The organism is Rhizobium sp. BK316, assembly GCF_014193695.1.
Taxonomy (GTDB): Bacteria; Pseudomonadota; Alphaproteobacteria; order Rhizobiales; family Rhizobiaceae; genus Rhizobium.
Genome location: NZ_JACHZR010000004.1, coordinates 503,274 through 861,457 on the forward strand (window position 1 = coordinate 503,274; position 358,184 = coordinate 861,457).

Sequence of the window (358,184 nt, forward strand, 5' to 3'; positions counted from 1 at the left end):
AATTGCTGAACTATGGCGGCGGGGATATTATCGAAGCCTATAACGCGGTTCTGTTCTCCGAAGGGCCTGCGGCGCGCAAGGCCATGCACCGGCTTGCGGATGCGCTTTCGGGCAAGGAAAGCGACACGATCTTCGATTTCTTCGTGAGCCATGTGGGTGATGACGTGATGAACCGCGCGCGCATTGCGGCAGGCGAGGGACGAATTGCAGCGGCCGAACGCCTGGCTCGGCTCTATTCCGACATCACCGAGAAGCTGACCGTGTCCGACGCCTATAATCTCGATCGCAAGCAGACGATCATGGAAGTTCTTTCCGACATCAAGCAGCCCCGCCCGTAGAGCGTCCTGTGTCCATTCGGACGCACCAAGCACGTTCTACCTCTTTATTTTTATGCAATTCCGGATCCCAAACCGCTGCACACTCTTGTTGGAATTGCCCTGGTCAGCCGGCCAGCAACTTCCAGGCGACGATCGCAAGCGTGACGGCCAGCACGATACGGATGGTGCGCTCGTGCAGTTTCGGCGCAAGAAGGCTGCCGGCGATGATGCCGGGAATGGAGCCTGCAAGCAGGGCAAGCAGCATCGCCCAGTCGATCTCTCCGATGATCCAGTATCCCATGCCACCGATCAGCGTCAGAGGCACCGCATGGACGATGTCGGAGCCGACGATCTCACGCACATCGAGCCGCGGATAGAGGATGAGCAGGATCGTGACGCCGAGGGCGCCGGCGCCGACGGAGGTCAGGGTGACGAGCACGCCGAGCACAAAACCCAGAACAATGGTAAAGACTGCGACTGTTGCCGGCTTGGGAGGCATGCGATCGCCGATGGCGCGGCGGGCGAATCCGAGAATCTGGCTGCGGAATACGAGCATGATCGCGGTCATGACCAGAAGCCAGCCAAGTGCCGTGGTGATGGTGCTGGTCACGCCGATGCTCTTGCGATCGACACCGGCCATCAGCCAGAGCATCAGAAGCGCGGCCGGAACGCTGCCGGCTGCAAGACTGCCGACGATCTTCCAGTTGACGCGCCCATGCATGCCGTGGACGGCAGTGCCGGCCGTCTTGGTAATGGCAGCATAGAGAAGATCGGTTCCGACGGCCGTCGCCGGATGGACGCCGAAGAGGAGCACGAGCAGGGGCGTCATCAGCGATCCGCCGCCGACGCCGGTGATGCCGACCAGCGCTCCCACTACGAGACCGGACAGAGAATAGAGAGGCTCGAACGTCAAATGCGCGCCTCTGAGGGCGCGCGGCCATGACTATTCCGATCGATGAAAAATGGCACTTTGCTTCCGTCCCGCCCTCTTGTGGGAGAAGGGGTAGATTGCGCCAGAACGCGAGTCAAGCTCGCCACCGCGCGTCTTTGAAATCGTAGGAGGCTGCGAAACTTGATGTTTCGCTTGTGCGAGACATGCGCTAATAGCGGCTGACGATTTTTATAGAGTAAGCCGGAATTGGCCGCCATGACAGACAAGACCCCCTTCTACATCACGACCGCGATCTCCTACCCCAACGGCAAGCCGCATATCGGCCATGCCTATGAACTGATCGCGACCGATGCCATGGCGCGCTACCAGCGCCTCGACGGCAAGGATGTCTTCTTTCTGACGGGGACGGACGAACACGGCCAGAAGATGCAGCAGACGGCGCGCGCCGAAGGCATCACGGCGCAGGCGCTTGCCGACCGCAATTCCGGTGAATTCCAGGCGATGGCGAAGCTGCTGAACGCTTCGAACGACGACTTCATCCGCACCACGCAGGAGCGTCACCATGAGACCTCGCGGAACATCTGGAACCTGATGGCCGAGAATGGCGACGTCTACAAGGATTCCTATGCCGGATGGTACTCCGTGCGCGACGAAGCCTATTACCAGGAAAACGAAACCGAGCTGCGCGCCGACGGCGTGCGCTACGGGCCGCAGGGCACGCCGGTCGAATGGGTGGAAGAGGCAAGCTACTTCTTCAAGCTCTCCGAATACCAAGACCGGCTGCTGAAGCACTATGAGGAGAACCCCGATTTCATCGGCCCGGCTGAGCGCCGCAACGAGGTGATCTCCTTCGTCAAATCCGGCCTCAAGGACCTGTCGATTTCGCGCACGACCTTCGACTGGGGCATCAAGGTGCCGAACGACCCCTCGCATGTCATGTATGTCTGGGTCGACGCGCTTACGAACTACATCACCGCGACCGGCTATATCGAAGACCGCAACGGACCGCGGGCGAAATACTGGCCGGCCGATGTGCATATCATCGGCAAGGACATCATTCGCTTCCATGCCGTCTACTGGCCGGCCTTCCTGATGTCGGCGAAGCTGCCGCTGCCGAAGCGCGTCTTTGCCCATGGCTTCCTGCTCAACAAGGGCGAGAAGATGTCGAAGTCGCTCGGCAATGTCGTCGATCCCGTCAATCTGGTGAACCATTTCGGCCTGGATCAGGTGCGCTACTTCTTCCTGCGCGAAGTCTCCTTTGGCCAGGACGGCAGCTACAGCGAAGAGGCGATCGGCACGCGCATCAATTCCGACCTCGCCAACGGCATAGGCAACCTTGCCAGCCGCTCACTGTCGATGATCGTCAAGAACTGCGACGGCAAGATCCCGGAATGCGGACCGCTGACGGATGAGGACAAGGCGATGCTGGCGCAGGCCGACGCGTTGCATGCCTCGACGCGCGAGGACATGGGCAAGCAGCTCATCCACCGCGCACTAGCATCGATCATTGCCGTCGTCTCCGAAACCGACCGCTATTTCGCCGGCCAGGAGCCCTGGGCGCTGAAGAAGACCGATCCGGCGCGCATGGGCACCGTGCTCTATGTAACGGCCGAAGTCGTGCGCCAGATCGCCATTCTGCTGCAGCCTTTCGTGCCGGAATCGGCTGGCAAGCTGCTCGATCTCGTCGCCGCGCCTGCTGACAGCAGAGACTTCGCAGCGCTCGGCGAAGCCGGCCGTCTGGTGCCGGGAACGCCGCTGGAAACACCGAAGCCGGTCTTCCCGCGCTACGTGGCTCCGGAGGCTTAAAGCTGTGTTGATCGATACGCATTGCCATCTGGACTTTGCCGATTTCGAAGCGGAGCGCGACGAGATCGTGGCACGCGCCCATGCGGTCGGCGTTGCGCAGATGGTGACGATCTGCACCCGCGTGCGCAAGCTCGACGGGCTGCTCGCTATCACCGAGACATATCCTTCCGTCTTCTGCTCGGTCGGCACGCATCCCAACAATGCGGGTGACGAACTGGATATCCAGACGGAAGACTTGGTTCGCCTTGCCAATGCCCATCAGAAGGTCGTGGCGATCGGTGAGGCGGGTCTCGACTATTTCTACGACACGCAGAAGCCTGAGGACCAGCGGACCGGCTTTCGGCGCCATATTGCAGCCGCTCGGGAGACGCAGCTTCCGCTCGTCATCCACAGCCGCAGCGCCGATGCCGACATGGCTGCGATCCTGACCGAGGAAACGGGGAAGGGGGCCTTTCCCTTCATTCTGCATTGCTTCTCGGCCGGTCCCGAGCTTGCAAAGACCGGTGTGGAACTCGGTGGCTATATTTCCTTTTCGGGCATCCTGACCTTCCCGAAATCGGAAGAGCTGCGCGAAATCGCCAAGACCATTCCGCATGAGCGGCTGCTCGTCGAAACCGATGCGCCCTATCTGGCGCCGAAGCGCTGGCGCGGCAAGCGCAACGAGCCGTCCTACGTGGTGAATACGGCCGAAGTATTGGCCGATACGATCGGCCTTCCTTACGAGGATATGGCTCGGATCACCACAGATAACGCTTTCCGGCTGTTTTCGAAGATGCCGAGGATCTAGCGGCGTGTCACGGCGGCAGCGGTTCACCATTCTCGGCTGTTCGTCGTCGCCCGGCGTGCCGCGCATCACCGGTGACTGGGGCGCTTGCAATCCAGCCAATCCGAAGAACCGCCGGACGCGCGCATCCTTCATGATCCAGCAGTTCGCCGCTGATGGTGCTGAGACGGCGGTCGTGGTCGATACCGGCCCGGATTTCCGCGAACAGATGATCAGGGCAGGGGTCGGCCATATAGATGCGGTCCTCTACACCCATCCGCATGCCGACCATATTCACGGCATCGACGATCTGCGCGGTTATTTCCACAACACCCGCCGGCGCGTGCCGATCTTTGCCGAACCGTTCACCATGGACAGACTGCGGGAGGCCTTCGGCTATTGCCTGGAGACGCCGCCGGGCAGCAACTATCCGCCGATTGCACTGCCGATCGTGATCGAGGATCTGGAAAAGCCCGTCGAAATCCACGGGCGGGGCGGGACGATCGCTTGCATGCCGCTTCTGCAACAGCACGGCGAGATCCATTCGCTTGGCTTCCGTATCGGGGATGTGGCCTATTGCAGCGATGTCAGCGATTTCCCGCCACAGACGGTGGAGAAGCTACAGAACCTCGACATGTTGATCATCGATGCTCTGCAATATGTCTACCATCCGAGCCATCTTTCGCTGGAACAGTCGCTGGACTGGATCGAGCGGCTGAAGCCCAGGCGGGCGATCCTGACGCACATGCACACGCCGCTCGACTACGACGTGGTCATGGCGCAAACGCCGGACCATGTGGTGCCGGCGTTCGATCAGATGAGCTTCGAAGTCGAGGTTTAGCTGCCGATATAAGGCGCAATCTCGACGTATCCACGATGGATCATGTCCAGCGAGACATAGAGGATGATCAGCAGGCCGACATAGGCGATCCAGCGATGTTTGTTGAGCAGCCGGGCGATAAAGTTCGCGGCGATGCCCATCAGCGCAATGGAAAGACCGAGGCCTAGCACCAGCACGCTCGGATGTTCGCGGGCGGCACCGGCAACGGCAAGCACGTTATCGAGCGACATGGAAACGTCCGCGATGACGATCTGTGTCGCAGCCTGGAAGAAGGTCTTCCTCGGCGCTGGTGCGCTGGCTTCGGCCGAATGGTCTTCGCGGTGGCCGGCACGCAGCTCGCGCCACATCTTCCAGCAGACCCAGAGCAACAGCAAGCCGCCGGCAAGCAGAAGGCCGACAATCGCCAGAAGATAGACTGCGACAGAAGCGAACAGGATGCGGAGCACCGTTGCCGCCACAATGCCGACAAGGATCGCCTTGCGGCGCTGCGCGGCTTCCAGGCCGGCAGCAGCAAGGCCGATGACGACGGCATTGTCGCCGGCGAGAACAAGGTCGATAGCAATGACCTGCAGCAGAGCCGTCAAACCGGCCGCTGTGAAAATATCCATGTTGAATTACCCCCGGGAATACGCTTCGAGCGTGCTAGCGTCTTGAGGGTTTTCCGTCAACCTGCGAACGGGTGCGTTGATGGCCATCCACGGTCATTACGCGTAATCCGGCTGATGGCCATCGATGCGGTGTCCCGTATCAGCGGATCGATGTAGATTATCGAACGATTCGTTTCTTCGATCTGCAGGCCCATGGAAACTTCGCTTTATCTGCCCGTCAAAGGCTTCCTCGAAAAGGCAGGTTACGTCGTCAAGGGCGAAGTCGGCGGCTGCGACCTGGTCGGCTTAAGCAATGATGATCCGCCTGTGGTCGTGGTCTGCGAACTGAAGATGAGCTTCAATCTCGAACTTATCCTGCAGGCCGTTGACCGTGCGGCCGTTTCAGATGAGGTCTGGATCGCGGCACGGATCTCGGCCAGGGGCAAAGGCCGCGAAGCCGACAAGCGCTATCGCGATCTCTGCCGCAGGCTCGGCATCGGCATGCTCGGCATTTCCGACGCCGGCGACGTCAGCATCATCGTCGGTTCCGTATCGCCAATGCCGCGGACCAATCCGAAGCGACGTTCGAGGCTTATGCGCGAGCACCAGAAACGGCGCGGCGATCCGGCGCTCGGCGGCAGCACGCGTGCGCCAGTCATGACCGCGTATCGCCAGCAGGCGCTCGGCTGTGCGGCAGCGCTGACGTCAGGACCGTTGCGCATGCGCGATATCAGGGCCGGCGTGCCGGAGGCAGGCAAGATCCTGCAGTCCAATGTCTACGGCTGGTTCGAGCGGCTCGACAGAGGCGTCTATGGCTTGACGGATGCTGGACGGGAAGCGCTGCTGCGATGGCCGCAGCCGGAGATGCAGGCGGCTGAATAGTGGTTTGGGTACGTCTTTTAGTTCCATAATCTATCTTATGCGATCTTTGTATGTAGCCGCAAAGTTAAGGTGTCCTGATCCTGCAAAGTTAGAATGTCACTCTCCCCGGGTTTTGATGACCTGGGAGATTGCGGATGGGATTGATAGCGATGAGCGAGCGTGACCTGCAGGATCGCTATTCTCGAAGATGATCAACGTGTCCGCGACGATGTTTATGGCGATGCATCGGTCCCGGAAAATAGACGTTGATGTGAGGTGCAACCTGTCTGATAGTTCGATCAACCACACACACCCTCTTCATGCCCACCACTTGAACGGAATGCTTTAAACATATGAGATTCCCTATTTTTCCGCGGTTCATGGCAGCGGTGGCGCTTGCCGCGATCTTCACGTCAGGGCTGCCGGCCCATGCTGAAAGCCCGTCCGCGCCCTGGCCACAGACGCACAGTGACCTGCCGGCGGAACCCGGCATCCACTTCGGTACGCTCGAAAACGGCATGCGGTTTGCGATCATGCGCAACGCTACGCCGCCGGGACAGGCTGCAATCCGCTTCCGCATCGGCGCAGGTTCGCTCGACGAGAACGACAATCAGCAAGGGCTGGCGCATTTCCTCGAACATATGGCCTTCAAGGGCTCGACCCATGTCGCTGAAGGAGAGATGATCCGCATCTTGCAGCGCAAGGGCCTATCTTTCGGGCCGGACACCAACGCCAACACTTCATATGACGAGACCGTTTATTCGCTCGATCTTCCCGAGGTCGATGCCGATACGCTTTCTACCGGCCTGATGCTGATGCGCGAGACGGCAAGCGAGCTGACACTCGATGCCGGCGCCTTCGATCGTGAGCGCGGCGTCATCCTGTCGGAAGAGCGGCTGCGTGACACGCCGCAATATCGCGCAGCAATCGGCGTCACGAACTCCCTGCTCGCCGGCCAGCGTGCGACCCTGCGCCCGCCGATCGGTAAGGTCGATATCATCAGCAATGCGCCAGTCGATCTGCTTCGTGACTATTACCACACCAACTACCGGCCCGATCGCGCCACGCTGATCGTAGTGGGCGATATCGACCCGGCCGCAATCGAGACCGAGATCAGGCAACGCTTCAGTGATTGGAAGGCCGCCCGTCCTGAGCCGCAAAAACCCGATCTCGGCACACTGAAGGCGAAAGGCGAAAGCGCCGAGGTCATCGCGGTTCCGGGCGGCACAACGAGCGTACAGATCGCCTGGACGCGCCCCTATGACGCTTCGCCTGACACTTCCGCCAAGCGCCGGCAGCAGCTGGTCGAGGATCTTGGTCTTCTGGTGCTCAAACGCCGGCTGAGCGCCATGGCCAACAGGGCCAATGCGCCCTTTATCAGCGCCGCCGTCGGCTCCCAGGATCTTTTCAATTCCGCCCATATCGTCGTCATCGCGGCGAATTCCGCGCCGCTTAAATGGCAGGCCGCACTGGCCGCCATTGACCAGGAGCAACGCCGCTTCCAGCAATTCGGCGCCGAGCAGGCAGAGATCGATCGCGAAATCATCGAATACCGCTCGCTTCTGCAGGCCGCTGCGGCCGGTGCTGCGACACGCGCGAGCCCCGATATCGCTTCCATGCTGGCGAGCAGCGTCGATAACAATCAGGTCTTCACCTCACCTGCGGAAGATCTGTCAATGTTCGAGACCATGACGAAAGGCCTCACAGCAGCCGAGGTCAACCAAACCCTCGCGCATGTCTTCTCCGGCAACGGTCCGCAGCTCGTGCTGCAGACAGCGCAAGCGCCGCAGGGCGGTGCCGGGGATATCAGGCAGGCTTATGACGCCTCCCTCGCCGTTCCGGTTACGGCGCCGTCAAGCGCGGCGACCGTCGTCTGGCCCTATACGCATTTTGGCGAGCCAGGCACGGTCGTCGAACGACGCGTTGTCGAAGATCTCGGCCTGACCATGGTGCGCTTTGCCAACGGCGTGCGGCTCACCGTCAAACCGACCAAGCTGCGCGCCAACGAAGTGCTGGTGCGCGAGGATCTCGGTCGCGGCCGGCTGGATCTGCCGAACGACCGTCCCCTGCCGATCTGGACATCGCCAGCCGTCGTCCTCTCCGGCACCAAGGCGATGGATTATCCGGATTTGCAGAAAGCGCTGGCGGCCAACATCGCGGGTATCGATTTCTCCGTGGACGACAGCTCCTTCCAGTTCACCGGTCAGACGCAGACGGAGGATCTTGCGACGCAATTGCAGATCATGACCGCCTACACATCCGATCCGGCTTACCGACCTGAAGTTTTCAAGCGCGTCCAGCAAGCCTATTTAAACAACCTCGATCAGTATGAGGCGACGCCGGGCGCCGTCATCAGTCGCGATTTTGCCGGCCTCGTGCATTCCGGCGATCCGCGCTGGACCTTCCCGGACCGGGCGCAATTGTCCGCCACGACGCTGGAAGATTTCGAAGCACTGTTCCGGCCCCATATCTCCACGGCGTCGATCGATATCACCATTGTCGGCGATATAACGGCGGACGAGGCAATCCGCCGGACGGCGGAAACCTTCGGTACGTTGCCGGCCCGCGCGGATACGACACCGGGCAATGCGGCAAACGAAGTGCATTTCCCCGCGCGCACTGAAAAACCGGTCATGCGGACACATAGCGGCAGAGCCGATAATGCGGCGGCCATCGTCGCTGCTCCGATCGGCGACATGCTTTCAGATATGCAGCGGGGCTTTGTCGCAAACGTCGCTGCCCAGATCTACGAAAACAGGCTGATAGATCAGTTCCGCATGGCCGAAGGCGCGACCTACAGTCCGCAGGGCGCCATGGACCTTTCATGGGACATTCCCGGCTATGGCTACGCTTATCTCTACGTCGAAACGACGCCGGCCAAGATCGAGAATTTCTATGCGCTCGTGGACAAGATCGCTGCCGATCTCAGATCAAACGATGTCTCGCCGGACGAACTTATGCGTGCCCGAGCGCCGATTATCGAGACATTGAAGCACCAGCAGCAGAGTAACGAATATTGGGTGCAATATTTGAACGGCGCTCAAACGGACCCTCGCCGCCTGGAGCGGATACGCGATAATCTCAGTGGCTACGACAAGGTCACCGCCGAGGATATCCGCCAGTTTGCCACGACCTACTTCCAGCCGGACAAGTTCTGGAAATTCGAGGTGCTGCCCGCAGCGGTACGATAGGCCCAGCGCGCTTCAGGCAGGATCCCGAAGGCGGCCGCGTGCGTCGGGATCCCCTCCTGTTTCGTCCGCTGCGATTGACGAACCGTTTTGGCGACGTAAAATTGTCGACGTCGTTTTGATGGCCGACCAACATCATACCGGCCTAGATGCCTGACCGAATTTCACTGGTCTTCGCATGGCATCCGATCATTCTCATCCTATCCGGGAATATGCGCGCATCGTGCGCGAAAAGAACCTTTTAAAGCTTCGTCTTCTTTCGGTCGATCGGCAGCTTGCCACGGCCAGCGGTGCCTGGAAATCCTTTCTGGAAGAGACACGCCTCTCGCTCATCGAAGCGATGCTCTCGCTCGATGAGGAAGGTGAAGGCTATCTCCTGCTGATGCGCAAGGACTGATCGGTGTAGGTTCCACTCAGGCCGAGACGAAGGGACGCGAGCGCCCTCTCCGCATCCTCGATCTCCTTGAGCACCAGTCGTTGCTTGCGGTGATCCATTCCACCACCGGCAAATGCGGCATCCACCAGTTCGAGCACGTCAGTCGCCTCGATAACCACGCGCGTTGCACCTCTTTGCAACGACGCGATAGGCTCTGCCTGTTCTGCGCCGGAAGAACGCTCGGCGGCAACAAACGTACTTCTCTCGAGAAGATAGGATGCGAGACGCGGATCGGGCACGACTTCCAGCAGATTCTGGATTTCGTCAGCGGAGAAACATGTCCTGTTGATCAGGCGCGAGTGAAAAGCGGCGTAGTTCATGCCCAATGCAGTGGCAACCACGCCTACCGGATAGGTCTTTTCCACGATCAAAATGGTGTAGACGATGTCTGCGAAGGCACGGCCGCGTTGCGTCATGATCGCCCCCAGGCTCTGTCACTGCAACTATAGCGGAAGTCACGTCAAAAGGGAGCCGTTGTTTTGATATCGTATCTGTCAGGGCGATGCTAACGCGGCGCCTCGGCAGGAGACACCCCACCTGGCGGGGAAAGGCCACCTGCCTCCGGGTCCGCCAAGGTGGGTGGCCGGACCGCATCGGCGCGAATGCACTTTGGTCCTGTTTTGCTGGTTTCCGCCTGCAAGGCGTCGCTTTCGGGACGGCGCTCGGATCTTTCTAGTCTACTCTATAACAGGCAAACGCCGCGGGAGGAGCTGCCGGCGCGTTGCCTTGATTTCAACGGAGGAGACGGAAATGAGCAAGAATCGTGGCGTCGTCTATTTGCGGCCCGGCAAGGTGGAAGTCCGCGACATCGACGATCCGAAACTCGAGGCGCCTGATGGCCGTCGTATCGAACATGGCGTCATCCTGAAAGTCATCTCCACCAATATCTGCGGTTCGGACCAACATATGGTCCGTGGGCGTACCACAGCAATGCCAGGCCTCGTGCTTGGGCACGAAATCACCGGCGAGATCATCGAAAAAGGCATCGATGTGGAAATGCTCGATGTCGGCGACATCGTGTCGGTGCCCTTCAATGTGGCATGCGGGCGCTGCCGCTGCTGCAAATCACAGGACACCGGCGTCTGCCTGACGGTCAATCCGTCGCGCGCCGGCGGCGCTTACGGCTATGTCGACATGGGCGGCTGGATCGGCGGTCAGGCCCGCTATGTCACGATCCCCTATGCCGATTTCAACCTCTTGAAATTACCCGACCGCGACAAGGCGATGGCCAAGATCCGCGATCTCACCATGCTCTCCGATATCCTTCCAACGGGCTTCCACGGTGCCGTCAGAGCCGGGGTCGGCGTCGGATCGACCGTTTACGTTGCAGGCGCCGGCCCGGTCGGCCTTGCGGCGGCGGCATCCGCCCGTATCCTCGGCGCGGCCGTAGTGATGATCGGTGATTTCAACAAGGACCGCCTCGCCCATGCCAGCCGTGTCGGCTTCGAAGCCATCGACCTCTCGAAAAGCGACCGGCTCGGAGATATGATCGCGCAGGTGGTCGGCACCAATGAAGTGGACAGCGCGATCGATGCCGTCGGCTTCGAAGCGCGTGGACATTCGGGCGGCGAACAGCCGGCGATCGTGCTGAACCAGATGATGGAGATCACCCGCGCCGCCGGCTCCATCGGCATTCCCGGCCTCTACGTTACCGAAGATCCGGGCGCAGTGGACAATGCGGCCAAACATGGTAGCCTCTCTCTGCGCTTCGGCCTTGGCTGGGCGAAGGCGCAGTCGTTCCACACCGGTCAGACGCCTGTTATCAAATATAACCGCCAGCTGATGCAGGCGATCCTGCATGACCGGCTGCCGATCGCCGACATTGTCAATGCGAAGGTGATTTCGCTTGAAGATGCTGCCCAGGGCTATGAGAGCTTCGACCAGGGTGCCGCGACGAAATTCGTTCTCGACCCGCATGGCGAGGTCGCCAAGGCCGCCTGATCGGCATCATATGCCGGGGCGGTAACGCCCCGGCACAGCCATTGCAAATATGATCCGCCGCCCTGCTCTTGCAGGGAAATTCACTCTTCGCGGAACGTGTGGCTGATCTGATCCATCAGCGGCTTGGTCATGTATGAAAGGACGGAGCGATCCGCGACCTTGATGAAGACCTCTGCCGGCATGCCGGGGTAAAGCTTCATGTTGCTGAGTTTTTGCAAGCTCGCCGGTTCCGGCTTGATGCGCACGGGGTAATAATCGGTGCCGCTGCGCTGCTCGGTCACGACATCGGGCGAAATCGATACGACGTCGCCCTGCACCTCCGGTGTCGTTTTTTGATCGAAGGCGCTGAAACGGATATCGACTTTCTGGCCGAGCGTGAGTTGGTCAATATCGCGTGTGGCAATCTTCGCCTCGATGGTCAAGTCGCGCTGATCCGGCGCCAGCAGCATCAACACCTCGCCGGGATTGACAACGCCGCCGACGGTATGGACTGTCAGTTGATAGATGCGACCGCCCATCGGTGCGCGCAGCTCCAGCCGATTCATCTGGTCGACGGCCGCGATGCGACGCTCCTGCATTTCGGCAGTCTTGGCCTCGACATCCGTCAGATCCTTCGAATTCTCGGTCCTGCGATCTTCGTCGAGCTGCAATATCTGCAGGTTGATCTCGGCGATCTTGCCCTCCGCCTGCGCCCGTGAAGACAGCCGCTCGCCGCGATTGCCGTCGAGTTCGACACGCTGGCGCTTGAGGCCGTTGACCTTCTGCATCGTAACGATCTTCTGGTCGTAAAGCTTGGCGGCGGCATCATATTCCTGATCGACGAGCTTGGTCGCCTCATCGATCGATGCGAGTTGCAGCGTATCGCCCTGTATCTCCTCGGCGAGCTGCGCCTTGCGCTCTTCCAACTGCTTGCGCATCCCGACCAGTGACGACCGGCGGGCATTGAAAAGCTGGATCTCGCCGTCGACCAGGTTCTTGCTGACGTCGATATCCAGCTCATTTGCGGGAATATCGTCGGCGGAGAATTCCGTTGCGCCGATGCGTTCAGCCTGAAGGCGAGCGCGACGGACATAGAGCTGGGCAAGATTGCTGTCGATGATGGCGAGATTGGCTTTCACAGAGGTGCTGTCGAGCCGCAGAAGGACGTCGCCGGCCTGGACGTGCCCCCCTTCCATTGCCATCAGTTCCGACACGATACCGCCCGTAAGGTGCTGAATCTTCTTCACGTTCTGGTCGATAATCACGGTGCCGTGCCCGACCACGGCGTTGGAAAGCGACGTCGAGGCGGCCCAGCCTCCCATGCCGCCGACAAGGGCGACAGACAGGACCCAGACGGATAGGATGTGACGGTTCAGCGAGTGTTGCGACTTCTTCATCATCGGCCCTGCTCCTGATTATCGCCGACAACCTTCAGCGATCCATGTCTCGGTTGCTCCGTCAGATTATCGGCGCGGAGCACCTTGGCGAGTACCTGATCCTTCGGCCCGAACGCGAGCGCCTGCCCCTCGCGCATTGCCAGCACGAGATCGACGCTGGAGAGTGTGCTTGGCCGGTGAGCAACGACAATGACGATGCCGCCGCGCTGGCGAACGCTCAAGATCGCGCCGGCGAGCGCCGACTCTCCGTCAATGTCCAGATTGGAATTCGGCTCGTCGAGCACGACAAGGAAGGGATCGCGATAGAGCGCCCGAGCAAGGGCGATGCGTTGACGCTGGCCGGCCGAAAGCATGGAGCCGCCCGCCCCTATTTCCGTCTCGTAACCCTTCGGCAGCCGCAGGATCAGCTCATGGACCCCGGCCTTGCGGGCTGCCGCGATGATTTCTGCTGCCTGCGCATCGCTGCGAAAGCGGGAAATATTCTGGGCGACGGTGCCGGCAAAGAGTTCCACATCCTGCGGCAGGTAGCCGATGTGGCGTCCGATCGAGATATCATCCCATTGATCGAGTGCTGCGCCATCGAGGCGCACCGACCCGCGATATGCCGGCCAAAGGCCGACGATAGCACGCACCAGCGAGGATTTGCCCGAGGCGCTCGGGCCGATGACGCCGAGTGCGTTCCCTGCCCGCAGCGTGAAACTGACGCCCTGCACGATGAGCTCTTGCTTGCCGGGGGCACCACTCGACATCGCCTCGATGGCAAGCTCGCGAGATGGCGCAGGCAGCTCAAGCGGCGAAACTGTCTCGGGCAGCAAGGCCAATGTCTGGCGCAGCCGCTTCCAAGATTGCTGGGCTGAGACAAAGCCCTTCCAGCTGGCGATCACCTGCTCGACAGGTGCGAGTGCTCGCGATGTCAGGATCGAAGCAGCAATGATGACGCCACCGGAGGCCAGGTTTTCGATAACCAGCACGGCACCGGCGGCAAGTACGCCCGACTGCAGCGCCATGCGGAAGATCTTGGATACAATCGAGTAGCCATTGACCGTATCGGCGTTGCCGGATTGAACATCGCGGTAGGTATCGTTGCGTGCAGACCAGCTGTCGGCGAGTTCGTCGGCCATACCCATGGCCTGGACCACTTCTGCATTGCGCTGCGCCGCACTTGCAAGTGCATTTCTCTCGGTCGCAAGTTCATAGGCTTTTTTGGCCGAAGCCTGCGAGCTTCTATTCGTCAGATAGGTCAGCGCCATCAGGATCAGCGCGCCGCAGATGGCAATGATGCCGATGATCGGATGGAACAGAAAACAGATGCCGACATAAAGCGGCACCCAGGGCAAATCGAAAAAGGCTGAGGGGCCGGGGCTGGAAAGGAAGCTGCGAACCTGATCGAAGTCCCGCAATAGGGAAAGGCCGTCACCGGCCACCTTGCCCTTGAGCGGCGCCTTTAGCGTCGCCTTGAACACACGACGGCTCATCACCTCGTCGAAGACACCCGATATCCGGACGAGAATGCGACCGCGCACGAGATCGAAGGCCCCCTGGAAGGCATAGAGCAATAGTGCCAGAAGGATGAGCGCAATCAGCGACGGGATGCTGCGGCTCGGTATGATGCGGTCATAGACCTGCAGCATGAAAAACGAGCTGGTGAGATAGAGCACGTTGACCAGCGCACTTGCGGCGCCGACCGCGATCAGGCCTCCGCGGCTGCGTCGCATCGCTTCCGCGCCGAGGTCTTTCTCGCCTTTTTGAGTTGGCGAGATGCTAAGTCCGTTCAATATCGAATCTCCGTGGGACGTTTGGACTGATTGTACAGGCAAATCAGTCAAGGCTTCGCAAACATGTTGCCAGCAATACGACATGGTTAATGCATCATAACTTTGACGAATTCAACTGTATAACGTCAAATTGCTTTTGGAGGGAATCGTTATACCATCAAAGCAATAAATTCTACTTCCAGGCGAGGAATGCAATAATGGCCCAAGCTATTAGAATTAATGACGTTATCGACTCCTTCGGAATTGATACACACATCGATTACACGGACGGAAAATACTCTAATATCGCGGAAGTTGTTAAAGCCTTGGGATACCTCGGCCTCGACACGGTTCGCGATCATGCGCCCACCCCCGCCTCCGACCCCTATGGTCAAGGCCATCTTGGGGACGCGGCTGATGCCGGCGTGAAGTTCGTTTTCGTCTCGGGGCGCGATGACACCCCTGCCACCGTCGTGCAGCGGTTGCATGCCTTCGTGGAGGCGCATCCCGGTTCGATCGTCGGCATCGAAGGCCCGAACGAAGTCAATAATTGGCCGGTTGCCTATAAGGGACTGTCGGGAGAGGCCGCGGCCCTTGCCTATCAAAAGGACCTGTTCAACGCGGTGAATGCCGATCCGCTATTGAAGGACATTCCTGTTCTCGGCTTTACCGGCTACACGGTCGCCTCGTCCAACGATTACACGACGATCCACACCTATGCGAAGGAGGGCGACCAGCCTTTCTCCTGGCTCCAGCGTGAATCGGGCGACCAGATGAGCGCCGATCCCGGCAAACCGCTGACCATCACCGAAATCGGGTACCACACATCGCTGACGGCTGATACCAACGGCGGATGGGAAGGCGTCGACGAAACGACGCAGGCCAAACTGCTTCTCAACACGCTGATGGACGGCGCCTTTCTCGGATCGAAGGAGACCTTTATCTACCAGCTTCTCGATGCCTATGCGGATTCGCAGGGGTCCGATCAGGAAAAGCACTTCGGGCTCTTCCGCCTGGATTATTCCCCCAAGCCGGCCGCAACGGCGATCCATAATCTGACGGAAATTCTTGGTGATGACGGCGCAGCACAGGCAACCTTCAATCCGGGGGCGCTCAATTATTCGATCAGTGGGCTGCCGTCGACGGCGCGCAGCTACCTGACGGAAAAATCTGATGGTAGCTATCAGATCATCGTCTGGAATGAGCCCGATATCTGGAACCAGACATCCGACACGGCGATCCAGGCGGCGGCGACCAGTGTCAGCGTCAATCTGGGCGGGGCTTTCGGGACGGTGCAGGTCTACGATCCGCTGACGGGCGATACACCGATCAAGAGCTTCAGCAACATATCCTCCCTGAATGTGGATGTAGTCGACCATCCGATCATTATCAACATAGCAGCGGGAGCTGATGCGTTGCGGGAACCCGGCCACATCTACGGCGGCACCGGAGACGATGTCTTCACCGTCACCTCCCCGACCGATATCGTCGACGAAAGCGGCGGCGGCGGAACCGATACCGTCATGTCGTCGATCAGCTTCAGCCTGGCGGATACGGCGCATGCGATCGGCGCCATCGAGAATCTGACGCTGACCGGCAATGCAAACATCAACGCCACGGGCAACGCGCTTGCCAACGTGCTCGTCGGCAATTCCGGGGCCAACGTGCTGGATGGCGGCGCAGGTGCGGACCTGATGACGGGAGGTGCCGGCGACGACACCTATATCGTCAACAGTATCTATGATGACGTGGTCGAAGCCGGCGGCTCCGGCAAGGATATTATCAAATCCTACATCTCCCTTAGTCTGGCGAACCAGGATCGCGTGACCGGGACCGTCGAGAACCTGACTTTGATCGGGTCGGCGAATACCGATGCTACGGGTAATGCCTCGAACAATATCCTCACCGGCAATACCGGGAATAACGATATCGACGGCGGCAAGGGAGACGACCGGATGATGGGAGGCGTTGGCAACGACACCTATAAGGTGGATTCAACAGGCGATATCGTCGACGAAACAGACGGCGGCGGCAATGACACCGTCTACGCGTCCATATCCTTCAATCTGACGAACACCCTTGGCACCGTAGAGAATCTGAAACTAACTGGTTCATCGGCAATCAACGCCACGGGCAATGCCGGAAACAATAATCTGACCGGGAATACGGCCAGCAACGTGCTTTCGGGCGGAGCCGGAAACGATCAACTTATCGGCGGCAACGGCAACGATATCCTCAAAGGCGGATCTGGAGCCGACAACTTTGTCTTCAACATCAAACCCAATGCTACCGGGAACATCGACAAAATCGAGGACTTTTCGGAAAGCTCAGGCGACAAGATCGCACTCGACCACAACATTTTCACGGCGATCGATACAGCCAATTTTTCCTCCGGAAACTTCGTGCTCGGCACCAAGGCTTTGGATACAAACGACCGGTTGATCTACGACCAGACGACTGGAAAGCTCCTATACGACGCTGATGGAAGCGGGCGCGGCGCGGCTGTGCAAATCGCGACGCTTTCCAATCTGGCTACGCTTCATCACGACGATTTCCTGTTCCTCTGAGATCGGAGATCTGACGCCTTAAAGCGGCGGATTGTATGGGGTTCCTTTACGGAGCCCCATTTTTTTATCGCGCAGCAGTCATGCACAACATTGCCTGTAGCGCCCAGCCGAGCGGAGAGACGATTGCGCTGACCGGTACATTTCTCTTCATGTAGCTGCCTGCATTCCTGCAACCAGTGCTCTGCTGGCACAGATCTTCGAGCGGAGCGACGCTCGAATTTGAGACTTGCATGATGCAAGTAACCTCTGTAGTGACTTGCATCATGCAACGAACAAGTTTCGCCAATTTCAAATGCCCGGCGGCGCGCGCGCTCGATAGCGTCGGCGACTGGTGGAGCATGATGATCCTGCGCGATGCCTTTCACGGACTGACGCGCTTCGACGAATTCCAGAAGAGCCTCGGCGTTGCGCCGAACATACTGACGCGACGGCTCGCGCATCTGATCGATGAAGGGCTGTTCGAGAAGCGCCTCTATAGTGAGCGCCCTGCCCGCTACGAATATGTGCTGACCGAGAAGGGACGCGATTTCTTTCCGGTTTTGATGGCCCTGTTTTCCTGGGGACGCCGGCACGCTCCGCAAGAGGATCTCGCCTTCCTGCTCGGCAATGCCGCCTCCGGCGAGGAACGCCGGCCCGTGCTGGTGGATGCAGCCAGCGGCGAAGAACTGAAACCCGAAAATACCTGCCTGCTGCCGGGACCGGCCGCTGACGATGGCGACCGCGAACGGATCGCACGCATGCGCGCCTATTACCTCGGCATCGACGCCTAGAAAGGAAGAATCCATGGAACGCATCGTTGTCACCGGTATGGGACTTGTTTCACCGCTCGGCGTTGGTGTCGAGACGGGATGGGAGCGGCTTGTCGCAGGTGGTTCTGGCTTGCGTGCCCTGCCTGACGATGTGGTGGGCGATCTCGCCGCCAAGGTCGGCGGCGTCGTTCCCTCCATCGAGGAGGATACCGAAGCCGGCTTCGATCCCGACCGTGCCGTTCCGCCCAAGGACCAGAAGAAGATGGACCGCTTCATCCAGTTCGCGATGATGGCGACAGATGAAGCCGTGCGCCAGGCTGGTTGGATGCCCGAGGGCACGGACGAGCGTGAACGGACTGCAACGATCATCGCCTCCGGCATCGGCGGCTTTCCGGCGATCGCCGATGCGGTGCGCACGGCTGAGACGCGGGGCGTGCGGCGGCTCTCGCCCTTCACCGTACCTTCCTTCCTTGTCAATCTCGCGGCCGGCCAAGTGAGCATCCGCTACGGCTTCAAGGGGCCGCTCGGCGCACCTGTGACGGCCTGCGCTGCCAGCGTTCAGGCCATCGGTGACGCGGCCCGACTGATCCGGTCGGGTGAAGCTGATGTTGCGATCTGCGGCGGCTCGGAAGCCTGCATCGACAAGGTCAGCCTTGGCGGTTTTGCTGCAGCCCGCGCACTCTCGAGTGGTTTCAACGACAGGCCCGAACTTGCCTCACGTCCCTTCGATACTGCCCGTGACGGCTTCGTGATGGGCGAAGGGGCCGGCATTCTCGTCATCGAAACGCTGGAGCATGCGCTGGCGCGCGGCGCGACACCGCTTGCGGAGCTCGTTGGCTACGGTACGGCCGCCGATGCTTATCACATGACCGCAGGACCGGAGGATGGCGATGGCGCCCGCCGGGCAATGGAGACGGCTCTGCGGCAGGCCAGAATTCCAGCCTCCGAGGTCAAGCACCTCAATGCGCATGCGACCTCGACACCGGTCGGCGACAAGGGTGAAATCGCGGCAATCGGCACGGTCTTCGGCCGCGCTGGCGGCATTGCCGTCAGCGCCACGAAATCGGCGACCGGCCATCTCCTGGGGGCTGCCGGCGGGCTCGAAGCCATCTTCACGATCCTTGCGCTGCGCGACCAGATCGCCCCGCCGACGCGCAATCTGGAAACGGCCGATCCGGTAGCCGAGGGCATCGACATCGTGGGCAAAGTGGCCCGCAAAGTCGCGATGGAATATGCGATCACCAATGGCTTCGGCTTCGGCGGGGTGAATGCCAGCGCCCTCTTCCGCCGCTGGTCCTGAGCAACCTCTTTTCATGCGCGCAAAATAGCCTACACTTGTCCGGATATTGCCGGAGATGATCCCATGCGCACTTTCTTTGCAGTGCTGGTTCTGTGTGCCGTATCCGTGATGTCAGGCATGGTGGTTCATGCCGAAGATCCAGTGCAGACGACACAGACGATGATCGAGGAGCAGATCAGGGCATTCCTCAAGGATGACGCCGATACGGCCTATTCCTTTGCGGCACCGGGTATCAAGGCGATGTATCCGGACAAGGACGTCTTCTTCGCCATGGTGAAGAAGAGTTACGAGCCAGTTTATCATCCCGGCAACTATGCCTTCGGGCGCAGCAGATCGATTGACGACGGCGCTGTCATCTACCAGGAAGTGCTGATCTCAGGCCGCGACGGCAAGGACTGGACAGCGGTCTATCAGGTCGCCCGCCAGCCCGACGGGAGCCTCAAGATCAATGGCGTGCAGATCGTGCCGAACGCCGACAGCAAGGGCATTTGATCAGACGGGTTCGAGATCGCCCCTCGCCCATTCCTCGATCGTCTCGGCCATGAAATCGGCGAAACGGCCTTCGGCAATCGCCTTGCGGATACCCTGCATCAGTTCCTGATAGTAGTTCAGATTGTGCCAGGAGAGCAGCATGCCGCCGAGCGCTTCGTTGGCGCGGACGAGATGGTGGAGATAGGCGCGCGAATAATCACGAGTCGCCGGGCAGTTCGACTGTTCGTCGAGCGGGCGCATGTCCTCCGCATGGCGGGCGTTGCGGATATTGACCTTGCCGCGGCGGGTAAAGGCGAGACCGTGGCGGCCCGAACGGGTCGGCATCACGCAGTCGAACATGTCGATACCACGGGCAACGGATTTCAGGATGTCATCGGGCGTGCCGACGCCCATCAGGTAGCGCGGCTTATCACCGGGCAGGACCGGAAGCGTCTCTTCGAGCATCTTCAGCATCACGTCCTGCGGCTCGCCGACGGCCAAGCCGCCGACCGCATAGCCCTTGAGGTCGAGCTTCGCCAGTTCTTCGGCCGAACGGACGCGCAAAGCCGGCACGTCACCGCCCTGCACGATACCGAACATCGCCTTGCCCGGCTGGTTGCCGAAAGCGACCTTGCAGCGCTCGGCCCAGCGCAGCGACAGTTCCATGGCGCGCTCGATCTCCTTGGGCTCGGCCGGCAGAGCCACGCATTCATCGAGCTGCATCTGGATATCCGAGCCGAGCAGCCCCTGGATTTCGATGGAGCGCTCCGGCGACATGTGATGCAGGCTGCCGTCGACATGCGACTTGAAGGTGACGCCCTGCTCGTCGAGCTTACGCAGACCAGATAGCGACATGACCTGAAAGCCGCCGGAATCCGTCAGGATCGGATGCTCCCAGCGGATAAGCTTGTGCAGGCCACCGAGGCGAGCGACACGCTCGGCCGTCGGGCGCAGCATCAGGTGGTAGGTATTGCCGAGAATGATGTCGGCGCCGGTCTCACGCACCTGGTCGAGATACATGGCCTTGACCGTGCCGACCGTGCCGACAGGCATGAAGGCCGGGGTGCGGATCGTGCCGCGCGGCATGGAAATCTCGCCGAGGCGTGCGCCACCATCGGTCTTCTTCAGGGTGAACTGGAAGTTCTCTGTCATTTGTCTTTCCGGAAAAGAAGGCTCGCGTCGCCGTAGGAGTAGAAGCGGTAGCCTGTCGAGATGGCATGTTCGTAGGCCGCGTGCATAGTCTCGAAGCCGGCGAAGGCCGAGACCAGCATGAAAAGCGTCGAACGCGGCAGGTGGAAGTTCGTCATGAGAATATCGACCGCCTTGAAGCGGTAGCCGGGCGTGATGAAGATGCCGGTGGCGCCTACCCAAGGCTGGATCTCACCGCTCTCGTCGGCAGCACTTTCGATCAGCCGAAGCGAGGTCGTGCCGACGCAGATGATGCGCCCGCCCCGGTCCCGCACGGCATTCAGCCTCGCGGCGATCTCAGCGCTGACATAGCCGCTTTCAAGATGCATCTTGTGATCGTCGGTATCGTCAGCCTTGACCGGCAGGAAGGTGCCGGCACCGACATGCAGCGTCACGAAATGGCGTTCGATACCGGCCTTGTCGAGCACTTCGAACAGGCCGGGCGTGAAATGCAGTCCGGCGGTGGGGGCGGCGACGGCGCCCTCCTCCCGCGCATAGATGGTCTGGTAATCGACGCGGTCGCGTTCGTCCTCCGGACGCTTGGCGGCGATATAGGGCGGCAGCGGAATATGGCCGACGCTGGCAATCGCTTCGTCCAACACAGGGCCGGAGAGATCGAAGGCGAGCGTCACCTCACCCGCCTCGCCCTTTTCCTCGACGGTGGCATCGAGAGAGCCGATCATGCAGCTTTCGCCGCTGTGGCCGAAGGCAATACGGTCGCCCTCCTTGATGCGCTTGCCGGGCCTGGCGAAAGCCTTCCACTTGTTGGCGCCGATACGCATGTGGAGTGTAGCCGACACCTGCTGACCACCCGCACCCTCGCGATGGCGGATGCCTTCAAGCTGAGCCGGGATGACCTTGGTATCGTTGAAGACCAGTGCGTCGCCAGCCCGCAGGAAAGAAGGAAGGTCGAAGACGTGATGATCGGACAGCACCGTCTGGGCATTCGGATCGACCACGAGCAGGCGTGCGCTGTCGCGCGGGTCGGCAGGCCGCAGCGCAATGCGTTCATCTGGCAGGTCGAAATCGAAGAGGTCTACGCGCATTGGGGCACTTCCAGGCAAAGCGAAACCCGCCCCGCGCTCTCGCGCAAGGGCGGGTTCCAGCAGAAATCACAATCAGACGTCGGCGGCAACCCGCATGGAGACGATCGAATCCGGATCGGAGACGGGCTCGCCCTTCTTGATCTTGTCGATGTTGTCCATGCCTTCGATAACCTGACCCCAGACGGAATACTGCTTGTTCAGCCACGGAGCGTCGGTGAAGCAGATGAAGAACTGGGAGTTGGCCGAGTTCGGGCTCTGCGAACGAGCCATCGAGCAGGTGCCGCGAACATGCGGCGTTGCCGAGAATTCAGCCTTGAGATCGTCTTTCGAAGAACCACCCATGCCGGCGCGGCCCGGGTTGAAATTCTCGCCACCCTTCTTGCCGAACTGCACGTCACCCGTCTGCGCCATGAAATCGGCGATGACGCGGTGGAAGACGACGCCGTCATAGGCCTTCTCGCGGGCGAGTTCCTTGATGCGCTTCACATGCTCGGGCGCGACCTGCGGCAGAAGCTGGATGACAACCTTACCCTTGGTGGTTTCCAGAATGATGGTGTTTTCCGGATCTTTGATCTCGGCCATTGTTGTTCTCCTTCTCGTCTTGAACTTACTTCTTGCCCAGCGTAACCTTGATCATGCGGTCAGGATTGCTGACTTCGCCGTTCTGGCCTTCGCCCTTCTTGATCTTGTCGACGTTTTCCATGCCCGAAACAACCTTGCCGACGACCGTGTACTGACCGTTCAGGAAGGAACCGTCAGCAAACATGATGAAGAACTGCGAGTTGGCGGAATTCGGATCCTGCGCGCGCGCCATGCCAACCGTGCCGCGCACGAAGGGCGTCTTGGAGAATTCAGCCGGGAGATCGGGCAGATCGGAACCGCCGGTGCCAGCCTGGCTCGCATCAAAGTTCTTTTCCATATTGCCGTATTTCACATCGCCAGTCTGGGCCATGAAGCCGGGAATGACGCGGTGGAAGGCAACATTGTCATACTCGCCCTTCTTCACCAGCGCCTCGATCTGCGCAACATGCTTCGGCGCGACATCGGGCATCAGTTGAATAACGACCGGGCCACTCTTCAGCTGGATGGTGATGTAGTGATCGGCAGCCTGCGCAAAAGCGTCACCTGCGAAGGAGGCGAGATAGAGCACGCCGGCAAATGCAAGATAGAAGAGTTTCATGTGAGCTCCGTTGAGGCGATGCCGCCTAGGCTTTGCGCTTGGATTTCAGGGCTTGCAAGACGGCTGCCGGCACGAAGGCGCTGACATCGCCGCCCATGGCTGCGATCTGTCTTACCAATGTGGCGGTAATAGGCCGCGAGGCCGTGCCTGCCGGCAGAAAGATGGTCTGGATATCGGGCGCCATCTGCCGGTTCATGCCGGCCATCTGCATTTCATAATCAAGATCAGTGCCGTCGCGCAGGCCGCGGATCAGCAGGCTTGCGCGATGCGCGCGTGCGGCGTCGACGACGAGATTGTCGAAGGAAACGACGTCGATATGCGCGCTCTTTTCCGGCAAGACCTCGGCCAGCGACGCACGGATTAGCGCGGCCTTTTCCTCAAAGGAGAAGAGCGGGGTCTTGCCGGGGTGAATGCCGATCGCAACGATCACTTTCTCGGCGACGTTCAGCGCCTGCACCAGCACATCAACGTGTCCGTTGGTGATCGGGTCGAAGGACCCCGGATAGAAAGCTGTCGTCATCTGGCCCGGCCGTTTGTTTCACGCCTTTTGTCATGGAAGCCCGTTTCTCGCAAGTCATTTAGCCATGCCGCCTGGCGCGGCTGAACGATGAATGAACGGGGCGTTCAAGGCCCGCTCAGATGCGATCTGTTTTACTCAGACCATCAACGCAGACGCTGCCGGTCCAGGTAGCGTTATCCCCGGAAAGACCTTGATCATGCTGATCATCCTTATTGCAATAGCCGTTATTTTCTCGCTGCTTGCGGAGCTTTTCTACGGTTATGTCGCTGATCGGCGCCAGCTTTGGGTACGACCGGAAGTCAACGAACATGCGGCCATTATGCGCCAGCTTGGCCGCATGCATTCTAATCGATTTGAATTCTGAACGGTAGATGAACAGGGCATTCAAGGTCGCTTCAGAACACGGTTGGTAAACACCCCGTCAACATCCGGCGGGAACCATTTTAAGACGGATGCGTTCACTTGATCGACACATATGAGATGCGGAAGCGCGGCAGGAAGGGAATGAACATGCCTGGTAAGATCACCATGATTAACGTGCTTTGGATGGCAATGATTACAGGCATGCTGACTGCTACAGTCGCTCTCTATGACAACCAGAAGATCGATACTTCCAAGGTATACGGCCCCTACGCTTCGGCTCGCTCCGTAAGCGTTCTTGGCCAGTACTGAGGGGCTTGAACGCAACTCTCCACAGAAAGGAACGCCACCATGTTCACGATCCTGACAGTCCTCACAGCACTCATCAGCATCATGTTCATCGTGTCCGTGACTTCGACGATTTCCGCGCTGCGCCGTGAGAGCAAGGAAGGGAAGTCGCTGAAAGAGAAGCACAGCGCCTTCTAAAGCCGCTTCCGCAGCGGAAAACAGCAATACAAGCCGGATGTTCTGCATCCGGCTTTTTCATGTCGACGATGCAGGCCGCAGCGCCAGGCAGCCGCTTTTTCGCAGCGGCAGGACAAGAAGCGCACCTCTGCCATAAAGCGCACGCACATAGTCGCTGCGTTCACTCGTGACGACGGCAAAGCCCCTGCCCCATCGCAGGATGGAGACACCGTCGGGCAATGCGTCAGGTTCAATGCTGCCGGCCGGAAAGACCATGGCTGCTGGCGCCGCGCCTGTTGCGGCAAAGACGACGGCAAACAGTGCGAAGACTGCGGCAATGACCGCAATCGCAGTGCCTGTCCTGCGTGCCAAGCGTCTTATCAAAGAGCCACCCGTTCGATGCTTCAGAAATCGAATATATGCTCAAGGCCGGGATCAGCAATCGGCCGGTCTTTAAGCAACGCGGCAAGATCAGCCACCTTGACGGACAAAAGCACACGGTCGCTGTCAAAACCTGATCGCGGAAGCCGCGTGATTACCTCACCGGGCAGATTGCCCTGCTCCGTACCTCGGGGCATGGTCAGCGACACCATGATCTCGTCATTGCCGGCAATCTCGCGGATTGTACCGCCCGCCTCGGCGATCTCGGCGAGGATATGGGTGAAGCGGTCGTAGCGCGGCGTCTCGATCAGCACGCCATCGGTACTTTCCGCAATTACCGATACATCGGGAATTGCCGAAAGCGCGGTGGCAGGCAGACCTGATATGACCGAGCGGATGGTCAGCTTCGCCTCGCCGGTTGCGGCGACAGCGCTGGCGATCACGCCGGCATAGGCGATCTTGGCGCGCCATTCGCCGCCGAGCGCCAGACGGCGTTCCCAGCCGCGCAGCGGCTCTTCCACCGGTGCAGCCCAGAGCCTGTCGATCCAGGGCTGGAAGGGGTATTTGTACCATGGAGTCTGGCGCAGGAAGGCAGCGTAATCGATCGCCATATCGCGGGCGACGAGATCCTGCGGCGTCTTTTCGCTGCCGCGCCATAGCGCAAAAACCCGGCCGATCGTTTCCTCATAGGCCGCTTTCAAGCCCATTTCGAGCGTGAAGCTGACGCCGATGGTGGCGATCATCATTCGGGTTTCGCGATCGGCGCCGCCATGGCGATCGGCGATGCGGGTCAGCGCGCAGTCGGCCGCCCAGAAATCCTTCACGCTGGAAAAATAGCCGAAGCGATATTCGTCGCCAGTTTTCAGAGCCTCGGCGAGCCCGTCATAGGCGTAGACGATATGCCACTCTGGATAGGTCAGATAAGTATTAGCCTCGTGCCGACGGAATTCCGGATCCGATATCAGCGTGTAACGATCGGTTTCCGGAACGGCATGGCAGAAGGTCTCGACATAGGCAACCGGGCTGAGCAGCAGCAGGATCGCAACAACGAGCGCCGCGAGGATCCAGCCGATAATCTTCAGGAGGCGCCGCATCACGGGGCCTCGCGACGGAAGATGTAGCTGGACGCAATCCCCATTCCGCCAAGGAAGAGATGCGGCAGATTGGCAAGGATCCTGAACGTAAAGGGAAGATCCTGAATGCCGTAATTGACGATGCCGAGATCGAGATAACCCGACCCGGTGATCAGCCCAAGCAGACCATCGCTGAAATAGAGCAGGCCGAAATAGAAAAGGAAGTTTCGTGACGCACGAGCCGACAGGAAGGCAGCGATGCCTGCCCAGGCAGCCGAGGCCAGATGCAGGCTGTCGTCGTAGATATCGAGGGCGAAAATGCCAAAGGCGCGCCCCTGCGCATCCGTCAGTCCCGGAATGTAATTCAACGCGGCCGCAAAAAGCAGAGCCACGGTATAAAGCGCAGCAATCAGCCGAAGCCTGGACATGCAAATCCTCCTAAAGGCTTCCGAGATAGCGATCCCAGAAATGATTGCGGAAGGTAAGGCGGGGATCGAGCCGACGCTTGGCCGCCGCAAATTCCTCAGCGCGAGGATAGGCGCGGGTAAACTGATCCAGCCGGGCATGCGGGCGATACGGCAGATAATAGCTGCCGCCGATTGCGAGCACGCGCTCGATCAGCGCTTCCGTCATACGCCGCATGTCGGCCTCGCCCCTCACCGTCTTTTCCTGCGAGAAGAGCATGACCGCGGCAATGCGAGGCTCCGTGGCGTAAGCCAATACGCTGTCGCGGTCGGTATGGACATAACGCAGCGTGATGTTGAGGAGCTGCTGGTAGGAGGCGGGAATAACATCCTGGCAGGCTGCAACGAAATCGGCGAAGCGCGAGGGTGAGACGAAATATTCGTGCAGGATATCCGTTCGGGACGGATCACGGTCATCGAGGGTGATGACGGGTTCGTTCATCAGACTGTTGCGCGTAGCCTGGCCGGCGAGCGACGGATTGACAACGGCCTCGGTCCACCAGCGGAAATGCCTGGCCGTGTCGGAACCGAGCTGCGCCCGGAAGATTTCGCGCGAGACGTGACTGACGAAACCGGAGCCGGAGGCGGGCGGTATCTTCGTCTGGTCCGGCGCAGCCCGGTAGGTGATCAGCAGCGCATCTTCAAAGAAACGATCGAGCGAAATATCCATGCGGCCATAGGCCATGTTGATCGCGCTGTCGCCTGCGAGCACCTCGGCAAAGCGCCGGCCGAGATCTTCGCCTGCCAGATGCTCGAAGGTCGGCTGCAATAGCACGTTCGGCACCATGTCGAGCTCAAGTTCGGTGATGACGCCGAAAAGCCCGTATCCACCCATGGCGTGATTGAAAAGCTCGGTATTTTCCGTGCGCGAGCAGGTCAAAAGGTTGCCGTCCGCCGTCATCAGCCTGATGGAACGGACGGTGCTGCCGCAGGCGCTGAAAGGAACCGGCCAGCCATGCGCATTGACCGAAAAGGTGCTGGCGACGCCGAAATCGTTGTTGGACTGCATGACGGCGGGCGAAAAGCCGATCGCATCGAGCTTGGAAATGATCGTCGACCAGCGAGTGCCGGCGGCGACACGGTAGGTCCTGGCTGCCGTATCCGCCTCCAGCCAGTCCTGATCGAGCGTCAGCGTCGTGCCATTTTCGGCAAGGCTCTGACCGCCCATCGAATGGCGCGCGGCGCTGGCGATGAAGGGCCTGTTTGCCTTGACGGCTTCAACGAGCGCCGTACGCAACTGGCCGATCATGGCATCCTGCGGCGGCTCCTTGACGGTCAGATGGGCCGCAACCCGGGTCGGCGTCAGCTCTCCGGCATCATTGAGAATGGTCGAGCCGTCTTCAACGGGAAGCTCTGCTGGAAAGGCTGGTCCGGGATCGCTTTGCGGCTGAAGCAGGAAACGTCCCGCCGCGACACCTGCTGCTGCCGAAATGCCGGCCAGCACCCCTCGCCTTGTCCACCTGCCCACAGCATTCCCCCCTCGGATGAATCGGCAAGTCCTTCATAGCGCAATAAAAAACCGGGCGGCAGGGGCCGCCCGGTCTGCAACGAGAAAGTGGTGAATTATTCGCCCGATGGGGTTTCGTCAGCTTCGCCCGCTGCAGGCGCCTCGCCTTCGGAAACCGCGGCTTCTTCACCGTTTTCCGCCGTCTCTTCCTCTTCCGGCTCGCTGATGCGCTCGACCGAGACGACCTTCTCATCCTTGGCGGTGGAGAAGATCGTGACGCCCTTGGTCGCACGGCTGGCGATGCGGATACCGCCCACCGGTACGCGGATCAGCTGGCCGCCATCCGAGACGAGCATGATCTGGTCGCCGTCGTCGATCGGGAAGGCGGCGACGAGTTCGCCGATTTCGCCTGTTTTCGACGTGTCGGTGGCGCGGATGCCCTTGCCGCCGCGGCCGGAGATGCGGAAATCGTAGGAGGACGAGCGCTTGCCGAAGCCCTTTTCCGAAACCGTCAGCACGAATTGCTCGCGTGCCTTCAGCTCTTCATAACGCTCATCGGAGAGCTGTCCCTCTTCGGTGACTTCTTCGCCGACCAGAGCGATATCCTCTTCGTCCACGCCCGTCGCACGACGTTCGGCGGCAGAGCGCTTGAGGTAAGCAGCACGCTCCCACGGCTCGGCATCGACATGGCCGACAATCGTCATCGAGATGATGCGGTCGCCATCGCCGAGATTGATGCCGCGCACACCGATCGAGTTGCGGCCGGCAAAAACGCGCACGTCATCGACCGGGAAGCGGATGCACTGGCCGAGCGCCGTCGTCAGCAGAACGTCGTCCCGATCCGTGCAGGTCTCGACGGAGAGGATTTCATCGCCCTCCTCGTCCAACTTCATGGCGATCTTGCCGTTGCGGTTCACCTGGACGAAGTCCGACAGCTTGTTGCGGCGGACCGTGCCGCGAGTCGTCGAGAACATGACGTCGAGGTTATCCCAGCTGTCCTCATCCTCAGGCAACGGCAGGATGGTGGTGATGCGTTCTCCTGACTCCAGCGGCAGCATGTTGATCAGCGCCTTGCCGCGCGAGGTCGGTGTGCCGATCGGCAGACGCCAGACCTTTTCCTTGTAGACGATGCCGCGCGATGAGAAGAACAGAACCGGCGTGTGCGTATTGACAACGAATAGCCGGCTAACGAAATCCTCGTCGCGGGTGGTCATACCCGAACGGCCCTTGCCGCCGCGGCGCTGCGCACGATAGGTCGTCAGCGGCACGCGCTTGATATAGCCGAGATGCGATACGGTGACGACCATGTCTTCGCGGGCGATGAGGTCCTCATCGTCCATTTCGAGACCGCCATCGATGATCTCGGTGCGGCGCGGTGTGCCGAACTCGTCGCGAACGGCAATCAGCTCGTCCTTGACGATCGTCTGGATGCGGACACGCGACGACAGGATATCGAGGTAATCCTTGATTTCCTCGCCTATCTTATTGAGTTCATCGCCAATTTCGTCGCGGCCGAGGGCCGTCAGGCGGGCAAGGCGCAGCTCGAGGATCGCCCGAGCCTGCTCTTCCGAGAGGTTATACGTAAGGTCTTCGTTGATGCGATGGCGCGGATCATCGATAAGGCGGATGAGGCTTTCGACATCTTCCGCCGGCCAGCGGCGGGTCATCAGTTCTTCGCGGGCGGACTGCGGGTCCGGCGCCTGACGGATGACGCGGATGACTTCATCGATATTGGCAACCGCAATTGCCAGGCCGACCAAGACGTGCGCACGTTCACGCGCCTTGCGAAGCAGGAATTTCGTTCTCCGGCTAACGACTTCCTCGCGGAAGGAAACGAAGGCGCGGAGCATATCGAGCAGCGTCAGCTGTTCCGGCTTGCCGCCGTTCAGCGCCACCATGTTGCAGCCGAAGGAGGTCTGCAGCGGCGTGTAGCGATAGAGCTGGTTGAGGATGACGTCGGCGTTTGCGTCACGCTTCAGCTCGACGACAACGCGATAGCCCTGGCGGTCGGATTCATCGCGCAGGTCGGAGATGCCTTCGATACGCTTCTCGCGCACCAGCTCGGCCATCTTCTCGATCATCGTCGCCTTGTTCACCTGATAGGGGATTTCGGTGATGATGATCTGTTCGCGATCGCCGCGCATCGGCTCGATCGCGGCGACGCCGCGCATGATGACGGAACCGCGGCCGGTTTCATAGGCCGAACGGATGCCGGCGCGGCCGAGAATCTTGGCGCCAGTCGGGAAATCCGGACCCGGAATGATCTGCATCAGGTCCGGCAGCTCGATCGCGGGATCGTTAATAAGCGCAATACAGCCGTCGATCACCTCGGAGAGGTTATGCGGCGGAATGTTGGTCGCCATACCGACGGCGATACCTCCCGCACCGTTGACCAGAAGGTTCGGGAACTTGGCTGGCACCACCACGGGCTCGGAGAGCGTGCCGTCATAGTTGTCGCGGAAGTCGACCGTTTCCTTGTCGAGGTCGTCGAGCAGCGAATGCGCGGCCTTCTGCAGGCGGCATTCGGTGTAACGTTCAGCCGCCGGTGGGTCACCGTCGACGGAGCCGAAATTGCCCTGACCGTCGATGAGCGGCAGGCGGAGCGACCAGTCCTGCGCCATGCGGGCGAGCGCGTCGTAAATCGCGGCATTGCCGTGCGGATGGTATTTACCCATCACGTCCCCGGTAACACGGGCGCATTTGACGTATTTCTTGTTCCAGTCGATGCCGAGCTCGGACATGCCGTAGAGGATGCGTCGATGCACGGGCTTCAGGCCATCACGCACGTCGGGAAGTGCGCGAGACACGATCACGCTCATCGCGTAATCGAGATACGACCGCTGCATTTCCTCCATAATGGAGATGGGCTCGATGCCTGGCGGGAGCTTCCCGCCGCCGGGGGGTGTTTGCTCAGTCAAAACGGTTCACGTTCTCTTCTAGAATCACTCGAAGATTTATAGCGGAAAGCCTGTTCCCGCGCCAATTTGGCCAGGGGTTTTGAACAGGCTTTTGCGGTCGAAAGAGGGCAAATCACGGCATTTGCCCATGGGTAGGAAACAATCAGCGATCATGCATTTGCCAAATCGGAAGCCGCACAGCACAATCATCAAAAACAAGCATCTATATGGGGTTTTGAAGAAGCGATGGCAAGCGCCGACCAACTGATCAACGCATTCACGACGCTGCTCGTTACCATCGATCCGCCGGGGCTTGCACCGCTCTTTCTCGGCCTCACTGTCGGTATGAGCCGGCCGGAGCGAAAGCAGGTGGCGCTGCGCGGCACGACGATCGCCTTCATCATCCTTGCCGTTTTCGCGCTGTTCGGTTCCAGCGTGCTCGGTGTGCTCGGCATCTCGATCGGCGCCTTCCGGCTCGCCGGCGGGCTGCTGCTTTTCTGGATCGCCTTCGAGATGGTCTTCGAACGGCGGCAGGACCGCAAGGAAAAGACTACGGAAGTGGCAATTACCAAGGATCATATCGAGAATATCGCCGTCTTCCCGCTGGCGCTGCCGCTGATTGCCGGGCCGGGTGCGATCTCTGCGACGATCCTGCTCGGAGGCACCCTGCCCTCCACGGTCGAGCGCGCGCAGCTGATCAGCGTCATCGCCGGCTGCCTGCTGATCACCCTGCTGGTGCTCTTCCTTGCCGACCGGCTCGACCGCTTCCTCGGCGTCACGGGCCGAGCGATCCTGACCCGCCTTCTCGGCGTCATCCTGGCAGCCCTTGCCGCTCAATTCGTCGTGGACGGTGCCAAATCCGCGCTCAATCTGATCAGCGCCACACCGACATGAAAACGGCGCCCGAAGGCGCCGTCATCACAATATCGGGACAGCGTCGATCAGAACGGGATATCGTCGTCGAGATCGCGCGAGAAGTTTCCGCCGCCACCGCTGCTGTTGCCGCTGCCACCACGATTACCGCCGCCGCTGCTGCGGCCACCGCCGGAGGACGAGCCGGAGCCGTAGTCGTCGCCGCCGAAATCATCCCCACCTCGACCGCCGCCGAAGCCGGCACCGCCACCTTCACCACGCCCGTCGAGCATCGTCAGCGTCGAATTGAAGCCCTGCAGCACGATTTCCGTCGAATAACGGTCGTTGCCGTTCTGGTCCTGCCACTTGCGGGTCTGCAGTGCGCCTTCGATATAGAGCTTGGCGCCCTTTTTCACATATTGCTCGACGACCTTGCAGAGGCCTTCGCTGAAGACCACGACGGTGTGCCATTCGGTCTTCTCGCGGCGCTCGCCGGAATTGCGGTCGCGCCAGGTTTCCGAGGTCGCGATGCGAAGATTGGCGATCGGCCGGCCATCCTGCGTCCGGCGGATTTCGGGGTCGGCGCCCACGTTCCCGACCAGAATTACCTTGTTCACACTGCCAGCCATATTGTTCACCTTACTGCCGCCCTGACCGGCGGCGTTCAAAAAATCATCGGCGCACCTTAAACCATAGAGGACAAGCGATGCGCATCCAGGCCCTCTTAATCCACAAGGAATTTTGTTCTTTATTTGTTCTAATTATTCGCTATGATCCTGTCAACAGAATCGAAAACCTTTATTGTTCCGGACATTCAGCCTCGACTCGCCCGCGGGCATCACTAAATAAGGGCTGTCATTCCCCAAACGACTTGAAGCAGAGACGATGAGCGAACTGAAGACGATCTCCATCCGTGGCGCGCGCGAGCATAATCTGAAGGGCATCGACCTTGATCTGCCACGCAACAAGCTGATCGTCATGACCGGCCTTTCCGGCTCCGGCAAGTCCTCGCTCGCCTTCGATACTATATATGCCGAAGGCCAGCGCCGCTACGTCGAAAGCCTTTCGGCCTATGCGCGCCAGTTCCTGGAAATGATGCAGAAGCCCGATGTCGACCAGATCGACGGGCTTTCGCCGGCGATCTCGATCGAGCAGAAGACGACCTCGCGCAACCCGCGCTCGACGGTCGGTACCGTCACCGAAATCTACGACTATATGCGCCTGCTCTTTGCGCGTGTCGGCGTCCCCTATTCGCCTGCGACCGGCCTGCCGATCGAGAGCCAGACCGTGAGCCAGATGGTCGACCGGGTGCTCGCCTTCGAGGAAGGCACGCGTCTTTATATATTGGCGCCGATGATCCGCGGTCGTAAGGGCGAATATAAGAAAGAGCTGGCGGAGCTCATGAAAAAAGGCTTCCAGCGCGTCAAGGTGGATGGGCAGTTCTACGAAATCGCCGACGCGCCAACGCTCGACAAGAAATACAAGCATGATATCGACGTGGTCATCGACCGTATCGTCGTGCGGCCCGATATGGCCTCGCGCCTTGCCGACAGTTTCGAGACGGCGCTGAAGCTCGCCGATGGCCTTGCCGTTGCCGAATTTGCCGACAAGCCGCTGCCGCCGGAGGAAACCTCGGCCGGCGGCTCAGCCAACAAGTCGCTCAACGAAACGCATGAGCGCGTGCTGTTTTCGGAAAAATTTGCCTGCCCCGTCTCCGGCTTCACCATTCCGGAGATCGAACCGCGGCTCTTTTCGTTCAACAATCCCTTCGGCGCCTGCCCGACCTGTGACGGTCTCGGCTCGCAGCAGAAGATCGACCCCGATCTGATCGTACCCGAGCCGGAGCGCACGCTGCGCGACGGCGCGATTGCGCCCTGGGCCAAGTCGACCTCGCCTTATTACAACCAGACGCTCGAAGCGCTCGGCAAACATTTCGGCTTCAAGCTCGGCAGCCGGTGGAATGATCTCCCTGAAAAGGCCAAGGATGTCATCCTGAACGGCACCGAAGAGAAGATCGAATTCCACTATGCCGACGGCGCGCGCTCCTACACGACCTCGAAGAATTTCGAAGGCATCGTGCCCAATCTCGAGCGACGCTGGAAAGAGACGGATTCGGCCTGGGCGCGTGAGGATATCGAGCGCTTCATGTCGGCGGCCCCCTGCCCGGCCTGTAACGGCTTTCGCCTGAAGCCGGAAGCCCTGGCCGTGAAGATCGACAGGCTGCATATCGGCGAAGTCACCCAGATGTCGATCCGCATCGCACGCGACTGGTTCGAAGCGCTGCCGGCGACTTTCAATGCCAAACAGAACGAGATTGCCGTGCGCATTCTCAAGGAAATCCGTGACCGCCTGCGCTTCCTGAACGACGTCGGCCTGGAATATCTGAGCCTGTCGCGCAATTCCGGCACGCTGTCCGGCGGCGAAAGCCAACGTATTCGCCTTGCCTCACAGATCGGCTCCGGCCTGACCGGCGTTCTCTACGTGCTCGACGAACCGTCGATCGGCCTGCATCAGCGCGACAATGCCCGTCTTCTCGATACGCTGAAGCATCTGCGTGACATCGGCAATACGGTCATCGTGGTCGAACATGACGAGGATGCGATCCTGACGGCCGACGACGTGGTCGATATCGGCCCTGCGGCCGGCGTCCATGGCGGCCAGGTGGTGGCGCATGGCACGCCGCAGGAAATCATGGCCAATCCGAAGTCGCTGACCGGCAAATATCTCTCCGGCGAACTCGGCGTGGCTCTGCCGGACGAACGCCGCAAGCCGAAGAAGGGCAAGGAGATCAAGGTCGTCGGTGCCCGCGGTAACAATCTGAAGAATGTCACGGCGGCCATCCCGCTCGGCGTCTTCACTGCGGTGACGGGTGTCTCCGGCGGCGGCAAGTCCACTTTCCTGATCGAAACGCTTTACAAGTCGGCGGCACGCCGCGTCATGGGCGCGCGCGAGATCCCCGCCGATCACGATCGTATCGACGGGTTCGAGCATATCGACAAGGTCATCGACATCGACCAGTCGCCGATCGGCCGCACGCCGCGGTCCAACCCGGCCACCTATACTGGCGCCTTCACGCCGATCCGTGACTGGTTTGCCGGCCTGCCGGAAGCCAAAGCGCGCGGCTACCAGCCGGGCCGCTTCTCCTTCAACGTCAAGGGCGGCCGCTGCGAGGCGTGCCAGGGTGATGGCGTCATCAAGATCGAGATGCACTTCCTGCCCGACGTCTATGTCACCTGCGACGTCTGCCACGGCAAGCGCTACAACCGCGAAACGCTCGATGTTACCTTCAAGGGCAAGTCGATTTCCGACGTGCTGGATATGACGGTGGAAGAAGGCGTCGAATTCTTCACTGCGGTCCCGGCCGTGCGTGACAAGCTGCAGTCGCTCTTCGATGTCGGCCTCGGTTACATCAAGGTCGGCCAGCAGGCCAATACGCTTTCGGGCGGGGAGGCCCAACGCGTCAAGCTCGCCAAGGAATTGTCGAAGCGGTCGACGGGCCGCACACTCTATATTCTCGACGAGCCGACTACCGGCCTGCATTTCCATGACGTCGCCAAACTTCTGGAAATGCTGCATGAGCTGGTGAACCAGGGCAATTCGGTCGTTGTCATCGAGCATAATCTCGAAGTCATCAAGACTGCCGACTGGATCCTCGACTTCGGACCCGAGGGCGGCGATGGCGGCGGCGAGATCGTGGCCGTTGGCACGCCGGAGGCGATCGTGAAGGAGCAGCGCTCCTATACAGGCCAGTTCCTCAGGGAGTTGCTGGAGCGGCGGCCGGTCAAGAAGACGGTTGCGGCGGCGGAATGACGATGCGGCTTGCCGCGATTGCGGAGTTGCCTGCCGTCGTGGCGCTGACGACCGCCGCCTATCAGCCTTATACCGATCTTTTCGGCTATCCGCCGATCCCGGTGACGGAAGACTATGAGCCACGGATCGAACGAGGCGAAGTCTGGCTGCGGGAGGCGGATGGCGCGGTGGCGGGGCTTTCAGTGGTCGAGCGCCATACCGATCACCTGATGCTTTTCAGCATCGCGGTATCGCCAGACTTTCAGGGTGCGGGACATGGCATGGCCATGCTTCGCTGGCTGGAGGAGAGGGCGCGGGAGTGGGCCGTGCCGGAGATCCGGCTTTACACCAATGCGCGGATGGAGCGGAACATCACCCTCTATTCCGCCTTCGGTTTTCAGGAAACGGGTCGCCGGCCCAATCCCTATCGGCCAGGATGGACTATCGTCGATATGGCGAAAAAGATCGGCGCGATCTGAGGGATCGCAAGTGAGGAGGAGCAGATGAGCAAATCGGGCACGATCCGCGTGGGTATCGGCGGCTGGACGTTCGAACCTTGGCGTGGTCATTTCTTTCCCGCCGATCTCAAACAGAAGGATGAGCTGCATTATGCCAGCCGCCAGCTGAAAGTCATCGAGGTCAACGGCACCTATTACAGCACGCAGAAGCCGGCGGTTTTCGCAAAGTGGGCTGCGGATGTGCCTGAAGGTTTCATCTTTTCGCTGAAGGCGACACGCTTCACCACCAATCGACGAGTGCTTGCCGAGGCTGGTGAATCGATGGAGAAATTTCTCTCGTCCGGCATCAGCGAACTTGGCGATCATCTCGGCCCCCTGCTCTGGCAGTTCGCGCCGACGAAGAAATTCGATCCCGATGATTTCGAGGCCTTCCTGAAACTGCTGCCGGAAAAGCAGGACGGGCTGAAGTTGCGCCATGTCGTGGAAGTCCGGCACGATTCCTTCAAGGTGCCGGAATTCGTCGCGTTGCTCGAGAAATACCGCGTGGCGCCTGTCTGCGCCGAGCATTTCGACTATCCGATGATTGCCGATGTGACGGCGGACTTCGTCTATACGCGGCTGCAGAAAGGATCGGACGATATTCCGACCTGCTATCCGGAACCGGAGCTGAAGGACTGGACCAAGCGGCTCCAGACCTGGGCCGAGGGCAATGTGCCTGACGACCTGCCGCTGATCGACCAGAACAGGAAAGTCAAGAAAGAGCCGCGCGACGTCTTCGCCTTCATGATCCACGAAGGCAAGGTCAATGCACCGCATGGGGCGATCGCCCTGCAGAAGCGGATCGATCAATAATCGCTCAGAAGGGCAGTACGTGCGCGGCGAGGTCTTCGGCCGTCAGGCCCTTGCCGGCACGATGTCCCGCCTCTCCGTGCAACCAGACACCTGCAGCCGCCGCCTCGAAGGCCGGCAGGCCCTGGGCGAGCAAGCCGCCGATGATGCCAGCCAGCACATCGCCGGAACCGGCGGTGGCAAGCCATACCGGGGCATTGGCGTTGATCAGCGCCCGGCCGTCCGGTGAGGCGATGACCGTATCGGCACCCTTATAGATGACAGCGGCGTTGGCGCGACTAGCAGCGGCGAGAGCCTTGTCCATCTTGCCTGCCTTCTTGTCGGCAGCAATATCGGGAAAGAGGCGGGCGAATTCACCGTCATGCGGCGTCAGGACGAGCCGAGGCTCTCCCTTGAACAACTCGAAAAGCGCCTGCGGATCGTCCTTGAAGGAGCTGATGCCGTCCGCGTCGAGAACGAGATGGCGCTCGCGCAGCAGTGACACGAAATCGCGGGCCTTCTTTCCAATGCCGAAACCGGGGCCGAGAACGAAGCTCTGAAGGCGTGCGTCCTTCAGCCAGTCCTCCAATGCGGCTGCATCATCGATGGCGTGCAGCATGACGGCTGTCAGATGGGCGCTGTTGGCGGCGAGAGCGTCCACCGGCGCGGCGATGGTGACCAACCCTGCCCCAGACTTGAGGCCTGCCGTCGCCGACATGCGGGCTGCCCCCGTCTTGCTTGCCTCTCCCGAAAACACGACCAGATGGCCGCGCTTATATTTGTGGGTTTCCACCTGTTCGGCCGGCAAGGCAGCGCGCCAGGCGGCGGGCGTGTTCTCGGCCACGAAGCCACTCGTCTGCGCCCTGACGATGCGGCCGGGAATGCCGATATCGAAGACTTCCAGGTCGCCGCAAAGCTCCCTGCCCGGCATCAGCAGATGGCCAGGTTTACGGGTCATGAAGGTCACCGTATGTGCTGCACGGAAGGCAGCTCCGAGCACGGCGCCAGTGCGGCCGTCGAGGCCAGAGGGCAGATCGATGGCGATGACGGGAATATTGACCTTTTCGACCTTTCGGATCAGATCGGCCACGTCGGGCGGGACATCACGCGCAAGGCCAGCGCCAAAGAGACCGTCGATGACGATATCATCCTGCTGCGGGAGATAATGGCTGATATCCCGTCCTTTCAGCGTGCAAGCTGCCCTCGCGCAAGCCGCGTCTCCCTTCAGTTTGTCCGGATCGCCGAGATGGAAGATCTCCACCGGCGCACTGCTCTCCTGCAGAAGCCTGGCGACGACATAGCCGTCGCCGCCATTGTTGCCAGGACCACAGAACACGGCGAAGCGTGAGGCGCCTGGATAAAGGCGCAACGCCGCGGCAGCGACCGCAGCACCTGCTTTCTCCATCAGGCCGTAGGAATCGATACCAGATGCAGCTGCGGCCTTATCGGCTGCAGCCATTTCAGCAGGTGTCAGGAGAAGATCGGAAAGGCGTTCGCTCATGAACTCATTCAATTCAAAAAGCGCCTAAAAAACAACCGTATGATCGCAAAAACAAAAGCACATACTTTTTGCATTTGCATATTTTTTAATCGAATCGTAGCGCGCCTCATGAAGCCGACTACGAGACGATTTTTTCGCATTTCACGTCATTTTTGTTAAAAACGCGGCCTTGTTCGCCTCGTTCTTCATCAAAACGACACGGAAACGCGGGCAAACAGGGCCGCGCGTATAAAATTCCGCGATTTTTTGCGTGAGACGGATTTCAAACTGGCACGATATCTGCATCATATCCCGCGAGCGGGAAAGTTCCTGCTTTAACGGAGAAGCGGAGAGACATTTTCTCATGAAAAAGATCGAAGCGATCATTAAGCCTTTCAAGCTGGACGAAGTGAAGGAAGCCCTTCAGGAAGTCGGCCTGCAGGGTATCACCGTCACGGAAGCGAAGGGCTTCGGTCGCCAGAAGGGTCATACCGAACTCTACCGCGGCGCCGAATATGTCGTCGATTTCCTGCCGAAGGTGAAGGTTGAGGTCGTGCTCGCAGATGAAAACGCGGAAGCCGTCATCGACGCGATCCGCAAGGCCGCGCAGACGGGGCGCATCGGCGACGGAAAGATTTTCGTTTCCAACGTCGAAGAGGTCATCCGCATCCGCACCGGTGAAACCGGTATCGATGCCATCTGACCAGCTTTGCCTTTCGGCAAAGCCCACCCATCCTCATCGCACATAATGTAACGTCATCACAAAACAGAGGAAACATTTCATGGCGAGTGCAAGCGAAATCCTGAAGCAGATCAAGGACAACGACGTCAAGTTCGTCGACTTGCGCTTCACCGACCCCAAGGGCAAGCTGCAGCACGTAACGATGGACGTCGTCTGCGTCGATGAAGACATGTTCGCCGACGGCGTCATGTTCGACGGTTCCTCGATCGGCGGCTGGAAGGCCATCAACGAGTCCGACATGGTGCTGATGCCCGACCCGGAAACGGTGCATATGGACCCGTTCTTCGCCCAGTCGACCATGGTCATCGTCTGCGACATCCTCGACCCGGTTTCCGGCGAGGCCTATAACCGCGACCCGCGCGGCACCGCCAAGAAGGCCGAAGCCTATCTGAAGGCATCGGGCATCGGCGACACGGTTTTCGTTGGCCCTGAAGCCGAATTCTTCGTCTTCGACGACGTCAAGTACAAGGCTGACCCCTACAATACCGGCTTCAAGCTCGACTCGACCGAACTGCCGTCGAACGACGACACCGACTATGAGACCGGCAACCTCGGCCACCGTCCGCGCGTCAAGGGCGGCTACTTCCCGGTTCCGCCTGTCGACAGTGCCCAGGACATGCGTTCGGAAATGCTGACGGTTCTCTCCGAAATGGGCGTCGTCGTCGAAAAGCACCACCACGAAGTGGCTGCAGCCCAGCACGAGCTCGGCATCAAGTTCGACACGCTCGTTCGCAACGCCGACAAGATGCAGATCTACAAATATGTCGTCCATCAGGTGGCCAATGCCTACGGCAAGACGGCGACCTTCATGCCGAAGCCGATCTTCGGCGACAACGGCTCGGGCATGCACGTACACCAGTCGATCTGGAAGGGCGGCAAGCCCACCTTCGCAGGCGACGAATATGCGGGCCTCTCCGAAACCTGCCTCTACTACATCGGCGGCATCATCAAGCATGCCAAGGCGATCAACGCCTTCACCAACCCGTCGACGAACTCCTACAAGCGTCTCGTCCCGGGTTATGAAGCCCCGGTTCTGCTGGCCTATTCCGCCCGCAACCGCTCGGCCTCCTGCCGCATTCCGTTCGGCTCCAACCCGAAAGCCAAGCGCGTCGAAGTCCGCTTCCCGGATCCGACCGCCAACCCCTACCTCGCCTTTGCCGCCATGCTGATGGCCGGCCTCGACGGCATCAAGAACAAGATCCATCCCGGCAAGGCCATGGACAAGGACCTCTACGACCTGCCGCCGAAGGAACTGAAGAAGATCCCGACCGTCTGCGGTAGCTTGCGCGAAGCACTCGAAAGCCTCGACAAGGACCGCAAGTTCCTGACGGCCGGTGGTGTCTTCGACGACGATCAGATCGATGCCTTCATCGAACTGAAGATGGCCGAGGTGATGCGCTTCGAAATGACGCCGCATCCTGTCGAATACGACATGTACTACTCGGCATAAGACAGGAAAATGGAAGCCCCGGTTCGCCGGGGCTTTTCGATCCGGAGCTCGTAAGAGCCGATGGGCAGATATGACAGTCATGTGACGAAACCCCGCAAAAATCTTGATTTACGCGGGACCGATCACCAAATCAGGTGAGAAAGGAAGTCGTACCATGAAAGAAAGAGTTGCAAAGTTCAGTATAGGCGAAGTGGTCCGGCACAAGGTTTTTCCGTTTCGCGGCGTGATCTTCGACGTAGATCCGGAGTTCGCGAATACGGAAGAATGGTGGAATTCCATCCCCGCGGAAGTCCGCCCCAGCAAGGACCAGCCGTTCTACCACCTGCTTGCCGAAAACGATGACAGCGAATATGTCGCCTATGTTTCCGAGCAGAACCTGGTGAGCGACGAAAGCGACACACCGCTTCGCAATCCGCAGGTCGAACAGATTTTCGACCGCGGCCCGACGGGCCAGTTCAAACCCAAGATGAGCTTCGCCCATTAAGTCGGAACATATAACCCCCATGACAAGGCCCCGCATGTCGGGGCCTTTCTTTTTGGCAATGAAAAACCCGGCTCGAAGCCGGGTTTTTCATGAATTCCTGAAGGCTCTTATTACTGGGCCTTTGCTGCCTTCTGGGCGTCTTCCAGCTTCTTGCGGGCTTCTTCGGCCTTCTTCTGCATGCTGTCCTGCAGGCTGCGCTGGCTTTCGGCGAGCTTCGATTCGGAAACCGGTTCGCCGTCATATGCGCCGGTGAAGCCTTCAAGCGAAACCTTGATCGGGTTCGGCGCGCGGCGGAAGTTGATCGAGGTGAAGACCACGTCGCTGCCCTTCTTGAGGCTGGCGATCATGGCATCCGTCAGCGGGATTTCAGCCGTGCACTTGTCCGGCAGGCAGACGGCGTAGTCGAGCTTCTGGCCCTTGCCGCCATCGATCTGCATGGCGATGCCCGGAGGGATCAGGCGTGCAGCCGGAACCGAAACCTGAAGGATCTTGCGGTTGATCTTGCCGGAAACCGAGATCAGGCCGACGGCCGTAACGAGCTGGCCGCCGTTGGCGAGAACGAGGTTCTGAACAACGCAGATGTCGTTGTCTTCCTGCTTGCTGCAGGTCTTGTACCAGCCGAGACGCGGCGCGCCGGCGGCCTGTGCGGGAGCGTCGGCTGACGCCGCCGGAGCCTGAGCCGCCGCATCCTGTGCAAAGGACGAGACCGGAGCCGAAGCGCCGAAGACCACTGCCATAACGGACAGTGCTGCCCGCATTTTCTTTTCAGACTTGAACATCATAACGAATTCCGTCTCCTGATATCCGTTGCGGGGCTACGTTCGGCCGCCCCAACCACCGGGTCGTTCGGCACTCCACCTCTTAAAACATTAAGGCAAATGCATGACCCCGAAAACTTCGGGTCACGTGTTACATCGCACCGTAGAAGATATCCAGCATTTCTTTGGCAATTTCGCGGGCATTTTGGCACATAGGTAAAGAAAGCGGCGGCCGCGGTTGGAATTGAGCGCTCTCATGCTACCCTTCCGGCGAATCGTGCCCATTGCCGCGCATTAAGGAATTTCAGCAATGCTCCGGATCGCCCTTCTCATCGCTTTCACGCTTGTTGCCGGCGCTGCCGCCGCAGAACCCGTGCATGGTATCGCCATGCATGGCGCACCGGCGCTGCCCGCCGATTACAAGAACTTCCCTTACGTCAATCCCGATGTGAAAAAGGGCGGGAAAATCACCTATGGCGTGGTCGGCACCTTCGATAACCTCAATCCTTTCATCCTGAAAAGCATGCGCACGACGGCACGCGGCATGTGGGATCCGCAATTCGGCAATCTGATCTATGAATCAATGCTGCAGCGGTCGAGCGACGAACCCTTCACGCTCTATGGGCTGCTGGCGGAAACGGTGGAATGGGATGAAGACCGCAGCTTCATCCAGTTCAATCTCAATCCGAAGGCCAAGTGGTCCGACGGACAATCCGTTAAGCCCGAAGACGTGATCTTTTCCTTCGAGCTGCTGCGCGACAAGGGCCGTGTACCATTCTCCAGCCGCCTCAATCTCGTATCCAAAATGGAGAAGGTCGGCGACCACAGCGTGCGCTTCACCTTCAATGAGAAGGCCGATCGTGAGACGCCGATGATTTTTGGCCTGTTTCCGATCCTGCCGAAACATGCGATCGATCCTGATAGCTTCGATCGCAGCTCGCTCACGCCGCCCATCGGCTCCGGTCCTTATAAGATCAAGAGCCTGAAGCCAGGCGAAAGCATCACCTACGAGCGAGACCCGAACTACTGGGGTAAGGGCATTCCGGCCAAGGTCGGCATGGACAATTACGACCAGCTCACCGTGCAGTATTTCCTGCAGGACACGACGCTGTTCGAGGCCTTCAAGAAGGGCGACATCGATATCTATCTGGAGGGCAATCCGGGGCACTGGGCCAATGCCTATGATTTCCCGGCGGCAACGTCGGGCGCGGTCGTGAAGGACGTGTTCAAACCGAAACTGCCGAGCGGCATGCTGGGCTTCGTCTTCAATACGCGGCGGCCGATCTTTAGCGATATCAAGGTACGCGAGGGCCTGTCACTGGTCTTCGATTTCGAATGGGCCAACAAGAACCTCTATTCCGGCGCTTACAAGCGAACGCAAAGCTTCTGGCAGAATTCCGATCTCTCGAGTTTCGGGGTACCGGTGGACGCGCGCGAGCTAGCGCTGCTCGGGCCGATCAAAGACCAGATCGATCCTGCGATTCTCGACGGCAGCTACAAGCTGCCGGTGACCGATGGCTCGGGACGCGACCGCAAGGTCCTGAAGCAGGCCGTCGACCTCCTGAAACAAGGGGGCTACACGATCCAGGGCGGCAAGATGGCCGATCAGAGCGGCAAGCAGCTCGCCTTCGAGATCATGACCCAGAATGCTGACCAGGAGAAGCTGGCCGTCGCCTACCAGCGATCGCTGCAGACGATCGGCGTCGCCGCGTCGATCCGCACCGTCGACGATTCGCAGTATCAGAGCCGCACGAACAGTTTCGACTATGACATGATCATGAAGGCCTACACCTCATCGCTGTCACCGGGCAACGAGCAACTCGGCCGCTGGTCGTCCGCCGCCCGCACGCGCGAAGGGACGGACAGTTTCGCCGGGGCCAACGATCCCAATCTCGATACGCTGATCGATCATCTGCTGCGCTCGCGCTCGACAGAGGATTTTACAGCTTCCGTCCGCTCCTACGACCGGCTGCTGCTGTCCAACCATTATGTGCTGCCGCTCTACCATATCGACCAGCAATGGGTGGCGCGCAACAAGCGCATCGGGCACCCCGATGCGGTGCCGCTCTATGGCTATCAGCTGCAAACCTGGTGGGATACGAGCGCGCAATAATCACATCATCAGGCGTCGTTCTATTTCCTTTCTCTTGCCTCGACCTTCCTCTAAAGATCGTCGAAGACAATTTTTATGCAATTGAGCCAACCGTCACTGAGGGATGGCAGAATAAGGAATCACAATGGAACGCATCACCATCGACGTTGTCTCTGATGTCGTCTGCCCCTGGTGCTATCTCGGCAAGGCGCGGCTGGAGCTGGCGATCGCCGAAGTGCAGGATGAAGTCGGCGTCGATATCAACTGGCGCCCCTATCGCCTCAATCCGGACTATCCGCCCGAGGGCGTCGACCAGAAGAAGATGCTGGAACAGAAGCTCGGCGGCGCCGAACGCGTGGCTGAGGCGCACAAGATGCTGACCAATTACGGCCGCGAGGTCGGCATCAACTTCAATTTTGAAGCCATCAAGATCGGCCCGAACACGCTCGATGCGCATCGGCTGATCCATTGGGCTGTTGTCGAGGACCGGCAGATGCAGGAGGCCGTCGTCTCGGCGCTGTTCAAGGCCAATTTCGAGGAAGGCCGCAATGTCGGCGATCACGAAGTGCTGCTCGATATCGCCGAGAAGGCAGGCCTGCAGCGCTCCGTCATTGCCGCCCTGCTCGCTTCGGACGCCGACCGCAGCGTCATTCTCTCGGAAATCGACGCAGCGCAGCGCATGGGCGTCAACGGCGTGCCCTTCTTCATCTTCGACCAGCAGTATGCCGTCAGCGGCGCGCAGACGCCGGATGTGCTGGCAGGAGCGCTGCGCGAGATCGCCAAGGCGAAGGCCGAAGCACGCGCCGGCATGAACTGACGCCTGTCAGCATCGACAAACTGAAAATGCCGTTGGGGCAATCCGATTTGGCCGGGCTGCCCTTAGTTTTTGGCCAACTCCGCAAGCTGCGTCATGACGACGGCCGCACCCTGCAGGCGTTTTTCCGGCGTCGGCAGGTCGCGCGTCAGGAACAGGCTGTGGTCGGGGCGAATCTTCGCCATCGCGCCCTGCTTGCCGATATAGCCGACCAGATTGGCCGGGTTCGGGAATTCCTTGTTGCGGAACTGTACGACGACGCCCTTCGGGCCGGCATCGAGTTTCTCGACATTGGCGGTGCGGCAGAGCGACTTGATGTAGACGATCTTCAGCAGGTGCTGGACCTCGACCGGCATCGGGCCAAAGCGGTCGATCATCTCGGCACCGAAGCCATCGATCTCCTTGAGATCGGTGAGTTCGCCGAGGCGGCGGTAGAGCGCCATGCGCAGATGCAGGTCGGGCACGTAACCTTCCGGGATCATCACAGTCGTGCCGACGGATATCTGCGGCGACCAGCCGGTATCCTGGATCTCGTCGACACCCTTCACTTCTGCGACCGCCTCTTCCAGCATCTGCTGGTACAGCTCGAAGCCGACTTCCTTGATATGACCGGATTGCTCCTCGCCGAGCAGGTTGCCGGCACCGCGGATATCGAGGTCGTGGCTTGCCAGCTGGAAGCCGGCGCCGAGCGTGTCCAGCGACTGCAGCACCTTGAGGCGGCGCTCGGCGGTTGCCGTCAGCACCTTGTTGACTGGCAGCGTGAAGAGCGCGAAGGCGCGCACCTTGGAGCGGCCGACGCGGCCGCGCAACTGATAGAGCTGTGCCAGGCCGAACATATCGGCGCGGTGGACGATCAGCGTATTGGCCGTCGGCACGTCGAGGCCGGATTCGACGATGGTGGTCGAGAGCAGCACGTCATATCGACCTTCGTAGAAGGCGTTCATGATGTCTTCCAGTTCGCCGGCCGGCATCTGGCCGTGGGCGACGGCGACCTTCAGCTCCGGCACATCCGATTGCAGGAAGGCATGCACGTCTTCCAAATCAGCGAGACGCGGGCAAACGTAGAAGCTCTGGCCACCACGATAATGCTCGCGCATCAGCGTCTCGCGGATGACGAGGCTGTCGAAGGGCGAAATGAAGGTGCGCACCGCCATGCGGTCCACCGGTGGCGTGGTGATGAGCGAGAGTTCGCGCACCCCGGTCATGGCAAGCTGCAGCGTGCGCGGGATCGGCGTTGCCGACAGCGTCAGCACATGCACGTCGCTCTTCAGCTCCTTCAGGCGCTCCTTGTGTTTGACGCCGAAATGCTGCTCTTCGTCGATGATCAGCAGGCCGAGATTGGCGAAGTTGATGCCGGCGCCGAGCAGCGCATGGGTGCCGACGACGATATCCGTCTTGCCGTCGGCCACTTCCTTTTTCGTGAGCGCCAACTCCTTGGAGCCGACGAGGCGCGAGGCCTGCTGGATGCGGATCGGCAGACCACGGAAGCGCTCTGAGAAGGTCTTGAAATGCTGGCGGGAGAGCAGTGTCGTCGGCACGACGACGGCGACCTGCACGCCGTTCATGGCAGCGACGAAGGCAGCGCGCAGTGCGACCTCGGTCTTGCCGAAACCGACGTCACCGCAGACGAGGCGATCCATCGGACGACCGGCGCCGAGATCGCCGCGGACGGCCTCGATGGCGTTTTCCTGATCTTCCGTTTCGTCATAGGGGAAACGGGCGGCGAACTCGTCATAGAGCCCTTCCGGCGTCGTCAACACGGGCGCGTGGCGAGTCAGGCGTTCGGCCGCGATGCGGATCAGCGCGTCGGCCATATCCAGCAGCCGCCTCTTGAGCTTGGCCTTGCGCATCTGCCATGCGCCGCCGCCGAGCTTGTCGAGCTGCACCTCCGTACCCTCGCCGCCGAACCGCGACAGGAGATCGATGTTTTCGACCGGCAGGAAGAGCTTGGCATCGTCGGCATATTGCAGTTCGAGGCAGGCATGCGGCGCACCGGCCGCCTCGATCGTGCGCAGGCCGACAAACCGGCCGATGCCGTGTTCGGCGTGGACGACGATCGATCCTTCGTCTAGGCCGGCGACTTCGGAGATGAAATCGGCCGCGCGCTTGCGCCTTCGGGAGCGGCGCACCATGCGATCGCCGAGAATATCCTGTTCGCCGACGACAATCAGATCACCGGTCTCGAAACCGGATTCCAAGCTGAGCACGGCCGCCGCCGCCTCGCCCTTTGCAAGGCTCGCGACATCCTTCAGCGCAGCGATCGGCTTGATGCGTTCCAGGCCGTGTTCATTCAGCACCTGCAGCAGGCGCTCGAGCGAACCCTCGGTCCAGGCTGTGATAACGACCTTCGCGCCGCCTGCGCGCTTATCGGCGATATGTTTGACAACGACGTCGAAGACGTTGACGCGCTCCGCATCGCCGCCGCCTTCGGCATTGGAGTGCGCCCAGCGCGGTCCCTGGCGTGCATCGAGATTGACGACGCGGCGAGCTTCCCCTTCATGCTCGTTGAAGGGCGACACGCGGATGGCATTGATCGCATCGAGCGTGCGGGCGAATGTCTTGCTGTCGAGATAGAGCTGGCCGGGCGCGACGGGCTTGTAGGGCGTGCCCTGCGCCATCTGGCCCTTGTTCGACTGCCCGGAATTCAGGCGCGCATCGTAATAATCGTAGACCAGCTTCGAGCGCTCTTCGGCGGCTTCGCGCACCGTATGGTCGGTGACGATGCGAAAGCCGGAGAGGTAATCGAACACCGTATCCAGCCTCTCATAGAAGAGCGGCAGCCAATGCTCCATGCCGGGATAACGGCGGCCTTCGGAAACGGCAAGGTAAAGCGCATCGTCGCGGGTCGCGGCGCCGAAAGCGGAGAGGTAGTTCTTGCGGAAGCGGCTGATCGTATCCGGCGTCAGCGTCACCTCGCTCATCGGGTTGAGATCGAGGGAGCGGACCTGTCCGATCGTGCGCTGGCTGGCCGGATCGAAGCTGCGGATACTCTCCAGCGTGTCGCCGAAGAAATCGAAACGCACGGGCTCTTCCGAACCAGGGACAAAGACATCGAGAATGCCGCCGCGCACGGCATATTCGCCGACCTCGCGCACGGTTGCCACACGCTCGAAGCCGTTGCGCTCCAGCCGGCCGGCAATATCATCCATCCGCACCTGATTGCCGGGGCGAGCCGAGAAGGCCAGGCTTTCGATGATGTCCTGCGGCGCCACTTTCTGCAGCAGGGCATTGACAGTCACGAGCACGATTGCCGCGTGCGGCTTCTTGTGATGCGCAATTAGGCCCGAAAGGGCGGCGAGACGCCTTGCCGATGTATCGGCGCTCGGCGAGACGCGGTCATAGGGAAGGCAGTCCCAGGCGGGCAGCGTCAGGACCGGGATATCGGGGGCGACGAAGCCCAGCATCTGCTCCAGATCGGCCATGCGCTGACCGTCCGACAGGACATAGGCCACCGGCTCACCATTGCGGGCGAGTTCGGCAAGCAGCAGCGGCTCCATGCCCGCAGGCACGTTGCCGATCGTCAGCGGCTCGGCGGCAGCTGCGAGCTTTTTGGCATCAAAACCAGGGATCATTCCGGCTTCCTGGGCAGGTCGAAATCGGGTTTGTAGGCGGCGATGCGGGCAAACATGGGTGTCCGTAAATGCTCGGGCGTCGGCCAGGTTCCCATGATCCAGCGCACGAGGTCGTTATCCTCTTCGCCCATGATCGTCTCGAACTCATCGAGTTCGGCTTCGCTCATGGTGGGAAGTTCGTTTTCAGCAAACTGACCGAAGACAAGATCCATCTCTCTGATACCGCGATGCCAGCAGCGGAACAGAATCCGGCGGCGGCGGGGGTCGAGACCGGCGCTCGTGAGCGTTACACCTGTCATGGCATCACCTTCCTTGTTGATGCGCCTCTATAGACCCTCGAAAGCGGCTTGTCAGCCTTGCCAAGGCCCTATTGTTCATCGCATTTTGGCGCCTATGCGCCCCGCCATTCTCGATCCGCTGTTTTCTCCCGTCTCGGGCCTTCCAGGCATCGGCCCGAAGATCTCGGAGCTCTTCGTCAAGCTGCTCGGACGCGAGACGCCCGAGGATTGCCGAGTCATCGACCTTCTGTTCCATGCGCCCCATTCGCTGATAGACCGGCGCAACCAGCCGGGGATCGCCCGCGCGCCGCAAGGCGCGATCGTGACGATCACGGCGCGTGTGGACAGGCATCAGGCGCCACCGCGCGGCAATCGCAACGTTCCCTACCGCGTCTTCCTGCATGACGAGACCGGTGAGCTGTCGCTCGTCTTCTTCCGCGGACAAGCCGCGTGGTTGGAGAAACAGCTCCCGATCGACGAGGAAGTGACCGTCAGCGGCAAGGTCGACTGGTTCAACGGCCGCGCTTCGATGGTTCACCCCGACTATATCGTCAAGGCAAGCGAGGGTGAGAACCTACCGCTGATCGAGCCGATCTATCCGCTGACGGCGGGGCTTTCGCCGAAGACGCTGCGCAAGATCATCGAGGCGGCGCTGCCGCGCATGCCGGAATTGCCGGAATGGATCGATCTTTCGCTGGCGCAGAAGCAGGGCCTGCCCTCTATCCGCGACAGTTTCCATATGCTGCACGAGCCGCGGGACACCTCTGACATAGATCCGCAGACCCCTGCCCGTCGCAGGCTTGCCTATGACGAATTTCTGGCCGGCCAGCTATCGCTTGCGCTGGTGCGCCAACGGCTGCGCAAAGTGGCTGGACAACCCGTACATGCTACTGGAGAAATCAGCGGCAAGATATTGCAAAGCCTTCCTTTTTCTCCGACGCGCAGCCAGACCGAGGCTGTTGCCGATGTCCTGAAGGACATGGCCGGCGATGAACGTATGCTGCGGCTTCTCCAGGGCGATGTCGGCTCCGGCAAGACGCTGGTTGCGCTGCTGTCAATGGCTGCGGTCATCGAGAGCGGCGGACAGGCCGTGCTGATGGCGCCGACCGAAATCCTCGCGCGCCAGCATCATGCAACGATCTCGAAATTCGCTGATGCGGCGGGCCTTGGCGTCGAAGTGCTGACGGGCCGAACCAAGGGCCGTGAGCGAGAGGATATTCTCGAGCGCATTGCGTCGGGCGAAGCGCAGATCATCATCGGCACGCATGCGCTCTTCCAGGATAGCGTCAACTACAAGAACCTGATGCTGGCTGTCGTCGACGAGCAGCACCGTTTCGGTGTGCACCAACGCCTGCGGCTGACGGCAAAGGGCATTTCGCCGCATATGCTGGTCATGACGGCAACACCGATCCCGCGCACGCTGGTGCTGGCAGCCTTCGGCGACATGGATGTCTCCAAGCTGACGGAGAAGCCGGCAGGTCGAAAGCCGATCCAAACGATCACAGTTCCGATCGAGCGGACCGGTGAGATCGTCGGCCGCCTCAAGAGCGCGCTGGCGGAAGGCAAGAAGGCCTACTGGATCTGCCCGTTGGTCGAGGAATCCGAAGAAGTTGATCTGATGTCGGTGGAGGAGCGGCATGCGACGCTCGTCTCCGCACTCGGTCCTGGCATCGGCCTCATTCACGGGCGGATGAGCGGACCGGAGAAAGATGCGGTCATGCTCGCCTTCAAGAGCGGCGAATTACGGTTGCTGGTGGCGACGACCGTCGTCGAAGTCGGCGTCGACGTGCCGGATGCGACGATCATGGTGATCGAACATGCCGAGCGTTTTGGCCTGGCGCAGCTGCATCAGCTTCGCGGTCGTGTCGGCCGTGGCGACGAGGCTTCCACCTGCATCCTGCTTTATAAGGGGCCGCTCGGTGAAACAGGCCATGCGCGGCTTTCGATCATGCGCGAGACCGAGGACGGCTTCCGGATTGCCGAGGAAGATCTGAAGCTCAGAGGCGAAGGCGAGCTTCTCGGCACACGTCAGTCAGGCACGCCGGGGTTTCGTATCGCCAGTATCGAGGCGCATGCCGATCTGCTCGAAATCGCCCGCAAGGACGCCGCCTATCTGATCGAGCGCGATCCGGACCTGACGAGCGAACGCGGCGAGGCAGTGCGCACCCTACTCTACCTCTTCCGCCGCGACGAAGCGATCCGCTTCCTGAGGGCAGGCTAGTCGACCTTGGATATCGCCTTAGGCTTGGGACGCACGACGGGCAAGTGTTCGGGGGCAACGAGGCCGCCTGATATCAGGAACTTGGCCGCATCTTCCGGGCTCATGTCGAGCATGACGATCTTCTCGCGCGGCACGAAGATGAGGAAGCCCGCCGTCGGCACCGGCGTCGGCGGCAGGAAGACGGCAACCATATCCTGCCCCATTGCATTGAACTTCGAACCGATCTCGCCCTTGGCATCGGTGGCGATGAAGACCAGTGCCCAGAGGCCCGGCCCCGGATATTCGATGAGGCCGACCTTCTTGAAGGAATTCGACTGCTCTTTCAGAACTGTTTCGAAGATCTGCTTGACGCTCCTATAGACGGTACGCACCAGCGGCATGCGATGCACGATGGATTCGCCGAAGCGGACAATGCTCTGGCCGATAAGGTTCTTGCCGAGGAAACCAACGATGGTGATCAGCACCACGGCAATCAGCAGGCCGAAACCGGGTATGGCGAAGTTGATGTAGCTCTCGGGATTCCAGCGCGCCGGGATATAAGGCCGCACCCAACTGTCCGACCAATGGATGAAGGTCCAGGTCAGCCAGATGGTGATCGCGATCGGTGCGCAGATGATAAGTCCGGCGAGAAAATTATTCCTCAGCCGCATTGCGACCGGCACTCGGGGAGCCTTCTCGGTCATCTTTTCTGATGAACTCCGTTTCAGTCTTCAGACAGGCCGTCGAACCGGCCTCCCCCTGTGTCCGTAGGCTCAAAACTGCCAGAATTCGCCTTGTCGCACAACATGTTTCAACCCCTGAAGGCTTACTCCACAGTCACCGATTTCGCGAGATTGCGCGGCTGGTCCACGTCCGTGCCCATGAAGACTGCCGTGTGATAGGCAAGCAGCTGGATCGGCAGCGAGAAGATCATCGGCGAGATGATCTCATCGACGACAGGAAGCGTGATCGTCGCCATTGTCGGCAGCTTGGAGGCAGCCGCACCGTTCTCGTCGGTGATGAAGATGATGCGGCCGCCGCGGGCTGCGACTTCCTGCATGTTGGACACGGTCTTTTCGAAGAAACGGTCATAGGGCGCGATGACGATGACGGGCATATTTTCGTCGATCAGTGCGATCGGTCCGTGCTTCAGCTCACCGGCGGCATAACCTTCGGCGTGAATATAGGAGATTTCCTTGAGCTTCAGCGCGCCTTCCATTGCAAGCGGGAAGCTGGTGCCGCGGCCGAGATAGAGCACGTCCTTGCACTTGGAGAGTTCGCGCGACAGGCCTTCCATCTGCGGCTGGACGAGGTTCAGGACTCGGCTCATGATGCGCGGCATTTCGGCCAGGTGGCGCACCATTGCCTTCTCGTCGTCAGCGCTGATCGTGCCGCGGGCGCGGCCGGCGCCAATCGCCAGCGAAGCAAGCACGGCAAGCTGGCAGGTGAAAGCCTTGGTGGAGGCGACGCCGATTTCCGGGCCGGCCATGATCGGGAAGACCGCATCGGATTCGCGGGCAATGGTCGATTCCCGCACGTTGACGACGGCGCCGATCTTCAGGCCGTTTTCCTTGCAGTAGCGCAGCGACGCCAGCGTATCGGCGGTCTCGCCCGACTGCGAAATAAAGAGCGCTGCCTGCGAGGGCTGCAGCGGCATTTCGCGGTAGCGGAATTCCGAAGCGACGTCGATTTCGACCGGCAGGCGCGCATAGCGCTCGAACCAGTATTTGCCGATCAAGCCGGCAAGATAGGCCGTGCCGCAGGCCGAAATGGCAAGACCGGTCGCCGCCTTGAAATCGATGGCGGATGCATTCGGACTGATCGTATTGGCTGCGAAATCCACATAGTGACTGAGCGCGTGGGAAATGACCTCCGGCTGCTCGTAGATTTCCTTTTCCATGAAGTGGCGGTGATTGCCCTTGTCTACGACATAGGCGGTCGCCTGGGAGATCTGCCGCGGGCGCTTGACCACCTTGCCGGAGAAATCGAGCACGGTCGCGCTATCGCGGGTGATTATGGCCCAATCGCCGTCGACGAGATAGGTGATCTCGTTGGTGAAGGGCGACAGCGCGATGGCATCCGATCCCAGGAACATCTCGCCCCTGCCATAACCGATGGCAAGCGGCGGGCCGGAGCGGGCGGCCATGATCGTGTCGGGGTCGCTCTTCAGCATGACGGCGAGCGCATAGGCGCCGGTGACGCGGTTCAGCATCTTCAGCATGGCTTCGCGCGGCGACAGGCCTTCGCGCAGATATTTCGCCATGAGGTGGGCGACAACTTCGGTATCGGTCTGGCTTCGAAAGGCAGCGCCTTCGTGGCTCAGTTCATCGCGCAGTTCGGAGAAATTTTCGATGATGCCGTTATGGACGACGGCGACGCCTTCGACGAAATGCGGATGGGCGTTGGTCTCGTTCGGCACGCCATGGGTTGCCCAGCGCGTGTGGGCAATGCCGGTCGTTCCCGGAAGCGGCTCGCTGTCGAGGCGCTTCTCCAGATTGAAGAGCTTGCCCTCGGCGCGGCGGCGATCCATCACGCCCTCATGGATCGTGGCGACACCGGCGGAATCGTAACCGCGATATTCCAGCCGCTTCAGCGCATCAACGAGACGGCCCGCAACCGGCGCATTTCCAACGATCCCCACAATTCCGCACATGCAAACGTCCCCTCGGCCTTTAATCCTGAGGCCACTCCTAGCGATTCTCGCTTATTTCTCAATTGGTACGGCGGTCACTTTCGGTTTCCGCCGGTTACGGAAGAAAGCTCAGGCCTTGGCCTTCTTCGCCGCCTTGATGGCAAGCGCCCGTTCGCGCAGAAGTCTGGCCCGCTCGGGCTTGATTTCCTGACGGGCACGGCCGAAGGCGAGCGCCTCGGCCGGCACATCGGCGGTGATGACGCTGCCCGACGCGATATAAGCGCTGTTGCCGATCGTGACGGGGGCAACCAGCGAGGAATTCGAGCCGATGAAGGCATCCTTGCCGATGATCGTCTCGAACTTGTTCACCCCGTCATAATTGCAGGTGATCGTGCCGGCGCCGATATTGGTGCCTGATCCGATAACGGCGTCGCCGATATAGGTCAGATGGTTGACCTTGGCGCCCTCGCCGATCTTGCCGTTCTTGACCTCGCAGAAATTGCCGACCTTGGAACCGGCCGACAGATCCGCACCTGGGCGCAGACGCGCGAAAGGACCGACCGTTGCGCCTTCGCTCACATGCGCGCCCTCGATGTGCGAGAAGGCATGGATAACTGCGCCGCTGTCGATGACGACGCCGGGGCCGAAAACGACATTCGGCTCGATCAGCGCATCCTGGCCGATGACGGTATCATAAGAGAGGAAGACCGTTTCCGGGGCGATCATCGTCACACCCGAGAGCATCAATTCGTGGCGGCGACGCTCCTGCCAGTGCCGTTCGATGGCAGCGAGTTCGGCGCGATTGTTGCAGCCGGTCATTTCAACCTCCGGCGCATCGACAGCAGTGACGCGGCCACCAAGCGAACGGGCGATCTCCACGAGATCGGTCAGATAATATTCGCCCTTGGCATTGCTGTTGCCGATGCGCGACAAAAGGTCGAGCGCCTTGCGGCCATTGATCGCCATCAGGCCGCTATTGCACCACTTGACGGTGCGCTCGGCATCCGTCGCATCCTTTTCCTCGCGGATGGCGATCAGCTCACCATCCTTGACGAGCAGGCGCCCATAGCCGGTCGGGCGGTCCGTGTGGAAACCGATGACGACGATGTCGCTGCCTTCGGCCAGCGCCTTGCGCGCTTCGAGCAGCGGGCCGGCGGTCTGCAGCGGCACATCGCCATAGGTGACGAGGATATCGTCGTAACCCTCGGCAATCGCCTCACGGGCGGCGAGAACGGCATGGCCGGTGCCGAGGCGCCGCTCCTGCAAATAGGATTGGATTTTTACGCCACCGATATCGGCAGCCTTCGCCACCTTCTCGGCATCGCGGCCGACGACGAGGGCTACGGAGGAAATTCCGGTTGCTGCTACCGCATCGACGACATGGGCGATCATCGGCCGGCCGGCCACCTCATGCAGCACCTTCGACTTTGCAGATTTCATTCGCGTGCTGTCACCGGCGGCGAGAATGACGGCAAGGCAGGTGCGTTCCATAGGCAGACTCCGAGAATCCATTGCTAATCGGCTGTTCTGCCGCTCATAGCAGCAAGGCGAGGCTTCAAAAAGACGAAATCGGCAGGGAAACGATAGGCTCGGCGAGCGCGGAGAAGGCTTCGTGGACGTGCTCTCTGCCCTCTACGATGACATCTTCCATCGCCTTGCGTGCGGCAGCGGTATTGCCTGCGGCGATAGCATCGACGATGCGCATATGGGTCTCGGCGATGTTGGCGAAACCGCTCTGGGATGGCGGCGTGCTCATGCGGAACATGCCGACGAGTGCTGCCTCGATAAGCCCGCCGAGTGTACGCATGAACGGGTTGTGGGAAGCTTCGGAAACAGCGAGATGGAAACGCAGGTCGGCAAGCGCGAGGCTCTCGGACGTGTGGCCGCTTGCAGCCATATCGAGCGCTAGGCCGCGCAGCAATTCGATCTCGGCCGGATTTGCGCGCTCTGCCACGAGGCCGGCAGCGAAGGGTTCGAAAGCGAGGCGGATATCGTAAAGCTGCAGGAGGAATTCTTCACTCACACCATTGGCGAAATGCCAGGATATGATTTCGGTGTCGAACATGTTCCAGAAGTTCTTTTCCGTCACACGCGTACCGACGCGCGCCTTTGCAACGACCATGCCCTTGGCGGCGAGCGTCTTCATCGTTTCACGCAGCACCGTACGCGAGACCTTGAAGCGCTGCGCCAGCTCTCCGTCTCCGGGCAGGATCGTGCCGACGGGATAGGTGCCGGCGACGATTCCCCTTCCGAGTTCATCGACGACATGCGCGTGGCTTGTTCGGGTTCTTCGCCCTGCCTTACGGGTTTCAAGCGGTCTGTTGCGCAATACGACACTCCTCCTAGCCATATCTCCTGTTCAGACTGGAAAGGAAAAGGATGGCCTTCTGCATTACCATGAATGCAAAAAGCAGCAGGCCAATCAGGATTTTCGTCCACCAGCTCGACAGCGTACCGTCGAAAGTGATGTAAGTCTGAATGAGCCCCTGGATCAGCAGACCGATGAAGGTCCCTGCCACGAATCCCGCTCCTCCTGTCAGCAGCGTCCCTCCGATGACGACTGCCGCGATGGCATCCAGTTCGACGCCCACCGCCGCAAGAGAATATCCTGCAGAGGTGTATAGGGAAAAAACGATTCCGGATAGGCCCGCCAGGAAACCCGACAAGGCGTAGATCTGGATCGTCGTGCGCGCCACCGGAACGCCCATCAACTGCGCGGTCTGCACGCCACCGCCCAGCGCATAGACGTTAGTCCCGAAGCGGGTGCGATGGGCGATGAATATGCCGGCTGCGAAGACGATCAGCATGATGCCGCCGATCAGCGTCAGCCGTCCGCCGCCAGGCAAACGGTAATAAAGGCTCGTCAGCGTCGAATAATATTCGTGATTGATCGGAATGCTGTCGATCGACAGGACATAGGCCATGCCGCGCGCAAGGAACATGCCGGCGAGCGTCACGATGAACGGCGGCATCTGCAGGAAATGGATGATCATGCCCATGACCGCGCCGAAGGCCGTGGTGATGATGAGAACGATCGCGAAGGCGGCCAGCGGATGAATGCTGGTGTTCTGCAGGATCACGGCTAAGAAGACGCCGGTGAAGGCGATGACGGACCCGATCGACAGATCGATGCCGCCGGAGATGATGACGAACGTCATGCCGACGGCGGCGATGCCGAGAAAGGCGTTATCCGTCAGCAGGTTGCCGATGACGCGCGTCGACAGGATGTTCGGATATTGCAGCGTGCAAACCGCATAGGCGAGCACGAAGATGACGATCGTCGCAAGGAGCGGCAAGTATTTGGAATTCATTTGCGCCCCCCTGCGTCCGTCCGGCGGGTCAGGAAGCTGGTCAGCGATTGCATGGCCGGCGACTGGATGACCAGAATGACGATGATGATGATCGCCTTGATGATGAGATTGAACTCCGGCGGAAAGCCGGAAAGCAGAATACCGGTGTTGACCGCCTGGATGATCATTGCGCCGATCAGCGAGCCGATGATGCTGAAGCGGCCACCGAGCAGCGAGTTACCACCGACGACTACGGCGAGGATGGCATCGAGTTCCAGCCAGAGGCCGGCATTGTTGGCATCCGCTCCCTTGATGTCAGCGGCGACGATGAGACCGGCGATGGAAGCGCAGAGGCCGCTCAGCATATAGACCGCCATCAGCAGCACCGGCGTCTGAACGCCGGACAGCGTGCTCGCGCGTCTGTTGATGCCGACAGCCTCGATCAGCATGCCGAGCGCCGTGCGGCGGACCAGCAGGATGACCAGCAGGGCGACGACCAGCCAGATGACGACGGGCATAGGCAGGAAGGCGAAGGAACCGCTGCCGAGAAAGATCAGTCCGTCATCGTTGAAGGTCATGATGGCACCTTCGGTGATGAGCTGGGCAATCCCGCGGCCGGCGACCATGAGAACGAGGGTCGCGATGATCGGCTGGATATTGAGGATGGCAACAAGCAAGCCGTTCCAGAAGCCACAGAGCAGACCGATGACAACAGTGAGTGCCAGGGTATAGGCAAGCGAATTGCCTTCGACGATCGACGAGGCTGCAACGGCGCCGCAAATCGCGATGACCGCGCCGACCGAGAGGTCGATGCCTTTGGTGGCGATCACAAGCGTCATGCCGACGGCGAGCAACGCCACCGGCGCGCCGCGATTGAGCACATCGATGATACTTCCGTAGAGCCGGCCATTTTGAACAATTACATCAAGAAATTGCGGGAAGAAGCTGAAATTCAAAAGAAGAACAACCAAAAGCGCAATCAATTGCGGCGCAAGACGAAAGCCCAGCGCCTTCAGCGAGGCAGTCATGCATCCTCCGTTCGTTTGTCGCCCGCAGCAATGGCGTCGACGATGCCGGCGGCGGTAATACGCTCACCGGTCAATTCAGCGATATGTTCGCGGTCGCGCAGCACGATGACGCGCGAGCTGTAGGCAACCAGTTCCTCCAGCTCCGAGGAAATGACGATCAGCGACATGCCCCTGGCGCAAAGCTGCTCGATCAGCTTGATGATCTCGGCATGGGCGCCGACATCAATGCCGCGGGTCGGTTCGTCCAGGATCAGGAAATCCGGATTCGTGGCGAGCCAGCGGGCAAGGATCGCCTTCTGCTGATTGCCGCCGGACAGTAGCCGAATAGGCTTTTCGCGGTCGGTCGTGCGGATATCGAGCGCCTTGATATATTCGTCGGCAATCGCATTCTGTTCGGCGCGTGAAAGCGGTCGCGCCCAGCCGCGGCGGGCCTGCAGCGCAAGCGCGATATTCTCCCGGATCGATAGATCGCCGATGATGCCATCCGTCTTGCGATCCTCCGGGCAGAAGCCGAAGCCCTTGGCGATCGCGGTCCGTGGGCTCGACAGCGTCACGGGCGCCCCATCGATCTTGGCGACACCGCTGTCGGCGCTTTCGATGCCGAACATGAGCTCGGCGGTTTCTGTGCGTCCGGAGCCCAGAAGTCCGGCAATGCCGACAACTTCGCCGACACGGACTTCGAGATCGAAGGGCTTCACCTTTCCGCGTTTTCCAAAGCCCTCGAAAGCATATTTAACCTCGCCGGCGGCGATGGTGTGTTCCCTGGCGGCATGCTCTGTCTGGGCGAGTTCCCGCCCGAGCATCATGGCGATCAGGTTCTGGCGCGGCAGTTCGGCTGCCTCATGCGTACCGACAAGCCTGCCATTGCGCAGCACGGTGATACGGTCACTGACGGCATAGACCTGCTCAAGGAAATGGGTAATGAAGACAATACCCAATCCGCGCTTCTTCAAGTCATTTATGATACCGAACAGCATCTCGACTTCGTGGGTATCGAGACTTGCCGTTGGTTCGTCGAGGATGAGAACCTTGCCGGAGAGATCGACGGCACGCGCGATCGCGACGATCTGCTGGACGGCGACCGAAAAGCGATCGAGCTGCGCTGTCACATCGATGTCGAGGCCGTAGCCTGCCAGAAGCTCACGAGCATTCCTGTTCATGGCCCGGGCATCGATCATCCCGAAGCGCTTCGGTTGGCGGCCGAGGAAGAGGTTTTCCGCAACGCTGAGATTGGAGAGGAGGTTGACCTCCTGGTAGACGGTGCCGATGCCGAGCTTCTGGGCGGCCAGCGTATCGGCCGGATCGATCTCGTGACCCTCCAGCGTTAGGCTTCCGGCATCGCGGCGATAGGCGCCGGTCATGCATTTGATGAGCGTTGATTTGCCGGCGCCGTTTTCGCCGAGAAGCGCATGAACCTCGCCACGGCGCAGCGTGAAATCCACCTTGTCCAGGGCGGTAGCGCCGGGGAAGAATTTCGATATGGCCGAGGCTGCGAGAATATTCTCGAAATTGTGAACCATGAGGGCTGCTGTTTCCTGATATTGCGCCTTACGCCTGTGCCAAAACCAGGCATGACGCCCGACCCGGCCCCGGCAGTTCCGCACCGGTCCATGATGGACCAGTGCGGTTCCAGGTTTAAATCAGTAGCCCTGCCCCTTCTTCTCTTCATAGACCTTCATCGGGTCGTCAGCCGGCGTATAGAGCTTGGACTCGGTCTGGATCCACTTCGGCGGAGCCTTCTTGTCCTTCAGGTAGGCTTCGAGCGCATCAAAGGCTGGACCCGACATGTTCGGCGTCAGCTCGACCGTGGCATTGGCCTCGCCTTCGGACATGGCCTTGAAGATATCCGGCACGGCGTCGATGGAGACGACGAGGATATCCTTGCCCGGCTTCAGGCCGGCCTCCTTGATCGCCTGGATGGCGCCAACCGCCATGTCGTCATTATGGGCATAGAGAGCGCAAATATCCTTGCCACCGTTCTCGGCCTTCAGGAAACTTTCCATGACTTCCTTGCCCTTGGTGCGGGTGAAGTCACCGGTCTGGCTGCGAACGATCTTCAGGTTATCGTGGCCGGCGAGGGCCTCTTCGAAGCCCTTCTTACGAGCGATGGCCGGCGACGAACCGGTCGTGCCCTGCAGCTCGACGACATTGCACTTCTTGTCGCCGACGGTTTTGACCAAGAAGTCGCCGGCGACTTTGCCTTCATGGACCAGGTCGGAGGTAACCGCCGTCAGATAGAGATCGTCAGGAGCCTTGATGGTACGGTCGAGAAGGATGACCGGAATATTGGCTTCCTTGGCTTCCTTGAGAACGTCATCCCAGCCGGTTTCGACAACCGGAGCAATGAGAATGGCGTCAACGCCCTGAGCAATGAAGGAGCGCAGAGCCTTGATCTGATTTTCCTGCTTCTGCTGCGCATCGGCAAACTTCAGATCAATGCCACGCTTCTTGGCCTGCTCCTTGGTCACGGTCGTTTCAGCCGCGCGCCAGCCCGATTCCGAGCCGATCTGCGAGAAACCAACGGTCAGGCCGGCAGCCGAAGCCGAACCAAACATGCAGGCAGCCAGAATCGTGGCACTCAAAAGTGCAGTCTTCAATTTCATGATTTCCTCTCCCAATGCCGCGTCTCGCGGCGCAGGGTCAAAAAATCATATAGTAATACTTTTGTAAATGAGCATTTTGGTATGCACTGCAGCAAAAAAGGCGCTCTTTTCAGAGCGCCTTTTCGCAACTGCGAGTTACAAACTCTGCTTACTGCGCCGGCAGTTTATCATCCACGCCTTCAACGTAGAAGTTCATGCCGAGCAGCGTGCCATCGTCAGCCTTTTCGCCGGCCTTCAGCCAGGGCGTGCCGTCCTGCTTGTTGATCGGACCGGTGAAGGGATGCAGTTCGCCGGACTTGATCTTGGCTTCGGTTTCCTCAGCCATCTTCTTCACGTCGTCAGGCATGTTCGTGTATGGCGCCATCTTGAGAATGCCGTCCTTCAGGCCGTCCCAGCTCTGCTCGGACTTCCAGGTGCCATCCAGAAGCGCATGGACGCGCTTGGAGTAGTAGGTGCCCCAGGTGTCGACGATTGCCGTCAGCTGCGCCTTGGGTCCGGCTGCGATCATGTCGGATGCCTGGCCGAAGGCGTGGATGCCGCGCTCTTCGGCAACCTGCATCGGCGCGGTCGTGTCGGTGTGCTGGGTCAGCACGTCGACGCCCTGGTCGATCATGGCCTTGGCGGCGTCGGCTTCCTTGCCCGGGTCGAACCAGGTGTTGACCCAGATGACCTTCAGCTTGAAGCTCGGATCGATCGACTTGGCGCCCTGCTCGAAGGAGTTGATGCCCATCACGACTTCCGGGATGGGGAAGGAGGCGATGTAGGCAGCGCCGTGGTTCTTCGAGGTCTTGGCGGCGATCTGGCCGAGGATGTAGCGGCCTTCATAGAAGCGCGAGTTGTAGGTCGCGAGATTCGGGCCGGCCTTGTAACCGGTGCCGTGCTCGAACTTGACGTCCGGGAACTTGGCAGCAACCTTTACCGTCGCGTCCATGAAGCCAAAAGACGTCGTGAAGATCAGCTTGCAGCCGGAGCGGGCAAGGCGCTCGATGGCACGCTCGGCATCCGGACCTTCCGGAACGTTTTCGAGGTAAGGCGTTTCGATCTTGTCGCCGAATTCGGCCTGGACCTGCTGGCGACCCAGATCGTGTGCCTGCGAATAACCGCCGTCGGTGTGCGAACCGACATAGACGAAGCAGACCTTCGTCTTGTCCGCTGCCTCGGCGGCGGAGGAGATGCCGATCACGGCTGCAGCCGATGCGGCAAGTGTGAGTGCGAACTTCTTCATGATGACCCCTGTTGGTTTGAAGATTTTCCGGAAACCCATCTCTCTGTTCTTGTTCTATCGCTCCGGTACGAAGGCTTTTCCAAGCGACGCGGGCGTATTGATCAACGTCGTGCGCCGATTATGAGAAATGATGATGAGAACCACAATAGTCGCGGCATAGGGCAGCATCGAGAGAAACTGCGAGGGAATGCCGAGGCCGAAAGCCTGCGCGTGGAGCTGCAGGATCGTGACCGCCCCAAAGAGATAACCGCCGGCAAAGACCCGCCACGGGCGCCAGGAGGCGAAGACGACAAGCGCCAGCGTGATCCAGCCGCGGCCGGCAGACATGTTTTCCGCCCACTGCGGCGTATAGACGAGCGAGAGCTGTGCGCCAGCAAGACCGGCACAGGCGCCGCCGAACATGACAGCCAGATAACGCGTGCGGATAACATGGATGCCAAGCGCATGAGCGGAGCCGTGACTGTCGCCAATCGCTCTTAGCTTCAAGCCGGCGCGGCTGCGGAAAAGGAACCAGTTCACGCCGAAGACGAGCGCGATCGACAGGTAGAAGATGAAATCCTGCTTGAAGAGAACCGGGCCGACAACAGGAATATCGGAGAGGAGCGGAATGACAATCTCCTCCAGCCGGATGCCGGGCACGCTGACATAGGCCTCGCCCAACTGGCCGGACAGACCGAGACCGAGAAGGGTCAGCGCCAGGCCGGTCGCCACCTGGTTTGCAACCAGCGTCAACGTCAGGAAGGCAAAGAGCAATGAGAAAAGCGCGCCGACGACGATGCCGCCGATGATGCCGACATAGGGCGAACCCGAAATCTGCGCGCCGGCAAAAGCGGCGACCGCACCCATGATCATCATGCCCTCGACGCCGAGATTGAGGACGCCGGAACGCTCCGCCACGAGTTCGCCGAGTGCCGCGATGACAAGCGGCGTGGAGGCGGTGATAACCGTCAGAAGAATGGCTTCGAAGATGCTCATGCCGCGCCACCCCTTACCCGCGACCAGACGATGCGGATTTTGTAATAGATCAGCGTGTCGCAAGAGAGCACGAAGAAGAGGATCAACCCTTGGAAGACGCGGGTGACCTTGTCGGAAACACCGATCGAAAGCTGTGCTGCCTCACCGCCGAGATAAGTCAGCGCCAGCACCAGACCCGAAGCGATGATGCCAAGCGGATTGAGACGGCCGAGGAAGGCAACAATGATGGCGGTAAAGCCGTACCCCGGCGAGATCGCCGGCTGCAGATGACCGATCGAGCCTGAGACTTCGCAAATGCCGGCAAGGCCGGCCAGCGCGCCGGAGAAGAGAAAGCTGAACCAGATCATCCGCTTGGACGAGAAGCCTGCAAAGCGCCCTGCCCGTTCCGATTGGCCGAGCACGACGACCTCGAAGCCCTTCAGCGTGAAGCGCATCATGAACCAGACGAGAACAGCCGCGACGATGGCGAAGATGAAACCCCAGTGGGCACGGCCCGATTCCTCCCAGATTGCCGGCACGATCGCCTCCGGCGCAAAGTCGCGCGAAACCGGGAAATTGAAGCCCTTCGGATCGCGCCATGCACCGCGTATCAGCCAGTCGAGGTAGAGCTGGGCGATATAGACCAGCATCAGCGACGTCAGGATCTCGTTGGTGTTGAAATGCGCCTTCAAGAGCGCCGGAATGGCGGCAAACAGCGCGCCGCCAAGCGCGCCCAGGATAAGCATCAGCGGCAGCACCAGCGGCGAATGCCAGTCGTAGAAGATGATCGGGATATAAGAACCGGTGATCGCGCCGATGGTGAACTGGCCTTCAGCGCCGATATTCCAGTTGTTCGAGCGATAACAGACGGCGAGACCAACGCCGATCAGGATCAGCGGGGCTGCCTTGATCGCCAGCTCATGCAGCGACCAGACTTCCAGAAGCGGCTCGACGAAGAAGGCGTCGAGCGCCTCGACCGGATCCTTGCCGAGCATGGCGAACATGATCGCGCCTGCGATCAGCGTCAGGACGAGAGCGAGAAGTGGTGAAATGAAGGCGTAGAGTTTCGAGACCTGTGGGCGCTTTTCAAGCTCAATGCGCATGAACAGCCTCCGCGGCATGCTTGCCTTCATGCAGGCCGCCCATCAGCAGGCCGATCTTTTCGCGCGTCAATTCGTCAGCCGGATAGGGACTGGAAAGCCGTCCTTCGGAAATGACGGCGATATCGGTCGCCACTTCGAAGATCTCGTCGAGATCCTGGCTGATGACGACGACGGCCGAACCGGCTTTTGCAAGATCGACAAGGGCCTGGCGGATGCGGCTTGCGGCACCGGCGTCGACGCCCCAGGTCGGCTGATTGACGACGAGAACAGCCGGCTGGCGGTCGAGTTCGCGACCGACGATGAATTTCTGCAGGTTGCCGCCGGAGAGCGAGCCTGCCGCGGGGTCATCGCCGCTCTTGCGCACGTCCATGACCTCCGAAATGCGCCGGGCTGCGGATTTCACCGCGCCTTGGCGGATGATGCCGAGGATACCAAGGAAAGCCTTGCGATCCGACTGGCTGCGAGCCAGCACCAGATTGTCGGAGAGTTTCATGGCGGAGACGGCCGCATGGCCATGCCGCTCCTCCGGCACGAAGCCGGCGCCGAGCAGGCGTCGGGCGGTGATGCCCTGCGTACCGACCGGTTTCTTTCTGATAATGATCGCTTCGGCAGACGAGACCGGATATTCGCCTGACAGCGCATCGAAAAGCTCGCTCTGTCCGTTGCCGGCCACACCGGCGATTGCGAGGATTTCTCCCGAGCACACCGTCAGGGAGACATCGCGCAGCGGCATGGCAAAGGGTGTGCGCGCAGAGACGGAGAGGTTCGAGACGGCAAGCTGCACCTCGCCCTTGTCGTTGCGCTCGGGATGGGTAACGGCTGCCACCTCGCTGCCCACCATCATGCGGGCGAGAGAAGCGGGCGTCTCCTGCTTGGGATCGCAGGCGCCGGTCACGCGGCCGTGGCGAAGGACCGTAGCGCGATCGCAGATACGCTGCACCTCTTCCAGGCGGTGGCTGATATAGAGAACGGAGCGGCCCTCGCCACGCAGCTTGAAGAGGGTTTCGAAGAGCCTGTCAGCCTCCTGCGGCGTCAGCACCGAGGTCGGCTCGTCAAGGATGATGAGCTTCGGGTTCTGCAACAGCGCGCGGACGATTTCGATGCGCTGGCGTTCTCCGACCGAGAGATCGGCAACATGGGCATGCGGGTCGAGCGGCAGGCCATAGGCCTCAGACAATGCCCTCGCCTCTTCGGCGATCTTGCCGATCGGGATGCTGTCATCGAGGGAAAGCGCAATATTCTCGGCAACAGTCAGTGCCTCGAAGAGCGAGAAATGCTGGAAGACCATGCCGATGCCGAGCTTGCGGGCCTCGCCCGGCGAGGTAATCGTAGCCGGCCTGCCCTCCCACAGGATCTGTCCGTCCGTCGGCTCCAGAACGCCGAACAGCATCTTGACCAGTGTGGATTTGCCTGCACCATTTTCGCCGAGAAGCGCATGAATTTCGCCCGGCGCTATATCGAGATCGATTTCATTGCAGGCGGCAAAGCTACCGAAGAATTTGGTCAGCTTCTGCACCGATAACAACGCGCCGGAAGCCGGCACATTCAATGGCGACACGTTCCCCTCATTTCTTCTGCCGACCGGTCCGTTTGGATCTCATGGAATCAGCAGCGTCGTTCCGGTTGTTTTTCTTGTTTCCAGATCCGCGTGAGCCTGCCCAACCTCACGCAGCGGATAGGTTTGGTTGATATTGATACGCACTTTGTTGCTCTGCACAACATCAAATAGATGGTTTGCACAATCGGTCAGTTCCTGACGCGAGGCAATATACGTGAAGAGCGTCGGGCGCGTGGCATAGAGCGAGCCCCTTTGGGCGAGGTGCGCCATCGTGAAATTCTCAATGGCGCCAGAGGATTGGCCGAAGGAGGCGAAGAGACCGCGCGGCTTCAGGCAATCCAGCGATTGCGGAAAAGTGTCGCGGCCGATCGAGTCATAGACCACGTCGACGCCCTTGCCGCCGGTGATTTCCCGCACGCGTTCGGCGAAATTTTCAGTCTTGTAATTGATGACGTGGTCATAGCCGTGGTCAAGCGCCAGTTGCACCTTGTCGGCGGAGCCTGCCGTGCCGATGACGGTTGCGCCGAGCGCCTTTGCCCACTGGCCGGCGATGAGGCCGACGCCGCCGGCTGCAGCATGGAACAGTAACACCGTCTCAGGACCGACCTTGAAGGTGCGGTTCAGAAGGTATTCGGCCGTCATGCCCTTCAGCATCATGGCGGCCGCGGTCTCCAGGCTGATACCCTCTGGTACCTTCACCAGATGTTTTGTCTCGATGTTGCGTTCGGCGCTGTACGCGCCGTCGGCGCTGGCATAGGCAACGCGGTCGCCCACGGCAAAATCGGTCACACCGAGACCGACTGACGTGACGACGCCGGCGGCTTCCTTGCCGGCCACGAAGGGCAGTTGCGGCGCCTTATAGGTGCCATCCCTGAAATAGATGTCGATGAAATTCAGGCCGATCGCTTCCTGACGGATCTGCACCTGACCCTCCGAGGGTGGCGGCAGATCGATATCGACATATTCGAAAACCTCGGGTCCACCGTTTCTGGAGAAAGAAACCGCCTTCGTCTTTGCCATTTATATCTGCCTCACTTGCGTCCGAGCGCCGGGAAGAATTGGAGCACCGCACCGATGACGTAAAGATAGATGCCGCTCACGATGAAGAGAACGACGGCCCATTGCGGCATGTCGAAATGCATCAGCAGCGAATAGGCACCAAGCGCCGACCACAGCAGAAAGATGCCGAGGTTCAGCGGGCGCAGGCGCTGGACCCGCACGGGATGCAGGAAATTGATCGGCAAAAAGGTCAGGATCACGGAGACGGTGACGACGATAAAGGCCGTCATCTCGCTCGCATGCATGACGAAGAGCGTGAAGACCACCATATTCCAGACGACGGGGAAACCGGAGAAGAAATACTCCTCCGTCTTCATGCCCGTGTCAGCATAATAGATGGCACTCGACACGACGATCATGCCGGCAGCGGCGAAAGACCAGGGCTCGCCGATCATGCCGCTCTGATAGAGCGCGAAGGCCGGCAGCAGCACATAGGTCACGTAATCGATGATGTTGTCGAGCGTATCGCCCGACCAGTTGGGCAAAACTTCCTTGACACGCACCTTGCGGGCGATCGGCCCGTCGATGCCATCGACCAGGAGCGCAAGACCCAGCCACCAGAACATGTCGACGAAACGGTGCTCGGCGGCAGCGACCACGCCGAGAAATGCCAGAAAGGAGCCGGAGGCCGTCAGGATATGGACGGAAAATGCGCGCATTTCCGCGTAAGGAACGCGCTTGTAATTGAAAATCTTCATGTTCCCCCGTACCATCTGTCGCGCCCGCGCCGCGGCGGGCGTCGTTTTTTTCTTGAAACGTGCCACGATCTTTCAGATCGCTCGCCACGCTTCAGGTCTTTGTTTGACGCATGTCGTTGTCGCAAAACCGCATGAACACTTTTGCGCGACATGCTTTAATATGCATCCTTTGAATAGCTTAGCCAGCGCAAAAGCGACAGTTCGCCACAGGCCAGTGAATCCTGACCGTGACATGCATATTTCGCTCCTCAGCCATGCGATGGAATGGATTGCCTTTAATTTAGCGGGGTTTTGTAATATCTGCCTCGCATGCCGATGATTACCCTGCGAACGACGAGCCCGATATCGAAATGAACGCTCCTGCAAAGACCGAAGAATTCGCCTCCGCCATTCCCGCCGGTGTTTATGCCGAGACGGTGCTGAGCGTGACGCATTACACTGACCGGCTCTTCCGCTTCACGATGACCCGGCCGGATGGCTTCCGTTTCCGTTCGGGCGAATTCGCGATGATCGGCCTGATGGTCGAAGGCAAGCCGGTCTTCCGCGCCTATTCGATCGCGAGTCCGGCCTGGGCCGAAGAGCTGGAATTCTTCTCCATCAAGGTGCCGGACGGCCCACTGACCTCGCATCTGCAGCTCATTAAGCCGGGCGACCAAGTGCTGATGCGCAAGAAGCCTACGGGCACGCTGGTTCTCGATGCGCTCACCCCGGGCAAGCGCCTCTACATGTTCTCGACCGGCACCGGCGTCGCACCGTTCGCGAGCCTCATCCGCGATCCGGAAACCTATGAGAAGTTCGACGAAGTCATCCTGACCCATACGACGCGCGAGATTTCCGAGCTGAAATATGGCTTCGATCTCGTCCACGAGATACAGAATGACGAGCTCCTCAAGGAAGTCGTCGGCGATAAGCTGCGCCACTATGCGACTGTCACTCGCGAAAATTTCGAATATCGCGGCCGTATCACCGACCTGATTTCCTCCGGCAAGCTCTTCACCGATCTCGGCGTCCTGCCAATCGATCCGGCGGTTGACCGCGGCATGATCTGCGGTTCTTCCGCGATGCTGAAGGACACCAAGGAGCTTCTGGAAAAGGCCGGACTCGAAGAGGGTGCCAACAGCAAACCCGCCGAGTTCGTGATCGAACGCGCCTTCGTCGGCTGAGGCTGCGATACGGATTTCCAGGCAACGGCTCCGGAAACGGGGCCGTTTTTATTTCTGGCTCAGATAATCGATCAACGCTGCCATCGTCAGGCGTGCTTCATCGACCTCGCCCTGATGAATGGCTGTGATCACTGTGACATGGAGAGAAATGGAGCGATCCATCCTTTCCGGATTCGCAGTCGAATACCACAGACGTCGGGAATGGGTCTGCACCGGCCCGAGGGCCGCGGTGATGAAGCGGTTCGGACACACATCCTCAAGAATCTCGTCGAAAGCCTTGTCCGCAGCGAAAAAGCCTTTCAGATCGCCCCCGACAGCACATTTCTCCATAGCGGCGGCACATTGAATGAGCCGCGCCCTCTCTTCGTCATTCGCCGCGTCGGCGACCAATGCCGCCGCTGCCGGCTCAAGCTTGCGACGCACCTGCATGACATTCGCATGGTCTTCGGCGTGGATCTCGGCGATCTGCAGACCGACACGCGGCTTCACCACGATCAGCCCCTGCCAGGCGAGTTTCTGGATCGCTTCGCGCACCGGTGTGCGGCCATGGCCCGCAAGATCGATGAGCTGCTTCTCCGTCACCAGCGCACCGGGCGCCAAAGCCAGCGTCACAATGGCATGCTCTAGCGCCAGATAGGCGAGATGGCTTAGCGATTCCTGCATACGGGCGAATCCGAAACTGATATATCAATACTGGCACGGTTAAATGCCAAAGACAAGTTATGCTGATATATCAAAGCCATGCAGCATGCGAGAACAATCCCGTTATTCGTGGCGCAATGCCTCGATGGGATTGAGCTGGGCTGCGCGTCTCGCCGGAAAGAAGCCGAAGATCATACCGATCGCCGCCGAAAAGACGAAGGCGATGAAGATGATGAGCGGGCTGACGACGAAGGGCACGTTCAGGAAACTGACCGTACCGTAGGCAAGCGTCAGACCGAGCATGATACCGGCTATGCCGCCGAACAGCGACAGGGCGACCGCCTCGACGAGGAATTGCGTCAGCACCTGATTTTCGAGCGCGCCGATGGCAAGGCGAATACCGATCTCACGGGTGCGCTCGGTCACCGATACCAGCATGATATTCATGATGCCGATGCCGCCGACGAGCAGGCTGACGGCGGCGACCGCACCAAGCAGACCGGTCAGCAGTGTCGTCGTGCCGGTCATCGCCTCGGCGATCTGCGTCATGTCATTGACGTTGAAATCATCCTGGCGGCCGGGAATGATCTTGCGGCGTTCACGCAGAAGGTTTTCGACATCGGCCTGCACCTTTGAGGTCGACACGCCGTCACGCGCCGAAATGAGGATGGTCGGCACGTTGGAACTGCCACTGATGCGCCGCTGGAAGACCTTGACCGGCATGATGACGACATCGTCCTGGTCGTTGCCCATGCCGGACTGACCGCGCTTTGCCAATACGCCGATAACAGGGCAGGAAACCTTGCCGACACGGATCTGCTGGCCGGTCGGATCGGCGGCGCCGAAAAGCTGTTCGCGCACGGTCTCGCCGATGATGCAGCGCGACTGGCCGCGCTCTTCGGCGGGTGTGAAATTGCGGCCGAGCGCCAAATCCCAGTCCTGCGCGATGAAATAGTCGTTGGTCGTGCCGTAGACGGTGGTGGAATGGTTCTGCCCGCCGAAGATGACGGTTGCCGTAGACTGGTTGGACGGCGCCACGGCGCGCAGACCGGGAACCTGATCGCGGATCGCTTCGACATCTTTCAGCGTGAAACGCCGCGCCTCGGCGCTGGCGCGACCGGGACCGAATTGGCCGGGACGTACAAAGAGCATGTTGGTGCCGAGGCGCGACAGCTCGGTTGAAACCTGCGCCGTCGTGCCGTTGCCGATCGTGACGAGCGCGATGACGGCGGCAACACCAATGACGACGCCGAGCACAGTCAGGAAGGAGCGCAGCAGATTGCGGCTGATGGCGCGCAGCGCGAGCTTCAGCGTCTCAAAGAACATGTTCCGCCCTCCGCTGGTGCTCCGCTTCTGTTTCGAGCTTGCCGTCGACGAAGCGCAGCAGGCGCCCTGCGTAAGCTGCGATATCAGGCTCGTGCGTAACCATGACGATGGTGATACCCTGTTCGCGGTTCAGCCGCGTCATCAGATCCATGATCTCCATGCTGGTCTTGGTGTCGAGGTTGCCGGTCGGCTCGTCGGCAAGCAGCAGGGCGGGTTCGGTGACGATGGCGCGGGCGATCGCTACGCGCTGTTGCTGGCCGCCGGAGAGTTCCTGCGTCTTGTGATGCTCCCGGCCCGACAGGCCGACGAGGCCAAGCGCTTCCCTCGCCCGCTTACGCCGCTCGCCGACCGCCATGCCGCGATAGATCAGCGGCAGTTCGACATTCTCGACCGCCGATGTGCGCGACAACAGGTTGAAGCCCTGGAAGACGAAGCCGAGCATATGGCGGCGCAGAAGCGTCAGCTGGCTGCGATCGAAACCGCTGGTCGAAATGCCCTGGAAAACATAATCGCCGGAGGTCGGTACATCGAGGCAGCCGAGAATATTCATCGCCGTCGACTTGCCGGAGCCCGACGGTCCCATGATCGCGACGAATTCATGCGTGCGGATCGAAAGGTCCACATGATCGAGCGCGCGGATGGCCGCAGCGCCCTCACCGTAGATTTTCGAGACCTGCCTGAATTCGAGCAGCGGCGGGCGTTCCATCATCGACTCCCGTCAGTTCGTCCGCGCTGCGGCATCGGTGATGATTGCGTCTTTTTCGGCAAGCTCGCCGGACGTAACCTGCGTGAACTGGCCATCGGAAGATCCCACCTGAATCACCACCGGCGCAGGCTGGCCGCTACGAAGCACCCAGACGCGGCGTTGGGTGCCGGTCAGCTTGGAATCGCCGCCACCACCGCTGCGCGACAGGCGAGGCGGACGAAAGAAGCTGAAGATGCCGCGGCTGCCACGCGTTTCCATCTGCGGCGGGGCGTAGCGGAGGGCCGCATTCGGGACCATCAGTGTATCCTTGACGGCCTCGACAGTGATGTCTGAGGTCGCAGTCATGCCGGGGCGCAGCAGCAGGTCGGCATTGTCGACTGAAAGGACCGCCTTGTAGGTGACGACATTGTTGACGACCTCGGAGGCAAAGCGGATCTGCTCGATGACAGCAGGGAAAATGCGATCCGGATAGGCATCGACCGTAAAGGTCGCCTTCTGGCCGACGGCGATCTGGCCGACATCGGCTTCATCGACATCCACCTGCAGCTCCATCTTCTTGAGATCACCGGCAATGGTGAACAGCACAGGTGCCGAGAGCGAGGCAGCAACGGTTGCACCGGGGTCGACGGAGCGGGTCAGGATCACGCCGTCGATCGGCGAGACGATCTTCGCCTTGCCGAGATTGACCTCGGCAAGCTGCAGGTTGGCCTCGGAAGCCAGCACGTCGGCCTCGTTGATATCCTTGGCGGCGACAGCCGAGTCATATTTGTAGGTCGCGTCGTCAAGGCTCTGCTGCGTGGAGACGTTGCTTTTGACAAGGCTCTTCAGACGGTCGAGCGAGGTCGCGGCCGACTGCAGATCGGCATTCGCCTTGACCACATTGGCTTTTGCCGAATTGAGCTTGGCGCGAGAGCTCTTCACGTCGGCTTCCAGCTTGTTAGTATCGAGTACGGCCAGAACGTCACCTGCCTTGACGGTGCTGTTATAGTCGACATTGACGTCGCGCATCGTGCCCGACAGTTCGCTCGATATATCCACTTGCTGGGTCGGCTGGACGGAACCCGTGGCAGTGACGAGCACCGTCAGGTCGCCGCGCTTGACCGGCTGGGTCGTGTAGCTGAACTCGGCGCGGCTTCGGCCCATGTAGAAGTAGGCAGCAGCCGCGGCGGCAAGGATCAAAAGCACCAGGACGATCAGCCGGCCACGCCAGCGACGCCCCCTGCTTTGCCGGCCGGCAGCAAGCACGGCAGCCAGGTCGGCGTTTGCGCCTGTTACGGAACCGGTCTCTTTGCCAGCCTCCAAATTGTCCATCTAATCCTCGATATATGCTTCGCCGTATCAGCCCTGCTTCAGGCCGAGATAATCATGCCGAAGATGAACCCAACATTACCGATGCCCTGACGATGGCACGGAAATGCGGCTGAAAAACATGAAATATTCGTAAGGAAACAGCTGGATGGCGCAGTCAGCGAAAGCCGTTCGGCAACAAGCTCCGCGGGCTCTATGCGAATATTCAGGTTGCATCTGGCACAGCGATTTCTGCGCCGCTTTCGGTCAACCTAGAGCGATCCGCGGCTCTGGAAAGGCCGCGGTATCGTCCAAGCTCTAACGTGCAGGCAGGATCGCAGCGCCGCCCGCAGCCTGAACCGCGAGACTGCCCATGGCAATACCTTCGCGCAGGCAGATATCGGGGCTCGCGCCGCCAAGCCAGGCGTGGATGAGCCCGGCATTGAAGGCATCGCCCGCGCCAGTCGTATCCACGACCTTGACGGTCGGAGCATTCTGATGGAGGCGCATATTACGGGCCGCATAATAAGCACCGCCAGCGCCTGCCTTTAGCGCCACCATCGGGAAGCGCGTCGCAAGCCTGTCCAGTGCTTCAGCTGGATCGGAGCATCCGGTGATGGCAACGGCTTCCTCGACATTCGGCAGGAAGAGATCGACGCCGGCGCAGCAATCGAGGAAATCACGCTGGTAGATCAGGGTCTCATCCCAGCTCGGATCGAGCGATACGGTAAGCCCGTTCTCCCTGGCTTTTCCGACCAGGCCGGGAACTTCTGCGAGTGTTGCAAATTCCGCTATGTGCAGATGACGCGCCTCGCTCCAGGCAAGCGCTTCGCCAAGCGTTGCCGGTTTCGCGCCGCCAGCGCGGCGGGAGAGGAAGGCCCGCTCCTCACCATTGTTGATTGCGACGGTGACCTGCGGACCGGCATCGGCGGCCCGATCGAGAAAGCGTAGATCGACGCCGCTCGCCTGCAGTTCCGTGGTCAGGCCGCTCGAAAGCCCATCAGTCCCGAGACGGGAGAGCAGAGCGGTCTTGCGACCGATATGGGCCGAATAAGCGGCCATAATGAAAGCTCCGCCGCCTGCCGCGATGCGTAAGTCATCGGCGAATATCTCACGCCCGAGAACGGGCATGGTCTCCAGTCCTGTGAAGATCAGGTCGCAATAGATCCGGCCGATGCTGAGCACCGCCGATCGCATGTCACTATCAGATGTCATTGGCGCCCGAGGGCCTTTTCCGTTTTTGCATCGAAAACATAGAGAGCACCGGAGGCCGCATGGGCATTCACGACGCCGCCGACGGCCGGTATCACCTTACCGGGGGCGGTTGCAATCACCGATGTGCCAGCGACATCGAAATGCACCAGCGTCTCGGCTCCGAGCGGCTCGACTGCGGTGACTGTGCCTGAGAGCGACAGCACGCTGCCCCCCTCGCCGATAACAAGATCATGCGGCCGCACGCCGATCAGGTGCGGACCGCCCTGCCCGATGCGGATGCCATCAGCCGCAGCAGTGCCTGGCAAAAGGTTCATCGACGGGCTGCCGATGAAGCGCGCCGTAAAGACATCGGCGGGGTTTTCATAGATATCCATCGGCGTTCCCGCCTGCAGAATATGGCCGTCCTTCATGACGACGATCCGGTCGGCCATGGTCATGGCCTCAACCTGATCGTGGGTGACATAGACGATCGTCGTGCCCAAACGCTGGTGCAGGCGCTTGATCTCGATGCGCATCTGGGTGCGAAGCTGTGCATCGAGGTTCGAGAGCGGCTCGTCAAAGAGGAAGGCGGAAGGGTTGCGCACCATGGCGCGGCCGATCGCGACGCGCTGGCGCTGACCACCAGAGAGAGCCGCCGGACGGCGAGCGAGATAGTCCGTGAGGCCGAGGATCTGTGCCGTCTCATCGATGCGCTTATCCTTTTCCGCCTGCGAGAGCTTGGAGGTGTAGAGGCCGAAACCGATATTCTGGCGCACGCTCATATGCGGATAGATGGCGTAGTTCTGAAACACCATGGCGATGTTGCGCTGTTTCGGTTCGCGCTCGTTCACCACCTCGCCGCCGATCTTCAGCGTGCCGCCCGAGATGTCTTCGAGGCCGGCGATCATGCGCAGCGTCGTCGACTTGCCGCAGCCGGACGGGCCGACGAAGACGACGAATTCACCATCGGCGATCGCGAGATCGATGCCGTGCACGACATCGAGCTTGCCGTAGCGTTTGACGAGCCCCTGCAGTTCGATATTTGCCATCAGGCGGCCCCCATCAATGTCGTGAATCTGGTTTGAAGTTCTTCAGCAGCGGCGGCTTCGCGCGCTGCATTCTCCTGTGCCTGTCTGGCGAATGCGGCAGCCTTTTCCTGGTAGGCTGCAAGCGCATCCGCCATCGGTGCCGGCGCAGGACCGCCGAAACGGGCGCGGACGGCAACGAAATGTTCCGGCGAGACGATCTCGGCAAATTGCGCCTTGTCGATACCGGGTTTGCGGCCAGCCAATTCTTGGAAAGCTGCGAGGAAAGGCTCGTAGCCGTCATCCGAGAGACCACCACCCTTGGCGACCACCTCGCGAGCGACGGTCGCGGCAATCTCATGCGCCTGCCGGAAGGAGAGCCCTTCCCGACGTACCAGCGAATCCGCAAGCTCGGTGATCGTGATGCAGGAGCGGCGGATGTTTTCCGCTACCCGCTCTGGATCGATGCTGATCTGCGCGACGAAGGCGGCGAGCAGGTCAAGCACACGGCCTGCCGAATGGAAGGCCTCGTAGCCCACGCCCTGCGTCTCGCCCTCGCTGTCGTTCATGTCGGTGAAAGGCGTATTGTGCATCACGTCGAGCACGGTGCGGGCGCGTCCGAAGGTCTGGCTCGCCAGATGACGCATATGCTCGATCGGCACCGGATTGCGCTTCTGCGGCATAATTGAGGAGATCTGCACCAGCGCGTTCGGCACATAGATCTGGCCGACCTCGAAGCTCGTCCAGAACTGCAAGTCCTGAATAAGCCGGCCGAGATGCAGGAACATCAGTTCGATGGCGCTATAGGTCGAGGTCGTGTAGTCGACGGCTGCGATGCAGCTGTAGGAATTGCGCAGTGGCGCGGCAAAGCCGAGCAGTTCGGCGACGCGGGCGCGGTCGATCGGGAAGCCAGAGGTTGTGATCGCCGCAGCACCCATGGGGCTGAGGTTGACGATCTCACGGGCTTCCGCGAAGCGTTCGATATCGCGGATCAGCACTTCGATCGCCGCCGAGAGATAATGGCCGAAGGTGGTCGGTTGGGCCGGCTGGCCGTGCGTATAGGCGACGATCAGCGTCTCCTTTTCCCAATCGGCGGTGGCAATCATCGCATCGAGCAGTTTTCGCGCCTTGACCATCAGCGCGTCGATGCGCTCCTTCAGGCCGAGCTTGAACAGCGTGTGGTCGATGTCGTTGCGCGAACGCGCCGTATGCAGGCGGCCAGCAATATCGACGCCGATACGGGCCTTCAGTTCCTTTTCGATCAGGAAGAAGAAGTCCTCTACCTCGCCGGTATAGACGAGCTTTTCCGGGTCGATGTCGCGGTCGATCGCTTCAAGCGCGGTGGCGATCTTACCGGCCTGCTCTCGGTCCAGAATGCCGGTTTCGACCAGCATCACCAAATGGGCACGGTCAATGCGGCGGAAGCCGTCGACATGATTCGTCTTGGCGCCATCGAAAAGCGGCTTCAGCACCGTTTCCTTATAGACCGGATCAGGAAAGACGCTCCTGTCGGCCAAGCGTGGATTGGTTTCGGTCATGTTCTATCCCTTCAGACCGGCCAGCATGACGCCGCGCACGATGTAGCGCTGCAGCACCAGGAAGACGATGAGCGTCGGCAATGTCGCGAGTGCTGCACCGGTCATGATCATTTCCCATTGGATGGATTGCTCGACGGCAAAGCTCGATAGGCCGACCGGCAGCGTGTAGAGTTCGCGGCTGGTGGTGACGATCAGTGGCCAGAAGAAGGCCGTCCAGTTGCCGAGGAAAGTGAAGATCGCCAGTGCCGAGAGCGCCGGGGTGACAAGCGGCATCGCCACTTTCCACCAGATCTGGAACTCGTTCAGGCCGTCGATACGGGCCGCTTCAAGAAAATCGTTCGGGACCGTCTCGAAAAACTGCTTCATCAGGAAGGTGCCGAAGGCCGTCATCATGCCTGGGAACATGATGCCCCAGTAGCTGTCGAGCCAGCCGAGCTGGGCCGACATCAGATACCAGGGGATGACGAGCATTTCCGTCGGGATCATCAAGGTCGAGAGGATCGCGAGGAAGATCAGGTAGCGGCCCCGGAACTCGAACTTGGCGAGCGTGTAGCCGACGAGGCTGTCGAAGAAGACGTTCGAGAGCGTCACCGTGCAGGCAACGATCGTCGAATTGAGGAACCAGCGCATGAAACGGCCGTCGGAGAGGACGGTGATGTAGTTGTGTAGTGTCGGCTCAGCCGGGATGAGGCGCAGGTCATAGACCTGGCCCGCCGTCTTCAGCGAGGTCGAGAACATGAAGAGCAGCGGCGAGACCATGATGAGGCCGCCGATGAAGAGCAGTGTCCAGGTGATGATCGCGCCAGGGCGGATATTGGCTTTCGGCAGCGGTGCCGTCGTATTGGTTGTTACGGCACTCATTTGCGCTCCCTCAGGATCCAGAGCTGCAGCAGGGAGACACAGAGCAGGATGGCGAAGAGCACGACGGTCTGCGCTGCTGCATAACCCATGTTGTAGGATGAAAAGGCCGTCTGATAGATCATGAGAACCAGAGGCTTGGTCGATCCGAGCGGGCCGCCGGGATCGTTGGTCGTCATGTTGTAGACCTGGTCGAAGATGCGCAGAAACCCGATCGAGGAGAAGACCACGAGGAAGACGGTCGTCGGCTTCAGGAGCGGCAGCGTGATCTTCCACAGGATCGGCCATTCGCCGAGACCATCGATCTTCGCAGCCTCGTAGAAGGTGTTCGGAATGGCGCGCAAACCGGCCATGAAGATGATGATCTGGAAGCCGAGCCCGGCCCAGATGGCCGTGACCATGATCGATGGCAACGCCTGATCGACGGAGCGGATGAACTGCTGCTGCGGCAGGCCGACCATGCCGAGCGCATCATTGATGACGCCGATCGGGGCCGGCTGGTAAAACCAGCGCCAGACCCAGGCCATGGCGGCGGCCGTCGTCAGGAATGGCAGGAAATAGAGCGCGCGGATCAGCCCGTGCAGAAAGCGCACACGATCCAGGAAAAAGGCCACGACGAAAGCGACCACGAGACTGATCGGCGTGCCGATGATCAGATAGGTGAAGGTGTTGCGAAAAACCTTCCAGAACTGCGGGTCGTTATAGAGCTTCACATAATTGGCGACGCCGATGAATTTCGGCGGCTTCATCAGGTTCCAATTGGTGAAGGATAGGTAGAAGGCCTGCAACGTCGGATAAAAGCGGATCACGCAGTAAAACAGGATCGGCAGGGCGAGGAATGTCCAGACCCAGACGAGGCGCTTCTGGCGCATCGTCAGCCGATCCCACGACGATCCGGCGGTACGGCTTATAGCCGCCCCTTCCGTATTCGCGGGTGCGGAGTTCATGGCCGTCCCTTATTTGCTCTTGGCGTTGTCGATGATTTCCTGCTCGGCGGTTGCGGCCTGAGCAATGGAATCTTCGGGCGACTGACCTTCGAGGAGAACGCGGTTGACCATATCGATGGCATTCTGGCGCTGACCGGCTTCGTCCACGAAGAGCGAGGTGTGCGAATAGGCGAGCGCCTTCAGGAACGGCGCATAGATCGGGTTCTTGAGGTTTTCGTCTGTCAGAGCGGCTTCGCGGCGAGCCGGCAACTCGCCGACCGTACCGAGCCAGATCTTCATGGCCTCCGGCGAGGTCACATAAGCCAGGAACTTCTTGGAAGCCTCCAGCTTTTCGCCGGAGACCTTGGCGCCGATACCGTTGGCGAAATAGCTCGCATAGTTGGAGCGCAGGCCATCTGCGTTAGCCGGAAGTTCGGTGACGCCCCATTCGAAATCCTTGATGCTGCCGAAGGAGCCGAGACGGAAGGTGCCGTCGATGGTCATTGCCGCCTTGCCGCCGCGGAAGGCGGCCTGGCCTTCGTCCATGAAGCCGGTCTGGCCGACCTTCTTTTCGGTCTGCAGGCTGGTGTAGAATTTCAGCGCCTTCAGGCCAGCATCGCTGTTGTAGGTGACCTTGGAATAATCTGATGTATAGGGCTCGCCGCCGAACTGGCGGATCAGCACTTCGCGCCACCACTGGTGATCCTGGCCGCCCATGTCCAGCGTCGTGCCTTCGACGGCAATGTTGCCGGCGGCATCGCGCTTGACGGTCTTTTCGGCGGCCGCGACGAATTCATCGATGGTCTGCGGCGGCTTGCTCGGGTCGAGGCCAGCTTCCTGGAAGAGCTTCTTGTTGTAGAAGAGCGCCAGCGAGCGGACGGCGGTCGGCAGGCCGTAATAGTCGTCGCCGCGCTTCATGGCGCTCACGATCGGAAAGAAGTCCTTCTCGATCTGGTCATGCGGGAAAGCGTCTGATGGCAGGGGCTGCAACAGGCCGCCGGCGATGAACTGGTCGAGCCAGCCGTAGAAGAGCTGCATGACATCGGGACCGTTGCCGGCGAGATTGGCGGCTACGACACGCGTCTGGTAATCGGCATAAGGGAAGGTCGTCTGCTTGACGGTAATATCGGGATTGGCCTTCTCGAAATTAGCAATCAGCTGGTCCATCGCCTTGACGCGCGTATCGTAGACATACTGCCAATATTCGATTTCCACCGCCTGGGCGCTGTTGACCGCAACCATGCTGATGCCTGCAAACAGGCCGGCAAATAAGATTCCGCGACGCATATTATCCCTCCATTGCCGAGCCGGCCTTCATGCCGCTCGCGCTCATCTGGTTCCCCAGGACATCCCGCGATTTCGCCGGCGCCCCGATTTGATTGGCTCGGGAAGATGGAACTGAGGCTCCTCCTTCCTCGGCATCGCAGTGCGACCTTTTCAGGCTGGTTCGGACGGAAGGTTTTGTCAATAAGATAATTTAGTTTAATTATTCTATTGCTCCTTTCATGATATCGGCGCTATCCATATCGGCAGAGACGAGGGCGGAGAGATGACACGGCAATCCGGCAAGCAGCAGATCGCGATGGGCAAGAACCCCGAGCGCAGCCGCGACCATAACCGTCGTGTCGTTCTCGATGTCGTGCGCATGCATGGCTCGCTCGGCCGCATGCATATTGCCAAGCTCACGCATCTGACCGCGCAGGCCGTTGCCAATATCGTCGACGAGCTCGTCAGCGAGCAGTTGCTGATGGAAATTGGCCGGCTACGCTCCGGCCGTGGGCAGCCGCCGATCCAGTTTGCCGTCAATCCTGATGGTGCCGTTACCATCGGCGTCGAAATCGCCGCCGACCATATGGTGACGACGGTGCTGGATCTCTCCGGCAAGGTGCGCTCCGAGACCATTATGCCTGTGGAGAATACGAGCCCGGAGCATATCGTTCCGCTCTTTGCCGGCGAGGTGAAGAAGGTCCACAAGCGCTTCCCATCAAAACTTCTCGGCATTGGTGTCGTCATGCCTGGCCCCTTCGAAATCGAGGGCATGAGCTCGGTCGGCCCGACTACCCTGCCCGGCTGGAGCAGCATCAATCCGGCTGCGGTGCTGAGCGAAGCCAGTGGCGAGACCGTCATCGTCGAAAACGATGCGAATGCTGCAGCTGTCGGCGAGCGGCTGTTCGGTGCGGGCCGCGCCATCTCCAGTTTCTGCATGATCTATTTCGGCGTCGGCGTCGGTCTTGGCCTCATCCATGACGGTGCGCCTTTCCGTGGCGCTTTCGGCAACGCCGGTGAAATCGGCCACGTTGTCGTTGCCCCGCGCGGAAAACCCTGCCCCTGCGGCCAACGCGGCTGCCTGGAGCGTTACGCCTCTCTACATGCACTGAAGGAAAAGCTCGCCGAGGCCGGTTATGAGAATGCCGATTTTGCGGCGATCGAAGTGCTGCACCGGGAAGGCAATCCCGTCGTGAAGGAATGGATCGCTGAGACTGCGGACTATCTTTCGCCGATGGTGGCGATGCTGGAAAACGTTCTCGACCCGGAGACCGTGATACTTGGCGGTGCACTGCCCGATGCGGTCATCGACGAGATCGTCGCGGCGATGCAGACGCTTCCGGTTTCCGTTGCCAGCCGGCGCACGCGCGCGCTTCCGCGCGTCATCCGCGGCCAGACGGGACAGCTGACGGCGGCACTCGGCGCTGCCGCCTTGCCGCTCTTTGAAGCCGTCACCCCCAAACTCGATATTTCACCGACCGCCGCCGCCGATAACGCAGCCTAAGAAAGCGCGCAGCCGGTCTGCCCCAAGGGAGGAACCATGCTGACCGATCGAGACCGTATTGAAAGACAGAAGCGGAGCCTCTCGCTCACGCGTCTGCATCGGGCGCTCTCGCGCCTGACCTCGACCGTCACCATGATGAATACCGGTGCGCATCCCGACGACGAGCACAACGGCCTGCTCGCCTATCTGCGTCTCGGTCTCGGCATGCGCGTCGTCGTCGCCTGCTCGACACGCGGTGAAGGCGGCCAGAATGCGCTGGGGCCTGAACGGCTCGGCGCGCTCGGCATTGTGCGCAGCCGCGAGATGGAGGAAGCGGCGCGCGAACTCGACGCCGATATCCACTGGCTCGGCCATGGTCCCGAAGATCCGATCCATGATTTCGGCTTCTCCAAGAATGGCGACCGGACGTTTGACCGCTGGGGCGAGAAGCGCATCGTCGAGCGGCTGGTGCGTGCCTATCGCACAGAGCGTCCCGATATCGTATTGCCGACCTTCCTCGACGTACCGGGCCAGCATGGACATCATCGCGCCATGACGCGTGCGGCGGAGACCGCAATAAGCCTTGCGGCCGACGCCTCCGCCTTTCCAGAACATTTCGACGAAGGGCTGGCGCCCTGGCAGGTGGCAAAATTCTACCTACCCGCATGGTCAGGCGGCGGCGATACCTATGATGACGAAGTGCCTCCTCCGGCCACGACGCTGCCACTCGATGCCGCGGGCCTCGAACCTGTCAGCGGCGTCAGCTACGCGCACATTGGCGAATGGTCGCGTTATTACCATGCCTCACAGGGCATGGGCCGCTGGCATGATATCGGCGACAATGAATGGCCGCTGCACCTGAAACTCAGCGCCGAAGGCTCCGTTGCGGAGACCTCCATTCTCGATTCGCTTCCCTCGACGCTGGCTGATCTTGCACGGGAGACGGAGCTGCCGCAAACGGTCGTCGATGCGCTGATGCGGGCAGATGGCGCGATCGGCAAGGCGATCGAGCGCTTCCCGGAACGATCCGCCATTGTGGATGCGCTGCTGAAAGCGGCAGCCGAAGTTGAAAGAGCGCTTGCCGATGCGCCCGAAGCATTCCTCGATGCGCACGGCCATCGTCTGCGACGCAAGCTTGTGGAAATCGAGGCGGCATTGTGCGAGGCCGAGCAGGTCCTCGTCCGGGCCGTTGCCGAACCTGCCGAACTTTCGCCTGGCGCGACCAGCAAACTGACGCTCCATCTCAGCGGCAATGCCGGCACTGCGGTATCCGATGCGGATCTAAGATTGCCCGAGGGCGTCTCGGCCAGTCTGAAGGAAACCTCGCCGCTATCGATCGTCTACGAACTGAGATCGACGGCCGATGCCCCTCTCACCCGGCAATACCTGCCGACATGGTCGAGCCTTGGCGGCAACGGCAATGCTTCCGTCGAAGTCAGGGCTCGGATCGGCGGCCGTTCAGTAAAGGTGACGGTCGATCTCGAAGAGCCGCTTACCGTCGCGCCGCAACATTCGCTGAGCCTCCAGCCCAACGCGTTCATCCTTCCCGTAGATGGCAACAGGCAGGAACGGACGATCAAAGCTGCTTCCGCGGGGCGTATCGGCTTTTCCGCTCCGGCCGGCTGGACCGTCAAGGAAGACAACGGCGCTCTCAAGCTTTCGCCTCCTACCGCTATAACACCCGGCTTCCTCGCCATCGCGCCGCTTGTGGATGGTCAGCCGGCCATGCGCATCTCGCCGATCGCCTATCCGCATATCGGCCGCACGAGTTTCCGTGAGCCGGAGCGGCTGCGGGTTCTGGCGCTCGATCTTAAACTGCCTGATGGCGCGAAAATCGGCTATGTCGGCGGCGGCGCGGATCGCGTCGGCCTCTGGCTTGATCGCATGGGGCTCGATGTCACGGAGCTTGACGCACAGGCTCTGTCAGGCGATCTCTCCCGCTTCACGACCATCGTCATCGGCATCTTCGCCTTCGGCATGCGTAAGGATCTGGCGGCCGCGACGGCCCGCCTGCATTGCTTTGTCGAAGAGGGCGGCCATCTGCTGACGCTCTATCACCGCCCAAGCGACGGCTGGCAGCCTGATGCCACGCCGCCAAAGCGGATCGAAGTCGGCTCTCCCTCCCTCCGCTGGCGCGTGACCGATCCGACGGCTGACGTCACCGTGCTGGAGCCCGCACACCCGTTGCTGCAGGGGCCGAACAAGATCACCTCCGCCGACTGGGATGGCTGGGACAAGGAGCGCGGCCTCTATTTCGCCTCCCGCTGGGACGATGCCTATGTGCCGCTCGTTGCGATCCACGACCTCGAAGAGCAGCCGCTCAAGGGCGCGCTGATATCAGCCGAAATCGGCAAGGGCCGGCATACGCATACGAGCCTCGTGCTGCATCACCAGCTCGACAAACTCGTGCCCGGCGCCTTCCGGCTGATCGCCAACCTCGTCCAGCCCGCCTGAGGCGAGCGAAATGGATGGCTTTACAGCAGCCAGGGACAGCCGTTTCGGCATCGTCTGGCTGCTTTCCGATGCGACGCTGGTGACGGGCATGACGGTGCTCGTGAAGATGCAGGGCGCATCCTATCCGGCTATCCAGCTCGTCTTCATTCGTGCGCTGATCGGGCTCGTGCTTATCCTGCCGTTGATCTGGCGCCATCGCCGGCAGCTTGCCAATTCCAGAGATCCGTTGCGCAACGTCATGCGTATCAGCTGCAACGCTGTGGCGCTGACCAGCAATTTCGTCGCGCTTACTATGCTGCCGCTGGTACTGGTCAATGCGCTGGGTTTCACCCGGCCGCTCGTCTCGATGCTGATGGCTGTCGCCATGCTCGGCGAAAAGGTCAGCCGCTGGCGGTGGATCGGCGCGGTGCTTGCCTTTGTCGGCGTGCTGATCATGCTGGCGCCGGATACATTCGCCTGGAATATAGGGTTGGTGGCGGTGCTGCTCTCCATCATCTTTGGGGCGCTGGCGACAATCCAGACGCGGATGCTGCATTACGAAAATACGACAGTCATGATGGTCTTCTACACGGCGGGTCTGACCGTCATCACCGTCCTTCCCGCGCTCTTCGTCTGGCAACCGGTGCGTAGCGAGGACTGGCCCGCCCTGCTCGGCATCGGCCTTCTGGCACAACTTGGGCAATTCTGCTTCCTGCGCGCCTATCAGATTGCCAGTGCCAGCCTGCTTGCCCCGTTTGGTTATCTGTCGATCGTCTTTGCGACTGCGAGCGGGTACTTCTTCTTCAATGAGGTGCCCGATCTTCGCACGCTTATCGGCATCGTCGTCATCATCGCCACACTGCAGGCAATCACCTTTCTGGAGCGGCGGAAGAATTAACATAGCGTCGACCACATTTACTGATGAACGGGTCCCATATCCCCCGCGTTCGATCGTGATGGCCGGGCAATGCCGGTTTTGAAAAATGGTGGCGGGCAAGAAATGTGCCCAATACAATGAATAGGAAGATTTTTCGGTTGACCGCGATAGGTCAGCTGCCTATGTTCCGCGCACTTCCAGCCGGGGTGCTTCGCACCCGCGGAGAGGGAGAGCGTAGCTCAGCTGGTAGAGCAACTGACTTTTAATCAGTAGGTCATGGGTTCGAGCCCCATCGCTCTCACCATAACTGCCTTTCTTTTCACCGAAGTAGAGATAACGATTTGCGAATCGACGTAAGGTTGGCACGCGGAGAACCCAGGCGTCAGCCTGATCCGCCAGTCCGGCGATCGACGTCCGAGAATGCGAGACGTTCAGTGTCGTTGCCTTTATGAGAATGATGCGCCTTTCGGTGCTGGAGATTGAAATGGCGAAAAAGACTAGAGAACCGAAGCTTGAGCACTCTGATTTTTCCGGCGAGTTCGAAGACGGTGGAGTAACCGTACTCGTCGATATATTTCGGCCGGCAGGCACCAACGGAGACTGGACCCTCGAAGTCATCTCGCAAACCGAAGTCGTGACCAGCTGGGAAGACAAATTCGCCACGGACCTGGACGCTTGGGAAGAATTCCTGGCCACCGCAGAACGAGATGGCGTGCAAAGCTTTCTCGATGAGGATGAGGACGAGCCGCAACTGCATTGACGGGATGCTGCCAGGCGCAGATGAGCAAGACGAATTTCAAGTTGCTCGCCGCAATACTGGCAGCTCGATGTCCCCTCCTATCACCATCAATAGCTGCAGGAACGCCCGTCTCTCGGCCTGAAACCATCCTGGCATGCTCTGTTCAACGAATCTCCTGGCACGTAGCCTGATGCGGACCCGTAGGAATTCGGGGGAGTTGCGCATGCCGTCAACACCGAAATGCCAATCAGCGCTCCGACTGCCACAAATGCCCGAAATCTGCTCATCAATGCTTCTCCTCGTGGATTCTCTGGCGGCAATCTATCACGCAGTCACCGCAACTGAATGGGCTTTATACCGGAAAGGCTTACAGCCCATTTCCACGGCGCTGGCTCCTGTGACTATCATTTACCTGGAATCGAACGTCCAGGCATCGGAGCAGTCTATTAGCCATCGTGGCGATGCAGAAGCGTATAAACATCCAGCAGAACTTCGTCAGCGATCTCCGCGATTCGATCCAGTCCGCCATCCAGGCGCTTTCGGTCGCAAACGCATCGGCGCGCCAGCAACAGGCCCGGACGAGCAGCGAGAGACCCGGCATCGGCCTCTCGCTTACCTAGCCGGACCTCCCGGCATTTGCAGTGGGGTGTCCGCAAATGCCCGGCCATACCAGCGAGAGCGCGTGAGTCGATCCATTCACAGTGCCTGTGGTGGTTTATGCGCGGTTAATATCCACATGCTCTGTCCCGCTTCGGAACGCACGGGTCCGCGGGCCAGCTCCGATCAGCGCAAAAAGGTGATTGGCAATCGCCCTGCTGCGGCGGTAGGAACATCGCTCAATTGCTGCCGGAGAGAATCCGTGTCGATCGCCGATATTTCCCTTTGGAGCGCACTGCTTGCCGGAGCGCTTTCCTTCCTGTCGCCCTGCGTGCTTCCACTCGTACCGCCCTATCTCTGTTATATGGCGGGCATTTCCGTCGAGCAGTTCCGCGGCGGCGGTACGGTTGCCGCAGCCCCAGATGTGCGGCGCGGCGTGCTCTTTTCGGCGCTTTTCTTCACGCTTGGCTTTGCGACTGTCTTCGTGGCGCTCGGCGCCGGCGCCTCGACGATCGGCATGGTGCTGCGCCAGCACCTCGATCTGCTCGCCAAGATCGGTGGCCTCATCATCATCGTCATGGGGCTGAATTTTCTCGGGCTTTTCCGAATCGGCCTCCTGTCGCGGGAAGCTCGCTTCCAGAGCAGCGGCAAGCCGGCGACGCTGACGGGCGCTTACATTATGGGACTGGCCTTCGCATTCGGCTGGACGCCCTGCATCGGGCCGGTGCTCGGGGCGATCCTCGGTGTCGCCGCGTCGCGTGATACGGTCGGTTCCGGCGCCGGGCTGCTTGCCGTCTATTCGCTCGGCCTTGCCGTACCCTTCTGGATCGCGGCTGGCTTTTCCGGGGCGTTCATGCGCTTCCTGTCGCGTTTCCGCCGGTACCTCGGCACGGTGGAGAAGATCATGGGCGTCTTCCTCGTGCTGACTGGCCTCGCCTTCCTCCTCGGCTGGGTCAGCAATGTGGCGATCTGGTTTCAGCAGACCTTTCCGATCCTGATGCAAATCGGCTAAGCGGAAATCTCGCCTGCCCCGCAAAATGCCCAACTGGAAAAGCCGTCGGCAGCTATCATCCGTCATCGGCCGGCGATAGGTGGCTGGCAGGAACGAGCCTCGGCGACAATCCTGATCGCCACGATGCCATCAGTGGTGATGGTCTCGTTCGGCCTGATTGCAATATGATCAGGCTTTCTTCCGCTTTAGGCGTTCCTTGATCGCCTCGGGAATATCGCGAAAGCCGCGTCCCGGCTCGATGCCTTCGCGCATGACGATATTGCGCAGCGGCGGGATGGCCGACAGGATGTGCAAGCCTGCGGCGCGCAGCATCTGTACCGGCAGGAAACCGGATAACAGCGAACGATTCAGGAGATCGACGCTTGCCGTTCGCGTCATGATATCGACACGGCGCTTACGATCAAAGCGGCTGCCGGCATCCGAGGGAATAGGCAATTCGGCGCGCGCGCACAGAAGATCGGTCAATGCCATGATATCGCGCAGGCTGAGGTTGAGGCCCTGCGCGCCAATGGGCGGAAAAACATGGGCAGCTTCGCCGATCGGCGCGATGCGGCCCTTGCCGAAGCGATGCGCCATCATTCCCGACAGTGGCCAGATCTGCACGCCCTCCTCCACAGTGACCTTGCCGAGGATGGATTGCATACGCTCTTCCACGACATTGCCGAGTTCGGCCAGCGACAGCTCAATGCGGGCTGTGGCATCGGAAGGGTTCTGAACCCAGACAAGGCTGGAGCGGTTGCCCGGCAGCGGAACCTGCGTGAAGGGACCGTGCTCCGTGTGGAACTCCGTGGAGATATTCTGGTGCGGCAGCGTATGGGCGAAATTCAGCACCATGGCCGATTGCGGATAGGACCAGGTACGCACATCGATGCCGGCGGTTTCCCGCAGCTTCGATTTGCGGCCATCGGCACCGATGACGAAATCGGCGCTGATCTCTTCGCCGTCCGAAAGCTTGATCGTCACCGCTTCCGAAGCGATGCCGATCGTTTCGGCCATGACGGTGAAACGCGTGATATTGCCCTCGGCGGCGACCGCAGCCTCAAGCACATCCATCAATGCCTTGTTCGGAAAGTTGTAACCGAAAGCTTCGAGCCCTACCTCGGCGGAACGGAAGCTCGTGGTCGGGGCACGCAGCAGGCGATTCGTGCCGTCGATGATGCGCATACTGGCGAGCGGAGCCGCTGCCGGGCGAAGCTTTTCCCAGAGGGTGAGCCGATCCAGGAAGCGAATCGACTGATCCATCAATGCGGTGGTGCGGCGATCTTCCTTGGGAGATGGAGGGGCGACCAGTGCCACATTGCGACCGCCGCGCGCCAAGGCGACTGCGGCGATCATGCCGGCGAGACCGCCACCGATCACCGCCACTTCGAATTTGCTCATGCTATCGTTCCGTCATCAAAAAGACGGCAAACCGGCAGCCTCAGGCGGCCGGCTTTGCCTGACGGCGCCAACTATAGCCCTTGCCGGCTTCGGCGTCACGCACCGCCGGCTGATAATGATGCGGAATGGACGGCAGGCGCTTTTCCGACAGACGGCGGATCGCCGTCTCGTTGGTGACGGCGAAACTGTCGATGCCGACACGCAGCATCAGCGGCACCTGGTCGATCAGCACATCGCCGACAGCACGCAGCTCGTTGGTGTAACCGAGGCGCTGGCGCAGAAGCGAAGCGTGGCTGAAAGCACGACCATCGTTGAAGGCCGGAAATGCGACAGCCACGATCTCCAGGCGATAGAGATAAGGCTCAAGCTTCAGCACATCGTCGGCCGGCTTGATCAGCACGCCGAAGCCGACATCGTTGCTCTCATCGGCCTTGGCAATCAGCTCATCGAGCGTCAGAAGCGGCTTCTGATCACCCGTTGCCTTCACCTCGTCGGTCTCGATCACCCAGGGATCGTTTTCGACAAAACCGGTTTCTCTCCAGATCTTCGTCATCATCCCCTCCTTATGCCGCTTCCGCAGCCGAGCCGTAGAGCGCATCCTTGAAGGGCTGCGGGCCAACACGGCGATAAGTGGCAAGGAATATCTCTGACGGATCGAGGCGCAGGCCGAGATAGGTATCGACGATCGTCTCGATCGCATCCGTCACCTTGTCCGGCTCGAAGCCGCGGCCGATGATTTCGCCGATCGACGTATGTTCGTCACCGGAACCGCCGAGCGTGATCTGGTAGAGTTCAGCACCCTTCTTCTCGACGCCCAGCAGGCCGATATGGCCGACATGGTGGTGGCCGCAGGCATTGATGCAGCCGGAGATCTTGATCTTCAACTCGCCGATCTCGGCCTGACGGGCCGCGTCACCGAAGCGGCGGGAGATTTCCTGGGCGAGCGGAATGGAGCGCGCATTGGCGAGCGCACAATAGTCCAGCCCCGGACAGGCAATGATATCGGTAATCAGGCCGGAATTGGCTTCAGCCAGATTGATCGCGACGAGAGCGCGATAGACGGCTTCGAGGTCGGCGAGCGCGACATGCGGCAGGATGAGGTTCTGTTCATGACTGACGCGAATTTCGTCGAAGGCATATTCCTCGGCGATATCGGCGATGGCATCCATCTGGGAATCGGAGGCGTCGCCCGGAATGCCACCGATCGGCTTCAGCGAGATCGTCACCATGCCGTAATCGGGGTTCTTGTGCGGCTGGACGTTCTGCTGGACCCAGCGCGCAAAAGCCGGATCGGCCTTCTTCCAGCGGGCAAGGTTTTCCCAGCCCTCGGCACGTTCCGGCAGGGCCGGCGGCGCGAAGTAGGCGGTAATTGCCTGCACGTCCTTTTCCGGCAGTTTCAGTTCGCTGTCCTTCAACTGCGCGAATTCGACCTCGACCTGACGGGCGAGTTCTTCGGCACCGGTCTCGTGGACGAGGATCTTGATGCGGGCTTTGTACTTGTTGTCGCGGCGGCCATGCAGGTTATACACGCGCATGACGGCGGTCGTGTAGGACAGAAGATCTTCTTCCGGCAGGAAGTCGCGGATCAGCTTGGCGACCATCGGCGTGCGGCCCTGACCGCCGCCGACATAGACGGCAAAGCCGATCTCGCCCTTGTCATTCTTCTTCAGGTGCAGGCCGATATCATGGACCTGAATGGCGGCGCGGTCGCGCTCGGCACCGGTCACAGCAATCTTGAACTTGCGCGGCAGGAAGGAGAATTCCGGGTGGACCGACGACCATTGGCGCAGGATTTCGGCGTAAGGGCGCGGATCGGCGATCTCATCGGCGGCGGCGCCGGCGAAGTGATCGGCTGTCACGTTTCTGATGCAGTTGCCCGAGGTCTGGAGGGCGTGCATCTCGACGCTCGCGAGGTCGGCAAGCGCATCAGGTATTTCGGATAGCTTCGGCCAGTTGAACTGCAGGTTCTGGCGTGTGGTGAAGTGGCCATAGCCGCGGTCATAGGTGCGGGCGATATGGGCGAGCATGCGCATCTGACGCGAGCTCAGCGTACCGTAGGGAATGGCGATGCGCAGCATATAGGCGTGAAGCTGCAGGTAGACACCGTTCATCAGGCGCAGCGGCTTGAATGCGTCCTCGGCCAGCTCGCCGGAAAGGCGGCGCTGGACCTGATCGCGAAACTGCTCGACGCGCTCGGCGACAAAGGCATGGTCAAATTCGTCGTAACGGTACATCGTCTTCCTCAGACTGCAATGAATTCTGGATCAGCCGGCTTGTAGCCCGGCGCATATTCCATGGTCGGCCCCTGCGCGCGAATGCGCTCGCGCAGACGCAGCGGCCAGAGCTGGCCATTGGTTTCCTGAACCTCGACAACGGCAACGTCGACGACCAGGTTGTCAGCATAGGATTTCTTACCGATCTCCTCGAGCGCCGCGACGGCTTCGGCATGGCGAGCGACAAGCGCTTCCTGCAACGAGGTCACCCACTCGCCATTGGCGTTCAGCCAGACGGCGATGCCGTCCGTCAGGCGGTTGGCGGTCAGAACCTTGTCTACCATGTCAGCTCCTTGCAAGTTCATCGAACCGGATGCGCTCACGCACCAGCGGTTCGGACAGTTCGAAATTGGCGCCTGCGACCGCATCGCCGATAATGACCATGACCGGTCCCGTCAACTCGTCACGATGCTGCAGGTCCGGAAGATCACGTAAGGTTCCATGCAACAGGCGGCGATCTGCGCGGCTGGCATTCTCGATCACCGCAACGGTGGTCTCTGCGGGAATGCCGGCCTGCATCAGCCGCTCGGCAACGGAGGCTGCGACCGTGCGGCCCATATAGACGGCGATCGTGGCACCCGACACTGCAAGGCTTGCCCAGTCCGGCAGAACGTCGCCGGTCAGATCATGCCCGGTCGTGAAGACCAGCGAGGAGGCAACGCCGCGCAGGGTCAGTGGCAGTTCGAAATCGGCAGCGGCGGCAAAGGCGGAAGTGATGCCGGGCACAATCTCATAGGAGATGCCGGCGGCGCGCAAGGCGGCCATCTCTTCCCCGGCCCGGCCATAGACCAGCGGATCGCCGCTCTTCAGGCGCACGACGCGCTTGCCCTGCCGGCCAAGCTCGACCAGGAGATCATTGATCTCTTCCTGGGACTTCGAATGGCAGCCCTTGCGCTTGCCGACCGAAAGACGCTCGGCATCGCGGCGTCCCATATCGACGATCGCCTGCGGCACGAGTGCGTCATAGACAATCACATCGGCCTCCATCATCACACGCTGGGCGCGCAAGGTCAGCAGGTCTTCGGCACCGGGACCGGCACCAACGAGCCAAACATGCCCTTCGGCGCGATCCAGCGAACGGAGCAGGCCATTGGCAGCATGGCGAGCCTGCGGAAGATTGCCATTGGCGACAGCATTCGCGACCGGGCCGGAGAAGAAACGACGCCAGAAGATGCGGCGGGAAACGCCGCGCGGGATGAGATGCTCGACCGTCTTGCGATAGCTGGTTGCAAGCGCTGCGAGACGCCCGAGAGAGGGCGACAGAAGCTGGTCGATCTGAGCCCGGATCATCTGCGCGAGTACGGGACCTGCGCCTTCCGTGCCGATCGCAACGGCGACAGGCGCGCGGTTGACAAGAGCCGGTGTGTAAAAATCGCAGTATTCGGGCTGGTCGACGGCGTTGGCCGGGATTTTTGCCGCGCGGGCTGCTTCGACGATCCGGCGATCCTGCTCGGCTTCGCCAGTCGCGGCGAATACCAGAATGGCACCTTCAACCTGCTCGGGCACGAAGGCTTCGCGGACGGTCTCGATACGATTGGCAATCAGGAAGGCGTGGTAATCGGCCTCTGGGCGATCGGCATGCGCGATAATACGCACTTGCGTGTTCAAGAGCAGGCGAACCTTGGCGAAAGCTTCGTCGCCATTGCCGAATACGGCCGCAGTCCGACCTTCCACGCGAAAGAAGGCGGGAAATACCGAAAGCTGTTCAGTCCTGGGAGGCATTCTCAATCCACTTCGAAGTTGCTCGAATATGCATTTTCCAGGCAAGCGAATGAAGAAACAGAATTCCAAAGGCCGGCCAGCGGCGTATTCTTTTACCCGGTTGATCAATGATTTGAGAAAACTGACCCGTGCGGCGCAAAAACCACATATCTTGAGCCGTCGTCGCAGCTTTTTCCGGAAGCCAAAGGGTGAAGCGATAAAGCCTGTGACAAAGTCCCCGGCGCCGGACTTATGCGTTCCGCTTCATTCCGATGGGCGATAGGATGCGCCGAACAGGAGAATTTCATGCCGGAAAAGACAATCGCCTCCCGCCTTCTGCAGGTCATGGAAGAGAATATCCTACCGATGACGGAGCTCGGCGTCGCCTCCGGCAACAAGGTGTTCGGGGCGGCGATCCTGCGCAAGTCCGATCTGTCGCTCATCCTCGCCGAAACCAACAACGAGCTCGAAAATCCGCTCTGGCACGGCGAAGTGCACACGCTGAAACGCTTCTACGAACTCAACGACAAGCCGACGACGAAGGACCTGATATTTCTCTCCACACACGAACCCTGCACCATGTGCATGTCGGCGATCACCTGGGCCGGCTTCGATAATTTCTATTATTTCTTCAGCCACGAGGATTCGCGCGACAGCTTTGCGATTCCGCACGATCTGAAGATCCTGAAGGAAGTCTTCGGGCTCGAGCCTGGCGGCTACAGGCGGCAAAACGCCTTCTGGAAGAGCTTTGCGATCGCCGATCTCGTCGAGACAGAGGATGATCAGCTGAAGGCTGACCTCAAGGCGCAGACAGTGCGGATCAAATCACGCTACGCCGCCCTCTCCGACACCTATCAGGCCACCAAGAGCGCCAACGACATTCCGCTGAGCTGAGGACCATGGAACCTTCGAAAGACATTTCGCGCCTGATCGAGATCATGGCAGCACTGCGCAATCCTCGTACCGGCTGCCCCTGGGACATCGAGCAGAACTTCGAGAGCATTAAGCCCTATACGCTCGAAGAAGCCTATGAGGTTGCAGATGCGATCGAGCGCAAGGATATGGACGATCTCTGCGACGAGCTTGGCGACCTGCTGCTGCAGGTGGTCTTTCATGCGCGCATGGCCGAAGAAGCCGGCGAGTTTTCCTTCGGCGATGTGGTGGAAGCGATCACCCGCAAGATGATCCGCCGGCATCCGCATGTCTTTGCTCGCTCGGATGCGGATACGCCCGATGCCGTGAAGAAGCAGTGGGACGAGATCAAGCAGGCGGAAAAACGCGAGCGCGCGGAACGTCGGGCACGCCGCGGCATCACTGAAGATTTCAAGGCAGGCTTCCTTGGCTCCGTGCAGCGCAGCTTTCCGGCGCTGACCGAAGCGCTCAAACTTCAGGAGCGCGCCGCCAAGGTCGGCTTCGACTGGTCGGCGCCCGAACCAATCCTCGACAAGATCGAGGAAGAGGTCGATGAGCTGCGGGTTGCGTTGCGTGAGGGCGATAAATCAAAGGTCAGCGACGAACTCGGTGATCTGATCTTCGCGATGGTCAATATCGGGCGACACGTGAAAGCCGATCCGGAACAGGCGCTGCGTGGCACGAATACGAAATTCAGGCGCCGATTCAATCATATCGAGACGGTTCTTTATGCAGAAGGCGAGAGCCTGGAGGCAGCCAGCCTGGAGCGGATGGAAGAGATCTGGCAAGCGGCGAAGGCGATCGAGCGGGCTGTCGTTGCTGGCACGGAGTGAGCTCCGCTCAACGGGCTTATCGCTCCCAGTCTTCCTTTGCAGGCCTCTGGCCATGGCCGATCCGGCGCTCAAGCTCGGCCGCCTCGGTCTCCGATAGCCGGAGTTCCAGCGTCACCGAACCATCCTCATTGTCCTCGCGGCTATCGACGACGGCATGGTCGTAGAGCCAGGGCAGCAGCGCCAGCTTGTCGACGGACAGCGTGATCGTCGTTTCCGTCATGACGCCGGACAGACGGCGGCTGATCTCGTCCATCAGCCTGTCCACGCCCTCGCCGCTGATGGCGGAAACGGCGATGACATTTTGCATGGTGGAAGCCTTCTGCACCATGGCGTCATGGGCTTCGGGCTCCAGCCGGTCGATCTTGTTCCAGACCTCGAGGATGCGGCGCTGGCCTTCGGCCTCGTCGATGCCAAGGTCGTTGAGGATACGCAGCACGTCAGCGCTCTGGGCCTGATTGTCCACATCGGACATATCGCGGACATGCAGAATGAGATCGGCCTCCAGCACTTCTTCCAGCGTCGCGCGGAAAGCGGCGACCAGATGGGTCGGCAGGTCGGAGATGAAACCGACGGTATCAGAGAGGATAACGGTGCGGCCGTGCGGCAGCTTCATGCGGCGCAGCGTCGGGTCGAGCGTCGCGAAGAGCATGTCTTCGGCGAGAACCCCTGCCCCGGTGATGCGATTGAAGAGCGTCGATTTGCCGGCGTTGGTATAACCGACGAGCGCCACGATCGGATGCGGCACCTTCCTACGCTTGGCTCGGTGAAGCTGGCGGGTGCGCACGACCTGCTCCAGTTCACGTTCGAGCTTGATGATGCGATCCTGCAGCAGACGGCGGTCGGCTTCGATCTGGGTTTCACCCGGACCACCCATGAAACCGCCACCGCCGCGCTGGCGCTCAAGGTGGGTCCAGCTTCGAACCAACCGGCCCTTCTGGTAGTTCAGATGCGCAAGATCGACCTGCAGCGTGCCTTCCTTCGTGGAGGCGCGGCGGCCGAAGATTTCGAGGATCAAGCCCGTCCGGTCGATGACCTTGGCGTTCCATTCCTTTTCCAGATTACGCTGCTGCACAGGCGTCAGCGGATGATCGACAATGACCAAGCCGGAATCACGCTCGTCCAGCAGGTGCTTGATTTCCTCGATCTTGCCCGTGCCGAGAAGCGTTGCCGGACGCGGATCGTTGACGGAGACGATCGATGCGTTGACGACATTGAGGTCGATCGCCTGGGCGAGACCCGTCGCTTCGTCGAGACGGCTTTCGGGAGTGCGAGTCGAAGCCGACTCAGTCTGACCGCCGCGCGAGCGCGACTTCAACACCGGCACGACGACAGTCGCGCGCATATCATCCCTGTGCTTGGCGGCCTCAGGGATGATGGAATCATTCTTTGTATCGCGTGTCGAAATGACGGCTGGCCTTGGTTTAGGACGCTGCTTCTTCGCTCTCGAACATCTGCATTGGCTGACCAGGCATGATAGTCGAGATCGCGTGTTTATACACGAGCTGCGAATGGCCGTCACGGCGAAGCAGAACACAGAAATTGTCAAAAGAAGTGACAACACCCGTGAGTTTCACGCCGTTAATCAGAAAGATTGTCAGGGAAATCTTTTGCTTGCGTACAGTATTGAGAAATAAGTCCTGCAGATTCTGAGAACGTTCCGCCATCGCGCCGCTTCTTTCTTTATTGCCGGCCTGATCAAGCCGGTAGAATATCAATCAACCTCTCCAGCAAGGCAGGTGGCACCCTCATTCCTCCAGCCCAGCAAATCTTGGTATCAAATCGTAATCTTTTCCGCAACGTCGAAAAAGGCTTCCCGAATATTCTGTGACAGGCTTCCCGGATGACCGTTCGCAATCGCCTGTCCGTCAATGGAAACCACCGGAAAACAAATGCTTGTAGCCGCCGTGATGAAGACCTCGCGGGCGGCCATCATCTCCGAAACGGAGAATTTCCGCTCGACGATATCAACCCCCAGTTTGGCCGCGACATCGATCAGAGTCGTGCGGGTGATGCCGCGCAGGATGCCATGTTCGGCAGGCCGCGTTACCAGCGTACCGTCGGCATCGACGATCCAGACATTGGTCGCCGCCCCCTCCTTCACCATGCCGTCGGCATCTATATAGATCGCCTCCTGTGCGCCGGCTTCCTTCGCCTGCTGGCGCGCAAGCGCATTCGACAGCAGCCCGATCGACTTGATGTCGACGCGGTCCCAGCGATTGTCGGGAACGGTGATCGCCTTGATGCCAGTGGCATTCTTCTTGGCGATGATTGACGGATCGGTGCTCTTGGCAGTTACGACGATCGATGGCGGCGTGCCTTCAGCCGGGAAGACATGGTCGCGGCGGGCAACGCCGCGCGTCACCTGCAGATAGAAGAGACCGTTGCGGACATGGTTGCGGCGCAGCGTCTCGCGAATCACCTGCGTCAGAGCCGCACGGCTCATCGGCCAGGCGATGCGCAGTTCACTGAGCGAACGGTCGAGCCGGTTCAGGTGCCGGGTCAGGTCGACGATCAGGCCGTGGCGGACCTCGCAAACTTCATAGACGCCATCGGCGAACTGATAGCCACGATCCTCCACATGCACCATGGCGTTAGAATGCGGCACATAGCGTCCATTCACATAGGCAATTCTTGGCATTGAAACCTGCTTCAGGCAAAGGAGGGAACCGGCGCGACACGAGCCCGCGCCGGAAAAACATCAGACGCCGAGCGACTTCAGCTTGCGGTGCAACGCCGAGCGCTCCATGCCGACGAATTCGGCGGTGCGAGAAATGTTGCCGCCGAAGCGGTTGATCTGGGCGATCAGGTAATCCTTCTCGAACATTTCGCGGGCTTCGCGCAGCGGCAGCGTCATGATGTGGTAGTCGTTCTTGGCCGAAACCTTCGGCAGCATGTCGCCAAGATCGGTCGGCAGCATGTCGGCGGTGATCGGCGTATCCGGACCGTCGGTGCGCGCGAGGATCATCAAGCGCTCGATATTGTTGCGGAGCTGGCGGATATTGCCCGGCCAGTCATGAGCCTGCAACACGGCCATGGCGTCATCACCGATACGGCGCGGCCGGATGCCCGCCTGTTCGGAAATCTGGCGCATAAGCTGGTCGACGAGGAACGGAATATCCTCGCGACGCTCGGCGAGCTGCGGTACGCGCACTGGCACGACGGCAAGGCGATGATAGAGATCCTCGCGGAACCAGCCTTCGGCGATGCGGCTTTCCAGATTATAAGCGGTCGAGGAAATGATGCGCACATCGACCTTCACGCGCTTGGAGCCGCCGACACGCTCGAATTGCTGGTCGACCAGCACGCGCAGGATCTTGTTCTGCGTCTCGCGCGGCATTTCGCCGACTTCGTCGAGATAGAGGATGCCGCGATGAGCCTCCTCCAACGCGCCGATCTTGCGCGCCTGCCCCGGCGCACCCTCCGTGCCGAACAGCGCCACTTCCATGCGGTCGGGCGTGATGTTGGCCGCGTTCAGCGCGACGAAGGGGCCGTTGGCGCGCGTCGACTTCTTATGGATCATGCGCGCCACCAGTTCCTTGCCGGAGCCGGATGCGCCGAAGATCATGATGCGGCTGTTGGTGGGCGCGACCTTTTCGATCGTCTGGCGCAGCTGCGAAACGGCGACCGAGGTGCCGATCAGCTCCAGCGCATCGCCGGCGCGGCGCTTCAATTCGATGTTTTCACGCTTCAGCTTGGAATTTTCCAATGCCCTCTCAGCGATCAGGATCAGGCGGTCGGCCTTGAACGGCTTTTCGATGAAGTCGAAGGCCCCGCGCTTGATGGCGGAGACAGCCGTCTCGATATTGCCGTGGCCTGATATCATCACGACCGGGAGCTCGGGATGGCGCGTTCTGATCTCGTCCAGCAGCGAGAGACCGTCGAGCTTGCTGCCCTGCATCCAGATATCGAGGAAGACAAGGCGCGGCACGCGATCGGAAATTGCCGCCAGCGCGCTGTCGCTGTCATGCGCCATGCGAGTTTCGTGGCCCTCATCCGACAGGATGCCGGCAACGATCTCGCGGATGTCATGCTCATCGTCGACGACGAGAATATCAGAGGCCATAAACGCTTTCCTTGTCACTGGCTGCCGGGGTTGTGGACACGTCCCGGCGTGGCAGATGCACGCGGATCATGGCCCCTCTTCCCTGGTCAAAATCGGCGGGCGCATCATGCAGTTCAAGCTGCCCGCCATGTTCCTCGATGATCTTCTTGACGATGGCGAGGCCGAGGCCGGTGCCCTTCTCGCGCATTGTCATATAGGGTTCCAGAATGCTGTGACGGTTCTCGACCGGCAGGCCGCGGCCATTGTCGATTATATCGACGGTGAAGCGGTCGCGCGCTTCGTCCAGAGAGGCACGGACGAGGATCTTGCGCGCCTCGCGTTCCTCGCTCGGTACGGCCTCGATCGCTTCCACAGCGTTCTTGATGAGATTGCCGAAGGCCTGACCCAGCATGCGGCTGTCGAAGGCGCCCTCCAGCCGTTCTTCGCCGAATTCCTGCAGAAAGGAGATATGGTTGTTACCCATCTCGCGCAGGAAGATCGCATCGTGAAGGATGGCGCGCAGATCGCTCGGCTCCTTCGTCGGCTTCGGCATGCGTGCAAAGGCGGAAAATTCGTCGACCATGCGGCCGATATCGCCAACCTGACGGATGATCGTGTCCGTGCACTGGTCGAAGACGGCGCGATCGTTCTCGTCGATCTGCTTGCCGTAACGGCGGCGGATGCGCTCGGCCGAAAGCTGGATCGGCGTCAGCGGATTCTTGATCTCATGGGCGATACGACGCGCAACGTCGCCCCAGGCGGTGGAACGCTGGGCGATGACGAGATCGGTGATGTCATCGAGCGTAATCACATAGGATTCGCTGAGATCGCGCACTTCCTCGCGGGTCACCTGAACGCTGAGCGTGCGCACAGTACCGCCGCGCACCAGCGCGATCTGCTTGCGGAAATCGCCGCGATAGCGTGAGGCAGCTTCCGTCAGAACCTGGTCCACTTCGGGCGCGACTTCCGACAACTGCTTGCCGAGCAATTCATCGGCGTGCAGCGCCATCAGCGTTTCGGCCGAACTGTTGACGATGGTGATGCGCCGGTCCTGTTCGACACCGATGACAGCCGCGGTGACACCTGAAAGCACGGCCTCGATGAAGCGGCGACGGTCGTCCACCTCGTCCTTGGCCTCAAGGATCTCGTCGCGTTGGGTGCGGATTTCCGAAATCATCTTGTTAAAGGTGCGCGAAAGGCTGGCGACGTCGCCATCGACAGCATGGACAGGTACGACGATGTCCATATTGCCGGATGCGACGCTGTCGGCAGCGGTAATCAGCAGGCGGATCGGCCGAACGATACGGTCGGCCACTGCGATCGCGGTCCAGATCGCCGCCAGCAGCACGATCAGCGCAAAGCCGATATAGAGCACCGCAAAAGCGATCTGCAGCGAAACGCGGCCGGCTTCCATCGAGCGGTATTCGGTGGCGTTCTCCTCCATCATGCGCATGGCGTTCATGACTTTGGGGTCGACGGCGCGCACCGTATAGAGAAAGGTTCCGGGTATCGACTCGAGCCGGATGATGGCGCCGACAAGATTGGTCACGCCGGGCGGGATCAGCGTCGGCTGACCGGCGGCCGCCTTTTCCAGCGCATCCTGCGGGATGGCGGGCAGCGGCTTTTCCGTACTGATGTCGGCCTGGACGATAACGGAGCCATCGCGCTCGACGAGGAAGGCGCCGAGCAGGCCACGGCCCCTTGCCTGACGGGTCATCAACTCGCCGAAGCCGGTCTTGTCCAGACTGTAGAGCGCGCGGTTGCGCTCCAGATCGTTTGCCATCGACACTGTCTGGCCCTGCAAATAGCTGGCGTTTTCCAGCATGTAGGCCTGACCGATGTTGCGGGATGAGCTGACGATCGCCTGGGTTCTCAGCGCAAACCAGCGATCGAGGCCGGCATTCAGCGTGATACTGGCGAATATCGCCACCAGGATCGCCGGCGTGATCGCAACGATCGAGAAGAGCACGACGATACGAATATGCAGGCGGGCCGCGGCGCGGCCGCGCGTGCGGGCCTTGAAAAGCCGCGCGACTTCGCGACCGATCAGCGCGATCAGACCGAGGACGAAAAAGGAATTGATGACGACGGAGCCGATGACCACGTGCGAGGTCGGGGCAATCGGCGTCACGCCGAGCAGTACGAAGAGCGTGACGGTCGCGCAGACCAACGCGCCGCCGGCAAGCACCAGACCGGGTACGGCAAACAGGGCACGACGGTCGGTCACCGTTGTCACCGCCTCGTTCGCCGTTTCCGGCGATACCCCTTCTTCGTCCATTCAGCCTCTCTTCGGACGGCATTGCCGCCACGCCCAACGAGAAGCCAAATGGCGCCGGTTTACGAAAAAAACCGGCGTTCAAACGACTCGATCGTGGGCGAATGTCCAAACCCTATGCGTGACCTTTAAGCAACGCATTGTGGCGAAAATGCAACGCACTTCGCCACAATGTCAAGGTCGAAGGTCAGGCCGTACGCGAGCTTCTGTAGACGGAAACGCCGAGTTCGCGGATCTTTTTGCGCAGCGTATTGCGGTTCAGCCCCAGCAAATCGGCCGCCTTGATCTGATTGCCGCGGGTGGCCGTCAATGCCGCAAGAATTAACGGATATTCCATTTCCGTCAGCACACGATCATAGAGGCCGGGCGGCGGCAGGTTTTCGCCGAAACTTGCGAAATAGGTGCGCATATTCTCTTCGACCGCCTGGGCGATCGTCATCGTGCCGCTACGGATCGGCCCCTTCTCGATCGGGCTGTCGGGAACATCGGAGCGAAGCTCCGCATCAATAATTTCGCGGGTGATGACATCCTGTGGATAAAGCGCCATCAGGCGGCGGATGAGGTTTTCCAGCTCGCGCACGTTGCCCGGCCAGGCATAGGCCTTCATCAGTTCCAGCGCCTCCTGATCGAAGCGCTTGGAGCCGAGGCCTTCCTTTTCGGCCTGCTGGACGAAATGGCGGACAAGATCGGGGATGTCCTCCGCGCGGTCGCGCAGCGGCGGCAGGCGCAGCGGCACGACGTTAAGGCGATAATAGAGATCCTCGCGGAAGAGACCCTGATTGATCGCCTGCTTCAGATCCTTGTTGGTCGCCGCCACGATGCGCACGTCCGTGCGAATCGGCGTGCGGCCGCCGACAGTCGTATATTCGCCCTGCTGCAGCACACGGAGAAGACGCGTCTGGGCATCCATCGGCATGTCGCCGATTTCATCGAGAAAAAGCGTGCCGCCTTCGGCCTGTTCGAAGCGACCGGTCGAACGGGTCTGTGCGCCGGTGAAGGCGCCCTTCTCGTGGCCGAAGAGCTCGGATTCGATGAGATCGCGCGGGATGGCGGCCATATTGATGGCGACGAAGGGGCCGTTGCGGCGCTTGCCGTAGTCATGCAGCGCGCGGGCGACGAGCTCCTTGCCGGTGCCCGACTCGCCGGTGATCATCAGCGTCAGGTCCGTTTGCATGAGGCGGGCGAGAACGCGGTAGATTTCCTGCATCGCCGCCGAGCGACCGACGAGCGGCATGCCGTCCTGGGTGTCCTCGTCGAGCTTGGCCGGCTTCCTCTTCGGCTCGGCAAGCGCCCGGCCGATGATGCCGATCAGCTCCGTCAGGTCGAAAGGCTTCGGCAGGTAATCATAGGCGCCCTTTTCGGAAGCCTTGATCGCCGTCATAAAGGTGTTCTGCGCGCTCATGACGAGGACCGGCAGTTCCGGCCGCGCCTTCTTGATGCGAGGCAGAAGGTCGAAAGCATTTTCATCGGGCATTACGACGTCAGTCACGACGAGATCGCCTTCGCCGGCTGAAACCCAGCGCCACAGCGTTGCGGCATTGGAAGTAATGCGCACATCATAACCGGCGCGGCTCAAGGCCTGATTGAGCACCGTGCGGATGGCCGCATCGTCATCTGCAACGAGGATCGTGGCTGTCATCTATTGGGTCCTGTCGAGCTTGCAATACCGGCGTCATCAAGCGAGGCATCCTTGGACGCCGGCATGAGGACGCGAAAAATCGTGCGGTTGTTCTGGCTGTCGCATTCGATGATGCCGCCATGATCGCCGATGATCTTGGCAACGAGGGCGAGGCCAAGACCGCTGCCGTTCGTCTTGGTGGTGATGAAGGGGTCGAAAAGATGCGGCAGCAGGTCCGTCGGCACGCCTGGGCCGTTATCGATAACGCAGAATTCCAGCGGCAGCGAGATTTTCTCGCGCGTGCCGGCGACAGACAGGCGGATACCGGGGCGATAGGCCGTCGTCAGGATGATTTCACCGTCCGACCGGTCGCCGACGGCTTCGGCAGCGTTCTTCACCAGATTGAGGAAGACCTGCACGAGCTGATCGCGATTGGCGTAAACGGCGGGCAGCGACGGGTCGTAATTTTCCGTCATACGGATATTGCGGGCAAAGCCTGCCTTGGCGACCGCCTTCACATGGTCGAGCACGGAATGGATGTTGACGGGCACGCGGTCGACCGGGCGCTCGTCGGAAAAGACCTCCATGCGATCGACCAGCGAGACGATACGGTCCGTCTCGTCGCAGATCAGCCGCGTCAGGGCGCGGTCATCGTCGATCACAGATTGCTCGAGGAGCTGGGCAGCGCCGCGGATGCCGGAGAGCGGGTTCTTGATCTCATGCGCCAGCATGGAGGCGAGCCCCGTGACCGAGCGGGCCGCCGCCCGGTGCGTCAGCTGCCGGTCGATCTTGTCGGCCATCGACCGTTCCTGGAAAACGACGACGACCGAGCCGGGTTCGGCAATGACGGGTGCGACATAGATATCGACGAGTTTGTCCTGACCGAGGCGCGGCGAGCTCAGGTCCACGCGGTATTCGTTGACCGGCGCCTTGCGTTCGCGCACCTGATCGATGAGCGCCAGAAGCGGGCTTCCGAAAGGAATGAAGGTCGAGATGCGGTAGCGCGACAGATGCGCGGCGCTGGCGCCGAAGAAGGCTTCGGCTTCCCAGTTCGCAAAAGCGATGAAGCCGCCCTCATCCACCATGACGACCGGGTTCTGGATGGCGTTCAACACCGACATTGCAACGGCATTGCCGGTATTCTCGGAAGAAGGTGTGCCGTCCGTGCTCATGCCGCCTCCCGCTGTTCTACTGCACCTACCGCCATTGCATCGCCGAAGCGGGCAATGACATCATTAGGATTGCGCGATGTCATGATCGCAGCCTTATGTTCGCCGGGAAGGTCCGGCGCAAAGCGCTCCAGATACCAGCCGAGATGTTTGCGGGCGTGCCTGACGGCAACGGCCTCGCCATAGAATTCCAGCATCATGCGATAGTGCTCGACGGCAATTGCGGCGATCTCCTCGCGCGACGGCTCGTTTGCGCCGGCAAGAACACCTGCATGCCAAGGCCTGCCCTGGCAGCCTCGGCCGATCATGACGGCGTCAGCACCGGACCGGCGCAGAATCTCCTGGGCATCTGCGGCCGTCTCGACATCGCCATTGGCGATCAGCGGCACGGAAATGACATCGCGCACGAGGCGGATCGCATCCCAATCCGCCCTGCCCTCATAGAACTGCATGCGGGTGCGGCCGTGGATGGTGACGAGCTGGACACCCGCTTCTTCGGCGCGTTTGGCAATGTGCGGAGCGTTGATGGAATTTTCGTCCCAGCCGAGGCGCATCTTCAGCGTCACGGGGATATCGACCGCCTTGACGGTCGCCTCGATGAGTTCAAGCGCATGATCGGGATCGCGCATCAGCGCCGAACCGGAATAGCCGCCGATGACCTTCTTGGCTGGGCAGCCCATGTTGATGTCGATGATATCGGCGCCGTGATCGGCCGCGATCTTTGCGGCCTCAGCCATCCAGTATGCTTCGCGCCCGGCAAGCTGCACCATATGCGGACGGAAACCGGCTACCCGCAGGCGCGACCAGGATTCGGCGGTATCGTTCACCAACTCCCGGCTTGCCACCATCTCCGTCACCACGAGGCCGGCGCCATAGCGCCAGGCAAGCTCACGGAACGGCATGTCAGTGACGCCGGACATCGGGGCAAGCACAACGCGGTTCCGCACGGACACAGATCCGATTCGAAAAGGCGTTGCGAGGTCCTTGGAAATCAAATGATTATCTTTCAGGCACACCATGTATCTGCATTATTTTTAGCCATAGATCTTTGGCTTGCCAAGAGGGTCGAGCCCGAATTGATATTTTTTGGGCAAATGCTGGAAAAGGTCCGAGCAAGACGATAGAGCAACTGACATCCATTCCGGATATTTCAGGGATTTATGCTGCAAATGCATAGTAAGCAACCGATATCGGCTGGAATTGTCGTCGTTGCGGCGGGCCGCGGCGAACGCGCCGGATCGTCAGAGGAAGGCCCCAAGCAATACCGGATGATCGGCGGCAAGCCGGTTATCGTCCACACGCTTGAAAACTTCATGACATGGGAACCGGCAAAGCACATCGTCGTCGTCATCCATCCGGATGATGAAGCGCTCTTTGCTAGAGCGTCTCGGCACATCGTCTCGGCAACCCCGATCGATACCGTCCATGGCGGCCCCACGCGGCAGCAATCGGTGCTTGCCGGCCTGCGACACCTCAAGGATAAGGGCATCAGCCATGTGCTGATCCATGATGCGGTGCGCCCCTTCTTCGATCACCAGCTTCTCGACAGGATTGGCGATGCACTTTCGACCGGCGCGCCCGCAGTCCTTCCTGCAACACCGGTCGCCGATACGCTGAAGCAGGCAGGGAGCGACGGAATCGTGGTCAAGACCATCCCGCGCGACCAGCTCTATGCGGCCCAGACGCCGCAATCCTTCGATTTCGCCATCATTCTCGAGGCCCATCAGAAGGCAGCCGCAATCGGCAAAACAGATTTCACCGACGATGCGTCGATCGCCGAATGGCTCGATATCCCCGTAACGATCGTCGAGGGCGCATCGAGCAACGTGAAGCTGACAGTCAGGAGCGATATCACCATGGCCGACGACAGGCTCTCGGGCGCGCGCATTCCCGATGTGCGAACCGGCAACGGCTATGACGTGCATCAACTAGTGCCCGGTGACGGCGTGACGCTCTGCGGTGTTTTCATTCCACATGACCAGAAGCTGAAGGGTCACTCCGATGCCGACGTCGCACTGCATGCGCTGACGGATGCGCTGCTTGCCACCTGCGGCGCAGGCGATATCGGCGACCATTTCCCGCCGTCCGATCCGCAATGGAAGGGTGCCGCTTCCCGTATCTTCATCGAACATGCCGCAAAGATCGTGCGCGATCATGGCGGCACGATCACCAATGCCGACGTTTCCCTGATCGCGGAGGCGCCGAAGGTCGGCCCGCACCGTGAGGCCATGCGCGCCAATCTCTCGGAGTTCCTCGGCATTGACATCGAGCGTTGCTCGGTGAAAGCCACCACCAACGAGAAGATCGGTTTCGTCGGCCGCCGCGAAGGGATCGCCGCGATCGCAACGGCAACCGTTGTCTATGGAAGCACGAAGCGATGAGCCTGTTTCCCGCAGATATCACGTCGATGGCGGAAAACATCATCCGCGATTTCACGGCTGCGGGCCTGCTGGTATCGACGGCAGAGTCCTGCACCGGTGGGCTGATTGTCGGCGCACTGACAGAGATTTCCGGATCGTCAGCCGTCGTCGACCGCGGTTTCGTAACCTATACGAACACCGCCAAGATGCAGATGCTCGGCGTGCAGGAGGAAACGCTCGCCCGTTTCGGAGCAGTTTCGGAGGAGACGGCGCGGCAGATGGTGCATGGCGCCCTCTTCCGCTCACGCGCCGACCTTGCGGTCGCCGTGACAGGCATTGCCGGCCCCAGTGGTGGATCGCCGGAAAAACCTGTCGGGCTGGTGCATCTTGCCGCGAAATCACGTTCGGGTAAGCTTATCCATCGGAAGATGCTTTACGGCGACATTGGCCGCACGGAAATCCGGCTGGCAACAATCCGGACGGCACTTCAAATGGTTATTGAAATTGTGTGATATTGAGTGAGGGAACAAAAGGCAGGAATTTCAGTTTCTGCCGAGTCTAGGCAAGAGTCGGTTTTGAGGGATCAGTTAAATGAGATACTTCGCATGCATCGGTGTCGTCTTGAGCCTCGCCTGCGTTTCGGCGGCTGAAGCACCATCCAACTATCAGACTTACGGTGGCGTGCGGGTGGATTCCGATCCCGTTCTGCTGCGCAAATACGACCATGCGCTCCGCCGCTGCCAGCCGGAAGCGCTGGGCTATCGCGGATCGCCTGATACCACCAGCCTGATCTACAACGCTGCGCTCAGAGGCTGCCTCTATCGCTACAGCTTCATCGACCGTGGCGCCTACGCCTATCCCGCGACGCAGATCTTCGATCATTTCTTCGATCGCTGACCAAGGCTCTATCGGCTGTAGATCGTGCCCGCCCGCTTTTCGAAGGCTTCCGTGAACATGCGGAAAGCCCGGTCGAACATTGACCCCATCAGAGCTCCGAGAATGCGGCTCTTGAACTCGTAGTCGATGAAAAAATCGACCGTGCAGCCGCCACCCTCCGCCTCGACAAACCGCCAGCGGTTGTCGAGGTAGCGAAAGGGGCCGTCGATATATTTGACGTCGATGACGCGCTCGGCCCTGTTTAGCAGGACCTGGGTCGTGAAGGTTTCGCGGATCGCCTTGTAACCGACCGTCATGTCGGCGATCAGCAGTTCCTTGCCGTCGCGCTCCTTGCGGTTCTTCACAACAAGAGCTTCGCAGAGCGGCAGAAATTCCGGATAATGTTCGACATCTGACACCAGGTCGAACATCTGGTCGGGCGTGTGCGGGACGGAGCGATGCGTTTCGAATTGCGGCATGAAGCGCAGTTAAGCCGGCATACCGAGAAGATCAAGAAGCGCGCGCATCTGGCGGCGGGATTTCACCTGTAAAACCGGTATATGCGGCCCGTGGGCGGCGATCGCGGCTGTGATGCGCGGCGTAAATTTTTTCTCGAAAGTCCAGATGAACTCCAGAAACTGCCAGTCGACCTTTTCGATGCAGCCCGGCGCCATTTCCGGGCGGGTGCGGCCGATGTGCTTCAGCCAGCGGGTCATGACGCCCCACACGCAAAGCAGGCGCGGCATCCGCACCCAGATGACGATATCGGTACGCGGCAGGCGGATATCGAAGGTGGAGGTATTGGTGCCATCCATGATCCAGCGTTCGCCGGCAATCCTCTCGATGATACGCTGGCGCTGCTCTTCCCTGCCGCGTTCCACCCAGCCTGGCAGCCAGCGGATATCACGGTCGATGGAGAGGTAGGTCAGGTCGAAATGGCTTGCCAGCTTCTGGGCCAGCGTCGACTTGCCGCCGCCCGAACAACCGATGACCATGATTCGCTCGGCACGAAGGATCATGTCGGCTGCCTCTGCAATAGAGACCTCACAAATGGGTTCAGGCGACGTCGTCACTTGATGCATGGCAGGCTCGCTTTCGACAGGATCGCCTTCGCGGACAGACTTAACTGCGAAGAGCGGCGTGCTGGCTAGCTGCTTCGCATGACCTGATGATGACAGCGCAACACGCAAAGAAAAACCGCGGCGAAAATCGCTGCGGTTCCCATCAAAAACAAGGGGTAAGCTTTTACTCGGCAGCCATCAGCAGCTTCTTCTCGCGCGCAGCCTTCAGGCGGGCGAAGTCGTCGCCGGCATGGTGCGAGGAGCGGGTCAGCGGACTGGAGGCGACCATCAGGAAACCCTTGGTGTAGGCAACCGTCTCGTAGGACTTGAACTCATCCGGCGTGACGAAGCTTTCGACCTTGTGGTGCTTGCGGGTCGGCTGCAGATACTGGCCGATCGTCAGGAAGTCGACATCGGCAGTACGCAGGTCATCCATGAGCTGCAGGACCTCGTTCCGCTCTTCACCGAGGCCGACCATGATGCCCGACTTGGTGAACATGGTGGGATCGAGTTCCTTCACCCGCTGCAGCAGGCGGATGGAGTGGAAGTAGCGGGCGCCGGGGCGAACCGTCAGGTAGTTTCCGGCAACGGTTTCCAGATTGTGGTTGAAGACGTCGGGCTTGGCGGCGACGACACGTTCCAGCGCTCCAGGCTTCTTCAGGAAGTCTGGCGTCAGGATTTCGATTGTCGTCATCGGCGAAGCGACGCGGATCGCCCAGATCACCTTTTCAAAGTGCTCGGCGCCGCCGTCTTCCAGATCGTCACGGTCGACCGACGTGATGACGACATGCGACAGGCCCATTTCCTTGACCGCCTTAGCGACATTCTCAGGCTCGGCCATGTCGAGCGCGTTCGGCTTGCCTGTCGCCACGTTGCAGAAGGCGCAGGCGCGCGTACAGATCTCGCCCATGATCATGAAGGTTGCGTGCTTCTTGTCCCAGCACTCGCCGATATTCGGGCAGCCCGCTTCTTCGCAGACGGTGACGAGCTTGTGCTCCTTCACGATCGAGCGGGTCTCGGCATAGCCTTTCGAGGTCGGCGCCTTCACACGAATCCAGTCCGGCTTGCGCAGGACTTCCGTATCCGGGCGATGCGCCTTTTCCGGATGCCGCACGCGCTTTGCGTCTGGATTGATCGTGTCGAGAATGGTGACCATGTCAGTTCAACTTTCCGCCGCCCCATGCGGCCCGGCATCTCATATTGCGCATCGCTCCTTTATTCAAATCTTTCGATCTGAGGAGGTGCGCCCGATCTTCGCTCACTATCTTCGCACCAGGCGCGCGAGGAATATTAGCAGACAGGCGCCAATGAAACCCGTCACGAAATAACCGAACCTTCCGCCGGCAACCTCGATATGAAACTGCGCCAGGACGGCAGTGGCGACAACCGAGCCGACAATGCCGAGCACGATGTTCAGTAAAATGCCGTAGCGCGCTTCCATCAGCTTGCCTGCGAGCCAGCCCGCAAGTCCACCGATGATGATCGCCGAAATCCAGCCGACGCCTTCCATCCTGTCCCTTTTCCTACGCTATCGCCCTTGCGATCAGCACCACGACAATGGCACCGACAGTGGCGTGGATGATCTCAACCACCAATGCATTTTCAATGCCGAGCGAGATCCCCAGCGCATTGAACAGGAACCCGCCCACGAACGCGCCGATGATGCCGCTCAGGAGGCATCGTATCAACCCACCCCCGCCGACGACCAGGCTTGCAAGAAAGCCCGCAACCAGGCCGATCAGCAGAAAGATGAGAAGCGACTGCGTGCTCATAGACATGATGATTTCCTTTCGTTTTTTCCATCCCCGGCGATGGCGTTCCGCCACGCCGGGATAGAGGGCAGACCAGGAAATTATCAAGCGTTCAGCACGCGGCCGTAAGCATCCAGCACGCTTTCCTTCATCGTCTCCGAAATAGTCGGATGCGGGAAGATGGTGTGCATCAGTTCTTCCTCGGTCGTCTCCAGGTTCATGGCGACAACGAAGCCCTGGATGAGTTCGGTGACTTCAGCGCCGACCATGTGGGCGCCAAGCAGTTCACCGGTCTTCTTGTCGAAGATCGTCTTGACGAGGCCCTGGTCCTCACCGAGCGCGACAGCCTTGCCGTTTGCGCTGAAGGGGAAGCGGCCGACGCGGATATCGCGGCCCAGCTCCTTGGCCTTGGCTTCGGTGAGGCCGACGGAAGCGACCTGCGGGTTGCAATAGGTACAGCCCGGGATCTTCAGCTTGTCCATCGGATGGACATTCGGAAGGCCGGCGATCTTCTCGACGCAGACGACAGCCTCGTGCTCGGCCTTGTGGGCGAGAAGCGGCGGGCCGGCAACGTCGCCGATCGCATAGATGCCGGGCACGTTGGTCTTGCCGTAGCCGTCGATGGCGATGAAGCCGCGATCGGTCTTCACACCGACAGCCTCAAGGCCGATGCCTTCGACATTGGCCTGCACGCCGACAGCCGAAATCATGCGGTCAGCGGTGATCGTCTCAGTCGTGCCGTCCTTCTTCTCGATGGTAGCGGTGATCGAGTTTGCACCCTTCTCCACCTTGGCTACCTTGGCCTCCAGATGGATCTTCATGCCCTGGCGCTCGAACTGCTTCTTGGCGAGGGCAGAGATTTCCGCATCCTCGACCGGCATGACCTGGCTCATGATTTCGACTACGGTGACATCAACGCCCATGGTGCGGTAGAAGCTTGCGAATTCGATGCCGATTGCGCCCGAGCCCATGACGACCAGCGACTTCGGCAGTTCGTCAGCCTTCATCGCTTCGAAATAGGTCCAGATCAGCTTGCCATCCGGCTCGATGCCCGGCAGGGCGCGCGGACGGGCGCCGGTCGCAACGATGATGTGCTTGGCGTTGTAGGTGCCTTCGCCGAGTGCATTCTTCGGCACCGGCCCCATCGGCTCCATCGGCTTCTTCGTCGTCTTGGAAACGACGATTTCGCCGGGCTTGGTGATCTTGGCTTCACCCCAGATGACATCGACCTTGTTCTTCTTGAACAGGAATCCGACCCCGTTGTTCATCCGGTGGGCGATGCCGCGCGAACGGGTGACGATCGCCTTGATATCCGGCTTGATCGTGCCTTCCAGCACCAGGCCGTAATCCTTGCCGTGCTGGGCGGTATGCAGGACGTCTGCGGAGCGCAGCAGCGCCTTGGTCGGAATGCAGCCCCAGTTGGAGCAGATGCCGGCCAGATGTTCGCGCTCGACACAGGCGACCTTGAGGCCGAGCTGCGCGGCGCGGATGGCGGCGATATAGCCGCCGGGACCGGAACCGATGACGATGACGTCGTAGGATTGAGCCATTGCTTTCCTGCCTTTGTTACGCTCCCGCCCGGGTCATCAAAACCCATGCGTGCTTCTTGCTGTTATCGAAGAGCGGCACAGCTTTCATGCGCGCCGTTTCCGAAAATCCGTTTCTTTCGTAAAGCGACAGAGCCGCTTCGTTACTATCCGACGTGATCAGGCTGACCGGCAGCCGATCTGCCCTTGCAAGCTGATCCTCCAGCAGCCTCTTGCCGATGCCGATACCGCGCATATGGCGATAGACCGCAAGGCTGCCAATGAACCAATGCCCGATCACCGATCTCTGCATCGCCAGCATCGGCTCTATGGCCGGATGCCGCGCTTCGAGATCGCGTATGCCTTCATCCACTTCGTAACCGATCGCCATTCCGGCGATCTCGTCATAGGCCTCGCCGATGACGGCGTTCTTCCAGCCCCCGAGCGCCTCATCGCTCATCTTCAACCGGCCCCGTTCCAGCGGCGTATCGCTCATGCCGCTTGCGACATCGGCAAACCAGAGCCATGAGGCAAAGCCGTGAGAAGCAATGTCTGCCAGAATCGCCAGTTCCGAGGCATCCCGGCGGGAGGCTTTTCGGAGGGCGAGAAAGGCGGTCACCGTCAAAGACCCAGCATCATCCGAACGATGGGCTCAAGGCCGCGACCGAGCGCACGCGTATTCTCCGCATCGAGATGGATGCCGTCGAGCGGCGTGGTCCTGGCGACGGAATTGCCGTCGAAGAAGCCGCAGCCGAGTTCATCGGCAAGGTCACGGTAAAGCGTGGGAAGCTTTGCCGATTCATCGATGCCGCCCGGGAACGAAGCCGCGAAGGGCACATTGCCCGTCTCGCAGATCGCCGGCGGCGCCACGATCAGGATCTCTGGCCCGTCGAATTCGAAGGGCCAGGCATGGTTGCGGATCAGACGCACCAGACGACCGATGCCCTGACATGCGGCAAAGGCGGAGCCGGCGACAACCGGCTTCATGTCATTGGTGCCGAGCAGCAGGATGACGAGATCGAGCGGCGCATGCGTCTGCAGGATCGTCGGCAGGACGCGTGCACCATTACGGTCACAATCGGCGAGGTGATCGTCGAAGGCGGTGGTGCGGCCGTTCAGGCCTTCCGCGATGACGCGAGCCTCGCTTCCGAGCGTTGCCTGAAGCACGCTCGGCCAGCGAGTCTCATAGGCGTGACGACCGATCGTGTCGGCGTTATAGCCCCAGGTCAACGAGTCACCATAGCAAAGAACAGTCTTCGTCATGTCCGCCCTCCCGCGTCCTGCTTAGACCAGCATGCCCATCGGATTTTCGATGTAGCCCTTGAAAGCCTGCAGCAGCTCGGCGCCAAGAGCGCCGTCGACGCAGCGGTGGTCGGTCGAGAGCGTCACGGTCATGACCGTCGCAATCGCCATTTCGCCATTCTTGACGATGACGCGCTGCTCACCCGCGCCGACGGCGAGGATCGTCGCATGCGGCGGGTTGATGACAGCTGCGAAGTTCTTCACGCCCATCATGCCCATGTTGGAGACCGAAGTCGTGCCGCCCTGATATTCCTCAGGCTTCAGCTTGCGGTCCTTCGCACGCTTGCCAAGATCACGCATCTCGTTGGAGATGACGGAGAGCGTCTTCTCCTCGGCCTTGCGGACGATCGGGGTGATCAGGCCACCGGGGATCGAGACAGCCACACCAACGTCGGCATGCTTGTGCTTGACCATGGCACTTTCCGTCCAGGAAACGTTAGCGTCAGGAACATCGCGGAGCGCCAAAGCCATGGCCTTGATGACCATGTCGTTGACCGACAGCTTGTAGGCCGGAGCGCCGTCCTTGCGGGGAGCGGCGTCGTTCAGCTGGGCACGCAGCGCCATCAGCGCGTCGAGCTCGCAATCGACCGACACGTAGAAATGCGGAACGGTCTGCTTGGATTCGACGAGGCGACGGGCGATCGTCTTGCGCATGCCGTCATGCGGCACGAGCTCGTAGGAGCCTTGTTCGAAGAGCTTGAGCACGGCTTCGTCGGATGCGCCCTTCGGAGCGGCAGCGGCCGGAGCCGGTGCAGCAGCCTGCGGGGCAGCAGCGGCAGCCTTGGCACCACCGCCGGCAGCGGCAGCTTCGATATCACTCTTGACGACACGGCCATGCGGACCGGTGCCGGCAATGGCGGAAATATCGATACCGGCTTCCTTGGCCAGACGACGAGCAAGCGGCGAAGAGAAGGCACGCGCGCCGCCAGAGGGGACCGCAGCGGGTGCCGGGGCAGCAGCCGGAGCCGACGGCGCCGGAGCAGATGCGGCCTCAGCCTTCGGTGCTTCAGCCGGAGCAGCAGCAGCTTTCGGTGCCGGAGCGGCAGAGCCGGCGCCACTTGCAGCGGCAGCGACATCTTCACCATCGGCGGCGAGAACGGCGATCAGGGCATTGACCTTCACGCCTTCGCTGCCGGCCGGAACGACGATCTTGGCGACCGTGCCCTCGTCAACGGCTTCGACTTCCATCGTCGCCTTATCGGTTTCGATCTCGGCGATCACATCACCGGACTTGACCTTATCGCCTTCCTTGACCAGCCACTTGGCAAGGTTGCCTTCTTCCATGGTCGGAGAGAGGGCGGGCATCGTGATATTGATCGGCATCGAAAGGCCCTCTCCTTATTTGTAGCAAACGGCTTTCACCGCATCGACCACTTCGCCGACATTCGGAAGCGCGAGCTTTTCGAGATTGGCGGCGTAAGGCATCGGAACGTCCTTGCCAGCGATCGTCAGGATCGGCGCATCGAGATAGTCGAAGGCCTGCTGCATGACGCGGGTGGCGATTTCGGTGCCAACGGAGTTCTGCGGATAACCTTCCTCGACGGTGACCAGACGGCCGGTCTTCTTGACGGATTCGATGACCGTCGGAAGATCCATCGGACGAAGGGTGCGCAGGTCGATCAGTTCGACATCGATGCCGATCTTCTCGAGTTCGGCGACCGCCTTCGTGGCATAGGTCATGCCGATGCCGAAGGAGACGACGGTAGCATCCTTGCCCGGACGGTGGATGCGGGCCTTGCCGATCGGCAGAACGAAATTATCGAGCTTCGGCACATCGAAATGCTGGCCGTAGAGAATTTCGTTTTCGAGGAAGACGACCGGGTTCGGATCCCGGATCGCGGCCTTCAGCAGACCCTTGGCATCGGAAGCCGTGTAAGGCATGACAACCTTCAGGCCGGGGATCGCGCTGTACCAGGCTGCGTAATCCTGGCTGTGCTGGGCGCCGACACGAGCAGCAGCGCCGTTCGGGCCGCGGAAGACAATCGGGGCGCCCATCTGGCCGCCGGACATGTAGAGCGTCTTGGCAGCCGAGTTGATGATCTGGTCGATCGCCTGCATGGCGAAGTTGAAGGTCATGAACTCGACGATCGGCTTCAGGCCCGACATGGCGGCACCGACGCCGACGCCGGCAAAACCGTGCTCGGTGATCGGGGTGTCGATAACGCGGCGAGCGCCGAATTCCTGCAGAAGACCCTGGGTAACCTTGTAGGCACCCTGGTATTCGGCAACTTCCTCTCCCATGACGAAGACGTTGTCGTCAGCGCGCATTTCTTCGGCCATGGCGTCGCGCAGCGCTTCGCGCACCGTCATCGACACCATTTCGGTACCAGCCGGAATTTCCGGGTCGTTCGGCACGAAAGCCTTGGGCTCGGCCGGAACAGGGGCAGTAGCCGACCCGGTATTCGTCGGCTTCTCTTCCTGGGCAACCTGCGGAACAGCGACCGGAGCCGGTTGAGCGGCAGAAGGAGCGGCGGAAATCGCGTCGGCAGATTCGCCGTCCTGCAGCAGGATAGCGATCTTGGCGTTTACCTTGACGTTTTCAGTGCCGGCCGGAACCAGCAGCTTGCCGATGACGCCTTCGTCGACGGCTTCGACTTCCATCGTTGCCTTGTCGGTTTCGATTTCGGCAATCACGTCGCCGGAAGTGACCTTGTCACCTTCGTTCTTGAGCCACTTGGACAGCGTGCCTTCTTCCATCGTCGGAGAAAGGGCGGGCATGAGGATATCGATAGGCATGGGTTCCCTCCCCGAATTAGAGCAGAATGTCGGTGTAAAGCTCGGATGCATCCGGCTCCGGATCGGCCTGGGCAAAATCGGCACTGTCGGCGACGATATCGCGGACTTCCTTGTCGATCGCCTTCAGATCGTCTTCGGTCGCCCAGCCCTTTTCCATCACGCGCAGGCGAACCTGCTCGATCGGGTCCTGCTCGGAGCGCATCTTCTGTACTTCTTCCTTGGTGCGGTACTTCGCCGGGTCGGACATGGAGTGACCACGATAGCGATAGGTCAGCATTTCCAGGATGATCGGCCCCTTGCCGGAGCGGCAGTGCTCGAGCGCCTCATCGGCAGCAGCCTTGACAGCACGAACGTCCATGCCATCGACCTGCATGCCGGGAATGCCGAAGCCGGAACCGCGGAGCGAATAGTTCGACTGCGCCGTCGCGCGGGCTGTCGAAGTGCCCATGGCGTAACGGTTATTTTCGACGATATAGATGATTGGCAGCTTCCAGAGAGCAGCCATGTTGAAGCTCTCGTAGACCTGACCCTGGTTGGCTGCGCCGTCGCCGAAATAGGCGATCGAGACGCTGTCATTGCCGCGGTATTTGTTTGCGAAGGCGAGGCCCGTGCCGAGCGAAACCTGGGCACCGACGATGCCGTGGCCGCCGTAGAAATGCTTCTCCTTGGAGAACATGTGCATCGAACCGCCCTTCCCGTGGGAATAGCCGTTACGACGCCCGGTCAGCTCGGCCATGACGCCGCGCGCTTCCATGCCGGTCGCCAGCATATGACCGTGGTCGCGATAGGCGGTGATGACCTGATCGCCTTCCTTCTGCGCCATTTGCATGCCGACGACAACAGCTTCTTGGCCGATGTAAAGGTGACAGAAACCACCGATGAAGCCCATGCCGTAAAGCTGGCCCGCCTTTTCCTCGAAACGGCGGATGAGCAGCATCTCGCGATAGGCCTTCAGCTCCTCATCGCGATCGAAATCGGCGATGGGACCGCCATTCGATGCCTTGGCTGCGGACGATGCCTTGGCTGCAGATTTCGCACTGGTTTTGCGGCTGGAAACGGTCGCGGTTTTGCGCAACGCCATTCAACCCTCCCTATGGGTTTATCGGTTCTCAGGTGGCGCGTACCATAGGGAAGAAAAATCACCACAGCAATGCCATAATTGCATGGCTCATATTCGCTTGTAAATTATTGATAAAAAACAAAAAAAATCGATTAACCTAAATTCGGTTAATTGCGGTAATGATTGTAAATGACAATCTCGTCCGCGCGCGACATGTTGAGCTGATACCGCGCCTTTTCGTCGAGCATATCCCTGTCCAGCGAGCCGTCGCTGAGGAGCGCTACCTGCGCCTCCAGATGCTCGCGCTTAGCCTTGAGCACCGCCAATTCCTTCTCGCGCGCGAGACGCTGGCGCTCGAACGCCTCCGTCGCACGCAGACCATAATCACCATGGATGCAATGATAGCCGAAATAGGAGAGGAAGGCGACCGTCATGGCCGGAATGACGAAGCGACCGGTCTTTCTCTTCTTATGATGCTTTGTCCACATACACTCATGCTCTAACGCATTACCAATCATTTCAACTTAACGCGCAGAGTTTAACCGTTCGTTGACTCTGAGCGATTCCGGAAGGGACTCAACAAAAAACCCGCGCCGGAGCGCGGGTTCCAAATGCCTGATTTCCAAGATCGTATTAGCCGCGGATGATAGAGCGGCCGGCATACTCAGCCTGCGGGCCGAGACCTTCTTCGATGCGGATGAGCTGATTGTACTTGGCAAGGCGATCCGAGCGCGACAGCGAACCGGTCTTGATCTGACCGCAGTTGGTGGCAACCGCAAGATCGGCGATCGTGGAGTCTTCCGTCTCACCCGAACGGTGCGACATGACGGCGGTGTAGGCTGCCTTGTGCGCGGTATTGACGGCGTCGAGCGTTTCCGTCAACGAGCCGATCTGGTTGACCTTGACGAGAATCGAGTTTGCGACGCCCATGCGGATCCCGTCGCGCAGGCGAGCCGAGTTGGTGACGAAGAGGTCGTCGCCGACGAGCTGGCACTTCTTGCCGGCGAGATCGGTCAGCGTCTTCCAGCCTTCCCAGTCGTCCTCGGCCATGCCGTCTTCGATGGAGATGATCGGATACTTGGCAGCGAGTTCGGCAAGGTATTCAGCCATGGCGCCCGGCTCGAGCGTGCGGCCTTCACCTTCCATCACATACTTGCCGTCCTTGAAGAATTCCGTCGAGGCGCAATCGAGGCCGAGGTAGATGTCCTCGCCCGGCTTGTAGCCGGCTTTCTCGATCGACTTGACGATGAAGTCGAGGGCTTCCGGAGCGCTCTTCAGACCCGGCGCAAAACCGCCTTCGTCGCCGACATTGGTATTGTGTCCCTGGGCAGCGAGTTCCTTACGCAGCGTATGGAAGACTTCCGAGCCCATGCGAACAGCTTCACGGATCGAATCTGCGCCAACCGGCAGGATCATGAACTCCTGGAAATCGATCGGATTGTCGGCATGTGCGCCGCCGTTGATGATGTTCATCATCGGAACCGGCAGCAGGTTTGCGGAAGCGCCGCCAACGTAACGGTAGAGCGGCAGGCCGGAAGCCTCTGCGGCAGCTTTGGCGACGGCGAGCGAAACGCCGAGGATGGCGTTGGCACCGAGACGCGACTTGTTCGGCGTGCCGTCGAGCTCGATCATGATCTTGTCGATCTGAATCTGGTTTTCGGCGTCGATGCCGCCGATGGCGTCAAAGATTTCCGTATTAGCGGCCTCGACGGCCTTTTCAACACCCTTGCCGAGATAACGCTTGCCGCCGTCACGCACTTCGACGGCTTCATGCGCGCCGGTCGAAGCACCCGAGGGAACAGCTGCACGGCCCATGCTGCCGTCTTCGAGATAGACATCGACTTCGACGGTGGGGTTACCACGGCTATCGAGAATCTCGCGGGCGATGATATCGGTAATTGCAGTCATGGTTTTTTCCTGCTCGTGGGTGGATAAATCGTTTGAAACCGTCTTAATCGAAGGTACGCAAATTACAATGGCACTTTGGGGGGCGCTTTGCGACACTTTCGACCTGCATCTCTAATCGTCGCTATAACACGATCATGTCAGGCTTTTGACTGTCAGCCCTTGGCGACCGCATCAAAGGCAAGCAGCTTTTCCAGAAGCCGCGGCAGATCCTTGAGATAGACCATGTTCGGGCCGTCGGAAGGGGCATTGTCCGGATCCTCATGGGTTTCGATGAAGACACCTGCAACGCCGGCGGCTACGGCAGCACGCGCCAGCGTTTCAACGAATTCGCGCTGGCCGCCGGAGGAATCGCCCTGCCCGCCCGGTTGGGCGACGGAATGCGTGGCGTCGAAGATAACAGGAGCGCCCATTGCCGCCATGATCGGCAGGGAACGCATGTCGGAGACCAGCGTGTTGTAGCCGAAGGAAACGCCGCGCTCGCAAAGCAATACATTCGGATTGCCGCTGGCATTCAGCTTGCCGAGCACATTCTTCATGTCCCAGGGAGCCAGGAACTGGCCTTTCTTGACGTTGACGACGCGGCCGGTCTTGGCGGCGGCAACGAGAAGATCCGTCTGGCGGCAGAGGAAGGCCGGGATCTGCAGCACATCGACGGTTTCAGCGACAATGGCGCATTGTTCTGCCGTATGAACGTCCGTCAGGACAGGAAAGCCGAATTCCTTCTTGAGGTCGTCGAAAACCTCCATCGCCTTTTCGAGGCCGATACCGCGCTTGGCGGAAATCGAGGTGCGGTTCGCCTTGTCATAGGAGGTCTTGTAGACGAGGCCCATACCGAGCTTGTCGCAGATCTCCTTCAGCGTGCCGCCGACCATGAAGGCATGCTCGCGGCTTTCCATTTGGCACGGACCAGCGATGAGCGAAAGCTTGGCAGAATTGGAAAACAGAACCTGGCCAGCGCCCTCGCCGATCCGGACCTCTGCATTGGTATTGGAGCTCATGATGTTTCCTCGAAGGCAAAGAGCGCACCCTGACCGGGCACGGACTTCACAAGAATACGGTTTCCCTTGCGTGTATAGGTCACCCCGTTAGCAGCCAAATGCGCTTCTGTCACGGCCAGATCGGCAACCGCAAAGAGGATCGCCCGGCCGCGCAGGCCGCGATCGCTATCCGGCGTGCTCAAATCGAAATAGGCCTCCAGACCCTCTGGGGTCATCAGGCTGATCTTTGCGTTTCCGGTCGGCACCTCCAGCCCGAAACTCGTGACATCGGCAGAAGCGGCTTTTGCCGCCGCGCGAACGAACTCGCCGAAAGCTGTCGGCTCGGGGGCCGCGAGCGCGATCTCGGCAATGCCCGTCACGCCATTGGCATGGGTCTCCAGCGCGCCGCGGTCGGCCGGAAGCGGGTTGATGCGCTCGACAGCGAAGAGAAAGAAATCCGGTGCCCGCAGGTCGCCAGCGAAGGCGAGCCGGAAGCCGGCAACACTTTCTGCACCATCGGGGATTTTCACGGAACGTTCGAACTGCAGCACAGAGCCAGCGCTGATGCCGCCCTTTACGAATCGAGCATGTTCGCGCTTTGCATCCGCTGTCGCAAAGGCGATGGCGGACAGTCCCTCGCTGCCGCAGCGGAAGCGGAAAGCCTGATTGCGGGCGGTAAAGACATTGCCCTCACGCGCCGTCTCCTCGCTCTCCTCCACACTCGCGACACCCAATGGCTCAAGATAGGTTTTGTCAGTAAAGAAAACGCAGGCATTTTCCGTGCCGAAGGGATGGCGGGCATCAGGGGCTACGGTGAAACCAAGCTTGCCCAGCCTTTCGCGGGCAAGATCGATATCGGTAACCGGCAAAACGAGATGATCGATCGGAAGCATGTCCTGGGTCATCGGCTACTCTCCAGCATTGCCAGGATGATGTGCTTCAGCAGGCGTTACGAAGCAAGGCCGGGCAGGCTTTCCCGCGATAAAAATAAAATTCTCAGCAGAATGAACAGAAGTTTTACGAAAATTTAGCCACTTGCGGAACACATATGGAACATATAGTGTCTGTTCTGGATTTGTTTCAAGACTGGGGTATACGCCATGCTCACGCGCAAACAACAGGAACTTCTTCTTTTCATTCATGAAAGGATGAAGGAGTCAGGCGTTCCGCCGTCTTTCGACGAGATGAAGGATGCCCTGGATCTGGCCTCAAAATCCGGCATCCACCGGCTGATCACAGCGCTCGAAGAACGCGGCTTCATTCGCCGGCTTCCGAACCGGGCACGCGCGCTCGAAGTCATCAAGTTGCCGGAAGCCTACAGCCCGAGCCTGCAGCCTCGGCGCGGCTTTTCGCCGAGCGTCATCGAGGGCAGCCTCGGCAAGCCTCAGCCGGCGGCTCCCGCTCCGGCAAAGTCTGCACCTGCTGCCGACAACGGCAATTCGATTTCTGTGCCGGTCATGGGGCGCATCGCCGCCGGTGTACCGATCTCGGCAATCCAGAACAATACGCACGACATCAACGTTCCCGCCGACATGCTGGGCTCGGGTGAGCATTATGCACTCGAGGTTCGCGGCGACTCGATGATCGAAGCCGGCATCTTCGATGGCGACACGGTCATCATCCGCAACGGCAGCACCGCCAATCCCGGTGATATTGTGGTGGCACTCGTCGACGAGGAGGAAGCGACGCTCAAGCGTTTTCGCCGCAAGGGCGCATCGATTGCACTCGAGGCAGCAAACCCCGCTTATGAGACCCGCATTTTCCCGCCGGATCGCGTCAAGGTCCAGGGCAAGCTCGTCGGCCTCATTCGCCGCTATCACTGACCGGTGACGTACTGGCGTCTGCGAAACTGTCGCTGCGCCAGTCATAGGCACGGTGGCGCATCCAGGGCCGCCGCAACGTGTCGAATGCAGTTGTGATCTCAATCCCCTTATCGGTAAAACGAAGTTCGACGGAGCCTGTTCTGCGTAGTGTCTCGCCAGTAAAGAGCAATGCGCCGGAACGACAATGGTCAAACCGCAAACGGACAGGGGTAACGACGATATCGGCCGTATCGCAGGCCGGCCCGAGATAGGCTGCATTGTCGATGACCGTCAGTTTCTTTCCATTTCGGAGCAAGGCAGTGCACCAGGCGCCCTTCTGGCAGGAGAAGCGCGATGGCAAGCTCGCGGCGGCATGTCTTATCGCTGCTCTGGCTTCGTCCTGCTGATCCCGTGATAGCTGCAGCCGTTTACCTTCAGGCGCAGTGGGGACATTGACAGCCTGGAGCATGACCGGCTTTCGATGTTCTTCCATGGCAAGCGCCCGCTGCCATTGTTCGAAGATGAAGGCAGGCGGCTTTTCGCGGTTCGAAGCTATTGCCTCTCCATCGACAACAGCGACCAGGCCGCCATCTTCGGCGATGGTGATGTCGGGCATCGCCTCGATCGGAAGCAACGCGACGGCAAGCGTGGAAACCGCAACGATTGCCGTTCCGACGTGCCGCAGTCTGGTTCTGAGCAGGGTCAGCAGCAGAAACCCGAAGACGGCTGTCGGGAAGTACCAGCCGGGCAAACGGCCCACATCGATATTGCCACCCCAGCTCGATACCGTCTTTGCGATTTTTATCACCAGATCGAGCCCGAAGCCTGCGACCTGCCACACCGGGCCATCGAGGCCAAAGGGCATCAGCAGCATCGCCAGCATACCGGCCGGCATGACGATGAAGGAAATGACCGGCATGGCCGCGAGATTTGCCGGCAGGCCGTAGGCAGTCAACCGGTGAAAATGCTCGATCGAAAACAACGCGGTCGAGAAACCGCCGATCAACGAGGTCAGGAAAATGCCGCCGAAGAAGCCGCCAATCATGAAGAGGGGTTTCATGATCGGCAACTTGGCAAAGGCATTCTCCCGCATCGGCCGGCCCTTCCAGAGGTCGTAACCGGCGACCAGGGCAAGCGTTGCGGCAAAGGACATCTGGAAGCTCGGTCCCAGCACCTCTGACGGCGAGGCTGCGAGGATCACGAGCGCGGACAGCGCCACGTTTCTGAGGCTGATCGACGGCCGGTCAAAGAAGACGGCAACCAGCATGATCGCCATCATGATGAAAGCGCGTTCGGCGGAGACGGCAAAACCCGAGATCAGATAATAAGCCGTCACCGCAGCGAGCGCTCCGGCCGCCGCGATTTTCTTGGTCGGCCATGCCTGGGCAATGCCGGAAAAAAGACTGAGGATGACGCGCAGGCCGACAAAGAAGATGCCGGCGGAGAGCGCCATATTAAGACCGGAGATCGCGATGATGTGGGCAAGGCCGGATTGCCGCAGCGCCTCCGTCGTTTCATCCGAGATCGCCCGTCTCTCATCGGTGACAAGTGAAGCAGCAAAGGCGCCGGTATCACCCGGCAGAACGGAGCGGATTCGATCGCCGATGCCGCTCCTGAGCCGATAGAGCCATTCCAGGGTCGCCTTACCGATCGAGCCCGCCTGCTGCGGCTGCGACGCAGCCTTTTTCGGCGCACCATAGAAAAAGCCGTTGGCGCCAATGCCGTCGAAATAGGCGCTGAAGGCAAAATCGTTGAGGTGGGGAAGTGCGGGTCCTGCCGGAGGCGTGAGACGTGCCCTGCCCTCGATGACGTCACCAAGCTCAAAGGGCTGCGTGGCGCCCCGGACCAGCACGGAAATACGCTTGGGTGGACGCTTGATCTGAGGAGCATCCGTTCCGCTAACAGCAAGAATATAGCGCCAGCGCCCTCTTCCATCGCCTTCGCGGCGCTCGATGCGGCCGGTCACCGTTGTCGTTACGGCAGAATCCAGGATCAGGGTCTGCGCCCGCCATGTTTCGACCTGTGCCGAAAGCATTCCGCCAGCAAAGAGAAGCAGAGCAAGCAGCGTCGCCCGCAGTTCCGTCCGGCCATATCCGCAGAGCGCAACGGCAAGGAAGAGGATAAACAGGCAGAGACCAAGCGAGACGGCCGGAAAATCCGAAACTGCCAGAAACCAGGTCGCAGCACCCGCACCGAGGAAGACCGGCGAGAAGAGAATGAGGCGACCGTGGCCAGCCTCTTCGGCGGCCATGCGGATAGACGATTCGGTGTATTGTTTCGCAACGGCAATCAGCCGCCACTGCAGCGGAACAGCAGCCTGCGTCCTTACCGGTTGCGTCACAATGGCGCGCGGTGCGACATCGGCAAAATCCATCTTGGCATCAATGGATTGCGCCTGCCGTTCTCTTGTCTCGAACCCCGTCATAACCGCCTGGACCCGCCCCCGGATATCGGCAGAATGCAACCTGTGATCAAAACGCGCAAACAATAATCGATTGAAATACGAGGAAAATTCATGGGAACGAAAAATCCAGTCAAATCATGGTGTTCTGATATGCATAGGGCTCATCGCTGCAGTGCCTAAAAGATGATGCCGCGATGCACAAAATGGCATCACGGTAACTTGGCATTAGCTTCACGATCATATAGCTATCGCTTAGGACGCTTAACCCTTATGGCGCTTTTGCGGCGCCACCGCCACTCCGGAGGATCAGCATGACGGATCAAAGCGCTACAATCAAAATCGGTGACAAATCAGTCGACCTCGCCGTCAGAAAAGGCACGGTCGGACCTGACGTCATCGATATCGGTGCACTCTATAAAAATACGGCCTCCTTCACCTACGATCCCGGGTTTACGTCGACCGCATCCTGTGAATCAAAGATCACTTATATCGACGGTGACGAAGGTGTTCTGCTGCATCGCGGTTACCCGATCGAGCAGCTTGCCGAGCACGGCGACTTCCTGGAAGTCTGCTACCTGCTGCTCTACGGCGAACTGCCAACCGCCGCTCAGAAGAAGGACTTCGACTATCGCGTCACGCACCACACGATGGTGCACGAGCAGATGAGCCGCTTCTTCACCGGCTTCCGCCGCGACGCGCACCCGATGGCCGTCATGTGCGGCTGCGTCGGCGCGCTTTCGGCCTTCTATCACGACTCCACCGACATCACCGATCCGCATCAGCGCATGGTCGCCAGCCTGCGCATGATCGCCAAGATGCCGACGCTCGCTGCCATGGCCTACAAGTACCATATCGGCCAGCCCTTCGTTTACCCTAAGAACGACCTCGATTACGCGTCGAATTTCCTGCGCATGTGCTTTGCCGTTCCCTGCGAAGAATATGTGGTCAACCCGGTGCTTTCGCGCGCCATGGACCGCATCTTCATTCTGCATGCCGATCACGAGCAGAACGCCTCGACCTCGACGGTCCGCCTCGCCGGTTCTTCGGGCGCAAACCCGTTCGCCTGCATCGCCGCCGGCATCGCCTGCCTCTGGGGTCCCGCTCACGGTGGCGCCAACGAAGCAGCTCTCAACATGCTGACGGAGATCGGTACGGTTGACCGCATTCCCGAATATATCGCCCGCGCCAAGGACAAGAACGACCCGTTCCGCCTGATGGGCTTCGGTCATCGCGTCTACAAGAACTACGATCCGCGTGCCAAGATCATGCAGAAGACGACGCATGAAGTTCTCGGCGAACTCGGCATCAAGGACGATCCGCTTCTCGAAGTCGCGATGGAACTGGAGCGTATCGCTCTGACCGACTCCTATTTCATCGAGAAGAAGCTCTATCCGAACATCGACTTCTATTCGGGTATCACGCTGAAGGCTCTGGGCTTCCCCACGACGATGTTCACCGTGCTCTTCGCTCTCGCCCGTACCGTCGGCTGGATCGCACAATGGAACGAAATGATCGAAGATCCGGAACAGCGCATCGGCCGTCCGCGCCAGCTCTATATCGGCGAGCCGAAGCGCGACTACGTGCCGGTTTCCAAGCGCTAAGCGCTGACTTCGAGACAAAAAAGAACCCGGTCAGAAATGACCGGGTTTTTTTTTGGCGAGAACATCGAGCAATATCTGCGCCGCGTGCTCCCCCGGGGGACTTTCCGTCTGCATACGCAGCCAGATGAGCTCGTAACCTTCCTTCATCGCCTTGAGCTGGTAGGTGTCGGCCGACAACCTTTCCATCCAGCGTGCGAGGCTTGCACCACGAACGATGTCGTTCAGATATTCCGGTACGACCGCATAGTCTGCGATCAGATTGGGCAGAGCGCCAGTCCAGGTCTTGATGCCTGATGTCAGCATGCGCATGATCCAATCGACCTTGTAGGCGGAAACGACGGGGACATTGGCGAGCGCCAGTTCCAGGATTACGGTCCCGGACGCCGCCATGGCAGCATCGGCTTCGGCGAAGGCCTTCCATTTCGCTTCGGCGCCCACAACGATTTCCGGCTTCACCGCCCATCCCCCAGTCACTTCCCGCACAAACGCTTCCCTGTGCGCCACAGTCGGCAGGATGAAGCGCATCGGTCCATTGCGGGCGACGAGCTCATTGGCGGCGGCCTCGAAATAAGGCAGGAGCTTCTTGATCTCAGAGGAACGCGAGCCGGGAAGAAGCAGGATCGCACCGTTGCCGGGCTGCCGGCCAGCGCGCAGACGCCGGGTCTCCAGAAGCGCCGCGTCGGCAACCAGACGGTGGCCCACATAGGTGGTGGCCGGCCCGTTGAGACGCTGCATCACCGCCGGTTCGAAAGGAAGTACAGCCAGCACATGGTCGACATAGGCGAGCATGCGCTGGGCACGATATTCCTTCCAGGCCCAGACACTGGGACAGACATAATTGACGACAGGCAGATCAGGCAGCGCTGTGCGCACACGCTTGGCGACACGGTGGGTGAAATCCGGGCTGTCAATGATGAGCAGGATATCGGGCTTTGCCGCAATGATCGCCGCTGCCGTTTGCCGAATGCGGGAAAACAGCGTCGGCAGCTTGGCCAGGACCTGCGTGATGCCCATGACGGAGAGCTCAGAGAAATCAAAGAACGATTTCAATCCTTCGGCCTGCAGCCCCTCACCGCCGACGCCGACGAGTTCGATGGAGCCGGAATGGATCTTCCGCAGGCCTGCAACGAGATCGGCGCCAAGCAGATCGCCGGACACTTCGCCGGCTACGACAGCAATTTTCAACGACCTGCCGCTCATGCAAGCCCCCATCCCGGCAAGCCCTTGTCGATACCGAAGACAAAAAGACCGTTCTCGTCCGCCGCCTTGATGAGCGCGTCGCGATCAAGCACCAACGACCGGCCGGCTTCGATGGCCACTCCTGCAAGCCCGGCGGCTTTGGCGTTCAGCACAGTGGACACACCAATCGCCGGCAAATCGGCGCGGATATCCTGCTGTGGCTTGCAAAGCTTGACCAGCACGCCGCGCCGGCGTGGTGAAATACGGCCTGCGGCTCTCAGGGCCGCTACACGGTCAAGCATCCCGTCCGTACCCTCGACGCCCTCGACGGCCACCACGCGTCCGCCGATCGAAACCGCGCCCTGCCCGATATCCAGACCGCCAAGCACCTCCGCCGCCTTGCCTGCGCGCGCTATATCACGACGATCCTCTTCATTGGGCGAAACCGCGCCCAGCGGACCTGCGGTCGCCAGCAGGTCCGGTGCAATCTCATGGGCGCCAACGACGCGCAGGCCTCGCCCTTCTATCAGCTTGATCACCATCTGCAGAACAGTATCGTCGCCACCGGAAAGCAGCGTGCGGATGGCGGCGGGCACCTTGGTCAGGATGCGCAGCGTCGGCCGCACCTCGCGCCACTCGGGCCGGCGACGCACGCTGCCCGACATGACGACACGGTCGATACGATATTTCTTAAAGAGCCCGTCCAGGGCAGCGAAATCACCGATCCCGATCGTGGCGTGGTCGAAACCATCCCAGCGACGGTCGCCCTCATCCTTCAGGATGACGATAACAGGGTTCTCGCCGGCCGAACGCGCAGCTTCGGCGACATAGGACGGCAGAAGGCCGCCGCCGGCAATGATCGCCAGCCGGCCTTCAGCAGTGTCGCCAGCGGAAGCCACAGATCAGCCCTTCTGCCCCCGGCTCGGCGAAGATAGCGCGCGATCGCTCTCGGCGGCGATGAAATCAAGGATCTCGATCACCTGCTCGCAATTGGCATATTCGTCGCGAATCTGGGCGGCATTCTCGCGGATCGAACCGGCACCCTCAAAGATCGCCTTATAGGCGCGGCGAACCGTATGAATGACAGCGCGATCAACGCCGGCGCGCGTCATGCCGACGACGTTGAGACCGCTCAGAATGCCGGGATTGCCGTTCAGCATGCCGTAGGGAATGACATCATAGCTGACGGCCGAGAGACCGCCGACAAAGGCATATTTGCCAACTCGGGTGAACTGATGCACTGCCGCGCCGCCGCTGATGATCGCGTGATCGCCAACAGAGACATGGCCAGCCAGCATGACATTGTTGGACATGATGACATGGTTGCCGACCCGGCAATCATGGGCAACATGCGAATAGGCAAGGAAAAGGCTGTTGTCGCCAATGACAGTCGAACCGCCATGCTCGACGGTACCGGTGTTCATCGTAACGCCTTCGCGAATCGTGCAATTGCGGCCGATGATCAGCGACGTGTCGACAGCGCTGTGACGGGCGCTTTGCGAGTCGCCACCAATAACGGCCGAAGGAAATATACGCGTACCGGCGCCGACGGTCGTCAGGCCGAGAACAACCACGTGACTGATCAGTTCGACATTGTCTTGAAGCGTGACCTTGGGGCCAACATGACAAAACGGGCCGACCACCACGCCTTCACCGACCGTGGCACCGTCCTCCACTACGGCCATCGGATGAATTCTGGCGCTTTCGGCGATCATGCTCATGCGTTGTCCTTACGTACGATCATCGCGCCGATATCGGCCTCGGCGACGAGCGCGCCGTCGACCTTTGCGTCGCAATGGAATTTCCAGATATTGCCGCGTTGCTTTATTTTCTGCACGTGAAATTCAACGCGGTCGCCCGGCACGACCGGCTTGCGGAAGCGGGCATTGTCGATCGTCATGAAATAGACGAGGTTGCCGGTCTGGCCCTCCTTCTTGGCGCAGATCGCGCCCGCAGTCTGCGCCATGCCTTCTACCAGCAGAACGCCCGGCATAATCGGCGCATCAGGGAAATGGCCGGTAAAATGCGGCTCGTTGACCGTCACATTCTTGATGCCCACGGCGGCGTTGTCGCCATCGATATCGACGATCTTGTCGACCATCAGAAACGGATAGCGATGCGGCAGCAGCTTCATTATCTCCATGATATCCGCCGAAGAGAGCGTGGCGGCGGTTTCCTCAGTCATTCTTGCCTCCCTTTTTTCCGCGCGCTCCGGATTTTGCCATGAGCTGGGCAACGTCTTTCAGATAGTCATTTAGAGGACGTGCAGGTATTCCGCCATAGCGGCCGCCCGCAGCAAGATCGGTCATCACACCGCTTTTTGCGGCGATCTGTACGCCATCGCCTATGGTGATATGCCCCTTGAGGCCGACCTGTCCACCGATCTGCACGCCATCGCCGACGATCGTACTGCCGGCAAGACCGACCTGCGAAACAATGGCGCAATGGCGCCCGATGCGGACGTTGTGACCGACCTGGACCTGGTTGTCGATCTTGGTTCCTTCGCCGATGACGGTATCGTCCATGGCGCCGCGATCGATCGTCGTATTGGCGCCGATTTCGACATTGTCCTGGATGATGACGCGACCGATCTGCACGATCTTGATCATGCCGCGCGGACCCGGCGCATAACCGAAACCGTCCTGGCCGATACGGACACCGTTATGGATGATAACGCCGTTGCCGATGAGCGCGCAGAGAATGCTCGCGCCCGTCGAGATCGAACCGTTGCGGCCGATCTTGACGTTGGGGCCGATGATCGACTGAGCACCGATGCGCGTGCCCTCGCCGATCTCCGCGCCGGGGCCGATGATCGCCATCGGCTCGACAATCACGCCCTTCTCCAGCCGGGCTGTCGGATCGACGACGGCGCTCGGCGCGATCTCCGTCTCGCCGGATGAAAACGTCACCGGCTTGAGAGCTGCGGGATAGAGAAACCCGCCTGCCATCGCGAAGGCAGCATGTGGATTGGAGGAGATCACCACAGGGATATGCGGCGGCACCAGCTCAGCCAAGGCCTTGTCGCAAATCACGGCCGAAGCCTCGCAACTCAGAAGCTCGTCGCGGTTACGTCGAGAGAGGATATAACAGATATCCCCCGCCTGGGCTCTCGCTATCGGCGAGACCGAATGGATGATGACATCGCCATGAGCGGAATTGCCAAGTTCCGCCCCAAGAAATTGCGCCAACTCAACGAGCCGCACGCCTTCATGGGGCGGAAAAAAAGTATTTTGCTCCATCGGCAAAACTCCAGAACGGAATTGAAATTTACAGTTCCGGACTGCCGATATCAGAATTGGTTGTTAATGCCAAACTTGAAGCGCTGGGTCTTGTCGAAGTCTTCCTTCATGACCGGGATCGCATAGTCGACGCGGAGCGCGCCAAAGGGCGACTGCCAAATCAGGCCGAGACCGACCGAAGCACGCAGCTGCGCGTCCGTACCTTCTGCAGTATCCGAACCGAGGAGTTCGACATCGTTGCCGAACAGCGTGCCGGCGTCTGCGAAGACTGCGCCGCGCAGGTTGAAGTCGCGCGGGAAGCCCGGCATCGGGAACGTCGCTTCGGCAGAAGCGGTGAAGTAGGTCGTACCGCCGAGCGGATCGTCCGGGTTCACGATGCGCGGGCCGATGCCCTTGTTCTCAAAGCCGCGGATATCGGAATTGGTCAGCGTGAACTGGTCGAAGACGTTCAGATGATCGCCGAAGCCGACAACATAACCTGCCGAAGCCGAGAGAGAGCCGATGATATCGGCGTCGTCAGCGAGCAGATGGTAATATCGGGCCTTACCGTAGATCTTGTAAAATTGCGAGTCGCCGCCGAGGCCGGCAATTTCCTGGGTCGCGGTAGCGTAGATACCCTCACGCGGCAGGACGGTGTCATCCAGTGTATTGTAAGTCAGCGTCTGCGAGATGGACGACTTTACCCACGGGCCGTTCTCGACCAGGTTTTGATAGGTAGCGGACAAATCGCTCAGACTGCTTCCGCTGGAATCGTACTTCATCTGCTTGTAGTTATAGCGGAACGTCGTCGCCAGATCTTCCGTGATCGGCGCAGTAACGCGCAGAACACCGCTGGTTTCTTCGTAATCGTAGTTGTCGTTGCTCGACGTTTCGCTGTGATTGATGTCGAAACCGGCGGCGAGGCGATAGCCGAGGAAGTAGGGTTCGGTGAAGTTCAAGCCGTAAGCACGCGAGCCTTCCTGACCGCCACCGGCCGAAACGCGGATGTACTGACCGCGGCCGAGGAAGTTCTTTTCTTCGATCGAGGCTTCGAGCAGCAGGCCATCGCCGCCGGCCGCGTAACCGGCACCGATGCCGAACGAACCGGTCGACTGATCCTGCACGTCGACAACGATGACAACACGGTCAGGCGAACTGCCCGGCTGGGTCGAGATGTTGACCGAGGAGAAGTAGCCAAGCGCTTCGAGACGGCGCTTTGCGCGGGTGATCATCTGCTGATTGAAGGCGTCGCCTTCGCTGAGATCGAACTCGCGGCGGATAACGTAATCGCGCGTGCGGCTGTTGCCACGGATTTCGATACGCTCGACATAGGCGCGCTCGCCCTGATCGACGAGGTATTCGACGCCGATCGTATTGTTGTTCAGGTCGCGGTTACCACGTGGGGTAACGCGTGCGAAGGGATAACCGGCCGAAGCAACCTGATCCGAAATCGCTTCGATGGACTTCTGAACTTCCTTGGCGTTGTAGACCTGACCTTCGCGGGTTCTGACCAACCCCTGCAACTGCTGGGCGTCGACGCCCTCAACAGTCGACTGGACGGTAACTGCACCGAAGTCATAGCGCGGGCCTTCCTCGATGTTGAAGGTCAGCGTGTACTTGTTCGTCGCCTCGTCGAACGCAGCATCGGAAGAAACGATGCGCATGTCGGCATAACCGCGGTTGTAATAGAACTGACGCAGCGCATCTTCGTCAGCGTGCAGCTTGTCCTCGTTGTAGACGTCCTTGCGGGTCAAGAACGAGAGGAAATTCGAACGCTTGGTCTGAATGACGGCAGCAAGACGGCCGGCGCTATAGGCTTGGTTGCCAACGAAATTGATGGCGTCGATCTTGGTACGGTCGCCTTCATTGATGACGAAAGCGAGATTGACGCGGCCTTCGCCGAGCGGCACGACCTGCGTCGTCACTTCGACTTCGCTGCGGCCGGTAGCGGCATAGGCTTCCTTGATCGCTGCGATATCGGACTGGATCTGCGCGTCGCTATAGGGACCAGCGGCATGCGTCTTGACGACAGCCGCCAGCTTGTCGTCCTTGACCTTACGGTTGCCGTTGAAGACGACCTGGTTGACGAGCTGCGCTTCCTGAACGTTGACGACGAGGGTGCTGCCGGAAACCGAAATCTTGACGTCGGAGAAGTAACCGGTGCCGTAAAGCTGCTTTACGGAGTCGTCGATATCGGTGTTGGAGAAGCTTTTGCCAGGAGTAATGGTGAGGTTCGACCGGACGGCCTCAGCACCGACGCGGCTTGCACCGTGCACGTCGATCCGCTGAATGACGGCAGCTTCCGCAGCCGTAGCCGAAACGAAAGTCAAAGCACCTGCGCCAGAAGCAACAACACTAGCAGACAGCGCAATCGCCGATACTGCGTTCAAAAATCTTGAACCAGCCTTCATTTCACCCATTACCTTTTTTCCCTCGTCTCCGGCCCCAGGGGATCCCCCGATTCCGGCCACGTGTGTCGTTTTACCCGCTTTTGACATACAAGCAAGGGAGCTCGTTAATTTCTGTTTACTTCATTTCGAAGCGTGACCCATTCGCCACTACAGCTTTGAAACATCGTAAATAAACAGTAATTTTCCCTATCTTTTACGCGCTAGCCGATGAGCGCGCTAATGTCATTCCAGGTCGCAAAAACCATTAATGTAAGCACCATGGCCAAGCCAATGCGAAACGCAATTTCCTGAGCCGAAGAACCGAGCGGCCTTCCCCTAACCGCTTCCACCGCATAGAACATCAGGTGGCCGCCATCAAGTACCGGGACCGGCATCAAATTCAGCAATCCAATCGAAACCGACAAAACCGCAGCAAGCTGCAGCAACGCACCTATTCCAAGCGTAGCCATCTGGCCCGAAGCTTGCGCCACGCGGATCGGACCACCCAATTGGTCAGCTTTCATCGATCCATTGAGCAGGTTGCCGATATATTTGAAGGTGCCGGTCACGATATGCCAGGTCTGGATCACGCCTTCATGCAGCGCTTCCAGCGGCGTGAAGGTCTGCAGGCGGAAGTGGCCGACTTCTTCGTTCGTGACGATTCCGATCAAGCCGATCTCGATCTTGTTGCCGAACTGGTCGGTGATATCGGTGCGCTGCGGCACCATCGGCAGGTCCATCTTTTCGCCGTTACGCTCGACGGTCACGACGATGTTCTGGTTCGGACGGATGCTGACATAACGGCGCACGTCGTCGAAGGTCTGGACCTTGGTGCCGTCGATGGAGAAGAGCAGGTCGCCCGGCAGTACGCCGGCTGCCGCGGCAGCACTATCCGGCTTTACTTCAGCGACGACGGGATCGGACACCGTCCGGCCATAGATCGAAAAAAGGACCGTGAAGATGGCAATGGCGAGGATGAAATTGGCAATCGGACCGGCGGCGACGGTTGCAGCACGCTTCCACAGCTTTGCACCGGCGAAAGAACGCTCGCGCTCTTCGTCCGTCATCGCTGCAAGCCTGTCCGTATCCGGCTTGCTGGAGGCATCCTCATCGCCGAAAAAGCGTACATAGCCGCCGAGCGGGATCGCCGAGATCTTCCAGCGCGTTCCGTGGCGATCGGTGAAACCGGCAATCTCCGGGCCGAAGCCGACGGAGAAGGCTAGGATGCGGATACCGCTCCAGCGTCCGACGAGATAGTGGCCCATCTCATGCACGAAGACGAGCAGCGACAGCACGATGACGAAGGGGACGATATAGCCCGTCAAAAAACCGAATATGCCGGTCACCGCTTCCATGAGTTCCTTCTTCTATCTGGCCGTAATGATCAAAGGCCGAACAACGCCGCACCGAGCGACGTCGTTCCGCCGCCCTTTATCAGCGAAAAAAGACCAGCAAGCAAGAACGCTGAAAAACAGGCGAAAATCAGTCCATCGACACGGTCCATGACACCGCCATGCCCCGGAATGAGACGACTTGAGTCCTTCACGCCGAATTTTCGCTTGATGAAGCTCTCGAAAAGATCGCCTGATTGGCTGAAAACGGACAGGACAAGCGCAATCACTGCGGCTTGATCCTGGGCTTCCGGAATCAGGAAATGGACAATGACGGCTCCGGCAATGACGGCCGAAATGGCGCCGCCGACCGCCCCCGACCAGGTCTTGCCGGGCGATATGCGCGGCGCAAGCTTTGGGCCGCCGAGCGCGCGGCCGACGAAATAGGCGAGAATATCGGTCGCCCAGACAACGGCGAAGATGAAGAGCATTGCATAGAGACCTAGTGTCTCATCACCGCGGATCGCAGCGAGCGCCAGTCCGGTGCCGCCGGCGTATAAAAGCCCCGGCGCGAACCAGCGGCTGGCACGATGCAGAAAGATCATGGCAATGCCAACCGCAGTCAGGGCAATCAGCATTCCCAGGGCATATTCGAACGCGCCGGCCAGAACGAGAAGGGAAACCAGCCCCTCACCCACCCAGCCGAGCACGTTGGTGACCGGGTCGCGGGCAATGCCTGTTATCGTCGACCATTCGTAATAGATCAGAAGAGCGATCGCTGCCGCCACGACGCGGAAGATAAGGCCGCCATACCAGGTTGCGGCAAGAACGACGATTGCGAGAATCAGGCCTGAAACGATGCGGAGCTTCAGTTCCTGCTTCATCAGGTGTTCACTGCCGCAGCCTGCGCAGACAGTCCGCCGAAGCGGCGATCACGCGAGGCGAATTTCTCGAGCGCTGAAAGAAAGAGCTCACGGCTGAAATCCGGCCAGTATTCCGGCAGGAAAACGAATTCCGAATAGGCAGCCTGCCACAAAAGGAAGTTGGAGAGCCGCTCCTCGCCGCTGGTGCGGATGATGAGATCAGGGTCGGGGATACCGGCCGTATCGAGCCGGGCGTTGATCAACGCGGGCGTGATATCCTGCGACCGGAGATGCCCCTCCTCCACATCCTTGGCAAGGCTCATCATGGCGCGGGCGATCTCATCGCGAGAGCCATAGTTGAAGGCGATGACGAGCGTGAGTGCCGTATTGGCCTTGGTCGTCTCCTCGGCTTCCAGCAGCAGCTTGAGGATGTCGCTGCGCAGATTGACACGGTCGCCAATCACCCTGATGCGTACATTCTGCCGATGGAGCTCCGCGAGATCGCTGCGAATGAAAGCCTTCAGCAGGCCGAGGAGATCGGTGACCTCGGCCTCCGGGCGGCGCCAATTCTCCGAGGAGAAGGCAAAGAGCGTCAGGTACTTGATGCCCAGATCGCCTGCCGTGCGCACGGTCTGGCGAACGGTCTCGACCGCCCTGCGGTGTCCCATCGTCCGCGGCAGGCCGCGCTGCTTTGCCCAACGGCCGTTGCCATCCATGATGATCGCAACGTGCTCTGGCGCAGTCAAAAATGAGGTTTCCGACATTTTCCGTCCGGTCTTTCTTGGCGAGGACGCAAGTATACTAGACTTGCATGATTTCCTTTTCTTTCTCGCCAAGCAAGCGGTCGATTTCCAAAATCGTCTCGTCCGTCATTTTCTGAACGCGTTCCGACTGTGCCCGGCTTTCGTCCTGGCCGATTACGCCATCCTTTTCGGCTTTCTTAAGGCCGTCCATGCCATCGCGACGAACATGGCGAATCGCAACTTTGCTCTTTTCGGCATAGTCGTGCGCCACCTTGACGAGCGACTTGCGGCGCTCTTCGTTGAGCTCCGGCAGCGGGATACGAAGGTTCTGACCATCGACGATGGGGTTCAGGCCGAGGTTCGATTCGCGAATCGAACGGTCTACGGCGCCGACCATGCTTTTGTCCCAGACGGATACCGTCAGCATGCGCGGCTCGGGCACCGTGATATTGGCAACCTGGTTCAGCGGCATGCGCGAACCATAGGCTTCAATCGTCACCGGATCGAGAATGTTGGCCGAAGCACGGCCGGTGCGCAGCGATGCAATGTCGCTCTTGAACGAGGAAATGGCACCGTCCATGCGGCGCTTCAATTCCTTGATGTCGATACCTTCACTCATGTCTATGCTCCCGTCTCAGAAGTTTTGCGCCGTCAGCAGCGCAGCTCCCTATCAGTTGTCGGATACGATGGTCTTGAGACCACCCCCCGTCAAGATTTCACCGAAACGCCCCTTCTCGTGGATCGAGAAAACGATGATCGGAATGGAATTTTCTCGCGCCAGCGCAACGGCTGCGACATCCATCACGGCAAGGCCCCTGTCCAGAACTTCCTTATGGCTCAGATGGTCGAAACGGGTCGCGTCCGGATCCTTCTTCGGATCGGCGGTATAGATGCCGTCCACCTGCGTGCCCTTAAAGATTGCCTCAGCGCCCATTTCGGCGGCGCGAAGCGCTGCAGCGGAATCGGTCGTGAAGAAGGGATTTCCTGTGCCACCGGCGAAAATCACTACCCTGCCAAGCGACAGATGATAGAGGGTCGCGCGCTGCGAGAAGCTTTCGCAGATTTCCGGCATGGAGATTGCCGAAAGAACCACCGTGTCAATGTTCAGCTTGCGCAGGGACGTTGCCAGCGCCAGCGCGTTGATGACGGTGCCGAGCATGCCCATGTGATCGCCGGTGACGCGGTCACCACCCTTGGATGCAACTGCCACGCCGCGAAAGATGTTACCGCCGCCGATAACGACGCCAACTTCGACACCCATGTGCCTTGCCTCGGCAATGTCGGAAGCGATGCGATCTGCTACCGCAACGTCGATGCCGAACCCCTGGGCACCCATCATGGCTTCTCCGGAAGCCTTGAGTAGAACACGTTTATAGATTGGCTCCGACGTCATGTTGGCTCCTCGTATATTGCCGCAATTGCCCGATACACGAAGGGCACCGCGTTGTCACGCGATGCCCTTCGGTTTTCCCAAATATGGCTGAAAAGATCAGCCCTTGGCGACAGCGGCGACTTCGGCCGCAAAGTCGGTTTCTTCCTTCTCGACGCCTTCGCCGAGGAGCAGGCGAGCCATGCCGGTGATTTCGATCGGCGCGCCGGCTTCCTTCTCGGCTGCCTTGATCGCAGCGCCAACCGTCAGGTCCGGGTTGATGACGAAAGACTGCGAGAGAAGAGCGACTTCCTCGAAGAACTTGCGCATGCGGCCTTCCACCATCTTTTCGATGATGGCTTCCGGCTTGCCGGATTCGCGGGACTGCTCGATGAAGACGTTGCGTTCGCGCTCGGCGACTGCAGCATCGACTTCTTCGGCGCGGATCGCCAGCGGGTTGGTAGCCGCGATATGCATGGCAACCTGGCGGCCGATCGAGGTCAGAACGGCCTTGTCGCCGACGGACTTCAGCGCGACGAGAACGCCGAGCTTGCCAATGCCGTCGCCGGCAGCGTTGTGGATGTAGGTTGCCACGACACCGTGCTCGACTTCCAGCTTGGCGGCACGACGGAGCGTCATGTTTTCGCCAATGGTTGCGATCGCTTCCTTGATGGTGTCGGCGACCGGCTTGCCGGATGCGGGATAGGTCGCAGCCGAAATGGCTTCGACCGTGCCGTCGGTGGACAGCGCAACTTCGGCGACCCCGCGTGCTAGATCTTGGAAGGCATCGTTACGGGCAACGAAGTCGGTTTCGGAATTGAGCTCGATGACGACAGCCTTGTGACCGGCGCCGGCAATGGCGACCAGGCCTTCAGCGGCGGCGCGGCCGGACTTCTTGTCGGCCTTGGAGATGCCCTTGGCGCGCAGCCAGTCGATCGCGGCTTCGATATCGCCGTTGGTCTCGGTCAGCGCCTTCTTGCAGTCCATCATGCCTGCGCCAGACTTTTCGCGCAGTTCTTTCACCAGTGCAGCCGTAATCTCGGTCATAAGCTTCCTCTTGTCGGTTTATACGGTGGCCCGCGGAACGCGGTGCGGCACCGGATTGAGGCACGAAATGTACCTGTATGTATGACAGCGTTATGAAGACGCATCATAACAAAACTCTTGGGGCGAAAGCAGCGTGCGCTTCCACCGGAAACGAGCAAGGCCGCCGAACTTCAGAGAGTCGCGAGCGGCCTTTCCCAATCTTCACAAGCTTCAGCGGAGATTTGCTCCGCCCGCTTTATCAGGCGTCGGCTGCCTCATCGAGCGCCGGCTCGACCGGAACTTCGGTCGAGGCGCCGAGGTCGCGGCCCGATGCGCTCTGCTGACGGGCGATACCGTCGATGGCAGCGCGGGCGATCAGGTCGCAGTAGAGAGCGATGGCGCGCGAAGCGTCGTCGTTGCCCGGGATCGGATAGTCGATCAGGTCCGGATCGCAGTTCGAGTCGATGATGGCAACGACCGGGATGCCGAGGCGCTTGGCTTCGTCGATCGCGATCTTTTCCTTGTTGGTGTCGATAATGAACATCAGGTCCGGCGTGCCGCCCATGTCCTTGATACCGCCGAGGGCCTTGTCGAGCTTTTCGCGTTCGCGCTCGAGGTTCAGGCGCTCCTTCTTGGAGTAGCCGGACTGCTCGGCGCTGAGGATTTCGTCGAGCTTGCGCAGGCGCTGGATCGAATTGGAGATCGTCTTCCAGTTCGTCATCATGCCGCCGAGCCAACGCGAGTTGACGTAGTACTGGGCAGAACGCTTAGCCGAGTCAGCGATCAGTTCGGAAGCCTGGCGCTTGGTGCCGACGAAGAGAACGCGGCCGCCACGAGCAACGGTGTCGGACACGACCTGCAGGGCGCGCGACAGCATCGGCACGGTCTGGGCCAGGTCGATGATGTGGATGTTGTTACGATCGCCGAAAATGTACGGCTTCATCTTCGGGTTCCAGCGGTGCGTCTGGTGACCGAAGTGGACGCCTGCTTCGAGCAGCTGGCGCATAGAAAAATCAGGCAATGCCATGCCTTGTTACTCCTTTTCCGGTTGAACCTCCGCAAGGCGAACAGCATCCTCTTTGAAGATGCCACCGGGCGGAAAAGCCGGATTTCTCCCGGACGATCCCATGCCTTACGTGTGGAATGCGCGTGGCCTTACATTCGATTTGCCGTAAAAGCAAGGCTTATGCCAAAAAATCTGCTTGGACCCGCATGCGAATTGTCGAGACGATCGGCTCAGCTTGCCAGTTCCGGTCAGGCCTGCGGCGAGGGCTGCCTCAGTGGCAGACCGGCGCAGCCTTCTTGTCGAGAAGCTCAAGCTTGGCGAGCTTGCCGGTCAGGACGAAATCACCGTAGTCCATCGTCAAGTCGCGCGTGATGCCGTTCTCATAGAGCTTGAACGACATGCGGTAGACCGGCAGCGTGTCCGATTTGGCATTCTCGTTGAAATAAGAGATCGTCACCGGCCAGAAGGACGACTTGGCGAACTGGCCGGCATTGCCGGCATCGGCCTCATCCGTGACCGGGGTCTCCTGCTTGCCGACAATGGTCGTGGTGACAAGGGATTTGTCGCCGTCGTCGGAGCCGTCGAAAACGCGAGCCTCGAAGAAGCGCTTGCCATCCTTGGCGTTCTGGATGACGTCGAGCATGTGCTCGGTCGGAAAACGGCTTTCCTCGAGCTGCAGTTCACGGCTGGCCGGCTGTGTCAGGTCGACCTTCACGCCTTCCGGCTTATCCTGAGCCGCGCCGTTGACTTCCTTGTCGAGCTGATCGTCGGTGAAAGACTTGGTATCGAAGGTGAACTTGCCGTCCTTCAGGCTTTCGAAGGTCTTGGTCTGCTGGTCGCTGACACGCACGCTGTCGCCGGTGTCGATCTGGGTGACGAAGCGGAAATTCGTGGTGAAGCCTTCACAGTAATTGCCGTCGAACTCATAGACCATGCGGCCGTACATGGAGGAGATGCCGGAGCGTTCCGAGGCGTCCTTCAGTTCCAGGTCGTAGACGGCGCGGTGAGCGACGAGCCCGGTCGCGATCGCAGCGCTCGTCGCCGGCGCGGCCGCCGAAACATTGGCGGAAACGCTTGCGAGAAGAAGAGCGGCAAGTGACGATCGGAACATTCATTAACTCCTGTTGGACTCGTCCGCGATGTTATAAGAACCGTTTCGGCCAAATAGAGGCGGCCAAGTCGAGGCTCGAAACTGTCACATTAAAGATTCTAGTCTTGATGCATAATTTTTGAAGAATTGACAACAAAAGCGGAGACGAAAATGTCCGATCAAATCGCCACGCGCCTGTCGGAAATGGGGATAACCCTGCCCGAAGCTGCCGCACCTGCCGCCAATTATGTCCCCTATGTCATCAGCGGCAATCTTCTCACTATTTCCGGCCAGCTGCCGCTCGAAGGCGGCAAGGTCGCGATTTCCGGTCACCTCGGCAGGACTGTCGACGTCGCCGCCGGTCAGCGTGCTGCAGAACTTTGCGCCATCAACATCCTCGCTCAGGCAAAGGCAGCGCTTGGCGGCGATCTCGGTCGCATCCGCCGCGTCATCAAGCTCAACGGTTTCGTTGCCTCTGCACCTGATTTCGTCGAGCAGCACCTTGTCATCAACGGCGCATCGAACCTGATCGCCGGCGTGCTCGGCGAAGCCGGCAAACATGCCCGCGCTGCCGTCGGCATGGCTGCTCTGCCGCTCAATGCCGCAGTCGAGATCGATGCTATCATGGAAATCGCATAATGACGAATGCCTCATGGATCAAAGAGCTGCCGGTTGCGCACCGCGGCTATCATGACCTCAACAATGTCGTCTGGGAAAATACGCTTTCGGCCTTCTCGCGTGCCGTCGAAGCAGGCTTTGCCATCGAATGCGACCTGCATTACGCCTCCGATGCAGTGCCGGTCGTCTTCCACGATGAAGATCTGGAACGCCTCTGCAACCTGAAGGGCGACGTGCGTGAACGGACCTCCCAGGAGCTCGGTCTGATTGCCGTCGGCGGCACGAAGGACAAAGTGCCGACGCTGAAGCAGCTTCTCACCCTTGTGCAGGGCAAGGTACCACTGGTGCTGGAGCTCAAGGGCCGCGAAGCCGACGACGAGGGCTTTGCCGAGGCCGTTCTCGAAGTGCTAGAGGGCTACCAGGGCAAGGTTGCGCTGATGAGCTTCGACCATTGGCTGCTGAAGGACCTCAAGGACCTGAATTCGCCCTACCCGCTCGGCCTGACGGCCAACGGCAACACGGCCGAAGAATATGCCGTGCATGAAAAGGCAATGGAGATCGGCCTCGATTTCATCTCCTATTATTATGCCGACCTGCCGAACCCGTTCATCACCGGCCAGCGCGACAAGGGCATTCCGGTCATCACCTGGACGGTGCGCGACGATGAGGCCCGCAAGCATACATTCGAGAACGCCGACCAGATGACTTTCGAGGGCTTCGATCCACGCACGGCGGTTTGACGCTCGCTTTTTCGACAAGATCGTGCGCAGACTGGGAGGGAGCCCGCTCCCTCCTCCCAACGGCTTCGCATTTGCTTCATGACAGACGAATCGTCAGACGAACTTTCCATTCGCATCGAGCGATCATTCACTGCGATTTCCCCAGAGCGCTGGTCCAGGCTTTCGGGAGCATCGAAGGCGTGCGATATCATCGCCTATAACCCCTTCGTTTCGCATGCCTTTCTCTCGTCGCTGGAAGAATCCGGCTCGGCCACGGCACAGACCGGCTGGCTCGGCCATCACATGCTTCTGGAAACAGACAAGGGTGAACTGGTCGGTGCCCTGCCCGGCTATCTCAAGAACCACAGCCAGGGCGAATATGTCTTCGACCACGGCTGGGCCGACGCTTTCGAACGGGCCGGTGGCAGCTATTACCCGAAGCTGCAATGCTCGATCCCTTTCACGCCTGCAACCGGCCCTCGCCTGCTCGTGGCCGAAGGATTTGCAAGACTACCAGTTCAGAATGCCATGGCGGAAAGCCTCAAGGAGGTTGTACGCCGTCTCGATATTTCCTCGGCCCATATCACCTTCGTGCCAGAGGACGAGATGCCGGTCTTCGAGACCGACGGCTATCTCCATCGCACCGACAAGCAGTTTCATTTCATCAATGAAGGCTATGCCAACCACGATGAGTTCCTGGAAACGCTTGCCTCCCGCAAGCGCAAGGCACTGCGCAAGGAGCGTCGGACGGCGGTTGAAAACGGCATTACTATCGACTGGCTGACCGGAAAAGACCTGACCGAAAAAATCTGGGACCAGTTCTTCGCCTTCTACATGGATACCGGCAGCCGCAAATGGGGCCGCCCCTATCTGACGCGCAAATTCTACTCGCTGATCGGCGAGCGCATGGCCGACGACATCCTGCTCGTCATGGCGAAGCGCGACGGCCGCTATGTGGCAGGCGCCATCAATTTCGTCGGCGGCGATACGCTCTACGGGCGGCACTGGGGCTGCATCGAAGATCATCCCTACCTGCATTTCGAGGTCTGCTACCATCAGGCAATCGACTTCGCGCTGGAAAAGGGTCTCAAGAAGGTGGAGGCCGGCGCGCAGGGCGAACATAAGCTAGCGCGCGGCTACCTGCCGGTGACGACACATTCGGCCCACTATATCGCCCATGCGGGATTGCGCCGTGCGGTTGCCGACTACCTCGAGCGGGAACGGGAGGATGTCGAGTACATAAATGAGATGCTGAGCGAACACACTCCCTTCCGCAAGGGCGAACGGCTGCAGGAGGATTGACGCGCTTGGCTCCGCCGCGCTACGCGATCAAGGAAAGCATGAGGAGATTTCGCCATGACCAGCGCCGCCTATGACGACAACAACATCTTCGCCAAGATCCTGCGCGGCGAGATCCCGTCGCATCGCGTCTATGAGGACGACAAGACAGTCGTCTTCATGGATGTGATGCCGCAAGCGCCGGGCCATGTTCTGGTCCTGCCGAAGGCACCTTCCCGCAACATCTTCGACGCCGATCCGGCTTCGCTCTCTCACACTATCACCGTCGTCCAGAAGGTCGCCAATGCGGTGAAAGAAGCCTTCGACGCCGACGGCGTCTTCATCGCCCAGTTCAACGAGCCGGCAGCAGGTCAGACGGTTTTCCACCTGCATTTCCATGTCATCCCTCGGCATGAGGGCGTGGCACTCAAGCCGCATTCCGGCAAGATGGAGGACGGCGCGGTGCTCGCCGCCAACGCGGAGAAGATCAAGGCGGAACTCGCGTAACGGAAACACCGCCCGATTTGCGCGACATGCTTTAATGCAAATAAAAAGGCCGCTTTTCAACGGCCTTTTTCATTCTCTGGCTTTGAAGACTTACTTCTTGCGCGGAACCTTCGGAACCGTCGAACCCTTCTTGGGGGCGTCGCGAACTTCCGGTTCAGGCCGCGGCACGGTCTTGGCCTTTGTCTTCTTGACCGGCTTGGTCTTCAGCTCGCCATCATCCTCGTGAGCCGCTTCCGGGTGAACCAGTTCGGCCTCAGGCTTCGGCTTGATCGGCGCCGTTTCCGGAATGGCTTCCAGAATGAGGCCGGGCTTGCCGTCTTCCTTGGGACCGACGGTGACGTTGACGACGCCGCCCTTCTTCAGCTTGCCGAAGAGGATTTCGTTCGCCAGCGGCTTCTTGATGTTTTCCTGGATCACGCGGGACAGCGGGCGGGCGCCCATCTTCTCATCGTAACCCTTTTCGGACAGCCAGGCGATCGCATCCTCGTGCAGGTCGAAGGTGACGTTGCGTTCGGAGAGCTGAGCTTCAAGCTGCATGATGAACTTCTGTACGACCTTGTGGATGACGGCCGTCGGCAGCGCCGCGAACGGGATGATCGCGTCGAGACGGTTGCGGAATTCCGGCGTGAACAGGCGGGTCAGCGCCTCTTCGTCTTCGCCAGTGCGCTTGGACGAACCGAAGCCGATGGCGGCCTTGGCCATTTCCGAAGCGCCCGCATTGGTCGTCATGATGAGGATGACGTTGCGGAAGTCGATCTTCTTGCCGTTATGGTCGGTCAGCGTGCCGTGGTCCATGACCTGCAGCAGGATATTGTAGATATCTGGATGCGCCTTCTCGATTTCGTCCAGCAGCACCACGCAATGCGGATGCTGGTCGACGCCATCGGTCAAGAGGCCACCCTGGTCGAAGCCGACATAGCCGGGAGGTGCACCGAGCAGACGGGAAACCGTATGCCGCTCCATGTATTCCGACATGTCGAAGCGCAGTATCTCGACACCGAGCGAGGCGGCAAGCTGCTTGGCGACTTCCGTCTTGCCGACGCCGGTGGGGCCGGAGAAGACATAGGCGCCGATCGGCTTATTCGGTTCGCGCAAGCCAGCACGGGCCAGCTTGATCGAAGTGGACAGGGCTTCGATCGCCACATCCTGACCATAGACGACCGAGCGCAGCTCCTTCTCGAGATTGGCAAGAACGGCTTCGTCATCCTTCGAGACGGTCTTTGCCGGGATACGGGCCATCGTCGCAATCGTCGCTTCGATCTCCTTTTCGGTGATCAGCTTGCGGCGCCTGGACGGCGGCAGCAGCATCTGGGCCGCACCGGTCTCATCGATGACATCGATCGCCTTGTCCGGCAGCTTACGGTCCGAAATATAGCGAGCCGAGAGTTCGACAGCGGTCTTGATCGCCTCGTTCGAGTAGCGCAGGTGGTGGTATTCTTCGAAATAGGGCTTCAGGCCCTTCATGATCTCGATTGCATCGTCGATCGACGGCTCATTGACATCGATCTTCTGGAAGCGGCGGACCAGAGCCCGATCCTTTTCGAAGAACTGGCGGTATTCCTTGTAGGTGGTCGAACCGATGCAGCGGATCGCGCCCGAAGACAGGGCCGGCTTCAAGAGGTTCGAGGCATCCATTGCGCCGCCCGACGTTGCACCCGCACCGATGACGGTGTGGATTTCGTCGATGAAGAGCACGGCACCCGGATATTCTTCCAGTTCCTTGACGACCTGCTTAAGGCGCTCTTCGAAGTCACCGCGATAACGCGTGCCGGCGAGCAGCGTGCCCATATCCAGCGAAAAGATCGTGGCATCGGCCAGAGCTTCCGGAACCTTGCCTTCGACGATCCGCTTGGCAAGGCCTTCGGCAATCGCCGTTTTACCGACGCCGGGGTCACCGACATAGAGCGGGTTGTTCTTGGAGCGGCGGCACAGGATCTGGATGGTCCGGTTCACCTCGGCGTTACGGCCGATCAACGGGTCGATCTTGCCGCCCTTGGCCTTCTCGTTCAGGTTCACACAGTAAGCCTTCAGCGCATCCTGCTGCTTCTTCGGCCCGCTTTCCTCCTCATTGCCGCGTGCGGTCGGCTTGGACTCGGACTCGTCCTCAGCGCCGCGCGGTGGACGGCTTTCGGATACGCCGGGGCGCTTGCCGATACCGTGGGAGATGTAGTTGACGGCGTCGTAGCGGGTCATTTCCTGCTCCTGCAGGAAATAGGCAGCATGGCTCTCGCGCTCGGCGAAGATCGCGACGAGCACGTTGGCGCCAGTTACCTCCTCGCGGCCGGAAGACTGGACGTGGATCACCGCGCGCTGAATGACGCGCTGGAAACCTGACGTCGGCTTGGAGTCCTCGTCGTAACCGGTGACCAGGTTGGAGAGTTCGTTATCGACATATTCCAGGAGCGTTTTGCGGAGCGCGTCGAGGTCGACATTGCAGGCACCCATGACCGCAGCCGCATCGGCATCGTCGATCAGGGCGAGCAGCAGATGCTCGAGCGTCGCATATTCATGGTGCCGCTCGTTGGCAAAGGTCAGTGCCTGATGGAGCGCCTTCTCAAGACTAGGCGAAAATGTTGGCACGTTCAGTTCCTCACTTCTTTTCCATGACGCATTGCAGCGGATGCTGATGCTGCCGGGCAAAGTCCATCACCTGGCTCACCTTGGTCTCCGCTACCTCGTATGTGAATATTCCGCATTCGCCGACGCCGTGGTTATGGACATGCAGCATGATGCGGGTGGCACTTTCCCGATCCTTCTGAAAAAAACGCTCCAAGATGTGAATGACGAATTCCATTGGGGTGTAGTCGTCATTCAAAAGCAGTACGCGATAGAGATTAGGCTTCTTGGTCTTCGGCTTGGTGCGCGTGATGACCGAGGTTCGATTTCCGTTGTCCCCGTTCCTTTCGCTGTCGTTTTGCATCCGGATCGGTCTGGCGATCATTGTCATTCATTCCTCAATCAATCCGGCAGGGGAGCATGGGAGGGGTGCTTTCCCGACGAATATCTGAAACCCTAAGGTAGTTCATAATAGAGCGATTTTAAGCCCCTTGTTTCCGACTGCAATCACAATTCCGCAGGACTTGACGCAAAGGCCAAAAAAGTCTGCGTAAAAACCAGGGCAGGCTTCGGGAAACAAAAAAGACCGGCCGCAGATGCGGTGCCGGTCTTTGATTTTCAATAGGCGGCGCGCAATGCGCTACAAGATTTATGCGGCGGCGGGGGCTACCGGGGTCGCTTTCGAGACCTTGGCGGCAGTGGCGGCCATCGGTGCTTCGTAAGGCTTGTAAGCATTTTTGGCGAGGTCGGCATACATTTCGCCGAGTTTGGTCGCCTCGGTCACGAAAGCCTCATAGGAAGACTTCGCATAATTGGTCTGCAATTCGAAAGCCGCTTCGAAGCTCTTTAAGCCCGACAGCGTCTCGAAATGGGTGACGGCATCCTGGAAGGACTTCTTGGAATATTCGGCCGCCTCGGAGGCGATCGCCTGGAAACCCTTGGCAGTATCGGAATAGCTCTTCAGCATCGAATCCACAGTTTCCTTGCTCTTCCGGTTTACATCATCGAAATTGAACATGACCATCCTCCAATTGGCTGTTGCAGGCAGAAGGTAGCTGCAATGCACAAAGAGTCAAGTAGTCTTGTGCATCGCAAAACATCCACTGGTTGTGGTCGTTAACGACATTAAAGACCGGATTTTTGGGCACGTTCGTCTTTCATTGATTTTGCTAATATATATCAGGCGACTGCAACCGCAGGGTTATCATAAATTTTGGCGAACCAGCATATTTGGCGATCGGCGCAAACAAAAAAGCCGTGCATCGGCTGGCGATGCACGGCTTTTGATCGAAGTGACGGCCGATCAGAGATCGACGTCGAGAATTGCCATCGAGAAATTGTAGGAACGGTCACCGTCCTCGTCATCGATGTAGATGACACCCAGAAATTCTTCGCCAATGTAGACTTCCGCGGAGTCGTTCTTGCGCGGGCGCGCCTTCACCACGATCTGCGGGTTCAGCGTGCGTTTGAAATAGGCGTCGAGCTTCTTGATTTCTTCAGGCTTCACTCTTTTGATCTCCGTAAGCGACCTCGGTTGGCCGCTTCTTGCACAGGTAAAGCGGCGCTGTAAAGGTCGCAAGCTCCTGTTAGCAACGACTGTCTCCACCGGGATCTAGGCGTTTTTCCGCATTTTTCCAATGAAGGCTCAGATATCGGCGCCGATAACCTGATCCATCACACGTGCGGGCTCGGAGCAGCCGGCCTCACCGACAACCTTGGCAGGCACGCCCGCCACCGTGGTCTTTGGCGGCACCGCTTTCAGGACGACGGAGCCGGCGGCAACGCGCGAGCAGAAGCCGATCTCGATATTGCCGAGGATCTTGGCGCCTGCGCCGATCATTACGCCCGTGCCGATCTTCGGGTGACGATCGGCCCCTTCCTTGCCTGTTCCGCCAAGCGTCACACCATGCAGGATGGAGACATTGTCGCCGATGACAGCCGTTTCGCCAACGACGAGGCCGGTCGCGTGGTCGAGGAAGATGCCCTTGCCGATGCGAGCGGCGGGATTGATGTCCGTCTGGAAGACGCTGGAGGAGCGGCTCTGCAGGTACAGCGCGAAGTCGCGCCGGCCGCGGTTCAACAGCCAGTGCGCCAGCCGATGCGTCTGCAGCGCGTGGAAGCCCTTGAAGTAGAGAACGGCTTCCATGAAGCGCAGGCAAGCGGGGTCGCGATCATAGACTGCCTGGATATCCACGCGCAGGATCGAGCTCCATTCCGGCCAGTCCTCGAGCATTTCCTCAAAGGTCTGGCGCAGCAGGTTTGCCTGCATGTCGGGATGGTCGAGGCGCTCGCAGATGCGGTGGATGACGCATTCTTCGAGCGAGCGGTGGTTGATGACCGTCGAATAGAGGAAGGCTGCCAGCACCGGATCGCTTTCTGCAGCAAGGCGCGCTTCTTCTCGCAGACTGTCCCAGATAGGGTCCATCACCTTCAGCGGATGGGCTGCATCCAGCGTGCGGATATCCGTCTTAGCGACCATTTCCGGTCTCCTCATTTCCTGTTGGAATGCGATTATATAGAGGAAAACGCCGATAACATAAATGGGTGCCCGCGGCACACCGGTGCAGTGCGTTTTTCCTGGAAATCACGTTTATGTCACCTGCCGGCGACATCAGCCGGCAGCGACCTTGGCGTAGAATTCCAAGACAGCCTTCTTGAACACCCGGTCACCCACGGCGAGCATGTGGTCGCGGCCGGGGATATCCAGCGCTTCGGCGTCAGGCATCAGCGCCGCAAGCTCCTGGGGAGAACCGGCAATGTCGTCTTTCGTTCCAACCCCGATCAGGGTGGGCGCATCGATCTTGCCCATGTCGGCGCGGGCAACCAGATCGCGCGAACCCTTGATACAGGCGGCAAGCGCCTCACGGTCACTCTTCGTCTGCTCGGCAAAAGCGCGGAACATCTGCCCGCGCTGATGGGTGACGTAGGCAAGCGACGGCGCAAGCAGCGCATCGGCGATCGGGTCCCAATCGCCCACCCCATCGGTCATGCCGATACCGAGGCCACCGAGCACCAGCGAGCGGACGCGGTGTGGATGGGCAAGTGCCGCAAAGACGGAGATGCGGGCACCCATGGAGTAGCCCATCAGATTGGCCTCGGGAATACCGAGATGATCAAGCAGCGCGATCGCGTCACCAGCCATGAACCATGGCCTGTAAGCTTCGGCATCGCGCGGCTTGTCGCTGGCGCCATGCCCCCTGTTGTCGACGGCAATGACACGGTAGCCGGCGTCACCCAAAGTCTTCAGCCAGCCCGGATGAACCCAGTTGACGCTCGCCGACGAGGCAAAGCCATGAATCAGCAGCACCGGCGGGCCAGAGGGATCCCCCTCGTCGAAGAAAGCGAGTTTCAGTCCATCATGAGTGAAGCTTGAAAATGCAGGCGTATTCAGGTTCATCGGGTCGTCCTTGTTTGGCGCGACCATAGTCGAGCGACCTTTGAGCGTGAAGCCAAAAACTCGCATTGGAGCCTTGCTTTGGCACTACACTTTTCCTTCGAAGGCCTATAAGGTCCGCGCAGAATATCAAAGCATTCGGAGACAGACATGGCCGGCCACAGCATTCCCCACTTCCAGAACGACGGCGGTCACCGCGTTATCGAAGTCGGCGTCAAGGAATTCATGTGCACCGGTGCCTCCGCTCCCTTCGATCATCCGCATATCTTCATCGATATGGGCGATGACAACGAGAAGGTCTGCTCCTACTGCTCGACCCTCTATCGCTACAATACGTCGCTGAAGGCCAACCAGACCAACCCGCCCGGCTGCGTCTTCCACATCAAGGCAGCGTAATTTTCCTCTTCTTTTAGATCGGACACCCCATGCCGGTCGAACATGCCGCCATCATCGGCGCCGGAATTGCAGGCCTGACAGCCGCGCTGGCGCTCGCAAGGCGTGGCATCAGTTCCGATATTTTCGAACAGGCGTCCGAGCTTGCAGAGGTAGGTGCCGGCCTGCAGATCTCTCCCAATGCATCGCGCGTGCTTGCCGAACTCGGTGTGCTCGACGGGCTGGCCAACCTCTGGCTCGAGCCGCAATCCATCCGGCTGATCTCAGGCAGTTCGCTGCGCGAGCTTGCGGCAGTGCCTGCCGGGAGTTTCGCCCGGAATCGCTGGGGAGCACCCTACGGCGTCCTGCATCGCAAGACGCTTCAAAAGGCTCTTCTGGATGCGGTGATCGCCAATCCGCTTTGCACGCTGCATCTCGGAACACGATTCGAATCGGATCTGCCGCAGGGCCGGCGTTCGGCCGATGTCATCATCGGCGCCGACGGCGTCTGGTCCAGACTGCGGCAGGCAATACCAGGCGCCCCTGTCCCGCAATTCTCCGGAAATATCGCCTTCCGTTTCACCATCGCAGAAGCCGAAGCGCCGGGCTTTCTCGACCGCACCAGCGTCTCGGCCCTGCTCGGCTCCTCGGCGCATATGGTCTGCTATCCGCTGAAGGAAACAGGCGGCTTCAACATGGTGGCAATCACCGCCGGCAATATTGCTCCGCAAGCCTGGCAGGGCGCGCCGACACAGGCCCAGCAGGAGCTTCTGCAGTCGCGCTTCCGTCGCTGGCATCCTGTTATCGCCGGTCTGCTTCGCGGGCGCAGCGACATCACCTTCTGGCCGCTCTTCGAAGCGACGCCGGGCAAGTGGCAGGATGGGAACAAGACCGTGCTGATCGGCGATGCAGCGCATGCGATGATGCCTTTTGCGGCGCAGGGCGCGGCAATGGCGATCGAGGATGCCTTCGAGCTTGCGGCCTTCCTCGCCACCCGTCCGGTTTCCGAAGCCATCTCGCTTTTCGAGCGGCATCGCACGCCGCGCATCGCCAAGCTTCGCCAGCGCGGCGCCTTCAACCGCTTCGCCTATCATGCAAGCGGACCGATCCGCCTCGGCCGGGATATCGTGCTGTCGCTGAAACCGCCGCAAAGCCTCGCGGCGGATCTTGACTGGATTTACGGCTACCGCCCCATCGGCTGATCAAATGGCGGCTGATCAAATGGCGGCTGATCAGACGGCGTTTGCCGCAGCAAAACCGCGTTCGATATCGGCCTTGAGGTCAACGATATCTTCGAGGCCGATCTGCAGGCGAATGACCGGACCTTCAGCCGGCGCCTTGGCGATCTTACGGTCAGAGAGATTGACCAGCACGGCAAGGCTTTCGTAGCCCCCCCAGGAATAGCCGAGGCCGAAATAAGAGAGAGCATCGAGGAAGGCATGCGCCTTCGGCTTGACTTTCTGCGGATCGCTGGCCTTGAGCACGAAGGAAAAGATGCCGCTGGCACCCTTGAAGTCACGTTTCCAGATATGGTGCGACGGGAAGCTCGGCAAGGCTGGATGCAGGACGCGGGCAACCTCTTCGCGGCTTTCGAGCCATGTGGCGATCGCCAATGCGCTTTCATAGTGGCGCTCCAGCCGGATACCCATGGTGCGCAGACCGCGCAGGATCTGATAGGAATCGTCAGGCGCACCGCAAAGGCCGAGCGTTCCATGCGTCTCGATCAGCCTCGGCCAGTGCTCGGCATTGGCGGAAATGGTTCCCATCAGAATGTCGGAATGTCCCGATGGATATTTGGTCGAGGCATGGATGGACACGTCGACGCCGAAATCCAACGGCCGGAAATAAAGAGGTGTGGCCCAGGTGTTGTCCATCAGCACGACGGCACCGTGCTTGTGTGCCCCCGCCGCGATTGCCGGGATATCCTGCATCTCAAAAGTATTGGAGCCAGGAGCCTCGGTCAGCACGACCGTAGTGTTCGGCTTGAAGAGCGTTTCGATGGCCGCGCCGATCGCCGGATCGAAATAATCGACCCCGACCCCCATACGTTTCAGGATCGTGTCACAGAAATGGCGCGTCGGACCGTAGACGGAATCGACGATCAGGACGTGATCGCCCGCGGCGACATAGGCGAGGATCGCGACCGTGACGGCGGCGAGCCCAGAAGGTACCAGCACAGTGCCGGCCGAGCCTTCGAGCGCATTGATCGCTTCGGCCAGAGCGTCGGTCGTCGGCGTGCCGCGGGTACCGTAAGTGTATTTCTTGTTGCGTGTCTCCATGGATTTGGCATCGGGAAAGAGCACCGTCGAAGCGCGCACCACCGGCGGATTGACGAAACCGTGATAATCTGCGGGGTCGTAGCCGATATGGGAAAGACGGGTGTTGATGCCGGCGCCCGGCAGGAGACTGTCTAGATCTTTCATGTGGGAAATGGCCTTCTGGCGAGGGTATGCAAAGGCCGAACTCTTGAACCGCGTCGCCATCAGGGTCAACCCCTACAACTCGACGTGATAGCCTCGCCCCGCAAAGCCGTCGGCCTTTACTTCGCGATTTCAGCGCTATTTTTTCCTCAAGCTAGAGCCCAATTTCTAGCCAAGTGCCTAGAGACGCAGCGCAATCTACCAAAATGCTGAATTTTGCCGCAATTATTGGCCGCGACACTTGACCATAGTGACATTTGCGACTGTGATAGACCTACTCGCGCCGGGAGGGTTGCGGGAAACGGGGAGGCACACGGGCAATTTCAATCCGGCCACTCCTCAAAACGATAAAATATAAGACAACGGAAAAAAGGTTGGGAAAAATGAAGTACAAGCTCCTGTCCGCAGCTGTCGGCGCAGCAGTTTTCGCTCTTGGCGCTTCGGCCGCTTCGGCCACAACTCTCGGAGACGTAAAGGCAAAAGGTTTTGTCCAGTGCGGCGTCAACACCGGTCTTGCCGGCTTTGCTGCCCCTGACGCGTCCGGCAACTGGTCGGGCTTCGACGTTGACTTCTGCCGCGCGGTTTCCGCTGCGATCTTCGGCGATCCCAACAAGGTGAAGTTCACCCCCCTCAGCGCCGCCAACCGTTTCCCTGCGCTGCAGTCCGGTGAAGTCGACGTGCTCGCCCGCAATACGACCTGGACGATCAACCGCGACACCGCTCTCGGCCTGAACTTCCGCTTCATCAACTATTATGACGGCCAGGGCTTCATGGTTCGCAAGAGCCTGAACGTGAAGTCGGCTCTGGAACTCTCCGGCGCATCCGTCTGCGTACAGTCGGGTACCACGACCGAGCTCAACCTCGCCGACTACTTCAAGGCCAACAATCTCCAGTACAATCCGGTGGTCTTCGAGAAGCTCGACGAAGTCAACGCCGCCTATGACTCCGGCCGTTGCGACGTCTACACGACTGACCAGTCCGGCCTCTACTCGCTGCGTCTGACGCTGAAGAACCCCGACGAACACATGATCCTGCCGGAAATCATCTCCAAGGAGCCGCTCGCGCCGGCCGTCCGCCAGGGTGACGACCAGTGGTTCGATATCGTTAGCTGGGTCGGCTACGCGATGATCAACGCCGAAGAATTCGGTATCACCCAGGCCAATGTCGACGACATGAAGAATTCGCCGAACCCGGATATCAAGCGCTTCCTCGGCGTTGAAGCCGACACGAAGATCGGTACCGATCTCGGCCTGACCAACGACTGGGCCTACAACGTCGTCAAGACCGTCGGCAATTATGGCGAAGTCTTCGAAAAGAACATCGGCCAGGGCAGCCCGCTGAAGATCTCGCGCGGCCTCAACGCTCTCTGGAACAAGGGCGGCATTCAGTACGCTCCGCCGGTTCGCTAACCGGCATCAGGCATGAAAAGCCGGAAAGGCGGGAAACCGCCTTTCCTCATCCTCCTATAAAAAAGCTCCGAAAAGGGGCGCATAACGTGGGGAATTGGCCAGGCATGACGCATCAGGTTGCGGATTCATCCTCTTTGACTAGGAGCGGCTGGAGCTTCCAGTCTGCCCTCTATGACCCGACAATTCGGGGCATCTTCTTCCAAGCTCTTACCATTGTCTTGCTGGTCGCGCTGATCTGGTCGATTGCTCACAATACGGCAGTCAACCTGGCACGCGCCAACATCGCATCGGGTTTCGGCTTTCTGAACGGGCGCGCCGGTTTCGAAGTCGGCCAGTCGCTGATCCAATATTCGAGTGATTCGACCTACGGCCGCGCACTTCTCGTCGGCCTTCTGAACACGCTGCTGATCGCCGTCACCGGCATCATCACTTCAACAATAATCGGCTTCGTCATCGGCATCGGCCGCCTGTCGCGGAACTGGCTGATTGCCAAGCTCTGCACGGTCTATGTGGAAGTCTTCCGCAACATTCCGCCGTTGCTCGTGATCTTCTTCTGGTATTCTGGCGTTCTGGCTATTCTGCCCAATGCCCGTGACTCGCTGCATCTCCCCCTCGGATCATATCTGAACAATCGCGGCCTCGCCTTCCCCAAGCCGATCTTCGGCGACGGTTTCTGGCTGGTCGGCGTTGCTTTTGCTGTCGCGATCATTGCCACTGTTATCACCGCACGGTGGGCGCATCGCCGGCAGGCAGCGACAGGTCAGCCGTTCCACACGATCTGGGTTTCGATCGGCCTCATAGTCGGCCTGCCGCTCATTGCCTTTCTGCTCGCAGGCGCACCGCTGTCTTTTGATTTCCCGGTCGCCGGCAAGTTCAATCTGACCGGCGGTTCCGTGGTCGGCCCGGAATTCATGTCGCTTTTCCTGGCGCTTTCCTTCTATACGGCCGCCTTCATAGCCGAGATCGTGCGCTCGGGCATCCGCGGCGTGCCGAAGGGACAGACGGAGGCAGCAGCGGCACTCGGCCTGCATCCTTCGGCAATCACCCGGCTGGTGGTCATTCCGCAGGCGTTCCGCATCATCATTCCGCCGCTGAGCAGCCAGTATCTGAACCTCACCAAGAACTCGTCGCTGGCTATTGCCATCGGCTTTGCCGATCTCGTCGCCGTCGGCAGCACGACACTGAACCAGACCGGTCAGTCCGTAGAGGTTATTCTCATCTGGATGGTCATCTATCTCGCCATCAGCATCGTGACCTCGCTGCTGATGAACTGGTTCAACGCCAAGATGGCATTGGTGGAGAGATAAGATGAGTGACAGTTTCGTCAGAACCAGCATGCTGGCCCAGGAGCCGCCGCCATCTGGAGAAAAGGGCGCCGGAGCCTGGATACGCCGCAACCTGCTTGCTACACCCAAGGATATCGTCCTCACCCTTCTGGCAGTGACCTTCCTCGCCTGGGCCTTGCCGCATGCCATCAACTGGCTGTTTGTACAGGCGGTCTGGACCGGCCCGGACCGCACCTTCTGCGCCACTGCCGTCCAGGGCGGCATCCAGCCGGACGGCTGGAGCGGTGCGTGCTGGGCCTTCGTCAATGCCAAATTCGACCAGTTCATTTTTGGACGTTATCCGCTCGACGAGCGCTGGCGGCCGACGCTGGTGGGCATTCTCTTCGTGCTGCTGCTCGTGCCGATGCTCATTCCATCTGTGCCGCGCAAGGGGCTGAATGCGATCCTGCTGTTCATCGTGCTGCCGGTCGTCTCCTTCATTCTGCTTTACGGCGGCTTTGGACTGGAAATAGTCGAGACACCGCTCTGGGGCGGGCTGCTGGTGACGCTGGTGCTTTCCTTCGTTGGCATCGCCGTCTCCTTCCCGGTCGGTATTATTCTGGCACTCGGAAGACGCTCGCAGATGCCGATCATCCGCACGGTCTGCATCATCTTCATCGAGGTCGTCCGCGGCGTGCCGCTGATCACAGTTCTTTTCATGGCGAGCGTCATGCTGCCGCTTTTCCTGCCGGCCGGCTGGACGGTGGACAAGCTGTTGCGCGCGATCGTGGGTGTGTCGATCTTTGCCTCCGCCTATATGGCCGAGGTCATCCGCGGCGGCCTGCAGGCAATTCCCAAGGGCCAGTTCGAGGGGGCCGATTCACTCGGCCTCGGCTACTGGCAGAAGATGCGGCTGATCATCATGCCGCAGGCGATCAAGCTGGTGATCCCGGGTATCGTCAACACCTTCATCGGCATGTTCAAGGATACCTCGCTGGTGTCGATCATCAGCATGTTCGATCTGCTCGGCATCGTTCGCCTCAACTTCGTCGATCCGAACTGGGCAACCGCGGTAACGCCGCTGACAGGGCTGATATTCGCCGGCTTCGCCTTCTGGCTTTTCTGCTTCGGCATGTCGCGCTATTCAGCATTCATGGAACGTCATCTCGACACCGGCCACAAACGATAAGAATAGGAACACGCAATGGCAGAAGCCCAAACAAAGAAGATGACCGTGTCGGCGACCGACGTTGCCGTCGAGATCATCAACATGAACAAGTGGTACGGTGATTTCCATGTGCTTCGCGACATCAACCTGAAGGTCATGCGCGGCGAGCGTATCGTCATTGCCGGCCCTTCGGGTTCCGGCAAGTCGACGATGATCCGCTGCATCAACCGTCTGGAGGAGCATCAGAAGGGCAAGATCATCGTTGACGGCACGGAGCTGACCAACGACCTGAAGAAGATTGACGAAGTGCGCCGCGAAGTCGGCATGGTGTTCCAGCACTTCAACCTCTTCCCGCATCTGACGATCTTGGAAAACTGCACGCTGGCGCCGATCTGGGTGCGCAAGATGCCGAAGAAGCAGGCGGAAGACATTGCCATGCACTTCCTGAAGCGCGTCAAGATCCCCGAACAGGCCAACAAATATCCGGGCCAGCTTTCGGGTGGCCAGCAGCAGCGCGTGGCGATTGCCCGCTCACTCTGCATGAACCCGAAGATCATGCTGTTCGATGAGCCGACCTCGGCGCTCGATCCGGAAATGATCAAGGAGGTGCTGGATACGATGGTCGGCCTTGCCGAAGAAGGCATGACCATGCTCTGCGTCACCCACGAAATGGGCTTTGCGCGTCAGGTTGCGAACCGCGTGATCTTCATGGACCAGGGCCAGATCGTCGAGCAGAATTCACCGGCCGAATTCTTCGACAATCCTCAGCACGAACGCACCAAACTGTTCCTCAGCCAGATCCTGCACTGATCGAACACTGATATCGGCGTATAGAAATTCAAAACCCGCCGGCTGATTGCCGGCGGGTTTTGCGCATTTAACGGAAAGCCGCAGAGCGCAGCAGCCTGCTTTTAAAATCAAATCATAACCGTTTCAAAAAATGGGACACGTAGAACCTCAGGGATGCGGACGACACGCTTTCCCGATCGGCCGCAAGGATGGCAACATCTATTGGATCAGTTGCTTCCATCGTTCGGACGGGATTTCCGTGCCTCGGTGCTGCTGGAAGAGGCTGTTTTTCCGTCCGGCTGCTGGCCGAAATAGGTCCCGCCAAGATGTCCTCCGGCACTGGTGTTCTCGACCTGCCGTTCCGTTCGCTTGCGGATATCGTCTGCATTGGTCTTGCTCATTCTGATCTCCATAGTTTGAAGAAATGGATATCTGGACAACCGATGCAGGCCGATAGGGTTCCATAAAAGATGGCCGCGGCAGCTTGGCACAGGCAGATCTCGGAACCAAAATGAGGGCGAAAGCTTTTCTGCCTTGGTTATGACAAAGCCGACGCTATATCCTTCGCGCGATATCCAAAGGAGACGGAAATGAAAAAAATACTCGCGACCACAATCGCCGCAGCCTCGTTGCTCCAGGCTTTTGCCATGAGTGCCGGCGCAGCGGACCTGGTACGGAGGGAGCCGCCGGTAGCTCCCGATGTAAGTGGGGGCGTGAAGATCGGCTACCTTGCCTGCGATATCGGCGGCGGCGTCGGCTATGTGCTCGGGTCCTCCAAGCAGATCGATTGCGTCTTCCAGCCGACGAGCAGCAGCGAATCGCCTGAGCACTACAGTGGCGCACTGCGCAAGTTCGGCGTGGATCTCGGCTTTACCACGCGCGGTCGCCTGCTCTGGGCAGTCTTTGCACCGACAGCCGGCTATCACCGCGGCTCGCTGGCTGGCCTCTACCAGGGCGCAACCGCTGAAGCCACGCTCGTCGGCGGCATCGGCACCAACGTGCTCTTCGGCGGCACTTCCGGCTCGATCCATCTGCAGACGATCAGCGTCACCGGCCAGCTCGGCATCAATGTTGCCGCGACAGGCACGTCCATGACGCTGACACCCGAAGGCTAAGTCGGCAAGCCGGAGAAATCGGGCTGGCCGCGCATTCAACTTTGATCATGCCTGGCCAGCCCTTATTCCGTTATCAAAATCATCGTCCGCAGCGAGCAGAAGTCTGCTGCTCAGTTCAAATTCTTTGAATACGATTGCACCCCGACGCATACGTTCGGAGTCAAAGCCTCTGTATCTAGCAAATTCTTCAAATTCGAATGCCTCAAATGAGTCGGCTCTTGACGTGACGGTCGACGAGCCTCCGGACAAAATCGTCCTCGGCAAAATCTCTCAACCACCCCATCCAAGGAAGTGATACAGAAAGGCTTGAGCTCTGCCATCTGTATTGATCTTGAAACCAATTGGAATCGAACTTATCTCTTTTTCGCTCCCGGCAGGAGCACGCCGCCCGTCAGTTGCGAAGCTGTTGACAGCACTGCCTTGGTGGAAAGTCGAACCCGTTCATGTTTTTTGATCGGGCTCAGAAGCGGTTGACGGGTGACGCTTCAAAAAGAGTCCGGGAGAAAAGAACATGTCCGTCAACGACATTAGGCCTACCACAATCGAGGGCATTAGGCGCCTCGCGAAAACCATCTCCAAGCAGGACGACGTTGCCCATTCAGTGGGTCTCGATCGCGCATCGGTTCGAGCCGGTTTTTCAAACTACACCAACGCTCTGCGGACGCTGCAAGCCTCAACGGTTGTTCCGTCATCGCCCATTTTCTCCACGTTCATCAGCGTTCATTGGCGGAACCCGAAGACAAAGGCGAGTGGCAACGAGATCATCGAGGTCTCGCTATCAAAGCCCCTCGACGAGATCATCGCAACTCGCCAATACAAGCAGGCTCGCGGACTGGGATACTTCACGCGCTGGGCGTCCGACCTGATCCACTGCCAGATGAATATAGAGGGCGCGGATTCAGCTCTTGCCCTCGCGTGTAAAGCGGCGCGTACATTGCAGTTTATGGCTTCCACCGGACTTAAGCCCTCCTCAAAAAGGATGCCCATCAGGGGTGATTTTGGACGTGACCTCCCCGGAAGAGATCACGGCAGCAGCTGGTACGATCCCGTCGAAAAGCGTTTCCTCTTCGTCGATGAACCCTACGCGGCAGCGGTAGAGGATCGGCAGCAGGAGCGCAGTACATGGTCTCTTCGCAATCGCTGGGAAATTGCCAAGCCGCTTTGGGCTGGTATGTACTATCCGGAAGGCGGGAGTGAGCTTTATCTGATTTCGGATGAGCAGAAAGGCTTGCCACTTGGACCGGTTCTTTTGGCGCTGTCGCGCATGCCCGCCCCTGTTGTACCCGAAAACTGCAAACGGGTGACCGTGACTGATGGCGAATTGTTTCGGTCACCTGGGGAAGTACGGGACGCAGAAGAAAAAGCTCAGAAAGCGAAACAGAAGCGCGGCCCCCGGACGACGGGCAATACCGTGCCGTACCGGATGGTGATGGCTTCTGGCCGGCGGCCGAATGTAAAAATGGCTATCGCCACGCATCAGCGTGTCGGCCAACTATTGAAGGATGTTATAAGTGCGACCCGGCAACGAGCCGGAATCGTCAACAGGCTCGCTTCCGTTCGTTCGGAACTGGATGATTGGGTCCAGCTTGAGTATGACAGTAACACCCTGCCGAACGATGTATTCTTCGAACTCTACTATCATGAGCGCAACATTGTGCCTGATGATGAGTATGGCATCGCCGGCCGCAGCCTTCACATCGAACGCTTGCAGGAAGCGAAGGCGCTGATCGCCTCCTCCTATCCCGATTGCAAGCCAGTTCGCGGTCTGCTTCGAAAGCTCGACCTTGCGCTTCAGTCTCTGACGAGTTGGAAGTGAAATTCAGCGCGCCTCAGGGCATGACCTCGAGGCGCGCTCGCACCAGATTGTCGCCCATGTCCTAGGTACGGAGTGTTACCGATGTCTCCGGGTCGGACAAAGATAAAGATGGCGACCCCTGCAGGACTCGAACCTGCGACCTGCTGCTTAGAAGGCAGCTGCTCTATCCAGTTGAGCTAAGGGGCCGTCTGTCTGCATATGTCGCGAGCCCGCGACACCAGCATTTCTGTCTCAAGCAGCGGGCGGATCAGTGCGTCCAGGGCTGGGTACGGGTATAGCGGAAATTATCCGGGTAAGCGACGACCTGGCGCGCGGGATCCTTGGGCGCGATCACGCGGTATTCGATGCCGTTGCGCTTGGCATAGGCCTCGGCAAGTTCCTGCGTTTCGAAGGTCAGCTTCAGCTGCTGGCGCATATCGCCCGAAGACGTGTAGCCCATGATCGGGTCGATCTTGCGTGGCTGCTCCTGATCGAACTCCAGCACCCAGAGATGCGTCTTGGCCTTGCCGGACTGCATTGCGGTCTTGGCCGGACGATAGATCTTAGCAGACATGACTGCGGCGCCTCCGATATGCGGGCCACGCCCGCCTTTCATAACTCAGCCTGGGATCAGGCTTGCTTCCATACCGAACATCGCAGGAAGAAGTGAATTTTGCTTAGCCGCGAATCCCCGTTTTTTCAAGGGAAAAGCGCTGCTGCCACAGGATCGGTGGATCGACGAAACCGATTGCCGCATAGCGCGTTTCTTATACGGAGCGCTTAAGGCGCAGCCCTCGTAGCCGGGTGTGGATAAGCGGGCAATCCTGTCACACAATCCGAAATGTTTCGGATTGTTGCATGTTTTGATCGCTTTCTAATTGTTATGACCGGCATAGGCGACTACGATGTCTACCAACCGTTGTGATACGGGTGAGAGCTATGAGAACTTCTGCAGAATTCCATGCCATCATGATTGGAGCAAGCATCACTGCGTTTTTCTACGCAGCGATCAGCTATGCTCAGTATGTCGGCCTGCTTGCTCAAGGCTGAGTCACAGCACGCCTGAGCATGCGTGATTTGCGACGTGAATGGTATCGTCGCCATCTTCCGGTGCGAAACACGTCCCGAACAAAAATATCTCTGCAGCCACAGGCGACGACACGCTGCGAAGCCATCTCAAATTGCGGAAGATATTGGGAGAATAATGGTCGGAGTGGAGAGATTCGAACTCCCGACCCTCTGGTCCCAAACCAGATGCGCTACCAGACTGCGCTACACTCCGAGCCTTTGATGGCAGCGGGAATACACGCTTCCCCCTGCCCTAGCAACCCCATAAATCTGCCTTTCCCGGCAGTTTTCACAGGCTTACTTCACCTTTTTCGTTGTCGTGGCGCTGACGATGCGATCGCCGGGGCGAATATTGAGCTTGCGGGCTGTGCCGGCATTCACCTCGACCACATAGCGAACGTCGCCCATCGAATCGATGATGTCGCGGGAATAGGGCGTGGCGTCTTCCTTGATATGGGTGATCACACCGCGATCGTCGGCAAAGAGCATATCGAGCGGCAGGAGGGTATTTTCCATCCACATGGTGACGCGCCGCGATGTGCCGAAATCGAAGATCATACCGGCGTCTTCGGCCATCGCCTTGCGAAACATCAGGCCATAGGCGCGCTGGTCGCCGGTGGCCGCGATCTCCACGGTGAAGTGCAGCATCTTGCCGGCAGCCGTCTGGATGATCAGCGGCTCTTTTTCGAATCGCATGTCCTGCTGCGCAAATGCCGGCAGGGCGACCATGAAAAAAAGCGCCATGAAGGCGCCTCTTATCATCTCGACCGGGAACAGGCCGCCCATCAGTGAGACCGGCCCACCGGGCTCGGAACATCCGGATGGATCTCGGCGGCCATCAGGCCCTTCTCGCCGTCGCCGAAGCGCACCAGCACCACCTGTCCGGGGCGCAATTCGGTGAGGCCGAAACGGCGGAGCGTCTCCATGTGCACAAAGATGTCTTCCGTGCCCTCGCCGCGCGTCAGGAAGCCGAAGCCCTTGGTGCGGTTGAACCACTTCACGAGGGCACGCTCGAGGCCGCTGGTTGCCGTGACCTGCACATGGGTGCGAACCGGCGGCATCTGCGATGGATGAACCGCAGTCGACTGGTCCATGGAGAGAATCTTGAAGGCCTGGTAGCCACGCTCGCGGCGCTGGACGAGAGCGACGATGCGGGTGCCTTCGAGGATGGTCTGGTAGCCATCGCGGCGAAGGCAGGTTACGTGCAGCAAGACGTCCTGCATGCCGTTGTCAGGAACGATGAAGCCAAAGCCCTTGGCCACGTCGAACCATTTCACCACGCCGGTGATTTCAACGAGATCGACCGGTTCCGCCGACAATTCTTCAAGGTCGGTGAAGCCATTCGATGAAATCCTGTCAGCCATGTCGCCAGCCCCTCAATACGCGTCACACTGTTACGGTTAACTGATTCTTGAAATCAAGATTAACATCTTGGTAACGGATAAGCGCAAGTCCTAGTTTTCGGTTATTCCCAACTGTACATTTTATAGCGATGACTTGCCCGAAACTGGTGTCTGTTACCCAGACGGGCTAGCCCAAAAAGAGAGAGGAAACAAAATGCGCTATCTCCACACCATGGTTCGCGTCAAAGATCTCGACGCCTCCCTCCATTTTTACTCCGCCCTGTTCGGTCTCGAGGAAATCCGCCGCCATGATAACGAAAAGGGCCGCTTTACGCTCGTTTTCCTGGCTGCTAGGGACGATATCGACCGTGCCCGTAGCGAAAAGACTCCCTGCCTCGAACTCACCTACAACTGGGACACGGAAGATTATACTGGAGGACGCAATTTCGGTCACCTCGCCTATGAGGTGGATGATATCTACGCGCTCTGCCAAAAGTTGATGGACAACGGTATAATCATCAACCGTCCACCGCGCGACGGCAACATGGCCTTCGTGCGTTCGCCCGACGGCATCTCGATCGAGATCCTGCAGAAGGGCGAAAAACTGGCTCCGGCCGAACCCTGGCTGTCCATGGGCAATACCGGCACCTGGTAAGCCAAGCTGCGGGCAAGCTTCGCAAGGCACTCTCCGGCTCTATCGTAACGGAAGCGCGCTTTCGGGCGCCTTCCGCATTCACCGGAGATTTCTCGGTTGACCAGAAATAACAAGCGGATTGCCCCTCCGAGCCGGCAGGCTGTCGGTGCTTTGCTGATTGCCAGTTCCGTCCTGGCGCTTTCCGGCTGCGTTTCCGACAAGAAGGCGCTTGATTCGGCCGCCGTCGCCGCGCCGGCTGCAGCAGCGGGACAGCCAGCGCCGCGACTGGCTGCGGCAATGCCGGCCGCATCGACGCCCACGGCACCAAAGCAACTCTATCGCGATCCGATGCTGACGAATGTTTCCGGCGTCGATCCGCAGGTTGCGGTGCAGGATCCGAATGCGGCACCGTCCGCTCCACCCGTCGATCCGGCCATTCAGCCGCAGCAGCCTGCCAATATCGGCGGCCTCGTCATGCAGTCGACGCGAATCAATGCGCAGGCGATGAGCATCTTTTCCGATCATCAGCCGCTGCCACAGAACAACTCGACCTCCACGGTCATCCAGCCGCAGGGCGCGAACGCTTACGCACCTGAGAATGCCGGCCCAAGATCGAGCGTGTTCAGCGCGCCGCCGGAGCCACAGCAAGGCGAGATGCTGCCGCAGCAATCGTCGCAGAATACCAGCACGAGGATTGCGCCCGTACAGACCGCCTCGCTTGCCGGCGGCAGCATTCCGGGATCGACGACGAATGCGCTCTACAGTGCGCCGAAACAGAACCTGCTCAGCAGCCTTTCCGGGCTTCTGCAGAAGGTATCGCTGCCTGGCATGACGCGTGTCGCGCCGAATGGCCTGCATGTGCAGAACGACAGCGTCCAGGTCGGCTGCTTCAAACCCGATCTCATGCGGGTCATCAAGACGGTCGAGACCCATTTCGGCAAGCCGGTCGTCGTGACATCGGGCTACCGCGATCCGCAGCATAACCGTGAAGTCGGCGGCGCCGAAGAATCGATGCACAAGAGCTGCGAAGCTGCTGATATCCAGATCGACGGCATCAGCAAATGGGATATCGCCCAATATATTCGCTCGCTGCCGGACCGTGGCGGCGTCGGCACCTATTGCCACACGGATTCGGTCCATCTGGATACCGGCAATGCTCGCGACTGGAACTGGGGCTGTGGCCGCAAGAGCGCGCCGATTGCTTCAGCAAGGGCCATATGACTTTCAGCCCTTGAACAGCATGACGTAAGGGAAGCGGTCGGCATCTGATTTCCAGCGACCGTTGCAGCCCTTTGATTCGGCTGCAATAATCTTCATTTTCCACAAGTGGGAACGAACTGTCATTTTTTTGAAAAATTTCAAATTTGCCGCTTGCGGGATCGGAAGTGCCTGACTATAAGGGCGCCACCACAGCACGCGCCCTTCGTCTATCGGTTAGGACGACAGATTTTCATTCTGTAAAGAGGGGTTCGACTCCCCTAGGGCGTGCCACTTCCTCTTATAATACAGTGCTCTATCTACTGCTTGCGGAACGCATTGCGCCCTCCTATTTGAGTTGCAAGCCTGCGCCCTTCGTCTATCGGTTAGGACGACAGATTCTCATTCTGTAAAGAGGGGTTCGACTCCCCTAGGGCGTACCAAATTATATAATTATGTCATGTAGATAGTACTGATTCATAACAGCCGGACAACCATTGCCATTATGGGGCACGCCAGGGCACGTGAATGGGCAGTGCATATTCTTCTCGGGAAAGTGCCAACGTTTCGCAATGAGAACCAATCCTAAAGGATTGGACAACCGGGGGCAGCTCGCCTCCTTGCCCGGGCCATCTCCTCGTCTCGCGTTCCACTTATCACCTCCCTCTTCTATCCCTTCAACTCCTTCTTTAGTTCGTTGAAGAAACGCCAGTCAGTGCCCTCGGCCAGGAGCTTCTGGGGTGTACTCTTGAGCATCCCGACTTCGTGGAGGCGTAGGGCATAGAAGCGCAGGGTGTCCTCAGCGCTATACTCGCGCCACTGATATGGCAGCGCCTTCATAACTTGTAGGGCATGGTCATAGCGCTTAGTATAGCCCTGTTCCACCATGAATTGTGCAGATTGCTGGGGCTCGCTGGCGCAGAAATCCGCCGCTTTCAAGATGGCGCGGAGGGCGCGCTTGGTGGCCACCGGATTCGTGCGGACGAACTCTCGATTCCCAGCCAGCATGCAGCAAAAGTATTGCGACCAAGGCCGGTCCACGGTGCTGCTAATCACCACATGGCCGATTTGCTGCTCCCGCATCTCCTGTGGTTCGGGAGGGAAGCCCAGATAGGCATCGATCTTCCCCTCACTTAGGAGCCGGACGGACTCGGGTCCGGGATACGCCACGAAGTGTATGTCCTTACGGACGTCCAGGCCGACGTAAGCCGCGATCGAGGCGAGGAAGACGAATCGGCTGGAATCTAGCGCCGGTACCGCCACGGTCTTCCCCTTGAGGTCGCGGATCGTCTGGATGCGATCGGTCCCGAACAACTCAAAGCAGCCGACGTGGAGTCCTGCCAGAATGACGATAGGATCCCCCGCCTCCAGGCGGAGAAGGAGCGGAGCGGCGAAATGCCCATTGAGATCGGCTTCGCCTGAGGCCAGGGCCGTCTCGATGTCTGCGGTTCCCTCCTTCCGGAGGTGCTGCACTTCGGTGAACCCTTCGCCGTGCAACAGTTCTTCGGCTACATATTGGGGCGCCTGACAGATGCTGGGAATCCTGACGAGCCGGATCCGCGTCGTCTCGGGCGGCGGCTCCGTAGCGGCTCGCGTGGGGTACCAGCCTAGGAGCCCAGCAGTCCCTGCCAGAGTTATCCCACGCAGGAACCTCCGTCGGCTAAACCGTCCAGGGTATAGGGTATACATGGTGTCCCTCCCTTCCAAATGCTGGCCAGCGTGACATGAAGAATGTACCCATGGGGCCTCTGACCTCGCATGAACAGATACAGCTTCGTACGGTTTAACTGGATTGCGAATAATAGCACATAGGGTGCACGAGGTTAAACCCGCGGCAGGGTGCACGGAAGCAAAGCAATGCTATCTCCGCGCTCGCGAGCGGTAGGCGCGGTCCTCGAACAGCGCGCGGCGGCTTCGCTCGCCTGTGGTTCGTTTGCCGCGCCGCTCTATTAGGCGAAAGTGCTGCACCGTAAGTCTGGCTAATCAGTTCGGCTTAAGGCAGGTACCGAGCGAGACTATCAAAGTCGGCGTGAAGATGTCCGACTAGTAGGCGAGCCGGTTGCTGCCGGAAAGCTTTCCTCTCGATACCGGCGCCGCCAAGGTGTATAATCTTAGCGGTGGAAACTTCAGTGCCGGCGCGAGAACTCACCCTTAGGCGCTCTCCGCAGTGATAATTACATTGCCCGAAGTTTCTGCCCTCTGGGATCATTTTTTTAGCGATTCTGTTTGAAATTTTCCTGCTGAGTTTGGAGGGGATTCACTCCGATGCAGATCATTCAGGAACGCTGCCAAAACGTTCGGGTGTAATCCGAACGTTGTGCTTTTCCAGGGAAGGAGAGCACTATGCAACTGATGCTAAACCGGCGCCGTTTCTTGGCAAGCGCCACGTCCGCAGTCGTCGCTAGTCTGGGCGGCGCAGTGGAGTCGTTAGCCGCGGAAGCGCCATTAGAAACCAGCACCATCCGCTTGGCAAAGATCAGGGGCATCTGTATCGCCCCCCAGTTCGTCGCCGAGGAGTTGCTGCGTTTGGATGGGTTCACAGACATCCGCTATGTGATGGCAGAAGCAGGCTACGCCCAGGCCGAGCAGATCGCGCGCGGTGATGTGGATTTCAGTTTGAACTTCGCTGCACCACTTGCCCTTGCGATCGATGCGGGTGAACCGATCACCCTGCTGGCGGGCGTGCATTCCGGCTGCTTCGAGCTGTTTGGAAACGAAAGTATTCGCGGCATCACAGATCTGAAGGGAAAAACTGTAGGCATACAAGGCTTGGGTTCAACGCCGCACGTGTTCGTGACCAGCATGGCTGCCTATGTCGGGCTTGACCCACAAAGGGACATCCGCTGGGTGACCAATCCGTCCGTCAGGCCAATGGAGCTTTTCGAGAACGGAAAAGTCGACGCGTTCCTTGGCTTTCCACCCGAACCCCAGGAACTGCGCGCCCGCAACATCGGTCACGTTGTCGTAAACAGTGCCATCGATCATCCCTGGTCGCAGTACTTCTGCTGCATGCTCGCAGGCAATGCGAACTTCGTTCGGAACAACCCCGTCGCCACCAAGCGCGTGTTGCGCGCCATTCTCAAGGCGGCAGACCTATGCGTGGCCGAGCCACGTCGCGTTGCACGACAAATCGTCGATGGCGGGTTCACCGCCAACTATGATTATGCCCTGCAAACGATGAGCGAGGTGCCCTACGGCAAATGGCGCGATTACGATCCCGAGGACACGATTCGATTTTACTCCCTGCGGCTGCATGAGTCCGGCATGCTCAAGTCGAGCCCGCAAAAAATCATCGCCGGCGGTACCGATTGGCGCTTCCTCAACGAGGTGAAACGCAAGCTGAAGATGTAGGCGAGTGGCCAGACACGCTCTTTCGGGAGGGAAGAAGGGGGTTTCAATGAGATGGCCAGCACAGATTCTGCTGTTGATGTTGCTAGGCGCGCCAGCGCAGGCGCATGATACATCGCACGACGAGCGTTTGCCGACCATCGGAGCGGCGCCGGACTTTACTCTGACGTCGCAGGACGGCGTACCTGTGTCACTCCGCGATCTTCGCGGCAAGGTCGTCGCCGTCGCGTTCATCTTTGCTTCCTGTACCGACATTTGCCCGATGCTGACCGACAACATGGCGCGTGTGAAGGACGCGCTTGGCCCTGTGTTCGGGCCGCAGATCAGCTTCGTTTCGATCACGGTCGACCCCGAACGGGATACACCTGAAGTGTTGAAGCAATACGCGCAGAATTTCGCCGCCGATGTGAAGGGCTGGGTGTTTCTTAGCGGCGATCCGGCAGTCGTTCACGATGTGGGGCGGAGGTATGGCGTCATAGCGAGGAAGACCGTGGGCGGCGACGTCGATCATACCCTGTTGACGTCGCTCGTGGATCGTAGCGGTAACTTACGCGTGCAGTATATCGGAGCTGGTTTCGATTTGGAGGAGTTCCGCAGTGATCTTCTCAGCCTCGTGGATGAAGCCCGGTAGCGTCGCGACCCGGCTGATTGGTTGGATTGCGCGCCTGCCGGTACGCGTTCAGACCAAGCTCCTAATCGCGTTCCTGTCGATCGTCGGACTGCTGATCGTGCTCGGGGCGGTCGGGTTGCAGGTGTTGAGCGGGGTCAACGATCAGACGACCGAACTGATCAAGCTGCAGCGCAAGATCGCAGCCTATCGCCAGGTCCAGCACGACACGTCCAACCAGCTGTACAGCATCTCGACGGCACTTTTGCTTCAAGATGAGAGGATGTTGGATGCGGCGCTACGCCAGCTCAACCAGTTTGGTTATGATCTCGATCGGATGGAGTTCGTCGCCGTGAGCGAGGTGGAAGTGCTCGGTCAGGTCCGGCTTGAGTATGACCGGTTTACGGCCGGTGTGACGCGCGGCGCGGGACTCATCCGCGCCGGTCAGACTGAGGAAGCACGCAACGTTCAACTTAATGAGATCATGCCTTCGGCCGACCGGCTCGAACGGCTGATGAACCAGTTGGTCAACATGGCCGAAGCCGAGATGGTGACGGCTATCGAGGTGACGGAGGGAGCCTACGACACCTCGCGACTGGTGGTAGTGTCCTTTGCTGTGGGCAGTATCCTCTTAGCGCTGGGTCTTGGCTACGTCATCTCCTGGTCGCTGATCGAGCCCGTCAAGAAGATTGAGACGCGTCTACGCCAGATAGCAAGCGGCGACTTTGCCCAACAGGTTGCAGTCGGCAACCGGGACGAGCTGGGAGTGCTCGCCGACAATGTCAACCAGACCTCTGCGCAGTTGGGGCGGCTTTACCAGGAAATTGAGACCCGGAACCGAGAGCTGACTGAAGCACTTGAGCAGCAGATGGCGACGAGCACGATTCTGCGCACGATCGCCGCTTCCCCGACCGACATTCAGCCTGTCCTGAATGCCGTCGCCGAGAGCGCGGCAAAACTCTGCGACGCCTACGACGCGATCATACTCCTGAAAGACGGTGAGTCGCTGACAATCAGGGCGCATTACGGCCCGATTCCGATTGACTTCGTCAGGTGGCCGATCAGCCGTGAGTGGATTTCTGGTCGCGCCTTTGTTGACAGAGAAACCGTTTTCGTAAGCGACCTCACCACCGCAGGCGATGATTTCCCTGCGGGCCGAGAAATGGCGATGCGGCTTGGCCATCGGACCACGCTTGCTGCCCCGCTCCTGCGGGAAGACGAAGCCATCGGAACTCTGACAATCCGTCGTATCGAAGTTCGCCCGTTCAACAGCAAGCAGATCGAACTGCTCACCACCTTCGCCGACCAAGCGGTGATCGCGATCGAGAATGTGCGTTTGTTCCAGGAGGTCCAGGCGCGCACGGCCGAACTCGCGCGCTCTGTCGCCGAATTGCAAGCGCTTGGAGAGGTCACCAAGGCGGTCAATTCGACGCTTGATCTCGACACCGTGCTGCAGACGATCGTAGCTAAGGCCGTACAACTCTCGGACACGGATGCGGGTACTATCTATGTGTTCAGCAGCACCAAGCAACAGTTCCGTCCGCGCGCAACTTACGGAATGAGCGACGAGCTTGTTGCTGCGATTTCTGGGCAGACCATCTCTCTGAATGATCCGGTGATCGGTGAAGCCGCCCGGCGCCGCGAACCTGTTCAAGTGCCCGAACTCGGCGAAGGCACGCCGACTCCCGCTCAGAAAATTATTCGAGACGCCGGATATCGCAGCGTTCTGATTGTTCCATTGCTCAGGCCGAACAAGATTGTTGGCGCTCTCGTCGTCAGGCGCCGCGAACCCGGGGAATTTGACGAGCAGATTGTCCACCTGATGGAAACTTTTGCCGCTCAGTCGGTACTGGCCATTCAAAACGCCAAGCTGTTCCGCGAGATTGAGGATAAAGGCCGGGAGCTTGAGACCGCAAGCCGCCACAAATCTCAGTTCCTCGCAAACATGAGCCATGAGTTGAGGACGCCGCTTAATTCGGTTCTGGGCTTCACCGAACTTCTGTTCGACGGCATATACGGCGAGCTTCCAGACCGGGCAAAGGCGACGGTGGCGCGAGTACAGGCCAACGGTCGCCACCTCCTGGGACTCATTAACGACGTGCTCGATCTTTCAAAGATCGAAGCCGGCCAATTGACACTGGCGTTTGACGATTATTCCCTTGCGCAGATCGTTCGAAGTACCGCCGCTGCGGTAGAGCCGCTGGCGCGGGAAAAGGGCCTCGTGTTCACCGCGACACTTGCCGACGATCTTCCGACCGGCCGCGGTGACGAGCGCCGTCTGACTCAGGTCCTGCTCAACATCGCCGGGAACGCTATCAAGTTCACCGAGGCGGGGTCGGTCAATATTCTGGCCAGCGCAGCCGATGGCCACTTCGAGATCGTCGTGCGGGACACCGGCCCGGGCATCGCGCCTCAAGACCAAGTTCTCATCTTCGAGGAATTCCAGCAGGTAGACAACAGCAGCACCAAGCAGAAAGGAGGAACGGGTCTCGGTCTGGCGATCTCGAAGCGCTTTGTTGAAATGCACGGCGGAACAATAACCGTGGAGTCGGAGGCCGGTTCCGGTGCGACCTTCCGCATAACGGTCCCAATTGATGCAGGGGAGCGCGATCAAGCGGCATGAACAAACGAATCCTGATGGTGGAAGACACAGAAGACAATCGCCAGATCGTGCGCGACCTCATCGCGACCACCGAATACGAACTGATCGAGGCCGCGGATGGCGCCGCCGGCGTTACGGCTGCAGCGGCCCACAGGCCGGACTTGATCCTTATGGACATCCAGTTGCCCGTGATGGACGGATATGAAGCGACACGCCGCATCAAGTCCGACCCAGCGCTCCGGCACATCCCGATCATCGCCGTCACCTCCTATGCGCTGTCCGGCGATGCGGCAAAAGCCCTTGCTGCAGGGTGCGATGGCTACATCGCCAAACCATTCAGCCCGCGATTGTTGCTGGCAAAGATTCGTGAATTCCTATCTTAGGGAGGCTGCACCATGCATCATCCGCCCCGCATTCTTGCCGTCGACGACACGCCGGAAAATCTTGAGATCCTGCGGATGCGCCTCGAGGCGAATGGTTACGAAGTGGCGACCGCCGCGGATGGCGAAGAGGGGCTCGCTAAAGTGCGCGACCTCATGCCTGACCTCATCCTTCTCGACATCATGATGCCGAAACTCGACGGTATCAGCGTCGTGCGCATACTTAAGCAAGACGTTTCGTTACGATCAATCCCGGTCATCCTCGTGACTGCAAAAGCCGACACGGGAGATGTCGTAGAGGGGCTGGATGCGGGTGGCGACGACTATCTCACTAAGCCATTCGAGCACAAGGCGCTGCTGGCGCGTGTCCGATCGATGCTACGGCAGAAGGCGCTTCACGACACCGTCGAAGCCCAGGCACGGAGCCTTCAGGACCTGACCGCGCAATTGACGGCGTGGAACCAATCCCTCGAACAGAAAGTGGCGCGGCAGGTCATGGAGATCGAGCGGATGGCTCGGCTCCGACGGTTTCTGCCCGCCCAGGTTGCCGATCTCATTGTTGCGGCCGGCAATGGCGAAGCGCTTCTCCAAAGCCACCGCCGTGAGGTCACGGTGGTTTTCTGCGATCTACGCGGCTTTACGGCATTTGCCGAAACTGCCGAGCCTGAAGAGGTGATGACGGTTCTTGGCGAGTACCATTCCTGCCTCGGTGAACAAATCACCCGCCACGAAGGGACGTTGGAACGGTTCGTGGGCGACGGCATTCTTGTGGTCTTCAACGACCCATTGCCCTGCGCCAGCCATACTGAGAGTGCTGTTTCAATGGCCGTGGCGATGCGTGACGCAATTGACGAGCATTCAGAACGATGGCGCAAGCGGGGCTATTTGCTCGGTTTCGGAATCGGCATCGCCCGGGGCCATGCAACCATCGGGCAGATTGGTTTCAACCAGCGCTCGGACTATGCGGTCATCGGTACTGTAGCGAACCATGCGGCCCGATTGTGCGAGGAGGCCAAGTCTCGTCAGATCCTCGTCAGCCAACGCGTCTTCGGCGCCGTCGAGTCATTCGTCGAATCCATTCCTGTTGGCGAATTGACTCTGAAAGGTTTCCACCGCCCGATGCCAGCTTACGAAATTGTTCGGTGGCTTGGCTGACAAAGTTAGCAGCGGGAGGCAGTGACTATACGAGGCAATAAAGCCGCTCTTTTCGGCTTTTCCACAAGCCCAACAAAAAACTGCACAATCCGGCAAAAATTTCTTATTTTGCCGCTTGCGGTGCAGAAAAGTGCTGACTATAAGGGCGCCACCACAGAGCACGCGCCCTTCGTCTATCGGTTAGGACGACAGATTTTCATTCTGTAAAGAGGGGTTCGACTCCCCTAGGGCGTGCCACTCTCCTCCAATATTTCCTTTTATTTTTATAGAGTTATCTCGGTACGCTCGCTGAGCCGCGATGTGCGAATTGACGGCGGCGTGCCGCTTGGTATGCCCGTCACTCGTCCTCGCGGAAAAGCACCATTTTTCCAGCTCAGCCGACCTGCCCTCATCCTGACCTCTTGCCCTTCAGCCCGTCACTTGGCCGGCGCGCCGTCGCTGATCCGCAGCTGGATTCTGCGCGAGCCTTGATAGTGTTCGGCACCGAGCGAGCCTGCGACATGCACGTTGGCGCCGCGAGAGTTAAGAAGCAGATTGCCGAGCGGGGTCTCGGCAGCCCTGAAGGCGATGCCGTCGAGGCGTGCGCCATCCATGGCTTCCAACGTCACTTTCACATGCCGTTCGCCGACTAGACGGGAATCGCGCACACGATGGCCCGGTACGGCAAAGAGCGGCTGGGAATGTCCCGAGCCATAAGGTCCCGCCGTTTCCAGACGGTCGATAAGCTCGATCGTTGCACCGCTTGCAGCGATGGCGCCATCGATCTTCAGTGTTTCATTGGCGACGAGGGCCGACACCGTCTTCTGGGCCTTCTCGGTGAAGAAAGTGCGCAGCAGGCCGAGCTTGCTGCGCTCCACGGTCAAACCGGCCGCCATGGCGTGTCCGCCGCCCTTGACGAGCAGTCCCTCATCAACCGCTGCACGCACCATCCTGCCCATGTCGAAGCCATTGATCGAACGCCCCGAGCCGGTACCCCTGCCGGATGGATCGAAGGCGATGGCGAAGGCAGGTCGCTTGAATTTTTCCTTCAGGCGCGCGGCAATGAGGCCAACAATACCGGGATGCCATTTCTCATGCGCGGTAACGATGACAGAGGCCCCCTCGCCGTCTCCATACTCGGCTAGCGCTTCGGCCTCAGCCTCCTGCAGCATGACCGCTTCCATGGCCTGACGCTCGCGATTGAGTTCATCCAGCCGCTGGGCGATGGCTTCGGCCTCTACGGCATCATCCAGTGTCAGCAGGCGGCTTCCAAGCGCTGCATCGCCGATTCGTCCGCCGGCATTGATGCGCGGACCGATCAGGAAGCCGAAATGATAAGGCGTAACAGGGCCTGCCAGGCCCGCCTTGCGGAAAAGTGCTGCAAGACCGGCATTGCTCTGGTGGCGCGCGGCGACCAATCCTTTGACCACATAGGCGCGGTTGAGCCCCTTGAGAGGCACGACATCGCAGACGGTGGCGAGTGCGACGATATCCAGCCACTGCAGGAGATCGATCGCGAGAATGCGCTTGTCTCCTGCCTCTCGCAGCAGGCGCAGCGTTGCGACAAGCACCATGAAAACGACACCCGCCGCACAAAGATGCCCCAGGCCGGAAAGATCGTCTTCGCGGTTTGGATTGACGAGGGAGTGGCAAGGCGGCAGCTCGTGTGTCACCTGGTGGTGATCGATGACGACGACATCGATGTTGCGGTCTGCGGCAGCCGCCAGCGTCTCATGACTGGTGGAGCCGCAGTCGACGGTGACGATCAGGCTTGCACCGTTGTCGATTAGCTGATTGATGGCCGTCGGATTGGGGCCGTAACCTTCGAAGATGCGGTCGGGAATGTAGATATGCGCCTTGACGCCGAAATGGGTCAGGAAGCGATACATGAGCGCGGAAGAGGCCGCACCGTCGACATCGTAATCGCCGAAGATCGCAACGGGCTCACTATTACGGATCGCCGCGGCAAGGCGTTTGGCGGCCTTCTCGCAGTCGGTCAGCTTGTAGGGATCAGGCATGAGGCTGCGGATCGTCGGATCGAGGAATTCGACCGCCTCATCCACCGCAACGCCGCGCCCGGCAAGCACGCGGGCGATCAGGTCAGGCAGGCCATGCATCTGCGACATGGCGAGCGCGCGGTTTTGCCCCGCCTGGTCGAGACGTGAAACCCAGCGATTGTCGAGAACGGACCTTTCGACGCCCAGGAAGGCGCGCGGTACCGGATCGACCATATCTGCCATGCCAAACTCCGCTTTCATCATCTGCCTCTTTTTACAGATGCGGAACGGATAGCAAAGCGGTGATTTGAAGGCTGTGGATTACCAGAAAAGTGTCCAGATAACCAAGCCGATACCCAGTGTCTGAACGAACACGATCGAAAGCAGGATCAGGAGCGTAGCCCAATTTCGCCCTTGCGGCCCCTCGCATTCGAGGGCCACTCCAAGGGTCGCCTGATCATATCTCTGTAAATCCGCCCGAGGACTCTCAAGCTCCGTGGGAGCATGATCATCCGTATGCTGCTCGATATTCCTCAACCCACGACTCCAACATCTCGCGGATTGATTATATCTATATCTCAATATCTGTTAATATAAATTTTGGCGAAGTGCCTTGATTAATAACAGAAAACCCGTCCGAGTGACCTCGGACGGGTTGAACCGTTCCAAACTGGAACAAAGCGTCAGGATTCTTCCTTCGGACGTTCGATGCGGATCACCTGCGGCTCTCCGACGAGGTAGCCCTCCTCCTTGATCGCCGCGACTGCCTTGCGCACGGAATCCTCCATTGTCGCATGAGTGACGAGGACGATCGTCTGATGATGCGAGGGCGCCAGATGCTGCTGGGAGCGTTGGACAATCGATTCCAGCGAAATCTGGTTTTCAGCCATGCGGGTGGCGACGCTGGCGAAGACGCCGGTGCGGTCGAGAACGGTCAGGCGAATGAAATAACCGCCTTCATGGCTCTGGATCTGCGCCTTGCGGTAAGGCTCCAGTGACTTTGCCGGATGACCGAGAACGGGAACGCGCTGGGCGCCCGGCTGGCTTTTGGCGATGTCGGCGATATCGCCAAGCACAGAAGATGCCGTGGCGTTGCCACCGGCACCGGGGCCGACCATCAGCAATTCGCCGAGGATATCGGATTCGATTGCGACCGCGTTGGTGACGCCATCGACCTGGGCGATGACGGAATCAACTGGCACCATGGTCGGATGCACGCGCTGTTCGATGCCGGTATCCGTGCGCTGGGCAACGCCGAGCAGCTTGATACGGTAGCCGAGATCGGCCGCAGCGCGGATATCCTCGATCGAGATATTCGTGATGCCTTCGAGATAGATATCATCGGCGGCAATTCTGTTGCCGAAGGCAAGCGTCGTCAGGATCGACAGCTTGTGAGCAGTGTCATTGCCTTCGATGTCGAAAGCCGGATCGGCCTCGGCATAACCGAGACGCTGAGCCTCCTTCAGGCAATCGGCAAAGGACAGACCTTCCTTCTCCATCTTGGTGAGGATGTAGTTGCAGGTACCGTTCATGATGCCATAGACGCGCGAGATCGTATTTCCCGTCAGCGATTCACGCAGCGCCTTGATGACCGGAATGCCGCCGGCGACCGCCGCTTCGAAGTTCAGGAGCGAGCCCTTTTCTTCGGCAATCGTCGCAAGCTCGACGCCACGATAGGCAAGTAGCGCCTTGTTGGCTGTCACCACATGGAGACCTCGAGCGAGAGCGGCACGAACGGCTGTGTTTGCGGCGCCTTCTGCGCCACCGATCAGCTCGACGAAAACATCGATGTCGGCTTTTTCCGCCAGCTCTTCCGGGCGCTCATACCAGGCGATGCCTGTCAGATCGATGCCACGGTGCTTCGTTCGGTCACGGGCCGAAACTGCCGTAATCGTGATCGGGCGGCCGCAGGTGACTGCAAGTTCGTTGCTTTTCTGCTTGATGATGCGAACAAGCGAGGCACCAACGGTACCCAAGCCCGCAATGCCGATTTTGAGGGCATCTGCCATGGATCGATCCTGAAATGTCTCTGATGAAAGACAGCCGCAGTTTCGCGGCTGTCTTCAAGGTTGGAATTAACGGTGGGCGTTGAGCGAGATGACGTTGTGCATCGTCTCGTCGGCCGTCGACATGAACTTCTTGATGTTGCGCGCAGCCTGGCGGATGCGGTGTTCGTTCTCTACGAGCGCCAAACGGACGTAGTCGTCACCCTGTTCGCCAAAGCCGATGCCCGGGGCAACGGCGACGTCGGCCTTCTCGACCAGCAGCTTGGAGAATTCCAGCGAGCCGAGATGACGGAACTTTTCCGGGATCTTTGCCCAGGCGAACATGGTGGCCGCCGGCGGCGGCACTTCAAAGCCGGCCTTGCCGAAGCTTTCGACCATGACGTCGCGGCGACGCTTGTAGACGTTGCGGACTTCCGCAATGTCGGAGCCGTCGCCGTTCAGGGCATGGGTGGCCGCAACCTGGATCGGCGTGAAGGCGCCGTAATCGAGATAGGACTTCACACGCGTCAGCGCCGCGATCAGCCGCTCATTACCGACGGCAAAGCCCATGCGCCAGCCAGGCATGGAGAAGGTCTTGGACATGGAGGTGAATTCGACCGTCACGTCCATTGCGCCCGGAACCTGCAGCACAGACGGTGGCGGCTCGCCATCGAAATAGATTTCCGAGTAGGCGAGGTCCGACAGCACGATGATGTCGTGCTTCTTAGCGAAGGCAATGACGTCCTTGTAGAAGTCGAGGCTGGCAACGAAGGCCGTCGGGTTCGACGGATAGTTCAGGATCAGCGCCAGCGGCTTCGGGATCGAATGGCGCACCGCCCGTTCCAGCGGCGGGAAGAAGCTTTCGTCCGGCTCGACCGACATGGAGCGGATCACACCGCCAGCCATCAGGAAGCCGAAGGCATGGATCGGATAGGTCGGGTTCGGGCAGAGGATGACGTCCCCCGGTGCGGTGATCGCCTGCGCCATGTTGGCGAAGCCTTCCTTGGAGCCAAGAGTGGCGACGACCTGCGTATCGGGATTCAGCTTCACGCCGAATCGGCGGGCGTAATAGGCAGCCTGCGCACGGCGCAGGCCGGGAATGCCCTTGGAGGACGAATAGCGGTGTGTGCGTGGGTCCTGGACGACTTCGCACAGCTTGTCGACGATCGCCTGAGGGGTCGGAAGGTCAGGGTTTCCCATGCCGAGATCGATGATATCGGCCCCGCCCGCTCGCGCGCTCGCTTTCAAACGGTTGACCTGTTCGAAAACGTAAGGCGGCAAACGCCGGACTTTGTGAAACTCTTCCATCTCTTTCCCCATGGAAATGCGGCCAACTGACCGCTGTCGAAGCTCGTTCCGTCTCCCGGCATCTGCGATACGAGCTTCAGACTCGCAGCGCCGTATTCCTCTTCAACTCAAACTGCGCGGCAAATCTTTGACGGAGAGCCGCACATGAAGCGCATTATCGGGAAAATTGCATCTTCCGATCCATCCGGAAGGCTTTGCGTCCAAATCGCCTTAAAGGCAAGGCTTATTTGGTGATTTCGGAGAGCGTCGAGGCCCCGTGGTCGGCGGCAAGCGCGCGCATCTCGGCGACGCGACGCTGATATTCCGCCTCCGAGATCGCGCCTGAATTGCGCTTGCCCGTCAGCGCTGTCAGCTGGTGCTGCAGCTCGGCTGCCTGCTCGTCACTCATTTGCACGTTGGCGGCGGTCAGTGGCGCACCGAATGAGGGATAACCATCACGGCTTTTGGTCAGGCCACCTTCGACAGGCTCTCCCTTGGACGCCGGCATCACGACTGCGGTCGGCGCTGCCATGCGCTGGGCGAAGGCCTTCTTCTCCTCGGCGGTCTTGTTGCATCCGGCAAGCGCGAAGGCCATTGCCGCGGCCGCCGCGCAGATTGCTGCGGTGCGGGTGAAGGTCGCGAAATGCCCAATGCCTGTCGTCGTCATGCCTGATGATCCAATCCTGCCTGCTTCGACTGTTAAATTCGTCGCAGCGACAAAGCAATAGCACGAGAGCGGGTCTGCGGAACTTGTTTTCTTCATCGTCGCAGATGTACAACGAACAAACAGTGGATGCTGCCGCCGGAGGAAATGCGTGACCGACAGCAAGCGGGAGAATGGTGCCAAGCGGGATTTCGACGCCAAGGATCTTGATCCCTATCTCCTGAAGGATCCCGAGGCCATGGCGATGAACTTCGCCCGTGCGCTCGAAAACCTCGGCAAGGCAGCTTCAGCGTGGCTGGCCCCGCGTGAGCGTGGCGAAATCTCCGACACGGTCGTCGAACCCGTCACCGATATGGTGAAGACGCTCTCCAAGGTTACGGAGTACTGGATTTCCGATCCGCGCCGCACCTTCGAAGCCCAGACGGAGCTCATGACCTCGTTCTTCGGCATCTGGATGCGGTCGATGCAGCGCATGCAGGGCGAGACGGTCGAACAGGAGATCGAGCGCAAGGACAAGCGTTTCGCAGACGAAGACTGGCAGAAGAACCCCTTCTTCGAATTTTTGAAGCAGGTCTATTTCGTGACCGCCGACTGGGCTGAAAAGCTCGTGGCCGAGACCGAAGGGTTGGATGAGCACACGAAGCACAAGGCCGGCTTCTATGTGAAGCAGATCACCGCGGCACTATCGCCCACCAATTTCGTGGTCACTAATCCGCAAGTCTACCGGGAAACGATCGCGACCAGCGGCGAGAACCTCGTGCGCGGCATGAAGATGCTGACCGAGGATATCATCGCGGGCCGCGGCGAACTACGCCTGCGCCAGACCGACATGACCAAATTCGCCGTCGGCCGCGATATGGCGCTGACCCCGGGCAAAGTGATCGCCCAGAATGAAATCTGCCAGATCATCCAGTACGAGCCTTCGACGGAAACCGTATTGAAGCGGCCGCTGCTGATCTGCCCGCCCTGGATCAACAAATTCTACATTCTCGATCTCAACCCGCAGAAATCATTCATCAAATGGTGTGTCGATCAGGGACACACCGTCTTCGTTATCTCCTGGGTCAATCCGGATAGCCGCCATGCGCTGAAAGACTGGACGGCTTACGCAAGGGAAGGCGTCGATTTCGCGCTGGAGACGGTGGAGAAGGCGACCGGCGAGAAAGAGGTCAACGCCATCGGCTATTGCGTCGGCGGCACACTGCTCGCCGCTACGCTGGCATTGCATGCCAAGGAGAAGAACAAGCGCATCAGGACCGCGACGCTCTTTACCACGCAGGTCGATTTCACCCATGCCGGCGACCTCAAGGTCTTCGTCGACGAAGAGCAGCTTCAGGCATTGGAAGCGCATATGCAGGAACTCGGCTATCTCGACGGTTCGCGCATGTCGACGGCCTTCAATATGCTGAGAGCAAGCGAGCTTATCTGGCCCTATTTCGTCAACAACTACCTGAAGGGCCAGGAGCCTCTCCCCTTCGACCTGTTGTTCTGGAACGCCGATTCGACCCGCATGGCAGCAGCCAACCATGCCTTCTACCTGCGCAACTGCTACCTGAGGAATGCACTAACAAAGGGCGAGATGATCCTCGACGGCAAAACCGTCTCGCTGAAAGACGTCAAGATTCCGATCTACAATCTCGCGACGCGTGAGGATCATATCGCGCCGGCGAAGTCCGTCTTCCTCGGCAGCCGGTTCTTCGGCGGCAAAGTGCAGTTCGTCGTGACCGGCTCCGGCCATATTGCCGGCGTCGTCAACCCGCCCGACAAGCACAAATACCAGTTCTGGAGCGGCGGCCCGGCCAAGGGCGACTATGACGCCTGGCTTGCCAAGGCGAAGGAAACGGCGGGCTCCTGGTGGCCGCACTGGCATGCGTGGATCGAGGCGCAAGCCGGCGAGCGCGTTGCGGCCCGCAAACCGGGCGGCGCGGCACTCAACGCCATCGAGGAAGCACCCGGCAGCTATGTGATGGCGCGAAGCTGACGTCGGAAAAATCTTCCACCATCGAATCACCCCTCACCGGGCGGTGACTGCAAACCTTTGAAAAATAGCTTTCCCTAAAATATTGCGTCTCTTTTCGTGACAATCGAAGCAGAGCGCCGTGCCCGTAAACCAATTGGAAACCATAGTTCGTCATCCTTAAGAAACGGTCGCATGCCGCGGACGGGCCAAAATTCGGCCTTTTTGGGCAGTTAGCGGCTCCGGCATAGATCAGTAGTCAGTGTTGCCGGCCTGCGTAGCGAGTTTTGGAAGACGAGTAGAGTATGGCGTTTGCAGTAGGGACGTTCAATAACGTCGCCCCTTTTGGCGGATCCCCTGTTCGTTCGGGCAGATCTCGCGGTTTTCTTACCGGCATCGCAATCGCCGGACTTTTGACCTCCACGTGGCTCATCGGCGCTGTTGCGACGATGCAATCCGTGCCGATGCCGTTCTCCTCCCGAAAGGAGATTGCTCAGGTCACGGCTGCGCCGAAGGCAACACCTGTTGCCGTTGCGCATGAGCGCCTCATCCACGTGAACAAGGCTTCGCGGCTTGCGGCATTCGACGCCAAGCCGGTTGTGCCTTTGACGGCCCAGTTGATCCAGTCGCATGCGGAGAAGACATCGGCTGCCTCGAATGCAATCCTGGCACTTGCGAAAACCAACCGCCTTCCCATTGCCGTCGCGCAACTTCAGCCGGTTGCCCTCTCCGACAATCCGCGCTTCAACAAGGACGACACGCTCAAGGCGCCGCCAACCGTCGTCGAAACCGCTTCCGCTGCGTCTGACGTCGATGACAGGATCATCATTCCGTCGAAGGAAGCCGTTGCTGCTGCCGAAATGCCGGCAACGCTCGCGCTTGCCGAAGCCGGACCTCGCGTGACGCCCGTTCCGGTCGAGCCGGCGCCGGTCAATCGGGCTGCCGCTCCTGCTGCCGGCAAGCCGGCAGAGGTGGACGTTGCCGAGGCAGACAGCAGCCCGCGGCCTTTCGATCTGGTTCTGGCGCCCGATGAAGATTCCGTACCGCTGCCGATGGCGCGGCCCGATGGCCTCGTCGGCAAGCCGGCTCCGGCCTCCAAGGGTTCGCCGCGCGCTGCCGAGCCTGTGCTTGCTTATGCCAAGCCAAACTCGCCGATCGAGGATGACCAAGACGATGCAGTGCCGCGCTACGATAAGCCGGTCTTTTCGCCGCGCCTGCGCGCCGGTGTTGCGATCTACGACATCGAAAACGCTACGGTCTACCTGCCGAACGGCGAGCGGCTGGAGGCCCATTCCGGCCTCGGAAAGATGCGCGACAACCCACGCTACATCGATCAGAAGATGCGCGGACCGACGCCGCCGCACACCTATAATCTGACCATGCGTGAAGCCTTGTTCCATGGCGTAGCGGCCATTCGCCTGACGCCGGTGCAGGGTTCGGACGCGATCTTCAACCGCGTCGGCCTGCTGGCACACACCTACATGCTTGGGAAGAACGGCGATTCCAACGGCTGCATTTCCTTCAAGGATTACAAGCGTTTCCTCGCCGCCTACAAGCGCGGCGATATCAGGCAGCTCGTCGTCGTGCCCCGGATGAACAACAAGCCTGCTTCGACGCTCGCTTCGCTCTTCTCGTCGCGAACCTAAAGACTGGCCGCGAGGAAATCGGCCAGCGACCGGCTCTCCGCCGAGAGGCGCAGCTTTCCCCTGACGAGCGCAAGTTCGGATGCCGGCTGCGGATCGAACCCATCTGCCGCTGTAAGCCGGCGATGTTCAGGCAAGACGGCATCCGATGGCAGCAGGCTGATGCCGAGGCCGGAAGCGACTGCGGCCTGAACTCCCATCAAACCCTGGCTCGTATAGGCAATGCGCCAACGCCGCCCGCTGCGCTCGATGAATCGGATCGACCGTTCGCGATAGATACATCCAACAGGAAAAACCGCGAGCGGCACCGTCTCATCGTCCTTTACCGGCCGGTTCATGCTCTCGACCCAGACCAGCTCTTCCTCCCAACTGGCCAGACAGGCGCCGTCGCCGGGCTCGCGTTTGATCAGCGCCAGATCGATTTCGCCGGCGTCGAGGAGGCGGCGAAGCTCGACGCTCCATCCGCTGACAGTGTCGAGCCTTATATGCGATGAGGCAGCAGAAAAACCGGAGAGAAGATCAATGAGCCTGCGGCCGGCAAAATCCTCGGGAACACCAAGCCTGACGGTCTTGGGCGCAGTGGGCTTGCGCATGACGTCCATTGCCTCTTCTGCCGTCGCCAGCAGACGTCGCGCATAGCTCAGGAGCACTTCGCCCTCCTCGGTCGTCTGGATGCCACCCGTCGACTTGTCGCGCAGCAGCAGGGTGCGACCGATATTGGCCTCAAGCTTTTTGATCTGCTGGCTGACAGTGGACTGGGTGAGGTGAACGCGCTCGGCCGCACGCGTGAAGCCGCCGGCGTCGACCACGGCTGCAAAGGTGCGAAGAAGATCGAGGTCGAAAGCGAAGCTCATTCGATTTTCCACTATGTGAAATTACAACATTTAATTTCTCAATGACTCCATTCTTTGTCAACATGGCGAAAATCATGGAGACGACAGATGACACTTCCCGGAAATCGGCCGAGCTGGCTGACATTCGACTGTTACGGCACGCTGATCCAGTGGGATGAAGGGCTGCTTGCCGCGATGGATGCGATCCTGTCGGCAAAGGGCGGCGATATCGACCAGTCGGCCTTCATTGCTGTCTACGACCGATACGAGCATGAACTGGAACAGCAGAAGCCGCACCGATCCTTCGGCCAAGTCACCGCCCTTGCATTGGAACTGGCAATGAACGAGTTCGGCCTGCCGTTCAACACTGCCGATGCCGATCTGCTGACGTCATCGATCGGCCGGATGCCGCCCTTCCCCGAAGTCGTCAAAACGCTCGACGAGCTGAAGACTGCCGGGTTCCGGCTCGCCATTATCTCGAATACGGACGACGCGATCATTGCCGGCAATGTCGCACAGCTCGGCGGCCTCATCGACCGGGTGATCACCGCTGAACAAGCGGAAGCCTATAAGCCGTCGCCACAGATCTTCCGGCATGCCTGGAAAACACTCGACATAGGCATGGATGATCTCGTGCATATCTGCGCCAGCCCGCATCTTGACCTTGCCGCCGCGCGCGAACTCGGTTTTCGTGCGATCTGGGTGGATCGCGGCACGGGACGGAAGCCGCTCAGCGATTACCGTCCCAACGAGATCGTGCCGACGCTCAACAAGGTGCCTGGCCTATTTGCCGCAAACGGCTGGATGTAATTGACGCGATTGGAGACAAGACATGGCTCATGAACTGAACCTTGCGAAAGGACAGCCCGCGATATTGCGCAATTTGCCGCTCGATACGGACGAGATTTGGCAGGCGCGCGTCGATTTGGCGGCCTGCCTCAGAATGGCCGCGCGGCTCGGGCTCGAGGAAGGCATCTGCAATCATTTCTCGGCCGTCGTGCCCAGCCATCCCGATCTCTTCCTGGTCAACAGGCTCGGTTGGGCCTTTCAGGAGGCCACCGCTTCGTCTCTGCTGATCTGCGATTTCGATGGCAATGTCATCGCCGGCGACGGTGTGCCGGAAGCGACCGCCTTCTTCATCCATGCCCGCCTGCACAAGATGTCGCCGCGCGTCGGTGCCGCCTTCCATACGCATATGCCGAACGCGACCGCGCTCAGCATGGTCGAGGGTGAACCCTTCGTCTGGGCCGGTCAGACGTCGCTGAAATTCTATGGCCGCGTCGCGGTCGATGAAAACTATAACGGACTGGCGCTCGATGAGCGCGAGGGCGACAGGATCGCGGCCGTGCTTGGCGACAAGGACATCCTGTTCATGAAGAACCATGGCGTCATGGTCTGCGCGCCAAACATCGCCGAAGCCTGGGACGACCTCTATTATCTTGAGCGCGCTGCAGAGGTTCAGCTCAAGGCGATGAGCACCGGGCGGCAATTGATTGCTGTGCCGACCGATATCGCCGAACAGGCCGCAAAGCAGATGCGGGAAGGCGATCCGGAAAGTGCGCGCCTGCATCTCGAAAGCGTCAGGCGTGTTCTCGACCGGCAGGCCCCGGAATACCGGGACTGAAAACGCCTACCTCAGCCAGACGCCGATGCGCTCCAGCGCCTCGGCGATCTCGGCCTCCGAACCGGCATAGGAGATGCGCAGCGTATGCGGTCCTTCAACCGGATCGAAATCGAGGCCGGGGGTGGCGGCGACATTGATCTCCGCCAGCATGCGCCGCGCGAAATCCATGCTGTCATTGGTGAAGCGCGCAACATCCACATAAGCGTAAAAGGCGCCGTCCATCGGTGACGCCGGCGCAAGACCGATCTTCGGCAGGCGGTCGAGCAGCAGTTCACGATTGGCGGCATAGCTTGCCTTGACGCCATCCAGTTCATCGCCGGCACCGAGGGCGGCGGTGGCGGCGATCTGCGAAAGCTCCGGCGGAGAGATATAGAGGCTCTGGGCGACGCGCTCGATCGGACGCACCAGCCGCTCGGGCAGCACCATCCAGCCAATGCGCCAGCCGGTCATGCAATAATATTTGGAGAAGGAGTTGATCACGATCGCTTCGTCGGTCAGCTCCAGCGCGCTCGTCTCTTCTCCTGCAAAGGTCAGGCCGTGATAGATCTCGTCGGAGATGAAGGCGATGTCGTTGGCGTCGCAGTAAGCAGCAAGCGCCTTCAGGCCATCGCGACCGGTGACAGTGCCGGTCGGGTTGGCGGGGCTGGCAAGCAGCACGCCCGTCAGCTTCACGCCCTTTTCCGTCTGGATCGCTTCGAGGCTTTCTGGCGTCAGGGTGAAATGCGTTTCTGCGGTAACGGGCACTTCGACCACATTGAGGCCAAGGGCGCCGAGGATGTTACGATAGGCGGGATAGCCCGGCCGGGCGATTGCGACGGCATCGCCGGCATCGAAAAGTGACAGGAAGGCGAGATTGAAGGCGGCCGACGAACCGGTTGTGATCGCGATACGTGCAGGAGCGATCTCGAGGCCGTGGCGATCGCGATAGTGCTCGGCGAGCGCATGTTTCAGCCGTGCCGTGCCGAGCGCATCCGTATAACCGATGCGCCCTTCGGCGAGCGCCGCGCGGGCGGCTTCAAGAGCCAACTGGGGTGCAGGATGCGACGGCTGGCCGACGGCCATGGAAATGACGGGGTGGCCGCCTGCGCGCCTCTTCGTCGCCTCGGCCAGGACATCCATGGCGTGGAACGGTTCGACTTCGCTGCGTTTCGAGATGGAAAACACGATCACTTCCTGCCTGGGTTCAGATGACGGCCAGACAATTGCCGCAATAATCGGCTCATCACAATCCCGCGAGGGCTTGGATCGGAGGAAAATTCCTGTTTGATGGCGGCCCGACGCGCCGTAATTTGATGCGGACGCATCCAAGCCCATTAACCCGGTAATGGTAATTTCGCTTCGAAAACCCATCAGCCGACGACGAGGATACCATGGCCTTCTTCTCCAAAACGCTCACCGCGCTGGCGCTTGCAGCCTCTATAGCCCTTCCGGCTCAGGCATTTGCATTCGATGACCAGCAGAAGAAGGAACTGGGGGAATTCATCAAGCAGTACCTGATCGAAAATCCTGAGATCATGCTCGACGTGCAGGACGCGCTGCAAAAAAAGCAGCAGATGGCCCAGCAGGTGAAGGCCACCATGGCCATCGAGAACAATACCGACAGGATCTTCGATTCCAATGACGACGTGACGCTCGGCAATCCCAAAGGCGATGTCACCGTCGTCGAGTTCTTCGACTATAACTGCACCTATTGCCGCCACGCCCTGCCCGACATGCAGGCCTTGTTGAAGAAGGATAAGAATGTCCGCTTCGTGCTGAAGGAATTCCCGATCCTCGGGCCGGATTCGGTCGCGGCGCACCGCGTGGCGGATGCCTTCCGCCGCCTTGCGCCGGAAAAATACGGCGATTTCCACGTCGCGTTGCTCGGCAGCGATGGCCGCGCCTCCGAGGACACCGCAATCCGGGTCGCCTCTTCTCTCGGCGTCAGCGAAGACAAGATCCGCGCGGAGATGAAAAAGAGCCCGAACGATGGCATCGTGCAGGCGACTTATCAGCTTGCAGCCAATCTCGGTATCAGCGGTACACCGTCCTATGTGATCGGTAACGAAATGGTGCCCGGCGCCGTCGGCCTCAACGATCTCGAAGCCAAGGTGAAGAACATGCGGGCCTGCGGCAAGACGAGCTGCTGAACCCGCGCCCATCAAATCGCCTAAATCGAAGCGTTTCAGCCATGTGGACAAACATGGCGCGACCTCCGCTGCCGATTCTGTAAGGGCTTTCAATAAGCCCGCGCGGAGTCTATAGGTGGCGCTCGCGCATTCCCGTGCCTTTGCCGTCGAAAGGCTGACACAGGGCGCGATGAATACAATGAACCGCGTAACGGTCGCCTGATTCAGAGAGGATCAAGAGCCGGTGCGCCAAACGGAACATTCGATGACGCAAACGATTTTCGTCCTGAACGGCCCCAACCTGAATATGCTGGGCAAGCGAGAACCTGGCATCTATGGCGGCAAGACGCTCAAGGACATAGAGGCGGACTGCAAGGCTGCGGGCCGCGAACTCGGATTCGACATCGATTTCCGCCAGAGCAATCACGAAGGCACGCTGGTGGACTGGTTCCACGAAGCGAATGAAAAGGCTTTCGGCGTTGCTATCAATGCAGGCGCCTATACGCACACATCCGTCGCGCTGCATGATGCGATCCGTGCTATTTCCATTCCCGTCATCGAACTTCACATATCCAATGTGCATGCACGGGAAGAATTCCGTCACAAGTCGATGATCGCGCCGGCATGCAAAGGCGTGATCTGCGGCTTCGGGCCTCACAGCTACATCCTGGCGCTCCGCGCGCTGAAGAACATCACGGCATAAGAAGAAGACAGGGCAACACTCATGGCTGAAAAGAAATCCGGTATCGATCAGGCACTGATCCGCGATCTCGCCAACATCCTCAAGGACACGGATCTGACCGAGATCGAAGTCGAACAGGAAGATCTGCGTATCCGCGTTTCGCGTGCAGGCACGACCCAGTACATCCAGGCGCCGATTGCGGCCCCCGCCTATGCAGCACCGGCTGCAGCTGCAGCAGCCCCGGTAGCGGTTGCCGCTGCTCCCGCTGCGGCAGGCCGTAACCCGGCGAACACGGTGAACGCGCCGATGGTCGGCACGGCCTATATGGCCCCGGCCCCTGGCGCTCGCGCGTTCATCGAACTTGGCGCCACCGTCAAGGAAGGCCAGACGCTGCTCATCATCGAAGCGATGAAGACGATGAACCAGATCCCCTCGCCGAAGTCGGGCAAGGTCACGGAAATCCTCGTCGAAGACGGCTCGCCCGTCGAATACGGCCAGCCGCTCGTCATCATCGAATAAGGCTTTGCCAATGATCTCGAAGATCCTCATAGCCAATCGCGGCGAGATCGCCCTTCGCGTGCTGCGCGCCTGCAAGGAGCTCGGCATTGCAAGTGTCGCCGTGCATTCGACGGCCGATGCCGACGCCATGCATGTGCGCCTTGCCGACGAGAGCGTGTGCATCGGTCCGCCGCCTTCGCGCGAAAGCTATCTCAACATCCACCAGATCGTCGCAGCCTGCGAAATCACCGGCGCTGATGCCGTACATCCGGGTTACGGCTTCCTGTCGGAAAATGCCAAATTCGCCGATATTCTCGAAGCCCACGGCATCACCTTCATCGGCCCGACGGCGGAACACATCCGCATCATGGGCGACAAGATCACCGCCAAGACGACGGCACAGGAACTCGGTATCCCCGTCGTTCCCGGCTCCGACGGCGAAGTGAAGACCGAAGAGGATGCGCTGAAGACGGCTGGCTATATCGGCTATCCGGTGCTGATCAAGGCAACGGCCGGCGGCGGCGGACGCGGCATGAAGGTTGCCAAGACCGAAGCAGACCTGATCGAAGCCTGGTCGACGGCCCGCACCGAAGCGGCCGCCGCTTTCGGCAATGACGCCGTCTACATGGAAAAATACCTCGAAAAGCCACGCCACATCGAAATCCAGGTGTTCGGCGATGGCGAAGGCAATGCCATCCATCTCGGCGAACGCGACTGCTCGCTGCAGCGCCGTCACCAGAAGGTCTGGGAAGAGGCAAACTCGCCTGCCCTCAATGTCGAACAGCGCAAGAAGATCGGCCAGATTTGCGCTGACGCCATGAAGAAGCTGAAATACCGCGGCGCCGGCACGATCGAGTTCCTCTACGAGAACGGAGAGTTCTATTTCATCGAAATGAACACTCGCCTGCAGGTAGAGCATCCGGTTACCGAAGCCATTACCGGCATCGACCTCGTGCATGAGCAGATCCGCGTAGCTTCGGGCGGCGGTCTGTCTGTCACGCAGGACGAGGTGCATTTCCAGGGCCACGCCATCGAATGCCGCATCAATGCCGAGGACGCGCGCACCTTCGTGCCCTCACCGGGCACGATCACGCATTTCCATGCACCGGGCGGACTTGGCGTGCGCATCGATTCCGGCGCCTATCAGGGCTATAAGATCCCGCCTTACTACGACAGCCTCATCGGCAAGCTGATCGTTCACGGCCGCACGCGTGTCGAATGCATGATGCGCCTGCGCCGTGCGCTCGATGAATTTGTCGTTGACGGCATCAAGACAACGCTGCCACTGTTCCAGGATCTCGTTTCCAACCAGGATATCGCCAACGGCGACTACGATATTCACTGGCTGGAAAACTATCTCGCCAACAGCAAGCCGGCAGCATAGGACAGGAATGGCAGGAGCGCGCAGGAAGTCACCAGGTATTACCCCGGAAATCCTCTTGCGCGCCTATTCTATCGGCCTGTTTCCCATGGCCGAATCCGCTGACGATCCGGAAATCTTCTGGGTCGAGCCGGATATCCGCGGCGTCCTGCCGCTGGATAATCGTTTCCACGTCTCCAAAAGCCTTCGAAAGACAGTCCGCCAAAAGCCCTTCGACATTCGCTTCAACAGTAACTTCGATGCCGTGATTACCGCCTGTGCCAGCGAGACATCCGATCGGCCGAGCACCTGGATCAACGAAACCATCAAGACGCTCTATTCCGCCCTGCACCGCATGGGCCATGCCCATTCTGTCGAGGCCTGGGATGGCGATGAACTCGTCGGCGGTCTCTATGGCGTGTCGCTCGGATCTGCCTTCTTCGGGGAAAGCATGTTCTCGCGGCGAACCGACGCTTCGAAAATCTGTCTCGTCCATCTCGTCGAGCATCTGAGGCGGCAGCACTTCACGTTGCTCGACACGCAATTCACGACAGAGCATCTCAAAACATTCGGGGCGCTTGACGTGCCGAAAGCGGATTACGCGCTGATGCTCGCCGCGGCGATGGAATCGCCACACCTTAGGTTTTAATGTTGAATTTTTCACCTCAGCGTTGATTTTTCGACCAATCAGTTTAAGGTCGGGCTGCAACGGAGGGTGAAATCTTGAAGCGATATTTTGCGGCAGCGATCCTGCTCGCCATGGCTGCCGGGACAGCCAATTCCCGCCCCTATCAGGAAATGTTTCCGAACAGAACGGATTTCTCCGAGCAAGAAAAGCCGGTTCTGCAAAAGCTCGACTTCCAGCAAGGGGCGATTAGGCTGCCGGCTGCGAAGGCAACGCTGAACGTACCGGATGGGTTTTACTATCTCAGCCCTGAAGATACGAAGACCGTGCTCGTCGATATCTGGGGCAACCCTCCGGGCGCGGCGGCTGATGCGTTGGGCATGTTATTTCCTGCACAATATTCCCCGACTGATGTCGGGTCATGGGGTTCGGTCGTCGAATTCAGCGCGGATGGCTATGTATCGGATGCCGACGCAGCGACGATCGACTACGATGAACTGCTGCAGAACATCAAGGACTCTATTTCGGAGAGCAATACCGAGCGACAGAAGCAGGGCTTTCCGACGGTGACACTCGTCGGCTGGGCCTCTGCCCCGCATTACGACCAATCCGCACACGCCCTGCACTGGGCACGCGATTTGGTGTTCAACGAGAATGGAAACACGCAGCATACACTGAACTATTCCGTGCGCACGCTGGGCCGTGAGGGCGTCTTTCAGTTCGACTTCGTTGCCGGTCTCGAACAGTTGAAGGAAATCGAGACCGCCGTCCCGACCGTGACCAAGCTCGTCCAGTTCGACAAGGGAATGGCCTATAGCGATCACGTGGATGGCGACAAGATCGCTGCCTACGGGATGGCGGGCATGATCGCTGCAGGCGCTGGCGCCAAGGTTGCCGCGAAGATCGGACTGCTGGCAATCGCCGCTGCCTTTCTGAAGAAGGCGTGGATCCTTGTCTTTGTGGTATTTGGCGGGGCGGTCGGCCTCGTGAAGAAGCTCTTCACCGGCAACAAGACGCCCAACGCATAGCGGCCAGCATCAGCAGGCGTGTCGCATCGAACGGATCTTATGCGACACGCACCCGGCGCCGCCATCATCTTGCTGTAGATAGTTATTTGCAGCTGAAAGCCCGGTCGATCAGGCGTGTGCTCTTACTTCGCGCCAGCGCTGTCCGGTGGCGGGACGTCGGAGTTCTGCTTGCAGTCCTTCAGCCAGACGTCATAGATCGGATGCTCGACGGCGTTGAGGCCGGGGCTGTCGGCAAACATCCAGCCGGTGAAGATGCGGCGGATCTTGCGGTCCAGCGTGATCTCGTCGACTTCGACGAAACCATCGATCTTCTGGGCTTCCGACTGGTCGCGCGAATAGCACGCCTTCGGCGTAACCTGCAGCGCGCCAAACTGGACCGTTTCGTTGACATAGACATCGAAGGTGGTGATGCGGCCGGTGATCTTGTCGAGGCCGGAGAAGACGGCGACCGGATTATCGATACGGGCAGCCTGCGCGGGAGTGGAAAGAAGCGCGGCGGAAAGCGCCAACAGCGATACAGTTCCCGCAGCCGGCAGGACCATGTTTCGCAGGGAAAGCTTCATATCTACCCGTCTCCAGCACATATCAGGTTCACGGCCGCGCGATTGCGGCCAACCTGCGGGTAAAGGTCAATTGTGGCCAAAGCGCGGGGCAGACCCCGCCATCGATTGCTTGACTCTCAGTTGCCAGGTGTCCATGCGTCGTAGTCGCCGGTCACGCGCGGACGTTCGCCGGCAACCGAGAGCGAGCCCGGCGGGCGATAGGCCTGCGGCGAACCCGTGGGGTTGGCGCGGTGGGGCTTCTGCCATTCCTTGGCAACGTAATTTTCCTTCGACGGCGGAACGTCGGTGCGGTGATGCATCCAGCCGTGCCAGCCCGGGGGGATGGCGGACGCTTCGGCGTAACCCTTGTAGATCACCCAGCGCTTCGGCAGACCGTAGGAGGAAAGACCGCCTTCGTAATAGACATTGCCCAACTCGTCTTCACCAACGCGCTTGAAGCCGCGAAGGGCGAACAGCGTGCCGAAAGTGTAATTGTTCCACCAGGTGAAGGTGTGCAGCAGGAACTTGATCATGTCTTTTCCTCGTGGCCGCAGGACGCGGACGAAAGCAGATAGGCTTTTTCGCTTATGCCGCCGCCAAGGCGAATTGTCCAGTGATTCCCACTGAGACGGCGGTCATTTCAGAGCCATCTTGAAACCGATATGCGAGGGCTTGAAACCCAGCCTTTCATAGAAACGATGGGCATCCTTGCGCACTGCATTCGATGTCAGCTGGACGAGCCGCACGCCGCGACTTTTCGCCTCGGCAATGGCGAATTCGATCATCCGAGCACCGATGCCCTGCCCACGCAGATCGGCACGCGTCTGCACCGCCTCGATGATCATGGCGGACGAGCCGCGTCCATTGAGTGAGGTGGTGATCATCGTCTGGAAGGTGCCGACGACTTCTCCATTCCATTCGGCAACATAGAGCGTCTGGTTCGGCGATGCAGCGATCGTCGCAAAGGCGCTGATATAATCCGGATATGCCTTCGGATCGGTCGTATCCCCATGGCCGCCGAGCGGATCGGCGGCAAACATTGCGATCAAGGCCGACAGATCGCTTTCACGCGCCTCGCGAATGATGATGTCGCCAAATGCCATGTCAGTGGAGCTCGAGCACCTTTTCGAGGACCAGCGTCGGGATGCCGGACTGGCCGGGACCGTCGTTCTCGTTACTGCCGGCTTCGACGAAACCGAGCCGCTCATAGAAATGGATGGCTTTGTGGTTCTGCACCTCGACTTCCAGCCGCATAATCTCTGCGTCCGGGAAGCAGGTTTCGAGCTCCGCGAAAATATCGCGGCCAATGCCCTGCCGATGCAGGCCGGGTCGGACATAGAGGAGATATAGCATGACGGTCTTCGTCGTTTCGTCCGACATCGCCGCATAGCCCATGCCGCCGATATCCCTGCCATCGTCGGCGACGAGAAACTCGGCATTTTTCTTCGCCAGCCGCGCCTTCAGCGCAGCCGGCGAAAAGAGATGAGCGACCAGTTCGTTGACCTTTGCGGCACCATAGCCGGCGTCATAGGCGGCATGGAAGCTTTCGACCAAGAGGGCTTGCACCTTATCGAGATCGCGCTCGCTGGCCGTTCGGACGAAATAAACCAAGACCTTCTCCTTACGGCATCGGCCATTCGAAAACCGCTTCGCACGCTTCGGCTAATGCCTTCAGCTTATTCCTCGATGCCGAGCTTAGCCTTGACGAGAGCCTGCACGGCCTGCGGGTTGGCCTTGCCACCGGTCGACTTCATGACCTGACCGACGAACCAGCCGGCAAGCGTCGGCTTCGCCTTGACCTTGGCAACCTGATCCGGGTTGGCGGCGATGATTTCATCGACAGCCTTTTCGATCGCGCCGGTGTCCGTCACCTGCTTCAGTCCGCGGCTTTCGACGATCTCGGCGGGATCGCCGCCTTCGTTGAGGATGATTTCGAAGACGTCCTTGGCGATCTTGCCGGAGATGGTCTCAGCCTTGATGAGGTCGATGATGGCACCGAGCTGGGCCGGAGAAACCGGCGTCTCCTCGATATCCTTGCCGGTGCGGTTCAGTGCGCCGAGCAGGTCATTGATGACCCAGTTGGCAGCCGTCTTGCCGTCGCGGCCTTCGGCAACAGCTTCGAAGTAATCGGCAATCGCCTTTTCCGAGACGAGCACGGAAGCGTCATAGATCGAGAGACCGAGCTCGCGAACGAAACGCTCTTTCTTGTCGTCGGGCAGTTCCGGCAGATGTTGGGCCAGATCACTGATGAAGGCGTCGTCGAATTCGAGCGGCAACAGGTCCGGATCGGGGAAATAGCGATAATCATGCGCATCTTCCTTGGTGCGCATGGACCGCGTCTCGCCCTTGTTCGCGTCGAACAGGCGGGTTTCCTGATCGATCGTGCCGCCATCCTCGAGAATGCCAATCTGCCGGCGGGCTTCGAATTCGATCGCCTGGCCGATGAAACGGATGGAGTTGACGTTCTTGATTTCGCAGCGCGTGCCGAAAGGCTCACCCGGGCGGCGCACGGAGACGTTGACGTCGGCACGCATGGAGCCTTCGTCCATGTTGCCGTCGCAGGTGCCGAGGTAGCGCACGATCGAGCGCAGCTTCGTCATGTAGGCCTTGGCCTCATCGGAGGTGCGCATATCCGGCTTGGAGACGATTTCCATCAGCGCCACGCCCGAACGGTTGAGGTCCACATAAGACATGGTCGGATGCTGGTCGTGCATCGATTTGCCGGCATCCTGCTCCAGGTGCAGGCGCTCGATACCGATCTCGATATCCTCGAACTGGCCCTGACGATCCGGGCCGAGCGAGATGACGATCTTGCCCTCGCCGACGATTGGGTCTTTATACTGCGAGATCTGATAGCCCTGCGGCAGGTCCGGATAGAAATAGTTCTTGCGATCGAAGACCGAGCGCTTGTTGATCTCAGCCTTCAGGCCGAGACCGGTGCGCACCGCCTGCTTGACGCATTCCTCGTTGATGACGGGCAGCATGCCGGGCATGGCGGCATCGACCAGCGAGACATTCGAATTCTGCGGCTTGCCGAATTCCGTCGAAGCGCCGGAGAAAAGCTTGGAATTGGAGAGCACCTGGGCATGGACTTCCATGCCGATGATGACTTCCCAATCGCCAGTGGCGCCGGGGATATAACGTTTCGGATCGGGCGTGCGAACGTCGACAATGGTCATGAGATGCTCTTCGAAGGCTGTTCTTTTCAACTGGTGAGGTAAAGGAAATGGCCTGCCGGTGCAAGGCTTTCAACGGTTAGAAACCGGGGCCGTAACCTTCCGGCTCCTGCGGGCCGAGATGCTTGGTGAGCCCGACGGACGGTACGTCACGATCGAGCTTCGGATTATAGGCGACCGAGAGCCAGTGGATCGAATAACCGTGCTTCTGAAAGAAGGCGATCGCCTCGGAATTTCCCGAGTGGGTCTGCATTGCCGCCTCCTCGAAGCCCTGCTCCAGAATATCGGCCTCGATACGCTCCAGCAGAGCGGTGCCGAGCCCCTGCCGGTTGAAGCTCGGGTCGATCCAGAAGTCGGAAATCGTCTCGTCCAGCCCCTCGCGCGCAGCCCAACCGGCAACCTGTCCGTTCTGCTCGACGACAGTGATGGTCAGCCAGTTATTGTCCACAAAAGTCCGGAAGGCGCTGCGGGCTCCATCCGTCATGGCGTCCGATTCGCCGATCAATGCCATCGCTCTTTGCCAGGCTCGTAAGCCGATTTCGCTCAAGAGTTCCGTTTCGCCTTCGCGGGCATTGCGAATGTGGATCAATGGCACCTCCGCTCTATGAGAGAGAGTAGACCATTGAGTCGGGCAATTTTCCAGTGCCTCCAATGAGATAAAAGGGGAAAGCATTTCGATCGGCTTTTCTGCGCAAGCCTCGTCCGGCTTGACCGGATCGTGGTTGCTGATAAAAGACGCGCCAGAGGTGTTTTATGTCTAACCTGTCTGAGTCCCGGTAAAGGTCCCTGCCCGCAAGCACAGGCTCGCGCGCATGGACCCGAAAAACGAAGCCGCGGCGTATCGGCAAGCCCGAACGCCAGATCGTTTTTGTGCGCCTTTACTAAGGCGTGTTTCCGGATCAACAGCAATGGACATCTCGCGCGCAGAACAGCGCATCCTGCACCTTATGGCCCAGGGCGGCCGTATCGAAATTACCCGCGACGACAATAAGAAGATCGAAACGGTGAACTGCTTCACCCGCGACGGCTGGGTCTATCCCGGCTTCGGTCTGGAGCTTTTCCGTAAGCTGAAACGGCTGAAGGCGATCAAATCTTCCGCCGGCCAGCCTTATCGGATCACGGACAGAGGGCTGAAACTGGTCAGGTCGCAGCTCGACAACAGATAGGGCTGACAAGAGCTTGGCCGTGCAGCAAAGTTGCTGCGCGGCCGACAGAGTTTCAGAGCTTTTCGGAAAGCTCCGGACGCATCGCCGTCCACTCCTCGGCAATCGTGCCCGCGCCGACCGTCTTGCCGGCGCGGCGATACCAGTAGCCGGCGTTCCAGTCGTCGCCTTCGACGCGATGACAAAGCGCGTGGCCCCAGTCGAAGGGCTGTTCGCCTTCATGGTTCTGGCAGATTTCGTGAACCGCCTCCCACTCCGCGCCCATCTTAAAGCCGCTGGCAGCGAGGCGATCAAAGGCCTCGATCAATCGCGCAAGATCCCGTTTCGGCATGAGGCCCTCCCCGCAAAGTCCTCCCTCTATAACAGGCGCCGCCTCGAAATCCGAGACGGCGCCTGCTTTTCTTCAATCGCGAAGATTGATTGGATCGTTAGATCTGTTACCACCACTTGGCCGGCGTGAACTTGCCGGCCGCCTGTTCGATGACATGGGCGGTCTTGAAGAGGGTTTCCTCGTCGAAGGCCTTGCCGATGAGCTGCAGGCCGAGGGGCAGGCCCTTATGGTCCAGACCGGCAGGGACGGCGATGCCCGGCAGGCCGGCCATGTTGACCGTCACGGTGAAGATGTCGTTCAGGTACATCTTGACCGGATCGGCGGCGAGGTTCTCGTCGGCAACGCCGAAGGCGGACGACGGGGTGGCCGGCGTCAGGATGGCGTCGACGCCGGCATCGAAGGCGAGTTCGAAATCGCGCTTGATCAGCGTGCGAACCTTCTGGGCGCGCAGGTAATAGGCGTCGTAGTAACCGGCCGACAGAACATAGGTGCCGATCATGATGCGGCGCTTAACTTCCTGGCCGAAGCCGGCGGCGCGCGTCTTTTCGTACATATCGACGATATCCTTGCCGTCGACCCGTAGCCCGTAGCGCACGCCGTCATAACGGGCGAGGTTCGAAGAGGCTTCGGCGGGCGCCACGATGTAGTAGGCCGGAAGGGCGTATTTCGTGTGGGGCAGAGAGATGTTGACGATCTCGGCACCGGCATCCTTCAGCCAGGCGATGCCCTGCTGCCAGATGGCTTCGATCTCCTCGGGCATGCCGTCGACGCGATATTCGTTCGGAATACCGATCTTCATGCCCTTCAGCGATTTACCGATGGCGGCCTCATAATCCGGAACCGGCAGATCGACCGAGGTTGTGTCCTTGGCGTCGACGCTGGCCATCGACTTCAAGAGAATTGCGGCATCGCGAACATCGCGGGCGATCGGGCCGGCCTGATCGAGCGAAGAGGCGAAGGCAACCGTGCCCCAGCGCGAGCAGCGGCCATAGGTCGGCTTGATGCCGACGGTGCCGGTGAAGGCTGCCGGCTGGCGGATCGAGCCGCCGGTATCGGTGGCGGTGGCGCCGGCGCAGAGATGAGCGGCAACGGCTGCGGCCGAACCACCGGAAGAGCCGCCGGGAACGAGCTGCTGATTGGAGCCCGCGGCACGCCAGGGGTTGATGACAGCGCCATAATACGAGGTCTCGTTGGAAGAGCCCATCGCGAACTCGTCCATGTTCAGCTTGCCGAGCATGACGGCGCCGTCGTCCCAGAGGTTCTGGGTAACCGTCGATTCATACCGCGGCTCGAAGCCGTCGAGAATGTGGCTGCAGGCCTGGGTGTGCACGCCAACGGTGGCGAACAGGTCCTTGATGCCGAGCGGGATGCCTTCAAGATCACCTGCCTTGCCGGCTGCGATGCGCTCGTCGGAATTCTTCGCCATGAGACGTGCGAGATCCGGCGTGACCTTGATATAGGCGTTGAGCTGGCCATTGGCCGCATCGATCGCCGAAATATAGGCTTCGGTCAGTTCGCTGGCGGTGATCTCCTTGGCGCGCAGCTTCTGGCGGGCTTCGGCAATGGTCAGGCTGGTGAGTTCGCTCATCGTGTTTTCGCTTCAGATCTGAAAATGGCAACGGGGTCGGAAAGAGGCGTTGAGCGCCTTATTCGACGACTTTCGGTACCAGGAAGAAGTTGTGGTCGGTGATCGGGGCATTGGCAACGACATCGGCGGCCTTGTTGCCGTCATTGACGACATCGGTCCGCTTCTTCATGTCCATCGGCGTGACCGAGGTCATAGCCTCGACACCTTCGACGTCAACTTCGGAAAGCTGCTCGACGAAGCCGAGGATACCATTCAGCTCACCGACCATGCGATTTGCCTCTTCTTCCGAGACGGCAATACGGGCAAGGCGCGCAACGCGCTTAACGGTGGCGAGATCGACGGACATGGCATTCTCCGGATAGGAATTTTCCTATCGCTATAAAGACCCTGTCCGTCCTGTGCAACGGGTTTGCCTTTTCGGCAACGCAGAATTCCTCTCCTCAAATCCACCTGGATTCGAGGAGTTATGCATCAGAGCGAGAAGCTTTCGCCGGGCTTCGGCGCCTTCACTTCGGTCTTGGAAGCCTCCATGCCTGCAATGAATTTCTCCGGCGTCTGGTCGATGATCGGGAAAGTGCCGTAGTGGCCGGGAATGGCCGTCTTGAAGTTGAAGTAGCGCTGGCAGGCAAGCGCTGCGACAGCACCGCCCATGGTAAAGCGGTCGCCGATCGGGACGATGCCGATATCCGGCTGATGCAATTCGTTGATCAGCCCCATGTCGGAGAAGATATCGGTGTCGCCCATATGGAAGAGGCTGGGCTCGTCCTCGAAATGCAGCACGAGGCCGTTCGGATTACCGAGCGAATGGGAAACGCCATCTTCGGTGATCTGGGCGGAAGAGTGCAACGCATTGGTGAAAGTCGCACTGAAGCTGCCGAGCGAGACGGTGCCTCCGGTATTGCCCATTTCGAGCTTCTCGACTCCTCTGGAGCCGAGCCAGGAAGCAAGGTCGGCATTGGCAAGAACGACGGCGCCGGCTTCCTTGGCAATCTGGACCGTATCGCCGACATGGTCGGCATGGCCGTGGGTCAGCAGGATGTGGGTGATGCCGTTGGTCACGTCCTTGATATCCTGGCCGGCGAAGGATGGGTTATAAGTCAGGAAGGGATCGATCAGGATTTTGGCGGCTTTCGTCTCGATGCGGAAAGCAGCATGGCCGAGCCAGGTGATCTTCATGAAAAGTCTCCTTTATTACGTGATGCAAAAGACGATTTCGGAGCCAGAATGGTTCAAAGCAATTCCGGCCGGAAAACCGTTTCGCACTTTTTCTGGAATTGCTCTAAGGACATAGCCGATATGGCCGCAAAGAAAAGCGGTGGGCGGTTCAATTTCTTTTGACAGGATGACACGACAATGACGGTGCTGACGATCGAGGAACTGGCCGAAGCACTCGGCCCCGGACAGGCAATTGCCGGCCTCGATCTTGGCACGAAGACGATCGGTCTTGCCATGTCCGATCTCGGACGCCGCTTTGCGACGCCGCGCCCGGTCATCAAGCGCGAGAAATTCACCATCGATGCCGAGACCCTGCTGGCCTTCGCAACGAAAGAAAAAGTCTCAGCCTTCGTCATCGGCCTGCCGATGAATATGGATGGATCGGCAGGGCCGCGCGTTCAGGCGACGCGAGCTTTCGTGCGCAACATGGAACAGAAGACCGCCATTCCCTTTGTTTATTGGGATGAGCGGCTATCGACGGTGGCGGCAGAACGGGCCTTGCTGGAAATGGATGTTTCGCGGGCAAAACGCGCCGAACGGATCGATTCGGCTGCGGCAAGCTTCATCCTTCAGGGAGCGCTTGACAGGCTTTCCTTGCTGGCGAGATCGGCAGACGATACGGAGGCGTGACGCGCCCTCCACCATGCCGCAATCTGACGGCGCTTACGGAAGCCCATGATGGCGAAGACGACGAGGCTGTCGATGGCGATGGCGCGGGCGACGAGCGGCGGAATTTCCTCCGGCGGCAAGCCGAGTACCTTGCCGTAAACCTGGAATGTCAGGTCATGGACCTGCCGCGTCAGCATGAAGATGCCGAAGTTCAGATCGTAATAGGAAAGCCAGTACCATCCCGCCAAGAAGACGATCGGACCGGCCCAGAAGATCAGAAACCACTTCATGCGGCCTCTCCTTCGTGCTTGCGCAGGACCGGCATATCAAGAGAAACGAGCCAGACCGACGATGCCATTATGCAGAGAACGAGCGTGGGTACCGTGATATCCAGCGCCAGCACGGCGAAAAACATCATCGCCGCGACAAGCAACGCGGTTCTGGCTGCTCTGGTTCCCATGGCTGAACTCGGGCCTACATTCGTTACATTTCTACCTGACACCACACTGGCGGGTTAACCAGCGTCACGCAACGTAAACCAATTGTTAAGGTTAATGCCCGGGCACCTGCTGTGGATTATTCAGCCGTAGACGCCGCGCACCAGGCGCTTCAGCGCACCTGCCGCCTTCTCCCAGTCCTTGCCGTTCTTCAAAACCAAACCCGCGCACTGACCGCCGGCCGCTGCTGACAGCACAAGATGCTGGATGGAGGCGAAGATCAGCGCATTGACGGCTGCCGTATCGATGCCCTTCGGCGGCGTCAGCGAGCCGCGCATGCGATCTAGCCACAGTCCGAGCGCTTTTGAGCGCGCTTCGGAAAGGCGCCTCACCTGCTCGGTATTTTCCGAAATTTCCCAGGCAACGATACGCCGCATCAGAGGATCGTCGCGCAGAGCTTCCAGGAAAAGCAGCGAGAGCCGCTCCATGAGGTCGCCATAGGTCAGGAGGAACATACCGCCGGTATCTTCAGGGATGCGATCTTTGACCCAATTGCCGAGATCGGCGCCGATCGCCTCGACAAGGCCATCGAGGCCGCCATAATAGCGGTAGATGAGCTGTTTATCACAGCCGGCGCGGCGGGCGACGGCATTGATGCCGAAATTCTGGAAGCCTTCTTCCGCCAGCAGATTCTTGGCGGCTTTCAGGATAGCGCGCTCAGTCGCGCTTCTGTCGCGGATGCGCTTTTCAGGTTCAGCAGCACCCGTCTGTTCGAGCACGGCCACGGTACTTTCATTCAGCATTCGGTCAACCCCGGTCTGTCACCAATCGGTGAGTAACAGCGGAATTTTCCGCCTACAATCCTATCTAATTGAGAAGACTGTGGATATTGATGATCCGCAGCTCTGCAGACGCTGGTGGGCGGCCCGGCGGCATCTTCTCATCGCTATGACGCGTCCGAGAAATCTTGCCCATGCGGTTGATCGCGATGGACGAACCCGGCATAGCTGCATTATGAAAAGAGACGACAATTTCTGCTAAGGCCTTGCAATGGTGAATTATATCGAAGCCTCCTCCGCGCCGCCGAAGAATACCGGCGCCATCAGGCTTTATGGTCCCGAAGCATTCGAGGGAATGCGCAATGCGTGCCAGCTGACCGCGCGCTGTCTCGATGCGCTTGCCGATATCGTCAAGCCGGGTCTCGCGACCAATGAAATCGACCGCTTCGTTTTCGAATTCGGCATGGATCACGGCGCTTATCCGGCGACGCTGAACTATCGCGGCTATACGAAGTCCACCTGCACTTCCATCAATCATGTGGTCTGCCACGGCATTCCCGATGACAAGCCGTTGCGAGAAGGCGATATCGTCAATATCGACGTGACCTTTGTCGTCGACGGCTGGCATGGGGATTCGAGCCGCATGTACCCGGTCGGCCAGATCAAACGCGCTGCCGAGCGACTGCTCGAAGTGACCTATGAGTCGCTGATGCGCGGCATCGCCGCCGTTCATCCCGGCGCGCGCACCGGCGCGATCGGCGAAGCGATCCAGACCTATGCCGAAGCCGAGCGCTGCTCCGTCGTGCGCGACTTCTGCGGCCATGGTGTCGGCCGTCTGTTCCACGATTCGCCGAACATCCTGCATTACGGCCGCGCCAATGAAGGACCGGAATTGCGTGAGGGCATGATCTTCACCATCGAACCGATGATCAATCTCGGACGCCCGCATGTGAAGGTGCTGGCGGACGGCTGGACCGCCGTAACGCGTGACCGCTCGCTGTCAGCGCAATACGAACATACCATCGGCGTGACCGCAAATGGCTGCGAGATCTTCACGCTTTCGCCCGCCGGTCTCGACCGGCCGGGCCTGCCGTCACTGAACGGGTGACGGTCTCCATGGCGAAAGGCCCCGTTCCGCAGACCGGCGATGACGAATTGCCTTTCGACATGGACGAGGATATCGCCGTGGACGAACGGGCGTTTTTCGGACAGCCGGCAAAGGCGACGGCTCCCGCAAAAAGAGCCGCCCTGCCTGGCAGGGAAGAACATTATCACGGCCATCGCGAGAGGCTGCGCAACCGCTTCCGTGAGAATGGCGATACGGCGCTCGCCGACTATGAAATCCTCGAACTCCTGCTCTTCCGGCTGATCCCGCGCCGCGACACGAAACCGATCGCCAAGGCGCTGATCGATCGCTTCGGATCACTTGCCGGCGTCTTCGGCGCACCGGCAGCACTGCTGCAGGAAATCAAAGGCGTCGGAGAGACAGTGGCGCTGGACCTGAAGCTGATATCCGCCATTGGCCATCGTGCACTGAAGAGCGAACTTAAAGGCAAGCAGGTGCTTTCCTCGTGGTCGTCGGTCGTCCAATATTGTCATGCGGCCATGGCACATGAGACGCGCGAACAATTCCGCATTCTCTTCCTCGACAAACGCAATGCGCTGATCGCCGACGAGGTGCAGGGGCATGGCACGGTGGACCACACGCCTGTCTATCCGCGCGAAGTGGTGAGGCGGGCGCTCGAGCTTTCGGCAACGGCGTTGATTCTGGTCCACAATCATCCTTCAGGCGATCCCACTCCATCGCGCGCCGATATCGACATGACGAAGATGATCATCGATGCGGCAAAGCCGCTTGGTATTGCCATCCACGATCACATCATCATCGGCAAAGACGGACAAGCGAGCCTCAAAGGCCTGCGTTTGATATAGGACGCCGGCGAGGGCATGAAAAAGCCATTTTGGCGTTCTCCAAGCTGAAGGACTGACAACAGGATGGGAAATATGGGCGTTTTTCCTGGTCGCTTGTACGCGCCGCCGAGCCTTCGATCGCTGATACGGCTGACGCTTCTGCTGCTGGTCATAACCGGTCTCTATCTCGGCTACCTGCAGCTTTCGACCAACGTGCATGCGGTCGTCGATGGCCAGGTGTACCGCTCCGCCCAGCCCTCCCCCGCGAAGCTTGGCGAACTCGTCAAGGAGTACGGCATCAAAACCGTACTGAACCTGCGCGGCGACAGCAGCGGCGAGGCCTGGTACGACAACGAGGTCGCGGCTGCAAAGGGCCTCAATGTCCAGCATATCGATTTCCGCATGTCGGCGACCAAGGAACTCTCCATCGAGGAAGGTCGTCAGCTGATGGCGATCATGGCGGCCGCGCCCAAGCCTATGCTCATTCACTGCAAGGCCGGCGCCGACCGTACGGGGCTGGCTTCAGCCATCTACGTCGCCGGCATTGCCAAGGAAGGAGAGATGGCGGCGGAGTCGCAGATCTCGCTGACATACGGCCATCTGTCGCTTTTCTTCATCGGCGCCTACGCAATGGACCGCACATTCGAGCGGCTTGAGCCGATGTTTGGCTTTTTGAACTCCTAAACTGCACGGGAATACAAACTGTAACATTGACCGGCTACCGATGAACGCGCGACATTTCGCGTCGCAATATGATTCCAATTCCAGTTCGGGGCTAAAGATGTTCCAGTACGATCTCGTGGTAGTCGGCAGCGGTCCGGCGGGGCGCCGCGGCGCAATCCAGGCTGCAAAACTCGGCAAGAAAGTACTGGTCATCGAGCAAGGAAAGCGTGTCGGCGGCGTGTCCGTCCATACCGGCACGATCCCTTCGAAGACGCTGCGCGAGACCGCACTCAATCTTTCCGGCTGGCGTGAGCGCGGCTTCTACGGCCGCAGCTACCGCGTCAAGCAGGAGATCAGTGCCGAAGACCTGCGCCGCCGCCTGCTGATCACGCTCGATCATGAAGTCGAAGTGCTCGAACACCAGTTCGCCCGCAATCGCGTCCAGCACATCCGCGGCAAGGCAAGCTTCGTCGACGCCAACACCCTGCAGGTCATCAAGGACGACGGCGACACGATGACGGTGACCGGCGCCAGCATTCTGCTCGCCGTCGGCACCAAGCCCTTCCGACCTGACTACATGCCGTTCGACCACAAGACCGTGCTCGACAGCGACGAGCTGCTCGATATCGAAGAACTGCCGCGCACGATGGTCGTCATCGGCGCCGGCGTCATCGGCATCGAATATGCGACGATCTTTTCGGCGCTGGATACGGCTGTAACCGTCATCGATCCGAAGTCGACCATGCTCGACTTCATCGACAAGGAAATCGTCGAGGACTTCACCTATCAACTGCGCGACCGCAATATGAAGCTGCTGCTCGGCACGAAGGCAGAAAAGGTCGAGCGGCTTGATACCGGCAAGGTGCAGTTGACGCTCGACAGCGGCCGGCATCTCGTGACCGACATGGTGCTTTTTGCCGCCGGGCGCATGGGCGCCACCGATACGCTGAACCTGCAAGCCGTTGGCATCGAAGCCGACAGCCGCGGCCGTCTGAAGGTCAATCCCGAGACTTTCCAGACCTCGGTACCGAACATCTACGCCGCCGGCGACGTCGTCGGTTTCCCGAGCCTTGCCTCGACTTCGATGGAACAGGGCCGTATTGCAGCGCGCGTGGCGATCGGCGCCGTCGCCAAGGAGCCGCAGAAATACTTCCCCTACGGCATTTATGCCGTGCCGGAAATCTCCACCTGCGGCCTGACGGAAGAGGAAATGAAGGAGCGCGGCATTCCCTATGAATGCGGCATCGCCCGCTTCCGCGAGACCTCGCGCGGCCACATCATGGGCCTCGATACCGGCTTGCTGAAGCTGATCTTCTCGTTGAAGACGCGCCGGCTGCTCGGCGTGCACATCGTCGGCGAAGGTGCGACCGAACTGGTACATATCGGCCAGGCCGTGCTGAACCTGAAGGGTACAGTCGAATATTTCGTCGAAAATACCTTCAACTACCCGACGCTTGCCGAAGCCTACAAAATCGCCGGCCTCGATGCGTGGAACCGCATGGGCGATATAAAGTCCGAACTTTAAGGAAGCGAGGGGAACGCCCTCGCCTTTCCAAGCGGCAGAACGCAGGTCGCTGATATTTAATTTTATTTCTCCGCGGGGCGTCTCGTTGCACGCTACTGGCGATTGCCTGTACCCTGCGCCGATGACCTATATCCTATGTCAAAAGATATTGGTAAGGTCAGCGTGTTCGCACCCTGCATTGTTCTGTTGCGTTTTGCTTATCGCCTTCCCAAGTATGGGGTGCGCCTTTCGACAGCCTGAAATCCATGTCGTAGACCGGCCTGCGGTACCAGTAAATCCAGCAATGCAGACCACAACGAAAGATAGATATTTTGTCCGATACTTCAGAGGCTGCTCGCAAACGGTTTCAGCTCATCCTGATAAAGCCGTCGCACTATGACGATGACGGCTATGTGATCCGTTGGTGGCGGGCAATGATCCCTTCCAATTCGCTGGCAGCCATCTACGGGATTGCCGCGGATTGTGCCGAGCGGCAAATTCTTGGCGCCGATACTGCAATCGACATCACAGTCATCGACGAGACCAATACACGCATCGATTTTGCGGCGCTGCTGTCGCAGTTCAAGCGCAACGACAACTTCGGGATGATCGCGCTTATCGGCGTGCAATCCAACCAGTATCCCCGTGCGCTCGATATCGCCCGTCCGTTCCGCGATGCCGGACTGCCGGTTTCGATGGGTGGCTTCCATATATCGGGATGCCTGTCGATGCTCGACGGTGATGCGATCGGCCTTGAGGAATGCCGCAAGATGGGCGTTTCGATGTTTGCCGGCGAAGCCGAAGGACGGCTGGAGCTGGTGCTGCGCGATGCGGCCGCCGGCGAACTGAAGCCGCTCTACAATTTCATGAACGACCTTCCCGGCATCGGCGGCACGCCGGTGCCTTTCCTGCCGAAAGACAATATCCAGCGCACGCTTGGCCTCAGCACCAGTTTCGATGCAGGCCGCGGCTGCCCCTATCAATGTTCCTTCTGCACGATCATCAACGTGCAGGGCCGCAAGTCCCGTTTCCGCTCCGCCGACGATGTCGAGAAGCTGGTGCGCATGAACTGGGCGCAGGGTATCCATAAATTCTTCATCACCGACGACAATTTTGCCCGTAACAAGGATTGGGAAGCGATCTTCGACCGGCTGATCGAGCTGAGAGAAAAAGACGGCATTCCGCTCGGCCTGATGATCCAGGTGGACACGCTCTGCCATAAGATCCCGAACTTCATCGAAAAATCGAAGCGTGCCGGCGTTACCCGCGTCTTCATCGGTCTGGAAAACGTCAATCCAGACAACCTGACCGCCGCCAAGAAGAACCAGAACAAGATCACCGAATATCGCAAGATGCTGCTTGCCTGGAAGGCGCAGGGCATCATGACGCTTGCCGGCTATATTCTGGGCTTCCCGGCAGACACGCCGGAATCGATCCGCCGCGACATCAAGATCATTCAGGAAGAGCTGCCGCTCGACGTCATCGAGTTCTTCGTTCTGACGCCGCTCCCCGGCTCCGAGGACCATCAGGTTCTCTGGAAGAAGGGCGTCGAGATGGATGCCGATCTCAATATCTACGATGTCGAGCATGTCTGCACGGCCCATCCGAAGATGAGCAAGCAGGAATGGGAAGATATCTACCAGGAGGCTTGGTCGCTCTACTATTCGCCTGACCATATGAAGACCCTGCTGCGCCGCGCTGTGGCGACCGGCATCAAGCTGAGCAGTCTCGTCAAGGTCCTGGTCTCGTTTGCGACCACCGTACCGCTGGAGAATGTCCATCCGTTGCAGAGCGGCCTTCTGCGCCTAAAACATCCCTCAGAGCGGCGCCCTGGCCTGAAGCGCGAACATCCACTGCTGTTCTGGCCGCGTTTTGTCTTCGATACCGCCCGCAAGCATCTCTCGCTTGCCGGCACAATCATCGGCCTCAGCGTTTCGGCCTTCCTGATTGCGCGTGGTGCCGGCGCCAAGACCTATATGGACAAGGCTCTGACGCCCGTGGGTGACGATGACGAAGACGTTCTGGATCTCTTCACCAAGACGGCCGGCGGCACGGCTGCCGTCAGCCACATCAAGAAGGTTGCCGAACTGACTCACACGCGCAAAGCCGTCTGACAAAGTCACCAGGCCGGCGCACGGCCCGCCTGGTTTCAGAGCCCAACAAAAAAGCCCTGCCGCATGCGGCAGGGCTTTCGAATTTCAGCAGGAAAGAGCCGATTATTCGGCGCTGTCTTCAGAAGCCTTCTTCTTCGGAGCTGCCTTCTTCTTCGGAGCAGCGGCTTCTTCGCCTTCAGCGGCTTCGGCAGAAGCCTCGGTCTTGGCGGCAGCCTTCTTCTTCGGTGCGGCCTTCTTGGCGTCGGCCTTGTCGGAAGCTTCGCCTTCTTCGTCGGCGAGCAGCTCTTCCTTGGTCACCTTCTTGTCGGTGACGTTGATTTCGGTCAGCAGGTGGTCGATGACCTTCTCTTCGAAGATCGGAGCGCGGATCGAAGCGGCGGCACCCGGCTGGCTGCGGAAGAACTCGAGGATCTGCTTTTCCTGGCCCGGATACTGACGCAGCTGTTCATAGATCGCGCGCTGCATTTCATCTTCGCTGACCTCGACGCCGGCCTTTTCGCCGATTTCGGAGAGAACGAGACCGAGACGGACGCGGCGCTCGGCGAGCTTCTGGTATTCTTCGCGCGCCTGTTCTTCGGTCGTGTCCTCATCCTCGAAGGTCTTGCCGGACTGGGCGAGGTCGTTGCTGACCTGGTTCCAGATGCCGTTATATTCGGCTTCGACGAGCTTGGACGGGGTTTCGAACTTGTACAGCTCGTCGAGCTGGTCGAGGATCTGGCGCTTCAGCTTCTGGCGCGTCAGCGAACCGTACTGGGATTCGATCTGGCCACGGACGATTTCCTTCAGGCGATCGGCCGATTCGAGGCCGAGCTTCTTGGCGAGTTCGTCGTTAATCTCGACATCGGCTGGAGCTGCAACTTCCTTGACGGTGACGTCGAAGGTGGCTTCCTTGCCAGCGAGGTTCTTGGCCGGATAGTCGGCCGGGAAGGTTACGGTGATGGTCTTCTCGTCGCCAGCCTTGAGGCCGACGAGCTGGTCCTCGAAGCCCGGGATGAAGCGGCCGGAGCCGAGAACCAGTTCAGCGTCCTGATCGGTGCCGCCGTCGAAGGCAACGCCGTCGACCTTGCCGACATAGTCCATCTTGACGCGGTCGCCGTTGGCAGCCTTGCCCTTCTTTTCAGCGTAGTCGCGGGCGCTTTCAGCGACCTTCAGAACCTGCTCGTTGACTTCGTCGTCGGAGATGTCGACGACTTCGCGCGTGACCTTGATGCCCGTGTTGGACTTCAATTCGATCGGCGGGAGAACTTCGTAAGACAGGGTGAATTCGAAATCCTGCTGGGCGGCGAGGATCTTTTCCACTTCGGCCTGGTCTTCCGTCATGTCGATTTCCGGCTGGGTGGCCGACTTTTCGCCGCGGCTGGACAGGATCTGGGTCGGCTGGTCGCGGACGATCTCGTTGACAAGGTCGACCATGACGGACTTGCCGTAAAGCTTCTTGAGGTGACCGGCCGGAACCTTGCCCGGACGGAAGCCGTTGATGCGAACCTTGTCCTTCACGTCGGCAAGGCGCTCGTTCAGCTTGTTTTCCATGTCCTTGGCCGGGATAACGACCTTGATTTCGCGCTTCAGCCCTTCAGCGAGCGTTTCGATAACCTGCATGTCTTCCTACCTTCATTTCAGTGGCGGCCGTGCCCAGACGCCGTTCGTTTCGGTGAGCACGACGCCGGCCAACTGCCGCGCGTGGCTTTTTCTAATTCCTGTTCGTTCCGTTCGAAGCGGAACAGCACTCGCTTTCCGGGTATCCGGGACAACCAAGTTCCAGTCCTCCCGCCCTGCAAGGCAGCTTGGTGCGGGTAGAGAGACTTGAACTCCCACGCCTTGCGGCACCAGAACCTAAATCTGGCGTGTCTACCAATTTCACCATACCCGCGTTCGCAAAACCGCATGCATATGCCTGCGCATGAGGCCTTCCGGAGCGCGGCGTCTCTATATCACCCGATTTAGAACAGGCAAAGGAAAAATGAACGGCAAATGACAGGGATTTTCGGGTAAAAGCGCGCCCCTCCCATCACCCGTCTCGCCTCTCAGTAGAGCGGCTCCTCATAGGCCGGCTTACCGTCGACGACGAGGCTGCGGATCTGCGCGGCACCCGAGGGCGAAACGCTGGCGGCAATCGAAACGACACCCTCGTTGCGGGCCTCCTCCAGCGGCTTGCCTTTGCCTTCCGGCACGTAATAGCGCTCGATCCCGTATTCGACCCGGATGGTTTCGCCGTTATCGGGACCGTAGCTGTAGAAAGGCAGGCTGCGCATCACGACCGTGTCTGACGCGGCCGGCAATTGTTTGAACGACGATTCGACAACACCCCAGAAGCCGTCCGGCTGGCGCCTGAGGCGCACCCAGAGCGTCTGCTCGCCTGCTTCTGCCGGAATGCCGCCTGTCACCGTCGAGACCGGGACGGTAGATATGTCGTAATTCAGCACCACATAGTCGCCCCGCAGGAAATCCCGCGGATCGACCGGCGCCGTCTTGAGCAATATCTCGGTGCCTCCGGCAAGAATTGAAGCGCGGCTCTGTATGATATAGCCAAGGATCAGCGTCTGCAGGCCAGCGACCAGAATCGCAGCAATAATATAGAAGCGGGTGGATTGCGGTCTTGCAAAAGCAAAGCTCATGCGCGTTCCTCCACTCGACCTGCCGAGAAGCGTTTTTCAAGGCGGATGACGACCCAAGCAACGGCTGCCACCACCAGGCCGGAAAACAGGAAGAGGCTCGATGTGCCGAGGATCGTGCCGACCGTCACCGAAGCCAGATAGAGCATCTCAGCAGCGAAAGCGCCGTAGGCCAGGTAGCGTACCGCGCCATTGTTGCGGCCATGCAGCACAATCGCCACAACCGCAGCACCCAGCGTCAGCAGGCCAAGCAGGACCATGCGCCCGCCTTCGTCCATTTCCATATGCAGCAGGAACAGTCCCATAATGGCGACAAGGAAGCTATAGAACGCCGGAGCGGCACCCGCCGTTCTCACGAGCGTGGAAATCGGGCGGACGGGCAAGGCCGTCAGCAGGAACGCCGCCATGCCGAAAACTGCGAAGGCGATCGCCACGGAAATCTCGTCAAAAAGTACATAAAGCCATGCGAGCCAGCCGATGACCAACAGATAGGCGAGATGGCGGGCGCGATCGGCGCCCGTAAAGCGCACCAGCCCGAGAACAACAGCCGCCATCACCAGCGGCGCGTAGGGACCGAAGCCGACCCAACGCGTATCGTAATTCTCGATGTATACGGCAAAGGAGGCCCAGGAGAGGAAGCCGGCGACAACGGTCACCGCGGCCGAGCGGAAAAGGATTGCCGAAACAGTTGCAACGGCAAACCAGAGATACATGACCGTCTGCTCGTCGCCTGAGAGATGATACATCTGGCCGATAAGGGAGATGGCGCCGCCGAAACTGAGGGCACCGATGATAAGCAAACCGTTAGCGGTCGCCAGCGCACCACGTACAAAAAGAAGTGCGGCGCCGATATGAACCGCCCAGATGAGCGCCAGCATGAGGCCTACGCGCACGAGGCGCGGAATATACTCCCAGTTTGAGGCGACGAGCAGCAGCAGGGCCGCGCCAAGCAATATCGCCGCCAGCCCCATCAGCACGCGACCGAGGCTGAAACTTGCCGGGCGCGCGTCATATTCGGCCAGCAGTGTCTCCGCCGTCTTTTCCTCAAGCAGTCCCTTCCCCACCCAGAGCGAGAGATCACGCTCCAACCTGCCGCGATACATGCCCTACCCCGCAATGATCCGCCATATTCGGCTGACGCATTTATAGCGCAGGATCGGCGCACGGAAACGTCGGCATTTGAAATATGCAAATTCCTCCCTGGTCTAAATTGGGGCGACCGTTAACGAAACACTAACCGCGGCATTGCTAATATATAACTACAGCAGAAGAGGCATGCATGAACAGCATAGCCCTCATGACCATATTGCACTGCAAAAAGATCAAAAGTCATACTATTTACCTGTTTATCGAAGCACGGGGATGGCGCCCCGGCCCGGGTTGCCGGATGCCTGCGGACCATTTGTCCGTGACGAGATTCGCAGACGCGCACTCCTCCTCCCAGCGCCCTGCGATAGACTGGCAACACTCCTCCTCCCAGTTGCCAGTCACCATCACGACGCCCACCGGATCCTCCCCCGGTGGGCGTTTTGCTTAATGGATGATTAAACGATTAGCACCCTGCCCTTCCGGGCCTTCGCGAGAATCAAGGTGAAGCATTCGTTAAGCCTCATCCGAGAGCCAGCGACACGGCTTTCGAAGCTCGACCAACGACCAGTTACCAGGACGCGCTGAGGAAGGCGCCAACGGGAGAAAAGCCCCTTCGCAGGTATGGAAGCTGGCCAAATATCTATCCACGAAAGCCGGGAGGCTGAGAAAAAATCATTCTGCCTATTCGTTGACCAGAAAATGGCTAAAGCGTGTGAATCTCGGCCTGAGCTCTGCGAATCACGCATAGGTGGCTTGAAATCTTGGCTCTGTTAGTTCTTCGCGCCGCAACATATATTCTGGTCATCGAATAGAGGTCAGCGCCGAAGACAGGCTGCTGGCAGGATCAAGCCCTAGGAAAGGGGATTAACATGAACTTCTCTCGCTCTTTCAATAACTGGCGCAAGTATCGTCAGACCGTTACCGAACTCGGCCGCATGACCAACCGCGAATTGCATGACCTCGGCATCGACCGTTCGGACATCCATCGCGTTGCTCGCGAAGCTTCCGCCCGCTAAGTACAGGTAATCGCTGCTCCTCCCAAGCAGATTGCCTTCCCAAAACGCCTGCTGCCTCCGCAGCGGGCGTTTTCTTTTTACCTATCGGTCGGACTGCCGAAAAAGTTGCAGAAGTATTAATTCTTGGCCCGCTCAAAAATCGTGCTCTGCATAATTAGCGAGCATCAGATTGCACAATTGCATAGCAGACGCCTTTTATTTGCACTGCACAATATCGATGACCTCGATTATATAGATGTCAACCGCAGAGACAGCGATCCCGCTGCCTGCACAAGACATCTGAGGAAAAAGATCATGAACCCGATCCGCATTGCAAAGAGCTGGATTAGCTACCGCCGCACGCTCAACGAACTTGGCAACCTGTCCAACCAGACGCTTGCCGATATCGGCGTCAGCCGTTACGACATCCGCAACATCGCATCCCGCTCGTTCCGCTAATACATCGAGCGAACCATTCTCCAAGACGGCGCCATCGGGCGCCGTTTTCGTTTTTGGGCTTTGCTCTTTCTTTATCGGAACCCTACAGCCTTCCGTCAGTTCTCCTTCACGAAAGGAGACTACCATGGCAAACCGACTTAATGCCGGCTTTACCGGCCAGCCGGCGAATAAGCCCGAAGGCATTCGCAAAGCTGCTTCCAATACTGCCTCTGCCGTCAAGCGCGAAGTACAGGCCGTTGCAACGGGTGCGGCCGGTCATCCCCATACCGCCAGCTCCGTCGTTGTAGGTATCGGCGTTCTGGCTTTCAGCATCGGCTATCTGCTCGGTCGCCAATCCGTCGAGACCAGCCGTTTCTGGAGGTGACATCATGGCCAAAACCATTCTCGAAAAAGCAACTGACGATGCGCGGGCCGAAGACAGCCCGGCTGCCGACGCGCGTCGTCGCGAAATTGCGGACGAAACCTCCCGAGCACTGGATGCCCGTCGTGAGGGCAGTCCATCACCAAAGGGTGAAATAGACGCCTTCACCACAGACGCTGAAGAAATGAACCCCGACGACCTCCCTAACCTTGCTGCACAACGCGAAGCGGCGCGAGAACATGGCGACGCATACGTTGTTGCTGCCGATCTCGAAGATGCTGACCAGCGCGAAGCATCGCCCGGAACGCGAGAGCAGAGCTAATCACGTTGCGGCGCCGGCCGGCGCCGTTTTCGATTCTATTGTTGGATCGCATGTCCTGGCGTGATATCAGCCGCCGATGATCAACAATTCCTCCTACTCCCCTATCCATGTCATCGGCGGCGGACTGGCCGGCTCTGAAGCTGCGTGGCAGATTGCCAATGCCGGCGTTCCTGTGATCCTGCATGAAATGCGTGGCGTGCGCGGCACGGATGCACACAAGACCGATGGACTTGCCGAGCTCGTCTGCTCCAACTCCTTCCGCTCGGATGACGCTACCAGCAATGCGGTCGGCGTCATCCATGCGGAAATGCGCATGGCGGGTTCGCTGATCATGGCGTCGGCCGACAAACATCAGGTGCCGGCCGGCGGCGCACTCGCCGTCGACCGCGACGGCTTTTCCAATGCCGTGACCAAGGCGATCCAGGAACATCCGCTGATCACGGTCGTGCGCGAGGAGATCTCCGGGCTGCCGCCGAGGGAGTGGGATCTGGCTGTTATCGCCACCGGTCCGCTGACTGCGCCATCGCTAGCGAGCGCCATCCAGGCGGAAACGGGGGAGGATTCTCTTGCTTTCTTCGATGCCATCGCGCCGATCGTCTATCGCGACAGCATCGACATGGATATCTGCTGGTATCAATCGCGTTACGACAAGGTCGGCCCCGGCGGCACCGGCAAGGACTATATCAACTGCCCGATGACCGAAGAGCAGTACAATGCCTTTGTCGACGCGCTGATTGCCGGTGATACCGTCGGCTTCAAGGAATGGGAAGGCACGCCCTATTTCGACGGCTGCCTGCCGATCGAGGTCATGGCGGAGCGCGGGCGCGAGACGCTGCGACACGGGCCGATGAAGCCGATGGGGCTCACCAATGCGCATAACCCGACCGTGAAGGCCTATGCCGTCGTGCAGCTCCGCCAGGACAACGCGCTCGGGACGCTCTACAATATGGTCGGCTTCCAGACAAAACTGAAATATGGTGCGCAGGCTGATATCTTCCGCATGATCCCAGGGCTTGAGAATGCCGAATTCGCCCGGCTTGGCGGCCTGCACCGCAACACCTACATCAACTCGCCCACCTTGCTCGATCCGTCGCTGATGCTGAAATCACGTCCCGGTCTGCGTTTCGCCGGCCAGATCACCGGCTGCGAAGGCTATGTCGAAAGCGCAAGTGTGGGTCTGCTCGCCGGCCGCTTTGCCGCCGCGGAACGCAAGGGAGAACCAGTTTCGCTCCCCCCCGCAACGACGGCGCTTGGTTCGCTGCTCGGCCATATCACCGGCGGACATCTCGTCACCGACGAGGAGCCAGGCAAGCGCTCATTCCAGCCGATGAACATCAATTTCGGTCTGTTTCCCGAGCTTCAACCCGGCTCGATCGTCAAGCCTGAAGGCGTCAAGCGCTTCCGCGGCAAGGACAAGACGATCATGAAGCGGCAGTTGATTGCCAAGCGAGCGCTTGCAGATTGCGCCGCCTGGCTGGGTCAGGACGTCAAGCTCGCCGAAAGCATCTGAGCCTACATTTTGTTTTGACCAAAGCACGTCGCGATCTTTCAGATTCGCTCGCCGTGCTTTAGGTCTTTGTTTTTACGCGTGTCGATATCGCAAAACCGCGCACACTTTTGCGCGACACGCTTTAATGGCCGTTTGCGGCGGACGAATTCGGCGCAGGCAATTCCTTATCCGGCTCGGCAACATAATTGCCGAGCAGCCAGAGCGACACTTCCGACGCCTCCTTGGCCGAAGCGAACTCGTAAGTGCCGTTGTGAGAGGGCGCATTGACAAATTCGATGCTCAGGCCCCTGCCCGTTTCGGAAGCAAGAACGCGCACCGTTCCCGGCTCGATCAGATGACAGGCGAAGTGACGCGACATGTTGCGCATGAAGCCGGCCTTGTTATCGTGCAGACGAACGAAGACGGCCTGACCGTCAACCGTCGCCTGAAGCTGGCGGATCGCTTCATTGGGGAATGCACGGCCGAACTCGATGATGGCAAGGCCCGTGTCGTGCAGACCATCTTCCTTGTTCTGAGCAGCCATGCGCGTCGCCACGAAGGCGAAGAAGATGACGATGGCGAAAAGAACGCACCAGACGATAATGCCCACGCGGATTCTCCGTTTAGAATGGGGTTATGCCTGACATAACGCGCGAGACTTGCGCGAGTTTGACCGTCGTCAGATTTTCTTACGCATGCCCGCAAGAGCCATGCGCATCTGACGACGCCATTGCGGCTCCTGCAGAGAGCCTTCCAAAACGGCAGCACCGCGCTTCTGCGCTTTCACCAGCACCGGTTCCGCAAGCGCAACCGGCAGGAAGGCCGGCACGATAACCGGCGACAGCGCAGAGGCCCTCGCCTTGGCAAGGTGATCGCGGCCGAGCCCGGCAAAAGCTTCGATGGCCGCAGAGATGCGCGGCCTGTCCGTACCAGCCAGGAACGTCTCCCGGTCGAGACCCGTCGCCGAGAGAATTTCGAGCGGGATATAGACCTGGCCGCGGCGTTGATGGAGCGGCATCAAAAGCAGCATGCCTGATATCGCCTGCGCCACACCGGCATGACCGGCAGCATCGGCGGATTTTGTCGCGTCTTCCGGCGAAAGGACAAGGCTCGCAAGCTGAATCAGCGCCGAGGCCGTTTCACCCGCATAGCCTTCGAGCGAGGTGCGGCTTTCCATCGGGTCGTCGTAGAGGTCGAATATCCGCGCTTCGATCATGTTGACGAGCGTCTGGCGCGGAAGCCGATGCGTCTCGACGGCCGTAAGAAGGGCCGCGGCAAGAGGATTGGCCTCGGTCGAACCGTGCGCATTCCCCTCCAGAAGGTCGCGCCAGTATTGCATGCGGATCTCGCCGGGCAGCGGCTCGTGGACGAGATCGCGGATGCGGGCGAGCTCGGCATTGAAGGCATAAAGGGCAGCGAGCGCACCGCGCTTGGCCTCGGGCGACAGCAGGCAGGCAAGATAGCGGTCGCGATCGGTGTCGCGCAGCATCGCCAGGCTGATATCCTGGTTCGTCTTCACATCGGACATGATCAGACCGCGATCAGGGCGGCGGCGACGGCGCGCTGTTCGGAAAGCATGATGTTGAAGGTGCGCACGGCGGCACCCGTGCTCATCGGATCTGAGGAAATGCCGCGCGCTTTGAGGGCGGCACGCAATTCCGCGGGCAGACGGCGAAGCTCCGTGCCCGTGCCGACGAGCAGCACTTCGATATCGGCGGCTTCATCGAGCACAAGACGGAAATTCTCTACAGACAGCGGCGTCGTCATGTCCATATCCCAGCCGTGAATGCCCGATGGCAGGCAGAGGATGGAACCACGATGCGACATATCCGCAAAGCGGAAGCCGCCATTGCCATAGGTGTCGATGGGAGCGCGGCCCGGGAAATGGGCGTCGCGGATTTCAATGCCTTTTGCCATGGATCTATACCGCCGGCTTGCCGGATTTCATGCTGGTGTCGCCCTCGTCCTCACCGTTCGTGTTCCGGCGCAGCCGGAAGATTATGAGGACAGGCGCTGCTATATAGATGGAGGAGAATGTTCCAAGCGCAACGCCGAAGAGCATGGTGAATGTGAACGAGCGGATGACGGCTCCGCCGAAGATGTAGAGCGCAAGCAGCGCAAGCAAGGTCGTGGCGCCCGTCAGAACGGTGCGCGAGAGCGTCTGGTTGATCGCCGCATCGATCAGGATCGGCAGCGGCATTTTCCTGTAGCGCTTCAGGTTTTCGCGCATGCGGTCATAGACGACGACGGTGTCGTTCAGCGAATAGCCGACGACGGTGAGCAATGCGGCCACGCTCGTCAGATTGAATTCCATGCCCGTCAGCACGAAGAGGCCGAGCATGATGATGACATCGTGCAGCGTCGCGACGATCGCGCCGACCGCAAACTGCCATTCGAAGCGGATCCAGATATAGACCAGGATGGCGAACAGCGAGGCAAGGATGCCGATCGTCGCCAGCATCGTCAACTCGCCGGAGACGGCCGGGCCGACGACCTCGACACGGCGAAAATCATAGTCCTCGGCCAGTTCGCCGCGAATGAACGTCGCCACCGATTGCTCGGCATTTTCGCCGCCGTCCTGCGAGCCTACGCGGATCAGGGCGTTGGTGGCATCGCCGATTCGCTCGACGCGCACCGGTCCGAGGTTCAACTCGTTCAGACGGGCGCTGAGATCGGCAATATCGGCATTGCCCTGCTTCGCTTTGACCTCGACCAGCGAACCGCCGGTGAAGTCGATGCCGAGCTGCAGGCCGACCGAGGCGAAGGCGAGCATTGCGGCGATGCAAAGTGCCGCCGATGCCGTGAAGACATAGCGGCGAATGCCCATGAAACGAATATTGGCATGCTCGAACAGGCTTGCCAGCGCGCTCTTCGGCAGATGGCGGGGATGCCGCTTCGCCAGCCAGGCGGCGACGAAGCCGTGCGTCAGCGTGAAGGCCGTCAGGATGGTCGTGAGGATGCCGACGGCCAGCGTCACGGCAAAGCCGCGAATGGATTCGCTGCCGACGAAAAACAGAATGACGGCGGCGATGAAGATCGTGACGTTAGCATCGACGATGGTGGCGAAAGCACGCGAGAAGCCGCGCTCGACCGCCTGGGCGAAGGTCGTATGCGGCACCCTCGCTTCTTCGCGGATGCGCTCATAGATCAGCACGTTGGAATCCACCGCCATGCCGACGATCAGCACGAGGCCGGCAATGCCCGGAAGCGTCAGCGTCGCGCCGGCAACGCTTAAGACCGCAACGATCAGCACCAGATTGAAGACCAGTGAAACGACGGCGATGATGCCGAGCATACGATAGAGCGCGATCATCAGCACAGCGACGAGCACCACCGCGACAATGCCGGCAATCAGACCGGAGAAAACGGATTCGGAACCGAAGAGCGGGCTGACAGTGCGCTCCTCGACGGCCGTCAACGTTGCAGGCAGCGCGCCGGCCCGAAGCATGACGGCCAGATCCTCAACGCCCTCTTCGGAGAAATTGGCGGCAATCTCACCGCGTCCGTCTGTGATCGGCGCTTCGATGACGGGGCTTGCCATCACCTGATCGTCGAAGACGATGGCGAGATGCTTTCCGACATTGGCGGTCGTTGCCTGTGCAAGGCGCTGCGCAGCCTCGGCGTTCAGCCGGTAGACGACCGCGCTGTCCTGCGTCTGTGGGTCAGTCTTCGTATCGACCTCGGCAAAATCTGCGCCTGTCGCAATTATCGAGCGATCGACGAGATAGGGGACCGGCGGATCATCCAGCGAATAGAGCACCTGCGATGTCGCGGGCCAGCGGCCGGCGAGCGCCTGCTGGCCGGTCATGCTTTCATCGATCAGGTGGAAGGAGAGGGCCGCAGGTTCGTTCAGCAGGTTCTTCAACCGCTCGGCGTCGACGGAGCCGAGGACCTGCATGGCGATACGGTCGTTCCCGTCAGGACGAACGGTGAAATTCTCCATTCCAAAGCCGGCGATGCGGCGGGCGACGATATCGAGGGAGCGCGTCTGCGCCGCTACCGTATCGGCATCGATCGCCTTGTCGGAGATCTGCAGCGTCAATTGGCCATCATTGCTCTGCTGGAGAGCAACATTGGCCGATGTCAGTGATTTCAGAAGATCGGCGGCAGCCTGAAGCTGGGCCGGATCGGTGATCTTGACCGTCACCGTCTGGCCGGTTCCTGTGAGCCCGGTATAGCGGATGCCGGCGCCACGGAGCTTGTCACGAACGCCGGCGACCGTTTTTTCGAGCCGGTCTCGGATGATATCCGCGCGCTCGAGGCGAAATACGATGTAGGAGCCGCCCTGCAGATCGAGACCGAGCGTGATACGGTCCTGCCGGACCCACCCTGGCAGGGAGGAAAGCTGCGCCTGGCTCAGAAGATTAGGCGCAGCGACGACAATAGCGGCAATCGCGACCAACCAGATCAGAAGTGTTTTCAAGCGGGAAAAATGGTGCATTCTCTCGACTATCTTCCGATCCGGCGGGTGTTGCTATTGCATATTATGCAGCGTCAGCCTTGACCGGCTCGCCCTTCACGCGGACTTCGGAAATTCCGGTACGGACGATGCGCACGCGCACGCCTTCGGCGATTTCGACTTCCACTTCCTTCTCGTCGACAACCTTCGTAACCTTGCCGACGAGGCCGCCGCCGGTGACGATCTGGTCGCCGCGACGGATCGCCTTCAGGGTTTCCTCACGCTTCTTGGCCTGAGCACGCTGCGGGCGGATAAGTAGGAAATACCAGACCACCATCAGCGGCACGAACAGGATGATCATTTCGAGGCCTGAGCCGCCGAAAGCACTCGTGGCGTCAGTTGCGCTCTGGGCAAATGCCGGGGTGATAAACATGCTAAGCTCCTAAGGCTGTGGGCGGCGGAACCCCGCCTCTCTTTTCAAGTCGCCGGACTATAGTTGCAGCCTTGATGAATGCAACAAAAACAGCCGGCAACCGTACCGATTCCGCTGCCTCATAACCTTTCCGCTGTGGAAAGGCCATGCTACCCGGCATTAAAAAAAAGACAGCGGATTATCGCTGCAATCTATGAAGGAGGCACCCGATGGCCGAGGAAATCAATAGCGTTCTGCTTCAGGAGCTGAAGAGGCTCGCGAATGCGGTGGAGCGGCTGGCGGGACCGGCGCCTGCCGCCAACGACTGGAATGCTGCCGACTGTTTCGTCTGGTCCCCCGCCCGCCAGTATTTGCAGCCCGTCAAGCGTCCCAACCGCGTAGCGCTGAAGCTCATCCGCGGGGTCGATCACGTGCGCGATATCCTGCACGAAAATACCGTGCGTTTTGCCGAGGGCTATGCGGCCAATAACGTCCTTCTCTGGGGCGCGCGCGGCATGGGCAAGTCGTCTCTCGTCAAGGCCGTGCACGAAGACGTGCGCCGCGAGAGTGGCGTATCGCTGAAGCTCGTCGAAGTGCATCGCGAGGATATCGCCAGCCTGCCCACACTTCTCGACCTCCTCAAAGATATGCCGCATCGCGTCATCGTCTTCTGCGACGATCTTTCCTTCGACCACGACGATACCGCCTACAAGTCGCTCAAGGCCGCGCTCGATGGCGGCGTGGAGGGGCGGCCGGACAATGTGCTGTTCTATGCCACGTCCAACCGGCGCCACCTGCTGCCGCGTCAGATGATGGAGAACGAACAGTCGACGGCAATCAATCCGTCCGAAGCCGTCGAGGAAAAGGTGTCGCTTTCCGATCGCTTCGGGCTGTGGCTCGGCTTCCACAAATGCAGCCAGGAAGATTATCTGATGATGATCGATGGTTATGCCGACCACTTCAAGCTCGGCCTCGACCGCGAGAAGATGCATGCCGAAGCGCTGGAATGGGCAACGACCCGCGGCGCCCGCTCCGGCCGCGTCGCATGGCAGTATATCCAGGATCTGGCGGGGCGACTGCGCATCCATCTCGACCCCGCTTAGACATTTCCCAACGCGTGTCGTTGTCGCAAACCGCTGCACAGTTTTGCGCGACACGCTTCAAAACGACAAAAGCCCGGTCACCGACCGGGCTTTTGCATTTCCCTGAGACGCTCTACCTGCTCAAGAAATATCGCTATTCAAGAAAGGTCATTGGATTGACCGGGGCCGCATCCTTGCGGACCTCGAAATGTACCTGCGGCTGCTTTACGTCGCCGCTCATGCCCGACACGGCGACCGTCTGGCCGCGCTGGATCTTCTGGCCGCGGGTGACGCTCAGCGTATCGGCGTTACCGTAGACGGTGACGGTGCCGTCATCGTGACGGACGAGAACGGTATTGCCGAGTTCCTTCAGGCCGTTGCCGGCATAGATGACGACGCCATTTTCAGCAGCCTTGATCGCAGTACCCTGCGGAACCGAGATGTCGATGCCGTCATTGCGGCTGCCGTTGACGTTGGCACCATACGCGGCAATCACCTGACCGCGAACCGGCCAGCGATATTTGCCGATGCCAGTGGCTTCCGGAGCTGCTGCGCTGACATCGGACTTCTTCTCGACGTCGTCGACCGTCTGCGTGGCGGCAGGAGCCTTGTAAGGCGCCGGCTGCGCGGAAGCGGTCTGGACCGGAGCGCTCGCGGCCTGGGCGGGCTTTACCTGATCGACCTTCTGCGCCGGGATGGACGCGGTCTTGATCGCATCGGCGGAAGCCGCGCCGTTCGGGATCTTCAATTCCTGACCGATGCGGATCGAACCTGCCGACAGATTGTTGGCCGCCTTGATAGCGTCGATATTGGCGCCCGTCGCCTTGGCGATCTTGGTAAGCGAGTCACCCTGCTTGACCGTGTAAGTACCGACAGCGCCCTTCGGATCCTTACCGGCACCCGAGGGAACCTTACCTGCCGGGTCCGCGCTTGCGACGGTCTTGTCGCGAGCGAAATTGGCGCCTGGAACAACGGCCACCTTCTGTTCCTGGCCCTTCGTCGGCTGCGGCAGGTTGCCGGGCTTGGAAAGGTCAGCGGACTGGGCTGCGGCCTTGGCGGCATTGTTGCCACCATTGAAGGTCGGGATGAGGATCGCCTGGCCGGGCTGTGCGGCGGATGCCGTCTTCAGATTGTTGACGCGCAGGATTTCCTTTTCCGGAACGCCGTACCGACGGGAAAGGATGGCGATGTTTTCACCGGGACGCAGAGTGACGGACGGTGCATTGGCGCCGGACCAGCCGGAGACCTTCGGTGTCGTGCCTGTCGTCAGCGCATCGGGCGCAACCCTCGGAGCCGACGCAGCAGCCGGTGCAATACGATCAGGCTTCGGAGCGGCCGGGAACGGTTGGGCGAGAGCGACATCCCTCTCTCGCTGACGTGAGGAAACCGGACCTGCGCTTGGCGGCGAGAGATCGGAACGCTGAACAGAAACCGGGGTGGATGCCATCCGTGCGTTGGAGCTGACCGGCTCATAGCTCGAACGACCCGGATAGGGCTGGCTCATCCCCTGATTGCTCGCGCCGTAAGCCGGCTGGCCCTGATTGCTCGCGGCATAAGCCGGTTGAATGCCTGAGCCGCCGAGATCGGCGCGCGGCACCGGGTCGCCCTGCGGGCCGTTGAAGCTCCTGCGCGGGATGGAATTTGTCGTGATCTGATCCTGCCCGGAGGAGGAAAACAGACTGCCGAAACGCGTCACATCAGAGCTGCAGCCCGTAGCTGCGCTCGCCAGCAAGGCGACCACCAGAAGATTCCCGGCCGACTTCCCGAACTTCGGCGAAAAACTAAAACGCATGACTCGACCCACTTAGAACGCAACCATTTGTGAATCTATTAAAGCGCGTTAGTGTTACCATGCGGTTAAGGCGCTGGAATCAGTGCTATATTTTTGAGAGCTTGATAACCATAAGTTTGCGGGCGAAAAGTCATAGCCCGCAGGCCCTGGAGCCTTGCCTAGCTTAAAGCTGGGAAGCGAGGCGGGGAACGATCGGCAGATAGGGAGCGTCGAAGAGCTCTTCCCGCTCGAAGCGGCTGCCGGTTTTGGTCAATCGAACCATGCGGCATTCGTTTTCGGATATGATCAGCGGCGCAATCATAGAACCGCCCGAAACGAGCTGATCGGCATAGAAGCGCGGCATGGAATTGAAGGCAGCCGTGACCAGGATACGGTCGAAGGTGCCCTCGCCCTGCATGCCGGCGCTGCCATCGGCCTGACGGATGATGATGTTGCGCAGGCTCAGCGATTCCATGCGGCGCTGCGCCGAAAGCGTCAGCGTCTTATATCGGTCGACCGTGAGCACGCGTTCAGCAATGCGACCGATGACCGCCGCGGTAAAGCCGCTGCCGGTGCCGATTTCGAGCACGCGCTGGCCGGGGCGGACTTTCAGATGATGGAGAAGACGGACGGCAAAATCGACGCCTTCGAGGAAGGAGCCGCAATCAATCGGAATGGTGCGGCTGGAATAGGCATTCTCTGCAAATTGCGGAGGCACGAAGAGCGAGCGCGGCGTCTGCTCGACTGCCGTCAGCAAATCGATGTCGGAAATGCCTTCTGCGCGCAATCTGAGGACCAGCGCCGCAAAGCCCTCCTTCTCGGCCAGTTTCGCCGTCACCCCTTCACTCCGTGTCCGATGGCCCGCGCCACGCGGTCCGTCACGGAATAATCGGTCAGATCCAGTTTCAAAGGTGTTACCGAAATCTTATTATGCTTCAGCGCGTGAATATCGCTGCCCTCGGTAAAGGCGCCGGCGCGCTCGCCGAATTTCAGCCAGTAATAGGGAAAACCGCGGCCATCCGTGCGCGCATCGACCTGCAGGTTGAAAGCAAGCTTGCCCTGCGCCGTCACCTCGACGCCCTCGACCTCGTCGGGACGACAGTTCGGAAAATTGAGATTCAGGAAGGTACCCTCAGGCAGATCGACCGCCATCAGCTTTTCGAGCAGTGCCGGCGCATGCGCCTCGCAAACCTCCCAGGGCAGGATGCGCGCACCATCATCATAGATGTAGGCCTGGCTGAGGGCGAAGGAGCGCACGCCCTGCATCGTGCCTTCAATGGCGCCGGCGATCGTGCCGGAATAGGTCACGTCGTCGGCGACGTTGGAACCGGAATTGACGCCTGACAGAACAAGATCCGGCTTGATGTCGAGCACCTGCTTGATGCCCATGATGACGCAATCGGTCGGCGTGCCGCGCAGCGCATAATGCTTGTCTGAAATCTTCCGGAGCCTGAGCGGCTCCGAAAGGCTGAGCGAATGGGCAAGGCCGCTCTGATCGGTTTCGGGGGCGACGATCCAGACATCGTCAGAAAGCGCTCTTGCGATCCGTTCCAGCGCACCCAAGCCTTCGGCATGGATACCGTCGTCATTCGTCAGCAAGATGCGCATCGTCTCAAGCCGCCCGTTCGATCTTCGTCAGACCGCCCATATAGGGCAGCAAAACGTCCGGAATCGTGACCGAGCCATCCTCGTTCAGATAATTTTCGAGAACCGCAATCAGGCAGCGGCCGACCGCCGTACCGGAGCCGTTCAGCGTGTGGACGAACTTCGTCGCCTTGTCGTCCTTGCCTCGATAGCGAGCATTCATGCGCCGTGCCTGGAAATCGCCGCAGACCGAGCAGGAGGAGATTTCGCGGAAGGTGTTCTGTCCCGGCAACCAGACTTCGAGGTCATAGGTCTTGCGCGAGCCGAAGCCCATATCGCCGGTGCAGAGCGTCATCGTGCGGAAATGCAGGCCGAGGCGTTTCAGCACTTCTTCGGCGCAGGCCGTCATCCGCTCATGTTCGGCAATCGCGCTCTCAGCGTCGGTGATCGAGACGAGCTCGCACTTCCAGAACTGGTGCTGGCGCAGCATGCCGCGGGTATCGCGGCCGGCAGAACCAGCTTCCGAACGGAAGGACGGGGTGAGTGCGGTGAAGCGCAACGGCAGCTTTTCCTGATCGAGGATTTCCTCGCGTACGAGGTTGGTCAGCGTCACTTCCGCCGTCGGGATCAGCCAGCGGCCATCGTTGGTGCGGAACAGATCTTCCGCGAATTTCGGCAGCTGGGCGGTGCCGTAGACAGCTTCGTCACGAACCATCAGCGGCGAGGACACTTCGGTATAGCCGTGTTCGGTCGTGTGCAGGTCGATCATGAACTGACCGAGCGCACGTTCAAGCTTGGCCAATTGGCTGGTCAGAACCGTGAAGCGCGAACCTGACAGCTTGGCTGCGCGCTCGAAATCCATGTAGCCAAGGGCCTCGCCGATTTCGAAATGCTCCTTCGGCGCATGGTTCCAGCGCGGCTTTTCGCCAACGACGCGGGTCACGACATTGTCGTGTTCGTCCTTACCAACTGGCACGTCGTCAAACGGCACGTTCGGAATACGCGAGAGCTGGTCGTTGAGCTCGGCGGAAAGCGCACGCTCCTCCTCTTCGGCAGCCGGCAGCATTTCCTTGATCTCGGCAACCTCGGCCTTCAGCTTGTCGGCAAGCTCGGCGTTCTTCTGCGCCATGGCCGCACCGATCTCCTTGGAGGCGGCGTTGCGGCGGGAGAGCAGATCCTGCGCCTTCTGCACGGCGGAGCGGCGCTTTTCATCAAGGGCGATGAGAGATTGCGACAGAGGTTCCGCGCTGCGCTTGGCAAGGGCAGCATCGAGAGCCTCGGGATTCTCACGGATCCATTTGATATCGAGCATCGTCGTTCCAGATCGTTTCAACAGAAATGAACCGGTCGGAGAAAACCCCGACCGGATGGAAAACGGCAGAACTCAGAGAAATGTCCTGATGCGCTCAGACGCTGTCCGTCTTGGCGACGTCGGAGGATTCACTGGCCTCTTCAAGCGCCTGTTTGGAACGCTGACGCTCCACGAGTCGTGCCGCGTAGATGGAAATCTCGTAGAGAAGGATCGTCGGCAGCGCAAGACCGATCTGAGACATGGGATCGGGCGGCGTCAGAACCGCAGCCACGACGAAGGCAAGCACGATCGCGAACTTGCGCTTCTCAACGAGCCATTGTGAGGTGAGAAGACCGACGCGGGCGAGCAGCGTGGTGATGACGGGAAGCTGGAAGACGAGACCGAAGGAGAAGACCAGCGTCATGATGAGGCTCAGATATTCCGAGACCTTCGGCAGGAGCGAGATCGCCACTTCGTCATGGCCCGGCGCCTGCTGCATCGACAGGAAAAACCACATGACCATCGGCGTGAAAAAGAAATAGACCAGCGCGGCGCCCATGAGGAACAGGATCGGCGATGCGATCAGGAACGGCAGGAAGGCCTGGCGCTCGTTCTTGTAGAGGCCGGGAGCGACGAACTTGTAGATCTGTGCTGCGATGATCGGGAAGGCGATCACAAGACCGCCGAACATGGCAACCTTGACCTGCGTGAAGAAGAACTCCTGCGGCGCGGTGTAGATGAGCTGCGCTTTCTCGACATCGAGGTGAGCCCAGCTGACGGCAAGCTTGTAGGGAAAGACGAGATAATTAAAGATGTGCTTGGCGAAAATGAAGCACGCGATGAAGGCGATGAAGAACGCCCCGATCGACCAGATAAGCCGCTTACGCAGCTCCATCAGGTGCTCGATCAACGGCTGCGGCTTGTCTTCGATATCACCGCTCATGCCTCATCCTTCTTTCTTCTTACGGCCGGCTTCTTGACCTCGGTCGGCTTCTTCGTTGCAGCAGCGCGCTTCGGTTTTTCGACAGGTGCGGCAACAAGGGCCACCGCATCGGCCTTGTCTGCTGCCTTCACCCGCGGCTTGCGCACCGTCTTCGGCTTTTCAGCGGCGACGAGCGGCGCAACGGCTGCGGCGGCAATCGGCGGCGGCGCGGGAACGGCTGGCGGCGTTTCCGGCAGGCTCAGGGACGGTGCCGGTGCAGAGACTTCCGCATGCGGCACGTCCATCTTGTTTTCAGCGCCCTGCTCGACCGGCTTGTCAACCTTCGTCGCGTTCTGCAGATCGGACTTGATCTCGTTGCCCATCTGGCGCAGCGGGTTCATCGCCTCGCGCAGGCTGTTGACCGGGTTCAGCCTCTGGGCGTCGCTGATCGTGCGGCGCACGTCGTCAAGTTCGGCTTCGCGCAGAGCTTCGTCGAACTGGGCACGAAATTCACCTGCCACCTTGCGGGCACGTGTCGTCATCTTGCCGAAAGCGCGCAGCATCGGCGGCAGATCCTTCGGACCGACAACCACGATCAGAACGACCGCGATAACCAAGAGTTCGGTCCAGCCAATATCGAACATGCAAGGCTCCTGAACGGGCGGCGCGGGGGCTGCGCCCTTTCCCGTACGTGATTACTTCGTTTCGTCGGCCTTGTGATCGACGGTCTTTGCGGTTTCAGGCGCGTCTTCGTCGTTCATGCCCTTCTTAAAGCTCTTGATGCCCTTGGCAACGTCGCCCATCAGTTCCGGGATCTTGCCGCGACCGAACAACAAAAGCACGATGACCAAAACGATCAACCAGTGCCACATGCTAAAAGAACCCATTACGCATACTCCCTGTTTCGGTATTCCCTCGATGTAAGAATTTCCGATCCGGTTTCCAACATCAATCCTTCTGGACTGAGCTTAATGTCACGGTATCGGCCTTTGTGACAAGCCATTCATCCATCGAAAAGTCATGATTGACATTGTTTTGCGAGGGCGTGGCAAAAGCAAGACCAACCTTCATCATTCCTCGGAGGCGCCACCCGGGGCGAGCAGTCCAAGCTCTTCAAGGTCCAGTTGTGTAATTGGATCCTCGTCCTCGGTCAGTTCGTCGTTCATGAGGGGCGACGGAATGTTGAAATTGGCGGGGATCCGGCCGGACAACAGGCCGGCGCCCTTCAGTTCTTCAAGACCAGGCAGGTCGCGCAATTCCTCAAGGCCGAAATGATCGAGGAAATCCCGCGTCGTGCCGAGCGTCACCGGCCGGCCCGGCGTGCGACGGCGGCCGCGGAAACGTACCCAACCCGCCTCCATCAATACATCGAGCGTACCGCGCGAGGTCTGCACACCTCTGATATCCTCGATCTCGGCGCGCGTCACCGGTTGGTGATAGGCAATGATCGCCAGCACTTCCAGCGCAGCGCGGGAGAGCTTCTTGACCTCGTTCTCGTCGCGGCGGATGACGAAGGAAAGATCGGCGGCGGTGCGGAAGGCCCAGGCACTGTCGATCTGCACGAGATTGACGCCGCGCGGCGCATACTGCTCCTTCAGGCGCAGCATGATCTCGTGCGCATCAAACCCCTTCGGCAGGCGTTCGATGATGAAACCTTCGGATACCGGCTGGGCGGATGCGAAAACCAGCGCTTCAGCTATGCGCTCCGCTTCGATCTCGGCCCGTAGATCGCGGGCAGTGTCCTCGCCTTCCCCGTCTTCGCGCTCAAAGTCATCGTCTTCCGCGTCGATCAATCCGACTGCTCCTGTTCGACCACCTGCAGTGTGGCATGTTTCGGGCCGCGGCGCATGTAGATGGGCTGGAAAGCGCCGTCCTGGCGGATCTCCAGCTTGCCCTCGCGCACCAGCTCCAGCGAGGCGGCAAAGGCGCTGGCAACGGCCGTGACGCGCTCGGCGGGGCTTGCGAGGTAACGCAGCAGATATTGCTCGAGCGCCGTCCAGTCGACGATATCGCCGATCATCTGGGTCAGCAGTTCACGGGCATCAGTCAGCGACCAGACGTTGCGCCGCTCGATCGTCACCTGGGTGATAGCATGGCGCTGTCGCAAGGCTGCGTAGGCGCTCAGGAGATCATAGAGATTGGCCTGATAGGCCGACTGCTGGCGATCCGGGATATGTTCGGGCGCGCCACGGGCGAAAATGTCCCGACCGAGCCGGTTGCGGTTGACGAGGCCGTCGGCCACCTGGCGCATCGCCTCCAGCCGCTTCAGGCGAAAAGCAAGCGTTGCGGCCATTTCCTCACCCGAGGGACCGTCGTCCTTGACCTGCTGCGGGATCAGCAATCGCGATTTCAGATAGGCAAGCCAGGCCGCCATGACGAGATAGTCAGCGGCAAGCTCGATGCGGATACGCCGCGCGCTTTCGACGAACTGCAGATATTGCTCGGCAAGGGCCAGAACCGAAATGCGCGACAGGTCGACCTTCTGGTTGCGGGCAAGATAGAGCAAAAGATCGAGCGGGCCTTCGAAGCCGGCGACATCGATCACCAGCGCCGGCTCATGGCTGGCGCGTTCCGAACCGTTCTCCTGCCACAGCTTGTCCATCGGCGTTGACGCCGCCTGGGACCGCTCCGTGCCCTTGATCGTGTTCACCCTACCCTGCCTTTCCGACCTCTTCTCAAGCCGTTGCAAACATGGCGTCGAATTCCGCCCTTATCGTCGCCTCGTCTACAGCGTCGGCGGTCGGGAAGCCGTCCTCAACCAGCCGTGCCCTCTCGCGCGCAAGACCTGCCAGCGGCGGAACATTTGCCACGACCTGAAGCATCTCGTCCATATGGCCGTTGCAATGCAGCACGATATCGCAGCCGCCCGCAATAATATTCGCCGCCCGTTCGCCGATCGTGCCGGAAAGCGCATTCATCGAGCTATCGTCCGACAGGAGCAAGCCCTTGAAGCCGATCTCAGTGCGGATGACCTCGTCGATCACCTTGCGGGAGGTGGTTGCCGGATTGTCCGGATCGATTGCCGTGAAGACGAGATGGCAGGTCATGGCCATCAACTCATCCTTCATGGCGATAAAGGGCGGGAAGTCGTGAACTTGCAGTTCTTCGCGCGATACCGTGACGACCGGCAGCTCCAGATGCGAATCCGCAAAGCCGCGCCCGTGGCCCGGCATGTGCTTCATGACCGGCAGCAAGCCACCAGCCTTCAACCCTTCGGAAGCAGCCCGGCCCATTTCCGTGACAGTGACGGGATCGCCGCCATAGGCTCTGTTGCCGATGACGTTGCTGCTGCCTTCGATGGGCACGTCCAGCACCGGCAGGCAATCAACATTGATGCCGAACCTCTGGAGATCGAAGGCATGCAGGCGCGACATCAGCCAGGCGGCGCGCAGCCCAAGCGCGCGGTCGCGGCGATAGAGATCGCCAAGCGCCTGTCCCGGCGGATAGTGCTGCAGGATCGGCGGACGGATGCGCTGAACGCGACCGCCCTCCTGATCGATCAGCACAGGCGCATGCCAGCCGACGCATTCACGCAGCTCGGCAACGAGATCACTGATCTGCTGGGCTTCGGAAATATTCCGCCCGAAGAGGATAAAGCCCCAGGGGCGTTCAGCCTTGTAGAAGGCCTTCTCTTCGTCGGTCAGCTTGAGGCCGCTGCAGCCGAGGATCATTGCTTTTGATTCGGTCATATTCGAATCATAAGGGCCGCCCCGCGAATTGCGAGCAAGGTCAAGCGCGATCCCACAAAAAAGAACGGCGGGACAAGCCCGCCGTGCCGATAAAATTATTCAGAAAGCTCAGCGCGAGATGAGGCAGCTTCCGCCGGCGGAGCGATACTGCTCGCAAAGGGCGGCAGCTTCGTCCTTCGAGCCGGCCGGGATGCGGACGCGGTAGAAAGTACCTTTGCCGGCGATATCTGCCTTACGGATTTCGTAGGCGCGGCCACCGAGCACACCTGCGAACTTCTTCGACAGGCTGGCGTAGGACTTCTTCGCCTCATCCTCCGACGGCAGCGATGCGATCTGGATGCCGTAGCCACCGCTTGCGGCGGCCGGAGCCTGCTGTGCCGGCTGGGCAGCGGTTGCTGCCGGTGCAGAAGCGACCTGCGTCGGCTTCTGCTGAGCCGTTGGGCGAACATTGCCGTTCTCGGTTACCGTGCCGACGACATTGACCGGCTGCTCGGCCGGGCGGGCGGTCGGGACAGGCGCCGTATCGGTCGCCACGGCAGAGGCAGAGGCAGCGTCGGCGATCGGCGTCGTCTTCACTGCGCGAACCGGCGGATCAACCTGATTTGCGTTGGCGGCATTCGCCTCAGCCACCTTGGCCGCCGTCTGAGCTGCAGGCGCAGTTCCGACAGGTGGAATTGCTGTGGAAGCAACCTGATTGCCGGTGCTTGCTGGGAAACTTGCAGCAGATGGCGTCGCAGCCGGTTGGGCTGCAGGGGTTGTCGCCGCCACGTCATTGGCTGGCGCGGATTGCTCGGCAGGCGCGAGCTCTTCGCGAGCGACGAGCGTGCCGTCCGGCTTGACGATCATCGTGCGGACCTTGCGAGGCGAAACGGACGGTACCGCATCGTCGTCGGAAGCGGAGGCATTCACAGTGCTGTCGTGATCGGGCAGCAGGCGCGGATCCTGCGTTTCGCCGACTGCAGTCGGCATGACCTGATCGGCACTACCTTCATTGTCATCGGGCGAAACTTCCGGCGTCAATGTGCGCTGGACGACATCGACCGGCGCCTCATCGGAGGAAACAAGCGCCTTCTGCTTCGGCTCTTCGGCAGCACCTGCGACCCGGTCATAGACAGCCTTGTCCTGGTTCGGCACGGTCTTGCCGCCCGGATTCTCGGGAACGACCTTCACCGGATCCTTGTCGGCGGTTATGACGCGCGGCTCGCCGGAGCTGACGATGCCAAGGCCGGGACCGTTGGAAACCCAAGTGTAGACCCCATAAGCGCCGCCGGCAAAAACGACCAGCATGGCGGCTGCAGCCAACAGACGGCGCATGGAGCGGGCACGGTTGAAATCCGCGGTCTGGCTCGCGGATTCGATATGGACTTCGGAAACATTCTCGCGGCGCTCGACCGGCTCGCGCACACTGCGGCGGAAATCCTCTTCCAGCGCGCGCTCGAAATCATCAAGCCCGTCGGCAAAGACGGAGTTCGCGGGCTTGGCCACAGCAGCGGCCGTTGCAGCACTGACCGGGGATGCCCAAGCCGGGGCAACCGGTGCTTTCTCCTGTCGCTTGGCGGGTTCGAAGAAGCTTGCGATCTCGGCATCGAGATCGAAATCGAAGTCGGCGGTCTTGGCGACCGGTTCCGGATGCTCGACAGGCGGCAGCGTCGGAACATGCATGTCCTCCACCGTCTCGGGACGATCTTCCGGATCGGAGATCATCGACGGATCGAAGGGCAGATCCTCGGTGGATTCGCTTGCCGGCGCCGGCCTGGCATAGCTGACCGGAGCAGGCTGCGGCTCAGGCACGAAAACCGGTGCCGGCTGCGGACGCGGCGCAGGCTGTGCTGCGATGACAGGCGCAACTCGTACGGGTTCGGGCTCAGGCTTCGACTGCGGAGCCTGCGGCTCGGCGAAGTCGAGATCGGCAAGCTCCAGTTCGATACCGGCGAGATCCAGTTCGAAATCGTGGCCGGCAAAAGGATCTTCAGCCTCCAGTTCCGGCTGGCGCGCGACGCCAGGCGCGGGCGCGATAGGCTGCGAGACCGGCTCCACCGGAGCCCGAACGACCGGCTTCGGCGCTTCGGGCTGACGAAGAACGGGCGTCGCACGGCTCATCGGCACAGGCGCAATCACCGTCGGCTGCACGGATGCGCGAGCAACGGGCGCTTCGAACACCGGAGCTTCGAAGACGGGAACAGCAGCAACCGGCGCCGGTTGCTGTGCCGGCGACGCAACGACAGGCTCGGGTGCAGCGGCGACGGGCTCAGACGCAACGGACGATGCAGCGCGCTGCGGTACCGGATAACGGGAGACATCCGCAAGCAGATCGTCGAGATCGAAGGTTTCCGTATCGAAGGCGGGCTCCGGCAACGCTTCGGTGAGCGCAGCATCGGGATGGACATCGCCTTCGGCTGCAGCCGCGATCAGGTCGAAACCGGAGTTAGCGGGCTCAACAGGCTCTTCGAAGGCAGCACTATCTTCGAACGCTGCGACGGGCTCTTCAGGAAGGGCAACTTCTTCGTGGCGATCGATCTCTGCCGGAAAACCGAAGGATGCGGCAACCGGCTCGAAATCCGCAGCTTCAACGGCGGCGACCGGCAGAGGCTCTTCGGCGACATCAGGCACAGCCACTTCGGGTTCGACCGTGAACGCCGGTTCGGCAACAAATTCAGGTTCGGCAGCGAAGGCTTCCACCGGAGCCGGCTCAACAACGGGCGCCTCGATGGCCAGCTCGGTGAGAACCGGTTCCTCGCGGCGCGGCGCGTGGAAATTGGCGATCGGCAGACGAATGCTGGCGGCCGACCATTGCGGCGCCTTCGTCGGCGGCTGAATGGACGGAGCGGCAGGAAGAGCGCCGCCGATGGAAAGCTCCAGCTCTTCGATCAGATCACGGGCGCCGCCATATGCCGTAAACGTGGCCGGAGGTTCGGCAGAAACGGCAACGGGCTTCGTCGGAACAGGAGCCCAATCATCGGTGACAGGCGCCTCCCGATTGACCGCAACCGGTTCGGGAGCAGCCACTTCGGGAGCAATGACAGCTGCCTCCGGGAGATCCGGCTCGACCACAGGCGTCTCGAAATCGAACACGACCGTCGGAACAAGTTCCTCACCGATCGAGGGGACGTCCTCCTGAACCGGCTCGACATAGTCGTAGGCTTCGACTTGTTGTTGAGCGACTGGCTCCACCTGATGATCGGAGTCAGCCGGGGGGCGCGGCGCATCATAGCTCTCGAACTCGCGGAGAAGCTCGTCCTCAAGATTGAGAACCGGCTCCTGCCGCTGAGGTTCATCTACAGTATTGGCCGCAATTCGGGGTTCAAAGCCGACGATACGAGCAAGTTCAGCCAACGGATCATCGTCGGCAAACATATCGTCTTTACCGCGCGTGTCATACGCAAGTCGTTTATCAGCCATGCCCATCCCACTCAAAAACGCAAACACTTCAATGCCAGCGCATTGTGGGGAAATGGTGACGTTATCGCATTTCGTCCGGTGCGGCAGTGCCTGTAATGGCAAGTCCCGACTTCAAAACCGACGCGACGGCGTACACCAGCCCAAGTCTGGCAATACTCGATTCTCGGTTCTTATCGTTAACAAATCGTAATTCAGTCTGATCTTTACCTTTGTTCCAGTGCGCGTGGAAGGCGCTGGCAAGATCATAGAGGTAAAAAGCGATGCGATGCGGCTCTTGAGACTGGGCTGCACTTTCAACGATTCGCGGGAATTCCGCGGCCTTGGCAATCAGCTGCAATTCGGCGGAATCGCTAATGCCTGCAACGGATTGCGCCAAAAGCTCCGGCGTCGGGGCAAGATCCGGGAATGCTTCCTTCGCCTGACGGAAGACCGACATGCAGCGGGCATGCGCATACTGTACGTAAAAGACCGGATTATCTTTGGATTGCTCCGTTACTTTGGCGAAATCGAAGTCCAGCGGCTCGGAATTCTTGCGGTAAAGCATCATGAAGCGGACCGAATCACGTCCGACTTCCTCAACCACATCGCGCAATGTGACAAAATCGCCCGAGCGCTTGGACATCTTCACCGGCTCGCCGTCGCGGAACAGCTTCACGAGTTGGCAGAGCAGCACCGTCAGCTTCGCCTTGCCGTCCGAAACGCCGCGTGCAACCGCCTCGAGACGCTTCACGTAGCCGCCATGATCGGCGCCGAGCACATAGATCATCTCGTCAAAGCCGCGATCGAACTTGTTCTTGAAGTAGGCGACGTCGGCGGCGAAATAGGTATAGGAGCCGTCCGACTTGATGAGCGCACGGTCGATATCGTCCCCGACTTCGGTCGAGCGGAAGAGCGTCTGTTCGCGGTCCTCCCAGTCTTCGGGAAGCTGACCCTTCGGCGGCGGCAGCGTGCCCTTGTAGACATAGCCCTTGAAGGTCAGGTCGTTGATGGCGGTGCGGATCGCGGCTGCGCCATTGGCATGCAACGTGCGCTCCGAGAAGAAGATGTCGTGATGGACGTTGAGCGCGGCCAGATCCTCACGGATCATCGCCATCATCATCTCGATGGCGCGATCCTTGACGATCGGCATCCACTGCTCTTCCGGCATATTGTGCAGGCGCACGCCATATTCGGCAGCAAGCGATTCCCCGACCGGGACAAGATAGTCTCCCGGATAGAGACCGGACGGGATCTCGCCGATCTTCTCGCCGAGCGCCTCGCGGTAGCGCAGGAAGACGGACCGCGCGAGCACATCAATCTGGGAGCCTGCATCGTTGATGTAATATTCCTTGACGACATCGTAGCCGGCAAAGGCGAGCAGGTTCGCCAGCGCGTCGCCGACGACGGCGCCTCGGCAATGGCCGACATGCATCGGGCCGGTCGGATTGGCCGAGACATATTCGACATTGACCTTGCGGCCCTGCCCCAGACCGGAACGGCCGTACTTGGTGCCCGACTGGATCATCGCGCCAAGCAGGCGCTGCCAGTAACCGACGGAAAGCCTGAGGTTGATAAAGCCCGGACCGGCGACCGAAACTTCGGCGACGTCAGCATCTTCCTGCAGCTTGGCGATGATGATTTCGGCCAGTGCACGCGGATTGGTGCCGAGCGGCTTGGCAAGCACCATGGCAGCGTTGGTCGCGACATCGCCGTGGCTCGCATCACGCGGCGGTTCGACGGCGATGCGACCGAAATCGAGCTCGGATCGCTTTTCCTTGACCAGATCGAGCTGTTCAAGGGCGTTTTTAATCCTGGCTTCAAAATCGGTAAAAAGGTTCATCGCACTCTTCCATGCACAGGCTGTGCCAATAGGATTGCCGGCGGCTGCCGGGCGCCCGCTGCCTATCGCAAATCCGGAGTGTGGTCAAACAATCGCCTGTGGGCACTGATGGCATAAGTGTCCGTCATGCCGGCAAGGTAATCGCCGACATGGCGGGCTTTCGGCGCATCGGAGAGACCGGCGATATGGTCTACCCAATAATGGCTCTGCATCTCCTTGGGATTGGCCATATAGGCACCGAAGAGATCCTTGACGATCTGGGCGGCACCGGCGCGGATGCGCATGATGTCGGGATTCCGGTAGATGCGCTTGAAGAGCATCGCCTTGATCTGCCTGTCGGTTTCGGCCATCTCGTCTGAAAACGTTGCAATCACGTGATCCGCCCTGCGGATATCATCGGCGCTCTGCGGTTTCAGCTCTGCGAGGCGTTTCTGCGCCACTCCGATGACGTCCTCGACCATGCGCGTGATCTGACGGCGCATGATTTCATGCGTGAAACGGCTCGGCTCCAGATGCGGGTAGCGCTCTCTCACCTCTGCCATCAGCCCGGCGAGGAACGGAATTTCCTCCAGCATCTCGAAACTCAGATAACCCGAGCGCAGGCCGTCATCGATGTCATGCGTGTTGTAGGCGATGTCATCGGCGATGGCGGCGACCTGGGCTTCGAGGCTTGCATAGCTCGCAAGCTCCAGATCGTGCAACTCGCAATAGTCGAGAATCGGCTGCGGCACCGGTCCGCGCGTGCCTACGCCATCGGCGGTCAGCAGCGGGCCGTTATGCTTGACGAGACCCTCGAGACTTTCCCAGGTCAGGTTGATGCCGTCGAATTCGGCATAACGCCGCTCGAGTTTGGTGACGATGCGCAAGGATTGGGCATTGTGGTCGAAGCCGCCATAGGGCAGCAGTTCTTCGTGCAGCGCATCCTCGCCGGTATGGCCGAAGGGCGTGTGGCCGAAATCGTGGACGAGCGCCACGCCCTCAGCCAGGTCCTCATCAGCCTTCAGGGCACGGGCAAGCGCGCGGGCGATCTGCGCCACCTCGATCGTATGCGTCAGGCGCGTGCGGTAATGGTCGCCGTCCTGGGCGATGAAAACCTGTGTCTTATGCTTCAGCCGCCGAAAAGCCGTCGTATGGACAATGCGGTCGCGATCTCGCTGGAAATCGGAGCGCGTCGGGCTGCCGCTCTCTGGATAGAGGCGCCCGCGCGAGTTCCATGGATCTGCCGCATAGACCGCCCGTTCGCCATAACCGAAACCCAATGCATGCGTGTCGAAGCTCATTCTTCACCATCACCAATGCGTTGCGACTTGCCCATTGACGCCGCTTTCCGCTCTTCATACCTATAGCCTACAGAAACGGCAAAGAAGCACTTTGTCGACCGCTTCGCCAGATCCTGTCCTTTATGGGAGGATCATGATAAGTTTCTTTGATATCATGCGTTTGAACATCAAACGTCTAAAATGGGTTCTCTCCGGATCTTGACCCCGGCAGGAGGAATAATGACTGAAGCAAATGTAACCCTTTCCGATGCCGCGGCAAAGCGTATCGCCGCTATCGTCGGCAGCGATCCCGGCAAGAGCGCGTTGCGCGTCTCCGTCGAGGGCGGCGGCTGTTCGGGCTTTTCCTACAAGTTCGATCTTGTGGATGCTGCCGCTGACGACGACATCGTCGTCGAGAAGAACAATGCCAAGGTGCTGATCGACAGTCTCTCGCTGGTTTATATGGCTGGCTCCGAAATCGATTTCGTCGACAACCTGCTCGGCCAGTCCTTCCAGATCAACAACCCGAATGCGGTGGCAAGCTGCGGCTGCGGCACCAGCTTCGCGATCTGATCCGACAACTTGCTTTCCACATATAACCGGCCGGAGATTTTCTTTCGGTCGGTTTCCTGTCTTGTCCGCCGGCGCCGGTGCGCGATAAAAGAACGCTCACACGGAGCTAGGATACAAGCCATGAAGATCGCGACCTGGAACATCAACGGCGTCAAGGCGCGCATCGATAACCTGACGCAATGGTTGAAGGATTCCAGCCCCGATATCGTCTGCCTGCAGGAAATAAAGACAGTCGATGAAGGCTTCCCGCGGCTGGAAATCGAGGCGCTTGGCTACCATGTCGAAACGCATGGGCAGAAAGGCTTCAACGGCGTCGCCATTCTTTCCAAGAGCTCGCCTTCCGAAGTCAATCGCGGCCTGCCGGGTGATCCGCTCGACGAACAGGCACGTTTCCTCGAAGCCGTGTTCTCGCTGCCCGGCAACAAGGTGGCGCGCGTCTGCTGCCTCTACCTGCCGAACGGCAACCCGCCGGAAACGGAAAAATATCCCTACAAGCTGGCATGGATGGAGCGTCTGCGCAAATTCGCGGCCGAACGCCTGGAATTCGAGGAAATCTTCATTCTCGCAGGCGACTACAACGTCATTCCCGAGCCACATGACTGCTTTGACCCGAAGGTCTGGGAAAGCGACGCACTCTTCCTGCCGCAAACGCGCGAATCCTTCCGCCGGCTGGAAAATCTGGGGCTCGTCGATGCGGTGCGCTCGGCAACCGATGCGACAGCGCTCTATTCCTTCTGGGATTATCAGGCCGGCGCCTGGCCGAAGAACAACGGCATCCGCATCGACCATCTGATGCTGTCGCCGGAAGCAGCCGACTGCATGACGTCGGCGGCGATCGAAAAGCATGTGCGCGCCTGGGAAAAGCCGTCCGACCACGTGCCTGTCGTGGCTTACTTCGAGTTTGCTGCCTGAGCTTTAAAGCACTTCCGTTTTACGCGATTAGACAACAACCGCTGCGCACTGTTGCTGCTGGAATTGCTCGAAAGCTCAGTCGTCCGAGCCGGTCGCAATCGAATGCGACAGGGATACGGCCGCGCGCCGATCCGCCTCGCTGGCGACCGAGAAAGCATCTTCCTGCAGCGACTGCATCCAGCTGCAATCCTTCGGTTTGCAGCGGTCGAGAGCCGCCGTCATCAGCGCCAGACCGCGGGCAGACTGGCCTTCATCGAAAAGGATGTTGCCGAAGACCGACATGGCGCCGGGGTGGCCGCTCTTGCGGGCCTGATTGAGCCATTTCTTGGCCTGATTGATACTCGCGCTGCCGCCCTCGCCTGCGAGCATCATCTGCGCAAGCTGGAACTGCGCCTCGGGGACGCCGAAGGTGGAAGCGACCTGGAAATAGAGCTGGCGGGCCTGATTGAGATCGATCTTCACGGGGCTGCCGGCAATGCCGTGCTTGTAATAGCTGGCAAGCGACAGCAGCGCATTGATGAAGAAGCCGGTATCCTCCGAACCGGGCTCCACACCCTGCTGTGCGATCTCGCTATAGATCTTGAAGGCTTCGAAATCATCCTGCGCCACGCCGTCGCCGTCGGCATACATGTTGGCGAGCGCCCAGCGCGAACCGGTGTGGCCCTTTTCGGCGGCATACTTATAGGCTTCGACCGCCTCTTCCTTCTGACCGTTCTTGTACGCCTTGAAACCGAATTTGAAGAGATCGAAGGGGCCTGATTCTTTCGTAACGCCCGTCTTGATGTCGAATGCCAGGACCGGACAGGCTAAAGCCAGGGAAACGGCCATCGACATGCTGACCAGCATGAATTTGAACAATCTGAACTCGGACGTTACCATCTTTACCGGTTTCTTTCGTTCATCCCAGACGCTTGGCGGCGGCCTTGTTCGCCGTTCTGCCCGCGCGGATGCATTCCTTCCAGGCGAGCGATCCCGCGGCGGGCTCCAAGGCCCCTTTACCCGCGTCGCTTCCAGCCCCATGCCCCTCTTTCAAAACCAGCACATCCTTGCAAACCATCCGGCTTCCGGCACGGCCCGCATGTGATGCCTGCGGTACTTCCTCTGCGATCCAGGTCCCCACCCGTCCGCCTTCATCGTCTTCGTAAAGAGCAAATGTGACCAAACCGGTATCGCGCCCTTCCCGGGAGAATGAAGCTTCATGCCGGGGGATCGAAAATGATGGAAAGACGTGAATCTGCAACACTGCCGAAGGTGCGGATTTCCGGCCGGAAATGCCTTTAGCGGAAAGCAAAACGGCTGCTGCCGCTGGCTTCTCGCCGCTGCTATCGCACTGTCTGGCGTTAACGGAAAAAATTCGACCCATGCTACTGCTTACACACACCCTACGCTTGTCATCTCCTCGCCCGCCAATATCGCTGCGCCCTCTTTGTGGCGGGAAATGGACAAATTCGCCCCGCCGACACCATACGCGAACCATCGTAAAAAAGTGTTGCTGAATCGTCACAAAACGGGACGAGAAAATGGGATGATTAACGGCGGCAAACAAAAGAAGAGCCCGGCTGGGCCGGGCTCCTCAATTCTTCAAATCAGGAATTAAAACTTGACCTTTATGCTGGTCGACAGCGCGGCAACCAGATCGTTGCCAAAGGAATAGGAGACATCATCTCCAAACGTGACGCCGTCCTCGGTCACAACGCCAGACGAACCGCTTGTCAGCACGCCAACGGCACCAGCGACGCGCCACTCGATATGTTCGGTCGGCGTGAAGGCTGCACCGACGCCCAGCGTCCAGCTATCGGTCTGAGAGCCGTAGCCCTGGCTGGTGCCACGGTCCCAGGTCAGGCTGACCGCGCCTGCCCATTGGTCGTTGAACTTGTGGCCCACACCACCGGTGATGGTCCAGCCGTCGCGATAGAGAAGGTCGAGCGAGGTGAGTTGCGTCGCGCTGGTGCAGGCGACCAAGCCCTTCGTCGATGTTGGGCAAAACGGCACGGACTGCAGTACACTCCAGTTCGTCCACTTCACCGAGCCGAAAGCAAGCCAATCCGGGGCGATACCGCTCTGCAGCTTCAGTTCCAGCGAATCCGGCGCTTCGGCGGAACCGTAGACGGGTGTGATTTTGCCTCCGAATATCGGCACGACCGGAACCTGACGGAGATCAACAGTCCCGGTCAGGTTATCGTACTTGACGCGGCTGTTATAGACGAGGCTCGCACGCATTGCATATTCCGGGATCTCGTAGGCGAGACCGGCACGCCAGCCCCAGCCATTGTCCTCGAGATCGAGGCGACCGATACCATTGCCCGTACCGGTCAGAAGCGGAACCGTAGAAACCAGACGCTCCTTGAAGCCCTCGACTTCCTGATAGAAGGCGCCGCCGATGAAGCGAAGCTGTCCCTGACCGACATCGAAGCGATAGGAGCAGGTGCCGCCATAATTGCGGGTTTTGATCTCCGTCTCGATATTGTTGTTGGCGCCGGCCCAGTTCAAACCGGGATTGGAATGCCCGCCGAATGGCTCAGAATAGTCGACAAGGCAGTCGATCGCATCGCCGAAACCAGCCTTGAAGCCAATATAAGGAACGGTGTAATTCGCGGTATCGTCTGCAGTACTCGGACGGTTGTTCAGATTGCCGCCGCCGCCAATTGACGTATCCGTGTCGCGTACGTCTTTTAGCTTGCGTTGAGGCGTGACATAGATGATGCCCGACTGGAACGAGAAAGGTGAGGTATCGAACAGCTGATCGATATTGTAGCCACCGCGCTCCAGACCGCCCGCGAAGGACGGCGAAGCCAGTGCCGAAAATACGATGAGCGATGTTACGCCCCTGGAAAACATACGCGCTGCCATTGTGTCTCCCCCACTCAAGCAATTGAAGTAATCACACTGTGGTAGTGAACTTAATAAATCGCAACGAAGCGCTCCGCTGCGATGCGAAGTTGCGTTATGGCTAATTTACGTAACTGATTGACGGGCACGTCAAAAAATCAGATAGATAAAATTCTATTCTTCTGCCTGTCAGTTTTGAGGGGTTGATTAGATTCTCATTCCACGAAGAGTGGGAGCTGTATCTAAGTGACAACAGTGGCAGTTTTCGCGTTCAGCATCCCTCAAACGGGTGATATCCACAGGCTAAAGGGTCAAAACAGCGCGTTTCTCACGAATCATCATACTTTTAAAACGCAAAAGGCGCGCTCACGGGGAACGCGCCTTCAGGAATATTATACTCGTTAACCGCGATTACCCCGCTTCGCTAACTCGCGCCAGAGCGGTCCTCAGGCTCTCGATCTGGCCCGTCAGTTCAGCGTGGCGTTCGCGCTCGGCTTCCACCACTTCCGGGTTGGCATTGGCGACGAACTTCTCATTCGAGAGCTTGCCGTCGATGCGCGCGATTTCGCCATCGGCCTTTGCAATCGCCTTTTCAAGGCGGCTCTTTTCCGCCGCAAGATCGATCAGATTGCCGAGCGGCAGGCAGGCGGTCGCTTCTGCGACGACGATCTGAGCGGCACCCTTCGGTGCAGCTTCAGCCAGCGAAATGGCTTCTACACGCGCCAGGCGTTTGATGGCGGCGTCGTGACGGAACAGGCGTTCGCGCGTCAGGCTGTTGGCACCGACGACGACGAGGGGCGCGGTTGCCGATGGCGGCACGTTCATTTCCGAGCGGACCGAGCGGATGCCGGAAACGAGGTCGATCAGCCAGTTGATCTCATCGGCTGCGGCGTTGTCGGCATAAGAGGGCGACGGCCATTCGGCATGGCAGAGAAGACCGTCGCGTTCGGCGCCCTCACCCGCCGTATGCGCCCACAACTCCTCGGTCATGAAGGGCATGAAGGGGTGCAGCAGCTTGTAGATCTCCTCCAGAACATAGGCGCTGCAGGCCTGAGCTTCGGCCTTTGCGCCCTGATCTTCGCCGCTGAAAACCGGCTTCAGAAGCTCGAGATACCAATCGCAGAACTGGTTCCAGACGAAACGATAGAGCGCACCGGCAGCATCGTTGAAGCGGTAGGATTCAAGAGCTTCCGTTACGTCACGTTCCGTGCGGGCAAGTTCCGTCAGGATCCAGCGATTGATCGTCAGTTCGGCGGCTTCCGGCACGAAATGCGGATCGCTCTTCACGCCGTTCATTTCCGCAAAGCGCGTGGCGTTCCAGAGCTTGGTGCCGAAATTGCGGTAGCCGGCGATGCGGGCCGGATCGAGCTTCACATCGCGCCCCTGCGCGGCCATGATCGCCAGCGTGAAGCGCAGCGCGTCCGCACCGTATTCGTCGATCAGTTCGAGCGGATCGATGACGTTGCCCTTGGACTTCGACATCTTCTGACCGTTCTTGTCGCGCACCAGGGCGTGGACATAAACGGTGTGGAACGGCTCGACCGGATTGTCGTCCTCATCCTTCGTGAAGTGCAGCGACATCATCATCATACGGGCGACCCAGAAGAAGATGATATCGAAGCCGGTGACGAGAACGCTGGTCGGATAATAGCGCTCGAGCTCCGGCGTCTTGTCCGGCCAGCCGAGCGTCGAGAACGGCCAGAGGGCCGAAGAGAACCATGTATCGAGCACGTCTTCGTCGCGCGTCAGGATCTCACCGGGCTGGAAGTTTTCCAGCTTGTCCTGAACGAAAGCCTTCATCGGGCCTTCATGCGAGAGATAATGCTGGATAGCAGCCTGCAGCGCCTCTTCCTCGGTCTTCTCGACGAAGACCTGACCGTCCGGACCGTACCAGGCCGGGATCTGATGACCCCACCAGAGCTGACGCGAAACGCACCAGGGCTGGATGTTTTCCATCCACTCGTAATAGGTCTTTTCCCAGTTCTTCGGCACGAAATTGGTGCGGCCCTCGCGAACGGAGGCGATCGCCGGCTCAGCCAGCGTCTTGGCATCGACATACCATTGCTCGGTCAGGCGCGGTTCGATCGGTACGCCGCCACGGTCGCCATGCGGAACCATGTGCTTGTGTGGCTCGATCTTGTCGAGCAGGCCGGCTTCCTCGAAGATCTCGACGATAACCTTGCGGGCATAGAAACGATCCTGCCCTTCGAGGCGATCCCAGGCGCCGTGCAGTGCCACCGGATGATCGAGCCCTTCGAGGAAATCCTCGTTGTCCCTGATGGTGATCGTGCCGTCGACATTCATGATGTTGATGACACGCAGGCCCGTGCGCTTGCCGACATCGAAGTCGTTGAAGTCATGCGCCGGTGTAACCTTGACCGCGCCGCTGCCGGCAGTCGGATCGGCGTAGCTGTCAGCAACGATCGGGATGCGGCGGCCAACGATCGGCAGGATGACATGCTTGCCGACGATCGCCTTATAGCGATCGTCCTCTGGATTGACGGCAATGCCGGTATCGCCGAGCATAGTTTCCGGACGTGTGGTGGCGACGACCAGATAATCGCGGGTCTCCCATTCGGTCGGTTTGCCCTCTTCATCGAAAGCAACCGGATGCTGATAGGTGACGCCCGGCTCCAGCGGATAACGCAGGTACCAGAGATTGCCCTTGATCTCGTGCTGCTCGACCTCGATGTCGGAGATTGCCGTCAGCAGCTTCGGATCCCAGTTGACCAGACGCTTGTCGCGATAGATCAAGCCTTCCTTGTAGAGCGTGACGAAGACTTCGAGAACGGCCTGCGACAGGCCCTCATCCATGGTGAAGCGCTCGCGCGACCAATCGCAGGAGGCGCCGAGGCGCTTCAGCTGGTTGAAGATCAGGCCACCCGATTCGCCCTTCCACTCCCAGACCTTTTCGATGAAAGCGTCGCGGCCCATATCGCGGCGGCCGGGAAGCTGCTGCTCCATCAGCTTGCGCTCGACGACCATCTGCGTGGCGATGCCGGCATGGTCCATGCCCGGCTGCCAGAGAACATCCTTGCCGCGCATGCGCTCGAACCGCACCATGACGTCCTGCAGCGTGTTGTTCAGCGCATGACCCATGTGCAGCGAGCCCGTGACATTCGGCGGCGGGATGACGATGGTGAAGCTGTCAGCACCCGGCTTTGCGTTGACGCCGGCGCGAAAGGCATCGGCCTCATCCCATTTCGCAGCGATTTTCGGTTCGACGGCGGCGGAATCGTAGGTCTTTTCGAGCATTTTCTGACCAATTCGAGGTTCGAGGATGGGCGTTTTGTAAATAGGATGGCTACGGCCAAGTCAATAAAAAAGCCGCCCCGGAGACCGGAGCGGCTCTTGTCTGGAAAAAGCGATCCGATCAGCGGCGCGGGCCGCGCGCCACGCGTTCGATCTCTTCGCGCACGAGGCGTTCGACGAGCGTCGGCAGGTTGTCATCCAGCCACTCGCGCAGCATCGGACGCAGCATGTCTTCGGCGATCTCATCAAGAGAGCGGCGCTCGGCGGCACCATCGATGGCAGCGGCAAGCTCTTCGAAGGAGCGGGCAACCTGCAGGCCGGTGTTCTGGGACAGAAGTGACGGCTGCGCTTCTTCTGCGACACGCGCAGGCGCAAGCTCGGCGGGCTGGAAGGCTACCGGCTCGACGCGCAGTTCGACAGCGGGAAGCACGGGCGACTCCTCGACGAGCGCAGGCTGCGGAACCTCGGGCAGGCGCGGCTCGGCAAAGACGGGTGCAGGCTCGGCAGCATATTGGGCGACGGGAACAATCGGAGCAACGCGTGGAGCCGGAGCCGGCTCGACCGGGCGCGGATCGGCAGCGGCGCGCGGCGCTTCGTAGGCTGCCTGCGGCTCGAATTGCGGCTGCGGTTCGCGGGACGGCTGGGGCATGTCACGGAGAGCCTGGCCGGCCTGAACGGCGCTGCGCTCGGAAGCGGCACGGACGCGGGCTGCGACATCGGCAAGCGACATGGCGCGAGCAGGCATTTCCGGCTCCGGAGCGGTACCGGCGGAATTTGCAGCGACGAAACGCGGATCGCCACGCAGCGCTGGAGGCTCCGGAAACTCGACGCCAGCATAGGTGTCGTCAACCGTCAGATGGATTTCGGAGTCGTTTTCCTCTTCCGCACCGTAAACAGGGGGAAGCGAGGCGGATATCGCCTTTCCGGCGCCTGGCTCATTGCTTTCGATGATCTGGCGAATGGAGGCCAGAATCTCTTCCATGGACGGTTCACGCACTACACCTGGCTGAGCCATATCTATCCCCGTTATCCCTTAAACAACGATCGGACGGCGTGGAGCATGCATCCGAATCACCATGACCTTAGAATACCCCAAAGGGGAAAAAAATCAGCGCGAATCAAACAAATGCAGCCGTGCACAGTTTTGTTACCCAAGTGTAAGCGAAGTCTGTGAAGGCTTTTTTGACAGCCGAAACGAAAACGGGCGCCTATGGCGCCCGCTCAAAAAAACGAAGGCAGAAACGCCTTAGAATACGAATTCACGAGCCTTGGCGAAACCGGGCAGCGGTTTGACCGAAGCATTGAAGAAGACGTTTTCGGAAACAGCGCCGCGCTCGCTGACGAAGACCTTCGCGCGGGCAGCATTGCCATAACCCTGCACGGCAACGAGACGGCCGCCATCCTGCAACTGGCCAAGAAGTGCCGCTGGAACTTCCTCCACCGAACCGTTGATGAAGATCAGATCATAAGGAGCGCCGTCGGCATTGCCCTTCTCGAGCGGGCCAGTTGCCACCTGCACATTTGCATAACCGGCGAGATTTGCCTTGGCTTCAGCAGCAAGGGTCTCATCCGATTCGAGCGCGACGACGGAGCCTGCGATCAGCGACAACAGCGCGGACGCGTAACCGGTGCCGGCGCCAACTTCGAGCACCGCATCATCCTTGGTGATGGCGGCGAGCTGCAACAGCTTTGCGAGCGGCGACGCCTCCATGAGGAAACGGCCCGGATTGCCGGCAGCCGCCGGAGCAATTTCGATATCATTGTCGATATAGGCCAGCGCCTTCGCTTTCTCCGGCACGAATGCCTCGCGCGGGACGGTGAGGAAGGCCGTCAGCACCGAATGCGAGGTAACGTCCGTGGTGCGGACCTGGTTGTCGACCATCTTTACGCGTGCTGCTTCGAAATCCATCATATCCTCTCGCCGATGAAAGCGGTTCAGTCTTCCGTCTCTTAATCTCCGGCACGGATGCTTTCAAGGCTTGCCGGAGGCGCGTTTGAAGAATCCCGGAAACCCCTCGCCGCATGCAACAGGTGAAAAGCGATAGCTGCAACTTCTGCGTGGAACAAATGGCGATTTCATGGTATTATTGCGATTGGAGGAAATGAGGAGGAGCAGGCCATGTCTGCCGTTCTGGAATATTTCACGCTGTTCGACTTTTTCATCGCCGCAGCGCTCGTCGGCATATTCTGCTGCGGGCTGCTGGACGGCAAATCGACCTGAACAGATCGTATTCTCTCAGTAAAAGTTGCCTGGCCGCTTGCTCGGCGCGCCGAAGAAATGGTTTTCGGCACCCAGCCGGGTCAAACTGGCACGGCCGATTGCGTCATTAACTCTATATCAACCATACTGTTGCGCCAGCCGCGGCTTTCGCTAGGTTTGCGGCATGCAAACATTCGCCGTTCAATCCCCAGATATCGAAGCGCTTCACTACAATCCGGAAGCGCGGCTCTTGCTTGTGAAGTTCAAAAACGGCGCCATCTGCAATTTCACACGGATCTCGGCGCAGGCGCTGCAACGACTGCTCGGTCCAGATGTGCAGATAGGGAACCAAACGGCAGAGGGTGACGCCGACTATCTGGCGGGCCTGCGCAGCGGCGGATTGCGGGCGCTTTATTCCCTCACCGGCATCAAGCCAGCCCAATTCGATTTCACCCAAATCCCCGGTATCTGGTGAGTGGAACTGCGACGCCGTTGGCACGCCTCATATGACGCGGCCGGAGTTCTATGTCATGGTGAGAAGATATTGGAGGCCTCGCCCGGAATTGAACCGGGGTACAAGGATTTGCAGTCCTCTGCGTCACCACTCCGCCACGAGGCCTCACAGGCTGTCAACTTAGCCGTGGCGAGCGTTTAGAATGATCGTAAGGAAATCGCAAGAGGGCTTTCCAAAAACATTTCCTGCAATTTCAAACTCTGGCCACATCCGGGTCGTACGGAATAAGGGTCGATCCAGCGCCGGAAGGCGGCGAGACAGCCGCCTCCATATCTGATGATAAAAGGCCTACCCCGCAAAAAGTTCGAGCTTTCTTGAACAATAATTAGGCCAACAGCCGCTCGAATAGGCCTCCTTGCGCTCCGGATTGTGCAATAGGCGAAATCAACATGCCCTCAGCCTATTGCCTATATTTATCCCCGAGGCGTCATCCGTCGTGACGACATCGCCTCCACTTTAATTATATTAGAAACTTCGGAAGTTAACCTAAAATATGAGTAACAAATTCTTAACTTGACTTTCATCATCGTCATTCCATCCTCCTCTTGGGAGAGATAGGAGCAGAAATGAATTGGGTGCCTTTGAATTCCAAGCAGATCCGTGCTGTATCCTACGATCCGCAAGTCCAAGTGCTTCATATCAAATTTGCCGGCGGCCGATCAGTGCGACATAACGGGGTGCTGCCCCATATCTACGACAACCTCATCGAAACCGACGATCCGGAATTTTATTATAAATACTATCTGGAACCGTCGCGTGTCCAAGCCGGCTGGTGGCAGAGCCTCGGCGCCAGCTCCTATGCGGTAAAACTCTTGATATTTCTGATCGGCGTACTCGTGATCACAACGACCGCGCTTGAGGAAAGTGGCGAGCTGCCGATCTACCTGTCGGAAATCACCGAGTCAGGAACAGCCGCTCCGGCGTCCGTTGACGGTGCTGTCATCTCTCCACAATGAGAGCGCAATGCCGCATGAATCCATGGCGCGATTCGGGCGGCAAACAACCGACATCGCAGGCCGCTTGCTGTTTCCCCGGAGGCTTCAAGCAGGGCGCTTTCGGCGATGCCACCAGACTGCGACGCGGCGTCGCCATCTGCGTGCGACCGGTAGCTCGTGGGACAGCACGAGGAAGCCGAGCGGTAACATCCAGAAGCCGAGAACAGGCAAAAAGCCCAGAATGCCGCCGAAAATGAGCAGTGTTCCGGTCGTCATGCGTGCGATGCGCGAGCGCGGCATAGGCACGCGCAACGAGCCGAGAACCAGCTTGCCATCCCGGTGATCGATCCCGAAATGCGTTTCTCCGGCCTTTTTCGGCCCATTTTTCCTGTTAGTCATCCACAAGAGATGGGCGCAAACACCGCAAATACAAGCTGATTTCATTTTTTTGAAAAAACTGCTTGGCAAATCGGGAAAGCATTTGTATTACCCCGCTCACGCCGCGGCCAAGCGGTGATCCCTGGTAGCTCAGCGGTAGAGCATTCGACTGTTAATCGACAGGTCGCCGGTTCGAATCCGGCCCGGGGAGCCAGTTTCGAAGAGGGGTGCGCAAAAATGCGCACCCCTTTTTTACTTCGATTTCAATGTCTTATCTGATGCGGCTCCGAAATCTGCAACCGTTTCCGCAGCCCCATACTTGTCGAATTGGCTACATTTTCGATACTTTTCCGACCACAGCGGAGAAGACCGGTCATGAAATCGCGCGATATTTCGAGATATGTGGTTCAGGATAAGCGCTCTGGGACCTGGCTATATTATCGTCGCGTTCCTCGCGAAGTGGGCCACCTCGACGGACGTAGCCACGTCAAGAAGAGCCTGAAGACCGATAGTCATCGGGAAGCTTTGCAGCGGGCGGAGGAAATTCACCGGGCAACTGAAGCAATGTGGAGATCGCTTCTGCAGGGTGGAGACAGGACGACCTCTATCGCCTCCTACGAAGCCGCGGTGAAAGCCGCACAATCGCTCGGCTTCGTCTACCGTCCGGCCACCGATATTCAGGATTTGTCGATCGATGAAATGGAGCGACGGCTGAAAATCGCCCATGCGAATCTCGGAAAGGCTCCAGCGGTCGTCGATGCGATGTTAGGAACAGCCCCCGCCCCTACCCTCCGCATTTCAGATATTTGGAAAGAATACGAAGAGCACAACGCCGCCGGCTTGAAGGGGATGAGTCCGGACCAGCTTCGAAAGCACAAAGTGTCGCGACTGCGGGCGATCGAGTATGCGAGGGAAGCTCTTGGCGGCGATATGGAACTCGGGGCTATCAAACGCCCGGACGTGCTTAAAATGCGCGGATGGTGGCTAGAGAAGATCGAGAGCGAAAAGCTCAAGGCCTATTCAGCAAATCGATGCTTCTCTGATCTCAAAGGTATGCTCACGGTCATCGATGACGCCCTCCAAACCGACTACCGCACAGTGTGGGACAAGGTTCGGCTGAAGGAGACGGTTGCGACAAAATTGGGAAAGCGGCCGCCGTTTCCTGTCGCATGGGTGCAAGATCGTATCCTGGCGCCCGGGGCGCTGGACACAATGAACGACGACGCGAAGCTGATTGTGCTCACGATGGTCGAAACGGGCGCGCGGCTCGGCGAGATATGCAATCTCCGTCCGCAGGACATCCGCCTTGACGACGAGGTTCCACACATCGAGGTTGCCGAGCGTGAGGACCGTGTTCAGAAAACCGAATACAGCATTCGGCAGATCCCACTCGTCGGCGTCTCTCTTTGGGCGATGAAACAGCGGCCGAACGGTTTCCCTCGCTATGCGGACAGCGCCGACGCGGCTTCGGCCTTGATCAATAAGGTGATGCTGAGCGCCGGCTTGCGGCCAACCGAGCGCCACACCGTCTACAGCTTGCGACACACTTTTCAGGACCGCATTGAGAACGCAGATTGCTCAGACCGGATGCAGGCCGATTTGATGGGGCACGAATTTGGCCGGCCGGCCTATGGCGACGGCGCTGAGATGAAGCGCCGGCAGAAATTCTTGGACGGCATCAAGTTTAAGTGGCCTCAATAACCCTTGCGACTTGCAATCGCCACATGCCTAAATAAGAATGGTTGCAATGAACAATTGACTCAACTAAGGGACGGAAAATGGCTTTTTACATAATCAAATTAAATGCAACAGAAGTGCCAAGTTTTGCGATTGAAGATGAACGTTCTGAAGATGAACTAGCTGAAGCATTAGTCAATAATGGCTTCCTGAAAGTCCAGCCTGTGGAGTTTTTTGGCGGCCAGGAGAACAGGCAGATATCAAATTCTATTGAGAGAATTTTATTTTTAGGTTTCGTTGTCAGTATACATAAGCTGGACTCTTCTCAATGGGAAATTGAGCGCATCTAAACTCCTTTTTCGTCACAATGAAAAGGCCGCCCCTTTCGGAGCGGCCGTTTAGGTCGCGACGATTTTCGTCGCTAGCTCAGTCCCTCATCAGCAGAATGGTCCGCTCCGATCCCGTCGCCGCTGCCGACCACGTGCCGCCGCACGCGACCTCAAGGGCCTTCCTGAGTTCTTCCAAGTGAAATGCGACGAGTTCGAAGCCACTCCTCTCTGATGCCCCCACGGCGGTAGGAATGGCGGCCGCTGCGGAAATGGTAGCAGCACCTTTCAAAGTATTTCTACGCGTGATATTGGAAGTTAGATCCACGAGATCCTCCTATGATCTTTGGGTTTAGCGACGGACATGAGCTGCAACTCGTGTTCGTCGCGATCAATGTAGACGATCCCTTAAATATGAAAATATAGAAATTTACCATTTACTTTTTCGGCGTTGGATAAACTTCATGCCGTTTGGAATATTTGCTTAAGACGCTTCCGACTTTATTCGGTTTTCGGCCATTTTATATTCCAAAAGGAATATTTCACAATCTCAAAATACCGAAAAAAGTCTGGGGAAAAGATGGAAACGACCCGCCCGCCTGGCCCTACCGTCCCCTCGGATGTACCCGTTGAGAGGATGGAGAAATTGCTCGATCGGCTCGCACAAGAAATCGTCGCGGCTGGAGAAGACGGATATAAATTAGTCCATCTCTACGAATGGCTAGAAGGCCAGATACTCGCCCGACGAGCGGTGAACGCCACTCTCGATCGGGCGAGCGCGCGCGTGGAGCGTAAAAAAAATCAAGGCGGAGGACGGATGGTGTGAGTAGCCGACAGCGGCCAATAGGACCGGACATCCCGCCAGAAGTTTCGCTTGAGGAGATGGAGCGCTTACTCGATACGGTCGCCATCGAGGTAGTCGCTCTCGGAGACGAAGGCTGGAAGCTGGTTCCTTGGTTCGACTGGCTCGAATACCAGATCGCAGAACGCCGCAAGATGAATGCCACCCTGGACCGTGCGCGTGCCCGAGTTGAACACCTAGCCAAGCGGGAGGGAGTGACTGTGGCCGAATTGACCCGCAAAGGTCTGAAGCGGCGAAGACGGAGCCCGGCGCGGAAATGAAGATGTCTATGGAAGAAGATGTCTATGGAAATAGAATGAGCGCCGGACCAACGATCGACGAGATGGAGACTTGGCTCGACCGGCTCGCCAGCGAAATCATAGCAGTCGGCGAGCAAGGCTATAAGCTCGTTCCACTCTACGAATGGCTTGAAGAGAAGATCGAAGAGCGCCGTAAAGTGAGCGCGACCTTGGAACGAGCGCGGTTTCGGGTGGAGCGCAAGGCAGAAAAGGTCGGGACGACCGTCGGCGCATCGATCCGCGGTGGGCCAAAACAGAAAAAGCCCGGTTCAAGGCGGAAATGAAGACGGGAGAACAGAAACCGTGAGCACCCACGAGCGGCCCGTCGGACCGGAGCTTCCGCCAGAAATCACCATTGCAGAGATGGAGACTTGGTTGGATCACACGGCAGAGGAAATAGTAGCCCTAAAAGAAGAAGGCTATAAACTTGTCCCTTGGTTCGAGTGGCTCGAGGGCCAGATCCAAAAACGGCGGAATGAACAAGCCGCCATGGATCGCGTAAAGGCCAGGATCACAGGCAAGGCCGCCACATCGGCGGTCACGCTAGACGACATGACTCCACACGACGTGGTGCTCGAGCGATATCCGTGGCTCACCGCGCAGATCCTCAATCGATGGCGCCGTGAGCGGCGTATTCGCTCATTTCGAGGGAGAGAGGGCGTCGTCGTTTACAGTCGATCGGAGCTCGACGTTGCGCTGGAGGCTGAGTTTCGCTTCGATGGTTCCCCCGAGCCACGGATGAGGAGACCGCCGTCCGAGCCTGAGAGGCCGACGATGTCTGAAGGCGATCGGATCCGCGAGCGGCTTTATCTCGAAAGGATAAGTGGCAAGCGGAGACCGGGAAAGCCGAAGCCAGAGAACGCATGAGAAGTTCTGAAGGGGATTTGGCACCTTTAGCCAGGCACTCCCATTGACTCCTGCGTGTATTTTGCTCACGTTTAATTGCAACGTGGAGGGGCAACATGGGACGGAATCTGCATATATCTTACGACCTGAAAAATCCCGGGCAAAATTATGACAACGTGATCGCTGCGATCAAACAACTAGGCGACTGGGCGAAAATCCAATACTCGTACTGGTATGTGAATTCGCAATACACGGCAGTACAGGCGCGTGATCATGTCTGGAGTGCAATGGACGCCAACGATTCACTCTACGTCGTGGACGCATCGAACAACGAAGCTTCCTGGCAGAATATCCCTCCGGAATCATCGAAGTTCATCATGGATAACTGGCTCAAGTGACGATTGACGTCTCAATTCCCGAGTACTTGAAGGATTTCTTTGAGCTAACGACAACGATATCGAAGCCAAGCGCCGATCATCGAACCATAGCGATCGTGGGCGTGTCTTTCATCGACGATGGAGTCCGGGAAATTCTGGAGTTGGCTATGCCAGGGCTCAATTCCAAATTGCGTGACAAAATATTCGACGGATATGGGCCATTGTCTACGTTGGCTGCGCGCTTGGATGTCGCTCGAGCGCTAGGATTGATGAGGCCGCACGAACACACGATGATCGTCTCATTGGCGCGCATTCGGAACCGAATGGCCCATAGTCTTCACGTGCATAATTTCGATCACCCTGACGTTGCGAAAATTCTTGATGAAATAGAGATCACCGTCACTGACGGTGCCACCGGCAAAGAGACAACACAGAAAGGTCCGTTTGATGGTCAACCCCGCTGGTCTTTCTATCAGACCTGCATAGGTGGGGTGGCGATGTCCATCCAAAGGGTAAGAACGGAGCGCTGGCTTGCCAGGAACGGGGATCGCAAGAACTAAAAAAGCCCGCCCAAAGGGCGGGCGATAGATAACATCGATGTTCAGACGAAATTCGTCCGATGTCAGGCATGCTCGCACTTTAGCGTGGTGGAGCGCCCTGCATTGTTCAGGTAGCTCGAAACCGCATCCGGAATCCGAGCCGGCGCCGCCACGCGTCGCCGGTCTCACCGCGATCAAAGAAGTCAACGCCATCGTGCGCGATGTCGTCGACTTCAAATCCAGCGATCGAACCGCGGTAGTCGATCAGGGTATCGCGGACATCATCACCAAGCACATCGGCGGCTTGGTATGTTGCCGCGACGCAATCAACGATAAAGCGCGAAACTGGATATCGATCGCTTCCAGAGAGGTGGCGGCCGTCGATCTCATCGACGGAAGAAAGTACGATCGCCGGCAATTGGATTTTCTGAGGCAGTTCAATAGGAAAAATGCGCTGCGCTACAACGGCGATGATATCGGCATCGACAGCAAGGATTTCCCGAACGATCGATATCCCGCTCATTGCTTGAACACCCAAGCACCTTCATGAACGACCATCCGACGTCCGGTTTCCGGGTCATATTTCTCGTAAGGTTCTAATTGCGCCCAGGCGCCGTCAGTCATCTTCTGAAAGATGAGCCCGCTCTGTGGATCGACCATTTCCTCCTTCACCATCGGCGCGGCCGTCGACGTCGTTCCCTCGTCTTTAGACGCCCGGGTCGCTGGCTCGATCTCTGACCCCTCTTCGACACTAGGCGCCTTCCCGGCAACTATCTCGATGGCTTCGGCCAACGTCTTGCCTTTAAACACCCGGATCTGCGCATCGTAGAGACGCAAGCCGATCTGATCGATGGTGAGGCCCCAAGGAAACCCGGAATCGTCGCCGTTGACCAAGCATACGGCCATGGTGCGCGAAATGATCACGGCGGACGGTTTCAGGAAACCACGCGAGATGATTTCGAAATAGTCCTCACCGAAATCTGCTTCCAATTGCTCGAGGGCATCGACGCCCATGAACAGGTAAGCTCCATTGCCAGCTTCTGGCATGGCGACATAGGCAAAGGAATTCTGGTCAGCCGGCACCGGCGTACCGTCACGTCTGAAGAGCCCCTCAAAGAAGATATGTGCCTTAGAAAAAATACTCATATGCGACATCTCCGGTTTTTAGGTGATATGGCGAGGCTGAATGGGGCGGAAGCCGAAGACCCCGTCAGGAATTCCGATAATCCCTGCCGGCCATGTTGCTCTGGTAGTCAGCGACGGTTGGAACGACCCGCTGGTTGGCACCATTGATCGCTGTACCGACGATCTTTGGCGCCGCGTCTTTTACCGCAGAGGAAGACTCTTTCCGGACATATGCCTGCAGCTTTCCATCATCGTCGACCGTTACCCCGACATCGACGGCTACCCGGGATTGCTGCAGCGTTCCCACCAAGTCACCGAAACCACCAAATGTCGGGGGTCGAAGTGTCGGCAAGGTCATCGATGCATATCCGCCGCGCTCAAAACCACGTCCGGAGTTGATGGCTTCAAGCAGCGGTCGATGCTTCACGGTAGCAGCGGCATTCACCACAAATTCCTTGCCATGAACCACGCCCGCTACATCGCTGATGCCGCGATCGCCAGTGTATCCGCCGGTTTCGAAGCCAAGCAGCGATCCAATGCCCGCAAACAGTGAGCCGAATAAGCCGCCTGCCGAATTACTGGTCTTGGGCGCAAAGAGTGCGTCAAAAGCATTGCTGATGAGGAGATCACCAAGACGCTTGGCGATATTGGCCAAGGCATCGCTGAAACTCTCCGCGCCGGTGATGGCTCCCGAAATCTCGCTCTTGAAGGCATCATAGAAGTCTTCGGCCGAGCGGTCGGCACGGTCCTGTGCTTCCTGGACACGTCGCAAAGCGTCGGCTTGCGCGGCATAGGCGGCGCTGGCCTGTTCGATCTTCTGCCGCTGTTCGTCGGAGATCTTGAGGTTGTCGAGATCGGTCTGGCCCTTACGGCGAGCTTCCTCGCGAAGATCAGCCAGAGCGTTTTGCTCGAGCTCAAGCGCCATACGTCGGCGCTCTTGATCCTGATACGACAGGCTCAGTGTGCGCTGCTCTTCAACAAGCGCGGCTGTCCGATCTTTGACAGATTGAATATCCTGATCGAACCGGCTTTCAGCCGTGGCCTTTACTCCGTGGCTTTGGCCTCGACCACTCTGGGATCTCGATTGATCAGCAGCAACATTTTTCGCAGCTAATGCCGCAATCTGATCGTCAGGCAGGAAGCCGCCCTTCGAGGTGAGCCCTTGCCTGATGGATGCGATTTCCTTCTCGACTGCAAGCTGCTCTTTGCTCAGACCATTCTGACGATCGGCTTCGTCGGCATACGCTTTACCGATACGCAGCATTTCCTCGCCCTGTCGGCGGGAGTCGTCGTACTGCTTGTACGCGGCAACGGAAGCAGCGGAGAGACCGTCGGAACCAAGTTTCTTCTGGAGAAGATCGGTGGCTGCGATCGCAGAGGAAAGTTGCTGCAATAGCGGAGAAAGCTGCTCTGCGAGGCGCTGAAAATTCGGATTGGAATTAGCCAAGGCGAACAGTTCTTGTTCAACCTCGTTTGCCGCCCGCTTTCCTGTGCTTAGCCCATCGCGAAGATCCTGAAGGGAGCCCAACTGCTCTTCAGTGATGAGACGCCGTGGCGCGTTATCGATGATCTCGCTAAAGAGATCGACGGCGGCCTGGCGGGCTGCATCGATGCTTGCGGTACCCACTTCAACGCCAGCGCTGAGGGCATTCTTCACCTTCTCATCGATCGCGGTGGAAACGCCGCCGATTGCCGGCGCAGCGTCCTTTGCACGCTGCTCTATCTCCTGAAGCGCCTGCGCATAGGTTCGTGCACCCTGCGTTGCTTCCGCAGATGATGACGAGAAGAGGGCAAGGGCGCCGACCACTGTCCCGCCGATGATCAGCCCGAGCGGCCCCGCAACCGCGCCGACGCCGCCAATAGCAGAAGCCAGTTGGCCCGCGGTGGAAGCTGCCCGAAGCGCACCCACGAACTTGTAGACTTCGGAGGTTGCCAGGCCAAGCTTCCCAATCATCCCGACGATGGAACGTCCAACGAGGGCGCCAGCAACAACGCCGGCCAGCTTGAGGGTCATCTCCGCAGTTTGGTCGAAATTGTTGGCGAGGGCATTCAGGCCGGCGACGAGCCGCTGTGATGCCCCAAGGCTACTATCGGTTTCGCCGATGTATTTTGTGAAGGCGTTGTTGACCTTGATGATGCCCTGTTCGATCGTGGTCGTCGAGTTGGCAGCCATTGCCTGGATGGCGGGCAGGCCCTTCAGGAACGCTTGGAAGAACTGCTGCCCAGAAACCTTGCCGTCATTGACCAGCGCCTTCAGCTTGTTGACCGAGCCGCCAGCCGCATCCAACCCGTTGGCGACGGCGATGAGAATCGGCCGCGCGCCCTCGTTGATCGAATTGAATTCTTCAGCTTCGACACGAGCTTTCCCAAGAAGCTGCCCGAGCTGGAGTAGACCCCCTGACGCCGCACTTGCGGAAGTTCCTGCCACGCGCAGGGCGACCGCTACGCCGTCGGAGAATTTCAGGAGATCTTGCTGGCTGGCGCCAAGATTATCGGAGGCCTGGGCTGCCTTGCCGTAGAGATCGCTCAGAGCGCCTATCGGGGCTGCGTTGGCCTGAGCCGATTTGTAAAGCTCGTCGAGTACCTTCGCCTGCTGTTCACCGGTAACGCCGGCCACCGCCAGGCTATTCTTCGCAGACGTCCATGCATCGGCATACGCGAGGACCTCGCGGGCGGACAGCGCGGCCGTGATCGCACCCAGCGACGGGACGAGGCTTTTTCCGAAATTGGCAAAGCTTCGATCCATACGAGAAAGCGCAGCTTCGAATTGTGCCGTCCTGGCCAAGGTTTGCTCGAACTTCGCCATGCCTGCAGCGGCATCCCGCTGGACTTTCGACATCGTGGCAGAGTTCTGCGCTTCAACTCGCTTCAGAGCTTTTTCGAGACGCGCCGTGGTGGCGCTGATATCGACGACCAATGGCCGCAGATTGATTTCATCTGCCATGAGGCAAAATCCTTAGTTCGCGCCCACGTCTGTCGCCGTGGCGTGAATCTCGGTTCCATCCTTGAAACCGACCGGAACGACGTCCTGGACGTTCCAGACCCGATTACCGCCGCGTCCAAGATGAACGAGACGGTCGACCTGCGAGAGGTCCTCGCGATAATTGATGCTGAACACCGCACGTGTTTCACCGATGGCCACGCCGCCCTCGCGGAACTCACGGCCGCGCGTCGGGAGGAATTGTGCCCACACGGTGCCGACGTCAACGAACGGCTCTGGATCGTCCCATGTCGGCACGCCGCGCTTCTGGAGCGTGATGCGATCACGCATTTTGCCGGGATTGATGGTCATTTTGAAAGCTTCTTCAAGGCCGCATTGATGGACCGTGCCGTCCGGCTTTGAATACGCTTTTTGATCGACCGGTAGGCAGGCCAAAAGAAGGGCCTGGCAGACATTGCGCCTTGGCCGTCTTTCTCGTGCCGGCCGAACTCGACGAATGCCGCGTAGGGCTCTTCGGCGACTACCCGAACTGATAGTTCGCCGACCTCTTTGCCTCCAGCAATGGAGTTTCCGGCGGTCGTCACGGAAATGCTGTCACGGAGACTACCGTCTTCGACCGGTGCCAGCGCCTTCGCGGTGCGCACCATTTCTTCGCCTGACTTTTCCAAGCTGGATTGGATCTCGGCTTTCACGATATCCGGAATGGTCTTCAGGAGTTGCTGCCGAAGTTCCTTCATTCCAGAGATGGTCACCTTAGCCATAACCAAACCCCCAATTTCGAAACGGCCGAATGAGATAGAAATACTGCTCCGGAAGCACCGGGGATTTCCGGTCGAAATAGTTGATCGTCACATCCATCGTGATGGCGAGCTTGAGCTCGGCAGGGACTTCTTCCCAATCGATAAGCTTGGTTGCCAGATGGTCGTCTAGGCGATTCTGTGCGGCGGTGATCAGGGTGGCGATATAAGCGCGATCCGCAGGCTCCTGCGTCTCAGGGCTGCCGCCAGTGGCGTATAGGTCGACTTGAAGCGCCTGCCAGACTTCCTGTTCGGTCACATGGAACATCAAGCTTTCCCTCCATCGCGACCGCGCTTCACAGCAAGCCGCCAATCATCGCCGACGCCAGGCTTGCTTGAGGTATTCCGCTGGCAGATCCAGTAAGATCCAGCCCATGTCACGCCGTCACCGGACTTGTGTTCGCCTTCGCGCCAAACACCGCGGTCAAGCACCACTGGCATCTCGAAGCTGAAGGTTTTAACGACCTCGCCTCGCTGGAACCGAAGCGTGATTGTCCTCTCGCCATCGTATTCGGCGGCCATGTCGTCGAAGCCGACTCCATCGACGCCGTTCTTCCCATCGGGAATAGCATCGATGGCGGATTTCAATTCGACGGCCCTCTGATCCAGTCCGTCCAAACGTGATGTGATCGGCGCAATGGCGCGCTGCACATATTCCTTCACCGCGGCGACGATCTCCGCACCGAATGATTTTCCGTCGAACATCAGCGAAGTCCCTTGAATATCTCGACCAAAGCGGCGTTCGTCTGCACGGTCATGTCCGGTTCCGGCTCAGGCTCACCGGCAATGAGGGCGGCATCCCGCGCAGCAATAGCTGCGAGGCTGTGGTCTTGTTGCTGAAGGTAGATCGTATCGCCACCCTCGACGGGAACGAGGTTGACGCGCCTGCGAGCTTCGTTGAGCGTGGTCGTTCCCTTGGACTTCTGCACGACATCGAACTGTGTCGCCGTATCCATTCGAAGCAGGCCGTCGACGTCGATCTCAGTGCCGATCGACACGCCATTGTAATCAAGCCCCTCGTCAAGACAGGCTTCGATTGCTTCGATTAGGATCTGAAGGCAGGTCTCGAAATAGTCGATATTGAGGGACTGCACGCTTGAAGTCGCGTATTTCGGAGCCTCACCGATCCCGATTTTGTAGGGCGGCACATGATACACGGAGCATACGACGGTCGTGGTCCATCGGAGTTGTTCGATAAGCTGAGCGTCGACCGCCTTCGACGACATCACTTCGAACTTGAGACCCGATCCGAGAACCGCGATCTTGCCCGAATTCTTGCCGCTGAAATTCTCGTTCCAGCTTTTCGCCAGCCGCTGCTCATCAGTGTCTGAGATGTTTCCCGGGCCGGTCAGAATGCCGGATGGGCGCGCGCCGTTTTGGAAAAAGACCGTGGAATCCTTCTGGATTGTTAGGCCCTGCATCGCAGCCAATCCACCGGCGAAGATTGGGGAAAGCCCGACGAGCGGATGGAAGAAGGTGTTGAAACGATCGTGGATGATTTCGCTAGCAGGTACGACGACCTGTTGCGGCAAGCCAGCAAGACTATCGGTGTTGAGCTCGTAAAAGATGTCACCGCTGTCGGCAACGAGTGGTGTTACCAAATTCGGGTCGAGAATATAGAGGGCGTCAACCTTGCCCTTTCCGTCTCGACGCTTCAGCGCATACGTATTGCCAGCCTGAAGCTTCGAAAGTACCCACGACTCAATGAACTGGATGCGGTTCTGGAAATGGTTCGGCTTGCGGAGGATGGCCGGCTGCCGTGGCGCTTCCGTCCAGATTCCATCCTTGTCCTTTTTGACCAGCCGCAAGCCAAGCTTAGCGATATCCGAGGCGATCAACGTTCGGCACGCAAAATCAGCATGGAAGGCCAGAACGCTGTCACGCTTGACCTCCACGTCCTGCTGCCAGGCACCGAGATAGGATTCGAGGATACGCCAGCCGCGGCTAGGCGCTGGGGAAAGCGCCTTCTGGCGCCGACGCTTACGAGCCATCAATCAGCCCCCTCGACAATGGCAGACTGAGCGGCATGCACCTTCGCCTGCAAGGTGGAAGCCGACCAACGCTTATCGGCGTTCTTTCCCGTGAGACGGTGAAATTCCCCGGCAAGGCGCGCCCGCTCGTCTTCCGTTTTCGCAGGCACGCGGGATTTGCGCTTGGCAAGCAGCAGCTCCGCGACTTTGCGATGGCGCGGGTTGCTCGCGGTCATCATTCGCGTAAGGTAATTACTCATTCGGGACATCTCCCCAGATAGCAAAACGCCGATCGCAGTTGCCCGCGACCGGCTGTCTCAAGAAAAAGGAAGGGCTTTAGGCGCTCGGGGCGCCATAGTCGGCGTTACCGATGTAAGCGACCGCAGAGGCGCGACGCTTCGCAAAGTTCAGCGGGCGCACGACTTTCAACGCGACGCTTTCCGTCTGATACATCGACACGACCGATGTGTTGGCGGTCGGCGTATCAGTGTCGCCATTCGGTGCGCTATCCATCTGAATTGCGGCTTCCGACGAAATCGACACCTCGACGCCGCGATCACCGATCTTGTAGATATCGGACGGCTTCAGGAGGATCAGGTCACCTGCGCCGATATTACCGCCCGCATGAAGCGGATCGCCCAGCAACGTACCGCCATTGGCGCCGATGCCGGGGAAGGCCCAGTTGCCCATGATGTTTTGCATCAGGCCCAACGACTTGGCCAAAGACTGGGTCGTGACGAATTCAAGAGCTTCAGAATTGCTGGCGGCGATGAACGGAGCGTAGAGTGCCTTCACGTCAGCGATGACGCCATCGACATCATTGCCGGCACTCGTACCGGCGGTGAGGCCGTTCAGTATCCCTGCGGGCGAGACACCAGCAGCGGCCGCCGAAGTACCGAAGAACGTCTGATCGACACGCTGTGCCGAAGCGTTGACCAGCGAGTCACGCACCAGCTTTTCAGCCGAGGGCGACGAATCCCGGAGCAGTTCCTTGGAGACGATGGCGATAGCTGCAACCTTCAAAGGCAGAAGGTTCACGTCCATGAAGTCAGCCTTGGTAACCGGGATAGACTTGCTTTCGCCGACCCAATAAGCCGACGCGGCACCGTCCTGGCCCGCGATGTTCACATTAGCCGGAACTTCGCGGAGGGGGAGCTTGTCGAACACCGTGCGAGCATAGAGATAGTCGATGAAGTCGCCGGTATAACGGTCTATGTGGACCAGTTCGGAACCCCATTCGCCCGATCCCGCACCGCCGCCAGCTACTGCGGCTTTCACGTGTTCGACAAAGGCCGGATTCTTCTGGCCCCAGCGCTTATGTGCGACAACGACTGCCGACACGTCATCCATACGCGCAAGCGTCTTCGCGATAACGAGGCGCGTGAAGTTCTGGCCCTCGAAATCTTCGTCCTTGGCGTGCTTGTCGAAGTGAACCGGCGCGCCAAGGCGGGACTGCGTGCCTTCGGCGGCGGACCTTGCGACAACCGGCTTGGCCGTCGCGGCCTGTGCCTTTTCGAGAGCGCGAAGGCGCTTGAGATCGGCGTCTATTGCAGAAACGTCCTTTTCGAGCATGTCGAACTCTTCCTGTTCGGCAGCATCGGTAGAGCGGCCTTCGTCCATCGATTTCTGCATAACGGCGCCCATCTGGGCGGTCTTGGCAGCGCGAGAAGCTTCAAGCGCCGCGATCTGTTCAGCAAGGGTCTTCATTCCCTTGTCTCCTTTTGATTTGAGATTTACGGAGTGGGTTTTTCCCGCAGCGCCGGGAGTGGTTTTCGGAGGGCGGACCAATTGGCCAGACGCGGCCGGAGCGCCCTTGTCGAAGGTTTTGATGATCGCGACTGCAGCCGCGTCCATGTTCTTCAGGCTGGTGATAATGGCGTCCGGCTGAGCCGGAACCGTCACGAGACTCAGTTCGTAGACTTCGGATTTCATGAAGCGGATGCCGTCATCGTCCATCCATGCGTATTCCAGAGCCCGGAATCCGATGGAGACGGCGGCAATCAACCCGGCGACAACGCTCTGCCACGCTTCTTCGATACGATCCTTGAGCACGCCAGATCCGTCGATTACCGGCAACTCGGCAGTGAACGTGATTCCGTCTGTCGTCGGTTTGTCGAACCTAACAGTCCCGACCGGCTTTTCATGATTATGATGCATGAGAAGCGGCAGCGGGTTTTTGAAGCTGACCCCGAGCGGCTCCACGATGTCGCCGACACGATCAACCGTCGGCGTCGTGGCAATACCACGGATGATGCGCTTATTTTCATCGACCGCCTTGACGGTGAGCAACGAGTAAGCGCGGCGCGTCAACGTCATGACCACCTCCAATATTCAGATTGTTTGGATTCTTCAGCCGAGGATCAGCATCTGGTTCTTCGGCGTCTCCGGCACCGCCGGATTGCGCGTCATCACAGTCACCGCGTTGAAAAGCGCCATGACCGGATCGATTTTCGCATCGCCGGCAGTCTGTTTGGTCGCCCGGATTGCTGTTGCGGTTGGCTCGATCTTCAGATTCGAGACACACCAGGTCATCAATGGGCCGCCAGCATGCATCAGCGTGCCGTTTTTCAAACGCCGCCCAGCCGTTTTTATGGCGTTCATAAGGCCGTAGCTTTGCTGGATGCCCAACAGCAGGCCATTCTCCTGCGTGATATCGATCTCCGGAGCAGCCAGAGCATCGACGAGCTCGCCTAAGCCGGCGGGGTCGACGGCTACCGCCGCCAGGATGCCTCGAGTCTTCACGCCATTGATGATCTCAACAATGGCAGCCAGGTCTTCGAGAGCATCGTCGGTGATGGTTAGATGCCCGGATTTCTGGATATCTATCAGTTTCGTTGCAATCGACTTCCGTCTTTCCAGCACGTCTCTGTCGCACCACGCGTGCGACCAAGCGAGCCATCGCTTCATTCGCTTGACGGTTGGCCTACCGTTGACCTTCACGGTCACCTCTATTTCGGCTGGCTCCCGCCCCACGATCGTAAGTCCGAAGAGGTCGTCTAGGCCGCCACCGTCGATACCAGCAACCACGACCTCGCAACGATCGAGCATGGCATCCAAAGCATCGAAGGGCGGAAGACCTGCAAGCGCGAGATCGGTTGCGCCAACCCAGTAGTCCGCGCCGGACCACCGATTTGCCCGGAGGTTCATGCCGATAGGAACGTTCAGGTGCTTGGAGAGGAACGTCTGGATCGTATCGCCTTCTTCGTCTTGACCACTCAAGACGTTTGCAAGTTTCCGTTCCAGCCATTCCCGCCGCACCGATTTTCCCATGTTCGGATTGGTGACATAGAAGTTTGCGGGATTGAGGTAAGCCTTGCTCTCAATCATCTCTTCTGGGAACTCATAGAGGACCGGCAGGAAGCGCGGATCTTCGATTTCGCCATCGCGGACCGCGCGGGCGTAATCGAGCTTCTCCTTAAACACACCGGTCGGTGGCGCGTCCGAATGCGTCGAGATGTAGATCACGAAGCCTTCCGGCCTGGAAATAAGCCCGCCCGTCGCCTCCTGAAGCATAGCGCTGGCGCCGGCCTTCTTGCCGAACAGCCAAAGCTCCTCGACAAGCACGAAGGCCGCCTTCTTGCCGGCTGAGGTCGATGAATCTGCGGACACCACCTTAAGCACGGCCAATGTTAGGCGATGCGTTATCGTCTTCAGATTGTCCTGGACATGCAGCAGATCAAACAGCTCCGCATCCGCTCTCACCATATCGGCGGCCGGCTTGAATGAGTTGTCGGCGACTTCCCGCGTGGGCGCCAGGATCAGCAGTTCAGCGGAATGGCGCCAATTGCGGATGAGTGCCGTGAGCATGATGCCGGCAACGATCGTCGATTTCCCGTTCTTCTTCGAGATTAGAAGGAAGAATTCTTCGATCAGCCTGTTGGCGTTCTTGGCGTCATAGGCGCCGAAGACGGCTTTGACGAAGTCGAAAACAAACTGCTCGCCCACTTCGCCGAATGTGGGGTGTCTCGTTTCATCGGTATCCGGATCGACCACCTGCGGCAGGTCGACCACCTGCAGAGACTTGAACACCTCCAGGGCGGCCTCTGCCTCATCGCGAAATAAAGGTGCAAAAGGGATCAGCGATCGGCGCTGAACGATACGCTCACGCCAATCAACACAAGCCGTTGACCACTGCATCAGCGATTATCGACAACCAGCTTCGGCGGCGTTGGTGGCGCGAATTTGCCGGCAACAGCCTTTGCGGCGAGCTTCTGCTCCTCCTTTTTGCCGAGTTTGGGAGCCTTCGCCTCACGCTGCTTCACCGCTTCTTGCGCACCGGCGACCCTGCCCATTTCCTCGAGCTTCTTGATCGCCGCGACATTGCCGCTGCGTGCGGCGCCAAACAGCAGGCCGATCACTTCCTTTCGGCGTTGTGCGTGGCCATCAGCCAGTTCTTCGAGAAAGTGTTTACGAAGGGTGTCGGGGTCGATGCCAAGCGCTCGGGCGATCGTGTTGTCGCTCTCACCGCAGAATTTCATTTGTTCGACCATCTGCCGATCCTCAAGGGAGGCGCGATAGGTCGGCCGCCCCCGCTTACCAGGGGCCTTTGTTTTTTCGGTCATGACGATGATTCACCCTCGAAATTTCGAGACGGCAGAAAAAAATGTGATGGTGAGGGGACGCGGGTGTGGTGCCGAAGCTTGCCCGACTGGGTAGAGTGCCCCCCCCGATGGAAGGCGCGGACATTCGCAAAGTCCAGTGTCAATTCTGTGGGGGACGTTCCCACACTTCGACGGCATCGTGAACGACTATCATTCCGTTTTCGCTCACCCAGACTCCGCGTAATATCGTTTGCACGTGCTCCGATCTCTTGAGCTGTTCTATCAGCACGTCAGTCGCTTCAGCAGATGCTTGCGGCTGTACTACTGGATGCAATTCCTGCCCGATAATCGTGACAAGCGTGCATGAAACGGGGATTTCTGCATTGGGTGTGCCACGTGCAACTATTCCTTGGTCGGCCATACAGAAAATCGCGACACCGTTTTCGCCTATCCGCTTTCTAGTTGTGGTGTCGGCATTCAATTGCCCGATCAACCCTGCCGTCCTAACCAGATGCATCTGGTCGAAGAGTTCCCCCGTTATTGTCTCCCCAAGTAATGCATATCTTCGATCGACGGTTCTGCTCAGCAAAACTTCGGCGGCGATTGCCGTCGGGCCATCGAGTACGGATATGAACTGCAAAGTCTGCAATGAGAATGAAGCTGGCTTGCGGATTTCCCCAGCCAACACTCGAGCCCAAGTTTCACGAAGTTCATCTGAACTCGCTTTCGCTGCATACCCATCGAAAACATTCATCCAGTCGTCCGTCGGACCTTCGGAAGTCGATACCACAGGATCTGTCGTGAGGTGCGCTATTGTTTTTTCCGCAACGGCCTCACGATTTTCTTGAGCTCTGTAGATTTCCGATACATGTCGATGCAGCGCACGATCTAGCAGTGCGGGATCAGCAACGGCAGCACTAGCTGTCGCTTTCGCTATCGCACCCACAATTGTGGTTCTGGCAGCGGTGTCATCTTTAATGCGTTGAGCCTGCTTTTCCAGCCAGGCTGCGGGAATGTCAGTCGCACCTGCTATAAGTCGGCTGAGGGCCTTGCCGGCCGGCCCGGCGAGAATCTGCGGTACGCCGCCTTCTGCCAGAGATTTGGCAACGTCAGTCCATGTTGTAGGTAGTTTCTGCTCAGAGTCGTTTGTCATGATCATCCCCATCACGAGATGATCAAAACACGATTCGCGCCAAAGTCTAGGTCGATTGCAGCCTTGAAACCTTGGCCCTCGTTGGCATGGGGCGGCAGGGAGGTTTCTACCGTTGTCGGCTGGACTGCGCAGCCTCGAAATTGCCGCCTTGTTGGGTTTACTGTTGGCCCTCAAGCATCTGCTTATGCCGGTTATGGCAAGGGTCAGCGCAAAGAGTCTGAAGGTTTTCTGGATCCCAAAAGAGCGTCTCATCACCGCGGTGAGGTTCGACATGGTCGCAGACCATTGTACCGCTTCTCAGGCTGATGCGGCCGCACATCGCGCATTTGTATCCATCCCGGACGAGGATCGACAGACGCAGATCCTGCCAACGCTTCGTGCTGTACCATTTGCGCCAGGGCTGCTCCGCTGCACGATATTGCGTCCGGCTGAGGCCCTCTCGTTCAGGCTTGATAAGTGGTGCCAATACGGAGATTGATGGCCCCAATATCTTTAGTCTCGCCATCGTCGTATCCCCGACGGATGCAGCGATCAGACGATCGCGCTTTCTCTGTGGGTTGTATTGTGGATGTCTGGACAATCAGCCAGCCCGATGGCAGCCTTCGTCACAAACGATGGGGTGACAGATGTCCAAAGAACACGTGGAAGCAGCCAACCAAGCAATCGAGACACTTCTTAAGGCGAGAAGAAAGCACGTTGAAGGGATGACAAAGGCTGTTACCTACAGCGATTTAGATCGTCTCGTTCAAATGCAGAATGCACTAGAGGCACTTGAGAGAGTGTTGGCCGACGAGGAGAAGCGCCTTCCCTCAGTCTACGAAAGCCAAGGCATTCGAAGCGTCTAAGGCGCTTCCAGACGAGGAGAAACAGATGTTTCTGCACAGCCCCGTTCGCATGAAGTTTTTTGCTGACCTGCAGGTTGGCGAACTTTGCCAGGTTCAGTTCGGAACCGGACTTGGTATCAGTTTTCCGATCGCCATAGATGGACCGAGAAGGCTGATCGCCATCCTAAAGCTTGGTGAAGAAGTAAGGCCGACGGTCCACGAAGTCGTGAATCTCCGCACACCATGCTTATCGTATGGGCAAGACTGGGTGCTAGCCCCCGAGGTTAATGCATCAGCAACCATAAGCTCCAGGCATTCAGAAACCCCCGGAGCGATCCACCTGTATACTGAAGGCGCCACAATGTACCTCGCGCCATTTACGCGCGAGTCGATGATGGATGGTTATCGACTTGCGCTGCCAGGGTTCGGCCAAGGGCAAATTCCTACCGATTCAATCCCTGTCCTCAAGTGGAAGCTCTGGACCAGTGAGGCAGATCGCCAACGGCCTGGCGCCACTCCATTGCTGGAATTCTCGCATCAATAGAAACGGCGCCCATTTCGGAGCGCCGGCTTTGCGGCCAACGTTTTTCCTGTGAGCAATCCACTGCTTTTGCTTGGATAACCAGCCGTACGCATTGATCTTGCCGCGCAAAGCTGCCTAGCTAAAGATCCTGGCAGCGGGGAATGCGGCTAAGCTTGGAGGCGAACCGCACTCTCCCGCGTCAGGTGGCTCCTCGGCGGTGGGGTCAGCGCGAATGCTGATCTCACCGACAGCCAAAGACACCGTGCAACAGAATGTTGATTGCGGCAATGAAGGAGTTGCATAAAACGCAACTTTTCCACGGTCGCGGACATTCATCCGCGATTTCTCTATGAGTGCTGGGGACGCAATGATTTTCACTAACCTTGCCAGGATTGCAGCCTGGCTCGCGCTCGTGTTAGGCGCGATCCAGCTAGTCATCGGCTTCGGAGTAGCAACCGAGTTTTTCGGACCATATGACGCTGCCTTAGCGCGATATGCGCCCGGTGCGGAAAATTCAGGTGAAGTCATAAATCGCGGATTTTTCGCTATCATCTTCGCCATTGCACTCGGAACGCTGGCGGAGATCGGCGTCGCGTTGCGGCGCTAAGGATTAGGCGGAGCAGGGGCGGCAGAGAGATAAGATGGCAGACCAGACAGTTGGTAGCATCGTTTCAGATCTTGCCACGAGAGGTGGCAAGATCTACTTCCTGGAGGCAAATGAGCCATATCCGGTTGATGCAATCCTAACGGCAATCAGGGCCGATCTAATTAGGCAAATGCCTCAAGGGTACGGGACGAACGAAGTTATCGAATTGACTTCCCGTGGAAGAGAAGTTGCGGGCCTACCGCCGCAGTTTAGTTTGGTACGCTGGATCGTCGGCTTATCGGCGCGAAAGCCTCGCTAAACCTTTCTCAGCGCGACCTTGATCTTATCGAGAATAATCCGCTGCTGCGTCGGCCCCCAGTGTGCATAATCGAGCAGATACCCCGGAATTGCCGCGCCGCCGCTCGTTTGCAGGTCTGATATATCGACGATTTCACATTGGTCTCGGCTCGAGTATGTCGAGAGCAGCCACGCATTGAAAGCCGATATGTTGGAGTTATAGCCCGTGACAGTCGTGCGCGTCGGCGGGACGATCACAAGCGGGCCGGTGAAATAACTCATCACCGAAGCATACAGCCCCTCGATCGCGGGGATGTTAGGCCCATCTTGGGTGAGATTGTTCAGCGGTATGCCAGCAAGAACGATGGCGCGAGCATTGGTGAGGCAAGAATAAGAGCCGCTTCGCAGGCGATAGATCAGCCCCTCGATCGTATCGCCACCAATCCCGAAATTCGATGCAAAAGGGATTTCACCTAGATCGAGCCCGTCGATGTTGCTGTCGCCAAAGAAGGCAATCTCGCCGCCGTCAATCCGAAGACGTGACTGCTTCCTTCCGTCTGCCTCGACGCGCCCAGCGAAATAGACTCCTGGCGAAAACGAAACGGCCGTGGGCACGGTACCCAGCAAAAGGTTTTGTCCCTGAGGCCGCTTGAGTTGAGGGGCCATTCCAGAACCTGTTGCCAATCCAGCGCCAGGCCGCGGCGTTACGATGGTAGGATCCAGCATCAGGCGTTCACCTCGGTACGGATGCCGCAAAGATAGCAGCGCTTCAAGTTGAACGTTCTATATCGGATAGAGATTTCATCGCCCGACGGCTGGCCCGATACCGAGACGATATTCGTCTCGAAATAGGTCCGAGAGCCAAGAGCCTTCAATTGCGTCATGGTTGCCGCCGTCCACGTGGTTCCGCCGTCGCGGCTCACATCGATCTTGACGTCGGTGTTCAGCGTCAGTGCATCGAGCGCTTCGAAGATGCCAGACACCTTGACCTGTGTGGGTGTGAAATCGATGAACTCGAAGGCGGCAGTCACCAGAGCGATGTTCTCTGTGCTGTCAGGCTGCTCGACCTGGATCTGCTCAACGAGAACGATGTCATTGACTGACGTCGTATATCCGGTTGCCGTCGTGGTGGCTGCGTCGGTTCCAGCCTTATAGTAAAGCGTGAAATCCGCATCAGTGGGATTGATGCGCCCGATCGTGCCTCCTGCCGTGCACTGTGCGGCAATGATCAGGGGTGAGCCTGCCGTTACGGCATAGCTTACCCAATCCGACCACTCTTCTTCGTTGGCAGCCAGCGTGAGGGTCGAAACACCACCACCGAATGTCAGCGGAACCTGGTCTCCGGTGAATGATCCGCCCGCGCCTGCGTGCCCAACGTAAACGGAAGAGAAGGTAGCTCCAGAACTCCCGCCCTTGCAGAGAATCCGGACCTTGTTGCCGCCCTGAGAGATGCGAACGCCAGCAAATTTCTGTCGGAGCGTATTGCCGGCCCATCCGCCTGCCGACGTGGCCAAAGGCACATATGAGAACGAGTCTACCTGCTGGACGGGGTTGCCGCCGTTCATAACTCTCCCGTTACCGGGATCAAGAACATATCCGGAAGATGCGCTTGTGTTGATACCTCCTTCGCCGCCGAAACCATCGGCCAGCCCATTCGCCATGAAAACAGGCTCGGCAACAGCTCTTGAAGAATGGATCGCGCTGAGTGTGCCGCCGTCAATCGAAATGCGATTGCGAAGGGCGGCGGATAGTTTAACGTCCGTCACCGTATCGTCCGCAACTGTGGCAAAGGGGAATCCCTGCCATGCCGCTCCGTCCCAATAGAAGTGAGCGATAGAAGCGGTATTCCAGTAGAAGGCACCCTGCCTAATCGGATCGCCATTCGGATCGCTCGTGGGCGCCGTCGCATATTCCCCCAAATACTGCGACTGGAACTGCCCAAAAACGGCTTCCATCGCCGCCTGAATAGCAGCGCTTGCCTGGTCGCTGGCGAGGCGGAAAGTCGAGCCATCCTGCTTGCCAATCAGAATAGAGCCGGCGACGATTGCGCCAGGCGCTACATTCCCGCCGGAATTCGTTTTGATTGTGAGCGGCGAACCGTCATTAAAGCTGACGGTGACGGGCGAGCCAGTGTTGGTGGTTGAAACCGTCAGCCAAACCTGCGCGGTGCTGGAAATAGGCTGGGCCGAACTCGCATGAATAGCGTTCGGTGTGCCGGTGCCTTCGTCCTCGGCGATGATGACCGAATACGGGAGATCAGCAACGCGAGTCCATGATCCGGTGCCGGCGGCTCCATTCTTTCTATAGATACCGCTCAGCGCCTCATCTTGCACGACCCATGCCATGTCGTTTGCGTCGTGCTGCAGATCAGCAAAGAGCTGGGCGCGTGTGAGATACACGCTGCCACCAGACCCACCGATTGCTGTGACGAAGCTTTCAAGCCACGCGCCCCACGCACGCACCTCGGATTTCTTGACCTTTTTCGGTCCAGAGGACGGGGAGCCAGGGATATTGTCATCGGAGAAAACTGTGGCGGCGGTTGGTGCTAACATCGTCGGAATCCGGGCAATAAAAAAACCGCTCAAAGGCGGGCTTAGGTGTCACGTGAGTACGGGGTAGCTACACCCACTCCGTGCCATCGTCGAAAGTCGAGTCATCGTCGAACGGAGCGCTTTCTTCTGGCGCCTGCTGTTCGTCGTCTTCGTCGTTCGGATCTGAAGAAATCATTGATTCGCTGCCCCTCACTTGGGGAAGATTCGGTGTGAAAATGACTCGTCTTTTTTGATTCCGTCAACACGTGATAGGAAATTAATCCGATTAACTAAGAATACATTCCTGCGATATCGGAATCCGGTCAAGGGAAATCAGCTGATGAAAAAACATCGAATTTTTTCTCAATTTTGTTTTTCGAAGGCGTCAAAATGGCAAAATTTCTGCACGGGTTATTGACGTGTCGGAGCCAAAAAATGCAGGTATGGGTATAGTTTCAAGATTCCTGGAGCATTGCCTTAATGGCGAACGTGAGTAATGAGGCCGAAGAATTACACCGCATGTGTCTCGTGTTTAAGGATCTGAATGGAGGACATCGAACCTTAGAAGTGCTCGCTGCGCTATTTGGCTCTCAACCGGAAGAAGCTGAGTATTATATTTTTCTGTCGGCAATACGTTTGAGATTTCAGCGCTTTCTCAAGGCCGTCGATGAAGCCGTTTTGAACGAGCGCCATCGGACCAATCTTCGCAATGCGGTTAGGCATCTGATGATGTTCACCGAAATCCGTTATGCGACCAATGGGTGGCCTAACACGAAGGCGGAGGTTTTTACTGATACCCATCTAATGGCGCTCGACATGGCGGGCGGTGGGTTAGCCGGCGTCGTGCCAGTCGTGGTTCTCAGCGAGGACGAGCGAACGCAATACGTGGCAGACTTACGTCAAGTCTACGATGAGATTTCTGAAACCCACGATTTTGCCTCCGAGATGGTTGGAAACGCAATCCTAGCCTCAATTCGAATGATCGAATTATTCGACATTTTTGGATCTATCGCGATAGGTGAAAAGCTAATCCAACTCCATGCAACGGCTAAGCAAGCCGCAGAGCTAGTGCCGAAAGAGCGACGGGCGAAGTATACAAAAGCTGCAGGTGCCGTTGCGATCGTTCTGGGCGGTTTGGTGTACGCCGACGGGGTGGTGTCCGCCGTCGAGAATTTTTACACTCGAGCAGGCACCATTGCGGAACAGCTGTTACTGGCTAATCCCCCGCAGTTGAAGCTTTTGCCATCCCCCAAAATATCTCAAGATTCGAACGGACACCCCGACGCGGAAGTAACTTCGATCGACGTATGAAACTGCCTGGCCGGTAAATCGCGCCAAGAACACGCGAACCGGCCCAAGGTTATCAGCGGACGATCAGAGGGCGTCACTGGATATTCTCGGGCTTAAGGTTTTTCCGACTAGAGAAGCGCAGCAGTTCCCATCCCAAGGGCGTGATCCGCAGCGGATCTCCCGCGGCTAGACCGAGGGCGATCAGTTCGGGAATGATGGCACTATCGATCTTCCGTTCCAGCTTCAGGTAAAACAGTGCTTTCTGTTGATCGGGTGTCAGTTCCTTCATGCCGCCTTCCGATGAATTACTTGTCCCACCCGCTGCCGAAACCAGTCCTCTGTCTCTCTCGATCTCAGGGCGCAGACATCACGCCAATGAAATGGCATGAACAGGTCGTTCCCGTCGGTGGTCTTATCGAAGGCCTGCTGAACAATCCGATCCATCGCGCCCGCCGCGATGGTCTTTCCATCTGTCATCTCCACCACGATCTCATCGAAGGTATTCAGGAACTCTAGGTCTTCACGATACGCCGAAGGGACAAAATGACGGGGAACCGAAGGGACATTTCTGGCCGCAGCCGAAGGGACAGTTTCAGATCCTCGCGCGTATCCACCAACATCTTCCCATGGGCAGGCTGAATCTTTATCAGGGGTATTACTATCAGGGATATAGGGACATACGGGTGTCCCTTCGGTGGATCGTTTCTGTCCCTTCGGTTCTGGCTGTCCCTTCGGTAAATGTCCCTTCGGTGATTGCCCCGCAGCTTCATCCTGTCCCTTCGGTTCAGGCTGCTTTGCGATGTCTGGTGAGGTGAGGTAGATGCGACGCAACTTGCCGACAACAACACCTTTGTCATCGCGCTTCGGCTGCGTCACACGTTCAAGGGCGCCAGCATCCTCAAGGAATGACAAGCCACGCTTTGCAGTCTTCACGTCACCTCCGATGGCTTCCGCCAGTTGCTCATCGGTGGGAAAAGCGTATCCGAGATCTCGGTTCAAGAATCCTGGCAGAACGGCAGCAACCCTCAAGCCTGCTTTTGGAAGGCCCGGTAGGCTCACTCCCATGCTTCTCCATTCGTCGCGCTGTTCGTTGAAGGTAGCAGCGTCTGAGGAAAAATCGATCCGACGGCTGCTCAAAATGCCTCCAACTGTTCCAAGCCATAAGATGCGTCACCTTTCGATGCCTCCGTACGTCTTTCAAGCTTGTCGACGGCATCGCGGATATTCACCGGAACCTTCCACCAATCAAAAGACCGTAATCCGATCGCTTCGGCGATATCAGCCTTGAGACGGCCGATATCGAGAAGCGTTAGACCACAATCATCCTCGATATCACTTAGAGATAAACGCACGTTGTCGAGTCGATCAGCTCGGGAATCGCCGCCAAGGATTGATTTGCTGTCTCGCGCCACTCGGTCCAACGCGGCGCGGTGTTCATCGGTTTCCAACTCGATGACCTGGACAAGTTCATCCCTTAAATTCCGGTCTTTGGTTGCCACTTCCGTAAGTGCAGCGAGAAGGACTTCCCGCGTAATGTCACCGAGCTCCCGGCAGCCGAAATCCCAGCACGCGGACCAAACCCGGTCGACGGTTTCTTTCACGAGTCTTGCGGTTTTCACCTTTCTCCAGTTCGTCACGCGTTGGCCTCAGGTGCTTTTTCCGAATTGAGTTTTTGGAAAGCCTCCTCGAGGACAGATCGGCGCCACCTTACCGCCCTGATGCCAACCCGCTCACCGGTAGGCAGCAACCCGCGCCGGATTAGGCTGTAGAGCGTCACTTTCGAGAATTTACGCTCTTTGCAAATCTGGGATGCTGTCAGGAATTCGTCAGCCTCAGCCATGGCGTTGTCCCTCTGCGATGAGAGCAGCTACGCGATCATGGGCGGAAGGCCGCAATGCTGCGCGGTATTCCAACTCGAGCCTCACCAGCCAGGGTTCGGCGGCGGGGCCAACGGCATCAACACAATCGGCCGCCAAGATGAGCAATTTTTCTATACGGGAACGCAGCTTTTCCCCGCTGCTAGGATGGGAAAGGTTCACTATAACTTCCAAGTGAACTGCGAAGCAGTCAAACCCACGGGCCTGCATCGCGCCCTCGCCTAACGGCGGTGGCAAGACCGGCGGATTTGCGCTTTCCATGAACCGGTCACAGACCCCCGCTATAGATAAAGCGCGGTAAAGTCAAGTGTGGTTTCGTAAATGTTTTCCGGCCACAAATGCGAATACTTTTGGGCTACAAATTCAAGGCAATCGCGTTGAAGATATCATATAACTATTTGATTTTACTTATATCGATGGCTCCTCCTGGATCAAGACCATTCCGGCCCGGGGAGCCAATTTGAAGATAAGCGCCTGTTTTCGTTGAATATTCCGAAGCAGGCGCTTTCTTTCCCACTCCCTCTCCTACCTCCCTTCCCACTTTGGGAACGCATTTTTGTCAGGCAGTAGCCGCAACGCGCGCCCCATAAGGCGGAACCATCAAGTCCGAGTTTGGTTTAATTCAGACACTTGTCGCTAGCGGAGGCTACGATGTGGGCTATCTTGATCGGTGCCGCTCTTATAATTGGCGGACTACTTTTATTCTTTTCATCGACGCTTCGTCGAAGATCGAGTGATCCGCATCAAATACCCCAAGGCGGCACCACGCTTGAACCACGGCACCAGGGCATCAGGTTTCTCGGTGTATCCCAAAACTGGCAAGCCCTTGTCATTATCGCAGTCGGCGCACTTCTCTTGGCATTTGGTGCGTATTCATGACGCTCGACAGCACTTGACCGCTCCATTCGCCGTAGGTGCTGAAGTCACCGAGATGGCAGCAGTACACCTTCGGGCTATGACACTTGCACTCGCTTGGGTTTTCGTCAAAATCCTGATTGCAGTGCGCAGGCGCCTGACAATCATGGCTCGCGCCGGCGAATATTTATTATAGAACTTCAGGGCCGATGCGGCGACGGCAGCAATCAAGCCACGATACCCATTAATTCGAATTTTCCGACCTATCTTCACGGCGAGAAGGCGACATGGATTTCGACGCATCGCAAGGGGACAGAAAATATCGGACCAGCGAGCGCGTGGGCGGGCTTGTCGACTGTTCAGGGCTGCAGGTCGAGCTCCGGCGTTTCGATCCGGGCTGGCAGGTCGACCTTACACTCGAATGCACAGAAATAGCCGTCCTGCTCTCGGGACAGTCGAAGATCCGATGGACCGGTGACGGTCACAGGCGGGAAGCTATCGCCCGCCCCGGAGTCGCATGGGTATGTCCGGCTGGAGTCAATGAGAGCGCTGTAGAAATCGTCGGCACGATGCCTGAGTCCCTTCACATCTTCCTGCCGCCATCGCTCGTCGGTGAGAGTGCACTTTCAAACTTTGACATCGATCCGGCGAGAGTGCAGCTCGCCTATGCGGGCGGCGTCCCTGATCCAGTGGTCTTGCAGCTCGGTGAGCTTTTTCGTGGTGTGTTGAACCGAAAACTGGAAGCGACAGACCGGCTGTTTCTCGACGGGATTCAGCTGGCGCTGGCGGCGCATTTGCTTGGCACCTATTCGTCCGCCCGCTGGCGTCCGCCGACGCGGACACCCGCCATCGATCCGAAAAGGCTGAGGCGCGTCCTCGATTTCATCGAGGCTCGCATTGCGGCGGAAATCTCGCTGGAGGATCTTGCGGCGGAGGCCTGTCTCAGCCCCTTTCACTTTTCTCGCATCTTTCGCGTGGCCACCGGCAAGGCCCCGCATCGCTACGTTACCGAGCGACGGATCGAGGCGGCCAAGGAGAAACTGCGGCTCGCGCAGTCCTCGCTGGTGGAGATCGCTATCGATACCGGCTTCGGCTCACAGGCCAATTTCACCCGCGTCTTCCGCAAGATAACCGGCCTGACGCCCGGCCAGTACCGCGCGCTCTTCACCTCTTAGCAATATCCGCCGTCCGGACGCGTTCGCCGCCCCCTCTGCGTGCCCATTCGAGCGCAAGATCTGCACATAGTGCAGCAAGAGATGGAAATACGGCAACGCGCCTTCGGCCTACACCTGTCTCATCGAACGGGGAGCACCCACCCTCGAACGAAGAGGAGACAGGGACATGATTACCGCTGAAGAAGCGCGCAGGGTCATCGCCGCCGGCGAGGCGCGAGCAAGAGAAATTGGCGTTCCAGCCAATATCGCCGTGCTCGACGCCGGCGCTCACATGAAGGCTTTTGCCCGCATGGACGGCGCCTTGCTGGGTTCCATCGACATCGCCGTCAACAAGGCCCGGACGGCGGCGCTGTTTTCCATGCGCACCGAAGCAATCGGCGAATTCTGTAAACCCGGCGGCACCTCGTTCGGCCTAGAGCAAACCAATGGCGGCCTCGTCGTCTTCGCCGGCGGCATTCCCCTCACCGATGGACGTAACATCATGATCGGCGCAGTCGGCGTGTCCGGAGGGGCCGTCGCCCAGGACCTTGAAATTGCCCAGGCTGCAGCGGCTGCCCTCACCGCCTGAACGACTTTTCTCCGTCTGAACTACCTTTTTTCAACCCAAGCACATCGAAAGGAAGTTATTGTGACCAAGACCATTCTCATCACCGGCGCAGGCTCCGGCTTCGGCAAAGCCGCCGCCATCGGCATGGCCAAGAACGGCCACAACATCATCGCCACCGCGCAGGTTTCCTCACAGGTCACGCCGCTGCGCGAAGAAGCCGCCGCCCTTGGCCTGAGGAGTTTCCGCGTCGAGCGCCTCGACCTTACCGACCCCTACGACATCAAGCAGGCCCAAGGCTTCGATTTCGACGTGCTCTGGAACAATGCCGGCATGGGCGAAGCCGGCCCGGTCTGGGAAATTCCGATTGATCTCGTCCGCAAGAACTACGAAGTCAACGTCTTCCTGCCGCTCACGCTGACCCAGGGTGTCGTCCAGAAATGGGTGCGCGAAGGCAAGAAGGGCAAGGTGGTCTTCACCTCATCGATGGGCGGCCTGTTCACGCCGGCCAACTGGGGCACCTACGTCTCCACCAAGCACGCTCTGGAATCGATCGCCGAAGCGCTGCAGCAGGAGCTCGGCCCCTACGGCATCAAGATCCAGACGATCAATCCGGGCGCCTATTACACTGGCTATAACGAGACGATGGCCGACAATCCGTTCCGCTGGCTGGATGACAGTAAGAATTTCACCAAGCGGGCCGACCTGCGCAACGGCTTCAACGACTTCTTTGCCACCCCCGAAGGCAAGATGGACCCGACGGAAATGATCGACCGGATGATCGAGATCGTTCCAGCCGATACTGGCAAATTCCGCAACGTGGTTCCGAAAGTTATCGAGGACATGCTTAGGGAGCATCAGCTCAAGGCCTGGGAAAACCAGATCTGATCGGCATCGCGCGTCGCAGCGGCACCCGCTGGCGGGTGCCGCACCACCGTCCCAATCCCTGGAGGAAACCATGTCCATCCCTGCAAGCGCAACTGTCCGCAGCCCGACATCCGTTGCCCGCCGCATCTTAAACGCTGCTCTCGGCATTGCCGCCACAATCCTGGCCCTGGGCGGGCTCGAAGCCCGTGCCGCGCCGCAGACGCTGACCGAAACCGAACGCCGCAACAAGGCGGCCGTCGAGGCCGGCTTTGAAGCGTGGGCGGCCGGCACAGGCAGCCCCTATGACCTGCTCGCCGACGACGCCCGCTGGACGATCGAGGGTTATTCGCTGGCGTCGAAGACTTATCCGAGCCGCGAGGCGTTTCTGCGCGAGGTGATCCGCCCGTTCAACGCCCGCATGAAGGCGCCGCTGAAGCCCGTGATCCGCAACGTCTATGCCGACGGTGACACCGTGATCGTCTTTTTCGACGCCCGCGGCATCGCCCGCGACGGGAAACCTTACGTCAATACCTATGCCTGGTTCCTCGACATGCGCGACGACCGTATCGTCCGCGCTTCGGCCTTCTTCGATTCGGTCGCATTCAACGAGTTCTGGACCCGTGTGACGCCATCCGAATAGGCCAGTAGGATTTGATCTCGCTCAAACGATCCGGGCTGAAGCAGACGTAATCTCCGGTCACAACCAACGGAGATTCCTATGCCAACAGATACCATCATCATCGTCAGTGGCGTTGTCGCAGCATTTGCGTTTTTCGCAGTCGGCCTCGCTTTTGCGAGCATTACCTCCAGCAAATAAGAGCCGGCGGCTCGCAATCGCGTCAGAGGCAGGCTCAGTCACCGAAAACAAAGACGCCCCGGAAACCGGGGCGTCTTTTTGATTCGATCGAAATCCGCGGCGAACTTACGCCGAAGGCTGCTTGGTCTTCCTGAGATAGGGCAGAACCGTATCGAAGGAGCCGAAGCGGGCAATCGCGTCTTCGTTGGAAACGGCAGCAGTGATGATGACGTCGTCGCCCTGGTTCCAGTTGGCTGGGGTTGCGACCTGATGCTTGGCGGTCAGCTGGATGGAATCGATGGCGCGCAGGATCTCGTTGAAATTGCGGCCCGTCGTCATCGGGTAAGTGAGGATCAGTTTGATCTTCTTGTCCGGGCCGATAACGAAGACCGAGCGCACGGTGGCGTTATCGGCGGGCGTGCGGCCTTCGGAGCTCTCGCCGGCGCCGGCGGGCAGCATGTCGTAGAGCTTGGCGACCTTGAGGTCCTTGTCGCCGATCAGCGGATATTCGACATCGAAGCCGGTCGCCGTCCTGATGTCATTTTTCCATTTGGCGTGGCTTTCGACGGGATCGACGGAGATACCGATGATCTTGACGCCGCGCTTCTTAAATTCGCCTTCGAGGCCGGCCATCGTGCCAAGCTCGGTCGTGCAGACCGGCGTGAAGTTCTTGGGATGCGAGAAGAGGACGGCCCAGCCATTGCCGATCCAGTCATGGAACTTGATGGGACCCTGGGTGGTGTCGGCGGTGAAATCGGGAGCAATATCGTTAATACGTAAGCTCATGGTCGGCCCTCCTGTTGCCAATCGTTTATCTTGAACACTTGCAGACGTGCCCGCATGCTGGTGACTATCTACAGACTTGTGCCGAGCGCGGTCAAACCAAAGCCTTCCGCGAAAAGGGCGGCGGCGGAATATTATTTCCCGCAGGCAACGATGGCGTGACATCGAGCTAAGATATGATGCGCTCAAAAAGGCAGCGGCGCGCGCGCAAATCGATGCTTTTCGCATGCCGCAATATTCCCTACTCACTGTCAAGGACTGACAAAGAGGGAAAGCGGCGATGGCGACACCATTCTACTGGAATGAACTGAACACTTATGATTTTGCCGCTCTCTCTGCCGAAACGACCATCGCCATCCTGCCGATCGCCTCGACGGAGCAACACGGTCCGCATCTGCCCGTCGCAACCGATGTGGCGATCGCCAACGGCATGCTGGCGGAACTGCGCCGGCAACGGCCCGATGACCTCGATATCCTCGTCCTGCCGACACAGGAAATCGGCAAGGCCAACGAGCATGTCTACGGTCCAGGCACGCTTTCCCTCAGCGCCGAGCTGCTGATCCCCGTCTGGACGGCGATCGGCGCGAAGGTGGCGGAAGCCGGCCTGCGCAAGCTCGTGATCGTCAATTCGCATGGCGGCAATGTCGATATCATGAGCATCGTCGCCCGCGAGCTCAGGGTACGCTACCAGATGGCCGTCGTTTCCACCCAATGGGGCCGGTTCGGCAATCCCGAGGGCATGATCAGCGAGCACGAAACGCGTTACGGCATTCATGGCGGCGAAGTGGAGACATCGCTGATGCTGCATTTCCGACCGGATCTGGTGCGGATGGAAAAGGCTGAGAATTTCATATCAAAGGCCGAATGGATGCGCGCGCAATCGCGCTATATCCAGCCGCTGCCACCGCATTCACTTGCCTGGATCGCCCACGATCTCAATCCGAATGGCGTGGTCGGCGATGCCTCGAAGGGCACAGCCGAAAAGGGCGACGCGATCTGCCGCCATCAGGTGAAGGGCTTCATAGAGCTGCTCTACGACCTGAAGCGCTATCCGCTCTCCAACCTCTATTCGCAGTAATTACGCAACGACAGGCCGCTCCAGCGGGATGTGTCCCTTGGCCTGCAACTCCTGAACGAGGCCCGCAAGCTCGGCCAGCAGATATTCGACGAAAAGGCTGGTCGCGGAATCGAGCGGCGCGCGGGCACGCGCGAAAAGCTTCATCGGCTGATGGCGGCTGTGCGGCTCGGCAAGAGGGCGGAACACCAGCTCGCCCTGGCGGCATTCGGTAATGACATCGAGCGGGTTCAGCATGGAGAGCCCTGCCCCACATTTGACCAGTTTCTTCAGCATTTCCGATGCATTGGTTTCCAGAACCGGCTCGACAGGGATATCGAGCCTGGCCATTGCGAGGTTGATGACCTCACGCAGGCTGGTACCTTGCTGCGCAAGCACCAGCCGTTCCTGCACGACGTCGGCAAGGCTGATCGGTCCGGGTCCGATCAAGGGATGGCCAGGCGGCAGGATGACGCCGATCGGGATATCGAAATTTCCGAGCGTGCGGATGCCGGGTGTGGCCGGAATATTGAAGCCCAGGCCGATATCCACCTCACCCGACAGCACCGGATTGACCGTCATCGTCCCGGCATCGTTGCGCAGTTGAATGAAGACGCGCGGATGCTCGGACTGGAAGCGGGTGATGATCTCCGGCAATGGACCTGAGGCAAGACCGACAGTCGTCACCAACCTGACCTTGCCGGCCTGCTGCATCTTGAGGCTTTTGATACGCCCCTCCAGCCGCTCGTAGTTCTTCAGAACCTCACGGATATGTTCGATGCAGAGCTCGCCGGCGGCCGTCAGCCGAAGCCCCCTCGGTAGGCGCTCGAAGAGCGGAGCGCCCATTTCCTCCTCCAGCGCCAATATCTGCCGGTTGATCGCCGAAGAGGCAACGTTGAGGCGCGCTGCGGCCTTTCGGATCGAGCCCGTGCGGGCAATCTCGTTGATGTAGAGAAGCTTTCTGGAGTGCAGCATTGCGACCTCATTGCATCGTTTTTGAGCACAGCGCCCAATTCAGGCACAGAATCCAGTGGGATGCCAAAAAGGCATCACTGCGCACGAATTTTGCTGCTTTTCAAAGAGCGAAGCAATCGCTCAAATGAAGAAAATCGGGGGTCGAAAACGAGCTTCCAAGGCACCAGAAGGGGAATGCCGCCATGTCCAACAGATTGAAAACATCCGTATTTTCTGCAGTTCTTGGGCTTGGCGGCATGTTTGCCGCCAGCGTACCCGGCTATGCGCTCGACAAGGTCAGCTATGGCACCAACTGGCTGGCGCAGGCCGAGCATGGCGGCTTCTACCAGGCGGTCGCCGACGGAACTTATGCCAAATACGGCCTCGACGTTTCCATCGTGCAGGGCGGGCCGAACGCCGCCAACAATGCGCTGCTGATATCAGGCAAGATCGATTTCTACATGGGCGGACCGCAGGGTGAAATCTCCGCTGTCGAGCAGGGCATTCCGCTCGTCGATGTCGCCGCGATCTTTCAGAAGGATCCGCAGATCCTGATCGCTCATCCCGATGTCGGCGTCGATAAGTTCGAGGACCTTGCCAAGCTGAAGGCGCTGTTCCTCAGCAAGGACGGTTACCTCACCTATTTCGAGTGGATGAAGGCAAACTTTCCAGGTTTCAAGGACGAGCAGTACAAGCCTTACAACTTCAACCCAGGTCCCTTCCTTGCCGATAAGCAATCTGCCCAGCAGGGTTATCTGACCTCCGAGCCCTACGAAATCCAGAAGCAGACCGGCTGGGAACCGAAGGTCTTCCTGCTCGCCGATAACGGCTACTCGCCTTATTCGACGATGATCACGACGACGCAGCAGATGATCGATAGCAAGCCGGACGTAGTGCAGCGCTTCGTCGATGCCTCGATCGAGGGCTGGTACAACTATCTCTACGGCGACAACAGCAAGGCCAACGAGCTGATCAAGAAGGACAATCCCGAAATGACGGATGGCCAGATCGCTTATTCGATCGCCAAGATGAAGGAATACGGCATCATCGAATCCGGTGATGGCCTGGACAAGGGCATCGGCTGCATCACGGACGCCCACTACAAGAAGTTCTTCGACGAAATGGTGGCGATCAAGGTCTTCAAGACCGACACCGACTACACCAAGGCCTTTACGACGAAATTCGTCTGCAAGAGCGTCGGTGTATCACTGAAGAAATAGCCTCCCAAGGCAGGCTCGTCGCTCTCAGGCGGCGGGCCGCATCCCCTTCGATAAAAGAGCGAGAGAATGTCCCTAGCCGAAACCAAGGCGGCGCCTTCGAAGGAAATACGCAAGCGGCCGCTGGTCGTCATGCAGTCCGTCTCGAAGGTTTTTTCCAGCGGCACGATCGCGCTTTCGGGCATGTCCCTGACAGTCGAAAGCGGCGAGTTCATCAGCCTTCTCGGTCCTTCCGGCTGCGGCAAATCCACGGCCCTGCGCATCATCGCCGGCCTTGGCGACGCCACGGCGGGCAAGATCGACTGGCCAAGTTCGCGCATCAATTCGAAGGGCCTGCCAGAAGGCGATATCGGCTTCGTCTTCCAGGAGCCGACGCTGATGCCGTGGAAGACCGTTTTCGGCAATGTCTATCTGCCGCTGAAATTGCGCGGCGTTTCCAAGGCGGAGGCGAGCGACCGGATCATGCAAGCGCTCGCGACTGTCGGCCTGCATGATTTCGCCGATGCCTATCCGCGCGAACTCTCCGGCGGCATGAAGATGCGTGTGTCGATCGCCCGCGCCTTGGTGACCAAACCGAAACTGCTGCTGATGGACGAGCCTTTTGCCGCTCTGGACGAGATTACCCGCCAAAAGCTCAATGACGACGTTTTGCGGTTGTGGAAGGCGACCGGCATCACGGTGATTTTCGTCACGCATTCCGTCTTTGAGTCTGCCTACCTTTCCAATCGGATCGTGGTGATGAAGGCGCGGCCGGGCCGCGTCCATGCCGATATTCCGCTGACCACGAGCGTCGATCGTGATGCGCACTACCGAACTTCCGAGGAATACCGGCGGGCCTGCGAGACCGTTTCCTATTCGCTGATTGGCGCGATCAACGCAGCAAAGGAAGACTGATGAGCATAGAGACAGTCGAAAACTCCCTGCCGGCCATGTCCAATCCGCTCAATGCGAAGCGCCGGGATCTGGCGCTCCGCATTAGCGTGCCTTTTCTCGCCATCATCGTGCTGATTGCGATCTGGGCGACCTATGTCAAGGTTTCGGGCGTGCCGCCCTATATCCTTCCGAGCCCATTTGCGGTTGCCGGAGCGCTCGTCAGCGATTGGGGCACGCTTTCGCCGGCGCTCTGGGTTACGACCAAGATCACTTTCATGTCACTGGCGCTCGCGCTGATCGGCGGCGTCGGTTTTGCGGTCTTCCTAGTGCAGTCGCGCTGGATCGAGATCGCCTTCTATCCGCTCGCCGTCATCCTGCAGGTCACGCCGATCGTGGCGATCTCGCCACTGATCCTGATCTATGCGCCGTCCACGCAGGTGGCGTTGCTGATCTGCGCTTTTCTCGTCGCTTTCTTTCCGATCCTGTCGAACATGGTACAGGGATTGAAGAGCGTCGACCACAACCTCATCAATCTCTTCGAGCTCTACGGCGCCTCGCGCTGGCAGACGCTGCTTTATTTGAAGTTGCCCGCAGCCCAGCCCTATTTCATGACCGGGCTTCGCATCGGCGGCGGTCTGGCCCTGATTGCGGCAGTTGTGGCCGAGTTTGCAGCCGGTTCGGCAGGTGCGGGCTCCGGCCTCGCCTTCCGGCTCCTTGAAGCACAATATCGCATGAACATTCCCCGCCTATTCGCCGCGCTCTTCATGCTGTCGATGCTCGGGGTCGCAATCTTTGCCATTACCTCCTTCATTTCATGGCTCAGCCTGCATCGCTGGCATGAGAGCAGCCTGAAGCGGGAAAATTGATGACCTATTCTTTCATGTCTCCTCCCAATGCGGGCCGCTTCGTGCTTGCCAATGCGACGCTTCCGGCCGTTGCGACAGGCTATGCGGCGGCAGCAGCCGAGGGGCTCGTCAAAGCTGACATCGTGATTGCGGACGGCTTAATTGCAGCGATCCTGCCGCCGGGCACGGCTTCGGCGGAGTTCGCCAAATCCGATATGAAAGAGGGTATGGTCTGGCCTTGCTTTGCCGATATCCACACACATCTGGACAAGGGCCATATCTGGCCGCGCAAACCCAATCCGGATGGAACCTTCATGGGTGCGCTGGAAGCCGTAGGCAGAGACCGGGAGGCAAACTGGTCGACAGCCGATGTGCGCAAGCGCATGGAATTCTCGCTGCGTTCGGCCTATGCACATGGCACCGGGCTGATCCGCACGCATCTGGATTCGCTTGCCCCGCAACACCGCATTTCCTTTGAGGTCTTTGCCGAAATACGCGACGAGTGGAAGGACAAGATCGCCCTGCAGGCGGTTGCCCTTTTCCCGCTCGACAATATGGTCGACGAAGGTTTCTTCGCCGATCTCGTCGCCGTCGTCAAAGACAAGGGCGGCCTGCTCGGCGGTGTCACCAAGATGGGACCATTGCTCGACTGGCAGCTCGATACGCTTCTGCGCGCGGCAGCAAAGAACGGACTCGATGTCGATCTGCATGTCGACGAGACCGACGATCCGGGCGTGGAGACATTGAAGGCGATCGCCGAAGCCGTCCTGCGCAACCGGTTCGAGGGGAAGGTGACGGCAGGTCATTGCTGCTCGCTTGCTCGGCAGGATGACGATACGGCGCAGCGGACGGTGGAACTGGTCCACCAGGCGGGGATTTCGATCATCTCGCTGCCGATGTGCAACATGTATCTGCAGGATCGCTATCCGGACCGAACGCCACGCTGGCGCGGGATTACGCTCTTCAAGGAACTGGCGGCTGCCGGTGTCGAGACGGCAGTCGCCTCCGACAATACCCGCGATCCCTTCTATGCCTATGGCGATCTCGATCCGGTCGAGGTATTCCGCGAGGCAGTGCGCATCCTGCATCTCGATCATCCGCTCGACAACGCGGCGCGTGTCGTCACGACGTCACCGGCCAGGATTGCCGGCAGGCCGCAGATGAGCCGTATTGCCGTCGGCAATCCCGCCGATCTCGTGCTCTTCAGCGCCCGGCGCTGGAGCGAATTCCTTTCCCGTCCGCAGTCTGACCGCGTCGTGCTTCGCCGCGGCAAGGTGATCGACCGCAGCCTGCCGGATTACCGTGAACTCGATAGCGTCGTTGGAGGCTGACATGGCCGATTTTCAGAAGATCAAAAGAGAACTCGAAGGCATCGCGATCGAGGACAATCCGGCGCTCGTTCGCCAGAAGAGCCGGGATTTCTACTGGTATTCGCCGATCCTGAAGGCGCAGCTCGACAATGTGACGGCCGATATCGTCGTCACACCAAAGAACGAGGCCGAGGTCATCCAGACGCTGAAGGTCGCTTATGCCCATGGCGTCCCAGTGACCCCGCGCGGAGGCGGCACCGGCAATTACGGCCAGGCCATGCCGCTTTCCGGCGGCATCATCCTGAACCTTGCCGCCATGGACAAGATCAAGGAGATCCATCCCGGTCGCGTCATCTGCGAACCCGGTATCGTGATCGCCCAGCTCGACAAGCAGACCAAGGCGCATTCCGGCCAGGAATTGCGCTTCCACCCCTCGACCGCCCAGATGGCGACGGTCGGCGGTTTCATTGCCGGCGGTTCTGGCGGCGTCGGTTCGATCACCTGGGGCGGATTGCGCGACCTTGGCAATATCCTACGCCTGCGCGTCGTGACCATGGAGGCGGAGCCCCGGGTGCTCGATCTCACTGGCTGGGACCTGCAGAAAGTCAGCCACGCCTATGGCACCAACGGCATCATTACGGAAATCGAAATGCCGCTCGCACCCGCCTATGACTGGGTGGACGTTCTCGTCGGCTATGACGACTTCATGGATGCGGTGCGTTTCTCCGATGCGCTGGCGAAGTGCAACGGCATTCTCGTCAAGGAAATCGCGCCGATCGCCGCTCCCATCCCGCATGACTATTTCACCCGGCACAAGCCCTATATCCGTCAGGGCCAGTCGATTGTCGTGCTGATGATCGCGCCGCATTCCATGGATGCCTTCCTTGCGTTTACTGCAGCTCAGAAGGGTGAGATCATGTTCCGCTCCGACAAGGTCGAGAGCATGCGCGGCATTCCGCATGCCTATGAGCTTGCCTGGAACCATACGACGCTGCGTGCGCTCAAGGTCGATCCGACATTCACCTATCTGCAGGTGCAGTATCCGGGGCCGGATCATGTCGCCAAGGTGCGGAAAATGGTCGAGATTTTCGGCGACGAGGTGCCGGGTCATCTCGAATTCATCAGGTTCGACGGGCAGATCCAGTGCTCGGGCCTGCCGCTGGTACGCTACACGACAGAGGAACGGCTGGAAGAAATCATCAAGATCCACCAGGACCACGGCTGCCCAATCTTCAATCCGCACCGCTATACGCTGGAAGAAGGCGGCATGAAGCGCACCGACAAGGTACAGCTCGCCTTCAAGCATGAGACCGACCCGAAGGGGTTGCTCAACCCCGGCAAGATGATCGCCTGGGAGAATCCCAATTTCGACTTCAACGCCGGCAAGAATTACCTCTTCCCCGGTCTTGCGGCCGTCATGGAGGCCTCATGAGGGTTCTCGTCATCCACTCGCACCCGGTCGAGGAAAGCTACGGCAAAGCGCTCTACAGGCAGACCCTGGAGAGCCTCGCCAGGGCCGGGCATGAGGTGGACGCCTGCGATCTCTATGCCGAAAAATTCGATCCCGTTCTCTCCCAGCATGACCGGCTGGTCTATCACGACTATCCGGAGAATACGTCTCTGGTAAAACCCTATGTCGACAGACTGAGGCAGGCCGAGGCGCTGGTCATCTGCACACCGGTGTGGAACTTCGGTTTCCCGGCCATCCTCAAGGGTTATTTCGATCGAGTCTGGCTTCCCGGCGTCTCCTTCGAACTCGTGGACGGCAAGGTTGAATCGCGCCTCCGCCATATCAAAAAGCTCGGAGCGGTGCTGACCTATGGCGCGACACCTTTCCGTGCCTTTGTCGCCGGCAATCCCCCGAAAAAGATCGTGAAACGGGTTCTGCGGGCGCAGATCAACCCGCTCAAACCGGTCACCTTTCTCGCCCATTACGACATGAACAACTGCACGCCGGAAACGCGGGCAGCATTTCTCGCCAAGGTGCAGACCGCGATGGAACGCTTCTAGAGAATTTCCGTTTATCTCCGAACCACGGAAATGCTCTATCTCTTTGTTTTCACGCAGAGCTTGCGATCAAGCCGTAGAGGTCAAACGACCTTTGCGGCCGTGACTTCTACTTCGACCAGAAATTCAGGCCGGGTAAAACCGCTGACGATGATGAGCGTCGAAACAGGTTTTGGGTCGAGCGTGAACCGGTCGCGCACCGCCATATAGGCAGGGAAATCTTCCCGCTTCGTCACGAAGCCGGAAATGCGGATGACATCGGCAAAGCTCATCTCGGCCTCGGCAAGGATCGCCTTGATCGCTTCGAAGCAGAGCTCGGCCTGTGCCGTCACATCGTCAGGGATTTTTTCATCGAGGCTGATGCCGAGCTGACCGGACGTGACCAGCAGGGACGCGCCCGGCGGCACGAGGAGGCCGTGATTGTAATTTCCAAAGGGGCGGCGGACAGATGGCGGATTGAAAATCTTCTTCATGAAAAAACCTCGCTACAGACAGAGATTTATAGCGAGGTTTCTCAACACATTCCAAGCACTTGCTTGCACTACGCCCTCAAAAATCCAGCGATTGTTGAGCCGGCGCAGGCGGGCCGACCTGCACGCCTTCGAGCTCCAGCATGCGAAGCTTGGAGGTCGAACCGCCGGGTGCGGAAAAACCTCCAATCTTGCCGCCTGCGGCAAGCACGCGATGGCAGGGGATGATGAGCGCGACTGGGTTCTTTGCCATCGCCTGCCCCACATCCCGTGCTGCTTCCGGCCCTGCTCCGAGCTCCCTGGCAAGCGTGCCATAAGTCGTCGTATGGCCCCAACCGATGCGGCGCGCGGCGGCATAGATATCGCGGAAAAATGCGTCTTGACCGTCGAGATCGACAGGCACGCTGGAGAAGTCGATTTCCTCACCTTCGAAATAGCGCTTCACAGCGGCAACCGCCTCCTGAATCAGTGGCGTCGGTGCGCCCGGTTCAGCAACCGTCAAACGGCGCAACAGCAGGCGTTCGGTCGACTCGGCGCTCTTCGTCGGCAGCTGGAACCGCGTCACGCCGGCGTCGCTCCAGGCAATGCCACAAAAGCCGCCAGCGGTTTCGAAGATCAGATATTGATGCACTTTCTGAGCCATGGTGAAGCCCTCACGTCCGTTGGTCATTAGAATCGTACCGCGGAAGCTTAAGTTCAACCCGTTTCTTGCGCATGCCCCGATAAAGCGTCAGGCCGATGCGGCGGTTGCCGCAAACGTGGATATCTGCGGTCTCTTTGCCTTCGCCTTGCCTTTTACCGCATCGAACAATGCGTAGCCGCCGGTCCAGCGGCCGAAACCGCTGGCAATGTTGATATGGCCTGCGAGACCGATATTGCGGACCTCGGTTTTCCAGAGGCGGGTGTAGAAGCTCAAACGGTCGAGCGACATGTACTTGTCGTCGAGGCTGCCGATGGTGAGGCTCGGAAACGGAAGCGGGTTTGTGGGCATGGGGCCGAAGGCGAGCGAACCGGGATGCAGTCGCTCCGTTGCGTGCAGATCACAAGGGGCGACCAGAAGTGCCCCCTTTACTCTATAAGCCAGGGGCCGGTCGGCGAGCCTTGCCGTCAGGATGCAGCCGAGGCTATGGGCAACGATATAGGCTTCTCCCGCCTCCAGCAGCGCCTGCTCCAGCCGCTCCATCCAGTGGTCCAGACGCGCGTGGTTCCAGTCGTCCTGTTCTATCAGCCGGCTCTGCGGCACATCATGGAGCCAATAGCGCTGCCAATGCCCCTCGTCAGAACCGAACAGACCCGGCACGATCAGGATTTTTGTCACTGTTATCTCCTGGGCTATCTCCTGGCGAATGCGCAGCAATCTGCTGCGACGCAGCTCAACCAAAATTATCTATTAAATTTATAGACTAAAGAAACAAAGCTCCAAAACCCACGCGAGGGCTGGAAAATCCATCGCATAAGTCATTGTCGCCGCAACCGCTCCGATCAAATTTCGGAACAAGGAGTTCGCTGAGGGGTTAGGGGAATGTCACCAAAGATGAAAATCGAAGGAGGATAGCCCTATGCGTAAATCCCTTATCGCCGCATCGCTGCTTGCCATCGGCATGGCGTCGTCGGCATTTGCCCAGTCCAATCCCGACAGCATAGGCCCGACCAATGGCGGTTCCACGGACCCAAATTCGGGCAATTACTCGTCCGACTATACGAGTGACAGCAACGGCATTCATCCGGTTCCCGCAAGTCCGGTAGACCCGACCACAACGCAGAGCATCGGTGGCCAGGCAATCGAATGCCCGGGAATGCCGCAGCAGCGCACGGGCATCGATACGCGCGGCGGTGAAAGCGGCGCTTCGATCAGTGAGGCATGCCGCGAATATGACAATTGATCGGGCAAAGACCCATTCGTTGAGAGAGGCCGGCTTGACCGGCCTTTTTCATGCCCGCCTGCTGAAACTGTTGATCCGATTGCCTCTATCCGCTGGCGCATACTTGAGACCGATGCAGAGGGGCCGCTTCTTGCAGCCACATTCAGCGGCCGGCAAAAGCCGCTGACGGGCTGGACGCTCGGCTATCTTCTTGCGGCCATTCCCTTCTTGACCGTCAAGATCATGGCTGGAATTCACTGGGAGGCTCTGAAACTCTGGCTGAAAGGCGCCGTCTATATTCGCCGGCCACCGCCTCCGCCGCCCGTCAGCGTGAAGCCCCCCAAGCCGGCTTGCAGAAGCTGCGGAATGAATCTAGCGTTCGCCTCGATCGCCGGAGGAGAGGCGCAGGCGTCGTCCCCAACCGGCCAGAAAATGCGGGAGGACGGAGGATGAGCAAAACACAAGACTGGAACCAAACTGCCCGGGATGCCGTGACATTGACGGCAGAGAACGTCTCGCGCATCGTCAAAGGCCTGCCTTTCAAGGCCAAGCTTGCGCTGCGGGGGCTGCTGCGCATGCAGCATGGTTCGCTTGCCGTCACCCTGCCCGACGGGCGCAGGGTGTTCATCAAGGGAAGGATCGCCGGACCGAACGCAGCGCTCACGCTCCGGAATTGGAACCTTCCAGACCGGGCTCTGACCAGCGGCACGATCGGTGTCGCCGAAACCTATATGGATGGCGACTGGGACAGCCCCGACATCACTGCCTTCCTCGAGCTTTTCCTCGTCAATGGCGAGGCCGCGCATAGCTATTCGCATGGCAAGGGCGGTGTCGGCCGCCTCGTCGAGCGCATCCGCCACTGGATGAACGCCAACACCAGAATAGGCTCGAAGCGCAACATCTCGGCTCATTACGACCTCGGCAACGACTTCTACAAGCAATGGCTCGATCCGAGCATGACCTATTCCTCGGCGCTCTATTCGACCGGCGCCAATGACCTGCAGTCGGCGCAGAATGCCAAATATCGCGCGTTGGCGGAGGCAACCGGCATCAAGCCCGGCGATCACGTGCTGGAAATCGGCTGCGGCTGGGGCGGCTTTGCCGAGTTCGCGGCGGGCGATTTGAACTGCCGGGTGACGGGGCTGACCATCAGCCGCGAGCAGCTTGCCTTCGCGCAGGCGCGCATCAGCAAGGCGGGGCTCAGCGACAAGGTCGATTTCCGCTTCCAGGACTATCGCGATGAAACCGGAGTCTACGATCGCATCGTCTCAATCGAGATGTTCGAGGCTGTTGGCGAGAAATATTGGCCGGCTTATTTCTCCAAGCTGAAACAGTGCCTGAAGCCGGGCGGCAAGGCTGGGCTGCAGATCATCACCATCCGTCCTGAAGCCTTCGAGCAATATCGCTGCAATCCGGATTTCATCCAGAAATACGTCTTTCCCGGCGGCATGCTGCCGACCCGTCACCATCTCGCCGAACTCGGCAAGAAGATGGACCTGTCACTGGTGAGAGACTTTGGCTTCGGCCTTGATTATGCCCGTACGCTGGCGGAATGGCGCGAGCGCTTCTGGTCCGTCTGGCACAAGCTCAGGCCAATGGGTTTCGACGACCGGTTCAAGCGGCTCTGGGAATTCTACCTCTTCTATTGCGAGGCAGGCTTTCGTGCCCGCAACATCGATGTGCGGCAGGTGGTCTTTTCGCGGCCTTGATCACTCGGCCGGATGCGGCGTCACCGGGCGGCGACCGGAGTTGGCAGGCCGCTCGCCCCAACCGGTGAAGCGATTCACCAGTGCGAAATAGAGACCGTAAGGCAAGATCCGCAGGAACTTCAGCACATAGGTGAAGCGCTTCGGGAAGGTGATCTCGAACGCCTGCGACTTGAGACCCGCCGCAATGCGCTCTGCCGCCGTCTCGGGCGAAACCAGTGCCGGCATGGGAAAGGCATTCTTGCGCGTTGCCGGCGTATCGACGAAACCCGGATTGATGAGCTGGATGCGGATACCAATCTTGTCGAGATCGAATTTCAGGCTTTCGGCCATGTTGATCAGGGCAGCCTTGGTCGCGCCGTAGGCGGCGCTGGTCGGCAATCCCGTGTAACCCGTGACCGAGGAAACGATGGCGATCTGGCCCTGCCCCTTCGTCTTCATGTGGCGGATCGCCGGCAGCAGGCAATTGACGACGCCTGAGAGGTTGACGGCAAAAGTCTTCTCGAAATCGGCTCTGTTCAGATCCTCGCCGTGGACGGGCTGATAGACGCCTGCACACAGGATCGCCATGGCGAGCGCACCGTGCTCATATTCGATCGAGGCCATGACATGTTCCATGTCTTCGGCATCGGCCACATCGCCATCGAGAACGATGATGCTGCCAGCCAATCCGGCCGCCTCGAGCTGCAATTCCACCAGTTTTTCGTGATTGCGGGCGGTGACGGCGACCCTGTATCCCTCGTCTGCGAGCTTCAGCGCCAGCGCTCGGCCTATTCCGGAGCTCGCACCGGAAATCCAGACGATACCATGTTCTGGACGGGCGATGAAATTACGCATGACACTTCCTCCGGTCTGCCGATTTGAACACGAACACAGGCCCGGAAGCTCCTCATCTCCCCCGGGACCATGGCTCTATCACAGCATTATGGCTGCTTTCAGCCGATGAGGTCACCAATGATCTGCCGGAAGGAGCCGGTGAGCTTGATCGGGCCGTCAGAAACGGCAAAGGCGATGCAGGGCCGGTCCTTTTCGGCGACGGGGCGATGGTCGACAGTGGCATCCGCAACCGAGATATCTCCCGGCCCGAAACGACCGCGCTCGTCGCGGAAAGCGCCATCGAGGATGAGGATCAGTTCCATGCCCGCATGCGTATGGGCAGGCAGCACACGACCCGGCCGTATCCACATCAGACTGACCTCGCAGCCGTCGATATCGGTCGCATATTCCTTGAAGCCCGGAAGACGCTTGCGCCACGGCACGTCATCGATTTCGAAACCGATGAGGTTGCGCAAGGCGCGCGGGAAAAGAGCACCCTGCGGACGTGACGGGAGCTTCGGAGGGGAAGCAGGAGCCTTCGAGCCGAAGATTGCCGCAAGCTTCGCATCGCGGTCGCTGATCGGACTTGCTGGCGTGCTCTCCAGAGCTTCTCCAGCCAGCCGTTCGAGGTCAGCCACCAGGCCACGATTGTCCGGCTTCATTTCGAGATGGGATTCCACGAGTGCGCGGGCCGGCTCCGGAAGGGAGCCGGCGACATAGTGCGCCATCAATGCATCGATCGTGTCGATATGCTCGTGAACCATGTCAGATTCGGTCACGCCTTGTTCCTGCGCCCGTGCTTGCTTTGTCGTCATCCATACGCCGAAAGTCAATCTTCGGATCACTGCTTGCCCGGGCTGGACGAAAGGCTGGAAATGGAAGACTAATTTTGTCGCGGGCCTAGAAGGCATGGAATAGGATTTCTTGCCAATGCCGCCTTGTGAAGGGAAAAGACCGTTCCTAAACTATGCGTAAACGAGGCAGATTCCATGACCTTCCACCCCTCCGTAATCGAGGCTATCGGCAATACGCCCCTCATCAAACTCAAGGGTGTGTCCGAGGCGACCGGCTGCACCATTCTCGGCAAGGCCGAATTCCTGAACCCCGGACAGTCGGTGAAGGACCGAGCGGCGCTCTACATTATCCGTGATGCCGAGAAGAAGGGACTGCTCAAGCCCGGCGGCGTCATCGTCGAGGGCACGGCGGGCAATACCGGCATCGGCCTGACGGTCGTCGCCAAGGCGCTCGGCTATCGCACCGTGATCGTCATCCCGGAAACGCAGAGCCAGGAAAAGAAGGATGCCCTGCGGCTGCTCGGCGCGGAGCTCGTGGAAGTTCCGGCCGTTCCCTACAAGAACCCGAACAATTATGTGAAGGTTTCGGGCCGCCTTGCCGAGCAGCTTGCCAAGAGCGAGCCGAACGGCGCGATCTGGGCTAACCAGTTCGACAACGTCGCGAACCGCCAGGCCCATATCGAAACCACGGCACCCGAGATCTGGAGAGACACCGACGGCAAGGTCGACGGTTTCATCTGCTCGGTCGGCTCGGGCGGCACGCTTGCCGGCGTGGCGGCAGGTCTTAAGGGTTTCAACAAGGATATCAAGATCGGCATTGCCGATCCCGAGGGTGCGGCGCTCTACGAATTCTACAAGAATGGCGCGCTGAAATCCGAGGGCTCTTCGATAACAGAAGGCATCGGCCAGGGACGCATTACCGCCAATCTCGAAGGCTTCACGCCGGACTTTTCCTATCGCGTCACCGATGCCGAGGCGCTTCCCTACCTCTTCGATCTCGTCGAGAACGAAGGCCTTTGCCTTGGTGGTTCGACGGCAATCAACATTGCCGGTGCGGCTCGCCTCGCCAGGGATCTCGGCCCCGGCCACACGATCGTGACAATCCTCTGCGACTATGGCAACCGCTATCAGTCCAAGCTCTTCAATCCGGATTTCCTGTCATCCAAGGGTCTTCCCATTCCCGAATGGATGGTCGGCTCGACGGATATCAAAATACCCTACGAACCTGCAGCGTGAGCCCCAATGCCAGTCAATGCCCTCTACCGTGACGACTTCTATCTCTCCACATGCGAAGCGGTCGTCACGGCCGTTCACGAGGACGGGGGCATTGAGCTGGACCAGACCTGCTTCTATGCAACATCGGGCGGGCAGCCGGGCGATACCGGCTTCTTCGAACGGGTCGACGGCTCCAAGGTAGAGCTTGGCCAGGCAAAACACGGCGCGACCAAGGACATCGTCATCCATATGCCGCTGGAAGGCCAGGCGCGGCCCGAAATCGGCGAGAAGCTGGTGCTACACATTGACTGGCCGCGCCGCTACAGACTGATGCGCATGCACACGGCCTGCCATCTCCTGTCCGTCGTCTGTTCCTATCCGATCACGGGGGCGGCCGTCGGCGAGGAAGAAAGCCGCGTCGACTTCGACATGACCGACACGATCGACAAGGACGATGTGACGGCCAAGCTGATGGACCTCGTCAACCAGAACCATCCGGTCTATCTTCAGTGGATTACGGATGAAGAGCTCGCCGCCAATCCCGGTATCGTTAAATCGAAGAATGTGCGTCCTCCAATCGGCCTTGGCCGCGTCAGCCTCGTCTGCATCGGCGAGAATTCCGCCATCGATAGCCAGCCCTGCGGCGGCACGCATGTTTCGGAAACACAAGAAGTCGGCCAAATTCATATTGCCAAGATCGAGAAGAAAGGCAAAGAGAACCGGCGTTTCCGCATTCGCTTCGGCACGCCCGGCAACGAAGCCTGATAGCCGAATCCTGATATCTGGGGAGATCATCATGAGCGACACCAAAAGCCGTTTCGTCGTCTCAGCCGACTGGCTGCAGGCTGAACTCGGCAAGCCGGACCTGCGCGTCCTCGACGCATCCTTCTATCTTCCGGCGCAGAAGCGTGACGCCGATGCGGAATATGCCGCCGGCCATATTCCCGGCGCGATCCGCTTCGACCAGGACAAGATCGCCGATCACTCGACGAACCTGCCCCACACGATCCCCTCGCCCGATTATTTCGCGGCGGAAGCCGGCAAGCTCGGCATCAGCGAGAATGATCGCATCATCGTCTATGACGGCATCGGCATGTTCGCCTCGCCGCGTGTCTGGTGGCTGTTCCGGGTGATGGGCGCAAAGAACGTTTTCGTGCTCGACGGCGGATTGGACGGCTGGAAGGCCGAAGGACGAGCGCTCGAAACCGAAGTGCCACGCTATGCACCGGCGACCTTCAAGACGAATTACGACGCCAGCCGCGTCGTCCACCTCGATCAGATGCGCGATATCGTTTCGAGTGCGGCCCTGCAGATCGCCGATGCCCGCAGCGCTGGCCGTTTCGCAGCCAGCGAGCCGGAACCGCGTGCCGGCATGCGCTCCGGCCATATGCCCGGTGCCCGCAGCCTGCCTTCAGGCATCTTCGCCAATCAAGGTCGCTTCAAATCGCTGCCGGAACTGAAGCAGACGATCGAGGATGCCGGTATCGACCTTTCCAAGCCAGTTGTCACCTCCTGCGGATCGGGCATTACCGCTGCCATCATCACGCTGGCGCTGGAATCGCTGGGGCATACCGACAATAAACTCTATGACGGTTCCTGGAGCGAATGGGGCAGCCGTGAGGACACGCCCGTCGTCACAGGCCCACCCGAACCGGTCAAAGCCTGACGCCCATGGGAAAGACGCCCGCCTCGCTCAAGGCCCATATCACGCGGCTTGAAATGGTTGCGCCGCCGAAGGCAAGCCTGCCTGTGCCCGTCAACATCCAGACGGCAATCATGCGCGCGCCTGGCATTCCGCTCGCCTTCTATCGCTATCTCTACCGTCAGGTCGGCGCACGCTGGCAGTGGGTCGACCGGTTGCGGATGAGCGACGAGGAACTAGCAGCTACACTCCATGACAAGCGCAACAATATCAGCGTGCTCTATGTCAACGGCGCACCAGCCGGCTTCTACGAGTATCTTTGCGAGGACGAGGATACGATCGAGCTTTCCCATTTCGGGCTCTTCGAGCACGCGCTCGGCCTCGGCATCGGCAAATGGTTCCTGCTTCAGGCGCTCTACGCCATCTGGACGCTGAATCCGAAGAAGGTCACGACGACGACCAACAATCTCGACCATCCGCGCGCATTGCAGCTCTATCAAATGTTCGGCTTCTCTCCCGTTTCCACGGGGACCGGGATCGTCAGGCCACTGAGCGACAAGGAATTGCTGGAACTAGCCAGAAGAAGCTGATTGCGTCGCACCCGAACCTAGGCCTTGCCGATTTCAGGCAAGAATCGGGTGGCTTGGCTGAGCTTCAGCGCAGACATTATGGCAAAGCTCACGAGGAGATTTGCCATGACCAACATTCAGTTTTCCGCTATGCTGACAAGAGATGCAGAAGCGCTGTGGAGCGGCGGCCGCGACGCCTACGATCGTTTACCGGAGACAATGATTTCCGATGGTCCGGGCCATCCCTGCCGTCACTGCCTGCGGAATATCGGCGCTGGAGAAGAACTGCTCGTCTTCGCCTATCGGCCCTTTCCGGAACTGCAGCCCTATGCCGAGACTGGGCCGATCTTCCTGCATAAACAGCCCTGCCAGCGCTATTTTGCCGACGAGATTCTACCTCCCGTCCTGACCACGAGCCCGGATTTCATCGTCCGCGGTTATGGCGAGAACGACAGGATCGTTTATGGCACCGGAGCGGTCACGCCCATCGAGAAAATTCCTGCTTATGCGGCCGAATTGCTCACGCGGTCGGGCATTGCCTATGTGCATGTGCGCTCGGCGCGCAACAATTGTTATCAATGTCGCATCGACAAAGTAGAGACGCCGGCCTTTGCGGAAGCCGGCGCCCTAGCCTGATCTTGAGTCAGTTGCTTTACGCTACGTTCAGCGCGCTTTCCGGGGCGACAGCTTCATAACCGAGCGCCTCGGCAACCGGCTTGTTGGTGATGCGCCCCCGATGGACGTTCAGGCCGTTGCGCAGGTGCTTGTCCTCGGCAATGGCGCGCAGGCCGCGATCGGCGAGCGCCAGACCGTGGACGAGCGTGGCATTGTTCAGCGCGTGAGCAGAGGTGACCGGAACGGCACCCGGCATGTTGGCGACGCAATAGTGCACGACGCCGTCGACGACATAGGTCGGCTCGGAATGCGTCGTTGCATGCGAGGTTTCGAAGCAGCCGCCTTGGTCGATGGCAACGTCGACGATGACCGAGCCCTTCTTCATGCCCGATAGCATTTCGCGGGTAACGAGCTTCGGCGCGGCAGCACCGGGGATCAGCACCGCACCGATGACGAGATCGGCTGAGAAGACCTCTTCTTCCAGCGCCTGAATGCTGGAATAGCGCGTATGGATTCGACCATTGAAGATGTCGTCGAGCTGGCGCAGGCGCGGCAGTGACTTGTCGAGAATGCTGACATCGGCGCCGAGACCGGCAGCCATCTTGGCCGCATGCAGGCCGACGACACCGCCGCCAATGATGGCAACCTTGGCCGGCAGAACGCCGGGCACGCCACCGAGCAGGATGCCGAGGCCGCCATTGGCCTTCTGCAGTGCGGTGGCGCCGGCCTGAATCGAAAGACGGCCGGCGACTTCGGACATCGGCGCAAGCAGCGGCAGACCGCCGCGATCGTCGGTTACCGTCTCATAGGCGATGGCCGTGACGCCGGAGGCGAGCAGGCCCTTGGTCTGTTCCGGATCGGGCGCAAGATGCAAGTAGGTGTAAAGAAGCTGGCCGCCGCGGAGCTGCACCCATTCCGAGGGCTGGGGCTCCTTGACCTTGACGATCATGTCGCACTTTTCGAAGATATCCTTGGCAGAGGCGGCGATCTTCGCGCCAGCAGCCACATAGGCGGCATCATCGGCACCGATGCCGGCACCCGCCTTCGTTTCCACCCAGACCTCATGGCCGTGGGCGACATATTCCCTCACAGAAGCCGGCGTCAGACCGACGCGATATTCATGGTTCTTGATTTCCTTCGGGCAACCGACACGCATTCGCGTTCCTCTCATTCTATGTCCGCATTCCGCGGAGCGTTTTCTTACCCCTAAATCCAAGCACCACGGCCACGAAATGTCCTTGCAAAGAGGATTTGCCTTGATGCGAAGTTTCGAAGATTATTGCGTCACTCCTCCATTTTTCGAAAGTTCTTCGAATGTCCGACCTCGATAATATCGATCTTGCGATTCTGAAGGCGTTGCAGATCAATGCGCGTATCACCAATGCGGAGCTTGCCAACAAGGTGGGACTGTCGCCTTCCGCCTGTTCTCGGCGGCTCGACATTCTCGAAAAGAGTGGCGTTATCGGCGGCTATCATGCGCGGGTTTCGCATAAGGCGCTCGACTACAAGATGATCGCCATCGTGCATATCTCGCTGTCCGGCCAGTTCGCCAAGACGCTGTCGGAATTCGAGGCGGCAGTGAAGCGCTGTCCGAACGTGCTCGTCTGCTACCTGATGTCCGGCGAGTACGACTATATCCTGCGGGTCGCCGCACGTGACCTCGAAGATTATGAGCGCATCCATCGCGACTGGCTTTCGGCGCTGCCGCATGTGGTGAAGATCAACTCCAGCTTTGCGCTCCGCGAAATCATCGACAGGCCGAATGTCGGCTTCTGAGCCCTTGCAAAGCGAGTGAAACCCTGCCCTAGCTTGGCTCTGCGGGCATCTTCCGCTTCAACGGCAAGACATGAAATCCAAGACCCACGGCTATATCTTCCTGCTTCTCGCGCTCACCATCTTTTCAGCGCAGGACGCAATCTCGAAACATCTTGGTTCAACCTATTCGCCCATCTTCGTGACAATGGTGCGCTATTGGGCTTTCGGTCTGTTCACCGTGATCCTGGCCGCAAGGATGCGCGGCGGCATCGCTGCCACCGCCTGCACGAAACATCCCTTTCTTCAGTTCTCGCGCGGTGTTCTGCTTGCCACGCAGGTGGTGCTGGCAATCACCTGCTTTGCGCTGATCGGCCTTGCGCATTCGCAGGCGATCTTTGCCGCCACCCCGATCATCGTCGCACTGCTTGCCATTCCGCTTCTCGGCGAGAAGGTCGGCTGGCGCCGCTGGACCGCGATCGGTGTCGGGCTTCTCGGCGTGCTGCTGATCCTGAAGCCGGAAGGCGGATTTTTCGATGTGAATCTGCTTCTCGCGGTCGTTTCCTGCTTCAACTTCGCGCTTTATGTGATCGCCACGCGTTACGTGAGCCGGCAGGATTCGGCGATGACGAGCTTCTTCTATACGGGTGTCGTCGGAGCCGCCGTCATGACGCTTGCCGGGCCTTTTTACTGGGCGCCGGTCCATGGATGGGACTGGATGTGGATGCTTGCGGTTTGCCTGACCGGCACGTCGAGCCATTATTTCCTGATCCGCGCCTATGACGCTCTCGATGCGGCCGCGGTCCAGCCGCTCACCTACATCCAGCTCGTCTACGCCTCCATCCTCGGGGTGCTGATCTACGGGGAAACGCTGACGCTGAACATGATCGTCGGCTCGCTCATCGTGGTCGCGGCGGGTATCTTCACAGTCTGGCGCGAACATGTCGTGGCGCGGCGGGCGGCCGTGCGGAATTGAGACTTTCGGCGCAATTTTAGACAAGCCTCTAAAGGCATTTCAATCTTCCGCGCCTATGCTTTTCCCGAATTCTTCAGGGGGACAAGCATGACACGTAATCTCAAGATCACTGCCCGGAAGGCTGACCGCAAGAACTGCCGCGTCTTCGGCAAGATCCGCTATATGAACAGCCAGGTGGATGCCCGCATCCTCGATCTTTCCGCCACGGGAGCAGCGCTCGAGGTCAAGGCGCCGCTCTACGCGGCCTCCGGCAGCAAAGTACGCATCGAAGCCGAGGATCTCGGCCTGCTCGACGGCGTCATCCGCTGGAAACACAATGGCCGCGTCGGCATCCAGTTCGACGTGAATTCCAATGCGCGTGCGCTCATTGCCTCCTATTTCCGCTTCTTCCATCGCGACGTGCCGCGCGTTCGCTAAGGTTTTTCAAAACGATGCCGCCTTTGCAGCATCGTTGTTGCTCTTCTGTCATTTTCGCGATGTACTCCTTCGCCAATCATCCTAAGTTCAGCGAACCGGGTGATGCATGATGTCAAAAGGAGTGTTGCCGTGTCTTCCATTTTCGATGTGCCTACGATGAGCCGCCGTTCCCTGCTCGGCGGTCTCGCCGCCACTTCCGCTCTCGTGCTGCTGCACCCATTCAGCGCCCGCGCTGCCGCAAACCAGGCGCATCTGCGGCTGATGGAAACGACCGACATCCATGTCAACGTCCTCCCCTATGACTATTATGCCGACAAGCCGAACGACACGATGGGCCTGTCACGTACGGCAACCATCATCGACACAATCCGGGCAGAAGCCGTCAACTCGCTGCTGATCGACAATGGCGATGTGCTGCAGGGCAATCCGATGGGCGACTATATGGCCTATCAGCACGGCATGAAGGACGGCGATATCCATCCGGTCATCAAGGGGATGAACACGCTCGGCTACACCGTCGGCACGCTCGGTAACCACGAGTTCAACTATGGCCTGGACTTCATGTTCAAGGTGCTGAACGGCGCGAACTTCCCCTTCGTCTGCGCCAACCTGACCAAGGGCCAGCTCGCCTCCGACCCGAAGCAGGACGAGTTGTTCTTCAAGCCCTACATTATCGTCGAAAAGCAGATCAAGGATGGCTCCGGCAATGAAAGCCCGGTCAAGATCGGCTTTATCGGCTTCGTGCCGCCGCAGATCATGCTGTGGGATGTCAAGAATCTCGAAGGCAAGGCGCAGACCCGCGATATCGTCCAGGCGGCCAAGGCCTGGGTGCCGGCCATGAAGGAAGCCGGCGCCGACATCGTCATCGCCCTTTCCCATTCCGGCATCGACGGTTCCGCCCCGTCCGAAAAGATGGAAAATGCCTCGCTCCACCTCGCTGCCGTCGAGGGCATCGATGCGATCTTCACCGGTCACCAGCATCTTGTCTTCCCCGGTCCGAAGAGCTGGGATGGCATAAGCAATGCCGATCCGGTCAAGGGCACGCTGCATGGCAAGCCCGCCGTCATGGCAGGCTTCTGGGGTTCGCATCTCGGCCTGATCGACCTCCTGCTGGAAAAAGACGGCAACAGCTGGAAGATCGTCGACTTCACCTCCGAGGCGCGGCCGATCTACCATCGCGACGACAAGAAGAAAGTCGTTGCCGATGTTGCCGACAAGAAGGAAGTCGTCGAGGCAGCCAAGGCAGAGCATGAGGCAACGCTTGCCTATGTCCGCACGCCTGTCGGCAAGACCTCCGCGCCGCTTTATTCCTACTTTGCGCTCGTCGCCGACGATCCGTCGGTACAGATCGTTTCACAGGCGCAGACCTGGTATATCAAGCAGATGCTGGCGGATACGCAGTTCAAGGATCTGCCCGTTCTCTCCGCGGCAGCCCCCTTCAAGGCCGGCGGTCGCGGCGGTGCGGACTACTATACGGATGTTCCAGCCGGCGATATCGCCATCAAGAACGTCGCCGACCTCTATCTCTATCCGAATACGGTTCAGGCCGTCGCCATCACCGGCGCGCAGGTGAAGGAGTGGCTGGAGATGTCCGCCGGCATGTTCAACCATATCGAACCCGGCGCGAAGGACGCGGTCCTCCTCAACAAGGACTTTCCGTCCTACAATTTCGACATCATCGACGGTGTGAACTATCAGATCGACCTGTCGCAGCCGCCGAAATATGATTCGTCGGGCAAGGCCATCAATCCGGACGCCAATCGAATCCAGAACTTGGCCTTCGAGGGCAAGCCGATCGATCCGGCGCAGAAATTTGTGGTCGTCTCCAACAACTACCGTGCAGGCGGCGGCGGCAACTTCCCGGACATCGCCTCCGATAAGGTGATCTTCCAGGCGCCGGATACCAACCGCGACGTCATCGTCCGCTATGTCCATGATCAGGGCACGATCAACCCGTCCGCCGACGGCAACTGGACCTTCAAGCCGCTGCCCGGCACGACCGTCGTGTTCGAAAGCGGCCCGAAGGCCAAGCAGTACCTTGCCGACGTCAAGAGCGTGAAGATCGAGGATGCCGGCGAAGGCGCCGAGGGCTTCACAAAATTCAGACTGATTCTCTAAAGCCGCAGGGGCGCGGTTTCTTCAACCGCGCCCTTTTCGCTCAAGCAGTTTCCGCCTCAGCTTCGATGCGACGAACAAGCAAGCCGAGTTCGGCCGGCGGCTTCTTTTCGATCCTGCGATATTGCCTGCCATCCCGGGTGCGGTGGACAAGCCCGAAATCGAAAAGCTCGCGGCGCAGCAGTGCGGCATCGCCGAAGAGGTGCAGGCGGCTCAGCAAATCGCTGATTTCGCGTTCCGTCAGTTCCGTATCCGCCGGTATTTTCGACCACAGGAACCACAAGCAAAGTTCCTGCAGCCCCCTCCTGCCCGGCCAGCGGATCAATTGCCCGTTGCCATCGAAATGGCGCGATGCCTTCAGCACGCGGTCTTCATTCGGCAAAGGCTCGGGATCCAGCTTCAGGCTCCAGTCCTTCAGGACCGCAGCGGACTGCGCCACGCTGCGGAAATGCTGGTAGTTGCGATAACCCGCCGCGCGGGTCAGCAGGTTGAGCATCTCGACATGGCTCGGATTGTCAGCGAGCGCTTCGATCTGCTTGCGGAGAGATTTGGCGAAAGCCGAAAGATCGGCGATTTCCATTGGAAAGATAGATCTGGTCACGTCTTATCCTCAACGCGCCGTTCCCTGAAAAAGGTGTCGGTGGTCGCCGGCTTTCGACTTCGGCACAGGACAAGTGCTGATCATCTCTCTGGAGCAGGTTTAGCTTCCCTTGCGGGACGGCGACGCCTCGGTGAACTGCAGACCGTAACGCCGTTATAGCAAAGGCCGGAAACCCGTCAACCGTGCAGCTATTCGGCAGCTTCGGGAATGGCATGCAGCCCGTCAATGCCCAGTATGTTGATCATTTCGCCATGGCTCGGGCACATGGAGAGCCGCCCGCGAAAGGCCTCGACCAGCCATTGCCCGGCGGGGCCTGGCGGATTTGCGGCCCTGCGCATGGCATAGATCGGATATTCGCCCTGCTCGTAAGCCTCCAGCTTGATGGCGACCAGATTGCCCTTCATGATGTCCTCTCCGACGACCGAAACCGGAAGGCCACCCCAGCCGAGACCACCCCTGATGAGCTGGTGCTTGGTCGCAATGTCGCTGACACGCCATGTCCTGTAAGACAGGACGTTGAAGTCCCGCCCCTTGGTCAGGCCGGAGGCATCGGAAACCACAAGCTGGATCTCTTCGCGCACATCAGCCAGCGTCAGCGGGCGGCCAATGCTCGCCAGCGGATGATCGGGTGCGACCACGGGAACCATGAACGAGTAGCCGATCTTTTCGGCCACAAGCGAATCGTCCTGCCTCACAAGCGCTCCGCCAATCCCAATATCGGCCTTGTCGTTCATCACCATGTCCATGACCATGCCGAGCTCGCCGACATTGAGGTTGAGGGCTACACCCGGGAATTTTTCGCGGAACTCGCGCAGCACCATCATAGCGGCATCGGCAGGCACCATGACACTGATTGCCAGAGAAAGCTCCGCCTCCAACCCCTGCTTGATGCTTTTCACGCGGGCGCGCATGACTTCGAGGTCGGCCATCAGCCGGCGGGCATCCTCCAGCATCGCCTTGCCGGCATCCGTCAGTTTCGGTTGGCGGGCGCCGGAACGCTCGAAGAGCGGCACTTCGAGCTGGGCTTCCAGATTGGCGATCGTATAGCTGACCACCGACTGCGCGCGGTTCAGCACGCGCGAGGCGGCCGAAAAGCTGCCGGTTTCGGCGACCGTCAGGAAAACCTGCAATTGATCCAGTGTCGGGTTGGGAAGCATCTTCCATCCAATCCATCGATAATTTTGATCGACATTATCCCAGTTTTTTCGATAGCGGGCCAGCCTTATTTTCACACTCGAACACAGCGGTTTGCCGTTTCCAACCGGCAGCTGAAATCCAATTCGAGAGGAAATTCAACTATGTCTTCCATTCTTCTTCTGACGTCCAGCCCGCGTTCGGAATCACTTTCCACGTCGATCGCTGCCGAGCTCGCCGACAAGCTCAAGAGCCAGAACCCGGGTAGCGTCGTCGTTCGTCGCGACCTCGCCGCAAATCCGCTGCCGCATATTGATGACCTGTTCACTGCTGCCATCCGCAAGCCGCCGGAAGCCCGTACGGCTGAGGAAGCTGCAGCCGTGAAGACTTCTGATGAGCTGGTCAACGAGCTTCTCGCCGCCGACAGCATCGTCATCGGCACCGGCCTCATCAACTTCAACATCTATTCGTCGCTGAAAACCTGGATCGACAACGTTGCCCGCGCAGGCCTTACGTTCAAGTACACCGAAAGCGGCCCGGTCGGCCTCGCGACCGGCAAGAAGGTCTATGTCGTTCTCGCCTCCGGCGGCGTCTACTCCCAGGGTCCGGCCGCCGGCATGAACCACGCCGTTCCGTACCTAAAGTCGGTTCTCGGTTTCCTTGGCATCACCGATATCGAAACCATCTATGTCGAAGGTCTCGCCTTCGGCCCGGAAGCAGCGGAGAAGGCCATCGGCGCTGCCAAGTCGCGCGTCGAAGAGCTCGCGCTTGCTGCTTAATCCGTGAACTAAGAAGTACCACTCGACGGGGCCGGCGCGATGCCGGCCCTTTCATTTTCCCGCGAAGTCATCGGTGAAGGAGCGGACCGTTTCCAGGATTTCGTCGGAGAGCTCTTCGTCGTCGACAATGCGTGCGAGGCCGACGGCGCCCGTCATCAGGCTGGAGAGGATAATCGCCTTTCGACGTGCCTGCGCCTCATCGGCCGCTGCCACACGTCCGGCCATATTTCCCAGATTCGCCTTCAACTGATCGGTCGCAAGCGAACGGCATTTCTCGCCGCTACGGGCAAGGTCGGCCGTCAGAGCAGCAAAGGGGCAGCCGCCGCTCACGTCCTCGCGATGATGCGGGCTCAGATAATTGGCGGAATATTCCGCCATCGGGATATCTGCGGGTGCCCTGCCCTCCGAACGCACCTTCGCTTCCCAGGAGCCGAAAGCCAGTTTCATGGCTTCGGCCACCATCTCGTCGCGCGAGGCAAAATGCTTGTAGAAGCCGCCAACAGTCAGCCCCGCCTCCTTCATTAGATCGGCCACGCCGAGCCCTTCCAGTCCTTTCTCTCGCAGACGCTTGGAAGCGATCTCGACGATCCTGTCGTGCGTCTTCTGCTTTTCCAATTGCGAATGACCCATCGAAAATCTCCCGATATGCGGACTTGACTTATGTGGATTATAATCATAATCCTTGTAGATATCGATCATAATCCAGATCGAGCCATTTTCCAATAGGAGCCATTCCATGCGTCTCAAGAACAAGATCGCGCTCATTACCGGCGGCAACAGCGGTATCGGGCTTGCCACTGCCAAGGTTTTCGTTGCCGAAGGCGCGAAGGTCATCATCACCGGCCGCAACCCCGAAACGCTGGCAGCGGCCAAGAAAGCACTTGGCGGCGACGTGCTGACGCTGAAGATCGATCTCACAGACGTTGCGGCGGCGGAGAAGGTCTTCGCCGAGGCAGCTTCTGCCGTCGGCAAGTTCGATGTCGTCTTTGCCAATGCCGGCATCGGCGGCGCAACGCCGCTCGGCCAGACCTCGCTGGAACAGTTCGAAAAGATCATCAGCACCAACCTGACCTCGGTTTTCTTCACGGTTCAGTCGGCACTTCCGCATCTGAATGATGGCGCTTCTGTCATCCTCAACGGCTCGGTCCATGCCGTTCTTGGCGCGCCCGGCTGGTCGGCCTATGCCGCCACCAAGGGTGCCGTGCGCTCCATGACGCGCAACCTTGCCTCCGAGCTTGCGCCCCGCGGTATCCGCGTCAATCAGGTAACGCCGGGCGGCACGCGCACACCGATCTGGTCGCCCTATGCGCAGACCGAAGATGCGATGTCGGCACTCGAAGAAAAGCTCGGGAACATGAGCGCGCTTGGCCGCATGAGCGAAGCAGATGAGATCGCAAAGGCCGCGCTCTATCTCGCCTCCAGCGATTCCAGCAATGTCACCGGGATCGAAATTACCGTCGACGGCGGTATGACGAGCGCTCCCTCCGGCGCCAAGCTTTTCCGCGCCGCCTGAGCGGGCGGAAGCTAGCTGACTTTCACGACACCGGAGCGGCCGACGACACAGTTGCGGCCGCTCTTCTTTGCCTCGTAGAGGCGGCTGTCTGCCGCCGAAAGCACGGTCGTGAAGCTGGTACCGTCTTCGTCGGCGGTTGCAGCCCCTATGCTCACCGATACCGACGCATCATCGGGCGTCTTCACACTGGTCACGATCGTCCAGCGCAGGCGCTCGGCGAGCAGCAAGCCTTCCTCATGGCTTGTGCCTGGACAAACGGCGACAAACTCTTCGCCGCCGAATCGGAAGATACGGTCGCTGGAGCGCAGCGTCGTTCCTAGCCTCGAGGCAATGGCCTTCAGAACCTTGTCGCCCTGCAGATGGCCGAAGCCGTCATTGACGTCCTTGAAATGGTCGGCATCGATGATGAGAACGGTCGCGTACTGGCCCTGCCGCAGCGCTTCGCGCACCATCAGCGGCGCCTCCAGTTCCATGCGGCTGCGGTCATAGACGCCGGTCAACATGTCGCGGCCGGTGCGCTCCAGGAGATCGTTATAGCGCTCGCGGAATGTCAGATCCCCGAAGAGGTCGCTGATCGAGCGGGCCGAGGCGGCAACACCGTCCCGGCGGATACGGTATTCATAGACGGCGAACATCAGTGAATAGAGGCAGACGGCCAGCATCTTGGCTTTCCATCCAGCCCAGAAGGCCGTCATCGGCACGCCCACGAAATAATGCAGGCCGCTGAAGAAGAGGATCTGGTCAAATGTCAGAAGTACAAGGCCCGAGATCATGAAGCGCAGCACGACGCGGCGACGCGTGAAATCGCCAAGCTTCTCGTAGAGCAGGATGATGCCGAGCGAGTCGAGGTAGAGGATTGCCGTGCCCCACACCATCAGCCACCCCATTTCCTTCAGGAAATTAACGTCTGCCGGATGGCCGGGCGACAGATCCAGCGGCTGATGAAGCTGCAGCACCCAGGCAATGGCGACGGTCAGGAGATTGCCGAGAAACAGACCATAGATCGGCTGGCGGACGGTCGCCGCATCCTCCTGCAGGTAGAGCATGAGGATCATCATCAGCTTGCCGGAAAAGAAGATCGAAGACCCCGGCGATACGTTCCCGAATGGCAGGGAAACATAGAAGACCGCAGCAAGATAGGTCTCCATGAAATGCATGACGCCGAGCGCCGTCAGGAAGACACCCAGTCCGAGGCGCTGTCGAAAATGCAGGAGACTGACCATCAGCACGAAATAGCTGACGGCTTCGACGATGAAGAGCGCGGTGTTGAGGAGTTCCATCACTGCCCTCCGCCGACAACAGGAGCGCACGAGCGAGCCACAGCCACCGCGGCGGATCTTCTGGTCAATCGTCCGGAAAGCTCAAACACAAGCGGCGCCCTGCAAAACCTGCAGGCGCCACCTTCGCCATAATCCTTTAAGATTAGGTGATCAAACCAGCAGTTTCCGTCACCGAAATGCTGTCATAGTTTTGAAAAACAACGGGAAATGTCAGCTCGGACAAGGTTCGCCCGGCTCGCGCCCTCAGACCTGCCGAAGCTTCTCGCCATCGCTGAAAAGAGAGGGGCCGTGCTGGTCGATAATCTGCTGCGCCTTACGCACCGTGCATTCGATCGCATCATCGGACGAGGAGAAGAGATCGGCGCGGATGAACTTGCGCACGAGAACGTCCTCACCGACTTTCTTCTCGATCCGGCCGGCTAGACGATACTGGCCGCCTTCCTTCTGCGGCTCGGCATAGATGGTGCAATCGCCATAGAGCTGCGGCTCGCCGGAAGGACCCGCAGCCGCCTCATCTGAGGATTTGCCACCGCCGGAGAAGACCGAAAGAATGTTTGAAAGGAACGAAGCCATAATCCGCCTTTAGCACGCAGTGCTGTCTACGCAAAGTCAAATGATCAGGTTTGCGACGATCTCGTTTTCGGTGATGTCCTCGAAGCCCATGCCTGATCTTTCGAAATTGGCGACCAGCGTCGCGAAGTTCTCCGGAGCCGTCGTCTCGATGCCGATCAGGATCGAACCGAAATTGCGCGCCGATTTCTTGAGATATTCGAAGCGGGCGATATCGTCATGCGGTCCGAGAAGATTGAGAAAATCGCGCAACGCGCCGGGACGCTGGGCAAGGCGCAGGATGAAGTATTTCTTCAGACCGGCGTAGCGCATGGCCCTTTCCTTGACATCGGGCAGCCGCTCGAAATCGAAATTGCCGCCCGAGACGACAGCAACGATCGTCTTGCCTTTGATGGCCTCGCGATCCATGGCGGCGATCGCCGTCAGCGCCAAGGCTCCGGCCGGTTCCAGCACCACGCCTTCGACGTTCAGCATCTCCTGGATGGTGACGCAGATGGCGTTTTCCGGCATCAGCCTGACCTGTTCGGCCGAAAAACTCTTCAGCGCTGCGAAATTCAGGTCGCCGATGCGGGCGACCGCTGCGCCGTCGACGAAATTGTCGACCTTCGACAGCGTGACGATCTGCCCCGCTTCGAGGCTGCGGCGCAGGCTCGGCGCGCCGGCAGGCTCGGCAAAGACGAAGTCGGATTGCGGCACAACGCCGTCGAGAAAACCGGTGATACCGGCGGCAAGGCCGCCGCCGCCGACCGGCAAGAAGATCATATCCGGTACTGTTCCCTCGGGAAGCTGCTGCATGATTTCCGCGGCGACCGTCGCCTGCCCCTCGATGATATCAGCATGATCGAAGGGCGGCACCATGACGCCGCCGATCGCCTCCACATGATCGCGGGCCGCCTGATAGCACTGGTCGAAGAAATCACCGATGAGTTCGATGGTGATGAAGCCGGCGCCGAACATGCGGGTCTTGTCGATCTTCTGCTGCGGCGTGGTGACCGGCATGAAGACGACGCCCGGCACGCCGAAATGGCGGCAGACGAAGGCAAAGCCCTGCGCATGATTGCCGGCGGAGGCGCAGACGAAGGTCTTGCCGCCCGCGCCCTTGGCAATCGCCTTGCGGAAGAAATTGAATGCGCCGCGGATCTTGTAGGATCGCACCGGCGAAAGATCCTCGCGCTTCAGCCAGATATCGGCGCCATAGCGGGCGGAAAGGTGATCATTGAGCTGTAGCGGCGTTGCGGGGAAAAGGCTGCGCATCGCCTCTTCGGCGCCTTCGACATCGTGTCTTGTCACGGGCGTTCGTCCATTCTTCAAAAATCCAGACGTCGCTATGACACAGGCCGCTTGTGGAAAGAAGCCCGTTTGCGCCATTTGCGGTTCGCCCGATGAAAGGCTTCCTTAAGCGCGTCTCCAGATTGCGCCCAAGATCCAGGTCACGTGGACGGCTTTTAACTTGATGTCGCACAGCAATTGCTAATATGACAGCAAGATGACATCCAAGATCACAAAGCTACTGGCATGGCTTCTTCTCGCCTTCATCCTGTTCGTGACAGTTTCACCGATCGAATTGCGACCTCACACGATCGAGACACCTGACATCGACCGCGCTGCGGCTTACCTGGCGGCAGGGCTGGCTTTCGCTCTTGCTTATCCGAGACAATGGAAAATGGTCGCCGCGCTGCTGATCTTCGGTGCCATCGCGATCGAATATCTGCAGTACCTGTCGCCGACGCGGCATGCGCGCCTTCACGATGCAGGCGTCAAGGCAGCAGGCGCAGCAGTCGGCCTAGTCGCCGGCTGGGCCTTCAACAAATGGCGGGAGGCAAGAACCATGGCGAACGCCGCCGCAGAATTTGCCAGACGCTGACCGTAGACAGGGACGTTAAAGCCCGCGCAGTTGCAAGGCCCAGAAGAACAACGGCACCGCTGCCACTGCCGTTCCCAATAGCAGGAGGGCACTCATCTTGAAAAGTCTGATGCGACGCGTCCTTGCACCATTCCAGTCGTAAACCATCGCCTTACTCCCACTAAGACAATACTTACTCAACCGCACAGTGCCTACATTTTTTGCACCGTTGAGGCCATAGACAAGCGCTGCCTATGGTTTATTCACATTATACAAGCATATTCGAACGGATTTATAAAGATGGCGCGAGCGACGGGGATCGAACCCACGGGAGCATCCCAGAAAGATGCTCGCTTCTGTCACAACTCTACCTCTTAAGTCAGCGCTCAGTATCAAGCTGCTGCGGGGCGCTTCGATCGCGCCGCCCTCGCTTCAGGATACCTTGAAAGCATACTCCCGAGTATCAAGGGGACACTCACGTTCACCGGCGGTACAAACGCCGAGCGGCAACCACGGATATCTCGCTGCGCCAACCCACGGCTTTCTTGTCGCGGTGTTGCGGGGATCTGGCGCTGCCAACTGTCGAGAGATATGGAATTCAGCCAAGGTTCCTGCGTTTCTCCAGATCGCTGGTCGTTGAGACGATCTCGCCGGCACCCGCCTTGATCAGCCCCTCGCGGATATGCTGCGTATCGGATTCTTGGGTGTAGTGCAGCGTAGCGAGGAACGGCTCGATGCGGAAGTCGGGCGCAAGCGCTTTGACCTGCTTCATATGTGCGGATGCGGCAATATCGTCGCCGAGCCAGCCATAGCAGGCCGCGACGAAAGCGTGCTGGACGTGGTCCATGGCGGAAAGATGCATGAAGGCCTCGATCGCCTCGCCATATTGCCGGGCGGTGAACTGGGCCTTTCCGAGGTGACTCCAAAAACGAGCCGGATGATGCGGGTTGAGCCGCATGGCCTTGCGGATCCATTCGACTCCTTCTTCCGGCCGGCCGAGCCAGGTCAGCAACTCACCCTGCTGAACCACCACCAGGTCGTAATTGGGGTTGAGCGAGAGGGCGCGCTCCTGGTGATAGCGTGCCGTCGTCAGTTGGTTGTTGTTGACATTGACCGCGGCGAGAATGCGATGCACGTCGGCGTCGTTGTCGTCGAGCGCAAGCGCCCGCTCCAGCTCGGAATTGACTTGCGCCCAAACCGCATCCTTGTCACTGCACCAGTCGTTCACCCACGCCTGTCCGAGGATGCAAGCCCGCCAGGCATGGGCATGCGCATAGCCTGGGTCGAGTTCGATGGCCCTGTCGATCAGCGCCTGGGCTTGCGTATTGTCCGAGGCGCTGCTTCGATGGTGCAGCACCTTGGCCGCGAGCGCACATTCGTAGGCGGCCATGTTTGCCGGCTTCGTGCGGGCGAGTTGGTCTCGCTGGGCCGCCTCGACGCGCCCGGGAAGCGTGGCCGCGATCGCGGCCGTCACCTCGTCCTGGATGGCGAAAATGTCGTCGAGTTTGCGGTCGTATTTGTCCGCCCAGACATGGGCATCGTTGACCGCATCGATCAACTGGACCGTGACGCGCACCCTGTCGCCGATTTTCCGTACGCTGCCTTCGACCAGGTACTGGGCGCCGAGCTTCTCGGCCACCTCGCGCACATTGACGGGTTGGTTCTTGTAGACGAAGCTGGAGTTGCGCGAGATGACGAAGAGCTCGTGGCGGCGCGACAGTTCGGTGAGGATATCCTCGGTCAGGCCGTCGGCAAAGAACTCCTGCTCGGGATCGCCGCTCATGTTGTTGAAAGGAAGAACGACGATCGTGGGTTTGGAAGCGGTACGCTTGCCGTCCGCGGCATTCGCCGCCGACGCCAGGACGGTGTCGTCGACCCCGACCCGGTAAAGGTGAACCGGACGGCTGATATTCTTCAGTACCTTCTCACCAAGGTCCTCGATGGCCACTTCGAGTCGGTCGGCAATTTGCGTCGCCACCGCCGCCGTGATGCAGATGCCTCCGACGTCGGCCAGTTGTTCGACGCGCGCGGCAATGTTCACACCATCGCCGAAAATGTCATCGTCGTCGAAAATGATATCGCCGACATTGATGCCGATCCGGAATTCGATCCGTCGATCCTGCGGCACGTCAGAATTGCGCCGCTTCATGCGCTGCTGGATTTCCACGGCGCATCTCACAGCGTCGGTCACGCTCTGGAATTCGACCAGCATACCGTCGCCCGTCGTCTTGATGATACGGCCCTCGTTCTTGGCGATGGCAGGGTCGATCAACTCTATCCGGTGGGTTCTGAGGCGGGCGAGCGTGCCTGCTTCGTCCGCCTCCATCAGTCGGCTATAGCCTGCCATGTCGGCCGCTAGGACTGCTGCTAATCTTTGTTTCATCGATTTGCCACAAAGGATTCGCCATGACCGGACTGGAATTGGCGGCCTTGATGCTATTCTACTGCAGGCCGGTGCAATCGCCTATCTAAATCAGCGTCCACGGATGATATGAGGCGGGCAAAGCAACCAGCGCTTTGACATCCGTGAATATCGATGAGGCCCATACTAGCTGCCCCTTCCCCAGGAAATATCGGGATTTCTGTTCGAGGGAGGATAAGCTGCTTTCAAACGATAATTCATGTGGTGCGAGCGACGGGGATCGAACCCGTATAGCCTAAGGCCGAGGGATTTTAAGTCCCTTGCGTCTACCAGTTTCGCCACGCTCGCGCGCTGTCCAGATCAACGACTTAGGCGGATTCGTCAAGTTTTTGTTTGCAGGACAACCTCTGCGTTTTGCGAAACCTGCCGATCACTTTATCCCAAAAATAAAACGGCGGCCCAAGGGACCGCCGTCTCAGAACGTGATTGTGGCGAAGCTCAAGCCAGTTTTGCAGCAATCTTGGCGACGTGCGCGCCCTGATACTTGGCAGCTTCGAGTTCGATTGCCGAAGGCTGGCGGGAACCGTCGCCGTTGGTGATGGTGGATGCGCCGTAGGGCGAGCCGCCCTTGACTTCTTCCGTACCCATCTGGCCCTGGAATGCGTAGGGAAGGCCGACATAGGCCATCCCCTGATGGAGGAAGGTTGGGACGAAACCGAGGATCGTCGATTCCTGGCCACCGTGCTGGGTCGCGGACGAGGTAAACATCGAGCCGACCTTGTCGACGAGCTTACCGGTGAACCACAGGCCGCCCGTCTGGTCCCAGAAGTTGCGCATCTGCGATGCGACCGTGCCGAAGCGCGTGCCGGCGCCGACGATGATTGCATCGTAATCAGGCAGTTCGTCGACTGTGGCGATCGGGGCTGCCTGATCGAGCTTGTAGTGGGAAGCTTTGGCGACTTCTTCGGAAACCAGTTCCGGAACGCGCTTGACAACAACTTCAGCGCCGGCGGACTTCGCGCCTTCCGCTACGGCATAAGCCATGGTTTCGATGTGGCCATAAGCCGAATAGTAGAGGACGAGAATCTTCGCCATTGTTATCTCCAACGAGGACTGGTTGAATTTCGTGACCGCGACCGTTCTACCAGCGCATCCGGTTCAACATAGTCCTGCACGCAAGAACTCACTGTTCACCGCCTGTAGACGAAATTTCACTTGCCGTTTCGTTTCGACCCTTGGGCCGCGTCGCTTTGCCGTTTGCAAAGTGGCCAAACGGCGCTACCTATTTCCAAGCTTCACACCACGGAAATATCCCCATGAGCAATGAGACTGTCGTTACCGCCGCCATGCTTGCCATCGGCGACGAGCTCCTTTCCGGCCGCACCAAGGACAAGAATATCGGCCACCTAGCCGACATGCTGACCATTTCGGGCATAGACCTGAAGGAGGTGCGCATCGTTGCCGACGAGGAGGATGCGATCGTCGAGGCACTGAATGCGCTTCGCGGCAAATACGATTATGTTGTCACCTCGGGCGGTATCGGGCCGACGCATGACGATATCACCGCGGATGCCGTCTCGAAGGCGTTCGGCGTGCCCTGCGAGCATGATACGGCGGCGATGGCGCTGCTTGCCGAAATGTACAGGCGCCGCGAAATGGAATTCACCGAGGCCCGCCAGCGTATGGCCCGCATGCCGCGCGGCGCCGCACATATCGCCAACCCGGTCTCCACCGCGCCCGGCTTTGTCATCGGCAATGTCTATGTGATGGCCGGCGTTCCGCAGGTCTTCCAGGCCATGGTCGACAATGTGCTGCCGACGCTGAGGACAGGCACGCCCGTCCTCTCGTTCGCTATCGCCTGCCCCTATGGCGAAGGCGAGATCGGAACGCCGCTCACGGCGATCCAGAAGGCACATCCGGAAACCAGCATCGGCTCCTATCCCCGGTATGTCGGGCAGAAATTTTCGACCGAAATCGTCGTGCGCGGTCGCTCGCAGGATGTGATCGAGGCTGCGGGTGCGGACGTGCGGGCCATGATCGAGGATATCAGACGCAGGAAGGACATTGCCGAGAACTATCAGGCGGAAGCGTGAAGGAGGTTCTGCGGTCTTGATCCCGGTCAAGGAACCGCAGCGTGCCCCGGCGCATTTCTTTCCTCGCGGACCATTATTTCAGCCGTAAAGGAGAATTGATATGTCTTATAAAACCATTCTCGCCATTCTGGATACAGCAGACAATAGCGGTGCCGTTGCCGATTTCGCCTTTGCCATTGCCGCTGAAAGCGGCGCCCATGTGATCGGCCTGCATGCCGAAACGATCGCCGCCGTGCCGCTGCTCGCGCCAATGGAAATTCCCGATCCGGTCGCCGTGCAGGCGCTTCAGGATATGGCCCATTCCGAAACTGTCGAGGTCGAGCGGATTTTCCGCGCCCGTGGCGAGGCTTTCGGTGCTTCGTTCGAATGGCGCGCCTTTGCCACATCGACGGGATACGGCTCGGCGCCCCTGATCGAAAGCGCGCGCAGCGCCGACCTGCTGATCGCCTCGCAGGCCGATCCGGCAAGGCGCTCCGACAGCCATGTTGATGTCGATGACTTCCTGTTCGAAAGCGGCCGCCCGGTGCTGATGATCCCCTACATCATTCGCCAGCCGAAGCCGATCAAGCGCGTGCTGATTGCCTGGAACGGCTCCAAGGAAGCCACACGCGCCACTTTCGACGCCCTGCCGATCCTGAAGGCTGCCGAAGCGGTAGAAATCTTCTCGGTCGATCCGGCCGAAACGGCCACGCAGTCGCCAGCGACAGCCGGCGCGGAGATCGCCGCAACGCTTGCCCGTCACGGCGTGAACGTAACGCTCGCCACGGCCGCAAGCGGCGACAAGAACGCCTCGCACATCATCGAGAACCGGCTTTCGGACGACAGCATCGACCTTCTGGTCATGGGCGCCTATACGCATTCATGGCTGTGGCAGGCGATCTTCGGCGGGACGACGAAGACACTTTTGCAGTCCATGACGGCGCTGACATTGCTCTCGCGTTAAGCCCGCTCTTGCCTTTTGTCTCCAAATCCCGCTAATTGCGGCGACCGATGATATCAGGCTTCGGCATCCATCGCGCAGTTCCGGCTGCGCGATTTGCGTTTTGCCAGCCGATGTTCATTCGGTCGCCGGCAAACGGCGTGTCTTTTTTCATGCCGCGGAGCAGCCCAATGTCCCTTCCCGATAAAGCCTTCCCCGTCTCCTGGGATCAGTTCCACCGCGATGCGCGCGCGCTTGCCTGGCGGCTTGCGGGCCTCGGCCAGGAATTCAAGGCGATCGTCTGCATCACGCGCGGCGGCCTTGTTCCGGCGGCGATCATTTCGCGCGAACTGAACATCCGCCTCATCGAAACGGTTTGCGTCGCCTCCTATCATGACTACGTCAATCAGGGCGACATGGTGCTGCTCAAGGGCATTGCGCCCGAACTCATGGAAAACGGCGGCGAAGGCGTTCTCGTCGTCGACGATCTCACGGATACCGGCAAGACCGCCGCTCAGGTGCGCGGCATGCTGCCCAAGGCGCATTTCGCCTGCGTCTACGCCAAGCCCAAGGGCGTGCCGACGGTCGATACCTTCATCACCGAAGTCAGCCAGGACACCTGGATCTACTTCCCCTGGGATATGGGCTTCACCTACCAGGAGCCGATCGCCAAGGGCGCGCGCGGCTAGAGTATCCGTTTTGTTTTCACGCAATTCCGGGACGCAAAACCGCCTCGCACTTTTGCTGAAATTGCTCCAACAGCCGCCAACGCGAGCAACCTCTGGTTTTGCTACCGGAAATTGTCCCAATTTTTGTCTCCCCGGTAGCGGATTCCAGCCCCTGTTCGGTAACGTCCGTTTTATTTTATTAGCATAGCGTCAGGCAACTACCGGTCGCAGAGGCCGGATTCAAAGTGCGGCTGAATGCGGGTTGGGGAAGCGCAATGGCATGCTGGGGCAAGATTCGAACGGCAGCAGCCTTCGGGCTGATCTGCTGCCTGTTTTCTTATACGCCTGCCGGGGCTGAACCGGCCTATATCGGCCTCGTGCGGGACTATGTCGAAAAGCTGGTCCGGCCGATGGTCAAGGCTCCTGTCGTCATGAAGGCGATCGAGGAGCAGAACGCCAAATTCGGCGATGTCAGCGAGATGGACATGCGGGTGCTCGACGAAACTTACCGGGCGGAGGTCGCGCAGGGCGACTTCCAGATGGTCAAGGCGCTGATGGCTAAATCCATCTCGCATTATCTCAAATCGAAGCAGGACGATTCGCAGGGAGCGATCATCGAGTTCTTCGTCACGGACCGCTACGGGCTGAATGTCGGCCAGAGCACCATCACGACAGACTATTGGCAGGGTGACGAGGATAAATTTCTGAAAACCTTCGCCCTCGGTTCGCAGGATATCTATGTCGGCCGGGCTGAGCGCGACGAGTCGACGCAGCATCTGGAGACTCAGGCGAGCTTCGTCGTCACCGACGAAAAGGGCAAGCCGATTGGCACCGCGACCGTCACGATCGCCATCGACGCCCTCTAGAAACTGCTGATTTCCCTGAACGAATCGATAAGCGCATTTACGTCGTAAAAGCCATCCTAACTTTTGCCGCACTCGATTTTTCTGACATTCCGCTTCTTCCCTCGTTAACCCACCGCCGCAAGCCCTTGTATTTTCAGGCTTACCCGGATTTTCCCCAGTCTCCACAGGGACATCCACAAGATGTTGTGGTTAGTAAACGGTTACGTTCCACCCCTTGACGGAATCAGCCGTTTCAAACTTAATGTTTCAGATGTTGCGGCGGCGACTGAACCGGAGGTAACGAGCCCGGTTCTCCCAAGGAAAATCGAACGCGGAATCAGGGTGTTGAACCGTCGGAAACGGTGACGCCCGTAGGGTTTTTTGCGCCTTTTTCCAGCCTCAAAAAGCGATATCGGGGACTGGTAAAACTTAGCTGTTAACACTATATTTAGCGTTTGCAGCCAGCCTCACCACAAGATACAGGAAAGACATCTCCGGATGACAATCCTGTCACAAGACGGAACGAGCATCGGCTGCGCGAAGGGACAACGTGTAGCCGGATGGAAATTTTGCGCCCTTTCGGGTGCCAACAAGAGGTTAAGGACATGCGCATCGAACGTCGGTTTACGAAGGCTGGTCAAGGCGCCTATGCGGATATCGAATTCCGCAAGGCGACGAGTGAGATCAAGAACCCTGACGGGTCGATCGTCTTCCGCCTCGAAAACATCGACGTTCCCGCGCAGTTCTCCCAGGTCGCGACAGATGTTCTGGCGCAGAAATATTTCCGCAAGGCCGGCGTCCCTGCCCGCCTGAAGAAGGTAGAAGAGAACGATGTCCCCTCTTTCCTGTGGCGCTCCGTTGCCGACGACGCGGCGCTGAAGAGCCTGCCGAAGGACGAACAGACCGGCTCGGAAACCGACGCACGTCAGGTCTTCGATCGTCTTGCCGGCACCTGGACCTATTGGGGTTGGAAGGGTGGCTACTTTTCCTCGGAGGAAGATGCCGCCGCCTTCAAGGACGAGCTTGCCTATATGCTCGCCACGCAGCGCGTTGCCCCGAACTCCCCGCAGTGGTTCAATACCGGCCTGCACTGGGCCTATGGAATCGACGGTCCTGGCCAGGGCCATTTCTATGTCGACCCCTTCACCGGCAAGATCACCAAGTCCAAGTCGGCCTACGAACATCCGCAGCCGCATGCCTGCTTCATCCAATCCGTCGAAGACGACCTCGTCAACGAAGGCGGCATCATGGACCTGTGGGTGCGTGAAGCCCGTCTCTTCAAGTACGGTTCCGGCACCGGCTCCAACTTCTCCATGCTGCGCGGCGAAGGCGAAAAGCTTTCCGGCGGCGGCCGCTCTTCCGGCCTGATGAGCTTCCTCAAGATCGGCGACCGCGCTGCAGGCGCCATCAAGTCTGGCGGCACGACCCGCCGTGCGGCCAAGATGGTCGTCGTCGATATCGACCATCCCGATATCGAGGAATATATCAACTGGAAGGTCAAGGAAGAGCAGAAGGTTGCCGCTCTCGTGACCGGCTCCAAGGTCGTCGCCCAGCATCTGAAGGCGATCATGAAGGCCTGCGTCAATTGCGAAGGCGACAATGGTGATTGCTTCGACCCGGCCAAGAACCCAGCGCTCAAGCGCGAAATCCGCGCCGCCAAGAAGGATCAGGTTCCGGAAAACTATGTCCAGCGCGTCATCCAGTTCGCCCGCCAAGGCTACAAGGACATGGAGTTCAAGACCTACGATACGGACTGGGATTCGGAAGCCTATTTGACCGTTTCCGGCCAGAACTCCAACAACTCGGTCTCGATCAAGGACAACTTCCTGCGCGCTGTCGAAGAAGATGGCGACTGGAGCCTGACCGCCCGCAAGGACGGCCGGGTGATGAAGACGCTAAAGGCCCGCGACCTCTGGGAAACGATTTCCTATGCCGCCTGGGCATCGGCCGATCCGGGCATCCACTTCAACACGACGATGAACGACTGGCACACCTCGCCGGCCGGCGGCCCGATCCGTGGCTCGAACCCGTGCTCGGAATACATGTTCCTCGATGACACGGCCTGCAACCTTGCTTCGCTGAACCTCCTGCAGTTCAAAGACAAGGCCACCAAGCGCATCAATATCGGCGATTACGAACACGCAGTTCGCCTGTGGACCGTCGTGCTCGAAATCTCCGTCATGATGGCGCAGTTCCCGTCGAAGCGCATTGCCGAGCTTTCCTACGAATACCGCACGCTCGGCCTCGGCTACGCCAATATCGGCGGCCTGCTGATGTCGACTGGCATCCCCTATGACAGCGCCGAAGGCCGCGCCATTGCCGGCTCGCTGACGGCGATCATGACCGGCATCTGCTACGCAACCTCGGCCGAAATGGCTGCCGAACTCGGCCCGTTCCCGAACTACGAGCCGAACCGCGAGCACATGCTGCGCGTCATCCGCAACCATCGCCGCGCCGCCCATGGTGAGAATGCCGGTTACGAGGCTCTCTCGGTCAACCCGGTCGCGCTGATCCATCAGGAAAACCCGGACCAGGATCTCGCAGCCCATGCAATGGCTGCCTGGGACAAGGCGCTCGAACTCGGCGAGAAGCACGGCTACCGCAATGCGCAGGTCTCGGTCATCGCACCGACCGGCACGATCGGCCTCGTCATGGATTGCGACACGACCGGCATCGAGCCTGACTTCGCGCTCGTAAAGTTCAAGAAGCTCGCCGGCGGCGGCTATTTCAAGATCATCAACCGCGCCGTTCCGGATGCACTGCGCACGCTCGGCTATTCCGAAAGCCAGATCGCCGAGATCGAGGCTTACGCTGTCGGCCACGGCAACCTCAACCAGGCCCCGGCCATCAACCCCTCGACGCTGAAGGCCAAGGGCTTCACCGACGAGAAGGTGGAAGCCGTCAATGCGGCTCTGAAGAGCGCCTTCGACATCAAGTTCGTCTTCAACCAGTGGACGCTCGGCGCCGACTTCCTGAAGACCACACTGAAGGTCTCCGACGAACAGCTGACCGACATGAGCTTCAGCCTGCTCGAGCATATCGGCTTCTCGAAGAAGGACATCGAGGCTGCGAATATCCACGTTTGCGGTGCGATGACGCTGGAAGGCGCGCCTTTCCTCAAGAAAGAGCATCTGCCGGTCTTCGATTGCGCCAATCCGTGCGGCAAGATCGGCAAGCGCTACCTCTCGGTCGAAAGCCATATCCGCATGATGGCGGCCGCCCAGCCCTTCATCTCGGGTGCGATCTCGAAGACGATCAACATGCCGAACGAGGCAACCGTCGAGGATTGCAAGAACGCCTATATGCTCTCCTGGAAGCTCGGCCTGAAGGCAAATGCCCTCTACCGTGACGGTTCCAAGCTGTCGCAGCCGCTCAACGCTTCGCTGATCGAGGACGAGAGCGACGAGGATGCACTGGAAGATCTGATCCAGCAGCCGCTCGCAGCCCAGGCCGTGACGGTCACCGAAAAGATCATCGAGAAGGTCATCGAGCGTGTTTCCCGCGAACGCGAGAAGCTGCCGAACCGTCGCCAGGGCTACACCCAGAAGGCTGCCGTCGGCGGTCACAAGGTTTATCTGCGCACCGGCGAATTCGGTGACGGCCGCCTCGGCGAGATCTTCATCGACATGCATAAGGAAGGTGCGGCCTTCCGTGCGATGATGAACAACTTCGCCATCGCCATCTCTCTCGGCCTGCAATACGGCGTTCCGCTGGAAGAATATGTGGAGGCCTTCACCTTCACCAAGTTCGAGCCGGCCGGCATCGTCATCGGCAATGACGCGATCAAGAACGCCACGTCGATCCTCGACTACGTGTTCCGCGAACTCGCCGTTTCCTATCTCGGCCGTCACGATCTGGCGCATGTCGATACGTCCGACTTCTCCAACACCGCGCTCGGCAAGGGCATCCAGGAAGGCAAGACGAACCTCGTCTCGACCGGCTGGACCCGCGGCTACAAGCCGACGCTTGTCTCGAACACCGGCAGCGACCGTCAGCTCGGCGAGCCGAAGGGTGCGGCAACGGCAGCCCCTGCCCGCGCCTCCTCGACCGGCTCGGTGACCTCTTTTGCAGGTGCAGCCGCCCGCAAGCTGGAGCCGACCGTGGCGATCTCCACCTCAGAAATCGTCGCCTTCAAGCGCGATTACGAAGAGCGCGCCAAGGAGCTGGCTGAAGAGATTGCCGAGGAAGTGCTCGAAGAAGCAGGCACCGACGCAACCGCCCTCTTCTCCGACAAGGCCGCAGCCGACGCTGCCACCGCCAAGACGGAAGCCAAGAAGGTGGAAGCCGAACGCCGCGCCCGCTCGATCATGCAGGGCTATACGGGTAACATGTGCAGCGAGTGCCAGAACTTCACGATGGTGCGCAACGGTACCTGCGAGAAGTGCGACACTTGCGGCGCGACGAGTGGGTGCAGCTGATCTCTTCGGGAAATCTTGGCCGCCGTCACTCGTTTGAAGCGCGGTCATAAAAGTGAGCTAGAAATTGAAATGGCCGGACCCGAATGGTCCGGCCATTTTCATATCGGGTCGCGCCCAATCATGCGGGCGATGGTTTTCCTTGAATAATTCGGAGAAATCGTCTCCCGCGCAAAGCAAACCGCGCCCGATAGATGTGTAATGCCAAACCCGATGATGCCCACAGGCCGGAGTCCGGCGACCGAATGGCGGGCGGTGAAGGGAGAATTCATCCTGCACTAAAAAGTGTTTAGTCCCGGCATTGCCAAACGATCAGACATGCGCTTCGCCATGGGGAAAATCACCGTCGTCCAACTTGCGGCGTAGTGTGCCGTAGAGAATGACGGCATAGAAGACAACCACGATCGTGATCACCGGCCAGCCGGGAATCGGTCCGAGTGCCGCGTTGTCGACAATATAGCTCCACGAATGTGCCAGCTCTTGCGACGCACCTTCCGCTTGCAGCTTTGGCGTCGAGATCTTCAAGATCCACGCCATCAGCAGGATCGCATACATCCAGCAATAGTTCCGCCGCAGCCGCCGCTGCATAGCCTCGAAATAGCCGAGGAGAAGCCGCGGTGCACGTAGGCTCTTGGCAATCGATAGCGCCCAATCGGGATTGAGCTCGGCTTCGGGCATCAAAATCTGCGCAAAATAGCTGCGCTCCATTTGCCGCACCCGCGCACGATAAACATCGAAGAAGCGATAACGTCGCGCCTCGATCATCAGCAGCAATGTGATCAGCAACATGCCAAACAACAACACGCCATGATGGGACGTTGGTGTCGACAAGGACACGGAGAGCAGCGCCGCCACGACGGTGATCGCCCAGTTCGACGTCCGGTCGATGCGGTCCCGCCAACTGGTCATCCGCGCGAGCTCGCCGCGGTAATAATGGTTCAGGGTGTTGGTGATTTCCCCCGTCGTCGTGGGTAGCGGCGGCCGTTCAGTGTCCGTGGCGCTATCCAGGAGATGGGATGTAGTGAGCTCCGTGGCCATCGTTGTCTCCTCCTCGCATTTGCTCTTTCTCGCAGCGGTCTTTGGCCCGCCGCTGCTGCGAAGGAATATCTTGCTCCTTCCACCCAACCATCGCAAAAGCTATTCAAAAGGTTTTAACAAGCAGCGCGATCTGAAGTGAGCTAGAAATTGAAATGGCCGGACCCGAAAGGTTCGGCCATTTTCATATCGGAATACTGATATAAGCAATGAGGATTGGGCCGGATAGGCTCGGCCTCGTCCAGAGGGATTAGAAACGACGCGCTGCTTCCAGCTTGTTTCCGACGATGCTGTCGATCCGATCCAGCACGTCAGACATCAGCCTGCTCTTGTGCGAGAGAGCGGCGAGATTGTCCTGCAACTGGCTCGCGCGCAAGTCGCCGAGGATGATGGTCGAGGCGTTTTTGTTGGCGAGGCACCGAGATGGGTCATCGACCGGCCGATCAGAAAACAGCTCCAGGCGCTACGCGTCTGCAGTCTTTATTCAAAGCGGTCGGCAATCTCTCATGGGATCCGCTGTATTCGACTCGCAGCACCGCCACGTCCTCCCCTCGTTCGAAACGCTCGCGCCGTAATCCTGTCGCAATAGTCGTCGTGAACATAGGATCGGAAAGGTGGGTGATGCATGAAGATCCTGTTGGTCGAAGACGAGACCAGACTGGCGGAAACGGTTGCGGCCTCTCTTGGCAAGAACGGCATCGCGGTGGACCACACCGCTCTCCTTGGGGATGCAATCGAACTCGCCCGACAACAGACCTATGATGCGATCGTGCTCGACAGACGCCTGCCGGACGGCGACGGCATCACATTCATCCCTTGGTTACGAGGCTCCGGCGTCGTGACGCCGGTCATCGTCCTGACGGCCAGAAACGAGCCGAAGGAAAGGGTCGCGGGCCTGGACCTCGGCGCCGACGACTATCTGGGCAAGCCGTTTCTGATGGAGGAGCTTTTCGCTCGACTGCGGGCGGTATTGCGACGCCCGTCGGCCTTGGCGGAACCGTCCATAGTCGCAGGACGGATGACTGTAGATCCGATCCGGATGGACGTCATGATCGGCGAACTGCAACTCGATCTGCCTCGTCGAGAGCTGATGGTGCTCGTTACTCTTGCGAAGCGAAAAGGTAAGACCGTCCTCAGATCGGTGCTGGAAACCGAAATCTACAATTACGAGGAAACCATCCAATCCAACGCGCTGGATGCTCATGTCTCGCGACTGAGAAAACGCCTAACTGACGCGGACGCCGGCGTGTCCATTCACAACATCCGCGGGGTAGGATACCTGCTGAAGGAGCGTTGATGCGATTTCCGAATACGTCGTCGCTGTGGTGGAGACTGAGTTGGCAGCTAAGCGTGCCATTCGTCGTCATCACGGCATCGGAGATCGTCGCTCTGTGCATCTATGGGGCGATGATCCATTCTCCGAACGTCGGTATGCAGCACCGGCTTTTGAATGCCCTGGAGGGGTCCTTGAACTACGAACCTGGACGAGGACTTCGCATCAAGGACAGCGAAGAGCTCACAGCGTTGAAGAAGGATACCCCCAATCTCTTTTTCTACGCTGCGGCCCCAGACGGAACGGCTGTGGCATATGGGAACATTCCACCTGCGTACACACAGCTCACCAAGTTCGTGCCGCTTATCAAGGACGCCGATATTCGCGACACGTCGGCAAGTGGCCCGGTGCCGGCTTCAGTCGACGACTTTGAGATCAATACGACCGAGATCCGGGTGCTTTACGGCGGTCGCAACGGAAGCGAGTCGACATTTCTTGCGCTGCTCGGCAGCGCATATCCGATCTACGTGCCTCTGCTCGCGGTTACTCTGCCCGCCCTCTTCTTCGCCGTGCCGCGACTGGTCAGGCGTTCGCTCTTAGGGCTGAGCCACGTCGTACAGAAAGCGCCGGAGATTGACCCGCGCCAGCCGGGATCCCGGCTTCCGGTGGATCGGGTTCCGAGCGAGGTCGTTCCGCTTATCCACGCATTCAACTCCGTTCTGGAGCGCCTCGAGCAGCAGTTCGCAGCCAGAGAGCGTTTTCTGATCGACGCCGCACACGAACTCCGCACGCCGATCGCCGTCATGCAGACGCGTATCGATACGACCCTGGAAGGAAGCACGCGCGAGACCATGATGGATGACATCGGGCGTCTGCGGGAGACGGCGGAGCAATTGCTCGACTTCGAACGGAGCGAGCAGTCGCCGGAGCCGTTTGAACAAGCCGACCTGGTGGAAGTCGCCAGGAACGTCGTTGCCGACCAAGCTCCGCTTGCCATAAGAAATGGATATGAGATCTCGTTCGACAGTGACGTCGACGAGCTTTATCGCCTGGTAAGTCCGTCGGCGATGTCACGCGCCATAGGTAACCTCGTGCGCAATGCGATCGACCATGGCGGAAATAGCGGCACGATATCGGTTCGCGTGTCCGAATGTGGAGGCATCTCGGTTTCGGACGAAGGCCCCGGAATTCCAGCAGCGCATCGAGACCTCGTGTTCGAACCATTTTACAGGGTCACACCGCGGAGCACGGGTGCCGGCCTCGGATTGAGCATCGTGAAGCAGATCGTGACCCGTCACCGCGGGAGCGTGGCCCTCGAAGGCAATCCGACAGGAACGACGGTGACCATCAGCCTGTGACAGATACAGCGATCAGCGGCCCGCTCTGACGAGCGGTCAATGAAGCGCGGTAAAAATGAAATGGCCGAACCAAAAGGTCCGGCCATTTCGTATTGGAATAAGGATAAGAGCAAAGGTGTTCGATCTAACTTTGGCCTTGCCTAAAAGCGGCGCGGTGCTTCCGGCTTGTTGCCGACGATGCTGTCGATCCGCTCCATGACGTCAGTCGTCACCTTGTCCTTGTGCGAGAGGGCCGCGAGATTATCCTGCAACTGGCTTGCGCGCGATGCTCCAAGGATGACGGTAGAGACGTTCTTGTTGGCGAGGCACCAGAGAAGGGCGAGATGGGTAATCGACAGGCCGATCTCGTCCGAGAGCTTTGCAAGCTGGCGAACCTGTTCGAGCTGGGCGCGGCCGGCATCGGTGGACCATTTTTCCTTCAGCCATTCGTAGCCGGGCAGGTTCATACGGCTGTCGGCCGGTACGCCGTCATTGTATTTGCCGGTGAGCACACCCGAGGCGAGCGGCGACCAGATGGTGGTGCCGAGGCCGATCAAGTCGTAGAGCGGAAGGTAATCGGCTTCGACCTTCTGGCGTTCGAAGATGTTGTATTGCGGCTGCTCCATGGTCGGCGGCGTGATGCGGAGATCCCGGGCAACGGCATAGGCTTCCGTCAATTGCTGCGCGGACCATTCCGACGTTCCCCAGTAGAGAACCTTGCCCTGGGCGACGAGATCGTGCATCGCCCGGACCGTTTCCTCGATCGGCGTGTCGATATCCGGGCGGTGGCAGAAGTAGAGGTCGAGATAATCCACCTGCAGTCTCTTCAGCGCTGCGTGGCAGGCGTCCGTCACATGTTTGCGCGACAGGCCGCGTTGCGTCGGCTTTTGACCTCCCCAGAAGACCTTGCTGGATACGACGTAGCTGTCGCGGCTCCAGGCAAGCGACTTCAGCGCCTCGCCCATGACGATTTCGGACTTGCCGCTTTCGTACCCTTCCGCGTTGTCGAAGAAGTTTATCCCATTGTCGTAGGCGAGCTTCATGAGGTCGACGGCATCGCCGCCATTGACCTGCTTGCCGAACGTGACCCACGATCCGAAGGAGAACTCGCTCACCTTCAGACCCGACTTCCCCAAACGACGATATTCCATCATGCAGCTCCCATAGGTTATGAAAATGTGCCGCCTCCCAAGCGAGGTCGGCGTGATGCGATCAAGCGATTATCGATTTCTTGCACTTTATGTCACCGGCAGCAATATGCGAAGCTCCGCCATCACAGAAAACTGCGTCCTTTTGCATCACCTCTGCTTATCTGACAATATTGGATCGTTTTCAATGGCTTCAGCGGCGAAAGCCGTCGTCCCCCGGTCCGCTGCGCTAGCGATCCAGCATTCAGTCAACTTCCGAGCTTCGTCTGGCGGCTCGGCAGTTTGTCAATAACTGCAAGGTCTATCGTTGCCAAATCCACCCAAGCACGCCGGTCGGAGCCCAATGTCGGCGCTTTGCCCATACCCGACCGAGCCGGTCTGGATCGAACTATCCGAGCTCGTCGTGCAGGACGATGCCAAGGCTATGACGACGACAGCTGCCCCGGCTGCCAGCAGTTTTCGAAATTGGGACATTTTATCTACCCCCATACCGATAAGCGACGACATCGGAACCTCATTACAGGCTCGTGTCATCGCTAGGCAGATAGGCTGGTCCGAAGCTCCGGGAACCGCGTGGGCAATCAAGATTTCGTCATTCACGCAGCCTGCAGACGTTTGCAGCCGCGTCTTACCCACCGGCTGCCGGAGCCGAGACTAAGCCTCATCCCCGGTTATGCTGTCTAGTTCCGTCAGATGCGCTTCTGCCGCGATCAGGGCGTTTTCAACGTTGTGCGCCGCAACGCTACCGGGGGAGCGTCGCCAAGCCCAAAGGGATAGTCCACTCAGAAGCGAGTTGCCGCGGCGAAGATCTCCGCCAGGCGCTCGATCCCTACCTGGTCGTCGGCATCGAAACGGGCGGGAAGCGGGCTGTCGAGGTCGATGACGCCGACGATCCGGTCGCCGTTTCTGATGGGAACGACGAGCTCGGACCGGGACGCGACATCGCAGGCGATATGGCCGGGGAACGCATGGACATCCTCCACCAGAATGGAGGCGCCTTCCTTGACCGCCGTGCCGCAAACGCCTCGGCCGACGGGAATGCGCACGCAGGCCGGCTTACCCTGGAAGGGGCCGAGCACGAGTTCATCGCCTTTCAGGAGATAGAAGCCCGCCCAGTTTAGGTCAGGCATCATCTGGTACATCAGCGCCGAGGTATTGGCGGCGTTGGCGATCATGTCCGGCTCGCCTTCGAGCAGGCCTTGCAGCTGCTGGGCAAGCTCGCGATAGAACTCGACCTTGTTGCCTAATTCGATCGATGCCGCCTGGAACATTGTCACATCCACTTCCTGTTTCCGAGACCGCTGATATAGGCAGTGAAACTGCCTTTGACAAACGGCCGATCCCGAGCGCGGCAATTGAATTGCGACAGCGAATCCGATCAGATCCGCGCATGACGAAGATGATCAGAATATCGGCGGCCCTTCTGTTGCGGGATGATGGCCATACGCTTCTGGTGCGCAAGTGCGGCACCGTGGCCTTCATGCAGCCGGGCGGCAAGATCGAGCCCGGAGAGACGCCTGAGGACGCTCTGATCAGAGAGCTGGCAGAGGAGATCGGCGTCACCGCATCGGCCACCGAGTTCGAATTTCTGGGGCGGTTTCAGGCGCCTGCCGCCAACGAGCCGGATCATATCGTCATCGCCGATGTCTTTCTGATGCATGCACAGGATCACGACATCAAGGCAACGGCGGAGATCGAGGAGGTCCGTTGGATATCGCCGGCCGAGCCGGGCGAGATCATCATGGCATCCCTGACGGAACATCACATCCTGCCATTCTACCGCCAACGGGAAACCCGGCGACCAGCCAAGGTATCCGGCATCAGTTTTGCGGAAAGCGATCGGCGGGCGGATTGATGTCATCAGGCACCGCTCTATTCTCCCACTGGATCAAGGGAGGATCACGCCATGGCCTTCATTCAGACCCCCGATGCATCCGCCAGCAAGAAGACGGCTTCGATGTACGCCTCGGCCGAAGCGAGCTACGGCTACCTGCCGAACATGTACCGCGCCTTCGGACACCGGCCTGAAGTGATGGAAAACTGGGGGACGCTGCTTGCCAGCATTCGCGGCCATATGAGCCAGCGGCGTTATGAACTGGTCACGCTGGCGGCAGCCAGAGAGCTCAAGTCATCCTATTGCATGCTGGCCCATGGTTCCGCACTGCTGCGCGACGGTTTTACCAATGACAGCCTTTCGGCAGTGGCTGGCGGCAGCGAGAAGGCGCCCATTGATGCCGTCGAGCGGGCAATCATGGATTTTGCCGCCAAGGTGGCGCGCGATGCGACCTCGGTGACGCAGCAGGACATCGATGGCTTGAAGCGGCACGGGCTTGTTGACGCAGAGATCTTCGATGTCACCGCGGCAGCCGCCGCGCGCTGCTTTTTCTCCAAGATGCTGGATGCGCTGGGTGCCGCGCCCGATCACGCCTATGCCGAGCGGCTAGATCCCAAGCTGCGTCAGAATCTAGCCATCGGCCGGCCGATCGAGGGGCTGAATTCGAGCCACTCGTAAGAACTGCGATCGTGTGGTTCCGGATTGGCCCTTACTGCGCTGGCGGATCTGCAAAATGCGCGATCGCGAATTCGGCGATCTCCTGGCCTGCCTTGTCAGCATCATCCAGCACCGAGGGGAAAAGCTGCCATTGATGCGGCATTCCCGGCCAGACCTGCGTCGTCACGTCGACGCCCGCCTTGTGCGCCTTGTCGGCAAGCCGCAGCGTATCGTCGAGCAGCAGCTCGCCGGAACCGACCTGCAGCAGCAAGGGCGGAAAACCCGAGAGATCGGCATAGAGCGGAGAAATGTTGGGATCCGTCGCGGAATTATTGCCGAGATAGGCCTTGCGCAACGTTTCCAGCGCATCCTTGTCCAGCACCGGATCATTGGTGGCATTCTCTGTGACCGATGCACCTGAGGCGGATAGATCGGTGATCGGGCTCAGCGCCACGACGGCTGCCGGCAGCGGCTGGCGGGAGCGCATCTGCCGCAACACGGCTTCGAGCGCCAGATTGCCACCGGCACCATCGCCGATCACCACGATATTTCCGTTGCTGTAGCCGCTGTCAAGCAGCCAGCGGTAGGCGGTGAGCGCATCATTGACCTGCGCCGGGTAGTTATATTCAGGCGTCAGTCTGTAATCCATCAGCAACACATCGCTGGACGCTGCCTTGGCGAGCGAACCGGCGATCAGGTGATGTGTGCGAATGGAACCGCCATAGAAGCCGCCGCCATGGATGAAGAGGATGGCGCGCCGGCCGATCGGATGATGAAGGCGCGCAGGCCAGACAAGTTCGGCATCGACGCCATCGGCATCGACATGCCGGATCTGGATGCGTGTCGGCTCGGGCAGCGATTCCATGAAATCGCGGAAAGCGGTGCGACGATCCCGCAGGGTCTCCGCACCCTTGAAATGTTCTTTCCAGCGGGAAAGCAGCTTTTCGACCTGCTCCTTGGAAGCCGGTGTTTGTGCCGGCATTTCCTGCGCCGATATTTCCAGCGGAAAGGCAGACAACATCATCGCTGCAAACACTGACAGCAGCCCTTTGCGACATTCCATTTTCCACCGACTGCCAGCAGAAAAAAACGGCTTTCTCATTCGCCCCTCCGGCGCTGATCTTCCTTCTTGCGGCGCATCTTCTCCACTTCGCCACCGAGAGTCAAAAGGGAGTTTTGACTGATTGCCGAGAGCTTTTCCCGGTCAGCTTGGGGTATTCTGACCAGAAAAGGCTACGGGTTCGTAGTCCGCATTTTTTGGTTGTGCTAGACTACTTTAAGGAGGGGAAGATCATGGACAGAGCCGCCCTCATCGGGACGTGGCGCATGATCTCGTGGACGCGAACCGTTGTTGCGACCGGGGAAGTCAGCGATGCCATGGGTGCCGATCCCATTGGATATATCGCCTATCATGCCGATGGCCGGATGATGGCTTTCGCTACCAACCGACGCAGGCCGAGACCCAACGGCAAAGCCCCCAACGACAACGAAAAGGCCGCACTTTTCGATACGATGCTGGCTTATACCGCCGCCTATACGCTGGAGGGCGACAAAGTGATCCATCATGTCGAGGCCGCCTGGAATCCGACATGGGAGCGGCCGCTGATCCGCCCGGTGCATATCGAGGGCGACATACTCGTCATCAGCGATGCACCCGCCACCGATCCGATAACGGGAGAGGATGTCGTCTACCGCCTGGAGTTCCAAAAACTCTGACGACTACAGCATCGGCCCGAAAATCGGCATCGATTTTCGGAAAGCCTGATGTGCGGATTCAAAGAGTTAGAGTATCCTCTGTGCGTCCGATTGGACGCACGGCACTCTAATCGCCGCGGATCGCGTCGATCACTGTGCGGAAGCCCGCCGAGATGTGCCGCCGGCTGGGATAGTAGAGATAAAGCGGTTCTTCCGGCTGGCACCATTCGTCCAGCACCTGAACAAGCTGGCCGCTTGCAATCAGCGGTGCCACCCTGCCTTCCCAGACATAGGCGAGCGCCACACCGCTGAGGGCAGCCGTTGTCATCAATTCATGGTCGTCGAGGGACAACGGACCCGTAGGATGGAAGGTGATGGCCTGGCCGTCTTTTTCGAAATCCCAGGGATAACGCGCGCCTGACGGAAACATGTTCTGTATGCAGATATGCCGCTTCAGATCATGCGGCGTTTCCGGCAATGGTCGAGTTTCGAAATAGGCGGGCGAACCGACGACGACGAGACGCATGCGCGGCTTGATGCGAACGGCGATCATACCCTCCGTGACACGCTCACCGAAACGGATGCCGGCATCGAAACCCTCCTCGACGATATCCACCAGCCGGTCCGTTGCGGCTATTTCGAGCTGCAGATTGGGGTTCTTCATCAGAAGCGGCCCGATGACCTGACCGACGACGAAAGGCGCAATGGAATTGCCGACATTGATGCGGACCCGACCGAAAGGTGTATCGCGGAAGCGGTTCAGCGCATCGAGCGCGGCGCTGATTTCGCCGAAGGCCGGATCGAGATGAGACCGGAGCAGTTCGCCGGCTTCCGTCAGCGAGACGCTGCGGGTCGTGCGGTTCAAGAGGCGAATGCCGATGCGGTCCTCCAGATTGAGGACGGCGTGGCTGATCGCGGAGGCGGTCACGCCCCTTTCCTCTCCCGCCTTGCGGAAGCTCTTGTGTCTGGCGACAGCGGCGAACGCTGCCATTTCGGAAAGCTCGGTTGCCCTCATTGCTGAATTTCACTCATCACAATCTCTTAAATAACAAATCTTATACATGAGCGAGATTTGCGTCAAATTCCTCTCCGTCAGCAACGAACTGCTGAAACAAACAATCTGACGAAAGGAAATTGCCATGAAAGTCTGGTTCATCACGGGTGCATCGCGCGGCTTTGGCGCGCTGATGACCAAGGGTGCTCTTGCCAACGGCGACGCTGTCGTTGCCACCGCCCGCAACCCCAAGACCATCACCGAACAGTTCGGCGATCATCCGAACCTGCTTGCCGTCGCTCTCGATGTCACCAATGAAGACCAGGCTAGGCAAGCTGCCGCTGCCGCCGTTGCCCGCTTCGGTCGCATCGACATCCTCGCCAACAATGCCGGCTACGGCCTGCTCGGCGCCGTCGAAGAAGCCACTGCCGCCGAGATCGAGAAGATCTATGCCACCAACGTCTTCGGCCTGCTGAAGGTCACCCGCGCCGTGCTGCCTTACATGCGCCGCCAGCGCGCCGGCCATATCCTGAACTTCTCCTCGATCGGCGGTTATGCGGGCTTCCCCGGCTGGGGCGTCTATGGTTCCACGAAGTTTGCTGTCGAGGGTCTGTCGGAATCGCTGGCGACCGAAGTCGAGCCTTTCGGCATCAAGGTCACGATCATCGAGCCCGGCTTCTTCCGCACGGACTTCCTGCATGACAATTCGCTGGCGATCAGCCCTGCCTCCCTCCCCGACTATGTCGGCACACCGGCCGGCAACATGCGCGACTTCGCAGCCAGCGCCAACCATGCCCAGCCGGGCGATCCGGCCAAACTGACTGCCGGCATCATCGAAATGGTGAACGCCGCCCACCCGCCGCTGCGCATGCCGTTCGGCAGCGATACGGTCGCCAGGATCGAAGAAGAACATGCCAATGTGGAAAAGGAACTTGCCCAATGGCGCAAGCTCGCCGTCTCCACGGACTTCGAGCAGACCGCCTGAGAAGGCCTGACTTTCCCCACAACAACAAGCGCGCCCGCCGGCGCGCTTGTTTCATTTCAGCGTGAAGAGCGTTCAACAGGTCAAGATTTTCATTCGCCCCGGCGCTTCGATGGCCTATGTCTACCGCGTCATCACGAATAGGAAGAGGCAGGGCATGGCGAGCACATCCATCTGTATCTACGGAGCCGGCGCCCTCGGAGGCGCGATCGCCGTCAAGCTTGCAAGCCGGCTTGGCGATCACGCGACCGTCTCGGTCGTCGCGCGCGGCGCGCATCTGGAGGCGATCCGCAAGGATGGCCTCTCCCTGCATGAAGCCGGTGCCGATGGGCCGATCAATGTGCGGATCACGGCAACGGACGATCCCGCGACGCTGCCGCCGCAGGACCTCATCATCACCGGACTGAAGGGGCATCAGCTCGGCCCGGCGGCGGAAGGCATGGCCGCGTTACTGAAGGACGATACACGGGTCGTCATGGTGCTGAACGGCATTCCCTGGTGGTATTTCCATCGTGATATGCAAAGCGGCCATGCCGAGCTGCAATTCGATGAGCTCGATCCCGGCGGCAAGCTGTGGCGCCTGATCGGCCCGGAGCGGGTGATCGGCTGTGTGGCGATGCAGGGTGCGGAAGTCGTCAATCCCGGCGAAATCCGCCTTTCCAACAATGGCCGCTTCGTGCTCGGCGAACCCTCCGGCGACATGTCGGCCGATCTCGAAACCGTCGCCGGTCTCTTCACCAGGGCCGGCCTCACTGTCTCGACCACGCCGCGCATTCGTGACGAGATCTGGAACAAGCTGACGGGCAATGCAGCCTTCAACCCGATCAGCGCGCTGACGCGAGCCTTGATGACCGATATCATGGCCGATCCTGCGCTTTTCGACATGGTCGGTAAAATCATGAACGAAGTGCGTGCTGTCGGCAGCGCCCTTGGTGCAACATTCAGCATCACCATTGAGGAGAGACTTGAGCAGTCACGCCATATCGGCCCGGTGCGCACCTCGATGTTGCAGGACTTGCTGGCCGGCAAAGCGCTGGAAATCGTGCCGCTCGTCGGCATGGTTGTCGCGCTCGGGCGCACGGCCAAAGTGCCGACGCCCGTTTCCGAGGTGATACTGGCGCTCGTCACGCAGCTCGACAAGGAAAACCAGCGCGGCGGCTGACAGCCGCCTCTTTATGCTATTCCTATATCTTCGCTCTCCACCCCGAATGGATTTCCTATCGGACGTGGCAGTAGCCTTTGACACAACAACAAAGGTTACCACCATGCGAGATGTCATGTCCCCCCAATACCAGCCGCTTCGCCCGCACCGGATCACGCGCGGCAAGAGGCAGATGCGCGAAAAGCGCACGGACCAGGCGCTGATGGTGTTCGGCATCGTGCTCGCCTGCGTCGAACTCTATGTGGTCCTGAGCTCGCTCTGAGAGCCCATCATGAACAATACGGGAAAACTGCGCCCAGGCGGCGCGATCACCGCGCTCGTCACGCCGTTCCGAGACGGTGAGGTCGACGGCGCAGCATTGGAGGACCTTGTTGAATGGCAGGTGCTGAGCGGCGTCGATGGACTCGCGATCTGCACCGCGGCGGGCGAAGGGCCGACCCTTTCGCCTCAGGAACGCCGCATGGTGCTCGACATCTGCATCCGGACCGCGGCGGACCGTATCCCGGTGATCGCCGCGGCCGGAACCAATTGCACCGAAAGCACGATCGCTCTGATACGGGACGCGAAAGAGTGCGGCGCCCGCGCCGTGCTGGTGACTGTGCCTTATTACTCCAAGCCGGGGCAGAAGGGTATCGTCCGTCATTTCGAGCGTATTGCCGCAGCAACCGATCTGCCTGTTCTCATCGAGAATGCGCCGGCGCGGACGGCGAGCGATCTGACCATGGAAACGCTGGAGCGGCTTGCCGCGTTCGAAGCGGTCGTCGCGATCGTCGATTCGACCGGTGATATCGCCCGCTTCGCCAACCTGCCGCCGGCGCTGCGGCAACGCTTCCGATTCCTGTCCGGTCATGACGCCACCGCCCTTTCCTTCCATCTCTCGGGCGGCGACGGTATCGTGTCCGCGGCCGCAAATATCCTTCCCCAGCTCGTCACGTCACTGCAGAAGGCCGCTTATGGAAGCCATATCTCGGCGGCATTCGCGCTCAGCGACAGGCTGCTGCCGGTTGTGGCCGCACTCGGCCCCGAGGACGATCCTGCAAGGCTGAAATATGCGCTGCAGATATTGCGCGGCACGCCTTCGGATCTTCGCCTTCCGCTTGTGCCGATTGAGTCCGGCAGCTGCTTTGCGATCGCCAAGTCGCTTGCCCCCTTCATCGGCGGCAGCGTCGCGCGCATGGCGCTATCCCTATGAGATTTTAATATTTTCGCTTTCGGCGCCAAATGGAAACCCTATCCGCCGGCATCTATCTTGATCAGCGTGACACCGCCGCGACACTCAAACGGCGGTTGAGTTAGACTTCGAAAGGACAAACGATGTCACGCCTAACTGATACCTGTACCAAGACTGACCCGCTGCAACGTGGCGCAAGCCCCCATGCGGCTGCGGTTGATCCTTCCCATCCGCTCTTTGCCGGTCTTGTGGCCGTCGCACTCCGGCTCGGCGCCGTCATGGCCTTTGCCGGGCTCGTGCAGGTGAGCCTCCACCTTATTTCCCAGTAAGAGCCGGATCGAGGATGACGACAATGGCAAATGTACACCAACGCCGACAGATTTCGGCTCCCGTCGCCGCCCGTCCGGCCCGCTTCACCGTCGGCCGCGACAAGGGTGGCCGCTGGATCGTCCAGGATCGCGAGGGGCTCGTCGGCGGTCTCTTCGTCAATGAAGCTGCGGCCCTCCATTTCGCAGCGGAAGAGTGCAACCACAATCCAGATGAGATCTGCCGTGCGGCAACGGGCGCGGTGCTCGATTTTGCACCTCTTGCGCGCAGCACCGGCAATATCCACTGAATACTGTGCCGTTCCTGCCGTTTTGGCACAGCAGGAGCGGCAACACGGCGGAGATTTCCAACTTTTCCTTAACTGCCGTCCTGATAAAGTCCCGCATGCAGAGACTACATATGCCGCGAGACCAATGCCGAAACCGAACTTCCGCTTCACCCATTATGATATCAAGGAACAGCGCGCCGGAACGATCGTCGAGGTGTCGCTGAGCGCCGTGAACAATGTGCGGCTGATGACGGCTCCCAATTTCCAGCGGTTCACCGAAGTGCTCGATTTCAAATATATCGGCGGCGTCGCGCGCAAGTCGCCGGTCAAGCTCGCCATTCCCGAAAGCGGCCACTGGCATATCGTCGTCGATATGGAAGGCCATCACGGGCTGGCGGATTCTTCCGTCAAGCTGATCACCGCTCCAGCCACACAGAAGCGCGCCTGATATCAGCGCTGCCCGATTTCAGCGCGGATTGCGCTCCTTACGAAGTTTTGCCCACCAGTCCAACCGCTTGCGGATCTCGCGTTCGAAACCGCGTTCGGGCGGATCGTAGAAGGTTTGGCGGCCCATTTTTTCCGGGAAATAATCCTGGCCCGAGAAGGCATCCGGCTCGTCGTGATCGTAGCGGTAGCCTTCGCCATATCCCTCGCCCTTCATCAGCTTTGTCGGCGCGTTCAGGATATGCTTCGGCGGCAGGAGCGAACCGTTCTGCTTCGCGGCCATGGTCGCCGCTTTGAAGGCGGTATAGACCGCGTTCGATTTCGGTGCGGTTGCGAGATAAACGCAGGCTTCCGCTAAGGCCAGTTCGCCTTCCGGTGAGCCCAGATAGTCATAGGCATCCTTGGCGGCGTTGCAGATCACCAGCGCCTGCGGATCGGCAAGCCCGATATCCTCCACCGCCATACGCACCAGCCGCCGGCCGAGATAGAGCGGATCCTCGCCAGCATCGAACATACGGGCGAGATAATAGAGGGCGGCATCGGGATCGGAGCCGCGTACGGACTTGTGAAGCGCCGAAATCAAATTGTAGTGGCCGTCCTGCGCCTTGTCATAGACCGGAGCTCGGCGTTGGACGATGCGCGTCAGGCCTTCGGTATCAAAGGTCTCGCCCTCGCGGGTGGCGCGCCAGACTTCTTCAGCCAGCGTCAGCACCGCGCGGCCGTCGCCGTCGGCCATGCGGATCAGGCTGGCGCGTGCGTCCTCGGTCAGCGGCAGTGGCCTTCCCTCGACCGTCTCGGCGCGTTTCAGCAATTCCTCCAAGCTCTCTTCATCATGCGACTTGAAGGTCAGCACGCGGGCGCGCGACAGAAGGGCGGCGTTGAGCTCGAATGACGGGTTTTCCGTCGTCGCGCCGACGAGGATGACAGTGCCATCCTCCATGACCGGCAGGAAACTGTCCTGCTGGGCGCGGTTGAAGCGATGGATCTCATCGACGAAGAGCAGCGTCTGGCGACCGTCCATGCGGCGCATGCGGGCCGCCTCGAAGACTTTCTTCAGGTCGGCAACGCCGGAGAAGATCGCCGAGATCTGTTCGAATGCCAGCCCCGCCTCGCCCGATAACAGCCGCGCAACCGTCGTCTTGCCGGTACCCGGTGGCCCCCAGAAGATCATGGAGCCGAGAGAGCCGCTCTCGATCATGCGGCGCAGAACGCCGTCTTCACCGGTCAGATGCTCCTGGCCGGTGACTTCACCGAGCGTCTTCGGCCGCAGGCGATCGGCAAGCGGCCGCCGGCTGGCGACCTCTTCCGGAACTCGCGGCGCGAAGAGATCATCACTCATCGGAAGAACTGCCTGATACGCTGACCATCGCGCTCGATCTCGACCCGCCAGAGGCTGGGATCGGAATCGGCGATCGCCTCCAGGTCGCGGCTGCTTTTCACTTCGGCCCCATTGATGGAAACGATGATATCCTTCGGCTCGAAGCCGAGGCGGGAAGCGGGAGACCCGCCCTCAACATCGGAGATAACCACACCCGTCGAATCGAGCGGCATCCTCAGCTCATCTGCGACACGCGGCGAAAGGTTTTCCACGACCGCACCGGTAAAGGGCGTGCGTCCGCCGATCGTGCGCTGATCGCGAGGCTGGGTTTCCGGCGCGCGGGCAAGGGCAAGCGTTACCTGCTGCTCGCGCCCGTTCTCCATGACCGTCAGGTTGACCGACTTGCCGAGGCCAGCCGTCGTCAATCGATAAAGAAGCGCATCTGGATGTTCAACGGAGACGCCGTCGACGGCAGTGATCACCTCGCCCGCCTTAAGGCCGGCCTTGGCTGCCGGGCTATCCGCCGTGACCTTGGCGATCAGCGCACCGCGCGCCTTGTCGAGGCCGAGTGCATCGGCGACCTCAGAGGTCACCGGATCGAAACTCGCGCCGATATAGGGCCGCTCGAAGGATTTGACCCCGGAATCGGCCGAGGTGAGGAAGACCTTGACGAGATTGGCAGGAATGGCGAAGCCGATACCGTTAGACCCGCCGCCGCGCGAGAAGATCGCCGTGTTGATGCCGATCAGCTCGCCCTTCATGTTCATCAGCGCGCCGCCGGAATTGCCGGGATTGATCGAGGCATCCGTCTGGATGAAGAAGCCGAATTCGTTCTTGACCACCTGATTGCGGGCAAGTGCCGAAACGATGCCGCTGGTGACGGTCTGGCCGACGCCGAAGGGATTGCCGATTGCCAGCACGAGATCGCCCACTTCCACCGCATCGGAATTGCCGATCGGCAGTGCCGGGAAATCCGCCTTGCTGTCGATCTTCAGCACGGCGAGATCGACGCGGTCGTCGCGCAGAACCACCTTGCAGGGGAACTCGCGACCGTCCGACAGCGCCACCTTGATATCATCTGCACCCTCGACGACATGATTATTGGTCACGACGGTGCCGTTCGCCTCGACGATGACGCCGGAGCCGAGCGAAGACTGCTTTTCGGAGCGGTTTGGCATCTGCTGGCCGAAGAACTGCTCGAAAAAGGGATCGCCGGCAAAGGGCGACTGCCGCTGAATGGTCTTTTCAGCATAGACGTTCACGACAGCGCCCGAGGTCTGCTTGACCAGAGGTGCGAAAGAAAGCTGCATCTGCATCTGACTTTCCGGCACGGTCTTGGTCTGCGCCTGAGCGTAGGCGGGCAGCAGGAGCGTCAGTGCCAGAAGCGAAACGGAGGCGTGCTTGAACAGGCCTTGCATGGGAATCCTTTTGAAATGCTCTCACGAAAAATGTTGTAGCGCCCGACGCTAGAAAGGAAAGAGGGCGGAAGCATGGAAGACAAAGGCATCGCGGATTTGGGAATTTGAATCAGCAAAATCAAGCAGGTTACTGATATCTAAGCTCAAAAGCAGGACGTAGTCACCGGGCAGGGACATCATCTTGAAAGCGGCCCGGCGGGTTTGATCCTTGCCATAAAACGGAGCTGCATCATCTTTGCCGTGAGGCCGAAACAGAGTGCCCTTACAGCTGGAGAGATTATGAAGACCGCCATCCTATCCGCCGCCATCTGCGCCACGTTATTCGCTCTTGCACCGAATGGCGCGCAGGCGGCGAGCTTCAACTGCGATGCAAAGGAGCTGCAGCCGGATGAGAAGGTGATCTGCGAGAACCGACCACTCAACGATGCCGATGTGAAGATGGTGACGACCTTCGAGCTGTTGTCCGGCCTGCTCGCCATGGGTGCGCGCGGTACGCTGCAGGACGAGCAGACCGCGTGGCTGAAGAAGCGGCAGGCCTGTGGCGCAGATGCCGCCTGCATTGGTGCTGCCTATCAGGAACGGTTGAAGCAGCTCGGTGAGACCTACAAGCACATCAATCGTCCGCTCTGAGGACGTTCAGTCCTGATCTCCCCGGCCCTGGAAATCGGCAATCATCTCGTTGATGAGGCTGGCGGCCTGGCGCAGCCGTTCTTCGCCATAGGTGGCACCGTGTTCGTTTGCCCATACTGCCTGGCGGGCGGAGATATCTGCAAGCGCTTTCTTTCCCGCCTCGGTCAGCTCCATCAGCTTGGCGCGCTGGTGGACCGGGTTGGCGCGGTAGGCAATCAGCCCCTCGCCTTCAAGAAGATCGGCGATCCGCTGTACGCCTTGGCGCGCAAGACCGAGCGCACGCGCTGCATCGGCAACCGACATAGGCGCGTGGTCGGCCGCAGCAAGCACCTGCCAGCGCGCACTGGTCTGCCCGGCAGGTCTGGCAAGCGCATCGCCTTCAGCCTGCAAGTGGGAGGAAAGGCGGATCACCGCGATAGAGAGGGCGGCAAAAGCATCGCCGTCAGGCATACGTTTTCTCATCATCTTGACAACATATTGTCATTCATTGATAATGACAATATGTTGTCATATGGTGCAGCAACACGCAAGGAGGAGCGCATGAAGAAGACCTATCACGGAAGCTGCCATTGCGGCCGTATCCGCTACGAGGCCGATATCGACATTCAGGCCGGGACGGGAAAGTGCAACTGCTCAATCTGCTGGAAGCGCCGCTACTGGGGCGCCAACATCAAGCCCGAGGATTTCCGTCTTCTGTGCGAGGAGACCGGCATCAGCGATTACCAGTTCGGCACCTTCTCCGGCCATCACCGCTTCTGCGCCAACTGCGGGGTGGCGGCTTACGGCGACGGCTATGTCGAGGCAGTCGGCGGCGCCTATGTCTCGATTAATCTCGCCTGCCTTGACGATCTCGATCCCGCCGAGCTTGCGGAAGCGCCGGTGCAATATTTCGACGGCAGGAACAATAGCTGGTGGAATGTGCCGACCGAAACGCGGCATCTCTGAAAACGCCACGACCCGCTGACTCTTAGTCAGCGGGTCGTAGGTTTGAAATACTATACGTCTTAGCGGGCGTTCAGATCGCGTACGGCGCCACGGTCGGCACTTGTTGCGAAAGCCGCATAGGCCTTGAGCGCAGTCGAGACGTTGCGCTTGCGCGGCTCGGCCGGATGCCAGCCCTTCTGATCCTGCTCGGCGCGGCGGGCAGCAAGCTCCGCATCGCTGACACGCAGGCTGATCGTACGGTTCGGAATATCGATGTCGATCATGTCGCCCTGGCGCACGAGACCGATCGTGCCGCCGTTGGCAGCTTCCGGCGAGGCATGGCCAATCGAGAGACCGGAGGTGCCACCCGAGAAGCGGCCGTCAGTGATGAGCGCACAAGCCTTGCCGAGGCCTTTCGACTTCAGATAGCTCGTCGGATAGAGCATTTCCTGCATGCCAGGGCCGCCCTTCGGGCCTTCATAACGGATGACGACGACATCGCCGGCAACGACTTCATTGCCGAGGATGCCCTTGACGGCCGCGTCCTGGCTTTCAAAGACCTTGGCAGGACCGGAGAATTTCAGGATCGACTCATCGACGCCGGCCGTCTTCACGATGCAGCCGTCGAGCGCCAGATTGCCCTTGAGGACGGCCAGACCACCATCCTTGGAGAAGGGATGCTCGACGGAGCGAATGACGCCGCCGACGCGGTCGGTATCGAGTTCATCCCAGCGGGCTTCCTGGCTGAAGGCAACCTGGGTCGGGATGCCGCCGGGAGCCGCGCGATAGAACTTGCGAACCGTCTCACTGTTGGTGCGGGTGATATCCCAACGATCGATCGCGTCACCCAGCGTTTCGGCATGAACCGTCGGGCAGTCGCGATTGAGGAGGCCGCCCTTATCGAGCTCGCCGAGGATCGACATGATGCCGCCGGCGCGATGAACGTCTTCCATATGCACGTCGGACTTGGCCGGAGCGACCTTCGAAAGGCAGGGAACGCGGCGCGACAGCGCATCGATGTCGGCCATGGTGAAATCCACCTCGCCTTCATGGGCAGCCGCCAGAATGTGCAGAACCGTATTGGTCGAGCCGCCCATGGCGATATCGAGCGCCATGGCATTCTCGAAAGCCTGTTTCGAGGCGATCGTGCGCGGCAGGGTCTTCTCATCCTCCTGCTCGTAATAGCGGCGAGCGAGATCGACGATCAGGTGGCCGGCTTCGACGAAGAGGCGCTTGCGGTCGGCATGGGTGGCAAGCGTCGAGCCGTTGCCGGGCAGCGACAGACCGAGCGCTTCCGTCAGGCAGTTCATGGAGTTTGCGGTAAACATGCCGGAGCATGAACCGCAGGTCGGACAGGCAGAGCGCTCGATGACCTTGACGTCTTCGTCGGAGATCTTGTCATCGGCAGCAGCGACCATGGCATCGACGAGGTCGAGCGCATGCGTCTTGCCATGCAGGACGACCTTGCCGGCTTCCATCGGGCCGCCGGAAACGAAAATAGTGGGTATGTTGAGGCGGAGCGACGCCATCAGCATGCCGGGAGTGATCTTGTCGCAGTTGGAGATGCAGACCATGGCGTCGGCACAGTGGGCGTTGACCATGTATTCGACGCTGTCGGCGATCAGTTCGCGCGAGGGCAGCGAATAGAGCATGCCGTCGTGGCCCATGGCGATACCGTCGTCGACGGCGATCGTGTTGAACTCCTTGGCAACGCCGCCGGCCGCTTCGATTTCGCGGGCGACCAGCTGGCCGAGATCCTTGAGGTGGACGTGGCCGGGCACGAACTGGGTGAAGGAATTCACCACGGCGATGATCGGCTTGCCGAAATCCGAATCCTTCATGCCCGTGGCGCGCCAAAGGCCGCGCGCGCCCGCCATGTTGCGGCCGTGGGTCGTGGTTCTGGAACGATAAGCTGGCATCGGTGTCTTCCTCAATATCCAGGAATTGTCTGGCGATGCGGGGCGGCAAAAGGATTTGCGGAGGCCGGGCAGTCGCTGCTTTTTGGAATTGTCCTAATCCAATCGACCCTAGCTGTCACTACCGGGAACGCCCAAAGCGGTACGGGTAGCACCATCGGGTATATACGGACGCAAGCTCTCTTTTGTTACGGCCTATTCCATCACGGACGAACACAAAAAATTGGCTTTTCGTCGCTAGGATTCAAGGCATACACACTGATCCAAAGCGCGTAATTTGCGTTTAAGATTCACGCGGGCTGCCCCGCCCAAGAGGAATTCGACATGCCAACCTATCGTCCGCCCAAGGTCCCTTCTTCCGAGATCACGCCGCGCGAGGTTTATATGAAGCGCCGGGAATTTCTTGGCGCCGCGACACTCAGCGCCATGGCGCTCTACGGCGCTGGCAAGGCGAGCGCTGCGGCGCTTACGACCGTCAAGAGCAAGTACACGGTCGATGACAAGCTGACGCCGATCAAGGACGTGACCACCTACAACAACTTCTACGAATTCGGCCTCGACAAGGGCGATCCTGCAGCCCTTTCCGGCAAGTTCAAGCCGCTGCCCTGGACGATAAAGGTCGACGGCCTCGTCAATAAGCCCGGCACCTTCGATATCGAAGCGCTGATGAAGGAATTCCCCATCGAGGAACGCGTCTACCGCATGCGTTGCGTTGAGGCCTGGTCGATGGTCATTCCGTGGAGCGGCTTTCCGCTTGCTTCGCTTCTCGACAAGGTGGAACCGCAGGGCAGCGCCAAATATGTTGCCTTCGAGACCGTTGTGCGGCCGGAGGAGATGCCCGGTCAGGCCGGCTTCTTCCAGTCGCTCGACTGGCCCTATGTGGAGGGTCTGCGCATGGACGAAGCCCGGCACCCGCTGACACTGCTTGCCGTCGGGCTCTATGGCGAAACGCTGCCGAACCAGAATGGCGCACCGGTGCGTCTCGTTGTCCCCTGGAAATACGGTTTCAAGGGCATCAAGTCGATCGTGCGCATCACGCTGACCGACCAGCAGCCGAAGAATACCTGGCAGGTGACAAACCCGCAGGAATACGGCTTCTATGCCAACGTCAATCCGGCCGTCGATCATCCGCGCTGGAGCCAGGCGACGGAGCGGCGCATCGGCGAAAGCGGCTTCTTCGGCGCCAGCCGCCATCCCACCCTGCCCTTCAACGGCTATGCCGACGAAGTCGCCAGTCTCTACGACGGCATGGATCTCCGGGTGAACTTCTGATGGCAGCGTTTTCGCTCGCCATTCCGAAGCGCTTGCAGCCGGCATCCGTCTGGCTGCTCTATGGTGTGGGGCTCCTGCCCGCAGCCTGGAACTTCTATCTCGGCGCAACGGACCAGCTCGGCGCCGATCCGGTGAAGACCTTCGAGCTCTTCCTCGGCATCTGGACCATCCGCTTCCTGATCCTGACGCTTGCGGTTACCCCTGCCCGCGATCTTCTCGGCTGGAATTACCTGCGCTATCGCCGCGCACTCGGCCTTCTGACGTTTTACTATGCTCTGATGCATTTCACCGTCTACATGGTGCTCGATCAGGCGCTGGACGTCGCTGCCGTCATCGATGACGTCGTGAAGCGACCCTTCATCATGTTCGGCATGGGTGCACTGGCGATGCTCGTTCCACTCGCGCTCACATCCAATAATTTCTCGATCCGCAGGCTGGGCAAGAACTGGATCTGGCTCCATCGCCTCGTCTACATCGTTGCCGCATCGGCAGCACTGCACTTTGCTCTGTCGACGAAGATCCTGGACCTCGAGCAATATATCTATGTCGGGCTGATCATCGCGCTGATCCTCTACCGCTCCTACAAGCCCATCGGGCGGAGCCGAAAGATGGGTCAAGGACGGGCACGCGGACGAACCGTAGCATCATCAGCGTCATAGAGATCCGCGTTACGGCTCGGAAGACAATCGCCTGCGTGCGGGATCAAGCGCATAGGCCGCAGCTATCCCGATAGAATAGGCGACGATATTCCAGAGCGAGAAGACTCTCCCAAGCAGCAAGGCGCCGGCGGTCGTCGATCGAAACGCATCGAGCCAGGGCGTGTGATGGAGCCGGAACAACTCGACGCTTATCGCAACGCATAGCGCCATAAGAGCAATTCCTGCGGGGCGAATGCTCCCAAAGAGGCCTGCGATGATAAATGCAAGCAGGACATAAACCATCGATCCCCAGAGCAGTGAGCCGCCGTATTTGACGATGAAGAAGGGAAGATCGGCCGCATAACCGAATCGCCGGAGTGTCAAACCGGAAATGATGATGAGCAGCAGGGCCGCGAGGCGCTGGGCATGGATGCGCCGAATAATCTTGTGTGAATTCAAAAAGGCCACCACAATTCTAACCGAGTTCCGCTGCCTAATTTCCAATCATCAAGATATCAAGCTGTCGCCGTCACTCGGTAGGTTCGCACTGTTTCAAAACAGAGGTTGCTCGCCAGCATATGCCAAAAGTCGCCGCACTCCCGGAATTACTTCCTCTTTTGGACAAGCATCTGATCGACCGGCCGGCCGATCTTCAACGCAATGGCATCGAACGCTTCATCGTCGAATTCTTCTATTTTGCCGTCAAGGAGGCCCGAGCCTGCCTCTTCGCAGGCCTGTTTTTTCTGTCGGTCTTCCTGGTCCCGCATGCAGGCATCATCGGTATTCCGCGTTATGATCTGCTGCTGATTATCGCTCTTGCGATTCAGGCTTGGATGGTCTGGGCAAAGCTCGAAACCATCGACGAATTGAAGGCGATCTCTGTCTTTCATCTGATTGGTTTTGCACTGGAGGTCTTCAAGACCTCAGGCAGCATCCAATCGTGGAGCTATCCGGATTTCGCCTATACCAAACTGTTTGGCGTCCCGCTTTTTTCCGGCTTCATGTATGCGGCTGTCGGCAGCTACGTCATTCAGGCTTGGCGCCTTTTTGATCTGCGCGTGAGACATCATCCGCCCTACTGGATGGCCGGGCTCATGGCATTGGCGATCTACGCCAACTTCTTCACCCATCACTATATCGGCGACTACCGTTGGTACATCGCCGCCTGCACGCTCGGTCTTTATGCGCGCACCACCGTCATTTTCAGGCCCTATGATCAGGACCGCAAGATGCCCCTGCTTCTCGCCTTCATCCTGATCGGCTTCTTCATCTGGCTTGCGGAAAACATCAGCACCTTCTTCGGCGTGTGGCGCTATCCGAACCAGATCGGCGCGTGGTCGACCGTGCATATCGGCAAATGGAGTTCGTGGTGCCTGCTGGTGATCATGACCTTCACGATCGTCGCGAACCTCAAGCACATCAAATACAAGATCCACGTGCCGGAATGAATGCAAAAACAGGCAGCGAACCAGCAAACCGGTAGATGCACCGCCGAATGCGAGCAGGGCTCGTCTATATGTGGGTCCGCAGCTGCTCGTCCCAGTAGCGCGGTCTGCAACCTTCAGCAAGGCATTGAAGGGCAGCGTCGCGTCGGGGAGGCAATGCCGTTGCGGGAGGCACCTTAGCAAAATCCTGCAGATCGGCCGGCTCTATTCCCTCAAGATCGTGTCACGCATCAAACGATGCCTCATGGTCCGCTCACCCGTCTTGTCGCCTACGCGGGTCAAGTTCCTGAAACCGGCGTGTCGATTTCGGCCTGTCGCCTTCGACTAAGGGTGAGCTAGTCGAAGAAGAAGAGCCAACCATGGTTTCCATTGAGCACTCCGAACAAGTCCAACTACAGTCGCAGCACCTCAGTGTCGTGCGCACCTTGCAAGCGGTTTGGGTACTGCTGAAGCATCAGCGAAGGTACCGCCGAAGCTTGAGCAAACTTTCGCGGTTTGACGCTCGCCTGCTACGTGACGTCGGGTTGGTGTCCCCGGAAATCTCAACCGGGAAAATCGCAGAATGGTTTCCTCCCTGTCCAGACGATCAGAGGCTGGGATCAAAGCCGCCCATCCTTACGGTAGGTGACGGAATTTAAGCCGTGCTTGCGTATTCTCGTGCATCTCGAGGATTGACGGGGCGGAGGTCAGGGCTTTTTGACGAAGCCCATGAAGTTTGCGAGCAGCTTGTCGTATCGGGTTGCGACGCGTCTGAACTGTTTGAGCTTGCTGAACAAGCGTTCGATACGGTTGCGCTCCCTGTAGAAGACGGCGTCGTAAGAGCGCTGGAGCTTGCGGTTGCGTTTCGCCGGGATGACGATGTCAGCACCAATTTCGGCGATCTTGACGCACAGATAATCGGCGTCATAGCGGCAATGGTAGCTGCCGCTGCGCTGTCCGGGAGAGGCGAGCCGGAAGTCCAAGCGACTCTGTTGTGGCAGGATTCTTTTTCGGTCTTTGTCGAATCGTGGCCTCCAAAAGCGACTAATATCGACAGCACCATGGAGAACCTAATGCGCTACCTCTGTCTCTTCTACATCGATCAAACTCTTGCTGATGCCGCCAGCAAGGAGGAATGGGCCGAGATTGACCGGGAGTCTCTCGCTTCCAATGAAGAACTCAAACGATCAGGCCACTATCTCGCCTCCAACGCGCTTGCTGACCCAAAGACTGCAAAGACACTGCGCGTTCGCGCCGGCAAGGTCAGTTGGAGCGACGGGCCGTTCGCAGAGACTAAGGAGCATCTGGGCGGCTTCCTGCTCATTGAAGCGAAGAACCTTGCGGAGGCAATGGAGATCGCAGAGCGGGACTCGCTCGCTCGGATGGGGGCAATCGAGGTGCGAGAGACTGCTGGTTTTTAGATTCGGAGCGCCCGGTTACTTCCGCAGGCTATACCGTTCGATGTTCTGGAATGAGACGCCGCCATGGCATGGCCAGGATCGTTGCGGCGTGCGCAATGTCATCAAGCCGTCCTCGGTGACAGGCCGGCGACGATCGATCGCTTCAGTCTACCTGAGCGAAAACGGTCTGCCAGCCTTCTATTGCCTACGAAAAAGCCGGGCGCAAGGCCCGGCTTTTCTGCTTTTCCGAAACCGGAAAATCTCAGGCAGCGACAGACTGCTCTTCGGCAGCGACGCGAGCCTTGTCGGCTGCGCCCTTTGCATAGGCGTCGCGGTCAACGAATTCGATGACGGCGAGAGCGGCGTTGTCGCCCTGGCGGAAGCCCGCCTTCATGATACGCAGGTAGCCGCCGTTGCGGGTTGCGTAACGCGAAGCGATCGTGTCGAAGAGCTTCGAAACGACAGCGGCGTCCTTGATCTGCGAGATCGCCTGACGACGAGCGTGCAGGTCGCCGCGCTTGCCGAGGGTGACGAGCTTTTCGACAATCGGACGGATTTCCTTGGCCTTCGGAAGGGTCGTTACGATCTGCTCGTGGGTGATGAGCGAAGCCGCCATGTTGGCGAACATCGCCTTGCGGTGGCTTGCAGTTCTATTCAGCTTGCGGCCGGCTTTACCATGGCGCATTGCTATTCTCCTTTAATGCAGTGCCCTTACTTCGTTACCGGGCCTGCCGTTTCCTGGCACATGCAGGCGATAGGCCTGCTGTTTGACGGGGAAAGGCAGCCGTGAAGAGCCTGCCTTTTTGGTTCTTAATATTGATCTTCGTAGCGCTTGGCGAGATCTTCGATGTTCTCGGGCGGCCATGCCGGCACTTCCATGCCGAGGTGCAGGCCCATGGAAGCGAGAACTTCCTTGATTTCATTCAGCGACTTGCGACCAAAGTTCGGGGTGCGGAGCATTTCTGCTTCGGTCTTCTGAATGAGGTCACCGATGTAGACGATGTTGTCGTTCTTCAGGCAATTTGCCGAACGAACGGACAGTTCGAGCTCGTCCACCTTCTTGAGGAGCGCCGGGTTGAAGGCCAGTTCGGTGACGGCTTCTTCTTCGGCTTCCTTCTGCGGTTCGTCGAAGTTGACGAAGACGCCAAGCTGGTCCTGCAGGATGCGAGCCGCGAAAGCGACGGCATCTTCGCCGGAGACTGAGCCATCGGTTTCGATGGTCATGGTCAGCTTGTCGTAGTCGAGAACCTGTCCTTCGCGGGTATTTTCAACCTTGTAGGACACCTTCTTGACCGGTGAATAGAGGCTGTCGACCGGGATAAGACCGATCGGAGCATCTTCCGCACGATTGCGCTCGGCCGGGACATAGCCCTTGCCGTTGTTGACGGTGAACTCCATGCGGATTTCGGCACCCTCGTCGAGCGTGCAGATGACATGCTCGGGGTTGAGGATTTCGATATCGCCAACCGTCTGGATGTCGCCAGCGGTTACAACACCCGGACCCTGCTTGCGCACGACCATGCGCTTGGCATCGTCGCCATCCATCTTGATGGCGATTTCCTTGATGTTGAGCACGATGTCTGTAACGTCCTCGCGAACGCCCGGGATCGAGGAGAATTCATGCAACACGCCGTCGATCTGCACGGCCGTAACAGCGGCACCGCGCAGAGAGGAGAGCAGAACGCGACGCAGCGCGTTGCCGAGCGTGAGGCCGAAACCGCGCTCAAGCGGCTCTGCAACGAGAGTCGCCTTGGTGCGCGAGCTCGAAGAGAACTCCACCTTGTTCGGCTTGATCAGTTCCTGCCAGTTCTTCTGAATCATAATTTTGCCTTCCGTTCGTTGCCACCATCCAATCGTGGCAACCGAGCTTGAAAACCACCGGGAGCGCTGAGGCGCTCACCGGTGACGATAGCGATGATCAGACGCGGCGCTTCTTGCGCGGACGGCAGCCATTGTGCGGGATCGGGGTCACGTCGCGGATGGACGTGATCATGAAACCGGCAGCCTGGAGCGCGCGCAGAGCCGATTCACGACCCGAGCCCGGGCCGCAAACTTCGACTTCCAGCGACTTCATGCCGTGTTCCTGGGCCTTCTTGGCGCAGTCTTCAGCAGCGATCTGGGCAGCGAACGGGGTCGACTTGCGCGAGCCCTTGAAGCCCTTGGCGCCAGCCGACGACCAGGCAATTGCATTGCCCTGCGCGTCGGTGATGGTGATCATCGTGTTGTTGAAAGTCGAGTTGACGTGAGCGACACCCGACGAGATGTTCTTGCGTTCGCGACGGCGAACGCGGACGGCTTCCTTAGCCATGGTATTCCTTTCGTTGATCTCTTCACCGCCGTAATCCCAGCGGCTACACCGGAACGGTGCCTACATGACCCCGCTCCAAACTCAAAAGAGGCCGGCGCAGACCGCCAGCCTCCCCATCCCGGTTTCCCGGAAATTACTTCTTCTTACCAGCGATTGCCTTTGCCGGACCCTTGCGGGTACGAGCATTGGTGTGCGTGCGCTGACCGCGGACCGGAAGGCCGCGACGATGACGCAGGCCGCGGTAGCAGCCGAGGTCCATCAGGCGCTTGATGTTCATCGAGGTTTCGCGACGAAGATCACCTTCGACCTGATAGTCGCGGTCGATGGTTTCGCGGATCTGAAGGACTTCAGCATCCGTGAGTTGATGAACGCGGCGATCAGCCGGAATACCGACCTTCTCGACGATTTCCTGCGCGAATTTCTGTCCGATCCCGTGAATGTAGGTCAGCGCGATGACGACGCGCTTTGCAGTCGGGATGTTGACGCCAGCGATACGTGCCACGCCTATTCTCCTTGCATTCCAGTTGCCGTCCGGCAATAGGGCTTCGTTATGCAGCCAAAAGGCCGCTCGTTCAAATTCGGGTTCGCAACATCACAAAACGACCGAACCCGGATTTCCTTCGGGAAATCCGCGCCGATCGCAGGGGATGTCGCGAGTTGGCGCGGTTTAGCGGAATCAGTGCAAAAAAGCAACCGTTCCCGCCAAGTTTATTTTCAAAGCTTTAAAGCTTGGAAAGAATGCCTTCGATCTCGGCGGTAACCTGATCGATTTCGGCCATGCCATCCACGGACTTCAATTTGCCCTTGGCGTAGTAGTAGCCGATCAGCGGCGAGGTTTCCTTGTAGTAGACCTCGAGGCGCTTGGTCATGGTCTCGGCATTGTCATCGGGACGGCGCTTGAAGTGGGTCGAACCGCACTTGTCGCAGACACCTTCCTTGTCTGGAACCTTGTCCGTATCGTGATAGACCGTGCCGCACTCAGCACAGGAGTAGCGACCTGCCACGCGGCGGACCAGTTCCTTGTCGTCGACACGGAATTCGATGACGACCGAAAGATCAAGACCCTTGGCCTTCAGCATCGCCTCAGTAGCATCCGCCTGCACCAGCGTGCGCGGGAAACCGTCGAGGATGAAACCGTTAGCGCAATCGGGCTGATCGATTCGTTCGGAGACGATGGCATTGACAATCTCGTCCGAGACCAGATTTCCGGCGTCCATGACAGCCTTGGCGCGCTTGCCGACTTCAGTACCCGCCTGAACGGCGGCGCGCAGCATGTCACCCGTGGAAAGCTGCGGAATACCATGCTTTTCCACGATCCGCTGGGCCTGGGTCCCCTTACCCGCGCCCGGCGGCCCCAAAAGTATAAGTCTCATCGCCCCCTCTTTCCTCCACGCAACTTCGATTTCTTGATCAGGCCTTCGTACTGCTGTGCGATCAAATGGCCCTGGATCTGTGCCACCGTATCAAGAGTTACGCTAACCACGATCAAAAGCGAAGTCCCACCAAGGGCTAATGGAATGCCGGTTTGCGACACCAGGATCTCAGGCAGGATACAGACGAATACGAGATAGATAGCGCCGATCACCGTGATACGGGTCAGCACGTAGTCGATATATTCGGCAGTGCGATCGCCCGGGCGGATGCCGGGGATGAAGCCGCCATGCTTCTTCAGGTTATCGGCAGTGTCCTTCGGATTGAAGACGATGGCCGTGTAGAAAAAGGCAAAGAAGGCGATGAGTGCCGCATAGAGCACCATGTAAAGCGGCTGGCCGTGGCCAAGCGCTGCAACGACGGCGGTCGCCCAGGCGGGCATCGCCGTCGTGCTGGCAAAGCCCGCAAGCGTCGCCGGCAGAAGCAGCAGTGAGGATGCGAAGATTGCCGGGATAACGCCCGAGGTGTTCAGCTTCAGCGGCAGGTGCGAGGTGTCGCCCTGGAACATGCGGTTGCCGACCTGGCGCTTCGGATACTGGATCAGAAGGCGGCGCTGCGCGCGCTCGACGAAGACGATGACGGCGATGACGGCGATCGCAACGACGATGACCGCCAGGATGAGCGTCGTCGACAGCGCACCGGTGCGGCCAAGTTCCAGCGTGCCGGCAAGGGCTGTCGGAAGACCGGCCGCAATGCCTGCGAAGATGATAAGCGAAATGCCGTTGCCGATACCGCGCGAGGTGATCTGCTCGCCGAGCCACATCAGGAACATGGTACCGCCAAGCAGCGTCAGGACGGTCGAAATTTTGAAGAACCAACCCGGATCGACGACGAGGCCGTTGCCGCTTTCGAGACCGACGGCAATGCCGTAGGCCTGCAGCGCGCCGAGGATGACCGTGCCGTAGCGGGTGTACTGGTTGATGATCTTGCGACCCTGCTCGCCTTCCTTCTTCAGGTTTTCGAGCGCCGGCACGACCGAGGTCATGAGCTGCACGATGATCGAAGCGGAGATGTAGGGCATGATGCCGAGCGCGAAGATCGCCATGCGCTGTACGGCACCGCCCGAGAACATGTTGAAGAGCCCGAGAATGCCGCCGGCCTGGCCCTGGAATGCCTGGGCATAGGCCTGCGGATTGAGGCCTGGAAGCGGAATATGGGTGCCCAGCCGGTAGACGAGGAGAGCTGCCAGTGTGAACCACAGGCGCTTCTTAAGATCCTCGGCTTTGGCGAAGGTCGAAAAATTGAGGTTTGAAGCCAGTTGTTCCGCTGCAGAAGCCATGCGTTTCTCCGCGCTACCAATTCCGGGCGCTCTCGAGTCGGCCGGCACCGGAATCAGTATGAATTTCTTTTAAAAACCGGGCTTCGGACGGATCGCTGGCGCAACCCTGTGCCTCACCCTTGTCTTCAGTCTTACCGTCCCGACGCGAATGCGTCCAAGCAGGTTTTTGTGAGGCTCACATATGGGAGCAAAATCGCCCGGTGTGAAGCACCCCGGGCGATATATCATGAGTTTATTATTCTGCCGCTGCGGCAGAAAGAAGCGTTACCTTGCCGCCGGCCTTTTCGATCTTCTCGACGGCAGACTTGGAAGCGCCTGCAACTTCGAGCGTGATCTTGGCCTTGAGCTCGCCGTCGGCGAGAACGCGAACGCCGTCCTTGGCGCGGCGGATGACGCCGGCAGCCTTGAGAGCAGCCGCATCAACCGTTGCCTTCGCGTCGAGCTTGCCGGCATCGACGGCAGCCTGGATACGTGCCAGCGATACGACGACGTAGTCGGCTGCGAAGATGTTGTTGAAGCCGCGCTTCGGCAGACGACGGTAGATGGGCATCTGACCGCCTTCGAAGCCGTTGATGGCGACGCCCGAACGGGACTTCTGACCCTTTACACCGCGACCACCGGTCTTGCCGGAGCCCGAGCCGATACCGCGGCCGAGGCGCTTGCGGCTATGGGTAGAGCCTTCGTTATCCTTGATTTCATTGAGTTTCATGAGCGTTACTCCGGTCTCACTTCTCGTCGACAACGCGAACGAGATGCTGGACTGCACGGATCATGCCACGAACGGCCGGAGTGTCTTCCAGCGTGCGGCGACGGTGCATCTTGTTCAGTCCGAGACCGATCAGCGTGCGCTGCTGGACGTCCGGACGGCGAATCGGGCTGCCGACCTGTTCGATCGTAACAGTCTTCGCTTCAGCCTTCTTGGTAGCCTTGGCCATTGGTCAGCTCCTCTTATTCTTCAGAGGCGTTGCCAGAAGCGGCACGGCGAGCCTGGAGCGTAGCATACTTGATGCCGCGCTGGGCTGCGATGTCCTTCGGGTGAACCTGGTGCTTCAGAGCGTCGAAGGTGGCGCGAACCATGTTGTAGGGGTTCGACGAACCGGTCGACTTGGCGACGACGTCGTGGACGCCGAGCGTTTCGAAAACGGCGCGCATCGGACCACCGGCAATGATACCGGTACCGACTTTGGCCGAGCGCAGCAGAACCTTGCCGGCGCCATGACGGCCATGGACGTCGTGATGCAGCGTACGGCCGTCTCGCAGCGGTACGAAGATCAATTCGCGCTTGGCGGCTTCGGTTGCCTTGCGGATAGCTTCCGGCACTTCACGTGCCTTGCCATGACCGAAGCCTACGCGGCCCTTCTGGTCGCCGACGACGACGAGAGCGGCGAAGCCGAAGCGACGGCCACCCTTAACAACCTTGGCGACGCGGTTGATCGCGACCAGCTTGTCGACGAATTCGCTATCGCGCTCTTCACGGCTCTGGCGGTCTTCCCGCTGCGGCCTTCTTTCCTGTGCCATTGTCCTCTTCCTTTTTCTTTTCCGGGTGCAATCGGCAAACAAAACGAGGACCGCATCGGCTTCCCAAGGGAACGATTTGCGGTCCGGTGAAATCCGGCCGAGGCTTAAAAGCCTTCGGCCGGAAACTGATTAGAAGGTCAGACCGCTTTCGCGGGCTGCATCTGCCAGGGCCTTGATACGGCCGTGATAGATGAAGGCGCCACGGTCGAAAACGACCTCAGTGACACCTGCCTTGGAGGCGCGCTCAGCAACGAGCTTGCCAACGAGGGCCGCTGCTGCGGTGTCGGCACCGGTCTTCAGAGAACCGCGCAGATCCTTGTCGAGGGTCGATGCAGCGGCAAGCGTCTTGCCGGCAACATCGTCGATGATCTGAGCATAGATGTTCTTCGACGAGCGATGAACCGACAGGCGCGGACGGCCGTTGGCCACCGACTTGAGATGACGGCGCACGCGGTTGGCACGACGTGCAAGTGCTTCTTTCCTGCTAGCCATTTCGCGTGATCCTTACTTCTTCTTGCCTTCTTTGCGGACAATCCGCTCTTCGGCATACTTGACGCCCTTGCCCTTGTAGGGCTCCGGACCGCGGTATTCGCGGATCTCGGCGGCGACCTGGCCGACCTGCTGCTTGTTGATGCCGGTGACGATAATTTCCGTCGGCTTCGGTACAGCGATCGTGATGCCCTGCGGCGGTTCATAGACTACGTCGTGGCTGAAACCGAGCGCCAGCTGCAGGTTCTTGCCCTGCAGGGAAGCGCGGTAACCAACGCCGTTGATTTCGAGCTTGCGCTCGAAGCCGTCCTTGACGCCCTTGAAGATGTTTTCGATCATCGTGCGGGACATGCCCCACTTCGAACGAGCATCCTTCGTCTGCGTGAGCGGCGTTACGACGACCGCATTGTTTTCGAGCTTGAGGCTGATTTCGTCGTTTGCGACGAAAACCAGCTCGCCCTTCGGACCCTTAGCGGTAACCTTCTGGCCATCGACCGTAGCCGTGATCCCAGCAGGCACCTGAACGGGCTTCTTACCGATACGAGACATGTTTCAATCCTGTCTGTTCGCTATGGAGACCCTGCGCTGTCTTAGAAGACAGAGCAGAGAACCTCGCCACCAACGTTCTGTTCGCGAGCCTGGTGATCGGCCATCACGCCCTTCGGGGTCGAAAGGATGGTGATGCCGAGGCCGTTCGCGACCTGCGGAATGGACTTGACCGAGACATAAACCCGGCGGCCCGGCTTGGACACACGGCCGATCTCACGGATCACCGATGCGCCTTCATAGTACTTCAGTTCGATGTTCAGTTCGGACTTGCCGTTGCCGAAATCGACGACGGAGTAGCCACGGATGTAGCCTTCGGACTGGAGGACATCGAGAACACGTGCACGGAGCTTGGAAGCAGGCGTCGAAACCGACGACTTGCGACGCGAAGCACCGTTGCGGATACGGGTGAGCATATCGCCCAACGGATCAGTCATTGTCATCTAACCTGCTCCTTACCAGCTCGACTTGACGATGCCCGGCACCTTGCCGAGATTGCCCAGTTCGCGCAGCGCGATACGCGACATACGCAGTTTACGGTAGTAAGCGCGCGGACGACCGGACACTTCGCAACGGTTGCGAATGCGGGTCTTCGATCCGTCACGCGGCAGGGATGCCAGCTTGATCGAGGCCTTGAACCGCTCTTCGATCGGAAGAGCCTGGTTCATGATGATCGCCTTCAGGGCAGCACGCTTGCCGGCCTGGTTTGCGACCGTATTACGGCGGCGCTTGTTCTTTTCAACTGCGCTTGTCTTCGCCATGTCAGGTTCCTTTTCTACGCTCGTCGTTACGGTTACTGACGGAACGGGAAGCTGAACTCCGTGAGGAGTGCGCGAGCTTCGTCGTCGGTCGTGGCCGTCGTGCAAACGATGATGTCCATGCCCCACATCTGATCAACCTTGTCGTAGTTGATTTCAGGGAACACAATGTGCTCCTTGATGCCCATGGCAAAGTTGCCACGGCCGTCAAAGCTCTTCGGGTTCAGGCCGCGGAAGTCGCGAACGCGCGGAAGCGCGATGTTGACCAGGCGATCCAGGAACTCGTACATGCGGGCGCCGCGCAGGGTGACCTTCGCGCCGATCGGCATGTTTTCGCGGACCTTGAAGCCAGCGATAGAGTTGCGCGCACGGGTGATGACCGGCTTCTGGCCAGCAATGGCAGCCAGGTCGGCAGCAGCGACGGTCGGCTTCTTCGAGTCAGCCGTGGCTTCGCCCACACCCATGTTGATAACGATCTTGTCGAGCTTCGGGATCATCATCTCGTTGGCGTAGGAGAACTTCTCCTGCATCGCCTTGCGGATCCGCTCGACATATTCCTTCTTGAGCCGCGGCTCGTACTTTGCCTCAGCCATCGATCACTTCTCCCGAACGCTTGGCCACGCGGACCTTCTTGCCGTCAACAACCTTGAAGCCGACACGGGTCGGCTTACCGTCCTTGTCGACGATCGCGACATTGGACAGGTGGACCGAAGCTTCCTTGGAAATGATCCCGGCTTCCTGGGTCTGCGTCTGGCGCTGGTGGCGCTTTACGACGTTTACGCCGCGAACGACGGCGCGATCTTCCTTCGGCAGGACCTGAAGGACTTCGCCAGTGCGGCCCTTGTCCTTGCCTGCGAGCATGACGACCTTGTCGCCCTTACGAATCTTTTGCATCGTTCTCGCTCCTTACAGTACTTCGGGAGCCAGCGAGATGATCTTCATGTGGTTCTTCGCACGCAATTCGCGCGGAACCGGTCCGAAGATACGGGTGCCGATCGGCTCTTTTTTGTTGTCGATGAGGACTGCTGCGTTGGTGTCGAAGCGGATGACAGAGCCATCCGGACGACGGATGTCCTTGGCGGTGCGAACTACAACCGCCTTCATCACGTCACCCTTCTTCACACGGCCGCGCGGAATAGCTTCCTTGATCGAAACGACGATGACGTCGCCGATCGAGGCATACTTGCGCTTCGAGCCGCCCAGCACCTTGATGCACATGACACGACGGGCGCCGGAATTATCCGCGACGTCGAGGTTTGTTTGCATCTGAATCATATCAGGTCGCCTTCTTGTTCTTACCGGAATGGTTGGGCAAAGCCCCCTCTCCCGGCTTATGAAAATTGTCTGCCGGCCGCTCGTCACAGGAACAGCGAAAGCACGGCAATAGCTTGAATAGCGCGGGATCGATCGTTGCCAGGGTGGTTTCCCAGATGGGACCTTCCGTGCGCTTAAAGCAAAAGAACGCCCGGCATTCGAGCGTTCCGACGCTGCTTCATACAGAAATTTCCGCGAGACGCAAGGCCTCGCGCGAAATTCTTACTTGGCCTGGGCGGCAATAACCGTCCAACGCTTGTCCTTGGAGATCGGTGCGCACTCCTCGATGGAGACGATATCGCCGATCTTGTACTGATTGTTTTCGTCGTGGGCCTTGTACTTCTTGGAGCGACGAACGGTCTTCTGGAGCAGCGGATGAGCGAAACGACGCTCAACGCGAACTACGACAGTCTTCTCGTTCTTGTCACCAACCACGACGCCCTGCAGAATACGCTTCGGCATGTTTTTTTCCTTTAAGCCTTTGCTTCTGCCGCCTTCTGGCGGGCAATGGTTTTGACGCGGGCGATGTCCTTGCGGACTTCGTTGATGCGCGAGGACTTCTCAAGCTGGCCGGTCGCCTTCTGGAAGCGCAGGTTGAACTGCTCCTTCTTCAGGTCGGCGAGCTTGTCCTTGAGCTGGTCGGCCGTGAGGCCGCGTACTTCTTCGGCTTTCATCGTGCCTTCTCCTTACTCTGCGATGCGCTGAACGAAGCGCGTCTTGACCGAGAGCTTGGCCGAGCCGAGGCGAAGCGCTTCGCGCGCGATTTCCTCGGAGACACCGTCGATCTCGAACATCATACGACCGGGCTTGACCTTGCATGCCCAGTATTCCACGGAACCCTTACCCTTACCCATGCGGACTTCGGTAGGCTTTGCGGTTACCGGAACGTCCGGGAACACGCGGATCCAAACACGGCCGGCGCGCTTCATGTAACGCGTGATCGCGCGGCGGGCCGCTTCGATCTCGCGTGCGTTAACGCGGTTCGGCTCCTGAGCCTTCAGGCCGAATTCGCCGAAGGCCAGGTCAGAACCGCCCTTGGCTACGCCCTTGATGCGGCCCTTGAACTGCTTGCGGTACTTAGTACGCTTTGGCTGCAACATTTTCTTACTTCTCCGAGCTTATCTTTCGCCAGCGCTAATTACGCGTTGTCGCGTTCGCGGCGACGATCGCCACGGTCGCGTTCGCGGCTTGCCGGACCCTGTGCATCGCCTTCCAGCGCGCGGCGTTCGGAAGCCATCGGATCGTGCTCAAGGATTTCGCCCTTGAAGATCCAGACCTTGATGCCGCAGATACCGAATGCGGTTTCGGCTTCAGCCGTACCGTAATCGATGTCGGCGCGCAGGGTGTGCAGCGGAACGCGGCCTTCGCGGTACCATTCCGTGCGAGCGATTTCTGCACCGCCGAGACGGCCGGCGCAGGTAATCTTGATGCCTTCGGCGCCAAGACGCATCGCGGACTGAACGGCGCGCTTCATGGCGCGGCGGAAAGCCACGCGGCGCTCGAGCTGCTGGGCGATCGACTGAGCAACGAGCGTTGCGTCGATTTCCGGCTTGCGCACTTCAACGATGTTGAGGTGCGTTTCGGAGTTCGTCATGTCCGACAGCTTCTTGCGGAGCTTGTCGATGTCGGCGCCCTTGCGGCCGATGATCAGGCCCGGACGGGCCGAGTGGATCGTGACGCGGCACTTCTTGTGCGGACGCTCGATGACCACCTTGGAGATACCGGCCTGCTTCAGTTCGCTCATGACGAACTTACGCATCTTCAGGTCTTCGTGCAGGAGCTGGCCATACTCGGCATTGTCCGCAAACCAGCGGCTATCCCAGGTACGGTTGATGCCAAGACGGAAACCAATCGGATTGATTTTCTGACCCATTATGCGGCCTCCTCTTGTGCCTGCACTTCACGAACGACGATCGTCAGGTGAGCGAACGGACGTTCGATCCGCGATGCGCGGCCGCGGCCGCGGGCGTGGAAGCGCTTCATGACAATCGACTTGCCGACATAGGCCTCGGCGACGACGAGAGCGTCGACGTCGAGGTCATGGTTGTTCTCGGCGTTGGCGATCGCAGATTCGAGCGTCTTCTTGACGGCGCCTGCGATGCGCTTGCGGGAGAATTCCAGCTCAGCGAGTGCACGCTCGACCTTCTTGCCGCGGATGGCCGCAGCAACCAGGTTGAGCTTCTGTGGGCTGACGCGGAGCGTACGGGCGACTGCTTGCGCCTCGTTGTCCTTCAGCCGGCGTTCGGCTTTAGCCTTGCCCATCGTTACTTCCTCTTTGCCTTCTTGTCCGCGCCGTGACCGTAATAGGTGCGGGTCGGAGAGAATTCACCGAATTTGTGACCGACCATGTCTTCGTTGACACTGACCGGAACATGCTTGCTGCCGTTGTAGACGCCGAAGGTGAGACCAACGAACTGCGGCAGGATCGTGGAGCGACGGCTCCAGATCTTGATTACTTCTGCACGTCCGCCTTCACGAACCTTCTCAGCCTTCTTGAGAAGATAGCCGTCAACAAACGGACCTTTCCATACTGAACGAGCCATTGAGGACTTCCTCTCTTACTTCTTGCGCTGATGACGCGAGCGCATAATGAACTTGTCGGTCGCCTTGTTAGAGCGTGTGCGCTTGCCTTTGGTCGGCTTGCCCCACGGCGTCACCGGATGGCGACCACCAGAGGTGCGGCCTTCACCACCGCCGTGCGGATGGTCGACCGGGTTCATGACGACGCCGCGGTTATGCGGACGCTTGCCGCGCCAAACGGTACGACCGGCCTTGCCGTCGTTGATGTTGGCATGGTCAGGGTTCGACACAGCACCGATCGAAGCAAGGCAGGTGCCGTGCACGAGGCGCTGTTCGCCGGAGTTCAGGCGAAGGATCGCCATGCCCTGGTCGCGGCCGACGAGCTGTGCGTAGGAACCTGCGGAGCGGGCAATCTGACCGCCCTTGCCCGGCTTCATTTCCACGTTGTGGATGATGGAGCCGACCGGAATGTACTGCAGCGGCATCGTGTTGCCGGGCTTGACGTCGACGGCCTTGTCGGAAGCGATGACCTTGTCGCCGGCAGCAAGACGCTGCGGAGCGATGATGTAGGCCTTCTCGCCGTCGGCATAGCTGACGAGCGCGATGTAAGCCGTACGGTTCGGGTCGTATTCGATACGCTCGACCGTCCCTTCGACGTCGAACTTGCGACGCTTGAAGTCAATGATGCGATACGTACGCTTGTGACCGCCGCCGATGAAGCGGGCTGTGATGCGGCCGAGGTTGTTACGACCACCGCTCTTGGTCAGACCTTCCGTCAGCGACTTGACCGGCTTGCCCTTGTAGAGGCCCGAACGGTCGACGATGACCAGCTGGCGCTGGCTCGGGGTCGTCGGATTGAATGTTTTCAATGCCATCTTTTTATTCCTCAGAGACCGGTGGAGACGTCGATCGTCTGGCCTTCAGCCAACGTCACGACAGCCTTCTTCACGTCCTGCTGCTTGCCGACAAAACCGCGGAACCGGCGGGTTTTGCCCTTGCGCAGCAGGGTGTTGACGGCCGTGACCTTGACGCCGAAGAGCGCCTCGACCGCAGCCTTGATTTCCGGCTTCGTCGCCTTCTTGGCGACATTGAAAACAACCTGGTTGTTTTCCGATACCAGCGTGGACTTTTCGGTGATCGCAGGAGAAACGATCACATCGTAGTGGCGAAGATCGGTCACTTGAATCGCTCCTCTAGCGCTTCAACGGCAGCCTTGGAAAGCACGAGCTTGCCGCGGCGGACGATGTCGTAAACGTTGATGCCCTGGATCGGCAGAACATCGACGTTCGGGATGTTCTGAGCAGCGAGCTTGAAGTTACCGTCGAGCTCGGCGCCACCGATGAAGAGGGCGTTGGTGAGGCCCAGCGAGGCGAATACGCCGGCCAGAGCCTTCGTCTTTGCTTCGTTGGCGACCAGATCATCGATGATGATCAGTTCGTCTGCCTTGATCTTGGCGGACAGCGCATGACGCAGGCCGAGCGCGCGAACCTTCTTGGGAAGGTCGTGTTCATGGCTGCGGGCGACCGGGCCGTGGGCCTTACCACCGCCGCGGAACTGCGGAGCACGAGCCGAATGGTGACGAGCGCGGCCCGTACCCTTCTGCTTGTACATCTTGGCGCCGGTGCGGGAAACGTCCGCGCGGCCCTTTGCCTGATGGGTGCCCTGCTGCTTCTTGGCAAGCTGCCAGCGGATGACGCGGGCGAGAATGTCTTCGCGGGGCTCAAGGCCGAAAATCGCGTCAGAAAGGGAAACCTTCCCAGCGTCTTTGCCCTCGAGGGTCTTGACGTTCAATTCCATTGGTCTGGCTCCCTTACTTCGCTGCCGACTTGACGGCGTCGCGCACGATGATCCAGGCACCCTTGGAACCGGGTACTGCACCCTTGATCAGGATCAGACCACGATCTTCGTCGGTCGAAACCACTTCAAGGTTCTGCGTCGTCACGCGCGTCTGGCCCATATGACCAGCCATCTTCTTGTTCTTGAAAACCTTGCCCGGATCCTGGCGCGAACCCGTCGAACCATGCGAGCGGTGCGAAACAGACACACCGTGCGTGGCGCGCAGACCGCCGAAACCGTGGCGCTTCATGGCGCCGGCAAAGCCCTTACCGACCGTGGTGCCGGTGACATCGACGAGCTGGCCAGCAGCAAAGTGACCGGCCTTAAGCTCAGTGCCAATATCGAGCAGGTTGTCTTCCGAAACACGGAATTCCTGGAGCTTGGCCTTCGGCTCAACGTTAGCAACGGCAAAGTTGCCGCGCATCGCCTTGGACGTGTTCTTTACCTTGGCCTGGCCAGCACCGAGCTGAAGCGCGGTATAGCCATTCTTTTCTACGGTGCGCTGGGCCACGACCTGGCAGCCATCCAAACGCAGTACCGTTACCGGGACATGCTCGCCGGCGTCGTTGTAGACGCGGGTCATTCCCACCTTCTGTGCAATCACACCTGAACGCATCGGTTCAATCCTTCCAACTCAGCTCGAGCAAGCTCAGAGCTTGATCTCAACATCGACACCTGCGGCGAGATCGAGCTTCATCAGCGCGTCTACCGTCTGCGGGGTCGGATCTACGATGTCGAGCAGGCGCTTATGCGTGCGCATCTCGAACTGTTCGCGGCTCTTCTTGTCGATGTGCGGGGACCGGTTGACCGTAAACTTCTCGATGCGGGTCGGAAGCGGAACGGGGCCCCGGACGCTTGCACCGGTGCGCTTCGCCGTCGACACGATCTCGCGCGTGGAAGCATCGAGAATCCGGTGATCGAACGCCTTCAGGCGAATGCGGATATTTTGGCCGTTCATTCGACGTTATCCTTGTGTTTGTTTTCCCTCATGTCTTTGGGCAAGACATGGGTTGTTCTTTCTTCCTAAGGCGGACCACCGGTTTCAAAGATCGAGAGAAATGCCTGTTACGGCATCCCTATCCATTCTTCAGGGCCTTTTGACCCACCTTACTGTTCGTGTAGTCACCGCTTCGTCATCCAAAGCGGTACGCAAATCGCGCTCGCGCGCCATTTGCAACATTTCTGTGTAATAAGCAAGCGGCCAGCGCCGCCTGCTTCATAATAATGTCATCGAATCGGCTGCTCCACCGGAGCAGCCGAATGGATTACTCGACGATGGAAGCGACGATGCCAGCACCGACGGTGCGGCCGCCTTCGCGGATCGCGAAGCGAAGCTTTTCTTCCATCGCGATCGGAACGATCAGCTCGACGTCAACAGTGACGTTGTCGCCAGGCATGACCATTTCCGTGCCTTCCGGAAGCGTCACGATACCCGTCACGTCCGTCGTGCGGAAGTAGAACTGCGGACGGTAGTTCGTGAAGAACGGCGTATGACGGCCGCCTTCTTCCTTCGTCAGGATGTAGGCTTCGGCCTTGAACTTCTTGTGCGGCTTGACAGAGCCCGGCTTGCACAGGATCTGGCCACGCTCGACGCCGTCACGGTTCACACCGCGAACCAGCGCACCGATGTTGTCGCCGGCCTGGCCCTGGTCGAGCAGCTTGCGGAACATTTCAACGCCGGTCACCGTCGTCTTCGAGGTCGGACGGATGCCGACGATCTCGACTTCTTCACCAACCTTGACGATGCCACGCTCGACGCGGCCGGTCACAACCGTACCGCGGCCCGAGATCGAGAACACGTCTTCGATCGGCATCAGGAACGGCTGGTCGATCGGACGCTCAGGCGTCGGGATGTAGGCGTCGACCTGAGCCATCAGCTCGCGGATCGCGTCTTCACCGATCTTCTTGTCGGAATCTTCAAGCGCAGCAAGCGCCGAACCCTTGACGACCGGAATGTCGTCGCCCGGGAAGTCGTAGGACGACAGAAGTTCGCGCACTTCCAGCTCGACGAGCTCGAGGAGCTCGGCGTCATCGACCTGGTCGACCTT

General features: G+C 59.4%; 364 protein-coding genes, 10 tRNA genes and 4 pseudogenes (1 of these 378 only partly in view). 150 read left to right on the plus strand and 228 right to left on the minus strand.

Features of this window, described 5'->3' with window-relative positions:
- Positions 1 to 338 carry the 3' portion of a DNA polymerase III subunit delta' gene (locus tag FHT87_RS21325; RefSeq protein ID WP_183735067.1) on the plus strand. 688 nt of this gene lie to the left of the window's left edge, so the window shows 338 of its 1,026 coding nt (coding positions 689-1,026); its start codon lies off the left edge, out of view; it ends in the stop codon at positions 336 to 338.
- A gap of 103 nt (positions 339 to 441) precedes the next feature.
- On the opposite strand, the gene FHT87_RS21330 is transcribed toward FHT87_RS21325, so the two are convergent.
- A complete protein-coding gene (locus FHT87_RS21330) occupies positions 442 to 1,230 on the minus strand; it encodes a sulfite exporter TauE/SafE family protein (RefSeq protein WP_183735068.1) in 789 nt (262 codons plus the stop codon).
- 234 nt (positions 1,231 to 1,464) lie between these two features.
- Here FHT87_RS21330 and metG point away from each other — a divergent pair, with 234 nt between their 5' ends.
- Genes metG through FHT87_RS21345 form a run of 3 tightly spaced genes read left to right on the plus strand, consistent with a single transcriptional unit; the run spans position 1,465 to position 4,619 of the window.
- Entirely contained in the window at positions 1,465 to 3,015 is a 1,551-nt protein-coding gene (metG, locus tag FHT87_RS21335; protein ID WP_183804759.1) for a methionine--tRNA ligase, read from the plus strand.
- A 4-nt stretch (positions 3,016 to 3,019) separates the two neighbouring features.
- A complete protein-coding gene (locus tag FHT87_RS21340; RefSeq protein ID WP_183735070.1) occupies positions 3,020 to 3,802 on the plus strand; it encodes a TatD family hydrolase in 783 nt (260 codons plus the stop codon).
- A gap of 4 nt (positions 3,803 to 3,806) precedes the next feature.
- Positions 3,807 to 4,619, plus strand: a complete 813-nt coding sequence (locus tag FHT87_RS21345; protein WP_183804761.1) for an MBL fold metallo-hydrolase — start codon at positions 3,807 to 3,809, stop codon at positions 4,617 to 4,619.
- Here FHT87_RS21345 and FHT87_RS21350 read toward each other — a convergent pair.
- A complete protein-coding gene (locus FHT87_RS21350) occupies positions 4,616 to 5,227 on the minus strand; it encodes a TerC family protein (protein ID WP_183735072.1) in 612 nt (203 codons plus the stop codon). The two genes, FHT87_RS21345 and FHT87_RS21350, sit on opposite strands and share 4 nt — an antisense overlap.
- 192 nt (positions 5,228 to 5,419) lie before the next feature.
- Here FHT87_RS21350 and FHT87_RS21355 point away from each other — a divergent pair, with 192 nt between their 5' ends.
- From FHT87_RS21355 to FHT87_RS21365, 3 genes are all read left to right on the plus strand, one after another.
- Complete coding sequence (locus FHT87_RS21355; protein WP_183804763.1) at positions 5,420 to 6,088, plus strand: DUF2161 domain-containing phosphodiesterase; 669 nt, start codon at positions 5,420 to 5,422, stop codon at positions 6,086 to 6,088.
- Between the two features lie 332 nt (positions 6,089 to 6,420).
- Positions 6,421 to 9,258 carry a M16 family metallopeptidase gene (locus FHT87_RS21360; protein ID WP_183804765.1) on the plus strand — a complete coding sequence of 946 codons (2,838 nt, stop codon included), beginning with the start codon at positions 6,421 to 6,423 and terminating at the stop codon, positions 9,256 to 9,258.
- Between the two features lie 175 nt (positions 9,259 to 9,433).
- Complete coding sequence (locus FHT87_RS21365; protein WP_183729253.1) at positions 9,434 to 9,652, plus strand: hypothetical protein; 219 nt, start codon at positions 9,434 to 9,436, stop codon at positions 9,650 to 9,652.
- On the opposite strand, the gene FHT87_RS21370 is transcribed toward FHT87_RS21365, so the two are convergent.
- Entirely contained in the window at positions 9,625 to 10,107 is a 483-nt protein-coding gene (locus tag FHT87_RS21370) for a phage regulatory CII family protein (RefSeq protein ID WP_183729256.1), read from the minus strand. The genes FHT87_RS21365 and FHT87_RS21370 overlap by 28 nt on opposite strands.
- A gap of 334 nt (positions 10,108 to 10,441) precedes the next feature.
- On the opposite strand from FHT87_RS21370, the gene fdhA reads away from it, so the two are divergent.
- Complete coding sequence (gene fdhA, locus FHT87_RS21375) at positions 10,442 to 11,632, plus strand: formaldehyde dehydrogenase, glutathione-independent (RefSeq protein ID WP_183804768.1); 1,191 nt, start codon at positions 10,442 to 10,444, stop codon at positions 11,630 to 11,632.
- Between the two features lie 80 nt (positions 11,633 to 11,712).
- Here the strand turns inward: fdhA and FHT87_RS21380 are convergent, their stop codons facing one another.
- Together FHT87_RS21380 and FHT87_RS21385 are read right to left on the minus strand one after the other, a co-directional pair.
- Positions 11,713 to 13,011, minus strand: coding sequence for an HlyD family type I secretion periplasmic adaptor subunit (locus FHT87_RS21380; protein ID WP_183729261.1), 1,299 nt, complete (start codon positions 13,009 to 13,011; stop codon positions 11,713 to 11,715).
- Positions 13,008 to 14,723 (minus strand): type I secretion system permease/ATPase, encoded by a 1,716-nt coding sequence (locus tag FHT87_RS21385; protein ID WP_183730980.1) that lies wholly within the window; start codon positions 14,721 to 14,723, stop codon positions 13,008 to 13,010. The genes FHT87_RS21380 and FHT87_RS21385 overlap by 4 nt, the downstream gene beginning before the upstream one ends.
- 257 nt (positions 14,724 to 14,980) lie before the next feature.
- Here FHT87_RS21385 and FHT87_RS21390 point away from each other — a divergent pair, with 257 nt between their 5' ends.
- The 4 genes from FHT87_RS21390 to FHT87_RS21405 all read left to right on the plus strand — a co-directional run bounded on the left by FHT87_RS21390 (position 14,981) and on the right by FHT87_RS21405 (position 19,870).
- Positions 14,981 to 17,329, plus strand: a complete 2,349-nt coding sequence (locus FHT87_RS21390) for a calcium-binding protein (RefSeq protein ID WP_183804770.1) — start codon at positions 14,981 to 14,983, stop codon at positions 17,327 to 17,329.
- A 263-nt stretch (positions 17,330 to 17,592) separates the two neighbouring features.
- Entirely contained in the window at positions 17,593 to 18,099 is a 507-nt protein-coding gene (locus FHT87_RS21395) for a helix-turn-helix domain-containing protein (protein WP_183729266.1), read from the plus strand.
- A gap of 13 nt (positions 18,100 to 18,112) precedes the next feature.
- Positions 18,113 to 19,378, plus strand: coding sequence for a beta-ketoacyl-ACP synthase II (gene fabF, locus FHT87_RS21400; protein ID WP_183804772.1), 1,266 nt, complete (start codon positions 18,113 to 18,115; stop codon positions 19,376 to 19,378).
- A gap of 63 nt (positions 19,379 to 19,441) precedes the next feature.
- On the plus strand, positions 19,442 to 19,870 hold the full coding sequence (locus FHT87_RS21405) for a DUF4864 domain-containing protein (RefSeq protein WP_183729272.1): 429 nt from the start codon (positions 19,442 to 19,444) through the stop codon (positions 19,868 to 19,870).
- Here FHT87_RS21405 and tgt read toward each other — a convergent pair whose 3' ends face one another.
- The 5 genes from tgt to coaD form a co-directional block, all read right to left on the minus strand.
- Complete coding sequence (gene tgt, locus FHT87_RS21410) at positions 19,871 to 21,001, minus strand: tRNA guanosine(34) transglycosylase Tgt (protein ID WP_183804774.1); 1,131 nt, start codon at positions 20,999 to 21,001, stop codon at positions 19,871 to 19,873. It abuts the gene before it with no gap.
- Positions 20,998 to 22,083, minus strand: a complete 1,086-nt coding sequence (queA, locus tag FHT87_RS21415; RefSeq protein WP_183804776.1) for a tRNA preQ1(34) S-adenosylmethionine ribosyltransferase-isomerase QueA — start codon at positions 22,081 to 22,083, stop codon at positions 20,998 to 21,000. Before queA ends, tgt begins: the two co-directional genes overlap by 4 nt.
- 72 nt (positions 22,084 to 22,155) lie before the next feature.
- Entirely contained in the window at positions 22,156 to 22,665 is a 510-nt protein-coding gene (locus tag FHT87_RS21420) for a peptidylprolyl isomerase (RefSeq protein WP_037106039.1), read from the minus strand.
- 25 nt (positions 22,666 to 22,690) lie between these two features.
- Positions 22,691 to 23,263 (minus strand): peptidylprolyl isomerase, encoded by a 573-nt coding sequence (locus FHT87_RS21425; RefSeq protein ID WP_183804778.1) that lies wholly within the window; start codon positions 23,261 to 23,263, stop codon positions 22,691 to 22,693.
- 25 nt (positions 23,264 to 23,288) lie between these two features.
- Positions 23,289 to 23,783 carry a pantetheine-phosphate adenylyltransferase gene (coaD, locus tag FHT87_RS21430; protein WP_183804780.1) on the minus strand — a complete coding sequence of 165 codons (495 nt, stop codon included), beginning with the start codon at positions 23,781 to 23,783 and terminating at the stop codon, positions 23,289 to 23,291.
- Positions 23,784 to 23,874: 91 nt separating this feature from the next.
- On the opposite strand from coaD, the gene FHT87_RS21435 reads away from it, so the two are divergent.
- Together FHT87_RS21435 and FHT87_RS31435 are read left to right on the plus strand one after the other, a co-directional pair.
- A complete protein-coding gene (locus FHT87_RS21435; protein WP_183804782.1) occupies positions 23,875 to 24,147 on the plus strand; it encodes a hypothetical protein in 273 nt (90 codons plus the stop codon).
- A 347-nt stretch (positions 24,148 to 24,494) separates the two neighbouring features.
- Entirely contained in the window at positions 24,495 to 24,629 is a 135-nt protein-coding gene (locus FHT87_RS31435; protein ID WP_281411227.1) for a hypothetical protein, read from the plus strand.
- A gap of 57 nt (positions 24,630 to 24,686) precedes the next feature.
- On the opposite strand, the gene FHT87_RS21440 is transcribed toward FHT87_RS31435, so the two are convergent.
- The 5 genes from FHT87_RS21440 to gyrA form a co-directional block, all read right to left on the minus strand.
- Complete coding sequence (locus tag FHT87_RS21440; RefSeq protein ID WP_246699651.1) at positions 24,687 to 24,980, minus strand: hypothetical protein; 294 nt, start codon at positions 24,978 to 24,980, stop codon at positions 24,687 to 24,689.
- Positions 24,981 to 25,012: 32 nt separating this feature from the next.
- Positions 25,013 to 26,083 carry a hypothetical protein gene (locus tag FHT87_RS21445; protein ID WP_183804786.1) on the minus strand — a complete coding sequence of 357 codons (1,071 nt, stop codon included), beginning with the start codon at positions 26,081 to 26,083 and terminating at the stop codon, positions 25,013 to 25,015.
- On the minus strand, positions 26,083 to 26,490 hold the full coding sequence (locus FHT87_RS21450; RefSeq protein WP_183804788.1) for a hypothetical protein: 408 nt from the start codon (positions 26,488 to 26,490) through the stop codon (positions 26,083 to 26,085). Before FHT87_RS21450 ends, FHT87_RS21445 begins: the two co-directional genes overlap by 1 nt.
- A gap of 10 nt (positions 26,491 to 26,500) precedes the next feature.
- On the minus strand, positions 26,501 to 27,994 hold the full coding sequence (locus FHT87_RS21455) for an FAD-binding oxidoreductase (RefSeq protein ID WP_183804790.1): 1,494 nt from the start codon (positions 27,992 to 27,994) through the stop codon (positions 26,501 to 26,503).
- A 95-nt stretch (positions 27,995 to 28,089) separates the two neighbouring features.
- Positions 28,090 to 30,891, minus strand: a complete 2,802-nt coding sequence (gene gyrA / locus FHT87_RS21460; protein WP_183804792.1) for a DNA gyrase subunit A — start codon at positions 30,889 to 30,891, stop codon at positions 28,090 to 28,092.
- Positions 30,892 to 31,116: 225 nt separating this feature from the next.
- Between gyrA and FHT87_RS21465 the strand changes: the two genes are divergently transcribed.
- Complete coding sequence (locus FHT87_RS21465; RefSeq protein ID WP_183804793.1) at positions 31,117 to 31,764, plus strand: MarC family protein; 648 nt, start codon at positions 31,117 to 31,119, stop codon at positions 31,762 to 31,764.
- Between the two features lie 47 nt (positions 31,765 to 31,811).
- Here the strand turns inward: FHT87_RS21465 and FHT87_RS21470 are convergent, their stop codons facing one another.
- Positions 31,812 to 32,351 (minus strand): single-stranded DNA-binding protein, encoded by a 540-nt coding sequence (locus FHT87_RS21470; protein ID WP_183804794.1) that lies wholly within the window; start codon positions 32,349 to 32,351, stop codon positions 31,812 to 31,814.
- Between the two features lie 256 nt (positions 32,352 to 32,607).
- On the opposite strand from FHT87_RS21470, the gene uvrA reads away from it, so the two are divergent.
- The 3 genes from uvrA to FHT87_RS21485 are packed head-to-tail and all read left to right on the plus strand — an operon-like array spanning position 32,608 to position 36,821.
- Positions 32,608 to 35,532: an excinuclease ABC subunit UvrA gene (gene uvrA / locus FHT87_RS21475; protein ID WP_183729304.1), complete on the plus strand. Its 2,925-nt coding sequence runs from the start codon at positions 32,608 to 32,610 to the stop codon at positions 35,530 to 35,532.
- Positions 35,529 to 35,990, plus strand: a complete 462-nt coding sequence (locus tag FHT87_RS21480; RefSeq protein ID WP_183804795.1) for an N-acetyltransferase — start codon at positions 35,529 to 35,531, stop codon at positions 35,988 to 35,990. The genes uvrA and FHT87_RS21480 overlap by 4 nt, the downstream gene beginning before the upstream one ends.
- A gap of 24 nt (positions 35,991 to 36,014) precedes the next feature.
- Entirely contained in the window at positions 36,015 to 36,821 is an 807-nt protein-coding gene (locus FHT87_RS21485; protein ID WP_183729311.1) for a DUF72 domain-containing protein, read from the plus strand.
- 4 nt (positions 36,822 to 36,825) lie between these two features.
- Here FHT87_RS21485 and FHT87_RS21490 read toward each other — a convergent pair whose 3' ends face one another.
- A complete protein-coding gene (locus FHT87_RS21490; RefSeq protein WP_183804796.1) occupies positions 36,826 to 38,298 on the minus strand; it encodes an NAD(P)H-hydrate dehydratase in 1,473 nt (490 codons plus the stop codon).
- Between the two features lie 343 nt (positions 38,299 to 38,641).
- Here FHT87_RS21490 and FHT87_RS21495 point away from each other — a divergent pair, with 343 nt between their 5' ends.
- From FHT87_RS21495 to hspQ, 3 genes are all read left to right on the plus strand, one after another.
- A complete protein-coding gene (locus tag FHT87_RS21495) occupies positions 38,642 to 38,980 on the plus strand; it encodes a P-II family nitrogen regulator (RefSeq protein ID WP_003539626.1) in 339 nt (112 codons plus the stop codon).
- A 79-nt stretch (positions 38,981 to 39,059) separates the two neighbouring features.
- Positions 39,060 to 40,469 carry a type I glutamate--ammonia ligase gene (gene glnA, locus FHT87_RS21500; RefSeq protein WP_183729318.1) on the plus strand — a complete coding sequence of 470 codons (1,410 nt, stop codon included), beginning with the start codon at positions 39,060 to 39,062 and terminating at the stop codon, positions 40,467 to 40,469.
- A 154-nt stretch (positions 40,470 to 40,623) separates the two neighbouring features.
- Positions 40,624 to 40,953 (plus strand): heat shock protein HspQ, encoded by a 330-nt coding sequence (hspQ, locus tag FHT87_RS21505; RefSeq protein WP_007811955.1) that lies wholly within the window; start codon positions 40,624 to 40,626, stop codon positions 40,951 to 40,953.
- A 110-nt stretch (positions 40,954 to 41,063) separates the two neighbouring features.
- Here hspQ and FHT87_RS21510 read toward each other — a convergent pair whose 3' ends face one another.
- Positions 41,064 to 41,735, minus strand: coding sequence for an invasion associated locus B family protein (locus tag FHT87_RS21510; protein WP_183804797.1), 672 nt, complete (start codon positions 41,733 to 41,735; stop codon positions 41,064 to 41,066).
- A 286-nt stretch (positions 41,736 to 42,021) separates the two neighbouring features.
- On the opposite strand from FHT87_RS21510, the gene FHT87_RS21515 reads away from it, so the two are divergent.
- Together FHT87_RS21515 and FHT87_RS21520 are read left to right on the plus strand one after the other, a co-directional pair.
- A complete protein-coding gene (locus FHT87_RS21515; protein ID WP_183804798.1) occupies positions 42,022 to 43,824 on the plus strand; it encodes an extracellular solute-binding protein in 1,803 nt (600 codons plus the stop codon).
- Positions 43,825 to 43,948: 124 nt separating this feature from the next.
- Entirely contained in the window at positions 43,949 to 44,620 is a 672-nt protein-coding gene (locus tag FHT87_RS21520) for a DsbA family oxidoreductase (protein ID WP_183804800.1), read from the plus strand.
- A gap of 62 nt (positions 44,621 to 44,682) precedes the next feature.
- On the opposite strand, the gene mfd is transcribed toward FHT87_RS21520, so the two are convergent.
- On the minus strand, positions 44,683 to 48,189 hold the full coding sequence (gene mfd, locus FHT87_RS21525; RefSeq protein ID WP_183804802.1) for a transcription-repair coupling factor: 3,507 nt from the start codon (positions 48,187 to 48,189) through the stop codon (positions 44,683 to 44,685).
- Positions 48,186 to 48,488: a succinate dehydrogenase assembly factor 2 gene (locus tag FHT87_RS21530; protein ID WP_183729335.1), complete on the minus strand. Its 303-nt coding sequence runs from the start codon at positions 48,486 to 48,488 to the stop codon at positions 48,186 to 48,188. The genes mfd and FHT87_RS21530 overlap by 4 nt, the downstream gene beginning before the upstream one ends.
- A gap of 94 nt (positions 48,489 to 48,582) precedes the next feature.
- Between FHT87_RS21530 and recG the strand changes: the two genes are divergently transcribed.
- Positions 48,583 to 50,688, plus strand: a complete 2,106-nt coding sequence (recG, locus tag FHT87_RS21535; protein WP_183804804.1) for an ATP-dependent DNA helicase RecG — start codon at positions 48,583 to 48,585, stop codon at positions 50,686 to 50,688.
- Here the strand turns inward: recG and FHT87_RS21540 are convergent.
- The 14 genes from FHT87_RS21540 to pcsA all read right to left on the minus strand — a co-directional run bounded on the left by FHT87_RS21540 (position 50,685) and on the right by pcsA (position 66,817).
- Complete coding sequence (locus FHT87_RS21540; RefSeq protein WP_183729341.1) at positions 50,685 to 51,371, minus strand: DUF502 domain-containing protein; 687 nt, start codon at positions 51,369 to 51,371, stop codon at positions 50,685 to 50,687. The genes recG and FHT87_RS21540 overlap by 4 nt on opposite strands.
- Positions 51,372 to 51,493: 122 nt before the next feature.
- On the minus strand, positions 51,494 to 53,320 hold the full coding sequence (glmS, locus tag FHT87_RS21545; RefSeq protein WP_183729344.1) for a glutamine--fructose-6-phosphate transaminase (isomerizing): 1,827 nt from the start codon (positions 53,318 to 53,320) through the stop codon (positions 51,494 to 51,496).
- 108 nt (positions 53,321 to 53,428) lie between these two features.
- Positions 53,429 to 54,790 (minus strand): bifunctional UDP-N-acetylglucosamine diphosphorylase/glucosamine-1-phosphate N-acetyltransferase GlmU, encoded by a 1,362-nt coding sequence (gene glmU, locus FHT87_RS21550; RefSeq protein ID WP_183804806.1) that lies wholly within the window; start codon positions 54,788 to 54,790, stop codon positions 53,429 to 53,431.
- 64 nt (positions 54,791 to 54,854) lie between these two features.
- Entirely contained in the window at positions 54,855 to 55,628 is a 774-nt protein-coding gene (locus FHT87_RS21555) for a FadR/GntR family transcriptional regulator (protein ID WP_183729350.1), read from the minus strand.
- Between the two features lie 13 nt (positions 55,629 to 55,641).
- The gene (gene yjfF, locus FHT87_RS21560) at positions 55,642 to 56,610 is read right to left on the minus strand and encodes a galactofuranose ABC transporter, permease protein YjfF (RefSeq protein WP_183729353.1); all 969 of its coding nucleotides are present in this window, start codon (positions 56,608 to 56,610) and stop codon (positions 55,642 to 55,644) included.
- Positions 56,607 to 57,617, minus strand: coding sequence for an ABC transporter permease (locus FHT87_RS21565; RefSeq protein ID WP_183729355.1), 1,011 nt, complete (start codon positions 57,615 to 57,617; stop codon positions 56,607 to 56,609). Before FHT87_RS21565 ends, yjfF begins: the two co-directional genes overlap by 4 nt.
- Positions 57,614 to 59,137, minus strand: a complete 1,524-nt coding sequence (gene ytfR, locus FHT87_RS21570; RefSeq protein ID WP_183729358.1) for a galactofuranose ABC transporter, ATP-binding protein YtfR — start codon at positions 59,135 to 59,137, stop codon at positions 57,614 to 57,616. The genes FHT87_RS21565 and ytfR overlap by 4 nt, the downstream gene beginning before the upstream one ends.
- A 120-nt stretch (positions 59,138 to 59,257) precedes the next feature.
- On the minus strand, positions 59,258 to 60,220 hold the full coding sequence (gene ytfQ / locus FHT87_RS21575) for a galactofuranose ABC transporter, galactofuranose-binding protein YtfQ (protein WP_183729361.1): 963 nt from the start codon (positions 60,218 to 60,220) through the stop codon (positions 59,258 to 59,260).
- 148 nt (positions 60,221 to 60,368) lie between these two features.
- A complete protein-coding gene (locus tag FHT87_RS21580; RefSeq protein WP_183729364.1) occupies positions 60,369 to 61,445 on the minus strand; it encodes a BMP family ABC transporter substrate-binding protein in 1,077 nt (358 codons plus the stop codon).
- A gap of 54 nt (positions 61,446 to 61,499) precedes the next feature.
- A complete protein-coding gene (locus FHT87_RS21585) occupies positions 61,500 to 62,420 on the minus strand; it encodes an ABC transporter permease (protein ID WP_183729367.1) in 921 nt (306 codons plus the stop codon).
- Positions 62,417 to 63,502, minus strand: a complete 1,086-nt coding sequence (locus FHT87_RS21590) for an ABC transporter permease (protein ID WP_183729370.1) — start codon at positions 63,500 to 63,502, stop codon at positions 62,417 to 62,419. The genes FHT87_RS21585 and FHT87_RS21590 overlap by 4 nt, the downstream gene beginning before the upstream one ends.
- Entirely contained in the window at positions 63,492 to 65,060 is a 1,569-nt protein-coding gene (locus FHT87_RS21595) for an ABC transporter ATP-binding protein (RefSeq protein ID WP_183729373.1), read from the minus strand. Before FHT87_RS21595 ends, FHT87_RS21590 begins: the two co-directional genes overlap by 11 nt.
- A 39-nt stretch (positions 65,061 to 65,099) precedes the next feature.
- On the minus strand, positions 65,100 to 66,080 hold the full coding sequence (locus tag FHT87_RS21600; RefSeq protein ID WP_183804808.1) for a quinone oxidoreductase: 981 nt from the start codon (positions 66,078 to 66,080) through the stop codon (positions 65,100 to 65,102).
- A gap of 11 nt (positions 66,081 to 66,091) precedes the next feature.
- Complete coding sequence (gene pcsA / locus FHT87_RS21605) at positions 66,092 to 66,817, minus strand: phosphatidylcholine synthase (RefSeq protein ID WP_183729379.1); 726 nt, start codon at positions 66,815 to 66,817, stop codon at positions 66,092 to 66,094.
- A gap of 350 nt (positions 66,818 to 67,167) precedes the next feature.
- On the opposite strand from pcsA, the gene FHT87_RS21610 reads away from it, so the two are divergent.
- Entirely contained in the window at positions 67,168 to 67,980 is an 813-nt protein-coding gene (locus FHT87_RS21610) for a ferredoxin--NADP reductase (protein WP_183804809.1), read from the plus strand.
- 48 nt (positions 67,981 to 68,028) lie between these two features.
- On the opposite strand, the gene FHT87_RS21615 is transcribed toward FHT87_RS21610, so the two are convergent.
- The 10 genes from FHT87_RS21615 to FHT87_RS21660 form a co-directional block, all read right to left on the minus strand.
- The gene (locus FHT87_RS21615) at positions 68,029 to 68,643 is read right to left on the minus strand and encodes a GntR family transcriptional regulator (protein ID WP_183729384.1); all 615 of its coding nucleotides are present in this window, start codon (positions 68,641 to 68,643) and stop codon (positions 68,029 to 68,031) included.
- A gap of 102 nt (positions 68,644 to 68,745) precedes the next feature.
- Positions 68,746 to 69,948, minus strand: a complete 1,203-nt coding sequence (locus FHT87_RS21620; protein WP_183729386.1) for an ABC transporter permease — start codon at positions 69,946 to 69,948, stop codon at positions 68,746 to 68,748.
- A complete protein-coding gene (locus tag FHT87_RS21625; protein ID WP_183730986.1) occupies positions 69,938 to 70,654 on the minus strand; it encodes an ABC transporter ATP-binding protein in 717 nt (238 codons plus the stop codon). Before FHT87_RS21625 ends, FHT87_RS21620 begins: the two co-directional genes overlap by 11 nt.
- 12 nt (positions 70,655 to 70,666) lie before the next feature.
- Positions 70,667 to 71,965 (minus strand): efflux RND transporter periplasmic adaptor subunit, encoded by a 1,299-nt coding sequence (locus FHT87_RS21630; RefSeq protein WP_183804811.1) that lies wholly within the window; start codon positions 71,963 to 71,965, stop codon positions 70,667 to 70,669.
- Positions 71,966 to 72,259: 294 nt separating this feature from the next.
- Positions 72,260 to 73,156 carry a sugar kinase gene (locus FHT87_RS21635; protein ID WP_183804813.1) on the minus strand — a complete coding sequence of 299 codons (897 nt, stop codon included), beginning with the start codon at positions 73,154 to 73,156 and terminating at the stop codon, positions 72,260 to 72,262.
- Entirely contained in the window at positions 73,153 to 74,184 is a 1,032-nt protein-coding gene (gene ugpC / locus FHT87_RS21640) for a sn-glycerol-3-phosphate ABC transporter ATP-binding protein UgpC (protein WP_183729392.1), read from the minus strand. The genes FHT87_RS21635 and ugpC overlap by 4 nt, the downstream gene beginning before the upstream one ends.
- On the minus strand, positions 74,184 to 75,698 hold the full coding sequence (argH, locus tag FHT87_RS21645; RefSeq protein WP_183804815.1) for an argininosuccinate lyase: 1,515 nt from the start codon (positions 75,696 to 75,698) through the stop codon (positions 74,184 to 74,186). Before argH ends, ugpC begins: the two co-directional genes overlap by 1 nt.
- Before the next feature lie 3 nt (positions 75,699 to 75,701).
- Positions 75,702 to 76,559 (minus strand): carbohydrate ABC transporter permease, encoded by an 858-nt coding sequence (locus FHT87_RS21650; RefSeq protein WP_183804817.1) that lies wholly within the window; start codon positions 76,557 to 76,559, stop codon positions 75,702 to 75,704.
- Entirely contained in the window at positions 76,556 to 77,503 is a 948-nt protein-coding gene (locus tag FHT87_RS21655) for a sugar ABC transporter permease (protein ID WP_246699652.1), read from the minus strand. The genes FHT87_RS21650 and FHT87_RS21655 overlap by 4 nt, the downstream gene beginning before the upstream one ends.
- Positions 77,504 to 77,512: 9 nt before the next feature.
- Positions 77,513 to 78,769 (minus strand): extracellular solute-binding protein, encoded by a 1,257-nt coding sequence (locus FHT87_RS21660; RefSeq protein WP_183804819.1) that lies wholly within the window; start codon positions 78,767 to 78,769, stop codon positions 77,513 to 77,515.
- Positions 78,770 to 79,031: 262 nt separating this feature from the next.
- Between FHT87_RS21660 and FHT87_RS21665 the strand changes: the two genes are divergently transcribed.
- From FHT87_RS21665 to FHT87_RS21685, 5 genes are all read left to right on the plus strand, one after another.
- Positions 79,032 to 80,252 (plus strand): ROK family protein, encoded by a 1,221-nt coding sequence (locus FHT87_RS21665; protein WP_183804821.1) that lies wholly within the window; start codon positions 79,032 to 79,034, stop codon positions 80,250 to 80,252.
- 36 nt (positions 80,253 to 80,288) lie between these two features.
- Positions 80,289 to 82,685: a PIG-L family deacetylase gene (locus FHT87_RS21670; RefSeq protein ID WP_183804823.1), complete on the plus strand. Its 2,397-nt coding sequence runs from the start codon at positions 80,289 to 80,291 to the stop codon at positions 82,683 to 82,685.
- 10 nt (positions 82,686 to 82,695) lie between these two features.
- The gene (locus FHT87_RS21675) at positions 82,696 to 83,562 is read left to right on the plus strand and encodes a DMT family transporter (protein WP_183804825.1); all 867 of its coding nucleotides are present in this window, start codon (positions 82,696 to 82,698) and stop codon (positions 83,560 to 83,562) included.
- Between the two features lie 207 nt (positions 83,563 to 83,769).
- Positions 83,770 to 83,845: transfer RNA gene (locus FHT87_RS21680), tRNA-Lys, on the plus strand.
- A gap of 180 nt (positions 83,846 to 84,025) precedes the next feature.
- Complete coding sequence (locus FHT87_RS21685; protein ID WP_183729405.1) at positions 84,026 to 84,301, plus strand: hypothetical protein; 276 nt, start codon at positions 84,026 to 84,028, stop codon at positions 84,299 to 84,301.
- Between the two features lie 86 nt (positions 84,302 to 84,387).
- Here FHT87_RS21685 and FHT87_RS31265 read toward each other — a convergent pair whose 3' ends face one another.
- Positions 84,388 to 84,567 carry a hypothetical protein gene (locus tag FHT87_RS31265; protein WP_246698108.1) on the minus strand — a complete coding sequence of 60 codons (180 nt, stop codon included), beginning with the start codon at positions 84,565 to 84,567 and terminating at the stop codon, positions 84,388 to 84,390.
- A gap of 174 nt (positions 84,568 to 84,741) precedes the next feature.
- Here FHT87_RS31265 and FHT87_RS21690 point away from each other — a divergent pair, with 174 nt between their 5' ends.
- A complete protein-coding gene (locus tag FHT87_RS21690) occupies positions 84,742 to 84,900 on the plus strand; it encodes a hypothetical protein (RefSeq protein ID WP_183729407.1) in 159 nt (52 codons plus the stop codon).
- 239 nt (positions 84,901 to 85,139) lie between these two features.
- Complete coding sequence (locus FHT87_RS21695) at positions 85,140 to 85,889, plus strand: cytochrome c biogenesis CcdA family protein (protein WP_183804827.1); 750 nt, start codon at positions 85,140 to 85,142, stop codon at positions 85,887 to 85,889.
- A gap of 168 nt (positions 85,890 to 86,057) precedes the next feature.
- Here FHT87_RS21695 and FHT87_RS21700 read toward each other — a convergent pair whose 3' ends face one another.
- From FHT87_RS21700 to cysG, 5 genes are read right to left on the minus strand one after another with little or no spacing between them, the layout of a single operon-like run.
- Complete coding sequence (locus FHT87_RS21700; RefSeq protein ID WP_183804829.1) at positions 86,058 to 87,269, minus strand: UbiH/UbiF family hydroxylase; 1,212 nt, start codon at positions 87,267 to 87,269, stop codon at positions 86,058 to 86,060.
- Positions 87,270 to 87,309: 40 nt separating this feature from the next.
- The gene (locus FHT87_RS21705; protein ID WP_112704833.1) at positions 87,310 to 87,822 is read right to left on the minus strand and encodes a DUF934 domain-containing protein; all 513 of its coding nucleotides are present in this window, start codon (positions 87,820 to 87,822) and stop codon (positions 87,310 to 87,312) included.
- Positions 87,823 to 87,832: 10 nt separating this feature from the next.
- Complete coding sequence (locus FHT87_RS21710; RefSeq protein WP_183804831.1) at positions 87,833 to 89,503, minus strand: nitrite/sulfite reductase; 1,671 nt, start codon at positions 89,501 to 89,503, stop codon at positions 87,833 to 87,835.
- A gap of 8 nt (positions 89,504 to 89,511) precedes the next feature.
- Positions 89,512 to 89,826, minus strand: coding sequence for a DUF2849 domain-containing protein (locus tag FHT87_RS21715; protein WP_183729415.1), 315 nt, complete (start codon positions 89,824 to 89,826; stop codon positions 89,512 to 89,514).
- A gap of 1 nt (position 89,827) precedes the next feature.
- Positions 89,828 to 91,264, minus strand: coding sequence for a siroheme synthase CysG (cysG, locus tag FHT87_RS21720; RefSeq protein WP_183804833.1), 1,437 nt, complete (start codon positions 91,262 to 91,264; stop codon positions 89,828 to 89,830).
- A 285-nt stretch (positions 91,265 to 91,549) separates the two neighbouring features.
- Between cysG and FHT87_RS21725 the strand changes: the two genes are divergently transcribed.
- Positions 91,550 to 92,137: a nucleoside deaminase gene (locus FHT87_RS21725; RefSeq protein WP_183804835.1), complete on the plus strand. Its 588-nt coding sequence runs from the start codon at positions 91,550 to 91,552 to the stop codon at positions 92,135 to 92,137.
- A gap of 5 nt (positions 92,138 to 92,142) precedes the next feature.
- A complete protein-coding gene (gene mazG, locus FHT87_RS21730; protein ID WP_183804837.1) occupies positions 92,143 to 92,988 on the plus strand; it encodes a nucleoside triphosphate pyrophosphohydrolase in 846 nt (281 codons plus the stop codon).
- Positions 92,989 to 93,004: 16 nt separating this feature from the next.
- Here mazG and hflX read toward each other — a convergent pair whose 3' ends face one another.
- The 8 genes from hflX to dusB form a co-directional block, all read right to left on the minus strand.
- Positions 93,005 to 94,330: a GTPase HflX gene (hflX, locus tag FHT87_RS21735; protein ID WP_183804838.1), complete on the minus strand. Its 1,326-nt coding sequence runs from the start codon at positions 94,328 to 94,330 to the stop codon at positions 93,005 to 93,007.
- A 79-nt stretch (positions 94,331 to 94,409) separates the two neighbouring features.
- Entirely contained in the window at positions 94,410 to 94,652 is a 243-nt protein-coding gene (hfq, locus tag FHT87_RS21740; protein WP_003539403.1) for an RNA chaperone Hfq, read from the minus strand.
- Between the two features lie 110 nt (positions 94,653 to 94,762).
- A complete protein-coding gene (locus FHT87_RS21745; RefSeq protein ID WP_183804840.1) occupies positions 94,763 to 95,626 on the minus strand; it encodes a D-amino-acid transaminase in 864 nt (287 codons plus the stop codon).
- 60 nt (positions 95,627 to 95,686) lie between these two features.
- On the minus strand, positions 95,687 to 97,051 hold the full coding sequence (locus FHT87_RS21750) for a sigma-54 dependent transcriptional regulator (protein WP_183729431.1): 1,365 nt from the start codon (positions 97,049 to 97,051) through the stop codon (positions 95,687 to 95,689).
- Positions 97,041 to 99,308 carry a PAS domain-containing sensor histidine kinase gene (locus FHT87_RS21755; protein WP_183804842.1) on the minus strand — a complete coding sequence of 756 codons (2,268 nt, stop codon included), beginning with the start codon at positions 99,306 to 99,308 and terminating at the stop codon, positions 97,041 to 97,043. Before FHT87_RS21755 ends, FHT87_RS21750 begins: the two co-directional genes overlap by 11 nt.
- A 184-nt stretch (positions 99,309 to 99,492) precedes the next feature.
- Positions 99,493 to 100,944 (minus strand): nitrogen regulation protein NR(I), encoded by a 1,452-nt coding sequence (gene ntrC, locus FHT87_RS21760; RefSeq protein ID WP_183729437.1) that lies wholly within the window; start codon positions 100,942 to 100,944, stop codon positions 99,493 to 99,495.
- Positions 100,941 to 102,095 (minus strand): nitrogen regulation protein NR(II), encoded by a 1,155-nt coding sequence (locus FHT87_RS21765; protein WP_183729440.1) that lies wholly within the window; start codon positions 102,093 to 102,095, stop codon positions 100,941 to 100,943. The genes ntrC and FHT87_RS21765 overlap by 4 nt, the downstream gene beginning before the upstream one ends.
- Complete coding sequence (gene dusB, locus FHT87_RS21770; protein WP_183804844.1) at positions 102,092 to 103,111, minus strand: tRNA dihydrouridine synthase DusB; 1,020 nt, start codon at positions 103,109 to 103,111, stop codon at positions 102,092 to 102,094. Before dusB ends, FHT87_RS21765 begins: the two co-directional genes overlap by 4 nt.
- Positions 103,112 to 103,252: 141 nt before the next feature.
- On the opposite strand from dusB, the gene FHT87_RS21775 reads away from it, so the two are divergent.
- The 3 genes from FHT87_RS21775 to FHT87_RS21785 all read left to right on the plus strand — a co-directional run bounded on the left by FHT87_RS21775 (position 103,253) and on the right by FHT87_RS21785 (position 105,349).
- Positions 103,253 to 104,473, plus strand: a complete 1,221-nt coding sequence (locus FHT87_RS21775) for a bifunctional 2-C-methyl-D-erythritol 4-phosphate cytidylyltransferase/2-C-methyl-D-erythritol 2,4-cyclodiphosphate synthase (RefSeq protein ID WP_183804846.1) — start codon at positions 103,253 to 103,255, stop codon at positions 104,471 to 104,473.
- A complete protein-coding gene (locus FHT87_RS21780; protein ID WP_183729449.1) occupies positions 104,470 to 104,964 on the plus strand; it encodes a CinA family protein in 495 nt (164 codons plus the stop codon). Before FHT87_RS21775 ends, FHT87_RS21780 begins: the two co-directional genes overlap by 4 nt.
- A 79-nt stretch (positions 104,965 to 105,043) precedes the next feature.
- A complete protein-coding gene (locus FHT87_RS21785) occupies positions 105,044 to 105,349 on the plus strand; it encodes a hypothetical protein (RefSeq protein WP_183804848.1) in 306 nt (101 codons plus the stop codon).
- 8 nt (positions 105,350 to 105,357) lie between these two features.
- Here FHT87_RS21785 and FHT87_RS21790 read toward each other — a convergent pair whose 3' ends face one another.
- From FHT87_RS21790 to FHT87_RS21860, 15 genes are all read right to left on the minus strand, one after another.
- Positions 105,358 to 105,807 carry a type II toxin-antitoxin system RatA family toxin gene (locus FHT87_RS21790; RefSeq protein ID WP_183729454.1) on the minus strand — a complete coding sequence of 150 codons (450 nt, stop codon included), beginning with the start codon at positions 105,805 to 105,807 and terminating at the stop codon, positions 105,358 to 105,360.
- Between the two features lie 9 nt (positions 105,808 to 105,816).
- On the minus strand, positions 105,817 to 106,347 hold the full coding sequence (locus FHT87_RS21795) for an AAA family ATPase (protein WP_348647593.1): 531 nt from the start codon (positions 106,345 to 106,347) through the stop codon (positions 105,817 to 105,819).
- 226 nt (positions 106,348 to 106,573) lie between these two features.
- Positions 106,574 to 107,545, minus strand: coding sequence for a lipoyl synthase (gene lipA / locus FHT87_RS21800; protein ID WP_183729459.1), 972 nt, complete (start codon positions 107,543 to 107,545; stop codon positions 106,574 to 106,576).
- A 105-nt stretch (positions 107,546 to 107,650) separates the two neighbouring features.
- Positions 107,651 to 107,899, minus strand: coding sequence for a GlsB/YeaQ/YmgE family stress response membrane protein (locus FHT87_RS21805; protein WP_183729462.1), 249 nt, complete (start codon positions 107,897 to 107,899; stop codon positions 107,651 to 107,653).
- A gap of 13 nt (positions 107,900 to 107,912) precedes the next feature.
- Positions 107,913 to 108,167: a GlsB/YeaQ/YmgE family stress response membrane protein gene (locus tag FHT87_RS21810; protein ID WP_183729465.1), complete on the minus strand. Its 255-nt coding sequence runs from the start codon at positions 108,165 to 108,167 to the stop codon at positions 107,913 to 107,915.
- A gap of 77 nt (positions 108,168 to 108,244) precedes the next feature.
- On the minus strand, positions 108,245 to 109,690 hold the full coding sequence (lpdA, locus tag FHT87_RS21815; RefSeq protein WP_183804849.1) for a dihydrolipoyl dehydrogenase: 1,446 nt from the start codon (positions 109,688 to 109,690) through the stop codon (positions 108,245 to 108,247).
- Between the two features lie 16 nt (positions 109,691 to 109,706).
- A complete protein-coding gene (locus FHT87_RS21820; RefSeq protein ID WP_183729471.1) occupies positions 109,707 to 110,285 on the minus strand; it encodes a GNAT family N-acetyltransferase in 579 nt (192 codons plus the stop codon).
- Positions 110,286 to 110,287: 2 nt separating this feature from the next.
- A complete protein-coding gene (locus FHT87_RS21825; RefSeq protein WP_183729474.1) occupies positions 110,288 to 110,929 on the minus strand; it encodes an SGNH/GDSL hydrolase family protein in 642 nt (213 codons plus the stop codon).
- Positions 110,930 to 110,950: 21 nt separating this feature from the next.
- Positions 110,951 to 112,291 carry a pyruvate dehydrogenase complex dihydrolipoamide acetyltransferase gene (locus FHT87_RS21830; RefSeq protein ID WP_183804851.1) on the minus strand — a complete coding sequence of 447 codons (1,341 nt, stop codon included), beginning with the start codon at positions 112,289 to 112,291 and terminating at the stop codon, positions 110,951 to 110,953.
- 15 nt (positions 112,292 to 112,306) lie between these two features.
- Entirely contained in the window at positions 112,307 to 113,704 is a 1,398-nt protein-coding gene (locus tag FHT87_RS21835) for a pyruvate dehydrogenase complex E1 component subunit beta (RefSeq protein ID WP_183729480.1), read from the minus strand.
- 16 nt (positions 113,705 to 113,720) lie between these two features.
- Positions 113,721 to 114,785, minus strand: a complete 1,065-nt coding sequence (gene pdhA, locus FHT87_RS21840) for a pyruvate dehydrogenase (acetyl-transferring) E1 component subunit alpha (protein WP_183804853.1) — start codon at positions 114,783 to 114,785, stop codon at positions 113,721 to 113,723.
- Between the two features lie 146 nt (positions 114,786 to 114,931).
- Entirely contained in the window at positions 114,932 to 115,252 is a 321-nt protein-coding gene (locus FHT87_RS21845; RefSeq protein WP_183729485.1) for a septum formation initiator family protein, read from the minus strand.
- Between the two features lie 145 nt (positions 115,253 to 115,397).
- Positions 115,398 to 116,672, minus strand: a complete 1,275-nt coding sequence (eno, locus tag FHT87_RS21850) for a phosphopyruvate hydratase (RefSeq protein ID WP_183729488.1) — start codon at positions 116,670 to 116,672, stop codon at positions 115,398 to 115,400.
- Between the two features lie 152 nt (positions 116,673 to 116,824).
- The gene (gene kdsA / locus FHT87_RS21855; RefSeq protein WP_183729490.1) at positions 116,825 to 117,670 is read right to left on the minus strand and encodes a 3-deoxy-8-phosphooctulonate synthase; all 846 of its coding nucleotides are present in this window, start codon (positions 117,668 to 117,670) and stop codon (positions 116,825 to 116,827) included.
- Positions 117,667 to 118,554, minus strand: a complete 888-nt coding sequence (locus FHT87_RS21860) for a VOC family protein (protein ID WP_183804855.1) — start codon at positions 118,552 to 118,554, stop codon at positions 117,667 to 117,669. Before FHT87_RS21860 ends, kdsA begins: the two co-directional genes overlap by 4 nt.
- 195 nt (positions 118,555 to 118,749) lie before the next feature.
- Here FHT87_RS21860 and lexA point away from each other — a divergent pair, with 195 nt between their 5' ends.
- Entirely contained in the window at positions 118,750 to 119,472 is a 723-nt protein-coding gene (lexA, locus tag FHT87_RS21865) for a transcriptional repressor LexA (RefSeq protein WP_183729497.1), read from the plus strand.
- On the opposite strand, the gene FHT87_RS21870 is transcribed toward lexA, so the two are convergent.
- Positions 119,453 to 121,825 (minus strand): ComEC/Rec2 family competence protein, encoded by a 2,373-nt coding sequence (locus FHT87_RS21870; protein WP_246698121.1) that lies wholly within the window; start codon positions 121,823 to 121,825, stop codon positions 119,453 to 119,455. The genes lexA and FHT87_RS21870 overlap by 20 nt on opposite strands.
- Positions 121,826 to 122,166: 341 nt before the next feature.
- On the opposite strand from FHT87_RS21870, the gene gltA reads away from it, so the two are divergent.
- Positions 122,167 to 123,456, plus strand: coding sequence for a citrate synthase (gltA, locus tag FHT87_RS21875; protein WP_183729503.1), 1,290 nt, complete (start codon positions 122,167 to 122,169; stop codon positions 123,454 to 123,456).
- Between the two features lie 30 nt (positions 123,457 to 123,486).
- On the opposite strand, the gene lpxB is transcribed toward gltA, so the two are convergent.
- The 14 genes from lpxB to FHT87_RS21945 all read right to left on the minus strand — a co-directional run bounded on the left by lpxB (position 123,487) and on the right by FHT87_RS21945 (position 137,692).
- The gene (lpxB, locus tag FHT87_RS21880) at positions 123,487 to 124,656 is read right to left on the minus strand and encodes a lipid-A-disaccharide synthase (protein WP_183729506.1); all 1,170 of its coding nucleotides are present in this window, start codon (positions 124,654 to 124,656) and stop codon (positions 123,487 to 123,489) included.
- A complete protein-coding gene (locus FHT87_RS21885; protein ID WP_183729509.1) occupies positions 124,653 to 125,534 on the minus strand; it encodes an LpxI family protein in 882 nt (293 codons plus the stop codon). Before FHT87_RS21885 ends, lpxB begins: the two co-directional genes overlap by 4 nt.
- A gap of 3 nt (positions 125,535 to 125,537) precedes the next feature.
- Positions 125,538 to 126,356 carry an acyl-ACP--UDP-N-acetylglucosamine O-acyltransferase gene (lpxA, locus tag FHT87_RS21890; RefSeq protein WP_183729512.1) on the minus strand — a complete coding sequence of 273 codons (819 nt, stop codon included), beginning with the start codon at positions 126,354 to 126,356 and terminating at the stop codon, positions 125,538 to 125,540.
- On the minus strand, positions 126,353 to 126,820 hold the full coding sequence (fabZ, locus tag FHT87_RS21895; protein ID WP_183729515.1) for a 3-hydroxyacyl-ACP dehydratase FabZ: 468 nt from the start codon (positions 126,818 to 126,820) through the stop codon (positions 126,353 to 126,355). Before fabZ ends, lpxA begins: the two co-directional genes overlap by 4 nt.
- Positions 126,813 to 127,874 carry a UDP-3-O-(3-hydroxymyristoyl)glucosamine N-acyltransferase gene (gene lpxD / locus FHT87_RS21900; protein ID WP_183729518.1) on the minus strand — a complete coding sequence of 354 codons (1,062 nt, stop codon included), beginning with the start codon at positions 127,872 to 127,874 and terminating at the stop codon, positions 126,813 to 126,815. Before lpxD ends, fabZ begins: the two co-directional genes overlap by 8 nt.
- Before the next feature lie 50 nt (positions 127,875 to 127,924).
- Positions 127,925 to 130,264: an outer membrane protein assembly factor BamA gene (gene bamA / locus FHT87_RS21905; RefSeq protein WP_183730989.1), complete on the minus strand. Its 2,340-nt coding sequence runs from the start codon at positions 130,262 to 130,264 to the stop codon at positions 127,925 to 127,927.
- A gap of 200 nt (positions 130,265 to 130,464) precedes the next feature.
- Complete coding sequence (gene rseP / locus FHT87_RS21910; protein ID WP_183729521.1) at positions 130,465 to 131,598, minus strand: RIP metalloprotease RseP; 1,134 nt, start codon at positions 131,596 to 131,598, stop codon at positions 130,465 to 130,467.
- A 29-nt stretch (positions 131,599 to 131,627) separates the two neighbouring features.
- Positions 131,628 to 132,458 (minus strand): phosphatidate cytidylyltransferase, encoded by an 831-nt coding sequence (locus tag FHT87_RS21915; RefSeq protein ID WP_183729524.1) that lies wholly within the window; start codon positions 132,456 to 132,458, stop codon positions 131,628 to 131,630.
- Complete coding sequence (locus FHT87_RS21920; protein WP_183729527.1) at positions 132,458 to 133,201, minus strand: isoprenyl transferase; 744 nt, start codon at positions 133,199 to 133,201, stop codon at positions 132,458 to 132,460. Before FHT87_RS21920 ends, FHT87_RS21915 begins: the two co-directional genes overlap by 1 nt.
- A gap of 37 nt (positions 133,202 to 133,238) precedes the next feature.
- Positions 133,239 to 133,799: a ribosome recycling factor gene (gene frr, locus FHT87_RS21925; RefSeq protein WP_183729529.1), complete on the minus strand. Its 561-nt coding sequence runs from the start codon at positions 133,797 to 133,799 to the stop codon at positions 133,239 to 133,241.
- Positions 133,800 to 133,850: 51 nt separating this feature from the next.
- On the minus strand, positions 133,851 to 134,573 hold the full coding sequence (gene pyrH, locus FHT87_RS21930) for a UMP kinase (protein WP_183729532.1): 723 nt from the start codon (positions 134,571 to 134,573) through the stop codon (positions 133,851 to 133,853).
- Positions 134,574 to 134,669: 96 nt separating this feature from the next.
- Positions 134,670 to 135,596, minus strand: coding sequence for a translation elongation factor Ts (tsf, locus tag FHT87_RS21935; RefSeq protein ID WP_183729535.1), 927 nt, complete (start codon positions 135,594 to 135,596; stop codon positions 134,670 to 134,672).
- A 238-nt stretch (positions 135,597 to 135,834) separates the two neighbouring features.
- Positions 135,835 to 136,602 carry a 30S ribosomal protein S2 gene (gene rpsB, locus FHT87_RS21940; RefSeq protein WP_183729538.1) on the minus strand — a complete coding sequence of 256 codons (768 nt, stop codon included), beginning with the start codon at positions 136,600 to 136,602 and terminating at the stop codon, positions 135,835 to 135,837.
- 250 nt (positions 136,603 to 136,852) lie between these two features.
- Positions 136,853 to 137,692, minus strand: a complete 840-nt coding sequence (locus tag FHT87_RS21945; RefSeq protein WP_183729541.1) for a cell envelope integrity EipB family protein — start codon at positions 137,690 to 137,692, stop codon at positions 136,853 to 136,855.
- Positions 137,693 to 137,842: 150 nt separating this feature from the next.
- Between FHT87_RS21945 and FHT87_RS21950 the strand changes: the two genes are divergently transcribed.
- The 4 genes from FHT87_RS21950 to FHT87_RS21965 all read left to right on the plus strand — a co-directional run bounded on the left by FHT87_RS21950 (position 137,843) and on the right by FHT87_RS21965 (position 140,793).
- Positions 137,843 to 138,310, plus strand: coding sequence for a RidA family protein (locus tag FHT87_RS21950; protein WP_183729544.1), 468 nt, complete (start codon positions 137,843 to 137,845; stop codon positions 138,308 to 138,310).
- Positions 138,310 to 139,029, plus strand: coding sequence for a glycerophosphodiester phosphodiesterase (locus FHT87_RS21955; RefSeq protein ID WP_183729547.1), 720 nt, complete (start codon positions 138,310 to 138,312; stop codon positions 139,027 to 139,029). The genes FHT87_RS21950 and FHT87_RS21955 overlap by 1 nt, the downstream gene beginning before the upstream one ends.
- Before the next feature lie 78 nt (positions 139,030 to 139,107).
- A complete protein-coding gene (locus FHT87_RS21960; RefSeq protein ID WP_183729549.1) occupies positions 139,108 to 140,310 on the plus strand; it encodes a GNAT family N-acetyltransferase in 1,203 nt (400 codons plus the stop codon).
- 54 nt (positions 140,311 to 140,364) lie between these two features.
- A complete protein-coding gene (locus FHT87_RS21965) occupies positions 140,365 to 140,793 on the plus strand; it encodes an HIT family protein (protein ID WP_037106265.1) in 429 nt (142 codons plus the stop codon).
- A 90-nt stretch (positions 140,794 to 140,883) separates the two neighbouring features.
- Here the strand turns inward: FHT87_RS21965 and clpA are convergent, their stop codons facing one another.
- The 6 genes from clpA to FHT87_RS21995 all read right to left on the minus strand — a co-directional run bounded on the left by clpA (position 140,884) and on the right by FHT87_RS21995 (position 146,746).
- Positions 140,884 to 143,373 (minus strand): ATP-dependent Clp protease ATP-binding subunit ClpA, encoded by a 2,490-nt coding sequence (gene clpA, locus FHT87_RS21970; protein WP_183729551.1) that lies wholly within the window; start codon positions 143,371 to 143,373, stop codon positions 140,884 to 140,886.
- Positions 143,374 to 143,383: 10 nt separating this feature from the next.
- Entirely contained in the window at positions 143,384 to 143,734 is a 351-nt protein-coding gene (gene clpS, locus FHT87_RS21975) for an ATP-dependent Clp protease adapter ClpS (RefSeq protein ID WP_037072724.1), read from the minus strand.
- A 264-nt stretch (positions 143,735 to 143,998) separates the two neighbouring features.
- Positions 143,999 to 144,367 (minus strand): phasin family protein, encoded by a 369-nt coding sequence (locus tag FHT87_RS21980; protein WP_183729554.1) that lies wholly within the window; start codon positions 144,365 to 144,367, stop codon positions 143,999 to 144,001.
- Positions 144,368 to 144,652: 285 nt separating this feature from the next.
- A complete protein-coding gene (locus FHT87_RS21985) occupies positions 144,653 to 144,856 on the minus strand; it encodes a DUF3126 family protein (protein WP_007827403.1) in 204 nt (67 codons plus the stop codon).
- A gap of 138 nt (positions 144,857 to 144,994) precedes the next feature.
- Positions 144,995 to 145,828 carry a serine O-acetyltransferase gene (gene cysE, locus FHT87_RS21990; RefSeq protein ID WP_183729557.1) on the minus strand — a complete coding sequence of 278 codons (834 nt, stop codon included), beginning with the start codon at positions 145,826 to 145,828 and terminating at the stop codon, positions 144,995 to 144,997.
- Between the two features lie 132 nt (positions 145,829 to 145,960).
- Positions 145,961 to 146,746: an alpha/beta hydrolase gene (locus FHT87_RS21995; RefSeq protein WP_183729560.1), complete on the minus strand. Its 786-nt coding sequence runs from the start codon at positions 146,744 to 146,746 to the stop codon at positions 145,961 to 145,963.
- 147 nt (positions 146,747 to 146,893) lie between these two features.
- Here FHT87_RS21995 and FHT87_RS22000 point away from each other — a divergent pair, with 147 nt between their 5' ends.
- Both FHT87_RS22000 and FHT87_RS22005 read left to right on the plus strand, forming a co-directional pair.
- The gene (locus tag FHT87_RS22000; RefSeq protein WP_183729563.1) at positions 146,894 to 147,139 is read left to right on the plus strand and encodes a zinc-finger domain-containing protein; all 246 of its coding nucleotides are present in this window, start codon (positions 146,894 to 146,896) and stop codon (positions 147,137 to 147,139) included.
- A 29-nt stretch (positions 147,140 to 147,168) separates the two neighbouring features.
- Positions 147,169 to 148,317, plus strand: coding sequence for an FAD-dependent monooxygenase (locus FHT87_RS22005; RefSeq protein WP_183729565.1), 1,149 nt, complete (start codon positions 147,169 to 147,171; stop codon positions 148,315 to 148,317).
- Between the two features lie 30 nt (positions 148,318 to 148,347).
- On the opposite strand, the gene FHT87_RS22010 is transcribed toward FHT87_RS22005, so the two are convergent.
- On the minus strand, positions 148,348 to 149,538 hold the full coding sequence (locus FHT87_RS22010; protein WP_183729568.1) for a cystathionine beta-lyase: 1,191 nt from the start codon (positions 149,536 to 149,538) through the stop codon (positions 148,348 to 148,350).
- 380 nt (positions 149,539 to 149,918) lie between these two features.
- Between FHT87_RS22010 and FHT87_RS22015 the strand changes: the two genes are divergently transcribed.
- The 4 genes from FHT87_RS22015 (at position 149,919) to FHT87_RS22030 (ending at position 154,187) form a co-directional block, all read left to right on the plus strand.
- Entirely contained in the window at positions 149,919 to 150,944 is a 1,026-nt protein-coding gene (locus tag FHT87_RS22015; protein ID WP_183729571.1) for an amino acid ABC transporter substrate-binding protein, read from the plus strand.
- A gap of 104 nt (positions 150,945 to 151,048) precedes the next feature.
- A complete protein-coding gene (locus FHT87_RS22020; protein WP_183729574.1) occupies positions 151,049 to 152,251 on the plus strand; it encodes an amino acid ABC transporter permease in 1,203 nt (400 codons plus the stop codon).
- Between the two features lies 1 nt (position 152,252).
- On the plus strand, positions 152,253 to 153,398 hold the full coding sequence (locus FHT87_RS22025) for an amino acid ABC transporter permease (protein ID WP_183729577.1): 1,146 nt from the start codon (positions 152,253 to 152,255) through the stop codon (positions 153,396 to 153,398).
- 15 nt (positions 153,399 to 153,413) lie between these two features.
- A complete protein-coding gene (locus FHT87_RS22030; RefSeq protein ID WP_183729579.1) occupies positions 153,414 to 154,187 on the plus strand; it encodes an amino acid ABC transporter ATP-binding protein in 774 nt (257 codons plus the stop codon).
- A gap of 206 nt (positions 154,188 to 154,393) precedes the next feature.
- Here the strand turns inward: FHT87_RS22030 and FHT87_RS22035 are convergent, their stop codons facing one another.
- Positions 154,394 to 154,567, minus strand: a complete 174-nt coding sequence (locus tag FHT87_RS22035; RefSeq protein WP_183729581.1) for a hypothetical protein — start codon at positions 154,565 to 154,567, stop codon at positions 154,394 to 154,396.
- Positions 154,568 to 154,756: 189 nt separating this feature from the next.
- Here FHT87_RS22035 and FHT87_RS22040 point away from each other — a divergent pair, with 189 nt between their 5' ends.
- Positions 154,757 to 155,281 (plus strand): DUF992 domain-containing protein, encoded by a 525-nt coding sequence (locus FHT87_RS22040; protein WP_183729584.1) that lies wholly within the window; start codon positions 154,757 to 154,759, stop codon positions 155,279 to 155,281.
- Between the two features lie 511 nt (positions 155,282 to 155,792).
- Entirely contained in the window at positions 155,793 to 157,097 is a 1,305-nt protein-coding gene (locus tag FHT87_RS22045) for a DUF5623 domain-containing protein (protein ID WP_183729587.1), read from the plus strand.
- A 109-nt stretch (positions 157,098 to 157,206) separates the two neighbouring features.
- Here the strand turns inward: FHT87_RS22045 and FHT87_RS22050 are convergent.
- The 5 genes from FHT87_RS22050 to FHT87_RS22070 all read right to left on the minus strand — a co-directional run bounded on the left by FHT87_RS22050 (position 157,207) and on the right by FHT87_RS22070 (position 159,508).
- Positions 157,207 to 157,283: transfer RNA gene (locus FHT87_RS22050), tRNA-Arg, on the minus strand.
- Between the two features lie 61 nt (positions 157,284 to 157,344).
- Complete coding sequence (locus FHT87_RS22055; protein ID WP_112568114.1) at positions 157,345 to 157,650, minus strand: ETC complex I subunit; 306 nt, start codon at positions 157,648 to 157,650, stop codon at positions 157,345 to 157,347.
- 631 nt (positions 157,651 to 158,281) lie between these two features.
- Positions 158,282 to 158,358 (minus strand) — tRNA-Pro (locus FHT87_RS22060).
- A gap of 83 nt (positions 158,359 to 158,441) precedes the next feature.
- The gene (locus FHT87_RS22065; RefSeq protein WP_183729590.1) at positions 158,442 to 158,930 is read right to left on the minus strand and encodes a DUF192 domain-containing protein; all 489 of its coding nucleotides are present in this window, start codon (positions 158,928 to 158,930) and stop codon (positions 158,442 to 158,444) included.
- On the minus strand, positions 158,930 to 159,508 hold the full coding sequence (locus tag FHT87_RS22070; RefSeq protein WP_183729593.1) for a cold-shock protein: 579 nt from the start codon (positions 159,506 to 159,508) through the stop codon (positions 158,930 to 158,932). The genes FHT87_RS22065 and FHT87_RS22070 overlap by 1 nt, the downstream gene beginning before the upstream one ends.
- A gap of 193 nt (positions 159,509 to 159,701) precedes the next feature.
- Here FHT87_RS22070 and gloA point away from each other — a divergent pair, with 193 nt between their 5' ends.
- Together gloA and FHT87_RS22080 are read left to right on the plus strand one after the other, a co-directional pair.
- Positions 159,702 to 160,142 (plus strand): lactoylglutathione lyase, encoded by a 441-nt coding sequence (gloA, locus tag FHT87_RS22075; protein ID WP_183729596.1) that lies wholly within the window; start codon positions 159,702 to 159,704, stop codon positions 160,140 to 160,142.
- Between the two features lie 96 nt (positions 160,143 to 160,238).
- On the plus strand, positions 160,239 to 161,342 hold the full coding sequence (locus tag FHT87_RS22080) for a D-Ala-D-Ala carboxypeptidase family metallohydrolase (protein WP_183729599.1): 1,104 nt from the start codon (positions 160,239 to 160,241) through the stop codon (positions 161,340 to 161,342).
- Positions 161,343 to 161,345: 3 nt separating this feature from the next.
- Here the strand turns inward: FHT87_RS22080 and FHT87_RS22085 are convergent, their stop codons facing one another.
- On the minus strand, positions 161,346 to 161,537 hold the full coding sequence (locus FHT87_RS22085; RefSeq protein WP_183729603.1) for a hypothetical protein: 192 nt from the start codon (positions 161,535 to 161,537) through the stop codon (positions 161,346 to 161,348).
- Between FHT87_RS22085 and FHT87_RS22090 the strand changes: the two genes are divergently transcribed.
- Together FHT87_RS22090 and FHT87_RS22095 are read left to right on the plus strand one after the other, a co-directional pair.
- Positions 161,538 to 161,612 (plus strand) — tRNA-Glu (locus FHT87_RS22090).
- 74 nt (positions 161,613 to 161,686) lie between these two features.
- Positions 161,687 to 161,761: transfer RNA gene (locus FHT87_RS22095), tRNA-Glu, on the plus strand.
- A gap of 226 nt (positions 161,762 to 161,987) precedes the next feature.
- On the opposite strand, the gene FHT87_RS22100 is transcribed toward FHT87_RS22095, so the two are convergent.
- The gene (locus FHT87_RS22100) at positions 161,988 to 163,007 is read right to left on the minus strand and encodes an ABC transporter substrate-binding protein (protein WP_183804857.1); all 1,020 of its coding nucleotides are present in this window, start codon (positions 163,005 to 163,007) and stop codon (positions 161,988 to 161,990) included.
- 654 nt (positions 163,008 to 163,661) lie between these two features.
- On the opposite strand from FHT87_RS22100, the gene FHT87_RS22105 reads away from it, so the two are divergent.
- The 6 genes from FHT87_RS22105 to FHT87_RS22130 all read left to right on the plus strand — a co-directional run bounded on the left by FHT87_RS22105 (position 163,662) and on the right by FHT87_RS22130 (position 169,647).
- Positions 163,662 to 164,669: an ABC transporter substrate-binding protein gene (locus tag FHT87_RS22105; RefSeq protein ID WP_183804859.1), complete on the plus strand. Its 1,008-nt coding sequence runs from the start codon at positions 163,662 to 163,664 to the stop codon at positions 164,667 to 164,669.
- Positions 164,670 to 164,715: 46 nt separating this feature from the next.
- Positions 164,716 to 165,297 (plus strand): SCO family protein, encoded by a 582-nt coding sequence (locus tag FHT87_RS22110; RefSeq protein WP_183729612.1) that lies wholly within the window; start codon positions 164,716 to 164,718, stop codon positions 165,295 to 165,297.
- A complete protein-coding gene (locus FHT87_RS22115; protein ID WP_183729615.1) occupies positions 165,263 to 167,896 on the plus strand; it encodes a GAF domain-containing protein in 2,634 nt (877 codons plus the stop codon). The genes FHT87_RS22110 and FHT87_RS22115 overlap by 35 nt, the downstream gene beginning before the upstream one ends.
- The gene (locus FHT87_RS22120; RefSeq protein ID WP_183729619.1) at positions 167,893 to 168,258 is read left to right on the plus strand and encodes a response regulator; all 366 of its coding nucleotides are present in this window, start codon (positions 167,893 to 167,895) and stop codon (positions 168,256 to 168,258) included. Before FHT87_RS22115 ends, FHT87_RS22120 begins: the two co-directional genes overlap by 4 nt.
- 12 nt (positions 168,259 to 168,270) lie before the next feature.
- Positions 168,271 to 169,410 (plus strand): response regulator, encoded by a 1,140-nt coding sequence (locus FHT87_RS22125; RefSeq protein ID WP_183729622.1) that lies wholly within the window; start codon positions 168,271 to 168,273, stop codon positions 169,408 to 169,410.
- A gap of 162 nt (positions 169,411 to 169,572) precedes the next feature.
- A tRNA-Glu gene (locus FHT87_RS22130) sits at positions 169,573 to 169,647 on the plus strand.
- Between the two features lie 179 nt (positions 169,648 to 169,826).
- Here FHT87_RS22130 and recJ read toward each other — a convergent pair.
- The 4 genes from recJ to FHT87_RS22150 form a co-directional block, all read right to left on the minus strand.
- Complete coding sequence (recJ, locus tag FHT87_RS22135; RefSeq protein WP_183804861.1) at positions 169,827 to 171,629, minus strand: single-stranded-DNA-specific exonuclease RecJ; 1,803 nt, start codon at positions 171,627 to 171,629, stop codon at positions 169,827 to 169,829.
- Positions 171,630 to 172,069: 440 nt separating this feature from the next.
- The gene (locus FHT87_RS22140; RefSeq protein ID WP_183729627.1) at positions 172,070 to 173,395 is read right to left on the minus strand and encodes a homoserine dehydrogenase; all 1,326 of its coding nucleotides are present in this window, start codon (positions 173,393 to 173,395) and stop codon (positions 172,070 to 172,072) included.
- A gap of 66 nt (positions 173,396 to 173,461) precedes the next feature.
- Positions 173,462 to 174,679, minus strand: a complete 1,218-nt coding sequence (locus tag FHT87_RS22145) for an LL-diaminopimelate aminotransferase (protein ID WP_183729630.1) — start codon at positions 174,677 to 174,679, stop codon at positions 173,462 to 173,464.
- A 223-nt stretch (positions 174,680 to 174,902) separates the two neighbouring features.
- Positions 174,903 to 175,325, minus strand: coding sequence for a hypothetical protein (locus FHT87_RS22150; protein WP_183729633.1), 423 nt, complete (start codon positions 175,323 to 175,325; stop codon positions 174,903 to 174,905).
- Between the two features lie 148 nt (positions 175,326 to 175,473).
- On the opposite strand from FHT87_RS22150, the gene phaC reads away from it, so the two are divergent.
- Both phaC and FHT87_RS22160 read left to right on the plus strand, forming a co-directional pair.
- Positions 175,474 to 177,303, plus strand: coding sequence for a class I poly(R)-hydroxyalkanoic acid synthase (phaC, locus tag FHT87_RS22155; RefSeq protein WP_183729636.1), 1,830 nt, complete (start codon positions 175,474 to 175,476; stop codon positions 177,301 to 177,303).
- A 281-nt stretch (positions 177,304 to 177,584) separates the two neighbouring features.
- Entirely contained in the window at positions 177,585 to 178,925 is a 1,341-nt protein-coding gene (locus FHT87_RS22160) for a tlde1 domain-containing protein (protein ID WP_183729639.1), read from the plus strand.
- Here the strand turns inward: FHT87_RS22160 and FHT87_RS22165 are convergent.
- Complete coding sequence (locus FHT87_RS22165) at positions 178,922 to 179,776, minus strand: LysR family transcriptional regulator (protein WP_183729642.1); 855 nt, start codon at positions 179,774 to 179,776, stop codon at positions 178,922 to 178,924. The genes FHT87_RS22160 and FHT87_RS22165 overlap by 4 nt on opposite strands.
- Positions 179,777 to 179,863: 87 nt before the next feature.
- Here FHT87_RS22165 and FHT87_RS22170 point away from each other — a divergent pair, with 87 nt between their 5' ends.
- Both FHT87_RS22170 and FHT87_RS22175 read left to right on the plus strand, forming a co-directional pair.
- The gene (locus FHT87_RS22170) at positions 179,864 to 180,565 is read left to right on the plus strand and encodes a haloacid dehalogenase type II (RefSeq protein ID WP_183729645.1); all 702 of its coding nucleotides are present in this window, start codon (positions 179,864 to 179,866) and stop codon (positions 180,563 to 180,565) included.
- A 22-nt stretch (positions 180,566 to 180,587) separates the two neighbouring features.
- Positions 180,588 to 181,379, plus strand: a complete 792-nt coding sequence (locus FHT87_RS22175) for an aldolase (RefSeq protein ID WP_183729648.1) — start codon at positions 180,588 to 180,590, stop codon at positions 181,377 to 181,379.
- A gap of 6 nt (positions 181,380 to 181,385) precedes the next feature.
- Here FHT87_RS22175 and FHT87_RS22180 read toward each other — a convergent pair whose 3' ends face one another.
- Complete coding sequence (locus FHT87_RS22180; protein WP_183729651.1) at positions 181,386 to 182,543, minus strand: aminotransferase class I/II-fold pyridoxal phosphate-dependent enzyme; 1,158 nt, start codon at positions 182,541 to 182,543, stop codon at positions 181,386 to 181,388.
- 206 nt (positions 182,544 to 182,749) lie between these two features.
- Here FHT87_RS22180 and FHT87_RS22185 point away from each other — a divergent pair, with 206 nt between their 5' ends.
- The 6 genes from FHT87_RS22185 (at position 182,750) to FHT87_RS22210 (ending at position 187,680) form a co-directional block, all read left to right on the plus strand.
- On the plus strand, positions 182,750 to 183,508 hold the full coding sequence (locus FHT87_RS22185; protein WP_183804863.1) for a DsbA family protein: 759 nt from the start codon (positions 182,750 to 182,752) through the stop codon (positions 183,506 to 183,508).
- Positions 183,509 to 183,752: 244 nt separating this feature from the next.
- Entirely contained in the window at positions 183,753 to 184,190 is a 438-nt protein-coding gene (gene aroQ / locus FHT87_RS22190) for a type II 3-dehydroquinate dehydratase (protein WP_183804865.1), read from the plus strand.
- A 21-nt stretch (positions 184,191 to 184,211) separates the two neighbouring features.
- Positions 184,212 to 184,688 (plus strand): acetyl-CoA carboxylase biotin carboxyl carrier protein, encoded by a 477-nt coding sequence (gene accB / locus FHT87_RS22195; protein WP_183729660.1) that lies wholly within the window; start codon positions 184,212 to 184,214, stop codon positions 184,686 to 184,688.
- A 10-nt stretch (positions 184,689 to 184,698) separates the two neighbouring features.
- Entirely contained in the window at positions 184,699 to 186,051 is a 1,353-nt protein-coding gene (gene accC / locus FHT87_RS22200; RefSeq protein WP_183729663.1) for an acetyl-CoA carboxylase biotin carboxylase subunit, read from the plus strand.
- A gap of 7 nt (positions 186,052 to 186,058) precedes the next feature.
- Positions 186,059 to 186,676, plus strand: a complete 618-nt coding sequence (gene aat, locus FHT87_RS22205) for a leucyl/phenylalanyl-tRNA--protein transferase (protein WP_183804867.1) — start codon at positions 186,059 to 186,061, stop codon at positions 186,674 to 186,676.
- Positions 186,677 to 186,750: 74 nt separating this feature from the next.
- Complete coding sequence (locus FHT87_RS22210) at positions 186,751 to 187,680, plus strand: DUF2167 domain-containing protein (RefSeq protein ID WP_183804869.1); 930 nt, start codon at positions 186,751 to 186,753, stop codon at positions 187,678 to 187,680.
- A gap of 122 nt (positions 187,681 to 187,802) precedes the next feature.
- Here the strand turns inward: FHT87_RS22210 and FHT87_RS22215 are convergent, their stop codons facing one another.
- From FHT87_RS22215 to FHT87_RS22240, 6 genes are all read right to left on the minus strand, one after another.
- Positions 187,803 to 188,243 (minus strand): DUF2155 domain-containing protein, encoded by a 441-nt coding sequence (locus FHT87_RS22215; protein WP_183729673.1) that lies wholly within the window; start codon positions 188,241 to 188,243, stop codon positions 187,803 to 187,805.
- A 116-nt stretch (positions 188,244 to 188,359) separates the two neighbouring features.
- A complete protein-coding gene (locus FHT87_RS22220) occupies positions 188,360 to 188,755 on the minus strand; it encodes an NADH:ubiquinone oxidoreductase subunit NDUFA12 (protein WP_183804871.1) in 396 nt (131 codons plus the stop codon).
- A gap of 102 nt (positions 188,756 to 188,857) precedes the next feature.
- Complete coding sequence (locus FHT87_RS22225; protein ID WP_183804873.1) at positions 188,858 to 189,325, minus strand: GNAT family N-acetyltransferase; 468 nt, start codon at positions 189,323 to 189,325, stop codon at positions 188,858 to 188,860.
- Between the two features lies 1 nt (position 189,326).
- The gene (locus FHT87_RS22230; RefSeq protein ID WP_183804875.1) at positions 189,327 to 189,833 is read right to left on the minus strand and encodes a GNAT family N-acetyltransferase; all 507 of its coding nucleotides are present in this window, start codon (positions 189,831 to 189,833) and stop codon (positions 189,327 to 189,329) included.
- Between the two features lie 65 nt (positions 189,834 to 189,898).
- The gene (gatB, locus tag FHT87_RS22235) at positions 189,899 to 191,401 is read right to left on the minus strand and encodes an Asp-tRNA(Asn)/Glu-tRNA(Gln) amidotransferase subunit GatB (RefSeq protein WP_183729683.1); all 1,503 of its coding nucleotides are present in this window, start codon (positions 191,399 to 191,401) and stop codon (positions 189,899 to 189,901) included.
- Between the two features lie 76 nt (positions 191,402 to 191,477).
- Entirely contained in the window at positions 191,478 to 191,987 is a 510-nt protein-coding gene (locus FHT87_RS22240) for a GNAT family N-acetyltransferase (protein WP_183804877.1), read from the minus strand.
- 319 nt (positions 191,988 to 192,306) lie between these two features.
- On the opposite strand from FHT87_RS22240, the gene FHT87_RS22245 reads away from it, so the two are divergent.
- Positions 192,307 to 192,564, plus strand: a complete 258-nt coding sequence (locus FHT87_RS22245) for a YjhX family toxin (protein ID WP_183804879.1) — start codon at positions 192,307 to 192,309, stop codon at positions 192,562 to 192,564.
- Positions 192,565 to 192,616: 52 nt separating this feature from the next.
- Here FHT87_RS22245 and FHT87_RS22250 read toward each other — a convergent pair whose 3' ends face one another.
- The 4 genes from FHT87_RS22250 to FHT87_RS22265 all read right to left on the minus strand — a co-directional run bounded on the left by FHT87_RS22250 (position 192,617) and on the right by FHT87_RS22265 (position 195,656).
- Entirely contained in the window at positions 192,617 to 192,892 is a 276-nt protein-coding gene (locus tag FHT87_RS22250; RefSeq protein WP_183729691.1) for a hypothetical protein, read from the minus strand.
- 106 nt (positions 192,893 to 192,998) lie between these two features.
- Entirely contained in the window at positions 192,999 to 194,480 is a 1,482-nt protein-coding gene (gene gatA / locus FHT87_RS22255) for an Asp-tRNA(Asn)/Glu-tRNA(Gln) amidotransferase subunit GatA (RefSeq protein ID WP_183729694.1), read from the minus strand.
- Between the two features lie 58 nt (positions 194,481 to 194,538).
- On the minus strand, positions 194,539 to 194,826 hold the full coding sequence (gatC, locus tag FHT87_RS22260; protein WP_113295688.1) for an Asp-tRNA(Asn)/Glu-tRNA(Gln) amidotransferase subunit GatC: 288 nt from the start codon (positions 194,824 to 194,826) through the stop codon (positions 194,539 to 194,541).
- A gap of 125 nt (positions 194,827 to 194,951) precedes the next feature.
- A complete protein-coding gene (locus tag FHT87_RS22265; protein ID WP_183804881.1) occupies positions 194,952 to 195,656 on the minus strand; it encodes a metal-dependent hydrolase in 705 nt (234 codons plus the stop codon).
- 177 nt (positions 195,657 to 195,833) lie between these two features.
- On the opposite strand from FHT87_RS22265, the gene ruvX reads away from it, so the two are divergent.
- Positions 195,834 to 196,325 (plus strand): Holliday junction resolvase RuvX, encoded by a 492-nt coding sequence (gene ruvX, locus FHT87_RS22270; RefSeq protein ID WP_183804883.1) that lies wholly within the window; start codon positions 195,834 to 195,836, stop codon positions 196,323 to 196,325.
- Here ruvX and FHT87_RS22275 read toward each other — a convergent pair.
- The 3 genes from FHT87_RS22275 to FHT87_RS22285 form a co-directional block, all read right to left on the minus strand.
- Positions 196,265 to 196,594, minus strand: coding sequence for a DUF6105 family protein (locus tag FHT87_RS22275; protein WP_183804885.1), 330 nt, complete (start codon positions 196,592 to 196,594; stop codon positions 196,265 to 196,267). The genes ruvX and FHT87_RS22275 overlap by 61 nt on opposite strands.
- Positions 196,591 to 196,764 carry a hypothetical protein gene (locus tag FHT87_RS22280; RefSeq protein ID WP_183729705.1) on the minus strand — a complete coding sequence of 58 codons (174 nt, stop codon included), beginning with the start codon at positions 196,762 to 196,764 and terminating at the stop codon, positions 196,591 to 196,593. The genes FHT87_RS22275 and FHT87_RS22280 overlap by 4 nt, the downstream gene beginning before the upstream one ends.
- Before the next feature lie 120 nt (positions 196,765 to 196,884).
- Positions 196,885 to 197,544, minus strand: coding sequence for a TetR/AcrR family transcriptional regulator (locus FHT87_RS22285; RefSeq protein ID WP_183804887.1), 660 nt, complete (start codon positions 197,542 to 197,544; stop codon positions 196,885 to 196,887).
- 247 nt (positions 197,545 to 197,791) lie between these two features.
- Here FHT87_RS22285 and map point away from each other — a divergent pair, with 247 nt between their 5' ends.
- The 5 genes from map (at position 197,792) to FHT87_RS22310 (ending at position 203,712) form a co-directional block, all read left to right on the plus strand.
- The gene (gene map / locus FHT87_RS22290; RefSeq protein WP_183804889.1) at positions 197,792 to 198,628 is read left to right on the plus strand and encodes a type I methionyl aminopeptidase; all 837 of its coding nucleotides are present in this window, start codon (positions 197,792 to 197,794) and stop codon (positions 198,626 to 198,628) included.
- 8 nt (positions 198,629 to 198,636) lie between these two features.
- On the plus strand, positions 198,637 to 199,452 hold the full coding sequence (gene radC, locus FHT87_RS22295) for a DNA repair protein RadC (protein ID WP_183804891.1): 816 nt from the start codon (positions 198,637 to 198,639) through the stop codon (positions 199,450 to 199,452).
- Positions 199,453 to 199,524: 72 nt separating this feature from the next.
- Positions 199,525 to 200,115: a dual specificity protein phosphatase family protein gene (locus tag FHT87_RS22300; RefSeq protein ID WP_183729717.1), complete on the plus strand. Its 591-nt coding sequence runs from the start codon at positions 199,525 to 199,527 to the stop codon at positions 200,113 to 200,115.
- Positions 200,116 to 200,212: 97 nt separating this feature from the next.
- Positions 200,213 to 201,619: a Si-specific NAD(P)(+) transhydrogenase gene (sthA, locus tag FHT87_RS22305; RefSeq protein ID WP_183804893.1), complete on the plus strand. Its 1,407-nt coding sequence runs from the start codon at positions 200,213 to 200,215 to the stop codon at positions 201,617 to 201,619.
- Positions 201,620 to 201,930: 311 nt separating this feature from the next.
- Positions 201,931 to 203,712, plus strand: coding sequence for a radical SAM protein (locus FHT87_RS22310; protein ID WP_183804895.1), 1,782 nt, complete (start codon positions 201,931 to 201,933; stop codon positions 203,710 to 203,712).
- A gap of 102 nt (positions 203,713 to 203,814) precedes the next feature.
- Here FHT87_RS22310 and tig read toward each other — a convergent pair whose 3' ends face one another.
- From tig to FHT87_RS22330, 4 genes are all read right to left on the minus strand, one after another.
- Positions 203,815 to 205,311, minus strand: coding sequence for a trigger factor (tig, locus tag FHT87_RS22315; RefSeq protein WP_183804897.1), 1,497 nt, complete (start codon positions 205,309 to 205,311; stop codon positions 203,815 to 203,817).
- 186 nt (positions 205,312 to 205,497) lie between these two features.
- A tRNA-Leu gene (locus tag FHT87_RS22320) sits at positions 205,498 to 205,582 on the minus strand.
- Between the two features lie 154 nt (positions 205,583 to 205,736).
- The gene (locus tag FHT87_RS22325) at positions 205,737 to 206,327 is read right to left on the minus strand and encodes a GDYXXLXY domain-containing protein (protein ID WP_183729729.1); all 591 of its coding nucleotides are present in this window, start codon (positions 206,325 to 206,327) and stop codon (positions 205,737 to 205,739) included.
- The gene (locus tag FHT87_RS22330; RefSeq protein ID WP_183729732.1) at positions 206,324 to 207,427 is read right to left on the minus strand and encodes a DUF2157 domain-containing protein; all 1,104 of its coding nucleotides are present in this window, start codon (positions 207,425 to 207,427) and stop codon (positions 206,324 to 206,326) included. Before FHT87_RS22330 ends, FHT87_RS22325 begins: the two co-directional genes overlap by 4 nt.
- Positions 207,428 to 208,282: 855 nt before the next feature.
- Here FHT87_RS22330 and FHT87_RS22335 point away from each other — a divergent pair.
- From FHT87_RS22335 to trmFO, 5 genes are all read left to right on the plus strand, one after another.
- Entirely contained in the window at positions 208,283 to 208,429 is a 147-nt protein-coding gene (locus FHT87_RS22335; protein ID WP_003558908.1) for a DUF1127 domain-containing protein, read from the plus strand.
- A 294-nt stretch (positions 208,430 to 208,723) separates the two neighbouring features.
- Entirely contained in the window at positions 208,724 to 208,867 is a 144-nt protein-coding gene (locus tag FHT87_RS22340) for a DUF1127 domain-containing protein (protein ID WP_112568191.1), read from the plus strand.
- Positions 208,868 to 208,991: 124 nt separating this feature from the next.
- Positions 208,992 to 209,231 (plus strand): hypothetical protein, encoded by a 240-nt coding sequence (locus FHT87_RS22345; RefSeq protein ID WP_183729735.1) that lies wholly within the window; start codon positions 208,992 to 208,994, stop codon positions 209,229 to 209,231.
- Positions 209,232 to 209,235: 4 nt separating this feature from the next.
- Positions 209,236 to 209,550 carry a hypothetical protein gene (locus tag FHT87_RS22350; RefSeq protein WP_183731041.1) on the plus strand — a complete coding sequence of 105 codons (315 nt, stop codon included), beginning with the start codon at positions 209,236 to 209,238 and terminating at the stop codon, positions 209,548 to 209,550.
- Between the two features lie 76 nt (positions 209,551 to 209,626).
- On the plus strand, positions 209,627 to 211,060 hold the full coding sequence (trmFO, locus tag FHT87_RS22355) for a methylenetetrahydrofolate--tRNA-(uracil(54)-C(5))-methyltransferase (FADH(2)-oxidizing) TrmFO (protein WP_183804899.1): 1,434 nt from the start codon (positions 209,627 to 209,629) through the stop codon (positions 211,058 to 211,060).
- A 121-nt stretch (positions 211,061 to 211,181) separates the two neighbouring features.
- Here trmFO and FHT87_RS22360 read toward each other — a convergent pair whose 3' ends face one another.
- From FHT87_RS22360 to yajC, 5 genes are all read right to left on the minus strand, one after another.
- The gene (locus FHT87_RS22360) at positions 211,182 to 211,649 is read right to left on the minus strand and encodes a hypothetical protein (protein ID WP_183804901.1); all 468 of its coding nucleotides are present in this window, start codon (positions 211,647 to 211,649) and stop codon (positions 211,182 to 211,184) included.
- Between the two features lie 69 nt (positions 211,650 to 211,718).
- Positions 211,719 to 212,567, minus strand: a complete 849-nt coding sequence (locus FHT87_RS22365) for a phytoene/squalene synthase family protein (protein ID WP_183729743.1) — start codon at positions 212,565 to 212,567, stop codon at positions 211,719 to 211,721.
- Positions 212,568 to 212,569: 2 nt separating this feature from the next.
- Complete coding sequence (locus tag FHT87_RS22370; protein ID WP_183729746.1) at positions 212,570 to 212,956, minus strand: Mth938-like domain-containing protein; 387 nt, start codon at positions 212,954 to 212,956, stop codon at positions 212,570 to 212,572.
- Positions 212,957 to 212,960: 4 nt separating this feature from the next.
- Positions 212,961 to 215,480, minus strand: coding sequence for a protein translocase subunit SecDF (gene secDF, locus FHT87_RS22375; RefSeq protein ID WP_183804903.1), 2,520 nt, complete (start codon positions 215,478 to 215,480; stop codon positions 212,961 to 212,963).
- 43 nt (positions 215,481 to 215,523) lie between these two features.
- Complete coding sequence (gene yajC, locus FHT87_RS22380) at positions 215,524 to 215,871, minus strand: preprotein translocase subunit YajC (RefSeq protein ID WP_007813582.1); 348 nt, start codon at positions 215,869 to 215,871, stop codon at positions 215,524 to 215,526.
- 209 nt (positions 215,872 to 216,080) lie between these two features.
- On the opposite strand from yajC, the gene FHT87_RS22385 reads away from it, so the two are divergent.
- Positions 216,081 to 216,953, plus strand: a complete 873-nt coding sequence (locus tag FHT87_RS22385; protein ID WP_183804905.1) for an ATP-binding protein — start codon at positions 216,081 to 216,083, stop codon at positions 216,951 to 216,953.
- 133 nt (positions 216,954 to 217,086) lie between these two features.
- Here FHT87_RS22385 and FHT87_RS22390 read toward each other — a convergent pair whose 3' ends face one another.
- From FHT87_RS22390 to FHT87_RS22450, 13 genes are all read right to left on the minus strand, one after another.
- Positions 217,087 to 218,724 (minus strand): LysM peptidoglycan-binding domain-containing M23 family metallopeptidase, encoded by a 1,638-nt coding sequence (locus FHT87_RS22390; protein WP_183804907.1) that lies wholly within the window; start codon positions 218,722 to 218,724, stop codon positions 217,087 to 217,089.
- Positions 218,725 to 218,887: 163 nt separating this feature from the next.
- Positions 218,888 to 219,541 carry a protein-L-isoaspartate(D-aspartate) O-methyltransferase gene (locus FHT87_RS22395; RefSeq protein ID WP_183729757.1) on the minus strand — a complete coding sequence of 218 codons (654 nt, stop codon included), beginning with the start codon at positions 219,539 to 219,541 and terminating at the stop codon, positions 218,888 to 218,890.
- A complete protein-coding gene (gene surE, locus FHT87_RS22400; protein WP_183804909.1) occupies positions 219,538 to 220,311 on the minus strand; it encodes a 5'/3'-nucleotidase SurE in 774 nt (257 codons plus the stop codon). Before surE ends, FHT87_RS22395 begins: the two co-directional genes overlap by 4 nt.
- A 4-nt stretch (positions 220,312 to 220,315) precedes the next feature.
- Positions 220,316 to 221,599, minus strand: a complete 1,284-nt coding sequence (serS, locus tag FHT87_RS22405) for a serine--tRNA ligase (RefSeq protein WP_183804911.1) — start codon at positions 221,597 to 221,599, stop codon at positions 220,316 to 220,318.
- 94 nt (positions 221,600 to 221,693) lie between these two features.
- Positions 221,694 to 222,521: a twin-arginine translocase subunit TatC gene (tatC, locus tag FHT87_RS22410; RefSeq protein WP_183729766.1), complete on the minus strand. Its 828-nt coding sequence runs from the start codon at positions 222,519 to 222,521 to the stop codon at positions 221,694 to 221,696.
- Positions 222,518 to 223,144 (minus strand): Sec-independent protein translocase protein TatB, encoded by a 627-nt coding sequence (tatB, locus tag FHT87_RS22415; RefSeq protein ID WP_183804913.1) that lies wholly within the window; start codon positions 223,142 to 223,144, stop codon positions 222,518 to 222,520. The genes tatC and tatB overlap by 4 nt, the downstream gene beginning before the upstream one ends.
- Before the next feature lie 51 nt (positions 223,145 to 223,195).
- Entirely contained in the window at positions 223,196 to 223,387 is a 192-nt protein-coding gene (locus FHT87_RS22420) for a twin-arginine translocase TatA/TatE family subunit (RefSeq protein ID WP_132651313.1), read from the minus strand.
- Positions 223,388 to 223,570: 183 nt separating this feature from the next.
- Entirely contained in the window at positions 223,571 to 224,293 is a 723-nt protein-coding gene (gene scpB, locus FHT87_RS22425; protein ID WP_183804915.1) for an SMC-Scp complex subunit ScpB, read from the minus strand.
- A complete protein-coding gene (locus tag FHT87_RS22430) occupies positions 224,290 to 225,150 on the minus strand; it encodes a ScpA family protein (RefSeq protein ID WP_183804917.1) in 861 nt (286 codons plus the stop codon). Before FHT87_RS22430 ends, scpB begins: the two co-directional genes overlap by 4 nt.
- Positions 225,151 to 225,175: 25 nt before the next feature.
- Positions 225,176 to 226,189, minus strand: coding sequence for a beta-N-acetylhexosaminidase (nagZ, locus tag FHT87_RS22435; protein ID WP_183804919.1), 1,014 nt, complete (start codon positions 226,187 to 226,189; stop codon positions 225,176 to 225,178).
- 108 nt (positions 226,190 to 226,297) lie between these two features.
- Entirely contained in the window at positions 226,298 to 229,588 is a 3,291-nt protein-coding gene (locus FHT87_RS22440) for an SPOR domain-containing protein (protein WP_183804921.1), read from the minus strand.
- A gap of 61 nt (positions 229,589 to 229,649) precedes the next feature.
- Positions 229,650 to 231,407: an arginine--tRNA ligase gene (gene argS / locus FHT87_RS22445; protein ID WP_183729785.1), complete on the minus strand. Its 1,758-nt coding sequence runs from the start codon at positions 231,405 to 231,407 to the stop codon at positions 229,650 to 229,652.
- Between the two features lie 62 nt (positions 231,408 to 231,469).
- Positions 231,470 to 232,687 carry a deoxyguanosinetriphosphate triphosphohydrolase gene (locus FHT87_RS22450; RefSeq protein WP_183729788.1) on the minus strand — a complete coding sequence of 406 codons (1,218 nt, stop codon included), beginning with the start codon at positions 232,685 to 232,687 and terminating at the stop codon, positions 231,470 to 231,472.
- A gap of 219 nt (positions 232,688 to 232,906) precedes the next feature.
- On the opposite strand from FHT87_RS22450, the gene erpA reads away from it, so the two are divergent.
- Positions 232,907 to 233,239: an iron-sulfur cluster insertion protein ErpA gene (erpA, locus tag FHT87_RS22455; RefSeq protein WP_183729790.1), complete on the plus strand. Its 333-nt coding sequence runs from the start codon at positions 232,907 to 232,909 to the stop codon at positions 233,237 to 233,239.
- A gap of 120 nt (positions 233,240 to 233,359) precedes the next feature.
- Positions 233,360 to 234,151 (plus strand): exodeoxyribonuclease III, encoded by a 792-nt coding sequence (xth, locus tag FHT87_RS22460; protein ID WP_183729792.1) that lies wholly within the window; start codon positions 233,360 to 233,362, stop codon positions 234,149 to 234,151.
- 75 nt (positions 234,152 to 234,226) lie between these two features.
- Here the strand turns inward: xth and exoR are convergent, their stop codons facing one another.
- The 6 genes from exoR to FHT87_RS22490 form a co-directional block, all read right to left on the minus strand.
- Entirely contained in the window at positions 234,227 to 235,030 is an 804-nt protein-coding gene (gene exoR, locus FHT87_RS22465) for an exopolysaccharide production regulator ExoR (protein WP_183729795.1), read from the minus strand.
- 19 nt (positions 235,031 to 235,049) lie between these two features.
- Positions 235,050 to 235,514, minus strand: a complete 465-nt coding sequence (locus FHT87_RS22470) for a hypothetical protein (RefSeq protein ID WP_246698109.1) — start codon at positions 235,512 to 235,514, stop codon at positions 235,050 to 235,052.
- Positions 235,515 to 235,744: 230 nt separating this feature from the next.
- Positions 235,745 to 237,001 (minus strand): OmpP1/FadL family transporter, encoded by a 1,257-nt coding sequence (locus tag FHT87_RS22475; RefSeq protein ID WP_183729798.1) that lies wholly within the window; start codon positions 236,999 to 237,001, stop codon positions 235,745 to 235,747.
- 390 nt (positions 237,002 to 237,391) lie between these two features.
- On the minus strand, positions 237,392 to 240,235 hold the full coding sequence (locus FHT87_RS22480; protein WP_183729813.1) for a valine--tRNA ligase: 2,844 nt from the start codon (positions 240,233 to 240,235) through the stop codon (positions 237,392 to 237,394).
- Positions 240,236 to 240,353: 118 nt separating this feature from the next.
- The gene (locus FHT87_RS22485) at positions 240,354 to 241,247 is read right to left on the minus strand and encodes a DUF2497 domain-containing protein (RefSeq protein WP_183729816.1); all 894 of its coding nucleotides are present in this window, start codon (positions 241,245 to 241,247) and stop codon (positions 240,354 to 240,356) included.
- 231 nt (positions 241,248 to 241,478) lie between these two features.
- Positions 241,479 to 242,144: a protein-L-isoaspartate O-methyltransferase gene (locus tag FHT87_RS22490; protein WP_183729819.1), complete on the minus strand. Its 666-nt coding sequence runs from the start codon at positions 242,142 to 242,144 to the stop codon at positions 241,479 to 241,481.
- A gap of 538 nt (positions 242,145 to 242,682) precedes the next feature.
- Here FHT87_RS22490 and FHT87_RS22495 point away from each other — a divergent pair.
- A complete protein-coding gene (locus FHT87_RS22495) occupies positions 242,683 to 242,907 on the plus strand; it encodes a hypothetical protein (RefSeq protein WP_246699653.1) in 225 nt (74 codons plus the stop codon).
- A gap of 70 nt (positions 242,908 to 242,977) precedes the next feature.
- Here the strand turns inward: FHT87_RS22495 and FHT87_RS22500 are convergent.
- A tRNA-Cys gene (locus tag FHT87_RS22500) sits at positions 242,978 to 243,051 on the minus strand.
- 461 nt (positions 243,052 to 243,512) lie between these two features.
- Between FHT87_RS22500 and FHT87_RS22505 the strand changes: the two genes are divergently transcribed.
- Complete coding sequence (locus tag FHT87_RS22505) at positions 243,513 to 243,902, plus strand: KTSC domain-containing protein (RefSeq protein ID WP_183729827.1); 390 nt, start codon at positions 243,513 to 243,515, stop codon at positions 243,900 to 243,902.
- A gap of 84 nt (positions 243,903 to 243,986) precedes the next feature.
- On the opposite strand, the gene FHT87_RS22510 is transcribed toward FHT87_RS22505, so the two are convergent.
- Positions 243,987 to 244,280 carry a hypothetical protein gene (locus tag FHT87_RS22510; RefSeq protein ID WP_183729830.1) on the minus strand — a complete coding sequence of 98 codons (294 nt, stop codon included), beginning with the start codon at positions 244,278 to 244,280 and terminating at the stop codon, positions 243,987 to 243,989.
- A gap of 118 nt (positions 244,281 to 244,398) precedes the next feature.
- On the opposite strand from FHT87_RS22510, the gene FHT87_RS22515 reads away from it, so the two are divergent.
- The 8 genes from FHT87_RS22515 to FHT87_RS22550 all read left to right on the plus strand — a co-directional run bounded on the left by FHT87_RS22515 (position 244,399) and on the right by FHT87_RS22550 (position 249,185).
- A tRNA-Asn gene (locus FHT87_RS22515) sits at positions 244,399 to 244,473 on the plus strand.
- Positions 244,474 to 244,634: 161 nt separating this feature from the next.
- Complete coding sequence (locus FHT87_RS22520) at positions 244,635 to 245,960, plus strand: DUF6538 domain-containing protein (protein ID WP_183804923.1); 1,326 nt, start codon at positions 244,635 to 244,637, stop codon at positions 245,958 to 245,960.
- A gap of 77 nt (positions 245,961 to 246,037) precedes the next feature.
- On the plus strand, positions 246,038 to 246,286 hold the full coding sequence (locus FHT87_RS22525; RefSeq protein WP_183804925.1) for a hypothetical protein: 249 nt from the start codon (positions 246,038 to 246,040) through the stop codon (positions 246,284 to 246,286).
- 622 nt (positions 246,287 to 246,908) lie between these two features.
- Complete coding sequence (locus FHT87_RS22530) at positions 246,909 to 247,088, plus strand: hypothetical protein (protein WP_210277891.1); 180 nt, start codon at positions 246,909 to 246,911, stop codon at positions 247,086 to 247,088.
- A gap of 304 nt (positions 247,089 to 247,392) precedes the next feature.
- Positions 247,393 to 247,686: a hypothetical protein gene (locus FHT87_RS22535; protein WP_183804929.1), complete on the plus strand. Its 294-nt coding sequence runs from the start codon at positions 247,393 to 247,395 to the stop codon at positions 247,684 to 247,686.
- 19 nt (positions 247,687 to 247,705) lie between these two features.
- Positions 247,706 to 248,269, plus strand: coding sequence for a hypothetical protein (locus FHT87_RS22540; protein ID WP_183804931.1), 564 nt, complete (start codon positions 247,706 to 247,708; stop codon positions 248,267 to 248,269).
- Positions 248,270 to 248,364: 95 nt separating this feature from the next.
- On the plus strand, positions 248,365 to 248,646 hold the full coding sequence (locus FHT87_RS22545) for a hypothetical protein (protein WP_183804932.1): 282 nt from the start codon (positions 248,365 to 248,367) through the stop codon (positions 248,644 to 248,646).
- The gene (locus tag FHT87_RS22550; RefSeq protein WP_183804934.1) at positions 248,643 to 249,185 is read left to right on the plus strand and encodes a hypothetical protein; all 543 of its coding nucleotides are present in this window, start codon (positions 248,643 to 248,645) and stop codon (positions 249,183 to 249,185) included. The genes FHT87_RS22545 and FHT87_RS22550 overlap by 4 nt, the downstream gene beginning before the upstream one ends.
- Before the next feature lie 106 nt (positions 249,186 to 249,291).
- On the opposite strand, the gene FHT87_RS22555 is transcribed toward FHT87_RS22550, so the two are convergent.
- The 13 genes from FHT87_RS22555 to FHT87_RS22615 form a co-directional block, all read right to left on the minus strand.
- Positions 249,292 to 249,687 (minus strand): DUF3168 domain-containing protein, encoded by a 396-nt coding sequence (locus FHT87_RS22555; RefSeq protein WP_183804936.1) that lies wholly within the window; start codon positions 249,685 to 249,687, stop codon positions 249,292 to 249,294.
- Positions 249,684 to 250,310 (minus strand): hypothetical protein, encoded by a 627-nt coding sequence (locus FHT87_RS22560; RefSeq protein ID WP_183804938.1) that lies wholly within the window; start codon positions 250,308 to 250,310, stop codon positions 249,684 to 249,686. Before FHT87_RS22560 ends, FHT87_RS22555 begins: the two co-directional genes overlap by 4 nt.
- Positions 250,311 to 250,374: 64 nt before the next feature.
- Positions 250,375 to 253,233, minus strand: a complete 2,859-nt coding sequence (locus FHT87_RS22565) for a tape measure protein (RefSeq protein ID WP_246699654.1) — start codon at positions 253,231 to 253,233, stop codon at positions 250,375 to 250,377.
- 12 nt (positions 253,234 to 253,245) lie between these two features.
- Positions 253,246 to 253,581, minus strand: a complete 336-nt coding sequence (locus tag FHT87_RS22570) for a head-tail adaptor protein (RefSeq protein WP_183804940.1) — start codon at positions 253,579 to 253,581, stop codon at positions 253,246 to 253,248.
- On the minus strand, positions 253,578 to 253,991 hold the full coding sequence (locus tag FHT87_RS22575; RefSeq protein WP_183804942.1) for an HK97-gp10 family putative phage morphogenesis protein: 414 nt from the start codon (positions 253,989 to 253,991) through the stop codon (positions 253,578 to 253,580). The genes FHT87_RS22570 and FHT87_RS22575 overlap by 4 nt, the downstream gene beginning before the upstream one ends.
- Positions 253,984 to 254,295 carry a phage gp6-like head-tail connector protein gene (locus FHT87_RS22580; RefSeq protein WP_183804944.1) on the minus strand — a complete coding sequence of 104 codons (312 nt, stop codon included), beginning with the start codon at positions 254,293 to 254,295 and terminating at the stop codon, positions 253,984 to 253,986. Before FHT87_RS22580 ends, FHT87_RS22575 begins: the two co-directional genes overlap by 8 nt.
- Positions 254,295 to 254,732, minus strand: coding sequence for a hypothetical protein (locus tag FHT87_RS22585; RefSeq protein WP_246699655.1), 438 nt, complete (start codon positions 254,730 to 254,732; stop codon positions 254,295 to 254,297). Before FHT87_RS22585 ends, FHT87_RS22580 begins: the two co-directional genes overlap by 1 nt.
- Positions 254,732 to 256,018 carry a phage portal protein gene (locus FHT87_RS22590; RefSeq protein ID WP_183804946.1) on the minus strand — a complete coding sequence of 429 codons (1,287 nt, stop codon included), beginning with the start codon at positions 256,016 to 256,018 and terminating at the stop codon, positions 254,732 to 254,734. The genes FHT87_RS22585 and FHT87_RS22590 overlap by 1 nt, the downstream gene beginning before the upstream one ends.
- A complete protein-coding gene (locus FHT87_RS22595; protein WP_183804948.1) occupies positions 256,018 to 256,257 on the minus strand; it encodes a hypothetical protein in 240 nt (79 codons plus the stop codon). Before FHT87_RS22595 ends, FHT87_RS22590 begins: the two co-directional genes overlap by 1 nt.
- Before the next feature lie 76 nt (positions 256,258 to 256,333).
- On the minus strand, positions 256,334 to 258,313 hold the full coding sequence (locus FHT87_RS22600; RefSeq protein WP_183804950.1) for a phage major capsid protein: 1,980 nt from the start codon (positions 258,311 to 258,313) through the stop codon (positions 256,334 to 256,336).
- 33 nt (positions 258,314 to 258,346) lie between these two features.
- Positions 258,347 to 260,134 carry a terminase large subunit gene (locus FHT87_RS22605; protein ID WP_183804952.1) on the minus strand — a complete coding sequence of 596 codons (1,788 nt, stop codon included), beginning with the start codon at positions 260,132 to 260,134 and terminating at the stop codon, positions 258,347 to 258,349.
- Positions 260,134 to 260,559: a hypothetical protein gene (locus FHT87_RS22610; protein ID WP_183804954.1), complete on the minus strand. Its 426-nt coding sequence runs from the start codon at positions 260,557 to 260,559 to the stop codon at positions 260,134 to 260,136. Before FHT87_RS22610 ends, FHT87_RS22605 begins: the two co-directional genes overlap by 1 nt.
- Positions 260,560 to 260,698: 139 nt before the next feature.
- Complete coding sequence (locus FHT87_RS22615; RefSeq protein ID WP_183804956.1) at positions 260,699 to 261,691, minus strand: DUF2806 domain-containing protein; 993 nt, start codon at positions 261,689 to 261,691, stop codon at positions 260,699 to 260,701.
- A gap of 626 nt (positions 261,692 to 262,317) precedes the next feature.
- Here FHT87_RS22615 and FHT87_RS22625 point away from each other — a divergent pair.
- From FHT87_RS22625 to FHT87_RS22635, 3 genes are all read left to right on the plus strand, one after another.
- A complete protein-coding gene (locus FHT87_RS22625) occupies positions 262,318 to 262,536 on the plus strand; it encodes a hypothetical protein (protein ID WP_183804960.1) in 219 nt (72 codons plus the stop codon).
- A gap of 25 nt (positions 262,537 to 262,561) precedes the next feature.
- Positions 262,562 to 263,059 (plus strand): hypothetical protein, encoded by a 498-nt coding sequence (locus FHT87_RS22630; RefSeq protein WP_183804962.1) that lies wholly within the window; start codon positions 262,562 to 262,564, stop codon positions 263,057 to 263,059.
- 346 nt (positions 263,060 to 263,405) lie between these two features.
- Positions 263,406 to 263,645, plus strand: coding sequence for a hypothetical protein (locus tag FHT87_RS22635; RefSeq protein ID WP_183804964.1), 240 nt, complete (start codon positions 263,406 to 263,408; stop codon positions 263,643 to 263,645).
- 294 nt (positions 263,646 to 263,939) lie between these two features.
- On the opposite strand, the gene FHT87_RS22640 is transcribed toward FHT87_RS22635, so the two are convergent.
- Positions 263,940 to 264,647 (minus strand): hypothetical protein, encoded by a 708-nt coding sequence (locus tag FHT87_RS22640; RefSeq protein ID WP_183804966.1) that lies wholly within the window; start codon positions 264,645 to 264,647, stop codon positions 263,940 to 263,942.
- Entirely contained in the window at positions 264,647 to 266,506 is a 1,860-nt protein-coding gene (locus FHT87_RS22645; protein WP_183804968.1) for a hypothetical protein, read from the minus strand. Before FHT87_RS22645 ends, FHT87_RS22640 begins: the two co-directional genes overlap by 1 nt.
- A 426-nt stretch (positions 266,507 to 266,932) precedes the next feature.
- Here FHT87_RS22645 and FHT87_RS22650 point away from each other — a divergent pair, with 426 nt between their 5' ends.
- A complete protein-coding gene (locus tag FHT87_RS22650; RefSeq protein ID WP_183804970.1) occupies positions 266,933 to 267,763 on the plus strand; it encodes a hypothetical protein in 831 nt (276 codons plus the stop codon).
- Positions 267,764 to 267,836: 73 nt separating this feature from the next.
- Here FHT87_RS22650 and FHT87_RS22655 read toward each other — a convergent pair whose 3' ends face one another.
- The 3 genes from FHT87_RS22655 to FHT87_RS22665 are packed head-to-tail and all read right to left on the minus strand — an operon-like array spanning position 267,837 to position 269,379.
- Positions 267,837 to 268,031, minus strand: coding sequence for a hypothetical protein (locus FHT87_RS22655; protein WP_183804972.1), 195 nt, complete (start codon positions 268,029 to 268,031; stop codon positions 267,837 to 267,839).
- Entirely contained in the window at positions 268,028 to 268,879 is an 852-nt protein-coding gene (locus FHT87_RS22660) for a hypothetical protein (protein ID WP_183804974.1), read from the minus strand. Before FHT87_RS22660 ends, FHT87_RS22655 begins: the two co-directional genes overlap by 4 nt.
- A complete protein-coding gene (locus FHT87_RS22665) occupies positions 268,876 to 269,379 on the minus strand; it encodes a hypothetical protein (RefSeq protein WP_183804976.1) in 504 nt (167 codons plus the stop codon). The genes FHT87_RS22660 and FHT87_RS22665 overlap by 4 nt, the downstream gene beginning before the upstream one ends.
- A gap of 891 nt (positions 269,380 to 270,270) precedes the next feature.
- Between FHT87_RS22665 and FHT87_RS31275 the strand changes: the two genes are divergently transcribed.
- The 5 genes from FHT87_RS31275 (at position 270,271) to FHT87_RS22695 (ending at position 273,700) form a co-directional block, all read left to right on the plus strand.
- A complete protein-coding gene (locus FHT87_RS31275) occupies positions 270,271 to 270,498 on the plus strand; it encodes a hypothetical protein (protein WP_246698110.1) in 228 nt (75 codons plus the stop codon).
- 263 nt (positions 270,499 to 270,761) lie between these two features.
- Positions 270,762 to 271,649 carry an AraC family transcriptional regulator gene (locus FHT87_RS22680; protein ID WP_183729836.1) on the plus strand — a complete coding sequence of 296 codons (888 nt, stop codon included), beginning with the start codon at positions 270,762 to 270,764 and terminating at the stop codon, positions 271,647 to 271,649.
- Between the two features lie 166 nt (positions 271,650 to 271,815).
- Positions 271,816 to 272,217, plus strand: coding sequence for a heme-binding protein (locus FHT87_RS22685; RefSeq protein ID WP_183729839.1), 402 nt, complete (start codon positions 271,816 to 271,818; stop codon positions 272,215 to 272,217).
- A 60-nt stretch (positions 272,218 to 272,277) separates the two neighbouring features.
- Entirely contained in the window at positions 272,278 to 273,081 is an 804-nt protein-coding gene (locus tag FHT87_RS22690) for an SDR family oxidoreductase (protein WP_183729842.1), read from the plus strand.
- A 70-nt stretch (positions 273,082 to 273,151) separates the two neighbouring features.
- Positions 273,152 to 273,700 carry a nuclear transport factor 2 family protein gene (locus FHT87_RS22695; RefSeq protein ID WP_183729845.1) on the plus strand — a complete coding sequence of 183 codons (549 nt, stop codon included), beginning with the start codon at positions 273,152 to 273,154 and terminating at the stop codon, positions 273,698 to 273,700.
- 282 nt (positions 273,701 to 273,982) lie between these two features.
- On the opposite strand, the gene FHT87_RS22700 is transcribed toward FHT87_RS22695, so the two are convergent.
- Complete coding sequence (locus FHT87_RS22700; protein ID WP_183729848.1) at positions 273,983 to 274,642, minus strand: peroxiredoxin; 660 nt, start codon at positions 274,640 to 274,642, stop codon at positions 273,983 to 273,985.
- 277 nt (positions 274,643 to 274,919) lie between these two features.
- Here FHT87_RS22700 and FHT87_RS22705 point away from each other — a divergent pair, with 277 nt between their 5' ends.
- Positions 274,920 to 275,717, plus strand: a complete 798-nt coding sequence (locus FHT87_RS22705) for a creatininase family protein (RefSeq protein WP_183729851.1) — start codon at positions 274,920 to 274,922, stop codon at positions 275,715 to 275,717.
- Here FHT87_RS22705 and FHT87_RS22710 read toward each other — a convergent pair whose 3' ends face one another.
- The gene (locus FHT87_RS22710) at positions 275,718 to 276,668 is read right to left on the minus strand and encodes a LysR family transcriptional regulator (RefSeq protein ID WP_183729854.1); all 951 of its coding nucleotides are present in this window, start codon (positions 276,666 to 276,668) and stop codon (positions 275,718 to 275,720) included.
- Positions 276,669 to 276,904: 236 nt separating this feature from the next.
- On the opposite strand from FHT87_RS22710, the gene FHT87_RS22715 reads away from it, so the two are divergent.
- The 6 genes from FHT87_RS22715 to FHT87_RS22740 all read left to right on the plus strand — a co-directional run bounded on the left by FHT87_RS22715 (position 276,905) and on the right by FHT87_RS22740 (position 282,902).
- Positions 276,905 to 277,867: an ABC transporter substrate-binding protein gene (locus tag FHT87_RS22715; protein ID WP_246698123.1), complete on the plus strand. Its 963-nt coding sequence runs from the start codon at positions 276,905 to 276,907 to the stop codon at positions 277,865 to 277,867.
- A gap of 66 nt (positions 277,868 to 277,933) precedes the next feature.
- Positions 277,934 to 278,758, plus strand: a complete 825-nt coding sequence (locus FHT87_RS22720) for an ABC transporter ATP-binding protein (RefSeq protein WP_183729860.1) — start codon at positions 277,934 to 277,936, stop codon at positions 278,756 to 278,758.
- Complete coding sequence (locus tag FHT87_RS22725; protein ID WP_183729862.1) at positions 278,758 to 279,603, plus strand: ABC transporter permease; 846 nt, start codon at positions 278,758 to 278,760, stop codon at positions 279,601 to 279,603. Before FHT87_RS22720 ends, FHT87_RS22725 begins: the two co-directional genes overlap by 1 nt.
- Positions 279,603 to 280,913: a cytosine deaminase gene (locus FHT87_RS22730; RefSeq protein ID WP_183804982.1), complete on the plus strand. Its 1,311-nt coding sequence runs from the start codon at positions 279,603 to 279,605 to the stop codon at positions 280,911 to 280,913. The genes FHT87_RS22725 and FHT87_RS22730 overlap by 1 nt, the downstream gene beginning before the upstream one ends.
- 1 nt (position 280,914) lies before the next feature.
- On the plus strand, positions 280,915 to 282,324 hold the full coding sequence (locus FHT87_RS22735; RefSeq protein WP_183729868.1) for an FAD-binding oxidoreductase: 1,410 nt from the start codon (positions 280,915 to 280,917) through the stop codon (positions 282,322 to 282,324).
- Positions 282,321 to 282,902: an NAD(P)H-dependent oxidoreductase gene (locus FHT87_RS22740; RefSeq protein ID WP_183729870.1), complete on the plus strand. Its 582-nt coding sequence runs from the start codon at positions 282,321 to 282,323 to the stop codon at positions 282,900 to 282,902. Before FHT87_RS22735 ends, FHT87_RS22740 begins: the two co-directional genes overlap by 4 nt.
- A gap of 80 nt (positions 282,903 to 282,982) precedes the next feature.
- Here FHT87_RS22740 and FHT87_RS22745 read toward each other — a convergent pair whose 3' ends face one another.
- The 3 genes from FHT87_RS22745 to FHT87_RS22755 form a co-directional block, all read right to left on the minus strand.
- On the minus strand, positions 282,983 to 283,372 hold the full coding sequence (locus tag FHT87_RS22745) for a RidA family protein (RefSeq protein WP_183729873.1): 390 nt from the start codon (positions 283,370 to 283,372) through the stop codon (positions 282,983 to 282,985).
- A gap of 76 nt (positions 283,373 to 283,448) precedes the next feature.
- Positions 283,449 to 284,012, minus strand: a complete 564-nt coding sequence (locus FHT87_RS22750; protein ID WP_183730992.1) for a methylated-DNA--[protein]-cysteine S-methyltransferase — start codon at positions 284,010 to 284,012, stop codon at positions 283,449 to 283,451.
- An 87-nt stretch (positions 284,013 to 284,099) separates the two neighbouring features.
- Positions 284,100 to 284,687: an alpha/beta fold hydrolase gene (locus FHT87_RS22755; RefSeq protein ID WP_183729876.1), complete on the minus strand. Its 588-nt coding sequence runs from the start codon at positions 284,685 to 284,687 to the stop codon at positions 284,100 to 284,102.
- Between the two features lie 241 nt (positions 284,688 to 284,928).
- Between FHT87_RS22755 and FHT87_RS22760 the strand changes: the two genes are divergently transcribed.
- The 3 genes and pseudogenes from FHT87_RS22760 to FHT87_RS22770 all read left to right on the plus strand — a co-directional run bounded on the left by FHT87_RS22760 (position 284,929) and on the right by FHT87_RS22770 (position 286,940).
- Complete coding sequence (locus FHT87_RS22760; RefSeq protein WP_183729879.1) at positions 284,929 to 285,252, plus strand: hypothetical protein; 324 nt, start codon at positions 284,929 to 284,931, stop codon at positions 285,250 to 285,252.
- Positions 285,253 to 285,333: 81 nt separating this feature from the next.
- Positions 285,334 to 285,579, plus strand: a pseudogene (locus FHT87_RS22765) (DUF1365 family protein); the annotation flags it as partial.
- A 101-nt stretch (positions 285,580 to 285,680) separates the two neighbouring features.
- Entirely contained in the window at positions 285,681 to 286,940 is a 1,260-nt protein-coding gene (locus tag FHT87_RS22770) for a cyclopropane-fatty-acyl-phospholipid synthase family protein (protein WP_183804984.1), read from the plus strand.
- Here FHT87_RS22770 and FHT87_RS22775 read toward each other — a convergent pair whose 3' ends face one another.
- Both FHT87_RS22775 and FHT87_RS22780 read right to left on the minus strand, forming a co-directional pair.
- Entirely contained in the window at positions 286,941 to 287,774 is an 834-nt protein-coding gene (locus tag FHT87_RS22775) for an SDR family NAD(P)-dependent oxidoreductase (RefSeq protein WP_183804986.1), read from the minus strand. It lies immediately after the preceding gene.
- Between the two features lie 98 nt (positions 287,775 to 287,872).
- On the minus strand, positions 287,873 to 288,532 hold the full coding sequence (locus FHT87_RS22780) for a ChrR family anti-sigma-E factor (RefSeq protein ID WP_183804988.1): 660 nt from the start codon (positions 288,530 to 288,532) through the stop codon (positions 287,873 to 287,875).
- Positions 288,533 to 288,742: 210 nt separating this feature from the next.
- On the opposite strand from FHT87_RS22780, the gene FHT87_RS22785 reads away from it, so the two are divergent.
- The 5 genes from FHT87_RS22785 (at position 288,743) to FHT87_RS22805 (ending at position 292,609) form a co-directional block, all read left to right on the plus strand.
- The gene (locus FHT87_RS22785; RefSeq protein ID WP_183804990.1) at positions 288,743 to 289,783 is read left to right on the plus strand and encodes a cysteine synthase A; all 1,041 of its coding nucleotides are present in this window, start codon (positions 288,743 to 288,745) and stop codon (positions 289,781 to 289,783) included.
- Between the two features lie 6 nt (positions 289,784 to 289,789).
- A complete protein-coding gene (locus tag FHT87_RS22790) occupies positions 289,790 to 290,527 on the plus strand; it encodes an alanyl-tRNA editing protein (protein WP_183804992.1) in 738 nt (245 codons plus the stop codon).
- Between the two features lie 31 nt (positions 290,528 to 290,558).
- Positions 290,559 to 291,428 (plus strand): 3-mercaptopyruvate sulfurtransferase, encoded by an 870-nt coding sequence (sseA, locus tag FHT87_RS22795; protein ID WP_183804994.1) that lies wholly within the window; start codon positions 290,559 to 290,561, stop codon positions 291,426 to 291,428.
- Positions 291,429 to 291,433: 5 nt separating this feature from the next.
- On the plus strand, positions 291,434 to 291,994 hold the full coding sequence (locus tag FHT87_RS22800) for a GNAT family N-acetyltransferase (protein WP_183804996.1): 561 nt from the start codon (positions 291,434 to 291,436) through the stop codon (positions 291,992 to 291,994).
- A 105-nt stretch (positions 291,995 to 292,099) separates the two neighbouring features.
- Complete coding sequence (locus FHT87_RS22805; protein WP_183805088.1) at positions 292,100 to 292,609, plus strand: DUF1203 domain-containing protein; 510 nt, start codon at positions 292,100 to 292,102, stop codon at positions 292,607 to 292,609.
- A 16-nt stretch (positions 292,610 to 292,625) separates the two neighbouring features.
- Here FHT87_RS22805 and ald read toward each other — a convergent pair whose 3' ends face one another.
- A complete protein-coding gene (gene ald, locus FHT87_RS22810; protein ID WP_183804998.1) occupies positions 292,626 to 293,744 on the minus strand; it encodes an alanine dehydrogenase in 1,119 nt (372 codons plus the stop codon).
- 158 nt (positions 293,745 to 293,902) lie between these two features.
- Between ald and FHT87_RS22815 the strand changes: the two genes are divergently transcribed.
- From FHT87_RS22815 to FHT87_RS22830, 4 genes and pseudogenes are all read left to right on the plus strand, one after another.
- Complete coding sequence (locus tag FHT87_RS22815; RefSeq protein WP_183729908.1) at positions 293,903 to 294,364, plus strand: Lrp/AsnC family transcriptional regulator; 462 nt, start codon at positions 293,903 to 293,905, stop codon at positions 294,362 to 294,364.
- A gap of 70 nt (positions 294,365 to 294,434) precedes the next feature.
- Positions 294,435 to 295,316 carry a DMT family transporter gene (locus tag FHT87_RS22820; RefSeq protein ID WP_183729911.1) on the plus strand — a complete coding sequence of 294 codons (882 nt, stop codon included), beginning with the start codon at positions 294,435 to 294,437 and terminating at the stop codon, positions 295,314 to 295,316.
- Between the two features lie 87 nt (positions 295,317 to 295,403).
- Positions 295,404 to 295,718 (plus strand): annotated as a pseudogene (locus FHT87_RS22825) (PilZ domain-containing protein); the annotation flags it as partial.
- A 144-nt stretch (positions 295,719 to 295,862) separates the two neighbouring features.
- Entirely contained in the window at positions 295,863 to 297,851 is a 1,989-nt protein-coding gene (locus tag FHT87_RS22830; protein ID WP_183805000.1) for a bifunctional 2',3'-cyclic-nucleotide 2'-phosphodiesterase/3'-nucleotidase, read from the plus strand.
- 40 nt (positions 297,852 to 297,891) lie between these two features.
- Here the strand turns inward: FHT87_RS22830 and FHT87_RS22835 are convergent, their stop codons facing one another.
- The gene (locus tag FHT87_RS22835; RefSeq protein ID WP_183729917.1) at positions 297,892 to 298,449 is read right to left on the minus strand and encodes a DUF2087 domain-containing protein; all 558 of its coding nucleotides are present in this window, start codon (positions 298,447 to 298,449) and stop codon (positions 297,892 to 297,894) included.
- Positions 298,450 to 298,637: 188 nt separating this feature from the next.
- The gene (locus FHT87_RS22840) at positions 298,638 to 299,606 is read right to left on the minus strand and encodes a LysR family transcriptional regulator (RefSeq protein ID WP_183729920.1); all 969 of its coding nucleotides are present in this window, start codon (positions 299,604 to 299,606) and stop codon (positions 298,638 to 298,640) included.
- Between the two features lie 141 nt (positions 299,607 to 299,747).
- Between FHT87_RS22840 and FHT87_RS22845 the strand changes: the two genes are divergently transcribed.
- Positions 299,748 to 300,362, plus strand: a complete 615-nt coding sequence (locus FHT87_RS22845) for an FMN-dependent NADH-azoreductase (RefSeq protein ID WP_183729923.1) — start codon at positions 299,748 to 299,750, stop codon at positions 300,360 to 300,362.
- A 51-nt stretch (positions 300,363 to 300,413) separates the two neighbouring features.
- On the opposite strand, the gene FHT87_RS22850 is transcribed toward FHT87_RS22845, so the two are convergent.
- Positions 300,414 to 300,992 (minus strand): TetR/AcrR family transcriptional regulator, encoded by a 579-nt coding sequence (locus tag FHT87_RS22850; RefSeq protein ID WP_183729926.1) that lies wholly within the window; start codon positions 300,990 to 300,992, stop codon positions 300,414 to 300,416.
- Positions 300,993 to 301,098: 106 nt separating this feature from the next.
- On the opposite strand from FHT87_RS22850, the gene FHT87_RS22855 reads away from it, so the two are divergent.
- A complete protein-coding gene (locus tag FHT87_RS22855; protein ID WP_183729929.1) occupies positions 301,099 to 301,875 on the plus strand; it encodes an SDR family oxidoreductase in 777 nt (258 codons plus the stop codon).
- An 11-nt stretch (positions 301,876 to 301,886) separates the two neighbouring features.
- Here FHT87_RS22855 and FHT87_RS22860 read toward each other — a convergent pair whose 3' ends face one another.
- The 3 genes from FHT87_RS22860 to ilvA form a co-directional block, all read right to left on the minus strand.
- A complete protein-coding gene (locus FHT87_RS22860; protein WP_183729932.1) occupies positions 301,887 to 303,158 on the minus strand; it encodes a GGDEF domain-containing protein in 1,272 nt (423 codons plus the stop codon).
- 240 nt (positions 303,159 to 303,398) lie between these two features.
- Complete coding sequence (locus FHT87_RS22865; RefSeq protein ID WP_183729935.1) at positions 303,399 to 303,728, minus strand: HlyU family transcriptional regulator; 330 nt, start codon at positions 303,726 to 303,728, stop codon at positions 303,399 to 303,401.
- Between the two features lie 36 nt (positions 303,729 to 303,764).
- Positions 303,765 to 305,015: a threonine ammonia-lyase gene (ilvA, locus tag FHT87_RS22870; RefSeq protein ID WP_183729939.1), complete on the minus strand. Its 1,251-nt coding sequence runs from the start codon at positions 305,013 to 305,015 to the stop codon at positions 303,765 to 303,767.
- 196 nt (positions 305,016 to 305,211) lie between these two features.
- On the opposite strand from ilvA, the gene FHT87_RS22875 reads away from it, so the two are divergent.
- Positions 305,212 to 305,589, plus strand: a complete 378-nt coding sequence (locus FHT87_RS22875) for a VanZ family protein (RefSeq protein ID WP_183805002.1) — start codon at positions 305,212 to 305,214, stop codon at positions 305,587 to 305,589.
- Positions 305,590 to 306,166: 577 nt separating this feature from the next.
- Here the strand turns inward: FHT87_RS22875 and FHT87_RS22880 are convergent.
- The 3 genes from FHT87_RS22880 to wrbA all read right to left on the minus strand — a co-directional run bounded on the left by FHT87_RS22880 (position 306,167) and on the right by wrbA (position 309,025).
- Entirely contained in the window at positions 306,167 to 307,951 is a 1,785-nt protein-coding gene (locus FHT87_RS22880) for an adenylate/guanylate cyclase domain-containing protein (protein WP_183805004.1), read from the minus strand.
- A gap of 241 nt (positions 307,952 to 308,192) precedes the next feature.
- Positions 308,193 to 308,278: transfer RNA gene (locus FHT87_RS22885), tRNA-Leu, on the minus strand.
- Positions 308,279 to 308,428: 150 nt separating this feature from the next.
- Positions 308,429 to 309,025 carry an NAD(P)H:quinone oxidoreductase type IV gene (wrbA, locus tag FHT87_RS22890; RefSeq protein WP_183805006.1) on the minus strand — a complete coding sequence of 199 codons (597 nt, stop codon included), beginning with the start codon at positions 309,023 to 309,025 and terminating at the stop codon, positions 308,429 to 308,431.
- Positions 309,026 to 309,246: 221 nt separating this feature from the next.
- Here wrbA and FHT87_RS22895 point away from each other — a divergent pair, with 221 nt between their 5' ends.
- The 5 genes from FHT87_RS22895 (at position 309,247) to FHT87_RS22915 (ending at position 316,873) form a co-directional block, all read left to right on the plus strand.
- A complete protein-coding gene (locus FHT87_RS22895) occupies positions 309,247 to 310,023 on the plus strand; it encodes a competence/damage-inducible protein A (RefSeq protein WP_183805008.1) in 777 nt (258 codons plus the stop codon).
- Between the two features lie 100 nt (positions 310,024 to 310,123).
- A complete protein-coding gene (locus tag FHT87_RS22900) occupies positions 310,124 to 310,966 on the plus strand; it encodes a universal stress protein (protein ID WP_183805010.1) in 843 nt (280 codons plus the stop codon).
- Between the two features lie 167 nt (positions 310,967 to 311,133).
- Positions 311,134 to 311,631, plus strand: a complete 498-nt coding sequence (gene gpt, locus FHT87_RS22905) for a xanthine phosphoribosyltransferase (protein ID WP_007812968.1) — start codon at positions 311,134 to 311,136, stop codon at positions 311,629 to 311,631.
- Between the two features lie 254 nt (positions 311,632 to 311,885).
- On the plus strand, positions 311,886 to 312,476 hold the full coding sequence (locus FHT87_RS22910; RefSeq protein WP_183805012.1) for a hypothetical protein: 591 nt from the start codon (positions 311,886 to 311,888) through the stop codon (positions 312,474 to 312,476).
- A 584-nt stretch (positions 312,477 to 313,060) separates the two neighbouring features.
- Positions 313,061 to 316,873: a vitamin B12-dependent ribonucleotide reductase gene (locus FHT87_RS22915; protein ID WP_183805013.1), complete on the plus strand. Its 3,813-nt coding sequence runs from the start codon at positions 313,061 to 313,063 to the stop codon at positions 316,871 to 316,873.
- Between the two features lie 309 nt (positions 316,874 to 317,182).
- Here FHT87_RS22915 and FHT87_RS22920 read toward each other — a convergent pair whose 3' ends face one another.
- Both FHT87_RS22920 and FHT87_RS31560 read right to left on the minus strand, forming a co-directional pair.
- Positions 317,183 to 317,908, minus strand: a complete 726-nt coding sequence (locus FHT87_RS22920) for a DUF2270 domain-containing protein (protein ID WP_183805014.1) — start codon at positions 317,906 to 317,908, stop codon at positions 317,183 to 317,185.
- 247 nt (positions 317,909 to 318,155) lie between these two features.
- Positions 318,156 to 318,349, minus strand: a pseudogene (locus FHT87_RS31560) (aldo/keto reductase); the annotation flags it as partial.
- 181 nt (positions 318,350 to 318,530) lie between these two features.
- Between FHT87_RS31560 and FHT87_RS22930 the strand changes: the two are divergent.
- Positions 318,531 to 319,202 carry a response regulator transcription factor gene (locus tag FHT87_RS22930; RefSeq protein ID WP_183805015.1) on the plus strand — a complete coding sequence of 224 codons (672 nt, stop codon included), beginning with the start codon at positions 318,531 to 318,533 and terminating at the stop codon, positions 319,200 to 319,202.
- Positions 319,202 to 320,536: a HAMP domain-containing sensor histidine kinase gene (locus FHT87_RS22935; protein ID WP_183805016.1), complete on the plus strand. Its 1,335-nt coding sequence runs from the start codon at positions 319,202 to 319,204 to the stop codon at positions 320,534 to 320,536. The genes FHT87_RS22930 and FHT87_RS22935 overlap by 1 nt, the downstream gene beginning before the upstream one ends.
- A 140-nt stretch (positions 320,537 to 320,676) precedes the next feature.
- Here the strand turns inward: FHT87_RS22935 and FHT87_RS22940 are convergent, their stop codons facing one another.
- From FHT87_RS22940 to FHT87_RS22945, 3 genes are all read right to left on the minus strand, one after another.
- Entirely contained in the window at positions 320,677 to 321,666 is a 990-nt protein-coding gene (locus FHT87_RS22940; RefSeq protein WP_183805090.1) for an aldo/keto reductase, read from the minus strand.
- Positions 321,667 to 321,948: 282 nt separating this feature from the next.
- Positions 321,949 to 322,137 (minus strand): hypothetical protein, encoded by a 189-nt coding sequence (locus tag FHT87_RS31280; RefSeq protein WP_246698125.1) that lies wholly within the window; start codon positions 322,135 to 322,137, stop codon positions 321,949 to 321,951.
- A gap of 308 nt (positions 322,138 to 322,445) precedes the next feature.
- On the minus strand, positions 322,446 to 322,934 hold the full coding sequence (locus FHT87_RS22945) for a GAF domain-containing protein (protein WP_183730999.1): 489 nt from the start codon (positions 322,932 to 322,934) through the stop codon (positions 322,446 to 322,448).
- 119 nt (positions 322,935 to 323,053) lie between these two features.
- Between FHT87_RS22945 and FHT87_RS22950 the strand changes: the two genes are divergently transcribed.
- A complete protein-coding gene (locus tag FHT87_RS22950; protein ID WP_183729973.1) occupies positions 323,054 to 323,518 on the plus strand; it encodes an NUDIX domain-containing protein in 465 nt (154 codons plus the stop codon).
- A gap of 51 nt (positions 323,519 to 323,569) precedes the next feature.
- Positions 323,570 to 324,175 carry a carboxymuconolactone decarboxylase family protein gene (locus tag FHT87_RS22955; protein WP_183729976.1) on the plus strand — a complete coding sequence of 202 codons (606 nt, stop codon included), beginning with the start codon at positions 323,570 to 323,572 and terminating at the stop codon, positions 324,173 to 324,175.
- A gap of 31 nt (positions 324,176 to 324,206) precedes the next feature.
- On the opposite strand, the gene FHT87_RS22960 is transcribed toward FHT87_RS22955, so the two are convergent.
- Positions 324,207 to 325,178, minus strand: coding sequence for an alpha/beta hydrolase (locus FHT87_RS22960; RefSeq protein ID WP_246699668.1), 972 nt, complete (start codon positions 325,176 to 325,178; stop codon positions 324,207 to 324,209).
- Between the two features lie 269 nt (positions 325,179 to 325,447).
- On the opposite strand from FHT87_RS22960, the gene FHT87_RS22965 reads away from it, so the two are divergent.
- On the plus strand, positions 325,448 to 325,870 hold the full coding sequence (locus tag FHT87_RS22965; RefSeq protein WP_183729982.1) for a lipocalin-like domain-containing protein: 423 nt from the start codon (positions 325,448 to 325,450) through the stop codon (positions 325,868 to 325,870).
- Between the two features lie 106 nt (positions 325,871 to 325,976).
- On the opposite strand, the gene FHT87_RS22970 is transcribed toward FHT87_RS22965, so the two are convergent.
- On the minus strand, positions 325,977 to 326,864 hold the full coding sequence (locus tag FHT87_RS22970) for a LysR family transcriptional regulator (RefSeq protein WP_183729985.1): 888 nt from the start codon (positions 326,862 to 326,864) through the stop codon (positions 325,977 to 325,979).
- 124 nt (positions 326,865 to 326,988) lie between these two features.
- On the opposite strand from FHT87_RS22970, the gene FHT87_RS22975 reads away from it, so the two are divergent.
- The 7 genes from FHT87_RS22975 (at position 326,989) to FHT87_RS23005 (ending at position 331,201) form a co-directional block, all read left to right on the plus strand.
- A complete protein-coding gene (locus FHT87_RS22975) occupies positions 326,989 to 327,828 on the plus strand; it encodes an oxidoreductase (protein ID WP_183805018.1) in 840 nt (279 codons plus the stop codon).
- A gap of 154 nt (positions 327,829 to 327,982) precedes the next feature.
- Positions 327,983 to 328,987 (plus strand): 2-dehydropantoate 2-reductase, encoded by a 1,005-nt coding sequence (locus FHT87_RS22980; protein ID WP_183729991.1) that lies wholly within the window; start codon positions 327,983 to 327,985, stop codon positions 328,985 to 328,987.
- Between the two features lie 115 nt (positions 328,988 to 329,102).
- Positions 329,103 to 329,249, plus strand: coding sequence for a hypothetical protein (locus FHT87_RS22985; RefSeq protein ID WP_183805020.1), 147 nt, complete (start codon positions 329,103 to 329,105; stop codon positions 329,247 to 329,249).
- Positions 329,250 to 329,258: 9 nt separating this feature from the next.
- A complete protein-coding gene (gene dapA / locus FHT87_RS22990) occupies positions 329,259 to 330,179 on the plus strand; it encodes a 4-hydroxy-tetrahydrodipicolinate synthase (protein ID WP_183805022.1) in 921 nt (306 codons plus the stop codon).
- Between the two features lie 122 nt (positions 330,180 to 330,301).
- A complete protein-coding gene (locus tag FHT87_RS22995; RefSeq protein WP_183730000.1) occupies positions 330,302 to 330,487 on the plus strand; it encodes a hypothetical protein in 186 nt (61 codons plus the stop codon).
- Between the two features lie 23 nt (positions 330,488 to 330,510).
- Complete coding sequence (locus FHT87_RS23000; RefSeq protein WP_183730003.1) at positions 330,511 to 330,774, plus strand: hypothetical protein; 264 nt, start codon at positions 330,511 to 330,513, stop codon at positions 330,772 to 330,774.
- A 124-nt stretch (positions 330,775 to 330,898) separates the two neighbouring features.
- Positions 330,899 to 331,201 (plus strand): DUF1883 domain-containing protein, encoded by a 303-nt coding sequence (locus FHT87_RS23005; RefSeq protein ID WP_183730006.1) that lies wholly within the window; start codon positions 330,899 to 330,901, stop codon positions 331,199 to 331,201.
- A gap of 18 nt (positions 331,202 to 331,219) precedes the next feature.
- On the opposite strand, the gene FHT87_RS23010 is transcribed toward FHT87_RS23005, so the two are convergent.
- Both FHT87_RS23010 and FHT87_RS23015 read right to left on the minus strand, forming a co-directional pair.
- The gene (locus FHT87_RS23010) at positions 331,220 to 332,536 is read right to left on the minus strand and encodes a replication-associated recombination protein A (RefSeq protein WP_183730009.1); all 1,317 of its coding nucleotides are present in this window, start codon (positions 332,534 to 332,536) and stop codon (positions 331,220 to 331,222) included.
- Positions 332,533 to 333,933: a DegQ family serine endoprotease gene (locus tag FHT87_RS23015; protein ID WP_183730012.1), complete on the minus strand. Its 1,401-nt coding sequence runs from the start codon at positions 333,931 to 333,933 to the stop codon at positions 332,533 to 332,535. Before FHT87_RS23015 ends, FHT87_RS23010 begins: the two co-directional genes overlap by 4 nt.
- A 279-nt stretch (positions 333,934 to 334,212) precedes the next feature.
- On the opposite strand from FHT87_RS23015, the gene FHT87_RS23020 reads away from it, so the two are divergent.
- Positions 334,213 to 334,563, plus strand: a complete 351-nt coding sequence (locus tag FHT87_RS23020) for a hypothetical protein (RefSeq protein ID WP_183730015.1) — start codon at positions 334,213 to 334,215, stop codon at positions 334,561 to 334,563.
- 6 nt (positions 334,564 to 334,569) lie between these two features.
- Here the strand turns inward: FHT87_RS23020 and FHT87_RS23025 are convergent, their stop codons facing one another.
- The gene (locus tag FHT87_RS23025) at positions 334,570 to 335,013 is read right to left on the minus strand and encodes a MarR family winged helix-turn-helix transcriptional regulator (protein WP_246698111.1); all 444 of its coding nucleotides are present in this window, start codon (positions 335,011 to 335,013) and stop codon (positions 334,570 to 334,572) included.
- Between the two features lie 90 nt (positions 335,014 to 335,103).
- On the opposite strand from FHT87_RS23025, the gene FHT87_RS23030 reads away from it, so the two are divergent.
- The gene (locus FHT87_RS23030; RefSeq protein WP_183730019.1) at positions 335,104 to 335,508 is read left to right on the plus strand and encodes a GFA family protein; all 405 of its coding nucleotides are present in this window, start codon (positions 335,104 to 335,106) and stop codon (positions 335,506 to 335,508) included.
- A gap of 59 nt (positions 335,509 to 335,567) precedes the next feature.
- Here FHT87_RS23030 and ilvD read toward each other — a convergent pair whose 3' ends face one another.
- Positions 335,568 to 337,406: a dihydroxy-acid dehydratase gene (gene ilvD, locus FHT87_RS23035; protein ID WP_183805024.1), complete on the minus strand. Its 1,839-nt coding sequence runs from the start codon at positions 337,404 to 337,406 to the stop codon at positions 335,568 to 335,570.
- A gap of 321 nt (positions 337,407 to 337,727) precedes the next feature.
- Here ilvD and msrP point away from each other — a divergent pair, with 321 nt between their 5' ends.
- Positions 337,728 to 338,675: a protein-methionine-sulfoxide reductase catalytic subunit MsrP gene (msrP, locus tag FHT87_RS23040; RefSeq protein ID WP_183730025.1), complete on the plus strand. Its 948-nt coding sequence runs from the start codon at positions 337,728 to 337,730 to the stop codon at positions 338,673 to 338,675.
- Positions 338,675 to 339,334, plus strand: coding sequence for a protein-methionine-sulfoxide reductase heme-binding subunit MsrQ (gene msrQ / locus FHT87_RS23045; RefSeq protein ID WP_183730028.1), 660 nt, complete (start codon positions 338,675 to 338,677; stop codon positions 339,332 to 339,334). Before msrP ends, msrQ begins: the two co-directional genes overlap by 1 nt.
- Before the next feature lie 9 nt (positions 339,335 to 339,343).
- Here the strand turns inward: msrQ and FHT87_RS23050 are convergent, their stop codons facing one another.
- Positions 339,344 to 339,772: a DUF2809 domain-containing protein gene (locus FHT87_RS23050; protein ID WP_183731002.1), complete on the minus strand. Its 429-nt coding sequence runs from the start codon at positions 339,770 to 339,772 to the stop codon at positions 339,344 to 339,346.
- 119 nt (positions 339,773 to 339,891) lie between these two features.
- Between FHT87_RS23050 and FHT87_RS23055 the strand changes: the two genes are divergently transcribed.
- Positions 339,892 to 340,761: a DUF817 domain-containing protein gene (locus tag FHT87_RS23055; protein WP_183730031.1), complete on the plus strand. Its 870-nt coding sequence runs from the start codon at positions 339,892 to 339,894 to the stop codon at positions 340,759 to 340,761.
- Positions 340,762 to 341,444: 683 nt separating this feature from the next.
- Here the strand turns inward: FHT87_RS23055 and FHT87_RS23065 are convergent.
- Positions 341,445 to 341,666 (minus strand): annotated as a pseudogene (locus FHT87_RS23065) (transposase); the annotation flags it as partial.
- A gap of 144 nt (positions 341,667 to 341,810) precedes the next feature.
- On the opposite strand from FHT87_RS23065, the gene FHT87_RS23070 reads away from it, so the two are divergent.
- On the plus strand, positions 341,811 to 342,158 hold the full coding sequence (locus FHT87_RS23070) for a YciI family protein (protein ID WP_183730037.1): 348 nt from the start codon (positions 341,811 to 341,813) through the stop codon (positions 342,156 to 342,158).
- A gap of 241 nt (positions 342,159 to 342,399) precedes the next feature.
- Here the strand turns inward: FHT87_RS23070 and rplQ are convergent, their stop codons facing one another.
- From rplQ to FHT87_RS23210, 28 genes are all read right to left on the minus strand, one after another.
- Positions 342,400 to 342,822, minus strand: coding sequence for a 50S ribosomal protein L17 (gene rplQ, locus FHT87_RS23075; protein WP_183730040.1), 423 nt, complete (start codon positions 342,820 to 342,822; stop codon positions 342,400 to 342,402).
- 125 nt (positions 342,823 to 342,947) lie between these two features.
- Positions 342,948 to 343,958 carry a DNA-directed RNA polymerase subunit alpha gene (locus tag FHT87_RS23080; RefSeq protein WP_018115507.1) on the minus strand — a complete coding sequence of 337 codons (1,011 nt, stop codon included), beginning with the start codon at positions 343,956 to 343,958 and terminating at the stop codon, positions 342,948 to 342,950.
- 97 nt (positions 343,959 to 344,055) lie between these two features.
- The gene (gene rpsK, locus FHT87_RS23085) at positions 344,056 to 344,445 is read right to left on the minus strand and encodes a 30S ribosomal protein S11 (protein ID WP_003547577.1); all 390 of its coding nucleotides are present in this window, start codon (positions 344,443 to 344,445) and stop codon (positions 344,056 to 344,058) included.
- A gap of 133 nt (positions 344,446 to 344,578) precedes the next feature.
- Positions 344,579 to 344,947: a 30S ribosomal protein S13 gene (gene rpsM, locus FHT87_RS23090; protein WP_113297881.1), complete on the minus strand. Its 369-nt coding sequence runs from the start codon at positions 344,945 to 344,947 to the stop codon at positions 344,579 to 344,581.
- Between the two features lie 220 nt (positions 344,948 to 345,167).
- Positions 345,168 to 345,818, minus strand: coding sequence for an adenylate kinase (locus FHT87_RS23095; protein WP_183730043.1), 651 nt, complete (start codon positions 345,816 to 345,818; stop codon positions 345,168 to 345,170).
- Entirely contained in the window at positions 345,815 to 347,155 is a 1,341-nt protein-coding gene (secY, locus tag FHT87_RS23100; RefSeq protein ID WP_183730045.1) for a preprotein translocase subunit SecY, read from the minus strand. The genes FHT87_RS23095 and secY overlap by 4 nt, the downstream gene beginning before the upstream one ends.
- A 235-nt stretch (positions 347,156 to 347,390) precedes the next feature.
- A complete protein-coding gene (gene rplO / locus FHT87_RS23105) occupies positions 347,391 to 347,864 on the minus strand; it encodes a 50S ribosomal protein L15 (protein ID WP_112572293.1) in 474 nt (157 codons plus the stop codon).
- 16 nt (positions 347,865 to 347,880) lie between these two features.
- A complete protein-coding gene (gene rpmD / locus FHT87_RS23110) occupies positions 347,881 to 348,090 on the minus strand; it encodes a 50S ribosomal protein L30 (protein ID WP_113297885.1) in 210 nt (69 codons plus the stop codon).
- Between the two features lie 13 nt (positions 348,091 to 348,103).
- Positions 348,104 to 348,673 (minus strand): 30S ribosomal protein S5, encoded by a 570-nt coding sequence (rpsE, locus tag FHT87_RS23115; RefSeq protein WP_007812885.1) that lies wholly within the window; start codon positions 348,671 to 348,673, stop codon positions 348,104 to 348,106.
- 129 nt (positions 348,674 to 348,802) lie between these two features.
- Complete coding sequence (rplR, locus tag FHT87_RS23120; RefSeq protein ID WP_183730048.1) at positions 348,803 to 349,165, minus strand: 50S ribosomal protein L18; 363 nt, start codon at positions 349,163 to 349,165, stop codon at positions 348,803 to 348,805.
- Positions 349,166 to 349,177: 12 nt separating this feature from the next.
- Positions 349,178 to 349,711, minus strand: a complete 534-nt coding sequence (gene rplF, locus FHT87_RS23125; RefSeq protein WP_183805025.1) for a 50S ribosomal protein L6 — start codon at positions 349,709 to 349,711, stop codon at positions 349,178 to 349,180.
- Between the two features lie 41 nt (positions 349,712 to 349,752).
- Positions 349,753 to 350,151: a 30S ribosomal protein S8 gene (gene rpsH, locus FHT87_RS23130; protein WP_004674934.1), complete on the minus strand. Its 399-nt coding sequence runs from the start codon at positions 350,149 to 350,151 to the stop codon at positions 349,753 to 349,755.
- 12 nt (positions 350,152 to 350,163) lie between these two features.
- On the minus strand, positions 350,164 to 350,469 hold the full coding sequence (gene rpsN / locus FHT87_RS23135) for a 30S ribosomal protein S14 (RefSeq protein WP_007812880.1): 306 nt from the start codon (positions 350,467 to 350,469) through the stop codon (positions 350,164 to 350,166).
- Positions 350,470 to 350,501: 32 nt separating this feature from the next.
- Positions 350,502 to 351,059, minus strand: a complete 558-nt coding sequence (gene rplE / locus FHT87_RS23140) for a 50S ribosomal protein L5 (protein WP_007812878.1) — start codon at positions 351,057 to 351,059, stop codon at positions 350,502 to 350,504.
- On the minus strand, positions 351,052 to 351,360 hold the full coding sequence (gene rplX, locus FHT87_RS23145; RefSeq protein ID WP_183743772.1) for a 50S ribosomal protein L24: 309 nt from the start codon (positions 351,358 to 351,360) through the stop codon (positions 351,052 to 351,054). Before rplX ends, rplE begins: the two co-directional genes overlap by 8 nt.
- A 12-nt stretch (positions 351,361 to 351,372) precedes the next feature.
- Positions 351,373 to 351,741 carry a 50S ribosomal protein L14 gene (gene rplN / locus FHT87_RS23150; protein ID WP_003573790.1) on the minus strand — a complete coding sequence of 123 codons (369 nt, stop codon included), beginning with the start codon at positions 351,739 to 351,741 and terminating at the stop codon, positions 351,373 to 351,375.
- Between the two features lie 261 nt (positions 351,742 to 352,002).
- Entirely contained in the window at positions 352,003 to 352,242 is a 240-nt protein-coding gene (gene rpsQ, locus FHT87_RS23155; protein WP_007812872.1) for a 30S ribosomal protein S17, read from the minus strand.
- 11 nt (positions 352,243 to 352,253) lie between these two features.
- Positions 352,254 to 352,454 (minus strand): 50S ribosomal protein L29, encoded by a 201-nt coding sequence (rpmC, locus tag FHT87_RS23160; protein ID WP_007531673.1) that lies wholly within the window; start codon positions 352,452 to 352,454, stop codon positions 352,254 to 352,256.
- 12 nt (positions 352,455 to 352,466) lie between these two features.
- Positions 352,467 to 352,880, minus strand: a complete 414-nt coding sequence (rplP, locus tag FHT87_RS23165; RefSeq protein WP_003573792.1) for a 50S ribosomal protein L16 — start codon at positions 352,878 to 352,880, stop codon at positions 352,467 to 352,469.
- Between the two features lie 38 nt (positions 352,881 to 352,918).
- On the minus strand, positions 352,919 to 353,653 hold the full coding sequence (gene rpsC / locus FHT87_RS23170) for a 30S ribosomal protein S3 (protein ID WP_112572305.1): 735 nt from the start codon (positions 353,651 to 353,653) through the stop codon (positions 352,919 to 352,921).
- Positions 353,653 to 354,042, minus strand: a complete 390-nt coding sequence (rplV, locus tag FHT87_RS23175; protein ID WP_007812866.1) for a 50S ribosomal protein L22 — start codon at positions 354,040 to 354,042, stop codon at positions 353,653 to 353,655. Before rplV ends, rpsC begins: the two co-directional genes overlap by 1 nt.
- A gap of 2 nt (positions 354,043 to 354,044) precedes the next feature.
- On the minus strand, positions 354,045 to 354,323 hold the full coding sequence (gene rpsS / locus FHT87_RS23180; RefSeq protein WP_007531666.1) for a 30S ribosomal protein S19: 279 nt from the start codon (positions 354,321 to 354,323) through the stop codon (positions 354,045 to 354,047).
- Positions 354,324 to 354,338: 15 nt separating this feature from the next.
- On the minus strand, positions 354,339 to 355,175 hold the full coding sequence (gene rplB / locus FHT87_RS23185; RefSeq protein WP_183730054.1) for a 50S ribosomal protein L2: 837 nt from the start codon (positions 355,173 to 355,175) through the stop codon (positions 354,339 to 354,341).
- Between the two features lie 11 nt (positions 355,176 to 355,186).
- Positions 355,187 to 355,480, minus strand: a complete 294-nt coding sequence (locus FHT87_RS23190) for a 50S ribosomal protein L23 (protein WP_007812862.1) — start codon at positions 355,478 to 355,480, stop codon at positions 355,187 to 355,189.
- Positions 355,477 to 356,097 (minus strand): 50S ribosomal protein L4, encoded by a 621-nt coding sequence (rplD, locus tag FHT87_RS23195; protein ID WP_183730058.1) that lies wholly within the window; start codon positions 356,095 to 356,097, stop codon positions 355,477 to 355,479. Before rplD ends, FHT87_RS23190 begins: the two co-directional genes overlap by 4 nt.
- A 13-nt stretch (positions 356,098 to 356,110) precedes the next feature.
- The gene (gene rplC, locus FHT87_RS23200) at positions 356,111 to 356,752 is read right to left on the minus strand and encodes a 50S ribosomal protein L3 (protein WP_183730061.1); all 642 of its coding nucleotides are present in this window, start codon (positions 356,750 to 356,752) and stop codon (positions 356,111 to 356,113) included.
- Between the two features lie 33 nt (positions 356,753 to 356,785).
- On the minus strand, positions 356,786 to 357,094 hold the full coding sequence (rpsJ, locus tag FHT87_RS23205; protein ID WP_003547547.1) for a 30S ribosomal protein S10: 309 nt from the start codon (positions 357,092 to 357,094) through the stop codon (positions 356,786 to 356,788).
- Positions 357,095 to 357,401: 307 nt separating this feature from the next.
- On the minus strand, positions 357,402 to 358,184 hold a 783-nt coding region (locus tag FHT87_RS23210; RefSeq protein ID WP_183805027.1), incomplete at its 5' end, for an elongation factor Tu.

Excerpts from the sequence above, each read along its gene's own strand:
- coaD (WP_183804780.1), bottom strand. The coding sequence starts at position 23,783 with ATGACGACAGCTTTCTATCCGGGGTCCTTCGACCCGATCACCAACGGA.
- argS (WP_183729785.1), bottom strand. The coding sequence starts at position 231,407 with ATGAACCTTTTTACCGATTTTGAAGCCAGGATTAAAAACGCCCTTGAA.
- FHT87_RS22875 (WP_183805002.1), top strand. The coding sequence starts at position 305,212 with ATGACATCCAAGATCACAAAGCTACTGGCATGGCTTCTTCTCGCCTTC.
- FHT87_RS22815 (WP_183729908.1), top strand. The coding sequence starts at position 293,903 with ATGTCCGACCTCGATAATATCGATCTTGCGATTCTGAAGGCGTTGCAG.
- FHT87_RS22070 (WP_183729593.1), bottom strand. The coding sequence starts at position 159,508 with ATGGCTGACAGGATTTCATCGAATGGCTTCACCGACCTTGAAGAATTG.
- FHT87_RS21395 (WP_183729266.1), top strand. The coding sequence starts at position 17,593 with ATGCAACGAACAAGTTTCGCCAATTTCAAATGCCCGGCGGCGCGCGCG.
- FHT87_RS22030 (WP_183729579.1), top strand. The coding sequence starts at position 153,414 with ATGGCAGAAGCCCAAACAAAGAAGATGACCGTGTCGGCGACCGACGTT.
- ruvX (WP_183804883.1), top strand. The coding sequence starts at position 195,834 with ATGACGGTGCTGACGATCGAGGAACTGGCCGAAGCACTCGGCCCCGGA.
- FHT87_RS22185 (WP_183804863.1), top strand. The coding sequence starts at position 182,750 with ATGGCCTTCTTCTCCAAAACGCTCACCGCGCTGGCGCTTGCAGCCTCT.
- FHT87_RS22275 (WP_183804885.1), bottom strand. The coding sequence starts at position 196,594 with ATGAAGTGGTTTCTGATCTTCTGGGCCGGTCCGATCGTCTTCTTGGCG.
- FHT87_RS31435 (WP_281411227.1), top strand. The coding sequence starts at position 24,495 with ATGTTCACGATCCTGACAGTCCTCACAGCACTCATCAGCATCATGTTC.
- yajC (WP_007813582.1), bottom strand. The coding sequence starts at position 215,871 with ATGTTTATCACCCCGGCATTTGCCCAGAGCGCAACTGACGCCACGAGT.
- FHT87_RS22865 (WP_183729935.1), bottom strand. The coding sequence starts at position 303,728 with ATGGCTTCGTTCCTTTCAAACATTCTTTCGGTCTTCTCCGGCGGTGGC.
- FHT87_RS21775 (WP_183804846.1), top strand. The coding sequence starts at position 103,253 with ATGCTGCAAATGCATAGTAAGCAACCGATATCGGCTGGAATTGTCGTC.
- FHT87_RS21365 (WP_183729253.1), top strand. The coding sequence starts at position 9,434 with ATGGCATCCGATCATTCTCATCCTATCCGGGAATATGCGCGCATCGTG.
- FHT87_RS22040 (WP_183729584.1), top strand. The coding sequence starts at position 154,757 with ATGAAAAAAATACTCGCGACCACAATCGCCGCAGCCTCGTTGCTCCAG.
- FHT87_RS22565 (WP_246699654.1), bottom strand. The coding sequence starts at position 253,233 with ATGGCAGATGAAATCAATCTGCGGCCATTGGTCGTCGATATCAGCGCC.
- FHT87_RS22820 (WP_183729911.1), top strand. The coding sequence starts at position 294,435 with ATGAAATCCAAGACCCACGGCTATATCTTCCTGCTTCTCGCGCTCACC.
- FHT87_RS21675 (WP_183804825.1), top strand. The coding sequence starts at position 82,696 with ATGGATGGCTTTACAGCAGCCAGGGACAGCCGTTTCGGCATCGTCTGG.
- FHT87_RS22930 (WP_183805015.1), top strand. The coding sequence starts at position 318,531 with ATGAAGATCCTGTTGGTCGAAGACGAGACCAGACTGGCGGAAACGGTT.
- FHT87_RS21480 (WP_183804795.1), top strand. The coding sequence starts at position 35,529 with ATGACGATGCGGCTTGCCGCGATTGCGGAGTTGCCTGCCGTCGTGGCG.
- FHT87_RS21495 (WP_003539626.1), top strand. The coding sequence starts at position 38,642 with ATGAAAAAGATCGAAGCGATCATTAAGCCTTTCAAGCTGGACGAAGTG.
- fabF (WP_183804772.1), top strand. The coding sequence starts at position 18,113 with ATGGAACGCATCGTTGTCACCGGTATGGGACTTGTTTCACCGCTCGGC.
- FHT87_RS21860 (WP_183804855.1), bottom strand. The coding sequence starts at position 118,554 with ATGACCCAGGACATGCTTCCGATCGATCATCTCGTTTTGCCGGTTACC.
- FHT87_RS22725 (WP_183729862.1), top strand. The coding sequence starts at position 278,758 with ATGAGCATAGAGACAGTCGAAAACTCCCTGCCGGCCATGTCCAATCCG.
- FHT87_RS22630 (WP_183804962.1), top strand. The coding sequence starts at position 262,562 with ATGTTTCTGCACAGCCCCGTTCGCATGAAGTTTTTTGCTGACCTGCAG.
- rpsE (WP_007812885.1), bottom strand. The coding sequence starts at position 348,673 with ATGGCACAGGAAAGAAGGCCGCAGCGGGAAGACCGCCAGAGCCGTGAA.
- FHT87_RS21755 (WP_183804842.1), bottom strand. The coding sequence starts at position 99,308 with ATGGACGAAGAAGGGGTATCGCCGGAAACGGCGAACGAGGCGGTGACA.
- FHT87_RS22740 (WP_183729870.1), top strand. The coding sequence starts at position 282,321 with ATGAGGGTTCTCGTCATCCACTCGCACCCGGTCGAGGAAAGCTACGGC.
- mazG (WP_183804837.1), top strand. The coding sequence starts at position 92,143 with ATGGAACCTTCGAAAGACATTTCGCGCCTGATCGAGATCATGGCAGCA.
- FHT87_RS22370 (WP_183729746.1), bottom strand. The coding sequence starts at position 212,956 with ATGGCAAAAGGCATTGAAATCCGCGACGCCCATTTCCCGGGCCGCGCT.
- FHT87_RS22895 (WP_183805008.1), top strand. The coding sequence starts at position 309,247 with ATGAGCAATGAGACTGTCGTTACCGCCGCCATGCTTGCCATCGGCGAC.
- gatA (WP_183729694.1), bottom strand. The coding sequence starts at position 194,480 with ATGAGCGAACTCACCAGCCTGACCATTGCCGAAGCCCGCCAGAAGCTG.
- FHT87_RS31275 (WP_246698110.1), top strand. The coding sequence starts at position 270,271 with ATGTGGGCTATCTTGATCGGTGCCGCTCTTATAATTGGCGGACTACTT.
- FHT87_RS23020 (WP_183730015.1), top strand. The coding sequence starts at position 334,213 with ATGAAGACCGCCATCCTATCCGCCGCCATCTGCGCCACGTTATTCGCT.
- rplB (WP_183730054.1), bottom strand. The coding sequence starts at position 355,175 with ATGGCATTGAAAACATTCAATCCGACGACCCCGAGCCAGCGCCAGCTG.
- gpt (WP_007812968.1), top strand. The coding sequence starts at position 311,134 with ATGTCCCTTCCCGATAAAGCCTTCCCCGTCTCCTGGGATCAGTTCCAC.
- FHT87_RS22215 (WP_183729673.1), bottom strand. The coding sequence starts at position 188,243 with ATGAAGCTTTCCCTGCGAAACATGGTCCTGCCGGCTGCGGGAACTGTA.
- rplO (WP_112572293.1), bottom strand. The coding sequence starts at position 347,864 with ATGAAACTCAATGAAATCAAGGATAACGAAGGCTCTACCCATAGCCGC.
- lpxD (WP_183729518.1), bottom strand. The coding sequence starts at position 127,874 with ATGGAGCAAAATACTTTTTTTCCGCCCCATGAAGGCGTGCGGCTCGTT.
- rpsJ (WP_003547547.1), bottom strand. The coding sequence starts at position 357,094 with ATGAACGGCCAAAATATCCGCATTCGCCTGAAGGCGTTCGATCACCGG.
- serS (WP_183804911.1), bottom strand. The coding sequence starts at position 221,599 with ATGCTCGATATCAAATGGATCCGTGAGAATCCCGAGGCTCTCGATGCT.
- rplE (WP_007812878.1), bottom strand. The coding sequence starts at position 351,059 with ATGGCTGAGGCAAAGTACGAGCCGCGGCTCAAGAAGGAATATGTCGAG.
- FHT87_RS21955 (WP_183729547.1), top strand. The coding sequence starts at position 138,310 with ATGACGAATGCCTCATGGATCAAAGAGCTGCCGGTTGCGCACCGCGGC.
- FHT87_RS21915 (WP_183729524.1), bottom strand. The coding sequence starts at position 132,458 with ATGAAGCAGGAACTGAAGCTCCGCATCGTTTCAGGCCTGATTCTCGCA.
- FHT87_RS21600 (WP_183804808.1), bottom strand. The coding sequence starts at position 66,080 with ATGGCAAAGACGAAGGCGGTTTCTTTCTCCAGAAACGGTGGACCCGAG.
- glnA (WP_183729318.1), top strand. The coding sequence starts at position 39,060 with ATGGCGAGTGCAAGCGAAATCCTGAAGCAGATCAAGGACAACGACGTC.
- fdhA (WP_183804768.1), top strand. The coding sequence starts at position 10,442 with ATGAGCAAGAATCGTGGCGTCGTCTATTTGCGGCCCGGCAAGGTGGAA.
- rplV (WP_007812866.1), bottom strand. The coding sequence starts at position 354,042 with ATGGGCAAGGCTAAAGCCGAACGCCGGCTGAAGGACAACGAGGCGCAA.
- FHT87_RS22760 (WP_183729879.1), top strand. The coding sequence starts at position 284,929 with ATGCGTAAATCCCTTATCGCCGCATCGCTGCTTGCCATCGGCATGGCG.
- FHT87_RS21830 (WP_183804851.1), bottom strand. The coding sequence starts at position 112,291 with ATGCCGATCAATATCACGATGCCCGCCCTCTCTCCGACCATGGAAGAA.
- map (WP_183804889.1), top strand. The coding sequence starts at position 197,792 with ATGGTGAATTATATCGAAGCCTCCTCCGCGCCGCCGAAGAATACCGGC.
- FHT87_RS21490 (WP_183804796.1), bottom strand. The coding sequence starts at position 38,298 with ATGAGCGAACGCCTTTCCGATCTTCTCCTGACACCTGCTGAAATGGCT.
- FHT87_RS22125 (WP_183729622.1), top strand. The coding sequence starts at position 168,271 with ATGCATCATCCGCCCCGCATTCTTGCCGTCGACGACACGCCGGAAAAT.
- FHT87_RS31280 (WP_246698125.1), bottom strand. The coding sequence starts at position 322,137 with ATGTCCCAATTTCGAAAACTGCTGGCAGCCGGGGCAGCTGTCGTCGTC.
- rpsC (WP_112572305.1), bottom strand. The coding sequence starts at position 353,653 with ATGGGTCAGAAAATCAATCCGATTGGTTTCCGTCTTGGCATCAACCGT.
- FHT87_RS22800 (WP_183804996.1), top strand. The coding sequence starts at position 291,434 with ATGGGAAAGACGCCCGCCTCGCTCAAGGCCCATATCACGCGGCTTGAA.
- FHT87_RS22335 (WP_003558908.1), top strand. The coding sequence starts at position 208,283 with ATGAACTTCTCTCGCTCTTTCAATAACTGGCGCAAGTATCGTCAGACC.
- FHT87_RS22025 (WP_183729577.1), top strand. The coding sequence starts at position 152,253 with ATGAGTGACAGTTTCGTCAGAACCAGCATGCTGGCCCAGGAGCCGCCG.
- trmFO (WP_183804899.1), top strand. The coding sequence starts at position 209,627 with ATGATCAACAATTCCTCCTACTCCCCTATCCATGTCATCGGCGGCGGA.
- FHT87_RS22140 (WP_183729627.1), bottom strand. The coding sequence starts at position 173,395 with ATGGCAGATGCCCTCAAAATCGGCATTGCGGGCTTGGGTACCGTTGGT.
- FHT87_RS21920 (WP_183729527.1), bottom strand. The coding sequence starts at position 133,201 with ATGTCGGAAACCTCATTTTTGACTGCGCCAGAGCACGTTGCGATCATC.
- pyrH (WP_183729532.1), bottom strand. The coding sequence starts at position 134,573 with ATGACGTCGGAGCCAATCTATAAACGTGTTCTACTCAAGGCTTCCGGA.
- FHT87_RS21785 (WP_183804848.1), top strand. The coding sequence starts at position 105,044 with ATGAGATACTTCGCATGCATCGGTGTCGTCTTGAGCCTCGCCTGCGTT.
- tatB (WP_183804913.1), bottom strand. The coding sequence starts at position 223,144 with ATGTTCGATATTGGCTGGACCGAACTCTTGGTTATCGCGGTCGTTCTG.
- FHT87_RS22615 (WP_183804956.1), bottom strand. The coding sequence starts at position 261,691 with ATGACAAACGACTCTGAGCAGAAACTACCTACAACATGGACTGACGTT.
- FHT87_RS21360 (WP_183804765.1), top strand. The coding sequence starts at position 6,421 with ATGAGATTCCCTATTTTTCCGCGGTTCATGGCAGCGGTGGCGCTTGCC.
- FHT87_RS22560 (WP_183804938.1), bottom strand. The coding sequence starts at position 250,310 with ATGAGTATTTTTTCTAAGGCACATATCTTCTTTGAGGGGCTCTTCAGA.
- FHT87_RS21350 (WP_183735072.1), bottom strand. The coding sequence starts at position 5,227 with ATGGATATTTTCACAGCGGCCGGTTTGACGGCTCTGCTGCAGGTCATT.
- FHT87_RS22950 (WP_183729973.1), top strand. The coding sequence starts at position 323,054 with ATGACGAAGATGATCAGAATATCGGCGGCCCTTCTGTTGCGGGATGAT.
- FHT87_RS21540 (WP_183729341.1), bottom strand. The coding sequence starts at position 51,371 with ATGACCGAGAAGGCTCCCCGAGTGCCGGTCGCAATGCGGCTGAGGAAT.
- hflX (WP_183804838.1), bottom strand. The coding sequence starts at position 94,330 with ATGCGCGCGACTGTCGTCGTGCCGGTGTTGAAGTCGCGCTCGCGCGGC.
- FHT87_RS22585 (WP_246699655.1), bottom strand. The coding sequence starts at position 254,732 with ATGTTCGACGGAAAATCATTCGGTGCGGAGATCGTCGCCGCGGTGAAG.
- FHT87_RS21995 (WP_183729560.1), bottom strand. The coding sequence starts at position 146,746 with ATGAACCTGAATACGCCTGCATTTTCAAGCTTCACTCATGATGGACTG.
- FHT87_RS22960 (WP_246699668.1), bottom strand. The coding sequence starts at position 325,178 with ATGATGTTGTCTGCCTTTCCGCTGGAAATATCGGCGCAGGAAATGCCG.
- FHT87_RS21435 (WP_183804782.1), top strand. The coding sequence starts at position 23,875 with ATGAACGGGGCGTTCAAGGCCCGCTCAGATGCGATCTGTTTTACTCAG.
- FHT87_RS22480 (WP_183729813.1), bottom strand. The coding sequence starts at position 240,235 with ATGCTCGAAAAGACCTACGATTCCGCCGCCGTCGAACCGAAAATCGCT.
- pcsA (WP_183729379.1), bottom strand. The coding sequence starts at position 66,817 with ATGAAGATTTTCAATTACAAGCGCGTTCCTTACGCGGAAATGCGCGCA.
- FHT87_RS22975 (WP_183805018.1), top strand. The coding sequence starts at position 326,989 with ATGAAAGTCTGGTTCATCACGGGTGCATCGCGCGGCTTTGGCGCGCTG.
- FHT87_RS22745 (WP_183729873.1), bottom strand. The coding sequence starts at position 283,372 with ATGAAGAAGATTTTCAATCCGCCATCTGTCCGCCGCCCCTTTGGAAAT.
- clpS (WP_037072724.1), bottom strand. The coding sequence starts at position 143,734 with ATGATCGCCAGACCGATCCGGATGCAAAACGACAGCGAAAGGAACGGG.
- FHT87_RS22175 (WP_183729648.1), top strand. The coding sequence starts at position 180,588 with ATGGCTCATGAACTGAACCTTGCGAAAGGACAGCCCGCGATATTGCGC.
- FHT87_RS22695 (WP_183729845.1), top strand. The coding sequence starts at position 273,152 with ATGTCCATCCCTGCAAGCGCAACTGTCCGCAGCCCGACATCCGTTGCC.
- FHT87_RS23030 (WP_183730019.1), top strand. The coding sequence starts at position 335,104 with ATGAAGAAGACCTATCACGGAAGCTGCCATTGCGGCCGTATCCGCTAC.
- yjfF (WP_183729353.1), bottom strand. The coding sequence starts at position 56,610 with ATGAATTCCAAATACTTGCCGCTCCTTGCGACGATCGTCATCTTCGTG.
- FHT87_RS22105 (WP_183804859.1), top strand. The coding sequence starts at position 163,662 with ATGCAACTGATGCTAAACCGGCGCCGTTTCTTGGCAAGCGCCACGTCC.
- FHT87_RS22970 (WP_183729985.1), bottom strand. The coding sequence starts at position 326,864 with ATGAGGGCAACCGAGCTTTCCGAAATGGCAGCGTTCGCCGCTGTCGCC.
- FHT87_RS22045 (WP_183729587.1), top strand. The coding sequence starts at position 155,793 with ATGTCCGTCAACGACATTAGGCCTACCACAATCGAGGGCATTAGGCGC.
- FHT87_RS23000 (WP_183730003.1), top strand. The coding sequence starts at position 330,511 with ATGGCAAATGTACACCAACGCCGACAGATTTCGGCTCCCGTCGCCGCC.
- FHT87_RS22575 (WP_183804942.1), bottom strand. The coding sequence starts at position 253,991 with ATGGCTAAGGTGACCATCTCTGGAATGAAGGAACTTCGGCAGCAACTC.
- FHT87_RS22790 (WP_183804992.1), top strand. The coding sequence starts at position 289,790 with ATGCCAGTCAATGCCCTCTACCGTGACGACTTCTATCTCTCCACATGC.
- FHT87_RS21390 (WP_183804770.1), top strand. The coding sequence starts at position 14,981 with ATGGCCCAAGCTATTAGAATTAATGACGTTATCGACTCCTTCGGAATT.
- FHT87_RS21465 (WP_183804793.1), top strand. The coding sequence starts at position 31,117 with ATGGCAAGCGCCGACCAACTGATCAACGCATTCACGACGCTGCTCGTT.
- FHT87_RS22065 (WP_183729590.1), bottom strand. The coding sequence starts at position 158,930 with ATGGGCGGCCTGTTCCCGGTCGAGATGATAAGAGGCGCCTTCATGGCG.
- FHT87_RS22735 (WP_183729868.1), top strand. The coding sequence starts at position 280,915 with ATGGCCGATTTTCAGAAGATCAAAAGAGAACTCGAAGGCATCGCGATC.
- FHT87_RS22005 (WP_183729565.1), top strand. The coding sequence starts at position 147,169 with ATGCCGGTCGAACATGCCGCCATCATCGGCGCCGGAATTGCAGGCCTG.
- FHT87_RS23055 (WP_183730031.1), top strand. The coding sequence starts at position 339,892 with ATGCCAAAAGTCGCCGCACTCCCGGAATTACTTCCTCTTTTGGACAAG.
- mfd (WP_183804802.1), bottom strand. The coding sequence starts at position 48,189 with ATGATCCCTGGTTTTGATGCCAAAAAGCTCGCAGCTGCCGCCGAGCCG.
- FHT87_RS22505 (WP_183729827.1), top strand. The coding sequence starts at position 243,513 with ATGAATTGGGTGCCTTTGAATTCCAAGCAGATCCGTGCTGTATCCTAC.
- FHT87_RS22750 (WP_183730992.1), bottom strand. The coding sequence starts at position 284,012 with ATGGCTCAGAAAGTGCATCAATATCTGATCTTCGAAACCGCTGGCGGC.
- FHT87_RS22350 (WP_183731041.1), top strand. The coding sequence starts at position 209,236 with ATGGCCAAAACCATTCTCGAAAAAGCAACTGACGATGCGCGGGCCGAA.
- FHT87_RS22935 (WP_183805016.1), top strand. The coding sequence starts at position 319,202 with ATGCGATTTCCGAATACGTCGTCGCTGTGGTGGAGACTGAGTTGGCAG.
- hspQ (WP_007811955.1), top strand. The coding sequence starts at position 40,624 with ATGAAAGAAAGAGTTGCAAAGTTCAGTATAGGCGAAGTGGTCCGGCAC.
- FHT87_RS21825 (WP_183729474.1), bottom strand. The coding sequence starts at position 110,929 with ATGACGAAGACTGTTCTTTGCTATGGTGACTCGTTGACCTGGGGCTAT.
- FHT87_RS22160 (WP_183729639.1), top strand. The coding sequence starts at position 177,585 with ATGGCGTTTGCAGTAGGGACGTTCAATAACGTCGCCCCTTTTGGCGGA.
- cysE (WP_183729557.1), bottom strand. The coding sequence starts at position 145,828 with ATGGTCGCTAAGACGGATATCCGCACGCTGGATGCAGCCCATCCGCTG.
- FHT87_RS21625 (WP_183730986.1), bottom strand. The coding sequence starts at position 70,654 with ATGGAACGCCCGCCGCTGCTCGAATTCAGGCAGGTCTCGAAAATCTAC.
- ugpC (WP_183729392.1), bottom strand. The coding sequence starts at position 74,184 with ATGGCAAATATCGAACTGCAGGGGCTCGTCAAACGCTACGGCAAGCTC.
- ilvD (WP_183805024.1), bottom strand. The coding sequence starts at position 337,406 with ATGCCAGCTTATCGTTCCAGAACCACGACCCACGGCCGCAACATGGCG.
- FHT87_RS21690 (WP_183729407.1), top strand. The coding sequence starts at position 84,742 with ATGCAGAAGCGTATAAACATCCAGCAGAACTTCGTCAGCGATCTCCGC.
- FHT87_RS22845 (WP_183729923.1), top strand. The coding sequence starts at position 299,748 with ATGTCTTCCATTCTTCTTCTGACGTCCAGCCCGCGTTCGGAATCACTT.
- FHT87_RS22000 (WP_183729563.1), top strand. The coding sequence starts at position 146,894 with ATGGCCGGCCACAGCATTCCCCACTTCCAGAACGACGGCGGTCACCGC.
- FHT87_RS22165 (WP_183729642.1), bottom strand. The coding sequence starts at position 179,776 with ATGAGCTTCGCTTTCGACCTCGATCTTCTTCGCACCTTTGCAGCCGTG.
- FHT87_RS22555 (WP_183804936.1), bottom strand. The coding sequence starts at position 249,687 with ATGAGCGGGATATCGATCGTTCGGGAAATCCTTGCTGTCGATGCCGAT.
- msrP (WP_183730025.1), top strand. The coding sequence starts at position 337,728 with ATGCCAACCTATCGTCCGCCCAAGGTCCCTTCTTCCGAGATCACGCCG.
- recJ (WP_183804861.1), bottom strand. The coding sequence starts at position 171,629 with ATGGCAGATATGGTCGATCCGGTACCGCGCGCCTTCCTGGGCGTCGAA.
- FHT87_RS22225 (WP_183804873.1), bottom strand. The coding sequence starts at position 189,325 with ATGGCATTTGGCGACATCATCATTCGCGAGGCGCGTGAAAGCGATCTG.
- FHT87_RS22285 (WP_183804887.1), bottom strand. The coding sequence starts at position 197,544 with ATGCTGAATGAAAGTACCGTGGCCGTGCTCGAACAGACGGGTGCTGCT.
- FHT87_RS21950 (WP_183729544.1), top strand. The coding sequence starts at position 137,843 with ATGTCCGATCAAATCGCCACGCGCCTGTCGGAAATGGGGATAACCCTG.
- FHT87_RS22120 (WP_183729619.1), top strand. The coding sequence starts at position 167,893 with ATGAACAAACGAATCCTGATGGTGGAAGACACAGAAGACAATCGCCAG.
- FHT87_RS22700 (WP_183729848.1), bottom strand. The coding sequence starts at position 274,642 with ATGAGCTTACGTATTAACGATATTGCTCCCGATTTCACCGCCGACACC.
- rpmC (WP_007531673.1), bottom strand. The coding sequence starts at position 352,454 with ATGAAAGCCGAAGAAGTACGCGGCCTCACGGCCGACCAGCTCAAGGAC.
- kdsA (WP_183729490.1), bottom strand. The coding sequence starts at position 117,670 with ATGAGCTCCAATACCAATGCAGAGGTCCGGATCGGCGAGGGCGCTGGC.
- FHT87_RS22785 (WP_183804990.1), top strand. The coding sequence starts at position 288,743 with ATGACCTTCCACCCCTCCGTAATCGAGGCTATCGGCAATACGCCCCTC.
- FHT87_RS21965 (WP_037106265.1), top strand. The coding sequence starts at position 140,365 with ATGACCAGCGCCGCCTATGACGACAACAACATCTTCGCCAAGATCCTG.
- FHT87_RS22855 (WP_183729929.1), top strand. The coding sequence starts at position 301,099 with ATGCGTCTCAAGAACAAGATCGCGCTCATTACCGGCGGCAACAGCGGT.
- rpsB (WP_183729538.1), bottom strand. The coding sequence starts at position 136,602 with ATGGCATTGCCTGATTTTTCTATGCGCCAGCTGCTCGAAGCAGGCGTC.
- FHT87_RS22580 (WP_183804944.1), bottom strand. The coding sequence starts at position 254,295 with ATGTTCCATGTGACCGAACAGGAAGTCTGGCAGGCGCTTCAAGTCGAC.
- FHT87_RS22015 (WP_183729571.1), top strand. The coding sequence starts at position 149,919 with ATGAAGTACAAGCTCCTGTCCGCAGCTGTCGGCGCAGCAGTTTTCGCT.
- radC (WP_183804891.1), top strand. The coding sequence starts at position 198,637 with ATGGCGAAAGGCCCCGTTCCGCAGACCGGCGATGACGAATTGCCTTTC.
- FHT87_RS21715 (WP_183729415.1), bottom strand. The coding sequence starts at position 89,826 with ATGGTAGACAAGGTTCTGACCGCCAACCGCCTGACGGACGGCATCGCC.
- FHT87_RS21835 (WP_183729480.1), bottom strand. The coding sequence starts at position 113,704 with ATGCCTATCGATATCCTCATGCCCGCCCTTTCTCCGACGATGGAAGAA.
- tig (WP_183804897.1), bottom strand. The coding sequence starts at position 205,311 with ATGCAGGTTATCGAAACGCTCGCTGAAGGGCTGAAGCGCGAAATCAAG.
- glmU (WP_183804806.1), bottom strand. The coding sequence starts at position 54,790 with ATGGAACGCACCTGCCTTGCCGTCATTCTCGCCGCCGGTGACAGCACG.
- rpsK (WP_003547577.1), bottom strand. The coding sequence starts at position 344,445 with ATGGCTAAGGAAGCCGTCCGCGTTCGCCGTCGCGAACGCAAGAACATC.
- metG (WP_183804759.1), top strand. The coding sequence starts at position 1,465 with ATGACAGACAAGACCCCCTTCTACATCACGACCGCGATCTCCTACCCC.
- FHT87_RS21425 (WP_183804778.1), bottom strand. The coding sequence starts at position 23,263 with ATGAAACTCTTCTATCTTGCATTTGCCGGCGTGCTCTATCTCGCCTCC.
- gloA (WP_183729596.1), top strand. The coding sequence starts at position 159,702 with ATGCGCTATCTCCACACCATGGTTCGCGTCAAAGATCTCGACGCCTCC.
- accB (WP_183729660.1), top strand. The coding sequence starts at position 184,212 with ATGGCTGAAAAGAAATCCGGTATCGATCAGGCACTGATCCGCGATCTC.
- rpsN (WP_007812880.1), bottom strand. The coding sequence starts at position 350,469 with ATGGCGAAGACAAGCGCAGTTGAAAAGAACAAGCGCCGCCGTAATACG.
- lpdA (WP_183804849.1), bottom strand. The coding sequence starts at position 109,690 with ATGGCTCAATCCTACGACGTCATCGTCATCGGTTCCGGTCCCGGCGGC.
- surE (WP_183804909.1), bottom strand. The coding sequence starts at position 220,311 with ATGCGCATCTTGCTGACGAATGACGACGGTATCCATGCCGAAGGCTTG.
- FHT87_RS21810 (WP_183729465.1), bottom strand. The coding sequence starts at position 108,167 with ATGTCTATGAGCACGCAGTCGCTTCTCATCTTTCTGCTGATCGGCCTG.
- glmS (WP_183729344.1), bottom strand. The coding sequence starts at position 53,320 with ATGTGCGGAATTGTGGGGATCGTTGGAAATGCGCCGGTTGCGGGCCGT.
- FHT87_RS21870 (WP_246698121.1), bottom strand. The coding sequence starts at position 121,825 with ATGGATTTTGCCGATGTCGCACCGCGCGCCATTGTGACGCAACCGGTA.
- lpxB (WP_183729506.1), bottom strand. The coding sequence starts at position 124,656 with ATGAGCGGCAGGTCGTTGAAAATTGCTGTCGTAGCCGGCGAAGTGTCC.
- FHT87_RS21530 (WP_183729335.1), bottom strand. The coding sequence starts at position 48,488 with ATGACAGGTGTAACGCTCACGAGCGCCGGTCTCGACCCCCGCCGCCGC.
- rplF (WP_183805025.1), bottom strand. The coding sequence starts at position 349,711 with ATGTCTCGTATCGGTAAGAAGCCCGTTCAGGTGCCTGCTGGGATCACG.
- FHT87_RS21380 (WP_183729261.1), bottom strand. The coding sequence starts at position 13,011 with ATGATGAAGAAGTCGCAACACTCGCTGAACCGTCACATCCTATCCGTC.
- FHT87_RS21585 (WP_183729367.1), bottom strand. The coding sequence starts at position 62,420 with ATGAGCATCTTCGAAGCCATTCTTCTGACGGTTATCACCGCCTCCACG.
- accC (WP_183729663.1), top strand. The coding sequence starts at position 184,699 with ATGATCTCGAAGATCCTCATAGCCAATCGCGGCGAGATCGCCCTTCGC.
- secDF (WP_183804903.1), bottom strand. The coding sequence starts at position 215,480 with ATGCACCATTTTTCCCGCTTGAAAACACTTCTGATCTGGTTGGTCGCG.
- FHT87_RS21515 (WP_183804798.1), top strand. The coding sequence starts at position 42,022 with ATGCTCCGGATCGCCCTTCTCATCGCTTTCACGCTTGTTGCCGGCGCT.
- queA (WP_183804776.1), bottom strand. The coding sequence starts at position 22,083 with ATGCGCGTAGACCTCTTCGATTTCGACCTGCCAGATGAACGCATTGCG.
- tatC (WP_183729766.1), bottom strand. The coding sequence starts at position 222,521 with ATGAGCGGTGATATCGAAGACAAGCCGCAGCCGTTGATCGAGCACCTG.
- FHT87_RS21665 (WP_183804821.1), top strand. The coding sequence starts at position 79,032 with ATGACACGGCAATCCGGCAAGCAGCAGATCGCGATGGGCAAGAACCCC.
- FHT87_RS22710 (WP_183729854.1), bottom strand. The coding sequence starts at position 276,668 with ATGCTGCACTCCAGAAAGCTTCTCTACATCAACGAGATTGCCCGCACG.
- recG (WP_183804804.1), top strand. The coding sequence starts at position 48,583 with ATGCGCCCCGCCATTCTCGATCCGCTGTTTTCTCCCGTCTCGGGCCTT.
- FHT87_RS23015 (WP_183730012.1), bottom strand. The coding sequence starts at position 333,933 with ATGCAAGGCCTGTTCAAGCACGCCTCCGTTTCGCTTCTGGCACTGACG.
- ytfR (WP_183729358.1), bottom strand. The coding sequence starts at position 59,137 with ATGGTTCACAATTTCGAGAATATTCTCGCAGCCTCGGCCATATCGAAA.
- FHT87_RS21980 (WP_183729554.1), bottom strand. The coding sequence starts at position 144,367 with ATGTTCAATTTCGATGATGTAAACCGGAAGAGCAAGGAAACTGTGGAT.
- FHT87_RS22720 (WP_183729860.1), top strand. The coding sequence starts at position 277,934 with ATGTCCCTAGCCGAAACCAAGGCGGCGCCTTCGAAGGAAATACGCAAG.
- FHT87_RS21445 (WP_183804786.1), bottom strand. The coding sequence starts at position 26,083 with ATGCGGCGCCTCCTGAAGATTATCGGCTGGATCCTCGCGGCGCTCGTT.
- FHT87_RS21745 (WP_183804840.1), bottom strand. The coding sequence starts at position 95,626 with ATGCCAAGAATTGCCTATGTGAATGGACGCTATGTGCCGCATTCTAAC.
- FHT87_RS22055 (WP_112568114.1), bottom strand. The coding sequence starts at position 157,650 with ATGTCTGCTAAGATCTATCGTCCGGCCAAGACCGCAATGCAGTCCGGC.
- FHT87_RS23025 (WP_246698111.1), bottom strand. The coding sequence starts at position 335,013 with ATGCCTGACGGCGATGCTTTTGCCGCCCTCTCTATCGCGGTGATCCGC.
- FHT87_RS22635 (WP_183804964.1), top strand. The coding sequence starts at position 263,406 with ATGATTTTCACTAACCTTGCCAGGATTGCAGCCTGGCTCGCGCTCGTG.
- rplX (WP_183743772.1), bottom strand. The coding sequence starts at position 351,360 with ATGCAAAAGATTCGTAAGGGCGACAAGGTCGTCATGCTCGCAGGCAAG.
- FHT87_RS23080 (WP_018115507.1), bottom strand. The coding sequence starts at position 343,958 with ATGATTCAGAAGAACTGGCAGGAACTGATCAAGCCGAACAAGGTGGAG.
- FHT87_RS22655 (WP_183804972.1), bottom strand. The coding sequence starts at position 268,031 with ATGAAGGAACTGACACCCGATCAACAGAAAGCACTGTTTTACCTGAAG.
- FHT87_RS22640 (WP_183804966.1), bottom strand. The coding sequence starts at position 264,647 with ATGCTGGATCCTACCATCGTAACGCCGCGGCCTGGCGCTGGATTGGCA.
- FHT87_RS22365 (WP_183729743.1), bottom strand. The coding sequence starts at position 212,567 with ATGTCCGATGTGAAGACGAACCAGGATATCAGCCTGGCGATGCTGCGC.
- FHT87_RS22650 (WP_183804970.1), top strand. The coding sequence starts at position 266,933 with ATGGCGAACGTGAGTAATGAGGCCGAAGAATTACACCGCATGTGTCTC.
- FHT87_RS22730 (WP_183804982.1), top strand. The coding sequence starts at position 279,603 with ATGACCTATTCTTTCATGTCTCCTCCCAATGCGGGCCGCTTCGTGCTT.
- gatB (WP_183729683.1), bottom strand. The coding sequence starts at position 191,401 with ATGACCATTGTCGACGTTCGCACGCCCGATCCGAAACGTTATATCCCC.
- FHT87_RS22945 (WP_183730999.1), bottom strand. The coding sequence starts at position 322,934 with ATGTTCCAGGCGGCATCGATCGAATTAGGCAACAAGGTCGAGTTCTAT.
- nagZ (WP_183804919.1), bottom strand. The coding sequence starts at position 226,189 with ATGACCGAATCAAAAGCAATGATCCTCGGCTGCAGCGGCCTCAAGCTG.
- FHT87_RS21370 (WP_183729256.1), bottom strand. The coding sequence starts at position 10,107 with ATGACGCAACGCGGCCGTGCCTTCGCAGACATCGTCTACACCATTTTG.
- FHT87_RS21795 (WP_348647593.1), bottom strand. The coding sequence starts at position 106,347 with ATGATCCTTCGTGCCGAGCGAATCATGGTCATCGGTTGTTCGGGCGGC.
- FHT87_RS22035 (WP_183729581.1), bottom strand. The coding sequence starts at position 154,567 with ATGAGCAAGACCAATGCAGACGATATCCGCAAGCGAACGGAACGGCAG.
- FHT87_RS22900 (WP_183805010.1), top strand. The coding sequence starts at position 310,124 with ATGTCTTATAAAACCATTCTCGCCATTCTGGATACAGCAGACAATAGC.
- FHT87_RS22840 (WP_183729920.1), bottom strand. The coding sequence starts at position 299,606 with ATGCTTCCCAACCCGACACTGGATCAATTGCAGGTTTTCCTGACGGTC.
- FHT87_RS22525 (WP_183804925.1), top strand. The coding sequence starts at position 246,038 with ATGGCTTTTTACATAATCAAATTAAATGCAACAGAAGTGCCAAGTTTT.
- FHT87_RS22545 (WP_183804932.1), top strand. The coding sequence starts at position 248,365 with ATGGGACGGAATCTGCATATATCTTACGACCTGAAAAATCCCGGGCAA.
- rplN (WP_003573790.1), bottom strand. The coding sequence starts at position 351,741 with ATGATTCAGATGCAAACAAACCTCGACGTCGCGGATAATTCCGGCGCC.
- sseA (WP_183804994.1), top strand. The coding sequence starts at position 290,559 with ATGAGCGACACCAAAAGCCGTTTCGTCGTCTCAGCCGACTGGCTGCAG.
- FHT87_RS21685 (WP_183729405.1), top strand. The coding sequence starts at position 84,026 with ATGGCGAAAAAGACTAGAGAACCGAAGCTTGAGCACTCTGATTTTTCC.
- FHT87_RS22325 (WP_183729729.1), bottom strand. The coding sequence starts at position 206,327 with ATGAGCTTTGCTTTTGCAAGACCGCAATCCACCCGCTTCTATATTATT.
- FHT87_RS21405 (WP_183729272.1), top strand. The coding sequence starts at position 19,442 with ATGCGCACTTTCTTTGCAGTGCTGGTTCTGTGTGCCGTATCCGTGATG.
- FHT87_RS22330 (WP_183729732.1), bottom strand. The coding sequence starts at position 207,427 with ATGTATCGCGGCAGGTTGGAGCGTGATCTCTCGCTCTGGGTGGGGAAG.
- rpmD (WP_113297885.1), bottom strand. The coding sequence starts at position 348,090 with ATGGCCAAGGCTACCAAGAAGGCTGAAGCGAAGACTGTTACGATCGAA.
- FHT87_RS22995 (WP_183730000.1), top strand. The coding sequence starts at position 330,302 with ATGTCACGCCTAACTGATACCTGTACCAAGACTGACCCGCTGCAACGT.
- FHT87_RS22850 (WP_183729926.1), bottom strand. The coding sequence starts at position 300,992 with ATGGGTCATTCGCAATTGGAAAAGCAGAAGACGCACGACAGGATCGTC.
- FHT87_RS23070 (WP_183730037.1), top strand. The coding sequence starts at position 341,811 with ATGCGCTACCTCTGTCTCTTCTACATCGATCAAACTCTTGCTGATGCC.
- FHT87_RS21805 (WP_183729462.1), bottom strand. The coding sequence starts at position 107,899 with ATGGAAGGCGTCGGCTGGATTTCGGCGATCATCATCGGTGGACTTGCG.
- msrQ (WP_183730028.1), top strand. The coding sequence starts at position 338,675 with ATGGCAGCGTTTTCGCTCGCCATTCCGAAGCGCTTGCAGCCGGCATCC.
- FHT87_RS22535 (WP_183804929.1), top strand. The coding sequence starts at position 247,393 with ATGGAAGAAGATGTCTATGGAAATAGAATGAGCGCCGGACCAACGATC.
- fabZ (WP_183729515.1), bottom strand. The coding sequence starts at position 126,820 with ATGACTGAGGAAACCGCCGCCACGCTCTCTTCGGCGGATATCATGGAG.
- FHT87_RS22245 (WP_183804879.1), top strand. The coding sequence starts at position 192,307 with ATGGACATCTCGCGCGCAGAACAGCGCATCCTGCACCTTATGGCCCAG.
- FHT87_RS22715 (WP_246698123.1), top strand. The coding sequence starts at position 276,905 with ATGTTTGCCGCCAGCGTACCCGGCTATGCGCTCGACAAGGTCAGCTAT.
- gltA (WP_183729503.1), top strand. The coding sequence starts at position 122,167 with ATGACGGATCAAAGCGCTACAATCAAAATCGGTGACAAATCAGTCGAC.
- wrbA (WP_183805006.1), bottom strand. The coding sequence starts at position 309,025 with ATGGCGAAGATTCTCGTCCTCTACTATTCGGCTTATGGCCACATCGAA.
- cysG (WP_183804833.1), bottom strand. The coding sequence starts at position 91,264 with ATGCCTCCCAGGACTGAACAGCTTTCGGTATTTCCCGCCTTCTTTCGC.
- rpsH (WP_004674934.1), bottom strand. The coding sequence starts at position 350,151 with ATGACAATGACTGATCCGTTGGGCGATATGCTCACCCGTATCCGCAAC.
- FHT87_RS21655 (WP_246699652.1), bottom strand. The coding sequence starts at position 77,503 with ATGAACTCCGCACCCGCGAATACGGAAGGGGCGGCTATAAGCCGTACC.
- FHT87_RS21520 (WP_183804800.1), top strand. The coding sequence starts at position 43,949 with ATGGAACGCATCACCATCGACGTTGTCTCTGATGTCGTCTGCCCCTGG.
- FHT87_RS22940 (WP_183805090.1), bottom strand. The coding sequence starts at position 321,666 with ATGGAATATCGTCGTTTGGGGAAGTCGGGTCTGAAGGTGAGCGAGTTC.
- FHT87_RS22680 (WP_183729836.1), top strand. The coding sequence starts at position 270,762 with ATGGATTTCGACGCATCGCAAGGGGACAGAAAATATCGGACCAGCGAG.
- aat (WP_183804867.1), top strand. The coding sequence starts at position 186,059 with ATGGCAGGAGCGCGCAGGAAGTCACCAGGTATTACCCCGGAAATCCTC.
- FHT87_RS21960 (WP_183729549.1), top strand. The coding sequence starts at position 139,108 with ATGACAGACGAATCGTCAGACGAACTTTCCATTCGCATCGAGCGATCA.
- FHT87_RS21670 (WP_183804823.1), top strand. The coding sequence starts at position 80,289 with ATGCTGACCGATCGAGACCGTATTGAAAGACAGAAGCGGAGCCTCTCG.
- FHT87_RS23010 (WP_183730009.1), bottom strand. The coding sequence starts at position 332,536 with ATGAGTGATGATCTCTTCGCGCCGCGAGTTCCGGAAGAGGTCGCCAGC.
- xth (WP_183729792.1), top strand. The coding sequence starts at position 233,360 with ATGAAGATCGCGACCTGGAACATCAACGGCGTCAAGGCGCGCATCGAT.
- FHT87_RS22775 (WP_183804986.1), bottom strand. The coding sequence starts at position 287,774 with ATGCGTAATTTCATCGCCCGTCCAGAACATGGTATCGTCTGGATTTCC.
- FHT87_RS22145 (WP_183729630.1), bottom strand. The coding sequence starts at position 174,679 with ATGGAAGAGTTTCACAAAGTCCGGCGTTTGCCGCCTTACGTTTTCGAA.
- FHT87_RS21565 (WP_183729355.1), bottom strand. The coding sequence starts at position 57,617 with ATGACTGCCTCGCTGAAGGCGCTGGGCTTTCGTCTTGCGCCGCAATTG.
- FHT87_RS22470 (WP_246698109.1), bottom strand. The coding sequence starts at position 235,514 with ATGGGTCGAATTTTTTCCGTTAACGCCAGACAGTGCGATAGCAGCGGC.
- secY (WP_183730045.1), bottom strand. The coding sequence starts at position 347,155 with ATGGCTTCTGCAGCGGAACAACTGGCTTCAAACCTCAATTTTTCGACC.
- FHT87_RS22915 (WP_183805013.1), top strand. The coding sequence starts at position 313,061 with ATGCGCATCGAACGTCGGTTTACGAAGGCTGGTCAAGGCGCCTATGCG.
- FHT87_RS22485 (WP_183729816.1), bottom strand. The coding sequence starts at position 241,247 with ATGGCTCAGCCAGGTGTAGTGCGTGAACCGTCCATGGAAGAGATTCTG.
- FHT87_RS21615 (WP_183729384.1), bottom strand. The coding sequence starts at position 68,643 with ATGCAGGAATCGCTAAGCCATCTCGCCTATCTGGCGCTAGAGCATGCC.
- FHT87_RS23095 (WP_183730043.1), bottom strand. The coding sequence starts at position 345,818 with ATGAGACTTATACTTTTGGGGCCGCCGGGCGCGGGTAAGGGGACCCAG.
- rplC (WP_183730061.1), bottom strand. The coding sequence starts at position 356,752 with ATGCGTTCAGGTGTGATTGCACAGAAGGTGGGAATGACCCGCGTCTAC.
- FHT87_RS22610 (WP_183804954.1), bottom strand. The coding sequence starts at position 260,559 with ATGACCGAAAAAACAAAGGCCCCTGGTAAGCGGGGGCGGCCGACCTAT.
- ytfQ (WP_183729361.1), bottom strand. The coding sequence starts at position 60,220 with ATGAAATTGAAGACTGCACTTTTGAGTGCCACGATTCTGGCTGCCTGC.
- FHT87_RS22770 (WP_183804984.1), top strand. The coding sequence starts at position 285,681 with ATGAGCAAAACACAAGACTGGAACCAAACTGCCCGGGATGCCGTGACA.
- FHT87_RS22510 (WP_183729830.1), bottom strand. The coding sequence starts at position 244,280 with ATGACTAACAGGAAAAATGGGCCGAAAAAGGCCGGAGAAACGCATTTC.
- FHT87_RS22520 (WP_183804923.1), top strand. The coding sequence starts at position 244,635 with ATGAAATCGCGCGATATTTCGAGATATGTGGTTCAGGATAAGCGCTCT.
- FHT87_RS22880 (WP_183805004.1), bottom strand. The coding sequence starts at position 307,951 with ATGAAACAAAGATTAGCAGCAGTCCTAGCGGCCGACATGGCAGGCTAT.
- FHT87_RS23005 (WP_183730006.1), top strand. The coding sequence starts at position 330,899 with ATGCCGAAACCGAACTTCCGCTTCACCCATTATGATATCAAGGAACAG.
- FHT87_RS21660 (WP_183804819.1), bottom strand. The coding sequence starts at position 78,769 with ATGCGTCGCGGAATCTTATTTGCCGGCCTGTTTGCAGGCATCAGCATG.
- FHT87_RS22590 (WP_183804946.1), bottom strand. The coding sequence starts at position 256,018 with ATGGCTCGTAAGCGTCGGCGCCAGAAGGCGCTTTCCCCAGCGCCTAGC.
- erpA (WP_183729790.1), top strand. The coding sequence starts at position 232,907 with ATGACTGAAGCAAATGTAACCCTTTCCGATGCCGCGGCAAAGCGTATC.
- rplR (WP_183730048.1), bottom strand. The coding sequence starts at position 349,165 with ATGGCTAGCAGGAAAGAAGCACTTGCACGTCGTGCCAACCGCGTGCGC.
- dusB (WP_183804844.1), bottom strand. The coding sequence starts at position 103,111 with ATGGTGTGCCTGAAAGATAATCATTTGATTTCCAAGGACCTCGCAACG.
- rplQ (WP_183730040.1), bottom strand. The coding sequence starts at position 342,822 with ATGCGCCATGGTAAAGCCGGCCGCAAGCTGAATAGAACTGCAAGCCAC.
- FHT87_RS21700 (WP_183804829.1), bottom strand. The coding sequence starts at position 87,269 with ATGAGCAAATTCGAAGTGGCGGTGATCGGTGGCGGTCTCGCCGGCATG.
- FHT87_RS22595 (WP_183804948.1), bottom strand. The coding sequence starts at position 256,257 with ATGAGTAATTACCTTACGCGAATGATGACCGCGAGCAACCCGCGCCAT.
- FHT87_RS22345 (WP_183729735.1), top strand. The coding sequence starts at position 208,992 with ATGGCAAACCGACTTAATGCCGGCTTTACCGGCCAGCCGGCGAATAAG.
- rpsQ (WP_007812872.1), bottom strand. The coding sequence starts at position 352,242 with ATGCCGAAGCGTATTCTGCAGGGCGTCGTGGTTGGTGACAAGAACGAG.
- FHT87_RS22010 (WP_183729568.1), bottom strand. The coding sequence starts at position 149,538 with ATGAAAGATCTAGACAGTCTCCTGCCGGGCGCCGGCATCAACACCCGT.
- ntrC (WP_183729437.1), bottom strand. The coding sequence starts at position 100,944 with ATGACAGCCACGATCCTCGTTGCAGATGACGATGCGGCCATCCGCACG.
- FHT87_RS21590 (WP_183729370.1), bottom strand. The coding sequence starts at position 63,502 with ATGCGCATTGAGCTTGAAAAGCGCCCACAGGTCTCGAAACTCTACGCC.
- lpxA (WP_183729512.1), bottom strand. The coding sequence starts at position 126,356 with ATGAGCATGATCGCCGAAAGCGCCAGAATTCATCCGATGGCCGTAGTG.
- FHT87_RS31265 (WP_246698108.1), bottom strand. The coding sequence starts at position 84,567 with ATGAGCAGATTTCGGGCATTTGTGGCAGTCGGAGCGCTGATTGGCATT.
- FHT87_RS21750 (WP_183729431.1), bottom strand. The coding sequence starts at position 97,051 with ATGGCCTCTGATATTCTCGTCGTCGACGATGAGCATGACATCCGCGAG.
- sthA (WP_183804893.1), top strand. The coding sequence starts at position 200,213 with ATGTTCCAGTACGATCTCGTGGTAGTCGGCAGCGGTCCGGCGGGGCGC.
- FHT87_RS21510 (WP_183804797.1), bottom strand. The coding sequence starts at position 41,735 with ATGATGTTCAAGTCTGAAAAGAAAATGCGGGCAGCACTGTCCGTTATG.
- FHT87_RS22475 (WP_183729798.1), bottom strand. The coding sequence starts at position 237,001 with ATGGCAGCGCGTATGTTTTCCAGGGGCGTAACATCGCTCATCGTATTT.
- FHT87_RS21945 (WP_183729541.1), bottom strand. The coding sequence starts at position 137,692 with ATGTTCCGATCGTCACTTGCCGCTCTTCTTCTCGCAAGCGTTTCCGCC.
- rplP (WP_003573792.1), bottom strand. The coding sequence starts at position 352,880 with ATGTTGCAGCCAAAGCGTACTAAGTACCGCAAGCAGTTCAAGGGCCGC.
- FHT87_RS22805 (WP_183805088.1), top strand. The coding sequence starts at position 292,100 with ATGACCAACATTCAGTTTTCCGCTATGCTGACAAGAGATGCAGAAGCG.
- FHT87_RS21725 (WP_183804835.1), top strand. The coding sequence starts at position 91,550 with ATGCCGGAAAAGACAATCGCCTCCCGCCTTCTGCAGGTCATGGAAGAG.
- uvrA (WP_183729304.1), top strand. The coding sequence starts at position 32,608 with ATGAGCGAACTGAAGACGATCTCCATCCGTGGCGCGCGCGAGCATAAT.
- FHT87_RS22150 (WP_183729633.1), bottom strand. The coding sequence starts at position 175,325 with ATGACGACGACAGGCATTGGGCATTTCGCGACCTTCACCCGCACCGCA.
- rseP (WP_183729521.1), bottom strand. The coding sequence starts at position 131,598 with ATGGAAGCGGTGACCGGCATATTCGGTTTTTTGACGGGCTATATCGTC.
- FHT87_RS21385 (WP_183730980.1), bottom strand. The coding sequence starts at position 14,723 with ATGCGACGCAGCCGCGGAGGCCTGATCGCGGTCGGCGCCGCAAGTGCG.
- FHT87_RS21450 (WP_183804788.1), bottom strand. The coding sequence starts at position 26,490 with ATGTCCAGGCTTCGGCTGATTGCTGCGCTTTATACCGTGGCTCTGCTT.
- aroQ (WP_183804865.1), top strand. The coding sequence starts at position 183,753 with ATGACGCAAACGATTTTCGTCCTGAACGGCCCCAACCTGAATATGCTG.
- FHT87_RS21620 (WP_183729386.1), bottom strand. The coding sequence starts at position 69,948 with ATGTTCTTTGAGACGCTGAAGCTCGCGCTGCGCGCCATCAGCCGCAAT.
- FHT87_RS21650 (WP_183804817.1), bottom strand. The coding sequence starts at position 76,559 with ATGAGTGCCGTAACAACCAATACGACGGCACCGCTGCCGAAAGCCAAT.
- FHT87_RS22440 (WP_183804921.1), bottom strand. The coding sequence starts at position 229,588 with ATGGCTGATAAACGACTTGCGTATGACACGCGCGGTAAAGACGATATG.
- FHT87_RS22985 (WP_183805020.1), top strand. The coding sequence starts at position 329,103 with ATGTCCCCCCAATACCAGCCGCTTCGCCCGCACCGGATCACGCGCGGC.
- FHT87_RS21705 (WP_112704833.1), bottom strand. The coding sequence starts at position 87,822 with ATGACGAAGATCTGGAGAGAAACCGGTTTTGTCGAAAACGATCCCTGG.
- FHT87_RS22170 (WP_183729645.1), top strand. The coding sequence starts at position 179,864 with ATGACACTTCCCGGAAATCGGCCGAGCTGGCTGACATTCGACTGTTAC.
- FHT87_RS22605 (WP_183804952.1), bottom strand. The coding sequence starts at position 260,134 with ATGCAGTGGTCAACGGCTTGTGTTGATTGGCGTGAGCGTATCGTTCAG.
- FHT87_RS22685 (WP_183729839.1), top strand. The coding sequence starts at position 271,816 with ATGATTACCGCTGAAGAAGCGCGCAGGGTCATCGCCGCCGGCGAGGCG.
- FHT87_RS22625 (WP_183804960.1), top strand. The coding sequence starts at position 262,318 with ATGTCCAAAGAACACGTGGAAGCAGCCAACCAAGCAATCGAGACACTT.
- frr (WP_183729529.1), bottom strand. The coding sequence starts at position 133,799 with ATGAGTGAAGGTATCGACATCAAGGAATTGAAGCGCCGCATGGACGGT.
- FHT87_RS22955 (WP_183729976.1), top strand. The coding sequence starts at position 323,570 with ATGGCCTTCATTCAGACCCCCGATGCATCCGCCAGCAAGAAGACGGCT.
- FHT87_RS22265 (WP_183804881.1), bottom strand. The coding sequence starts at position 195,656 with ATGAAGATCACCTGGCTCGGCCATGCTGCTTTCCGCATCGAGACGAAA.
- FHT87_RS22910 (WP_183805012.1), top strand. The coding sequence starts at position 311,886 with ATGGCATGCTGGGGCAAGATTCGAACGGCAGCAGCCTTCGGGCTGATC.
- FHT87_RS21610 (WP_183804809.1), top strand. The coding sequence starts at position 67,168 with ATGAACGCTCCTGCAAAGACCGAAGAATTCGCCTCCGCCATTCCCGCC.
- FHT87_RS22420 (WP_132651313.1), bottom strand. The coding sequence starts at position 223,387 with ATGGGTTCTTTTAGCATGTGGCACTGGTTGATCGTTTTGGTCATCGTG.
- FHT87_RS21635 (WP_183804813.1), bottom strand. The coding sequence starts at position 73,156 with ATGACATCTGATAGTGACATGCGATCGGCGGTGCTCAGCATCGGCCGG.
- FHT87_RS21485 (WP_183729311.1), top strand. The coding sequence starts at position 36,015 with ATGAGCAAATCGGGCACGATCCGCGTGGGTATCGGCGGCTGGACGTTC.
- FHT87_RS22705 (WP_183729851.1), top strand. The coding sequence starts at position 274,920 with ATGGCGACACCATTCTACTGGAATGAACTGAACACTTATGATTTTGCC.
- ald (WP_183804998.1), bottom strand. The coding sequence starts at position 293,744 with ATGCGTGTCGGTTGCCCGAAGGAAATCAAGAACCATGAATATCGCGTC.
- FHT87_RS22385 (WP_183804905.1), top strand. The coding sequence starts at position 216,081 with ATGGCCGAGGAAATCAATAGCGTTCTGCTTCAGGAGCTGAAGAGGCTC.
- FHT87_RS21580 (WP_183729364.1), bottom strand. The coding sequence starts at position 61,445 with ATGAAGAAGTTCGCACTCACACTTGCCGCATCGGCTGCAGCCGTGATC.
- FHT87_RS22980 (WP_183729991.1), top strand. The coding sequence starts at position 327,983 with ATGGCGAGCACATCCATCTGTATCTACGGAGCCGGCGCCCTCGGAGGC.
- FHT87_RS22300 (WP_183729717.1), top strand. The coding sequence starts at position 199,525 with ATGGGCGTTTTTCCTGGTCGCTTGTACGCGCCGCCGAGCCTTCGATCG.
- FHT87_RS22390 (WP_183804907.1), bottom strand. The coding sequence starts at position 218,724 with ATGCGTTTTAGTTTTTCGCCGAAGTTCGGGAAGTCGGCCGGGAATCTT.
- FHT87_RS22490 (WP_183729819.1), bottom strand. The coding sequence starts at position 242,144 with ATGATGGATTTCGAAGCAGCACGCGTAAAGATGGTCGACAACCAGGTC.
- FHT87_RS21355 (WP_183804763.1), top strand. The coding sequence starts at position 5,420 with ATGGAAACTTCGCTTTATCTGCCCGTCAAAGGCTTCCTCGAAAAGGCA.
- FHT87_RS21790 (WP_183729454.1), bottom strand. The coding sequence starts at position 105,807 with ATGCCGCAATTCGAAACGCATCGCTCCGTCCCGCACACGCCCGACCAG.
- rpsS (WP_007531666.1), bottom strand. The coding sequence starts at position 354,323 with ATGGCTCGTTCAGTATGGAAAGGTCCGTTTGTTGACGGCTATCTTCTC.
- argH (WP_183804815.1), bottom strand. The coding sequence starts at position 75,698 with ATGACCGAAACCAATCCACGCTTGGCCGACAGGAGCGTCTTTCCTGAT.
- FHT87_RS22600 (WP_183804950.1), bottom strand. The coding sequence starts at position 258,313 with ATGACGTTGACGCGCCGCGCTTACTCGTTGCTCACCGTCAAGGCGGTC.
- lexA (WP_183729497.1), top strand. The coding sequence starts at position 118,750 with ATGCTCACGCGCAAACAACAGGAACTTCTTCTTTTCATTCATGAAAGG.
- tgt (WP_183804774.1), bottom strand. The coding sequence starts at position 21,001 with ATGACAGAGAACTTCCAGTTCACCCTGAAGAAGACCGATGGTGGCGCA.
- FHT87_RS22250 (WP_183729691.1), bottom strand. The coding sequence starts at position 192,892 with ATGCCGAAACGGGATCTTGCGCGATTGATCGAGGCCTTTGATCGCCTC.
- FHT87_RS21765 (WP_183729440.1), bottom strand. The coding sequence starts at position 102,095 with ATGAGCACGGACGGCACACCTTCTTCCGAGAATACCGGCAATGCCGTT.
- FHT87_RS21845 (WP_183729485.1), bottom strand. The coding sequence starts at position 115,252 with ATGTGGACAAAGCATCATAAGAAGAGAAAGACCGGTCGCTTCGTCATT.
- FHT87_RS21470 (WP_183804794.1), bottom strand. The coding sequence starts at position 32,351 with ATGGCTGGCAGTGTGAACAAGGTAATTCTGGTCGGGAACGTGGGCGCC.
- FHT87_RS22570 (WP_183804940.1), bottom strand. The coding sequence starts at position 253,581 with ATGACCATCAATCCCGGCAAAATGCGTGATCGCATCACGCTCCAGAAG.
- FHT87_RS21710 (WP_183804831.1), bottom strand. The coding sequence starts at position 89,503 with ATGTACCGTTACGACGAATTTGACCATGCCTTTGTCGCCGAGCGCGTC.
- lipA (WP_183729459.1), bottom strand. The coding sequence starts at position 107,545 with ATGGTCACCATTCTCGACACGATCAATCCAGACGCAAAGCGCGTGCGG.
- FHT87_RS22110 (WP_183729612.1), top strand. The coding sequence starts at position 164,716 with ATGAGATGGCCAGCACAGATTCTGCTGTTGATGTTGCTAGGCGCGCCA.
- FHT87_RS21780 (WP_183729449.1), top strand. The coding sequence starts at position 104,470 with ATGAGCCTGTTTCCCGCAGATATCACGTCGATGGCGGAAAACATCATC.
- FHT87_RS21630 (WP_183804811.1), bottom strand. The coding sequence starts at position 71,965 with ATGGACAATTTGGAGGCTGGCAAAGAGACCGGTTCCGTAACAGGCGCA.
- pdhA (WP_183804853.1), bottom strand. The coding sequence starts at position 114,785 with ATGGCGTTGCGCAAAACCGCGACCGTTTCCAGCCGCAAAACCAGTGCG.
- rplD (WP_183730058.1), bottom strand. The coding sequence starts at position 356,097 with ATGGAATTGAACGTCAAGACCCTCGAGGGCAAAGACGCTGGGAAGGTT.
- FHT87_RS22280 (WP_183729705.1), bottom strand. The coding sequence starts at position 196,764 with ATGGGAACCAGAGCAGCCAGAACCGCGTTGCTTGTCGCGGCGATGATG.
- FHT87_RS22450 (WP_183729788.1), bottom strand. The coding sequence starts at position 232,687 with ATGAGCTTCGACACGCATGCATTGGGTTTCGGTTATGGCGAACGGGCG.
- FHT87_RS21420 (WP_037106039.1), bottom strand. The coding sequence starts at position 22,665 with ATGGCCGAGATCAAAGATCCGGAAAACACCATCATTCTGGAAACCACC.
- gatC (WP_113295688.1), bottom strand. The coding sequence starts at position 194,826 with ATGTCCGTCGATCTCGCCACCGTTAAGCGCGTTGCGCGCCTTGCCCGT.
- FHT87_RS22920 (WP_183805014.1), bottom strand. The coding sequence starts at position 317,908 with ATGGCCACGGAGCTCACTACATCCCATCTCCTGGATAGCGCCACGGAC.
- FHT87_RS22020 (WP_183729574.1), top strand. The coding sequence starts at position 151,049 with ATGACGCATCAGGTTGCGGATTCATCCTCTTTGACTAGGAGCGGCTGG.
- FHT87_RS22965 (WP_183729982.1), top strand. The coding sequence starts at position 325,448 with ATGGACAGAGCCGCCCTCATCGGGACGTGGCGCATGATCTCGTGGACG.
- FHT87_RS22100 (WP_183804857.1), bottom strand. The coding sequence starts at position 163,007 with ATGTATACCCTATACCCTGGACGGTTTAGCCGACGGAGGTTCCTGCGT.
- bamA (WP_183730989.1), bottom strand. The coding sequence starts at position 130,264 with ATGAAGGCTGGTTCAAGATTTTTGAACGCAGTATCGGCGATTGCGCTG.
- dapA (WP_183805022.1), top strand. The coding sequence starts at position 329,259 with ATGAACAATACGGGAAAACTGCGCCCAGGCGGCGCGATCACCGCGCTC.
- tsf (WP_183729535.1), bottom strand. The coding sequence starts at position 135,596 with ATGACCGAGATTACGGCTGCACTGGTGAAAGAACTGCGCGAAAAGTCT.
- FHT87_RS22340 (WP_112568191.1), top strand. The coding sequence starts at position 208,724 with ATGAACCCGATCCGCATTGCAAAGAGCTGGATTAGCTACCGCCGCACG.
- hfq (WP_003539403.1), bottom strand. The coding sequence starts at position 94,652 with ATGGCGGAACGTTCTCAGAATCTGCAGGACTTATTTCTCAATACTGTA.
- eno (WP_183729488.1), bottom strand. The coding sequence starts at position 116,672 with ATGACTGCAATTACCGATATCATCGCCCGCGAGATTCTCGATAGCCGT.
- FHT87_RS22220 (WP_183804871.1), bottom strand. The coding sequence starts at position 188,755 with ATGATCAAGTTCCTGCTGCACACCTTCACCTGGTGGAACAATTACACT.
- exoR (WP_183729795.1), bottom strand. The coding sequence starts at position 235,030 with ATGGTAACGTCCGAGTTCAGATTGTTCAAATTCATGCTGGTCAGCATG.